This window comes from Syntrophomonas erecta subsp. sporosyntropha (assembly GCF_055395365.1).
Genome location: NZ_AP042459.1, coordinates 173,014 through 634,386, shown reverse-complemented (window position 1 = coordinate 634,386; position 461,373 = coordinate 173,014). Strand labels below are relative to the sequence as shown.

The following is a 461,373-nucleotide window of genomic DNA, read 5'->3' as shown; positions in this document are numbered from 1 at the left end:
AAAAAGATGGGGATCGGCTTATGCGGATGGACCGGCTTCTTGACAACCTGCTGGCTCAAGGGTATGCTCTAGGGTTTACTGCCAGCGAAATCCTGGACTTATTGGCGACTAAGGTCAAGTAAAACAAAGGGGTAATAGTATGGACAACGAAGTAAGCGAAGAAAGGGCGGGCTATGTATACAATGCTGACAATAGCCGCCAAAACCGCCGGGGTAAATTGCTAGGGTTCTGGATTTTGATCTTATTAGGTATGGCCGGATTCTATATTTGGAACCGGACTGGTATCGTAGCCTGGGCGATTATACTGGTGCTGGTGGGAATTTTACTGGCCAGTACTATTAAAATTGCTCATGAATGGCAGCGGGCGGTGGTCTTACGCCTGGGACGCTTTTATAAAGTAGCCGGGCCGGGGCCCTTTGTACGTATTCCGGTGATCGATCACATTACCTGCTGGATAGATCAGCGCATGCGTACCACTTTTTTTGCAGCGGAAAAAACCCTCACCCGGGATAATGTCCCGGTAAATGTTGATGCGGTTATGTTCTGGGTTGTATGGGATCCGGAAAAAGCTGCTCTAGAGGTAGGTAATTACCAGGAAGCGGTTATATGGGCAGCCCAAACTGCTTTACGTGATATTATCGGCAAAACCGAGCTTTCAGAAATGCTGGCTGGAAGGGAACGCCTGGATGAAGAACTACAAAAAATGATTGATGATCGCACTGAGGAATGGGGAGTGGCAGTTCGTTCGGTAGAAATACGTGATGTGGTTATCCCCAAAGATTTGCAGGATGTTATGTCGCGTGAAGCTCAAGCGGAACGGGAGCGGCGGGCTAGGACTATTCTGGCACAGGCGGAGAGAGAAATAGCCGATAATTTTCTAATGGCGGCCAGTAAATACGAAAAAAGCGACATCGCATTTCGCCTGCGGGCTATGAATTTACTATATGAAAGTATTAAGGATAATGGCGGCCTAGTAGTAGTACCAGGTGGTTATGATTTCGAATTTAACGCCCTGGCAGGCTTAACAACCTATGACCAGTTGACTGGTATGAAGAAAAAGAGAGAAAAAGAGCAAGAGAAAGGCCAGAAGGATCAACTAACCTCAGAGGCTGATGATAAAAAAGAATAATATTAAAGGGGGCTGAACCATTATATTGGTTAACCCCCTTTGTTTTTATACTGCTTCCCTAAGGTTCCAACAAAAACCGCTCTGCTGCGGGTGAAGCAAGAAACGAATAAACTTTTGAGCTATAGGTAGTGGATCTTCATTAATTCTGTAAACCAGGTTTATATCAATTGCCAAAGAATCAATTTCTTTGATGGACATGGTTCTCAATGTACCTTCCTTAAGTTCATCCTGAACGGCTATTTCTGGTACAATAGAATATCCCAGTCCACCTTGGACAGCTGCTTTAACTGAATGAATGCTACTCATTTCTGTAACGACATGAAAATCTTTAAGAGAATAGCCCTGTGGGGAAAAAGCCTTTTCTAATACTCCGTGTATAGCGGCTCCTTTTTCCCGAACTACAAAAGGCCGAGCTTTTAATTCCCTGAGACTAATCTCATGTCTTGTCTTCCCAGTGTTACAGGGTGGACAGATAAGAACTAACTTCTGAATATCCAGGTGATGAACGACTACATAAGGGTTGTCGATAATTCCCTCTGCTACAGCAACATCAACTTCCTTATGTACCAGTTTATGCAGAATAGTAGCCGTATTGGCTATATCAAGTTTAATGTTTACTTCGGGATACTTTTCTTTGAAAGCACGGATACTACAGGGCATAGCATAATTACCTGCTGTGCAGCTAGCGCCGATAACCAGTGATGGATTAGCGGGATGAGTTAGTTGTTGTAGATCCTGACCCATAGCCTTTTGCATATCTAAAAAACGACTGGCATAAGCTGCTAATATTTTACCAGCCTCAGTAAGAGTTACCCCTTGAGCAGTACGATGGAAAAACTTAACTCCATAGTAATCCTCCATAGCCTGAACTTTACTACTTATGGCTGGTTGGGATAAGTGTAATAGCTTGGCAGCTTTAGAAAAGCTACGGGTTTGAGTAATAACAGGAACAATCTCCAATTGGTCAAGGAACATAAAAAACGCCTCCCTTTTGGAAACACCTGGTAAATAACTTGCTGGAAAGAGGCTGTGAAAGTTGTTACAATGATATACTACACTATAACATTTGCTGATTACAATATAGCAAATACCAATGAAAAAAGCAATGAGAAATAACGAGAAATAATAAAACAATTTATTAAATAAGAACGATTAAAAGTGGTACAAGGAAATGGTTATACGGTTCCCTTATACCTAGGTGGGATCAGTAATTAGGGTTATAAAATGGTTTATAATGCGGGCGGTTAACCCCCAGATTACCCGGTCTTCCCATAAATAAAAGAACTGAGGCAGGTAGCCTTTGCGAAACGGATAATTTCGACCGTGAGGAATCATTTCATAAGGAAAATCTTCAGAATAAGCCACGGCCAGTGGAAGTTTTTTATACATAGGCTGGTAATTAACAAAAAAATCAAGAGGTACATAAAATGCCTCGGCAACTTCATCAGGACTGGGCTTAACATTAACATAATTATCAATGACCGCTATAAAGGGGTAAATAATAAGATTAAATGGGCTAACCATAATATCCAGGGGGGCAATTACTTCAATATTCTTAGGTGATAGACCCAGTTCCTCGCAGGTTTCCCGTACTGCAGCCTGCATGGGGTTAGCATCGTCTGGTTCAATTCCTCCTCCTGGAAAGGAGATTTCCCCTGGTTGATGCGGAAGGTTATCGGACCTCTTTTCAAATAACAAACATAGCTGGTCGTTCAAGTCTACCAGGGGCAGTAGTACCGCCGATTGAAAGGCTTCTTCATGTCCGAGAATATTAGGATAACGCCCTTTTAAATTCATTATTTTATACTTATACATAATTAAGTCCTCCCATAATAGGAAGCAAGGGGACGTTCCTTTTGCTTCCTTTTTCCGTTTATTTCCTTTGCCAGAGAGCGCAAGGGAAGGAACCAGCAAAAGACTTAGTTTGAATATATAAATATTCCGGGCCTATGTGGAGTTGGGAAGATACCAACTGCTGGCCTGGTGGCTTCAGGGGTACCAGACCGATTCATATCCGTGTTCAACCATCTTATTTGTTAGGGGCCACGAACATCAGTGATTTTCTGTGGGTAGGTTCCGCTTACCCCTTTCTGCCGCTGTGCCTTCACAGGGTGTTTTAACCAGACTTCCCTTAAATATCGCTCTCCATGTTATGTATTAAAACAGCCTTATGAACATTAGTTTTAACTACTGCTAATGTGCATCTTGGCCTAAGTATAGCATAGGATTTTTCGCTGACTGCCACCATAATATACAAAAAAGTTTTAAACTTATCGATGTTGATGATCAATGTAAAGGTTCCTAGCTACAGTATATACAGTATATATAGATAGTTATAAACCAAAAGATAGCTTATAGGAAATAATCGCATACTATAAATATCTTTCCCCCAAATAGCCGGAGAAATTGCACCCTGGACAGGGACGGAGGGCTAATATTTATTGTGGCTGTGAGCGATACCAATTTTCTAATCAGCCCAGTCCTGGTAAAGATAAGTAAAAAAACCCAAAAAAATAAACAGTTTGACGCCGGGGTATAAGCCTGTCCTCTTAACTGCAAACTAAGTAAAATACAGGAGGTGTTTTCTATAGTGCAACTTGATAAAGGAGACCGGAGTATTTTGGCTTATTTTCCGTCGAGTAAAGAGGCCCAGGCGGCAGCAACGAAACTTAAAGAATCAGGGCTGGTTCCAGAATCGGAGTATCTGCAGATTGATCGGGTCTCCCGTTATGGAGGGGGTATTAACTCTGGTTATGATGATCTTCGCAGTGAGGTACTTACCCTTACAGGAGGCACTTTGTATTCAGGGGAATCGGGCAACGAAGGCCCTAATCCTTTATTGGCAGCTCATGATTCGGTAAGTGGTCTGGGTAATCCTGGTGCTGGGGTAGCAGGGGGAAGCGCGTTTATGGTTACCCTGGTTACTCCGCAGGAAAATGTGGAACAGGCCGTTAAAATTATTAAAAGCAGTGGAGGAAGGGTATAAATAAGTTAACAGGGTTGGTGTGCCAATAGTTTATGTAATAAGGCTAATCATAAAAAATTCACTAAAGTGTACTATGTAAAAAAGAGGCAAGAATGCCTCTTTGATGTTTATTTAGGAATAAAAGTAGCACAGTCAGTATCCTGGGTACTACGGGCATTTCGGGGCTGGATTTCAATTCCAGAAGCCATACAGGTATCGCCATGCCCATAATAATGACAGCTATTAACCACACATTTTACTCCGCTAAGACTATGGCTTTGTTTTTCAACCCTTCCTGACATGCTTTTAATACCTCCTTTCGTTTTCAAGTATAGTATGGTTCATAATAAAAATAGATATACGACTCCTAAAGTAGTAACAAATACCGCAAGATAACCTTTGTATCAATTTACGTTTCGCTTGACCATTCAAAATTATACATAATGATTAATTGTAAATGTTTCCAATATAATCTTAATTAGATAATTCATATCTTTCGTTTGTCCTACTTCCAGATTTCATTTAATATTTGCTGAGATACAATAACCCCTCCTATAAAAAATGGCTAACCAATCTTATAATCTAATCATTGTCAGACTCAATATAACAAGATTTCGACAGAGGTGGTAGTATTGGGGTTGGGCGCGTTTAAATGTATTTATTTGCATAGTGTTAGGTCAAATAAAAAAGCCCTCCTGTCGAGAAAGACTTAGTTTTTCCGATGAGGGCCTTTAACGGGGGACATCCTGACTAAAGCCGTTTAACTAGCATGAGCTAGTCATAATTTTTTTAGATGAATAATTCCGGTTCTTTTCGATCAGCAAACTCAATTTCCAATTCATGTTTATGTCTCAAAAAGTTTTCATCATCAAAATACTTGGCCTGAACCGGGCATTTTTTGATACAAGCACAGCATTTGATGCAGATGCCGTTTAATTTAGATACATTGTCAGCGTTGATAGAACCCATGGGACAAACATTTACGCAAAGCTTGCAATCAATACAATCGCTGTTGGTTTTGGGAGTGACTTTGCGAATATCAACCGGATTACCATTTTTATCTTTAGGTTTTATAATAATACCGGTAAGGTGTACTGCCTTTTACAGTTACCGGTAACAATTCATCTTGAGTTGTTATTTTATTATAAATTTGCTGGGCAAAATCACTTACTATGGCCATATCTTTTTCATCAGGTCTGTTTTGGGCAAGGGTATTAGAAAAAGAATGCTCGCCTATAAATGCTCCCGCAGCAATAACTTTAAAACCGTTTGATTCAAGAATATCTTTCAATTCTATTAAAGCATCATCATAATTTCTGTTTCCATAAACAACTATAGCGATGGCTAAGGCATCATTACCCTGTATAGAATTTAAATATTTTAATAGTACATTAGGCACTCTTCCGGCAATAACCGGAACGCCGACAATAACCATATCGTCTTTGGAAAAAGATACCGCATCTTTTCTGACTCCTGGTAAGGTGAAATCAATAATTTTTACAGTTGTTTCTTCACCAACATTTGCCAAAATATTATTGGCTATACCAGTGACTACTTTTTTAGTTGTATTTGTTGCACTAAAATACATTATACTAATTTTATAATTCAAGATAGAGAACCTCCTGCTGTGTAGATTGCTATAGGTAATAGATAGATCTAAGCGTGATTAATGGGAAAGATAATATTTATGGCACGAATTAGGGGAAAAAGACCATAATTATATCATAACCTCTTAAAAAACTAACAGGCGTTGAAATTCATTAAATTTAACCTCTTGCTGCCCCCTCCATTGTTATCGATACTCATTAAATGACACTAACAACATAAAAAGGGGTTATTTTAAATATAAAAAACCCTCCTAAGTTTGGAGGGTTCCGTATTATCAGATGGTGGGCCATCCGCGACTCGAACGCGGGACACCCTGATTAAAAGTCAGGTGCTCTGCCGACTGAGCTAATGGCCCATATTATGGCTGGGGTGGCTGGATTCGAACCAACGAATGACGGAGTCAAAGTCCGTTGCCTTACCGCTTGGCTACACCCCAACGGTAAAGAGAATATATTAGAAAATGTAACTTAGTATAATGGGGTGGAAGATGGGACTCGAACCCACGGCCCCCAGAGCCACAATCTGGTGCTCTAACCAACTGAGCTACATCCACCACGCTTGATTCGATTAGCACTCCCAAAAGTTAGTGACTATGTGATTTTGGATTTGCCGGGCATTTATATCCGAGCAAATACTTCTTGAATTTAACCTTACGGATTAATATACTAGCACGAATATACTTGAAAGTAAAGATACTTTTATTCTTTGATGTTGTAGCCTTTAAACTAACTAAACCGCTTAATGGTGGCGGTTTTTAAAGTGGCGTCCCCGGAGGGATTCGAACCCCCGACCCACGGCTTAGAAGGCCGTTGCTCTATCCAACTGAGCTACAGGGACAAAAATGGAGCGGGTGAAGGGGATCGAACCCTCGCAACCAGCTTGGAAGGCTGGGGCTCTACCATTGAGCTACACCCGCCCGCAAAAAGTATTATACATGTTTTGAAATTGCATTTCAAGCAAGAAATGCAATTTTTGTTCCTTTTATTATAGCGTAGCACATAAGGATAAGTAGATATTTAGCACTTTACCCTGGCAGGTACAAGGATACAGAAAATGATTTCGCTACAGAAAACGGTAGTAGGGTATGAATTCGGCCGGGTTGGGGGAAGGATTTTCCCTTAACCTGGTGGGCTGTAGAATCTGGTAGTACTATCATGGGTTAGCATTATAAAAGGATAATATTCCAAATGTAAGTAAACAAAAGAAAGGATTGAAAATACAGGGAGTTATATGCCATAATAAGCACGTATTGAGAGTAAAGCACGAGGTGTTGTATTTGAATTACCAGGAGATATATCGGCGCAAAGTTGTATCAGTTGATGAGGCATTGGAGCAAGTAAAGAGTCACCACGAGGTAGTGTGCGGACTGATTGCCTGTGAACCAGTTTCTTTATTAAGCCGTTTACATACTATTAAGGACCGGGTAGAGGATGTATCGGTTGTGACCGCCCTGTTATTGGGGGAATATGAATTCTTTATGAATCCGGATATGAAAGGCCATTTTTTATTAAATAGCTGGTTTTATACCGGGGGACCACGTAAAGCCCATCCTAGGGGTACCGTCTCTTATGTTCCCATGGAGTTGCACCGTTTTAGCAGCCGAAGGATGGCTTACCGGGGCCCCAATATATTTATGGGTTGTGCTGCCCCTATGGATAAACAGGGTTTTTTATCACTATCAATATCCTCGGTTTTAGAAAAGGATTTTATTGAAAATGCTGATCGGGTTATTATAGAAGTCAATCCTAATTTACCCAGAACATACGGAGATACTCATATACATATTTCCGATATTGATTATATTGTGGAAAGCAATTGCCCCGTACCAGTGCTGCCTCCAGTACCCCTTACAGAAAAGGACCATTTAATCGGAGGTTACATTGCTGATTTGATTGAAAACGGTTCTACTATTCAAATCGGTTTTGGCAGTATTCCTAGTGCGGTAGCTCATGGTTTAAGTCATAAGAAGGAACTGGGAGTACATACAGAAATGTTTTCCGACTGTTTGTTGGACCTTTATGAGGCGGGAGTGATTACTAACCGTTGTAAAACCATTTGGAAAGATAAATTTATTACCTGTGTAGCTCTGGGAAGCAGGCGTCTGTATGATTTCCTGGATAATAATCTAGCTGTTGAATTCCACCGTGGGAGTGTAGTTAATAACCCGTCAATTATTGGCCGTAATTATAAAATGGTATCAATTAATTCTGCCCTGCAAATGGATCTTACCGGGCAATGCTGTGCAGAGTCCGTAGGTCCTAATCTTTATAGTGGTACTGGTGGGCATAAGGAGTTTGTCAATGGATCACAGTATTCGGTGGGCGGAAAATCTATCATAGCTTTTAATTCGACTACCCGTGGTGATACAATTTCCAGGATAGTCCCGCGGTTAGAGCCGGGAACGGTTGTCACTACCTCACGGGTGGATGTGGATTATATAGTTACTGAATATGGTGTAGCCAGCCTAAAGGGAAGATCTATCAGGGAGCGGGTAAAAGAGTTAATTAATATTGCTCATCCTAATTTCCGGGATTATTTGCGCAGTGAAGCAGATAAAAATATGATATGGTAATTTAGCTATAAGGAATAGCAGGTTTAAAAAGGTTATTTATTAACACTACATTTTAATCATAAATCATGGACTTGTATATGGTCAGAATAAATTCTAGTCTGAGTTTACTCTGATCATTATTTTTTCGGTATTTTAATCGAAAGTAATCACAATAGTAAAGCAAAGCTAATAACGGGCGCTATTTAAAACAATATAATAGTAAACGGTTGCTATATAAATAGTTTATAAGGATATAATTATTTAATAATTGACATAACGATTATGTTTCGGTATATTTTTGTCATACCCTTCTGGGGTATATGAGAGGTGAATGGTTTGAATATATCAACTATCGATCGGGCTGCCCGGGAGTTCATACTGGCTAATGGTAACAGTATAATTGTTGACCTTAAGTATGAATCCTGCGGATGAGGTCCTCCCAGCTATACCCCTTCCGTGAGAATAGGGGTGCCCGAAGATAATTCCGCAAACAACTATGCAATTACCCGAATAGAAGGGGTTACCGTTTATTGTAGTAAGTTGTTTAGTCATACCCAGGGGGCCAACGTCAGTGTGGGTGTCCGCCACTATCCCTGGGGGCAATACCTGTTGTTGATGGCCGATAGGTAAATGCCAGTTTTTTAATGGGGAGCGGTCTAGAAAACTGCTCCTTTTTTCTTTTTTAAGGTATACCAAGATGGTTTATTATGAGCAAATGGAAATTTGAACAAAGTCTCGCAAAGGCCTTATAATGATATAAGCAAGTCATTATACTAAGGAGTGTCAGTGGAAATGTTCGAAGAATATTTTAAGGCCCTAGGAGAGCCTACCCGTTTACGCATTTTTCGTATTTTAGTTGAATATGAATTATGTGTGTGTGAATTGGAACAAATTATGAAAATTAGTCAGCCTCGAATTTCCCAGCATTTAAAAATTCTGAAGCAGGCAGGTCTTGTCTCGGAACGGAGGGAGGGGCAAAGGCGCCTATGTCGTGTGAACCAGGAGTATCACCAGGCAGTATTACAAAAGTTTCGGAGCTTTATGTCCCTTCCTTTGCAGGATATACCTGAATATAAAGAGGATTACCAGCGTTTGGCCAATTTAGATAAAAGTACCTGCGAACAGTAGGGATTTATCTTGGGATTTTGCCTTGCCAGTAGGAGGGCAAAGGGCAGAGGGAGTACGTAGGAGGAGTAGAATATGCCTAAAGTAGTCATAGAGGTATATGCAGGTTTAAACCGTCGCACATCTGGCTGAGGTAAATATCATCCTGGTTGTGGACCAGCCGAAGCGAGACTACAATATGACGATATGGAAAAAAAGGCAGCTCATCTATTTACAGATGAACAGGTTACCATCCGTTTTATTGATACAGTAGGAACAGATATTTCCCGTTATCCGCTGGTAGATAAAACTATTCGTCAGGGTTATTCTTTCCCGATTACAGTAATCAATGATATACCCAGGTTAGCCGGAGAAGTTTCATCACAGGCCATTATAAATATGATTGCCGATCTGATAGGAGATAAACCAGACGAAGCCTCACAATAGCCTTAAAAACCAAGGTACAGGGAATAAAAAAGGAGTGGTTCACTATATTTATGAATATTGTCCGGACCACTTTTGTTGTAGCAGTGCTTATGGCAGGGGAATTTCGTAATAAAAATTAAATGGGGTGGCGTATGGAACAGTGGATTAATCAGATAGGTCCAGAGCTTATTAAATCAGCTTCTCTCTGGGGATATGGTCTGGTTTTCCTGGCAGGAGTTATTACCAGCATTGGTCCTTGTAATCTTAGTCTTATACCAATAATTATCGCCCATGTAGGTGGAACTGAAGCAGGACGTCAGCGGAGTTTTGTCTTATCGGTTGCCTTTACTCTGGGCACAGCAACTACTTTTGTAATTTTAGGAATGATAATTGCGGCTATAGGCGGGATATTTGGAACTAGCCAGAGTATATTATATTATTTCGTAGCGGCTGTTTGTATATGTATTGGCCTTAATCTACTGGGCTTTATTAATCTTAACCTCAATTTTGGTGGGCAGCTTACTACCCGGGTCGGTGAGCAAAAGGGAATACTGGGTAGTTACTTTCTGGGGATGATAATGGGGCTGGTAGGATCGCAGTGCGGTACTCCTATTTTGCTGGCTATATTATCTTTGGCTATGGCTACCGGTCAGTGGGTATATGGTGCTATTCTTCTATTCATATATGCTTTAGGCCGGGGTGTTCCTCTGGTATTAGTAGGGACTTTTACCGGATTAATTACCCGCATGGAAACCTTTGCTCGGTGGAGTTTTGTACTCGACAAGGTTGCTGGTGGGTTGCTTATCATGGTGGGAGGATACTTTATCTGGATGGCCTGGTAGTTAATAGGCTGGCTTGAATGATTCTTATAAAAGTGAATAAAACCTTGCCCACAAAGCAAAATAAGGGCAGGAGGTGTTTTATCAACATGATTCAATTAAGCCAGAAAGAGCAAAATTTGCTGAAGGACCAACAAAACCATGAAAAAGTATGCATTCAAAAGTATACTAACTATGCTAATCAGGCCCAGGATCCTCAGCTAAAGCAGCTTTTCCAGTCCTATGCGGTTCAGGAGCAACAACATCTTGATACTATTAATCAGATTATGAATGGGCAAGTGCCAGACCTTAATCAGGCAGGACAACAGCAACAGCAATCCTCACCACAGGCTGGTGCTGCCATGGGCTATGAAGCGGGCAGCAGTTTTCAGGGAGCCATGGGAAATCAAAGTGATGCTACCCTGTGTAACGACATGCTCATGACCGAAAAATATGTTTCTGGTGCCTATGATACGGCTATTTTTGAGTTCAAAGATGCCGATGTTCGCCAGGCTTTAAATCATATTCAAAAGGAAGAACAGCAACATGGTGAAGGCATTTTTAATTATATGCAAAGCCGGGGGATGTACCAGGTACAGTAGTTAATTCAGCCAATTAAGACAGCAGGTAGGCCTTAACCAGGGTCTACCTTTTGCTTTTTTAGAAAGCGGTGGTTCCGGTGGCGGCGGGGGTGCCAGCCGGGGCTGGTAGAATCCAAGGTGCCAGAGCAGGCTACAAAAAACTGGATTGTCTAGAGAAATTCATTAGATAGAAATAGAAACTGTATGGGGACGGGCTTATTGGCATACTTTAGGAGGTAGTGTCAGTAACCCGGCCGATGAATTTTTTCTGTGTGCGCGTTTATCGAGAATAGCCTAAAAACATGAACATTTATGAAATATTAAGGCTCTACCGATCAATAAGTATTTAACGCCGAATCGCCTAAATATCCTAATAAGAAATGTCTGCTCGGGCAAAATGTTAGCAATAATCCTTTTAAGTTTACCCTCTTTAAACTCCGGATATATTAGCAGTGGATTAGGGGCGATGTGTTTTGTCATGGGTAGAGCTTACCGCTAGAATTTTAGCATCATTTGTAGTACTACTAATTATGACGCGAATTATGGGAAAAAAACAATTAAGTCAATTGACCTTTTTTAATTATGTAACCGGTATTACTATTGGTTCCATAGCTGCATCTTTAACAATTGATAATAGACTGCCTATTTCTCAGGGTGTTTACAGCCTAATGGCATGGGCATTCCTCACTATACTTATGGGTTATATATCTTTAAAATCTGCCCACGCCAGGTTGTTAATAGACGGTCAGCCAACTATTCTGATTAAACACGGCAAGATTATTGAAGCTACTTTGGTTAAAACAGGGATAAACATGGATGATTTAACTATGCTGCTACGTAAGGCCAATGCTTTCGATATTAAGGAGGTTGATTACGCTATTCTAGAACCTGATGGACAATTATCAGTCCTAAAGAAAGCGGAATACCAAAACGTTACCAGAAAAGATATGTTTATACCTGTACCAGCAACCAAAAATATGCCCGCTGAAATTATTGTCAATGGGAAAGTAGTGGAGAAGAACTTGGAGGAATTAAACATAGATAGGCTCTGGTTGGATAGTGAGATCTCTAAGCAGGGTTACCAAAAGATAGATGATATCTTTTATGCGGAACTAGGCAGTGATGGGGGACTATATGTGCTGCCTGTGCATGATGGGCAGGATAGATTATTTCATTAGATTTTTAACTAATAACAGTTGCCTGCTTTGTTGCTTCTACGTAATTTTAAGACAAAAAAATCAACGCCTGATACAGTCCAAACGTTGATATGTCGGGCTTTATAAAGGTAAATGGTCGGGGCGACAGGATTTGAACCTGCGGCCTTCTGATCCCAAATCAGACGCGCTACCAAACTGCGCCACGCCCCGAACTTCTATATCATAACATCTGTTTGAGTATAATGTCAATTACACAAGCGGATGGTCTATTATAACAGAATTATAGAGGTAATGGGGGGGAAAGTCTAGTAATATTACTAGTGATATTATAGGTAGGTTTCCGCTCAAAAGAACTGGATGGAGAATAAAAGGGAGGGGAAAGTATTGAGCGAGATTAGTTTAAAACCGATTGGACGCGTCATATCATCGGTAGAAAATCCTGAAGATATGCCTCTAGGAGGAAAAGAAGCCGTAATAGAGGTTTATCCTGAATACCAGGAAGCGCTTCTGCGCCTAGAAGAAAATTCTCATATTTGGGTATTATCATGGTTTCACAAGGCTCCCCGTCATAAGCTGAAGACCCGGCCTTATAAGGTGAACCCTGATTTACCCGAATATGGTGCTTTTGCACTTCGGTCTATTGGTAGACCTAATCCAATTGGACTATCATTGGCCAGGTTAGTCAGGATAAAAGACAACCGGTTATACCTGGAAAGCCTGGATGCTATAGGCGGTACTCCGGTTCTTGATATTAAGCCTTATTTTGAAAATGATATTGTTTTTTCTCCCCGCACCTCTTATATTCCGGGTAAAAACCGGGAGATGAGACATAAACAGATGCTGCGTCAAGCTATGGCACATCATCAGGAAAAATGCCCGGGAATGGGACTGGGAGTACGTATGGCTTTAATAGCCCAGGAGTATTTTGGACATATAAATAGTACTGATTTGGTAGTCGAGGTAACCGGTTCCTGGTGTCTGGCTGATACTATTCAGGGCTTAGCCAGGGCTCGGTTAGCCAACCCGTCCCGTTTTTATTTTACCCCTTCTGGGCAGCTGTGGCAGACCTGCTGGACTAAAGGAAATAGCAGGCTAACTCTTACATTAAAGGGGGCACAGAAAGATATTTTGGGTGAACTTCCTGATGAGGAACTGCTGATTATCGAATTTAAGTAGTTTTAAGCTCTAAAAGCCTTTAGTTAACTATCCGTGCTAGAGTAGCTTACCCTTTATAGTTATATGATAGGATGCTTTCTATCTGGAAGAATCCAGCCATTAGCTTTAGAGAGTTATAAGTATATTAGGAATTAAAAAGGATGAGATGGTGGACATCTTCCAGTGATTAGGGCCGGAGAAAATATCCTTGCCGGGATGTTATTAGTTTAAAATCGGGTTTTCGGCTTACGGTTCAATGTCGCCGGCTAGTATATCTAATTCGCGCTGCAGGGCATGATTAGTTTCTGGTCCGACAATTCCATCAACATTAAGGTGTTGATCAGTTTGGAAGTTTATAACTGCTTGCTCGGTTACGGGTCCAAAGTAACCATCGATTTTGGCTTGGTAATAACTTAGCTTTTTTAGCTTTTCTTGTAGACCGCTAACATCGCTGCCCCGGCTGCCTAGCTTTAAAATCCTGCCGGTGTAAGCTTTGCCAATGATGACTACCGGGGTCCATAAAGGGGTCATATCATAAAGTTTAATAACATCTGCATTATACATACGAATACAACCATGACTGGCAGCGCGCCCTATTGACTTAGGATTATTAGTTCCGTGAATACCATATCCTCCCCAGGGGACACTTAGCCGCATCCACCGTACCCCAAAAGGACCACCTGGATTAACGGTTTTTTGAATTATGCGCCAATTACCCAGGGGAGTGGGGGTCTGCGGTTTCCCTACTGCTACCGGGTAGTTTTGTAGGGGTTTCCCGGGAGCACTATAATATAATCGTCTCCAGTCTACATCGACGGTAATAAGTATGTTGCCAGGGGATTGCTGCTGTGATGCTCCCTCGTTTAATATAGACCAAATTTCTGGTCCTACCATTCCGTTAGGATATAAGCCATTTTTCTGCTGCAATTGTTGGACCGCTTTTTGCGTTAGCGGCCCGAAACGTCCATCCAGGGTGCCGGGATTAACACCGGCTTTTTCGAGTAATTGCTGCAGAAATAATACATCAGGGCCTTTCATTACCTCCCTGTTTATGCGCAAATAACGACTGGCGTATACCAATGTTTAGCCTCCTAGCCTTTTTATTAATAAAGTATTCATGTGCTCCTTAAATTGCCCCCATTATTGAGCCAATTTATTAAGGTTGGGTAAGACACAATTTTTGTGATAGAATATCCGTACTAGAAGGGAAAAATGGATAGAGGTGGAACAACTAGATGAAAAATAGTTTAAAAGCTAGAATTGTTGTTTTGTTGGTCATATTTAATCTGGCAGTTTTTACCTTTTTTTATTGGAATAATGTATCTATGCAAAAAACCCTTATTAATGACCTGGAAGCCGAATATGCCAAACGGGTAGCAAAAACAGTAGAATCTTGCCTGGTTTCAGCCCAGAAGGAGGCTTCAGTTTTGTCTGATGCCCTGATGGCCAATGAATCCATCAGGGAAGCTTTCGTTAATCAAAACCGTGTACAGCTTCAAGAACAGGTGCGTCCTATTTATGAATCCTGGAATAAACAGCATAGTGTAGCTCAGCTTCAGTTTATTACACCGGATAAGCGCTCTTTTTTCCGGGCTCATCAGCCGGACGAATATGGTGACGATCTTAGTTTTAGAACTGGTCTGGTCCGGGCATTGGAGAACCGTGAGCGGGTAATAGTGGCTGAAGAAGGGGTAGCAGGATATGGTATCCGTTGTATTAGCCCCGTATTTAACCAGGGACAATTCGCGGGTGTTTATGAAGTAGGATTATCACTTACGGACGAGGTAGGCGAGGCTCTCCAAGAATTGGATGAAGGCCGGTATTATATCTTTGCGTTTAATGAAAAAAGTCATGATTTATTATGGGGAGATAATCATTCTCCGGTTAGTCTGACTGATGTTGATAGGGAAAAACTAGTCTCTGGAAAAACTTTTTACCGGTTGACTGCCGATCGTAAATTTATAGTGACCTGGGTGCCCATTAAAGATGCCGGTAATAAAGTTATCGCCTATATTCAAGGGGAATTTCCCCGGGATAAATTTATAGCCGCCGAGAAAAAAGCCCAAAATCGTGCCCTGCTGGCTATAACTATATCACTGCTTCTGTTGTGCGGGTTAATGTATCTGGTATTGCACCGTGCACTCCGGTACTTAAAGCCCCTGCAGTTAATAATGAATGAAGTTAGTCAGGGTGATTTAACCCGGGTAGTGGAGATTTCTACTCAGGATGAAATTGGACAGGTAGCCCATGATTTTAGTAGTTTGCTGAATAAGATTCGCGGGGTATTTTATTCTTTGTTTTCCAACACCTCGCGTTTGACTACTAATGCTTATTTCATGAGTGATGTTTCTAACTCTTCGGTTGCCCAGCTTAAGGAAACGGTTTTAGAGTTACAGGCGGCTGGAGAAAGATTAAAACAAACCGGGAATAATCTTAATGAAGCAGATGCCGGGGTTGAGGAAATTGCGGTAGCTTCCCAGCATGTAGCCGAGCAAGCTCAGAACCTGCAGGAGGTTTATCAAAAACTAATTGCCACGGCCAGAGATGGTAAACAGGATATCGATGGAATTGAACAGATTGTTCATAGTTTACGGGATCAGGGACAGGCTACAGCCGGAAAGGCCCGGGAATTGGAAAAGATATCCCGAGACATTGGCGAAATTACCAATACGATAATGGCTGTTTCGGAACAGACCAATTTGTTAGCCCTGAATGCGGCTATTGAATCAGCCCGGGCCGGGGAACATGGACGTGGCTTTGCAGTTGTAGCGGAAGAGGTCCGAAAATTAGCGGAAGAAACCGCCCAGTATACTAAACAGATTAGTGCCCTGATTACTGATGTACAGACTAATATAAGCAATTTCGTTGGCGAGGTTGAAGCTATGGGAGAAGCTTTAGAAGATGGCAACCAGGCTACTAACATGATTGTGGGAAGTCTGGACCAAATGGTACAGCAGATAATGGCTATTGAAGGGGCTATTATAGAAATTACTTCATCTATGGAAGAACAGAGTGCTTCTTCTCAAGAAATATCAGCCGTAGTTAATACAGTTAGCGAGACTACTGTTACGCTGATTAGTTCGATAAAAAATACCATTGAACATGTAAATGAACAGGTGGAGCATTTTGCTGAATTAGCTAAAATTGCCGATGAAACTAATGGTATATCTAATGAACTACGGGCTATTATAGGCCAGTATAAGCTTCCTGATCAGGTAATCTTAAACCAGGTTAAGGATGATCATCTGGGCTTTGTAGAAAAATATGATTATATAGTGAAACGTAACCTTTACTTTGATCCTGATGATGTTTTCGATCATCATCAATGTCGTCTGGGAAAATGGGTAAGCGAAGTTAAAGATGAAAAAGTCTTGGAGATTTTTTACCGGCTGGCCGGCGAACCTCATGAAAAGATACACCAATTGGCGCGGGAAGCGGTAGCCCTAAATAATGAAGGTCACCAGGCTGAAGCCCAGGCCAGGATTGATGAGATGCATAAGGTTTCCCGGCTGATTATTCAGGCGATGGATGAAATTATAGATAAAATAGATGGAAAGGGAAGTAGAAATTAACATAAAATGGAAGGGTTTTACCACACCTTTGGCGAAGTGTAGTTTTAAAATACAGTCAAGGGTGTGGTGTTTTTATGAAGACTTTAGCAGATAATTCGGTTGCTGCACTACAGTCGGCGGAACAGAAGATACAAAATCATGATATAAGTGGAGCTTTGGAAGAATTATTAATTATTTACCGCCATGAACCAAACCAGGTAGAACCCCTTAATTTAACGGCAGCTTGTTATTTCACTCTGGGTGAATTTGAACGGGCTGAGGCTTGTTGGAACGAAGTTTTAAAACTAGATGAGCAAAATACTATTGCTAAGGAAAAGCTGAATAAGTTTAACAGTCCTTCTTTCCAGTTCTGGCTTAACCGTTACCAGGAGGCTCTCCAGATGGTGGAGAAAAAGAATTACCGGGAAGCAGCGGAAATTTTACACCGACTAATGGAGGAAAATGCTCGGGTTGTCAGCATATATCAAATCATGGGGTTATGCTACCTGGCCCAGTCACAGGAAAAAGAGGCGGTCCGGATGTGGAGGCGAGGATTGGAGTTGGATATAACTCATAAATCTTTGAAAAGTTATTTGCAGCTGAAGGATCAAAAAAAACCGGGTCGGCCTAAGCAGGTCAGATATGAAATGGAGGAACCGGTTCCTCAGCCTTTTTTTGATAAGACCCGTTTAGGCTTTATAGCAGGGGTATTATGTTTAGCCCTGTTAGCGGAAACAGGTATTATGATGAGCAAACAGGAAGCCAGCCAAAAAACCATAAAGAGCTTACAAAATCGCATTAATAGTCTTACAGAACAAGTAACCCAGCAGCCGGTAGTGGCCATAGCAGATGTTAATCTTAAATCAGAAGATAATCTTCCCACGGAAAATAAATATATCCTGGATGCAAAATTTGAAACTAGTATGGCTGGATCGCAATATGATATAGCCCAGGAGAACCATTACTATAATAACGGATTGCAAGCTTACCGCCGGGGGGATTGGAAAACGGCCGAAAGCAATTTATCGATGGTGGTAGCGATGCAATCTCATAGTTACCTGCACCGGGAGGCCCTATATTACCTAGCACGTTGTTATTATTTACAGGAGAAATATCAGATGGCTGAACAATATTACCAGATTTATTTGAAAGAATTTCCCGGTAGCAATTATTATGATGATAGCCTTTATTTTTTGGGCCTTACCTATTTTAATATTGGTAATGCGGAGGCAGCTAAAAATTGCCTGAGTCAATTACAGGAGCTAGACCCACAGAGTGGCTATATATCATCACAGGATTTTAAAACCGTAATGCAATTTTAAGTTAATAGGGTTCGGATCAGGGGATTTTAGTTAGTTAAATCAAGATACATAACCAGACATATAAATAGCGAAGCGAGAGCAGGATCCGCCGGTTAAGAAAGAGAAACTATAATTTAATTAGGGTAATTATTAAGTTTCTTGATTAACCAGGATGGGGGAGGGGAATAATGGATAAAAAGCTTAGTTTATTCATCTCATTCATGCTGGTTGTTATTTGCTTTTTACCTATAGGTGGGTGTAACTCTGGTAATACATCCCCGTCTAAACCATCTGCTGATCTGCCTTCTGATGCAGATATAATCAGGGGACTAGAGGATGAAAAAAACAGCCTTACCAGGCAAGATGAAAGTCGTTTGGAATTAAAACACTGGAAATATGGTGTCAAGACGTCTGGAGAGAATATCGTAGAAGGGGAGAATTCTGAACTGCAGCCGCTTTTGCCCCGACGGCCTGTTACCCCGGAAGATGCCCGAGAATACCAGGAAACGGTGAATATACAATTTGTTACTGCAGATGAAATGGATGCGGTTATACAAGAACTTATTAATCAGGGATATCTTAAAAAGAAGGCGGTCAGTGAACAGGAATTTATTCAGGCCCTGACGGATTATCAACGAGATAACGGATTAGATTGTACCGGGAAATTAGACCGGGCTACGTTAGATAAGTTAGATATAATTAGATAAATAGGGAACTTTCCTAAAACGGGTTCGGGAAACTAAAAGGGTGTTAAATATTAGTGATAATGCCCTTAGGTAAGAAAAAAGATAAAAACGAGACTTTTTTAAGGGGTACTTGACTATTTATGGCCTATTCATTATCCTATTAACCAAAGATAATTTTTAAGCGGAAGTGGCTCAGTGGTAGAGCATCGCCTTGCCAAGGTGAGGGTCACCAGTTCGAATCCCGTCTTCCGCTCCAGAAAATTATACCTCGGCCTATGCCGGGGTGTTGTATTTTAAGCTCAATTAGGGTAAATTTTTAAGAGGGTTAGTCTGGAGGATTAAGGAAATATAAAGCTGGTATGGATCAAAATCATAGATTGTATTGATCCGCCAAATTGACTAGGTTAAGGAGGAGCATAAATGGAAGCAAAGTTAGAAAAGATAGAGAACAGTGAGGCATACATATCTATAGAAGTAGATGCCCAAAAAATGGATGAGGGGTTTGAGGAAGCTTATCGTAAAGTTGTTAAACAGGTTACTGTCCCCGGATTCCGCAGAGGAAGAGTACCTCGTCCGCTCCTTGAAGCTCATTTCGGTAAGGAGATCCTCTATCAGGACGCCCTGGAGTATATAGTTCCCGATGCTTATGAGGCTGCTCTTAAAGAACTGGATATACAGCCGATAGCTCAACCGGATTTCGAAATAGATGAAATTGAAGCAGGTGTTCCTTTTAAGTTTAATGTAAAGGTAGCTGTTAAACCGGATGTTAAACTGGGCGATGTAGAAGGCCTGGAAGTTAAAATTCCCCGTATGGAGATTACTGACGAGGATGTTGAAAAAAGACTTCAGGATATGCGGGCTCGTTATGCCCGTATCGAGGAGAAAACTGAGGCACCAGCCGAGTATGGTGATACCGTTACTATAGATTTTCAGGGATTTGTTGATGAAGAAGCCTTTGCAGGTGGTTCCGGCAATGACTATCCTTTGGAATTAGGAACCAATACATTTATACCGGGATTTGAAGATCAGCTCATTGGGGTAAAGAATGGTGAAAGTCGTGATGTTAAAGTTACTTTCCCCAAAGATTACCATAGTGAGGATCTGGCGGGTAAAGAGGCTTTGTTTAAGGTGGAGGTTAAGAAAATCGAGACCCGGCAATTACGGGATTTAGATGATGAGCTAGCCCAGGAAATAAGCCAATTTGATACTATAGCCGAACTGCGTCAGGATGTGGAGAATAACCTTAAACAAATGATGGCCATGCGCCGTAAAGAACTGGTTAAACAGGAGGTCCTGGATAAGGCTCTAGAGGTATGTGAAATTTCGGTGGCAGATGCAGTTATCCGTGATCAGATAGAGCGTATGAAGGAGCAGTTTAACCAGAGACTTGCTTCACAAGGATTAACATTGGATATGTACTACCAGTATACTGGTGGTAGTGAGGAAGATCTGGTTCAAGATATGTGGCCAGAAGCGCAAAGAACCGTTAAGGTAAACTTCTTGTTAGAAAAATTAGCGGAAGAAAAAGGTTTTGAGGTTACCGATGAAGAAGTTGATAAACATATAGAAGATGTAGCCGGTGGCATGGGAATGGATCCTGATCAAGCCAAACAAAACCTGGCAGGAATCCGTAAGGATCTGGAATTTAGTATAAAGATGGACAAGGCGGCCCAGTTTTTGATTGATGCTGCCAATGTTATAGAAGAAGAACAAGTAGATGAAGAACAAGACGATAAAGGTGTAGAAGAAGAAAGTCCTCAGGCAACTCCGGTAGAAAACGATCAGTAATACGAATACAATATATGACAAAGGATAGATGAGGATATAAATGGGGGTGTATACAATGTCTCTAGTTCCAATGGTAGTAGAACAGACTAATCGCGGGGAACGAGCCTATGATATTTATTCTCGCTTACTCAAAGATAGAATTATCTTTTTAGGAAGTGCCATAGATGATAATATTGCTAACCTGGTTATAGCTCAGTTATTATTCCTGGAAGCTGAAGATCCTGATAAAGATATCTCTCTATATATAAACAGCCCGGGTGGTTCTATTAGTGCAGGTATGGCCATATATGATACCATGCAGTATATTCGTCCAGATGTGTCCACTATCTGCGTAGGGCTGGCAGCCAGTATGGGAGCCTTTTTACTGACAGCGGGACATAAGGGTAAACGTTTTGCCCTGCCTAATGCAGAGGTTATGATTCATCAACCTCTAGGAGGGACTCAGGGGCAGGCTACCGATATTGAAATTCATGCTCGCCGCATAATGCGCATGAAAGATTCATTAAACAAAATTCTAGCAGATAGAACTGGTCAGACTTTGGAGAAGATCCAAAAAGATACAGATAGGGATTATTTTATGTCTGCAGCCGAAGCTAAGGAATATGGTATTATTGATGAGGTGATAATGCACCCGAAAAAAGTAACCGGCAGGAAATAGCTTTTCATTAAGAGAGGTGGACGTATGCACAAATATGGGGACGAAAAAGGACAATTAAAGTGTTCCTTTTGCGGAAAAACTCAAGATCAGGTGAAAAAGCTTGTAGCTGGGCCGGGCGTTTACATTTGCGATGAGTGTATAGAACTTTGCAATGAGATTATCGAAGAAGAATTAGCAGACGATCTGGGCTTTGAATTAGGAGACATTCCTAAACCGCAAGAGATTCGTGATATTTTAAATGAATATGTCATCAGTCAGGATAGAGCCAAAAAATCCCTGGCGGTAGCAGTGTACAATCATTATAAGCGTATTAATCTGGGAATGAAGTTAGATGATGTAGAATTGCAAAAGAGTAACATCATGATGCTGGGGCCGACCGGGAGTGGGAAAACCCTGCTGGCCCAAACCCTGGCTCGCATTCTGAATGTTCCTTTTGCTATTGCTGATGCAACTTCCCTTACCGAGGCGGGATATGTTGGTGAAGATGTAGAAAATATACTACTGAAGTTGATTCAAGCAGCTGATTATGACATTGAAAAAGCAGAAAAAGGAATAGTCTATATTGATGAAATAGACAAGATAGCTCGTAAAACTGACAATCCCAGCATTACCCGGGATGTTTCCGGGGAAGGTGTTCAACAGGCGCTGCTAAAAATATTGGAAGGTACTGTAGCTAGTGTTCCTCCTCAGGGCGGACGTAAGCATCCGCACCAGGAATTTATACAGATTGATACCAGTAACATACTTTTCATCTGTGGTGGTGCCTTTGAAGGTATTGATAAAATTATACAAAACCGTGTAAACCAGAAAGTTATGGGCTTTGGCGCAGATATTAGGACCAAAGAAGAGAAGAATATTGGGAAAATTCTTAATATGATTCTGCCTCAGGATCTGTTACGTTTTGGTTTGATTCCTGAATTCGTAGGCCGGGTACCGATTGTGGTTACTCTCGAAGCTCTGGATGTTAACGCTTTAGTAAGCATACTTACTGAGCCTAAGAATGCACTGGTAAAACAGTATAAGAAACTGTTAGAACTGGATGGAGTGGATCTTGAGTTTACAGAAGATGCTCTCCAGGCAGTGGCAGAAGAAGCTCTGCGTCGTAATACTGGTGCTAGAGGATTAAGGGCTATTATTGAAGATGTAATGCTGGAGGTTATGTATGACGTACCTTCTCGCATTGATGTAACTAAGGTAGTAGTTACTAAAGATTGCATCTTAAAGAAAGAGAAGCCTCTTTTAGTTACTGTAGATGCTAAACGTAAAGTAAATTAAAACTAATAAATTGAGAACCAGTTTAGGAAAAGGTAGTGTATGCTACCTTTTTTTACTGCGGTTTTTTCCTCATTCCCTGACTGTCTCAAGGGAATAATAGTATTGATAAAACCAGTAGAAGGGAAAAAACCGTTAATGAGTAATTTTTTTATGCAGTATGGCGGAATATTGTACCTGGTGCAGTTGTTTTTTGCCATTGTAATTGGTATGTATTTCTGGAATCTGCTTAGAAGCCAGCAAAGCAAGAAAACGGTATTTGTTAAAGAGTCCGAAAAGGAATCAAATAAGCTAAGGCAATTGCGTAATATTAAACTAAGTGAGCCGTTATCAAGTCTTACCCGGCCTGGTAGCCTTAATGATGTAATAGGGCAAGGGGATGGAATTAATATTATGCGTTCGGCTCTATGTGGAGTTAATCCCCAGCACATAATTGTTTATGGTCCACCTGGGGTTGGTAAAACAGCGGCTGCCCGTCTGGTTCTTGAAGAAGCTAAACAAAACCCTTTATCACCTTTTAAAGGGAATGCTAAATTTATCGAGGTAGATGCTACTATTACCCGTTTTGATGAACGTAATATTGCCGATCCCTTAATAGGTTCAGTTCATGATCCCATCTATCAAGGAGCCGGCTCTATGGGGTCGGCTGGTATACCGCAACCAAAACCAGGGGCCTGTACTAAAGCTCACGGGGGAATTCTTTTTATTGATGAGATCGGGGAATTACATCCTATGCAGCTTAACAAACTTTTAAAAGTATTAGAAGATCGCAAAGTTATACTAGAAAGTGCGTATTATAATGAAAACGATCATAACATACCTGCCCATATTCATGACATATTTACTAATGGACTGCCGGCTGATTTTCGGTTGGTAGGTGCTACTACCCGTATGCCGGAAGAATTGCCTCCAGCCTTACGATCACGTTGTTTGGAGGTATTTTTTAAACCATTGGAGAAAGATGATATAAGAAGGATTGTTGGTAATGCTATCAACAAGATTAATTTTGCTATTGAAGATGATGCTATTGAGGAAATTACTCGCTATGCTGGTAATGGGAGAGAGGCAGTCAATATGGTGCAATTAGCCGCCGGGATTGCCCAGGTAGAGAACCTTAATATTATTACCTTGGCCATAGTGGAAAAAGTACTTAACAATGGGCGGTTTGTACCTCGTCTTGATGTTAGGCCCCGGGAGACTCCAACTGTAGGTGTAGTCAATGGGTTAGCAGTACATGGTGCTAATGTAGGTACCTTGCTGGAGATAGAAGCCATAAGTATTCCGGTGACAGCAGGAACGGGTAAATGTACGGTGACCGGGGTAATAGAAGAGGAACAGGTAGGAGGGGGAGAACGGAGATATACTCGCAAGAGCATGGCTAAAGGCGCAGCCGAAAATGTTTTGACTGTACTTAAAGGGCTTTATGGTGCCAATATTAATGATTATGATATCCATCTTAATTTTCCGGGCGGAATTCCGGTAGATGGTCCTTCAGCTGGTGTTAGTATGGCAACTGCTATTTTTTCGTGTCTTAAAGAAAAGCCTATTGATAACTTGGTGGCCATGACCGGAGAGGTATCAGTAAAAGGCTATGTAAAACCGGTGGGGGGAGTTATTAGTAAAATTGAAGCTGCCCGGCGGGTAGGATTAAGACAGGTGTTTATACCAGCTGATAATTGGCTCAACATGTTTGAGAGCTTCGAAGATATTAAAATTACGCCGGTAAATGAATTGGATGAAATTTTTGAGCAGGTATTTATGGATTAGTCTAGTTTTATCTGATTATTAAACTGGTTTATTGCGCGGTACCAGCTCTTATAGTAGAATGGATTTGCCTGGGAGGTGTTACTTAAATTGTTGCAGAACAAACCATCCATAAATAGAGAAATCCCGATGCTTCCGTTACGGGGGGTGCTGGTTTTTCCATATACAGTTATTCATCTGGATGTAGGTCGTAAAAAATCCATAAATGCTATTGAAGAAGCTATGCTGAACTCTAAAGAAATATTTCTGGCCACCCAAAAAGAAGCACAAACGGATGAGCCTGAGCAGGATGATATATACCGGATGGGAACTGTAGCTGAGATCCGGCAAATTTTAAAAATGCCTGGGGGAACCATGCGGGTATTAGTCGAAGGTTTACACCGGGCTAGGGTAGAGGAATACCAGTCTTTTGATCCATATATAATGGTTAATGTAACCGAATATCGGGAAGAGGAATGGGGAAAAAATGCTGAAATAGAGGCTTTAATGCGTACTTTAGTGTCGCAGTTTGAACAATATGTACGTATGAGCAAAAAAATACCGCCGGAAACCGTGGTGTCTGTAGTAGCTATCGAGGAGCCGGGAAGACTTGCCGATGTAATAGCTTCCCATCTTAGTTTGCGCATTCAGGAAAAACAACAGATCCTGGAAGCCCTGGAGGTGCGCCAGCGTCTTAACACTTTGTGTGAAATTTTAGCCAAAGAGATGGAAGTCCTGGAATTAGAAAGAAAGATTAATATCCGGGTGCGTAAGCAGATGGAAAAAACCCAAAAGGAGTACTACCTGCGTGAGCAGATGAAGGCTATTCAGAAAGAATTAGGAGATAAGGATGAAAGGGCTGCTGAAGTTGAGGAATTAAAAGAGCGTATCCTAAAGTCTAAATTACCCCAGGAAGCCCACGAAAAAGCTTTTAAGGAATTGGAACGCCTGGAAAAGATGCCGCCTATGGTAGCTGAGGCGGTCGTAGTGCGAAATTATCTGGATTGGCTCTTGTCATTACCATGGTCAGTAGAAACTAGGGATCGTTTGGATCTTAAAATGGCAGAACAGATTCTGGAAGAGGATCATTATGGCCTGGAAAAACCTAAGGAAAGAATTTTAGAATACCTGGCTATTCGTAAATTAGCTAAGAAAATGAAAGGGCCTATATTATGCCTGGTAGGACCACCGGGAGTGGGCAAAACTTCTTTGGGAAAATCTGTGGCTCGTTCTTTAAATCGTAAATTTGTACGTATGTCTCTGGGTGGAATTAGAGACGAAGCAGAAATACGTGGGCACCGACGTACTTATGTAGGTTCTATGCCGGGCCGAGTGTTACAAGGAATGAAGCAAGCCGGTTCTCGAAATCCGGTATTTCTGCTAGATGAAATAGATAAGATGACTATGGATTTTAGAGGAGATCCAGCCTCAGCTCTTTTAGAGGTTCTAGATCCGGAACAGAATTCTACTTTTAGTGATCATTATCTGGAAACAGCTTTTGATCTTTCCAAAGTGATGTTTATTACAACTGCTAATTCGACTTACAATATACCTAAACCACTACTGGACCGCATGGAAGTTATTGAAATCAGTGGTTATACTGAAGAGGATAAAGTACACATTGCTATAGATTATTTAATTCCCAAGCAGGTTAAAGAACATGGACTAAAAGAACATCACATAAGTTTATCTGAGGGTGCTATACGCAAGATTATACGTGAGTATACCCGGGAGGCTGGGGTTCGCAATCTGGAACGGCAAATTGCATCTGTATGTAGAAAAGTGGCCCGCCAGGTAGTAGACGATCCTAAAACCTATGTTAACGTCACAGCTAGCAATGTAACTAAATTCCTGGGACCAGAGAAATATCGATATGGGATAGCTGAAAAAGAAAATCAGGTAGGAGTAGCTACTGGTCTGGCTTGGACTGAAAGTGGCGGGGATATTCTCAGTATAGAGGTAGCTCTATTAAAAGGAAAAGGGCATTTAACTTTAACTGGTAAGCTGGGTGAAGTTATGAAAGAATCGGCTCAGACCGCCCTTACCTTTGTTCGCTCCAAAGCTGATGAGCTAGGAATTGATGAAGAGGTAAGACAAAACTATGATGTTCATTTGCATGTTCCGGAAGGTGCCATACCTAAAGATGGACCATCGGCAGGGATTACCATTGCTACTGCTTTAGCTTCAGCTATGTCAAACCGATCTGTTCGTAGTGATATTGCTATGACCGGAGAAGTTACCTTGCGGGGCCGGGTATTACCTATTGGTGGGTTAAAAGAAAAAGTTTTGGCGGCCCACCGGGCCGGCATATACCGGGTAATTTTACCGGCTGATAATGCTAAAGATTTGTCGGAAATACCTGCTAATGTAAAAAGAAAAATGAGTTTTATTACGGTTTCTCATATGGATGAGGTATTAAAAGAAACCTTAACTACAACTGAATGACATTTTACAGGCGGAGTAATCCGCCTAGTTTTTTAGTTTATCTATTAATGTTGATAGGTGAGGATCATGCTTAAAATAAAACAAGCAGAATTTATAGGTGTTTATGTGGATCTAAAGCTTCTCCCGGGGGATAATAAGCCCGAGATAGCTGTGGTTGGCCGCTCTAATGTAGGCAAATCATCTTTTATTAATCGTCTGGCTAACCAGAGAAATCTGGCCAAATCAAGTTCAACTCCAGGTAAGACCCGTACTATAAATTATTACCAGATAAATCAAGAGTGGTATATGGTAGATCTGCCCGGGTATGGATTTGCAAAGGTATCCCGGGCAGAACAAAGGCGTTGGGGTCAGCTTATTGAAAACTACTTATCTCAAAGGAAACAGCTTAAAGGAGTTATTTTATTAGTTGATATCCGTCATTCACCTAGTCAGGGTGATATGATGATGATGGATTGGTTGATTCATTATCAGATTCCGGTTCTTATCGTAGCTAATAAGGCGGATAAGATTTCCCGTGGAGCCCGGCCTAAGTACCTGACGGTAATACGTAAGGCTTTTAACCTAGCCGCTTCAGAATCTCCGATTGCATTTTCTGCAGTTAAAGGAGATGGAATGGATGAGATTTTAGAGCAGCTGCAGGAAATTCTTAGTCTATAAGTGTGGATTGTATCCGCCCATACATATAGTCTATTAATTCGTATTCTTCTTCAGTTTCCACTTGATTACGAAATGAAAATAACATTTCCAATAAGTGTTGGCGCCCTGGTTGGTCTTTTATTATTTCAGACGGGGTTTTTCCTTCTAATTCAGGATGAGGAGTTTCCAGCCATATTTCAGTTTGCTGGTCTTTAAGTATAGTGAACCATAAATGATTATATTCTACAGGTGGGGGACTGTTAACTACTGTACTGCTAAGGATTTGAAACTGACAATCAGGTATCACTTCCAATATGGTTTCCTTTAGTTTTTTAACATCTTCAAGAATATCAGCCGCTGTAAAAATAAATCCTGGAGTAATAGCAATTCTAACATACCCTAAGGTCCCTTTTTGCGGTTTAAACCAAAACCATTCTCCTGTTTGATGTACCAGGGTATAATCAGGAGACTGTTTAAGATGGGTTTGTATTAAGTCGGTTTGGGAAGTAGAAATTGCGGCCATCTGAATATCCCGCAGGTTGAAAAAAACCTTTTTATGGGCGTGGTCAAAAAGACCGTAAAGTAGTTCGCTACGGTTTTTAAGCAGGTCGGCTAAGGGCAGGTCATTTACACTTAGAACGTATTCCAAGTGTTTTTTAATAAATTTTTCCTGGTTTAGGTTGTCTTCAGTATAAATGATCATACCGGAAAAAATATGGCCTTCGGGAATCTGGGCGAGCCTTCCCAATAAAAGTATAGGAAAATCGGTATGGATTTCCCAGGGAGCTTTTAATAACACCTGAAAAGATTCTTTTTTAAAAATATCCCAAAGGTCTAGATAGGTATCCTGGTTGCCGATTACCTGAAAAACTGATAAATGAGAAGTTATCATTTGTTGCATAGTTTCCCGCAATGGTTCTACCATATAGGAGCCATTTTCCGTTAGATAAATTTCTGCCATAGTTTTTCCCTGGTAATTGCGCCAGTCCCACCATAACCAATCAGAGAAAAGAGCTTCATGTTCCGGGGGTAAAGTATGGTTAACTGTAAAACGTAAAAATTGATCTACAGCGGCGTGGCGAACTTGTTTAATCTGGGCATGGAAATGCTGGTCCAATTTTAGCTTAAGTGTAGTGAGATACTGGTTATGACGTTCAAAAGGATTGGTGGATAGGGGCTGGTTTTCGCTAATTACTCCACAGCATCGTTTATATTTTTTACCACTCCCACAGGGGCAGGGATCATTTCTCCCTATTTTATAAGTCATATCTGCATCCTCCCTACTTTTTTGTAACTTATCCCCTAAAAATATCATACCTGTTAACCTTCGAAAAGTCTTGTTAAACCAGTTTAGCTTGCAGGTTAGAAAACTTGTATTAGCTTGGGAAATAGGTACAATATTGATGGGTAGACTGTCAATATGGCATGATAAACTCATGAATTCCCTGCCTTTAAAGGCAGGGAATTTCTTTGCAACTATTATCAAGATTAAGTATTGGATGCCGGCCAGGAAAAGAAAGTTTCTGTAAGGGTACGGCAGAAAAAACATAACTGTCTAAATATTTGCTTAAAGGGGAAAAATTTTAAGAAATGGTTATGGTAAATTTATTTTAAAATTCCAGTAACCAGTAGGGGCGTTCAAGTTAGAATTACCTCATTATCAGTCTTTTTGTATTTAACTTGCACTGCCCCAAAGGGATTAAGTACAATTTATATTATGATCTAAATAATGGTGGTAGGCTTTTATAAATAATGGGGCTATCCCTTTATAGTAATAAGCCAAGCGGGCAGGTCTAAAATAGTTGGCTTAATTAGTTTGGGTTTTATAACTTTAGACGTGCTTCCAACTGCTCCTGACGAATTCGATCCGAACGGTAGGAGAGAAGAATAAGATTAAGTTTTATGATATACGATGAGGAGGTTCATAATATGTCGTCCGCAAGTCAATTGCCCAGTGTTTATGAACCGGGCAGTGTTGAAAGTAAGTGGTATGATTACTGGAAAGAAAATAATTATTTTGCTCCTGATGAAGATCGTTCCCGTAAACCTTTCTCTATTGTAATGCCACCTCCTAATGTAACGGGTTCATTACATTTAGGACATGCTTTGGATAATACCCTGCAGGATATTTTGGTGAGATGGCGCAGAATGCAGGGTTATAATACTTTGTGGCTGCCTGGTACGGATCATGCAGGTATTGCCACTCAAGCCAAGGTGGAAGAGTCATTAGTTCGAGAGGGTAAGACCAGATATGATCTGGGTAGGGAAAAATTTTTAGAGCGGGTATGGGAATGGAAGGGGCTTTATGGTAATCGTATTACTAATCAATTAAGCCTGATTGGATCTTCCTGTGATTGGAGCCGGGAACGATTTACCATGGATGAGGGATGCTCCCATGCGGTAAGAAAGGTTTTTGTTGATTTATATAAAAAAGGCTTAATATACCAGGGAGATTATATTATTAATTGGTGCCCTAAATGTAATACAGCTATTTCGGATATAGAGGTGGATCACGAAGATAGTGATGGTCACATCTGGTATATTAAATATCCGGTAGACGGTTCTGATGAATACCTGGTTGTGGCTACTACCAGGCCGGAGACTATGTTAGGCGATACTGGGGTGGCAGTTCACCCTGAGGATGAAAGATACCAGCACCTGATAGGGAAACAGGTGGTACTGCCTCTGGTGGGCCGGAAAATACCAGTATTTGCAGATGATTATGTTGATCGAGAGTTTGGGACTGGGGCAGTTAAGGTTACTCCGGCCCATGACCCGAATGATTTTGAAATGGGTGTACGTCACAATCTGGAGCGGATAGTGGTCATGAATAATCAGGCGGCCATGAATGAAAATGCTGGGCCTTATGCTGGTATGGAGCGTCAAGAATGCCGCCGGCAGGTGATAAAGGATTTAGAAAAGCAGGGATGTTTGCTTAAGGTGGAAGATCATAGCCATGCAGTAGGACACTGCCAGCGTTGCGATACTATAATTGAACCCATGATCTCTAAACAGTGGTTTGTAAAAATGAAGCCACTGGCAAAACCGGCTATCGAAGCAGTTGTAGATGGTAGGATACGCTTTGTTCCCGAGAGGTTTACCCGCATTTACCTTAACTGGATGGAGAATATCCGGGACTGGTGTATATCACGGCAGTTATGGTGGGGACACCGGATTCCGGTATGGTATTGTGATGATTGTGGTGAGGTTATATGCAGTACAACCGATCCTGACCAATGTCAGAAGTGCCAATCTGCTAACTTAAGACAGGATGAAGATGTCCTGGATACCTGGTTTAGCAGTGCCTTGTGGCCTTTTTCTACCCTGGGATGGCCGGATAAAACTAATGATTTGGAATATTTTTATCCAACTAGTGTATTAGTAACAGGTAGAGATATTATATTCTTCTGGGTAGCCCGTATGATTTTTTCCGGTTTGGAAAGCACCCAGCAGATTCCTTTCTATGATGTGAATATTCATGGACTTATTTTAGATGGTCAGGGGCGTAAGATGAGTAAATCCCTGGGCAATGGAATCGATCCCATTGAGGTTATTGAAAAGTATGGAGCGGATACTTTACGGTTTTCACTTATTACAGGTGTTACTCCCGGCAATGATATACGCTTCCATTGGGATAAAGTAGAAAATACCCGTAACTTTGCTAATAAGATCTGGAATGCATCCCGTTTTGTGCTGATGAATATGGAAGGGTACCAGCCAATTAATCTGGAGGAAAAAGACCTTAACCTGGCAGACCGCTGGATATTATCGCGACTGGCTGATAGGGTTAATGAAATTACTGGTCAACTAGAAAACTATGATCTGGGAGAAGCGGCTAAAAACCTGTATGAGTTTATATGGGATGAATTTTGTGATTGGTATATTGAGCTGGCCAAACCACGTTTGCAATCTAGCGAACAGGAAAGACTAGTTGTACAAAACGTTTTAAGGGATACTTTGGTAGAAATTTTAAGGCTTTTACATCCTTTTATGCCTTTTCTTACCGAAGAGATTTATCATTATCTGCCCGGACATAGTAATACCATTATGCTTGATCCCTGGCCGCAACCGGGTAAAGCATGGCCGGAAGCGGTTGCTGCTATGCAGCAGATTATGCAGGTCATAAGAGCGATTCGTAATATACGGGCTGAGTTTAACATTGCTCCTGGGGCTAAAATCACGGCTATTCTTCAGGTAGGTGCAGAAAACCATCTGGCTATGTTAGAAAACAATAAAGAATTTATTGAAAACCTGGCTGGAGTAAAGGATTTACAAATAGTCAAGCAATTAAATCAGAAACCGGCTCAAGCAGGTTCAGCTCTTACCGGAGTGGCAGAGATTTATGTACCCCTGGAGGGGATTATTGATGTTGATAAGGAAATAGCCCGTCTGGAAAAGGAACTGAAGAATGCGGCTATGGACCTGGAAAAAGCCCAGGGTAAGCTTAATAATAACAACTTCCTGAGCCGTGCTCCCAAGGAAGTTATTGATAAAGAGAAAGCTAAGGCGGATGAAGCCCTGGCTAAGAAGGAGGGCATTTTACAACGGTTAGAAATTTTGAGGGGCTGATTAAGGAGCGAATGTCCCGATTAAGTGTTTTTGGAAGTAAACCAGGATTAGAAAGAATATCTATACTACTGGAAGCACTAGGCAATCCTCATGAAGACCTGCGGTGCGTGCATATTGCAGGTACTAATGGCAAGGGATCAACTTCCTTAATGATTGCCAGTGTGCTTTCTCAGGCCGGCTACCGCGTGGGGCGATTTATATCGCCCCATGTTCACTCTTATTTTGAGAGATTTACTATCAATAATGAAGAAATTGACGGTGAACAGTTTCTCCATTACCTTGATCATCTAGATGCAGTAGCCCAAAACTTGACTAAACAAGGAATAGAACATCCTACTGAATTTGAGATATTAACTGCCCTGGCCTTTTTATTCTTCCGGGATAATGATGTTGACCTGGCCATAATAGAGACCGGGTTAGGTGGATTGTATGATTCAACCAATGTGGTTCATCCCCTGGTATCAGTAATTACTAGTGTTGATTATGATCATACTAATGTTTTAGGATCTACCCTGGAGGAGATAGCTTTTAATAAAGCTGGCATAATAAAACCAGGGGCTCCGGTAGTGGTAGGGCAGATTCCGGAAGAGGCTTATCGGGTAGTATTAGAACAAGCCCGGCAAAAAGGGGTTTCAGTCTTTGACGATGCAAAAATAGAGATAAATCGCTATGGCTCTCCTGGTCCCTATGGACAGAAGGTAAATATTCGCATGCCCGGCCACAGTTTGACAGGTATAGAGCTGTCTTTGCTGGGAGATTATCAGCTTGATAACCTGGCAGTGGCTATGGGAGCACTTACAATTCTTGCCTCAGAAGGATTTGCATTCAGTGATCGGGATACAGAATTAGCCCTTAATGATTTACATATCAAGGGGCGTACTGAGATTATAAATTGGCATCCCTTAAGCGTGCTGGATGTTGCTCATAACCCACATGCTGCTCGCGCTTTGGCCCAGTCATTAGGAAATCTTTTTCCTGGCCGCGGTAAGGTTTTAGTTTGCGGTATAGTTGATGACAAAGATGCCTATCATACTCTTGAACCTCTGGGTAGCGGAACCCACGTCTGTATAGTCACCCGACCTCAGGGAAGCCGGGGGAGCGCATGGCAACGGGTAACTAAAACGTGGCGACAGCTTTTTCCTGATATTCAGGTATACGAAGAGGAAGATATTCAGGCAGCAGTGGCTAAAGGGATAAGCCTCCTAAATGGAGATGATTACCTGTTAGTTACGGGATCTTTCTATGTACTTGACCAGGCCAGACGCTACTTTACCGGGGCTTAAGCGATTCTTAACACATTCTTAACACAGGGACAAACTGTATATTTGCTATAATGGGTCTAGGATGGAAAGGTATGATTTCAAGGAGGTATAGGGTTGGTTTTCCGATTAAAGCCACGTGACGAAAAATTTTTCCATTATTTTAACCAGCTATCTGAAGCTATTTGCGAAGCAACGGCTATACTGAAAGGCTTTTTTGAAAACCCTATTGATCCAGCTAGAAACCTTGATATGATAAACGAGGTAGAAGAGCGTGGTGATAAAACATTAGCCGAAGTCATGAATCAAATTAACAGTTCTTTTATAACTCCTTTTGATCGCGAGGATATTCTATTACTAACCCGGGAGCTTAATAACGTTTTGGATCATATTCAGGGAACTATGGAAAAGGTAGTAATCTATAAAGCTGAACCACCCCGGTATGTTTATGTATTAAAACTTGTCCATGTATTAGAAGCGGCTGCTTCTGAGATAAAAATAGCTGTGGATAGTTTACCTCACGTACGTTCCCAGCACCGGGAGATCATAGACTCCTGTGAAAGAATACGCTCTTTTGAACACGAAGGAGACTATCTATACCGGGCCGGAATTGCTCTTCTTTTTGAAAATACTGACAATGTAGTAGAGATTATAAAGTGGAAGGAAATTTATGAACATCTGGAAACCACTTTAGATTATTGCGAAAATGTCAGTAATATACTTAAGGGAGTAGCTGTAAAATATGTTTAGTATATGGTTAGTCGTCTTAGTTATCTTTTTTGCCTTAGCCTTTGACTATATTAATGGCTTTCATGATACGGCCAATGCCATAGCCACATCAGTATCGACTAAAGCACTCGCCCCTCGTACTGCTATTATGATAGCAGCTAGCCTTAATTTCTTGGGAGCCTTAAGCGGCACCGCGGTAGCAGCTACTATCGGAAAAAGCATAGTAGCCCCAAATCTAGTAACCCCCCTGGTACTTATAACTGCATTAATTGGAGCTATTTTTTGGAATCTGTTTACCTGGTATTTTGGTATCCCCAGCAGTTCTTCTCATGCTTTAATTGGTGGCCTGACCGGCTCGGTTATTGCTGGTTTTGGATTTAATCAGGTGAACTGGTCGGGCTTTATTAAAATCTTTTCCGGCCTGATCATTTCTCCGGTACTCGGTATGGTAGCCGGGAGTCTAGTGATGACCCTGCTTTTTTGGATATTTAAAGAAGCATCTCCGGCCCGTACTAATAATAGTTTCCGTAAATTACAGGTTATTACTGCCTGTATGGCTTCTTTTGCCCACGGTTCTAATGACGCCCAAAAATCCATGGGAATAATTACTATGGTTTTGCTCAGTGGAGGATTAATTTCTACCTTTCAGGTTCCTCTATGGGTTAAAATAGCCTGTGCCAGTGCTATGGCAGCAGGAACGGCCATAGGAGGGTGGAAAATTATCCGTACTATGGGAGGAAAAATATTCCGCATAGAACCTATTAATGGATTTGCGGCAGATTTTACTGCGGCTACAGTAATTTATACAGGCACTTTACTAGGGGCACCAGTAAGTACTACTCATGTAGTTTCTTCAGCCATTATGGGGGTAGGAGCCGCTAAACGATTTAAGGGGGTCCGTTGGAATATAGCCCGGCAAAGTATTGTTGCCTGGTTTATTACTATACCATTTTCCGGTATGGTTTCATTATTTATTTACAAATTGGTATATTTTTTTATATAATAAGACATGCTCTTTCTTTGGCTCAAGAAAGAGCTTTTTTGTAAATTGTTAGCGAATTATTTCACAAGAGTGGTACAATAGAGTTAGCACTCAAATTTTGTGAAAAAGGAGTGGGGAGCTTGAAGGTCTATAAGATTCCAGAAGCTACCGTTATGCGGCTCTCTGTTTACTCCCGATACTTGCACCAGTTGCTTGAGGATGGCATTGATACAATATCATCAGGCGAGATTGCTCGAGGAGTAGGAGTAAGTTCAGCTCAGGTCCGAAAAGATTTGGCTTATTTTGGAGAGTTTGGTACCCGCGGGGTCGGCTACAAGGTTGAAGAATTATATGGGCATCTTATGAAAATCCTTGGTTTGGACCATCGTTGGAATATAATTCTTGTTGGGGCCGGTAAACTGGGATCAGCCCTGGCCCTGTACCGGGGATTTGCCGATCGTGGTTTTAATATATGCACTATTTTAGATGTAGATAAAGATCGGATCGGCAGCCGACTGGGTGACATAGAAATAGAATCAATTGAACTTATAAAAGAAAAGGTAAGAAAGTATAAAATTTCGATTGGAGTAGTAGCAGTACCTGCCCCAGCAGCTCAGGATGTAACCGATCAGCTGATCAGTGCCGGGGTTAAAGCTATTCTTAATTTTTCTCCGCGGGTATTGCAGGTTCCCAATGATGTAGTGTTGAGAAATGTGGATCTTTCAGTTCATCTGGAAGTTCTCAGTTTTAATCTTGCCTTAGATAAATAATTATGCTGCTTAAGAAGCTCTCTTGAGGGGAGCTTCTTTCATTTTTACCCAGCTTGTTTTTACATTATAGTAATGCTACACTTTTATACAAAGTTTGCTGGGAGGTGGTTAGGTGAAAGGGAAAAGAGGTGCCTACCCTAACTGGCAAACCTTTTTATTGCTTTTAATCCTGGGAGGTATTGTCGGGGGTTGGATCGGGGACGCTATGATTAAAATCTGGCCTGTGCTGGCTACTTGGGGAAGGGTGCATAGCATTGGCATTCCTTCTTTTACCCTGGATTTAAAGGTATTTACTTTATCTTTTGGCTTTATGCTGCGTATTAATTTGTTTACTATCATAGGTTTTGTAGCTGCTTATTTTATTTATAAAAGGATTTAATGGTGGGATAACCCAATGAAAGAATTTATTTTAGCCTCGCAATCGCCCAGAAGAAAGGCGTTACTGCATACATTAGGTTTGGATTTCCGTTGTATTCCTGCCCGGATAAATGAAGACATTCGACCAGATGAATCACCCCTGGACGCAGTGAGAAAGATTGCCCTGCGAAAAGCCAGGTGTGTAGCTGGAAATGTGGATTCTGGGCTGATTTTATCGGCTGACACCATTGTAGTTTGTGATGGTAATATTCTTGGGAAACCCTGTAATAGGGAAGATGCCGCCTTAAAACTGAAAATGTTAAGTGGGCGTGATCATGAGGTTATTACAGCAGTATGTTTAATGGATGCCAAAAGTAAAAATTATGAGCTGGAAAATGAAATTACTCGTGTTTTTTTTCGTAAAATAACAGATGAAGAGATAAAAGCCTATATAGCTACCGGGGAACCAATGGACAAAGCGGGAGCATATGGCATACAGGGGTTAGGAGCAATATTCATAAAAAGAATTGAAGGTTGTTATTTTAATGTAGTCGGTTTACCATTGACGCGCTTGTATCTTATGCTCCAGCAGTGGGGAATTAATCTGCTGGAGGGGTATGTAAATGAGCCAATATTATATGGGAATAAAGGATCTTCCCGAGGACATGCGTCCCCGGGAGAAGTTGCTCCTTAAAGGAGAGGTATTTCTAAATGATGACGAATTGCTGGCGATAATTTTGGGCCAGGGTATGGCAGGTCTTAATGCTCTGGATATGGCCAGCAGTATGCTGGCTAGGTATGGAAGCCTGCGTTCTCTCAAAGAGGCTAGTATTGAAGAACTTACTAAAGAACCCGGAATCGGAACGGCTAAAGCTGTATCCATTAAAGCGGCTATCGAGCTGGGCAGGCGCATATCTATAAATACCCAGCGCAGAATAAGTGTAAGGTCACCGGAAGATGTAAAGAGCCTGGTTATGGAGGATATGCGTTATTATGATCGGGAGCACTTTCGGGTTCTATACCTGGATCGCAAAGGTGGGCTTATTACCATAGAAGATATCTCAGTAGGTGGTTTACACAGCTCCATTGTGCATCCCCGGGAAGTATTCAAGCCAGCTGTTAAACGAAGTGCTGCCTCCCTTATTTTAGTTCATAATCATCCTAGTGGTGATCCGGCACCTAGCCAGGAGGATATAGAGGTGACCCGACGTCTGATGGAGGCTGGGCATATTTTAGGTATGGAGGTTCTGGACCATGTCATCATAGGGGAAGGAACCTATTGCAGTTTAAAAAGTAGAAATCTTATCTAATTCTTAGCCCCAGTATGTATATATGGACTTTACCACTAACTTTTCAGGTTAACATAAGACAGTTAAACGTATTGAAGGAGGAAACAAATAAGTGGTGTTCGGTAAAGATATGGGAATAGATTTGGGTACCGCCAATACACTGGTGCATATGAAAGGTAAAGGAGTGGTATTGCGGGAACCATCTGTAGTGGCAATTCAGAATGATACCGGTAAGGTGCTGGCAGTAGGCGATGAAGCCAAGCAGATGATTGGCCGTACTCCCGGTAATATAGTTGCTATCCGGCCTATGAAGGATGGAGTTATTGCAGATTTTGATGTTACCCAGGCCATGCTGAAGTATTTTATTAATAAAGCTTTAGGACAAAAGTCGCCCCTGATACGGCCACGGGTAGTTATCAGTATACCGACTGGCTGTACCACTGTTGAGGAACGTGCGGTACGCGAGGCTGCCTTACAGGGAGGGGCCAAAGAAGCTTATCTGATGGAAGAACCTATGGCTGCTGCTATAGGAGCGGGACTTCCGGTGCACGAACCTACCGGAAACTTAATTGTGGATATTGGCGGGGGTACTACTGAGGTGGCAGTTATTTCCCTGGGCGGAATTGTTACGGCTAAATCCGTTCGCGTAGCGGGAGACAATATGGACCGGGCTATTATCCAGCATTTAAAGAAGAATTATAGCCTTTTAATTGGTGAACGAACTGCGGAAGATATTAAGATTTATATTGGATCAGCGCTTTGGGAAGGTCCGGGGGAATCTTACGAAGTACGAGGACGGGACTTGGTAAGCGGTTTACCGAAAACTATAGAGGTGTCATCTATCGAGATAAATGAAGCACTGGGGGAGACGGTAGAACATATTATTGATGGTATCAAGGTGTGTTTGGAAAAAACCCCGCCTGAGTTAGCATCAGATATTATGGATCGTGGTATCGTTATGGCTGGAGGGGGAGCTTTGCTGCGGGGGTTAGACAAATTAATCAGTAATGAAACCAATATGCCGGTTTATGTATGTGAGGAACCTTTGCTGGCAGTAGCCAGAGGGACGGGTAAGGTTCTGGAAAACATTGAGGTATTGAGGAGGGTACTTATTACCCCCAAAAAATCCTTTTAAAATGGGTGAGGAGTTTTGTTAAAGTTATTTCGAAACAAATACTTCTGGCTGGTAGCCCTGCTGGTGGTGGTAGCCCTTATTACCATAGGAGCTACTAGTACCCCGCGCGATAATTTAACTATGGTAGAAAAGATGTTACACGAATTATATACCCCATTACAGAGTGGGGTGGCTAAGTTTAGAGATAATGGGGTAGGCTGGTCTAATATATTTAGTGAAAAGAAGTCTTTACTTAAAAGAATCCAGATATTAGAGGGAAAAAACCAGAAAATGGCTCTGGAGAATCAGGCTTTAAGAGAATATAAAGCAGAAGCCCTACGTTTACAAAAACTCCTGGATTTTAAAAACCGTAACCTGGATACGTATGATATGGTACCGGCAGGGATTATTGCTCGTAGTCCCAGTAACTGGTATAAAACCATAATTATAGATCGGGGAACGGTTCATGGGATAAAAAAGGGTATGCCGGTCATTAATGCCGAGGGCCTGGTAGGCAGGATCACCAGTGTCAGCCAGGAATCATCGCAGGTAAGCCTTATCACTGACCGGGAGATGGCTGTGGGTGTGATTTTACAACGTACGCGTGAAACGAATGGAATTGTAGAGGGACAAGGTAATAGCAACAGCCTCTGCATGAATAATATCCCTTATTATTCGGTGATAAAAAAGTATGATAAGGTAGTTACTTCCGGATTATCGACGACTTATCCTAAAGGAATTGAGGTTGGCTTTATTAGGAATATTGAGCGGGAGCCTAATGGCCTTTTATTAACCGCAGAAGTACAGCCGGTGGTTAATTTTGATAAGCTGGAAGAGGTATTTGTGGTTACCGGGTATCGTGCCCCTGCCGGGGAAAACGGAGCTTTAGAGTAAATGCGTTATTTAGTACTGGCAATATTGCCATTTGTAGCCATATTTTTACAATCGACATTATTCAGCATATATAGTATAAAGGGAGCAATGCCGGATTTAATACTTATTTTTGTAGTTTTTCATGCCCTTTTGAGTGGTAATTTAAAGGGTTCTTTTTATGGATTTCTTTGTGGTCTACTGGAAGATTTATATATGGGCCGTTTTATAGGGCTAAATGCACTATCCAAAGCTCTGGTAGGTTATGTAGTTGGCCGGTTGCAGGGAGTAGTGTTCAAGGAAAATCTGCTGGTGGGAATAATCGGGGTATTGGTAGGAACTCTGCTTAATACCCTGGCTATGTTTGTAGTTGAAGCTGCGGTTAACCACTCAGCTGTGATTGATCAGGGTATTTTATATACCATATTGTATATGAGCATTTATAATATGCTCTTAGCGGCACCTACCTATATTTGGTATTATAATTCTTCCAGACATGGACTGCTTAGACCTTCAGGGGAGAGGTAAATGAAGCCTGATGTTGTTAAAAAGAAATTAAAAATATATTCAACGGTGATAATTATTTTATTAGGTGCATTATGTGTACGGTTGGCAGTTGTCCAGTTATTTTATAATAACGTATACCAAACCCAGGCTAAAGAAAATCGGGTTCGCCTGGTATCTATAAAATCTCCCCGGGGGGAAATTTACGCTCGTGATGGTGAGATACTAGCGGCTAATAAATTAGTTTATACACTTAGTTTATCCTTTCTGGAAATTAAAGACCACGCTGATGTAGTCGGGCAGTTAGTCGAGTTACTAAAAGGTTACTATCCTGAAGTAACGGTTGAAACTATAGAGGAGAAAATAGAGATGCAACAGTACCGGTTATTTGAGCCGGTAGTTATTATCCGTGATATACCCTGGGAACTGGTTGTAAAAATTGAAGAAAATCGACAAATACTGCCAGGTGTTACTATAACAGTTGAACCACTACGTTACTATCCAGAAGGGGGACTGGCCGGGCATACACTGGGGTATATTCACTCCATTACTGCAGAGGAAATAGCTCAGCTGGGTAATTCTAAATACAGCATTAATAGCTTGATCGGTAAAGCTGGGGTAGAAAAAAAGTATGAACAAGAACTGCGTGGAAAAGAAGGGGCTCAAAGGGTAGAAGTTGATGCCCGGGGCCGTCCGGTACGGGAATTGGTTACTCTAGAACCCAGCCCGGGAAATAATCTATATTTAACCCTGGATATGAAGTTGCAAAAAGTACTGGATAAAAGCATGCTGGAAACCCTGGAGGGTCTACAAAAAAATTATCCTAAAGCTAAAGTAGGATCAGCAGTAGTTTTAGATGTTAAAACCGGTGAAATACTGGCTATGACCAGCTTTCCGCAGTTATACCCGGATGATTGGAAAGGTAATCTTGCCCATGATAAAGTTACTTACTATTTTCCCCAGGGTGATAATTATAATCCTATGGAGCCGGGGGCAGTATTAAACCGTGCTATTCAGGTAACTTATCCGCCCGGGTCTACCTTTAAACCTATAACCGGCATGGCAGCTCTGGAGAAGGGAGCAGTCGATCCTCTTAACGATTTTGTTAACTGCCGGGGAGCTTATTGGGTTCCACCTTATATTAAGTGTACGGCGGCCCATGGTAATGTTAACTATTACAGTGGTATGGCCGGGTCCTGCAATACCTATTTTCAAGAGATGGGGCGCAGGGCTGGTAAGGATAATATAATCCATGTGGCTAATGAGTTTGGACTTGGTGAGCGGACCGGAGTTGATTTACCAGATGAGAACCGGGGACTTCTACCTACCCCGGAGTGGAAAAAAGAGATTAATAGTATCTTGATTAACAATAAATATAATAGATTGCGTCAGGAGTTAGAGGATAAATATGCAGCGCAATTAAAAGAAGCCCGGGATGAACAGGAGATACAAAAGATAGAAAAAAGGAAAAAAAACGAATCAGCTCATCTGGAGGCACAATACCAGATTGACTATCAGTTTGATACTACGTGGCAGCCATTTGATACCTTTAATATGTCAATAGGTCAGGGTTCCAATGACTATACCGTTATCCAGCTGGCTAATTTTGCAGCCACCATTGCTAATGGGGGCTATCTCAGGCAACCGCATATAGTTAATAAGGTAGTTTCTTCAGAGGGCAAGGTTATCCGGGAGATTAAACCTAAATTAATTAAAAGAGCGGATGTTTCGCCACGTACCATCGCAGAAACCAGGCGAGCTATGCTAGCCGTTACCCAGCCAGGTGGTACAGCCCGTTTTCTTTTTAACCACTTTCCAGCGGAGATTGAGGTAGCAGCTAAAACTGGTACTGCCCAGACTGGCCGCCGGGGGGACAACCAGATGAAAGAATTCCATGGAGTTTTTATAGCTTTTGCTCCTTATGATGATCCCCAGATAGCGTTTGCCGGAGTGGTAGAATACGGTTATAGTGGTGGGGGCTCAGCAGGTATCGTTTGTAAAACGGTTTTTGAACAATATTTTGGGATTAAGGATCATTTAGCAGGTGAAGAAGAAAGTCAAAATAACTCGAATTCATTAGCCGATTAATGCAATAATTTAGTGGGTCAGAATCGACTGGAATAGGGGTAATCGAACAAGATTACCCCTATTTTTTTATTTTTCATCAGAGGAAAATACTCCCTATAGTAGAAGATAATGAGAGCAGGGTATTTTAAGATTCGCCTCTAAAAAGTTTTCGTAATAATCTTAAGGCTTTCGATAGGGGGGCTAATAGTGTCGACTGTAGTTAAAAGAGTAAATGGCGATTTACTCATTGACTTGAAAGAATACAATACTTTTAAGCAAATAAAGGAGGGACTGGTCCAAAAGCTTCGGGGTATTGATGATTACCTGTTAGGAACTATGGTGAAAATTAATCTGGGTGACAAACATCTGAGCAGTAAACAGGTGCGGGAGATCGAGGATATCCTTTTAGACCATGGACTGCACCTAAAGGAGCTCATGTCTAACGGACCTCCACTTATATCAGAGGATATGATGATTGAGGACATGCCTGACTACGAAGAGACGGCTTTATTATGTCGTAATCTTCGCTCCGGACAAAAAATGTTTACCGAAGGAAATATTGTAATTCTAGGGGATGTAAATCCGGGTGCTGAGGTGGTTGCCGGTGGAAATATTTTAATAATGGGTTCTTTAAGGGGAATGGCTCATGCAGGAGCTTTTGGCGATGACAGAACTATTGTAGCTGCTTATCGCTTGAATCCGACCCAGTTACGTATTGCTAATCATATTACCCGTCCTCCTGATGGTGAGGTGATTGTTGTCGCAACTCCGGAGGTGGCACGTATCAGAGCCGGTAAAGTTATTATCGAGAAGTTAAAAATATGAATGGGGGCGAAAAGATGAAAAGTAAAGTTATTGTTATAACGTCCGGGAAGGGGGGCGTGGGCAAGACCACAACCACTGCTAATCTGGGCACCGCCCTTACTATGATGGGGAAAAAAGTGGTCTTATTGGATACTGATATCGGATTAAGAAATTTGGATGTAGTCATGGGGCTAGAAAACCGGATTGTTTTCGATATTGTAGATGTAGTTAATGGTAATTGTAAGCTAAAACAGGGGCTGATAAGAGATAAGCGTTTTGAGGGGTTGTGCCTATTGCCAGCAGCGCAAACACGTGATAAAAATGCCGTTACTCCGCACCAGATGAAAAATTTAACTAATGAGCTGCGTAAAGAATTTGACTATATCCTGGTAGATTGTCCTGCCGGGATTGAACAGGGTTTTAAAAATGCTATCGCTGGTGCCGATGATGCCATTGTTGTTGCTACCCCTGAAGTATCCTCGGTACGGGATGCTGATCGTATTATCGGCCTTTTGGAAGCTGCCGGGGTTATTAAACCACGGTTGGTTATCAATCGCTTGCGCACCAAAATGGTAAAACGCGGCGATATGATGGATATTGACGATATATTGGATATTCTTTCCATAGGACTTTTAGGAGTAGTTCCGGAGGATGAAAGTATTATCGTATCCACTAACCGGGGTGAACCAGCGGTGATGGAAAGTTCATCCAAGGCCGGGGGAGCTTATAAAAGGATTGCCCGGCGTATTATGGGGGAGAATGTTCCCATTCTAAATCCGGATGATAAAAGTAATCTGGTAGACAAATTTAAGAGAATAATGAAATTAGCCAGGTAGGGGGGATTACATTGTTTGATCTTCTCAGCAAGATATTCTGCAGAGAAAGTGCGGGTAGTAAGGAAATTGCTAGGGAGCGCTTGCGCCTGGTACTGGTCCATGACCGGTCCTCTAATTCTCCGGAATTATTAAATGCGCTGAAAGAGGATCTGATTAAGGTTATCCAGGAGTACCTTGATATAGATGAAGAAGCTTTAACTGTTAATCTGGAAAATGAGGAAAATTCAGTGGCTTTGATTGCCAGTATTCCTGTAAAAGGATTTAGAAAAGCTGCTAACCAATAGTAGAGGAGGTGACTTGTCTAAAGGTTTTCGCCCGGGAAGTTTACCCGGGCTTATTTTTTGCTGCTGCCTAAGTAGTTAATAAAACCCGGATATCAAAGGAAATTTCAGTTGTTTTAAAGAAAAGGCTGATAGGGCCGCTAAAGCTAGTCCCCAGATAATACCGGGATTGGGAAGGTAGACAGGGGGTTTCTGATCCCGGTATAATGAACGGGGAGGTAGCGATAAGTGAACTTAAAAAGGCTAAGATTTATAGATAAAACTTTTATAATCGTTTTAGGTATGATTCTGATATTAGGCTTGGTGGCATTAACTAGTGCCAGTCAGGGCATTTCAGGGGCCCCTTATTTTTATGTAAAAAAACAGCTGTTTTCTTTATTGTTAGGGGTGGTAGCGGCCCTGCTAATAATACGTTATGATTATTCTCATTTTAGAAGATACAGCATGATTTTGTACGGACTTTCTTTGCTGATGCTTATAACTGTTCTAGTTTTCGGTGAAGAGGTGAGAGGGACTACCGGATGGATTAGCCTGGGTCCACTACCGGCAGTGCAACCGGCTGAGTTCACTAAAATACTTTTGGTATTATCATTTGCCGATTTCCTAACCCGACGCAAGGGTGAGCTGACTACTCTTAAACAGATGCTGCCTTGTTTCTTATATATGGGAGTACCTTTTTTGTTTATTATGATGCAACCTGATTTGGGTACCGCTCTGGTTTATATTGCTATTACCCTTGTAATGATGTATATAGCTGGAGCTAATCCCCGGATTTTAACTTATATCATAGTACTTGCAGTAATTCTGGTGGCAGTAGCCCTTTTTATGCACTTTAAATTTGGTATGTGGCTGCCTCTGGAAGACTACCAAATTAAGCGGCTCACTATTTTTCTTGATCCCTATGATGATGGACAGGGTGGTCGGGGCCTGGGATGGAATACTATCCAGTCCTTAATAGCTATCGGATCAGGAGGTTTGACTGGAAAAGGCTTGTTTAATGGTACCCAGGTGCAGCTTAATTTTTTACCAGAACATCATACCGATTTTATTTATGCAGTCATTGGCGAAGAATTGGGATTTATCGGAGCCGCCCTTTTAATAATATTGTATGGAATACTACTGATCAGGGCTGTTTATATTAGTTATGATGCCAAAGATATATATGGTACCTTTATTGTTTTGGGAGTTTCAGCGATGTGGTTATTTCATATTTTTGAAAATATAGGCATGTCAATAGGTATGATGCCGATAACGGGAATACCATTACCTTTTTTAAGTTATGGAGGAAGCTCATTACTTACTAATATGGTGGCAGTAGGGCTGATTTTAAGTGTTAATATCCGGGGTAAGAAAATAGTATTTTAACCGGAGAGGCATAATAGCTTTGAGGAGGTGTAGAAAGTGAATATGAAAGAACAAGCTGAAATGGCAGCCGAGTCAGGTCTTAAGGAAGCTATGCTTTTCTTACCTAATCTTATGAAATTGGTATACCGATTAATGAAGAATGAAGGAATAGCCCAATCTGATAAGGTACTGCTAGTTGCTACGGCTGCTTATGTACTATCACCCTGGGATTTGATGCCGGACATGATACCTTTCCTGGGGCAGGTTGATGATCTGTTATTGCTGGCTTTAGTACTTAAACGCTTGATGGATAGTGTCAGCCAGGAAGTTTTAGAATCTTACTGGGATGGTAACGATAATTTGCTGATATTGTTGGACAAGATTCTTAATACGGCGCTTTTTTTTATTCCTCCTGGTATTTATCGCAAACTGGTTAAAAAAGCTAGAACTACAGCTATTTAGAAAATTCGCTGCCCGGGATTATACCCGGTTAGTTAAGATAATATTTTTAATATTAGTACCTGAGCCGGTTCGCCGGCTTTTTTTATTGAGGGGTGAGTTGAAGGAAGATTCTTTACCCAGGTGGTGGTACCATTAATAATATTATCAAATTTGCCTGCCTTATATACCCATAGTTCCAGGATGCCATCCTGAGCCCATTTTTATTTTGTCGATAATCTCCAGCTCTCCCCATGGATCACAAATGTAAATCTAAACACCCGAAATTACTTAACCGGGATAATAAACTAAAGGTATAATCTGTAATTGGCATCGATATATTTTAGTAATCTTAGTTTATTACGTGGTACCATCTTATGTTTATCCCCGGATCGTAGTGCTGGTAATTATATGGCTCCAGTTTATAGAACATTTGTGCCAACATATATAGGACAAAATGCAGTTCCAACTGTTAATAGTTCGGAGATGTACCTGATCAAATGCCAGCCATAGATGATATATACAAAGAGGTGATGGTTTTATGATGGGGAGTTTTCGTATTCGCATGCTGGTAGTGGTAGTGATAGCTACTCTGGTGGGATTATCAGTACAGTCAAATCATAGCAGCAGGCGACTAGTGGAGCCGGTGCTTAATTTTGTATTAAAGGATTATGGAGTAGAGCAAAAGCTGGCTCGATTAACGGAAAATACCAGGTTCAGCATTTTTCTACCACCAGCGATTCCAGCCAGTTCTAGTCAAAACCTAAAGCTTCCATGTGAATTCTTAAAAGTAGAAAAAGAATATGGTTGGCATTGGGATGATGTTAACCGACAACAGGAGTTTTTTCCCGGGGTAATTTTAGAAGTCAAAGAAAATACTTTGGTAAGGCCGGTATTGGGGGGAACTGTGGTGGAAATTACCGATGATAACCAAGGTCGCTCTATCTTGCTACACCACCAGTCGGAATTATATTCCCTGTATGGGGGGTTAGACGAAGTGCTAGTTGAGGAAGGAGTTCAGGTTAAATCAGAGCAGCTTCTGGGGAAAGCCTCCCAACAACTTTATTTTGAGTTGCGTGACCAGGAAGGACCAGTTAATCCCGAATTTTTGCTAGATTAGAATGAACCTGGGAAAGATTGCCGGCGTTTCTCTGGTGGTTAACCCGTTATTTTTGCTATTATGTCTGGTCTATATTTGGTTAGGATGGGGCCTAGAAATACTGATTATAACGTCGGCCGTGCTGGTTCATGAAATAGCTCATACCCTAATGGCTGCAGGGCTAGGGGTAAAGGTTGTGGAGATTGAACTGCTTCCTTTTGGCGGGCAGGCCCGGATGGAAGATCTGACTGGTTTGGAACCAGACAAGGAAATTTTCATCGCCCTGGCCGGTCCATTGACCAGCCTATCCCTGGCTGCTTTTTTCCACTTTCTGTATTCTGGTTCTGATTCGGAACCGGTGTCTTTATTTATATACATTAACCTATTATTAGGATGTTTTAATTTATTACCTGCTCTACCTCTGGATGGAGGACGCATTCTTCGCGCCTGGTTGTCCCGTATATCCGGCTACAAAAAAGCTACTGCCCGGGCTGCCTTACTAGGTAAGTTATGTGCCATTTTAATAGGCGGTTTGGGTGTTTATATTGCTTATTATAATATAGTGGGTATAAATCTGGTGATAATTGCTGCTATTCTTTACTGGGCGGCCTGGCGTGAAGGCCAACTCCTATTTTATTCATTTATGCGCTTTTTAGTAAATAAAAAGGGAGAATTAGCCAGGAATGGTATGCTTCCTGCCCGGCAATTGGTTGCTTATCCCGATACCCTGGTAAAAGAGGTTATAGCATCTTGTAAGCCTTCGTATTATATGCTGGTGGTCATAGTTGATAATCAACACCGGATTATAGGTATGAAAAGCGAAGCAGAATTAATAGAATTGCTAATGGACAAAGGGCCAGGTGCCCGTATCGGTTATTGATGAAATCCAAAAGGAATACGGCTCGTTTTAATAATGCGGATTTATGGTAATATATATATTACTGGATTCAGGGGTTTTTTAGCTAGTGTTTTACTAAAAACCGACCTGATCTTAAATTGTCAAGATTTAAATTACTCCATAATATTCTCGTACTTAGAAGCAGGAGGCATTTACATGAAGGACAGGCTGTTCCGCCATATTCTACCCCGGGTAGCTAAGCCAGCCCGCTATACTGGTAATGAACTTAATGTTATCCATAAGGACTGGGAAAAGAGCCGGGTTAAAATGGTTTTTGCGTTTCCTGATGTGTATGAGGTAGGCATGTCTCATATAGGGGGAAAGATTCTCTATGGCCTTGTTAATGAGCAAACTCCTCACTTAATGGAGCGTACTTTTGCTCCCTGGCCGGATATGGAACAAATAATGAGGGAAGAGAAGATATCCCTTTTTGCCTTAGAGTCTTTTCGGCCTTGGGCTGATTTTGATGTGGTTGGATTTTCATTGCAGTATGAGCTTTCCATTACCAATGTGCTTAATATGCTGGATTTAGCCCGAATACCATTACGTTCACAGGAACGAGATTCCACTCATCCTCTGGTTATTGCTGGTGGACCGGTAACTTTTAATCCAGAGCCGTTTGCTGAGTTTATTGATGCTTTTTTTATTGGAGATGGGGAAGAAGTTTTACCTGAATTTTTAGATTGCTGGGATAGTAACCGGGATAAACCCCGGGAGGAGCGTTTACGGCTGATAGCTAATATACCTGGTATTTATGTACCGGCTCTTTATTCGGCAAACTATGATGATAAGGGTTTAATTAAATCGATGCTTCCTGATGTCCCGGAAATTCCGGTTAGTGTTCGTAAAAGGGTGCTCAAAGACCTTGACCAGGCTTATTTCCCTTCACGGCCTATTGTCCCTTATATGCAGGTAGTTCATGATCGGGCCGTTTTGGAAGTTATGCGCGGGTGTCAAAGGGGGTGCCGCTTCTGTCATGCCGGTATAGTATATCGTCCGGTGCGAGAGAAAAGTATTGCTACTCTGAAAAAACAAGCTGATGCTCAGCTTAAGAATACTGGCTATGAAGAGATTTCATTAGCTTCGTTAAGTACCCTGGATTATTCAGGAGTGAATACTCTGGTCAGGGATTTAGTTGCCGATTATGGTGAAAAGGGAATCGGGGTAGCTCTACCTTCGCTAAGGGTAGATGCATTTTCTATTGACCTGGCCAATGAGGTACAAAAGGTTCGTAAGACTACTCTTACCCTGGCTCCAGAGGCAGGAACTCAGAGGTTAAGAGATGTAATTAATAAGAATATTAATTCAGAGCAGTTATTTAAAGCTGTAGAGGCTGCTTTTAAATCAGGGTGGCTTTCAGTAAAACTTTATTTTATGATTGGCTTACCGACCGAAACTTTTGAAGACCTGGATGGTATTCTTGACCTGCTGGAGCAGGTTAAGAAAATAGGCAATCGCTATTCCAGGCGACCGGTTGAAATCAGGGCTAGTATGGCTTGTTTTGTTCCTAAGGCTCACACCCCTTTTCAATGGCAGCGGCAGAATACTATTGATGAATTACGGGAAAAAATTCGCTACATGACTGGCCGCCGTAAGAAACATATTAAGTTGAGCTTTCATGATAGTGAAACCAGCTATTTAGAGGGGGTTATCGCCCGGGGAGACCGTCGCCTATCTGGGGCTATATACCGTGCCTGGGAATTAGGTTGTAAGTTTGATGGCTGGTCGGAATATTTTCGGTTTGATCTATGGCAGCAGGCTTTTAAGGAATGCGGGATTAATGTAGATGATTATACCCGGGAACGTTCTTATGAGGAGTTGTTGCCTTGGGATTTTATAAATACTGGTGTTACCAAAGCTTTTTTGCGGCGGGAAAACGAAAAAGCCCTGTCGGGAGAAACTACGGCTGATTGTCGTCAGGACCAGTGTAATAGTTGTGGTATATGCCCGAGCTTTGAAGTAGACCTGGATATTCGGGAGGAACAATAGCATGCGTATAAGGACAGAATATAGCCTGGGGCCGGAGCTTAAGTTTCTTTCCAATCTGGATGTGCTACGGTTAATGGAGCGAGCTTTGCGCCGGGCAGAAATCCCTTTTGCTTTAAGCGAGGGGTTTAATCCCCATATCAGGATTTCTATGGGTACCGTCCTCCCGGTGGGCTTGTGGGGGCAGAGGGAATATTTTGATCTAGAACTAAAAGAGGATTATTTAACCACTAATTTTAGGGAGTCTTTAAATAAGGTTTTACCTCCTGCTATAGTTATTAAAGCATGCCAGGAGATTCCTGCTGATACTCCCTCATTAATGAAAAAGATTAATTCAGCGGCTTATGCTTTTATGGTGAAAGAAGGCCAGACTCACCTGGAAGCGATGGCAGATCGATTTTTATCAGCTTCCTCCCTGGTGGTTAAAAGCCGGGGCAAGAAAAAGGGCATTGACAAAGATCTCAGGGATGGTATTTATAAAATAGATATTACTAATTCCGGCCATATGGCACAGGTTAATTTCTGGGTAAGCAGCGGTGAACCAGTTAATGTACGTTATGACGAATTGCTGGACTTGATGTTAAAAACAGGTGTTGAACAGAATGATATCATGGATATTTATAGACAGGGAAATTATATCCGTATAAATGAACATTTCTATTCGCCTCTTGAAAGGGTGAGGTAGATGGCAAGAGAAATCATTGCCGAAGTATATCCCTGGGAGTCCAGGGTGGCTATAGTTGAAGGGGGTCGGCTGGCAGAGGTGTTCTGGGCTGACCAGGATGAAAACGTAGGTAATATATATAAAGGAAAAGTTAAAGACATAATTCCAGGATTGTCCTGTGCTTTTGTTGATATTGGTATGTCCAAAAATGCATTTTTATATGCCGGGGATATTATTCAGCCGGGAGCCAGAAGGGGAGGCAATATATATGATCTGGTCAAAAGTGGTCAGGACATTCTGGTACAGGTGAAAAAAGAGGCCTTTTCTGAAAAGGGAGCCCGGGTTACCGGTGACATAACTATTCCCGGGCATTTTTTGGTTTTGTTCCCTTTCCAGACTGAAGTATCAATATCTCGTAAAATTACCGGGGATGGCCGGCGTGAGTACCTGCGTAAACTTATGGAAAAAAATAAACCCGAGCAGGTAGGTATTATTCTGCGTACCGCCTGTCTGGATGCTGAAGATAGCGAGATCCTGCAGGAACTTCAGGATCTATTAAAGGTATGGGGAGAGGTTAAAGAACGCTACCAGAATGGCAGAGCACCTATGCTCATATATGAGGATATCGATGTTCTGGAAAGGACTTTGCGCGACTATCTAGATGCGGACATCAAACAAGTGATCATTAATAATTTAAAACTGAAGGAAAAGATTGAAAACTACATAAGTACTAAAAAGACTAATGTTCATTTTGCCGTACATTTTGAGGGAGGAGACCTTTTTGAAAAAAATGGTCTGGAAAAAGACATCCGGCGGGCCTTGCGGCGCAAAGTATGGCTTAGAAATGGTGGCTATTTAATTTTTGATCAGACGGAAGCTATGACAGTTATTGATGTAAATAGCGGTAAATTTACCGGTAAGGATAACTTTGAAGAAACTATTTTCCGTCTCAACCTGGAAGCAGCTGTAGAGATACCACGTCAGCTTCGCCTGCGCAGTATAGGCGGTATTATTCTCATTGATTTTATAGATATGAAAGATAAAGAAAATGAGGAGCAGGTGATTAACACTTTAAAAAGTGAGCTAGAAAAGGATAAAGCTCATACGCGTATTATCGGTATGACTGGGCTGGGTTTTTTAGAAATGACCCGTAAGAAATCCCGCTATGGTATTTCTGAATTCTTTACGGATGAATGCCCAACTTGTAACGGGCGGGGTAGAACTTTAAATATGTTTGCTATGGGCTGTGAGATTAAGCGTAAACTAGCCAATATGGGCTATGTTGAGAACCCCATTATTATTTGTGAAGCCCATCCCGAAGTATTACAGCATATAAAAGATGATACGAAAAATCTGGAATATATAAGAAAGAGGACCGGAAAGGAGATAAAACTAGTCGCTAATCCTCAATTAGCGTCTGGTTTATATAATATATCCACAGCTGAAATAGACTATTAGATATGCTTCATCTATTCTTGATTTAACCACTTTGATATGCTATATTTTATTAGTGTTGCACGTTTTTGCAACCGCACGGTTTGGGTTCGAAAATGTCCCTTTATAGGGTCTACCTGGAAATCGGCGAGTCTAAGAAATGTGAGGTGTTATATAATGTATGCGGTTATAAAAACCGGAGGTAAACAGTACAAAGTCAACGAAGGATCCGTATTAAAAGTTGAAAAACTTGATGTTCAACCAGGTGAAACCGTTACTCTTGATCAGGTTCTTATGATTGCTGATGAAAATGGAGTACGGGTGGGTGATCCTGTATTGAGTAATGCCCGGGTAACTGCTGAGGTGCTCGAACAGGGTAAAAACAAGAAAATTATTGTTTTTAAGTACAAAAAGAGAAAAAAATATCGTCGTAAGTATGGTCATCGCCAGCCGTTTACCCGCATTAGAGTGCAAAAAATAGAGGGATGATCAGGGTAACGATACAATACCGGAATGGGGATATTGAGTCGTTTATAGTGGAGGGCCATGCCGACTACGGTCCCGAGGGGGAGGATATTTGTTGTGCCGGTGTTTCAGCAGTAACCCAGACAGCTTTACTGGGTTTAATAAGACACCTTCCCATTAAACCGGCCTATGATATAGAAAAGGGTAGCATTAAGTGTAAGTTACCACCTTCCCTATCCCCCGAAGCGGAAGAAAAAGCCCGGATAATATTATCAACCATGGAAGCAGGCCTGCTTTCCATGCAAGAAGCTTATCGTGATTTTATCCAGATTGATATCAGGAGGTGTTAATAATGTTCAAATTTGATTTACAACTTTTTGCTCATAAAAAAGGTGTGGGAAGTTCTAAAAACGGAAGAGATAGTGAATCCAAGCGCTTGGGTGTTAAAAGATATGATGGTCAAATCGTACGGGCCGGCAATATTTTGGTAAGGCAAAGAGGGACCAGAATACATCCTGGTAACGGGGTAATGATCGGCGGAGATGATACTTTATTTGCGGTAGTTGATGGTCGGGTTAAATATGAAAGAAAAGGCAGAGATAGAAAACAGGTTAGTGTATACCCGCTGGAAGAGTCAGCCGGGATGTAATTACAGCCTATAAAATACGCTATATGGACGGCTTTAAGACCCCTGGAGTTTTTCAGGGGTTTTTGCTATTATAAGGTAATGGCTACCGGGGGGGGATTAGTTTGACAAACGAAAAAATACTCGGTTTATTAAGATTGATACGGCATGACTTTGGTAACCACCTGCAGGTTATCAGTGGCTATATGGAACTGGAACGTTATGAAGATGCCCGGGAGTATATTATTTCGCTAATAGCTGAATTGGCCGAGGAGAGGAAGATTTTTGAGACTTGTCCGGCGGAACCAGCCCTCTTTTTTTATGAACTGAACTTATTAGTCAATGAATTGGGAGTTATACTAAGATATAATAGGCTCAAGGTCGCATCAGTTCAACTTCTGGAAAAATATCAGGAACCGTATAAAAGCATTGCCCGGTTAAGTAAAGAAGTTTCCTGGAGAGATAATCCGGTTTTTTTCCTGGATATTAATGAACAGGATAATGGAAACTTCATTATCCTGATTGAAAGCGACCAGCTTAAAAATAGCCCGGTAACCATCGAGGTCAAGGAGTGATAATATTTGTTTGTTGACCATGCCAGGATATTTGTACGCGGAGGTGACGGGGGTAATGGAATTGTTGCCTTCCGACGTGAAAAATATGTTCCTATGGGAGGGCCCGCCGGAGGAGACGGTGGGCGGGGCGGTAATGTAATTTTTGTTGCTGATGAAGGGTTAAATACCCTGATGGATTTTAGGTATAACCGGCATTTTAAAGCACCGCGGGGCCAGCATGGACAGGGAAAAAACATGCATGGGGCCGGCGGGGAAGATCTGCTAGTTAAAGTCCCGGTAGGAACAGTAATTAAAGATGATGATAATGGGGAGGTTCTAGCCGACCTGGTTGAGTCAGGCCAACAAGTTATTGTAGCCAGGGGGGGACGGGGAGGACGGGGAAATGCCCGCTTCTCCACAGCCCGCAACCGGGCACCAAGTATATCAGAAAATGGTGAACCTGGTGAGGAACGCTGGGTTCGTCTGGAGCTTAAACTTCTGGCTGATGTAGGCTTGGTAGGTTTCCCTAATGCCGGCAAATCTACCTTTATTTCACGCATTTCAGCGGCCCGACCTAAAATAGCTGATTACCCTTTTACAACTTTAGTCCCTAATCTAGGTGTGGTGGTTACCCCGGCACATGATTCTTTTGTGGTGGCAGATATACCTGGGCTCATTGAAGGAGCCCATTTGGGATCTGGTCTGGGACATGATTTCCTGCGGCATATCGAACGTACCCGGGTACTGCTTTTTGTCCTGGATGTTGCCGAAACTGAGGGAAGAGATTGCCGGGAGGATTATCATATCCTACGCCGGGAACTGGAAAATTTCAATCCTGACTTAGCTTTGCGACCCTATTTAATTGTGGCTAATAAAATGGACATACCTGGGGCAGAGGATAATCTGCCTAAATTGCAGAGTGAATTTGGGGACAAGGTATACCCCATATCGGCTGTTACTAGTCAGGGAGTAGATCACCTGATCCAAAAGACTTACCAGATTTTATCTACTTTACCCAGGGAAACGTTTATTCAGGGCGAAGAACCAGTTATTCATCGTTTTGAAGAGGAAGAAGAGCCTTTTTCGATTGAGATGGTGGCAGGGGTTTATGAAGTAAAGGGTAAAAGGATAGAAAAGCTGGTAGCGATGACCAACTTCGGTACCGAAGACGGTGTGCGCCGCTTTCAGCATATCGTCCAAAAGATGGGGCTGGAAGAAGCTCTGCGCAAAAAAGGGATTAAACCTGGAGATACCGTACGTATAATGGAACTTGAATTTGATTATAGTGAGTAAAACTTAAGGGGAATACAATGAATTACCGTAAGAAGTTAGCGGAATGTAATCGGGTGGTTATTAAAATCGGTACCAGTACTCTTACTTACCCTAATGGTCAGCTTAATTTAAGAAGAATTGAACACCTGGTAAGGGAGATTGCTGACCTTCATAATGGGGATAAAGAGGTGGTGGTAGTCAGCTCAGGCGCAATAGGTGTAGGTGCTATGCGCATGGGTTATAAAAGTAAACCTCGTACTATGCCGGAGAAACAAGCCTTGGCTGCTATTGGGCAGGGGGCTTTGCTTCATCTATATGAAAAACTTTTTGCCGAGTATGGTAAAACAGTAGGACAGGTATTGATCACCCGGGGTGATTTTGATGAGAGGATTCGTTATTTAAATGCTACCAATGCTCTTTTAGCAATGCTCAATATGAAAGTTATTCCTATTATTAACGAAAACGATACGGTAGTAGTTGAGGAAATAAAATTTGGTGACAATGATACTTTATCGGCATTGGTAGCGGCAGTGGTAGATGCTGATCTATTAATTATTCTATCCGATGTTGATGGCCTTTATGATTGTGACCCGCGCTTACATCCTACCGCCAGGTTGCTAACCGAGGTTAAGGAAATAACTACTGAAATAGAGGATAATTCGCACTCCCGGGGTAGCAGTTTCTCCAGTGGAGGTATGTATACTAAACTGCGTGCTGCCAGAATGTGTATGGCTTCAGGTATTCCCGTGGTGATTGCTAATAGCCAGCAGGAGAGCGTAATCCGGCGCATAATTTCCGGGGAAGAGTTGGGGACACTTTTTATACCCCGGGAGGAAAAAATGCATGCTCGGAAAAAGTGGATTGCCTTTGGTTCGGTAGTGCAGGGGGAGATAGTAGTAGATGCCGGGGCACAAAATGCCTTGATTAAACGCGGGAAAAGCCTGCTACCCTCTGGAGTGGTGGGGGTGCGCGGGGAATTTGAGCGAGGTATGATGGTAGCAGTTATAAACCAGTCTGGGGAGGAGATTGCCCGGGGTATAGTGAATTACAGCGGGGAAGAAATTAGTAAAATTACGGGTAGAAAAAGCAGTGAAATAGAAGAAATTTTAGGTGATAAGGATTACGATGAGGTTATCCATCGCAATAATCTATGGGTGGAAAATGTTTAAGGTCTGATAATCCAATAATTAAGGAGGTAACCGAAATGGGGGATAGTTTACAGAATATTCTTTATGAGCAGGGTAAAAAGGCCCGACAGGCTTCCCGCCTGCTGGCGATTACGCCGACTAGCATTAAAGATAATGCGCTCTATGCTATGGCTGCTGCCCTGGAAAAGGAATCCCAAAATATTCTGGCTGCCAATCAAATAGATCTAAAACTGGGCCAAGATAAGGGTTTAACTGCAGCTCTTTTAGAACGGCTCACCCTGACTGAAGGGCGTATTAAGGATATGGCTCAGGGGTTAAGGGAAATTGCGGCTTTACCTGATCCGGTAGGACAGGTGTTAGGCATAAACAAACGACCTAATGGTCTGGAAGTCGGCAGAGTTAGAACGCCTATTGGGGTAATCGGAATTATTTATGAATCGCGTCCTAATGTAACTGCTGATGCGGCTGCTTTATGTGTCAAAGCTGGTAATGCCATATTATTACGTGGAGGGGAAGAAGCCCTCAATTCCAACCGCATTATTGCCAGGGTTATTGCCCGGGCAGGTGAGGAGGCCGGTTTACCAGCAGGATCTATACAGTTAGTTGATAGCGATGATCGGGAAGCCGCGGTGATTATGATGAAAATGCATGATTATCTGGATGTGCTTATACCACGCGGCGGGAAGGGCTTAAAACAAGCTGTCATGGAAAATGCCAGTGTTTCGGTAATTATGACCGGAATGGGTAATTGTCATGTTTATGTAGATGAATATGCTGACCTAAAAAAAGCCCAACCCATAGTATTTAATGCTAAAGTACAGCGCCCTTCAGTTTGTAATGCTGCTGAGACCTTACTGGTTCATGAGAAGGTGGCGGACCAATTTTTACCGATTATGATTGAACAACTGCAAAAAGCCGGTGTAGAAGTGCGGGGCTGTTCCCGTACCCAGGAAATAGTAGCGGGGATTATTCCTGTCCGGGAAGAAGACTGGGATGAAGAATACCTGGATCTTATTCTGGCCGTCAAGGTTGTTAGCAGCTTGTCTGAAGCTATAGATCATATTAACCAGCATGGTACCGGCCATAGTGAGGCTATTATCACTGAAAATTACTCCCATGCGCGCCGCTTTATATCGTCAGTAGATGCGGCTGCCGTTTACGCTAATGCATCGACTCGATTTACTGATGGAAATGAATTTGGATTCGGTGCTGAAATTGGTATCAGTACGCAAAAACTTCATGCCCGTGGACCTATGGGTTTACCAGAGCTTACTACCACTAAGTTTATTATTTATGGTGATGGGCAGGTTAGAGAATAATATCCCAAAACATAAAAGGGGAGCTAGAACAGCTCCCCTTTTATAGTCCTTTACGTGGAAATTTTCATTATGAATAAATAGATACCGAAACTAGTCAACCACCGGTTTTTCAGGAATAAGCTGTTACTCAATGATTTCGAATTGGTAATGGGATAGTTTCTCTTGATCAGCTGGGCTTAGCTGGTATTCACGCTCTAAGAGCTCTCGCTTCTGGATGGTCCCGCACAGCTCAGTAGAAAGATAGCGCAGGCCGTTATCATTGACTATAGTTACAATCCGTCCTAACTGGGGATGTTTTTGGGCTACTTTAAGGGCGGCGGCTACATTGCAACCGGAGGAAGGTCCACAGAAGATACCTTCCTGGCGGGCCATTTGGCGTGCCGTTTCCATAGCCTCCTCAGAACTAACTAATACGATACCATCCGCATATTTAAGGTCTAATATTTCAGGAATAAGACCATCCGCAATTCCCTGGATACGGTGTTGACCGATACGCCCTTTTGATAATATAGGTGATTCTAAAGGTTCAGAGATAAATATCTTGATATTAGGATTCTTTTCCTTAAGAAAACGAGCCGTGCCAGTAACTGTACCGCCAGTACCCTGGCACATAATAAGGGCATCTATCTTTCCCCCGGTTTGTTCCCATATTTCTGGGGCAGTGGTATCGATGTGGGCTTTAAGATTATCCTCCCGATAGAATTGACCAATTTCAAAGATTTGAGTACCGTAGCGTTCTTTAATACGTTCAACTTCCTCCAGCACCAGATCTACATCAGTTTCCGCCCCCGGAGTTAGTACCAGTTCTGCTCCATAAGCCTGGATGGTTTTCTTGCGTTCTTCACTCATACCCTGAGGCATAACAATCATGACCCGGTAACCTTTGGCGGCCCCGACCATAGCCGCGGCTATTCCTGTATTACCGGTGGTTCCTTCCAATAAAATCATGCCAGGTTTTAATTCTCCTCTTTGTTCCGCCTCTTCAACTATAGTAAAAACTACCCGATCTTTGAGGCTTCCACTAGGATTAGTAAATTCCATTTTTACACATATCTCCGGCTGTACCTGAGCATACAGGTGGTTTATTCGAATCATAGGAGTTCGTCCAATGGCCTCCAGTACATTGTTTAAAATACTACTGTTAGCATTCCAGTTCATTCCATCCATCCTCTCTCAATTTTTAAGACAAGACTAAGAAGCGGTTATAAGGGCCATTCATCCTTATAGTGAATTTCGCAGGTTATAGTAACTTTATCCTGGGGGGGAACACTGAAGAAAAAATCAGGTAATACCAGGGTTTGTTGCTGGAAGATTTCCATTAATCTCTTAAATAAAACGGGGTGCTGGGATGGGTTTCTTAAGCTAAGCCCTTCCTCAGCCAAGCAATCGGCGATGTAGTTATTAAGTTCAATTTCATAATCCGCCAGTTTTTCAAAAAAAATCTTCCATTCTTTCAGTTTAGGCCGTTTTTCCCAGCCTATCCCTGGACATACGAAATGACGGCAAATGGACTCCCTCAGCATCTGAGGCAAACGACATCCGCCTTCTTTACGGTGAAAATAGCAGTGATAGCTATTACCATCGATAGTGTTATTAATCGTAATAGAAGCATCCAGAATAGTAGTATTAGGTAACTTCAGGATTTCTGTTAACAGTTCAGGACAATTTTGTAACAGATAAGCGAAATCCGCAGGATAGAAAATAGGTGAATAGTATCCACAGCAGCCTTTATCATCTTGCCGTGGACACTGAGCGCATAGGTCTACTTCGATGTAGCTGCGCAGGCCCCGGTTGTAAAAAATAAGTACGACATCCTTATACACGTTATAACTCCCTAAAATAGTAATCAGTAATATTATACGGTTTTTGCTAAGGGGGGGGAAGGGCTATAACGGCGGGCTATTTTCCGTTAATTGAGACATATTTTAATAAAGATTGTTTAAATCCCGTATAGAATGGTGAAAGTTTGCATTTTTTACCTCTTCCCGGTATTATTTATGGCAAGGAGTCCTGGGATTTTATAAGTCCTATACGGCGGGGCAAAATAGTCCCGCCGTCACAGGACTTTAATTAGTTGGTAGTGTTAGGCGGGGGCATGATAATGAATGAAAATAGATTAGGTATTATAGGGGGGACTTTTGATCCCATTCATTACGGACACTTGGTAGCAGCAGAGGGTGCCCGGCATAGATTCAACCTTGACCGGGTTGTTTTTGTGCCTGCGGCGCGGCCACCCCATAAAAATCTTGATTTGGTATCTTGGCCGGAGCATCGCTATGAAATGGTGAAAATGGCGGTGGAAGATAACCCTTCTTTTGAGGTATCCCGCCTGGAATTGGAACGAAAGGGACGCTCTTATACTATTGATACTATCGATACCTTTAAATCTATTTACCCGGGATATAAACTTTATTTTATTATGGGAGTGGATTCTCTTTTTATACTTCCAACCTGGAAAGACATCAACCGGCTTAGCAAAAGCTGTGTCTTTATCGTGGTTACTCGTCCCGGTTATAAGATAGAGCGATTTGATCCAGCTCTGGCGAATGTTCCGGCAGCTTTTTGGGAAAACGCTTTTTTCACGGAGATTCCGGGTTTACAAATATCCTCCACAGATATAAGGAGGCGGGTTAATAGGGGTGAACCGATTCGGTATCTTCTTCCTGCCTGTGTGGAGTCCTATATATATAGGCAGAAACTGTATAACGAGGCGATGTAATGATTGAAGAAAAATATCTTCTGGAAGTATTAAGCCGGCGGTTGAGCAAAAAGCGTTTTGAACATTCCTTACAGGTAGCCAGGGTGGCCCGGGATATGGCAAAGAAATTTGGGGTTGATGAAAAAAAAGCCTATATAACTGGTTTAGTACATGACTATGCCAAAGGTATTTCCGGCCAGGATCTGCTTAATCTGGCTTTGGATACTAAACTGGAAGTGGATCCGGTTGATTACAGATTACCTGACCTTTTGCATGCTCCGGTGGGGGCACTGCTGGTAAAAAAGGATTTTGCTATTACTGACCCGGAAACTTTACAGGCTATAGCTTGTCATACTCTGGGTTCAACTCATATGAATGCTCTGGATAAGATAATCTATTTGGCGGATATGATAGAACCGGGCCGGGATTACCCAGGTCTGGAGCGCCTTAAGTGTTTGGCTATGAGAGATCTGGATCAAGGGATGCTTTTTGGTCTGGATTCAACCATTAAATATTGTATCTACCAGAACCGGATAATTCATCCCCGGACTGTAGATGCCCGTAACCATTTTTTGGTGTCGGTGCATGGAGGAGAATAATAGGATATGTGTAAAAAAGGTGAATGGAGCCATGAGTTAAAGAACAAGATAATTATAAGCAAGGAGGGTGGCTGTTGAACAACGAGGAAAAACTGGCGCGGTTAGTAGCTGAGGCTTGTCTGGAAGAAAAGGCCGAGGAGGTTTCTATTCTGGATGTGCATGATCTAACCGTTATAGCCGACTACTTTGTTATAGCCAGCGGAAGAAGCGTTATTCATGTTCGTAGCATCATCAATCATGTGGAGGACAAATTGCAGGAACAGGGTATTATCCCTGCCCGTAAAGAAGGAATCCAGGAAGGTGTATGGTGTGTACTAGACTATAATTCCATCCTGCTTCATGTATTTCGCCAGGAGGAACGGGATTATTATGAGTTAGAAAATCTGTGGGGTGATGCCCGGCAGGTTGAGTTGGGGTCTATGCAAGTATAGACGAGTCTAACTTGTAGTTAGGCCTGCATGGGAATTTTAAAAATATTTATCATATATAAGTAAAAAAACCGGGCTGTTTTAAGCCTGGTTTTTTTTATATAAAAGAATACTTTTATAACTTCATGGGGGAGGGGGGGGCTAATCAAAATTACAGCAGGTAGTTCAGCCCGCCCCCGGGGGTGTAAGTTTATACCATTTTAAATTGGTATCAGTTTAATTATTTTGCCACAATATTTACTAACTTATTGGGCACGACTATTATTTTGATGATTTTCTGACCTTTTGTCAAAGTCTGAACCTTGTCGTTTTTTAAAGAAAGTTGTCTCAAATCGTCCTCAGATGCATTGGCAGGAACGGATAGGCGATCTCTTACTTTACCATTAATCTGTAAAACGATTTCTACTTCCTCTTGTACCAAAGCGTCCGGGTCATATTGTGGCCAGTTCTGCTGGTGAACACTTTCCTGATGTCCGGTAATATGCCATAACTCTTCAGTAATATGAGGGGAGAAGGGGCTTAATAATAACAGCAGGCTATCTACCGCCTCTTTTAATACGGCTAGATCCAACTCATCCTGATCGCGATAAGTGCTGATGGCATTGAAAAGCTCCATAATAGCACTAATAGCCGTATTAAAATTAAAACGATCTCCCACATCCTCAGTTACTTTTTTGATAGTCTGGTGAATTTTGTAACGTAGCTGACGGGCACTATCATCCAGCTCCAAATACTGATCAGGTAGTTTTAGCCCTGCTAATATGGGTGAAAGTTCATTAACTAACCGCCACAACCGGTTAAGAAAACGATAGGCACCTTCTATACCCCGGTCATTCCATTCTAGATCTCGCTCAGGGGGAGAGGCGAAAAGGATAAACAGCCGGGCCGTATCAGAACCATAGTTACGCAGAATTTCTTCTGGGCTGACTACATTTCCTTTGGATTTGGACATTTTAGCTCCGTCTTTTAAGACCATGCCCTGAGTAAGTAGATTAGTAAAAGGTTCCTGTGTCCCGATCATTTTAATATCGTACAGGAATTTAGTTAAGAAACGTGCATACATTAGGTGCAGAATAGCATGTTCTACTCCACCTATATATTGATCTACCGGCATCCAGTAATCGGCCGCTTGCCGTGAAAAAGGTATATCAGTTTCATGGGGACTGCAATAACGGTCAAAATACCAAGATGAACATACAAAGGTATCCATAGTATCAGTTTCCCGGCGGGCTGGGCCTCCACACTGGGGACAAGTCGTCTGGTAAAAACTTTCCACATAGTTGAGGGGAGACTCGCCAGAGGGTTTAAACTCTACATCTTCAGGAAGTATGACGGGCAGATCTTTTTCTGGAACAGGAACAGTTCCACATTCTGGACAATAAATAATGGGAATAGGGGCCCCCCAGTAACGCTGACGAGAGATTAACCAGTCACGCAGCCTGAAGTTCACTGTTCCCTGGCCAATACCTTTTTCGGTTAAAAACTGTGTTATACGTTTTTGACATTCTTCTACGGATAGACCGTTGAATTCTCCTGAGTTAACCATTACTCCATCACCACTGTAGGCTTCTTGTAATTTAGAGGCATCAGCAGGGCAATCTTCACCTTTAATAACTATCCGTACTGGTATGTCATATTTACGTGCAAATTCAAAGTCTCTCTGATCATGAGCGGGCACAGCCATAATAGCTCCTGTCCCATAATCCATAAGTACGTAGTTGGCTATCCAGATAGGGATTTTTTCATCGTTAACCGGATTTATTGCATAAGCTCCCGTGAATACCCCTTCCTTTTCTGCCTCAGCCGAAGTACGGGCTACGTCGCTTATATACTTCATACGTTCTACAAACTGGCGTACACTAGTTTCCTGAGGGTTACCAGAGGAAATTTTCCCCACCAACGGGTGTTCAGGAGCCATAACCATGTAGGTGACCCCAAAGACTGTATCGGGACGAGTTGTAAACACCGTTAGTTTTTCGTCATGACCTTCAATAGCCAGAGAAAATTCGCAACCTTCACTACGGCCTATCCAGTTCTTTTGCATTATTTTAACTTTGTCCGGCCAACCAGGTAGCAGTTCGAGATCATCTAAGAGGCGTTGGGCATAAGCGGTAGTTTTAAAAAACCATTGCTCTAGTTGTTTTTTTTCCACCTGGCTATCGCAGCGCTCACAACTGCCTTCTACTACCTGTTCATTAGCTAGAACTGTCTGGCAGGAGGGACACCAGTTTACAGCAGCTTTCTTCTTATAAGCCAAATTATGCTCATAAAGTTTTAGAAACATCCATTGGGTAAATTTATAATAATCGGGACGACAGGTGGTAATTTCCCGATTCCAGTCATAGCTGAGCCCCATGGATTTAAGCTGTTCTTTCATAATTTCAATATTTTTAGATGTCCATTTAGCCGGGGGAGTTTTGTGTTGGATAGCAGCATTCTCGGCCGGCAGGCCAAAAGCATCCCATCCCATCGGATGCAGTACATTATAACCATTCATGGATTTAAAGCGGGCTACTACATCACCGATAGCGTAGTTCCTTACATGGCCCATATGCAGATTCCCGGACGGGTAGGGGAACATCTCTAGGGCATAGTATTTTGGTTTACCGGCATCTTCCTGGACTTGATAGAAGTTATTTTCCTCCCAATATTTCTGCCACCGGGCTTCCACTGAATGAAAATCATATTTCTGGTCTGACATTATGTTTCTAATGCCTCCTTAAAACCAATATTTCAGAAAACAAAAAAACCCTCTTTCCCATACAGGGACGAGAGGATTCCCGCGGTACCACCCTTTTTGACAATTATACAAAAATGGTGGAGCTAGTGGGATTCGAACCCACGACCTCTTGAATGCCATTCAAGCGCGCTCCCAACTGCGCCATAGCCCCACATTTGTCCGCTTTACTTAAGGATAACGGCCTCTACCGTCACAGGCTACTATTTCACCTGTGAAGCTCCCCGGCGAGTTCAACTGACTTTGCCATTTTCCACCTACCAATGGCTCTCTGTATAACGTCTGTCTACTACTCCGGTTCGTCACTTCTTAATCTGCAATTGACATAGAGAATTATAAGATAATTAGCGATTAAAGTCAACTACCTGCCGGATAAGATTTTGAAAAAATATTTTTAATATGTTTCAAGGCCAGAAAAAGCAGATTTCAGTTAAGTAAAGTGTCGATTATAGCTAATTTTACAAGAACTAGCCAAACAATTGATTTTCGACTTTAAACGGGTGGTGTATTTATTATAGTAACTATACCAAGAACTAACTCCGGGAGTTAGTTAAGTACTGTCATTTACTATCCTGGTACCAATGGTGATAAAAAAAGACTTCCCATAACATAATTGGAGGAACCTGGTGAAAGATGGAGAATTATGACCAGGGGGTGAAAAAATGGGAATAGATCGGCGGGTTTTGGCCGGATTAGTGCTGGCTGTGCTGATTGCCTTTGTTATGGGTACTAAGTATGGAGGATATAAAGAACAGCATAACCAGGAGGAATTAATAGTTAATCCGGTTTCTACAGATATGGAAGTAAATGATCGGGAAGAGGATAAGATTATCCAAGTATATGTGGTGGGAGCCGTTAACAAGCCGGGAGTTTACCGGATGAATTCGGGAGCCAGGGTTTATGAAGCTATCGAAAAGGCGGAGCCCCAGGAGGAAGCTGACCTAACCGGTTTGGACCTGGCTAGGGTACTCCAGGATGAGGAAAGTATACCCGTTCCGTTAGCGGGAGAGATACCCGCCTGGCAGCAGAATAATGTTCTTTCCTACCAGTCTACTTCTTCAACCAATAATGGGAAAGTAAATATTAATACGGCCAGTGCTGGGGAAATGGCGGAGCGACTGCAGGGGATCGGCCCGGCCCTGGCCCAGCGTATCATCGATTACCGAACTCAGAATGGGCCTTTTAATAGTATCGATGAATTAAAAAATGTAAGCGGGATAGGGGAAAAGCGTTTTGCCAGCATTAAGGATGATATACGGGTGAAATAACGGGTTGGGGGGGAAGTTATGGGACCTGTCTGGTTTTTAGTATTTTTACTCCTGGCTGTTTTTGAACTATTAGTATATTATCAATGCTGGATTATTAGTGGTGTTGCGTTAGTATTGCTGACCGTTTTTTTTTACCAACGTTTTAAACTCGAACAAGTATTACTATTTATAGGAACTATACTGCTTTTTATACTATATTTTTATATTCAGCAGGTTCCTCCTCCCCAAGATCACCCACCATTAGAGAATGTAGTCTGTGAAGGTATAGTTAAAAGTCGTCCTATCACCGGGGATGAATATACGAGATTCATAGTGCGTACCGATTCCTCATCAGTATATAGCCGGAACATACAGGTAAACTGCTACTTTAATCTGCCTTTAGAACAGGGCTCCCGGGTAAGAATTACCGGTAAACTCCAAAAACCCTCTACCCCGGGTAATCCAGGGGAGTTTAACTATGAGCGTTATCTATATCACCAGAATATCTATTATCTCCTGGGTGTTAATGAGCCGGGTGATATTAAAATAATATCTGCTCCTAAACCTTTAAATAAGTTCATGGGCGATTTTCGCAGCCGGGCGGCTCAGGTATTTGTTAATACTGTAGGAAATGACCAGGCTGCTATCCTACTAGGGATGTTGCTGGGGGAAAAAGAAAATATAGATCCCGAGCAATTTGAAAAATTCCAGCAAACTGGTATTGTCCACTTATTTGCTGTGTCAGGACTCCATGTGGGTTTCTTGCTGGTATTATCTAATCTGGTCTGTTCCTGGTTAGGTTGGAGAGCCCGGGGCAAGTTCCTGGTTGGCATGGGGCTAATGCTGCTTTACGGCAGCCTTATATCCTGGCCGGTTTCGGTAACCAGGGCCACTATCATGGCATCATTAGCTTTATTAGCTATTTATTCCGGCCGCCAAAGTCATTTATTAAATAGCCTGGGAATAGCCGGAATCATTATCATACTTATAAATCCCCGGGCAATATTTCAGATCTCTTTTCAGCTATCCTTTCTGGCTACATTAGGGTTAGTTTATTTATTTCCTCTGCTAAAGCAAGTCAGAACATGGCCTTATCCCCGGTTGGTTGACCTGGCCTTGATTCCTATCTGTGCTCAGCTAGCGGTTACGCCAGTGGTAGCCTGGTACTTTAACCTGTTTTCCCCCATATCTCTTATTAGTAATATCTTAATTACCTATCTGGCAGGAGGAGCGGTTATATGCGGCTTTGTGGCTCTGGCGGCAGCGGGAATAATTCCACTTCTGGCTACACTTATTCTTTACCCGGCCAGTTGGTGTATAGGGATCATAATCTATTTGGTAAATGGGCTGGTGAAGATTCCCGGGGCTTTTCTCTGGGTGGCTACACCGGGAATAATTCTATTGATTTTATATTATGCGGGTATACTCATACTTTGCTGGGGTTTAACCAGCAAAAAAGGGCCGCGGTGTATCCTGTTGGCCAGCCTAATTATGTTAGGTATATTTACGATTGTAGAGCTTTTGCCGGCCTCTGTATACGGGCGCGGAATAGTAGAAGTTACCTTCCTGGATGTAGGACAAGGGGATAGTATTTTAATAAAAACCCCCACCGGCAAATTTATCCTTATTGATGGTGGGGGAAGTCAGTTTGTGGATACCGGAATGAGAGTGGTATTACCTTATTTGCGCCACCGGGGTATCAGAGAGCTATATCTGGTAGTAAATACCCATCCTGATATTGATCATCTTAAGGGGCTGCAATCGGTGCTAAAAGTTGTACCGGCAGATTACCTGGGACTACCAGCCCCGCTTTTAGATCAGCCCTGCTATGAGGAAATGAAGCACATTGCTGCCGAAAAAAAGGTCAGGGTAATCGGTTTACAGGCTGGTCAGCTGGTGAAAGTAGATAATAAAATGGTTTTAAATATCCTTTATCCACCGGCAGTTAACCCGGGAAGTTCGCCCAATGCTAATTCAATAGCTGTAGAAGGGGGTTATCGGAATTTTAGTTTTATTCTTCCCGGAGATCTGGACTCCAACTGTCTGGAACAAATAAAAGATGGTGACTTAATTAAGAGTGCTCTACTAGTGAAGGTTCCACATCATGGAAGTCGCTATTCACTATCTGATTCGTTTTATGAGGAGGTTTCACCGCGCTGGGCTGTCATTCCGGTAGGTAATAATCAATTTGGTCATCCTCATCCTGAAGTACTGGATTTTTTAGAACAAAAAGATATCCGTACCTTCAGGACTGACCAGGATGGCGCAGTAAGTTTTTTAAGTGATGGTGAGCAGGTACAGGTAACTAGTTTTAGAAATACTGCTAAAAATTAAGATGTTTGGCTTTGGTGAGCTGGTTTTTAAAGGCCAGCTCTTTTAATGACTCGAGAGAGTGATTGACGGGATTTTATGTCTAAATCGCGGCTATGTATGCTAAATAGCTGACCATTTAGCATCAGCAGATTTCCATCGACAATGGTTGCATAAACATCACTAGCCTGAGCTTGATAAACCATCTGGCTATAAACACTGGCTCCTTCATTAGGTTTAGTATGCCATCCCTGCAGGTCTACAATGGCTATATCAGCTTTTTTCCCCTCTTCCAGGCTGCCTAGTTGATCTTCACAGCCCAGGGCCTTGGCTCCACCCAGGGTAGCCATTTCGAATACCTGTTTAGCTGGCATTACAGTAGGTCCATGTAACGGTTTTTGGATAAGAGCAGCCAGGCGCATTTCTATAAATGCGCTCAGATTGTTATTACAGGGGGCTCCATCTGCTCCTAGGGAGACCTGGCATCCTTGTTGCAGCATATCTGGTACCGGGGCAATTCCTGAGGCCAGCTTTAGATTGGAGCCTGGACAATGGCTTATATGGGTTTGGCTGGTAGATAATACCTGCATCTCCTCTGGGTTCACATGTATACAGTGAGCCAGGATGAGATTAGGGTTACATAATCCCAGTTGGTTTAGGTACAATATATTGCGCATGCCCCGTTCTTTTTGCACCACCTGGATTTCGCCTTTGTTTTCAGAAGCATGGGTGTGAACAGGAATAGAATACTGATAGGAAAGACGCTGAACTTTCTGGAGGAGATCATGGGTACAGGAAACGGCAAAACGGGGACAGAAAGCATAACGGATGCGCTGCTGGCTATGCCCATTCCATTTTTCATACAAGTCCATACTTTCCTGTAAAGCCTTCTCAGTAGTATCCAGAAGGCTGGTCGGAACTCCCTCCCCGTGATCCATCATACATTTCCCTCCCAGGTAGCGCAGTCCGGATTGGTTTACTGCCTGGAAGACAGAATCAGTATGATGTACCGTAGCCATATCAATGATGGCAGTAGTCCCGCCTCTGAGCAGTTCGGCACACCCTAGTAAGGCTGAATAATAAAGGGATTCTTCATCATGGGCTCCCTCTAACGGCCAGATCTTAAGTTTAAGCCAGTCAAGCAATTCCAGGTCATCGGCCATTCCCCGAAAAAGAACTTGGCACAGGTGGATATGAGTCTGAATAAGACCGGGTATAACCAGCTTACCAGTAGCGTCTATAATCTGATCGGCAGAGATATTATCTAGTTCCCCGATTTGAACAATACGATCCTGTTTAATAAAAATATCGCACTGCAAGATTTCCCGAGCAGGGTTCATGGTTACTAAAGTACCGTTTTTTATGAGTATTGACATGGATATTCCGTCCTTTCTCCAACTGGTTCATAAAAGTTGAGGTGCTATCACCTAGATTATATTATGCCATTTATAGTATTTCCCGTCGCGGGCTTAATTTAAGTAGTTTATCTCGAAATGAATCCTTCCTGGTTGCCATTTACTAGCCAGCTTTAATGATTTTATTTTTAAAGCGCGGATAGAAAACATTATAAAAAACCGTTTTTCCTCATAGTTTGTAGTCAGGGGGCGATTCATGATCAAGCAAGCCGATATGACCAACCAGAGAGTAGGGATCCTGTTAATAAGGCTTTCATTTCCTGCTACAGCTGGTATGATGGTATATTCTGTGTTCAGCCTGGTAGATACTTTTTTCATTGCCCGGCTGGGGTCGGCTTCGCTGGCTGCATTTACTTTGGTAATACCTATTCAAATTCTACTTGTTTCCATTTCATCTGCTACCGGCGTAGGTTTAACCTCTCTCATTGGTAGAACTCTTGGCCAAAATAATGTCATAACAGCCGATAATATTGCCTGGCATGGGATTTTTATCACCCTAATCTACGGGGGGATATTTTCATTGGGGGGTGCCAGTAACATTGATGCTCTGTTACTTTTATTTGGCTGTACCCCGGAGACGTTTTTATTAAGCAAAGAGTACCTGAATATATTCTTTATAGGGTGTACCTTTATTTTTATTCCCATGACTTTGGGAAATATCATTCAGGGTGAAGGGGATACCTTTATACCCATGCTAGCTGCGGTAGTAGGAATAGTTTTTAATGTTCTATTAGATCCCCTGTTTATTTTTGGCAGGGGGATAATTCCGGCTATGGGCTTAAATGGTGCCGCAGTAGCTACGATTCTGGGTCAGGTGGTTAGTACCATTATGTTGATCGTGATTATTCGTCGTAGAAGGGTTTTTATCACCTGGTCTCCAGCCAGCTTCTCGCCTAGTCTTAAGTTATTGGTGGAAATATATCGGGTGGGGTTGCCGACCATGGTTATGGAAATTGCCGGTGTAGTAGTTTTGGCAATTATAAACCGTATTTTAACCGGATATAGCTATACTTCCGTAGCGGCTCTAGGGATATTTTTACGGATCCGTTCTCTTGCTTATATGCCGGTTTTTGGACTTTGCCAGGGAGCTATGCCTATTGCTGCTTTTGCTTATGGTGCTGGTAACCTGGAACGGGTAAAAGAAACCCTGGTTAAAGCATCTGCTCTGGCTTTTCTTTTTATAGGTGTGGGCTGGGGGGTACTTCAATATTTCCCGGAAGGGGTTATGGGCTTTTTTTCTAACGACCCTGCCCTAATAATGATAGGTGAACAGTGCCTAGGCCTAGCCACCCTTTTTCTGCCTTTCATGGGTCCTGTCTCTATTTTACATACCGTCTTACAGGCTCTGGGGAAGGGGATAGTCGCCATGTGGTTATCACTAGCCCGGCAGGTGGGATTTTTTTTACCTCTTTTATTACTGTTATCCAAGTATTTGCAATTAAATGGAATATGGTTGGCATTTTCCCTGGCAGATCTTTTCGAAGCAGTTTTGGCCGTATATTTTTTTATTATATTGTGGAGGAACTTGCAGGTGCGTAATAAATTGGCCCTAGTTATGCTGCTGCGCCGGGGTTATGTTTTAAGCCGTATCCGTGCCTGGCTGCAGTGGAAAATTACTTAAATAGCAGTTGGGAATTATTATGTTAAAAATCCATGAAAATCAAGGGGCTGTTTTATCAAAGTTTCGGTAAACATAAACGCTAATAAAAAAGTGGTGGCGATTTCAAGGCAGAATTAGCTTTTAGCATAATAATAGAGCCGGCCGTTTTCCAATTGGTAATCAATCAGATTTTTATGATCGAGAAAAGCTATCATAGCTGCCAGGGTGGAGGAAATAAAAAAGTATTCCTGAAAATCAGGTTCCAAATCTTCCAGGATTACGATTTCTTCTAATAGTTCTTCCCGGCTTTTAGGTTGTTGTAATAACTCCACCACCAGATCAAGATAGCGATTCAGGTTTAAGGTATTCATCTCGGTAAGTTTCACCAGTTCTTCCCGGGAGTAAATCTGGTCGGCATGTCCCAGTACAAAGTATTCATAATCTAGTTGGGGCAATAATTCAAGGGTAGATTTGAAAGCGGGTATATCATACAAAAACGGAAAAGAATATTTTTCTAGGATCTCCTGGCTGAACAAAGCATCTCCCAAAAAGCATACTCGATCCCTGGTACCTATACCAGCCTGTCCTAGTGCATGTCCAGGGAGAGGAATGACTTCAAATTTTTCCTCATTTATTTTACAGGTACCTGGTGTAATTATCTGATCTATCTCCTGCTTTTGATTACTGCTAAGGGATCGTAGCAGGTTAGTGGATGGATTTCCACCGTAAAGATAGAGGGGGAAAAGATAGCTGTTTTCCATGAATAGAGATGTTTCTTCAGTAGCTATGGTATGGCTGCCCGGAAACTGGTTTTTGCAATAAAGATTTCCTTCGCAGTGATCGGGATGACTATGGGTGTAAAACAGGTATTTTATATTAAGACCTTCTTGGCCGAGATAGACACCTATTTTCTTAGCCTGCTGAATAGTGCCGCAATCTACCAAGAGCGTGTATTTATCTTTGAAAACGAATAAACCTGTATTAGTAGGATTTTTAATCCAAAAGGTGTTGCCGGATATTTTTTGCTTTTTCAAATTTAGCCCTCCTTATCAGTTTAATAATGGCAACCAGGGGGAGCAGAAGGGGGAAGCTGGCCGCCGTACGCTGGGAGGAAGGGGGCACTTGCTTCCTTCCCTCTTCTTTCTTATCTTTTACCTGCTTAGGATTGAAGCAGGATTACTGGAGAATCTGGTCATCGATTTTATAAATGGGAATGATTTATAGTACAATTTTCTATGTAAAGAAAAATCATCCTCATAAACTAGTGGGATTTATAAATTACTAGATCTAATGTTACATTTTAGGTTATATTTTGGAGAAAGGAAAATAGTAAATAAATGGAGGGAAAGGTGGACTGATTATGCGCAAAGATATGCCGCTTCTTAAGAAGGCGATTGAATTTCATGGACATGTTTGTCCAGGTCTTTTGATGGGGGTAAGAGCTGCAGAATTTGCTTTAGATTACCTGCAATTAAAACCTGACCGGGATGAGGAATTACTAGCGGTAGTAGAAACTGATTCCTGTGGGGTTGATGCTATCCAGGCTATTCTAAGTTGTACTTTCGGTAAAGGTAATCTTTTTTTCCGTGATTATGGGAAAAACGTTTATACTATTGCCAGCCGTACTAGTAACCGGGCGGTACGTATTGCTCAAAAATTTAAAGGCCTTGATATTCCTGCTTTCCAACGTTTTCGGGAGTTAAAAGATCGGCAGGATTTAACTGAAAGCGAGGAAAAAGAGCTGGAAATATTACTAGATGAAATTATAGCGACTATTATGAATAGCCCTCTGGACAATATTTTCCACTGGCAGGATGTTCCAGTACCTGAATTGGAACGAGCCCATATTGAAAAAACTGTTCAATGTACTAAGTGTGGTGAAGGGGTTATGTTATCCCGGGCAATTAATACTGATAAAGGGCTGGTTTGTGGGGAATGCCAGTTGAGAAAAAGGGTATAAGAGAAGCGGTGGAATGGTTGTTTGAAAAACCTAAAGCACTAAGTGCAATAAAAAGCACATGCAGGTGTCCGTAAGAATCGATTTAATGCCAGTAACAGGCCATGAAGGCTAAAGGCTCATAGCCTTGACTTAATCATGGCCATTTTTTGCTGAGGTTTATTAAAACATTAAGGGGGTTATATATATGCACATACCAGACGGATACCTAAGTCCGCAGACAGCAGTTCCTTTTCTGGCTGTTATGGTTCCGGTACTGGCAACTGCGACTAAGAAGGTAGAGAATAATCTTAAAAAGAAACATGTTCCGGTACTGGCTATCGGAGCTGCCTTTTCTTTTGTGATTATGATGTTTAACATTCCCGTTCCGGGAGGCAGTTCTGCTCATGCAGTGGGAGCAGTTTTGCTGGCTATTCTCCTGGGGCCATGGGCAGCTTGTCTGGGTGTATCGGTAGCATTGATTATTCAAGCTCTCTTTTTTGGTGATGGAGGAATTATTACATTGGGGGCTAACTGTTTTAATATTGCTTTCGTAATGCCGTGGTTTGGTTATTGGGTTTACCGGATGGTAAAGGGGCAGGCTGATCCTTTGTCCGGGAGAGGAATAGTGGCGGCCGCCTTAGCCGGATATGCAGGTTTAAACATAGCTGCTTTAACTACAGCTGTAATGTTTGGTTCACAATACCATTTATTCCAGGCCACTGATGGTACGCCCCTATATTTTATGTATCCTATGCGGGTCACCATTGCGGCTATGATGTCTGAACATCTACTATTAGCTGGTCCAGTAGAAGCGCTTTTAACCGGAGCAGGGGTAGGGTTTATAGGCCAGCATTATCCTGAACTTATGCCTGGTTATATCGAATCCGATACCAAGATGGGGGTGACTGCCCATGTTTAAAGTATACCGGAAATTATGGGGGGCCTTGTTATTGTTTCTTATTATGTGCCCGTTAGGCTTGTTAGCAACCGGAACAGCATTCGGAGAATGGGGTACTGATGAATTGCTGGATGAGGTAGGTTTTATTCCCCGGGGTTTAGCCAGCTATATGGACACCTGGCAATACCCGATTTTGCCTGATTATACTGTGAGTGGATTTAATGCTGGTTTTGCCCAGTCCGCAGCCGGTTATATCTTATCTGCTCTGATAGGGGTTATATTAGTAGCCGGTATTATGCTTATGATTGGAAAAAGAATCAGGGAGTAATTATGACAGATAATAAATCTATCGTAGTCCTGCCAGACTGGATTCAGCAGCCGGTTGACCAGGAGGTAATTCCAGTAAAAAGCAGAAGCCAGAGTACCCGATACCTGGTTAAGACTATTAAGGATCTCACCAGGGTTATGGCTGATAGTCTGCGGAGTGAGGTTTATGCTCGAAGTAATGGGTTGCTCCAAAAGGTAGATCCCCGGATAAAATTAGGTGCGGTTATTTTATGTGTTATCGCCGTTAGTACCAGCCGCAGTCTTATGTGTTTAGCGATTTTATGGTTTTTAAGCCTTTTTTTGATGGGTTTATCCCACCTGCCTTTCGGGAAAATACAATTACGAGTCTGGGGTTTTGTCCCGCTCATTACGTTTATAGCCGGAATACCAGCTATGCTTAACATTATCAATGATGGACAACCTCTTGTTGTACTATATACTTTTACCAGTACACCTCAGTTAGCCGGATGGTATTGGCCGGAAAGTATTTATATTTCCAAACCGGGACTTATTGCGGTGCTGCTGCTTTCTATTCGGGTAGGTTTATGCCTTACTTTCGGGGTACTGCTGGCCCTTACTACTCCACTAGCGGATTTAGTAAGGGCCTTGCGGATACTAAGAGTTCCAGGGGTGATGGTGGTAATTATGGAGATGACTTACCGCTATATTATTCTATTGTTAGTTATAGCCCTGGAAATATTTCAGGCTAGAAAAATGAGAACAGTGGGGAATTTATCTTTGAAAGACCGGCAAGGACAAGTTTTTTCGGGAGCGGGAACATTGTTTGCAAAAAGTATGTTTCTGGCGGAGGAAGTTTTTCAGGCTATGACGGCCCGTGGCTATACGGGTAAATTAGTCAGAATGGAGGTTGTCGGGGAAGGCTGTTCTTGGCAGAATGTAAAATCAGTTCTGATTCGCAGTGCGGGAAGTGATTGTCTGTGAATTGTCCGGTATTTGATCTTAAGGGAATAAAATATAGTTTTAGCCGGGGTGATCAAGTATTTAACAATCTTTCCCTAACAATAAACCCGGGGGAAAGTATAGCGTTGATGGGGGCCAATGGCTCCGGTAAAACAACTCTTTTAAAGATCCTAGGTGGATTATATTATCCTCAGCAGGGGGAAGTTAATGCTTTTGGTTATAAAATTACGGAAAAAAAGATGGAGGAAGCGAACTTTTGTCAGGAATATTACCGCCGCGTAGGCTACTTGTTCCAAAACTCCGATGTGCAGCTTTTTACCAGCCGGGTGTTTGACGAAATCGCCTACGGACCAATACAATTGGGACTACCTGGGGAAATGGTTGAACAGAGGGTGAATGACCTGCTGGCGTTACTGGGTATAAAGCATTTGGCAGATCGTTCTCCTTATCGTTTGAGCGGTGGAGAGAAGAAAAAAGTAGCCTTGGCTTCGATACTAGTCCAAAATCCTCAGGTTCTGATTTTAGATGAGCCTACTAATGGACTGGATCCACGAACGGCGCGCTGGATGGTAGGTGTTCTTAAGGAGCTAAACAGGCTAGGGCGTACACTCATTATTGCTACTCATAATTTCCAACTGGTGCAGAGATTATCCTCAAGAGTGCTTCTGCTGGCTGAACAGGAGGGATTGGTTTTTGATGGACTAGCCTGTCAGGCTTTAAATGACCGGGATTTACTCCAAAAATTAAATTTGATTTGAGCTAAAGAGGGACAAAGCAAGTGCTCCTTCAAAAGTCATGTTAAAGGAAGCACTTACTCTGACCTTTCGGGTGTAGATGGTACCCGGTAATGATTTGTGTATGGAGTTTGGCTTTCCTGAACAGCCTATCTATTTAACTGATTTTTGCTACATGGCTTTAATAATTACAGGATGGGCCCGAATGTGTAGTATGAATTTTACCCTAATAATTTAGGCTTTTTAAAAAATATAATAGGGGCTAAACAGTAAAAAATTAAGTAGGCAATGGTGTCCCTTGTATGTTTGGCGAAGTAAAACCTTAAACTAAACCGTTAATTAGACATAATGTCCCGGGCAGCGATGACACCAGAAACACTGGCCTGAATTAAACCCCGGGTAACTCCAGCACCATCTCCGATGGCCCATAACCCCTTAATATCAGTTTGCAAGTTGTTGTTCAGACGGGGGCGGGCGGAATAAAATTTAGCCTCAATACCGTATAAAAGGGTGTGGTCACAGGTCACACCAGGGATAGCGCGATCCAAGGCCTCCAGGCATTCCATAATACCTACCATGTAGCGGTGGGGAAGAACCAGAGAAAGATCACCAGGTACAGCCCCTTTAAGGGTAGGTTCAACCATACCCCTTTTAATACGGCTAACCGTTGAGCGGCGTCCCCGTTTAAGGTCGCCATAGCGCTGGATAATAATTCCCCCGCTTAACATATTAGCCAGACTGGCAATACAACGCCCATAAACGATAGGTTTATCAAAAGGTTCGGTAAATTCCTGGCTGACTAGCAGGGCAAAGTTAGTGTTGTCGCTTTTCTGGTTTGCATAGGCATGCCCGTTTACGGTAATGATTCCATTAGTGTTTTCCATTACCACATGCCCGTTAGGGTTTACACAAAAGGTTCGTACTGTATCGTCAAAATGCCTGGAATTAAAAATTATTTTTGGTTCCCATACATTATCGGTGAATTCCTGCATGGTAACGGCCGGAAGTTCTATTCTTACCCCCAGGTCAACCTGGTTATTATAAAGAACAATACCTAGTTGGGCGGCTTGTTCAGAAAACCATTGGGCTCCATCCCGGCCTGGTGCCATGATTATATAAGGAGCATAGTAGGTATCGCGGTTGCTTTTTACTCCCTGGACCTGTTCGTCTTTGACCATAATTTCCTGGACGGTTTCTCCGGTATGAATACTTATGACAGGATCCAGATCAGCTCTCATGTTGGCCAGAACTTTAAGGGTATTATCGGTTCCCATATGACGGATTAAAGCGGGAATCAGCTTCAACCCGGCTCGTGCCACTCTCACCTGCAGGTCTTGCACTGCTTCACTATCTTTACCGAACAGCCGATCTGGTGCTCCATAGTGTACGTATATATTATCTACATAGTCAATCATCTGTTGCAGGTTTTCACGGCCAATGTAATTATCCAGCCAGCCGCCGAACTCGGTAGTAAGGGTGAGTTTGCCATCAGAAAAAGCTCCTGCCCCACCCCATCCGCTCATAATTGAGCAGGGATGGCAATTTTTACAAGCTGGTTCATCAGTTGAAATCAGACACTGACGTTTCTCAACACTCTTTCCTTTTTCAATAATAAGGACTTTTAAATCGCTATGCCGGGCAATTTCCATGGCGGCGAAAATACCCGCAGGTCCGGCTCCTACGATAATAACATCAAACTGCTTATTCAATAGTCTACCCCCCCATGATTTGAACTAATCGGTAACGAAAACTGGTAATGTGGTATGTTTTTTATTACTATGTTTTACGTAAAAGATTATAACATACCGGAATAAGTAAAGAATGGTAAAATACAAGATAGTACTATGATTAGCATGGTATCAGCAATTTTAGAACCAGGAGGAACAGTATGGATATAAAAGGGGCTTATTTCCTCTGGGGTGAAGAAAACTATTTAATTGACCAGGAAATAAGAAAGATTACCGAGGCTATTGAGGAAAAACATGGGGAAAAGCCGGAATTAGTCTATATAGATGGTGATGAAGTAAATGCGGAACAGTTAATTAGTATGCTTGATTTTAGTCCTCTTTTTGCCTTTTCCCGGGTAGTAGTGATTAAGCGCCCTGCCTGGCTGAAAAAGAACCAGCGCAGCAAAGGGGCAGTTAATGATGTCAAAATCGTTTTGGAACGCTATTTTGAAAATATGCCTCAGGGACAGGTTTTAATTGTTACCTCCCTGGAACATCCATCCGGCAATCCGGTGGTGAAATTACTTGATAAAGAGTGTACCGTGATTCAATGCCGGAAAGCAGGTGAACCTTTTCTGCGCAAATGGATTCAAGAAGAAATTAAGGTGCGCCATCTTAAGGCTACCCCCCAGGCAGTTAATTTTCTGGTTAAGAGTGGGCTGGACATGTATTCTCTGGTTAACGTTTTGGATAAATTATCCTTGGGTGATCAGGAAGGCTCACTACAGGATAAAGATTTGCGTAGCCAGATTGAAACCCGTGATGAGGTGAAAGTATTTAAGTTTATCGATGCTTTATTAGTTCGGGATACCCGCAAGGCCTTGCAGGCATTTCACCAATTACTAGCTCAGGGTGAGCATCCCTTATTTATGCTTTATATGGTAGGGCGGCAGTTTTCCGTATTAGGACAGGTAAAATACCTGCAGGAAAAAGGTCGTTCTATGGGAGAGATTGTTAAATCTACTGGTCAAAAAGAATTTACTATTAAAAAGATGGTAGATAAAACGAGAAATTTTACCTGGGAGGAAGTGCATCAGGTATTTACAGATTTGCTGGACACAGATATTAAGTTAAAAACCAGTAGTGTTGATAATGTGCTGGTGGTTGAATCACTGATTTACCGGATTTGTCGGTAAGACTTTATCGCAATTGCTAGGGGGTTAGCTGCCTTTGATTTGCTTTATGGTTTTTCTTAGCCCTGCTCGATTTAATGCCTAAGTTTAAAAAGAAAAAATGGTGATATGTCACATCATTCTTAATATACGACTTAATATTATTATAATTAAATACTCAACAAAGCATCTCACACGAGGTGCTTTTTTCATGCCCATTTTAGGGAAGTGAAGCCGATTCGCCAACTGTTATGTAAACCGTGGCTTTTTATGACGGAATACTTCAAAGGCTAGATATTATTTCAATACTCGGTCATCGTAACCAAACACACCCTTTAGAGAATGCGAATAGTTCTGCCATATTTGTTAAATGCTAAACTTGATGATAAATAATGGAGAGCAGGTTTGAATTTTGAGGTATCTATCAAAAAAGTTGAAATTTTTGGCATCAATAAAAGGTAAGTCCGAACAAAAAATGAAGATGGTCCTACACTCTCTAAGGATTTGAGTCGGCACCTCAAAAAGAACTTGGAAACCATCCAAACATTACTAAAAAACAGCAAGGATATAGTAATACGCGAGTTTTGCTTTGGGAATCAAAGCCAGGTTCATGCTGCTCTGGTCTTTATTGACGGTATGGTAAACAAAAGTGTGATTAACGATAACATTGTAAAGCCATTAATCTATGATACCCATTTAATCAACAGTCAGGCATTACATGAAAATGACATCAAATTCATCCGGCGATCTCTCCTGGCGGTGGGAGATGTTAATGAAAAAACCGGATTTAATGAGCTTATTGCATCTCTATTATATGGAAACGCTATTTTTTTGTTGGACGGCAGTGATTCCTTTTTGGATATAGATGCCAAAGGCTGGCAAACTCGTGCGATTGAAGAACCTAAAGTAGAGCAGACGGTGCGCGGGCCAAGAGAAGGCTTTACGGAGACCCTTCGCACCAATACTGCCATGTTGCGCAGAAAAATTCACAATCCCAACCTGGTTCTTGAGCAAATGGTCCTCGGTAGACGCACCCATACACTGGTCTATATAGCGTATGTCGATGGTGTAGCTCCTCCTGCCCTCGTCGAAGAAGTTAAACGCCGGCTGAATATCATCACCATTGATGATATTCTCGAGTCAGGATATATCGAGCAGTTTATAGAAGATGCTCCCTACTCCCCCTTTGCCACTGTTGGCAACAGTGAAAAGCCCGACCGAGTGGCTGCAAGGATTCTGGAAGGGCGGGTGGCAATTCTGGTGGATGGAACTCCCTTTGTCCTTACCGTTCCATCGCTCTTTATCGAAGGCTTTCAAGCCGCCGAGGATTATTATTCTCGCCCTTACTATGCCAGTTTAGTCCGGTTCATACGGTTCATTGCCTTTATAATAACCCTGCTTGCACCAGGACTCTACGTTGCTTTGGAAAGCTTTCAGCCTGAACTTGTCCCGACTCCTTTGCTGCTCACCATGGCTGCAGCGGTGGAAGGCACTCCTTTTCCCGCAGTAGTAGAAGCATTATTAATGGGGATTATTTTCGAATTGCTCAGGGAAGGTGGTATTCGCCTCCCGGCCACCATTGGTCCTGCGTTAAGCATCGTAGGGGCATTGATCATAGGCGATTCCGCAGTCAAAGCGGGATTAATTGGAGCCCCTATGGTGATTGTCATCGCGCTTACGGCGGTATCGTCGTTTCTGGTCATATCCCACACCGATGCGGTGACTCTTTTACGGTTCGGTCTAATTATTATGGCGGGATTCCTTGGAATATATGGGCTTGGCATTGGGTTAATAGCGATTCTGTTTCATCTTTGCTCCCTGCGTTCCTTTGGTTTAACCTATTTATCGCCTATTGATCCGATTTCCTGGTCACATCTAAAGGATACTTTCATCCGTGCACCACTAAGGTTCCTCGTAATCCGCAGACCGTTGATTCGAGAAATTGATCCGGAGCGGGCATCCTTCCGGCTTGATCTTAATAAGCCGAAAAGTGACTGATATGAAAAATAAGCGATCATAAAGGTATAGTAGTTGTGTTCTCCATGGAGGAGGTTTATTTGATATATGTTCGGGATCAAGAACCGTTATAAAATAGCAACATTACTTATTTTGATACTACAATTACTATTTACTACAGGTTGTTGGGATCGCATTGATTTAAACAAGCGAGCCATTGTAGTTGGATTGGGATTTGACAGTAGCCCCCAGGAGGACAAAATCCTAGTAAGCACGCAAATTATTGATCCTACAAATGTAAAAACTCCCCAGACCACCGGGGGCGGTGGCGGGCAACCCTTTTGGATTGCGACAAGTGAAGGCACCACAGTATTTGAAGCCATTAGGCTTATGACCTCAGTTTCCTCCCGGAAATTGTTTTTTCCCCATAACCAGGTAATAATTTTCGGGGAAGATCTGGCCAAAAAGGGTATCAAAGATTATCTTGACATGCTAATGCGAGATTATGAATTTCGTGAAACCAACTGGATTATTGTTGCAGAAGGAAAAGCTCAGGATATATTGGCTACAAAAACCAGAATAAATAACATTTCCGCATTTTTCATCCGTGATCTGGTTATCGAGCAAAGGTCTAATTCCCGGGTTGCGGCCATTAATATTAAGGATCTGGCACGAAAGATTACCAGCAAAAGTACAGCACCAACAGCTTCCTATATACATCTTGAAAATACGGGTCAGGAAAAAAGACTAAATCTCAGCCAGACGGCAGTTTTCGATCATAATATGAAAATGGTGGGTAAGTTGAACGATCGCGAGTCCAGAGGATTATTATGGGTTTTGGGGGAGGTCAAGGGGGGGATTATCGTCGTAAAAAACCCCCATGGCATGGGTAATTACAGCCTGGAAGTCCTGGAAGCAAAAAGCAAAATCATTCCGGAATTTAGAGACGGTAAGCCGACGATAACAGTGCGAATTAAAGAAAATAGTAACTTGGGTGAAACCTCCTGTCCCGAAGACTTGACTAAACCCGGGGTATGGGAATTAATGGAGAGTCTGCAAAACGAAGCAATCCGTCAGGAAATAGTTATAGCTTTAAAAAAGGCCCAGGAATTGAAAGCGGATATCTTTGGTTTTGGAGAAGCTTTTAATAAGAAACACCCCCGGCAATGGGGGGAAATGGAATCCGACTGGCAAGAAATATTTCCTTCTCTCCAGATAGAAATTATCGTTGAAAGTGCAGTCAAAAAACCCGGTATCATTTTATCAAATGTTTATACTAAAAAAGGAGATTAAGGTATGAAGCTTGGGAATCAGACCATTTCCTCAAATCAGTTGTTTTATCTGCTGGGTGCTTTTCTTTTGGGCTCTTCGGTGATCTTCCTTCCCGGTGCCAGGGCCGGAAGCAATGCCTGGTTGGCAGTGGTCTTAGGAACCCTGGAAGGTTTTATATTTTTAGCTATCTATAACAGTCTGGCGGGACAGCATCCCGGCAAGAACCTCATAGAAATTAATGATCTGGTCTTTGGGCCATTTCTAGGAAAAGCACTATCCTGGCTGTATTTGATATATTTTTTATATGTAAGTGCCCATCTGCTACGGCTCTTTGCTGCCTTTTTCTCCATCGCAATGACCTCTACACCCCTAATTGTATTTCTTATCACACCGCTTTTAGTATCCGCTTTCGCAGTCCGAAGCGGTCTTGAAGTTTTGGCCAGATACAGCCAAATAGTTTTGATGGCAGTGGTTTCAATTTTCTTTTTTGATTTTATTTTGCTCGCTAAAGATGTTGATATATCAAACTTACTACCTTTTATGGATATTCCAATAAACAAAATGCTGATAGCCATACAATGCGTTGCTGCCCTTCCTTTTGGCGAGACTGTGGTTTTCTTAATGTTTATCAATCTTGTATCCAACCCCTCGGAGGCTGGTGGTTTCATGAAAAAATCTTTTTTATTTTGCGGTATATTACTAGTGCTATATGCAGTCAGAACCACTGCTGTGCTTGGATCGTATACTACTATCAGCACTTATCCTGCTGTTGCAACAGTACGCATTATAAACACTGGAGAAATATTTACTCGCCTGGAGATCCTTTTGTCCGTGCTTTTTTTGTCCCTGGGTTTTGCAAAAGGCTCAATTATTTATTACGGTGCGGTTCTGGGGGTTTCACAGCTGCTAAAAATGCGATCCTATACCCCTTTAGTTCTACCCATAGGCGCCTTACTTCTAAATATCAGCCTATTGGTATTTGACAAATATATTTATGATATTCTTGATTCCGGCATGATGTTTCCCTTCTATAGCATGGTCTTTGCTTTTTTTCTGCCACTACTTACCCTTATTGTGGCCAAAGTCAAAAAAACCGGATACCAACAGGAGGATGGGGTTAATGCTTAATGTATTTCTAGTAATCATCGCTTATATCCTCATCTGCCTCTTTGAGGTTCCGGGCCTAATACGGGATAAATACTGGCGGGATCTCGCGACCTTTAGTGTTTTTTTATTATCCGCTTTAATTTTGAGCCTACTAATGGCGGCCGGAATAAAGCTTCCCTTAATCGATCCCATACTTTACAAGGCTTTCACCCCCCTGCTCACCTGGTTGGGGTTTATATAAGTCCTAAAGCCAAAGGTTATGTCCATAAATAAATGCTGAATAAAAACTTCTGGTGAAGTGTAGAGGTTGGGGAAATATATACAAGTAATAAAAGAATATTAGCTTGTATCGGAGCAGTAGAATTTTCAAGCAAACATGAAAAAACGGCATAGCCACTAATCAGACTATGCCGAATTTGTCAGAGATTATAAATCCCTATTTGACCGCCCTTAAAGACAGGTCTTTTTTTATTGAACCATACTGTTTAATTTACGGGTCAAGGCTGATTTTTTTCGGGCAGCACTGTTTTTATGAAGAATTCCCTTGGATACGCTGATATCTATGAGGGAGGTGACTTTTAATAGATTGTTTTGGGCCGTCTCCTGATCATTGTCAGCCAAAGCAGTTTCATAATGCTTAATGGCGTTCTTTAATCTAGTTTTATAAGACTTATTGCGCAGGCGATTTGCCTCCGCAATCCGTGCTCTCTTAGCAGGGGTCTTACTTTTTGCCAATATTTTCACCTCCTTGCGAGTCAGACTAACAGAAATACTATAGCATTTGAAATAGCAAATTGCAATAAATTATGGATAGCTTTTACGGGTCTACATAAAATATTAATCAGGATAAGGTTCTAGTTTTATCCTGTTTACCATAGACTGAACCAGATATATTCGAAGTGAGGTGGACAGGGTGGAACACCGAAATTTAACTACTTTTATAAAAAACATTCTTTTAATTCAGATCTTTTTTGCTATTCTATTGGCCGGGGTTAGTACTGAATTTAATAAAATTGCCTGCCGGCCTATCTGGAACGTAGATAATCGTGCCTTACCACTTCCTTCCGTTAACCTGAGCGGGAACGGGGCTACTGCCTTATTTAAAAACGTTAATGTAGTACTGTCTGGTGATAATCCGGACTTGTGGTTTGCCAACAGTTATTATCAAAAAAAAGTCCCCCAGGCCTTAATGGCCTTTAATATTCAAGCCTTAGCAGGGGCTGATTTAGAAATAGAGAATCCGGGGGTAGAACTAAACCCGAAAGAGGTCACTTTACCGGCTATTCGCCGGGAGGATGATAATTTAAAAGAGCGATATAAAGAGAAGAATTTAGCGGGATTAGCTGGGAAACAGGTGATTTTCTATTGTACCCATACCTGTGAATCTTATATTCCTGATAGTAAAGTAGCTAGAACAGAAGGAAAAAGAGGTCTTATTACCACAGTAGTCAGAAAAACCGTTACAGTTTTAAAGGACCAGGGAATTGATACTCGTTTTAATGACCGTATTCATGATTATCCCGAATATAATGCCAGTTATACTAACTCACGGCAGACTGTCCAGGAGATATTGAACAGAGTAGGGCCAGATAATATCGTGGCTATTTTTGATGTGCATAGGGATAGTATTCCCGGGTCGAGGGCGGCGGAAACAGTAAAAATTCATGGGAAAAAGAGTGCCCGCATACTGATTATTGTAGGAACAGATGAAAGAAAACCTCATCCCCGTTGGAAGGATAATTACCAATTTGCCCAAATGCTATTAGAGCATGGGGAACAGTTATATCCGGGTTTAATCAAGGGAGTCAGGACTAAGGCGGGTACTTATAATCAGGAGTTCCACCCGCGTTCTTTATTAATTGAAATTGGAAATGATAATAATACCCTTGAAGAGGCTAGTTATGCGGCTGAACTATTTACCGATGTTCTGATATCAGTTCTTGAGGAGGGAATAAGGTAATGCTGCGCTTAGTTTTGCAAACTGTCCTAGTTATAATGGTAATTTTACTAACTGTAGCCGGTTTAAATGTCAGCAATCAGGGTATTAACCAACTTACTTTAGAAGACCGGGGACCAGTGCTGGATATAGGAGTTTCCCATGACCATATACAGGTGGTTCTGGCTGGGGATGAGTACCAGTGGCCTTGGGAAGGCGGGAAGAAACTCATGGTAATAGCTGCTGATCTGTGGAATAATGGAGTGGACTACCTGTATAAAATATGGGATATTTTTAACATTGTTTTTTTAACTGGATGGTTGCTTTAGTTTATAAAAATCTGCCTTTTATAGGCCTAATAAACTGCCTACCTCTTTATTGCTAGCCGGGGCTATCCTGGCCCGCCCTCCCTGAGCACATAAGATTTTGTGATGATTTACCACGTTTTTTTAATGGTTGATAACCATTCCCATCTTACCATACAATCTTATCAGTTGCGGCATGTATTCTGCTTAATAACGTAGTTTGCTACTTTTAAGTAAGATGGGTTTTGATTTTCATAATCTATACTATATGTCCGGGTAATTTTCAAGTGGTGATTTACATTAAGGTCAGCATTAATTATCATTGATATGATTGGTTTTGATAATTTACGCATGGAGTTGACGCTTTTGAGTGATACGGGAAAAAGGGTAGCCCGGGCGGCAGTTTTGCTTATGGTTACCGTCATTATTGCTAGGATCCTTGGCTATGGCCGGGAAGTGGCTATGTATACCCTTTTCGGTCAGAATTACATTACTGATGCTTACCGGGCGGCTTTTTCCATACCTGATTTCATTTATATGCTTCTGGTAGGGGGGGCCTTAAGTTCAGCTTTTATACCAGTATTTTCTTCTTATCTGGCTACCGATAGAGAAGATGAGGGTTGGAGGTCAGCCAGTGTAGTGTTTAACTATGTACTGGTGGTATTGGCAATACTGTTGGTTATGGCCTATATGTATACCCGCCCCCTTATTCATCTTTTAACACCAGGGCTGCCGGCAGAATATATTCAACTAGCCGTAGATTTAACCCATATAATGTTTATACAAACCTTTTTTATGGCTTTAAATGGTTTTGCCATGGGGGTTTTAAATTCTTATAATAATTTTGCTGCACCAGCTATGGGCAGTCTGGTTTATAATCTGGTTATTATCGTAGTGGGAATTGCTCTAGTGGATAAACTGGGTATAGCGGCTTTTTCCTATGGAGTGGTTATTGGGGCAATTCTCAATTTTGTGGTGCAAATTCCCGCTTTAAAACGGGTAGGATTAAAATATTATTTTACTTTTGATTTTAGAAATAAAGGTTTTCGCCAGATAATGATTCTTATGATTCCGGTTCTGGCTGGATTGGGCGTGGTTCAGCTTAATCTGTTTGTTACCCAGAACCTTTCTTCAGGCCTTGGATCGGGAACTATAAGTGCGCTGAATCTAGCCCAGCGTATTATGAACCTGCCTATCGGCATATTTGCGGTTTCCATTGCTACTGCTATATTTCCTACCATGACTATGCTCACTGCCCGTGGTGAAATTAACCAGTTTAAACGAACTACATCCTTAGGGATAAGGGCCGTATTTTTGGTAAGTATCCCTGCTTCTCTGGGTTTGATTGCTATTGGTGAACCATTGATAAAATTACTGTTTGAACAGGGGGAATTTACTTCTGCCATGGCCTCAGCTACCAATCAGGCTCTGCTATACTATTGTATAGGACTGTTTGCCTATTCTTCTATTCAGGTTCTTAATCGCAGTTTCTATGCCTTGAAGGATACTCTTACACCGGTGATAGCTGCTGCGGTAACCATTGCTTTTAATATATTCCTTTCTATTCAACTAGTGGGTACGATGGGGCATCGTGGTTTAGCCCTGGCTTATTCCCTGGCTGGGCTTATCAACCTAGTTTTGCTATTTGTGATATTAAGGGTAAAAGTTGGCCAGATGGATGGTTCCCGGATTATGATGAGTTTCGTAATATCAGCTGGTGCTTCTGCGGTGATGTACCTGGTGGTACGGGGTATTACCAGTTGGTTGGTGGAGGTACTAGGCCTGGCAATGAAATTAAACCTTTTAATAGGAGTTGGTACCGGTATCGCAGTGGGAGTAATGGTATATGGATTACTTGTATACCTGTTTAAACTGGAGGAATCAGAATTACTCCTTAAAATGATACGTCGTCGCTTGCCGGGTAAGGCCTGATTGTAGCAAGCATAAAGGAATCTCAAGTGAAGGCAGGCCGGCCGCCTTGATTGAAGAATAGCCGGGAAATGGTTATAATTTAAGCCAACGATTTTTTTACTCTTCCGAATTGGGAGGTTCAGGTAGTTTGCAGAATAAAATAAGGAATTTTAGTATCATAGCCCATATTGATCATGGTAAATCTACCCTGGCTGATCGATTATTACAGGTGACCGGGGCTTTAAGCGAGCGGGAGATGCGAGAGCAGTTTCTGGATAAAATGGACCTGGAACGCGAAAAGGGTATAACTATAAAGCTTCAGCCGGTGCGTCTTAGTTATAAAGCCCGTAATGGTGAAGAATATATACTTAATTTGATTGATACTCCTGGTCATGTTGATTTCTCTTATGAGGTATCCCGGAGTTTGGCTGCCTGTGAGGGAGCTTTGCTGGTGGTTGATGCCTCCCAGGGTATAGAGGCTCAGACACTGGCCAATGTCTATATGGCCATGGATCTGGACCTGGAAATCATTGGGGCAGTTAACAAGATTGATCTTCCCGGTGCTGAACCGGAGGCAGTTAAGCAGGAAATGGAAGATGTTCTGGGAATATCCGGTGATGAGATTATCCCTATTTCGGCGAAAATGGGAATTGGTATTGAAGAGGTCTTAGAAGCTATCGTTGCGCGTATTCCTGCACCTTTGGCAGATGAGGATAGTCCTTTACAGGCTTTGATTTTTGATTCTTATTTTGACTCCTATAAAGGGGCCATATCATATATACGCGTGATGTCCGGTACTCTAAAAAAAGGAGACATGATTCGTATGATGTCTTCCGGACAGGAGTTTGAAGTTATTGAACTGGGAGTCCTGTCGCCTTATATGACTGAAGTGGACGGTTTAAAGGCGGGGGAAGTAGGGTATGTTGCGGCAGGTATAAAGAATGTGGCTGATACTAAAGTGGGTGACACTATTACCGGAGCCAAGCGGCCGGCGTCTAGCCCTTTGCCAGGTTATAAAGAGGTTAAACCCATGGTATATTGTGGGTTATACCCACTGGAGAATAATGAATTTGAAAAGCTCAGAGATGCCCTGGAAAGGCTTAAACTTAATGATGCTTCTTTACAGTATGAACCGGAAAATTCAGATGCGTTAGGTTTTGGGTTTCGCTGTGGATTTTTGGGATTACTGCACCTGGAAATTATTAAGGAACGATTGGAACGGGAGTATGATTTAAGTTTGCTGGCTACAGCTCCCAGCGTAGTATATAAGATAATACAGACCGACGGTAGTGAGCTCTACCTGCAAAATCCAACTCACTGGCCAGCAGAGCAGAAAATTGAAAAAGTACTGGAACCTTATGTTAAGGCATCTATTATGGTACCGAATGATTTTGTGGGAACCATCATGGAATTATGCCAGGAAAAGCGGGGGAACTTTGTTAATATGGAGTACCTTAGTACTCAGCGAGTTATGATTACGTATAAGCTCCCCTTGGCAGAGATTCTTTATGATTTTTTTGATGCTCTCAAGTCAAGAACCAGAGGGTATGCTTCCCTGGATTATGAATTGATCGGTTATGATGAATCAGATCTGGTTAAGTTGGATGTTTTTCTAAATGGGGAAATTATTGATGCTTTAAGTTTTATCGCACACCGGGATCGTTCTTATTACCGGGCCCGTGCCATTGCTGAACGACTACGCAAAATTATACCCCGCCAGATGTATGAGGTAGTTATTCAGGCGGGTATTGGAAATAAAATAATTGCCCGTGAGAGTGTTAAAGCCATGCGTAAGGATGTCTTAGCTAAGTGTTACGGGGGGGATATTACCCGTAAGAAGAAACTGCTGGAAAAGCAAAAGGAAGGCAAAAAGCGCATGAAGCAGATTGGGCGGGTAGAGGTTCCTAAAGATGCTTTTTTGAGTGTGATGGATATTGAAAACGAACCAAAATAATGATATAGGAATGTATATTCATATACCCTTTTGTCAGGGCAAATGCGGCTATTGTGATTTTTTTTCGGTTTCTCCAGGGTCGCCAAGGCAAATTGATGATTATATTAATGGGCTGGCTGCTGAAATTCAGCAGCGAGCCCTTTCCTATACGGAAAAAAATATTGCTACTATTTATTTTGGGGGAGGTACCCCTAGTCTGATTACGGGAACCGGGATAGAAAAAATTCTTAAGGCAGTATTTAAGTATTATTCGGTTAAGCCGGGGGTGGAAATCACCCTGGAAGCTAATCCGGCTACTCTTAGCCGAGAGCAGGTATGTCAATACTGTGGGGCTGGGATTAACCGCTTTTCCATAGGGGTGCAGAGCTTTAACCCGGCTGAACTTAAAGTACTGGTACGTAAGCATCAGCCTAAACATGTTTACCAGACGGTAGATATTCTGCAGGCCCAAAATATTTCTAATTATAACCTTGATTTAATCTATGGCATTCCCGGGCAAACTATCCATGGGTTTGCAGCTAACCTGCAAAAGGCTTTGGATTTGAAACCGGTTCATATATCTATTTATTTATTACAATTAGATCCTGTTACTCCACTGGCTCAATCAATTCAGCGTAAAGAGGTAGCTATGTTATCAGAGGATACCGAGTGGGAGATGTATACCCGCGGTCAGCAGGTACTAAACAGTAGTGGTTTAAACCACTACGAAATATCTAATTTTAGCCAAGCTAATTATGAGTGCCAGCATAATCTTATCTATTGGCAAGGGCGCGAATATATAGGTCTGGGGGCCGGTGCGGTTAGTTTTCAGGGTCATATGCGTTATAGAAATAAGCCCAGCATAAATGGATACCTGAATAGCTTAAAAACTGGAGACAGAGCTACCGAAGTTTTGGAGGTTATGGATGATGCTGGCCTGGTAAGTGATGCTATTATTCTGGGGTTGCGATTATGTCAGGGCATTAATCTTAATGAATTTTTGCGCCGCTATGGTGTGGATATATTAGCCACTTATCCACAGGCAGTAGAACACAGTATTAAACAGGGACTGCTGGAGTTGGAAAATGGCTGGTTGCGTTTGACCAAAGAGGCATATTTCATATCTAATGAGGTTTTATATCGGTTTATGGCCTGATATGAGCCCTTGACAAAGGAAAATGCAGGTGCTAATTTTTTAATAGATACTCATTAGCACTCAATGAAGGAGAGTGCTAACAGAGGTGGGGAAAATGACACTTGATGAACGCAAAAGAAAAATTCTGCAATCAATTATTAAAGATTATGTGGAGACTGCGGAACCAGTAGGTTCCCGGGCAGTAGTACGCAAGCACGATCTAAAGATCAGTGCGGCTACTGTGCGGAATGAAATGGCTGATTTGGAGGAAATGGGGTACCTGGAACAGCCCCATACTTCAGCGGGAAGAATACCTTCACAGATGGGGTTCCGTTATTATGTTGACTGTATGATGGAAAACGAAGAAGTGACTGAGGTTGAGGTTGATCTGCTCCAAAGAGTAATTAGTGAGAATATCGAAGACTGGGAAGATGTGATCAGTAATGTAGGTAATTTTTTGTCTCATGTAACCAGTTATACATCCTTTATTATAATACCATCAGTACAATCCAGGGAATTTCGTAATCTGCAATTGATTCCGCTGGGGCAAGGCAAGGCTCTAGTGCTTCTGGTTACTAATATCGGGCTGATCATGCATCGCAAAATAGATATTCCCCCATCAGTAACTCCGCAAGATTTAGAGATTATTGGTCGCATGTTCAACCGGTCATTTGCCTATTGTAAACTGGGGGAATTAACCCGTTCCGACCTGCAAAGAGTACGTGATGAGCTGCATAATAGACGCAAAGTCATTGATTCTGCACTGGAAGCTATAGATTTACTTTTGGAGGATTCGGGAGAAGAAAAAGTCATTATTAGCGGTGCTCTTAATATACTAAATGAGCCTGAATTTAAGGATCTGGAAAAACTCAAGCGTATTCTACATCTATTTGAGGAGGAAGTCCTTTTTAAAAACATCGTGCCTGCAGAGGTTAGCGACGAAGTGGAGATTAGGATTGGGCAGGAAAATATGGTTGAGGATTTGAAAGAAATGAGCCTGGTTTTAGCCGGGTATAAGTCTTTTGGTGAAATGGGTAAGATTGGATTGATAGGACCAGTTCGTATGGAGTATTGGAAAGCTGCCGGCACTCTAGAGACGGTACGGAAAATAATAGAGGATCTCATCGCTAAAAGGTTTTAGCTATAGGAGGACCAGGGATCATGTCTGACCAACCTATAAACGGCAATCAGCCGGTCGAGGACAAATTCCAGACTTTATTAAACAATGCTCAGGCAGCCCAGGTTATTTCTCGGGCTGTGGAAGGAACTATCGGCCCTAAAGGGTTGGATATCATGATGGTTGATCGCTTGGGAAATATAGTAATTACCAATGATGGGGTAACCATTTTGAAACTAATGGAAGTAAATCATCCGGCCGGACAATTGATTGCTCATTCAGCCCGGGCCCAACAAGAGCAAGTAGGGGATGGAACTACTACCACAACGATTATAGCTGGAGCGCTGGTTGCTGAGGGAACGGCTCAGATAATGAAGGGTGTTCCGGTAACCAGGGTTATCGAAGGGATACATCTGGGAGTAAAAGCCAGTCTGGAAATGATCCGACAGGTAACTGTACCAGTAGAATCCCTGGCTGATAAACAGCTTTATTCTATAGCCAGGGTGGCGGGCCGGGGAAATGATGACCTGGCCAAATTAGTGATGAAAGCTGTTCAGTTTTTAGAGCCGGATAAATTTTTTGACCCTGATTTTAAATTTTCCGATACCCTGGTATCCCGGGATGGGGTTGAGAACCAGGTTTTTGGCGGTGTATTAGTTAATAAATTACCAGTTAACCGGGCAATGCCATTTGAACTGGAAGGAGCTACCATACTAGTTGTTGATGATGCTTTGGCTCCTGCAGAGGTTAGTCAAGATACCATGAAAACCGAAACTGGATTTAAGCATTATTTAAAGGCACGCCAGGTTTATGAACATAGCCTGCAGCGTATCTGTACACTTGGTGTAAACCTGATAGTATTAGATCGGGGCATTGATGATCTAGCTGAAGAAATATTTACGGATGCCGGGATCATGGTTTTACAGAGAGTTTCTTCCCAGGAAATTGATCGCCTTTGCCAGCATACTGGTGCCAGAAAAATCAAACGGAACAGCATAAATCGGGAGCCTGAAGCTCTTAAACCTTATCTGGGGTATGCTGGCCTGGTGCAGGTGGACGAAAAACTAGGGGGCACTATTGTCAGTGAAGGGGCAGGAGAAAAACAGGTTACTATCATAGTTGGAGCCTCTACCGAAGAAGTGGTAGATGAACGCGAACGTATGGCCCGGGATGCAGCAGCAGCAGTCCAAGCCGCTTTGCAAGCAGGAACAGTTCCTGGAGGTGGAGCGCTGGAAGCATGGATAGGGGTACAATTAGAGGATCTGGTCCGGCAGCAGCAGGGCATGGCAGCCTATGGGATTTTGAGTGTAAAAGAAGCTTTGTTTCGGCCATTTATGTGTATAGCCAGCAACTGTGGGTTTAATCCCCTGGAAAAGCTAAGGGAAGTTACGGCCGTGCAGAGGAAAAATCATAACCCGGCTATTTCCTTTGATGCAGAAACTGGTCACATCTTGGATATGAAAGATGCTGGTATAATAGACCCGGCCATGGTAAAAATACATGCTATTAAGGCGGCCGGAGAAGTAGCGGTAGCTATACTAAGAATAAATACCGTCATCCGAATGCGGAGTAAACCGGATGACAAGGTTTGACATAATAGAATAGGGGTGAATGACATGGACGAAAAGGATATTACAGAAATGGGGGCAAGGGCAACGCCTAATGCCGAGGAAGATGTAAATAACTCTACTACAGACCACCATCAGGCTGAAGTAACTGAGGAGGTTTTAACTGATCAGGTAGAAGCTATGCAGCAGGAGATTGAGCGCTTAAAAGAAGAGTCTCGAAAACATTATGATCAGTGCCTGCGGGCTGTGGCGGAAGTAGATAATACCCGGAAAAGGGCTGCCCGGGAAAAGGAGGAATACATAAAGTTTGCTGCTCTGCCTTTAATCAAAAAACTGTTACCGGTGGTGGATGACCTGGAACGCGCTTTAATTATGTCACGGGATAATCAGGACTATGAAGGTTTATATAAAGGGGTGGAGATGATTACCAGGCGTGTTCAAACCATACTTAAGGAGGAAGGTGCCCAGGTTATTGAGGCTTTGGGCAAACCATTTGATCCCCAGTATCATCAACCGCTAATGGTGGAACCTAGCAGTGAACATCCTGAAAACACAGTAATTGAAGAAATGCAAAAAGGGTATATCCTCCATGGCAGGGTTATAAGACCTAGCCTGGTTAAAGTAAGTAATTAGCCATACTATATTAGCAATATGTTGGAGGTGTTTTATAAATGAGCAAAGTAGTTGGTATTGACTTAGGTACTACTAATTCAGTTATAGCTGTTATGGAAGGAAAAGAAGCGACCGTTATTCCCAGTGCTGAGGGTGAGCGTATTACACCTTCTGTAGTTGGCTTTTCCAAGACTGGTGAAAGACTGGTGGGCAGGATAGCCAAGCGGCAGGCGGTCACTAATCCAGATAGAACTGTACTTTCTGTTAAACGTAAAATGGGAACTGATTTTAGGGCTGATATCGATGGGAAAAAATATACTCCCCAGGAAATTTCGGCTATGATCCTGCAAAAGTTAAAAACCGATGCGGAAGCTTATCTGGGAGAAACTATCACCCAGGCAGTAATTACAGTACCAGCCTATTTTACAGATTCCCAGCGTCAGGCTACTAAAGATGCCGGCAAGATAGCTGGTTTAGAGGTTTTGAGGATTATTAATGAACCTACTGCAGCGGCTTTGGCCTACGGACTTGATAAAGATCAAAGCCAGGTCATTTTAGTTTTTGACCTAGGTGGAGGTACTTTTGATGTTTCTATTTTGGAAATAGGTGATGGTGTATTTGAGGTTAAAGCTACCAGTGGTAACAACCGCCTGGGTGGCGATGATTTTGATGATAAAATCATTAACTGGCTGGTTGATGAATTTAAAAAAGAACAGGGAATTGACCTGCGTAATGATAAAATGGCTATGCACCGCCTTAAGGAGGCCGCGGAAAAGGCTAAACATGAGCTTTCTGGGGTATTAACCACCGATATTAATATTCCTTATATTACTGCTACTTCAGAAGGACCGTTGCACCTGGAAAAAACTTTGACCCGGGCTCGGTTTAATGAAATGACAGCTGATCTAGTGGAAAGAACCATGGAACCTACCCGGCGGTCACTAAAAGATGCAGGCCTTAAACCAAGCGAGGTTGATAAGGTGATCCTGGTGGGAGGTTCTACCCGTATTCCTGCTGTTCAGGAGGCCATTAAAAACTACCTGGGTAAAGAGCCATTTAAGGGAATTAATCCCGATGAGGTTGTTGCCGTGGGAGCTGCCATTCAGGCCGGGGTGTTGGCTGGAGATGTTACTGATGTGGTGCTGTTAGATGTGACTCCATTGTCTTTAGGAATTGAGACCTTAGGAGGAGTATCGACTCATATTATTGAACGGAATACTACTATCCCTACTTCTAAAAGTCAAATTTTCACAACTGCGGCTGATAACCAGACTTCGGTAGATATACATGTTCTGCAGGGTGAACGTAAAATGGCGGAACATAATGTGACCTTGGGCAGATTCCAGCTCACTGGTATACCACCTGCTCCCCGGGGAGTACCACAAGTAGAAGTTAAATTTGATATAGATGTTAATGGTATTGTTCATGTTTCGGCCCGGGATATGGCTACTAATAAAGAGCAAAAGATTACTATTACCTCGTCTGGTGGTCTTAGTGACGAAGAAATCGAACGCATGGTCCAAGATGCCGAAAAATTTGCTTCCGAAGACGAAGAACGGTTCAAACAGACTGAAATTCGCAATAATGCTGATAATACAGTTTATCAAGCGGAGAAAACCTTAAAAGAATACAGCGAGCAAATCGATGATGAATCCCGCAACAAGATCACAACAGCCAATGAAGACTTAAAAACCGCCTTGCAGGGGGAGGATTATGATGATATTAAGTCTAAAACTGATATTCTGATGGAGGCCATTTATGCATTTACATCTAAGATGTACCAGCAGGCCCAGGCTCAAAACGAGCCGGGATCCCAGGAGGGGCCAACTGATGGCACTTATGATGCTGAATATAAGGTAAAAGATGATGATGAGTAATAACTGGTCAGGAATTTGCTAATCGTAGTAAAATAGATTTGATTACTATGGAGGGTTAGGGCTCGACCTGGAAAAATATATTTCCGGGTCAAGCCTGTTTTTCCAGGAAGGTGGATAAAGATGTCCAGCAAGAGAGACTTTTATGAAGTGCTGGGGGTTTCACGGGATGCCAGTGCCGAGGAAATTAAAAAAGCATATAGAAAAAAGGCGCGCCAATATCACCCTGATGTCAACCGTGATGATCCTAACGCGGCTGAAAAATTTACCGAGGTTTCGGAAGCTTACGAAGTATTAAGTGATGAGCAAAAACGGGCCGCCTATGATCGCTTTGGCCATGATGCCTTTGATCCCACCAAGCAGGCGGGGGGATTCGGCGGCGGTTTTGATTTTGATGACCTGGGCGGTGGTTTTGGAGATTTGTTTGATCTCTTTTTTGGCGGCGGCACCACCGGAAGAAGGAGAAAGGCTGGGCCCCAGCGGGGAGCAGACCGGGAGATTCGCCTGGAAATAGGGTTTGAGGATGCAGTTTTCGGGTTAGAGAAAGATATCGAAATTAGCCGGGTGGAAAAATGTGATACCTGCGGAGGTAGTAGAGCCCAACCAGGTTCCGATGTAAAAACCTGCCCTACCTGTAATGGGAGCGGCCAGGTAAGACAGGTCCAGAGTACTCCTTTTGGCAGGTTTGAGACGGTAAGAACATGTTCACGCTGCGGCGGAGAAGGAAAGGTTATAGATCGCCCCTGTTCCACCTGTCGTGGGTCTGGGCAAGAACGTAAGTCTCGAACCATTAATGTGCGTATTCCTGCTGGCATAGATAATGGTTCCCGGTTACGTATACAGGGCGAAGGTGAACATGGTGCCCGGGGAGGACCGGCTGGTGATCTATATATTACCATAATCGTTAGACCGCATGCGAAATTCGAAAGAGATGGCTATGATTTACTAACCCGCCTGGATATAGATTTTGTGCAGGCGGCCCTGGGGGACCAGGTTGACTTAAAATTACTAGGCGGGGCCAAACACTCACTCAATATACCTGAAGGAACGCAACCAGGGGATGTAATCACCATCAGGGGTAAGGGGATTCCCCATTTACACAGCCAGCGACATGGAGATCTGAAAGTATTAATAAATGTTACTATTCCCCAAAAATTAACACGGAGGCAGCGGGAAATTTTAAGCAGTTTCTATGAAGATGATGAGGATAGATCAAATAAAAAAGGTTTTTTTGACAGATTTAAGGATGCAATGGGATAGGGTGAAGTAAATGAAATGGAAAGAAGTCAGCGTACTCACCGCAGGAAAGTGTGTAGAGGCTGTAGCTGGTATTTTTCATAACCTGCGTAGTGGAGGAGTAGTGATAGAAAATCCCCAGGCTACCCGTCAGTACGACGAAATAGTAGCCTGGAATGCAGAATTGGATGGCCTGGATTTATCAGCTGACCATTGTGTTATTGTTAAGGGCTACTTTCCTGAAGAGCGGGATATATTGCCGGAGTTTAATGCCTGTTTGGATTCGGTTGAGGATAATTTTCGGGTAAAGTGTAAAGTGGTTATTAATGAGGTCCAAAATGAAGATTGGGAAACCTCCTGGAAGAAGTATTACCATACCTTTAAAATTGGACAGCGTTTAGTCATCAAACCTTCCTGGGAATCATATCAGATTCAGGGAGATGAAGTACTGGTGGAGATAGATCCGGGCATGGCCTTTGGGACTGGTATCCATGCTTCTACCCGATTTTGTTTACGCTTTTTGGATGAATATATTAAGGGTGGGGAACGAGTCATAGATGCTGGATGTGGTTCAGGAATATTGTCCATTGCAGCAGTAAAATTAGGAGCTTACCATGCCAAGGCTATGGATATAGACGAAGTAGCGGTGAGAATAGCTCGAGAAAATGCTGCCCTTAATTATTTACAGGATAGTATTTTAGTTAAAGCAGGGGATGTGGTAGAGATTATGGAAAATGAATCGGCAGATATTGTCATGGCTAATATTACTGCCGACATTATTGTTAACCTAATTCCTGCTGTTACCCGGGCTCTAGTTAAAGGTGGGTATTTTTTTGGATCTGGTATTATAGAGAGCCGCTGGCCGGAAGTAAAAGAGCAGTTAATAAAATATGGCTTTAAAATAGAAAAGACCCTAAATGAGGCGGAATGGATGGGAATAGTTGCCCGGAAAGTTGTTTAAGCGGTGCGGGGGAGTATAGATATGCATCGCTTTTTTATTGCTTCTGAAGATGTACAAGGGGATATAGTATATTTTGACCAGGAACAATCCCGGCATATTGAAAAGGTTTTACGCCTAAAAATTGGTGATCAGGTGGTGGCCTTTGATGGAACTGGTCGTGAGTATCTGGTGCAATTAGAAGCCCCATCAGATTCCGGCTTAAGGGCGGTAGTGTTATCCCAGGCGGTGGTGGAACGGGAGGCATCACTAAAATTAGTTTTAGTACAGGGCCTGGCCAAAGGGGACAAAATGGATACTATTATCCAAAAAGCGGTAGAAATAGGAGTGCACAAGGTACAGCCGGTTATAACTCAACGCACAGTAGTTCGTCTGGATAAAAACAAGGCGCGCAAAAAAGTAGAGCGCTGGCAGGTGGTGGCTCGTGAAGCGTGTAAACAGTGTGGACGTAACCGGGTACCTGCTATCAGCCAGGTATTAGGGTTTAATGAGCTATTGGAGGAAATAAAGGGATCTCCGGCAGTTATTCTTTATGAAAGGGAAGAACAGCAGGGACTAAAAAATATAGTAAAAGAGCAGCGTACTGCATTTCTGGACCAGGGGGTATATTTGATAGTAGGACCCGAAGGGGGATTTTCTCCGGAAGAAGTTGATCGGGCCTGTGCTTATGGTGTAGTTCCTGCCACCCTGGGACCAAGAATTTTAAGAACGGAAACGGCTGGTCTAGTGGCAGCCAGTATCATGTTTTACGAATATGATGATCTGGGATGAGATATGGTTAAGGGGTAGCAGTAAATGAAAAAAGCAGCATTCCATACCCTGGGTTGTAAGGTTAACCAGGTAGAAACTGAACAATTAAAAGAGGATTTTATCCGCCGGGGCTATCAGATTGTGGATTTTAGTGACCAGGCTGATATCTATATAATTAACACCTGCACAGTCACCCGTGTAAGTGACCGGAAATCCCGGGCGGTTATACGCCGGGCGGCACGTAAAAACCCGGAGGCAATCATAGTCGTCACTGGTTGCCTGGCGGAAATCGATGCTGCTCAGATCGAGAAACTAAATGGCGTTAACCTGATTATCGGCAATCGTGATAAGTCTCGTATAGGTGAGCTTCTAGGGGAAAAGGATAGCCTGGTAGCGGGGCGGGCCAAAATAGTTCATGAACCGATACTTTCCAGTGATAAACTGGCACCTGTTTTTTATGAACGGCTCCATGAACGTACCCGGGCTTTTGTAAAGATTCAAGATGGATGTGAGAGCTTTTGTTCATACTGTATTGTCCCTTATTCACGCGGGCCGGTTAGAAGCAAACTGCCCCGGGATGTTATCCAGGAAATTAGTCAATTAGTTAGTCTGGGATACCGGGAAATTGTATTAACCGGAATTCATACCGGGCAGTATGGCAAAGATTTAGAAGGCTGGTATCTGGAGCGTCTCCTGCACGAAATATTCAGACAGGTAGACGGGGATTACCGGATTCGCCTTAGTTCAGTAGAACTAAATGAGATTACTGAAGGTATTATTGGGCTATTAAGCCAGGAAAAGCGGTTGTGCCGCCACCTCCATATTCCTTTACAAAGCGGAAGTACGCGTATATTAAGTTTAATGGCCCGTCAGTATACTGCGGAAGACTACTATGAAAAACTGCAATCAATCGCTAAAAATATACCGGCAGTAGCCTTAACTGCCGATGTAATGGTGGGATTCCCCGGAGAACAGGAGGCTGATTTTAACAATACCAGAGGGCTTTTAGAGCAGCTGCCTATGGCTGATTTACATGTTTTTAAATATTCGCCCCGTCCCGGAACTCCCGCAGCTGATTTTCCAGAACAGGTAGATGAAAAAGTTAAACATCATCGAAGTGAAATCCTGCTTAAAGTGGCTAAACACAAACGAGAAGCCTTTATTAAAGGGTTGGTGGGATGTAATTTAGCTGTCCTGGTAGAGCGCTTAACTGGTGAAAATGAATATTATGGATTAAGTGATAATTATATAGGAATTTTATTTAAACATTCTAAAAACCGGTGCGGAGATTTTCAAAACATTAAACTGGATAGGTATTACCAAGGAGCCGCATATGGTGTACTAGTAAATTAAACTATTAAAAACATCCAATAACACATATTCATATACCAACTAAATAATAACTTTTTAAAAGCAGTTGATGGCGTTGCTTTTTAAGGTTTCTTTTGATATTTCAAAGCTGAAACTGAAAATATATTAAGGCGCGCCAAGAAAAACTTGCTGGGGGCTTAGATGGGCCTTCTCCGGGGGGAAAGTTCATAATTTAATGGGGAGATCAAACCATCTAGTACGGGGACAGGATTTTAACGTACTTGCAAATTATCACATGGCTAAGCATACTTAAAGCTATACTAATAGTGTCTATTTTTGGGATGAGGTTGACCAACCTAGTAAATCATATCCGAGTCAATAACCGGTAAGTCCAGTAAACCAGCCTTCGATAGATAGAAATGCCAGTATTATCTTCCCGGTGGTGGACATGGGGGTATATAGGAAGAGAAGAGTGAACAGTAAAGCTAAAAAAATACGGACACTACGGTCAATAGGTCCAACATTTAGTTTCCAACCTATCATAGGTTACACATCCTTTCGTAACAGTGTAATATAATATTTTGTTTTGACATTATTATCTGATAGAATGGATAAAAATATGAACTATTTGCAACCATCATTTTGGTATTATATATACAGGAGGTGAACAAGTGAGCCATAATGACTGCATATTTTGTAAAATAATTGCCGGTGACATTCCATCCAGGGTGGCTTATCAGGATGAATATTTAGTGGCAATCCACGATATTGAACCTGCTGCCCCGGTACACATATTATTGCTGCCACGGGAACATATTGGCTCTTTAGATGAGCTTACCAATGACCATATATCGCTCATGGGTCATATCCAGCTTGTTGCGTCTTCGTTGGCCAGAGAATTCAATATTGCTGAAGAGGGATATCGACTGGTATCCAACTGTGGTGAAAAAGGAGGACAATCTGTTCCTCATATTCATTATCATCTTCTGGGTGGAAGAAAAATGCAATGGCCTCCCGGCTAATCTTGACTGTATAACCTAAGAAATAGTACAATAGATTGGCATTTAACTAGCCTAGTCGGATGAGGGGAGGGATACCATGAGCGAAGTTAAAGTCGGTAAAAACGAATCCCTGGACAGTGCTTTAAAAAGGTTCAAGCGCTCCTGCCAGAAGTCAGGGGTTATGCAGGATATTCGCAAGCACGAACATTACGAAAAGCCGAGTGTTAAAAGAAAAAAGAAATCTGAAGCAGCCCGGAAAAAGAGAAAGTTCTAAGGAGGCTATCCGGTGTCCCTAAGTGATCAACTGTTTTCTGATATGAAGAAAGCAATGAAACAAAAAGAAGCTGGTAAAGTCAGGCTGGCTACAATAAGAATGGTTCGAGCAGCTCAAAAGGAGGTAGAGATAGAGAAACACCGTGAGCTGGCGGACGATGAATTGTTAGAGATAATCCAGCGGGAGTTAAAAAAGCGTAATGAAGCGCTAATAGACTATCAGAAAGCCAACCGTCCTAGTGCTGTAGAGCAATTGCTGGAAGAGATTCGAGTTCTTCAAGAATACCTTCCTGAGCAGCTAGGTGAAGACGAAATCAGGGCGATCATCAGGGATGTAATAGATGAAACTGGAGCTACGAGCCGTAAAGATCTAGGGAAAGTAATGAAATCAGTTATGCCTAAAGTAAAAGGCCGGGCTGATGGTAAGCTCGTAAGTGAGCTGGTTAAGGAAACTCTCCAATAGCCAAACAGGCCTGGTAAAACCTATATGTTTTACCAGGCTTTTTATAATCCAGGGGGATGGGACTATGAGCTTTATGAATAAAGGTATGCAAAATAAAAGGCAACGGCGTGCCGTATACGCCATAGTTGGCGTGGTTTTAGTCAGTTTTATTTTTAGTATAGTAGCCTTCGCTTTTTATTAAGACAACTGGCAACACCCCGGTATTAGATACCGGGGTGTTTTTTTAGTTTGACCGGTATGTTGGCTGAGCCGATGGGTGGAAAGAAACCCTATCAACTAACCAGCGGGAAGATAACCAGGGGGTAAGGGCGTCTCTGGTAACGGTGGGGTCTGAAGGAAGCCGTCGGGGGAAGGGGAAGTCGTAACATAGCGCAAGGAAAATGAGGCGGGCTTACCAGGTGGGTAAACCTGCCAAAATGGGAAGCCCGGAAACTGGATAAAATAGCGGATTCAGGTCGGCAAAACCGGGGGATTAATGTGCCAGTAGATGAACATTTGTACGGAGGACAAAGCCCTGAGTTAAAAACGGTATATAGCTTAATGGAGGCGGTTGACTATCATAGTCAACCGCCTCCATTTTTTATGGACGTGCCGAGAGTGATAAGATGGGTTTTTAGCGCATGTGGGGGTGGGAAAAAGCATATATTTTTATGACGAGTTTTTTAGGTAACTGATAACAGGAGGGGAATAGATGGATAAGCGGCGGGAAGTTATAAGTAAAGCCATGGCAGAATTTCTTGAAATCCCCAAAGATCTGGTAATGGATCTGCCCAAGCTAACTATTATTGGTCGAGATGAAATCTATGTAGAAAACCATAAAGGAATAATTGAGTATAGTACTACTCGTATCCGTATCAACCTGGTGCGAGGTTTTCTGGAAATAGAAGGGCGGGATTTGACCATTAAAACACTGGTGCCGGATGAAATGAGCATATGGGGGACGGTAACTGGGGTTAAATATCACGACTAACCAAGAATAGATGCTGGGGGGCAAGTCATGAGCAATAAATTTTTTGAACAGGTAAGCGGTATTATTAATATAAAACTACGCGGCCGTAACCTGGAAAAAATTATAAACCTGGCTTTGAGCCGGGGGATTTTTATTAATGATGTTACCCGTAAAGATGATAGCCTGCATTTTAAAATCCGGGCTAGTGCGCTGGATGCTTTAAAAAGTATTGCGGATGAAAACGGTTATAATCTTGAAGTGACTAGTAGCAAAGGGCTGCCTTTTTACCAGAAACTGTTGCGAAGGCGTTTGGGTTTTGTAGGTGGGGCAGTTATATTTGTGATTGCCCTGTATCTTCTCTCCTCATTTGTTTGGTTTATTGAGGTTAGTGGACCTAAGAATATCGAACCTAACCGTATACTAACAGTGGTAGCCCAGTATGGAGTATACCAGGGAGCTCCTAAATGGAGTTTCAGTTGCAACGAAGTGGAAGAAGCCCTTCTTCGTGATATCAGCGAGCTTACCTATGCACGTCTGGATATTCGTGGAGTTAAAGCGCGTATCGAGGTGGTTGAAAAAGTATTGCCCCGGGAGGAAATTACCGGACCTTGTCATATGATAGCATCCCGGGATGGGGTGGTAGAAGAAATATTAGTACTGGATGGGGAGCCGGCTGTTAAGGAAGGGGATGCCGTAGCCCGGGGAGATATATTAATTTCCGGGGTGGTTTTTCCCAAGCCTAACCCTTATATGGTTGCGGAGGGGGGTCAGGAACAAGAAGAAGTTCAACCGGAAATTGTCCGTGCCCGGGGAGAGGTAAAGGCCAGGGTTTGGTATGAAGGGTATGGGGAATGTCGAATGCGGGAGGAGCGCCTGGTAGAAGGAAGGGTATTGGAAAAAAGATATTTAATAACCCCCTGGAGAACTTTTATGTTAAAGGGAAACCGTGAAGGGAATTTCCAGGAGTCCCGGGAACGGGTAACTAAAAAGTCAATGACAACCCCTTTGGGGGAGTTTGCTTTATATAATGTTAAGGTGCAGGAACAGATTCGCGAGGTTAAGGAATATACTGAAAGCCAGGCAGTAAAAATAGCAGGTGAAAAAGCCCTGCAAACTTTAAAAAAGAAAACAACTAAATCAGGTAAACTCTATGATTCCCGGATCGAAATTTTATCCTTACCCAGTGATCCGATTTTAAGAGTAAAAGTATCAGCAGCAACGATTGAAAACATCGCTGTGCCGGAAGCAATTCCGCAGAGGTGAGATTGGTATTAGCTAATATTGATGTGATATAATAACCTAGAAATCATATAGTAATAGCCTGGGAGGATTAATGATTGGCAGATAAAGAAACTAAAGTATCTATAAACGACAATGGTCTAGCAGCGATTGTATTTGGCACCGGGGATGAAAACTTCCGTTACCTGCGGGAGATTGCAGGTGCCGATATTTCTGCCCGGGGTGCTGACATTTACATTAAGGGCCCAGAAGAAGAAGTTAATTATGCTTACGATTTATTAACCAGTCTTATTGATGTGGCCCATAGTGAGAAACAATTAACTATAAACGATATCAATTATATGAATAACTTATTAAAAAGAGGTGAAAAAACCCGTCACCAGGATATCGTATCCGCCACATTACTTAGCACCTATCGTGGTAAGACTATCAAGGCAAAAACAATCGGTCAAAAGCGCTATGTACAGGCTATCCTCAGAGACGATGTAGTATTTGGTATTGGGCCGGCCGGAACCGGAAAAACTTACCTGGCGGTTGTTATGGCGGTACGTGCCCTACGCAATAGGGAAGTGGAACGTATCGTGCTGGTGCGCCCTGCGGTGGAGGCGGGAGAAAAGCTAGGCTTTTTACCCGGGGATCTTATCGAAAAAGTAAATCCCTATCTCAGGCCGTTATATGATGGCTTATTTGATATTCTGGGGGTTGATGTTACCCAGCGTTATTTAGAAAAGAACATTATCGAAATAGCCCCTTTAGCTTATATGCGGGGGAGAACTCTAAATGATGCTTTTATAATCATGGATGAGGCGCAAAACACTACCCCTCAGCAGATGAAAATGTTTCTTACTCGACTGGGATTCGGATCTAAGGCAGTCATTACCGGGGATATAACCCAGGTGGACTTGCCCCGGGATGAGTACTCAGGCCTAATTGAAGTACAAAAAATTCTCAATAATGTTAAAGGGGTATCATTTGAATATCTCACGAAAGAGGATGTTATCCGCCATCCTTTGGTGCAAAAGATCATTAATGCCTATGAAGATTTTGATCAGCAAAATTGATGATTGCCATGTAAGGAGCGTATGAATGTCTACTATCCTTAATTTTATAGGAAGTACTATCAGGCAATTCTTTAAAAATTCTACTACCCGTAAGGTGCTGGGAGTACTATTGTTTTTTTCAGTGACAATACTCATACTAATGAGTAACTTTAGCCCTAAACAGGTTATGCTGCGTCCTGATGAGGTAGCCGGGCGAAATATTCAGTCTAACATTACGGCGGTAGTCATTGATGAAAATCAGACTGAGGAATTGCGTAAACAGGCTGCAGCTAAGGTGCAAAAGGTTTACCAGGAGGACAAGTATGCCCTGGCCAATACCAAGAGCGAAATCAACCAGTTTTTTACCACAGTACAGGATATTTTAGCCTCGCAAAATAATGTGCAACTTCAGATAGAATATTTGATTAACAGTACTAATAACCGGGCTAAGGATACTAACCAGAAAATAGTTACCAGCAAATTAGCGGCCTATATAATTAATACTAATCCCGAAGATTTAGAACAGATGCGACAAACTTCTACCAGTATTGCTCAGGCTATGATGGGGAAACCGATTACTGAGGAGGCACTGCCGGATATTTTTCAGCAGGTAGCGGCCCAGTCTGAGAACCTAGGCTTTGTTCCCCAAGCCCGGGAGATAGTGAAGATTGTTACTGTTAATTCTTTACGTCCTAATTTGATTTTTAACAAGGAAGCTACCGAGAAGGCTATAAAAGAGGCTAAAGACGCAGTACAACCAGTTCAAAAGACTATCAAATCCGGAGAGATAATAGTTCGGGAAGGCGATCGGGTGACTGCGGAGCAGATATCTATATTGGAGCAATTAGGTATACAGCGTAGCCAAAGTTTTCCCCTTACTCTAGTGGGAACAGTTCTGTTTGTGCTGCTTACCTTCTGGCTGGTGATTGAGTTTATTCGCCGTTATTATCGAGATATCTATTCTAATGATATGCTGTTGCTGCTGATCGGATTAGTCTTTATTATTATTTTATTGTTAACCCGTTTTGTAACTATCATTAAAATAAGTGATCAACCGGAAATTAATGCCCTGATTGGCTACCTAAGCCCGGTAGCAGCCGGGTCTATGCTGATTGCCATTCTATTAGATAACCGTCTGGCTTATTTCCTAACTATGATTATGGCTATGTATGTAGGCCTTCTTACCGATGGGAACCAGCTATTTTATATGGTAGTAGCCTTTGTCGGCGGAACGGTAGGGGTTTTTCAAGTTTATCGTCTTAGTCAGACTTCTGACCTGGCCAGGTCAGGCCTTTACATTGCCCTAGCCAATATATTGACCATCATTACTCTGATTTTGGTGGGGGGCAATGTGCGCCTTAACGTGATCTTTGTGGGTATTATAGTGGGGGCAATTAACGGCATATTATCAGCAATTTTGATGATAGGAGCCCTGCCATATCTGGAATCTGCTTTTTCCATTACCAGTATGATAAGGCTGCTGGAGCTTACTAATCCAAATCATTACCTGCTTAAACGGTTACTGCTGGAGGCACCTGGGACTTATCATCACAGTTTAATGGTAGGAAATCTGGCCGAAGCCTCGGCTGAATCTATTGGAGCTAATCCCCTGCTATGCAGGGTAGGGGCTTATTATCATGATATAGGAAAACTTAAGCGGCCCGAGTATTTTGTAGAAAACCAGCGGGGATTTGATAATCCTCATGAAAAGATTGCCCCTGCTCTAAGTGCACTAATAATAACCTCCCATGTTAAAGATGGTGTGGAACTAGCCCGTGAGGCAAGATTACCAGATGATATCATTGATTTTATTGCACAGCACCACGGGACCAGTCTGGCCAAATATTTTTACAGCCGGGCACTGGAGGAGGACCGGGATGGTAATATCAGCGAAGACAGTTTTCGCTATGAAGGTCCGAAACCACTTAGCAAAGAGGTGGCACTAGTCATGGTGGCGGACTCCGTAGAAGCTGCTGTTCGGTCTTTACAGGATCCAAATCCTAACCGCATTAAAGAAATGGTGCGTAAGATTATTAAGGATAAATTAAATGATGGGCAACTTGAATTATGTGACTTAACTTTCCGGGATCTGGACGTTATAGCCAACTCTTTTGGTACCATCCTGGAGGGGGTGTATCATAAGCGTATTGAATATCCCGAAGTTATAGTCAAAGAGTTTGAGAAAAGGAGAGAGTCCCATGGAGACCATGATCATCAACCAGCAGAACAAGATTGATTATGATAAGGAACTACAGCAAGTCATTCATAAAGTGGTGAAAGCGGTCGCCAAAATCCTTAAATTACCTGGTAATACGGAAGTTAGTATTATGATCGTTGATAACAGCTATATTAAGGAGTTAAACCTGATCTACCGGGGTTTAAATGAATCGACTGATGTATTATCGTTTGCGCTTAACGAGCTGGGGGAGGAGGAACCTGAATTTGATTTTTCCGGTGAGGTGAATGTCCTGGGGGATATAGTGGTTTCCCTTGAACAGGCAGCTTCTCAGAGCATGGAATTTGGACATAGTCTGGAACGAGAGCTAGGTTTTCTGGTAGCACATGGTATGTTACACCTGTTAGGTTATGACCATGATACCGTGGAAGAACGTACCCTGATGAGAGGTCTGGAAGAAAAGGTGATGAAAACCGTTAATTTAGAGAGGTAACGGGATGAAAAAGCACAGTCTGGTACAGAGCTTTGCCTGGGCCTGGGAAGGAGTTATTTATGCGATTGCGCAGGAGCGCAATATGAAAATACATCTTACGGCTGCATTGGGAGCAGTATTAGTAGGGGTCTGGCTCGGGTTAACCCGTTTAGAATGGGGTATGTTGTTACTTACCATTTTTTTTGTACTGGTGGCTGAAGTGATTAATACGGCAGTTGAGAAAACTGTAGATATGATAACGACAAATTATCACCCTCTGGCTCGGGTGGCAAAGAATGTGGCGGCCGGGGCGGTATTGCTAAGTGCTATTAATGCGGTTATAATTGGACTGCTTATCTTCGGACCGCGTCTGTGGTAATTTTATTTTTCAGGAGGATATCATATGAAGCAGGAAGACCTGATTAAACTAGCCCGCCAGGCTCAGGATAATGCCTATAGCCCCTATTCTAATTTTAGTGTAGGAGCTGCTTTATTAACTACTAGCGGGCGGGTCTTTGCTGGATCTAATGTCGAAAATGGTTCTTATGGTTTAACCATATGTGCAGAAAGAGTAGCTATATTTAAAGCCGTCAGTGAAGGGGAAACAGGTTTTGATACAATTGCGATTACCGGAAGTGGTGATGGATTTCTTTATCCATGTGGGGCTTGTCTTCAGGTTATGTCTGAATTTGCCCCTGAACTGAAAATAATCGTTGCTGATGAGAATAATAGTATCAGGGAATACAGATTGAATGAATTGCTGCCACAGGCCTTTTCTTTCGATTCATAGGAGGGTCTTTTAGGAGTGAAATCGGGATTTGTCAGTATAGTGGGCAGACCAAACGTAGGCAAATCTACGTTATTAAATACCATTATTGGTCATAAAATTGCTATTGTATCCGAAAAACCGCAAACTACCCGGACTCGTATTCAGGGGATACATACCTGTGAAAAGGGACAGATTATCTTCATTGATACCCCGGGTATCCACAAGCCTAAGCATCGGCTCGGTGAGTATATGGTAAAGGTTTCTACCCGATCTATTCGCGAAGTGGATATTATTTATTATATGACTGATGTTACCAGACCTTTCGGTGGGGGTGAGCAATTTATACTTAGCCAGCTCAAAGAGGCTACCGTGCCGGTTTTCTTGCTGGTAAATAAAATTGATCTAGTTAATGAAGATAAGGTACAGGAATATGTGCAAAGTTTCGTTAATCACATGCGATTCGCCGAGATTATACCCTTGTCAGCGACAAAGGGTATAAACACGGATTTTCTTTTAGAAAAGACGTTTAATGGGCTGCCTGAAGGTCCCTTGTATTATCCAGAAGAAGATCTGACTGACCAACCGTTACCGTTTATCGTAGCGGAATTAATCCGGGAAAAGGCCTTGATGTTGACCCGGGATGAGGTTCCCCACTCTTTAGCAGTGGAGGTAGAGGAATTAACCCGGCAGCCGGGCGGTAAAGTTTACTTGCGGGCAGTGATATATACGGAAAGGGATTCCCAGAAGGGGATTATTATAGGTAGAAATGGGCAGATGCTAAAGACTATCGGTGCACAATCGCGTCATGATATAGAACAAATGTTACAGGCCCCTGTTTATCTGGATCTATGGGTTAAAGTTAAAAAGAATTGGCGGGATAATGAGAATAATCTTAACCAGTTGGGTTTTCGTGGATAGGTATTTTCGGGTTGCCAATGGGGATATAAAAATAATGAGTGGTCGTGATGAGTGTATTGGTTTGGTAAGCTTGGAGGAGAGATTTTAGATGCTGGCAAGCTATCTGGATAGTACTAATCTAAAGCCGGAGGCCACTAGTCATGATATTGAAAAGTTGTGCCGGGATGCTGCCCTATATCATACTGCAGCAGTGTGTGTCCACCCCTACAGGGTGGAAGGGGCAGTAGAGCAGCTTAAAGAAACAGGGGTTAAAGTATGTACGGTTATCGGTTTCCCGCTGGGGGCAAATCAGATAGAAACTAAGCAGTATGAGGCGGGTATAGCTTTACATGATGGAGCCGCCGAATTAGATATGGTTCTAAATCAGGGTGCCATTAAGGATAAAGACTATAATCTAATTAAACGGGAAATAGACAGTTTAGTAGCTCTCAAAAAGAAACACCCCTTTAGCTTAAAGGTTATTGTGGAGACTGCCCTTTTGGGGCAACAGGAATTAGCCAATTTGACTAAATTGGTTAGTGATTCTGGTGCCGATTATATAAAAACATCGACCGGGTTCTCCACCCGGGGGGTTTCGCTGGGGGACATTGATATCATAAATGCTAACCGCTTCAATGGTTTAAAAATCAAAGCGAGTGGCGGTATTAAGACCCTGAATTTTGCTTTACAGTTAATTGAAGCGGGAGTAGAACGTATCGGTACTAGCAGTGCCCTGCAGTTGATAGAGGAGTTTAAGAAATGGGAGGGCTATCGGGGCGATAGTTTTTATGTCTAGGCGTTTTTGGCTAATTATCATGATTGCCAGTCTTTATATTTATATAATGAGCCATAACCCTCCTGAATGGTTAAAATCTCTGGGTTATAATCACCTGCTGGACTGGTATTCTGTTTACATATGTGAACAGGCTCCGGTAGAACTAGTATACAATCCAGGTTTAAAAACCTTGACTACCGAGGGCAAATTAGAAGTAAAGTCTTTTATTCCCGATGGTCGGTATAACTATGGCGACCGGCTGGAGAACGCTCTAAAGGAAGGTTACCAGGTGGTGGTGGAATGTTCGGGAATGGATGCCTGGCATACTTCCAGTCAAGGGAAAAAATTTCTGGATAGAATGTATCCTCAGTTTTACCGGGTAGTAGTTTTTGATGGAGGTCACCATCTGCCTACCCTGGGCTTGCAACCAGATGTAATTTTGGTTCCAGTTCTAAGAGGTTATGCGGTGCATAGCTATACACAGGACGGGATCAAGGTAGATATCCTGGTTGAATTAGCCCGTGAGGCCGGGATACCGACGGTAATAGCTACTGTGCCTCGTTGGGGCTTAGTAAAACGGGATAAATGTCTGGATAAATTAGCCCTGCGGACCATTACCAGGGCAGGTTATACATCTAAAACTAATATCGGCTCCTCACAAGCCAGCCCGGGCGTTGGGAAGATTAACGGCCGGGTATTTGCTTATGTAGGAGTTAATAACGCTAAAAGTCCTGAACAATTAGCTGCGGTGATTAAAAATATGCAGGGAGAACTACATAGGGTTTATCTGGCTTTCGACTATGGGGTAATTGACCTTGAGTCAGCTATCCGGTTTACCAGAAAGTTGTCGGGGTATCTAAAGGTAGAGGTAAAACGGGTTAACGAACCTGTAAAAATAACCACTGCCTGGTGGGGTGAAAAAAGATGAATTACCGTTCCCGGGCCATTGTGCTTAAAAATATGGATTACCAGGAAACTGATAAATTAGTTACAATATTTACCGAACAGGAAGGTAAGATAAGAGCTATTGCCAAGGGTATAAAAAAACCGGGCAGTACTTTGAGGGCTTGTATTCAACCTTTTTGTCATTCATTGCTCTATTTGAGGCCAGGTCGTAACCTGGAGTTAGTAACTCAGGGGCGATTAAAGGATTTTTATGGTAACCTCCGGGAGGACATTAATGGGACCCTGCAGGCTATGTACCTTATGGAACTTTTAGATAAATCACTTATGGACCGGGTGGCTATGAAATCCCTTTTTAATACCACGGTGGAGGTTTTAGAGTACCTGGATCTCCATGGGCTTAACCCGCTGGCTATTCGCTATTTTGAACTGAAATTGCTGATTTACCTGGGTTACCAGCCGGTGCTGGTTCAATGTGTCAGATGTGGTCAAACGGTGACTAATAATAGGGAATTTGATCTAGCTGAAGGAGGTATGATCTGTGCTACCTGCAGCCAAAATTATACCAGTAGGTGGGTTATGTCCCTGTCAGGAGAAACGTTAGCGTTATTACGTCTACTGATGCAGCGTAATCTTATTGCTATAGACCGGGTTAAGGCTAGTCCGACTGCACTTAGACAATTGGAATGGTTTACTGAGAAATATATGGAATACCATCTGGAGAGAAGGTTTGTTGTAAAAAAAACCATTCGTTCTATGAAAACCTTATTAACCGGGGATGGATAGTATATATCTTTAGCAGCTATAATGATATCTAACCAATAGTCTTTTGAAGCTCTTCATCAAGGAATAGCATATCCCATAAAAATAGAAGGGATAGAAAATTACTTAAGCCCAATTGTTCCATGATATGAGTAGTATCACCATTATATTTTTGAAATGCCTCTATTAGCCGGTATTTATGCTGGTTATAAAAATGGTTTGTAAATTCTACGGCCTCAGCTGTTTCAGTATAGTCTTCGTTTAAGAAACCAGCTTTAACAAGTTCCAGCCTAGCTTCTTCCCCCAAAACATTTACCAGACACAGGGAAAAGAAAATGTGTTCATTCGTATTCATTTTGCACCAACCCCTGTCTTTATAATTCTCTATATAGGGCATTATTCCTGCTCGATAAGTCCTAATAATATAAAAAGACATGACCTAAATACTATATGATTTAATGTATTCTGACTATGATATCTGTTTATGGGTTAAGATATAAGGTAAAGTAATGGTTTAAAAAATTACCCCGTAAGCTTTAATTGACAAACTCGGAGGACGGTTGGTAAACTGATTATGAATTTCATACCAATGAACGATGATGAAGAGGAGTAGGAAGGTTTGCCTGGGCCAGAGAGCCGGGTCTGGTGGGAACCGGTAAGGAAGCATTCTGAAAGGCGCTTCGGAGTTGCAGGAGGAACGCCGTATTAAGGTTAGTAAAACCTGCCCCTATAAGGTGGGCTCACCAGAGCCAATCAGGGTGGAACCGCGGGAAAACCCGTCCCTGTCCAGGGGCGGGTTTATTTAATGGATAAATTTATGAGGAGGTTAACGGTTGTGAACTTTCAGGAAATCATCTTGCGGTTGCAGGATTACTGGGCTAGACAAGGCTGCATTATTCAGCAGCCCTATGATGTGGAAAAGGGTGCCGGAACTATGAACCCGGCTACTTTTCTGAGGGCACTAGGCCCTGAACCATGGAAAGTAGCTTATGTGGAGCCTTCCCGCCGGCCTACTGACGGACGTTATGGAGAAAATCCGAATCGCCTTCAGCATTACTACCAGTTTCAGGTTATATTGAAACCGTCTCCTGATAATGTTATTGATCTTTATCTGGAAAGCCTGAAAGACTTGGGTATAGATGCGGGTGAACATGATATACGTTTGGTGGAAGACAACTGGGAATCTCCTACCCTGGGTGCCTGGGGGCTAGGCTGGGAGATTTGGCTGGATGGAATGGAAATCACCCAGTTTACCTATTTTCAGCAGTGTGGTGGTTTTGATTGTTTTCCGGTATGTGCGGAAATTACTTATGGTTTGGAACGTATTGCTATGTTTATCCAAAACCGGGAAAGTGTATATGATATAGATTGGGTAAATGGGATTACCTATGCTGATGTGCATCATCAGACGGAAGTAGATTATTCACAGTATAATTTTGAAATAGCTGATGTAGCTTCATTGATGACCATGTTTAGCCTGTGTGAAAAGGAAGCTATCCAGGTAGCAGAAAAACACCTGGTACAGCCGGCTTATGATTATGTTCTTAAATGCTCTCACCTTTTTAATCTTTTAGATGCCCGGGGTGCGATAAGTGTTACGGAGAGAACCGGCTATATTGGCCGAATACGCTCTCTGGCCCGTATGGTAGCGGCTGAATATCTGGAACAGAGGCAACGACTAGGTTATCCTCTATTAAAGGATGAGGAGCTTCGCCGGCAGGTATTGAAAGAGGAGGTGCAATAAATCGGTGAGCAAAGATTTTTTACTTGAAATCGGGGCGGAAGAAATTCCTTCTGCTTATCTGCCTGCAGCTATAGGTGAAATAAAACAGTTAACTATTAAAAAATTAGGGGAAGGGCGGTTAGATTACCAGCAGGTTAATGTTTATGCCACTCCCAGAAGATTGACATTGCATATAAAGGAACTGGCTGAATATCAACGGGATGCCACTATCGAAAACCGGGGTCCTAAAAAAAACATTGCTTTTGATTCTCAGGGTAACCCAACTAAAGCAGGTTTAGGTTTTGCTCGCGGTCAGGGAGTAGCCTTTGAAGATCTACAGATACGGGAAGCTGGTGGAATTGAATACCTGTTTGCAGTAAAAGTAGAAAAAGGTAACCCGGTACAGGAAGTATTGCCAGCTATGATGGAAGAATTGATTAAGTCCATATCTTTTCCCAAATCAATGCGCTGGGGATTTTTTCACCAGCGTTTTGCCCGTCCCATCCGCTGGTTACTGGCACTTTACGGTGAGGAAATTATGCCCCTTAATATGGAGAACATTTCCAGCAGCAACCAGACTTATGGCCATCGCTTTCTAGCCCCGGGACCCTTTGCTATCCACAGTGTACCGGAATATTTTACTTGTCTTAAACAAAGCTATGTGATCCTCGACCAAGATAAACGAAAACAAATTATAAGCGAACAAATTAAGGAGACTGCTCAACAAGCAGGTGGAAAAGCCATGGAGAATAGCAAACTATTGGAGGAAATAACTTATCTGGTGGAATATCCTACTGCTTTTTTCGGTAGTTTTTCTTCTTCTTATCTAGAAGTACCGCCGGAAGTATTAACCACTTCAATGATAGAGCACCAGCGCTATTTTCCAGTGTTTGATGCCAACGGATCGTTACTACCAGGTTTTATCGGAGTGCGCAACGGTATTGATAAACACTTGGATATCGTCCGGGCCGGAAATGAAAGGGTATTAAAAGCCCGGCTGGAGGATGCCCTGTTTTTCTGGAAGGAGGATACGAAAAAGCCCCTGGAAAGTATGGTAAGCGGTTTGGCGGCAGTTATGTTCCATGAACGTTTAGGCAGCATGATGGAAAAGATTGAACGTATGCAAAGGATAGCTGTTTATATCGCGGATGAGACTGGTCTGGGAGATAAAAAATTTGTGGAACGGGCGGCCTGGCTATGTAAAGCGGATCTGGTAAGTAGTATGGTACATGAATTCCCAGAATTACAAGGGATTATGGGACGTTACTACGCCCAAAAGAGTGGGGAAGATGAGGAAGTAAACCAGGCTATTTTTGAACATTACCTACCGCGGTTTTCGGGGGATATTTTACCTGCCACTGGTACTGGTATAGTTCTAAGTCTGGCTGACAAAATATATAATCTGGTAGGTTGCTTTTCTATCGGTATCCGTCCCACTGGTTCTCAGGATCCCTATGCGCTGCGTCGGCAAGCCCTGGGAATTGTCCATGTTATATTAGATCAGGGCATAAAATTAGACCTTGAAAAACTGATTGAACGGACCTATGGGGAGTTTGTTCCGATAAATCCGGATTATGAACTTAATGATACTGTAAAAGACGTTATAGATTTTATCATGCAAAGACTAAGAGGGGTTTTATTAGAGCGGGGATTTTCTTATGATGTTATTGATGCGGTACAGTATGCGGGGCTGAAAAGGATTGATGATTTTTTCCAGCGGGTACAAGTAATTCAGCAATTTAAAAACAACCCTCTTTTCGAGGATTTTATGGTGGTATATAACCGATCGAATAATTTAAGCAAAAAATGGTCCAGTCAGGATGTGAATGAGCAGGTTCTCGAAGATGATAGTGAAAAAGAGCTATTTGCTTGCTTAGCTCCGCTACAGACCCGGGTAATGCAAAATGTGAATAGCCAGGATTATCTGGCTGCTCTAACAGCTATCGCTGAAATTCGTCCTTATCTGGATAGTTTTTTTGAAGCTGTTATGGTTATGGTGGAAGATGAAGACCTTAAAGCAGCTCGCCTGGGAATGTTAAAAAAGGTGGTAGGTTTTTGTCATACTATCGCTAATTTTGGAAAGGTAGTACAATAAAAACTAATAAACAGGATTCCTTTTTGCTAATATAGTATATATAATTAAAATGATTTAACCCAAAAAGTATAGCATAATTGGTGGGTGACTATGATCGAACTAAGTGACAGGCAGGAAAGAATCCTTGAAATTGTAAAAGAAAATGGTCCTATAACGGGGGAAAAAATTGCAGAAATGTTAGGTGTGACCAGGGCAGCTCTTCGTCCTGATCTGGCAGTCCTGACCATGTCCGGTTTTCTAGAGGCTAAACCCCGGGTAGGTTATACTTACCGGACTGGACGGGTAGAAAACCGAATACGCAGGATTTTAAATCAGTATCGGGTAAAGGATCTCCAGTCTATACCAGTAGTGATTAAGGAAAATTGCAGTATTTATGATGCCATCGTTACTATGTTTATGGAAGATACGGGCAGTATCTTTGTGGTAGGGGAAGACAATTACCTAACCGGGGTTGTATCACGTAAGGATTTTTTAAAAACTACTCTGGGGCAGGCTGAGATTCATAAGGTGCCTATTAGTGTTATTATGACCCGCATGCCCAATATTGTTACGACTACCCTGGATGAAACTGTAGTAGAAGCAGTAAGAAAGATAGTGGAACATGAAGTAGACAGTCTCCCGGTAGTTAAGTGCTTCATTGATAGCGAAAGTGAAGAACGCTATGAAGTGGTTGGAAAGGTAAGTAAAACTAATATTGCCAGGCTGTTTTTAGATCTGGCATGTAACAGGACTGAGGGGGTATAAATTTTGACCAATCATTTACCCGGTGTATATATTGTGTCTGACTCCATTGGCGAAACCGCCGAAATGGTGGTGCGGGCTGCTGCCAGCCAATTTAATTCGGGGACCATGGAGATAAGGCGCGTTCCTAATATATCAGATACCGATACCCTGGATGAAATCGTCCAGCAGGCCGCGGCCCACGGGTTTATGATCGCTTACACCCTGGTAGTGGATGAACTGGGGTTTTACTTGCGGGAAAAGGCTCATGATGCTAATGTTGTTTGCATCGATGTTCTAGGCCCATTAATGCAGGCCTTTAAAAGTGTAAGTAATATTGAGCCCAAAAAAGAAGCGGGTTTACTGCGTAAGGTAGATGAAATGTATTACCGGAGAGTTGAAGCAGTTGAATTTGCAGTTCGTTATGATGATGGAAAAGATCCCCGGGGTATAAACCTGGCTGATATAGTGCTGGTAGGAGTATCTCGCACGTCTAAAACTCCTCTATCCATGTACTTGGCGCATAAGCGGATTAAAGTGGCTAATGTGCCATTAGTTCCAGAGGTTGCCCCTCCTGAGGAGTTATTTAAGGCCGAGAGGGGCAAGGTGATTGGCCTGGTTATCCAGCCTGAACAGCTTAATCATATTCGGGCGGAGCGTTTAAAGACTTTAGGCCTTAAGGGTCAGGCTAGTTATGCCAATTATGAGCGTATCCTGGAGGAACTCGAGTTTGCCCGTGATGTTATGAAACGACTGGGTTGCCCGGTTATCGATGTTACCAATAAGGCTGTAGAAGAAACAGCTAGCAAGATATTAGAAATCTATTATAGGAGGCTAAGCAATGTCTAGCAAAAAATATGTCTACCTTTTTGAAGAAGGCAATTCAGACATGCGTATGCTGCTGGGTGGCAAAGGAGCAAACCTGGCAGAAATGACCCGCATTGGGTTACCGGTACCTCCCGGTTTCACCATAACTACTGAAGCCTGTAATGCTTATTTAGCATCCGGAGAAAAATTCCCCGAGGGAATGCTGGAAGAAGTATTTGCAGCTCTTAGTAAGCTAGAGACCCGTACCGGAAAGAAATTTAGCCAACGGGAAAATCCGTTACTAGTTTCCGTTAGGTCGGGAGCCGCTATATCTATGCCAGGTATGATGGATACTATTCTAAACCTGGGTTTAAATGATGAAACAGTTAAAGGTTTAGCTGACCTTACCGGGGATGATCGTTTTGCCTATGATTGCTACCGGCGGTTTATTCAGATGTTTAGCGATGTGGTACTAGGTATTGAACATGCTACTTTTGATGATTTGATCGAAAGATATAAACGCAAGCTCAGTTTAATTTTTGATTATGAGATCCCTGCAGAAGAACTTATGAATATCATTAATGATTATAAAAATATAGTCAGGGAAGAAAAAGGATTTGATTTTCCTCAGGATGTTAAAGAACAGTTATCTATGGCTATTCAGGCGGTGTTTAGTTCCTGGAATAATCAGCGGGCTATTGTTTACCGCCGTTTAAATAAAATTGATGACAGCCTGGGTACAGCCGTTAATATTCAGTGTATGGCTTTTGGAAACATGGGAGAAAACTGTGGTACCGGGGTAGCTTTTACCCGTAATCCTTCCACAGGTGATAAAGAACTTTATGGTGAGTTCCTAATAAATGCTCAGGGCGAGGACGTAGTAGCCGGGATCAGAACCCCTACTCCTATATCCCGTTTAAAAGATGAACTTCCTCAAGTGTACCAGCAGTTTGTTGACACCTGTATAAAACTGGAAAATCACTATCGTGATATGCAGGATATTGAATTTACTGTGGAAAAGGGTACCCTTTATATGTTGCAGACTCGCAATGGCAAGCGGACTGCCCGGGCATCGGTCAAAATTGCCGTTGACATGGTAAACGAAGGAATCATTAGTAAAGAAGAGGCTTTGCTGCGTGTAGATGCTGAACAGATCAATCAACTGCTGCATCGTCAGATTGACACTAGCATTGACCTGGAACCTATAGCTACCGGGCTGCCAGCTTCCCCAGGCGCTGCCTGTGGGAAGGTCATATTTGATGCTGATCAGGCGGAAAAATTAGGGGAAGCAGGCCAAAAGGTTATCCTGGTTCGTAATGAAACTACTCCTGATGATATTCATGGCATTGTTTACGCCCAGGGGGTTCTGACCTCCAGGGGAGGTATGACTTCTCATGCTGCAGTGGTAGCTCGGGGTATGGGCAAACCATGTGTCAGCGGTTGCGAATCTATTAAGATTGATCTGGTGGGGCGCCAATTTACGGTTAATGATGTAGTAGTAAAAGAAGGCGATATTATAACCATAGATGGGGCTACCGGTAGGGTTCTTCTGGGGGAAGTGGCTATGATCGAGCCTACTTTATCCGATGAATTTGAAACTTTATTAGGATGGGCTAATCAGGTTAAAAAACTGGAGATACGTGCTAATGCTGATGCCCCGGGAGATGCGGCTAAAGCCCTTGAATTTGGAGCTGAAGGTATAGGCCTCTGCCGTACTGAACATATGTTTATGGCTACTGAACGTTTGCCTATCGTTCAGGAAATGATTTTATCTGATTCCTTAGAAGCACGTGAAAAAGCACTGGCTAGATTACTTCCTTTCCAGCGGGAGGATTTTCATGGGATATTAAAGGTAATGGCACCTAATCCGGTTACTATCCGGTTATTAGATCCACCTTTACATGAATTCCTTCCTAATCATGATGCACTATTACTGGAAATTGCTGAGCTTAAACATCAAAAGGCTGATCAACGCATTATCCTTGAGAAGGAAGAACTATTGAAAAAAGTCAACAGCCTGGCCGAGTCAAATCCTATGCTGGGACATCGTGGTTGTCGTCTGGGGGTTACTTATCCGGAGATTTACCGGATGCAGACCCGGGCTATTTTTGAAGCTATGGTAAAATTAAAACAGGAGAATATCGAAACCTATGTGGAGGTAGAGATACCCCTGGTTATGGATTTGGCCGAGTTAGAGCTTCTTAAAGCCGAAATAAATGATGTTTACCAGCAGGTTAAAGGGGAAACAGGGGTGGAATTAAACTTTGTAATTGGAACTATGATCGAGTTGCCCCGGGCCTGTGTAACAGCAGATAAAATTGCTAACCAAGCTGATTTCTTCTCCTTTGGGACCAATGACTTAACCCAGACTACCTTGGGATTTAGCCGGGATGATGCGGAAGGTAAGTTTATCCCGATTTATCTGGAGAAAAAGATTATAAAAGATAATCCCTTTGCAGTTTTAGACCGTAACGGTGTAGGTGTTCTCATGCGCCTGGCAGTAGAAAAAGCTCGCAGTAGCAAGCCTGGTATTTTAATGGGTATTTGTGGTGAGCATGGTGGAGAACCCAGTTCAATTGAGTTCTGCCATATGATCGGATTAGATTATGTAAGTTGTTCACCGTACCGGATTCCCATTGCTCGTTTGGCTGCGGCCCAGGCTGCTTTGAACAATAAATAGTTGTATGAAAGGTTAAGCCGTATTTAAAAGCACCTCCTCTTAAAAAAGGGGGTGCTTCTTTTATAGGATATTATGCCATGACATGGGGAATGGTTCTAATTATGATTAAAAATTATTATTTTAAAGGTCCCTATCCTTTATTCTAGAAATGAGTTGGATAAAGCCTGGTAAGCAGTTTTGAAGATGGCGTTATATTAAGGATAAAATAGAAATGATTTTACTATAAGGGAGTGATAAATAGATGCCATCAATTAAACGCAGCACTATACTGGCGGTTATTGTAAGTCTGGTTATGTTAACCGGTGTTTTAACCATGCCGGTCGCTGTTTTAGCTGACTACGGTTTTAGCTCCCTATACTGGGGCAGCCGGGGGGAAGATGTTTTAAATCTGCAGCGAGATTTAACTGGTTTGGGTTTTAACACCTATGGAGTTGATGGGGTTTTTGGGGTTAAGACCTATAATGCAGTTACCGCTTTTCAGGAAGCTAATCAAATTCCGGCTACTGGTACAGTAGGGCCGATTACCAAAAGCAAACTTGAGTCTTTAACAGGGCAGATACATACGGTACAAATAGGTGATACCCTCTACAAAATTGCCTTACGTTATGGTACAAGCGTGACGGCTTTAAAGAAATATAATGGTATTTATACCGATATTATATACCCGGGAATGAAATTAATGGTTGCTGACAATTCTAATTCGGGTATGGGGCATAATGCTAGTAGTAAAGTAGAATTAGCTGACTGGTGGAAAATAGTGGATCAGGTGTTTGCTCGCGGGGATGTAGCCACGGTAACTGATGTTTCTACGGGTATAACCTTTAGGGTGATCCGTTCTGGTGGCACTAATCATGCTGATTGTCAACCGCTTACTGCTGCTGATACTGCTAAAATGAAGCAGGCTTATGGCGGGTCCTGGAGTTGGAATCGACGGGCTATAATTGTGTCTATCGATGGCCACCGTTTTGCAGCTTCACAGAACGGAACGCCTCACGGTAACCAAACCATCTATAATAATAATTTCCCAGGTCATTTTTGTATGCACTTTTTAAATAGCCGGACTCATGAAACCAACTGGGTTGATACTGCCCACCAGGCAGCAGTTAGCCAAGCAGCTCGCTACCAATAATATATTATTAGTCTCAAAAAGGTAAGAAAAGAGATGTTTATCAAATAATCAGTCTTACTAAGAAAAAAAGTCCCCTATAGGGGACTTTTTTCTTATTGGAGTTTAAAAAAGGAATCCGTGCCTAAGTGTAGTATTTACATAAAAGAGAGAGGAGTGCGCATAGTGTCTGATCTTTTAATTATAGGAATTAATGGTAGTCCCCACAAAAATGGTAATACGGCTCATTTATTACAAATTGCTCTTGATTATTGCTCTGGTAAAGGTGCTAAAACCCATTTGATTAATTGTACCGAGGTTATGCGTGACCAGAGTACTCCTTTTTGTATGGCCTGCTCATCACCTTGTTCAACCCGGTGCTTTCAAGGTAAACGTCTGGAAAAAGAGTTGGAGCTAATCACCAGGGCTGATGGGTTAATTGTGGGTAGTCCGGTTTATTTTGGAACCGTATCGGCCCAACTTAAAGCTTTTTGGGATAAGACCCGCTCTTTGCGTACCGATAAAAAACTATTAAACACCGTGGGAGGAGCTATTACAGTAGGTGGTTCAAGGTTTGGTGGTCAGGAAACAACCCAGAGAGCTATTCATGATATATTTTTGGTGCAGGGAATGATTCTGGTTGGCGATGGGTATTATGAAGATGATTGTGGTCATATGGGAGTTGCTGCGCAACGGCCTTCTGATGCGGATACCAATGCGGTTGAGCGTACCCGTATACTGGCCAAGCGAATTATGGAAGTTGCCCAGGCTACTCGAATGTTGAGGATACGACCATAACACGGGATGACAATGTAAATTAAATCCTTTGGCCAGAGCCGAAGGATTTTTTTCCCGGAAGAGGTGAGAAATACTATGCAGGTACGACAGGAAATCGAAGCTAGAGAAAAGAAAATACTTGCTCCCTGGGCAGCCTTAAGCTGCCAGACAACTGGCCGTGAGTTTAAAGAGGAGCCTGATCCTATCAGAACCTGTTATATGCTGGACCGCGACCGGGTAGTTCATTCCAAATCCTTTCGTCGCCTTAAGCATAAAACCCAGGTGTTTATCGCCCCGCGAGGGGATCATTATCGCAGTCGTCTCACCCATACGCTGGAGGTTAATCAGATTGCTAAGACCATTGGTGCAGGGTTAAATTTAAATTTGGATTTAATTGAAGCTATAGCGCTGGCCCATGATGTGGGGCATACTCCGTTTGCCCATGCCGGAGAACAGATACTGGATAGCTTGCTCAGCAGTGGTTTTAGACATAATGAGAATAGTATCCGTGTACTTACCAGGGTTGAACAGCATAAAGGGAAAAATGGGCTTAACTTGAGTAAAGAGGTATTAGATGGAGTATTGCACCATAGTGGATATGGCAATAATGAAAACCTGGCAGGAACACTTGAAGGACAGGTGATCAGGCTTAGCGATAAGATAGCTTATGTACAGCATGATATTGATGATTCTATCCGGGCTGGTTTATTGACTCTGGATCAAATCCCCCGGAAATACCTGGAAGTTTTAGGAGAAACCCATTCCAAGCGCATAGCGACTTTAGTTACTGATACTATTTCCTATACCCGTCAACTTTTAGAGAAAGACCCGGATAAGGCTAAAGTTGAACCTAGCCCCATCGTGGAAGAAGCACTACGGGGATTACGCCAGTTCATGTTTGAAACCATCTATCGGGGATCAGTATGCCAGGCAGAACGCAGCCGGGCTATGTTTGTGGTGGAACACTTATTTCATTATTATATGCATCACCCCTTGAAGATGAGTCCCCTATACCAGAAGATAGCTGATGAAGAGGGGCTGGAAAGAGCAGTAGTTGACTATATATCAGGTATGAGTGATGCTTACTGTATTACTCTTTTTCAGGATATTTATATACCCCAGTCACTGGTACCTGGTGAGGAAAAGTTGTTTTTACCAGTAGGAGTCGACGACCAAGGATCTAATTAGACAATTTTCGAATATTTAGAAGGAATTTTATTGCACACATAGAATAGTAGGTGAGGTAGTGGCGCTATATAATAATCAAATTGTCCGGGAAATAGAAGATAGATTAGAAATACTTGATATCGTAGCAGAAACGGTTAATCTGGTACGTAAAGGAAACCGTTACTGGGGAATATGTCCATTCCACCAGGAAAAAACTCCTTCATTCTGCGTCACACCAGAAAAAAATATGTTTTATTGTTTTGGATGTCATGCTGGTGGGGATATGTTTTCATTTATTATGAAAAGGGATGGACTACAATTCCCGGAAGCTCTGGAATTATTGGCACGCCGGGCCGGGGTGGAATTAGCGGTTCCCCGGGCCGGCTCCAAGGAAGACCGGCGTGGAAAAGTATTGGCTGTAAATCAGGCCGCTGCTGAGTTTTACCAACAGGTTCTTTTAAATACTGATGGTCGTCAGGCCAGGAAATATTTGCAACAGCGTGGGGTTTTGAGGGAAACTGCCGAGAAGTTTAAATTAGGTTATGCGCCGGCGGGGTGGAACAGGTTGGAGGAATACCTTTTTAAAAAGGGCTTTTCAGAGCAATATGTGAAATTATCAGGACTCATTAAGCGTAATGAACAGCAAAATCGATTTTATGACCTGTTTCGAGAACGTATAATATTCCCTATTCAAAACCACCGGGGTGAGGTGGTGGGCTTTGGGGGGCGAGTATTAGATGCCAGTTTACCTAAGTACCTTAATACCCCAGAAACAGAATTGTTTTCCAAGCGGCATAACCTGTATGGGTTATATCAGGCCCGGCAGTCAATTCGGGCCCAAAATAGTGTTTTATTAGTAGAAGGGTATATGGACTGTATTAAGCTGTACCAGGCTGGTGTAGAAAATGTAGTAGCTTCTCTTGGTACTGCGTTGACCCGGGATCAAGGTGTGTTAATCCGCCGCTATGCTGAAGAAGTAATTATTTTGTTTGATGGGGATGAAGCCGGACAAAGAGAAACTATGAGAGCTATTGAAGTTCTAGCTGCTGAACAGTTGCGTATATGGGTGGTATCACTTCCTGGGGGAAAAGATCCGGACGAATATATGGAATTGTTTGGAAAAGAGGAATTTTTGCAATATATACAGAATAATAGATTAAGTTATATAGAATTTAAGATAAATCGATATATTAATAATGCCAAAGATCTTACCCTGCAGACTAAAATTAAAATCATTCAACGCCTTAAAGAAGATATCAGGCGGTTGGATAGTGAAATTGCAAAAGAGCATTATACCCGTATTCTGGCTCAAAAGTTAGAACTGGAACAAAATCTTGTTTCCCGGGAGTTAAAGGCAGAAAGAGCCAGAAAAGAAGGCATAAAAAGGAATAAAACCAAAATAGTTAGAGATAATATAGAATACGGTAATTATAGTCTGGAAGAGAAAATATTGGCAGCTATGTTATTTAATCCGAGGATTTTTGGGCAAATTAAAGCGGCCATAGGTTTGAACTTTACTGCGGATAGTGAATACCGTCAGCTATTACAGTATTTTAATCAAATTGAAGGAAATCCAAAGGATAGATTAGACGAACTAAATATTATGGCCCGGGAGAACGGTCTGGAAGCGGTTTTGGCTCGTTTGGTAATGCTTGGCGAAGATGGTCCTGCTATTAATCAGGTTGAGCTAACCAGCTTTATAAAACGGGTACAGCTACGGAGAGCAGAGCAACGCTGGCAACGTATGTACCGGACTATCAAAAACTTAGAAACCTCAGGAGATTTTGATAGCTTATTACGATTTATTCTTGATATAGATACCTTTTTAAATGATACCCAGAGAGGGGGGATACGATGAAACTGGACAAAAAATTAGCAGAAATGATTAGTGTACTGGCTGAAAAAGGGAAAAAGGAAAAAAACCTTTCCTACGAAGAAATTATAGATGATCTGCAAGGATTTAATCTTGATCCCGATAATATCGACGATATACTTGAACACCTGCAGTCTCTGGGGATAGGCATTAGCCCGTACAATGAAAATGATGCTGATGATGATGAAGACGATGAGATTGAAAGTGTTAAGAAAACTAAAACGGCTGTTCCCGATGGTATTGAAATAGATGACCCGGTCAGGATGTACCTTAAAGAAATCGGACGGGTAGCATTGCTCAGTGCTGAAGAAGAAGTAGACCTGGCTCAACGAATTGAAGCGGGCGAAGATGAAGCCCGTCGTCAGTTAGTAGAAGCTAACTTACGGTTGGTAGTCAGTATTGCCAAGCGCTATGTAGGACGGGGTATGTTGTTTTTAGATCTTATCCAGGAAGGTAATCTAGGTTTAATGAAAGCGGTAGAAAAGTTTGACTACCGCAAGGGATTCAAATTTAGTACCTATGCTACCTGGTGGATAAGACAGGCAATTACCCGGGCTATAGCGGATCAGGCACGTACTATTCGTATTCCGGTCCATATGGTGGAAACCATAAATAAACTATCCCGGGTACAGCGTAATTTATTGCAAACTCTGGGGCGGGAACCGACCCCTTCGGAAGTGGCTGCTGAGATGGATATACCTGTAGAAAGAGTTATTGAGATAATGAAGGTAGCTCAGGAGCCAGTTTCACTTGAAACCCCGATCGGCGAAGAGGATGACAGCCATTTGGGTGATTTCATCACTGATGAAGAGGCGGAATCACCAGAGGAATCAGCCTCATTCGTACTGTTGCGTGAACATCTGGATGGAATTTTGAACACTCTGACCGAGCGGGAAGAGAAGGTGCTTCGTCTCCGGTTTGGACTGGATGACGGACGACCCCGTACTCTGGAAGAGGTAGGCCAGGAATTTGGGGTAACCCGTGAGCGAATTCGCCAGATTGAGGCTAAGGCTCTTCGAAAACTACGTCATCCTTCCCGTAGTAAAAAGCTGAAGGATTACATTGAATAGGTAACATTCAGTGAATTTTCATAACTGGATGTTGACAAGACCCCAGAGCCCGATATATAATACTATTCGTTGGGACGTTCCTCGATAGCTCAACGGTAGAGCATCCGGCTGTTAACCGGAGGGTTGTAGGTTCGAATCCTACTCGGGGAGCCATTGAATGTAATAGCGGTAACCCACAAAGTTACCGCTTTTTACTTGAAACCTCGGAAAAAAGAGTTTTTTGCTCTTGACCTTTTGCAGGAAATTTTATATACTAACTCCTGCGGGGTTCCCGAGAAACCCGGGCCTATAGCTCAGTTGGTAGAGCTACCGGCTCATAACCGGTTGGTCCCAGGTTCGAGTCCTGGTAGGCCCACCATAGTTAAGTTAGAGATTAGAAGTAGGATTTAAACTTCCACTTTTAATATGGCCCCTTGGTCAAGCGGTTAAGACACCGCCCTTTCACGGCGGTAACAGGGGTTCGAGTCCCCTAGGGGTCACCATTCGGGCGATTAGCTCAGTTGGGAGAGCACCTGCCTTACAAGCAGGGGGTCGGCAGTTCGAGCCTGTCATCGCCCACCATAAGAAATCTAAAAGACCTGCATTATATAATGTAGGTCTTTTTGTATTTACGGAAAACATTAATGGTTACCTGGGTTTGCTTACGTAATTTCATGGGTTATTATAAGCATCCCCTTCTATTTTTAGGGCGATATTTTTTTTGACCCTATTTAGTTTACCGGAACGGTTATTTGTTGATATTTATTGCCGCCGGGTTTTACGAAAAGTATTCACTGATACTGGCGATCACTGGGGCAAAGAGGCTATAATTACCGCTGTTGCTCATGAAATCGTAAGCGGTTACAGTAAAACAGTCTTTGCACCTAATGATCCTATTATCCGTGAGCAGATGGCACTCATAGTCGTTAAAGCAGGTTTCAGAGGAGGGAATCGCTTGTAACCATTTACGGGGTGAGTTTCCTTTACTATAATGATGCAGGGACTTAGTAACGAGTATTGTTATTTATAAGCGATCTGTAAAGCGCCGGAAGTGGTGATAATTATGATTGTTTTACAGGCCCAAAAAACAAGTAAATCCTATGGTGGTCAGCCGGTATTGCAGGAAGTCAACCTGGTTATACAGGAAAAGGAAAGAGTCGGGGTGGTTGGGGTAAATGGGTGTGGTAAAAGCACCTTATTAAAAACCCTGGCGGGAGAAATTGAGCCTGATTCCGGGCAGATTTCCCTGGCTAATTCTTGTAGTATGGCATATTTAGATCAGTTACCTGATGTAGATCAGGAAACTACTGCCTGGGAAGCGGTTATGGCCAGTTATGCGGATTTAATAGAAAAACGTTCCCTTATGCGGGAATTGGAATATAGCATGGCTCATGGAATTGGGGATCTGGATAAAGTCATGGAGACCTATGCTCGGGTTGTGGCCGAATATGAGAGGGATAATGGCTATGCCTGTGAGAATATGGCCCGCCGGATCTTGGATGGGTTAGGTTTCAAACCATCCCAGTTTGACCAGGCGGTAGCTACCTTTAGTGGTGGACAGAAAACTCGTCTTAACCTGGCCCGGTTGCTAGCTCTCTCACCAGATATATTGCTATTAGATGAGCCGACTAACAATTTGGATATGCCCTCGGTAGAATGGTTGGAAAATTACCTGCTGGACTATCCGGGAACGGTGGCGGTGGTATCCCATGATCGCAGGTTTTTAGACCGGGTGGTGGACCGCATTATAGAGGTTAGGCAAGGATACCTTTTTTCTTACCCAGGTAATTATTCCCGCTATGTAGAGTTGAAAGCTGCTGATCAAGCGGCTCGTCAGAAAAGCTATGAGAAACAGCAGGATTATATTAACCAAACTGAAGAATTTATTCGCAGGTATAAAGCCGGGGTTAAGGCCCGCCAGGCCCGGGGGCGGCAGTCCCAACTGGAACGGTTGCAGCGGGTGGATAGGCTAATGGATGATAAGAATATAGGTTCGTGGAGGCTTAACTGCGTAGAGAGCGGACAGGATGTCCTTAGAATAGAGGAGTTAGCTAAATCATTTGATGATGTGATGTTATTCAGTGGCCTTGATCTGCTGCTGCGTCGGGGAGAGAGGGTAGCTCTGGTGGGACCAAACGGCTGTGGCAAGACTACCCTGTTGAAGATAGTTATGGGAGAAATTAAAGCAGATCAGGGAAGTGTAACTATAGGGAGCCGGGTTATTCCTGGTTATTTTGCTCAGGAATTTGCCGATTTAGATGCTGAACTTACTGTACTGGAGGAAATTGTTTATAACTGTGATATTTTAGTGGAGCAAGCCCGTAATTTGCTGGGAAGGATGCTTTTTAGCGGTGACGAGGTTTTTAAAAAAGTAAGGGACTTAAGCGGTGGTGAGCGAGGTCGTTTAGCCCTGTTAAAACTTATCCTGGCCGGGGCCAATTTTCTAATTTTGGATGAGCCTACCAATCACCTGGATATAGAAAGCCGCCAAGCAGTGGAAAACATGCTGGATACTTTTCCGGGTACGATTTTTTTCGTATCCCATGACCGTTATTTTATTGACCGAATTGCTAATGAGGTACTAGTTATGGAAGACGGGAGGTGGCAACGCTACCAGGGAAATTACAGTGATTATTGCGTTCGAAAAGAAGAACAGAAAAAAGAAAAAAGTGGGCTAGCTGGGGATGTTCCCAGGATAAGCCAGGCTCAGCAGTTTAGAGAGGAACAAAAGAGGCAGGAGCGGATTCGCAATCGACTGGAAAAAGATTTGGAACAGGTAGAAACCGCTATTATGAACTTAGAGGAGCGATTCCAGATCTTACAGGCAATGTTGTCATCACCGGATTTATATCAGGATGAAGAACAAGCCCGTGAAATTAGTCATGAGTATGGACAGATTGAAGAACAGCTAAATGATGCTTATGAGAAGTGGCACAATTTAGCGGAAAAACTGGCGGGGATTTCAGATTGATTAACTCATTAGGTTGTACTAAATAAATTTAAACACAGCCTGTAACTATACTAACAAAATTGCCCATAGTATATAAAAAAACTATGGTGATAGCCATGGGAAAGTTACCGGTATATTATATGATAATAATAGGGCTGGCAGTGGTAGTGTTAAACCGGGTAAAAAATTGGTTGCAGAATCGTTATACCGCTATGTATTTTAAGGTAAAAGAGGAGGCTTATGCAGCAGAAACAAAAGGAGAAAATCATACTAGTAAGTGTACAGAAGAAGGCCCGCTTAATTGCTGATAATATTGCTGAATTACGGGCTCTTGCCGAGGCAGCCGGGGGAGAGGTAATAGGCCAGTTAGGGCAAATTCGTTCCTACCCCCAAGTCTCTACTTATATAGGCAGGGGAAAATTGGATGAATTAAAACATCTTATCGAAGAAATGGAACCGGACCTGGTTATATTCGATGGAGAATTGTCACCAGTACAGATACGCAATATCGAAGATACGTTGCCGGTGAGGATTATAGATCGTACTATGCTAATTCTGGATATATTTGCTCGACGTGCCCAGTCCAAGGAAGGTAAGCTGCAGGTGGAACTGGCTACCCTACAGTACCGCTTGCCGCGGCTAACTGGACGGGGTATAACCATGAGCCGGACCGGCGGTGGTATTGGTACCCGTGGCGCTGGTGAACAGCAGCTAGAAATGGACCGGCGTTATATCCGCAGGAGGATTAAGGATGTAGAGCGCCAGCTGGAAAGGGTGGAGAAAACCCGCCAATTGCATCGCAAGCAGCGTGATAAGACAGGCATCAAAGTTATATCTTTGGCAGGTTACACCAATGCCGGAAAATCTTCTTTATTTAATGCCTTATGTCGGATTGCACATAACAGCGGACAGGATCAGGTAGAAGCGAATAATCGGCTATTTCAGACCCTGGATACTACTACCAGACGGATTCAAATTAACCGGGATACAGTAGTGTTAATCTCGGATACAGTAGGTTTTATCAGAGATTTACCTCATCATCTGGTGGCTGCTTTTCGATCCACCTTAGAAGAGGCCATAGATGCTGATTTACTACTGCATGTGGTGGATATTTCTGATCCTGATTATTTGATTAAAATGCAGGTAGGGGAAGAAGTTTTAACTAGTTTAGGTGCAGAACCAGACCGGATCGTTACAGTGTATAACAAAGTGGACAGGGGGCCAACTCCGGTTTCGGTCAGTGCAGGAGCTGTCTATGTGTCAGCCCTGACAGGTAACGGAATTAATGAATTACTACAGTTTCTGGGCGATAAGTTAAATGAAAATGAGTTTAGGTAAGTATGGATTGGAAAAAGGTTACTAAAACCGGACATTTTGCGTATATTTAAATAATGTTTTTTGCTGACAAAACGTGTACCATAAATATGATTGTGCTACATTGAAAGCCATGGTAATCTTTCCAGGAATTTATAAATACTTTTATAAGGCTTAATAGAAAAGAGGCATAGTTCCAAAATGCGTATCCGCAAAATAAATCGCAGGGTTATTACTATACTACTGACCGTGTTTGTGGTTACCTTCGCACTAGGCAGTGTAGTAGGTAAACAGTTAAAACTTAATTACTTTGAACCATCGGTGGAAGATAAGATTAGCCGGGGAAAGCCGGTTAATATTCTTTTTATGGGAATTGATGCCCGTTCAGCTCACGAGAATTCCCGTAGTGATACCATGATTCTGGCTAGTATTGATAAAAAATCTAAAAAGGTGGTAATGGTATGGATTCCCCGCGATACCAGAGTAGAGGTAGGACGGGGCCGCTATGCTAAAATAAATAGTGTAAATTTTACTAAAGGGCCGGAGGCAGCCTGCCAAACGGTAGGTAAGCTTTTAAATACCAAAGTAAATTATTATGTAGTTACCAACTTTCGCGGCTTTGAAAAAATCGTGGATATTTTAGGTGGCGTGGATATTGATGTAGAGATGAATATGTATCATCCTGATCCTGATCCCCGGCTGAGCATAAACTTGAAAAAGGGGCCGCAGCACCTTAATGGTGCTGATGCTTTGCGTTACGTACGTTTTCGCGGAGGACCAACCGCCGATATTGGTCGTACGGCACGGCAGCAGAAGTTTATTACCGCCTTAGCCCGGGAAATGTTTAAAACTAGTACCATTTTAAAGCTTCCGCAATTGGTGCCCGAGCTGGCTGAAAATGTGGATACTAATATTCCTATGTCTGATATGGTATATATGGTTAAATTGGCTAAGAATTTCGATGCTGGTAGTATAGCTACGCAGACCTTGCCCGGATATCCATTTACTGATCCTAAAACAGGGGCCAGTTATTGGGAAGCGGACCGGGAGATTGCTAATGGTATTTTAGATGACTTATTCCAGGGTAAAAAATATGATGTGGCCCAGGATCCCCCTAATTGGGTAACACCGCCAGCGCGTCCGGTAACTAATCAAATGCTGGAAGAGGAAGTGCCTCCCGAAACACTGGAGGAAAGCGAAGAGGAAAATTTATCTGATTCAGAAAAGCAATCCCCGGAAGGGACGGATGGGGTGGAAACAGATCCTACCGGGCCGGAAGGTTATCTGCCTGGTGAGGGTACAACTACGCCTGGTACCGAGTCGGGGTCTAATTCACCTGGTGGGCAGGGAGTCGGTGTGCCGGCAACCCCCGATGGTTCACCAGGTGATGTGTCTGGTGAGCAGCCTACGGCGGGATTGCTGGAAGGGTCAGCCAATTTAGTTCAATAGAAAATGATTGAATCGCCAGCTTGTCTGGCGATTTTGGTTTTGGAGTTGCAGGGGTAAGGCTAACCTGAATGTTCCGGAAAAGCCCGGACTCTAGGTTGTGGTGGGCACCAGGTTTTTGTCCTAAGGGTATTGCCTTTAGTAACGGGATAAATTACGGTTTTGGATTCGCCTTTACCTCTTTTCCTCCACATTAAGGTTAGCCTTAGCCTAGTTGCTGGGTAATGTTGTTGTGTGGTGGTGCAGGGGTAAGTGATAAATCAGCTTGTTTGCATACATTAATATGGAGAGCGACGTTAAGCGTAGCCTGGTAGAAACACCCTGCGCAGGCGCAGCAGCGTAAGGGGGCGAGCGACACGGATGTGGCGAGAGGGCCGTTGAACATGGATGTGAATCGGCCCGGTCCCCCTGTAGCTGCCAGACCAGCAGCTGGTGTTTCCCAGGCGGAGCGTGGAGCCGGAATATTAATGTATGCAAACTAACGTCGTATAAGTTTAATGGTTGGGTTGTCCTGGCTATGTGGCAGTATTATAATCTCTTTTACTGTCCATTAAGGTTGTATGGGTAAGTCTCTATATGGAGTTGCGTAGGTAAGGCTAACCTGAATGTTCCGGAAAAGCCCGGACTCTAGTTAGTGGTCGGCACGGGTTTTTGTTCTAAGGGTATTGCCTTAAGTAACGGGATAAATTACGGTTTTGGATGCGCCTTTACCTTTTTTCCTCCACATTAAGGTTAGCCTCAGTTTAGTTGCCGGGTAAGTCTCTGTATGGGATTGCGCGTGGGGGTAAGGCTAACCTGAATGTTCCGGAAATGTCTGGGATCTTATTAGTGGTTTACAAGTTAATAAAGAGTCTTGGTAAAATTTATCTAAGCATTAGTATAGGAAGCTAGAATTTCTCCGAAGAAAAGCACATGGTAATCATTATCGCGGTAAAAGGCTTCTTTTATCTCGGCAGAGAGGGTGTCGGGATTAAGGGGCTGGCGATATACTGTACGGCATTCATATATAAGGCCGCACTGATCAATAGTGGGGCTGTTTATTTTTTTGCCTGGGCTGATGGGGAGATTGAATTCGGTAAATTTATCTATATCCCGTCCTGACCGGGTGCCTACTTCGGCCAGTGTTTTCTTAAACTGGTCATGTCGGGGAATAGATACCGAAAATTCTCCGGCGTTTTCTATTAAATTGTAGGTATAGCGTGAATAGCGTACAGCTACCATAATTATGGGCCGGCGCCACATGTATCCTATTGAACCCCAGCCGATAGTCATAGTATTAACTTTTTCTCCATCTTTAACAGTTAGAAAAGCTCCCCGGGGAAGTTGTTTAAAAAAATCCCCAGCCAGTTCATCATATTCAACATCTTGAATCATGGTCAAAACTCCTTTCATGTATAATCTATACATTTAATCAGCAAATATTGCTAAGTTACCACATTAGGCTTGAATAGTTCTGCATAGAATAATGTTAAACCATTTAAAAGGGCTTGTTGTATACACGGTTAGTTTAGCGATACTTAGCGGGCAATCGCATTTATCTAAGTCGGTTAACAGCTATTATAAAGACCTGGCCAGCTTTGGGTTAGTCCAGGATGTCTTCATCCGTAGGGATTACCATTCCTGCTGAGATGATCATTTCTAATCCCTGATCCACAGTAATATCGAGAATTTTCACCTGGTTACGGGGCATTATTACTAGGTAACCGGAAGTGGGATTAGGGGTGGTTGGTATGAAAATAGCATAAGATTCCTCATCTAAAAAGGGAAATTCGTCGTTGGTTATAAACCCCAGGGCATATATGCCATGACGGGGGAATTCTACTAAAACAACCTGGCGAAACGAAGTCCGCCCCGAAGAAAAAAGCGGGCGCGTAATACGTTTGGTAGCGGCATAGATTTTTCCCAATAAGGGAATACGCACGTAGATATTTTCCCACCATTTCAATAACCGATGGCCCAGGTAGTTACGGGATATAAAACCAATAAAAGTAATCAAGATAACGGTAATAATAAATCCTAAACCAATAATATCTTGTCCCAGTAGTGCTTGTAGAACAGGGGCCAGTAGGCCATCTACAAATTTAAAAATCCACCAAATAAAATATAGGGATAGGACTACCGGCAAAAGGGTTGCTAGACCAGTAGCAAACATTGAAAGTAAACGTTTCATTACATTCCTCCTGAATATGGATCATTCGGGTTCAGTATATACTATATTTCCGGTATCTTCCATATCGAAATTTGGGGAATTAACCCTAACAGGGAAATAAACCAGAAGTTTTCTAATAAGCTGGGTAATTAGCCAAACGGAAAAGTTGTTAAATAAGACTAGGTAATCTAGAGCTAGGCTGGTAGTTAGTGGTATAAGAACCAGCAGTAAGGGTGTACCTTTATAGGATAAGAGTATTAATACTTGATGGTACAGGTATTGCTGCGGGATAAGAGGAAAGGTTACCTTGACATAGACGGGGGTGCCGGTGCGAAGGGGGATTGGCGGGTAGACCTAAATGTTTTTTATGCCTCCATAGGATCTTTGAATGGGGGAACCTGCCTCAATTTACCGAATTAACCTTGTTGAGGTTCCCAGGTACGTCTATAATAGTTTGTGAATGCTGTAGCAAACATAGTAGGTTAGACATAGTAATTTATCTTGCCGGCCCTCCTTGTGATAGCTGGCTTAGAGTATACAATATACCAAATGCTGGCGGTTCCCCGAATATCTATCAGATGTTATTATAATAGGGCATCAGTGTCAGGCTATATGTTTCATCTAATGTTTCATATAGTATAACTGATTTGTGATACAAGATTTAGCAATAATTAGCAAAGGAGGCCTGAGTTAGGATGCTGTCCGATTACGCAACCATCGGGATTTTCCTGATGCTTACTGTGGCTTTCCCAGTAGCAGCCCTGGTATTGGCTTGGTTGGTACGACCTAAACCTAAAACTCAGCCGGGAGACGAAAAGTTGGTTCCTTACGAATGCGGCGTGGACACCATCGGCCGTACTTGGGTACGGTTCAAAGTTAACTATTTTCTCTTCGCGCTAATCTTTTTAGCATTCGATGTGGAAACTATTTTTCTGTTTCCGTGGGCGGTTAAGTTCAACAGCCTGGGATTGTTTGCCTTTGTTGAAATGGTAATCTTTATTGGCATCCTGGTAGTTGGACTGTGGTATGCATGGAAGGAGGGGGCTCTGGAATGGCATTAGAAAATAATGTTGAGGTTTCCGAGCAGGATTTAGAGGTTCTTGAGAATGGCAACATTTTTGCCACCACCCTTGAAAAGCTTTGGAACTGGGCAAGAGCTCGCTCCTTTTGGCCGTTATCCTATGGCTGCAATTGCTGTCCCATTGAATTAATGGCAGCGGGAGCGTCTCGATTTGATATTGCTCGTTATGGTTACGAGGTTTTCCGAGCTTCACCACGTCAGGCGGATCTTCTTCTGGTAGCCGGCCCAGTTACCTTAAAAATGAGACCGATTGTGGAACGGCTTTATGCACAGATGCCGGAGCCAAAATGGGTAGTTGCTATGGGTAACTGTGCCACCAGTGGAGGGCCTTTTAAGGATGGATATAGTGTGCTCCCTGGCTGTGATACGCTGTTTGATGTGGATGTGTATGTACCCGGTTGTCCACCGCGGCCGGAAGCCCTTTTCCATGGTCTGCTGGAGTTGAAAAAAAAGGTAGAGGGTAGGAGTTGAACACTATGATAACTAATCTTGAGGAGATTATTAAGGATCTGCAACAGGCGATGGGTGATAATATCGAAATCAGCGCAGACAATGTTTTCACCTGGGTCAGGACTAGTCCCAATAACCTGATTGCTTTGCTTAGCAAGCTCAAGGATGAGTATGGGTTCAACTACCTGGCTAACCTGACTTCGGTAGATTTTCCGGACCGATTTGAAATTATTTATCATATTTATTCCATTCCCGACAATCGTAAAATCGGGGTAAAGACCAGTGTCGATAAGAACAAGGCTGAGATACCCTCAGCGGCTTCTATCTGGTTAACCGCAGATTGGCAGGAGAGGGAAGTTTATGATCTGATGGGTATCCGCTTTTCGGGCCATCCCAACCTTATCCGTATACTTTTGCCCGATGATTTTGAAGGACACCCACTGCGCAAAGATTTCCAATGGTAAAGGGGTGAGATAATGCTTATAGAACAAATAACAATAAATATTGGACCTCAACACCCCAGTACCCATGGAGGGCTGCATGTCGAAGCGGTTCTGCAGGGGGAACAGATAGTGGATGCTATCGTTCACCTGGGGTATGTACACCGGGCGGTGGAAAAGATTGCAGAAATGCGCACCTATGCCCAGTATGTACCTTATCCGGCCCGGTTCGATTACCTGGCCAGTCACCTGCCGGTTCTAGGTTATGTGCAAACCGTAGAAAAGTTGGCGGGTATCGAGGTACCAGAGAGAGCTGAATATATTCGGGTTATCATGGCCGAGCTTTCTCGTATTGCTTCCCATTTATTATTTGTAGGTAGTACTGCACTTGATCTGGGAGCAACCACGGGCATGATTTACTGTTTCCGTGAAAGGGAACGGGTTCTGGATATGTTCGAAATGACTGGTGGCCAGCGCCTGATTGGTTCTTATATGCGTTTGGGCGGCATAGCTGAGGAACTACCGGAGGAGTTTATTCCGGCAGTACGCAGCTTTTTAAAGGATTTGCCCGCCGCAATGGCAGAATATGATGGAGTTATTTTTGGAAATGAAATCCTTCAGGCTCGCCTCAAGGGTATTGGTAAGCTTTCGGCAGAGGATGCCATTGCTTATGGTGTAACCGGACCTAATTTGCGTGCCAGCGGGGTTGAGTATGATATTCGCAAGGTCGAACCTTACGGGGTATATGATCGATTTGAGTTTGATATACCGACTGCCCAAAATGGGGATTGCTGGGACCGCTTGATGGTAAGGGTGGAAGAAATAGTGCAAAGTGCCCGAATCATTGAGCAGGCATTGGACGGGCTTCCAGAAGGCGAAATCAAAGCCAAGGTTCCCCGGATATTAAAACCGGAAAAAGGTGCTGAGATATATCACCGTATCGAATCATCTAAGGGAGAGTTAGGCTATTACATCGTGAGTGATGGAGGAGAAAAACCGTACCGATTACATGTCCGGGCTCCTTCTTTTGTTAACATGGCCGTTCTGCCGCTGGTATCACGGGGAGGTCTTTTGCAGGATGTAATTGCTAATATTGCTACCCTGGATCCGGTTTTGGGAGAGTCTGACCGCTAGAACCTGGACGGCGTTGCGCGTTGTACTGGAGAATGATCGAAATAGGAGCGAGTGCCAATGGACAAAGTCGAAACCATATTTCTCGATATAGCCAGCGCATTGGTAGCCTGGCTACAGAGCCTTGGCCTTTCGGCAGGTTGGGCGGACTTTATCCTGCTGATTGTCCAGTTTGTTTGCATTGTGACCATTGTCACCTTAAATGTTATAATACTCATTTGGATGGAAAGAAAAGTATCCGGATTTATTCAACTCCGTTATGGGCCTAACCGTTTAGGTCCCTGGGGATGTTTTCAGACTATAGCTGATGCCATTAAGCTATTAACTAAAGAAGACATTATTCCCAGTCGGACGGATAAACTAATATTCCGTACCGCCCCCATACTTTTTATTACCATTTCTATTATGCTTTATCTGGTTATTCCTATGGGGGAAGGAATGCAGATTGTCGACCTTAATATCGGTGTTTTTTACTTTATCTCAGTGGGCTCACTAGGGACTATTGCCCTGCTTATGGCCGGGTGGGGGTCTAATAACAAGTGGTCCTTACTGGGGGCCATGCGTTCAGTAGCCCAGATGATAAGCTATGAAATACCGCTAGCCTTTTCACTTATGGGCATCGTTATGATTGCCGGTTCCCTGCGATTATCTGATATAGTAGCTGCACAGAATAATGTCTGGTTTGTACTTTTGCAGCCGGTAGCTTTTATCACCTATTTTATTGCTGCTACTGCCGAGTTAAACCGGGGGCCTTTTGACATGCCTGAGGCCGAGCAGGAATTAACTGCGGGAGCCTACACGGAATATACCGGTATGCGTTGGGCTTTATTCTTTTTAGCAGAGTATACGAACCTGGTAGCAGTATCTGCCATGGCCTCCACCATGTTTTTTGGCGGGTGGCAGGGTCCGATACTCCCTTCCTGGTTATGGATAATTATTAAGACTTATGTCATGATGTTTATTTTCATGTGGATGAAATGGACTTTCCCGCGTATACGCATGGACCATCTGATGTCCTTTAGCTGGAAAGTTTTGATTCCGGTCAGCTTGGCTAATATACTAGTTACTGGTGTAGGCCTGCACTTATTCAAGTAGATGGGGTGGTGAAAAAATGTACGGCAAAGGATTGATAAAAGGCCTGGGAATCACGCTCAAACACCATTTTGGTAAGAAGATGACCGTGCAGTATCCAGAGGAGATGCCCCATCTTTATGACCGCTTTCGCGGGCACCTATACCTTGAATTTGAAAAGTGTATAGCCTGTGGAATGTGCACCAGAACCTGCCCTAATGGGGTTTTGAGCCTGGAAGATGCCCGGGACCCAAATGCCAAGAAAAAGAAACTGATGAAGTACACCATTGATCTGCAATACTGTATGTTTTGTAATTTGTGTGTCGAAGCATGTCCCCAGAAATGTTTACATTTCGACCACGATTTTGAGCTGTCTAAATACCGTCGGGAGGACATTAAGATCGTATATACCCGGCCACCGGAAATGGATGCCGGGGTTACCGAGGGCGGCAGCGGAGCATCCGCTAGTGAAAACGGTGCGGCGGAAGCAGAAAAGAAACAGAAGCAGATTAATGCTATGTTAACTGCACTGGGGAAAAATCCAGTAAAACTATTAAGCAAATATGTTGATGATGAGGAGCAAGCTGCGATTTTGGCAGAAATCTTACAAACAGATGGCTCTAAAGCGAACAAGCTAGTAGAGCTGATGGTCGAGGATCGGGAGAAGGCTAAAAAAGTAGCAATGGCTTTCGTCAAAAAGGAGCTTAAACAGCGCCAGGCTAATACCGAAGGGGGCGAAGGGAAATGAGCCTAACTCTATCAGATGTTGTCTTTATCGTTACTGCCCTGTTTACCATAGGAGCGGCAACGGGAGTGGTTACATTTAACAATATTGTTCACAGCGCCCTATCTCTAATCCTTACCTTCCTCGGAGTGGCCGCTATATATTTTCAATTGCAGGCCGGATTTTTAGGATTAGTACAGATCATGGTTTATGCAGGAGCTATTTCGGTTCTGGTTATATTTGCCATCATGCTAGTTATGGATAAAGATCCGAGCGAAACTAACCGTGCCTATCCATGGGGCAGATTTGTGGCGGGACTTACTGCTCTGGCGGTTATTGCGACCCTGGGTTATACGATAATAACCAGCCAGTTTCAGATTAGCAGCCAGGTTTTGCCTGACGATATGATGGGTCAGATCGCCGGGCTCTTGATGGGCGACTATGTGATTGCCTTTGAATTGGCTGCCGTCCTGTTATTAGTGGCGGTAGTCGGTGCTATTATTCTAGCGAAAGGAGCCGACGATCAATGATAACCGTAACCCACTACCTGTTGTTGAGCACTGTTTTATTCGGAATTGGAATTTACGGGTTATTGGCTAAACGTAATGCTGTGGCAGTACTTATGGCCATAGAATTGATGCTCAACGCGGTAAACATTAACTTTATCGCCATTAACAGGTTCATTGTAGTCAGCCAGGCGGTGGGGCAGGTTTGTGCTCTATTAGTCATTGTTGTAGCTGCCGCTGAGGTAGCGGTGGGGCTGGCGCTAATTCTCGCAATATACCGGCAGAGGAAATCGGTAAATTTAAACGATTTCAATCTGCTGAAGTGGTAAGGTGGTGCTTGTATAAATGTTACAGTCGGCAATACAGCATGCCTGGATCATAGCTTTACTTCCTTTTCTTGCCTTTGGGCTGATTGGCTTATTTTTACACCGGTGGCCTAAACTATCGGCAGCATTATCAATAATAGCGATTGCCGTATCATTTATTACATCGGTTTTAGTAGCCAAAGGGGTCCTCTGGGCGGGAGGGGATTTTAGCTATGAGATGGCGGTAAAATGGTTGAGAATGCCGGGATTGACAGTAGATATGGGGATCTTGATCGATGGGCTGACTGCAGTGATGCTGATTGTAGTCACGTCAGTGGCCTTATTGGTTCAGATTTACTCTCTGGGATATATGCGCGGTGATCCTGGTATAGCTAGTTATTATGCATATCAATCAGTATTTGCTGGTTCTATGCTGGGACTAGTTTTGGCTAATAACTTCGGACAGATATTTGTATTCTGGGAACTAGTAGGTTTAGCTTCCTACTTGTTGATCGGATTTTGGTTTGGACGTAATTCGGCTAAAGAGGCAGCTAAAAAAGCCTTTATCACCAACCGGGTCGGGGATTTTGGGTTTTTATTAGGCATCTTATTCCTACAAATTATATTCGGAACCCTTAATTTCCAGGGATTGGCTGGTGAGATAGCCGGATACACGAATACAGCTGTTCTCATTACGGTTTCCATACTGCTGCTGGCCGGACCGATCGGTAAATCGGCGCAGTTTCCCTTGCATGTATGGTTGCCCGATGCAATGGAAGGCCCTACACCGGTTAGTGCACTGATTCACGCTGCGACCATGGTTGCTGCTGGTGTATATCTGATTGCCCGTGCTTATTTTATATTCAGCACAACACCTGCAGCGATGACGACTATAGCAGTCATAGGTGGTTTTACAGCTTTGTTTGCCGCTACCATTGCTATTGTGCAAAACGATATTAAACGTATCCTGGCTTATTCAACTTTAAGTCAGTTGGGTTACATGGTGATGGCTATGGGTATAGGGGCTATGACGGCTGGTATGTTCCACTTAATGACCCATGCTTTCTTCAAGAGTCTTCTTTTCCTGGGAGCAGGCAGTGTCATTGTGGCCATGCATGAGGAACAGAATATATGGAAGATGGGGAATTTGTCGAAAACCATGCCGATTACTACCTGGACCTTTATTATCGGTGCCCTGGCGTTGAGCGGTATTCCACCCCTTTCCGGCTTCTGGAGTAAGGATGAAATACTTCTCGGTGCTTATGCCAGTGGACATACTGGACTATATATTCTGGGTACTATCGTAGCGTTCTTAACGGCTTTTTATATGTTCCGCTTAATATTCGTAGCCTTTTTCGGCTCTAATCATGATGGAGAGCGGGCTCACGAATCTCCGGCGGTAATGACGGTACCATTGATTATTTTGGCCGTCATGGCAGTTATCGCTGGTTTTATAGGTTCACCATTGATGAACAATATGTTTGCCGAATTTGTTAAATATCCGGGTGCAGCTCATCACAGTCCTAGTACTACTGTGATGCTGATTTCAGCTTTGGTGGCAGTGGCTGGTATATTGCTGGCCTGGGTGATTTACCAGAAGAAGGCCGTGGATGTGGATGCAGTTAAGGCTAAATATCAGGGTCTGTATAACCTGCTTTACAACAAGTATTATATTGATGAAATTTACCAGTGGCTGATTGCTCATCTGGTAGATGGTACTGCCCGGCTGTTGTTCTGGTTTGATATTCATGTTGTTAATGCTCTGGTCAATGGAATTGCTTACTTTACTGGTACTTCCGGTAAAGCCCTGCGCCTGATTGAAAACGGCCAGGTTCAGGTTTACGCATTTTTTATGTTTGCTGGTGTAATTACGATCATCGGTCTGATCTTAGTGGCCGGTGTAGCGTTAGTGGTATAAGGGGGTGAATGGGATGACTAACTGGCCAATTTTATCTTTAACATTATTTATGCCACTTATCGGGGCTATCTTTATAATGATTCTCCCCCGCGATCAGGAAAAGGCGATAAAGTATGTGGCTGCTGCTGTTACCCTGGTTAGCCTCCTTTTATCATTGGTAATAACCTTTTCCTATAATAAAGTCGCTGGTGGGATGCAATTTATAGAGAGCATTCCCTGGACGGCTGACTTGGGAGTTAGCTATGCCCTGGGAGTTGACGGGATTAGTATTCCGCTTATGTTGCTTACCAACCTGATAGGTTTTAGTGCGGTATTTGCTTCCTGGAATATTAATGATCGGGTTAAGGAATTCTTTTGCCTGTTGTTGATTCTCACTACCGGGGTTATGGGTACCTTTTTAACTACTGACCTGTTTATATTCTTCCTATTTTACGAAGTGGTGGTTATCCCCATTTACCTGATGGTAATTATGTGGGGTAGCAGTAAACGGGTAACTAAGGAATATGCCGGTATGAAGTTGACCATTTACCTGTTAATAGGTAGTGCCTTTTTGCTGGTAGGATTGATTTCCTTATTTGTTATGTCAAAGAGTATAAATGGGGCACCCTGTATGGACTTAGCAGTCCTGGCTGCTACTCAGTTCCCGGTGGGGTTCCAGATATTTGTATTTGCACTGATGGCATTCGGCTTTGGCACCTTGCTTTCTATGTTCCCGTTCCATGCCTGGTCACCAGACGGATATGCGGGAGCACCGACGGCAGTCAGTATGATTCATGCTGGTGTGCTTAAGAAAATAGGAGGCTACGGCTTAATTCGTATTGGTATTATGGTTCTGCCGGCAGGTGCTCAAGTGATTGCCCCCATTATTGCGGTATTGGCCCTAGGTAATGTCATTTATGCGGCCTTTATCTGCTTAAGTCAAAAGGATCTTAAGTATATTGTGGGGTATTCTAGTGTTAGCCATATGGGTTACGTCTTAATTGGAATCGCAGCCCTGAACCTGGTAAGCCTTAACGGGGCAGTTATCATGATGTTTGCCCACGGGGTTATGGCCGCCTTGTTCTTTGCTATGATTGGTAACCTCTATGAAAAGAGTCATACCCGCAATGTGGACGATTTTGGCGGACTGGCCCATCAGATGCCGCGTCTGGCTACCGGTTTTATGATTGCTGGATTAGCATCACTGGGACTGCCTGGAATGGTAAACTTCATTGGCGAATTTACCATTTTTGTGGGTGCTTTTAGTACCTATAAAGTGCTAACTATTTTAGCGGTTACCGGAATCATTTTTACTGCTCTTTATATTTTACGCACCCTGGGTAATGTTCTTTATGGACCCAGAAAAGAGGAATGGGATCATTTACAGGACTTAAAGGGTCCGGAAATGGTACCTTTGCTGGTTCTGGGTGCGGCAATCCTTATTTGCGGTATCTTCCCCTTTACGCTGATGGATCTGATTACTAATGGATTTGGTGATCTGGTAGCTCAGATAGGACTCGTACAGATTGGGGGGATGTTCTAATGCAGCTGGGTTTATTAGCACCTGAAATATGTGTCGCAGCCGTCGGACTGATTTTGCTGATATTAGGACTGCTGCTCCCCGAAAAAGGGAAAAACCTAATGAGTACTTTTGCAGTACTAGGTTTTGTGATAATCCTGATTGTAGTTGCGACCACTTTTACCCGTGAAGGGATTATGTTCGGTGGTATTTACTCCGTCGATACTTTTGGTAGCTTCTTTAAGCTGCTTTTCCTGGTGGCTGGTTTGCTGGTTATACTCAGTTCAGCCCGGTATATTGACCGTTTTGGTAAACGCTGTAATGAATTTTATGGTTTTATGACCTTTGCGGTTCTGGGTATGATGGTCATGGCCTCAGCGGGAGAGCTGATTACCCTCTATATCGGTTTAGAACTGATGACCATTAGTTTTTATGTTATGACAGCTTATTTGCTTAAGAATAAGCTATCGTTAGAGGCAGGCCTGAAATATCTAATTCTGGGCGCGGCATCTTCAGCGATTCTGTTGTTTGGTATCAGTCTGGTGTTTGCCATGACTGGTTCTACCGTTATTACAGAAATTGCAGCCGGCTTAGACTTCCAGCCGGGCCTGATGGCTGGAGTTGTACTGATGATAGCGGGATTTGCTTTCAAAATTTCCCTGGTTCCTTTTCATATGTGGGCCCCGGATATTTATCAGGGAGCACCCATCCCAGTCACTGCCTTTCTGGCTGTAGGTTCTAAGGCTGCCGCATTTGCTGCTTTTGTCAGGGTTTTCATGGTAGCCTTTCCCATACCGGAGTTTGACTGGAACCTGCTTATTGCCCTGCTGGCAGCTCTGACGATTATAGTTGGTAATCTGGTAGCATTACCCCAGAAGGATATCAAACGCCTGTTAGCATATTCAAGTATTGCTCAGGCAGGTTATATTCTGGTGGGATTAGTAGCTGCTAATGCTTATGGGCTAAAAGGTGTTCTATTCTATGCTATGTTATATGTATTTTCCAACGTGGGTGCCTTTGCAGTTGCTACAACTGTTGAAGTAGAGACTGGTAGTACCCGAATTACGGCTTTCAACGGGTTAGGTCGGAGATCCCCTATGATGGCAGGGATTATGTCAGTATGCCTGCTATCTCTGGCTGGTATTCCACCCCTAGCTGGATTTGTTGGTAAGTTCTACCTTTTCTCTGGTGCAATCCAGGCAGGTTATCTATGGCTGGCATTTGTCGGACTGATTATGAGTATGGTATCGGTATACTACTATTTATCAGTAGCCAAAGCCATGTATATTGGTGAAAATGAAGACCTGTCTCCAATTAAGGTAGGGGCACCTGCACAGGTAGCTCTATGGGTTTGTCTGGCGGGAACAGTTCTATTCGGTGTTTACCCGGCCCCTTTATCTAACCTGGTTCAGGTAGCCATTAAATTGTTCTTATAGTTTAGATAAGCCAGATACCCTGGTAAAATAATAGTAGCCTATAATGGGTAAGCTATGTAACTGTAGTTTACCTATTTTTTTATGGGCAAATATTGTCACTGTCCGGCGATAATAGCTTATGGAAATGAAAATGTGCCAGGTGACCAGCGAATTTTAAAATGCATGAATAATTGTGAAAATTATAAACTGACGTATTGATATGGGCTGATGACAAATAATATAAATAGTTTGGAAAGTCTGTTAAGGAGGTTTTTATATTGATTTTTGCATTTCGTCCGCTGGAAGGCGGGTATCCCATACCAATGCGGGTAGTTGGAGCCAATATACCTTACGAGTGGATAATCTATATTCTTATGCTTATTCCTATTGGATTTTTTATATACGGATTCTGGCTGCGTAGTCGGATATGGTCTCAGGCTCAGGGAGAACTGCACCGCAACGATCAGGTGGGACGACGTATTCTTTCAGTTTTGGGTTATACACTGGGGCAGAAAAAAATAATAGAAAAGCCCCTGCCCGGGTGGATGCATTTCTTCCTATTCTGGGGTTTTGTTTTCTTATTCATAGCTACGGCCAGTTTTGCTATGTGGGATAAGATTGGCTTTCCACCATTAACAGGAAATTTCTACATCTATTTTTCCTGGATAGTTGATATTACCGGATTTTTAGCCATGATCGGTATAACAATATTAGCGGTCATTCGTTACTGGCAGCGGCCGGATCGTTTAAACGACACGAAACCCATGGATGGTTGGCTTTTACTGCTAATTTTTGCCATTCTGTTCACGGGATACATCATTGAAGGATTACGGGTAGCAGCCCAGATTAAGCTTTCAGCAACTATGTCTCAGATTGCTTATGAACGGGCTGCTTCACCAATAGGTTGGTGGTTTGCCGGTATGTTTCCAGGCATGAGCCTAGAAAGTATATTATCCTGGCATCGTTTTTCCTGGTGGTTTCACATGGCGATAGCATTTATTTTTATTGCCGCTATACCTTTTACTAAGTTATGGCACATATTTACCGGGATGATCGGTTATTATTCCAGGGATTTAGGACCAAGTGCAGCCCGGCCCATGGGAAATTTGGAGGAAGCTGAAACCTATGGAGTGGAACGAATTGAAGAATTGGGCTGGAAAGATCTGCTGGACCTGGATGCCTGCATCCGCTGCGGACGTTGTCAGGAGGGGTGCCCAGCTTATAATACCGGTAAAGCGTTAAATCCTAAAACAACTATTATCCAGGCCATGAAAAAACACCTGGATAATAAATCGCCCTTTTTGCTGGCGGTTGACTCTGGCGATCCGCAGGATGCCCTTACAATGACAGTGGAGGATGAGGTACAGGAAGTTAACGAAAGTGAAAAGCATCTTATTTATGACATTGTTACTCCCCAGGTATTATGGGACTGTACTAATTGCGGGGCCTGTGTAGAGCATTGCCCAATGTTTATTGAGCATATTGACAAAATTATTGAGATGAGACGTAATCTAGTCATGTGGCAGGGGGATATGCCTTCGGAAGCTCAAATGGCTTTTACTAATACAGAACGCAATTATAATCCATGGGGGGTAGGCTGGGCATCCCGGGCCGAATGGCTTAAAGAACGTGATATCAGGGATCTGGTTAACCTGCTGCCCGAAGATGGCGGGGAATTTGATTATTTGTTATATGCCGGCTGTGCAGCAGCTTTTGATGACCGCTATAAAAGGGTAGGCGAAGCTTTAGTAAGGCTGTTGCACCAGGCGGGGGTTAGTTTTGGTTATCTAGGAACTGAAGAATATTGCTGTGGTGAATGGGCGAGACGGCTGGGAAATGAATATCTTTGGCAGACTCTGGCTAAATCAAATATAGAGAACTTTGATCGCTATGGGGTAAAAAAGATTATCTGTATTTGCCCTCATGGTTATAACACAATTAAAAACGAGTACTCTCAGCTGGGGGCGGACTACGAAGTATACCATAGCACGGAAATACTAGGTCTATTATTGGCAGAAGGTAAACTTAACCGGGGAGGAAATAAGGCTTATCAGGTTAGCTACCATGATTCCTGTTTCCTGGGGCGGCATAATAATATTTACCAGGAGCCCCGGGAGGTGATTAAAGCAGCCGGCGGGCAATTGTTGGATATAGAAAAATCCAAACAGTTTGGCTTTTGTTGCGGTGCTGGTGGTGGACGCATGTGGTTGGAGGAAGAGTCTATAGAAGGGTTTAAGCGGATAAATCAAACTCGTACAGAGCAGTTACTAGAAGTAGATCCTGAGGTCATAGCGGTAAACTGTCCCTACTGTCTGACTATGATTAGCGATGGGGTTAAAGAGACCAAAGATGATAGCTCAATTAGGGTTATGGATGTTTGCGAACTGCTCTGGCAGACTCAGAGCAGTTAGAAAACCGCGCCACCATCATAAACCTTCCGGCTCAAAGGCAAGTAAATAAGCTAAAACAATTTAGCCCGCCACTGCCGCCTATAATATAAGGCGATCTAAATGGTATGATAAAGGCTTTCGACAGTAGGATATACATCAAACGATCTAATATAGGCTAAAAGCCTATAGATCAGCCTATCTCTGCAACCGTTAATCTATTCGGAATTCTTCTATTAATTCAATCCGTTCTCCATCTAGGCCACGGAAAAATAGAATACGAGTTCCCGTAAGGGTTTCCCGGGGCTCATCGTAAGAAAACCCCATTCTATCTAGATGTTTTATATATTCATCAATGCTGTTTACTTGAAAGGCTATATGGTTATGACATTCTAATTCCGTTCCAATAGGGGTTGGATCATGTTTATACTGCAGGAGTTCAAGGTCTACATTACCATCGGTAATATTTATAACCCGCATTTCCTCTGTTTCCCACTGGGTAGTTATTTTTAATCCAAAGGCACATTGGTAAAAATCAGCTGATCGCTGGCAGTCTTTGACTAAAAGTCCTATATGATGTAGTTTCATAGTCTAAAGCTCCTTTTACAATAGTATTGCATAAATAGGTGGCTGGATAAAGAATTATTTTGGCTATCCGGGGAAAACTTCCATAAGTAGGGTAAAAAATTTGGTTAAGAAAAGAGAAAAAGCTATTATATAAATTAGTTATAATTTGGGCTTTTGCTTGTTAATTATACCTTAGTTAAAAAGATAAAAGGCAAAATACTTCATAAGGAGGACATAATCTGTGGGAAATAAGGCTAGAAAAAGGGAAGAGATTGAAGAAAAGTTCCGGTGGCAATTGGAAGACATTTACGCTACTGATCAGCAGTGGGAGGATGAATTTTTACAAGTGCAGCATAAAATCCAGGCAGTAGAAAAATTCCAGGGTCGAGTAGGGGAGTCTGCCCAGACCCTTCTGCAGGTGCTTGAGCTGGTTAACGATATAGATCATCAGATAGAAAAGCTGTATGTTTACTCCCGCATGCGCCGGGATGAAGATAATCGTAACCCTAAATACCAGACTCTTTTTGACCGGGCCGAGGGACTTTCCGTTATGGTTAACACTGCTTCCGCTTTTGCTATTCCCGAAATCACAGCCCTGTCACGGGAGAAGCTCGATCAGTATATGGAACAAAATTCTGAGTTAGCAATTTACAAACATTTCTTTGATGAACTGATGCGCCAGAAACAACATATTCTTTCTGAGGCGGAAGAACGGGTTTTGGCCATGAGTGCTGATTTGTCAGTTGCAGCTCACAATATTTTTACCATGCTTAACAATGCGGATATAAAGTTTCCCATAATTCGCGATGAAAATGGAGAGGAAATCGAGCTTACCAAGGGCCGGTTTGGTCGGTTTATGGAAAGCTTTAATAGAGGGGTAAGGAAAGAGGCTTTTCATGGCCTGTATAGCTCTTATCGTAAATTGCAAAATACCCTGGCCGTTACTTTAAACTCCAGTGTTAAAAAGGATATTTTTTATGCCCGGGCGCGCAAGTATCCATCAGCTCTGGAAGCTTCTCTGGATCAGGATAATGTTTCTGTTAATGTATATAATAATCTGATTGCAACCGTACATCAGCATCTGGAACCTATGTATCGGTACCTGCGCCTCCGTAAAGAGATGCTGAAGCTTGATCATCTGCATATGTATGATTTATATGTACCACTGGTGCAAGAGTATCAAAGGGAGATACCTTATGAAACATCCTGCCATATGGTAGTAGAAGGCCTATATCCACTAGGAGAGGAATACCTAGAGCAACTACAGAAGGGTCTGGAAAATCGTTGGATAGATGTTTTTGAAAATGAAGGTAAGACCGGAGGGGCTTATTCCTGGGGAACTTATGATACCCATCCCTATGTATTAATGAATTATGATAACAAGTTGGATGATGTATTTACCCTGGCGCACGAAATGGGTCATTCCCTGCACAGCTATTATTCCAACCAGAACCAGCCTTATATTTACAGCCAGTATACGATATTTGTTGCAGAGGTAGCCTCCACTGTTAATGAATCTTTACTAATTGATAATTTACTGGCCAGGAGCAATGATCCCCGGGAAAAAATGTATTTGATAAACCACTATCTGGAGCAGTTTCGGGGTACTGTTTACCGGCAGACTATGTTTGCGGAATTCGAAAAAATAATTCACCAGATGCTGGAAAGAGGGGAGGCCCTTACTCCTGATATCTTAAGCCAGGTGTATATGGATTTAAACCGAATTTATTTCGGTGAGGAAGTAGTTCTGGATGATGATATTAGCCTGGAATGGGCTCGTATTCCTCATTTTTATTCAGCATTTTATGTTTATAAATATGCCACCGGATTTTCCGCAGCTACTGCCCTAAAGCAGCAAATCAAATCCGAAGGTGAGCCCGCCGTAAGACGCTATCTGGAGTTCTTGAAATCAGGCAGTTCAGATTATCCCATAAACCTTCTGCAAAAGGCGGGAGTAGATTTGACTTCTGTTGAGCCGGTTGACCAGGCTCTCCAATATTTTGGACAATTAGTAGATCAGTTTGAGGAACTGGCCCAAAGGGATTAAAGGAAACCTGATCAAAAACTTTTAGCCTGGTTAGGAATAGACTATATTACGAGCCAAAAATGGAGTGAATTAAGAGCCGGCTGTTCTAATATAATGATCGTAAATTGAGCATAATTATGGAGAGGTGTTAAATTAATTAGTTAAAATTTTAAGGGGGTTATATAAGGTTGACCCATGAAAATACAGAGAGCCTTTTTGATGAGTGTATAAAACAAATAAAACCTCAGCTAGAGCCTTATGCTAATTATGATCTGGTAATAGGCTTGCCTTTTACCCATTATAGCAGCAGCTTGCCAGAAGTGGTTCAGTCCATCGATCGGGTGCTGCGCTCCTGGATTGGCCGTCGCCATCTTATTGTTTGTGTGGGTGATCCTTCAGCTGAAGATTTATTAGGGACACTAAAGAATCTGCAGCTTTATCACCCCCATATAGAGTTTTTATTGCCCGGAGCAGTTAATGGGCGGGGTATGTGTATCCGGGCCGTTATTGAGATCAGCAAAATATTGGAGGCTGATTTACTTCTGTTTAGTCCCCATATGGCAACCGAACAAGGCCCAGGCATAGATAATACCTGGCTGGAAAGCCTTCTTACTCCCATCCAGGGTCACTATGATATGGTACTGGCCAGCCTGCGACGTTATCAAGGTATTGATAGTATTGCTCATATGTTGGCAGCGCCTATTCTAGAAAGCTTTTATGGTGCCCGGGTGAGTGACCCGCTGGGGGGTACTTATGCTATTAGCCATGATTTTATTGAGGAACTGGCTCATGAGGCCCGCTTTTGGGGTAATAGTATCCGCGGATATGGAATAGACTTCTGGATCCTTACCCGGGCCCTTTGCTGGAATAAAAATATATGTGAGATTAATCTAGGTGGAGTGGTAAATCCGCACCCTCTGGAAATACGTAACCGGATTTTTTATGATACTACTTTTGCTATATTCGAAGCCTTAAAAAGAGATAGTGCTATTTGGCTGCGTGACCGTCTGGTAATAAAGGTAGCCGATATTCTGGTACGTAGTGAGATTAAAAAACCTGATTATATTACCTATCCGCTGACAGATTTACTGCACAATTTCCGCCATGGATGCCATTATTATGAAGATATTATAGCCCATATTGATCCCGAAGGTAATTTTAGGGCTTTATCAGAGGCAGAGATGCAGGACTTTCATATGGGTGATGAACTATGGGTAGCAACACTGTTTAACTTACAGTTAAGTTATACTTTTGACTTTAACCAGGACTGTCACCGTTTACTGTCATTGTTGACGGCGCTCTACAATGGTAGAGTAGCCAGCTATATATTAGAGATGCAGTCTTTTCGGGAGAAGATTGAACGCTTAGGCAACCGGGATATGGAAGAATTGATGGTGCGTAAGATGGATTCAATCCGCCAGCGTTTAACCGGGGAATTCTGGTGTCAGAAACCTGATTTTAACCAGCAGTGGATGAGTCGCAAGGAGCAGGTAAAGCCGGCGATTATTCCCCTGGGATATATGGAATATGTACCTGGAAAACCGGTGGTCGTACCTAAAAAGATAATAGGTAAAGATAACCGGGTGGTGCAGACGGATAACATTTTCCGGGAACTAAGAAAACGTTATGAAGTCAGGTTTAACCGGTTTATTTCTGAAGGGTTAGGTCTTAATACTAATGCTTCTCCCCAACAGATTACCGGTGCAGTGGAGGGATTTATTGCTGAATTAGAAAGATCTCTTGACGAATTGCTTCCGGGTGACCTGCGGGAAGAACAGGGACTAAAAGAATTTGTAGAAGGTCTTTTTAAGCTTTTTCCCGACCACCGTATGTTTACAATCAGTTCGGATCTTTTACGGGAGTTGCTTATTCGTTTTCCCCCGGTGAATCTTATGATTCCAATGGGATTTTATAAACCCGAACAGCTTATAAAGCATATTGATCCCCGCAATGCAGTTACCTATGCTAACCTGGTAGAAAGCTGGACCTATACTGACCGGGATCTCATTTGGCTGGTGGATAATCTTAAACCGGAAAGTTTTGAATGGGTGGACATAGAGCCGGTTATTCTAACCAATGATCTACGCAGGGGAGTACTGGCTCAGGGCAAAATTTCTAATTTAAACCGGGTTACCGCCCGTATAATTATCAAACCACTAGACAGAAATAAAGGGGGCAAGTACCCTAAATTACGGTATTTCACCAGTATAGTTCGTCGCCTGGCAGTGGCGGAACACTATTCGCGCCTATTCAGATTAAATGTGTGTGAACGGAAAAATATTGGCGCCAAGGTTAGAAATTCCCTGCTGGGCCTCCAGAAGGGCGAAGAATTTTCGGCTCATAATATGTTTGAAAATTACCATCATCGCAGTCTGGTTGAAAAAATTGATAATTTATCGGGGCAATTAGAAAAGCAAGGCAAACAGGAAATTGCCCATTTATTTAAGCTAATGGCAGAAGGATATGGATTAAGCCAGGTGTTGGAAAATGAGGTTTTTTTAACCTGTACTGCCTGGAGCTGGGCCAGTTACAGTTTCAAAGGGGGGACTAAGATTCCTACTCCCCTTACCACCAGTGTGGAGAGCCGTTGGTTTAACCATGATTTCCTGGAGCTCTTATACGAAGAATTAGGCTATGATCCGGCTGAAATAATGCAAATTGTTCTACGGCTTATTCAAGGGGGGAAAAGCAGCCATAATATGCTGGATACGTTGATGCCAACCCGGCCCAAGGATGTTGCGGTTGTAGTACAGGAAATTACCAATGAGCCCAGCAAATATTTGCAGCGTTTTGAAGGCAATCCCCTTTTAGAGCCTATCGAGAAGCACAGCTGGGAATCTAAATATGTTTTAAATCCGGGTGCATTGCGAATCGGGGATAAAGTTTATCTATTCTACCGGGCGGTGGGTCATGATGATATATCCCATATAGGTCTGGCTATTACCGACGGCTATCAGGTTCTGGAGCGTTTGCCGGAGCCCATTTTTTCTCCATCGACACCAGAAGAAAGGATGGGATGTGAGGATGCCCGTCTGATTATTATTGAAGATGAGATATTTATGCTCTATACGGCTTATGATGGGAACATTGCCCAAATTGCTGCTGCTTCCATAAAAGTGGATGATTTTTTACGTGGGGATTATAAGAATTGGAAGCGCGAGGGCCTGGCATTTAAGAATATTTGGGATAAGGATGCTATTATTTTTCCCGAAAAAATTAAGGGAAAATATATTGTTTATCACCGGATTGAACCAAGTATTTGGGTGACCTATACCAGTGAATTGAAATTTCCCCTGCGGGAAACCCATGCAATTATCGTAGGACCCAGACCGGGGAGAATGTGGGATTCGCTTAAAATTGGTGCTGGTGCTCAGCCCCTTAAGACTAAATACGGATGGCTGCTAATTTACCACGGTGTAGATTATAATTATGTTTATCGTTTAGGGGTATTGTTAGTTGATTTAGAAAATCCCCAAAAGGTAATTTACCGTTCGCCTAACCCAATTCTCGAACCTGAAGAAGATTATGAAATTGGTTTGAGTGGTGCCTGGGTACCTAATGTAGTTTTCACCTGTGGAGCTGTTCCAGGTACGGATAAAGAAATTTTGGAAGATGATGATGAGATTCTGGTCTATTATGGTGCGGCAGATACTAGCATAGGTTTGGCCCGGGCGACTTTGGCCGATTTGATTCCGGAGAAATTTCGATTAAATAATCGCCAAGAATTATCACTATAAAGGAAAATAGTTAAAAAAAACGTGGTCAGGGAAACCTGGTCGCGTTTTTTTATTTACTACTTATAAAAACCCAAGAAAAATTGAATGTATAAACCAGAGTATTTCTAGAATCAATATAACGTACTTGCCATAGAGGATTATAATATTTAGGGAAAGCAGGTGAGAAAAATGATTGATATGAGCATCATTAAAATCCAGATGAAACAGGCTTTGGAAGAACTGCTGGAAACGGCTCATCTTAAACCTGATCATATTTTGGTGGTTGGTTGTAGTACTAGTGAAGTTTTAGGCTATCACATAGGGAAACATTCCAGCCTGGAGGTTGCAGATGCCATATTAAATGTATTGTTACCAGTAATCAAGGAGAAAAAGTTGTATCTGGCGGTACAGTGTTGTGAACATTTAAACCGGGCTCTATTGGTGGAAGAAACCTGTGCCAGTAAATATAATCTTGATGAAGTAGCGGTAATACCCCATGAACGAGCGGGAGGATCGTTAGCTACCCGGGCCTTGGAACTTTTTGACGAACCTGTGGTAGTGGAAAGTATACAGGCCCATGCTGGTATAGATATTGGGGATACATTTATCGGTATGCATCTGAAGCCAGTAGTAGTACCAGTACGGGCTTTATTAAAAGAGATAGGTCAGGCACATCTAACTATGGCCAGAACCCGTCCTAAATACATAGGGGGACCCAGGGCCCAGTATGGAGATTTAACTGTGGCAAAATAGTGAGTGGGGATGGTTTTTCATTAAATTCAAACCATCCCCGCCGATTTATTTGCTGGTGGGTGCTGATACTTTTAGTAGCCGCATGCCGTTAAAGGTTACCAGTAAAGAAGTACCCACATCGGCAATTACTGCCAGCCACATGGTGAGCAATCCGGGGAATACTAACATTAAAATAGCCAGCTTGACTATTAGAGAAAAAATAACATTTTCTTTAATAATCTTAACCGTTTTACGGCTCAGATGAATGGCAAAGGGTAAACGGGAAAGGTCATCTGCCATTAAAGCCACATCGGCGGTTTCCAGGGCTACATCAGTACCGGCGGCTCCCATGGCGATTCCTACGGTAGCCCTGGCCAGAGCCGGGGCATCATTTATGCCGTCACCTACCATAGCAACCCGTCCCTTAGTATCCAAAAGATGCTCAACTACAGCTAATTTTTGCTCAGGAAGCAGTTCAGCATGGTATTCATCGATCTGAACCTGCCGGGCCAACTGATGGGCCACTCGCATATTGTCGCCGGTAAGCATAATGGTTTGGGTAATACCTAAGTTTTTGAGTTCATTTACGGTAACCGTACTATCGGGACGTATTTGATCACTAACGGCTATTAAACCGAGTACCTCTCCTTCATCTCCAATAAGGATGACGGTTTTACCCTGGTCTTGCAGTTCAGTAATAGAATCATGATTATGGTTTGTTCTATTAGCTAGAAAACTTGGATTTCCTGCATAATACCGTATTCCGTTAACCTGGGCCTGGGCTCCTTTTCCGGGGACCGCTTTAAAATCAGTAGCCGGTGGAACATTAATATTTCTTTTCCGGGTGTAGCGCAATATGGCATCAGCAACCGGATGTTCCGAACGAGATTCAATGGCGGCAGCAATGGCTAGTAACTCCTCCTGGGAAGAAGCTGCCAAAAGGATTATATCAGTAACTTCTAGACGTCCCTCGGTCAGAGTACCAGTTTTGTCAAAAGCGACTACCGATACCTGGCCTAGTTCTTCCAGGTAACTACCACCTTTAATCAAGACTCCTTGCCGGGCGGCATTACCTATGGCCGAGACAATAGATACAGGAGTAGATATTACCAGTGCACATGGACAGGCTACCAGTAGCAGAGCCAGGGCTTGGTACAACCAGTGATCAAAAGATTGGTTTAGAAATAGTGTAGGAACTATTGCTACCAAAAAGGCTATACCTATAACTGCCGGAGTATAGTAACGGGAAAAACGGTCAATAAGCTGTTGCGATGGAGCTCGCTGGGCTTGTGCTTCTTCCACCATACTGATGATCCGGCTTAAGGCTGTATCCTGGTATGATTTATTTACCAATATCTCCAGTGATCCATATTCGTTGAGAGTACCGGCAAACACTTCGTTATCTGCTTCTTTGGATACAGGTACTGATTCGCCTGTGATCGCTGCCTGGTTAACAGTGGAATGACCGGATATTACTTCTCCATCTACCGGAATGGTTTCACCGGGTTTGACTACAACCGTATCTCCTATGACTATACTGGTAACCGGAAGACGCACCTCGCTATTTCCCCTGCGGACTGTCGCTTCCCGGGGAGCCAGGTCCATCAGCTTACGAATGGAGTTACGGGTTTGATCAAAAGTATAAGCCTGTAAAAAATTACCCAGGGAGAATAGAAATACTACTACCAGGGCTTCATTATATTCACCGATAATCGTGGCGCCAATAACTGCCATCACCATTAAAGCGTTCATGTCTAACTCTCTCAGGTTGCGGAGGGTAGACCAGCCGCTGCGGGCTGGTTCATATATGCCTACCAACACTCCAGCGATATACAAAATCCGGATAATATCTACCGGTCCCCCCAAAGCCCTTAGGGTCAGAGCTGATATTAAGGCCAAACCGGATACCAGCATAGAAAATAAATGTGGATACCGGGTAAAAAGGGTAGTTATCCCCTCTTTTGGTTCATCTTTAGGGATGATAAGCTCACCGGTAGGTTGTAATTTAATGCTGTATCCCAGACTTTTTACTAGTTTAATAAGTTCCGCTTCTTTATTTTTATCCAGTTCAACCTGAAGTTTTCCAGTGGTAAAAATAAGTGATGCATCAATTACCCCCGGTAATTGTTTAACAGCCTTTTCCACTTTGGCTGCACAGCTCGGTCAATCCAACCCACCGACCAGATAATTATTTTTAGCTGAGGGCAGGGGAGTTAACTGAATCTTTTCCATGATGTTATTCTCCTCTCTAGTTATGAATAAATTTAAAGTTGCTAAAATCAAAGATGCATAGGGATTAAAAATTATGGTTCATTTATATGGTCCCAACCCTGTCTAAAAAGGCTTTCCACGTGCTGGTCAGCTAGCGAATAGTAGACTACTTTTCCCTCCCGGCGAAATTTCACTAGATTCTGGTTCCTCAGCAGACGCAGGTGATGAGAAACTGATGAGTCAGATAGTCCGGATACCGCAGCCAAGTCGCATACACACATCTCATGCTGAAGCAGGGCAAAAATCAGTTTTATGCGTGAGCTATCCCCCATAGTCTTAAATATTTCTGCCAGCGATTGGGCCCGTTCATCAGGAATCATATCTGAACTTACCTTTTTGACCACATCTTCGTGTATGCAATGAACTTCACACAAATCCAGGTCCTCTCGAGACAATATCATCACTCCCTATTAGTTGATTCATCACCTATTTAACAGTGATTATTAATGGAAATCTCATCCTAAAACTAACCAGGAATATAAATCTAACTGGCCATTAACAGGATTAACTATTATATGAATGAACATATGAGTAGACGTTCATATGTATAATATATGTCGAATACTGTAAACTGTCAATTGACAAAGTAGATTTATTGCTGATAAAAGCGTAAATAATCGGCAGGCTTAAATCCCAGTAAGGGCATAGAAGGGGGAAGGAATTATGTCTGGATGTAAAAGCCAAGGCTAGAGAGTTTTTCAATTAACGCTGGTTAGCTTTTAAAAATACTAACACCAGGGAAAATCCCTGGTGTTAGTAGAATTGTTTCTGGGACCTAAAATAGCGGCCCAGATCAGGTTACGGCAATAGCCAGGCCACAAAACATGAACCTGGTTTAATAGCCATAGTTTTACGACGATTTTTCTATTTTTACAGGTTCCTTTATAACGGCGGTCAGGTATTGTTCACTAAGAAGCAGAGAAAGAACGGCTTCGGCTCCCTGATTAAGGTTAATTCCCTGATAAGTTAAGGCATCAAAGCATCCACCAGTAGTTTCGTCATATAGCGAGATCTGGTTGATATTTTTGCCCTGGTACCATTCATAAGCTAGTTTTGCCATCTCTAGGTATTCACTTCCACCAATGGTTTGATAGGCATCTAAAAAGGCGAACAGAGTAGAAGCGGCATCGACTGGTTGCTGGTCATAGAATGGCCTGGATTTACCTTTATGATACCAGCCGTTATTGCCGATAATATTCAAATAACCTTTTTTAAATAATACCTCACCTAGGAAGTGGAGCGAATCGTGGGCAACTTTTAAAGCTTTTTTATCACCGGTAACAGCATAAAAATTAAACATGGCCTGGGGAATAATCCCATTGCAATAAGTAAGATATTTTTCAAACCATAACCAATCAGAGTGGTGATTTTGGTTATAAAGAGCATTTAAGCGGTCACCTAAAAGGGATAAAAGCTCCTGTAGGCTTTCTTTATCTAACAAAGCTTTACTTTTGCAAAGGCCGGTCAGTACATAGGCCATGGCGCGAGGCGAACGAAAGCTGTGCCCTTTGTAAAGTTGGTTATGCAACATCTGGCTGCATAAGTTACTGACTTCCTTCCAGGGTGAGGATAATCCCAGGCAGCAGGCTAGTAAAGCTCGTCCGGCACTATCTTCAGAATCAAAACGGGGGGAGTATATTCCATCTAGCATAAAGTTAGACCAGCTACCATCTTTCTGCTGGGCTTTAAACATAAAAGTGGCATACTTTAATGCATGATGACAACCATCTCTCATTTTTAATGCCACTATTAAAGCTCTGGCATTATCGTCCAGAGTGTACCCGCTACGCGGATCAGGATGAGAATGCCGGGAAAACTGGAGCAGGCCAACATCATCAGTCATATGCAGCAGGTGTCTATAATCGGGCATAACGAAAGTGTTCCTCTCCTTCCAGCATAGCGTAGTCTTTGACCAAATTGTTTAAAAGCAGGCGGTATTTTTCCCCTACTTTGTTCCAGGACATAGTTTTACCTATGGTGAGAGCATTTCTTTGCAAAGTAGTTTTTAACTCGTTATCGGCCAGCACTGCCTTTATCAATGTAGCTAGATCATGGGGATCTGCTTTTTCAGCTAGTAGTCCCCGGTTGTCTGCCAGTATTTCCAGGGCATAGGCGTAGGATGTGGAAACAATGGCCCGGCCACAGCCTACAGCAAAAGCCATAGTACCACTTACTGCCTGGTCTGGGTTAGGGTAAGGGCTAAGATAAATATCTGTCATATATAGATATTCACCCAATTCTTGGTCAGGGAGGAATTTGTTGATAAATTTCACATGATTGTCAAGACCTAAATCGTGTACCATTTTTTCAAGCATTTCCCGGTATTTTTCCCCTTCGCGTTTTTGCAGCATAGGGTGGGTCTGACCTAGAATCAGGTAAGTTGTATTGGGGAATTCTGGAACCACACTAGCCATAGCCTCAATACCTAGTTCCAGTCCTTTACCCGGCCCTATTAAACCAAAGGTGCTTATTATATCATGGTTTTCCAGGCGGTGTTGAGCTTTAAGATAATCGGCCGGTTGTTTCTTGAAGTCAGGAACTCCATGACTGATTACCGCGATTTTTTCGGCAGCTATATCATAATTTGAGTGGAGCAAACGGGCCGAGCGTTTGGTCATACATACGATACCGGCTGCCTGCGAACACAGTTTATGCAGTACCTGGCGTTGGTGTTCACGGGGGCGGGGGAGTACCGTATGGCTGACAACGAGATAGGGTTTTTTGAGCTCACTAACCAGATCCAATATATATTCCCCATCATAGCCACCATAAATACCATATTCATGTTGAATTACTAAAGTACTTATGTGAGCCCACTGGTTAATCAACCGGGCAGCTCTGGTATAGGCGTTTCGATCCTGTTGTCCAATTTCCAGTACAACTTCAGGACCATATTTATATTGGTATTCCTGATCGGAAACAGCTGCAGCTTTGACGATAAGCCCCTGTTTCAAAAGGCTTTCACGCAAATCCCAGGAAAAAGTTGCTATACCACACTGTTTAGGGGGATAGGTCCCCAGATTAAGGATGGTCATCAAATCACTCCTTTGAGCTTTTACCAACTTATATTAAATATATTTCCCATCCTCCGATTTACTTATACCCGGACAGCTGGGGCTGGCGGGGATTATCAACCGGAAGGCCAATTTTATCCAGAAAGTTAAAAACTTCATTTTTGATATTCTCTAAGGCTGCCGGGGTCCTACCTTCACAACGGATAATTAATTCCGGACCGGTATTAGAAGCTCTTACCAATCCCCAGCCATCAGGGAAGATCACTCGAGCTCCGTCGATATCGATGACATCATACTGCTGGCGAAAATGTTTAAGCACCTGATCTACGATTCTGAACTTATCCTCATCCGTACTTTTAACTCGTATTTCCGGGGTAGAATAATAGCGGGGAATGTCAGACAACAGCTCACTTATACTCTGATCAGTATTCGAAAGAATAACCAGCAATCTAGCGGCAGCATATATGGCATCATCAAATCCATAATAATCATCAGCAAAAAACATATGTCCTGACATTTCCCCAGTAAAAACAGCATTAATTTCCTTCATTTTAGCTTTAATAAGGGAATGACCAGTTTTGTATATAATGGGTTTACCCCCCAGGCGCTTTATTTCATCTATCAGGCTTTGCGAACATTTAACTTCAACAATTGCTTTAGCTCCCGGATAATGGGGCAGTATCTCCCTCCAAAAGAGTATCATCAACAGATCTCCCCATATCATATTACCGTGAACATCTACCACTCCCAGCCGATCACCATCACCATCAAACCCTATACCTATATCAGCTCCGGTTTCTTTTACTCGAGTGATCAGATCCACCATATTGTCAGGATTAACGGGATCGGGATGATGATGTGGGTAGTTAGGATCTGATTCGCAGTATAACTCTATAACTTCACACCCCAGACTGCGTAAAATGGAGGGAGCAAAAAGGGAAGCAGTACCATTAGCACAATCTACCACGATTTTTAAAGGGTGGGGGCCTAATTTTATTTTATTTTTTATCATAGCAGCATAATCTGGGCTGATATCATATTTTTGATACTGCCCCTGGTTGGTTTTAGTGGAGTAGCGTCCGGATTCGATAATCTTTCCAATTTCTTGAATCTGTTCTCCATAAATAGTAGAATCGCCTAGCAAAAGTTTGCAGCCATTATAATTAGGTGGGTTGTGGCTGGCGGTAATCATAATACCAGCCTTTATATCCAAATGGCGAGCAGCAAAATAGAAAATAGGGGTAATAATCATCCCCAGATCAATAACTGACATACCGTTTTCCAAAAGGGTATTAGTAATAATAGTATGAAAGCGGGGGGACGAGGAACGGTTGTCATAGCCGATTATCACCCTGGTATAGTCATGCTTCTGGGCATAACTAGCAAATGCCCGGGCAATGTTTTTCATCATCTGATCATCAAGATCTTGATTAACCACCCCTCGTATGTCATATTGACGGAATATGTTGCTCAATAGGAAATCCTCCTTATTAAGGTGTATAATAGATCGATGTTTTTAAACCGGCCCTCCTTATAAATTGTATTTAAAAACTACTGGTCATATATTTAACGAAAAACTAAATCAGGCTTAGGTTTAAATTAGATCGATGCGGTTTTGCTTCTGCAAAGAATTAACTACAGTCCGCAAATCCTGAGCCTTACCACGTTCCGTTACCAGGATAACGTCATTACTTTCCACTACCAAAATGTCATTTACTCCAAAAAGAACTACGGTTTTTTCCACCTGATTGACTACACAATTACTGCTCTCTAGCACGATAATGTCATCACCATTACACACATTAGAGTATTCATCTCGGTTGCACAAATTTTCTAAGGCATTCCAGCTTCCCAGGTCACACCAGCCGAAATCAGCCGGAACAACTGCCATACGATTAGATTTTTCAGCAATTCCATAGTCAAGACTTATTGCGGGTAGTTCTTTATAGGATTGCATATAGGCTTCATAGCCGACACAAATAGGTTTATATATCTCGGGAAGATGTTTTTCGAATTCCTTCATAAATATGTCTACCCTAGCTACGTATATTCCGGCATTCCACATATGTTGCCCGCTGGATAGATAAAGCTGGGCGGTATCAAGGTCAGGTTTTTCGCAAAAAGAGTTTACTTGATAAACATTGGGCAGGTTACCGATCTCCCATTTGGTCTTTTCTATATAACCATAGCCGGTTTCCGGACGGTCAGGATTAATGCCAATGGTAGCTAACTGATCCTGTTCAGCTGCTTGTATGGCCCGGTGAATACTTTCTTTGAAAAGGTTTGTATCCAGGATATGGTGATCAGCCGGGAACACACCCATAACAGCGTGGGGAGCTTCATTGTGGTAACGGGCCAGAGCCAGTCCTACTGCTGGAGCGGTATTTTTACCTACTGGTTCACTTAGAATCTCGATTATATCAGCATCAGGCCGCTGCTCAACCAGCTGATGTATACTGTCGGCCAGATCATCACTGGTAATAATCGCAATTCGACTGGAACCAACTGCCACCAGGCGATCGATGGTATGATCCAGCATGGATTTATTATTTATAAATTTACAGAGCTGTTTAGGCCGATGACTGCGGCTGGCGGGCCACAAACGCATGCCTTTGCCTCCTGCCAAAACTATTGAAATCATAAACCCAGTACCTCCATTTAGCTGACAGATTATTAATATGCGGCGGGTAGGGCATATTATTCCTCTCTCCCTAGGCGGTTTGGGAAAAACACCTTATAAACAAGCTTAGAAAACAAGTAAAGATCACGACCACCGAAAAATTTGATCAACACTGTATATTTAGGTTTACGCCACAATCATGATAAATTAGCCGCGGCTTTTATATCACCGTCAATCTATTTAAAGGGCGTTTTTCCAACACCTTTATAGAGATTTCGGAAAAAACACTTGCACTTATCGTATATTATGCCCGGGTAGATATGGTTCTATTACCTGGTTAGCAGATCACAATGTTTTTTTACGGGAAACTGAAGAAGAGGAGAATAAAAAAGACTTCTTACGGGTGTAGTAGTAGACATAGATAATGGTCTGGCGAAAAATGGGCAAAATAATTGTAATGGTAATAAGGATCAGGAGGAAAAACCAAATAACAATGAAAGTAAGTTTTTATGAAAAAATTTCTTTCCGGGATATTTTGGGTATAATTATAGGTTCATTTATTCAGGCGACTGCTATTCAGGGAATTATAGTGCACGCCCGGCTCCTTACCGGCGGGGTTTCTGGTATTGCAATTATTTTAAAGTTCCTTACCGGTGTTGATATATGGGTTTGGTACGTAGCTTTGAATATACCCATATTTATTGCTGGGTATAATTTTGTAAGTCGACGTTTTGTCTTTTACAGCCTGCTGGGCACTGCCTGTTTTTCAATTTTTCTAGCCCTATTGCGGCCTATTAATTTTGGTATTGATGATTTATTATTGTCAGCTATTTTTGGTGGCACCTTATCCGGAATTGGATCAGGATTAGTTTTTCGCAGCAAAGGATCTTCAGGTGGAACTGATATTATAGCCTTTATTGTACGACGTTACTGGGGCTATAATATCGGACAGACCTTTTTTATCATAAACTTGATGATTATTGCTGCTTCCACTTTAGTAAATAGTGTGGAATTAGCCCTTTTTGCTGCCATAAGTATATTTATATCTTCTAAAGTAGTGGATGTAGTAGAGGCGGGGCCGCAAGTAACCAGGACGGCTATGATTATTTCTAATGAATGTGATGATATTACTGATGCCATCATCCATAATTTGCATCGTGGGTGTACCTATATGGTCGGACGAGGTGCATATACCGGAAATGCCAAACAAATTATTATGGTGACCGTTGGTAAAACTCAGCTGCCCCGGTTAAAGGAAATTGTATTCCATATTGATCCGGAAGCCTTTATGACTATTAGCGAAACGATTGAGGCGTATGGACATGGATTTAAAGATAGTTTGGCTGAAATATAGCTGGTCCGTAACCAACCTATAAAGCGGCTTGAACTATGGAGGGAGATTATTTGCCTGGAAACCATAATAAAGGGGTGTTCCCTGTACTGTAGGAGGCACAGGCTCGTTATGCAGCCCGGCTTCGGGCTGGTTGTTGAGTTTTTTCCTGTTGTCGAAGAACATGAAAGTCATGGGTTTCCGAGACGATCACCTTGGAGAGAAGCAGCAGGGCGATCAGGTTAGGTATAGCCATGGCTCCATTAAAGGTATCAGCAATATCCCAGACTAAACCGAGTTTAAGTATGGCTCCTACAAAGGTTAACATGCAAAATAGAATACGGTAGGGAAGGATGCCTTTCCGGCCGACTAAATAGTAAAAACATTTTTCCCCATAATAGGACCAGCCTAGAGCCGTAGAATAGGCAAAAAACATTAAGGCTATGGTAACCAGCATGCCACCAGCACCGGGCATAAATAATTCGAAGGAACGACCGGTTAAAGCTGCTGCATGGGCTTTATCCAAACCGGGATAGAGGTTAGCCATAACCAGAGAGATACCAGTGATACTGCATACAACAATACTATCCAGAAAGGTACCAGTCATGGAAACTAATGCCTGACGACAGGGGTGATCAGTTTTGGCAGCCGCCGCAGCAATAGGAGCAGAACCTAATCCTGCTTCATTAGAAAATACCCCCCGGGCCACCCCGTAACGGATGGTACTTCCCACCAGAGCTCCAAAACCGGCCTGGGCCGAGAAAGCCTCTGTGCAAATGGTACTTAAAGCTAGTGGAAATAGACTCAGATTGGAAAAAATGGTATACAGGCCGGCTAATATATAGGAAACAGCCATAAAAGGAACAATAATACCGGCTGCCCGGCCAATACTTTTTACGCCACCCAGGATAACTAGTGCGGTTAATAGGGCCAGAACCCCACCAGTAATATAAGGGTTGATACCGAAGGTGTCCCGGACCGCACCGGCAACAGCATTTGTTTGGACCAGGTTGCCTATGCCAAAAGCAGCTACCGCACCAAATAGTGCAAATATCCAGGCTAACCATTTGCAGCCTAGGCCTCTTTCGATATAATACATAGGACCGCCGGCCATTTCACCATTTTCATCGGTAATACGATATTTTACGGCCAGTACAGCTTCCCCATACTTAGTAGCCATTCCAAAAATGGCAGTGATCCACATCCAAAAGACGGCTCCGGGTCCCCCTAAAACTATAGCAGTGGCTACTCCTACAATATTACCCGTACCGATGGTAGCTGCTAGGGCGGTCATCAGAGCCTGGAAATGAGATATATCTCCATGGGACTGCTTATCTTGCAGCTGGGGAGAAAAAGCTAACTTAAGGGCATATGGCAATTGCTTAAACTGTAAAAATCCCAGGCGCAGGGTGAGAAAAATACCAGTTCCCACCAGCAGGATGAGCATCCAGGGTCCCCATACAAAGCTATTGGCTGTACTGATCAGGTTCGTTAATGTTTCCATTTTTTTAACTCCTTATTCCTGGGATTTTAGTTATTTCTGTGTACAAGTGATTAATAAGTAAGGTTAATAAACCTTTACGAAGCTATGACAAGTATAAAAAGATAAATTGTTCACAAAATATAAATACTTCGATGTTATCCCTTTAATTTCCTGCTAAAGTGTCGAATTTTCACATAATTTGTTTAGATAGATCCAGTGTTAAAGCAATTCTCCAAGCCATTTTGCCCCTATGTAGCACGGAAAATAGTATAAAAAAACATCCCGCACCACTTTGATATGCTCCCCTTTGAGTAGACACCTGAAAAAACAAAAATTCAGGACTACACAAAGGGGAGTTTTTTTATGGGTAGAAGTAGGATCGATTGGGGCAAGAAAGTTGAAGCCGTCGAGAAGTACAAGCAAGGAGAAGGAAGTCAGGATAGTATAGCGCGCAAATATGGGATAGATCCATCCACTTTGCGTCAATGGATAGTCAATTATGAGGCCATGGGCCCGTCTGGGTTAGCAGCCCAGCAGACAAACACCAGATACAGCGTGGAACTGAAAACCGCAGCGGTAGAGGCGTACCTACGGGGTGAAGCAAGCTTATTGGAAATATGTAAGAGGTATAGCATTCGTAGCAAAAGGCAACTCCAGGATTGGATAACGGATTATAATGGTCATAAAGATATTCGGGCCACCGGGGGCCGAGGGAGAGGTATTTATATGACCAAAGGACGATTAACCACGTTGGAGGAGCGGATAGAAATTGTCGGCTACTGTATAGCCAATGGTAAGGACTATGGTGCAGCAATCGAGAAGTATGGGGTATCCTACCAGCAAATATATAGCTGGGTATGCAAATATGAGAAAAAGGGCGTAGACGGCCTAATCGACAAGCGCGGGAAGCGCAAACCGTTGGATGAAATGACCGAAGTTGAGCGTCTTCGGGCAGAGAACAGGATGCTTAAAGCCGAGAACGAGCATAAAGAAATGGAGATTGCCGTGTTAAAAAAACTCCAGGAGATCGAGAGGAGGCGGGGCTGAGCGGGGTCCGGCAGGAAAAGCTTTACCTGACCGTAAAGGAACTGCACGAAAATAAAGCATACCCAGTAAAGGACATTTGCAGGATATTAGACCTGAACAGGTCATCCTATTACAAATGGCTCCACCGCAGCAAGAGTGCCCGCGAGTATGAGAACGAAGATCTTCTTCACAAGCTTGGTTATCTCTACGCTGAATTCAACGGAATATATGGATATCGGCGACTGACAGATGAACTGAACGCCAGATACGAAACCAGTTACAATTACAAGCGTATATATCGTCTTACCCGACTGGTTAACTTGAACGCCGTCATCCGCAGAAAGCGTCCGCAATACCAGCGGTCTACTCCTGAAGTTACAGCGGAGAATATTTTGAACCGTGATTTCACAGCAGAAAAGCTTAACGAGAAATGGCTGACCGACGTCACAGAATTCAAGTACGGAAATAATGAAAAATTGTATTTGAGCGCAATCCTTGACCTCAAAGACAGAAGCATTATCTCTTTCGCCATGGGACGAAGCAACAATAACCAGCTCGTGTTTGAAACCTTTGATTTGGCCGTTTCTAAATACCCCGATGCTCACCCGCTGTTTCATAGTGACCGAGGTTTTCAATATACAAGCAAGCATTTCAAGATCAGATTGAATAATGCCGGAATGAAACAAAGCATGTCGCGTGTCGGCCGCTGCATTGACAACGGCCCAATGGAAGGTTTCTGGGGTACTCTTAAGTGCGAGATGTACTACCTTGGTAAGTTCCCGGATTACGATAGCTTGGTAGCGGCTATTGAAAGCTACATATATTTCTACAACTACGAACGCCGGCAAAGGAGACTGAACAAACTGCCTCCGATGACCTACCGTCAGTTGCTTGAAAATGCAGCCTAAAAACTGAGCCCCGTCATTGACGGAGCCCGGTAAAAGGTTTTCTTTTTTTCGTCTGTCTACTTGACAGGGAGCAGTTCAATTTTGCAGTGATAGGGGATGCTTTAAGGATGTGAGTATTTCTTTTTAACCCTTAAGAGGCTTGAGTTTTATTGCGGGAGGATCTACTGCGTTCACCTTTTTCCAGTACTAATTTTCTTAAGCGTAAGGATTTTGGAGTTACCTCTAGTAATTCATCATCTTTTATAAACTCCAGGCACTTTTCCAGAGTCATCTGCAAAGGCGGAACTAACCGGAGGGCCTCGTCAGAACCGGATGCCCGGGTGTTAGTAAGGTGCTTTTTCTTACATACATTAACTGTAATATCATTACTGCGGGCATTTTCCCCTACTATCATACCTTCGTATACTTCTATTCCGGGGCCAATAAAAAGAGAACCCCGCTCTTGAGCATTATACAGTCCATAAGTAATGGAGGTACCTGCTTCTGAGGCTACCAGGGAACCCCGGGTACGGGTGACAATATCACCGGTGTAAGAACTGTAGTTTTCAAAAATATGGTTCATAATTCCCAGTCCGCGAGTATCAGTAAGAAAATCGGAGCGATAGCCGATTAATCCCCGGGCGGGAATAACAAACTCCAAGCGGATGTTGCTGCCGGTAGAGGGGGTCATATTGATTAGTTCCCCCTTACGTTTACCGGTGTTTTCTATTACCGTACCCACATATTCTTCAGGAACTTCAATGAATAACCTTTCTACCGGTTCCATGATTTCTCCATTTATCTCTCGTAATATGACTTCCGGCCGGGTAACTGCAAATTCGTACCCTTCCCGGCGCATAGTTTCAATTAAAATTGACAGGTGCAGCTCGCCCCGTCCCGACACCTTAAAACAATCCGGAGTTATCTCTTCAATTCGCAAAGAGATATTGGACAGTAATTCCCTTTGCAGGCGATCTCGGAGGTGACGACTAGTTACATACTGACCTTCCCGTCCTGCCATAGGACTATCGTTAACCACGAAATTCATGGAGATAGTCGGTTCATCAATCTTGACAAAGGAAACCGGCGCTACTTTTTCAGGTGAACACAGGGTATCTCCAATACAAATGTCATCTATTCCTGAAATAGCCACAATATCTCCAGCTTGCACATATTCTTTTTCCGTTCTCTTTAAACCTTCATAAGTGTATAGGGTACTGATTTTAACTTTTTGTTGTTTACCGTCCATGTTACAGACAACTACTTCCTGTCCGCGGCTTATGGAACCTTGGGCGATTTTACCTACACCCACCCGGCCCACATAATTATCGTAGTCAATTGACGATACAACCATTTGCAGGTGTGACTGTACATCCCCACTGGGAGCGGGGATATGGGTCATGATTGCATCCAATAAAGCCACCATATCATGAACCTCATCATTTGGATCTTCCATAGCCAGTCCACTTTTAGCTGAGGCATAAATCACTGGAAAATCTAGCTGATCATCGTCGGCACCTAGATCAATGAAAAGATCCATAATTTCATCTAGTACATCATAAGGACGTGCATCAGGACGGTCAATTTTATTAATAACCACCAGGGGTTTTAAACCGGCCTGTAAGGTCTTTTGGAGTACAAACCGGGTCTGGGGCATAGGTCCTTCAAAAGAATCTACCAGCAACAATACCCCATCCACCATTTTGACAATGCGTTCCACTTCGCCACCAAAGTCGGCATGTCCCGGTGTATCGATAATATTAATTTTAGTGTCCTGATAAATAATGCTGGTGTTTTTAGCCAAAATGGTTATGCCACGTTCCCGTTCCAGATCATTATTATCCATAACCCGGTCGGGTACATTCTGATTACTACGGAAATATCCGGTTTGTTTTAAAAGCTGGTCCACCAAAGTGGTCTTACCATGGTCAACATGAGCAACTATAGCGATATTTCGCAGTGACTTCATTAATTATCCCTCATCTCTAACAGATAACGTAATAAAAATTAGCACGACATTCAATTATAACAGGAAGTACGCTCATTTCCAATATAATATTAAACCCCTCCAAAACTAAGCTATAGATTGCCAATGGACCCAAAATAATTCTCTGAGATTACATGCCTTTTTCATTTGGGAAAATAGCAGGTTACTATAGTAGAACTGCCAAATGTCATTTTAAAATCAGCTCTTACAATAGCACGTGTATAATGGTTCGAGCATGATCTGCGGAAAAACAAAAACCCGGCTATAGCCAGGTTTAATATTTGTGGTTGCGGGAGCAGGACTTGAACCTGCAACCTTCGGGTTATGAGCCCGACGAGCTACCGACTGCTCCATCCCGCGATAATTTAATTGCGCAATTAGTATACTAACATCTTCTTATTATGCTGTCAACTCGAGGGCTTTTCTTAAGGTGAAGTTAATTGCAAAAAGTCAGGAAGCAGGAAGCAGTATAAAAATCGCTTCACTATTATAGCAAAATTCTTTCCGCAGCTTGACAACAACAAGGACAAAATAGGTTGACTTCTGAATGAAGTTTATTGTTCCGAGAATTAAGCACCCCTTCCTAATAATTTTTCGTTACATCCATTAAGATCATAACCTGACTTCTTTGCATAGTAGTGCAAAAAGTGAATACAATCTATAAAATAGCGGTCGATAGCGGTGCGAATTTTTAACAAGTATAATGGATACTATATATAATCAGGAAGGAACACGAATTATTAAGCCTGTGCCCAGAAATTAATTATTATTTTGTGTTGACAATTGTCGCAGCCGATGATAATATAATTCTTGCGCCGCGCCGGAGACGGCAGTCGGCAAAGCTCTTGATAAAACAGAACAGCAAGGACCGAAGTGCGAGGAGCTGGTAAAAAACCAGCACCGTAAAACTTTAACAACAAGCCAAGCGTAAAGCTAGGATGAACATTTTAACGGAGAGTTTGATCCTGGCTCAGGACGAACGCTGGCGGCGTGCTTAACACATGCAAGTCGAACGGAGATTATCGACGAGCAACGCGAATTGATAATCTTAGTGGCGAACGGGTGAGTAACGCGTGGGCAACCTACCCATATGCGGGGGATAACACTGGGAAACTGGTGCTAATACCGCATAAACTTTAGGAGTCACATGACGCTTAAAGCAAAGATGGCCTCTTAACAAAGCTATCGCATATGGATGGGCCCGCGTCTGATTAGCTAGTTGGTGGGGTAAGGGCCTACCAAGGCAACGATCAGTAGCCGGCCTGAGAGGGTGGACGGCCACACTGGGACTGAGACACGGCCCAGACTCCTACGGGAGGCAGCAGTGGGGAATATTGCGCAATGGGGGAAACCCTGACGCAGCGACGCCGCGTGAGCGACGAAGACCTTCGGGTCGTAAAGCTCTGTTGTACGGGACGAACGTCACTAACAATAACAAGGTTAGTGAGTGACGGTACCGTACCAGCAAGCCCCGGCTAACTACGTGCCAGCAGCCGCGGTAAGACGTAGGGGGCGAGCGTTGTCCGGAATTACTGGGCGTAAAGGGCATGTAGGCGGATGCTCAAGTCAGGTGTGAAAGACCGCAGCTTAACTGCGGGGTTGCATTTGAAACTGAGGATCTTGAGGGCAGGAGAGGGCAGTGGAATTCCTGGTGTAGCGGTGAAATGCGTAGAAATCAGGAGGAACACCAGTGGCGAAGGCGGCTGTCTGGACTGACCCTGACGCTGAGGTGCGAAAGCGTGGGTAGCAAACAGGATTAGATACCCTGGTAGTCCACGCTATAAACGATGGATACTAGGTGTGGGAGGTATCGACCCCTTCCGTGCCGCAGCTAACGCAATAAGTATCCCGCCTGGGGAGTACGGTCGCAAGGCTGAAACTCAAAGGAATTGACGGGGGCCCGCACAAGCGGTGGAGCATGTGGTTTAATTCGATGCAACGCGAAGAACCTTACCAGGTCTTGACATCTGGCGAAGCCTGTGGAAACACGGGTGTGCCTTTGGGAGCGCCAAGACAGGTGGTGCATGGTTGTCGTCAGCTCGTGTCGTGAGATGTTGGGTTAAGTCCCGCAACGAGCGCAACCCTTGCTATTAGTTGCTAACAGGTAGAGCTGAGCACTCTAATGGGACTGCCCGTGACAAGCGGGAGGAAGGTGGGGATGACGTCAAATCATCATGCCCTTTATGATCTGGGCTACACACGTGCTACAATGGATGGTACAGAGAGCAGCGAAACCGTGAGGTGAAGCGAATCTCAGAAAGCCATTCTCAGTTCGGATTGTAGTCTGCAACTCGACTACATGAAGTCGGAATCGCTAGTAATCGCGAATCAGAATGTCGCGGTGAATGCGTTCCCGGGCCTTGTACACACCGCCCGTCACACCACGAAAGCTGGCAACACCCGAAGCCGGTGACTTAACTGGGCAACCAGGGAGAGCCGTCGAAGGTGGGGTTGGTGATTGGGGTGAAGTCGTAACAAGGTATCCGTACCGGAAGGTGCGGATGGATCACCTCCTTTCTAAGGAGACATGAAACGTAACAGTTTCATATCCTAAGGTCGATCACTTTGTGATCCTTGCTGTTTGTTTTAATAGAATTGGTTAAGTAAGAGCCAAAAAAAGGGAAGAAGTTCTTTGAAAACTGCACACAGTAATAAAAGCAGACAATTCATCGAGAGATGGAGAGTTTGTCTCGCGCAAAGATAGGTCAAGATACTAAGGGCGTATGGTGGATGCCTAGGCGCTAGCAGGCGAAGAAGGACGCGGCAAGCTGCGAAAAGCCACGGGGAGCTGCAAGCAAGCACCGATCCGTGGATATCCGAATGGGGAAACCCGGTACCAGTAATGTGGTATCATCCCTGCCTGAACACATAGGGCAGGAGAAGCGAGACCCGGTGAACTGAAACATCTTAGTAACCGGAGGAAGAGAAATCAAGCGAGATTCCTTAAGTAGCGGCGAGCGAACGAGGAAGAGCCTAAACCTACAATGTGTAAGGCTGCAACCGTTGCATTGTAGGTGTTGTGGGGCGTTCTGGACAGGATTGCAGACCTGTCAAAGAGTCAGAAAATAATTGGTTAGGCGAACCTGACTGGAAAGTCAGGCCATAGAGAGTGAAAGCCTCGTAGCCGAAAGCCAGTTAACTCTTAGGACTAACCCCGAGTACCGCCGGACACGTGGAACCCGGTGGGAAGCAGGGAGGACCACCTTCCAAGGCTAAATACTAGCTAGCGACCGATAGCGGAAAGTACCGTGAGGGAAAGGTGAAAAGCACCCCGGGAGGGGAGTGAAAAAGAACCTGAAACCGTATGCCTACAAACAGTAGGAGCTCCATGTTGCTAATGCAACGGAGTGACTGCGTACCTTTTGTAGAATGGGCCAGCGAGTTACGGTAGTAAGCGAGGTTAAATCTAACAAGGATGGAGCCGGAGCGAAAGCGAGTCTAAAAAGGGCGAGTAGTTTGCTGCTGTAGACCCGAAACCGGGTGATCTATCCATGGCCAGGGTGAAGTCCCGTTAACACGGGATGGAGGCCCGAACCAGGGTACGTTGAAAAGTACGTGGATGAGCTGTGGATAGGGGTGAAATGCCAATCGAACTCGGAGATAGCTGGTTCTCCCCGAAATAGCTTTAGGGCTAGCGTCGGAGTATTCCTTATGGGGGTAGAGCACTGGTTAGGCTAGGGGCCTTCACCGGTTACCGAACCTTCCCAAACTCCGAATACCATAAGGTAAAATCCGGCAGTCAGTCTGCGGGTGAAAAGGTCCGTAGACGAAAGGGAAACAGCCCAGACCGTCAGCTAAGGTCCCCAAATCCATGCTAAGTGGGAAAGGATGTAGAGCTGCATAGACAGCCAGGATGTTGGCTCAGAAGCAGCCACCATTTAAAGAGTGCGTAATAGCTCACTGGTCAAGTGGCTCTGCGCCGAAAATTCAACGGGGCTAAGCATGGTACCGAAGCTACGGATCCTACGGGATGGTAGGGGAGCAATCCTAATGGGTAGAAGCTATACCGAAAGGAGTAGTGGACTATTAGGAAGAGAGAATGCTGGCATAAGTAAGCGAGAAGGCAGGTGAGAATCCTGCCCGCCGAAAGCCTAAGGATTCCTGGGGAAGGCTCGTCCGCCCAGGGTAAGCCGGGACCTAACCCGAGGCCGAAAGGCGTAGGGGATGGACAACTGGTTGATAATCCAGTGCCACCTAGCTAGCGATTGAGTGAAGTGGTGACGCAGGAGGATAGGTGAAGCGCACGGAAGGAAGAGTGCGTCCAAGCACGTAGGGTGCTGTGTAGGCAAATCCGCACAGCGAGAAGCCTGAGGTGTGATGGGGAGGGAAGCGTAGTACCGAAGTCATTGAATCCAAACTGCCAAGAAAAGCCACTAGCAAGTTAGCAGGTGCCCGTACCGCAAACCGACACAGGTAGGCGAGGAGAGAATCCCAAGGCGCGCGAGAGAACCCTCGTTAAGGAACTCGGCAAAATGACCCCGTAACTTAGGGAGAAGGGGTGCTCTGTTAACGTGAATATATAAACATGTATGAGCGTGAGAGAGCCGCAGTGACCAGGCCCAGGCGACTGTTTAGCAAAAACACAGGTCTCTGCTAAATCGGAAGATGAAGTATAGAGGCTGACGCCTGCCCGGTGCCGGAAGGTTAAGGGAAGAGCTTAGCGGAAACGCGAAGGTTTGAACTGAAGCCCCGGTGAACGGCGGCCGTAACTATAACGGTCCTAAGGTAGCGAAATTCCTTGTCTGGTAAGTTCAGACCCGCACGAAAGGCGTAACGATCTGGGCGCTGTCTCGACGAGGGGCTCGGTGAAATTGTAATACCGGTGAAGATGCCGGTTACCTGCGATAGGACAGAAAGACCCCGTGGAGCTTTACTGTAGCCTGATATTGGGTTTTGGTAGTTCATGTACAGGATAGGTGGGAGGCTTAGAAGCAAGGTCGCTAGGCTTTGTGGAGCCACCGGTGGGATACCACTCTTGAATTGCCGGAGTTCTAACCTGGTGCCCTAAACGGGTACAGGGACAGTGTCAGGTGGGCAGTTTGACTGGGGCGGTCGCCTCCGAAAGAGTAACGGAGGCGCCCAAAGGTTTCCTCAGCGCGGATGGAAATCGCGCGAAGAGTGTAAAGGCAGAAGGGAGCTTGACTGCGAGAGGGACACCTCGAGCAGGGACGAAAGTCGGGCTTAGTGATCCGGCGGTACCGAGTGGAAGGGCCGTCGCTCATCGGATAAAAGCTACCCCGGGGATAACAGGCTTATCTCCCCCAAGAGTTCACATCGACGGGGAGGTTTGGCACCTCGATGTCGGCTCATCACATCCTGGGGCTGGAGAAGGTCCCAAGGGTTGGGCTGTTCGCCCATTAAAGTGGTACGTGAGCTGGGTTCAGAACGTCGTGAGACAGTTCGGTCCCTATCCATCGCAGGCGTAGGAGAATTGAGAGGATCTGTCCCTAGTACGAGAGGACCGGGATGGACAGACCGCTGGTGTACCAGTTGTATCGCCAGATGCATCGCTGGGTAGCTATGTCTGGATCGGATAAGCGCTGAAAGCATCTAAGCGCGAAGCCGGCCTCAAGATGAGTTCTCCCACTCCCATAAGGAGGTAAGATCCCATCAAGATCAGGTGGTTGATAGGCCAGAAGTGCAAGTGCAGCAATGTACTAAGCGGACTGGTACTAATAGATCGAGGGCTTGACCTAAAAAATGCGAGAGATACTGTGTGTAGTTTTGAGAGAACCAGTGGAAAGTAACTGGTTTAAGGAAAAAAGAATAGCAATCAGATATCCTGGTGATAATGGCGGAGGTGATACACCCGTTCCCATCCCGAACACGGCAGTTAAGCCCTCCAGCGCCGATGGTACTGCGGAATTCCGTGGGAGAGTAGGACATTGCCAGGATTTATTTATTTTCTGGTAAGTTTAACTATGAACTTGTGCATCTTGGGTTTGCCAAAGAATAGAGGAAGAGTTATCCTTTAAAAAAGCAGGTGTTTTTATTTAACAGTTTCTATCTGGAAGGAATGAGCTGTATAACCGCACCTGGTAAGGTTAGTAGGTTGATGGAGGTTTATAGTCAATGGCTACTTTTGGTACCAAATATAGAGTAGGGTATTCAGAGGTTGATTACTTCGGTACAGCTACCCCGGTAAGCATTTTGAATTATTTACAGGAGGCAGCTTTTGACCATTCTGATGATAGGGGAATGACACCGGAAGTTATGGCTTCATTAAATGAAACCTGGATGATATATAAATGGTATGTAGAGATTTATAGGTATCCCTGTTGGAAGGATTATATACAGGTTACAACATGGCTATCCAGCTTTAAAAGCCGCGGGGTAATGCGAGAATTCCAGATACATAGTCAGGAAGGGGAATTATTAGGTTCGGCCAGTACCCAGGTGTTGCTGGTAGATACTGAAAAAGGACGGCCTAAGAGAATTCATGGTCAGAATAAACTAGTATGGGAACCTGAAGAGCGGCGGGCTACCAGTTATGATTTTGCTAATTTTAATCTGCATGGAATACAGCCGAGCTACCAGAAACATTTTGTAGTAACTTATCATGATATCGACAGTAATGCTCATGTCAATAATGCCCATTATCTAAGGTGGTTTCTAGAAAGCGTACCTGCTGAAGTACACCAAAATTACCGGGTAGGTAATTTTGAAATAATTTATCGAAACCAGCTAAAATTAGGTGAGAAGGTTATGATTAGTACTGGTGATTATGAAAAAGAGGGTGACCTGGTTTATATTAGCGAAATTCAGGATAGTCGTTTTAAGGCGGCTACTCTTTTAAGAGCGTCTTTCACTAGACGCTGAACCTTCGGAAAAAGAAGTTACTTTTAGGCTAAGTGCCTGTAAACTTGAGTTAACTTATAACTATCTGTTACTGGTAAGTTGTTCTGATTGTAAATCTTATGAAAATGAATTAAAATTATAGATGATTTAGCGGAGGGAAAACCTGAAGTAGTTATTCAAGATACCAGGTTTAGGCTGGTAATTTTTATATGGGTTCGGTTAAAAAATGGACAGTACTATTACTGTTCAATTAGGTTAATGGGATGGTTTGCGAAAGTAAATTTTGGATGTTAAATTAAGGGGGCGAGTTGGGTGGTTGGATTTATTGGGAATTTCGGACCATGGGAGATATTGTTTATCCTAGTCATTGTTCTTTTGATATTCGGCCCGGGTAAGTTACCACAGGTAGGAGAATCTATGGGTAAAGCCCTCAAGAATTTTCGTAGTGCTAAAGATGATTTAACCGGCAGTCTGCAGGATGATGGTCAAAATACTGTAAAACAGGGCGATAAATAACACCCCGGTAAGTATGTCAGTAGGATAAAACTCTTCGATGGATATTGTCATCCATAATCCTATGGAGAGTTTTCCTGTAGATAATTACTTAATAACTGTAAAAAGAAAGGGAGGGTCTATAAAAAGCCTTCCCTTCCTTATTTAGTTATATTATGAGGGTACTGGTTGGTTTAATATATATTGAACTTTTACATTAGTAGAAGGAGATAGTCAACTGATTTTAACATTGGGGGCATATATGATCATAAAATCTATTTTTGAAGAGGAATGGATAATTGATCGTGTGGCCAGGGAATGGTTGGGCAGTGGTGTACACCATCCCTGGCTGGATTCGTTTTTCAGCATTATAACGCAATTAGGATCACCGACAGCCTTTTTTATCTGGAGTGGCTTAAGCTTAATGCTGTTAATGATATACAGGTATAGATTAGAAGGTATTTTTTTAAACTTGTGCCTTTTAACTTCCTGGGCGGTCATGCATTATCTTAAGTTGTGTTTTGGTCGTTTTCGACCACCTGGGGAAGCCCTTACCTATGCTAGTGGATTCAGTTTTCCCAGCGGACATGCCATGGTTTCCATGGCATTTTACGGTTTTGTAGCATTTTTAATCCTGGATATGTATGGTGGTGTACTGAGCCGGGTAGGGGTTGTATTAATTTACTTGATGATTGTACTTATCGGGATAAGTCGCGTTTATTTAAATGTCCATTATGCCACCGATATCCTGGCAGGTTATCTATTAGGTGGTCTTATTCTGGTTATGTTTATTAGTTTATTACGTTGGACTCGGCGTAAGTGGGGAGTTTGTTGGGATTGACCGATATAATCTTTCTACCTGTGCCGGGGTGAACGACGGTTTTGCTTTTGAGCCCGTATTTTTTTATCTTGTTTACGTTTACGGCGAGCTTCATCTGAGAATACTTCCCAGTTTTTCTGCTGCTGGTGGCTTCCTCCCAGGTACTTATTCTCTTGCCCTTTTTTAACTACCAAAGTATGACCTTCATCATAGGTCAGGGCTACTGGGAGGGATGATTCACCATAAACTATCCGGTACCCCATTTCTTTAAGTTTAGAATGGGATTGTAATGTATTACGAACTTCCTTTTTAATTACCGAAAAACCGCGCTCACTATGATGACCTTTTCCATGGTTTATGTCCAGTACATCTACCTGATTTTTCATACACCAGGCCAGATTTTTTTCTAATCGCAACCGCGCTTCTTCGAGGTTTAGTCCATGCAGATCAATTTTTTCTATTTTCATATATTATTCACCCGAACAATTGATATTTATGACTATTGTACCTTATTAAAATGGGATAGGCTAAAAAATAGCCTAGTTAACGAACTATGCATATCGGCAAGGTACAGTAAAAACGAATAGATGTCGGACTGACCCCCTAATATTGTACAAAAACTCTTAATGTCTGGCTGATACTTAGAATTTGAAAATTTATATAAACTGGCTTTGCCAGGATCATTATTATACCCTTACAGACTGGATTTTTAAGGATTTCTGCTGTAACAGGTGGTACGCTTCATTTGGAGTATGATATTTCAAACTGGAATGAATCCGCACTGCGTTGTAGTCTTTTATGAATTGGCTTACCGTATCGTAAGCTTCGGCATAACTTTGGAATTCATGCTTGCTCAGACATTCTCCTTCTAGGATGGCATTGAAAGATTCAATGTGAGCATTTTTATTGGGTGTACGACAAGGAATACGCTCATGTTCAACGCCGAATTTAATACAGCTTTCATCAAAATGATGACTGATAAACTGTGGCCCATTGTCACTTCGGATGACTAAATCATCGGTTCCATATACCTGACGTTTAAACATGGCTGCCTGTACAGTACGTGCAGCATCCTGAGCATTACAGTTTAGGCCGATGTGGTAATCCACAATAACCCGATCAAACACGTCTATGATAGGCAGAATATAAAAGAAACGGTTTTCTCCAGTAATATAGCCGTATTTGAGATCGATTTCCCACAGACGATTTGAAGAAGTAATTTCATGGTTCCGTGCCAGTCGTCTGGGATGCTTTGCTTTAAGTTTACGCTGCGGTTTCAATATATCCAGTTCTTTACACAAACGATATACTTTCTTTTTATTGATGATAAGCTGGTATTTCCGTCTGAGCGCCCAGGTTAATTTGTGGTAACCATAGTATTCTCCTTCAGCGAAGATGAGTTCACAAAGCCATTCTTTAACCTGTTCATTGCTTACAAATCTGCCATCGTTAGTGCAGGTACTTGCAGTTGTCGGGTGGCCGCCTCTGTGATTAAGTGCAGAAACTGGATGCTTCAAATGGTAATAGTATGTTGAGCGGCTAAGCCCGACCAATCGCAATACAAGGGTTTTATGATATCCTCTTGATATCCATTTGCTGGATATATCTACTTTATCTTGAATTGTGGGTTCGTTTTTTTTACAAGATCCTTAAGAATGGCTATTTCAAGGTCTTTTTCGCCCAGCAACTTTTTAAGTTTCTCGTTTTCAGATTCCAATGCTTTAGCGCTTTGATTATATGGTCCGATTCTAACAGGGATTGGTCCTATTCCAATACTATTGTGATTCTTATGTTCTCTAACCCAACGACTGACCATGTTGGCAGATAAATCATTCTTCCGGGCCACAATAGCGGCATTGCCAACTTCCAGAGATTCTTTAACAATCTGATCTTTAAATTCTTGTGAGTACCTTTTACGTTGCATATTGCCCCCTCCTGTTTTAAAAGGTACCAGATTAAGATACTTTGTCCAAGTCGGTTAGGGGGCTAAAGAGATGTTGGCTAAAAAACAGCTTAACAGCTTAGTTAACGAACTACCTAATCAGGTTGAGTTTCAGGAGGATAACGAAAGTGTCCGGTTATTTCCCAGCGAGTCAGGCAGTTTTCCTCCTTTGTTATTCCGGCATTATGAATTACTAGAGGTATACCCTGCCTATTTAGCCGGTCACTAACAATTCCACAGTGTTCATCTCCATTATTAAACCGCCAATAGACGATATCGCCCCATTTCCATTCCTGTTCATGTCCCTGCACCTGTCGGGTACGTTCCTGGGCATATTGGCGAAAGAAGGTTACCTGATTGGGAACCCGGCGATGGTCAATATTTGGGTCTGGTGTACTTAAACCCCAATTGGCAGGGTAGACAGAAAATTTTTCTAACATATCTTCGTGAATAAGAACTTGCAGGTCGATACCGGCATTGCGTAGAGCTCTTACTACTACATCGGTACAGGCACCCCGGTCAGGTGCTACGTCCCCTGCCGGGTAATTAATTACTTGATAGGAAGCATCATAGCGGGTACCATTTTTAACTTCCTGGCGGGCTCCTAGTAAGATTAAATCAGGTGTAGTTCTTTTTTCCGGGGGAATCTGTTCTACTGGGGAAGGAAGAGATACGTCTATTGTTGACCGGCCTGGGCCGCACCAGGGCACCATGTTTAGATACCATAATACTAATACAAGAGTAATGGTTAAGGTCACAAACCATAAGGCTTTTTTCTTTAATCCGGTCATATTAAAATTCTCCCTTGTATGATGTTGCAGCATTTTTACTATTTTAAAGGTTTAATTTGTATTTTAAGATTAAATAAGGTTGCTAAAGGCTAAGTATAGTCTGTACCAATTGCGGTCGAACTCCAGTCAGTTGCTGTATGAAGTACATTGTATTCATTGTTTGGTACGCTTTTAGCCGGTTCCTCCTTGCAGTTTTTATGTTAAAATGAGTTGGTCATAACATTTTTATATCCAAGGAAAGCGGGGGAGCGATTATTATCACATCCTCAACCCTTAAGCGCGGTCTAATTAACGGGTTAAAAATAACCTGGGAATTAGCCAAGGTAATGGTTCCTGTATACATTGTAGTAACCCTATTAAAGTACACCCCGGTTTTACCCTGGATTTCGGATCGTATGGTTCCAATTATGCATCTGGTAGGGTTGCCAGGTGAAGCCTCAGTACCATTGGTGATGGGGTATTTTTTAAACATATATGCTGCTATTGGAGCTATGCTTCCCCTGGGTTTAAGTATTAAAGAGATCACCATTCTGGGTGCCATGCTTCTTTTAGCCCATAGTCTGCCCATGGAGACCGCAGTAGCCAAAAAAACTGGGGTAAAGGTATTTTCACTGGTTATGGTGAGAATTGTGCTTTCTTTCCTGGCCGGGGCCTTTTTTAATCTAGTGCTGTAAGACGGGTGAAGTAGATTAGTTTAGTTTATTTTACCTCTTTACTCTATATTAAATATGCTTTACTCAAGATCTAAAAGGTAGTTAAGAATAAGGGGGTTTTGGCACTGGGACCTGCTTTTATAGAAGCTATAACTGGCAGTATAAATAGCGTTTTACAGATCGCAGTTATTGTTATACCACTTATGATTTCTATAGAAATCTTTCAGGATCTGCACCTGCTAGACCGCTTAACTTCAGTAATCACTCCACTAACCCGATTGGTAGGGATGTCGGGCGAGTCACGTTTACCTTTATTGGCAGGGCTAATTTTTGGTATAAGTTATGGTAGTGGGATCATTATAAACAGTGCCCGGCAGGGCAAGCTCACTTACCGGGATATCTATCTGGTGAATTTATTTCTGGTAGTTTGCCATTCCCTGGTAGAGGATACCGTGCTGTTTGCTGCTATCGGAGCCCGATGGATTCCAATTTTGATATTCCGGTTTATCGTGGCAACTATCCTCTGTTATATACTTTCCAGGAGCGTCACTTGGGATGATGCGGTACCTATGATAGCAACCGAAGCAGTATCTAAATAAACCAGGCAATCGGGCTATACTGGTTTATTGGTTACATTTCGCTTTATTTTCCCTTCAGATTAAGGTAGTCTATACCCCATTGTATTAACATCAAAAGACTAAAGCCAGTCAGGCTTGTGATATGATATATAAATATATGGAAGAAGTTACTTAAATTAAAGGTGGTAAACTAGAGTGAAAGATATATTAGCAAATTTAAACCCGCAGCAGAGGGAGGCGGTGTTACATATTGATGGACCCTGCATGGTTTTAGCTGGAGCTGGGAGCGGTAAGACCAGGGTACTTACCCAGCGTATAGCTAATTTGGTGGATCATGGCAGTTCGCCTAATTCTATTCTGGCGATTACTTTTACTAATAAAGCGGCCCAGGAAATGAGAGCGCGTGTAGCTCAGTTGATTCCTGACTATACGGGACAATGGGTACAGACCTTTCATTCTGCTTGTTACCGTATTTTGCGCATGGATATTAAGGTATTAGGTTATGAAAGTAATTTTACAATTGCTGATGAAACTGACAGCCGTTCCATAATCAAAGCAATACTTAAAGAGGAACAGGATTATGAGACTAAGCCGGAAGAGTTAACTTATCTTTTTAAGGGAGTAAAAAACCGGCTTACAGATGCGGAAAAGTATTTTCGGGAGCTCAAATTACCTCATTATGTCCAGGACAAATATTATCGCGTATTCCGGATTTATAACCAAAGGCTTAAACAATTAAATTTGCTGGATTTTGAGGATTTAATTATACTCTGTATCCGTTTATTTAAAGAAAACCCGGAGATTCTGGAAAAGTATCAGAATTGGTTTAAATATATAATGATTGATGAATATCAAGATACTAACTATTCCCAGTATATTTGGGCCCGGTTGCTGGCCTCCCGTCACAACAACATATTTGTAGTCGGTGATCCCGACCAGTCTATTTATAGCTGGCGGGGAGCTGAGCCGTATAATATTAAGCGTTTTCTAGCGGATTACCCGGGGACCAGGGTGATCAAACTGGAACAGAATTACCGCTCTACCCGTTATATTCTGGAAGCAGCCAATGCTGTGATTCGCTATAACGAGGATCGGGAAGAAAAAGAGTTGTTTACATGTAACCAGGAAGGGACCCACTTAAAATACTTTTGTGCTTTGGACAGTTTTCAGGAAGCCAGGTTTGTGGCTGATACCATAGCAGAACTGGTAGAGCGGGAGGGGCGATCTTACCAGGATTTCGCAGTTTTTTATCGTACTCATGCCCAATCTCGTCAGTTGGAAGAAGCCATGGTTCGCCGTATGATACCATACCGGATTATTGGTGCCCGCAGATTTTATGAAAGAAAAGAAATTAAGGACTTATTAGGCTATTTACGTTTAGCCTGTAACCATAATGACCACTTAAGTTTTGCCAGGGTGGTAAATGTACCCCGGCGGGGAATTGGGGAAAAGACTATAGAAAAGATCGAGAATAGTGCCCGGGACCGGGGAGTTCCTTTATTGGCAGTACTAGAAGATCCCCAGGCTATATCCGGGATTACCCGCAAAATGGGGGAGGCTCTGCAAGAATTCTATGGAATGCAGATCTTTTTCGCAGATCTGGTTCGTTCCGGGGCAGGACCCCGGGAAATTATTGATCAGGTTCTGGAAGTGTCTGGCTACATGCGGGAATTAGAAAAACTTCCCGATGCCCAGACTCGTATAGAAAACATTTATGAGTTTCGCTCCCTGGCGGTTGAGTTTGAAAAGGATGGTGGTCAGGGTTTGGAGGACTTTCTGGCTCAGGTAGCTCTGGTCCAAGATACTGACGATGTCGATTATTCTGATACGGTTTCTTTGATGACCATGCATGGAGCCAAGGGATTAGAGTTTCCAGTAGTTTTTATCACCGGAATGGAAGAAGGTATTTTCCCTTCCTACCGTAGTACAACTCCCCAGGAGTTAGAGGAGGAACGGCGTCTTTGTTATGTAGGGATAACTAGAGCTTGTGAGGTATTATATCTTACCAATGCAGTGTCCCGGCTTTTGTACGGAAGTGAAAGAAATAATCCTCCTTCCCGTTTTCTAAAGGAGATTCCTGAGGAGTTAATGGCCCCAGCTATTCCAGAAGGTGGTGTAGGGGCTGACTTCGATACTGGTGACCGGGTTTTTCACCGAAAGTTTGGCGGTGGTACGGTGTTACAGATTGATCCTGATAAAGCAGTAGTTGAAGTAGAGTTTGATCGTGCCGGGAGAAAGCTTTTGCGTTTGGATATTGCTCCACTGGAGAAAATAGGGTAAAGGCCTTAGCTTGAAGGAGGAAAGACTTTGAGTAGTCCCGAGATACGTATTGACCAACTACGGGCGCTTATCCGCAAGCATGATTATCAGTATTATGTACTGGATGATCCGCTGATAAGTGATAAAGAGTATGATGCTCTAATGCAGGAACTAATTAAATGGGAGCAGCAATATCCCCAACTAGTTACCACCGATTCTCCTACCCAGAGGGTGGGAGGAGTTCCTCTGGAAAAGTTTGCAACCGTTACCCATCGCAGGCCTCTGTTAAGCCTGGATAATGCATTCTCTTTTAATGATCTTAAGGATTTTGCTAATCGATTACATCGGTTAATAGATACGGTTTCTTATACGGCTGAAATGAAGATTGATGGTGTTTCTATCGCCCTGGTTTATGAGAATGGTGTTCTCATAACTGGGGCTACCCGGGGTGATGGCCTAATCGGTGAGGATGTTACAGCTAATATTAAAACCGTTAAAAGTATTCCCTTACGCCTGCGTAAACCGGTTCCTCGTCTGGAAGTGCGGGGGGAGATTTATATGCCTAAAACAGAATTTGTACGGCTTAACGGGGAAAGAGAAGAAAAAGGGGAGCGTATTTTTGCCAATCCTCGTAACGCAGCGGCTGGTTCCCTGCGCCAGCTAGATCCGGCTGTCACTGCCAGACGTGCACTGGCAGCTTTCATATACGATATTATTTATCTGGAGGGGGATATTTTATCCAACCAGCAGGAAACGCTGGAATACCTGCGTGAACAGGGATTTCCAGTTAATCCGGAATCCCGTTTTTGTTCCACCATTGAAGAGGTTTATGAATATGCCGGTGAGTACCGGGAAAAAAGACACCAGCTGCCGTACGATATCGATGGAGTGGTGGTCAAGCTGAACCCGTTTGCTGAAAGGGAAAAATTAGGCGAGACTGCCAAAAGCCCCCGCTGGGCTATTGCCTATAAATTTCCGGCCGAGGAAAAAGAAAGCCGGGTTATTGATGTGGAAGTTAATGTAGGGCGAACTGGTATTATAGCCCCCACTGCTATTTTGGAGCCGGTTTTTCTGGCTGGTACTACCGTAAGCCGGGCCAGTCTTCATAATTTTGATCTGGTGAAGGAGAAAGATATTCGTATTGGGGATACCGTCCTGGTTCATAAAGCCGGGGATATCATCCCGGAAATTATCCGCTCTCTACCCGAACGGCGCAGTGGTGACGAAAAAGAACTTAATCCACCCCAATTATGTCCTGCCTGTCAGAGTCAGGTAGTTCGTTTTGCGGGTGAGGTCGCTTACCGTTGCGAAAATATAAACTGTCCGGCCCGTCTTAAGGAAAGTTTGATTTTTTTTGCTTCCCGTACTGCTATGGATATCGAAGGCATGGGACCAGCTATCATAGACCAGTTAGTAGAAAAAGGGATGGTTAAACGATTGGAAGACATATACAGCCTCCAGGCAGGGGATCTAAAAAAAATGGAACGTATGGGGGAAAAATCGGCCGCTAGGCTCATCGAAGCCATTGAAACCAGCAAAAAACGTCCCTTGTACCGGCTGATTACTGCCTTAGGAATCAGGCATGTTGGGGGGAAGAGCGCCCGCTTATTAACCAGGTATTTTAAAGATATAGATGCTTTTTTAAATGTTAATGAAGCAGAGCTTATGAATATACCGGAAATAGGGCCTAAAATAGCCGACAGTATTGTCAGCTTTTTTAGGGAACCGCGTAACCAGCAAACTATTGCCGGACTAAAGGCAGCTGGGGTTAACGTGGGGGAGGCTGCTGATATTAATACTGCAAAATTGTTGGCTGGCCAAAGTTTTGTAGTGACTGGAACCCTTACTACCATGACTCGCAACCAGGCTAGTGAAAAAATTGAATCCCTGGGGGGAAAGGTAACTGGTAGTGTTAGTAAAAAAACCGATTATGCGGTAGTAGGAGCAGATCCAGGAAGCAAATACGACCGGGCAGTGCAACTTGGGGTGCGCATTATTAATGAAGAAGAATTTATAGCTTTATTACAGGGAGCCGGGAGTTAATCCTTTAAAGGTAGGGTATAAATACAGCAGGGGTAGGGGAAAAAATGCTGGGAACAATCATTAATGCTACAGCAATTGCCGGAGCCGGGATGATAGGTTTGCTATTACGTAAGGGCGTTCCGGAAAACATGAGCCGGACCATGCAGGATGGGCTGGGGTTATTGATCCTAATAATAGGAATACAATATGGGTTTAAAGCGGAAAACCTGGCGGTTATCGGAATTAGCTTAGCCCTGGGGGCGGCATTAGGTGAGTGGCGTCAGTGGGAACATCGCCTGGAATTACTGGGTATTCGTGTAGAAAAACGTTTTGGAAATGGCGAAAGCCAGTTTGTAAAAGGTTTTGTTTCTTCTACCTTGCTTTTTTGTGTGGGGGCTATGGCAGTGGTGGGAGCCCTGGAGGATGGATTAACCGGCAACTACAGTATTTTGTTGGTAAAATCAATGTTGGATGGTATACTGTCCCTGCTTTTTGCGGCTAGTATGGGAGTTGGGGTGGTATTCTCAGCCCTGCCCGTTTTTGTTTACCAGGGGGCCATTAGCCTGGGAGCTGGATTTTTAAAACCCCTGCTTACCGATCAAATGCTTAATAATATAACCGCGGTAGGTGGGGTACTGATAGCTGGATTAGGGCTTAATATACTAGGTGTAACCCGGATTAAGGTAGCTAATCTGCTGCCAGCTATGATTTTTATTCCTCTGGTAATGCTTTTACTTTAAGCATGCGGGAGAAGGTTCCTTTAACGAGATTTGCAAAACCTTCTTTAAGAAAAGGCCTAACAAGTGCATAATACTACTCGCTATATTTATGCAGAATAGTGTATAATAATAATTCTGAAAGATCTTTTTACACCACTCCGGAAAATTCTTTTAAAAAGCCTTTTCTTCAGAGCGAGACTGTAAGCTTTAACCAAAATAATTCAGATAAACTCAGGTGCCTTTTAATTTAATCAAGGCTATCTTCAGTTGATAAATATGTTTTGCTAAATCATATATGACTAATCAGTTTATCTATTTAGTTCTATGGATAACCATGAGCAGGTATTTGCTACTGGTCCTAAGTATGCAAATTTATTAGGGAATGTAAATGTTTTTTGTTATAATATTGACCATAAATGTTTGGAAAAGGGTATTAGGAGGTATATCATGGCTTTCGGAATTAGAGAAATTGAGGATATGGCCCTCCAAGCTCGACTAAGTTTAACGGAGGAAGAAAAGAAAAAATACGCCGAACAGATAGGGATTATTTTGGACTATGCGGAAAAACTTAACCATTTAGATACTGATCAGGTAGAACCGCTGGTTTATATATTACCCATTTATAATGTGTTTCGTGAGGATGAGGTTGACAAGAGTACCCCCCGCGAAGAAATATTAGCTCAGGCCCCATTAATTGAGGAGGGGCAATATAAGGTACCCAAAATTATGTAAGGGGGTGTCATGGTGGAACTATATGAATTGACTATAGGGCAGTTAAAGGAAAAATTAGACAATAAAGAAATCTCGGCACAGGAAATAGTGCAGTCATTTCTCAACCGTATTAAAGCGGTGGAAGACCAGGTGAAGGCTTTTATCACCATAGCTGAGGAAGAGGCTCTAGAAAAGGCACGGCAATACGATAATCAGCCTGGTGGTTCAGGGTTAGCCGGAATTCCTTTTGGTTTAAAGGATATTATCTTAACCAGGGGGATTAAGACTACCTGTGCTTCAAATATGCTAAAAGACTTTGTCCCTTTTTACAATGCTACTGTGGCAGCCCGCCTAGATAAAGACCAGGCCATATTGCTGGGAAAGTTAAACATGGATGAGTTTGCCATGGGATCCTCCACGGAAAAATCCGCCTTTTTCCCCACTCATAATCCCTGGGATACTGATCGGGTACCAGGAGGATCTTCGGGAGGTTCAGCAGCAGCGGTGGCTGCCGGAGAAATACCCTTTAGTCTGGGGAGTGATACTAGTGGCTCTGTTCGCCAACCGGCTGCCTTTTGCGGCGTAGTCGGGATGAAACCTACTTATGGGCGGATATCTCGTGCCGGAATAGTTGCGCTGGCTTCTTCTCTCGACCAAGTAGGGGTACTTTCTCGTGATGTCAAGGATTGTGCTCTCGTACTAAATTCGATTTGTGGACGTGATCCTTTAGATTCTACCTCAGTTGATTATGAAGTTCCCGATTATACCAGATTTCTTAATGAAGATATCAAAGGTATGAAAATTGCCTATCCCCGTGAGTATTTTCAAGGAATAGATGAGGCGGTTAAATCAACGGTTATGAAAGCTTTGCAACATTATGAGGAGTTAGGAGCGGTAATAGAGGAAGTTTCTTTACCCCATAGCGAATATGCTCTACCTGCTTATAACCTGATTTGTTCTGCCGAAGCCAGTACTAATCTCGCTCGTTTTGATGGTGTCCGCTTTGGTTTACGGGATTTTGCAGCAGATAATGTAATTGATATGTATTCCCGTTCCCGGGCGGCCGGTTTTGGAGACGAGGTTAAGCGGCGTATAATGATTGGTACTTATGTTTTGAGTTCCGGTTGTTATGAAGCCTATTATTTGAAAGCCCTAAAGGTAAGAAGATTAATATATGAAGATTTTGGCCGGGTATTTGAGGATTATGATGTCATTGTTTCCCCGACTACTCCAACTGCGGCATTTAAACTGGGTGAGCAGACACCAGATTCTCCTACGCTGTATAGTAATGATGTTTTAACCGTAGCGGTTAATATGGCTGGATTGCCGGGCATATCTATTCCCTGCGGGTTTGTAAACGGATTGCCGGTAGGGATGCAGTTGATCGGCAAGGCTTTCGATGAGGGGACGGTACTTAAAGCTGCTTATGCTTTTGAGCAAAGTACAGAATATCACCTGGCAAAACCGGAACTGGGGGTGGCCATGAATGGATAATGATTTTGAAGTTGTCGTTGGACTAGAGGTTCATGTTGAACTAAAAACCAAAACGAAAATATTTTGCTCTTGTTCGACTGAATTCGGAGCAGAACCTAATAGCCAGACCTGCCCTGGATGTGCGGGCTTCCCTGGTGCACTACCAGTTTTAAACCGCCGGGTGGTCGAATATGCTATTAAAGCTGGGTTGGCCCTAAATTGTGAAATAGCTGAATTTACTAAATTTGATCGCAAAAACTATTTTTATCCCGATTTACCGGGTGCATATCAGATTTCTCAGTTAGATTTACCAATATGTAAAAATGGGTATTTGGAGATTGATGTTGACGGAAATAAGAAACGAATTGGTATTAACCGGGCCCATATGGAGGCAGATGCAGGCAAGCTGGTTCACCAGGGGACCATTACTACTGCGCCATATTCTTTAGTGGACTTAAATCGCGCTAGTGTGCCTTTACTGGAAATTGTATCAGAACCGGATATGCGTGGTGCCCGGGAGGCTAGAGCCTATATTGAAAAATTACGCTCGGTGTTACTTTTCGCTGGGGTGTCGGATTGTAAAATGGAAGAGGGTTCTTTACGATGTGATGCTAATGTTTCTGTACGCCCCTGGGGGCAGAAAAAGCTGGGGGTGCGAACGGAAATAAAGAATCTGAATTCTTTCCGTTCTCTGGAAAAGGCGATTGAATATGAAGCCAGCAGGCATATCGAGGCTATTGAAGATGGGGAGAAACTTGTCCAGGAAACCCGTACTTGGGATGAAGAAAAACAGGTAACCCACTCAATGCGATCTAAGGAACAGGCAGAAGATTATCGGTACTTTCCAGATCCGGATTTGCCACCGTTAAAAATAAGCCGGGAATGGGTGGAAGAACTTCGTTCTTCAATCCCTGAACTCCCTGATCAGGCTCAGAAAAGACTGGTAGAAAAATACGACCTGCCGGAATATGATGCAGCAATACTAACCCTTACTCCGCAGTATCTAGCCTTTTTTGATGTGGCAGCAGAAGGTTATCATGATGCTAAAACAATTTCCAACTGGATGATGGGTGAACTTAATCGGCTTTTAAATCAAAACAATCTGGAAATACAAGATTGCCGGATTACTCCACCACATCTGATAAAAATGCTTAAACTTATGGATGAGGGTACCATAAGTGGTAAAATTGCCAAAACTGTTTTTGAAGAGATGTTTACTAACGGTAAAGAACCGGAAGAAATTGTTAAAGAAAAAGGCCTGGTGCAGATTTCTGATGAAGAAACCCTGCGTAGCCTAGTTAAGGAAGTACTAAAGAATAACCCCGGGGTAGTAGAAGACTACCGTAATGGTAAACAAAAGGCTTTAGGATTCCTGGTGGGGCAGATGATGAAAACAACGCGGGGACAGGCTAATCCTGCTGTTGTCAACAAGTTGCTTAAAGAGATACTTAGTGGGGAGTGATTGTATGAATTGGGATTTTATGAATCGGGATTGGTTTACAGAAAAAGGTGCCAAGATTCATATAGTGGATACAACTCTTCGGGATGGGGAGCAGACTGCCGGTGTAGTTTTTGCCAATGCAGAGAAACTGCAAATTGCCTCTTTTCTCGATCGTATTGGTGTAGACCAGATTGAAGTTGGTATACCAGTTATGGGTGGCTCGGAAAAGGAATCTATAAAACGTATTGTGAATATGGGCCTTAAGGCTAGCATCATGGCCTGGAATCGCGCAGTTATTTCGGACATTCAGGAATCTTTAGATTGCGGAGTGGATGCGGTAGCGATTTCTATTTCCACCTCTGATATTCATATAGAACATAAGCTGCAGACTACCCGTCAGGATGTATTGGCTCGTATGTCAGATGCAGTAAAATTTGCCAAAGACCAGGGCCTATATGTATCTGTGAATGCCGAGGACGCCTCCCGCTCCAATATGGACTTTTTAACTGAATTTGCTATAATTGCCAAACATGCAGGAGCTGATCGCTTACGTTTTTGCGATACGGTAGGAATCCTTAATCCCTTAACTACTTTCCGTTATATAAAAACCTTGATTGATGCAGTAGGTCTTAATATAGAAATGCATACCCACAATGATTTTGGCATGGCTACTGCCAATGCTCTAGCCGGGATTTATGCAGGCGCTAGCTATGTAGGAGTTACTATTAATGGACTAGGTGAACGGGCTGGTAATGCTTGTTTACAGGAAGTAATTATGGGTTTAAAATGCCTTTTAAATGTTAACATGTCCTATGATACAACCCTTTTTAGAGAGGTTGCTGAATATGTGGCCCGAGCTTCCGGTCGTCCTTTACCAGTAAGTAAACCTATTGTAGGTTCTAATATATTTGCCCATGAGTCTGGTATACATGGAGACGGCGTTTTGAAGAATCCGTTGACTTATGAGGCATTTTCTCCCGAAGAGGTTGGACTGGAGAGGCAGATAGTAGTAGGTAAACATTCCGGTTCCGCATCCATACGCTTTAAGTTTAACCATGAATATGGTATTGAATTAACTGATGAGGAAGCCCGTGAAATATTAGCCCGTACCCGGGAACTATCAATTAATCTTAAACGGTCATTATTTGATAAAGAACTTATGTATATATATGAAGAATACAGAAGGGAGCAGGGGTAGAAGTTGGGTAAAACGATTGCGGAAAAAATCCTTTCCAATAAAAGTGGGCAGGATGTTAAGGCTAATGACATAGTTGTGGCTAATCTTGATTTTGTGATGGGGCAGGATGGGACTTCCCCTCTGGCAATCAAGGCCTTTACAGAAATGCAGGGTGTTAAGGTTTTTGATCCAACTAAAGTCGCCATGGTAATTGATCATAGTGCTCCCAGCCCGCTGCAGGGAGTCTCTGAACTACATCATCAAATGCGTACCTTTGCTTCCCAACAGGGAATTCGTCTTTATGATATTGGTGATGGTGTTTGTCACCAGCTTGTTCCTGAACAGGGGCATGTGGTTTCAGGAGATCTGGTGATCGGTGCTGATTCACATACCTGTACGTATGGCGCTATTAACGCCTTTTCTACTGGGGTAGGTTCTACTGATCTGGCGGCTGGGATTATATCCGGGAAATTATGGTTTAAGGTGCCGGAAACTTTTAAATTTGTGGTAAATGGCAAACTGCCTGTGGGAGTATATTCTAAAGATTTAATCCTTTATTTAATTGGTGATGTGACGGCTGATGGTGCTACTTACATGGCTGCCGAATACGTGGGAGAGGCTATAGCTGACCTGTCGATAGAGGCCCGTTTCACCATAAGTAATATGGCGATTGAAATGGGAGCTAAATGCGGCCTTATGGAGGCTGATGATCGGACTGAAGAATGGGTAAAACAGCACAGTAAGCGGGAATTTCAACCGGTTAAAGCAGATCAGGATGCAGTTTACGCCCAGGTTAAAGAATACGATGTATCACAGCTGGAACCCCAGGTGGCTTGTCCTCATACGGTGGATAATGTATCACCGGTAAGTCAAGTGGCCGGAACTCCAATTCAACAAGGGGTTATTGGTACATGTACCAATGGTAGAATGGAGGACCTGCGTATTGCTGCCCGCCTGCTGAAAGGCCGCAAGATTGCCAAAGGAACCAGGTTAGTAGTGGCACCTGCATCCCGGTCCATTTTCCTGCAGGCTATCCGGGAAGGATTAATAGAAGTTTTTGTAGAAGCAGGAGCAGCAGTAGTTACTCCCGGGTGTGGCCCCTGCGTAGGAACCCATAATGGCGTTCCTTCCGATGGTGAAAATGTTATTTCTACTGCTAACCGAAATTTCAAGGGACGGATGGGGAATAATAAAGCTTTTATATACCTGGGGTCACCTGCTACAGTGGCAGCTTCGATTATTGCTGGTCAGATTACCGACCCCCGCGAGTTCATGTAGAGGAGGGTAAGTATGGATTTAAAAGGGAAAGCTCATAAATTTGGTGATGATGTTAATACCGATTATATTATATCCGGTCGCCACAAATTTAAAACTCTGGATATGAAAGAGCTGGCCAAATACGTCATGGAGGACTTGGATCCGGATTTCTATTCGAAAATAGAAAAGGGCGATTTTATTGTTGCCGGAAAGAATTTTGGCTGTGGATCTTCGCGAGAGCAGGCTCCGCTAGCTATTATAAATGCTAATATTGGGGCTGTGGTAGCCAAATCATTTGCACGTATTTTTTATCGCAATTGCATTAATACTGGTCTGCCTCTTATTGAGTGTGATACCGACCAGATTGAAGAAGGAGATGAACTGGAGATAAATCTTCAGCAGGGGATTTTGCATAATAAATCCAAAAACCTTGATATACCCATTTCCCCTTTACCGGAAGTTATGCTAAAAATTTTGTCCGATGGGGGATTGGTAGAGCATTTTAAAAAATACGGGACTTTTAAATTTGATTAAATTTTTGGCAAAGGTGCAGTGAGCCCGAACTATAGTAAGGTTTACCTTACCGCAACCCTTTTAAAAGTATAATGGCATAAAGTAAGGGGGAGAAATATCTCCCCTTTCGCATATAAGTAAAGGAGGATACTGTATGCAGGGTGAAAAAATAAAGGTTGTTAATGGTGTATTACAGGTACCGGATCATCCTATTATACCTTTTATCGAAGGGGACGGAACCGGACCCGATATATGGGCAGCCGCCTCCCGGGTCATTGATGCTGCTGTGGCAAAAGCTTATCAGGGTAAGAAATCTATTGTATGGAAAGAGGTACTAGCTGGAGAAAAGGCTTTTAACCAGATGGGGGAATGGCTTCCCAAAGCAACTCTGGATACTATCCGGGAGTACATAATAGCTATAAAAGGTCCCCTTACTACGCCAGTAGGGGGAGGAATCCGGTCTCTAAATGTAGCTTTACGCCAGGAATTGGATCTTTATGTTTGCCTGCGACCAGTTCGCTATTTTAAGGGAGTGCCTTCCCCGGTAAAGCAACCGGAATTAACTGATATGGTTGTTTTCCGGGAGAATACTGAAGATATATATGCTGGTATTGAATACCCGCGTGGTTCTGAGGAAGCTAAGAAACTCATAGAATTCTTGCAAAAGGAACTGGGAGTAACCAAAATGCGCTTCCCGGAAACTTCCGGTATTGGCATTAAACCTGTATCAGAAGAGGGTAGTAAACGTTTGATAAGGGCTGCTATCCGTTGTGCATTAAAGGAAGGTCGCAAAAGTGTTACCCTGGTACACAAAGGAAATATCATGAAATATACTGAAGGGGCCTTTAAGCAATGGGGATATGATTTAGCCGAGGCAGAATTTGGTGACCAGGTATTTACCTGGGACCAGTATGATCGTATAAAAGAAGAAAAAGGAACAGCCGCAGCTGATGCGGCACAAAAACAGGCTGAGGCAGAGGGTAAAGTCATTATAAAAGACGCTATTGCTGATATATTCCTGCAGCAGATATTGACCCGGCCAGCAGAATTTGATGTAGTAGCTACCCTGAACCTTAACGGGGACTATATTTCTGATGCATTGGCAGCCCAGGTAGGTGGTATTGGTATTGCTCCCGGTGCCAATATTAATTATGATACCGGGCATGCTGTTTTTGAAGCTACCCATGGAACTGCCCCTAAATATGCCGGTTTGGATAAGGTTAACCCCTCTTCAGTAATTTTATCTGGGGAAATGATGTTAAGGCACCTAAACTGGAATGAGGCAGCAGATCTGATTATTGCAGCTACCGGTAGAACTATCGAGAGCAAAGTAGTTACCTATGATTTTGCCCGTCTAATGGAAGGTGCTACTGAGGTGAAATGTTCCCAATTTGCAGATGCCTTAATCAGCAACATGTAAAGTAGGGGAGAAAACCAAGTGGAGTGGGGTTTGTGAGATGAAAATTAAGCAGGTTTATAAGGGGGGGAAGCCAGTATTATCACTGGAAATTTTTCCGCCTAAGGAGAACTATCCTCTCGAAACCGTATTTGAGACAGTAGATGAACTGAAAAAATTAAGCCCTAGTTATATAAGTGTGACTTATGGTGCCGGCGGATCTACCCGGGAACGTACAGTTGAAATTGCGTCTCGCATAAAAAATGAATATGGAATAGAATCACTGGCTCATCTTACCTGTGTGCGTCATACCCGAGCTGAAGTTGATAAAATACTGGATGAGCTGGCCCACGAAGGGGTTTACAATATTTTAGCACTGAGAGGAGATCTTCCCGACGATGATCCCGAGTTTGATATCCATAAGCAGGAATATCGTTATGCATATGAACTCATACAGGATGCCAGGAGCAAGGATGATTTCGGAATAGCAGCTGCAGCCCATCCCGAAGGGCATCCTGAGTGCAAGCGCTTAAATGAGGATCTTATTAATTTAAAACATAAAGTAGATAATGGGGTAGATTTTTTAATCACTCAGTTATTTTTTGACAACCGCATTTACTATGATTTTATCGATAAAGCCTTGAGAATAAATATTAACTGTCCGATTATTCCAGGTATTATGCCCGTACTTAACGCCCGGCAGATCAAGAGGATCATTTACCTGTGCGGAGCATCTATTCCCTCCAAATTACTTAATCTGGTTGATAAATACGAGCACAACCCGGCCGATATGGAAAAAGCCGGCATAGATTATGCCAGCCAGCAGGTACTGGATCTAATTGAAAGCCGGGTACCGGGAGTGCATCTCTATACCATGAATAAACCAGCACAAATAACCCGGATTGTAACTAATGTTAACCTGGCCGGTCATAAGTAACCAGAAGGAAGCAGGGGGACCGTCCCCTGCTTCCTTGTTCCTAGCCGACTTGGTTGCAAGCGCGTTTTTGCAGATTATAAAGTTGTTCCAAATGGGAGGTTACTTTTACCCAGGAGTGTTCCCGAGCGGCGAATTCGATATCGGCAGCAACTTTGGAAATACTAGTGAATCCATACATACCAGCCGTTCCCTTAATATCGTGACTAATACTTTTAACAGTGGTTAAATCTTTATTTTCGACGGCTAGGGAGAGTTGTTTAGTTAACTCTGATAATTGTTCTAAAAACTCAGGTAAAAGCTCAGCAATTAAGTAATTAGTTGCCCGGTTTTTCCGGTTTTTATTATCAAGTTTTAAAGGGAGGTGGTTGCGAATCTCCTGGACTAATTCTTCCGCCTTAAAAGGTTTAGCAATATAGGAAGTACAACCTGCCGCCAAACATTTTTCCCTATCACCATTCATAGCATTAGCAGTCATAGCAATAATGGGAGTATCAACCGCCAGGTGGTTTTCGTGAATGAGCCGGGTGGCTTCATAACCATCCATAATCGGCATCTGCATATCCATAAGAACAGTATCAAAAGTATTTTCATCTAGTATTTGCAAGCATTCCAGGCCATTTCCCACCGCAGTTACTTCAAAACCATAATTACTTAACATCTGACCAACAATTTTCCGATTTAATTCGTTGTCTTCCACCAGTAATACCTGTAAAGGACTAAATCCTATACACAGGTTGTCCACTATTTCAGTAGGTTTAGTCATATTTGTTAAATGGTCTGTTTTGTCCCGTCCTGTAAAAGGAACTAGCGGTACTTCAAAAGAAAAAGTAGTTCCTTCACCTAAATGGCTTTGCACTTGCAGGGTACCCTTCATTAAGCCTATCATGGAATAACAAATATATAGCCCTAACCCGGTACCCCCATAACTGCGCGAATAGGAGTTATCTACCTGGGTAAAAGGATTAAAGATATTTTCCAATTGTTCCGCGGGTATTCCTATGCCGGTATCATTTACACTGATTTTTAGATATTCAACATTTTGTTTATCTGGTGTTAATATGGTCACCTGAAGGCTGATAGCTCCCCGGTGAGTAAATTTAACCGCATTATGAAGTAAATTCATTAAAACCTGATGAATTTTAATTTTATCCAGCATAATCAGGTTGGGGATTAGTGGATCCAGGTCTAACGTGAACTGTAAACCTTTTTCTTTTAGCATTGGTTCAATAATATTAACGGTACGTCTAATAACATCTAACAGGTTGCATGGTTCAGGATTTATTGTAACCAGACCTACCTCAATTTTGGAAACATCGAGAATATCATTGATAATAGCTAGTAATTGCTCCCCACATACGCGTATGATTTGGAGATTATCCATTTGCACATGATTAAGATGACTTTGTTCTAGTAGATCGACTGCTCCTAAAATACCAATCATAGGAGTACGGATTTCATGGCTCATATTAGCTAGGAATTGGCTTTTGGCCAGACTGGCCAATTTAGCCTGTTCTCGGCTTTCTATTAATTCAGTTATGTCAGTAGAAATGATAATTAACGCTGATACCTGGCCGTTTTCCTTTAAGGGGTCTATCCGGTGTCTAAACACGCGGGATTCACTATTGACTTGCAGTCTAAAATCCTTTTGCCAACTAGTACCAGATGTTACTGTATCTATGATTTCTTTCAATTTATCCTGGTCATAGGGAATGATTCTACCCATCAGTTCTCGGCCGGAAACCAGACTATCTTCGGAAGCAGCGAAGGTATTACGACCTTGGGGGTTAATATAAATAATCTCACCCTGTATATTACAAATGATAATACTTTCCTGTATGTTTTCCAGCAGATAGGCTTGGTACTTTAACTGCTGTTGGATTTCAATTCCCGAAGCAACTTCATTTATCCGGTTTACTTTCCAATGATCAGCATCTTTATGTCTACCGCGTAGATACTTTTTACGAATAAGATAAATAAAAAGTAGTGTGGATAAAAAAATTATTAACAATATCCCGGAGGATTTTTGCAGGAAACCTAGTACATATATAGGGGCTTTTTGCCATAGGCCTAAGAAAATAACTAAAAACAATATAAAGATCCATATTAATGTTTTAATTTTTCCATACATATCGCCCCAACCCCCCGAAAAAAAGTACTTCATGACGGACGAAAAGAGGTATCTATAACATACACCATAATCAATAAAAAACTTGTCTGCTTGTGGCTGCCCAGAGGGAAAATTTTTGCTTAATAGTAGCTGATTTTTATATTTCTTGGGGAATAAAATCGAGTAGTACGATTTTGTATTCATATGTAAGGTAGGGCCGGCGGTGTCGTATAATATATGGGAAAGGGGAAAAAACAGGAAAGATAGGGCTGGAAGAATGTAACCAGGGTATATATGCCAAATCAGGGACCAGGGGATAAAAAAACAGCCTATTAAATCCATACTTATCTAAGGCAGGATTTTGTTGTCGAGGTAGTGAATTAATTGTGGAAGTTGTTTAAGATTTATTTTTGGGAGGTAGTAAAATGAAGCATTGGAAGTTGTGGTCGTTGGTGGGGGTGGTTAGTTTTGTAATTATGCTCTTTGCCTGGTTGCCACCGGCTAGCGCTAATCAACCGATACGTATTTTTATAGATGGCCGGGAGATTGATAGCCAGCCAGCCCCGGTAATTATTAATGACTATACTATGGTTCCTATGCGGGCTATTAGTGAAGGATTAGGAATGAAGGTTGATTGGGATCAGGCTACCCGTTCAGTTATTATAACCAGTCCGTCTTCTTCTGAAGGTACATCTGCGATACCAATCCTCGATACTAATATTCCTATTATGGGAAAAAGTGTGGCTACAGCTGAACAACTGCGGATTTTGCTACGCCAGAATAATCCCTATGCTCCAGATCTAGTAGATCTATACCTGCAGATTGGCGCAGAGTATGGTGTGCGTGGTGACATCGCTTTTTGCCAGGCTGCTAAGGAAACCGGATGGTGGCGTTTCGGAGGCCTGGTAACACCTGATCAGAACAATTATTGTGGTCTGGGGGCTACCGGAAGTCCGGCTACGGGGGAAGAAGATTTAAGGGGAGCAGATCCTTCCCGGGTTCGCTTCGAAGCGGGAGTACATGGAGCCATATTTGATACCCCGGCAACTGGCGTGGAGGCCCATATTCAGCATCTGCTCGCCTATGCTACCACGGATAACCTGCCGGTGGGTAAAAATATTGTCGATCCTCGTTTTACTCTGGTCCGGCGTGGTAGTGTTAGTAAATGGATTGATTTGGGCGGCAAATGGGCAGTTCCAGGGTATAACCGTGACAAATACGCCAGTTACACGGAAGCTTTTGCCCAGGGAGATACATACGGCCATAGTATTCTTTTTAATTACTATTTGCCGGCTTTAAATGGCAGTACAACGACAAATGGTAAGAATCTAGATCGGGTTCAGCAGTTGGAACTAGAAAATGAGCGCTTGCGTGTAGAACTGGAGCAGCTCAAGCGCAGCCGGGGATAGATTTTACACTAATAAGTGTATTATAGACTGAATACCATCAATGATAACTTTGGCAAGATAGAAATAGAAATACCTGGTGTAGGTTAAGAAGCAGAATATATTATCTAACATAAAGGGCAGGATTTTAAAATCCTGCCCTGTTTTTATGGTGAGATTGCTAAAATATTTAGGCGGCTACTTTACCCTGAGCTGCCCGGGCAGCCCGGGTCCAGGGACCAAAGGGACTTCCTATGGGAAGAACCGTAATTCCGTAGTGACTGTTTAATACCTGGGCACCACAGCCATAAAAAGAGAATATTGCCACTCCTAGTTCTGCGTAGGCTGCCAGGGTATGATAAGCTTCTCCGCCCCAGCCCAGCGTATTCATAAACAGACCCAGGAAAAGTAAATCAATAAGGAAGAAAATAATAAATAATACCTTGTTAGCCCCCATAGCACCAAAGGTCATAAAAACTGTAAAGATAAAATATCCCAGGAATGCAAACCCCATCTGATGTGGATCGAAAACGACTCCACCACTTCCCCACAGGCCTTCGGATATCATCCAACTGAAAGCCATTCCAAACCAAAAGAAGCCATATGCGCAAAATGCCGTAGCTCCAAAAGTATTATTATGCTTAAAATCAAAAATACCTGCCACAAACTGTGCGGCCGCACCCAGGAATAAGGCCCAGGGAATAATATAAGCGGCACCATGAGTAATTCCTAATTTGGATGAAGAAGCTACCAGGGTTACAATTGCCAGGCCAAATAACCCTAAAGGTGTAGGGTTGGCCACTACGGATTGGACATGTCCGGTAACCTTTACCTCATTCAACTTTTCCATAATTCCCTCCCTGAAAAAATAAAATAATCGCAGCTACAAATTTTATTGGCCTTGCCTTTCCCTCCTTCCGGAAATTTTATTAATAAAATAAATATTAAAATAAAAATAAAAACGGTAATGGTATATTCCACATTAATTCTAAAAATCCTTTGTTGTCTATGAAAAATTTGTATTTAAACACCATAGTCAGGCAAAGTTTTTAACCTTATAAATGTTGTTATTAGCTTAATAAATAAAAAAAAGCCGTCCTAAAATGGACGGCGGTGCTCATATATTAGGTGGTAAGAGAAGATTAGGCCCTATTAATGAGCTTTAAAATAGTTTAGGAAGGGAAAGCAATTAGGCTGACAATAAAGTTGATAATTAAGTTGATAACTACGTTAGTAAAAAGCGGTCGAAATAGGTACTTAGTAGATTTTGATGAAACTGCTAAAGTGCTAGTGTAAAGAGTTTTTAACTTTATTGTTTACCTGATAACAATCTATGAAGCAGAGGGGTGAAATGTGCATGCAGGAACGATTTTATAAAATAGGTGAGGTATCAGAGATGCTGGGGATCGAACAATATACACTTCGCTATCTGGAGAATAGTTTGAAACTTGTCATCCAGAGAGATGAAAGGGGAGACCGGCAGTATACCGAATCAGATCTAGACACCCTGCGCCTAATTCTGCAGCTGAAAGAAAAGGGACTAAACACTACTGCTATTCGAATGGCTCTGGAAAATATACAGGAAAAGGACCCGGAAGTAAATACGGAAGCCCTTGATAAAAATGTTCCGATTGGGCCAGTGGTAAATTTTGAATTTGTTGAAGCGGTTTCATTGGTGCGTCAGGTTGCAGAACAGAATGAGGAACTACTCCGGCAAAATCAAAGGTTAGAGCAACGACTACAGAAACTGGAGGAGAAACTGGAACGATGGGTGGCTAACCGGGATCAACGGCTAGATGACCTTATTGAACTGTGGAGGGAAGAAAAAAGCGAAAGAAACAAATCGTGGATTGCCCGTCTTCGAGGGCGTTAGCTTATTATTTGTTATAAGGGATAAGGTAACCTGATAAATTAGTATTAGGTAGCAATGGCAGGATTATAACTATGCTTTCCCGGTTTATAACTTTAATTGATAGTTAAGTACTAAAGATAGCAGTTAATAAGACATATCAAGGTTATTACATAGTTATTATCCATTAGCCCCCTGTAAAAAGCTGATAGAGGGCCAGTAATTTAAATAAAGCAGCCTTAACCGATCCAGTTTTAAATTCATTATCCTTAATATTGTTAAGGTGTACAAGATAGTCTTGCATTAAACGGTTATCAATAAAGCCATATTGTTCCAATACCTGATAGGCTTGTTTCTGCCGGTCGGTATAGCCGGTTAGGATACCGGGACTGGCAGCCGGTTCAGTAACGGTTGAAAAACCAGCCAGTTCCAAACGATTGTTTTTAAAATCCAGATAAAGGTCAATCTTTTCCGGTAAAGAACACCGGGGAGCTTCCAGTTCAGCCACCAGTTCTAAACCCATTAACCGTTTGCTGCCTGTTACTGGTAAGGCTTCTTCTGATTCGTAGATCCGAAAAACTACCTGATCTTCCCGGGAAGAAAGATTAAATTCGGAGGCAGCCGAAAAGGAAAAGATTCGATAACGTCCCCTGGTATCCAATTCCAGGTTAGTAATATCAAAGGGCAAAGGTTCCAGGCGGTTTTCACCACTGAAGGCATCTGTTTTTTCCGCATAGAAGTGGAAAGGATAGATAGTTCGAGTCTTAAGAGGAGGGTGATCCAGGTTGTTCCATATACTAAGACCCTTTACCACGTTTAGTTCTGGTTCAGCAGTGGTTATCATGGGTACTTGGGGAAATAATTCCTGAAAAAATTCTTTAACTCCTATAGCTTGAGCGGTACCACCTAGTAGTAATAGGTGGTCAATATGCCAGGTGTTACCAGTACATAAGCCCAGTAACTGAGCCTGGGGTTTTAAGGTGTAGTTTATATATTCTTTAAGACGATTAAATACTGGTCTTAGGCGTTTAATATACCTGTTCTTATCTATGGTAAGAGTAAGGGTAGTATTGCGGAAAAAATCTGGTTCATTTATAATACTGAGCCCCTGAAGGCTTAAGTCAATTTTGGCTTTTTCAGCTATGGTCAGCATGTGGCTAAGATAATAACGATCTTCCCTGGAAAGAGATTTTTCACTGATAAAAGAAGAAGGAAGTTGTTGACCAGTTTGTATATAGTAAGCTGCTGCCAGTATATTACGTAAAATACCCCGATCTATCTCTGCCCCGGAAAAGGCATCTTGCCCCATCTGTAATTGGGTTTCTAGTAGTATTTCATTTCGGCTTTGGGAAATAGTAAGGAAGCTGAAATCGGTAGTTCCACCGCCCAGATCAACCACCAGTATATCCCCTTCCACCGGGAAGGAAGCATTAAAATTGTAACCAGCCAGGGCGGCTATCGGCTCTGGTAGCAGGAATACATTTTCAACCGAAAAACCTTGGCGAACTGCCTGCATAATTTGATGACGCTGGTTCATGCCAAAATAATTAGGAACGGCTACTGCTATTGAATCCGGAAGACCTACAGGGGCTACATAAGTTTGGTTTAAATAAGTAAAATACCGGGCCATTATTTTAGCAAGATTAAATTCGCCTACTTTCAGTGAGGGATTGCGTTTTATAGCCAGCTTTAAAAAAGGCATATTTATGGTTTCTTTTCCTCCTAATTGCCGGGCCTGTTCCCCAAATAGCCAGCGATTTCCTGCAGGGACCCGTGCAGCTGCTGTAGGAATAAACCCTGGATGGGGGCAGAGGTTACAAAAAACCTGCTTATCCATATAGCCTAATTTAGTAAAGGTAGTGCCAAAATCAATTCCCAGGTGCATGATTATTCATCCCCTTGAATAGCAATAGTCACACGTGGCAGCTCTTCCTCCACCTCTGGGCCAACTTTGATGATAAACAGGTCCCCTTCTTCGTCTAGTATTGTATAAGCCTTACTGGTACAGACCCGGGTTTCTACTACTGGCTGACTAGTTAAATAGCGGTAGTCAAGAGGAAATATTTTACCACGTTCCAAAGGGACCCGGTCTACCCTAACATCCATGTCCTTCCAGGTACGGGATATATTGCGGGGAGCCAGCAGCCTTTCTAAATCTGCTTTGATATTGGCCAGAAGATTTACATAGGAAGAAACTAAATCATTTAATTCTAAACAGCGGTCCATTAGCTGGCAACACCAATCATTCCTTTCATGCCAGAGATCTAAACGAAATTCCAGGTAGGTTATTTCCAGGCTTATCTGGTGGAGCAGGCTGGAAAGGGGGCCGATTTTTTGTATAACCTGATCCCTATTGGCTGCCTGGAAAACAGGACTAGACGAACTAAGGGTATTTCTGATTTTCTGCATAAAATATGGAAAATCAGGTGTAGTAGCTGCTGATATACCGGCGGTAGTTTCCTTAAGTTGATCATTTAAGGTGGTAGCCGCCTCTTTAACTTGTGCCAGTTTTTTCTTACTGAGCCTGGTTATGGTGGTTATAAAAGGTAACAGGTTAACTTCCCACTGGTTAACCATATTTAACCCGATTTCCAGCAGTATAATCCCATATGAAAACTGATGGGCCAGCTGGGCGGCGGCTTTTTTCCACGACTCAGTACGGGCTTGTCCAAAGTAAAACTGCATCATTTCAATATAAAAGGTTATAAAGGGGTTAATCTGCTGGTCAAAGATTCTTTTTATAACCGGGATGGTCAGCTTTTTCTCCGTAGCCTGGCTAGTCTGGATAAGTGTGGTCAAATAGCCCTGGAATATTCCAGGCGGGCCGGATAAAATGGATAAATCTTGGGCCAGGTTGTGACTCTGTCTTAAATAAACTAGCAGCCGGTGTAATTCTTCCCTTTCCCGAGGCTCGGATAGATCAAGAGAGCCCAGGATGTCTGGTAAAGAAAACCAAATCAGATTATGTTGTAGCCGGTTTATTTCCTCAGTATCTAATAAATTGATAAGGGAAACCGTTATTTGCTCCAGTTTAGATGTATCATTTAGCATTCCTTTTGTGGCATATAAAATTTCTAGGTTGCTATGGTTACTTTCCTGAGTAATGTACAGTACCTGCTGGTGTAATTGTTCCTGAAAATTAATTAAATATGTGTTGATGGTTTTTATAAGGTTATAAAGTCGGCTATAGCGTTTAAGATTAGCCATTACGTCTTTTTGCAAGGCTTTTTCATCATGGGATAATTTAAAGAGCCGGCTTACTTCCGCTTGTATAGTCTGACGATAAGCTGGAAAAAGTTTATCATGAAAACTCTGGTAATAAAAATAATTAACCTGGTAAAGATAGCGATCCAGGTCTTCCAGTGAAGATAATGATTTAACGGTAGTTTGTTTTCTAACCTCATTACTAAAGTTATTGAGCAATCTTTCTAATTGCGAAGTGAAAAACTCTTCATTAAAAGTTTCCATTACGATACCCCCATAACTTTTCCTGCCAGGATAGCCCTGCGGATAGTCTCACTTTTTTTTCTAAATAATTCGGGGCGGTTATCTAGATCACTAAACAGGGCTTCGCTGTTGTAGCGGTCAGCTAAACGGATGATACGTTCTGCTTCCTGACGGGTAGGAATGCTGGTCAGAGGTGCCAGTTGCTCATATATACTATTATTTAAAAACATGTGAGCAGGGACCCATTTCCATAACAATAGATAGTAATCCAGAAGCTCGCCAACAGTTTCCCGGGTTTTTTTAATCAAGCCATGTTGCAGTAAAAGTCGTAATAACTCCATGACTATAAAGGCTTCATTAGGTAGCGTATACAGTTTTTGTCTAATTTTGGTCATAAGTACCTGAACCCGATCCGGTTCTAGCCCTTCCCATAATTCTTTTTCGAGCAAAAGCGGTAATTCTTCTGAATGAGAATCGGTTATGGTCTGGGAATACATCAAAATTTCTGCTAGTATAGCTGGCTCACGGCGATTAAGTCCTTCCTGGATACGTTCATAGAGGTTTAAGTATTTAATTGATAAACTATCCGGATCAAAACGGGGGAAATAGCTCTTATAAACCATAGTGAGCCGGTTATAAGCCTCCCAGGGCATATATAAAAGCAGGTAGGTGGGAATTACCCGGCGTAACAATTTATGCAGCGAACGGTAAATTTTTTCGTCTTCCAGCACGGTTACTAGACGATTCTGGTGCTGGTAGTCCTGATATATTTCTATAAGCATAGCCAGGCAATCTTCAACCAGTCCGCAGGAGAATATATCATCAGCCGTCTGAATTAACAGGTTAAATCTTTCCCCTCCATAAGGTTCGCTGAAGCAATGGATATCTGTGGATATTAGAAGTTCAATAGCCTGGCGAACTAGTCGCCCTTTTTCATCTAAAAATACCGGTGGGGAATCGTATAAGCCATACCATTTCCGATCTATTTCTTCAACTAAAACAGCTTCTTGTTGGCGGAGCAGATTCCGTAAATCAGGATTAGCAGTACGAGCAGCCAGAGCCTGTAAAGTATGTAAATCCAGCACCTGTAAAATAGGCCGGTAATATTTAGTCAAACTTGCCTTAAAAATATGCAGGAGGAAGTAGAGCCGGCGGGGTTCCATGGTATTTTGACTAAGATGCCAGGGAAGAAATTTCAAAAATTCGATCAGTACCCAGGGGGGGCCTTGCTGCAGCCAGTTTAAAGTAATATTATTCTCCAGGTTATTGAAAATTATTTCGAAAAAATCCGTTGGTTGGCCATTAAAATACAAGGCTCTCAGTAAAAGATCCAGGTCTTCTTTTCTTTCTGGTTTAAGCTTAGTGCAATCAATTTGCCGCATAGTATGACGAAGGTTAATTTCCACTTCCCAAAGTTGAAATGGAATGGCATCATTAAGGGATTTATGGAAATCATCTAATAAGTCAAAACTCATTTTTAATCTGCCCCCTTCCATACCGTGGGTTTGGTAGTCTATATAAACAAGACCCAATATTAACACTAGCGGATATTTTAAGTCTGTTTCGGTTAATCAGTTTTTTCATATAGAGCTATGTTCAATATCCGGCAGGCGTTACTCGATTTTAACGGGTCATCTTCGGTGAGGAATATATAATAATAAATAGATTTAAATTTATTAGTAAATATGCCGCCTAATAGGCCAGGTCTTATAAGTTCAATCCGGTCCTGGCTGGCTTTATTGCGGGTCAGGTAGCGATAAGTTTGCAGGCGGCTGACAAAAGGGAAACGAGCTAGGCGTTCAAAATGATATTTAAGGCCGAACTCTTTATAGGGATTACCATCTTCGAACTTAAACACAATTTCGCCGCTGCGTTGGACGGGCAAGACATCTAATTTACCGTCCTTTTTAATAAATAAATCCTGTAAGGTACTAATTAATCCTGGATTATTTAAAATAATGTACTGCAGGTAGTCTTGCAGGGCCAAAGGAAACCGGCTTAAATCAGGATATTTATTCTGTAACAGTTCCCATCCCTGGGGATTATGAACTAAATATTCAATTAATTCGCTAATGCCAGCGGCTAAATGTGGTAAAAAAGTGGCATATTCAGTATAAAGTATCCGTACATAGCGATCATAAAATAATGCATACGATTCGGGGGAATTAGCACGCAAATTCTCTATATAATTCAGCAGGTTTTCATATTCATCAGGGAGCAGTTCTGCTCCCTGGTCTATTTTTCTTAATATTTTTCGCATTTTTAAAAGTCCTAATAAAAAGATTTCGCAACCCTAATGGTTGAAAAAAAGACCATTATAACCTTGTAGTCCTAGTTTGGTTTTTAACATAATTTTATCGTAATACCAGGTAAAGTACCAATGATAAAAGGAAAAGGAAGGGAGGTTTTATTTATTCCGCCTTGTCCAATTAGCAAAGAAAGGCAAAAAACAAGAGATTTATTTATGTTCTGCCCCCTATTTGACTCCCCAAAAAATTCCCCTTTTACATGGTGGAAGTTTGAAATCAGGGGAGCTCAATATCAAACAATAGTTCGTCCTCCACGTTTTGAAAATGGATAATAGTATCATCTTCCAGAAGCATGCTCATCGATGATTCTGTAAAGGCTATTATTTTTTTAACCAGCTTACCTTCTAGGTGGTAGGTCAGCATTTGATAGTAGTCTGCCAACATTGCAGATATATTAGCCACTAATATCACCTCATAATACTATATAAAGTTTAAGAATAAGCATGCCAAGTATTGAAAATAAATAATAGGCAAGAATGTATTTATATAGAAATAATAATGGTTATGATAAAATAAATCCAACCGGCGAAACTCCGACAGCAAAGGAAATAAACCATCATAAAACTATATAATTTAGTGCCTGATAATTGCTTGCTGATGAAATGTGTTTTAGAAACTAGGGAAACAATACACTATAGGATCAGCTGATTTACCTGTTATTAGGTAAACGCAAAAATCATTAGCATTAATTTTGGATTATGCGGATTTAACCGGTAGCAAGCCTTATTCCATAATGAAGGTAAGGTGATACTATTTCGATTACAAAGCGCTGGTCCATATTTATTTTTCCGGTATTGTTTGTAATATTGCTGGCTCTTTTAACAGTGAAAAATTGGACAATTATTAAGAATACTCAGAGTTTAACCTACACTTGCCTGCGGAGTATGTTCACGGGTGATGTTGGCTATGGAAAGTTGGAAGTCTTTTTTACCCCGATATCGTTTGAGGGATTAGAACCGGGTGATATCATATTGGGAGGTTATCCCGGGTGTTCCTATGGCCGTTTTTCCCATGCGGGTATTTACATGGGGGATGAAAAGGTTATTGAGGCTTATGTAGACCTGGGTATTACTATTCAGTCTATTTTTCATTACTGGGATTATAAAGAGATTTGCCTGCTCAAGGTAAACGCGGAAAGAGAAAAGAAAGAAGCGGCTGTGGAGTATTTAGAAGATATGATAGGCCGGTTATTCTATCCTACAGCTTTTAAGCCTGGGGATAGAATTTGGAATTGTAGTAAAATCATTTGGAAAGCTTATTACCAGCAGGGTATCGATCTGGATGATTCAGGAGACTTTTGGGTTTCTCCGGACATGTTTTATAATACTACCTTTACTACAGTCATTAGAGAGGCCAATTCATGAGATCAGTAGCTAAAGTGGTTGGGTATCTTTACATCATCCAGATAAGTGCTGGTATGACTATATGGTTAAGCACCTATTTCCCGGGTATTGATATACTACTGTCTATACTATATTTCTTAGTTATAACTCTAGAATTAAGTAATAATAGACTAGAATATAAAAAATGGGGTTTAGTGGCGGTTTTCTGGCAGGGGCCTTGGTTAATAGTATCATTAATCAGCCAATTGCGGCCAGGTAGTTATGCATTTTTTCTTTTGCAATTTTGGAATACGCCCTTTATACCATTACTCTCCTGTATATCCTTTAATATAAAAGGAACACCATTTTACTACTACATGCTTTTAATTATGCCGGTAATATTAGGATTGTATGTGGGAATCGTATATAAATACACAAAAATAAAATCCGCTGGTTGTTCTCGCACCGAAAATCGGATCGCCCGACAACGATGAGAAGAACTCGACCAGCGGATATATAAAACAAACGATACAGATGCTAACTTCTAAAGGAAGCTGGTTGTAAGGGCAAAAAAAGTAGTAAGCACTTGATTTGATTACAACCTCTATATCATCTGTTTGTAATCTTATTATGTCCGCCTGGAGATTAAATATACAAAAAAATAACGATTTGGAGGGTAAAACATGTCATTACAAATTTCTCTGCCGGGGAGAAATAAGACCCTGTTTTTAAAATACCTGCTTCTAGATATGAACGGGACTGTTACCAGGGAAGGGAACCTGATCGAAGGGGTAAAGGAAAGAGTTGCTATGCTTAAAAACAATTTGGAGGTTTACTTACTAACGGCGGATACTTTTGGTTCAGGAGTACGGGTAGCAGAAGAACTGAATATACCATTTTTCAAAGTAAGTGGTGAACAGGGTAATGGTGATAAAAGGGACTTTTTATTAACCCTGGCAGCCGAAAATACTGTTGCTATTGGCAATGGATTTAATGACTCTCTGATGCTTCAGCAGGCCGAACTTTCTATTGCTGTAATTGGCCCCGAAGGTTGTAATGTACAGGCTCTTACCCGGGCTGACATTGTTGTTACCAGTATACTAGATGGCTTGGATTTATTAATTAGCCCGGTACGTTTGATAGCAACCCTTCGGGGATAAAAAGAAAGGATTATTCTTCCGGTGGTGAAGGTAAAATGCCCATTTCACATAACATATCAGTAAATTCCTGCACCAGCTGGGGATCCAGTTTCCCTTGACAGGCTTCAGCTTTCAATAGCTGTATGGCCCTGGTGACAGGTAATGCTGCTCGGTAAGATCTTTCGGTAGTAAGGGCATCAAAGACATCAGCTATGGCAACAATACGTGCTTCTAGGGAAATATCATCACCCTTTATTCCATCTGGGTACCCAGATCCATCCAGCCTTTCATGGTGATGGCGAATAACGGGCCCAATATTTTTAAGTGCTTTAAGCGGACTACATATCTGCTCTCCTAATACTGGGTGCTTATTAATCTGAGCTCTTTCCTCAGTAGTTAAATTTCCCGGTTTGTTTAGAATATCCTGATCAATGCCGATTTTTCCTATATCATGAACTAAAGCTCCTATACGTAGAGTCTTTAGCCTTTCGTCATCCAAGTTCAGGCGTTCTCCTAAGAAAACAGCGTACTGGCTTACCCTCTCGGTGTGACCTTCTGTATACTTATCTTTGGCATCTATGGTTCGTGCCAGGGAAATAACTACATCCTCTACATTCTCCACCTGAGCTAATTCCTCACGGACAGCTGTAAGCTGAGCATTTAAGTGAAAGATAGAATGTAGATAAGTTCTATTTAAGGTATAGAGAGCAATTACCATGATCAAAAGCAGTGCTGACCATAGATAAGGATAATGCACCCGGAAAGAGGGGATATACGCCGATAAAATATGAAGAAAATTAAGAATAATAACCCCCAGTAAAACTATAGCAATTACATAATAAAAATTATCTCCCCATTCACGGGCCAGCCAAAAAGCAACTATTACTATGAAAACAAAAATAGCAAAAACGCCTAGTCCGGAAATTATACCCCACCAAGGGTTTAACCATCCATTAACCCACAAACCGCCCAGGCAAAATAATAAACTAAGGATAATAGCCAATAAGTAAAACCATACTTTATAGCTGTTGGTGAGGTTTTGCCATAGAGTTAGAAAATAGAAGGAAAATACCAGGGCCATTAGTGAAAAGACTAGCCAACCAAAGCAGCTATGCTGCTGGCTAGATAAGTTAGGCAGGGGAATAAAAGCAACCAGGGTGATGAAAAAATTGGCTAAAATAAAACCTACATAGTGGGGTTTATTAATTATACGGTAATTGGCAACCAGGGTGACTAAAGCGATAATTGCCAGGCAACCGCATAATATAAACGTAACCACCGACAATAAAATACTTAGGTCAGAAATTACGAGCACATGACAACCCTCACTACCCTCCATATTCCATCTTTAGATTATCAAATTCTATGGTTACTTTCCATACCTTGGCTCCACTCCCAAGGAAAGTGACAAAACAAGTCATTAAACTAAGCTAGGGGAGGCATAAAAAAATAATATACACTTTTTCGTAGTTAAGGCTGATATTAACAAAGTTTTAACACAAATATGAGGCACATATGTATTATAATGAATTAACATGCTATGCTAACCTGCCCAAAGCCCCATATGCTTTACGAATCTGGAATTATTATCGCATAAACCATTATTAATTCCAGTATGCCTATTTTTAGTAATAGTAAAGATTTTGGGAAGGTTGGTACTAAACAATATATTTAAAATTCGACAAAATCGGATAAACAGGCTGCCCATGTGGTGATGTTGTTCCCTGGGGTCAATAAAGGCGATATATCCCTTATTAAAAGAAATTAAATCATATTGAAAAAATTCGCTATTTCTCTTATCATGGAGCATGAAGTCCCATAAAGGGCGAAAATACGCCATTTAGTTAACTTTTTCTGGGGCCTGTAGATAATTATGGGTCTAGAATCAGAATATTCCGTTTGAGGAAAGGGGCGCAAATTGTGGAAAACGCTGTTAAACTAACTCCAGCCAGCGAAGAAGGTAGACAACTTCTGCAGCACATTGAACAAGAGGCTGGGACAAGTGTCAATCTTTGTTACCAATGCGGGAAATGCTCAGCAGGATGTCCGGCTGCATTTGCAATGGATTATCCTCCCCGGCAGATTATCCGCCTGCTTCAGCTCGATTTATTTGATGATGCACTGGATGCTGGCAGTATATGGATATGCGCTAGCTGTGAAACTTGTACAGCGCGCTGCCCGCGTGGGGTAGATATTGCATCGCTGATGGACGCTCTGCGGAGGGAAGCCCTGCGGCAGGGCCGGATCAATGACAAAAAGGTTGCCGCATTTAACAAGGCTTTTCTCAACGGGGTCAAATCATTTGGCCGGACTTATGAGGCTGGACTGACAATACAGTATAACCTCAGTACTGGTCAGTTATTTAAGGATGCTGCGCTGGGATTGCCTATGATGAAACGGGGAAAAGTAGGCATTATGCCGCACAAAATTGAAGGCCGCGAGGCAATTAAAAAGATTTTTGCCAGGTCTGAGCAACTGGGAGGTGAATAAGGGATGAAACTAGCATATTATCCGGGTTGTTCCGCCGATGGCAGCGGAATAGAATATGGAATGTCTATGGAGCGCACGGCTAAAATACTGGGCATAGAATTGGTGGAGCTAGAGGACTGGAACTGCTGCGGGGCCACCTCGGGACATAGTACTAATAAACTTCTGTCACTTGCCCTTCCGGCTAGAAACCTGGCTATTGCTGAAAAAACAGGGCTTGATATGCTGGCTCCCTGTGCTGCATGTTACAGCCGGCACAGAGCGGCGGGGAAAGCAATTCAGGAAGATGAAGCCACCCGCGAAAAAATCGCCGAGATTATTGAGATGGATATCGAGGGGTCTATTGAAACCCTCTCCATATTAGACGTGCTTGCTAATCAAATTGGGGCCGATACAATCAAAGCGAAAGTTACCAATCCCTTAAACGGGATGAAAGCAGCTTGCTATTACGGCTGTCTGCTGGTACGGCCAGTAGAACTAACTGGTTTTGATGATCCAGAAGACCCTCAAAGCATGGATAAAATTGTGCAGGCTTTAGGTGCCGAAACAATAGATTGGTCTTTTAAAACGGAATGTTGCGGAGCGGCTATGGTAACTTCACGTCCTGATGTGGGTAATCGCATGCTTTACAATGTTTTGCGTAATGCCCGGGAAGCAGGTGCAGAGTGTCTGGTAACCGCTTGCCCGCTGTGTATGCTTAATCTTGATATGCGCCAGGCGGCTGTAGAGCGGGAATACAATACCAGTTTTAATATACCCACTTACTATGTCACCGAATTATTGGCTATCGCCTGTGGTGATTCTCCTAATACCGTCGGAATTGACAAGCATTTTGTTGAAGCCGGCAGCTATTTGGAAACAGTGCGTAGCCGGGCAGCAGAAGCTAAAAGTGCTGATGCTAAAAAAGCCGGTGCAGGTAGCGAATCCAGCGAAGATGCGGAAGCGTTACAAAAGAAAATTGATGCCATGATCAAGGGCTTTGAAAAAAACACCGAGAAAATGGCGGCTAAACTCATTGATGATCAGGAAAGTGCTAAAATACTGGCTGAGGTAGTAACCGGTGACGAAAAGAAAATTGCCCGACTGGCTGAATTCATGGTTACTGACCGGGATAAAGCTGTGAAAGCTGCGGAGGCGTTTGTGGCTGCTGAATTAAAGAAGCGGGCTAAGTAATCATAAAATTATTTAATCATAACTGTTTTTATTCCAGTGAAACCTCAACAGCAGAAAGATTGTGACGCAACGTCCACAAGGAGGGAGACGGAGAATGAAGAAACGGGTAGGCGTTTTCGTGTGTGACTGCGGAACCAATATCGCTTCGGTAGTTGACACCGAAAAAGTAGCCGAATCAGCCAGAACAATTCCCGGAGTCGTTTTTGCGACCACCTATAAATATATGTGTTCCGACCCCGGGCAGGAATTGATCAGAACATCTATTAAAGAACACCAACTAGAACAGGTTGTAGTAGCTTCCTGTTCGCCGCGCATGCATGAAAAGACTTTCCGGCGTGCGGTAGAATCGGCAGGTTTAAATCCTTATCTATTTGAAATGGTCAATATTCGTGAGCAGAATTCCTGGGTACACCATGACCGGAATCTGGCTACTCACAAAGCTAAGGACCTGGTAAGGATGGCGGTAAGCAAGGTTTTACGGAATCAGCCATTGCAAATATCCACCATTCCCATTACCAAGAAGGCTATGGTTATTGGCGGGGGTATTGCTGGGATGCAAACCGCTTTGGATATTGCCGAGGCTGGCCATAAAGTAATTCTAGTAGAGAGATCGGCTAGTATCGGCGGAAAAATGACCCAGATTGATAAAACCTTCCCGACCATGGACTGCGCCGCTTGAATAGGCACCCCCAAGATGGTTGCTGTGGCGCAGCACCCTAACATTGAACTAGTAACCTATGCAGAAGTTACGAAGGTAACAGGTTATATCGGTAATTTTAATGTAACGGTTAAGAAAAAAGCAAAATATGTAGATTGGGATGCTTGTACAGGTTGTGGAACCTGTGAGGAAAAATGTCCCACCAAGAAAATCAGTAATGAATTTGATCTTAGTTTGGGATTAAGGACAGCCATACACAAGGTTTATCCTCAGGCAGTACCAGGTAAGCCTTATATTGATGCTGAACACTGCCTTAAACTTACCAAAGGCAAATGCGGTGTTTGCGAAAAGGTATGTCCGACCCAGTCGATTCGTTTTGATGATAAGGACGAATATATAATCGAAGAGGTCGGGGCTATTGTTATGGCTACCGGATTTGATTTATTCAAATGGGAAGAGACTTATGGTGAATACGGATATGGTAAGTATCCTGATGTAATTACCAGCCTCCATTTTGAGCGCCTGGTTAGTGCCGGCGGGCCTACCGGCGGAAAAATTCAACGGCCTTCTGATGGTAAGGAACCGGATAGTGTAGCTTTTATTAAGTGTGTCGGTTCCCGTGATGATAACAAGGGTAAAAGTTACTGTTCCCGGGCCTGCTGTATGTATACAGCTAAGCATGCTTATCAGGTAAGGGATAAACTGCCCAATAGTGAAGCATATGTCTTTTATATGGATGTACGTACCGCCGGGAAAAACTACGAGGAATTTTATCAGCGTTCGCTTAATGCAGGTGCCAAATATATTCGCGGCCGGGTTAGTAAGATCTATCCCCGGGGCGACAAATTAGTATTAAAATCGGAGGACACCTTATTAGGCAGGCCTATAGAAGTAGAAGTGGATATGGTAGTCTTGGCCACGGCTATGGTACCGTCTGAAGGAGCTCAGGAACTGGCGAAAGTAATCGGTTTTTCTACTGATAAAGATGGCTTTTTCCAGGAAGCCCATCCCAAACTTCAGCCGGTAGAAACATTCTCGGCTGGTGTTTACCTGGCTGGTGCCTGTCAGGGGCCGAAGGATATTCCGGATACGGTTGCTCAGGGTAGTGCAGCAGCTGTCAAAGTATGCGGACTGTTTTCCAAGACTGAATTGGCGACTGAGCCGATGATCTCCATGGTGGATACTAATAAATGTTCGGGATGCGGACTATGTGTACCTATTTGTCCCTATAACGCCCTGTCACTGGTAGAGATTAAAGACCGTGGACCTCAGGGACCCTTTACCCGGATGGTGGCTCAGGTCAATGGTAGTCTATGCCAGGGGTGTGGTGCGTGTGTGCCTGCATGTCGGTGTGCAGCTCTTAACCTCAAAGGATTTACCGACGAACAACTTGTATCGGAGGTGGATGCACTGTGTCTATAGAACAGGAAAACTGGCGGCCGAAAATTATTGTGTTTGCCTGTAACTGGTGTAGTTATGCAGCGGCAGACCTGGCGGGCTTAAACCACCTGGAATACCCTGCCGATGTTCGTATAATAAGAACCCCATGCTCGGGTCGTATGGATCCGATGCTGGTACTAAGAGCTTTTAACCGTGGTGCGGATGGTGTACTCTTATCCGGGTGACACCCGGGTGAATGCCACTATGGTAGTGGCAATTACTATAACCGTCGTCGGCATACGGTTATGAAAAACCTTATGCAGTATCTAGGTATTGAACCAGAAAGATACCAGACATCCTGGATATCAGGTGCAGAAGGTATTAAATTTCAGCAGACTATGACGAAAATAGTCAATGAGGTTAAAGAACTAGGGCCCAACCAAAAGTTGAGGGAGGCAAGATAAAATGGATTATACAGCTAAAATTCAGGAAATTGCCACCAAGCTTCTGGAGAACGGGCAGGTTGATATGGTAATTGCATGGGAGAAGGGCGATGTTGACTATCAGACCCGTCCCTTCGTAGCCCGTTCCGTGGAGGATGTGGCACGGATAGTATTTGATGAATATTCGGTACACAATCTGGCTAACAGCCTGTTAAAGTTTCGAGATGGTAAGGAAAAGATAGGCATAGTTGTTAAAGGTTGTGATTCCCGTGGTATAGTACGGCTTTTAGAAGACAACCAAATTAAGCGTGATCGTCTATATATTATTGGGGTAAACTGCCCAGGGGTAAAAGACCCCCTGAAAGCTATGAAAGCGCATTCCGGATTTGTCCGTAATGGTCAGGCAGATGAGGCAGCCGATAAATGTGCCCATTGTATCCAACCTAATCCAGTAATATATGATGAAATAATTGGTGAAGAACAATCCCCCCGGGTAGAAGGGGAGCGCTTTGCCCAGGTAAAAGAAATAGAAAATCTGCCGGTAGACGAGCGTTTTCGCTTCTTCGAGGAGGCTTTTTCCAAATGTATTCGCTGTTATGCATGTCGTCAGGCATGTGTTGCCTGTAACTGCCGCACTTGCATATTTGATGAGACTCGTCCCCAATGGGTCGGCCGGGAGACTAAACTGAGCGACAACATGATGTACCATCTGGTCAGGGCTATGCATATGGCAGGCAGATGCATAGAATGCGGCGAATGTGAGCGGGTCTGTCCGGTAGACATTCCGTTAATGGCAATTAACCGGAAACTGGTTAAGGATGTAAGTGAACTATATGGTCCCTATGAAGCAGGGATGAAATATGTCGAAGGCCAAAAACCGCCGCTTAGTGTTTACAATGAAAAAGATCCGGATAATTTCCTATAGGGGGTGAGGAGAAATGAAGGTATTAAAAAGCGCCAAAATGGAACAGGTGCTGGATCGTCTGGGCCAAGCAGCGGACCTATATGTTCCCATGCAGCGTGGTTCCCAATCCGGCTTCTATTCCTGGAAGACTTATAACAAAGACAGCGATGAATTGATGTTTGATATCCTTAATGTAACCCAACCCCCGAAAAATGTTGTTTTACCTCAGACGGAAAAAATGTACAGGTTTAAGCAGGAAGGTATGGAAATCAATATTGATGATGTATGCCAGGATACCCAGCCTAAAATAATTATGGGTATTCGTCCCTGTGATGTAAAAGGGGTAGAACACCTGGATTCGGTTTTTCTTACCAAGGGTTATATAGATGAATTTTACAAGTCCAGAAGGGATCAGACAACCATAATAGCCAATGCCTGCTACAACCCGGGAGCCAACTGTTTCTGCGATGCCATGGGGGTTAACCCTACTGAACCAGAAGCAGCTGATGTAATACTGCGGGAAGTACAGGGCGGATATATCTGGGAAGCTAAAACGGAAAAAGGTGAAGCAGTTACCAAACAGGTCGCCGATCTGCTAGAAGAACAGGATGCTAAACTCCCTACACTGAAAGAATTTACCCGTAAAGTAGATTACGAAGGTGTGGCAGAAAAGCTTAAAGATATGTTTGATCATCCCATATGGCAGGAACTATCCGATCCCTGTCAGAACTGTGGAATTTGCACTTATCTGTGCCCCACCTGTTACTGCTTTGATATCCAGGTAAAAACCTGGGGTGAAGAAGGTTACCGTTTCCGGTGCTGGGATTCCTGCATGTACGGTGAATACAGTCTAATGGCAGGTGGTCATAATCCACGGGCAACCAGCAAAGAACGTTTCCGTAACCGCTACCTGCATAAACTGCAGTTCTTTAAAGAACGTTATGGAGCTTCACTTTGCACCGGGTGCGGCCGCTGTATAGTCGCCTGTCCGGTAGGAATAAATATTATCAGCATAATCCAAAAGATTAAGGAGGCGGATACCGGTGCATAAATGCAATTGTGAAAATCCATTGGTGCCGGGAATCGTCGAAGTGATTGACATCGTTGACGAAACTCCTGACGTAAAATCTTTTTATGTAAAAAGTGAAAATGGCGGTGTTCCCTTTAACATCATACCCGGCCAATTAGCCATGGTATCTATGGTGCCGGTAGGAGAAGGAATGTTCTCCATCTCCTGGCAGGAAGAACAAGAATACCTGCAATTTGCCATCAAACGGGTGGGCTTGATGACCGATGAACTGCACAAAATAGAAGTGGGTCAAAAGATCGGGGTAAGAGGACCATATGGGAATGGATTTCCGGTAGACGAATGCAAAGGTAAAGATATGATCTTTATCGGCGGCGGAATCGGTTTGGCTCCCTTACGTTCCTTCATAAAATACTGTTTCAAGCATAGGGAAGACTATGGGAAAATAGCCATTATCTATGGCAGCAGAAGTTATGCCGATCTGTGCTTTAAAGACGAACTATTCGACAAATGGCCTAAAGAAAAAGACACCCAGGTCTATGTTACTATAGACAATGCTGAAGAAGGCTGGGATGGACATGTAGGCTTTGTACCATCCTATATAGAAGAACTGGGATTCAGCCCGGAAAACGCTATTGCGGTTACCTGTGGCCCACCAATAATGATAAAATTCGTACTGCAGGTACTTGAAAAAATGAACTTTACGGATGAACAAGTCATAACCACCTTAGAAATGCGTATGAAATGTGGTATAGGTAAATGCGGCCGTTGTAACATCGGCAGTGAATACATCTGCTTGGACGGCCCGGTATTTAACCTGGCCCAGCTAAAACAACTACCACCAGAATGGTAAAACAACCGGAAGCAAAGGGACGGTCCTTTTGCTTCCTAAATAGTAAAACGTAAATAAAAAGAGGCTAATCATTTTAAAGTGATTAGCCTCTTTTAGTTTTTATAGGTTGCGGATGATTAAAAATCCTGGTAACAGCGTGAAAAGATTATTTATCCAAAGTAGGGCAGAGTTAGATGGAAATGGACAGGAAAAAGGCTAATTTTTGTAGAAATAGAAAGTATATAAATGGTGACTAACTAAATAAGGTGTGATCCTTTTGTATTATGCACATTCAGTTGCTGACCAGGACAAAGACTGCTGGCAAAAACTTAAAGATCATTTGGAAGCTACCGCAAGGCTTGCAAAGGTCTTTGGGGCAAAATTCGATGCAGCTTCGTTTGCCCAGGCTGCGGGGGTCTTGCATGACATAGGTAAGTATTCGCAGAGCTTTCAGGATCGCCTGGAAGGGGCAAACATTCATGTAGATCATTCCACCGCCGGGGCCCAGGAGGCTCTATCTTTATATGGAAGGGCTGCGGGCAGAATAATTGCTTATACGGTAGCAGGTCATCATGCCGGGCTACCGGACTATGGCAGTCCCCAGCGGGCGGGATCACTATCTGAACGGCTATTATCTTCTACCCCCAGTTATGATGCCTACAAAACAGACAAGCTTAAACTACCGCCGGTTTCCTTGCTACGTTTACCGTTTTTACCTTCAAAAAACACCCCTGGATTTAGTATTCAGCTCTTTATCAGGTTTGTGTACTCCTGTCTTGTAGATGCCGATTTTCTTGATACAGAAAAGTTTTATGATCCATACAAAAGCAAAAATAGGAGGCATTATCCCGGACTGGAGAAGTTGGCTCTGCGTTTGGAAGATTATCTCATAAAATTAAAGGAAAACAGTTCGGGTGCTGCCATTAAATACCACCGTGATAAAGTACTTCAAGCTTGTATAGAAGGTGCAGTCAGGAAACCAGGACTATTTACACTTACAGTACCTACAGGAGGAGGCAAAACTCTATCATCATTAAGCTTTGCTTTGCAACATGCTCTCCAGCATCAGATGAGCAGAGTTATCTACGTAATTCCTTATACCAGTATTATCGAACAAAATGCTGACGTATTTCGAATTGCCCTGGGGAATGAGGCGATTGTGGAACATCATAGCAATTACCAATTCCCCGAAAGGGATGATTTGCAATGGGCAGAAGAATTTGAACGACTGAAATTAGCAGCCGAAAACTGGGATGCTCCCATAGTAGTTACGACCAATGTGCAATTCTTTGAATCACTTTTTGCCAGTAAAAGTAGTAGATGTCGTAAACTCCACAATATTGCTCGTAGTGTTATCATACTGGATGAAGCGCAAATGATTCCTACTAGCTACTTAAAACCCTGCCTTACTGCACTAGCTGAATTGGTGATTCATTACGGATGTTCAGTAGTCCTGTGTACTGCTACTCAGCCTGCTATCACCTCTTATTTACCAGGAAAAATGATACCAGTCGAATTAGCACCTGATCCTCATATGCTTTATCAAGCGCTAAGACGAGTTCAGGTGGTTCCTATTGGAGCAAAAAGCGATCATGAATTAGCCGAAGAATTGTCGAATTGCGGACAGGTTCTTTGTATCGTTAATACTCGCCAGCATGCACTAAAACTATATAAAATGCTATCGGGGAATAACACCTTTCATCTAAGTGCTCGCATGTGTGCTAAACATAGAACGCAGCGGCTGGACGAAATCCGTCAGGCCCTTAAGGAAGGACAACCCTGCCAAGTTATTTCCACGCAACTTATTGAAGCTGGCGTTGATGTAGATTTTCCAGTTGTTTATCGTTCTTTTTGCGGATTGGACTCTCTGGCTCAGGCGGCGGGGAGATGTAATCGGGAGGGGCGTTTGGATCAGGGATATGTTTATACTTTTAAACCAGAAAAGCATGGTCTCCCTAAGGGCTGGTTAAGTCGTACAGCCGAGGTTGCCGCCATGGTTATGAAAGATTATAAAGATCCGCTGGAACTAGAAGCGATAGAAAAGTATTTTACCAAACTCTATAGCATAGAAGGTGAAGCCCTGGATGAGCATGGCATTATGGCGTTGATTGAGGAAAGATCAAAGGAGCTTGCTTTTCCTTTCAGGGAGATTGATGAGAAATTCAACATCATTGCCAATAACACTAAAAGCATTATTATTCCCTACGACCAGCGGTGTAGGAATCTTATTGAGCAAGCAAAGTTCCTGGGCGTAACTACTAATTTATCCAGAAGCCTACAACCGTATACGATACAGATTTATTCTTATGAGTATGCTGAGTTAACCAAAGCTGGTGTGTTGGATCTGGTAGCAGGACAGTATCTGGTATTAAACTATCCCAGCATGTATAGCCAGGAAACGGGACTACAATATGTAAAAGATACCTTGCTGGCTGAAGACGTACTAATTGTGTAAAGGAGGTGATCAGGTGTCGTACGGGATAAAAATTAAAGTATGGGGGGAATATGCCTGTTTTACCCGTCCAGAGATGAAAGCAGAACGGGTGAGCTACGATGTAATGACCCCATCGGCCGCACGTGGAATTTTGGAGGCGATTCACTGGAAACCAGCTATTCACTGGGTAATTGACCGCATTCATGTACTAAACGAGATCCGCTTTGACAATATACGGCGCAACGAAGTTGGAAGTAAAATACCTGCCGGTAATATAAAAAAAGCCATGAAAGGAGGAGAGGTTCTGCTTTGCCAAGTTATTACTGAAGATCGGCAGCAAAGAGCAACCTTAATGTTACGAGATGTAGCTTATGTTATTGAAGCCCACTTTACTATGACTAATCTGGCAGGAGAAGAAGATAATCCTGCCAAGCACTATAATATTTTCTTACGACGGGCACGACAAGGGCAATGCTATCATAGGCCCTACCTTGGATGTCGGGAATTTCCAGCTAACTTTGAACTCCTGGAAGGTGAGGATCCAGTTTCATTTTACCAGGGGGAAGAACATGATTTAGGATGGATGCTCCAGGATATTGATTACCAAAATAATATGACTCCCTATTTTTTCCGCGCCACAATGCGTGATGGTATCATCGAAATACCTATCATGCCAATAGAGGAGGTGATGAGATGATTATTCAATCCTTGTACCATTATTACCAGCGCTTAGCCGACGAACCACAGCCTAACATACCTAAATACGGATATAGTATAGCCGGTGTATCCTTTGCCTTTAATATATCAATAGATGGAGAATTATTGAATGTTGTTGATCTAAGACAAACTAAGAAAAATAAATTGGTACCCATTGATGTGATTGTACCAGAACAAAACAAGCGATCATCTGGACTGGCTCCCAACTTTCTATGTGATAACAGTACATATATTATTGGTGTCGATCGGAAAGGAAAAGAACAGAGGGCTCGGGAGGCACTTGTAGCTTCAGCCGAGTATCATAGTATGATTTTAGGAGATGTTGATGACCCCGGTGCGAAAGCTATCTGCAAGTATTTTATATACTGGCAACCTGAATGGGCCAAGGATCATAAGGCTTTGAAGGGGTTAATTGAAGATATAACATCGGGAGTTAATATAGTATTTATGTTAGATGGATATAATGGTTACATTCATGAACGTCTCAAGGTACGACAAGCATGGGATATTTATCGGGGTAGCCGACCATCCGAGCTTATAGCTCAATGCCTGGTTACCGGAAAAACGGCTTCAATTGCCAAGTTACATCCGAACATAAAAGGAGTACCGGGGGCACAAAGTTCAGGGGCTTCTCTAGTGTCATTTAATCAGAATTCATTTGTGTCTTTTGGGAAAAACCAGAATTTTAATTCACCTATTAGCGAAGAGGCTGCCTTTAGTTACACTACTGTACTTAATTATTTACTAAACAGTAAACGTCATCGCATGAATCTGAATGATAACACAGTTACGGTGTTCTGGTCGGAAGCCAGTTCCCAGGAGGAAGACCTTATAGCAGAATTATTGTACCCTACTTTAGGTGAGAGCGATGACGGGATCAAGGAAGATAAGCGATCTGCTGAGGATTGGGAAACTATTCAACTAGTACGGGATACTTTACGCAATGTTCGTGATGGAAACCCCGTTAATCTGGAACATTTAGATGCCCGGTCCAAGTTTTATGTTCTGGGACTATCCTCTAATGCGGCTCGCCTCTCAGTCCGCTTTTGGCAGGTAGACCGTTTTAGAGTATTCGTCGAACGTATTGCACAGCATTATGCGGATATGGCCATTGAGAGGGCAAACCTTAATAAAGACCCTGAGTTCATCCCTATACCACGAATTTTACAAGAAACCGCTCCTTTAGGGGACAAAAACAAAATTCCTCCTTTAATGGGAGGAACTCTTATGCGTTCTGTTTTAAGCGGGAAGCCCTACCCGCAAGGGTTATACACTACCATTCTCGCCCGTATACGTGCGGATAAACAGGTGAACTATATTCGTGCCGCCACTATTAAAGGCTGTTTAATCCGCCAATTCAGGCTGAAAAATCAGGAGGTGAATATTTATATGAGTCTCGATGAAAAGAACACTAATACGGCTTATCGTCTAGGCAGGTTATTTGCTGTGTTAGAGAAAGCTCAGCAAGATGCATTAGGGAACAATATCAATGCAACCATACGTGATAAATATTTTGGGTCGGCTTCGGCTACGCCTGCCGCAGTTTTTCCCATGCTAATTCGTTTAGCCCAGCACCATATAGCCAAGTCCGAGTATGGCTATATTCAGGATCGTCGTATACAGGATATATTGGATGGTCTAGACGGTTTTCCTCAGTACCTAAACATGGAGGAACAGGGTAAATTCATGCTGGGGTATTATCACCAGAGGCAGGCTTTTTATAAGAAAGGAGAGGGGAAAAATGAGTAATACACTTGAACACCGGTATGAATTTGTTTTGCTTTTCGATGTGGAAAACGGTAATCCCAATGGTGATCCTGATGCGGGGAATATGCCCAGAATTGACCCGGAAACCAGTTTGGGGCTTGTAACTGATGTTTGCCTTAAACGTAAAGTACGCAATTATATAGAAATCAGCAAAGGTGGGACTGATGGATATGATATTTATGTTAAAGAAGGTGCAGTCTTAAACTCCCAGCATAAAAAAGCCTACACTTATTTAGACATTAAACCCGAATCAAAAAAGCTGCCTAAAGATAAGGCACAGGCAGAAGCACTTACCGGGTTTATGTGCAAAAACTTTTTTGATATACGAACATTTGGAGCTGTAATGACCACCGAAGTCAATTGCGGTCAGGTGCGTGGACCCGTTCAGTTTGGTTTTGCCCGTAGTATCGATCCCATCGTGCAGCAGGAAATAACTATAACCCGAATGGCTGTAACCAAAGAAAATGAAGATAAAAACCGGGAAATGGGACGAAAACATATTATTCCCTATGCGCTTTATAGGGCTGAAGGGTATATTTCGGCATGTTTAGCAGAAAAGACCGGATTTGATAAAAATGATCTGGAGTTACTATGGGATGCACTCATAAATATGTTTGAACACGACCATTCAGCTGCTCGGGGTAAGATGTCTGCCCGCCGTTTGTTTGTTTTTGAACACGATTCTAGATTAGGTAATGCCCCCGCTCATCGTTTATTTGATGCAATTACCATAGAGCGTAAAGATAAGACCCGTCCTCCCCGTGCATATACGGATTATGAGGTGATGATTGATAAGAACGGGATGCCGGATGGGGTCAAGTTAATTGAGAAGATATGAAAAATGACAGGATTTATTCCGAAGAAGAACTGCTGTCTTTGTCAGGCATACAACATTATGCTTTTTGCGACAGGCAATGGGCACTCATACACCTGGAAAAACAATGGCAGGAAAACCTGCGTACCGTAGAGGGAAGCATCCTTCATGAGCGGGTGCATAACTCGGACTATCATGAATCTCGCGGAGGTATTATTTATGCACGGTCCTTACCATTACTATCCTATAGACTAGGGCTCTTTGGGGTAGCAGATCTGGTAGAGTTTCATCCTGTTGAAGCAGAAACGAAAGGTGTTAATCTTCCTGGACGGTCGGGCTTTTACATGCCTTATCCAGTCGAGTACAAGAGGGGGAAACAAAAAAAAGATGATCGAGATGTAGTTCAGTTATGTGCTCAAGCTCTTTGTCTAGAGGAAATGTTGGATGTTTCAATTGAACGGGGAAGTCTTTACTATGGGCAGACCCAACGCCGTAGGGTAATAAAATTTGATCAGGAACTAAGAAATAGGGTTTTAACTCTGGCTAGGAATATGCATAAAGATTTTTCTAAAGGCATTACACCCCCAGCTAGAAAAGGCCAACGTTGCAGCTTGTGTTCACTTGAAGACGTTTGTTTACCAAAACTAACGCAAAAAAGAAGATCTATTAGTGACTATCTTGATAAACAACTGCAAATTGATAAAACAATTAAATTAATAGATGAGGATTAAAAATGAGAAAGCTTCTAAATGTTTTGTATGTCACCAATCCTGATACTTACCTCGGTTGCGATGGAGAGAACGTAGTCGTCAGAGCAGGCGATCAGGAGCAAGCAAGGATACCTGTTCATATTCTTGAAGGAATAGTTACCTTTGGTTATACAGGAGCTAGTCCAGCTCTGATGAGGCTTTGCAGTAAAAAAGGGGTAACGATATCCTTTCTAAATGAGTATGGAAAGTTTTTAGCTCGTGTTGAAGGACCTGTTTCCGGTAATGTACTGCTTAGGCGAAAGCAATACCGGGTAGCGGATGATATGGATTTTACAGCTAATATGGCTGCAACTTGTGTCCTGGGTAAGGTATCAAATTGTCGTAGTGTACTACAGCGGGCGCTTAGAGATCACAAAAATAAGGTGGATGTAGATACACTGACCGCAGCAATTACCCGCATGGCTGGACAGATGAAACGTTTACGAAGCTGTAAAAATGTTGATAGTGTACGCGGGATCGAGGGAGAGGCTGCCCAGCTATATTTTTCTAATTTTTCCGAGTTGGTCTTGGAAGAAAAACAAGCATTTGCTATGTCAAGGCGCAGCCGCAGACCACCACGGGACAACATTAATGCGCTATTATCATTTTTATACACGCTACTGGTTCATGAAGTTCGTTCAGCTTTAGAAACAGTCGGATTGGATCCTGCGGTAGGGTTTTTACATCGCGATCGTCCCGGCAGACCAAGTCTTGCTTTGGATTTGATGGAAGAATTGCGCCCGGTGCTGGCGGACAGATTGGCTGTATCTCTGATTAATAGGAAACAAATAACCCCCAAAGGCTTTATGAAAAATGAAAGTGGTGGAGTGGTTATGGACAAAGATACCTATAAAATAGTATTAACAGCATGGCAAAAACGTAAGCGGGAAGAAATTATCCATCCCTACCTGGAGGAAAGGATTCCAATCGGCTTGTTGCCTTATACTCAGGCGTTACTGCTTGCTCGTTATTTCCGCGGTGATTTGGATGGCTATCCTGTGTTTATATGGAAATAGCTTAGGCTCTTTGATAACTTTATACTCTAACTGAAATACCATATGAGGTGATATCAATGTTAGTTTTAATTACCTATGATGTAAGTACTGCAACACCTGAAGGCCAAAAACGTTTGCGCCAGGTGGCCAAGCAATGTGTCAATCACGGTCAGAGGGTGCAGAAGTCCGTATTTGAATGTCTCCTAGATCCTGCTCAGTTCGCAAGTCTGCGCAACCGTCTCGAGAAAATTATTGACCCCACCCAGGATAGCATACGCTTTTACCTATTAGGGAACAACTGGAAAAGGCGAATTGAACATATTGGTATCAAGGAAAGTTACGATCCGGAAGGTATATTATTAATTGAATAAGCGCGAACCGTAAGCTCTCGAAAAGATTTTTCTTTTGGCAAGCATCGAAAACTGTGCAGCCACCAAGGATGAAATACTATTTTAAATAATTTTAGTCGCGATATGAAAGATACGGGGGTTATGAAGAAAAAATTTTGATATAGCCCCAAAAAAAGTTTAATTAGAACAACGATCGCGAAAAGTACTGTAAGAAGCTATGGTAATAGGCAATTAGAAAAACCGCGGTCGCACCCCCCGCGGGTGCGTGGATTGAAACCAAGTACCTGAAACGATATATAAATTTGGATCGGGTCGCACCCCCCGCGGGTGCGTGGATTGAAACCTACACGAATAACATTCGGTCTCCCAAGACATCGTCGCACCCCCCGCGGGTGCGTGGATTGAAACCTGGTATTTTCTCTTTGCCCCATCGGTTGGGTGTGTCGCACCCCCCGCGGGTGCGTGGATTGAAACTTTTGTCCATATATAGCTTATCTATCATAATTGGGTCGCACCCCCCGCGGGTGCGTGGATTGAAACCTTCAGCAACTTTCCAACCATCCATCTGACTAGAGTCGCACCCCCCGCGGGTGCGTGGATTGAAACTTTTGTCCATATATAGCTTATCTATCATAATTGGGTCGCACCCCCCGCGGGTGCGTGGATTGAAACCTTCAGCAACTTTCCAACCATCCATCTGACTAGAGTCGCACCCCCCGCGGGTGCGTGGATTGAAACTGGTTATTACTTGGCACCATCGCGGTCGAAAACAGTCGCACCCCCCGCGGGTGCGTGGATTGAAACCACTTAGCTGTCTTGTAAAATACCATCCCGTCGCCGTCGCACCCCCCGCGGGTGCGTGGATTGAAACTTATATATTTTTTTTTGTTGTCTGAGATTACGCGTGTCGCACCCCCCGCGGGTGCGTGGATTGAAACATTTTCATTCCCCCTTTGGGGTTAATTTCTAACAGTCGCACCCCCCGCGGGTGCGTGGATTGAAACCCGTAGATAGTGCCCCCGCCGCGTGGCTCTGTGCGTCGCACCCCCCGCGGGTGCGTGGATTGAAACTTCGTCATTTCACCCACTCAAATCCGCATTTGGGGTCGCACCCCCCGCGGGTGCGTGGATTGAAACTTGAACTGGTCAGGTATGAGTGCCACTTCCAAAGTCGCACCCCCCGCGGGTGCGTGGATTGAAACTCAAACTTCGCCAGCTCTTGCTCGGCCTTGACTAGTCGCACCCCCCGCGGGTGCGTGGATTGAAACCAGCTATATTCGCAAAAATAACATTTGCGCTTGCGTCGCACCCCCCGCGGGTGCGTGGATTGAAACTTCTCCGCAAAGCTCGCAAATGTATTTAGTAATCACGTCGCACCCCCCGCGGGTGCGTGGATTGAAACCATAACAGATTGAAGCTATGTCAGCAACGAGCTGAAGTCGCACCCCCCGCGGGTGCGTGGATTGAAACCCATGTCAACCATTTTCCGTGGCTGGAAAGCAAAAAGTCGCACCCCCCGCGGGTGCGTGGATTGAAACAGTTTTACAACGATACCTACGGCTATTTTGAAAGTCGCACCCCCCGCGGGTGCGTGGATTGAAACTTTATCAGAGGCGCATCGTCTTTTGTTCCACGGTGTCGCACCCCCCGCGGGTGCGTGGATTGAAACGTATTTCGCACCGGTTACAGCAACTTTCTTATATGTCGCACCCCCCGCGGGTGCGTGGATTGAAACCCTGGTCCTCTGTAAAAATTCCCTTACTTCTTCACGTCGCACCCCCCGCGGGTGCGTGGATTGAAACTGAGAATGGGGAACTGGTGGCCCGTCGCTACCGGGTCGCACCCCCCGCGGGTGCGTGGATTGAAACCGTCAAAGGCCTCCGGTGCTATCTCCTCGTAAGCAGTCGCACCCCCCGCGGGTGCGTGGATTGAAACTGACAGGGTTTCATCGTTCCGGGCCAGGCCATAAAGTCGCACCCCCCGCGGGTGCGTGGATTGAAACCTTTCTGCCTTGTCGCCGGCTCGCGTTTTATTTGGTCGCACCCCCCGCGGGTGCGTGGATTGAAACTTCCTTATCTGGCCCCCTGTCCCATTTATTACTTGGTCGCACCCCCCGCGGGTGCGTGGATTGAAACAGATACTTAATTTTATCTTTGTTGGTCATAGTTGCGTCGCACCCCCCGCGGGTGCGTGGATTGAAACGAGTGAGGAAGGACGAGTGCTTAGACCTGCCGGGTCGCACCCCCCGCGGGTGCGTGGATTGAAACCATAACAGATTGAAGCTATGTCAGCAACGAGCTGAATGTCGCACCCCCCGCGGGTGCGTGGATTGAAACCTCATAGGCCGTCAGCCAACCCTGCAGATGCTCGTCGCACCCCCCGCGGGTGCGTGGATTGAAACCCCAAACACTTCGCACAGGGCCAAAATATTACTGAGTCGCACCCCCCGCGGGTGCGTGGATTGAAACAAATTCACCCCTTTACGCCACGCCCAGTTGATTAGGTCGCACCCCCCGCGGGTGCGTGGATTGAAACTTTAGGCCGTATTTAACTTTGTTTGCCATCTTTTGTCGCACCCCCCGCGGGTGCGTGGATTGAAACTCTTGCTGCTTGTCCCTGCGCTGCACCGGTCTGCGTCGCACCCCCCGCGGGTGCGTGGATTGAAACATGTCTGGGAAATACATGCCTTCGCTTGTCGTAAAGTCGCACCCCCCGCGGGTGCGTGGATTGAAACTACTACGTCCTGAGAATATTCGGCCAGGCCCTTTGGTCGCACCCCCCGCGGGTGCGTGGATTGAAACAGTTAAATTAATATCTTGATTCATACATCACCCCGTCGCACCCCCCGCGGGTGCGTGGATTGAAACCTGGGCTGCGTTAGGCGTGTCCCAGGTACGTGGTGTCGCACCCCCCGCGGGTGCGTGGATTGAAACTAATTGCTCTCGGTATCCGTTTGGTTCACGCATGTCGCACCCCCCGCGGGTGCGTGGATTGAAACCGGGTTTTCACAGGTAAGATGCGCAGGGTGACAGAGTCGCACCCCCCGCGGGTGCGTGGATTGAAACCATAAGATACTGCTCCACTAGATTCAGTTACAACGGTCGCACCCCCCGCGGGTGCGTGGATTGAAACTCGTCCACCGTCCCCCGGGCAGTCAAAAATATGTTTGGTCGCACCCCCCGCGGGTGCGTGGATTGAAACTGCCCACCGACTTTAGGCCGCACAAAACAACAGTTTGTCGCACCCCCCGCGGGTGCGTGGATTGAAACCTATGCTATCTTGATTATGACCAATACAATGTGCGTCGCACCCCCCGCGGGTGCGTGGATTGAAACATGGAACGCAATCATGGTTCATTTTAACCGAAAAAGTCGCACCCCCCGCGGGTGCGTGGATTGAAATTGTTAAATTGCCCCCCTATCTTCAACCGCAACGGTTAACCCCACAGGTACCACCGTATTGGAAAAGGCATCTTTTTAGTGAGAATTATTTACGATTTACCTTCTTTTTGGCAACATGTGTTTGACAAGATAAAAATTATCTATAAAATGTATGTAGCCGTTGATATTGCACAAAAATGTGCACGAAGGAGGATCTATTTGTGTATAAAGATGACTTGCTCAATCCTACCCTGGCCAAAATTTTGAAATCTTTCAAGCTAGATAAGAATTACCTTCGTGGGGAAGGAAATTATTTAATAGATGAGGAAGGCAATCGCTATCTTGACTTTATAGCGCAGTTTGGGGCGGTTCCCTTTGGTTATAACCCGTCCATTGTTTGGCAGGCACTGGATCAAGTTAGGGAAAATCAGATTCCCAGTCTGGTGCAACCATCCCTTCCCGGGGAAGCACTACGTTTGGCGAATATGCTGGCGGAACTGTCTCCTGGTGAACTTTGTTATTCTACTTTTTGTCAAAGTGGAGCGGAAGCGGTAGAAGCTGCCATTAAGCTGGCGCGTTCAGCAACGGGACGGCGTACCATAGTTTCCGCCTACCGTAGTTTTCATGGTAAAACTTTGGGGGCTTTATCAGCCACAGGCCGGGAGGTATACCAGACTCCATTTGGTGCCCCGGTACCCGGGTTTACTCACATACCTTTCAATGATATTGAGGCATTAGAAAACATTCTTCAGGATCAGGGAGACGATATAGCCGGTTTTATAGTTGAGCCGGTTCAAGGAGAAGGGGGCATGATCCCGGCCGAACCAGGTTATTTACGTGAGGTCCAGAGGCTATGCAATCAATATGGCGTGGTTTTTATTTTAGATGAAATACAGACCGGCTTGGGAAGAACCGGTTATTTGTTTGCCTGTGAAAAGGAAGGGGTAGAGCCGGATATATTGCTTCTGGCTAAAGCCTTAGGAGGAGGAATGATTCCCCTGGGGGTATGTTTGAGCTCGCCCCGGGTATATAATGATGATTTTGGTTCATTACACAGTTCTACATTTGCTAATAATAACCTGAGCTGTGCAGTGGGCTGTGCCGTTTTGGAAGAATTAATTCGGGATGATCGCCGGCTAATACGGGAGGTTAAAGAAAAAGGAGAATATCTCTTGAACCGGGCTCGGGAGCTAGGAGAAAGATATCCGGATATAATTAAAGAGGTACGGGGTCAAGGCTTAATGGTGGGCATGGAATTCTATGAAATGAAGGATTGTGGTTCTTTTGATATGTCGTATCTGGTGGATCAGGGGGCGTTTACTGCCTTATTAGCCGGATACCTCCTCAATGTTTATCAGATCCGGTTGGCCCCATTTTTGAATAACCCCATGACCGTAAGATTAGAACCTACCCTGACTATAACCCATGAGGAAATAGATTATATGATGGATAGCCTGGAGACGGTATGCCAGATTCTTTCCCAGCGAGATTATGCCTGGTTATATCGTTATCTTATTGGTGACTGTTCTCGTCCGGAAAAGATTACAGATTATCGCCCGACTAGCCGTCAGGTACTTTCTTCGCCGTTGAAACCACAAGAAGAGGTTAACCATAAGTTTGCTTTTATTATCCATTATCCGGCCCCTGAAGATATAGTCGCTAATAACCCGTCTTTTAAGGTTTTAAGTCGTTCCCAGCTCTATGACTTTTTAAAATGGCAAAGTTCAATTACTGAGCCCGGGATTGTATGTCATTTGCCGGCCCTCAGATCTAAAACTGGTATCGCAGCCGAGGGTTGGCTGATCGGGGTACCATTTGGCGCGAGAGAAATTATGTCTTTGCCCCGGGAAGAAGTTGTGGATGTAATTACGAAAGCAGTAGATATGGGACGTGATTTAGGAGCAGGTATAGTAGGCCTAGGGGCTTTAACCTCAGTAGTTACCCGAGGGGGAAGATCAGTTATAGGAAGAGATGTAGCTATTACTAGTGGGAATAGCTTTACTACCCTTATGGCGATGGAAGCGTTGTTCCTGGGAGCGGAGAAGATGCATATAAATCCAGGTGAAGCTAGTGGTGCTGTAGTAGGAGCTACTGGTTCTATTGGAAGAGCCTGCGCTCTTATCATGTCGGAAAGACTGGAGGACATAACCCTGTTAGGTAATCCCCAGCATGTAAACAGTAGTAAACACCGGTTAAGATCACTAGTTGGGGATATGCTTTTGTATGCCCACCAAAGGTGGGAGGCCGGGGAAACTACCGGGCTGGCCAACTGGATGGTAAAGGTATGGAGGATGCTAGGGCAAGAGTCCAATTCCCAAGCTGGGCAACTAAGAGATCAACTTAAGGCCGGAAAAGATATGTCTCTGGAATTCATACAGAACATTGCTGGGGTATTAAAGATTAATTGTCCAGTACAGGTAAGCCTGGATATAAGGGCAACATTACTTCAATGTCAATTAGTGGTAGCTGCCAGTAATTCGCCTGATTATTTAATTTATCCGGAATACCTGTCCCCGGGAACAGTAATATGTGATGTGGCTCGTCCTGCGGATGTATCATCAGAGGTATACCATCGACGGGATGATGTTTTAGTCCTTGAAGGAGGATTGGTTCAGTACCCGGATAATATCCGCTTTGGACCTAATCTGGGCTACCGGGATGGTGTTAATCTGGCCTGTTTGTCTGAAACTATACTACTGGCTTTGGAAGGAGACTTTAGGGACTATAGCATTGGTATGAAGCTGCCCTTGGAGACGATTCAATATCTGCGTCAACTAGGAAAAAAACATGGTTTTAGTCTAGCGGGACTGGTTATGGGAAGTCAGGAAATAACTGATGAAGATATTGAAACCATTTACCAGAATTCGCTGCGACTTAATAAAGCCCAAAACTTGTAAAAGTCGGTATAAGTACCGGGGAGAGTAAGTAATCTTTTCCCGGCTTTTTCTTATTATTATTTAACATAACAACCTGGTTATTAGTTATAAGTACTAAGGATATTTAAAGGGTCAATTACTGGGATGCATTTGTAATTGATAGAATAGTATATCTTTCGGTAATATTGTGGGTTATAGGTGTAATAACTGCTAAGTCGGGAGAATATAGTTGCATTTTGGCAGGACTTGCACTTCCTGGTCAATAATCTATACAATAGTGGTTAAGGTGATAGTCTAAAGGGGGATAAGCATGGAAACAACCGATATTACCATAAAAAAAGATGGTAAATGGTATTTTAAAAATGCCGAGATGTTTAGACGCAATATAGTCAATGTTTTAGCTACCCATTTGGAACGTAAAGAGGATGGAATTTATATTATTCGATTGGGTCAGGATACCAGCGAAATCCATGTGGAAGATGTACCTTTTCTGGCTCAGGGTATAGTAGAAAACGAAGACGGCTCTCTAGTTCTGGTTTTCCATGATTTGCAGGAACTTCCCTTAGAAAATGAAGTGCGTCTTTACTTAAAAGGTGATGTACCTTATATAACTTTTCGCTGGGAGGCGGATACTCGCTTAAGTCGTGGTGTCTATTGGAAGCTGAGTGATCTGTTTGAATTCCGGGGGGACGAAATATATATTATTCCGCCCCAGGTAAAAGTCCGTAATTAATCTAATATATAGATAAAAGGAGTTGCTAGTATGGGGCCTAAAATAATAACCGATACATCCTGTGACCTACCCGATAAGGTACTGGATCAGTATGGTATTGAGATGATCCCCCTGCGAGTAACTTTTGAAAATGGGGAAACTTATCGCGATCGATTTGATCTACCACCAGAGGTTTTTGTAAAGAAAATGGCGGCTTTTAAAACCCTGCCCAAAACAGCGGCTCCAGATCCAGTATCCTTTGCTAAATGCTTTGAGCGTGGTCTACGAGAAAAAGGAGAGGTTATATTTATTAGTCTTTCTTCGGGTCTAAGCAGTACTTATAATACAGCTCTGCTGGCAGCAAATATGTTGGATACCGGTAAAGTAAAAGTTTTTGATACCTTAAATGCCTCATTGGGAACGGGAATTATGGCGGTCCGGGCTGCACAAATGGCAGCGCAGGGGATGCCTATTGATTCTATCACCCCTTGTTTAGAAACAATACGGCATAAATCTTTAAATATATTTACATTAGATACTTTGGAAAATGTAGTAAAAGGTGGTAGGTTAAACCCGATTGAGGGTTTAGCTGGCAATCTTCTTAATATTAAACCTATTTTACGTGGTGATGAGAGCGGAAAACCGGAAGTTATTGAGAAGGTACGGGGCCGAAAGAGAGCTATAACCCATATGGTGGATATTATTAGTGAAAAGTTTACTAAACCGCTAGCCGACCAAATAGTGGGCATAAGCCACGTAAATTGTGGGGCTGATGCCCATCTACTAGCCGAAAAAATTGAATCGTGCTATCATCCGGATACTATTTGGGTTTCCGAAATGAGTGCTACTATAGGCACTTATGCTGGTGAAGGGGCTCTTATGATCAATGTGTAGCTTACAGGTGGCCGAGGTGAGGTGGCCGGAAATAGTTTTCCCCGATCCGTAACGCTTCCTGTAAGGATTCCAGCATAGAGGCTTTATCCTGGGGGATCACCCCGTTTACGTCCCAGTAATTCGATACATGATCACTTAATACTACACTACCTAGGCACTCCAGGTTTTCAATGAAGGTGTATACTTCTTGCAAAGCCTGATGGGGGCTTAACAGTCTGAATTTACCTTGGGTGTAATCTTCATATAGTGGTGTTCCAGGCATAGGAACAAAGGTTCTCATACGGATAAAATCCGGGCTAAAGGCACTGAGGGTTCGAGCACTATTAATAGCATGTTCCCGACTTCTTGCAGTACCAGCAATACCTACCAGGTAATACTCACTAGTTTCAATACCTGCTTCTTTTAATTTGCTACCTGCTTCGATTATTTCCTGGGAAGTAGTTCCTTTCTTAATGTGAAGTAAAGTTTCGTCATCGCCGCTTTCCATACCAGTATGAACCCTGGTTAACCCTGCTTCTTTAAGAGTGATTAGATCCGGGAGGGTTTTTTTGTTTACAAAGCGGGCCGAGCCGTAAACAGTGATGCGTTTTAGGTGGGGGAATAAACGGTAGGCATAAGAAAATATTTCTACCAGTTGAGGAGTTTTCATTATAATGGTGTTACCATCTGGGAAAAAAATAGAGGTAATAAAATCTCCGTAATAGTTTTTGGCCATCAGTAAATCTTCTTTAATTTCCGTGATACTGCGCAAGCGAAAGGTAGTACCTTTGTACATGCTGCAAAAAGTACATTTATTGTGTGGACAGCCGATGGTAGCTTGTATCAAAAGACTATTTGCTTCACTAGGTGGACGGTAAACAGTTCCCTCGTAACGCACCAAATTACCCCCTTTTTTTTATAGCCTATCAAATAATAAAAGGAAAGGGAAGAAGTTGAAAAATACCAGCAGTAGAAAAAGCCGTTCTTTTATCCAGCAATAAATTAAATTAAAATAAGTACAAAAAATGGTTATTTCTACCGCTGCTAGGGGTGGGGATTTATGTCGGTGAAGGTTCTTATTGTTGATGATGATGAGCGAGAACGGATAGTCCTTCGCTATGTAATTGAGCAGATAAACGATTTAACGATCGTGGGAGAAGCTGTTCATGGTTTGGAAGCATTGATGCTTTGCCAGGAAAAAAAAGTTGATCTGGTGTTTTTGGATATTACTATGCCGGAGATGGGGGGGATGGAAACAGCCCGTAAACTGCAGGATTTAAAAGACGAACCTCTTTTTGCGTTTGTTACCGTTAAGCAGGATATGGCAGTAGAAGCATTCGAGTTAGGAGCACTAGATTATATTCTTAAACCCATAGACCAACAGCGTATAGAAAAGACCATCCAACGAGCCAAAAGACAGATAGCCCATAGAGATATTATTGATGAAATCGTACGCAACCGCCTAAAAGAGCGAATAGATTTCGTGCTGGAAAAATACAAGGATCATGATCCTTATACTAATAAATTACCGATAAGGGAAAAGGGCAAAATAACCTTGCTTAATCATGAAGATATTATTTATTGTGAGAGTCAGGGTAAAAAGGTTTTGATTTGCACTGTGGATAATGAAGATTATCTCAGTAACTATACTCTTAACGAATTAGAGTCACGTCTAAACGATTACTGTTTTTTTAGGGCTCATCAGGCTTTCATTGTTAACTTGAATTATGTCAAAGAGATTATTAACTTTGGTGAAGGGTCATATGTATTACATCTAAATCGGGGTAACAAGAATATTATGTTAAGCCGAGCCCGGGCAAAAACCTTACGACAGAAATTGGGAATTCAATGATGTTATCATGAAAATTAGACTATGCATACCATAAAAACGATTAAACATACTATAGGTAACAGCTTGTTAAGATGAAAAAATAGTACTTGGCAGGACGATAATACCGGATTAAAGCCCCTTCCCAAAGGGGCTTTAATCCGGTATTATTTGTTTCTTTAATGCCAGGCCATAAATTTGTTATATAAGTAACAAGGGACTACAATCTATCCGGTGATTACAACCAAACATTACAAATATAGAGAAATAAATCACAAAATGGGTTATAGTGAAACTAAGTTACAGAACGTATATTCTAAGTTAGAGAGGAGGAGTGGATTAGTTTAATAGGCTCGTTGGGATATCGGGTGGCATCCAAGGGGCTTTTTAGCGGATAAAAATTAAGTGCAGGTACTGGTGTTACCAGCTAACGGACGGGGGGAATGCTCATGATACCATTCTGTAGGCTCGAAAGGTATGAGGGTAATGAGCCATTGTTTGAATTGGTTATGATGTCCATTGTGTCCAGCTATGTAGGAGAACCACTTCACATCCATGCTGAAGGATTGCGGGGTACTGGAAAGACTACCATTATGCGTGCGGCCCGGGGAATTCTGCCCAGTATAACCCGAATTAAGGGATGTATTTATAACTGTGACCCGGAAAACCCGCATTGCCCGCACCATAAGGGACTTAATAAAGAGGAAATTCAGCGGCTAGGGGTGGAGGAAATTCCCATGCCTTACCTGGAAATTTCCCATTCGGCCAAAGTAGGAACAGTGGCCGGAAGCATTGATTTAGCACGCCTTACTGACCATCTTCATCCCGAAGCCCGGTTGCTGCCGGGTATCATTCCTCAGGCCCACCGTGGGATTATTTTTATTGATGAGATCAATCGTTTAGCAGATACTTCTCCAGAAATTACCGACATATTACTGGATGTTATGGGTAACAAGCCCGGACATCTTCAGATTGAGGAAGCCGGCCTGCCTGTGGTGGAAATTCCTGTCAGCGTATCGGTGTGGGCGGCATCCAATCCAGATGAAGATCCGGGACCACTAGAAGAAATCCGGCGCCAGTTGTCTGACCGTTTTGACATGGTATGTTATATGGGAAGACCAGATTCAGTAGACATTTTGGCTCAGATGCTTAAAGAAAATTCCCACGCTCATAAGATTAAGCGGGGCCGGGAAACAACTATCGATGAAGGTGCTGAAATCGGCAATGATGCTTATCGTCAGAATATAATCAAGTGGGCTAAGAACTATGAAAAGGCTGATTTACCTGATTTTCTGCGTAACTTTATTGCCCGTCTCTATATTAAGCATAACTTAGAAAGTATTCGTGCCATAGAGGCGATGCAGCAGGGAGCAGTTTTACACAGTGTTCTGCGTGGCCATGATAAAGTACTTATTAATGATGTTACCGATATGATTCCTCTGGTGCTAAAACACCGGGTGGATGGTGATACCTTGGTGCGTATGATTAACGATGTGGATGCGAGAGCATCTAAGGATAGCATTTTGAGTTTTAAGAGCCGGAAAAATAAAAGCAAGAAAGGCGATGAACCTGATTATTTTCAAAACAATGCCCGCCCTTTGAAGGATATGGGTCGCAATGAACTAATAAATACAGAGAAAACCTTGACCCCCAGCGATTATTAATTGGAAGGGGGTATTTTTGTGTTAGGGGAAAAAACTAATGTTGATAAAGCAGCATCGGTAGGTAATTATTTAAATCTTTACTTTGGGCAGAACCAGGGTGTTCGCCTAGGGGAAAGTATAGTAGTAAGCCGGAAAGCTCATGCTAGAATGCCGGAAAAAAGAGTAAAGGGTCAGATTAAGATTCTTCTTAATCGGGATGCGGGGAAAACTTTTCTCGATTTTGTTGATAATGATCAGGTAGTGCACATTGATTGCTATCACAAGCCGGGTGGTATAGACCCACGCGCTGTGGCCCGGGCTATTTTCTGGGGTTTGGACCGGTGTTTCTTAGAAAGGGATCCCCAGTTGCAGTATGCAGAAGAGCAACGCTTTAAAATGGTTAGTGAATACCTAAATAAGATCTTCGTAACCACTAACCTGGGCAAAGGTACAGTATATGACCTTTTTCAAGGGGTAGTACATCCTTTTAGTGAAGGTCAAGAGGGCTGGGATCATGTACACATATTAGCTCGTTTAAACCGGGAAGAATATTATCTGGTCTATATAATTGCCGAAGCAGTAGAGGAAGTAGTGCTGGCTTCAGATGTTAAACTGGCTAAAGTAAGGAATATTGTGCATGGCAATCAGAAACAAGTTGAGGAAAGCTTTGCAGGTTATATTAAGTTGCCCTGGAAGAACTTTAAAGGCCAGCATGCGGCTCATCTGCCCGAGAAGGAAAATGTAAACCAGTTGATTTTAAAACTGGCCGAAAAGTTTGGTGGGGTGGATGAAATCGAAGAATTTATGGAGAGTTATTCTACTAATATATTTAAGCGTAAAGGAATCGAACAGCAAAAGAAGAAATGGGGTGATATAGAACACTATATTGAACAGTTAGAAGAATTAGGACTGTTAAAAAAGACCCCGGTGGGAATGATATTAACTAAACGGGGATTTGCCTTAAAGGAGTTTGTCATCAATCATAAGTGCGAATTGGAGACTGAGATTCGCCGTAATCTGCGCAAAATGCCGGCCGGAGGCACTAGACGTTTTCGCAAAATGGGCAAAGTAGACCGTAGGACGAGTTATGTTCAATTTACTAATCGTAATCGTACCATTAATAATTCAGATAAAAACTGGTCCGGTGACCTGGCTGTACCGGAAACGATCGTGCAGGCCAAAATCAACTCCTTTTTAAGAGGTGATGAATATTTTAATATCAAGCGGGAAGATCTTCACTATTATGATAAAAAGAATTATGTTCCGGTAGATGTTTGCCTGTTAATTGATGCTAGCGGGAGTATGGCCGGTGATAAACGGCAGGCTGCCTGTTATTTGGCGGAACATTTATTATTAACGGGTAAAGAAAAGGTAGCTGTGGTAATATTCCAAGAACGTAGCAGCCGGGTGGTAGTACCTTTTACTCGTAACCAGCAAATATTAAAGCAGGGATTAGCCACTATTAGTCCAGCCGGGCTTACCCCTATGGCGGATGGGATTATGACTGCAGTAAAACTAGTAAAGAGTACCAGGACTAGAAATCCTCTTATGGTTATGATAACCGATGGGATACCTAATACTTCTCTATGGACCATGGATGCGAAAGTGGATGCCCTTAAAGCAGCTTCCCACATTGCTGAAAATAAAATCCGATTTATTTGTATTGGGGTCGAATCTAATCGTTTCTACCTTGAAAAATTGGCTGACCAGGCTGATGGTGTTCTGTATATGGTTGATGATTTAAATAAAGATAATCTTATTAATATTGTTCGAGCGGAAAAGAAATCTATGTTGGACGGGGGCAGGAGAATGGCTTAGATTAACCATCAATCCTACCGGGTCTTAGTTATTGACATTATTTTTATAAGTTTTACAATGGAATTTAGGGATTGAACGTGGAAAAGCAAATTCGTAGTTTGCTTTAATAACTCCTCCTTCATATGAGCACAGGGTGTGCTCTTTTTTTTGTTATTGATTTGTAATTTATTAGTCATAATTTATGTGCCTCGGGCGTAATTTTTAAAAGGTAGAATTAGGGGAGGCATGAAATTATGACCAAAAAAGTAGTTATAGCTGTTACAGCAGTTGTTTTGGCAATTTGTCTTATCAGTGGAGGATGTTTTCCGGCTGGAAATCGTGAACCGGCGACTACCTGGAAAGACCTGGTAGATCTTCTCCCTGAAAAGGACAAGGATCAGTCAGGTGGTAATGATTCTATTAAGAATTTACCGGAGAAAGAACCGCCGGAAGTAAAAGAGACTATATCAGTGCAGCTTTATTTTGCCGGGTCAAGTGGACAGAGTTTGCTGGCAGAAGATCGGGTTATATCTAAGCAAGAAGGTATTGCTCGCTCTACTTTGCAAGAACTTTTTAAAGGGCCGTCTATGAAGGAGCATTTGACGGTGGTTCCGGCCGGAACCAAGTTGAAAGACATAAATATTAAATCAGACGGATTGTGCATTGTTGATTTAAGTAAAGAGGCCTGCCGGGTGGAAAATCAACAGCAAGAAGAACTGATGGTGTATGCGATTGCCAATACTTTGGGGCAATTTTCTACTGTAAAAGAAGTAGTCTTCATGATAGATGGTGCTCCAGTAAGCCAGATAGGAGGATATCTGGATCTCTCCCGACCGATTAAACCCGATTATAATATGTAGCGGATAACTATCTTAACGGGGTTTAATTTGCTTAGTTTTGATGCATATTCAGGGCGGCCAGGTGGTTAATTTTAACCTCTGGTCGTTTTTTCTTTTTATACTATATGGGACCATATGGGCTTTTTCCTTGTTATACATAAGAAAAAGAGCGGTTCTGATGAACACTATGGAAGGAATAAGACGGGTTGCGTAGAAGTGAACAGCGGGGTGGAGGTATGAAGGATAATTAAAATGGGTACCCTGATTTCTAACCTTCGATCTCTGACCTAGGCCAGTCTTGTTTTATGGAATATATCTAACAAAAGTGGTACATTAATTAGTGATGTTTTTATGAGTATGAGGTGAATGGTATGAACGACAGACCCATAGGGGTTTTTGATTCTGGGGTCGGGGGGCTGACTGTAGTGAGATCTATGTTGCAATATCTCCCCGACGAAGGTTTTATATATTTTGGGGATACTGCCCATGTACCCTACGGTAATAAAACTGAAGAGCAGTTATTAAGGTATGCCCATAATATTATTTCTTATCTTATTAGCCGGGGGGTAAAGGCTATTCTGGTCGCCTGTGGTACCCATTCTTCTGTGACTATGCCCTTGGTGCAAGATCAATTTCCCCTGCCGCTCTTAGGAGTAGTTAAAGCAGGTGCTCGTACGGCAGCCCGGGTTACTTCAAATGGACGTATCGGAATTACTGCTACCCAGGCTACTATTAACAGCCGGGCTTATACTCGTGAATTGCAGTTTATCAACCATAAGTTTGAGGTTTTTGAAACGGCTTGCCCAAGTTTAGTACCTATGGTAGAAGTGGGCCAGCTTAGTGGAATAGAGGTGCGAAATGCAGTAGCTGCTTATATAGGCCCCCTGCTGGATAAAGGTATAGATACCCTGGTACTAGGGTGTACTCATTATCCTTTTTTAACACCGGTAATTAAGGACTTTGTGGGATCGGCGGTAACAGTGGTAGATCCTTCCTTGGAAACGGTGGAGGAGTTAAAATCTTTACTAGCTACTAGCGGGCTACTACACCAGGCGGAAACTGATAAAGAACCTTTGCGCGAATTTTATGTAAGTGGTGATGATCAGTCCTTTTACAGGGTGGGTAGACTTCTAATGGGAGATGTTATTAAGAAAGTAAACCACATTGATATTGATTAAGAGGAGATAGGGTTATGGGGAAGGTAGGATTTACCACTACAATTCCGGTAGAAATACTTTTTGCTGCGGGTAAAAGGCCGCTGGATTTGAATAATATTTTTATTACTTCGGAAAATGCTAAGCAATGGGTGGATGAAGCTGAAGAGGCTGGTTACCCGCGTAATACCTGCGGCTGGATAAAGGGTCTTTATTCTGTGGCGCTGGACCAGCAGTTAGATGCTCTTATAGCTGTTATGCAGGGGGATTGCAGCAATACCCAGGCCCTGATGGAGACTTTACAAATAAAAGGGGTTAAAACTATACCTTTTGCTTACCCATTTAATCGCCGTAAACAGGTATTAGTAAGCCACATACAGGAGATGATGGATGAATTTGGGGTAGACTTACCCCGGGTATTAGGTGTAAAGCGCGAACTAGATGAGGTGCGCCGTCTTTGCCGGGAAATAGATGAACTTACCTGGAAGGAAAACCTGGTCAGCGGCTTTGAAAACCATTACTATTTAGTATCTTCCAGTGATTTTAATGGTGACTATCAGGGGTTTGCCCGGGAAATGGATGCGTTTATTAAAAAGGTCCGCCAGCGAGAACCTTTTAAAGAAAAAGTACGTTTAGCCTATATCGGGGTTCCGCCTATATTTACTGATCTGTATGAAGTGGTAGGGTCCTTAGGGGCCAGGATAGTATATAACGAAGTTCAACGTCAGTTTTCTATGCCCTTTGATACTGCTGATATCTATGAACAGTATATTAGCTATACTTATCCATACGGAGCTTTCGCCCGCCTTAAGGATATGCAGGAACAAACCTGGCTTCGTCAGGTAGATGGAGTAATTCATTATACACAGACTTTTTGCTACCGCCAGATTGAGGATCTTATTTATCGGGAAGGGCTTAAGATACCTTTTCTTACCCTGGAGGGAGACAAGCCGGGGCGGGTGGATGCTCGCTCACGAATGCGCCTGGAGGCTTTTATAGGTATGATTAAAGCGGCGGGCCGAAGATAACAAAGCTTATAAAACTATTTTTAGCCATTAAGGCTGGCCAGAGATTTACTAATCTTTAAGGAAAAGAGGTTAGTGCCCGGTAGATGATTAAATTGGATAAAGAATAATGAGTCAGGTGATAGGTTAATGATAGGTATAGATTTAGGGTCAAGAAGTGTAAAAATTGTACAAATGCAAGCAGGAAAAATAGTATCTTCCCGAATAGAAGATACTATTACCTTTTATCGCCATTATGGAAGGTCTGGATCTGGGGGACTCTATTTAAATCTAAAGGACCTGGGAATGGAAAATGATCGTATTGTAGCTACTGGTTATGGCAAGGTTACTTTACCGGTGGAAAATGCCCTGCAGATACCGGAAATTCAGGCTCATGTTGCGGGGGCGGCCTTTCAAAGTGGGCAGTCCGATTTTACCCTGCTGGATATTGGGGGGCAGGACACCAAGGTAGTACAGGTGCGTAATGGTTATGGGGTTGATTTTATGACAAATGATCGCTGTGCTGCCAGTTCGGGAAGGTACCTGGAAAACATGGCAGCAGTACTAGGAATCAGCTTGGAAGAAATGGCCTCTTATAGTCAGGACCCGGCTGAATTGAATGCTACCTGTGCAATATTTGGGGAGACGGAAATAATTGCCCGCATCGTAGAAGGATGTTCTACCCCTAGCCTGGCGGCCGGGGTTAATTATGCTTTATACCGAAGGGTATCTAGTATGGTAAAAAAACTGATTAGCCCAATTATTGTTCTGGCCGGAGGGGTGGCTCGAAACCAGGCTTTTAAAGAGATCGTGGCCCGGGAGACGGGGCGAAAGGTGTTAGTAGTTGCCGAACCGCAGTTAAACGGGGCTATTGGGTGTTGTGTATACGGGGAGGGGATATGATGCAGTTGACCGTGGTAGGATGCTGGTCTCCTTTTCCTAAAATGGGGGAGGCTTGTTCCGGGTATTTAATTGAAAGCCAAACGACTCGCCTGCTGCTGGATTGTGGCCATTCTGTTTTTTCCGAACTGCAGCGTTATACTAACATCAATGATTTGGATGCGGTATTTATTAGTCATTTTCATCCTGATCATTCGGTTGATTTATATGCTATTCGTCATGCCATCCGGGGTTTGCGTTTCCTGGGTAAAAGGAAGCAGCCACTAAAAATATTTATACCATCGACTCCCGAGCAGGATTATCAGTACTGGAGGGGGGTTAATGAAGTAGAGGTAATTACTATTGAGCATGGACTACAGACAAAAGTAGGCGATTTAGAATTGCAGTTTTGTCGTGCTAAACATCCCTTAGAGACGTATGGGGTACGTATTGACGAGGCTGGTAAGAGCCTTTTTTATTCGGCTGATACAGCATTAAATGATGAGATGATTCGTATATCGCATGGCTGCCGGTTATTATTAGCGGAGACCACCTTATTGAAAACAGACAGCGAGTATGCTGCTCAGACTGGACATCTTACTACTGCCCAGACTGGGAACTGGGCAGAGATGGCCCAGGTAGGAAGGCTGGTAGCTACCCATATATGGCCTGATTACCGGCTTGAACAGATAGAACAGGAGATACGCACTACTTACCAGGGTAAGCTGGATATAGCCGGCAGCGGGCTTACGATAAGCTTTTAAGCAGGCGCGGGAGGATTTACCATGCGGGAGATTAATATTAAGGTTATCCAACAGGTAGTGGAAGAGGCAGTAATAGAAGCTAATATCCATTTACCCGTAGATATTTTAAATAGGATAAAGGAATGCTTAAAGACCGAATCCTCAGGGCGAGGGCGGCACTTTCTCCAGATAATTTTGGATAATGCCAAAATAGCAGAGGCAGATAATATGGCTTTATGCCAGGATACTGGGCTGGCGGTAGTTATCATGGAGATTGGACAGGAAGTACACCTGGTAGGAGGAAACCTAGAGGATGCTGTTAATCAGGGAATTAGAGATGGTTACCGGCGGGGGTACTTCCGTAATTCGGTGGTTAATGATCCTTTTATCCGGGTAAATACCGGTGATAATACCCCGGCTATTATACATACGGAGATCACCACGGGAGAGCAGGTGAAAATCACAGTATTTCCTAAGGGGGCTGGAAGCGAAAATATGGGACGGTTGACCATGCTAAAACCTGCTCAGGGAGTAAAAGGAGTCCGGGATTTTGTTATAGAAACGGTTGAAACAGCCGGGGGAAATCCTTGTCCGCCCATTATTGTAGGGGTGGGAGTTGGTGGTAATATGGAAAAGGCTTCATTTTTGGCTAAAAAAGCATTATTAAGACCGGTGGGTGAATATCATCAGCGGGAGGATCTGGCAGCATTGGAACGTGAATGGCTGGACTCTATTAATGCTTTGGAAATAGGTCCCCAGGGCCTAGGCGGTAATACAACTGCTTTAGCGGTTCATATTGAAACCTTTCCTACCCATATTGCTAGCCTTCCAGTAGCGGTTAATCTCGGGTGTCACTGTACCCGACGCTGTACTATGGTTATATAATACGGGGGATTTACGATGAAGATTCTAAGAACTCCCCTGGTGGGGTATGATATAGAAGAATTGTCTGCTGGAGACTATGTGCTGGTACAGGGTACTGTTTATGCAGCTCGTGATGCTGCTCATAAGCGTATGGTGGAAGGATTGGATAAAGGCCTGCCCCTGCCGTTTGAAATCGAAGGACAGGTTATTTATTATGTAGGGCCCTGTCCGGCTCCTGCGGCTAAGATTATCGGATCGGCTGGTCCTACGACTAGCGGGAGAATAGATGCTTATGCACCTCGTTTGATCCAACTAGGACTTAAAGCCATGATAGGAAAAGGTGATCGCAGCCTGGAAGTGGTAGAAAATATGCGAAAAAATAAAGCAGTTTACCTGGCTGCGGCTGGTGGTGCCGGAGCCTATTTAGCCCGGCATATAGCAGCGGCAGAAACAGTTGCTTATCCTGAGCTGGGACCAGAGGCTTTATTAAAATTAGAAGTTAGGGATTTTCCCTGTATTGTAGCTATCGACGCCCGGGGTAATAGCCTGTACCATTCAGCCCGGGGCCGGGAGTAATATTAGGAGGTGTTTGGATGGGCAGACCTCATGATAGACAGAATGACCAGATGAGGCCCGTAAAGATTATTCCAGGTTTTTTAAAATATCCTCAGGGTTCGGTATTAATCGAATGCGGGGATACCAGGGTTATTTGCTCGGCCACTGTAGAAGAAAAGGTCCCGCCGTTTCTAAGGGGAACCGGAAACGGTTGGGTAACTGCTGAGTATTCTTTACTACCTGCGTCAACTGAAACCCGCACTACCCGCGAAGCCAGCCGGGGGAAGATCAGTGGGCGTACTTCAGAGATTCAGCGTTTAATCGGCCGTTCATTACGTGCGGTAGTTGATTTTGCAATGCTGGGTGAAAGAACGATTTGGATTGATTGTGATGTTATTCAGGCTGATGGGGGTACTAGGACTGCTTCCATTACAGGTAGTTTTGTAGCTATGTATCTGGCTCTTAGAAAGCTTAAAGATGAAGGAGTTATTAAGGGCTTACCGGTAAAAGATTTTGTAGCAGCTATCAGTGTTGGCATTGTGGAGGGTATTCCAGTTATAGATCTGGAATATATAGAGGATTCCAGTGCTGATGTGGATATGAATGTGGTTATGACTGGGGCAGGCGAATTTATAGAGATTCAGGGTACAGGAGAGGAAAGGCCTTTTAAAAGATCTGAATTAGAAGAACTTTTAAAATTAGCCGAAAAAGGTATACGGGAACTAGTCAGCCTGCAGAAGATTATACTGGAAGTGTAGACTATGAAAAGACAACTTTTATTGGCTACCCATAATCGCCATAAGGTTAAAGAATTACAGGATATGTTAAGGGATCTTAAAGTAGAGGTTATATCACTGGAAGATATTCCACCGCTTCCCCTGGTTGAGGAGGATGGACTTACTTTTAAGGAAAATGCCATAAAAAAAGCGGTTTTAACTGCCCGTGCCAGTGGTTTTATTTCTTTAGCGGATGATTCAGGCCTGGTGGTAGATGCACTGGCCGGGCAACCAGGTGTATATTCGGCCCGGTTTGCGGGGCCGGAGGCTAGCGATCAGGAGAATAACGCTAAACTTTTGCAGTTAATGAAAGATATACCTGATCATCAGCGTACCGCCCGCTTTACCTGTGTAATGGCGGTCAGCGATCCACAGGGAAAGGTAGAAACCGTGGCTGCCCATTGTGAGGGTAGTATTACCCGGGAGCCTTCTGGAAACCAGGGTTTTGGCTATGATCCACTTTTTATTCCGGAGGGCTATGGGATCAGCTTTGCCCAGCTTTCCCCGGATGAAAAAAATCGCATCAGTCACCGGGGGAAAGCTTTGCAAGCCGCCCGGCCGATTTTAAAAAGGATATTAGGCTAGAGACCGGGTTATTAAATTAAAGTGACACGGATATTTTTATCAGGATTCTTTGAGGAGGGAAGCTATTTTGCGTATTGCGATTATCGGTGATACCCATGGAAAATTGGAACCGGTGCAGTGCGCTATTAAAAAAGCTGCCGCCGATTACATATTTTTTACTGGAGATTACTATCGGGATGGAAAAAAGCTAGCTACCAGGTTGAAAATAGGCTATTACGGAGTGATAGGCAACTGTGATTCCCAAATATCCGGCCCGGAAGAAAAATTAATTAAATTGATGGGGCAAAGTTTTTACATGGTACATGGACACCAGTATGGGGTGAAGCATAATCTGCAATCTCTATATTATAGAGCTCAGGAACTAGAAGCAGATGTGGTGATCTTTGGACATACTCATGTTCCCCTTTGTCAGAATGTAGAGGGGCTATGGATGTTAAATCCGGGAAGTCCTGCCCGACCCCGTACTCCTGGAAAAGGTTCCTTTATAATCTTAGACTGTGAAAATGGCCGTTTATTGCCCCGGATTGAAGAATTGTAAATAAAAGCCTTGCCAGGAAAAGCTGCCATAAAATATAATCGGGTGTATAAGGTAGGAATGTGTAAGACCCTGGGGTTGGTTATCCAGGGGGGTAAAAGTTTCAGGCAGAGGACTACAACTGGACTAAACCCTAAAAAACCGCAGGGGGGAAAATAACATATTTTCTCCCCTTGTTTTATATTTAACCTGGCAGAATGACAGTGCATAGCAATGTTACTGGTGGGAAAGCTATTTTAAAAATCAGCTCATCATGGCCAGGAGGAAAATAAAAATGGATAGCCCAACAATAGTTAGTCGGGGTAATCTTTTAAGGGGGAAAACAATTGCCAACGGAATTCTGGAACAAGTTACCAAAGAGGCATGTGAAATAAAAAGCCGTGGTCTGGTTCCTTTCCTTATGACCATAGAAGTTGGCAAAGATCCGGCTACTGAGGTATATTTGGAATCCCAACGCCGGGTAGCCCGGAAAGCAGGAATAAATTATGAAACTATTAGCTTATCATCGAATACTTCCCAGGAACGTTTACTGAGCATTATTGCTAGCATTAACCGGGATAAAATTATTAATGGACTGATTGTTCATATGCCGCTTCCCGCCCATATAGATAATCGGTCTGTCCAGTGGAGTATTAACCCCAAAAAAGATGTAGAAGGTGTTACTCCCCATAACATTGGCCGGTTAGTTTTAGGAGGGGAAGGACTAGCCCCCTGTACGGCTCTGGCCATTGTGGAACTTATAAAGTCTACAGGAACAGACATACGAGGCCGGGAAGTGACCATAGTCGGATACAGTGATATTGTAGGTAAGCCTGCGGCTATCATGTTATTGAAGGAAGAGGCTACTGTATCGATTTGTCATTATGCTACTTATGAAAGAGGGCATCTGGAGCAACATGTTCGTGATGCGGAAATATTGGTGGTGGCAGTTGGAAAGCCCGGTTTAATTAAAGGAGAATGGATCCGGGAGGGAGCCATAGTAATTGATGCCGGAATTAATACAGTGGGCGGCCGATTGGTAGGTGATGTTGAGTACAATTCTGCCCGGGATAAGGCCTCCTACATTACTCCGGTACCGGGAGGTGTAGGAGTAGTAACGGTTGCTTATCTGATGAGAAATACAATTGAGGCCATGCACTGGCAATTAAGAGCCTAGCTATAGATAAGAGGAGGAATGGTATTGAAACGAACACCCTTGTATGAACAACATACCAGGTATGAAGGGAAAATGATTGATTTTGGGGGGTGGGAGCTGCCTGTACAATATCAGGGTATTATTAAGGAACACCTAATGGTTAGACAAAAGGCAGGTATCTTTGATGTATCTCATATGGGGGAAATAATGGTGACCGGCCCGGGATCAGAAGATTTTATCCGCTACCTGGTAACTAATGATATCAAGAAACTGGCCGATAATCAGATTCAGTATACTCTAATGTGCTACCCGGATGGTGGTGTGGTGGATGACTTACTGGTATACCGGTTTTCTAACCAGCAATACCTGCTGGTAGTTAATGCCGCCAATATGGACCAGGATTTAGCCTGGATTATGGAGCACACCCCGGACGGTATCAAGGTAGACAATGTATCTGATAACTATGCTCAACTAGCTGTTCAGGGTCCTTTAGCGGAAAAAATACTGCAAAAGATAAGTGACACCGATCTTTCCGCTATAAAATTCTTCTGGTTTAATCCCCGGGTGAAATTGGCGGAAATAGAATGTATAGTATCTCGCACCGGCTATACAGGAGAAGACGGGTTTGAGATCTATTTACAGCCGGACAAATCTGGGGATTTATGGGAGAAAATTCTGTTAGCCGGAGGGGACGACATTATGCCGGCCGGGTTAGGAGCCCGTGATACTTTGAGATTTGAGGCTAAATTGCCCCTTTATGGGCAGGAAATTGATCGTGATATTACTCCTTTAGAAGCAGGCTTGGGCTTTTTTGTTAAACTGGATAGTGGTGATTTTATCGGCAGAGAGGCTTTGCTTAAACAGAAAGAGGCCCATCCTGATCGCAGCCTGGTAGAATTTGAAATGGTAGGTAAGGGTATTCCACGTTCACACTATCAGGTGCAAAAAGACGGCCAGCCAATAGGCTGGGTCACTTCAGGAGCTCATTCCCCTACGTTTAATAAAAATATGGGTCTGGCCCTGATTAAGAGAGAGTATGCCCGGCCTGGTGAACAGTTTGATGTAATAATACGTGAAAAGCCAGTAAAGGCCTGTATAACCCAGGGTGCTTTTTACAAAAGGCCCCGATGAAAAAATGGAGGGATTAAAATGAATATACCTAAGGATTTAAAATATTCGACTGAGCATGAGTGGATTCGTTTAGAAGGGACTAGAGCCTATTTAGGCATCACCGATTTTGCCCAGCATAACCTGGGTGATATTGTTTATGTTGAGATCCCCGAAGTTGATAATGAAGTAGCCAATGGAGAATCAGTAGCGGTCATTGAATCAGTAAAAGCGGTATCGTCTGTATATACCCCTATGTCAGGAACTATAGCTGAGGCTAATGAAGACCTGGAATCCTCCCCGGAGTTATTAAATGAGGACCCTTATGAAAACTGGCTGGCAATTATAGAGGTGAGTAATCCTGATGAAATTGAAGATCTCATGTCATCTGAAGAATATGAGCGTTTTTGTAAAGAACAGGAGAATGCCTAGGAGGTAGGACATGAAGTTTACACCTAATCCACCGCCGGTGGTAGAGGATATGTTAAAAAGTATCGGGATGGGGGCTTTAGAAGATTTGTTTAGTGATATTCCCGATGCGGTTAAACTACAGCGTGATCTCAACCTTCCCACCGGCCAAAGTGAGATGGAAATCCGTGCAGGTATAAAAGCTCTGGTGGAACGTAACCTTACCGTAGAAAAATATCCATGCTTTCTGGGGGCAGGTGTTTATGATCATTATATCCCGGCTGCATTGGAACAAATGCTGCTAAGGTCCGAGTTTTATACATCTTACACTCCTTATCAGCCGGAAATTAGTCAGGGAATACTGCAATCAATTTTTGAATACCAAACTATGATCTGTCAATTAACCGGAATGGAGGCATCTAATGCCTCTGTATACGATGGGGGAACAGCCCTTGCTGAGGCCTGTACAATGGCCGGATTAAGCAGTAAAGTCAGGAAAATATTAGTTCCAGATACTATTCATCCCGAATATATTGAAATTCTAAAAACCTACTCTCTTTCTGGATTTACGGAAATTGTAATAGTGCCCGGTGCTAATGGGGTTATCGATACTGAAAAAATGGTGGATATGATTGACCGGGAAACTGCGGCGGTAGTGGTACAGCAGCCTAACTTCTTAGGGCTTTTAGAGGATATAAAACCGCTTGAGGAAGCTATCCACCGGGTACGGGGATTATTAATAATGGCTGTGGATCCTATCTCATTGGCTTTATTAAAATCTCCTCGAGAATGGGGAGCAGATATTGCGGTGGGTGAAGGACAGTCTCTAGGTAATTCTCTGAGCTTTGGGGGGCCTTACCTGGGGTTTTTTGCTACTAATACTAAGCTGATGAGAAAAATGCCTGGTAGAATTGTAGGACAAACTGTAGACCAGGAAGGTAACAGGGCTTATGTTTTAACCTTGCAGGCCCGTGAACAGCATATTCGCCGGGAAAAAGCCGGTTCTAATATATGTTCTAATCAGGCGTTGAATGCACTGGCTGCTACCATGTACCTGACTTTCATTGGTCGGGAAGGACTTAAACAGGTAGCTTTAAAATCCCACCAGTTAGCAGTTTATGCTCAGAATCAGTTACAAAAGGCCGGTTTATCTTTGCGATACCAGCATCCTTATTTCAGAGAGTTTCCAATAAGTATTAATGACCCGGCAGCCGCCAACCAAACGTTATTGGCACATGGTATTATAGGCGGTTACGAACTGGAAGATGCTATGCTGTTGGCATTTACAGAAAAACGAACCCGGTCGGAAGTTGACCAACTGGTGGCGGTATTAGGGGGTAAAACGGCATGAGCAAACTAATATTTGAAAAGAGCGTTCCAGGAAGCAATGGCTTTAACCTTCCCGTTGAAGATCTACCGGAAGTCGATCTAAGTCAGACTATTGGCCGGGAATATTTACGTACTGAAGGGGTACCACTGCCAGAGGTAAGCGAGGTAGAAGCAGTTCGACATTATACTGCTTTATCCAAGCAGGCTTATGGAGTAGATGACGGCCTCTATCCACTGGGGTCATGTACTATGAAATACAACCCCAAAGTCAGTGAGTGGGTTGCACGGGTGCCTGGGTTTACCCAGATACATCCTTACCAACCGGTAGATACCGTCCAGGGAGCCTTGCAGCTCATGTACGAAACCGAACAGATGTTATGTGAAATCGTTGGTATGGATCGTTTTACACTGCAACCGGCCGCCGGTGCTCATGGGGAAATGACTGGAGTAATGACAATAAAGGCTTACCACCAGCACCGCAACGATTTTAAGCGAACTAAAATGATGGTGCCGGACTCAGCTCATGGTACTAATCCGGCTACTGCCCATGTGGTAGGTTTTGACGTTGTGGAAATTAAATCAGATGAACGGGGTCTGGTAGACCTGGAAGATCTTAAGGCCAAAATGAATGATGAAGTAGCTGGTTTAATGCTTACTAATCCCAATACACTGGGCCTGTTTGAAGAGCATATCCAGCAGATAGCTACTATTGTGCATGATGGTGGAGGACTTCTTTATTATGATGGAGCTAACCTTAATGCCATTATGGGGGTAGCCCGGCCAGGTGATATGGGTTTTGATGTGGTTCATCTTAACCTGCATAAAACCTTTGCTACACCTCATGGGGGAGGTGGACCGGGATCAGGACCGGTAGGGGTTAAAAATAAACTAGCTGATTATTTACCTAAACCGGTAGTAGAAAAACAGGGAGATAAATATATACTACAGTATGATCGGCCCCTTTCTATAGGCAAGGTAAAGACTTTTTATGGTAATTTTGGGGTGGTAGTAAAAGCGTACACTTACTTGAAAGCCCTGGGTAAGGAAGGCATCAAAGAAGCCTGCCAGCACGCCGTGCTAAATGCTAACTATGTGCGAGAACACCTGAAAAAATATTATCATATACCCTTTGACCGTATCTGTAAGCACGAATTTGTAGCTACTGCCTTGCATCAGATGGAGCAAAATCACGTAACTACATTGGATATAGCCAAAAGACTTATGGATTATGGTTTTCATCCGCCCACTGTTTATTTTCCTCTCATTGTCCGGGAAGCTCTCATGATTGAGCCGACTGAAACCGAGAGCCGGGAGCGTTTAGATGAGTTTATTGCTGCTTTAAACAGTATAGCTAAGGAAGCCCAAGAAGAACCGGAATTGGTTACAGGTGCCCCTCATACTACCATAGTGAAAAGATTGGATGAAGTAAGAGCAGCCCGTCATCCCATTATTAAGTGGGAGGGAGTATAGTGCGAGATTTAATTATCATTGGCGGCGGCCCGGGAGGATACGTGGCCGCCATTCGTGCCGCCCAACTGGGGATGACTGTAACCCTAGTAGAAAAGGATAGTTTAGGCGGGACCTGTCTTAACCGGGGATGTATTCCTACCAAGGCTTATTACCGGAATGCCAGGATTCTTCATAACCTGCATGAGAGTGAAAAATTCAACATATCGGTGGATAATATAACTTTTCATATGGCAGGCGCACGGGATAGAAAAGATAGTATAGTTAATAATTTAGTAGCTGGAGTAGCTCGGATTTTAAAAGCCTACCAGGTAGAGGTTATTAAAGGTGAAGGGACCTTATTGAAAGAGGGTAAGGTCATAGTAAACGATCAGGAAATAGAGGCTAAGAATATCCTAATTGCAACTGGGTCAATGCCGGTGCGCTTACCTATAGAAGGCATCGAACTTCCCGGGGTAATCACCAGTGAAGATATTTTAGAGCTGTCTACCGTTCCAGATCGTATTGGTATTATTGGTGGGGGAGTTATCGGGCTGGAATTTGCCTGTATTTTTAACGAGTTTGGCAGCCAAGTTAATGTGTTTGAATATCAGCCCCGAATATTAAATGATTTGGATGAGGAAATCAGTAAGCGTATGACCGTTTATCTTAAAAAGCAGGGTATTAACCTCCACACCGGGGTATGTGTGGAAAATATCAGCCGTGCTAATGAAGAATTGTCGGTTTCCATTACGGGTAAAAAAAGAACTGACACTATTCCGGTGGATGTGGTGCTTATGGCAGGTGGACGCAGGCCCTGTACTGGTGGTTTAAACCTGGAAGGGATAGGAATTGCCTTGAATAAAAACGGCTGTATCGCTGTTAATGAGTATTTTCAAACAAATGTAGCGGGAATTTATGCTATTGGCGATGTAATCGGTGAACCTATGCTGGCTCATGTGGCCTCGGAAGAAGGGATAGTGGCTGTGGAGCATATGGTAGGTCAGGAAAGTCAGGTGCATTACCATGCAGTTCCCAGTACTATCTTTACCATTCCTGAGGTGGCTACTGTAGGCTTGAGTGAACAGGAGGCTAATAGCCAGGGGATAAACTATAAAGTGGGCCGTTTTCAATTTGCGGCCAACGGTAAGGCCATGACTCTCGGGGAAACGGATGGTTTGGTTAAAGTTATTGCTGATCGGGATAACACTATTATCGGGATGCATATTGTTGGTCCTCATGCTAGTGATTTGATCCTGGAAGGGGTACTCATGGTTAATAATCGCCTGAAAATAGAAGAGGTTATTAGAGCGATTCATCCTCATCCCACCTTAGGAGAGGCTCTAAAGGAAGCTATTCTGGATGTTAATGCAGAAGCCATCCACCTGGTCCCTAATCAGAGAAGATGATAAGCTAATTAATAGGCTAAGTATTTTAAAATCCCACTTCTAATTAACCAATTAAAAGGGGAAGTGAATTACAATCAGAGAAATCATAAACACCTGTAATAATCCTTACTTTAATTTGGCTTTAGAGGAATATGTTTTTACTTCTCTGGATCCGGAAGAAGAATGGTTTATTCTGTGGCAGAACCGGCCGGCTATTATAGTAGGTCGTAACCAGAATACTATAGAGGAAATCAATCAACAACTGGTTGAGGGAAAAAACATTAAAGTAGTTAGAAGAATTACTGGCGGTGGAGCTGTTTATCATGATCTGGGTAATCTAAACTTTACCTTTGTAGTTCGGGATCATTTAGGATCCGGATTTGATTTTGCCCATTTTACCCAACCGGTTGTTGCTGCCCTTGAAAAGATAGGAGTGCAGGCTGAGAATAATGGGCGTAATGATATCACTATACAAGGTAAAAAGTTTTCCGGCAATTCCCAGTATAGAGGTCGGGGACAATTGCTCCATCATGGTACCTTGCTTTTCTCTTCTAATCTGGAAGAGATGACTCGGGTTTTACAAGTTGATCAAGAAAAAATATCCTCTAAAGGGGTAAAATCAGTACGCAGCCGGGTAACTAATATTAGTGAGCACCTGGATAGACCTATTACGATTGACGATTTTAAAACGATTCTGGTCCAAACTATTCAAGAGGACACAGGACACCAGCCTGTTTATAATCTGACCGAAAAAGACCGTCAGGCTATAAAAAATCTGGTGGAGAAAAAATATGGGCTTTGGGAATGGAATTATGGTGTTTCTCCACCATTTAACCTGCAAAAACATGCCCGCTTTGATTGGGGAAGAATTGATCTGCGGTTAGATGTAAAAAAGGGGATTATTAATAACCTACATATCTTTGGTGACTTTTTTGCTAATCGGGATGTTGATGAGCTGAAACTTATCATTACCGGGGTACCTTATAATAGAAGAGGCCTGGAAAAAAGATTGGAATGTGTTAAAGTATCTGAATATTTACCCGGGTTTAGCAACCGGGAATTCATCGAACTGCTGCTTGGCTAAGGAAAGTTGAGGGTAGAGGGGATGGATTTAATACATATTAGTCAAAACACCTGGAAATTAGATTATCCTACTCTGGTAGGGGTATATATATTCGATGATGGTAGTTGTTTGCTGTTTGATAGTGGCCCGGGAGAAATATGGTCCCGAAGGACTCTTAAAATTCTGGTGCAGAAGAATTTAAAGCTATTTGCTTTAATGACTTCCCATTCTCATGCAGATCATTGTGGGGGTCACCAGTATTTGCAGCAGTCCACTGGCTGCGAGATCTGGTCATCCCGCCAGGAAAAAGCATTTTTAGAAAATCCGGAATTGCATCCATTTTGCCTGTATTCTGCCAGTCCTCTTAAGGCTTTGAAAAACAGGTATTTATTGGCGCCATCCTGCTCAGTATCCCGAATTGTTTCACCGGGACCTATTTCAGTAAAAGATAAACTTTTTCATATTGTTCCTCTGGCCGGACATAGTCCCGGCCAGTTAGGAATTATAACCCCTGATGAGGTATTCTTTGCTGGAGATGCTCTAATCTCTTTTGAAAATCTTAAAAATTTCCCTTTTCTCTATCTAAGTAATATTGATGATCAGCTGAAAACTTTAGCCTGGTTGGAGGAAGGAGACTTTCCCGCTGTGTATTTATCTCATGGTGGGTATGAAGAAAACGTTAAGGGACTTATTAAACAAAATAGGCAGATATTGGAAACTATGCTTCAGTATATATTATCGGTACTAGAAATCCGGCCTTCTAACCGGGAACAAATTGTCCAACAGGTAGTGAGACACTTCAAATTACCTATTAATCGTACCCAGTACTATCTTATTTCAGCCAGTATTTCAGCCTGTCTTTCTTATCTTTGTAATCATAGATGGGCCCGGGCTTATACCTGGGAAGGGCAAATGTTATTTGAAGCTTAAAGGTTTGTTAATATTGATCAAACGTAAAGCTTCGTCTAGGCTTTGCTTTTCCACCAGCACAGGGGCAAATAGGTCGCCCCTATCCCTGACCCGTGACAGGATGGTTGTAATCGTAAACTGGGACGGTTGAATTTGGGTTAGCTCATCCCACTCAAGAGGAGTGGATACCGGAGCACCGGGACGAGGTCGAACACTATAAGGAGCACTCAGAGTTTTCCCTTTTACATTTTGCAGGTAATCTATATAAACTCGGCCTTCTCTTTGTTTAACGCGGCGCTCGATAGTGGCTATATCTGGTAGTATTTCTACTACTATAGCGGCAATATGGCGGGCCAAGAGCCGTATTTGTTCATAGGTATAGCAGTTTTTGATGGGTACATAAATGTGCAATCCTTCTCCCCCGGAAGTTTTTAGCCAGCTTTTAAGCTTTAGACCGTCTAGCAGTTCTTTTAACACCCGGGTGATTTCTACTATCTCCTGGTAGGTGTTGCTCGGGGAAGGATCCAGATCGAAAACCACAAAATCAGGGTAATCAATCTTACCAGTTCTAGAAAGCCAGGGATGCATTTCTATACAGCCCTGATTGGCTAGCCAGGCTAGGGTTGGCATTTCTTCAACCAGAATAAATTCAATTTCCCGGTCAGAATCACTGGAATACCAGGGAAAGGTAGGAATCCATTCGGGAGTATGAGGAGGAGCATTTTTTTGGTAAAAACTTTTTCCTTCAATACCATTTGGATAACGGGTTACTACCAGGGGACGATCTTTAAGGTGGGGTATGATATAGGGGGCGATTTGCACATAGTAGTGTATTAATTCACCTTTAGTATATCCATCCCCCGGCCATAGTACTTTGTCTAGGTTAGATAGGGAAAACTCGCGGTTATTAATGATTACTGATTTTGACATTAAAATCATCCTTAGTCATGTTTTAACAAATATCGAGTTGTTACATACTTTTAACTACCTGTGTAAAAAACCTGTCTGTTTAGAACAACACTGACTTCATTATTTCATAACTCCTCTTAGTGTATTCAGTATTAAGTTAGTATAAATCTACTAATTTAATTATAATTTAAACCTATTAGGCTCTGCCGGTTATAAAACCTTTGATGACCGGGGAACGCAGGGTCAGTTTTTCGGTCCACTCGGCAAATTCTATTTGGGCCTGTAGTCGAGGTTCAATAAAATAAAAATCAGCCATTTTTCTGTGAACAGGTAAATTGCAAAATGGGGACTGCCGGGTAAGTATTTTAGGCAGTTCTGTGGTTAGTAACAGCCATTCGGCACTTTTTAGTCCACTACCAACTTTTCCTACGTAATATAATTCTTTATCCCGGTAGATTCCTAGAAGCAGGGCGTTAATTAATTTCCCCCGGCAAGTATAGCCCCCTATTACACAAGTTTGTATCCGGCGATATTTTATTTTAAACCAATCGTGGTGGTGTTTACCCTGCGTATAACAACTGTTGTGACGTTTGGCCACAATACCCTCCATATCCTGGGCCTTTACAGCAGCAAAAAGATCACTACCCCGGGGGAAATTATCCACCAGTAAAATGGTTTCATCGGTATGCAATATTTTATTTAATTGCTGCTGTCTCTCTTTTAAAGGTGTAGAGCAAAGATCCTTTCCGGCCAGGTACAGCAAATCGAAAACCATAAAATTTATGGGCAGTTGTTGCAGCATAGACTTAGCCCGATCAGGGCCGGATAGGTCACGACGCATTACGGCGGGAAAACTAGGCTTGCCGTTTTGTAATACTACGATTTCTCCATCCAGTATAACTTCCTGTCCATCAACTAGACGAATTAATTTTTGGAGTTCCGGGTATTGGGCCGTTCTTAAGTGCTGCCGCTTATTTACCAGTTGTACCTGTCCAGAAGTAATATAAGCCAGCATTCTCACCCCATCCCATTTAACTTGATATATAAAGTCTGGTTGATCAAAAACTTTGTCCAGTGGCAGGGGTTCCATCGGCTTAATAGATAAAGGAAAATGATGATTCATGTTTTAACTACCAGTTTTGCGTTGGCGGCCGCCTTTCTTTTTACCCGAGGGTTCTTTAGCCGGATTCCGGTTTTCTTCCGCTAATTTTACACTAGCCTTAAGAGCCTCCATGAGATCAACTACATTACCTTTCTCGGCGGTAGGAGGGGATACGGCAACTTCTTTACCGACAATTTTAGATTCGATTAATTCCCATAAAGCTTTACGATATTCATTTTCGTACCGGGACGGATCAAAATCAGTAGATAAGTTATCGATTAGACTGACGGCCATTTTAATTTCATTATCATGAAGTTTAGATAAGCCCACACCAGTATTTAGGGTGTCTGGAGAGCGTATTTCGTCGGGATAAAAAATGGTCTCCATAATTAATACATTGTCTTTGACCCGCAAGGCGGCCAGGGTTTGCTTAGTACGAATTATTACCCGGGCCACGGCCACCTTACCAGTTTGCGACATGGCTTCGATCAGTAATGTATAAGCCTTCTCACCACCTGGGGAGGGCTCCAGATAATAACTGCGATCAAAATAAATGGGGTCAACTTGTTGAAGATCAACAAAATCAAGAATATCTATAGTTTTGGTATTTTCTAAGGGAATGCGTTCCAGATCTGCTTCGTTTATGATGACATAATTACCCTTTTGATATTCGTAGCCACGAACAATTTCTTCACTGGAAATCTCCCGATCACATTGGGAACACCACTTGCGGTATTGAATAGGGCCCATACATTCACGGTGAAGGTAATTAAATTTAATATCTTTATTTTCAGTAGCCACATACATTTTAACGGGTATGTTCACCAGACCAAAGCTTACCGCGCCTTTCCATAGGGTTCGCAACCACATCACCTATCCTTCATCATTTGTATTAGGATTAGCATTTAGTTACCGTTTTTATACAAACTAGTAACCTGTAACATTGCATGAATTACACTTTTGCGGTATATTTGTGCAGGGAGAAACGCTTTCCCTAAAACCTAAGAAAAGGGATGTTGCCTGTGGGGAAAATACCAGATTATGTTGGTGTTTCTGCATTTGGGATTAAGCTAGGGGTCATTGTTCCAGGAAGTGATATAGTGGAAATGGTATCTGAAGCCATGCGGAAATGTGATCGGGATGGTTTCCTGGATGACGGTGACACCGTTTGTATCACCGAATCGATTGTGGCCCGTGCTCAAAATAATTACGTGACTGTTTCCGATATTGCCCGGGATGTTCAGGATAAGCTTAAAGTTAAACCGGGAGCCAAGATTGGGGTATTATTCCCTATTCTGAGCCGCAACCGCTTTTCACTAATACTAAAAGGACTGGCTACAGCGGTTAAAACTGGCGAAGTGGTAGTACAGTTATCATACCCGGCCGATGAGGTAGGAAACCAGCTAATATCTCTAGAAACTTTGGAGAAACTGGGCAAAGGCAATGGTGAGGTGATTACCCCAAATGAATTAGGAGAGCCCAGATTCCTTCATCCCATAACTGGGGTAGACTATATTCAGCTTTATCAAGATGTAATTGCAGAAGCAGGTTGTCGTTCGCAAATATTACTGTGTAATGATCCGCTAAAAATGACGGAAATGGATTTAGATGGCATAGTGGTGGCTAATGTGCACCATCGCCACCGTGCTCTAAATAAACTAAACGAAATGGGAGTAAATTGCATAGGTTTGCAGGATATCTGCCGGGATACACTTGATGCGTGGTCGGAATGGGGTTTATTAGGAAGTAATATGTCTTCGGGTGATAAGTTAAAACTCGCACCTCGCGATGCTGACTACCTGGCTGAACAGGTGCAACAGCGAGTAAAACAGGAACTGGGTAAAAATATTGAAGTCATCGTTTATGGTGATGGTGCCTATCGGGATCCGTCTACAGGTATATATGAACTGGCCGATCCTCAGCCGGCCCTAGGTATTACCGCCGGACTAAAAGGCAGGTATCGCGAAGGTGTAAAATACAAATACCTGGTGGACAAAATGTGGGACGAAGGCGTTGAAATTGAGGAAATAGAAAAAAGCCTGCAGGAGAAAAAACAAGAGTCACTAGTTCCTAAAAGTATAGAAACCGAAGGGACTACTCCGCGCAAGGTCGAGGATTTGATTGCTAGCCTGGCCGATTTAGTAAGCGGTTCTGCTGATGCTGGCACACCGGTTATTCTGGTGAAGAGCTTTATGAGGCGATAATCTTAATTTTACTGCCTAAAGAGATAGGGTGTTAATGCATAAAATACTCTAATCGCTGCATGAAAAACATAACGGTATGTAGGGTAGCTTTAGGGTGGCTGGGCAGTGTACTGCAGCCTTAGTGAAGTGATGAACGGAAGCCAACATCAGTGCTACTCTATGGGAACTACCCATTTATAGCAGTGTGTTAATTGCTCCTTTGACATCTACTTTTGCGGTTTTTGTAACAGATTATGCTAACTCCATAACATCAAGCAGGTAGATTAAAGAATTTTGCTCAGGCGAAAAGCTTTAAGTTTGCATATAGTTATATTAAAGAGATTCCACATTTATAAAGTTATACTTAATCTATAAAAGCAGGGGATTTACCCCTGCTTTTTAAATGGGTTTATTTTAAGAATAAGTTCGCTATGTTATCTTACTCTCTGCCAGATGGCAGCAGCACCATGGCCATGACCGATGCACATGGATTCAACTACATACTCAACCTCAGCATACTCGGGATCCCGTAAGATGGCGGTAATATCAGTAGCGATACGAGCACCGGTACAGGCCAGGGGATGGCCGATAGAAATGCCGGAACCCCAGACATTTAACCTGTCTTTAGGCAGGTCGAGAGTTTTTTGCACATATACCGATTGGGAAGCAAAAGCCTCATTAATCTCCCATAGGTCGATTTGATCCTTGGTCATACCCGCTCTTTTTAAGACTTTGGGAATTGCTAAAGCCGGGCCAATACCCATAATGGCAGGATCTAAACCAATTACAGCAAAGGAAACCATTTTCATAATAGGTTTTAAACCTAAAGCCTTACATCCTTCTTCAGTTGCTACCACAACTCCAGCTGCTGCATCATTAACCTGGGAAGCATTGCCGGCCGTAACTGTAGCAGCTTCATCCTGCATAAAAACCGGCGGCATCTGGGCCAGGGATTCTAGAGTCGTTCCGGGACGTACACCCTGGTCACGGGCGACCACGATTTCAGCCAGTTCATCGCCTTTTTCGGCGGCAGCCTTAGCCAAGTGTTCAGAAGCAATATATTTAGCTTCCATGTTGTGGGGATTACTGTTTTTAGCTCCCTTGGCCAGGGCTTTGCATTGAATGGGAATAGTTACTTCTTTAACTTTATTAGCTGCCTGAGCTTGGGTACATTTCCGGTGGGATTCATAGGCAAACATATCCTGATCTTCACGGGTAATATTAAACTTACGGGCTACCATTTCGGCAGTATACCCCATATTAAGAGCTCCTAAATCCATGTAGCTACCCAGATCAGGGTGATAATCAGAGCCGGAGGCCATAGGAACATGGGTCATATGCTGTACACCGCCGGCAATCATAATATCGCCACCGAAGCCAGTCATCATCGTTGAGACAGCAAACTGAATAGACTGTAGACCGGAAGCACAAAAACGGTCTATGGTACAACCAGGCACATCATAGGAACCATCGGAAAGGATCCAAGCTAAACGTCCAATATTCAGTCCCTGTTCTAAATAAGCATTAGCACAACTAGCCCATACCACATCATCGATGATACCCTGGCGGGTTTTGTCTTCCAGGCCTATTCTCTTTCTTAGCTCTTTGAAGACAATGGCAGACAATTCTTCAGCACGGACATGGGCGAACCAGGATTGTTTTCCTCCTCGGGCAACAGGTGTACGCGCAGCTTCCACTACAAATACATCTTTCATGCAATTTCCCCCTTATTTTTTTCTCTCTACACTGCCGGCTAAAAGCCTAACCACTCAATAATATTATTTCATAAAAGTAACAAATATTCCATAAGTAAAAGGTCTCACAAGTAAATTTAAAATATTCGAAATAATCATAATAGAATTTACATAAATGAAGTTGGTCTAATAGTAAATCGAAGGTTAGGTTAGTAATCGAAAGACAACCCCAAAGGCAAGGACAAATTTTTCCTAATAAGATTTTTAAATGGGGACTATAGTTCGATAAAAGAAGGAAAAAGAGGAGGATTGTCAAAACTTAATAGAGTAGATAGGATTGATTTGGACAAAATATACCCTTTCTGATAACTTTGCCGAATTAGGGAAGGAAATAAAAAGCCATTGTAGAAAATAACTGAATGTAGGTAAGGGGATAAATATGCAGGAGTATTTCCTTTATGTAGTAATAATATATCTGCCTATCGCATGGTTGATATACCACTTACTTAATAAAGAAGGATTAACCCGTAGAGAGATAGTCATAGTGCTAACGATTTCTTTATTTATAATACTATCCTTTCCGATTAGTGTTTCTAAACTAGGGACCACTTTTTCACTGCTTATTTACGGTATTTTACTAGTGCTACTAGGCGGTTATTTTATAAAGGCTACTTCCTGTTCTGTAGCTCAGGCTCCTTCAAAAGCCCCGGTACCAAAAAAACTGCCAGATCCCAATAGGGAAGATATTCACCACCTGCAGGAAGGGGAGCAAGTAGAGTTATCCAATTCAGAACCTACTTTTTGTACTATTGAATTACAGGATGCAAGCAAGTTAATGGCAGCGGATCAGTTAGAACAACCTGCAGCCCAGGAGATGCCTGATCATCCGGTACTAGTTACAGTAGAAGAAACGAATAAATTGTCGCAGGAAGAGGAATTAGACAGGGAAAGTCAATTCGAAATAGCAGCAGAGATAGAGATAACAGCTATTGCAGTAACAGAGGAAGAAAAACCGGTCCAGCCGGCTGAGAACGGGGCTGTCACTGTAAATATCGGCTCTGCCCCTGCTCTGACCGATCAAAATGAAATCCTGTCCCCGGTTGAGAACCAAGCAGCACTGGATTTGAATAAAACATTTCCTGGCCATGACCATGACCTGGAAATAGAGGTTGATAATGACGAGAATAACAAGGGCAAGGATAAGGATGATACATCCCGATCAGATGAAACAACAGTGACTAACCTTATTGATAAGGCATTTGATTATAAGGCGACCGGGGAGATGGATCTTGCTATAACTTGGTTTGAAAAGGCATTTAATGTTAGCAGGGATGAAGAACTTAAGGCTTTAATAGCTTTAGAAATAAACACTTATTTTAAAGAAGAAGGGAATTATTACCGGGCCGAGGATATTATGGAGCGTTGTGTTGGCTTTAATAACCTGGAACCTGATATAATAAATGAGGTAAAATCTCAACTTCTTTATACAAGGATTTTACATCAGGAACTGGTTCGGTTAGGGATGGAGAATTGTCCCCTGGCCAATGTTCCACGTATGGTTAGGATGAAAGTGGCCGAGGAGCACGCGCTACTTGCAAAGGGAAGGGAGTAGAAAGGATGAAGAAGACGCAGGAGATTATAGGTCTGCCTGTTTTTGCCATTATGGATGGGAAAAAGATTGGACAGGTGAAAGACCTGGTCATCAATCCTGAGGAAGGGAAAGTCGATTTTATCCTGGTGAGTAATGGAAGCTGGTATGTAGGGGCTAGAGTTCTACTCTACAAGGCAGTCATAGGTATAGGCGAATATGCAGTAACCACCGAGAGTGAAAGTATGCTCACCACTATTAATGAGACCAATAATGCTAATAACCTCCTCGAGCGTAATATAGAAATCAAAGGCAACCAGGTTTTGACCAATCGTGGTAATTTAATCGGTGTTATCAGTGAGTATGAGATTGATGAGATTACCGGCAAAATCATTCGTCTGGAATACAAGACTACTCAGGATGAGTCGCAAATGGAGATTGTCGATGCCGGTCAGGTTTTGACCTACGGAGCCGATGTTGTGGTAATAAGGGAGATAAAAGAGGGTGCTCCGGCAGTTGAAACAGAGTCAACTTTATCTGATAATCCTACCTCTTCTGCTGCAGATGGAAAGACGCTATTCAAGCAACGCCAGAGGGAGTTCTTAATCGGTAAAAAGGTTATCCAAGATATTCATGATGATAATGGAGAAGTCATTATTGCTGAAGGAACAGAGGTCAACGAAATGGTAATTACCCTGGCAGAAAAACATAACAAATTTATGGAGCTTTCCCAGTGTGCTAAATAAGTTTTGAGGCAGGAGCGGTACTATGGCAGATGCGGGAAGAAGGGCCGGACGGGTAGTGGCCCTGGTTGTCATCAGCGTATTTATTACATTACTGATTACATCCATGGCTCTGGCTGGCAGAGATAGCCGGGTGTTTCCTTCCAACTTCAAGGTTGGAGGGGTTCATCTGGGCGGTTTAAGCCTGGAAGAATCCCGTATGAAACTGGCCAGTGATCTGGCTAAGGTCCGGGCAAATGAATTAGTGCTTAAGTGGGAGGGGAATGTGTTACACATTCCCCTGCGTAATTTTGGAATTGAATATGATATTGATGCTACCGTGCAAAAGGCAGAAGAATGGTTTAATCCGCCCAAAGGAACAGGTCCTGTATTGCATCACATATTGTTAAGGGGCGGACAAGTAAATATCACCCCTGCCTTTAAATGGGATGAAAAACAGATTTACGGGCAGATGAAAAAAATTAAAGATGAATACGATAAACCAGCCCAGGATGCTCGTATTTATTACCATGGTGATGAACTGGAATATGTATCTCACCAATATGGATTGGACATAGATGCACAAAAATCTTCATACAGTATAGTCCAAGCCCTGCAAAATGGTTTGGATGAGCCGATCACCTTATCTACCCGAAAAGTATCCCCCTGGATAAAACTAGAAGATATTAAAAATGTTAAACAATTACTAGGAGTCTATGCTATCAAAGGGGAAGATTTATCCTCCTCATCGATCCAGGGATTGCTTACCGGCCTGAATGGTAGTATTATTCTTTCTGATGAAAGAGTTCTTTGGCAAAGTATCTTTAACAGGGTATCAGATAAAAAGGCAGGGGACCTATTGGATGAAAAAGCCCAACTGGAAGTGGTAAGGGGAATGATAAGTCTTAGTCGACAGGCTGGGCTGAAAACGGATAAAGATTCTATAATCAATGATAAAAAATATCCGGTACTACTGGTGGCTACACAAGAGGGTGAAACCTTACTGCTTAGGATATATGGGTGCCAGACTGATGGGAACCGTCGTATTGCGATACAAAAGGAAGAAGAATTGCTAAGTCCCCAGGTAAGATACCAGGTTAATCCTTCTCTAAGACCTGATCAGCGGATAGTAGACCAGGAAGGAACCAATGGCCGGGTTCAGAAAATTTTTCGAGTAGTTTATAATAATGATGTACAAATAGAAAAAGAACTGCTGGCTGAGGAATGGCATCCTGCAGTTGACACAGTAATATTAGTAGGCCCTAACAGCCCGCCTAAATAGGATCGTTATTAATTAACTGGGGTGCTATAATATAAGTGATTTATAAACCAAAAGCGGCTTAAGCAGGCTGGAATGTGCAGGAAAAGGGGTAAAAATAACAAAAAAGGCTCAAAAACATTATAAATATAAAACTAAATATTCACCTTACAACAGTTCTTCCCGATCTCTCCTTACCCCGTCAAGGCAGGAAGGGAAGGGGATGAGAAGTAAAACTTTTGAAGTTTGAAAATTAGTCATGTGGTGTTACCTAGTGAACTAAAGTTCCTTATGTATGTTTAGTAAAGGGAGGGGAAGTTCACTGCAAGGTTTAGGACGGGGTAATTAGAAAATGAGGAGGCCTTTATGGTGGAGGAATTAGCTAAACAGGTTAAAACGGAAATGCTGCGCACCTTGGTCTGGTTCGTAGTAGCTATGGGAGCAAGTATAGCAACCTACTTACTAATTGGGTAAAGTCAAAATAAAAAGAGGGGAAATCCCCTCTTTTTTTATAGGCAGGTTTGACCAACTCTTAAAATGAAAAGATACTCACACCGACCGAAATTTGAAATACACAGCGTGTAACTATCGTCCATAGAGGAATCTGAAACAAAATATATACTTATGGTAACTATAATCCCGTAGAGAAAAAATTTTACTTATAGTTTGACTTTTCTAAAATTCATAGTTATACTTTAGTAAAATAATACCCGGAGGGGGTATGAAGAATGGTTGAGACGGAAAAAGATAATCGCAGGAGCATTTTACTGAGATTAAGAAGAATCGAAGGGCAAGTGCGTGGTATCCAAAGAATGATTGAAGATGAGGCTAATTGCGGAGAGGTCTTAAATCAAATAGCAGCCATACGGTCAGCTATTAATCAGGTGGGAATAATAGTTTTTGAAAACCATGCTCAAGATTGCCTGCAGGATGTTCTTCGTGAGGACAAATCTGAGAACGATTTAAAAGAAATTGTCCAGATGATGGGCAGGTTAATAAGATAGGAATTAGTTAGCAGGCCGGTTGGCAGTGGAATTAATACTAACAATTATTCATACAATTAAACATTGTTAATAACACTGGTAAGGTGTTTTTATATAAAGAATAGGAGGGATAAATATGGCTGTAAAGACAATTTCATTGGAAACCTTTGATCAGGACGTATTAAAATCCGATTTACCGGTTTTGGTTGATTTTTGGGCACCCTGGTGTGGCCCTTGTAAAATGGTAGGGCCGATTGTAGAGACTTTGGCTGCTGACAATGAAGGGAAAATTGTGGTAGGGAAAGTTAATGTAGACGATAATCGTGACTTGGCTGTAAAATATGGCATTAGGGGTATCCCTACCCTGGTTTTCTTTAAGAATGGTACCGAGGCCAAACGAATAGTAGGTGCCCAGAGTAAAGAGCAACTGCAAAAGGCGATAGACCAAATAATTGGATAGTTTTATATAGGGGTGGGAAGGTTTTGTCTACTCCTTTGATGAAAACAATTATCCGGAAATTTAATACTTATTACTTAGACTAAGCCTGTCGGTATTTTATCGACAGGCTTTTCTAGATAGGGACCACCTGGTATTTTACCAGTACTTACTTCAGGCAGGGTAGTTCCTGGTAAATATCGGTTTTTAACCATGATCGACGGTCACGATAGTAGGATAGGCAGGGGAGTTTTCTAGTGGATATAGTCTTTAACCTGTGATTCAGGCTATTTATGATAACATTAGTCCTTATAATTAGGTAAGTACTTCATAAATTGAGCGATTTTCTTCTCATAACCATTACTTCCAGGATTATAAAACCGACTGCCTTCCAGTGCTGCAGGTAGGTATTGTTGCTTAACATATCCCCCATAATGGTGAGGATATTTGTATCCTTTTCCTTTCCCCAACAGGTCCCCCGATCGGGAGTGGGACGTATCGGCGATATGTTCTGGAACAGAGATCTTAGCCTGCTGCCTTGCAGCAGCTATAGCATTGTCGATAGACTGTTTACTGGAGTTACTTTTAGGTGCGGTACACAGGTAAATGGTAGCTTCAGCTAAAGGTATCCTGGCTTCTGGCAGCCCTACATAATCAACGGCGTAGGCAGCAGCATTAGCCATAGTCAGTGCCCCGGGATCAGCCAGGCCTATATCCTCAGCAGCATGTACGATAAGGCGGCGGGCTATAAATCGGGGGTCTTCTCCTCCCTCTATCATTACTGCCAGCCAAAAGAGGGCTGCATCAGGATCAGAACCTCGAATACTTTTAATGAAAGCTGATATAGTATCATAATGATGATCGCCGCGGCGGTCGTATTTTACCAGAGGCTGTCCGGTTATTTTCTGAATTAAAGGCACTTCAATAGCTAAATGATTGTTTCCCATAAAGGAGTTTACAGTTGTTTCCAGGATATTAAGGGCCATGCGGGCATCACCCTTGGCAGCCTTTGCAATCATATCTATAGCTGCTGGAGAAATGGTGAGTTGGTATTGTCCCAGACCTCGCTCAACATCTTTCAGAGCGGAATTTATGATTTGCTCTATGGCCTGGGGGCTTAGGGCTTCCAGGATGTAGAGTTTAACCCGTGATAAGAGAGCATTATTCAGTTCATAAAGGGGGTTTTCCGTAGTAGCCCCGATAAGCAGCAGGGTTCCTTCTTCAACAAAGGGCAGTAATACATCCTGCTGGCTCTTATTAAAACGGTGGATTTCATCTACGAATAAGATGGTGCGTTGCTGGTAATATTTTAAACGGTCACCAGCATCAGAGGCGATTTTGCGGATATCTCCCACGCCTGCAGTAACGGCTTGTAATTGAACAAAAAAGGAGTTAGTCATGGCCGCGATAATCTGGGCAATACTGGTTTTTCCCGTACCAGGGGGGCCATATAATACAAATGAATGCAAATCATCGCGCTCAATAGCACGGCGCAGCACTGATCCCGGCCCTATCATATGTTCCTGCCCCATAACTTCATCTAAAGTGCGGGGACGCATACGGTATGCCAGAGGAGCTTGCTTCTTATTGTTAGCATTAAAGTCAAATAAGTTCATTAAATATTACTCCTTTAAACAAAAAGGATGTTTGTCGTAATTATAGAATAATTTACCCGTTTGATCTAGTTAAGGAAACAATGAAAAACAGCCTGACAATTTCATTGTTCCCGGCAAAATTGTGATAAGGTTAGTATATCCGTATCTGTTAAGCAGGATAATGGTGATAATAGTCCTAAAACAGCTGGAATAAAAACAAAAATAGCTTTTTTAAGCAGTCCAGCTATTCAGATGTAGTGTTGGCACGGGTTTACTACCATTTTGTATAATGATGTACAGGTATTTCGAAAACCCTAATCGTTAGGGGAAATGTGCGGACAGTTAGAAGGAGTCTTTTAACTAGTTTTAGTCAATATGTCCGGCAGAATTCTACCAAAGGAGACGATTATGAAAATAGCAGTAATGATGAGCGGAGGAGTAGATAGTACCATTACGGCCCTGCTTTTAAAAGAACAGGGTCATGAAGTAGCCGGGCTAACTATGATTAACTGGGATCAGCAGGCAGCCCTTAAGGCTGCTAAAACCGCTCAGGAAATGGAAATAGAGCACCATGTGGTTGATTTAAAGGCAACTTTTCAGGAGCGGGTGGTAGGCTACTTTTGCCAGTCTTATGCCCGGGGGGAAACCCCCAATCCCTGTGTTGCCTGTAATAAATATATTAAATTTGGAAAGTTACTAGATTATGCTGCTAGTCTTGGTTTTGAACGGGTAGCTACTGGTCATTATGCCAGAATTGACTATGACCAGCAGCGAGAACGATACCTGCTTAAAAAAGGGGTGGATACTAAAAAGGATCAGAGCTATTTTCTTTATGAATTAAACCAGGAACAGCTGGCCCGTACTATTTTTCCTCTAGGGGAAATGAATAAAGAACAGGTTAAGGAAATAGCCCGTGAATACGGCCTGACAGTAGCGGAAGAACCTGAAAGTCAGGAAGTATGTTTTATTACCGGTGATTACCGGGAGTTTTTAGAGGGTAAGGTAGAGTACCATCCGGGCCTGGTGGTTGACCGGGAAGGTAAAGTTTTAGGAGAGCATAAAGGTTTGCCTTTTTATACTATTGGTCAGCGTAGAGGGTTAGGGATAAGTGCAGGGCGGCCTATTTATGTGGTGGGTTTAGATTTGGGAAATAACCGATTGGTGGTAGATGATGAGAAACATCTATTTTCAAATTCTCTGCTTGCGAAAGATAATAACTTTATTTATATGAAAGAGTTAGAAACTACCCTCAGGGTAGAAGCAAAAATAAGATATGCGGCTCGTCCTGTCCCAGCTACTATTAGCTGGGAAGGTGAAAACGTGAGGACGGTTTTTGACCAACCCCAGCGAGCCATAACTCCGGGGCAATCGGTAGTTTATTACCAGGGTGATTATGTAATTGGTGGAGGTCGCATAATAAAATAATCTTTTAAAAGACAGGTTAGGTGGGTTTAGCGCCCGCCTTTTTTATAAAAAATGAGCCTTAATAAAAATTCGGCGTCCTATAGAGCTTTTTATTTAAGAGATGCTTTATGGGACGCATTTTTTTATTTTTTTAACAAAAGCTAGAGTTATGAACACTAATGCGAGGAAGATATGTGTCAGGGATCTTAGAAACCTGCCTGTTTTCTATGAAAAGACCGCCGAAATTGTCGGACGGGTTGAAAAAGCGGTGATCGGAGATGATTTTAAACTGGCTTATTTGGTTGTGGAGACTTCCCGGAATGAACCGCGTATGATCATGGCCAGAGATTTACAGTTAAATAAAAATTCGGTACAGATTAGTGATCTAAGAAGTATGAAATCTTATGCCCATGGGGAAGAATTATCCATATATGATCACAAAATAGGTGATTTGATCTACAGTCGGGAAGGGCAAGAATTAGGTATTGTTAGTGATTTTGTGGTTTCCAACCAGAAAGATGTTTGGGGACTAGAGATTTCCTCCGGGGTGTTACAAGACTTATTGGAGGGGAGAGAACTAATTCCGCTGGAACAGGTAAGCTGGAAAAGTCTTAAAAGTGGTGTTGTTGATGAGGAAAGGAGCGAACCGAAATGATCACGCGCTGTCCCGTTTGCAGAGGATTACAGGTAGGAAAGGTAGGCAGTGACCAATATTATTGTTGGAATTGCTTTTTAGAGTTTAATTATAATCGGGGTAAATTTAACCTATATGAGGTAGCTGAGGACGGAACCCTGATAGCGATGGAAAAACCCTCGCAAATTCTTTAAGAAAGCAGGGAGGTGACGAACCTGAGAGGCTGGAGTGCTTTACTGGTGGGAGCTATGCTGGGAGCAGCGGCTACCATCTATTATATGAATAATGAGCAGGGAATGAAAACACAGTACCGCAGGGTGAGAGCTAAGTCGAGGCGGGTGGTTGATGATTTGATTAACGGACAGGACGAAGATATTAATGAAATGTTAAGAGGGCAGGGTTAAAGTATATGCAATGGAATGGGTTAAAATTATCCCGTATTGTACTGGTTTTGGTGGTGGTGACAGCCACCATTTATTTTTTCTACCTGGTCCGCGAGGTTTTGTTTACTTTTGGTATGGGGGCACTTTTGGCCTATCTTTTTTTTCGACCGGTTAAGTGGATTGAGAGCCAGGGGATTAAACGAATCTGGGCTATTATTTTGCTTTATGTAATAGTTTTAACTGGAATCAGTTTTCTTCTGGCTTTTGCTCTTCCTGGAGTAGTGCGGGAATTAACTGGTCTGGCCGAGCTTATCCCGCAATATGCTAATCAAGCCCAGGATATGGCGGGCCGAATTCAAGCTATTGATATACCGGTTAAATTAGGGGAAGTGGTTAATGATAATGTTAGCCGGGTGGAAAACTACATATACGAGGGATTAAAAGGTTTTGTTAATAGCCTGTATAATTTTTTAGGAAAGATTTTTGCCGTGGTTTTTTCTCCTATTTTAGCATTTTATATTATGAATGACTGGGAGAAAATCCGGGATGGGTTTCTTAAGCTGTTTTCCCCCCGGGGTAGGCGGGAATTAATGGTTGTTTTTGGTGAAATAGATACGGTGTTAATAGAATTTTTAAAAGGGCACTTACTAGTAGCAACTTTTGTAGGAACCATGATTGGTTTATCAGCTGCTTTGCTGGGGGTGGAGTTTCCGCTTTTGTTAGGGATATTATCCGGGGTTACTAATCTAATACCCTATTTTGGTGCCTTCCTGGGAGGAATACCGGCGGTAGCTATTGCCTTTTCTGAGTCACTACGCCTGGCAATTTATATGACCCTGGCTATTTTGATTGTCCAGCAGGTGGAAAGCAATTTAGTTACCCCGAAAATAATCGGTGATCGTCTGGGCATGCACCCGTTATTGATTGTTTTTGCACTTTTGGCAGGGGGAAAACTGATGGGCATATGGGGCATGCTCTTCGCGGTACCGGTAGCTGCAGTTTTAAAGGTGGTCCTTTACCGGGTTTATTTACGGGTAGTTGAATAGCACAAATTACCTTTAAGTGTTAAGCTTTATTGACAGAGCCTTTTATATACAAGAAAATAAGAAAGGAAGTCATTGGAGGGAAAGAGGAGGCAGCATTGTGTTGACCAGTAATGAGATTCGAAAAACCTTTTTGGAGTTCTTCCGGCAAAAGGGTCATACGGTAGTAGAGAGTTCGTCACTAGTTCCCGTTAACGATCCTACTCTTTTGTTTACCAATGCCGGTATGAATCAATTTAAGGATGTTTTCCTGGGGATAGATAAACGGAGTTATGTCCGGGCTACCACTTCCCAAAAGTGTGTACGAGCAGGTGGCAAGCATAACGATTTAGATACCGTGGGAAAAACTCCCCGTCATCATACCTTTTTTGAGATGCTGGGTAATTTTTCACTGGGAGATTATTTTAAGCGTGAAGCTATCGGTTTTGCCTGGGAGTTCCTAACTGAAAAAGTAAAGCTTTCTCCAGAGAGTTTATGGGTTACTATTTATAAAGATGATGATGAAGCCTTTCAATTGTGGCAGGAGGTGGCTGGTGTTCCGGCTAACCGCATAATAAGGCTGGGCGAAAAGGACAACTTCTGGAGTATGGGTGATACTGGACCTTGTGGCCCCTGTAGTGAAATTATGTATGACCGGGGGGCTGACTATAGCTGTGGTAAGGAATGTGCCATTGGGGTTTGCGACTGTGACCGTTGGCTGGAAATATGGAACCTGGTGTTTATGCAGTATAATCGTGATGAAGAGGGGAATATGACACCTCTGCCCCGGCCCAGTATAGATACGGGTATGGGATTAGAACGGTTGACATCTGTACTTCAGGAAGTAGAAAGTAATTTTGATACCGACCTTTTTATACCCCTTATGAAAAAAATTGAAGATCTTACCGGTAGTGCTTATGATCCTGGCGAGGGTGGATTTCCTTTCCGGGTAATTGCCGATCATAGCCGGGCCTGCACATTTTTAATTGCAGATGGGGTTTTACCCAGCAACGATGGGCGTGGTTACGTGTTACGTCGTATCCTGCGCCGAGCCGTGCGTTTTGGACGTTTATTGGGGATTAATGAGCCCTTTTTATATAAAAATGTAGATGTGGTTTGCGATTCGATGAGTGATGCCTATCCCTATCTACTGGAAAAACGTGATTTTGTTAAAGAGGTTATCCGGCTGGAGGAGGAAAGATTTTTTGTAACCTTAAATGAAGGACTTAAGAAGGTGGAGGACATTCTGGCCCAGGCCCGGGAAAAAGGTACCCGGCTAATCAGTGGTCAGGAGGCTTTCATGCTTTACGATACTTATGGCTTTCCTCTGGACCTCATGGAGGACGTAGCCCAGGAAAACCAATTTGATATTGATACCGAAGGTTTTACCCGGATGATGGAGCAACAGCGTCAGCGCGCCCGCAAAGCTAACCGGGGAGAAAATGGTTTTGCCAAGGAACAGGCACTGTCAGAATTATTAACTGAAATAGAGCCTACCATTTTTACCGGTTATGGGCAAATGGTAGATGAATCTCTTATCCAGGCGGTTATTAGCGGATTTAGACGTGTAGACCAGGCAACAGATGACGAAGAAGTTTTAGTAGTGGCCAGGCAAACCCCGTTTTATGCGGAAAGTGGTGGTCAGGTATCTGATGCCGGGACGATTACAGGTCCAGATGGCTGGTTGGCGGTTAAAGATATTAAAAAGATTGGGCCCTGGATAGTTCACCAGGGAGTAGTGAGGGGAGCGCTGGCTGTCGGACAGAAAGTGCGGCTGGAGATAGACCAGAAGAAGCGCCTGGATACTGCTCGTAACCATACTGCTACTCATTTATTACATCGGGCCCTACGTCTGGTTTTGGGCGAACATGCTCAGCAAAAAGGATCTTTGGTTGAGCCGGAGCGGCTTCGTTTTGATTTTTCGCACCTGGCAGCAGTCAGTGAAGAAGAACTGGCGCGGATAGAGGAACTGGTTAATCAGGCTATATGGAATATGTATGAGGTTAAAACCGTTAGGAAGAGTATTGATGAGGCCCGTGAAATGGGTGCCATTGCCTTGTTCGGAGAAAAATACGGTGATGAGGTACGGGTAGTTAAGATAAGTGATTACAGCATGGAATTATGCGGCGGGACCCATGTCAGTAATACTGGACAAATTGGTCTTTTTAAGATTTTAAGTGAGGGAAGTGTAGGTTCAGGTTTACGGCGTATCGAGGCGGTTACTGGATTATATGCACTAAATTATTTGAATCGTATGGAAAAAGAATTAAAAACTACTGCTGTCCGGCTTCATACTGTACCTGTCCAGGTAAGTGAGAGGGTAGAAGCGTTAAACCATACCCTCAAAGAAAAAGAGCGGGAAATAAATGAGTTAAAAGCTAGTATTTCTAAAGCGGCCAGTGCTGATTTAGTCGACCAGGCTTATGAGATTAAGGGTGTTAAGGTGCTTTTTGCCGAAGTACCAAATCTGGATATGAATAGTTTGCGGCAGAATGCAGAGATGTTAAGAGATAAGCTTAAATCGGCGGTAGTTTTGCTGGCATCTTCAGTAGGACAGAAAGTAAATCTGGTTTGCTTTGTTAGCAAAGATTTGCTGGAATGCGGGTTGCATGCCGGAAATATTGTGGCAGCAGCGGCACGAGAAACGGGCGGTGGCGGTGGAGGTCGTCCCGATATGGCTCAGGCAGGAGGTAAAAATCCCTCCCGGATCAAGGAGGCCCTTGCAGCAGCTCACGAAATAGTAGAAAAAGCTCTGGTCTAAGCGCAGGAATTTTATCTTCCCGTGTCGAACTTTCCATATACAGAGGAGGTGGTTTTAGTGCCTCATAGAAAGGAAGAAACGGTTAGTTTTAAAATGCACCGGGATGGCGAAGAAAAGGTGCATGCGATTTTAATGAAGGTTTACGATGCTTTGGAGGAAAAAGGCTATAATCCAATTAACCAGCTGGTAGGGTATATGATTTCAGGTGATCCAGCTTATATTACTAGTCATAACGAGGCGCGTAGTCTTATATGTAAGGTGGAAAGGGACGAAGTGCTGGAAGTATTACTTAAATATTATCTTAAAAAGTAAGGGTAATCCCCATGGGAAACCATGGGGATTTTTTCTAATATTATCTGAAGGGGTATATGAATAAAATAATATGAGAATAATGGGCATAGATGTAGGGGAAAAAAGAATTGGTATAGCTATTAGCGATCCTATGGGTTGGACAGCCCAGGGTCATTCGGTATTACATCGTACTAGTATAGATAAGGATTTAAGCTATTTTAAAAATCTTTGCCAGAAAGCGGAAATTGGGAAAATCGTAGTTGGTTTACCAAAGAATATGAACGGTTCGCTGGGACCTAAAGCCAGAGAAGTTCAGCAATTTGGACAGGAACTGGCTAAAATTACCGGGTTACCGGTGGAATACTGGGATGAACGCCTTACTACTCTTCAGGCAGAAAGAGTACTGTTGGAGGCTGATCTTTCACGGAAAAAACGCCGGGGGGTTATTGATAAAGTGGCCGCAGTTCACATTCTTCAATCTTACTTGGATGTCCACGGGTAAAAATTTGACAAAGCAGTCAGGAAAATATTAGAATGTCACTAGTTTGTTAGAAAGGGGTGATTCCATGAGCCATGACGAGATATTTGAGGAGGACTTCCCCATATTAGTTTTAGTTGACGATGAGGGTGTAGAACACCAATTCGAGCTATTAGCTGAAATGGAAATTGAGGATGATGTTTACCGGGTTCTAGTACCGTTAAATACTGAGGAAGAGGAATTAGAGGAAGAAGAAGTCGAAGTAGTAATTCTTAAAGTAGTTAACGATGAAGAAGGTAACGAATTCCTTAGTGATATCGAGAATGATGAAGAGTGGGAAAGAGTCGCAGATGCCTGGCAGGAATTGGTGGAGTCGGGAGATTTTTAAGTAGCCTGGTTTTGAAAGGAGCCTGTAAAGGCTTCTTTTCTATTTTATAAGGTATCGGTATACCCCCTTTTCGTATATAATTGAATGAGAATTTGTATAAATGAGGCGTTTTGGGGGATGGGCTTTGATAAAGAATAAAAATCTTAGTTCAATATTCATGATAGTACTAGTATTAATTGCGGGTATCTGTGCCGCAGTGGGGCTTTATTTTTATCAGGTGCTTTACAAAACTGATCATTTTTTACCTGGAGTACATATTGCATCGATACCTGTGGAAGGTTATAGTCGAGCAGAAGCGGTAGATGCTTTAGAGACATGGAAACAGGAGGCTTTGCAGACTAAGGTTACTTTCCATAAGGGGGATTTCATTTACCAGACCCAACTGGGAAAATTATGCGAAGTTCCTGATCTAGGCATAATGGTGGAGGAAACCTGGGAAAAAGAAAAAAAGAGAAACCTTAAATCTAAACTGTTTAATTTAGATGGATCCAAGACTATAGATTATCCACAAAAGATACGGTACAAGAGTGAAATTATGTCTGCCATGGTGGTGGAATGGAATGAGAGTATAGGAAGTGTTCCGGTTAACCCCCGTTTGGAGATGGACCGGAACAAAGGGTTGATAGTAGTACCTGGAAAGATAGGACAGGTAGTAAACCAGAAAAAGACTATGGCTGGGCTTCCCCAGAAATGGGGGGAATTTACTGATTTTAAAATCCCTATTGTTATAGAAGAAAAATATCCCCAGTTAACAGAAGCAGACCTCCAGGAGATGGGGGAGCTGGCTTACTTTACCACCTGGTATAATCCGGGTGAAGTAGATCGCTCCCACAACTTAGCCATGGCAGCCGCAGCCATTAACACCCAGGTGGTATCACCAGGCCAAAGTTTTTCTTTTAATAAAACCGTTGGCCGGCGGACTTTTGAAAATGGCTACCGTGATGCGATGGTCATTGTGGGAGGCAAGTTTGAACCAGGAGTAGGCGGAGGAATATGTCAGGTTTCCTCCACCCTCTACAATGCTGTATTATTAGCGGGACTGGATATTGTGGAGCGTCATAATCATGCTCTGGCGGTGGCTTATGTTCCATTAGGCCTTGATGCCACCGTAGCTTATGGTTTACAAGATTTTAAATTTAAAAATAATACTGATCATCCTATCTACCTTCAGGCTTCCGCAGGTGGTGGGCGCCTGACTGTGAGAGTATATGGCCATTTAAAATATAAGCAAAGTATTAAACTAACTCATGTGATAGACCGGGTCATTGATTTTAAGGAGATAAGGGAGCCTCTGGAAACACTTAATCCAGGGGAGGAAAAGATCGACCACAAAGGATTTCCCGGCTATGTGGTGCGTTCATTTAGAACCTATCACGTAAATGGGCAGATTTTAAAACAGGAAAAATTGGCTACTGATTATTATAAACCACTTAACAAACTGATTTATGTTGGGCCGCCGGCTGATGAAGAAGATACCCGGCCTGGTGTTGATCCACCTGATTTGCCCGGGATGCCGGGTAATTCATTATCTCCGGACATCACGGAAGGTAACCAGAATAATACCGGGGAAGAAACTGTCCTGGAATAATGGTAGGGGATCAAGCAGGAAATAGGTGAGGAAATGAGTGAGATTAAAATTAAGCGGGTGAGACAACGACCAGTGGTATTTATCGCTCTGTTGTTTCTGGTAACAGGTGCTTGGTTAGGTTATCAGGTTTTTGTCCGCCAGTATGCACCGGTTGACCTCCATGATACTACTCTGGTAGATGTAGTTATCCCTGAACAAGCTACCGCCCGGCAGATTGCTCAACGATTAAAAAAGGAAGGATTAATTTACAGCGAAAATGCTTTTTTAGTATATATACAGAAAAACAATCTGGCCAACCGTCTAAAAGCGGGACATTACCGTTTTAGTCGTAGCCAAAGGGCAAGTGAAATGGCTGATGATATAGCCCAGGGCCGGGTAGTAACTGTAGGATTTACTATTCCAGAAGGCTATACTCTGCAGCAGATAGGGAGGTTACTAGTTGAACGTAAAATATGTACTGGCGAGGAGTGGGATGCGGCTGTAAAAGCGGACTATCCGTTTGATTTTCTGGATACCGCCCCTTCGGAAGTAAACAGCCCTTTGGAAGGATTTTTGTTTCCGGATACTTATTATGTCAGTGAAGATTGCACGGTCCAGCAAATTATTATGCATATGCTAGATAATTTTAAGCAGGTGTGGGATGACCAATTTGCTCGTGAGGCGGAACAAAGGGGCATGGATATACGGCAGGTGATTACTATGGCTTCACTAATTGAAAAGGAAGCGATGGTAGCTAAGGAGCGTAAGATTATTTCCGGGGTGATTCATAATCGTCTGCGGAAAAACATGTTGCTGCAGATTGATGCTACAGTACTATATTGCCTGCCTGAACATAAAGAGGTAGTAACTTATGCTGATCTTAAAGTAGATTCTCCTTATAATACTTATCGCTACCCCGGATTACCCCCAGGTCCCATAGCCAACCCGGGGCAGGCCAGTATAGAGGCGGCTTTACATCCCGACAGGAATGATTATCTTTATTATGTGGCTACAGGGGATGGAAGTCACCACTTTTCTACTAATTATGAGGATCATTTACAGGCTAAAGAGAAATATATTGACTAGGTAATGGAGGAAATTATGCTGATCCCTGAATTGGTTCTCCCGGCCGGGAATATAGAAAAACTGAAAACTGCCTTACTTTTTGGGGCTGATGCGGTCTATGCCGGGGGAGAAGATTATAGCTTGCGGGCATTTGCCGGCAATCTGACTCTGGAGGAGATACGTGAAGGTTTAAGGTTTGCCCACCAGTTGGGGAAAAAGCTTTATATCACAGTTAATATTCTGGCCCATAACCATGACCTGGCCAATCTACCGGTCTACCTGGAGGCGTTACAGGAAATTGGTGTGGATGGTGTTATTATTGCTGATTTCGGGATAATGCGGATGATAAAACGTTATGCACCCGATCTACCAATTACGGTGAGTACTCAGGCCAATGTTACTAATTATGAAACCGCAGCATTTTTAGCAGAATTAGGAGCTCGGCGGGTAGTAGTAGCACGGGAGCTAAGCCTAAAAGAAATAGTGCAGATAAAGAAAAAAACTGGATTACAGATTGAAGTATTCATACATGGAGCTATGTGTGTTTCATATTCCGGCCGATGTCTACTTTCTTATTATATGACTGGTCGCAGTGCTAATCAGGGAGAATGTGCTCATCCTTGCCGTTATCATTATTTTTTAATGGAGGAAAAACGGCCTGGTCAGTATTGGCCCATCGAAGAAGACCACCGGGGTACTTACATTATGAATTCCCGTGATCTTTGTTTACTTGAACATATTCCTGATTTAATTGAAGCGGGTATTGATGCTTTCAAAGTGGAGGGGCGTATGAAAAGCCTGCTTTATGTGGCCAGTGTAGCCCGGGTTTATCGTCAGGCGATTGATGTGTACCAGCCGGGGAAAATTTATGATTCTAAGCAATTAAAACTATGGATGGATGAACTTGAGGGTACGGCTACCAGACCGTTTACTAATGGTTTTATTACCGGAGAGCCGGGCTATTTGCAGGATATAGAAAAAACCTGGCGTAGGCAGCGCCTGGAGTTTTGCGGTATTGCCCGTGGATACCATAGCAATAAGCATTGTATAGAAGTAGAACAGAGGGCGAATTTTGGTCCCGGAGATTATCTGCAATGGTTACTGCCTGGAGGGAAAATACAGGATTTTAGTTTACAAAATATTTATGATCTGGAAGGGAAGCGTATGGACCGTGCCCGGCATGCGCGACAACGGGTACTTATACCATCCGCCCAGCCAGTTCCCGAGTATTCTATTCTAAGAAGGGTCGGTGAAAGCTATGCAGGACAACGTTCTTCTGAAGATTGATCCGCGCCATATTGATATGCTGACCAAACTGATGGAAGCTTATGAATACCTGGGGGTAGTTACTACCCTGGACCGTTCCCAGGGCCTGGTAATAATAAGGGGCACGGTGGATACCTACCCGGAATTGGTGAAAATACTTTCCCGTATGCCATTTCCTTTAGAGATTTTATAACCAGGTTTTAAAATTGCAGAGTCTAATGTGGATTTTCGGAAATATAGTTGATTAACCCGCATAGAATAATAGATATAACTGGTTTTTTAGAATATTCATGAGAATAAGCATATCCCCGAGAGCCAATCCTAACTTAAAGGGCTTGAAGGGGTTTTTTTATGCGTATTAAAAGAATAATTATCCTGATGGGATTATTCCTTTTTATATATTTAGCCATGGCAGGAAACTTAGCCTACTACCAGCTAGTTCGCGGTCGGGATATTGCCCGGCAGGCTGTGGCTATGCGCAGTGAACAAATTGCTTTAAAAGAATTTTCCCGGGGGGATATTCTAGATCGTAATCTACTTCCCCTTTCTGGTGGGCGCACTTCTGTAGCCGTTTACTGCCTTCCCCGGGAGGCTTTAAAAGCGGCGAAGCCAAGTAAAAACAATAAATTGACTAATGAAAAGGTTCTGCAGGATGTAGCGTTAGCCCTGGCCCAGGCTATTAATGGTCTTGATCCCCAGGCAGTAGAAAAACAGCTGACCCAGGCGCTAAAGCGTGGCTACCCTTTAGTACGAATTGCTTCTGATCTGGATGGATTATCTATAGCTAACCTGGAGTCACAAAAACTACCCGGGGTGGTGGTAGCCCCAATTATAAAACGCTACCAGGAAGACGGGATGTGTGCTCATATAATAGGTTATGTAAGTGGTATTGATCCGGTGGCAGGACAGGCAGGTATTGAACGTACTTATAACAATATTTTGTCTAATAACCCTTCTAGTCCTGGGCTGGTTACGGTTTTGGATGCCCGGGGGGAGGCTATAAAAGGTCTCATGTTTAAGATTCGCCGGGAACAGGAAGAACATCATGCTTCAGTAGTGCTAACTATAGATAAGCAAATCCAACAGATGGTGGAACAGGCTATGAAGGATAAAGTTTATAAAGGGGCGGTAGTAGTAATGGATGTAGATAGTAAAGAAATACTGGCCATGGCTAGCCGTCCGGTATTTAATCCTTACGACATTAGTAAGGCACTACAGGGGGAGGATGCGGTTCTTACTAATCGGGCTTTAAGCCGTTATCATCCTGGTTCCCTTTTTAAAATAGTGGTGGCAGCAGCAGCTATAGAAGAAAAAAAGGTATTATTACAGGAAAAATTTAATTGTGAGGGGTCTTTTAAATTTAGTGAGCAGGTCAGCATTTCCTGCTGGAAGGAGTATGGTCATGGAACCGTTGATTTTGTGCAGGGGTTTGCTTCTTCCTGTAATCCTACTTTAATTGAAGTCGGGCTGCGGGTGGGAAAAAATGATTTACTCCGGTATGTTGAAAGACTTCATCTGGAAGATGAGAACATAATAGGGATGGGTAAATACAGGGCCGGAAGTTATGTGTCGATTAATCCCGGACCGGCTGCTCTGGGTAATGCTAGCCTGGGGCAACAGGGGGTTATGTTAACTCCTTTGCAAATGACTTCGTTGGTAGCTACCATAGCTGATGATGGTCAATGGAATCACCCCTCCATAGTACGTTATACTCAAGATTACCAGGGGCAGAAAAATCGGCCGGTTACCCGGCGTAAAGAGCAGGTGCTTAGTATATCAACAGCTAAAGCACTACAAGGATTAATGGAACAGGTGGTGGAACAGGGAACCGGCAAAAATGCAGCGATCAATGAAGTTAAAATCGCCGGTAAAACAGCTACTAGTCAGACCGGGCGTTATACAGAACAAAACGACGAGGTTTTAAATACCTGGTTTGCAGGGTATTTTCCTGCTGATAATCCTAGATGGGCGGTAGTCGTTATGGTAGAAGAAGGAATATCAGGATCGCAAAGTGCAGCTCCGGTATTTAAGGAAATCGCCGGGGGGATACTTAATTACTATTCAGTCAATGATGTCCGTTAACGGTATTTAACGGGTTTGCGAAAGGATTGCTCCCGGTGATGTCGAAATAATAGAAGGTTTGCTCGAAAAAAAGAGAAAGGAGGGAAAGAATGTCTGAAATCAAATTGATTGATCATCCGGTAGCCAGTACTTGTGTTAAGGTCTTGCGTAACCGGAAAACTATGATTAAAGATTTTCGCCAGGCTATGAATATACTAGGATTACTGCTGGCGGTGGAAGCATGTCGGGATTTAAAAACGGTGGAAGAACAGATAGTAACTCCTCTGGATACCGGAGTTACATGTAAATATGTTAGGGACGAACGGGTACTATTGGTTCCGGTATTAAGGGCTGGACTAGGGTTAGTAGATAGTTTTATAACTTTATTACCGTCAGCCCGTATATCTCATATTGGCATGTACCGGGACCATGAAACTCTTGAAGTCAGGCCTTATCTAAATACTACTCCGAAGAATGGTGAGGAATTTGACCATATAATTGTACTTGACCCTATGCTGGCTACTGGTAACAGTGCAGTCCAGGCCCTGGAATTTCTTATGCAGCAAGGCTATAAATCTGAACAGATTACTTTTGTATGTGCATTAGCTGCACAACCAGGCCTCAACCGGATACAGGACAAATTTCCTGATATTAAAATAATAACTGCTGCTATAGACCCCGGTTTAAACGAAAAGGCCTACATTGTTCCTGGCTTGGGTGATGCGGGAGATCGCTTATACTGTCGTAATTACCGCATCGTTAGTTGTACTATGCCGGATTTTAATTAGTTTTCAGATTAGTACTCTGGGGATGGAAGGTATTGCTAGCATGGGGATAAACTTACGATATGGTAAGGAATGGCTAAGGGGTATAAATTACATAGATCAATTAGCATATATACAAATAGCCTGGTTAGTGGCCAGGCTATTTGTTTCAAATCGTTTGTTTTGCTTTGTCAATGCTTTGACAAACTATATTAAGACCTTTTACAAAGTCTTCCTGAATGGGTCCCAGGTCTCTTTTTAGTTGATTGTTGAAATCCTGGCCCAAGGTTATAACCTTGTCAGCCAGATCGCGACCCTTATCGGTAAGGAAAAGGCGTATCACCCTGCGGTCTTGACTACAAAGCCTGCGTTCGACCAGACCATCTCGTTCCAATTTGTCAACCATAGTGGTTAACGATGAATTCTCAATATGGGCGCGATTACCTATTTCAGAGAGGGTCGATCCATCTCGTTCCAGAAGTGTGAAAAGCACAAAGGATTGGGCCAGGTTGATGCCGAATTCATCTAGCTCATGTGTGATGTGTTTTTCCACTTTTTTCAATGTCGATTTGAGAGAATAGCAGATGAATGTTGTAAAATCTTCCATACTAACTCCTTCCTCCAAGTTATGTTTTTGTTTTTTATTTTGATAATGGACAATATGCCCGGTAATAAATCGCATAACTTTTATGCATAGGCAGTCGGTCTTTTTCGGCATCAATCATATTCTACCACTAAAGACTATCCCCATGTGAACAATTTAACTAAATAAAGATAACCCATAGTGAATTTCATTCAAAAAAGCAGATAAATTTCATAAAATACGGGAGAAACACTGTAATGTTATTTATTAATATATAAAGCAGCAGTTGGTATCGTTTTTCGCGAAAAATGTTTTTTAATAAACTTAAAAAGGGACTAGCAATGTATTTAAGGGAAACTCCTTATAGCGATTGTTAAGAAGGTATCATTTGAAATATAAGGGTCATTACACTGGTAGAAATACGGTATAATAGGATCTGGGTGCAATTTAGTAGGGCTTTTAAAAACGTTCTGGTCGCCAGATTAGCTGCCCGAATATGTGCAATAATTGAAGGAGAGTGAGTAGTTAATGGCGGATCCTAAGTACCAATATAAGCAGAAACTTACTACCCCTGAGAATGCTGTAAAACTGGTGGAGTCAGGAGATCTGGTTTTTTACAGCGAGTTTACTATGTTCCCGGAAACACTTGATAAAGCCTTAGCAGGTCGTGTCAATGAATTGATCGATGTAACTATTCGCGGAACATGTCTGTCCCAGATACCTGAGGTGATAAAATCTGATCCAGAACAGAAACACTTCATTCTGGAAGATTGGCATTTTGGAGGATCATCACGGCGTCTGGGTGATAAGGAGCTTTGCTATTATATTCCATTCACTTATCATCAGGGGCCTCGGGTAGTGCAGAACTATGAAGAAGTCGATGTAGCCTTTATAAAAGTAGGATCTATGGATGAGTATGGATTTTTTAACCTGGGACCTTCTAATTCCATTACCTCATACTATGTGAACAAAGCCAAAAAAGTAGTGTTGGAAGTAAACTCGTGTATTCCAACCTGTTTAGGTGGAAATAGAGAGACCATTCACATATCCAGGGCTGATCTGATTATAGAAGCGGATCCTATTCCACTTTTTGAACTGCCCAGTGTTGTTGCCGGCGAGACAGATTATAAGATATCTGACTTGGTAGTTAATGAAATTGAGGATGGAGCCTGTTTACAGCTTGGCATAGGCGGTCTACCTAATGCTATTGGGGAAAAAATAGCTGCCAGTGATTTGAATGACCTAGGGGTCCATACTGAGATGATGGTGGATTCCTTTGTTGACATGTATGATGCGGGGCGTATAACCGGGGCTTGCAAAAACATTGATAAATATAAAATGGCTTATACTTTTGCCATGGGAACAGAAAAATTGTATAAGTTTTTAGATAAAAACCCCCTGTGTGCTAGTTACCCGGTAGATTATGTTAATGATCCTAATGTAATTTCCCTTAATGATAAAGTAATGGCTATCAACACGGCTTTGGAAGTTGATTTATTTAGTCAGGTATGTTCGGAAAGTGCTGGATTCAGACAAATATCTGGAACTGGCGGTCAGTTAGATTTTATCATGGGAGCCTTTCGGTCCCATGGAGGTAAAGGTTTTATCTGTCTTAATTCTACATATAAAGATAAAAAAGATCAGCTGCATTCGAGGATAAGACCGTCCCTATCACCTGGTACTGTAGTGACAGTGCCCCGTTCTATGGTGCATTATGTGGTTACTGAATACGGCATAGTACAGTTAAAAGGAAAGTCTACCTGGGAAAGGGCGGAAGCACTGATAAATATTGCTCATCCAAATTTCCGGGATGAATTGATAAAGGCTGCTCAGGAGATGAGAATTTGGAAACGTACTAACAAGATCGAGTAGTTTTAAAATTAGAAATAACTGCCTATTATTACCGGTTGGTCAGCACCGCCCGTATGTGGTGCTGACCTTATTTACTTTTATCTTATCTAATCTTATATAAATATAATGCTCCTGTTATAAAATTTTTTACCTATCCACCCTAGACTAATCTTGTTCCACCAAGCTAAATAGCATATCTTCGGAGAAAAATCCTTTATGGGGACATTCCTATATACCCATATGGTTTGCCATGAAATATCCCATTAAATTTTTCCAAAATTTTATCAGGTCGTTGTGCTTCCAAATGGTCGGCTTATTTATCACACCCTGACACACCCTGGCAGTACCCTGTTTTTCGCCCAAACAAAAATTTGGCGGATAAGGCTATTTACCTTTTGACCTTTATTGACTAATAGGAAAAATAGAAATATAATCGGGATAGGATAGAAGAGTTGAAATATAGATTTTTTAGGGAGTTGTTACCTTTCTTCAGAGTTTTATGACTTTCATTGACAAATACCCCAAACCCCGGTGTAGTCATAATAGTGGGGTAACGATAGAACCAACCGGGGTATTCCCGTGTCCTTGTTTCTAAAATTATGAAAAAATGAGGTGAGAAGCATGAATATTGAAAGGTTTACCCAGAAATCCAGCCAGGCATTGATGCAGGCCCAACAATTGGCAGCAGAAAAGCACCATCAAGAAGTTACTGGTAAACACCTTCTGGCAGCCCTTTTAGATCAGGAGGGAGGGCTTACGCCTCGTCTCCTTGAACAGGCTGGGATTAATGTACCTGTTCTCAAACAGCAGGTTGATCAGTTGTTGGACCGAATTCCGGCGGTATATGGGTATGAAGGTTCGATTTTTATAAGTAGTTCTTTATCCAGGGTTCTAATCCAGGCTGAAAAAGAGGCTCAAGGTTTAAAAGATGATTATATCAGTGTGGAGCATCTGTTGTTAGGCTTACTCCTGGCTGGGGAAAACGATTTGCGTAATCTTTTCCATAATTTTGATTTAAACCGGGAAGGTTTGCTGGCTTCCTTACGGTCGATACGCGGTTTGCAACGGGTAAGCAGCGATAACCCGGAGGATAGTTATGAAGCTTTAGAGCGTTTTGGGCGAGATCTTACGGTTATGGCGGCAGAGGGTAAGTTGGATCCGGTAATTGGAAGAGATGAAGAAATCCGCCGGGTTATTGAAATCCTATCCCGTCGGACTAAGAATAATCCAGTACTTATTGGTGAACCAGGGGTAGGGAAGACTGCTGTAGTCGAAGGTCTGGCACGTAGAATTACCAGCCAGGATGTTCCGGAGGGGTTGAAAGACAAACGCTTAATTGCTCTTGATATGGGGTCATTGGTAGCCGGAGCTAAGTACCGGGGCGAATTTGAGGAACGGCTTAAGGCAGTATTAAAAGAGGTAGAACAGGCCGGGGGGCGTATCATTTTATTTATTGATGAGCTCCATACAGTAGTAGGGGCCGGGGCGGCCGAAGGGGGCATGGATGCCAGTAACATTTTAAAACCTATGCTAGCCCGGGGAGAATTACGGGCTATTGGTGCTACCACTCTGGATGAATATCGTAAGTATATTGAGAAAGATGCGGCTTTTGAACGCCGTTTCCAGCCGATTATGGTTGATCAGCCCACTGTGGAGGATACCATTTCTATTCTGAGGGGATTAAAGGAACGTTACGAGGTTCATCATGGGGTCAGGATTAAGGATTCGGCTCTGGTGGCGGCAGCATTACTCTCCGATCGGTATATCTCCGATCGATTCCTGCCTGATAAAGCGATAGATTTAATGGACGAAGCCGCCGCCCGGATTAGAACCGAAATTGATAGTATGCCGGCGGAGTTGGATGATATTACCCGGCGGATCATGCAATTGGAGATTGAAGCGGCTGCGCTGGATAAAGAAAAGGATCAGGCTTCAAGAGAACGGCGTGAAAATATATTAAAACAATTGCAGGATTTACGTGGTGAGGCAGATAGTATGAAGGCCCAGTGGGAAGCGGAAAAACAGGCTATCTCACGGGTAAGGCAAATCAAAAAGGAAATAGAAGCCTGCCGTACGGAAATGGAGAAGGCGGAGCGAAATTATGACTTGAATCGGATTGCTGAATTAAAATATGGTCGTTTGAATAATTTAGAACGAAGCTTACAAACGGAGGAAGAAAAATTGGCTGGTCAAAAGGACGGCGAAACGCTCCTTAAAGAAGAAGTGGATGAAGAGGATATAGCTCGGGTAGTAAATCGCTGGACGGGCATACCGGTCAGCCGGCTGATGGAAGGGGAAAAGGAAAAACTGCTGAATCTGGATGAACTGCTGCACCAAAGGGTGATAGGGCAAGAAGAGGCTGTTCGGGCAGTGGTGGATGCGGTTTTACGTTCCCGGGCCGGCCTTAAAGATCCTAACCGGCCGGTGGGAAGTTTTATCTTCCTGGGGCCTACCGGAGTAGGAAAAACGGAATTAAGCAAAGCCCTGGCCCAGGCGCTTTTTGACGAGGAGCGCAGTATGATTCGTCTGGATATGTCGGAATATATGGAAAAGCATAGTGTAGCCCGTTTAATTGGTGCTCCTCCGGGTTATGTCGGCTATGACGAAGGAGGTCAGCTAACTGAAACTGTACGGCGTAAGCCCTACTCGGTCTTGTTGTTTGATGAAATAGAAAAAGCGCATAGTGATGTATTTAATGTTCTTTTGCAGATATTGGATGATGGGCGTTTAACTGATGGTAAGGGCAGGACGGTTGATTTTCGCAATACCATAATAATCATGACCTCTAATGTGGGTAGTCATGATATATTGGAATACCAGGCTCATGGTGGCGATTATCAGGAAATGAAAGATAGAGTAATAGGATTACTGCACCATCATTTCCGGCCTGAATTTTTAAACCGGATTGATGAAATTATCGTTTTCCATGCTCTTGACAAAGACCAGATTAAATCTATTGCCGAACTTTTACTTAAGAATTTAGCCTTACGGTTTAGAAAAAATTTACAGGCTCATCTCAAATGGGACGAGAAGGCTTTAGATCTAATAGCTGATAAAGGTTATAATCCTAACTTTGGTGCCCGACCCCTGAAACGCTATATTCAGCAGGAGATTGAAACTTTGCTTTCTCGAAAAATTATCGGTGGAGAAGTGGAATCAGAAGCTATCGTATTACTATCTGCTGACCGAGGACATATCGTAGCTCAGATACAGAAGTAAAACATTGCAAGTATGGTATGGTAGGTATGACTCTGGACAACTTTTGACCATACTTACCTTCGGTTAGATATATTTAATACCACCGAACTGGAGGATTATCATGCAAACTTATCTTGATTGTGTGCCGTGTTTTGTCAGGCAGACAATTGATGCGATGAGGATGGTTACCAATGATCCTGCTCTGCAGGAAAAGGTAGTAAAAAAGATACTTTTGGAGACTGCGGAACTGGACTTTAAAGAATCACCCCCTTATATGGGAATGATTATTCACCGTTATGTGCGTGAATTTACTGGTCTTAAAGATCCGTACAAAGAAGAAAAGGACAGGTTTAACCGGGCGGCTTTGCATATGTATGCTCAGCTAAAGGAGACTACACTTAGTTCGCCTGCCCCCTTTACAACGGCAGTGAAGCTGGCTATTGCCGGTAATATTATTGATTTTGGGGTTACTGCCCAGATAAGTGAAGAACTGGTGGAGAAAACAGTGGAATTTTGCCTGGAACAGGATTTACCTTCATCTGCAATAGAGCAGCTTAAAAAAGGTATTACCCGGGCTAAGAAGATTATGTTTTTGGGTGATAATGCAGGCGAAATTGTATTTGATAAACTGCTGATTGAGCAGATGCCTTTAGATCGGATAGTATATGTAGTAAAAGCTAGTCCAATAGTAAATGATGCTACCATGGAAGATGCAGTTGCTACTGGTCTTACGAAACTGGTAAAGGTAATTGATAACGGAACGGATGCTCAGGGTACCATCTTAAAACAATGCTCGCCCGAATTCTTAGATGAATTTGAAAAAGCAGATTTAATCATTGCTAAGGGGCAAGCCCACTACGAAACTTTAAATAAAGCAACAGGGAAAAATATATTTTTCCTCCTTAAAGTAAAATGTCCGGTTCTGGCTAGGGATATTGGCTGTAAAAAGGGGGAAATGATGGTAAAACAAATAGGGGGTAAGTTTTAAGGGGAGTTTTTTAAACTTCCCTTTTTTGTATGCGCCTGGAAAGGCGTTGACTATTCGGCGAAAGTCCGTTTCAGTTAAATGCCATGGCGATTTTTGTTGTATAGTATAATAAGTGAGGAAGTTTTTACTGACAGCAAAATGGTTACTTACGGTCCTATTATACTGGTCCTAGGGAAATATTAAGATAGATCTGTTTAGTGAAAAAAGAAAACCAATTTTTGATAAAGGTTTTCTTTTAATGATGTTTTCTTATAATAATAATGGGTGTATAGTGTTTGCTAGACATAATTAATATATTTTTGAATATTCGCTCGACAGTTTACGGCAATATTTCGGGAGGAGCTATATAATGACAGTTACGTGGCAAGAGATCTTGTTTGCTTTTCTGGGCGGTTTGGGGCTGTTTCTATTTGGGTTGCGCTTTATGTCAGATGCCTTACAATCAGTCGCTGGTGACCGTATGCGCAGTATATTAGAAAAGGGGACTAGAAACCCGGTCAGGGGTGTTTTAACTGGAACCATAGTTACTGCCCTAATACAGAGTAGTAGTGCTACTACCGTCTTAACTGTCGGATTAGTAAATGCCCAGTTACTCACTCTACGCCAGGCAATAGGGGTTATTATGGGGGCCAATATCGGTACCACCATGACTGCCTACCTTATTGGCTTTAATCTTAAAGATTATGCTCTTCCTATATTAGCAATTGGTGTATTGATGTACATGTTTGCTAAAAACAAAAAAGTTCAACTTATTGGACAGGCTATTTTCGGTTTTGGGGTACTTTTCTTCGGACTTACTATTATGGGTGAGGGTATGAAACCACTAAAGGATTTGCCCTATTTTGTTAACCTTATGGTTAGCATTGAGAATAATGCCATAATAGGAGTTATCATTGGCACTTTATTTACCTTTGTTGTACAAAGCAGTAGTGCCACCATTGGCGTTTTACAGGAACTGGCTTATCAGGGGGCAATAACTTACCAGCAAGCTGTCCCCATTTTATTCGGTGATAATATTGGTACCACTGTAACTGCCTTATTAGCAGGAATTGGAGCCAGTGTGGCGGCGAAAAGAACTGCTCTGACCCACTTCCTGTTTAATGTGCTGGGTACCATAATATTTCTACCACTTTTTATAATGGGCTTTTTTGAGAAAATAGTAGTATTTATTACCAATAATTTGTTTGCGCTAATTCCTGGTTTTGCAGGAACCTGGAGCACACTTAATATAAAACTACAGATTGCCCAGACTCATGCGGTGTTTAATATAAGTAATACCCTTATTCAACTTCCTATGGTAGCAGTGCTAGCCTATATCGTTACTAAATTAATTCCTGATTCTAAGGAAGAAGCCGAAGATGAATTTAAGATCAGGTATATTGACAAGCGCTTTATTAATAACCCTTCAGTAGCTCTGTCTCAGGCCACTAGAGAAACACTGCGTATGGGGCATTTAGCCAGGGAAGCATTTGAAAACGCTATCGAGTATTTTGAAACTCATAACCCCGATTTACTGAAAAAAGCAGTGAAATTGGAGGATACGATTGATACCCTGGAAAGGGAAATCACTGATTACGTGGTTTTAGCTTCCGAAAAGAGTTTATCCCGGGAAGATTCCAGCCAGTCTTATACCATACTACAGTCCCTTAGTGATATAGAAAGGATTGCTGATTTAAGTGAAGGTATTATTGAACAAGCTGACTATGCTAAAAGGCACAATGTAAGTTTTTCCGGCGAAGCCCAGGATGAGCTGCAAAGTATGATTCAGCTTACCCGGGAGACCTTGGAAATGTCCCTTTGGGTGCTGGAGAGAAAAGATCGGGAATTGGCTAACAAAGTAGCTGCCAATGAAGTTAGAATAGACCAGATGCAGGTTGATTATCGTAGATCTCATATTAGGAGATTAAATGAAAGGGTATGTAATGGTAACAATGGGGCGGTATTTTTGGATGTACTGGGAAACCTGGAAAGGATCAGCGACCACTGCCGCAATATCGCCGAATATGTTTTTGCCGATGGATTAAAAATGGCCTAAAGAAACAGACGGGAAGCTGGGGGACGTTGATTCAACGTACCTCCAGTATTAAATTTGATATATTTTACCTAGTAAATTACACTTACTAATTTAATTTAAGCAGCAAAAGAGAGAACCCCTTTATAGAGGTTCTCTCTTTCTTAGTTAAGATATTTTAGCATCCCTGATAGGTAGAACTACGGCGTTTCTTTACCCGGGCAATTCCGTTGGTTTTAATATCATTTTCCTCCAGGAGTGTGGTAATTGTTTCTATATTTTCCTCATTAATAAGCAGAGATATTCCACAAGAACTGCTGGCTTCACGAGGGGTAGGAGCAATAGTGCACTTTAATCCGGCTGCTTTTATTTTTCGGTGGGCTCGTAACCCTTCATGGTGATTGGGAAACAATATATAGTAATTATATAGCTCTGCTTCTTGCATAGGTCCACCTACTTCTTAAGCATTTCGAGGAATGCTTCTACTCTAGTTCTTAGCTGCTCAAAATCTTGGTCACTATAATCAGTTTCCAGGTGAAGTACAGGTATACCAGCTTCTTTTAGGGCCTGTTTTACCAGATAACTCTCGGTGGAGTATAGTCCGCAAAATTGAAGATTACAGTCAATAACACCATCCACATTATATTCTTTAACTAGGCGGATTAGATCGCCGATTCTTCCCGGGTTTGGTGTAAAACAGGCACAATTGGTTTTCATATAGCGGTTAGCTATGTTTTGCACATGTTCATCAATTGACTGGCCGTTTTCTTCTACTAAATTCTCGAAAAAGCGCAGGCCGGTACAAAGTTCTTCTACTACTACCGGTGCTCCTAATGATTCGATTACATGGTGCAACTTCCAATTAGGAATAGCCATAGGGGTTCCGGTAACCATGATACGGGGAGCATCAGCCGGGAAAACGCCGTCACCTTCGGCGACTCGTTTATCGAGTTCATCGCAAAGAACGTTGATCTGATCTGCATTTCTAACCGGATCATCATAAAAGGCGATCTGGGTTACCAATAGGGCATCCTTACCACTAATAGGAACAGGGGAATTTCTACGAGTTTGGTAAAGCCGTAAAAGGGCTTTACGTTTGCGGTTAAAGACCTTAATCTGTTTGGCTAATTCGTCTGCCGTGATGGTATGGCCAGTAACTTCCTCTACTTTTTTCATTAGTGCCTTAATTTCATCTTCCCAGTGTATAAAATCCTTCTCCCGTTTCATTTGGGGAAGATCCATTACGTACACGGGGATCTCCTGGTTTAGAATTTCCCAGGCCTTTTTCTTGGCATCACAAGTGGTTTCACCGATGTACATATCAGCGATTTTAAAAAATGGACAGGTACCGTCCAGACGTGCACCGACTGATGCTTTAACCAGGGGGCAGGTATTAGGGGGAAGAACCTTTTCACCGCCGGGAACCCAGAATTGGGAACCTCCGCATAACCCGGTAGATATTCCCCCGGCTGCAAAAATGACTTCATCAGGTACATAAACACAAAAAGTACCGAAAACCTTGCCTCCCTTTTGCTGGTGATCAACCAGTTCAGAAGGCCGGACTCCGTGGATTTCAGATACCACAAAGTTGAAATAGTCCATGCTCTCGGGACGGTTTTGTTGGGATAGGTAAACCTCATCAAAAGCCTGGGGTAAGACTTCGCACAAAAGATCATGCTTTTCTAAGTCCATTCCCAGATCATTCCACATCTGCCGATAATCACCCATTTGTTCTCATCTCCCTTGGATTTTTAGTAGTAGTCGACATGATCAATAATAATATTTAGTTATAATAAGTATAAGTTTATCTAAAAATATCATACCTCAAAGCCGCTGTACTTAACAGCCCTTTTTTGCCGTAAGTGGGAGGGTACTTCTTTTATTTCTTTTAAAAGGGAAAAAGGACCGTCCCTTTGCTTCCTATAATTGTAATTGCCCTGTTCATCTCAAGATGGAAATGGTAATATTACCAATAACAGGTTTATGCTAGGAGGGGATAGGGTGAAAATTAAGAAGTATGCGCTGGTTTTGATTACGTTAATGATTATGATGGGGTTACCATCCGGTGTCAGCGGGATAAGTGAAGTAACACAGGATGTTAGTGAACCCTTATCAACAAGGGGAGAGTCGCAGTTTAGTGTTTTACCTGATGTAATTAGCGGGAAGGAAAGCATTGACGAACAAAGGGCCATGGAAATATTTCAGACTAAGTTCCCGGTTTTTTGTCAGGGTAAAGATCTAAAAGCAGAGTTAACCCAGGATAGGAATGGGAAAGCGCAGTGGAAAATTTACAGTCAAGGCAGTGAGCGCTTGTTTGGAACTAATGAACAGTTAAGGGGACAGGTAAATATCTTGACTGGTGAGATTACTGAGCTATTCTACCAGCCGGGAGCGGACTTTTACCAGGGCAGGGAGGTAAGCATCACCAGGGATGATGCGGCCCAGATCGCACAAAGCTTTTTGCATACCATGATACCGGACCGGGTCAATCATCTTAAGTTGCGGGCAGAGCGGAGTAGTTTTCCCTATGTTGGACTGCGTTTCCAAAACTGTTATATGTTTAACTGGGGCAGAATGGAAAACGGTATAAAGGTGGAGGGAGACCTGGTCCAGGTAGGTATCGATGCCTATACTGGTATGGTAACCCGCTATGAATGTGTTTGGCAGGACGAAAAGTTAGATCCACCGGAAAAAGTTATTTCTATGGACCAGGTTAGCCGGATTTTGCAGGAGGAAGCAGGTTTGTACTTGGGTTATTTTCCAGAATTAAAAAGTGATTATACCAGTGGAGAAATTAATCCTTATTACAAGTTAAATACCGTGGCAGCTTATATTGATGCCGATACTGGTAAGCTACTGGATCATATGGGAATGGAGATTTCACCCGGTAAAGGTAAGATTTACGATTCAGGTTTTACCATTTTGTCCAGATTGGAGCAAGTAGCTGAACCAGCTATTAATACCAAAGCTTCCCCTGAGGAATCTAAACAGGCGGCCCGCCAGTTTTTGGCCCGGCTTGGTTATACAGGTGAAGTACAGATCACCGGGAGAGGAAGTGGCGGTGGACCTGGATTTCGGGAAGAATATACCTCATATAGCCTAAAAACAAAAGCGGGAGAGCCGTATATACCAATAGATGTTGAGGTCGATGATTACACCGGCAAGGTAAAAGGGTTTAGCTGCCAGAATAATATTAGATCGGAAAACCAGGCAGATCTCAACTATGATCAGGCGCGGGAGGTAGCCTGGGAAGCTATTAATACCTACAGCCCGGATAAAGCGAGTTTGCTGGTGTTAGGCCGTGAACCCAATATCAGCCGGGCAGAGCCGGATAACTATACTTTCCGTTTTATCCGCCTGATGAATGGGTTGCCACTGGATCGCGATCAAATATTTGTAACGATTGACCGTTATAGTGGTTCAGTAACTCGTTATAGCGAACATTGGCATCCGGTGCAGTACCAATCGATTGATTCTTTAATTCCCGCCAGTCAGGCCTGGAATAGGCTGCAAACTGAATTCCCCCTGGAGTTAATCTACTTAAAAGATCGTAATAGGGAATTTATTCCCATAGGTGAATTCAGAGTAGTTTACAAGATTCCCCTTCAGGCTGAGGTTAATGCCATTACCGGCAAAACTGGGGATCGTTATGGAATGATGTCAGAAAATATGCCGTCCTTGGTTAAACATTCCTTAACTGGTCCCCTGTCCCTGATTCAGGAAAACAATCTAGTTCCCCCCGATTTAGCTAATCAACCAGAAGCACCAGTTACCAGACGCCAAGCCTTAAAATCCCTGGTAGTAGTCTCTAATCAACAGTGGCGCTATATAAACACTCCAGAGGATATGAACCTACCATTTGTTGATGTGGCCAGGGAAGATCCGGATATGGGGGTGGTTAAAACAGCCGTACACAGGGGGATAATACCCGCGCAAGGCTGGCTGGGGTTAGATGAACCAATTTCCCGCCAGGAGTTAGCCGTATGGATTACAAAAACCCTGGGTTATGACGAAGTAGGACGGATGCGAAATTCTATACAGTTAATAGCCAGTGATGTTGAGCAAGTTGCGCCAGATAAGAGAAACTATGTGGCAGTGCTGCTAGGACTGGGGATCATGGAAAATGACGCAAATAATTGCTTTCGTCCCCGGGAAGCCACCAGCCTGGCTGAATTAGCCCAGGTGGTAACACGCATGGCTCCTCGTCTGGCTACGCAAGGAAATTAGCTGATTAAAGGGGGATAAACAAAAACCGGGAGGATGATTACAATGATGAGAATAAGAATAGGGGCTGCTTTCCTGGTCACCTTACTAATCTTACAGGTTGTACCGGCTTATGCTGGTGAACAGCCTCCGGGTGAGGTTAAACCGGCGATGACAACAGTAGGTCTAAATGACCTGAACTCTACCAGTGAGGGTGGGTTGGAGTTGTTGACTGAAGATCAGGCGGTAAAAATCTTTAGCCAGGTTTTCCCCAGTTTGTGCCAGGGAAAAAATTTTACTGTTGAATTTCAGGATGAAGATATCAATGGGCATCCCTCCTGGAGGATTAACCTGAAGGGATATGGGGATTTTTGGCCGGAATACAATGATGCACAGGAATTGCTAGGGGGAGTAGTTGATGCCATTACCGGTGAAATAACCGGCTTTCATTACCGTCCAGATTTAGGTTTTTATCGCGGGAAAAAGGTGAGTTTAACCCGGGAACAGGCGGGCCGGATAGCGGGCGAATTTGTGAGGAAAATGCTGCCGGACAAAATTAGCCAGTTAACCCTTAATCCAACCAGTCAGGAGGGGCTAATTCCGGGAGAAGGTTACCACACATATTATTCTTTTACCTGGCAGCGGTTAAACAATAGTATTCTGGTTGACTGGGACTCGGTAAGGGTGGGGGTAGATGCTTATAGTGGCTTGGTGACCAGTTATAATTATTGCTGGCATGATATGGAATTACCGGAGGTCAGCAAGGTTATAGCGGCAGATAAAATTATGGATGACCTGCTCGATGAGATCGGTCTATTTTTGGCTTATACCCGTTTTTCCACTCATTTAAGATTTGGTGATCAATTACAATTAATATACCAATTGAATACTACGGCTTTGTTTGTAGATGCTCGGAGCGGTAATTGGCTAGATTCCCGGGGACAGATTATAAATCCTGCTGATAGCCGTATTTATAATCAGACATTTAATATGATAAATTCTGGAGCGGTGCTTAGTGATAATCAATCTAGAAATTTAATTTCATATGATGAAGCCCGTAGCACGGCCCAGGAGTTTTTTCATTCCCAGGGTCTGAAAGGTGAAGTTCGCAAAAGTGGTGGTGGAAGAGGCCCCGATGGTCAGGACGAATATTGGTATTTCAGTCTGGAGAATACCCCGGATAATATAAGACAGGATTTGAGTGTTATGATTGATGCTTATTCGGGGATGATAAAAGGTTTTAGCTATCATGGTCGTCTTAATCCAGTTAAGGGGGAACCTTTGACTTACGAACAGGCCCTAACCAGGGCCCGGGCTGTCATAGAAAAATACCATCCTAAGAATGCCGACCAGATTGTTCTGAATAAAAATTGGCAGGTAATAGGAGAACCAGAAGGCCGTTACTATTTCCGTTTTACCCGTCTTTTAAATGGAATTCCTCTGGAAAATGATGACATCATAGTGGTTATTGATGGTAACAGTGGTAAGGTGGTGGAATACCAGGTTGATTGGCACCCGGTTAAGTCTATGTCTGCTGTCAAGTTACTGGATGAGAAAAGGGCCCGGCAAATATTTAAAGATCGCTTTCCTTTGGAATTAGTCTATGCTTTTCCCTGGGATGAGGGTACGCCTGCTAAAGGGGCTATACTAGTTTACCGGATCCCGGCTTTTCAGAGGTTAAATGCGGTAACCGGAGAGGTGTTTGATCGCTTAATGGTTAATAAGCCGGACGTGACAAAATTAACGTTACAGACTGCTGATCCAGCTCTTTCCCTCTTGGCGGAAAACGGATTGCTACTTGACCGTCAGTTCGTGAATCCAGTAACCCGGCGTGAAGCCCTGAAGGCATTGATTGCGGCTACTAATCCTCGCCGGATGTATGCCCGGGCTGATGATGTGCAGCTTCATATACCTGATATTGATGAAAACGATCCAGATTTGCTTACTTTCAAACTGGCAGTAAAAAGAGGAATTATTCCCGACGGGGATTTAGTAAAGGCAGAGCAAGGGATTAGTAGGGAAGAGTGGGCCGAATGGGTGGTTAAAGCACTAGGGTACGAAGAAATAGCCAGCAATAAAATTTCCGTAGCAGTACCTTTTCGTGATGCCAGCAAAATTACTCCATCAAAATCAAATTTTGTAGGATTAGCGTATGGCTTAAATGTAGTGGGGGCTGATAAAGAAGGCTATTTTCACCCTGATAAAGGGGTTAAGTGGTCTGATTTGGCAGCAAGTACCGGCCAAATTGCTGTAAGTCAGGTAAAGCAATAGGATATTTAATATTTCAAACAAGGCTGTTTCCAAAAAAACACCGCATTAATAGTCGATATTCCTAGATTCCACAGCTCGACCAGCGAACTGATTTATAGAATGCTCTAAAAGGAGGTAAAACATAAAACACCTTGTCATAAGCGATCAATTTTTGTAAAATTTTATAAAGTAGTTATAGATGTAGTTATGCTAGGATTCTTATAATAATATACAAAAGGGGTAATGGCAATGGATAACAGTTCTTATCCCGTCCGGGACCAGTGGGTTACCAGGGCGGGTTTTCTTATGGCTACCATCGGTTCTGCGGTGGGATTGGGCAATCTTTGGAGATTTCCTTATATCGCCGGTAAATATGGTGGCGGGGTGTTTTTGCTATTATATTTACTAATTGTTGTTGTTTTGGGTTGTACAATGACCCTGGGCGAGCTGACTCTGGGACGACATACTCAACTTAACCCCCTCGGGGCTTATCGAACCATCAAAAAGAAATGGGCCTGGGTAGGTGGAATGGCGATATTTGCCTCCGTCATTATTATGTTTTATTACAGTGTTGTAGGTGGTTGGGTATTAAAGTATTTTGTCGGCTACTGTTTTGGTCTACTTCATAGTGCTGATCCGGCTTCTGCCAATCAAGTGTTTACTGCTTTTACCAGTTCTACGGTGGCCCCGGTTATATATACAGCTGTTTTTTTAATAATTACTACGATTATCGTGTACTGGGGGGTAAGTAGCGGTATTGAGAAGGCGAGTAAATTTATGATGCCGGCCTTATTTATATTTGTAGTTATACTGGCAATTCGTTCTATTACTTTACCTGGTGCTGGTGCAGGATTATCCTATTTCCTGGTCCCTAACTTGAACCAAATCACGGGTGAGGGTATTCTTACTGCTATGGGGCAGGTGTTTTACTCATTAAGTCTAGGTATGGGAATCATGATTACTTATGGTAGTTACCTGGATAAACAATCTAATATAGCCAATAGCAGTGTAGTAATTCCTATGGCCGATAGCCTAGTTGCAATCCTAGCTGGTCTGGCTATATTACCGGCTGTTTTTGCTTTCGGGCTACAACCGGATGCGGGGCCGGGTTTAATGTTCGTTACACTCCCGGCGGTATTTGGGCAAATGCCTTTAGGAAGGTTACTGGCTATTGTTTTCTTTTTACTAGTTTTGTTTGCCGCCTTAACTTCGACCATGTCTATGCTGGAAGTTATTGTTAGTTTTTTGATTGATGAAACCAAGTTTAACCGGCGCAAAGCTACGGTTTTGGCTGCAATAGTGATATTTATTTTCGCTATTCCTGCTTCCTTGTCGATGGGGGTATGGGCCGATGTTCATTTCTTACCGGGAATGAATTTCTTTGATAGTCTTGATTATCTATCCAGTAATATTATCCTGCCATTAAGCGGATTTTTGCTTTGTATCCTTATTGGTTGGGTATGGGGAGTTGATAATGCGGTAAAAGAGATCAGTAATGATAATACCCTAGAGTTCGAGCTGGCTCCGGTTTGGTCCTTTTTAATTAAGTTTGTAGCTCCAATTTTAATCCTATTAATATTTATCAATGCTTTAGGATTGTTGTAATTGCTGTATTATGAATTTACCTTTTATGACAAATTCCAGGCCAATTTGGTTTAAGAAACCTGGCCAACTTTTAATGCATATTTAAGAGTCTTGATGGATTACAAAGTGGCCTACCAGGTTTCAGCGGTCCTATTTAAAGTAAGAAAAGTTGCTGTAATAGATTTAAAACAGTGCTAATATTTAATAGAACTGCGGCAAGTACCTCCCGGTTTATGTGGCCGGTCTTGTTGTGGCTCGGAATTATTACACAAATTATTCTACAGTTTAACGATTTTGCATCCTCTCCAATATATTAAATATAGAGATATTAAAAAAATAAGTATTATTATGGAGGCTTGCATTAATTTACTAACATTCTGTTGAATAAAGAATTTTCGGTGACGAAAGAGGTGTTTGAAATGAGCCCGGTATTAATGGGAAAAGATGGTTATGATCATTTTATGCTAAAAGAAATCTATGAACAGCCGGAGGCTTTACGCCGAACGCTGCAAGGGTATATGCGAGATGGACGGGTTGATTTTTCTGACCTGAGGATTGAGGATCTTTTTGCCGGGGTAAAAAAAATCTACATCGTTGGTTGTGGCACTGCCTATCATGCCGGATTAATAGGACGGCGGGCTATTGAAAAACTGGCGCGGATTCCGGTGGAAATCGATATAGCTTCTGAATTTTGTTATCGGGATATTCCCTGGGGTCCCCATGAACTGATGATCGTTATTAGCCAATCAGGCGAAACGGCCGATACCCTGGCAGCTATGCGGGAAGCTAAGCGCTATGGAATTAAGATACTGGCGGTGACTAATGTAATTGATAGTACTATTGCCTGTGAAGCTGATCAGGTTATTTATACTCAGGCTGGACCGGAGGTTTCAATTGCTTCTACCAAAGCCTATACCTGCCAACTGGCCATTATGTATATGTTAGCCTTTTATATAGCACAATCCAGGGGAACCTGGGATGAACAGGAACTACAGCAAATGGGGCAGGATCTTCTTAATATGGATTCTCATATAGAGACAGCTTTAAAACAAGCACCGCTAATAGAAGATATAGCCGGGCGCTATCATCAGGTAGAAAACACTTTTTTCTTAGGCCGGGGATTTGATGCGGCGGTAGCCATGGAGGGGGCGTTGAAACTAAAAGAAACTTCCTATATCCATGCTGAAGCGTATCCTACCGGAGAATTAAAACATGGCCCGATTGCTTTAATAACTGAAGGGGTACCAGTGTTGACTGCTATTACTCAGGAGGCTTTAGTAGAAAGGTCTATAGCGAATATTAAAGAGGTTAAGGACCGGGGAGGGGTCATTATCGCTATCTGCACAGAAAATCTCCGGGAAAAATGTCGGGATTGTGATGAGATTATATCTATACCCAATGTAAATCCTTTACTGGCTCCCATTGCTACTGTGGTGCCTTTACAGTTATTTGCTTATTACATGGCGGTTAGCCGGGGCAATAATGTGGATAAACCTCGTAACTTAACTAAAGCTGTAACTGTCGAATAGGAAATCAGGTACTTATCTAGGAATACTTAAGGAATCATGCGACCCAATCCGGTCTTAATTATCCGGGTTGGGTCATTTTAAATGGGTTGCCGGCCGGGTAGTATATGATCAAAGCTTCGTGTGGTACAACTAGCTGCTGCTTACGTAGCTATTTACATACTGCTGCACATTTTGGGGCAGAGAGTTAAAGTGGATTTTTTGTCCTAATTGATTTTCATCGTAATTATCTACAATTATCCACCGGGCAAATCCCTCCGGCATCTCTGGGTTTTCAGACAAGGCCAGGGCATCTCCGGATTCAAAAATTATAGTATAACGATCACTTAAATGCTGGTTATCATAAACTAAGGCTATTTTTTGCATGTTCCTTTCCTCCTTATGAAAATGGATGGTTTAAGTTAGCATCTCCGTCCATTAGGCCGGTTATGCAGTTTTACTTATAGGATAAAGTTACTTTAGATCGTTTGTTATACTTTCATTTTTATGGAAAGAAGGTTTAATACAATTAATATAGAAGTACAGTGGTAACTGGCGGGAGTGAAGATCCGCTAAGCATACGAAAGTAAATAGGATGATCGGGAGAGGGGGCTGGTTATGAGGCTGATTGGGATAGAAAATTTTCGGCTTACTGACCGTAACAAGGCTAATGGTGATGCCGTATTTGAGGTGAATGGGCAAAAGCTAAAAGCAGATTTTATTTTTTACCTGCAGGGTAATGATTGTCTAAGTATACGAGTGGGACGTCATGATCTGAGGATGCAAACCGTTGATCTGGAGAATTTTATCAAAGAAAACCGTCTAGGTTTACGCCGACAGGTAAAACCCGATGTGGAAAGAGTCAGGGCTGAGGTTCGGGCCCGTTTATTAAAAGAGTAGGATGTGTTCCTGCTCTTTTAAATATTTTAAAGGTCTTATCCAGCTATGAAAATCGGTAAACTAGCTCGTTTGAGGTTTCGAAAGTAGTGCAATATCCTGTCCAGGCACTGCCTAGGAAAGGTCAGTGACATAGATGTCGCAATCGGGCAGTACCTACATGGTCGTACCAGTGTTAGCTATTGGTTAATTCGGATGAAATAACCTGGTACCCTTATAGCTCAATACAAACTGATATAGTTTCATACCAATAGTGGAGCCGAAATATCTAGGTATTTTTTTGCTGGGGAATCAGGTTTAAAACGGCAGACCATGGATTTTAGATACTTGAATAAATAGGTACTGGATTTTAGCATAATGGTATTGTAATATCTTTAGCAGGTATTGCATGGTTAGAACCTTCGTGTTATAATTTCATTCCATATGAACGGATAATGATGGCTACTATAGTTAGCTGGGAAAACTTACATTACTTGTTGTAGATTAATACCATGTAATTTAATTGTTTTTTATTACCCTGTTCACATATAATCAGAGTAAGGAGAGTAGAATTAAATGTGCTACTTTTTCTGGTAAATCTAGCGTAGCACCCACAAACAATCACCTGGTTGAATCGTAGTCCTGTTTTTGTGGTAAATATGCGGAGGTGATGTTATGAAGAAGAGATGGGGGAAAGGGGATCCAGTAAATTTATCCGATCTACTTAAGATTACTCCGGTTGCTAATGAAATAATGCAGCTTAGTAATGAATTGGAAATAAGTACATCGGATATTATGTGGATTGTATCGCAGATTATTGATAATCATGACCCTGTATATGAAACTTCGGAAGGTTTACCATATACCAGATCATATGACCAGGATGAGGACTTATCTATGGAAGACGAATGGGATGACATAGACGCGGAAAGCCTGGAAGAGGAAATCGATCGGTCCATGTATGTTGTTAATGTTAAAATTAGCAGTGAGGGTCGTTTCCCGGAAATCGGTTTTAAGGCAGGCGTAGGTGACAAAGAGGATATTACCTATTTCTTTGATATGGTAATGGAGATGCTGGATAAACTAGAGTAGTTAGTAGCATAAAATTGACCCGGGAGCTTCCCGGGTTTTTTTGTGTAAGGGGAGTGGTTGTAATTCAAATTATACATAAGAATGCTAAGGTTTTTGTTTTAGTAATATTTTTAATTCTATTTTCAGGGTGTAGTGCCTCCCCAGGAGATGCCGATCGTAATGAGAATACAGTTAGCAACCCGGATATAGGCTATACGGTAGTACGGGTTGTGGATGGGACACTCTGGTAATTGATTATCAAGGTAAAGAAGAAAGAGTACGTTTAATCGGGGTGGATACCCCGGAGACTAAACATCCCCAAAAAGGAGTGGAACCCTTTGGAAAGGAAGCTTCTGATTACACCAAAAATTTACTAGAGGGGAAAAAAGTGATCTTAGAATGGGATGTTCAGGAACGTGACCGCTACGGTCGTTTGCTGGCTTATGTGTACTATGATGGGAAAATGGTTAATGAGGCTCTTGTATCCGAGGGTTATGCCCGGATTATGACCATTCCTCCTAATGTAAAATATGCTGATAGATTTCTTCAACTAGAGCAACAGGCCCGGGAAGAAAACCGGGGATTGTGGGGACTAAACCCGGATACTGCTCAGGAAAGTACCGGAGAAAAGACTGGGGAAAAGGCGGGAAAAAGCCATTCTAGCCGCTATTTTGTGGCCAATATGAATAGTAGGGTATTTCATCTTCCGGACTGTTCCGCAGTAGCGCGTATGAATCCTGCTAATCAGAAGAAGGTAGAATCCCGAGACGAGTTGTTAAAAGCTAACTATAAGCCTTGCTCGCTATGTAATCCGTAAATGTGTTGACTAGATATACTTAAGGGGGAAAAGGATGTTTAAACGCAGATGGCTATGGTTTATTATGGCAGGGGTAATAGCAGTATATCTATTGAGCAGCGGAAACAGCTCCTCCATAAACTTTCAGGAAACTTTGAGCCACCGGGAGATATTAAAGGGTTTTGATAGTGCTCTGCCAGGATCTCGTTTGTATTTAATGAGTGATTTTTTATCTAAGGGCGACATTTTTTATCTGACCAGGATAGAAAAAGGTCAGCGAATAGTGTATAAGTACCGGATAGATGAAAAGCAGGATAATAAAGGCTTGAAGTGGAAAAGTGAAGATAGCTGGGAGGGAATTACCCTACCCGAAAATCAGTTTACGGTTTATGAAAAGACTGCCACTAAATGGGTTAAACTTAAATAGATAGCAGGATAAAAAAGCAGACAGACCTGACGGGTGGTTCAGGTCTGCCTACCTTTTTATAAAGGCTACCTCTGACGGAGCGCGGGGTTATAGTTGCTAACAGATCGATGTAACTTAGTTTTTTGTTTATTTAAGGCGAAAATTTCATACACAGGTGAATACCTCAGTAAAGCTGTAGCCAACTCAACTGTTCCTAAAATTCCACTTAAGGTGGCCAGATTTCCGGTTATGAGCTCTGATCCAGATAGAAAAAAGAAACAAAAGGCTAAAATATACCTGGCAATAACTCCATCACGGCTTAGCAATATCATCCCTCATTTCAGATTTTCTTTAATAGTATGGGAGTCAATCCTGTAGACTATGTATTAATAAATCACCAATAGCTGCCGATCATACACTAATCTGGACTGGAAAACAACCTTATGCATTGGTACCAGAGTCCTCCTTTAATGTGATTGTATTATCTTTCACAAACATTGACAAGATAGAGGGGTTTAAAATGCTTTATTAAATATATAAGGCGAATTTATTATTAATCGAAATAGGTTCTTAAAGGCCTTCTATTAACCACAATAAGGAATATGCCCGGCCAACAATATCTTTCTATAAGCTGGATATATTAGGGCATAGCAATTTATTATATATGGTCAAAAGAGGGAGGAGTTAGATTAAGTTGTTAGGCTAAATTAAGTACTAAAATTAATCAACATAATTTCCTTGTAATAGGGTTAGATGATGTTATTTGTGAATGCATTTTAATGCATAAGTTTTATAAATACCCCTGCTCTGCTTGCTGCAGGATATTATTGCGACTACAGGTGGTTTTTTAAGGGGCTTTCTTTGTAGTAAGAAAACCGGTCTGGATGTAATACGGGATTTATCTGTGGAGGTAGGATATGATCAACAGCGTGTGGATTTACATACTTGTTGCTGGAGTGGTAATGATTATTACGGGTATATGGGCGGTAAGCAATCGCTCTCAGAAGGTGATTCTCAGTGAAAGGGTAGCCTACAAAGATCAAAATATTTCGGAATTAAAAGAACAATTAGAAACATCCGGGCAGGAGATAGGAAACCTACGTAACCAATTGGAGACTGCCAATCTCAAAGTAAGTGCTGCTGAGCAAAAACTATTGTTTATGTCTAATTTGGAAAGCCAGCTAGAAACAAAAGACCAGGAGCTTACCAGGCTTTTACAACAAATTACTATTTTAAGGGAAGAAAATGCGCAGCTTACTACCCGTCTGGAAGAGGAGATTAAAGGCCGGGAGGAAAAACTGGCCCTTATCAGGGAAGCGCAAACCGAGTTATCTGATGCATTTAAGGCTATGTCAGCCCGTGCTTTACAGGCTAATAATCAGGCTTTTCTGGATTTAGCCACTGCTACCCTGGAAAAATATCAGGAAAATGCCCGTGGGGATTTAAAGATGCGTCAACAGGCTATTTACCAGGTTATGCAACCATTAAAGGAATCACTACAAAAGGTGGACTTACAGATAAGAGAACTGGAAAAGGCTCGGACTTCAGCATATTCTAGCCTAACTGAGCAGGTAAAACAGATGGCCACTACTCAAATGCAGTTACAAAACGAAACGGGAAACCTGGTGCGCGCCTTACGCACTCCTAGTGTACGGGGAAGGTGGGGGGAGATTCAACTAAAACGGGTGGTAGAAATGGCAGGTATGTTAGAATATTGTGACTTCTACCAGCAAGAATCTCGTACCACTGAGGAAGGGCGTTTACGACCTGATATGGTGATCAGGTTTCCCAATCAAAAGCAGGTGGTGGTAGATTCTAAAACCCCGCTCCAGGCTTATTTAGATGCTTTGGAGGCTGAAAGTGAAACGGTACGTCAGGCTAAACTCCAGGATCATGCCCGCCAGGTGCGTACCCATGTTAACCAGTTAGGTAGTAAAAATTATTGGAGTCAGTTTAAACCAGCCCCTGAATTTGTGGTGTTATTTTTACCCGGGGAAGCGTTTTTTAGTGCGGCGTTGGAAAAGGACCCTTCGTTAATAGAATACGGAGCAGAACAGCAGGTAATAATAGCTACTCCTACTACTTTAATTGCTTTATTGCGTACGGTAGCTTATGGCTGGAAACAGGATAAAATAAACCGGAATACAGAATTAATAAGTGAGTTAGGGAAGAACCTTTATGACAGGCTCCGGGTAATGGCCGACTATTTTACTGATATGCGCAGAGCCCTGGATCGGACTATTGAGGCTTATAATCGTGCAGTGGGATCTTTTGAACACCGGGTCCTGGTATCGGCCCGAAAGTTTAAAGAATTAGGGGCTAGTAATGGCAAGGATATTGAAATTTTGCCAATAATCGATAAAATTCCACGTAATTTAAGCTCTGAAAAATGGTTAGCTGCCGGGAGTGATGATCAGGACGATTCTTGCTAAAATATGGCTATAGCTTATTTGAAAGTTTAGTTATAAAATAAACTAAGGTGAATAAATTAATAAAGACTACAAAAAAGGGGGAGGATTTTTAGGAATGGATAAAAAGCTAATTGACGAGATCCTTAAGGATATTGGTCTCGAGCATGTTGATGATTACCAACCAGAAGAACAGGAATAATAGAAGCCATTTAAGGAAACCTTAAATGGCTTCTATTATTTTTAGTTTTCTTTCTCACCAGCTTCGAGTAATTCAGAGACGGTAACCAGTTTATAGCCTTGTTTTTTAAGTTCTTTTATAACCTGGGGTAATGCGTCGGTAGTTTGTTTGCAGGAATCACTGGCGTGCATAAGAATTATGGCCCCGGGATGGACTTTTTTACTTACCCGTTCGATGATGGTATTAACTCCCGGATTCATCCAATCGAGAGAATCAACGCTCCATTGTATGGCTTCATAGTTGCATTCGTGGATGGCTTCTATTACCTGATTATTATAGTCGCCATTAGGGGTACGGATAAGGTTGGCATTGACACCTGAGGTATCTTTAATACTTTGGTGAGCTTTTTTAACTTCCTCTTTAATTTCATTTTTGCTTAAGGTACTAAGATTTATATGCCGGTGCCCGTGGCTCGCAATTTCATGACCATCAGCTTTAAGCCTTTTCACAATATCTGGGTATTGCTTAACCCAGGGACCGGATAAAAAAAACGTACATTTTAGATTATTTTCTTTAAGTATTTCAATAACCGGCATAGGGGTAGTATTACCCCAGCTTATGTCAAATGTAAGTGCAGCAATTTTTTGATCAGTTTTTACTTGATAAACTGGTTTTGATTTAATGTATGCTTGCACATACATTACACTGCTAGCCAGCATTACCATGGTTATTACCCCTATAATCGTATATTTAACCCTGGCTTGAAATTGGCAAAATCCAAAAAGTTTTGGCATAAAAAATATCCCTCCCAGTTTGCATACATTTATATAATTTATGGTCTTAGGGGCGCCTTTATGACTGTTTGCCGTAGCCAGGGGTAGTTGATTACCAAGGTCATAAGGGGCCGTATTTCTCATCTATCCGCCTGCCTATCTTTAGCCAAAACAAAAAGGGGCAAGGAGGTTGGCTGATATATTATCAAGGTTTGCTGGGCGCTTAAGTGTTAGCCGGGGGAGCTACTTGGGGGGACCTGAACCGGAAAAAGGACGTAAAAAAAGCCGGGTTTAGCCGCCGGCTTTTTTTATGTAAAGAATTTTGTTTTTATTTTTGCACTTTATAGATATAGATTTACACGTGTTTCGACTCGTGAAATTAATTAGCGGGGGCCTGTAACCCCCGCTGTTGCTTGCTTTATATGGTGGGCCGTATAAGATTCGAACTTATGACTTCTTCCGCGTCAAGGAAGCACTCTCCCACTGAGTTAACGGCCCATTTACAAAATGATTATACCGCCATTGCCGGCTAAAATCAACTCCTAAAAACAAATATCCGTTTCGGGACAGGGGGACAGGTTATCTGTCCCACGCTGGTCCCGCTGAATTTTTGCCTTAGGGTGTTAACTACTTTACACAAAATATTATGGCCTACCAGATAAATGATAATCTATCATAAAATATTCTTTTTTATTGGGCATATCCGCAAAAAATATTATTGTACGGTACACGCTACTAGCATAGTAGAGATAGTTACTTCTTTCCATCTTTGTTCATTGGTTTAAATATGGATAATATGGGGACAGTGGGGTGGGACAGTAAACCTGTCCCCCTGTCCCGTTCGCCTATTATTCTAATTGCAAGTTCCGCTTTCCTTTATCGTAATAATTAAGTATAAATAGGAGACAGGTATAGTTATGAAAGGCAGGGTGAAATCATGAAAAAGAGGGTTTGTTATCTAATGCTGGCATTGTTCCTGTTGTATCCGAGTGGAACGGCCAATGCTAAAGAATTGTCCGGTACTTTTGTTGATACCCAGGGACATTGGGCGGAAAGTGAAATCGAAGCTGCCTATAACCGGGGTTTAATGCAGGGTACCGGAATAAATGAATTTGGCTTTAAAATATTTTCTCCGGAAGAAAAAGTAACCCGTTTCCAACTGGCAGCCGTTTTAGAGCGGACTTTTGATTTAGACTATGGAAATATGCAGTTTATTAGGGAGCCAGAGGCTAGCGACTATTTTTACGATTTGCAAGAAGGAGCATGGTACAGCGAGGCAGTAGCTCGGGGAGCAATTAATCACATATTTGCTCGGAAGGATATGTTTAAGGGGGAAGAAGAGGTCAGCAGGATTGAGGTAGCCACAAGTATTTACAATGCCTTTCAGGCTAAAGGTATCAATGTACCGATGATCATGTTAATGCCTTTATATAAAGATACCGCAAATCTTACCCGGGAAGAGGTTAATGCTGCGGTATTTGTAAGTAATACCGGTATTATGAAGGGGGATAGTAATTTTTTCCGTCCCTATGACTCTATTAAGTGGGCCGAACTAGCCCGGGTTTTAAACCAGTGTGTAAGCCTGCTGGAGATGAATCCTGGGGAGGTTGACCCTAATCCTGCCGTTAAACTGGAGAGCAAAGAAGTGAAAAGTGAATCCCAACTTATAAACATAGATCTTGATATTCCCGTCGTAAGCGGTCTGCAGAATGAGCAGGTACAAACTAGGTTAAACCAATTACTGGAAAAGGATGCCCGGCAGCGTCAGGAAGCTATAACTAAAGAAGCTCAACTTAATTCTGACTTTATTTTAACTGAGCCTTACCACACCTATGAAATTGTGAGCCGATTTAATCAATACTATGTTACTGAAGATATATTAAGTTTCTATGTGGATTATTACACCTATACCGGCGGTGCTCATGGTATGACTGAACGGGTTGCCTATAATTTTAATTTAAATACAGGGGAGGAACTGGCATTAAAAGATCTATTTGCTCCCGATTTTAATTATACGAAAATGATTAATGACAGGGTGCAGTCCGTGATTAACCTTAACCCAGAACTGTATTTTAAGGGTGAAGAAGGATTCCAGGGTATAAATGAGGATCAGTACTTTTGCCTGGAGAATGGGAAACTTATCGTGTACTTTTTACAATATGAGATTGCTCCCTACGCGGCGGGGATAAGAACATTTTCAGTTCCCCTGCCGTCCAATTTTCAGAACCAGGATAGCAGTGACGAGACTGTAGTAGCACAACTGGTTGCCGACTTCGGTAGTAAACTAAAAAAAGTCTCCCTGCTAGCCCCTGCGGATATAGTAAAAAATAGTATACAGGAAAATTACGGCGATTTAGTATCCCCTGCACTTCTAGCAAAATGGCAGAGGGATCTTCAGAATGTCCCGGGAAGGGGGGCTTCAAGTCCCTGGCCGGAGCGTATAGAAATTGTAAGTATTGAGAAACTGTCAAATTCCAGGTACCAGATTCAGGGCGAAATTATCAAAATGACCAGTGTGGAGATGGTAAACGGCGGTATAGCAGGTAAGGGACCAATTACTCTGGAAGTAGAAAAAATCGGAAATCGCTGGCTTATTACTGCGTATGAGAATAGCGATATAACAATGTACAGAAATGGTGAATATGGCTTTACTTTTTCCTTACCGGAGAGCTGGCAAGGTTATTCGATTATAACGGGTAAGTGGGAAGGTACTGATCCCCAAAGTGCTCTTACTGCAGAAAGCGGCCCGCTGATTTCTATAAGGCATCCGCAATGGACGGCTCAAAACCCGCGCCAGGATATTCCTATTATGGTATTTACCCATAAACAATGGAATCTGCATCAGCAAAGAGAATTGAGTGTTGGTGCAGCACCTATTCCAGCAAAGGAGCTAGGCCGTAATGCTAAATATGTATTTGCCCTTCCTGCCCGTTACAACTTCGCATTTCCGACCGGATATGAAGAAGTGGAAAAAATTTTAGAAAATAATCCGCTGGTGGGACAGGGGGACAAGGGGACAGGTTACCTGTCCCACATTGGTCCCGCTGAATTTTTGCTTTAGGGTGTTAACTACTTTACACAAAATATTCTGGCCTACCAGATAAATGATAATCTACTCATAAAATATTCTTTTTTATTGGGCATATCTGCAAAAAATATTACTGTACGGGACACGTTACTAGCATAGTAGAGATAGTTACTCCTTTCCATCTCTGTTCATTGGTTTAAATATGGATAATATGGGGACAGTGGGGTGGGACAGTAAACCTGTCCCCCTGTCCCGGTATCGAAAAATAGGTAGTTTTTTACTGCTTGGGGTAAAATTATTATTAATCTCGATTTATACCAGGTTTTCCTGGCATTATCGGCATTGAATATTGGTAAACCGGCCATCATATAATATACTATCCTAATTGAGTTTGGGAGGCTGTACCTATGAATTATGAATTTGAAATTACTACGATTAGCGATAGCTTACCCATTATGGAGGTGCAAGAGCGCTTTCAATGGATTCGGCAGCAGGGTTACCATATCTCAATTCATGAAGATAAAAGGCCAGACCTGGGTATAGATATGCTTTTTCTAGCTTTGGCAGGGAGTAAACCAGGTTTAGTTTTTCGTGACGAAGATATTAATCATATTTTTAAACATCAGTTAGCAGAACTATTAGCCGAACATATTTTAAATCATTGGGAAGCCAGATTAATTCAAAAAGAGATTCAACGTAGCTGTAGAAATATAACTGCTGGGGAAAAAAGTATTATCTTTAATAAGGCCAGTCAGTTTTTACGGCGTTCTAATGATAATGAAAGTTTAAATTTATTGATGAATTACGGCCGGAAAAATCGTATTTGTCATAAGGCTTTTGAACACATAAACCATAATTCACGGATAACCGTAGAAGGATTTATAAATTTCCGACTACCTGATTATCTTACTGAAGTCAGGTTTGCTGTTGAAATGGCTGTAGAAGAATTAATAAATGAAAAGGAGTATAATGATTTTATAACCCTGTTACGATATTTTGTCGATACCCAGATACCTAAGATTTATGAAGTTAATATTATGATGGGTAATGAGGGTGATTTCTATCTATGGGATGGTAATGGCATTGAGATAGAAGAAAAATACATGAGTTATTATTTAGATGATCTGCTTTTAAACGAAATTAATTTTGATGATATATTAATCAGCATCCTTATTACTATTGCACCACGAAGAATAATTCTCCATAATGTGCTGGAAATTATGACTTCAACGGCAGTTGAAACTATTAAAAAAGTGTTTAAGGAGAAAATTACTATATGTAATGGTTGTGAACGCTGTCGGCCTTATGCTAAAGATACCCGGCATCATTAAATAAGGGTGGGGTACTGTAAATTTTTAAGCCAGGGATAAATTCCTGGCTTTTTTGCTGGTGTATTTTCGCTAAAGGCCAATAAAATGGCGAGTTATTGCTAGCGCCAACAAAATTTGATATGCTCAGTAAGTAATCATGAAACAGGTGGTCATATGCTTTATCAGCTCATAGCTATACCGGTAATAAGTGCTCTAATAGGCTATATTACTAATATACTGGCCATTAAACTTTTATTTTGGCCCCAAAAGCCTGTAAACTTATTTTTTTTCACCTTACACGGTTTATTACCTAAGCGCCAGGAACAGATTGCTATTAGCATAGGAGAATTGGTTGAAGAGCAGCTACTTTCCCTGGACGAAATTATAGATCATATAAATACGCCGCCCATTCAGGCTAAGATAATGAACAACCTTAATACTGTATTAGGTGAAAAAATCGAAGCCGTGATACCCCGCATAGTGCCAGGTAAAGTGGTACAATTAATTAGGAATACTATGGAAAAATCACTCCGGCAGGAGGCTCCTGGTATTATCAACCAAACTATAGAATCGGGGCGGGAACATCTTAAACAGGATATACAGGTGAAAAAAATAGTCGAGGATAAGATTAGAGCCTTTGATTTAGACCAGCTTGAGGAGATGATTCGGGGAGTATCCTCAACGGAATTGAGATTTATTGAGTTATTGGGTGGTATATTGGGGTTTATCATCGGTATTATACAGGTGGGGATCCTGATATTGTTTCCTATACACTGAAAATTATAGGAGGTCTTTTTTATATGGTTACCATTGAATTAAAGGATGGAAGTAAGCGGGAATACCCGGAAGGGATTACCCTGTTGCAAGTTGCGGAGGGAATTAGCCGCAAATTAGCTAAAAATGTTTTGGTAGCTATTTTTAACGGTGACCTAACCGATTTAAATAAACCAATACATGAGAACGGCCAAGTCGAGTTCCTGGATTTTGATGATCCACGGGCAGCCCAGGTTTATCGGCATTCGACCGCCCATGTAATGGCTCAGGCAGTAAAGAGGTTGTGGCCGGATACTAAACTGGCCATCGGGCCTTCTATTGACAGGGGCTTTTATTATGATTTTGATAGTCCCCATACTTTTACTCCTGATGATTTTGTGCGTATAGAAGAAGAAATGAACCATATTATTGCGGCTGATTATCCTTTTATTAGAAAAGAGTTGAGCCGGGCAGAAGCCCAGGAGTTTTTTGCGGAACAGGGCGAAGATTTTAAAGTGGAATTAATAGAAGATCTGCCTGAGGATGCCACCATAAGCACTTATCAACAGGGTGAGTTTATTGACTTGTGTGCTGGACCGCATTTGCCTTCTACCGGCAAAGTTAAAGCAGCCAAGTTAATGAGCCTGGCGGGAGCATATTGGAGAGGAAACGAAAAGAATCCTATGCTGCAGCGTATATATGCTACCTCTTTTCCCAAAAAGTCTATGCTGGATGAATATTTGCATAAATTAGAAGAAGCAAAGAAACGTGACCACCGGCGTCTGGGGAAAGAGCTGGGCTTATTTGTGGTACTTGATGAAGGTCCAGGGTTTCCCTTTTTCCTTCCCAAAGGGATGATTTTACGTAATGAACTGGAAAACTTCTGGCGCGCAGAACATCATAAGGCTAAGTATAATGAGATTCGTACTCCCATTATACTTAACCGCCAGTTATGGGAAAGATCAGGTCACTGGGATCATTATCAGGAGAATATGTATTTTACTCGTATAGATGAACAGGATTTTGCAGTAAAACCCATGAATTGCCCGGGAGGGATTTTGGTTTACAAGCAAAACCTGCACAGCTACAAAGAACTTCCCCTACGTATTGGCGAACTGGGACTGGTTCACCGTCATGAACTTTCTGGTGTATTACATGGATTGATGCGGGTAAGAGCTTTTACTCAGGATGATGCCCATATTTTCATGTTACCGGACCAGATTATCGATGAAATAAAAGGGGTTATAGATCTGGTAGATAAATTCTACAATGTATTTGGTTTCTCTTACCATGTGGAGCTTTCCACCAAACCTGAAAAGGCTATGGGATCAGATGAGATTTGGGAAGTTGCCACCAACGCTCTTATCCAGGCTCTTAATGAGAAAGGTTTGGAATACCAGGTTAATGAGGGTGATGGTGCATTTTATGGCCCTAAAATAGATTTTCACCTGCAGGATTCTCTGGATCGCACCTGGCAGTGTGGAACTATTCAGCTCGATTTTCAAATGCCTGAAAAGTTTGATCTTACCTATATTGGAGAGGACGGAGAAAAGCACCGGCCAGTGATGATTCACCGGGTTATTTACGGTAGTATAGAGCGTTTTATTGGTATACTGACCGAACATTATGCTGGTGCATTTCCTGCCTGGTTAGCACCGGTGCAGGTGCGGGTACTGCCTATCACAGAAAGGCAGGCAAGCTATGCACAGCAAGTGGTTGATGAACTGGATAAGGCCGGTATCAGAGTAGAAATGGATGCTCGTAGTGAGAAAATAGGGTATAAGATCCGGGAAGGACAGCTACAAAAAATCCCCTATCTTCTTATTGTAGGGGATAAAGAGATTGACCAGGGAACTGTGGCTGTGCGTCGCCGCAAGCAGGGAGATATGGGAGCGATGCCTTTAGATGAGTTTATTAGTATGCTAAAGGAAGAAATAAGTACCAAGGCTATGGATTAATTGACCAGGATAAATTTAGGAGAAAACAACCAGGAGCCTTGTGGGACAAAAGGGAGATACTTTTGCCCCCAATGTTATTCTGTATGGGGATAGTAAGGGGATACAAATAGTACCGTTAATTATCTCCCTAATTAGGAATACCCCATTGCGCAGCTATTAGATATGTGCTATACTCGTAACGGTACTAAGTAGGAGCTTCGCTTCTCACCTTACAACTTCAAGTTCGTAAGGTATTCGTTGAGCAAGGTTTGCTTTGGCATTATTGCTAAAGCAAATTAACGGTATTTGAGAAGCGGGTTTTTTAAAAACTCGCTTTTTTTATTTATTCAGGAGGTGAACTGCTTATCAGCAAGGATTGGAGAGTCAATGAAGATATCCGGGTCAGGGAAATAAGGCTAGTAAGTGACGATGGGGAGCAACTGGGAATAGTACCTATACGTGAAGCTCTGGATATCGCAGCACAACGGGGATTGGATTTGGTGGAAGTAGCTCCATCGGCTAAGCCACCGGTGTGTCGGTTAATGGATTATGGGAAATTTAAGTTTGAGCAAAGTAAGCGGGAAAAAGAGGCCCGGAAGAAACAAAAAATCATCTCGGTTAAAGAGGTGAAAATGCGTCCTAATATCGATGAACATGATTTTCAGGTTAAGGCTAGAAATGCCCGGAAGTTTTTGGATGCTGGAGATAAAGTTAAAGTGACTATCATGTTTAGAGGCAGACAAATTACTCATCCTGAATTGGGTCAAAAACTGTCCTTGAAGCTGGTAGAGGAATTGTCTGATATTTCTGTAATGGAAAAGCCCCCCAAGATCGAGGGGAGAAACATGGTAAGTATTCTTGTACCAAAGATTGACAATGCAAAGGAGGAAGGCTAATGCCTAAGACCAAAACCCATAGAGGAGCCGCAAAAAGATTTAAGAAGACTGGCAGCGGTAAGATTAAACGTTCTAAAGCTTATGCCGGCCATCTGCTTGGCAGTAAAAGTCCCAAAAGAAAACGCAATTTGCGCAAGTTGGGCTTGGTAAGCGATGCAGAAGTAAAAAGGATTTCTAAGCTGATTCCTTATTAGAAAAAATCAATATTGTGATACAGGAGGTCAAAGACGATGCCTAGAATTAAACGTGGTGTCACTTCCCATAAAAGACATAAAAAAATATTAAAAATGGCCAAGGGTTACCGGGGAAGCAAATCTAAACTATATCGGGTTGCCAACGAACAGGTTATGAAATCCGGTCAGTATGCCTATATTCATAGAAAGTTAAAGAAAAGAGAATTCCGCAAGCTATGGATAGCCCGTATTAATGCTGCAGCTCGGGATAATGGCACTACTTATAGTAAAATGATTCACGGTTTGAAAGTAGCTGGAGTTGATATAGACCGTAAGGTTTTAGCTGAACTGGCGATAACTGATCCCGGTGGTTTTACCGAGTTAGCGGAAATAGCCAAGAAAAATTGTTAATAGAACTGTTAATAAAGTATGGCTTAAGCCATACTTTTTGCTTATGGAGTGAGATGATGTGAAGTATATAACCTCCCGGGATAACCAGCTGGTTAAGCATGCGTCCAGTTTAAAACTTAAAAAACATCGCCAGCAGGAAAAGATGTTTTTTATCGAAGGGGATAAGCTTCTGCAAGAAGCCTTACGCGACCAGGATGCCGTTGTAAGAATTTTTATAGATGAAAATGTTTTTCCCGACTTTGCAGGCGATTTACCAGCTGGTATAGAGTGTTGCGTCTTAAAAGCGGGTCTGATTAATTATATAAGTGATACTGATACTCCACCGGGTATGGGGGCAGTAGTTAAAATGCCCTCCTATAACTGGGAGCAATTTTACACTAAAGGGCACCTGCTTTATTTAGATCATCTTTCTGACCCAGGCAATTTAGGAACCATTATAAGGACGGCCTGGGCTTTAGGGGTAGAGGGAATTTTACTAAGCCCAGGTTGTGTGGATCCATTTAGCCCGAAAGTGGTACGGGCTAGTATGGGGGGGATATTTAATATGCCCCTTTATCATGTGGATGAAGGGCAAGTTGACCAGTTGATCGTCGATGGGTTTCGGTTCATTGGTGCTGCCGCTGCAGGTACGGCCACCAGTGTGTATGAAGCAGATCTTACTGGTAAGACGATTATTGCTATTGGTAGTGAGGCCAGAGGGTTAAGTCCCTCTACTATTAGCAGGTTACATAATATGGTTAAAATTCCAATAGAGAAAACCGTAGATTCTTTGAATGCAGGGGTTGCATGTGCTATAATTCTCGCAGAGGCCTGGCAGCAGAAAAGGGCTGTTCCTTGAACGGTTGGGCATGCTATGCTATAATTTTTTTAGTTCGGCCCTACATACCAATGGAAGGGTGGACCAGTCTATGCTAGAACAAGCTGATAGCCTTTGGCAGCTTTTTGAGAATTCCGGTTGCATCATATACTATTTGTTGTATAAGAGAATCATTACGCAATAGACATTAAATGCGATGAACGGGACAAGTATCTAATCTGGGAACTTAAGGGAGGCAGTATCATAGACTGGGAGTACTGCTAGGGAAAGGGTTAGCGAATTCACCCGGGAGCAGGGGATTGAAATCATTTATTGAAAGTAGATCTATCCGGAAGCCGCCGTTACCGGCCCTTAAGTGAGCTAGGCTGTATTTAGGTTTTGGGGTCTGGTTAATGAGGGTGGTACCGCGAATTTGACTTTCGTCCCTTGGGGAGGAAAGTCTTTTTATTTTCTGCTTAGGGAGTGAGTTAAATGCTGGATAAGCTAAAAGAAATTGAACAGAATGCCAGAAAAGCGCTGCATCAAATAAGTGATGTGGATGAATTAAATGACTTTAAAGTTAAGTTATTAGGGCGTAAAGGAGAAATCACCCTGCTGCTCAGGGGGTTAAAAGAATTGTCTGCTGAACAGCGGGCTGAGGTGGGCAAAGTAGCCAACCAGTTAAAAGGAGATTTAGAAAACCTAATTACCTCCCGTGCTGAAGAGATAAAGCAGCGGGAATTGGATCTTAGGTTGGCTAAAGAGGCTATTGACGTTACCCTGCCCGGGCAACCAATCTTAAGTGGGGGTAAACATCCTCTTAGCCTGGTATTGGAAGAAATGATTGATATATTTACCGGTATGGGCTTTGCGGTTGCCGAAGGGCCTGAGGTAGAGACTGATTATTATAATTTTGAAGCCTTGAATATACCAAAGAACCACCCGGCTCGGGATATGCAGGATTCATTCTACATAAGTGAAGAAGTTTTACTGCGTACGCATACTTCGCCGGTGCAGGTAAGAACTATGGAGAAATTAGCTCCCCAGGTTCCCGTAAAAATTATAGTGCCTGGTAGAGTATACCGCAAAGATGATGATGCTACTCATTCGCCTATGTTTAATCAGATCGAAGGACTTTTAATAGATCGCAATGTAACCTTTGCTAATCTGAAGGGAACCTTGATGCTTTTTGCCCAGAGGATTTTTGGGGAAGATGTGCGGGTTCGTTATCGGCCCAGTTTCTTTCCGTTTACTGAACCTAGTGCGGAAATGGATGTTTCCTGTGTAATGTGTAAAGGCAGCGGATGCCGGGTTTGTTCTAATACTGGTTGGTTAGAGGTTTTAGGAGGAGGAATGGTTCATCCGCGTGTCTTAGAACATGGTGGATATAACCCTGAGGAAGTTACCGGATTCGCCTTCGGGATAGGTATTGAGCGTATTACTATGCTTAAATACGGTATAAACGATTTGCGCCTCTTTTTTGGTAATGACAAACGTTTCTTAAAACAGTTTTAACATCCTTTCGGCAGGATGATTCCCCAAAGGATTTTTAGGAGGTAAAAAGATGAGTGTTTCTTTTAACTGGTTAAAGGAATACGTAGATATAGATTGGACGCCAGAGGAGTTAGCCCACCGTTTGACCATGGCGGGAATAGCAATCGAAGGGGTGGCGAAGATCGATGAGGATGTAGTTTTAGAGTTAGATCTTACTCCCAACCGGGGAGATTGTATGGGTCTTTTAAACCTGGCTCGGGAGGTTTCTGCTTTAAATGGAAAGCCTTTAAGGCTGCCGGCCATAAAACTAAAAGAAAACCAGGAAAATATCAAAGACTATATTAATGTAAAGATTGCTGCTCCTGACTTATGTCGTCGTTACGCAGCCCGATTGGTAAAAAATGTACAGATTAAACCGTCACCGGTATGGATGCAGGAAGCACTACTACATGCTGGTATCAGGCCGATTAACAATATAGTCGATATTACTAACTATGTCATGCTAGAGACTAATCAGCCCTTGCATGCTTTTGACTACGATTTGCTGGGGAATGAACCGAGAGAAATTCATGTGCGTACCGCCATGAAAAATGAGACCTTTACCACTCTGGATGGAGTTAAGCGGCAATTAGATGAACAGATGCTGGTGATCACCGACGGAGAGTGTCCAGTAGCACTAGCTGGAGTAATGGGTGGAGAAAACAGCGAAATTAACGATGGAACAGTTAATGTAATGCTGGAATCAGCTAATTTTGAGCCGGTTAGCATTAGAAAAACTTCACGCAAGCTGGGGCTACGCAGTGATTCCTCCATACGATTTGAAAAGGGAGTCGACCCTAATGGAGTAATTTTCGCTATTGATCGGGCCGCCGGCTTAATCCAGGAACTAGGTGGTGGCCAGGTGGTCAAGGGCGTTTTTGATGTTTATCCACAGCCCGGGGAACTTCGTGAGATAGTGCTCCGACCGGACAAGGTTAATACCATACTAGGTACCAGTATTACCACAGCGCAAATAAAGGAGTATATGCTCAGATTAGGTTTCGGGGTAAAAGAGAAGAAAAAACAACTATTGGTGACTGTACCCAGCTATCGTCCCGATATTGAAATAGAAGTCGACCTTATTGAAGAAGTAGCGCGCCTATATGGGTACAATTCTATTCCAGATGATCTGCCTTCCGGTCATACGACCCAGGGTGGGTTTAATAGTTTCCAGAAGTTCCGCCAGCAGGTAAAGGATACGGCTGCAAAAACTATGTATGAGGTAGTCAACTATAGTTTTATTAACCCACAATATTTTGACTGGTTAATGCTGCCGGCAGATAGTCTTTTGCGGAAAGTTGTAAAAATCGCTAATCCCCTTTCCGAAGATTACAGCGTAATGCGTACCTTGCTATTACCGGGATTATTACTAAATATTAGCCGTAATTTAGCTAAAAAGAATGACAGCCTGGCTTTTTTTGAACTTGGTTCGGTGTTCTACCCGACTGCTGCTATGCTGCCGGAGGAAAAATTAAAACTAGGTGTTGTTGTGGCGGGAAGCAGTGAGCATAACTGGCTCAAACGACAGACGAAAATGGATTTCTTTTTCTTAAAAGGGATACTGGAGAATATTTTAAGACAGCTAGGAGTACCGGAATGTGAGTACTTACCTGTTCAAGTATCCGGATATCATCCCGGAAGAACTGCTATGGTCAGATGCCAGGACCAGGAGGTGGGGGTAATAGGGGAAATTCATCCCCGAGTTTTAGACCAGTTTGAAATTAAAACTTCTGTCTGTGCATTTGAGGTGGATATTGAGACCCTTTACCAGATGGCAGGACAAAAAAAGATGCGGGAGAATATTACCCGTTATCCCTCCATTGAAAGGGATATAGCACTAATTCTTCCCGTGCAAATAGTTGCCGCCCAGGTAGATAAGGTAATTCGTTCTATTGATAGTCCTTTGCTACGGGAAGTAACCGTTTTTGACTTATATACTGGTGAACAGGTGCCGGCGGGGAAAAAGAGCATGGCATTTCGCCTGGTTTTCCGGTCGGATGAGCGCACATTAAAAGACCAGGATATTAACCCACTTATGGACAGTATCCTGGAAAACCTGCAGGATAAGGTCCAGGCCAGTTTGCGTTGAGATTAAGGACCCATACCTAACAGAAAAGGTTACCAAACAGGGCATACCGTAAAAAAGGGGGGCTACCCCATATTTTACGCGTATGCCTTTTTTATTAAATCTTTTTAAATCTTATAAAAAAGATCAAATGCCCGAAAAACCTTAATCAGTTGCGCAAAGTGTTATATAATAGAAACATAATTTGTGGGGGAGGTTTGCGCTTGTGGCTATAGCAGATATTAATGAGCAAAACCAGATAGAGATTAGGGTAGACGGGGTAGGAACTTATAATGTTCCTGCTGGAACTACTGCCGGAGCTTTGGCCGCTGTGATTCAGGAAAAAATATCCCAGCCAGTAATGGCCGTAATAATAAAAAACGAATTAATAGACTTATACCATGAGCTGGATCAATCTTGTGATTTGCAGATAGTAGGTATGGATAGTGAACCAGGGCTACAGATATACCGGCGTAGTGCTTCATTTTTACTGATTAAGGCTGCCCAGGATGTTTTCCCGGATCAAGCTTTAGTAATCAGACATTCTTTGTCTAATGGTTTATACTGTGAGTTTGCAGATTGGATTCCCAGTGAGCAGGAAATAAAATTATTGGAACAACGTATGCAGGAATTAGTTGAAAAGGATCTGCCTATCCGGAAAAAGACGGTTGACCGGGAGGAAGCCTGCCGTATCTTTAAACAGCAAGATAGGATAGATAAAGTTAACCTGTTAAAGTTCAGGTGTACAGAACAAAAACAAGAAGATATTTATGAACTAGATGGTTTCCACGAATATTTTTATGGGTATATGTTGCCACGTACCAGCATGACACCCATATTTCGTCTTCTACCTTACCCGCCGGGATTTATTATGCAAACCCCGGAAAAGGAAGCCCCAGAGACTTTAAGGCCCTATATTGCTCAACCTAAGCTGGCCAATGTTTTCCATGAAGCCAAAGAATGGTCTGATATGCTGGCTGTACCACATGTGGCTTCACTTAACCAGAGCATTATCCTAGGGGAGGTTAATGATATTATTCGGGTCAATGAGGCCCTGCATGAGAAAAAAATAGCCTTTATTGCCGATCAGATTTGTAAAAATCCCCAGGTAAGGCTGGTGTTAATTTCCGGGCCTTCTTCATCGGGTAAGACTACTTTTGCGCAACGTTTGCTTATCCAACTCAGGGTGAATGGGCGTAAACCGGTATCAATATCCCTGGATAACTATTTTATAGACCGGGATAAGACTCCCCTGGATGATAAGGGAGAATACGACTTCGAGGCTTTGGAAGCTCTAAAGCTAGATCTTTTTAACGAGCATTTACAGCGCTTGATAAATGGTGAGAAAGTAGAAATACCTATATATAATTTTAAGAAGGGTACTACTGAACCCCAGGGAATGCTTGTACGGGTGCCGGCCGGGGAACCTATCATTATTGAGGGGATTCACGGACTTAATGACCGGCTAACCTGGTTAATTCCGCCGGAACAAAAGTTCAAGATATATATTAGTGCTTTAACTCAGCTTAATATTGATAGTACTAACCGGATACCTACTACTGATTGCAGGTTAATTCGCCGGATGGTACGCGATGCCCGGACCAGGGGTTATGGTGCTTTATCTACTATCAAACGTTGGCCATCAGTTCGGGCCGGGGAAGAAAAAAATATTTTTCCCTTCCAGGAGCAAGCCGATGTTATGTTTAATTCCTCACTAGTTTACGAGTTATCGATTTTAAAGGGATTTGTTCAGCCCTTGCTGGAAGAAATCGGACCGGAAAATCCCGAATATATGGAGGCTCAGAGATTACTCTCTTTCCTAAGCTATTTCCGTACTGCTCCAGTAGAACAGGTTCCCCCAAATTCGATTTTACGTGAATTTGTAGGTGGAAGTTGGTTTAAAAACTAAAACTAAAAAACAATATAAACTTTAAGAACCAGGAATATAATTCCTGGTTCTTTTTTGGTACGCCCGGCATAGGCGCAGTCTAACGGTTGGAAGTTCCTAGCCCGGGTTGATAGTGCCAAGTACATAGCCAAGGGCAAGGGTATCCACCGCGAGGTGGAATCACCCTACGGGTACAGGCTGAAGGAAGCCGGAGGTAAACTTTGGCCGCCGTATACCGAACGGTACCTACGGTGCGGGAGGCCGGTCGTTCAAATAATGGATGGCCTCCTACCCGATTGTTCCGATGGGAAACAAAAAAGATCCTTCTGTCCTACCAAAAAACAGGTAATTGGGAGAACCCAAGGCAATAAAACGAAATGGCCCCCTTTTTAGCAGGCATTGGAAAAGGGTTCAAGGTCATGCTAAACTCAAATTAAATGGAACAGGTATTGAGGAGAGTGTTTTATGAAAGGGAAAATTATGGTTGTGGATGATGAAGAATCTCTGGTAAGACTCATTACTTACAACCTGAATAAAGAAGGGTATAGCACAGTTTGGGCCTATGATGGCAATGAGGCCTGGAAAAAAATAAAAGAAGAAAATCCCGATTTAATTATATTAGATCTCATGTTACCTGGTAAGGATGGTTTGGAGATTTGCCGGGAACTCCGATCGGAAAACAATCAAATCCCGATTATTATGTTAACCGCCAAAGACGATGAGATTGATAAGGTAGTAGGGCTGGAACTGGGAGCAGATGACTATGTTACTAAACCATTTAGCGTAAGAGAGCTGCTAGCTCGAATCAAGGCGGTTTTACGCCGGTTACCGGAGATAAAATTACCGGATCTGAAAGAGGAAGCAGTTCATCAAGGTCGGTTTACTATTTACCCGCAGCGATATGAAATATTTAAAGATAACCAATTGCTGGAATTAACCTTGAAGGAATACGAATTATTTGACATTTTGTTGCGCAACCAGGGGAAGGTGCTAAAACGTGATTATTTGCTGGAAGTGCTGTGGGATTATGCTGATAGCGTGAACACCAGGGTTTTAGATGTGCATATAAGTAAACTCAGGGATAAGATTGAGGATGATACTAAAAATCCCCATTATATAAAGACTGTTAGAGGACTAGGTTATAAGTTTGAGAATGACTATAATGCGTAGCTCGTTTCGCTGGCGCTTGACCGGGACTTTCCTGATTTTAATAGCTACAGTTTTAGTGGTAACTGGCATCATCCTGTCGCTGTGGTTTAAAAACTACTACCTGGACCAGATACGGTCCAACCTGGCTTATGAGGCAGTACTGGTAGCTGACATGACCAGGTTTAATCAGGGTCAAGCCAATGCCGGGTTTTTACAGGAAATAACTGATAAGGCTGCCCTTCATACCGATAGCAGGATAACCATTGTAGATAGCCAGGGAAAGGTACTGGCAGACTCGCAATTTGATCCGTCTAATATGGGATTTCACCACACCAGACCGGAGATACACCAAGCTTTACAAGGTAAACAAGGGGCAGATATTCGTCGTAGCGATACAGCCGACATCCGCATGTTATATGTTGCGGTTCCTTTTGATAATGGTTATGTTAAAGGGGCAGTGAGGCTGGCCAAACCTATTCAGCAAGTAGAGGCACTATATAAAAATGTTCTGATCATTCTTTTAATGGCCATATTCATAACCGGATTAGTAGCATGTATCATCAGTATAGCAGTAGCAGAGCGTTTTTCCCGACCTTTGCAGGAAGTAACTGAAGCGGTAGGGGATATGGCCCGGGGTAATTTTAAATGCCGGGTTTCCTACCAGCATGATGATGAGTTAGGGGTGCTGGCAGAAGCAGTGAATAATATGGCCGGTTATTTGGATGACAATATAAAAGAAATGGCAGAGGTTAATAACCGCTTGGAAATCCTGCTTACTAATACTATAAACGGTATTCTCATGGTCGGTTCTGATAGCCGGGTTACCTATGCTAATCCTATGGCTTTAGAACTCCTTAATGCTGATGGCAATTATGCGGGCAAAAAACATGTCGAATTTATCGGCAACTACCATCTGATAGAGTTAATAGATCGGGTAAAAGCTAGATGCCGACCTATTCGCCAGGAGGTTATACTGCAGCATCTAAATACAGAGCGGGTAGTTGAAGTTAATGCTGTTCCTATTCTTAACCGTGAAAAAGACATCCTGGAAGGGGTACTGGTGGTACTTAACGATATAACCGAAATAAAAAAACTGGAACGGATACGCAAAGACTTTGTGGCTAATGTTTCCCACGAGTTAAAAACTCCTGTAGCTACTATTAGTGGATTTGCCGAAACCTTAACGGAAGAAAGCCGGGGATCAAATACTAATGTTCAGGAGTTTTCTAAGATCATATATGATGAAGCACAGCGCCTCAATCGGATTATCAATCGACTGTTAGAGCTTTCCCGCCTGGAATCGGAAAAGCCATTTCTCAATTTAAAGCCGGTGGATCTGAAACACCTAATATTAGCCAACATTGACCTGGTAAAGCAGCAAAATAAAAGTGAACAGCTTTATATAACTACCGAATTACCTGTTCAGGAGGTAATTATCGAAACAGATAGCGATTTAATTATTCAGGTATTGGCAAACCTGCTGGACAATGCTATAAAATACACGCCGGAACCGAAATATATAACAATACGCTTACAGGAAGAACCTGATCAAGTAATAATTAGTGTCGAAGATAATGGGGAAGGAATTCCTGAAGCAGAGGCAAGCCGGATATTTGAAAGGTTTTACCGGCTGGATAAGGCTCGTTCCCGAAAGACGGGTGGGACTGGTCTGGGGTTGGCTATTGTTAAACATCTGGTGGACAATCTCAGCGGGCAGGTCGGGGTTGACAGCCCACCAGGGGGAGGGTCCCGGTTTTTCTTTACTATTCCCCGAAATCTTAAAAAGTAGTGGCTTATACAGATATTTTACATTTCTAAAACAAAATCTTTAAACCGCGTAACTGGTAGCTTAACACACAGATGTTATCTTCTTATTAACAAATAATAAATGTTAAGGAGGAAGAACAATTGTTTACATGGAAAAAAAGAAGGGGAGCGGCCAGTTACTTTTTGATAGGTCTGTTAATGGCGGCGATAGTAGTAATAGGTGGATGCGGCCAGGCAAATAGCGATGATCAAAGGCAAGCCGGTACCCAGCTTTCTGGTACTCTCAATATTGCCGGATCGACCTCAGTTCAACCTTTCAGTGAAGTGCTGGCAGAAGAGTTTATGAGCAGGCATTCCGGTGTTCAGGTTAACGTTCAGGGCGGGGGATCCACCCAGGGAATAACGGCGGCTGTTTCCGGTGCGGCCGATATCGGGGCTGCTTCCCGGGAACTGAAAGATGAAGAGATTGCCCAGGGGGTTATCGGTTATGCCATAGCTTTAGATGGAATAGGAGTGGTGGTAAATCCAGCTAATAAAGTGGAAGGGTTAACTGCTGAGCAAGTAAAGAATATTTACCTGGGTAATATTAAAAACTGGAAGGATGTCGGTGGGAAAGATGCTCCTATTACAGTAGTCACCCGTGAAGAGTCATCTGGTACCCGGGATGCTTTTTTAAATATTATTATGGGAAAGGAAAATATTATTAATTCGGCCATTGTGCAAAATTCTACTGGTGCAGTTAGGACGACTGTTTCGGGAGATAGGAATGCTATTGGATATATATCTTTGGCGACTGTAACTGATGAAGTTAAATTGTTAAATATTGATGGGGTAGCTGCCAGTATAGAAAATGTTAAGAATGGTAGTTATAAACTTCAAAGGCCTTTTAACTATGTCACCAAAGGCGAAGCTGATAGTCTTGCCAAAGCTTTCATCGATTTCGTTCTTAGTGATGAAGGGCAGAAAATTATAGAGGAAGAAGGGGCTTTCAGCATTAAATAACCGGGCTATACTTACCGGGAGCTGGTATATTGGCTAAGCGGTTTTATAGTCGCAAGACCAACAAATTGTTGGTTAGGCATAGTAGAGGTAAAAACTGCTGTCTGACCTGGTTATAATAAACTCGTAGACTTAAAATCCACCTAATGGTGGATTTTTTGGCGTTTTTGTAAAGATAGTATTTCCCTTAAACCGCTAGGGCGGCCGGAAATATTCCCTGCCTGAATTTTTATTAACTGTGTGGTAATTTGTGCAGGAGAAAAGGGCGGGGGAGCGTTAAATCCGGCTATTAAAATTTTACAATATTTTAATACTTAGCAGAGAAAAACTTAAAACTACCTAACCAGGTATTTAACATACTAATGCTATTGTAAGGTTAACAAATGCAATAGGAGTCGGTGATGAATAGTGAAATTGTATGCAGGTGAAGTCATGAAAATGAAAAAAAGTGAGGCGGTGGTGGGATGCTGGCAAAAGCAGAAGGCTGGAACCCCCCCCAGACGGGTGAAGTTCTGGTGGAAAAGCTGCTTATGCTGAGTGCGGCGGTTTCTGTATTAGCCATTATCCTTATAACACTATTTATTTTTGCCAAGGGTGTTCCAGTTATAGAAAAAGTAGGTTTTAAAGAGTTCTTATTTAATTTTAACTGGAATCCTACTAATGGATCGTTTGGTATAGGCAGCATGCTGGTGGGATCATTACTAGTTACTTTATCAGCCCTGATATGGTCTGCTCCTTTAGGGTTAATGGTAGCTGTCTTTATGGCAGAAATAGCACCAAATAAGATAGGAAGAGTCCTGGGACAACTGGTTGAGCTTCTGGCTGGTATTCCTTCCGTTGTATACGGATTCTTTGGATTAATAATTATTGTTCCCTTTATTCGCGAGAAACTGGGGGGGAATGGTATGAGTATACTGGCAGGAGCTATAGTACTGGGGATAATGGTTCTTCCTACTATAATCAGCATAACCCGGGATGCTATTTTGGCTGTACCTGGTGAATTCAAAGATGGTTCTCTGGCCTTAGGAGCTACCCATTATCAAACTATTTGGCATGTTATGTTGCCCGCAGCCCGTTCGGGAATAATCACCGCGGTAGTTCTGGGCATAGGCCGGGCCATAGGGGAAACTATGGCTGTAGTCATGGTTACTGGTAATGCCGCTATAATACCTGACAGTATTTTATCGCCTACCCGAACTATGACCAGTAATATTGTTTTAGAAATGGGTTATGCGGTAGGTGATCACCAGGCCGCACTTTTTGCCACCGGAGCAGTTTTGTTTGTTTTCATAGTGATTCTTAATCTTATGGTTAACTTATCGGTGAAAGCGGGGAGTAAATGGGAGCACTAATTAACAAGGAAAAATTAATGACTTTACTATTATGGTTATCGGCAGTAATCATAGTAGGGATATTGGCCACCATCATTGGATACATCGTCATCAAAGGTATAGCTTTTATAAATCTTGATTTTATACTACAAGCTCCATCCCGGGCTGGGAAAGAAGGCGGTATTTCCACCACAATTATAGGTACCCTGTATTTGACTATGTTATCTTTATTTATCGCTATACCACTGGGGGTGGGTACCGCCATTTATTTAGAGGAATATGCCCGTCGTAACAATCGATTTGCTCAACTGGTAAATCTTACGGCAGAGACCCTGGCTGGTATTCCTTCTATAATATTTGGTCTGTTTGGATTTGTCTTTTTTGTTATATTTCTTAACCTGGGTTGGTCAATATTATCGGGTAGTTTAACTTTGTCCATAATGATTTTGCCTACTATAATCCGTACTGCTCAAGAGGCTATAATAACAGTTCCTCATGAACTCCGGGAAAACAGTCTGGCACTAGGGGCTAGTAAGTGGCAAACGGTTAGAAAAATAGTGGTACCAGCTGCTATGCCAGGTATTATAACCGGAGTTATTCTTTCCATTGGCCGGGCAGTTGGAGAAACCGCGGCCCTGGTTTTAACTGCCGGAAGTTCATTGGGGATGCCAGTATACTTAAGTGATCCCGCCCGTACCATGTCGGTACACCTATATGTTCTGGCCATGGAAGGTTTATCTATGGAAAGAGCCTTTGCTACCGCTTTCTTAATAGTTGTATTTATTATGGTTATAAACTACCTGGCTAATTTAAGCCTGCGCCGCTTATCACACTAGATAAGGATGTCGCAGCCTTTGGTGTAATTATCTGGGATAGCCGGATGGGAAAGGGTTGGCTAAGATCATTAGGTTTTAGGATGTTATATGTAAGAGAAAAGTAATGAAAGGGAATGCATATGGAAGATAGAATTAAGGTGCGCAGTAAGGATATAGAAGTTTATTATCGGCAGTTTCAGGCTTTATATGGCGTTAACATGGATATCAGGGAACATATGGTTACGGCCTTAATAGGTCCTTCTGGGTGTGGAAAGTCGACTTTTTTAAGAACCTTAAACCGTTTAAATGAATTAATCGAAGGAACTACTATCAAGGGACAGGTGTATATTGACGCTCAGCCTATTTATGAGCGTGATGTGGATGTAGTGGCCCTGCGTAAAAAGGTAGGGATGGTATTTCAAAAACCTTCGGTTTTTCCTATGTCGATCTACGATAATGTGGCTTACGGTCCTAAAATTCATGGGATTAAAAGCGGTAGTAAATTAGATGAGATAGTGGAAAAGAGTTTGCAAGCTGCTAACTTGTGGAATGAAGTAGGTGATCGTCTGTACTCATCTGCGGCCCGTTTATCGGGAGGACAGCAGCAAAGATTAGTTATTGCCAGGGTACTGGCCGTAGAACCGCAGGTTATCCTTATGGATGAACCAGCATCAGCCCTCGATCCTATTTCTACGGCCCGACTGGAGGAATTAATTACTGAACTTAAAAAGGCATATACGATAGTGATTGTTACCCATAACCTGCAGCAGGCAGCCCGGGTATCAGATTATACCGGCTTTTTCCTAAATGGGCACTTAATAGAATTTAACCGCACCGATGAAATGTTTGTGAATCCGCGGGATAAGCGAACCGAGGATTATATCACCGGGCGGTTTGGTTAAGGAGGGGTAAAGATGGTTGGTGAAGGATTAAAACCGGAGTTGGATAATCTTAAAGAGGAAATATTAAAGATGGGCCGTTTCCTGGAGGATCAGATATATAATGCTGTTAAAGCATTGGTAAGAAAAGATGCCCAATTAGCTCAAAAGGTGATTAATAATGATGAGATAATTGACCAAATGGAACTTGATATCGAGAAAAAATCCCTAGGAATTTTAGCACTTAAACAACCTATGGCCAGCGATCTCAGGCTGGTCGGAACTTCATTACGTATTATTATTGACCTGGAAAGAATGGCCGATCATGCTGAGAATATAGCCCGGGTAGCCATCGATTTGCATACCCAGACCTATATTAAACCATTAATAGATATACCCCGGATGGCCAAACTGGCCCAAAAAATGATTGAAAGTGCTTTGAATGCATTTATTGATGAGGATATCAGTATGGCTATGGAAATAATTCCACTGGAAATCGAAATGGATGCTTTACATGATCAGGTTTTCCGGGAATTATTATCCTATATGATGCAGGATCCTCGTACTATACCTCAGGCCACTGCTTTGCTATTGGTGGGAGGACACCTGGAACGCATCGGTGATCATGCTACTAATCTTGCCGAAATGGTTATTTATATAGCTAGGGGGACCCGTATTGACCTTAATGAGATGGCCCGTAACCAGGAATAGTGATTTTTTAAGCCCCTCTTAAAAAACATGGCCCGTTTTGATATCGGGCCATGTTTTTTGTTAAGTTAATTTTCCTCCCCTAAGGCGTAAAGTGTTTAGTTTGAAGTGGTTATAATTATTGCTGTATACCTATAAATTAACTAATTTATAGTAAATTTAGACCTAAAAATGGTCCGTTTTCGTGTTTTTCTAGTAACGGGGGCCGGGTTTGTCGAGGAGGAAATGAAGGAAATACCGGGTTTTTATAGAAATAATTCATCAACGCTTTATAAGGGGGCATTCTGGTTGGAAGATAAAAAGAGTAACATTAACAAGGTTACAGTACAGATTTTCGGTGAAGAATATGTAGTAAAGGGTCCTGAAAATCCTGATTACATTGAAATGCTGGCTTCCTACGTAGATAGGCGTATGTTTATGATTCACCAGCGAAACCCTAATCTTTCCACTAGTAAGGTGGCAGTATTAACTGCCCTTAACCTGGCTGACGAACTTAATAAGCTACAGGAGGACTATGATGATCTGGTTAAAGCACTAGAAGAAGAAAGAAAAAATAGGATGGGATAAAATGACCAATCGAGAAGTAGCTCGCATACTAGATCGGATTGCGGACATTTTACAGATCAAGGAAGAAAACCCCTTTAAAGTACGGGCTTATAAGAAAGCTGCCCGATCAGTATACCATCTTGATGAAGATTTACACCGCTATTATGAACGGGATCGTATCGGAGATATCCCCGGGGTTGGTAAGGCGATTAAAGCTCAAATTGAGGAAATGCTTGAAAAGGGTAGCTGTGAATATTATGAGGGCTTGTTGTTAGAAGTTCCGGAAGGGGTTCTGGATATGCTTAGAATCCCCGGTCTGGGTCATAAATCTGTTAAGACTATTTACGATAACCTGGGTATAGACAGTCTGGATGAACTGTTAAAAGCTACTGAGGAGAAAAAGATCCGCAGTCTGCCTGGCCTGGGAGCTAAAACGGAATATAACATTAAAAAAGGAATGGAGCTCTTAACCCGCAGCGAGGGAAAGGTTACCTTAGGATTAGCTCTTCCCTTGGCGGAAAGTTTACTTTCCTTTCTGCGCGAATCGAAAGCAGTGCAGCAGATCAATATTGTAGGTAGTATACGCCGGGGGAAATCTTTGGTTAGTGATATTGATATACTAGTTGCCAGTAATGATTTTAATGCGGTATTTGACCAGGTCCGAAATTGCCGTGATGTCAAAAAAATACTGAAGCAAGGGAAAGACTACATATCTGGTCAGCTTAGTTTTGGGGTGGTGTTTGAGGTTATCCTGGTACCTCCGAAAGCCTATTACCCTGCCCTGGTTTGGACCACTGGTTCTAAAGAGTTTCGTTTAAAAGCTTTTAAGGATAGTAATCCGGACCAGATCATAGGGGCGGCCAGCGAAGAAGAGGTTTTCAGCAGACTGGGGTTAAATTATATTCCCCCAGAAATTAGGGAAGACAATGGATTAGTGGAACTGGGCAGAAGTGGACAGTTATCACGCCTTTTAACGCAAAACGATCTTAAAGGTGACTTACATATACATTCTGACTGGAGTGATGGAGCGGCCAAAATCCAGGATACCGTTATTGCAGCACAAACTATGGGTTACCATTATGTAGCGATAACCGATCACTCCAAAACATTATCTATAAGCGGTGGTTTAAATGAGGAGCATCTTAAAGCTCAGGGACAGGTTATTGATGCTATTAATAATAACCTGAAAGGGGACTTTTATGTTTTTAAGGGGATCGAAGTGGATATTCTAAAAGATGGACGTTTAGATTTTGAGGATCCCATTCTTAAAGACCTGGATGTGGTCATCGCCTCTATTCATAGTCATTTTAACCTGGATAAAGATAAACAGACGGAAAGGATTCTCAAGGCTATTACAAATGGCAACGTGGATATTATTGGACACCTTACCGGAAGGTTGTTAAATAGACGAAGCGGTTATGAGGTCTACCTGGATCCAATTCTGGAGGCAGCTGCTCAAAACCACGTAGCCCTGGAGATAAATTCCCATCCCGATCGTCTTGATATTGATGCCGAAGTAGCCCGTAAAGCTAAACAATACGGGGTAGAAATAGCTATAAACAGTGATGCTCATCATAAAGATGACATGAAGTTAGTTCGCTATGGAATTATGAATGCTCGCCGGGGATGGCTGGAAGCAGAGGATGTTATTAATACCTGGGACAGGCAGCGCTTAATAGATTTTCTTAAAGAATAAAGCGGTAGGAAGTAGTAGAAAAATAAGGCCAGTACCTCTTAGATGGAGGGATGACCGTGTTAGAGTTTATTGTGCGGGCTGCAGTCATGTATATTATGGCTTTATTGATGATCCGCCTGCTGGGGAAAAGGGCCCTGGGAGAACTGGGACCATTTGATTTTGTAGTAATGACCGGAGTAGGTCATACCGTAGTTTCGGTAGCTTTGGACAAGAGCATTCCTTATTATGAGGGGGTTATTATCCTGGCTACTCTGGCTATACTGGAATACTTTATGGGCTATCTGGCTTTGAAAAATCAGGGATTATCTAATCTTATTGTTGGTAAGCCGGTGGTATTAATTGAAGATGGTCGCATAATCAAGGATAACCTGGCCCGGGAAAAGTTTAATATCGACGATTTGATGCAGGAGTTGCGTAAGCAGGGAGTTAGGGATATTGATGAGGTGGAACGGGGCATACTGGAAGCCTGTGGAGGGTTTAGTGTTATTTTAAAGGAACAAGATGAGCCGGTAACCCGTGGGGATTTAGGGATTAAAGAAGTAATACGTAATGGCACTCTTACTTTTGTCCCGGTTACCCGCCGGGAAATTTTTGAGTTGCAAAAACAGTCCCCCAGTCAGGGGGAGCCAGATGTTTGTTTGCCTCAATCACTTAAGGTGATAGAGAATCAATTGGGGGAAATTCTTAACCGTCTAAGGCGTCTGGAAGAGAAGTAACTAAAAAGGGAAAACCGTTCCCTGCTCCCTTCTAGTTTATTTAATTTGGGAGGATAGATATGAAAATAAAGGAGATTTATGATCTTGCTGTGGATTTAGGGAAACGTTATGATGTCAGGGGAGATTATCTTAACCAGCTTTTACAGCAGGAATGGAATAAATACGAAAAAACCACCGGGGAAGACCGGGAATATTACGACCGGGAGTTGCTTAAAAACCCTTTTAGTGATACGCGAGTATTAGTTGGAGGGAATGAGGATATCAATACCATTTTGTGTGGTATTGATATGGAAACCCCAGAAATTTTACTGGCCGACCGTCTTCGAGAAAAGGGTCAGGAAATTGATATGGTTTTAGCTCACCACCCAGAGGGGAAAGCTTATGCAGCTCTTTATGATGTAATGAAAGTTCAGGCCGATATGATGGAACAGGCTGGTGTACCTATTAATATTGCGGAGGGAATCATGTCTTCACGTATTTCGGAAGTGGAAAGGATGATTCTTCCTTATAATCACCAGCGGGCTGTTGATGCGGCACGTTTACTGAATATTCCTTTTATGTGTGTCCATTCACCGGCTGATAATCTGGTCAACCGATTTCTACAAAACTGGTTTGATAATAACCTGTACTCTACGCTGGAGGATGTAGTTAATTTGCTACATAGCTTACCTGAATATGACGCGGCCCGGCGTATGAAAGCTGGTCCGCAGATTATCGTTGGTGAAAAGAACCGTCGGGCGGGACGGATTTTTATTAAAATGACGGGTGGTACTTCAGGTGCATTAAAGACTTATGAGAATCTGGCTGCGGCAGGCATTGGAACAGTTATTTGTATGCATATGCCGGAGAAACATCGTCAGGCAGCTAAGGATAACCATATAAATGTAATTATTGCCGGACATATGGCAAGTGATTCACTGGGTATGAACCTGCTTTTAGACGAATTGGAGGTCCGTGGGGTAAAGATTATCCCCTGTTCAGGGCTTATTCGAGTAAAGAGAACCAGGGAAGAAAGGGCTGCCTATATGTAAGGAATATAGTATATACTTTAATGGTTAACGGGAGCTTTAAAATATTAATCAGGTTAGGGTAGTACCTAGATGTGTTAAAGAATTCTAGTAGCGAGTAGGTAATAGGGGAACCGGAGGACGGGAGTTGTCTCGTCCTTTAGTTTTTCAATACAGGAGGTTATAGTTATTATGGAATTACTGGCTCCGGCCGGTGACTGGCAGGCGTTCCAGGCCGCCTTGGAAAACGGGGCAGATGCAGTGTATATGGGGGGAAAACAATTTAGCGCCCGTCAGAATGCGCCTAATTTTAGTGATGATGACCTTAAGAGAGCAGTTGAGTTGGCCCATTTAAAGGATCGAAAGGTTTATGTGACCGTTAACACCTTAATCGGTGATAGCGAGTTTACTAAAGCCTTGGATTATATATGGTTTTTATATACTGTGGGTATAGATGGGGTTATTATTCAGGATCTGGGTCTTATGAATGCTACCCGCTCAGTATTACCCCAGTTTAGGGTTCATGCCAGTACGCAAATGACTATTCATAATGTAGATGGGGTTAAACATCTGGCCCGGCAGGGTATTAAACGAGTGGTGCTGGCCCGAGAAATGTCTTTGGAAGATCTGCATATTATTCGCCAGGGTGTTTTGAATGTGGAACTGGAGGTTTTTGTGCATGGAGCTATTTGTTATTCTTACTCAGGGCAATGCCTGTTTAGCAGCCTGGTGGGGGGACGAAGTGGTAATCGGGGCCGGTGTGCACAGCCCTGTCGTTTACCGTACCACCTTTTAAGAAAAGGGGAGCCGGTAGCTACTGGGGGAAGATATTTGTTAAGTCCTTCCGACTTAGCCTTAATTGATCAGCTTCCGGAGCTTTTTAATGCCGGGGTTGATTCGCTTAAAATTGAGGGACGGATGAAAAGGCCGGAATATGTGGCGGTGGTAACCAGGGCTTACCGGGAAGCGTTAGACCTTTTAAAAGATAGTTCTGATGCTCGTCCTCCGGAAAGTGTTAAACAATCGCTTTTAAAGATTTTTAACCGTAATTTTACCAGCGGATACCTGTTAGGTAAAAAGCACGACTTTCTTAGCATTAGCAGGCCCAATAACCGTGGTATTTATATTGGCCGGGTAGTTAAACAGAATAAAGATTTAACTGCTAAGATTAATCTGAGTGCAGATCTGAATACGGGTGATGGGTTACAGGTATGGGTATCAAGGGGAAAAGGACCGGTTTTTACTGCCGATAATATTTTAAAAGATAATAAAAAGGTTGATAAAGCCTATCCCGGTGATGTAGTAACTCTTCAACTTCCTGAGAGGGTAGGTACCTCGGACCGGGTTTTTAAAATACATGATGAAGAATTAGTCGCCAGTGCCGTTTCTAGTATTGAAGCCGGGTGTGAAACCCGTTATCCGGTTGATATTACCGTTTATATTCAGGGAGGGAAGCCGCTTAAGCTAGTCATAAAGGATCAGTATGGGAATCAATCCTGTGCATATACAGATAGCCCGGCGGTTGTTGCGGTAAAACGTCCCCTTACCGAAGAAAGTTTAAAGGAAAAGGTTAACCGATTGGGGAATACTCCTTTTATCCTGGGGGATTTCCGGATGGTTTCCGACGGAAATTGGATTATACCCTTTGGGGAAATAAATGAGGCCCGCAGGCAGGCAGTGGAGTCATTATTAACTAATTATCGCCTGGGAGGAACCAGGGTAATTGAGGCTAACGTCTATAACCATAATAGGGATACATTTCTGGGCACTAATAAAACTGATGGTTGGAAGGAGCGAACTGAAGACTATCCTACTTACTTGAGTGTTTATGTTAATGGTTTAGAGCCGGCTCGGCAGGCAGTTCTGGCTGGTGCGGATCGTATTTATATAGGATTGGAAGGGCTAGTTTCCCACCGCCGGATCCGTGCTGGAGAGCTAAAAGATTTACTGTTATGGGGAAAAGAAAGGAACGCAGAAATTATTCCCGCTTTACCGCGTATAGAGAAACCATCTGATCCGGTTGATTATAGGAGACGGATTATTGATAGTGGTGCAGATACTATTCTGGTAGGGAATTTAGGAACTATGGAATGGTGCCGGGAACAGGGTTTAAAGTTCTGGGTCGATTATAGTCTTAATCCTTTTAATAATTATACCCTGGACTACCTGCTAGAAGCTGGCGCGAAAGGTATATGTGTGTCACCGGAGTTAACCCTAGAACAGTTAAAACAACTATACCCCCTGCATAAAACCGAGTTAATTATTCATGGTGAAATTATTGTAATGATATCCCAGTATTGTATGCTGGAAGGGACTATGGCAACCGAGGTAGCTTGTCCCGGCTTTTGTCGTCAGGCTGATTATTGTATTGAAGATGAAAAAGGATATCGTTTTCCGGTAGATACCGACCAGGACTGCAGGTTTTATGTATTTAATTCCCGTACCTTATGTATGGTGGATGAACTTTCCTCACTATCGGCTTTGCACCCAGCCAGTCTTAGAATGGAGATGCGCCGGGCTGATGCAGGAGAAGTAAAAAAAGCTGTAAGTATATACCGTAGGGTATTAGATGGGGCCAATCGCCAGGATAGATCAGAATTATCCGTGTATAAAAAGCGTTTAGAAGCGATAAGTCCTTCTCCTTTTACAAAATGTCATTATTATCGCGGGGTTGAATAAATGGATTTAAAAACAATACAAAAACTAGAGTTTAATAAAATACTTTTTCAATTAGCGGAACTGACCGGGTCAAAAGCTGGGCGAGAAAAAGCCCTGCAGCTTAAACCAGTTAATGACCTAGCTATTGTCGAAAAGCGCCTGGATGAAACGGACGAGGCCATGGAAATATTACGCTTCGAGGAGCCCTCTTTTTTAAACCAGTTACCAGTTATTGATTCCTGTTTAGCTAAAGCTCGGATACAGGGCATATTAAAACCGGAAGAGTTAAGGGATATTTTGCTGGTTCTACTGGCTTGCCGGCAGGCTCTGCGCCTGGCAGATGAGGAGCGCTTTCCTCAATTAACCCGGCTAGTGGAAGGGTTATTTTATGATCGTGACTTAAAACAATTAATCAGCCGGTCGGTTGATGAGGAAGGATTTTTAAAAGATGATGCTTCACCACAGTTAAAAAGTGTGCGCGGACAAATTAATCGCTTACGTCTGCGCATCCGTGATTACCTACAGGATTTTATCCGCTCCGGGAATAATCAGAAGATGCTGCAGGATGCACTAGTTACAGAAAGAGATGGGCGCTATGTAGTACCGGTTAAGCAGGAATATCGTTATGAAGTAAAGGGTATTGTCCATGATGAATCAGCTAGTGGGGCTACTGTTTTTATTGAACCATTAGCAGTAGTAGAAAATAATAATCAGATTCGAATATTACAGCAGGAAGAAAAAAGGGAAGTTGAAAGAATATTAAGGGAACTTACGGCCCGGGTAGCAGTATATAAAGAGGAACTGGCTCAAAATTCGGAAATACTGGCTGAGATGGATCTGATTTTTGCCCGGGCCCGGTTGACTTATAAAATGGATGCCTACCGTCCCCGGGTTAATAATCTAGGTATTATAGAATTAAACCGGGCCCGGCATCCGCTGTTAGGGGAAAAAGCAGTACCAGTAAATGTTGAACTAGGCAAAGGTTTTGACATGTTGGTTATTACCGGCCCTAATACGGGTGGTAAGACTGTGGTATTGAAGACGATCGGCTTATTAACACTGATGGCGATGAGTGGCCTTTTTATTCCTGCCCGGGAAAAGAGTGAAGTAGCTGTTTTTAATAATATCTATGTTGATATTGGTGATGAACAGAGTATTGAACAATCACTTAGTACCTTTTCATCACATATGAGTAACATAATAAATGTTATTCAAGAGGCAGATAAAGGTTCTTTAGTATTATTAGATGAGTTGGGAGCCGGGACTGATCCGGTGGAGGGGGCGGCTTTGGCCCGGGTTATTTTAGAAGAACTTTTAGCTCGCCAATGCCGGGCGGTAGTGACTACCCATCAAAGTGAGCTAAAGAACTTTGCTTACCAGCAGGAACGGGTGGAAAATGCTTGTGTGGAATTTGATCCGGTTAGCCTTAAACCCACTTATGAATTAACTATAGGGATGCCTGGCCAGAGTAATGCCTTTGAAATAGCATTACGTTTGGGAATGGGGCCTGATTTAGTGGGGCGGGCCCGGCACCTGGTACCAGAACAGGAAATGGAGCTCGGTAATATGATTAAGCAGCTAAAAGAGCGTAGTTACCAGTTTGAAGAATCCCGGCGGGAAGTAGAAAAGTTAAAGATGCAACTAATTCAGGAACAGAACCAGCTGACTCAAGAGCGTCGCCAGGTGGATAAGGATAAGCGTGAAGTGATAGATCGAGCCATAGATGAGGCTGAACGTTATGTGCGTATGGTCAGAAAGGAAGCTGATGAGGCGCTGCAAGAGGTTAAAGATCTGCGTAAAGACAAAGACCGGCCTCCTCAGTGGCATGAAATTGAGAAAAAGCGGCGCAAGATAAAGGAGTTAAGGGTAGAAAATCCCTGTGCAGAACAATTGTCATTACCGCAAAAACGGGAGATAAAGCCAGGGGATTATGTATTCATCCATAATATCAATCAAAAGGGGTATGTGGTGGAAGAACCGGATAGTCAGGGGGGAGTAGTAGTTCAGGTAGGCATAATGCGTTTAAATGTAAAGGCAGACCAACTTATCCTGGCTCAGTCACCAGAAGAAAAGAAAATCTACCGCAGTAACCAGGGACTACTGGAAAAGGCCCGGAATATTTCTAAGGAGATTGATGTCAGAGGAAAGCTAGCAGAAGAAGCCTTGTATGAAATAGATCGGTATTTAGAAGATGCTAATTTAGTCGGCTTAGATTCAGTACGCATCATCCATGGAAAAGGTACTGGAGCTTTGCGTAAAGCTGTTCGCAGCTATCTAAAGGATCATCGTTATGTTAAATCATATAACGATGGTGCTCGCCAAGAAGGAGGCTTTGGAGTAACAGTAGTTAAATTGAAATAAATTAAGAAAGCTTCCTCTGAACAATAATATCAACAATGGGGACATTTAAAAGAGCCGTATAAAGTCATGATATTTATCATGACTTTATACGGCTTAATATTTGTTGGTGGCTTATTATCGGCCTACTATATCATTTATAACTTCGCGGGCCTTTCGTTTTTTCAACTGATGATCCTTTAAACTACAGGTGGGAATATGTTGTCCTGGTTCTATAATAACCTTTTCCAGGTACTCCTGGGGACACCCGCCGGTTTCCATAGGCCCTGGAAGGTTGGCTTTAACAAAATTACCATCATGCCGTGGATCTAAACAAATATAGACTTCGTTACGTAATAAACCTGGTAAGGTAAATTCGTCATGAATATCACACTTTTCGGCGGGTATTTTGTCATGAGTAGCACTGTTTCCACCTATTTTGACCACTGATCGCATTTCTGGATTAGGACAATATTTTCCGGCTAATTTGCCAGACTCAGGGCAAATATATACCACTTCATGGCCCGGGCAAACCTCGGTAGGTACACTATCACTGCGTGAAAATTCAATAATTATAGTCTCTTTAGGACAGGTCTCCGAAGGTAGTTTGCCTGATTTTGAGCAAACAGATATTTGTACAATTCCCGACGGCATTTTCTTAGCAGGAGTATTTTTTATACTATGAGCTTTAGTAAGGACAGCCCGGAAAACTTTAGCCGGATAGCCCCCTCCATAGACATTATTCATGGTGTGTTGGCGGTCATAGCCCATCCAAACAGCCATTGAATAGCCGGGAGTATATCCACAGAACCAGGAGTCCTTATACTCTTCAGAGGTACCTGTTTTACCAGCTGTAACTACTCCTGGTACCCGGGCATTTGTTCCGGTACCTGCGTTAGCAACCGTCTGCAACATGCTCCCCATCAGCCAGGCGGTTTGTTCTGACATAACCCGGTTATATTCAGGTTTAAATTGGTATAATTCTACTCCTTCATCATCAACTATGCGGGTAATAAAGTGGGGCTTAATATAAACTCCACTGTTTCCCAAAGTACCATAAGCAGCCGCCATTTGTACCGGCGTAGCTCCGTGGGTTAAGCCTCCTAAAGATAAAGGTGCCAAACCCAGGTCATTGGTGCCAGGGGTGTCAACTAATTCCAGGCCCATGGCTTTGGCAAAATTAAAGCCGGATCGAACCCCTATTTTATCTAGTAATTGCACAGCATAGGTATTAATAGACCACTGTACAGCTGTTCTCATGGTAATCAGACCGCGATGATTGTTGTCATAATTTTTAGGACTCCAAACTGTACCTCCGATCTTAAAGGATACAGGCGCATCATTTAGAACATAATAAGGCATGTAACCCTTTTCCAGAGCAGGGCTGTATACGGATATAGGTTTAATTGAGGATCCTGGTTGCCGGTAGGCACTGGTAGCCCGGTTGAAGCCGCGTTTCTGCTCATAGGTTCGCCCTCCCATAATGGCTTTAATCTCACCATTTTTATGATCTATAACGGCCATAGCTGATTGTATATTTTCTCCACCTTTCGTTTCGCTGGGGAAGTTGGCCGGATTACTATAGACCTCTTCTGCATATTTTTGTAAATCGGAGTTCATAGTAGTATATATCCTTAAACCGGAACGATAGATTAAATCGCTGGCATCTTTGGCAATTTCTTTATCTTTTAATAGATCCAATGCCTCTTCCACTACAGCATCTACAAAAAAGCCATAGTGGCTGTCCCCATGTTGAGTTTTGGTAAACACCAGCGGGGCTTCAAAGGCTTGGTCGGCAGTGGCTTGGTCAATGTGACCGCACTTGACCATGTTATTAAGTACTACTCTTTGGCGTGCCTTGGCCCGATCATAGTATTGGAATGGGTTATAGGCATTAGGACTCTGGGGTAGGCCGGCCAGCAAAGAACATTCCGCTAAGTTTAATTGGTCAACGTCCTTACCGAAATAAGTATTAGCCGCTGCCTGAACCCCATAGGCACCGGCCCCGAAATTAATCTTGTTTAAGTACATAGCCAGGATTTCGTCTTTGGAATACCTGGATTCCAATTTGAAAGCGATAATTATTTCTTTAACCTTTCGTTCCCATTGTTTATCAAAGGACAAAAAAGCATTGCGGGCCAACTGCATAGTAATAGTACTAGCCCCTTGACCAGTAAGATTACCAGATTGGATATTACGAACAACCGAACGTGCAACTCCCTTGAAGTTAACCCCGTGATGGTGGTAAAAATCCTGGTCTTCAGTGGAAATAAAGGCATTAATAAGATCATTAGGTACTTTATCTAGAGTTATCTCCGTACGATTTTCCTCGGCGTGAAGTGAGGTTACCATATTACCTTGATCGTCGTAAATAAAAGTGGTCATGGCTCCACTAAGTTGTTGAGGATCAAAAGCAGGTAAGCTCCTGGCTGCAAAAGCAAACACACCCACTATACATCCTATACCTATAAATACAAGTACTATTAAACCTAATAAGATTTTTTTCCCGATAGATCGTTGCTTGCTCTTATTATTACTTTGGTTTGTTGACATAGATGGTTTGAGCCTCCCCAATAAATATCCTTTACATATTGGACACCGGCTGGTAAATATCCTGCTAAATACCTGATTCACTACGGTTGTATTATCCAGGTAATACGTCCTTAATGCCCTCATTATTGCACATACTAATGACAATGTGCTAAAATTTTTCTGGCAAGGAGGTTATTTTGTGGAAGAATTAATCAAAAACCAGTGGGAGGAGCAGATGGACCTACTCCGTCGTGGAGTAGCGGAAATTGTACCCGAGGATGAGTTGCTACAAAAGCTAAAGAAGTCTATCAATGAAAACCGTCCCCTGAAAGTTAAACTGGGGCTGGATCCTACTGCACCAGATATCCACCTGGGTCATACGGTGGTTTTAAATAAATTGCGCCAGTTTCAAGATCTGGGGCATAGAGTCGAATTAATCATCGGCGACTTTACTGGTCGTATTGGCGATCCTAGTGGAAAATCCGAGACTCGCAAGCAGTTGACGGAAGACCAGGTCATGGCCAATGCAGCTACTTATCAGGAACAAATTTTTAAGGTTTTGGACCCGGAGAAGACTACTGTACATTTTAATAGCCAATGGTTGATGAAGATGAATCTGGCCGAAGTTTTAAACCTGGCGGGGAAATATACGGTGGCCCGTATGCTGGAACGGGATGATTTTGAGAATAGATACCGGGAAGGCTTGCCGATTGGGATTCATGAGTTTATCTATCCGCTGATGCAGGGTTATGATTCTGTTGTATTGCAAGCTGATGTTGAATTAGGGGGCACCGACCAAAAATTTAATCTTTTAGTAGGTAGAAACCTGCAAAAAGAATATGAGATGGAACCACAGGTAGCTATGATGATGCCTATATTAGAGGGAACTGATGGTGTTCAAAAGATGAGCAAAAGTCTCGGTAATTACATTGGAATTGATGAAGATCCCCACGAAATGTTTGGGAAAATTATGTCTATTCCTGATGAATTGATCTGCCGTTATTTTGAACTGGTAACCAGAGTACCTATGGAAGAGATTAGGCAAATGGAACAGGCTATGGCTAACGGCAGCCTTAATCCACGTGATGCAAAAATAAAGCTGGCTAAAACCGTTATTTCTATGTATCATGAAGATGAAGAGGCAGAACAGGCGGAGGAACGATTTAAGTTAGTTTTTTCCCAGGGAAGCATTCCGGATGATATTCCAGAAATAGTATGCCATGACGAAACAGTCTGGCTGCCTAGGTTTTTACATGAAAATGATATGGTTAGTTCTACTAGTGATGGGCGGCGCATGTTAAAACAAGATGCTGTTAAAGTAAATGGCAACAAATATGATCAGGAAAACCTATATATTAATGATGGTATGGTTATACAGGTTGGTAAAAGAAAGTTTATAAAAATTAAAAAAGCATAAGCAAACCGGGGTTACCCGGTTTGCATTAATCAGGGTAATAATTTTAGGGACTTTTCCATATCATCCAAGTGTCCCTCATAAAAAACGGCATACCCTTTGACATTTGGGTAATCAAGGGAAATAAGGTTCACAAAAGTAAAACCTATACTTTCAAGTTGTTGACGGCTGTTGTTACGGATTCTTTTAATATTTTCGTTAGTAACTTTTCTGGCTGCACAGTATACTTCATTACCTTTAGCATTAATCAGGGCAGTTGCTACCAGTGTACGCAATAGGTTGTCACTCCATTTCTAAGATAATAAAGGCTTTTAAGGCCACAGTAGCCCTATTCTACCGTATCGAGTTGGTTACCACAAGTATTGCGTATAGACATTATAATCGGGGTAATATAAGCTAGAATCTAAGCCAATTCAATTATGAATCAAAATAAAACAAACTTCAGAGTGCCTCTATTGTCGAAATATAGGCGCTTATGCTGGGGGAATTGTTTATATTAATTCATTTATGAATCAACTTTAATACAATTATGAATTAATGATTAATGAACAGAACTAAAAATATCTATCTGCTATACTGGGAGATTAACCTGAATAACGGCCTTTGCAGCCCTTTTTCAGATCGGTTCTTTATAATTGGCACAGTTATTGCACGTAATAGGGGTAGCGCAACATTCACTGCACCACATATTTTATAACCCCCTATTTTTCTTACATTTCTTTTTGATCTACTGTTATATAGTTTGGTCGTGAGTCGAAACCCATTGCCACTCACTATATAACAGTAGAGACAATTCTTTTTCACGCAGGTTGCGTAAATTCTGTTCGAGCCACAGATCATACCGTATCTTCCAATAGATGCGGTGTTCTGATATAGATTGAAGGGAGGGGGTAGGGAATCACATAAGGTTAGTTCGTGCAAGGGGGGAAAGACAGCATGGAGCATCAGAACCTGATTGTGAATAAGAGCGAACAGATTGCCATCCTTTATATCAATAGACCCAAAGTACTTAATGCGTTAAACCGTGACACATTGCTGGAGCTTGATAAGGCTATCGATGAGATAGAACAGGATCAGGAAGTCAATGTGCTGATCATTACTGGATCGGGAGGAAAGGCGTTCGTTGCCGGTGCCGATATTGCTTATATGCAAAATCTTTCGGCTATAGAGGGACGAGCCTTTGGCGCTTTAGGACAGAAAGTATTCAGTAAGATCGAATCTATCTAAACCGGTTATTGCTGCGGTTAACGGTTTCGCTCTGGGTGGCGGTTGTGAATTAGCTATGTGCTGTGATTTTCGAATTGCATCAGACCATGCTAAATTTGGACAACCAGAAGTAGGTCTGGGAATAACCCCCGGTTTTGGTGGCACACAGCGTTGGCCAGACTGGTAGGATCAGGAATGGCAAACAGCTTCTTTTCAGTGGGCAGACCATTAATGCTCAAGAAGCTGAAAGAATCGGGTTGGTAAATATGGTAACTGAACCGGTTGGGCTTTTAGACACAGCAAAATCGATAGCTCTTAAAATTTGCAGGCAGGGGCAGATAGCGGTACGATTATGTAAAGCTGCTGTCAATGAAGGATTGCAGACTGACATAGACCGGGCAATGACAATTGAAGCTGATACCTTCGGTCTTTGCTTTTCAACCCAGGATCAAAAAGAAGGTATGTCCGCTTTTCTTGAAAAGCGAAATCCTAAATTTGTGGGTAAATGACCCCATAATAGATTCCTGATAGGAGGTAAAAAAAGTGGCAATTAAAAAAGTAGGAGTTGTAGGAGCCGGTACCATGGGTGCAGGTATAGCGCAGGTTTGTGTTGAGGCTGGATTAGATGTCCGCTTAATAGACCTGCGCCAAGAGTTTGTTGACAGAGGCCTCAATGGTATATTTAAAAATTGGGACCGGGCAGTCAGCAAAGGCAGGATGGAAGCCGAAAAAGTTGAAGAATTTAAAAAGAAAATCGTTGGCGGTACCAATAATGAAGATCTCAAAGATTGCGACCTGGTTGTGGAAGCAGTTATTGAGCAGATGAAGATCAAACAGGATCTCTTCAAACAACTTGATGGCATTTGTCCTCCAGAAACTATTCTCGCCAGTAACACCTCGGCATTAAGTATCACTGAGATAGCCGCAGTGACCAATAGAACTGCTAATGTGGTAGGAGTTCACTTCTTTAATCCTGTACCAGCTATGAAACTAGTTGAAATTATTCCTGGAGCAGAAACTGCTGCCGAAACAGTAGATGCGGTTGTCGAATTTTCGAAAGCAATCGGCAAAGAACCGGTACCGGTAAAAGAATCCCCCGGTTTTATTGTCAACCGCCTGTTAATCCCATATATTAATGAAGCTGCTATTATATACCAAGAAGGGGTAGCTTCTGCAGCTGAAATTGACAAAGCTATGAAATTAGGTGCCAACATGCCTATGGGTCCTCTGGCCCTGGCGGACTTGATTGGTATCGATGTATGCTTAATGATTATGGATTACTTTGTCAATGAAATGGCTGATTCTAAATATCGTCCAGCCCTCGCATTTAAACAAAAAGTTCGTGCTGGACACTTGGGTCGCAAATCCGGTAAGGGATTTTTTGACTACAACAAATAAGACTTGTTATTAAAAACCAAAATTATAAGGGGGAGTGGAAAGTCTATGGCAAAAGAAATTGTTTTAGTAGGAGCTTGTCGTACACCTGTAGGAACTTTTAATGGCACAATTAAAGATGAACCAGTGGTAAACCTTGGATCAATAGTTATGAAAGAGGCTCTGAACCGGGCTGGACTAGCTGCGGATGCTCTGGATGAGGTAATCTTCGGATGCGTTTTACAGGCTGCCCAGGGGCAGAACGTTGCCCGCCAGTCATCTATTAAAGCTGGTATTCCCATTGATGTTCCTGCTTTCACAATTAATAAGGTGTGTGGGTCGGGATTAAGAGCGGTAAGTCTGGCAGCACAGCTTATTAAAGCTGGCGATGCTGATGTGGTTTTGGCTGGTGGTATGGAGAACATGAGTAATGCTCCATATGCATTAGAGAAGGCTCGCCGTGGTTACCGTATGAATAACGGAACCGTGGTAGACGTCATGATCAAAGACGGCCTGTGGGAAGCTTTTAACAACTACCATATGGGCATTACTGCAGAAAATGTTGCCGAACAGTGGAATATCTCCCGCGAAGACCAGGATGAGTTTGGCTTTAGAAGTCAGGAGAGAGCCTTTGCAGCTATCGAATCGGGACGGTTTAAGGATGAGATAGTTCCAGTTGTGATAAAAGGCAGAAAAGGCGATATAGTATTTGACACTGATGAGCATCCCCGTAAAACCACCCTGGAAAAGATGGGGGGATTAAAACCAGCTTTCAAGAGAGATGGTGGAACAGTCACTGCTGGTAATGCATCAGGTATTAATGATGGTGCAGCAGCAGTTATTGTTATGTCCAAGGAAAAAGCCGATGAACTAGGTATTAAACCTATGGCTAGAGTTGTAAGCTATGCATCTGGCGGAGTTGATCCCAAGATCATGGGTGTTGGTCCCATACCAGCTAGTAAGAAGGCATTAGCTAAGGCTGGATTGACTGTGGATGATATCGATTTAATTGAAGCCAACGAGGCTTTTGCTTCTCAGTCCCTAGCGGTTGGCCGTGAAATGGGCTGGGCCGATCATATGGAAAAAGTTAATGTAAATGGTGGGGCTATTGCACTTGGACATCCAATCGGTGCCTCTGGAGCCAGAATACTGGTTTCACTGCTTTATGAAATGCAAAAGAGAAAATCTAAATATGGTTTAGCTACTCTCTGCATCGGTGGCGGTATGGGTACCACACTGATTGTTGAAGGTATTTACGACTAATCTATTTTGGGAATTTTCGGGGGAGGGAATTTTTAATGGATTTTTCGCTAACAGAAGAACAAAAAATGTTTAAACGGACTTTTGCCGACTTTTCGGATGAAGTCGTAGCTCCCGGCGCAGCTGAGCGGGACGAAAATGAAGAGTTCGATATGGAGTGTTGGAAGAAAATAGCCGACCTGGGACTGGCAGGATTAATTGTTCCGGAAGAATATGGCGGAACAGCAGCTGGAACGGTAGTCTATGCTATGGCGGTAGAGGAAATATCCAGAAACTGTGCTTCTATGGGGGTTACTCTATCGGCCCATACCTCACTCTGTACTTGGCCGATTCTCCATCTGGCCAATGAAGAACAAAAACAGCGCTGGTTGCCACGGCTGGCATCTGGTGAAAGTCTGGGGGCTCTGGGGTTAACTGAACCAAATGCTGGGTCAGACGTGGGAGCAACAGCTCTTACAGCTGTAAAAGATGGTAACAACTATATATTGAATGGTACCAAGATATTTATTACCAACGGGTACTATGGTGATATTTATGTTATTCTGGCCCGCACCGGTGGCAAAGATCAAAAACATGGAAACAGCAGTTATTTTGTAGTGGAAAAAGGAACCCCGGGATTTACGTTCGGTAAGAAAGAGAAAAAACTGGGTATTCGCTCTTCGGCCACTTACGAGCTGGTTTTCGAAAACTGTGTAGTTCCTGCCGAAAATCTAATCGGTAATGAAGGTGACGGCTTCAAACAGACCATGCAAGTTTTGAACGGAGGCAGAGTAGGTATAGCTGCTCAGGCTTTAGGAATAGCCGAAGGAGCTTTCCGGCATGCCCTGGAATTTGCCTTGGAGCGTCAGCAGTTTGGTAAACCTATTTTTGCCAACCAGGGAGTATCTTTTAAGTTGGCTAACATGGCTATGAAGATTCAGGCAGCCCGTAACCTGGTTTACGAGGTAGCCTGGCGCGAAGATGCCGGCCTTTCCTATCAGAAACAGGGAGCTATAGCAAAATGCTATGCTGGTGATGTAGCTATGGAAGTTACCACCGAAGCTGTACAGGTTTTGGGTGGATATGGTTATTCTCGGGAGTATCCCGTGGAACGGATGATGCGGGATGCTAAGATAACTCAGATTTACGAAGGTACCAATGAAATCCAAAGACTAACTATAGCTAACTGCTTAAGGCGGGGCGAACTTTCTAATTACGAATACTAGAAATTAACATCTCCTGTTTTAACCCTGGCTCGACCGAAAACCGTCAGTAATGGCGGTTAGGTCGGGTTAGTGGTGTCGATTTTACTGGCTGGCAGATGGTCTGGTGAAGCTGGTAAGCAAAAGCACCCGCCGGCCAGTAATTTTGTTTTATAAGCTAGAAAAATCTCTTCCTGAGTTGTACGTGTGTGCAAGGGCGTTAACAGGAAGGTGATATGAAAACATATTGTGAAAATACAAGGTTGGGAACCAGCCCTGGTGGAGCTACGGCAATGGTTGGGCTAGCAAAACTTAAAGCCTCATTAATCCTGTTGCCGGAGACAGGGAGATAGTTCGCTTGTTTGGCCTGGTTTTTGCCTATAATACAATAAAGACAACTCCCTCAAAATAGCAGGTGGCCCTCACCATTAAAGTGAGCCCCCCGGTAAACGGGTTGTATATGCACGGCGTGGCTGTTGTGGCAAATCGCAGGCCAAAGATTAAGTGTATTCGGGTCTCGCCTGGCGATTCCCGATAGAGGGAGGTTTTATTTTTTATTATGAAAGAACGCTGGTTAGAAGAATACAAAAAGAAACTAGTATCAGCAGACGAAGCTGTAAAAGTAGTGCAATCTGGTGACTGGATTGAACATGCTTTCGGTATAAATGGCGCGAATGAGCTAGATAAAGCCCTGGCAGCTAGAAAAGATGAATTATGGGATGTCAAAATTCGTTGTGATATAGGTGCCTGGCCCCATTATACAAATGATGCTGATCCGACTGGGGAACATTTTTATTGGAACTCTTGGCACTGTGGCGGCTTGGATAGAAAATACTATAATCAGGGGACTTTGTCATACATTCCTATGAAGTTTCATGAATTACCTTATATGACCAGGAATGATGTTGTTCCTGCTCGGGTATTTATGGCTACGGTTAGTCCCATGGATAAGCATGGTTACTTTAGTATCGGTGCAGGTTGTCCATCAGCTATGGCTGCTATAGAAAAAGCGGAGCATGTGTTACTGGAAGTTAATACCAACATGCCTCGTGTATGGGGCGGAAATCAGGAATGTATTCATATAAGCCAGGTTGATTATGTGGTAGAATCTTCTAATCCACCGCTACCTACTATTCCTGATGTACAACCGGATGAAACCGAACAGAAAATTGCTGGACACATTATCAAAAGGCTATATGACGGATGTTGCATTCAATTAGGAATTGGTGGTATACCTAATGCAATTGGTAATATGATTGCCGATTCTGATTTGAAAGACTTGGGTGTACATACTGAAATGTATGTTGATGCCTATTTAAAAATGACTAAAGCCGGCAAAATAACCGGGGCCAAGAAAACTATCGATAAATACAAACAGGTTTTCTCTTTTGCTATGGGAAGTCCAGAGTTATATGATTTCATTGATGATAATCCTGGAGTAATAGCCTACTCAGTTGACTATACAAATAGCCCGGTAGTAGTTGCCCGCCTAGACGATTTTGTTTCGGTAAACGCGTGTATAGAGATTGATTTGTTCGGTCAGGTATGTGCTGAAAGTGTTGGTACACGGCATATTAGTGGTACTGGGGGACAGTTAGACTTTGTGGAAGGTGCTTACAAAGCCAAAAATGGACAAAGCTTCGTATGTATGACTTCAACTTTCCAGGGGAAGGAAGGGGTAGTCTCCAGAATTAAACCTATTCTAACCCCGGGAGCAATTGTCACTGACCCACGTACAGCAGTGCATATGATAGTAACCGAGTATGGTATTGCTAATATGAAGGGTAAGAGTACCTGGGAAAGAGCGGAAGCTTTAGTTTCTATAGCCCATCCGGATTTCCGGGAAGGCTTGATCAAAGATGCTGAACAAATGAAGATCTGGCGCAAGAGTAATAAGATTAGAGGTTAAAATCGAATAAATTATCGGTTAAAACCTGGTAAAATCTCACTGGGAACCAAAAAAGGCAACCGCATGGTTGCCTTTTTTGCTGTAGGTCCCAGATGGTTTTTGATTATATAATGGTTCGAAATTAGCCCGCCTTAAGACTTCTTACTCAATTTTTGTGGATCGTTTAGAACGACGTATGATTCCATATTTGGAAGCTTTTCTAACCACGGTGGGTTGACTTATACCTAAAATACGAGCTACTTCGTAGGTGGAGGTACAGCGCCGGAAAGCGGCTTGTAGTATTTTACGTTCAGTATTTTCCACTGCCTCCTGGAGAGGAATTATTTCTGTATCAGTATTCTTGTCCTCTTCTGGCACCAGGCCGGACCACCAAGAATATAGATCATTGGTATCGATAAGGTCATGGAGAGTGGTTACTACCAGCCTTTCGATTAGATTACGCAACTCCCTCACATTACCCGGCCAATGATAATTCGTAAGGGAATGGATTAAGTCGCTGGTTAACCTTTTTTGCATATTATACTTTTTATTAAAAATATCCAAAAAGTGGGCACAAAATACTGGAATATCCTCTTTGCGTTCCCGTAAAGGGGGGACTAAAATAGGAACTACATTTAGACGGTAAAAAAGATCTTCGCGAAACTGGTTTTTGGCTACCATGTCGGTCAGATTGCGATTAGTACCAGTTAATATTCTTACATCAACCGATATTGACTTTGTCCCACCTACACGCAAAATGGAGTTATCCTGAAGGACGCGTAGCAGTTTAACCTGCAGATCAAGAGGAAGCTCGGCGATTTCATCCAGGAAGAGTGTTCCCCCACTGGCTAGCTCGAATAGGCCTATTTTCCCTCGTTTATCAGCTCCAGTAAAAGATCCCGGTTCGTAACCGAACAGTTCTGATTCCAGAAGATTTTGGGGTATAGCAGCGCAATTTATCTTTATAAAAGGCATATCCCGGCGGTGGCTATAAGCATGTAAGATATCGGCTACCACTTCTTTACCTACCCCTGATTCCCCCTGAATGAGTACGGTAGAATCTACTGAAGCAATGTGAACCAGCATTTTTAACATTTCCCGCATCTTAGGAGAGCTGAACACGTATTTTTCACTGGTCTCCATTCTTAATTGTTGCAGCTCAGCCTGGTATACACGGCTTAAAGTTTCCAGTTGTTCCACTCTTTCCTGCAGGTGGTTTAATTCTGTTAAGTCGCGTACGTTAGTGACTACTAGAACAATATCATCATTGTTATCGTCAAAAATAGGTGTACTGGTAACCAGAGCATGTTTACCGGTTTTGGCCTGCAGGGGGACGGTAACACTCTGACGTTTCTCCAGGGCCAGCAAAGTACCGGAACGGGAAAAGTAGCCCTCTTTTACCAGCTCTGCCATATTGCGACCTACACATTCCTCAGCCGTAACTCCGGTAATACGTTCAAAGGCCTTATTTAAACGTAAGGTAACCCCAGTGCCATCAGTAATATAAAGTCCATCATAGGAAGAATCAAAAATTGCGTCTAATTCCCTTTGTCGTAAGCCTTCCACTTGTTCCAGCTTTTGCTGCAGTTCCAGCAATTCAGTCATATCTCGTACATTAGTTACTACCAGCAAAATATCGCCGTTATCGTCAAAAATGGGAGTACTGGTAACTAATGCCTGCTTACCGGTACTAGCCTGTAGTTGAACCGTAACACTTTGGCGCTTTTCCAGGGCTAATAAAGTCCCGGAGCGGGAGAAGTAGCCCTCTTTCACCAGGTCAGCCATATTACGGCCCACACATTCATAGGCGGTAACTCCAGTAATACGTTCGAAAGCCTTGTTTAAACGTAGAGTCAGCCCATCTCCATCAGTTATATAAAGACCATCATAAGACGAATCAAAAATCGCATCTAGTTCCCGGCGGCGTAATCCTTCTACTTCCTCTAACTTTTGCTGAAGTTTAACCAATTCAGTCATATCACGAACATTAGTAACAACCAGCACTATGTTACCTTCATCATCGAAAATAGGGGTGCTGGTTACTAATACTTGTTTACCGGTTTTTGACTGTAATGGAGTAGTAACCGTCTGTCGATTTTTCAAGGCCATTAGGGTTGCAGAGCGTGACAAGTATCCTTCTTTAACCAGGTCCGCCATCCTACGCCCCATACAATCATTAGCTGTAATGCCGGTAATACGTTCAAAGGCACGGTTAAGACGCAGGGTAATTCCATTGCCATCAGTGATATAAAGACCGTCAAAAGAAGAATTAAACATGTGGTCCAATTGGCGGTTTAAACCTTTAACATGAGACAGTTCTTGAAAGAGTTTTTGAAATTGGCTCATATCATGCAAAACTGCAATGGCACCTGTCACTTTCTTGTTAATGGATACAGGCACTATAGTGGACCAGTAAACCCGGTATTGATAAGTAAATCTAACTTCTCTAACCTGATCACTATTTGATTGCGTGTTAATCAATTTAGACAAAAAAGAAAAATCTTTTTCTATATCTCCACTACTAATATCCTGCAAAGTGATTCCGAAAATATCTACAAATGTCTGATTTAAGAATTTAATGTTGGCTGGTTTTTTAAAATAGATAGTAGGATAGGGAATAGCATTTAATAAAGATTGCCATTCTTTTTGATGGTTCATCAGCAGGGTTGCTAAATCCGAGTCAAGATTACTGTCATTTTCACCATAGGGAAGGGTGGAGTTTACACTGTGGTCATAAAAATAATTGGTTAAGCCAGTTTCCCAGTCAAGTTGTTCCATGATTTCTTTGACCCGGGTAGTGGATGGCATAGCTTGAACTGTAGCGGTAAGAAGATTAAAGCGAGTGATAAAGCCCACTATATCACCAGAGTCATTAACAACATTAGCGCAACTGATATTATTTTCCACCAGCAAGCGAGCCGCTTCGGCTAAAAAGGCATTATCCAATATAGCCGGAGTAAGGGTAGATTTTATTTGCATCCCCACAATTCACCCCCAGATTTCTACTTCAATTATAGCATTTATTAACAGCATTTATCAGCAAGCCATGAAACAGCCATCATTCTAATAATAAGGAAGAAGGACCTTTTCTCGCCATAAAAACTAATTTATTCTATAAAATTTCTTCTGATTGTAAGGGCTTGCTGAGTAGCTTAAGAGGCAGGGAAAAAAATCACTAGGCGCCGTTCTAAATAAGTATTGGTATAAGGAAAAGTAGTGTCATTAACTGAATAGGCCTTTGACTGGGATCCCTAAAAATTGAAATAAAGCTTAGCCTATAACAGGTTAAGGCTACCCATGATAGACTGGATTTTCGGTTAGGTGAAGAATTCTTTAGTTAACTAGATTAAGAATCAAAGTAGTGGGAAATTATCAGAGATTATATGGAGATTTGGGGATAACAAGAGAAGTTCGTTCACATAATGCCGCTTCAGCGATAAAAATGCTGGAAGACATATAAATACCTATAAAAGCAAATCCCCCATATTAAGGGGGATTATTTATGGCTAAAAAATAAGCCCCGCTGTAGTTAGCAGGGCTTGATTAGTATATTATTCGTTCGTCGACCTTAAAAAGGTTTCGGATATTATGGTAGCCCCAAGGGGAGTCGAACCCCTGTCTCCGCCGTGAGAGGGCGGCATCCTAGGCCACTAGACGATGGGGCCAAATGGCTGCCGGTCAAGGATTCGAACCCTGGCGAACTGATCCAGAGTCAGTCGTGCTACCACTACACCAACCGGCACCAGCAAGAGTTAAATAACCCGTGCGTCATTTATTATAATACGGGGTTTATCCTTTGTCAAAGGTTTGGCCTATAATTTTTAATATGATAATCATTTAACTGAAGGACTGGGTATAGTGTATGGCTTTTTGCAACCTCTTAATACATACTTCTTTTCCCAATACTTCCATAACTTCAAATAGTCCGGGAGTGGAAGTTCTACCGGAAAGGGCCAGGCGGGTAGGATGAATTAAATCACCAGCTTTAACACTTAATTGTTCCGCTCTATTTCGCAAGCGTTTTTCAATTTCATCAGCCTGGTAGGGGTTGCAATCTTGCACCAGGTCTAAAACCTCATTTAACAAATTAAGGCTGTTTTCCTTTTGTAAATATTTTTTAACCCCTTTGGCATCATATTCAGAGGGCGACTGGAAGAAATACTCAGCAGTATGGAAGAATTCCGCTATAGTTTTAATGCGGCTTTTAATTAATTCAACAACATTAGTAAAGTAGGCCTGATTACAGGTTGTTAACCATCCCTTGTTTATGGCTTCTGGTTTTAGCATCTCCACTATTCTTTCTGCTGGCATTTGGTTAAGATAATAACCATTCATCCAGGTCAATTTTTCTACATCATAAATGGCGGCTGACCGGGATACGTTATTCAGGTTAAAATTGTTTATCATCTCGTTAATGGCTAATATATCAACATCTTGTCCGGTAGACCACCCAAGTAGTGCCAGGTAATTAACTAAAGCCGACGGTAGATAACCTAGATCGCGAAATTCTTGCACCGAAGTAGCTCCATGACGTTTGGAAAGTTTGCTGCGGTCAGGAGCCAGGATCATTGATACATGAGCAAATTTTGGTAAGACAAAGTCTAACGCCTGGTAAATATGTATTTGCTTAGGGGTGTTGGATAGATGTTCTTCAGCTCTGATGACATGGCTAATGTGCATAGTATAATCATCAACTACTACTGCAAAATTGTAGGTTGGCCAGCCATCCGATTTCACAATAATAAAATCATCCATCAAGGCGTTATCAAATTGGACTTCACCGCGAATAAGATCATTAACTATGGTGATTCCTGAGGTGGGTACCTTTAAACGAATGACAAAATTTTGCTGACCTGAAAGGGCTTTTAGTTCATTATTAGACAGATGACGGTAAGGGCACTGGTGACGATAATTAGTTTTATTAGCCTGAGCCTGTTCACGTTCAGCTTTTAACTCTTCCGGGGTACAAAAACAATAATAAGCTTTATCATTATCCAGTAACTGTTGGGCATAGTGCTGGTAAATTGAAAGACGTTCACTTTGGCGATAAGGACCGTAGGGACCGCCCTGTCCAGGTCCCTCATCCCAGCTTAAACCCAGCCACTGTAATCCTTCAATTATTCCCTGTACCGAGGCGCCAGTAGAACGGGTAGTATCCGTATCTTCCAGTCGTAAAATGAATTTTCCTCCCTGGCTTTTGGCAAACAGCCAGTTAAAAAGTGCGGTTCTAGCCCCGCCGATATGTAAACTGCCAGTGGGACTGGGCGCAAATCTGACTCTAACATTTTCCAAATTTACTCAACTCCTTCATTAATACAGTGTAATCAACTGATAACAGGTTTTCAAAAAAAAGATAATAAAAGTTATACAGTAGGCACCAAGTGCAGCTACTTTTCATATATTGTGTTAACGGAGGTGACACTATGTCCAGTTCCAGGTTTAACTGGGGATTATTAATAATAATAATGAGCATATTAATTGTAGGAATCAGTTTCATATATATAGACTTTCGCCTTAAGGCTAGTGTAATTGATATTGCTAAATCAAAAGCTCAGGTATCGGGAACAGAGGCTATTAATCATATTATAAGTGATTCCATAGTATCTAAAGTTTGTTACCAGGATATAGTTTACATACATAAAGATAATAAAGGAAAAATAGTCTTAATCCAACCTAATACTATAATGTTAAACAAAATCATGGCGGAAACTGTTCGTGAAGCAGCCGTCTATCTGGAAGGGATGGAAGGCAAAACTATAGAGGTCCCGGTGGGAGAACTTACTGGATCGAAATTATTGGCTGGCTATGGTCCCCGACTCCGTGCGAAGATTATAACTGCCGGTCAGGTACATGTTAAAGTTTTAAACAAGTTTGAGGCAGCAGGAATTAATCAAACCCGGCACTTAATATATTTTCAGGTAGATAATGTTTTAACGATAGCGGTACCATTTGTTGACGAAAAAGTATACATATCAACTACTATTCCCCTGGCAGAGACAATTATTATTGGTGATGTACCTGATACTTATGTAAATTTCACTGGGGAAAGGGAAACTCTATATCCTTATATCAGTAATAATAAATAGGGCAAAATAAAAAAGTAAAAAAATAAAAAACTTGACACTAACCCAGGGGCATGATAATATAATTCTTGCGCCGCGCCGGAGACGGCAGTCGGCAAAGCTCTTGATAAAACAGAACAGCAAGGACCGAAGTGCGAGGAGCTGGTAAAAAACCAGCACCGTAAAACTTTAACAACAAGCCAAGCGTAAAGCTAGGATGAACATTTTAACGGAGAGTTTGATCCTGGCTCAGGACGAACGCTGGCGGCGTGCTTAACACATGCAAGTCGAACGGAGATTATCGACGAGCAACGCGAATTGATAATCTTAGTGGCGAACGGGTGAGTAACGCGTGGGCAACCTACCCATATGCGGGGGATAACACTGGGAAACTGGTGCTAATACCGCATAAACTTTAGGAGTCACATGACGCTTAAAGCAAAGATGGCCTCTTAACAAAGCTATCGCATATGGATGGGCCCGCGTCTGATTAGCTAGTTGGTGGGGTAAGGGCCTACCAAGGCAACGATCAGTAGCCGGCCTGAGAGGGTGGACGGCCACACTGGGACTGAGACACGGCCCAGACTCCTACGGGAGGCAGCAGTGGGGAATATTGCGCAATGGGGGAAACCCTGACGCAGCGACGCCGCGTGAGCGACGAAGACCTTCGGGTCGTAAAGCTCTGTTGTACGGGACGAACGTCACTAACAATAACAAGGTTAGTGAGTGACGGTACCGTACCAGCAAGCCCCGGCTAACTACGTGCCAGCAGCCGCGGTAAGACGTAGGGGGCGAGCGTTGTCCGGAATTACTGGGCGTAAAGGGCATGTAGGCGGATGCTCAAGTCAGGTGTGAAAGACCGCAGCTTAACTGCGGGGTTGCATTTGAAACTGAGGATCTTGAGGGCAGGAGAGGGCAGTGGAATTCCTGGTGTAGCGGTGAAATGCGTAGAAATCAGGAGGAACACCAGTGGCGAAGGCGGCTGTCTGGACTGACCCTGACGCTGAGGTGCGAAAGCGTGGGTAGCAAACAGGATTAGATACCCTGGTAGTCCACGCTATAAACGATGGATACTAGGTGTGGGAGGTATCGACCCCTTCCGTGCCGCAGCTAACGCAATAAGTATCCCGCCTGGGGAGTACGGTCGCAAGGCTGAAACTCAAAGGAATTGACGGGGGCCCGCACAAGCGGTGGAGCATGTGGTTTAATTCGATGCAACGCGAAGAACCTTACCAGGTCTTGACATCTGGCGAAGCCTGTGGAAACACGGGTGTGCCTTTGGGAGCGCCAAGACAGGTGGTGCATGGTTGTCGTCAGCTCGTGTCGTGAGATGTTGGGTTAAGTCCCGCAACGAGCGCAACCCTTGCTATTAGTTGCTAACAGGTAGAGCTGAGCACTCTAATGGGACTGCCCGTGACAAGCGGGAGGAAGGTGGGGATGACGTCAAATCATCATGCCCTTTATGATCTGGGCTACACACGTGCTACAATGGATGGTACAGAGAGCAGCGAAACCGTGAGGTGAAGCGAATCTCAGAAAGCCATTCTCAGTTCGGATTGTAGTCTGCAACTCGACTACATGAAGTCGGAATCGCTAGTAATCGCGAATCAGAATGTCGCGGTGAATGCGTTCCCGGGCCTTGTACACACCGCCCGTCACACCACGAAAGCTGGCAACACCCGAAGCCGGTGACTTAACTGGGCAACCAGGGAGAGCCGTCGAAGGTGGGGTTGGTGATTGGGGTGAAGTCGTAACAAGGTATCCGTACCGGAAGGTGCGGATGGATCACCTCCTTTCTAAGGAGACATGAAACGTAACAGTTTCATATCCTAAGGTCGATCACTTTGTGATCCTTGCTGTTTGTTTTAATAGAATTGGTTAAGTAAGAGCCAAAAAAAGGGAAGAAGTTCTTTGAAAACTGCACACAGTAATAAAAGCAGACAATTCATCGAGAGATGGAGAGTTTGTCTCGCGCAAAGATAGGTCAAGATACTAAGGGCGTATGGTGGATGCCTAGGCGCTAGCAGGCGAAGAAGGACGCGGCAAGCTGCGAAAAGCCACGGGGAGCTGCAAGCAAGCACCGATCCGTGGATATCCGAATGGGGAAACCCGGTACCAGTAATGTGGTATCATCCCTGCCTGAACACATAGGGCAGGAGAAGCGAGACCCGGTGAACTGAAACATCTTAGTAACCGGAGGAAGAGAAATCAAGCGAGATTCCTTAAGTAGCGGCGAGCGAACGAGGAAGAGCCTAAACCTACAATGTGTAAGGCTGCAACCGTTGCATTGTAGGTGTTGTGGGGCGTTCTGGACAGGATTGCAGACCTGTCAAAGAGTCAGAAAATAATTGGTTAGGCGAACCTGACTGGAAAGTCAGGCCATAGAGAGTGAAAGCCTCGTAGCCGAAAGCCAGTTAACTCTTAGGACTAACCCCGAGTACCGCCGGACACGTGGAACCCGGTGGGAAGCAGGGAGGACCACCTTCCAAGGCTAAATACTAGCTAGCGACCGATAGCGGAAAGTACCGTGAGGGAAAGGTGAAAAGCACCCCGGGAGGGGAGTGAAAAAGAACCTGAAACCGTATGCCTACAAACAGTAGGAGCTCCATGTTGCTAATGCAACGGAGTGACTGCGTACCTTTTGTAGAATGGGCCAGCGAGTTACGGTAGTAAGCGAGGTTAAATCTAACAAGGATGGAGCCGGAGCGAAAGCGAGTCTAAAAAGGGCGAGTAGTTTGCTGCTGTAGACCCGAAACCGGGTGATCTATCCATGGCCAGGGTGAAGTCCCGTTAACACGGGATGGAGGCCCGAACCAGGGTACGTTGAAAAGTACGTGGATGAGCTGTGGATAGGGGTGAAATGCCAATCGAACTCGGAGATAGCTGGTTCTCCCCGAAATAGCTTTAGGGCTAGCGTCGGAGTATTCCTTATGGGGGTAGAGCACTGGTTAGGCTAGGGGCCTTCACCGGTTACCGAACCTTCCCAAACTCCGAATACCATAAGGTAAAATCCGGCAGTCAGTCTGCGGGTGAAAAGGTCCGTAGACGAAAGGGAAACAGCCCAGACCGTCAGCTAAGGTCCCCAAATCCATGCTAAGTGGGAAAGGATGTAGAGCTGCATAGACAGCCAGGATGTTGGCTCAGAAGCAGCCACCATTTAAAGAGTGCGTAATAGCTCACTGGTCAAGTGGCTCTGCGCCGAAAATTCAACGGGGCTAAGCATGGTACCGAAGCTACGGATCCTACGGGATGGTAGGGGAGCAATCCTAATGGGTAGAAGCTATACCGAAAGGAGTAGTGGACTATTAGGAAGAGAGAATGCTGGCATAAGTAAGCGAGAAGGCAGGTGAGAATCCTGCCCGCCGAAAGCCTAAGGATTCCTGGGGAAGGCTCGTCCGCCCAGGGTAAGCCGGGACCTAACCCGAGGCCGAAAGGCGTAGGGGATGGACAACTGGTTGATAATCCAGTGCCACCTAGCTAGCGATTGAGTGAAGTGGTGACGCAGGAGGATAGGTGAAGCGCACGGAAGGAAGAGTGCGTCCAAGCACGTAGGGTGCTGTGTAGGCAAATCCGCACAGCGAGAAGCCTGAGGTGTGATGGGGAGGGAAGCGTAGTACCGAAGTCATTGAATCCAAACTGCCAAGAAAAGCCACTAGCAAGTTAGCAGGTGCCCGTACCGCAAACCGACACAGGTAGGCGAGGAGAGAATCCCAAGGCGCGCGAGAGAACCCTCGTTAAGGAACTCGGCAAAATGACCCCGTAACTTAGGGAGAAGGGGTGCTCTGTTAACGTGAATATATAAACATGTATGAGCGTGAGAGAGCCGCAGTGACCAGGCCCAGGCGACTGTTTAGCAAAAACACAGGTCTCTGCTAAATCGGAAGATGAAGTATAGAGGCTGACGCCTGCCCGGTGCCGGAAGGTTAAGGGAAGAGCTTAGCGGAAACGCGAAGGTTTGAACTGAAGCCCCGGTGAACGGCGGCCGTAACTATAACGGTCCTAAGGTAGCGAAATTCCTTGTCTGGTAAGTTCAGACCCGCACGAAAGGCGTAACGATCTGGGCGCTGTCTCGACGAGGGGCTCGGTGAAATTGTAATACCGGTGAAGATGCCGGTTACCTGCGATAGGACAGAAAGACCCCGTGGAGCTTTACTGTAGCCTGATATTGGGTTTTGGTAGTTCATGTACAGGATAGGTGGGAGGCTTAGAAGCAAGGTCGCTAGGCTTTGTGGAGCCACCGGTGGGATACCACTCTTGAATTGCCGGAGTTCTAACCTGGTGCCCTAAACGGGTACAGGGACAGTGTCAGGTGGGCAGTTTGACTGGGGCGGTCGCCTCCGAAAGAGTAACGGAGGCGCCCAAAGGTTTCCTCAGCGCGGATGGAAATCGCGCGAAGAGTGTAAAGGCAGAAGGGAGCTTGACTGCGAGAGGGACACCTCGAGCAGGGACGAAAGTCGGGCTTAGTGATCCGGCGGTACCGAGTGGAAGGGCCGTCGCTCATCGGATAAAAGCTACCCCGGGGATAACAGGCTTATCTCCCCCAAGAGTTCACATCGACGGGGAGGTTTGGCACCTCGATGTCGGCTCATCACATCCTGGGGCTGGAGAAGGTCCCAAGGGTTGGGCTGTTCGCCCATTAAAGTGGTACGTGAGCTGGGTTCAGAACGTCGTGAGACAGTTCGGTCCCTATCCATCGCAGGCGTAGGAGAATTGAGAGGATCTGTCCCTAGTACGAGAGGACCGGGATGGACAGACCGCTGGTGTACCAGTTGTATCGCCAGATGCATCGCTGGGTAGCTATGTCTGGATCGGATAAGCGCTGAAAGCATCTAAGCGCGAAGCCGGCCTCAAGATGAGTTCTCCCACTCCCATAAGGAGGTAAGATCCCATCAAGATCAGGTGGTTGATAGGCCAGAAGTGCAAGTGCAGCAATGTACTAAGCGGACTGGTACTAATAGATCGAGGGCTTGACCTAAAAAATGCGAGAGATACTGTGTGTAGTTTTGAGAGAACCAGTGGAAAGTAACTGGTTTAAGGAAAAAAGAATAGCAATCAGATATCCTGGTGATAATGGCGGAGGTGATACACCCGTTCCCATCCCGAACACGGCAGTTAAGCCCTCCAGCGCCGATGGTACTGCGGAATTCCGTGGGAGAGTAGGACATTGCCAGGATTTATTTATTTTCTGGTAAGTTAGGCATAGCTTAATGAAAATCCCCCCGGATGGTATCATCAGGGGGGATTTTGATAGTTTTAAACTAAAAATAGGAAAGGGGTGTGAGTAAAATTAGGATGAGAGGTTAGCGGATATTAATTATCCGTCCATTATCTTGACTATCTTTGCTCTTAGGAAGGAGTATTTTTAATACCCCGTCTTTGTACTCGCCGGTAATTTCGTCTTCTTTAATTCCTTCTATCCTAAAGCTCCGTGACAACTTACCACCGTATCTTTCTTTACGAATGTAATTATCCCTTTCTTCGCTAGTTGTCTGCTCACGAGCTGCGGATATGATGAGTTCCCCATTGTGCAGCTGGACGTTGATATCTTCCTTACTAAATCCCGGTAATTCGGCTTCGATAATGTATTCTTTATCAGTTTCTTGAATGTCTGTTCGTATACCTGTACCGAATCCGGTTAGGAATGAGTTATCGAAGAAATCATCGAAAATACTAGGTCCGAAAAAACCTCTAAATAGATCAGAAGGAGTTAAATCAGTTGCATTATGCCGACGACCTACTAAACTTTTTCTCATCACCATTCTCTCCTTTCATGTAGTACTATTGTATTCCCGTATATAGGGATTTGTATATATATAGTATAAGCAAAAGGCGAGAATTCATAAAGGTCAATAAAGGTCAAACAGTTATAATTATAGTCAGGTAAGGTCAAGTAGCTAGGGATTTTTAATTAAATCATAGTATTTCAATATTGTCGATAATCTGTCGGCAATATATGTGATAATGAAAGGGGTGCCTAAAGGTGTAAAGGAAAGGTGGATTAAGTACTTTAGGTATAAATCGCCATGAATCGGTGAATAGATAAGATCAATTTTGACGTAGGGTTTTGAAAAGTAACCCCGGTAATATTATGGCTGATACGTATTTATTAGTAGGTACAATAAGTCTTCAGGCTATGATAGGGGCGAGCTAGAATAAGAAAGTATTAGGTTGAACTAAGTAATTACCATGGGAGGACCCGTATATGTCTTTGAAAGGGTCACAAGATTTTGATAGGATGGCCTATGCAGCCTGGGAAAAGTATAGGGATGGGGATTTAAACGCTATTGATAATATATATGAGTATTTGATGCCTTTTTGTCTGCGAGTAAGTTCTAAAACCTGCCGAAAATTTGTCAGGAATGAAGACGAAGAAGCTAGTATTGCCCGGATGGCGATGCTGGAGGCTTTTGAACGTTATGATCCTGCTAAAGGTCCTTTTTTGGTTTTTTTAGGCCGGGTTGTTAAGAATAGGGTTATTGATTTTTTAAGGCGGGAAAAGCGGCACCGCAGTTTTACACTACTGGTGAGCGGGGATGAAGGTTGGGGGGCCTGGGTGGATGACTATAACATCCTGGAAGAGATTACCGAGGAAATAGCTAGAAAGCAGGAGATTGAGAAATTGCAAAGCCTGCTGGCTGATTTTGATATAACCTTTAGTGATTTGGCTAAGTCTAGTCCTAAACAGGGGAAAACCAGGCATCAGGCAAGTAATATTGCTTTGTATATAGCGGCTGATGATGAATTGAGCAGGCATTTAATGGATAAGAAACTATTACCTATTAAGGAACTAGAAAGCCGCTACCATGTTAACCGTAAATTGGTTGACCGTTACCGTAAATATATTATTGCTAATGTACTTATTATTCGTAAAAACCTGACTTTGTTGCAACCATATATTCAAGCCGAAGGAGGCCAAAAGGATGTCCAGGCGTAAAGGGATTGTGCTGGAATCAGGCCAGGACTGGGCTCTGGTCTTGTTTGAGGGAGGAATATATAAAAGAATAAAAAACCATTCTGGTTTACAGGTGGGGGAAGCGATTACGGAATCGGTTTTTAGTATTCCTGTGAAGTATTTGGTCATAGCGGCTGTATTTATTATGGTTGTACTTACTTCTATGGATTTTTTCACCGTGAAGGCTTATGCGCGGATTTCATCTGGTGTTGAATTGGGTTTTAATAGGTGGGAACGGGTAGTCTATGTTCGACCTTACAATCAATATGGTAATGATTTATTAAAAGGGGTAGCTCTGCAAGGTAAAAAAGCCGAAGAAGCTTTGCAAATAGTGATTAATCGTTCTTTGAAACAACCTGTGCCCGCAGAACCACATGATCCTCTTACACTAACGGTTTATACTAAATCTAAAAGCATCTCAGAGGATGATCGGCAGCAAATGATTAATCAAATTAGCGATGGGGTGAAGATAGATGAAAACAAGGTTCATGTTAAAGATTTTAAAGGTGGTAAGCTTCTGATAATTGATGCAGATATTCCTGCCATAGAGGCCCCCAAGGCGAATGGTAATTCTGCTAGAAGCCAGCCTCCTAAGGCGAAAGAAGGCCGGGATCTACCCAGAAAGGTAAATGGAAATACCAATAAGGATAGGAAAACTGTTCCCGCCACTGGTAATGATCAGGTTAAAAATCGTAAAGATAATAGCATGGATGGGAAGCGGTATATTGAAAAATCTAAATCTCTAGGTGATAGAGAAGAAAATGATAAATCCAAGGGAGGTAGCAGTACCAGCCAGTCTGAGGGAAAACCTGTATTTAAGGAAAACCCTTCGGACAAAAACCCGAATAAATCCCCCAATAATGATCAGAAAGTCCAACCTGATAAAATCAAGAAAGATATTGATAAAAGTGATCAGGGAATCAATAATGGCAAAAAAAATAAGCCGGCTGTTTCAGGGGATAAAAAGGCTGAGAAAAATAAACCTAAGGGGGGGGCCGGGTCAAAACAAAGAAAAGCCTAATTGAGGATTTAGTAATTTACCGGATGATAAAAAAGGCAGTCCGGGGCCAAGATATATAAATAAAAGAGGCTTCTATTATATGATATCTCCCCTCAAAGTAGACAGTTGCAATAATAAAATTTTGACTGTCTACTTGACAGTGTGCAGTTTAATACATATAAATAGCCTCTTCTTTTATATATTAGTTTTTATCACTAGATAGTTGCTGGTATATCATATCAGCTATACCCAGGGAAGCAGTCCTGCTCATTTCGCGGGAATATTCAGTGAATAGCATAGATTCAAAGGTTTCTAGGGCAAAGCTGTTGCCCATTAGGCTGTTTCGGGGGATGGCAGCTCGCATTGATTCTACTACCTGATTTATGAATACGCTTTCCAGGTCCTGACAGGCCTGGCGCAATTTTTTATCATCTTGGGCTTGCCGGGCCTGGTTAAGTACCGCAGTAAAATCTGGGTTTTGATTTTTTTTGTTAAGAGCGGCCCGGGATAGGGTGTCTCCCGGTGGAGTAAATAAATGATTAGGTACTATTTTCATATAGGTTCAGCTCCTACCTTCTGAGGTTAGCTGCTGTTTGCAGCATTTCATCTGAGGATTGAATTACTTTAGAATTAATTTCATAGGCTCGCTGGGCAGTTATAAGCTGTACCATTTCCTCGACAATCTTCACATTGGACATTTCCAGGTAACCAGGCAGAAGGGAAATAGTTCCGTCTTCTTCTGCATCCCAGTCGATTGGTTCCCCGGAGTTAACAGTAGCCTGATAGAGATTTCCCCCTAGTTTATCTAGCCCACCGGGGTTTACAAACTTTACCAGTTCCAACTGACCTGCTTCCTGAGGTTCATCATCACCAGGCACTTTATAGGTTATTATCCCATTCTTTTCCACCAGAATATCATAAGCCTCAGGGTCCAGTTCATCAACCCCTACATAATAATTACCGTCTGCTGTTACTAAGCGACCCTCGGCATCTACTTTTATTGACCCGTCACGGGTATAAAGATAATCGTCTTGTCCGGGGACTTCAATACGGAAAAATGCTGAACCAGTTATGGCCACATCTAGAGGGTTTTCGGTGGGTTGGGGATTGCCCTGGGAGAAAACAGTATAAACTGCAGATGGTTTAACTCCTAATCCTACGGCCATTCCGGTAGGCTGATTTATATCCATATTGGCAGCGGGACGTCGGATGTTCTGGTAGAGAAGATCTTGAAATTCAACTCGCTGGCGTTTGAATCCATTAGTATTCACATTGGACATATTGTGCGCCAGTACGTCAACATTCAACTGCTGAGCATACATACCGGTGCTCGCAGTATAGAGAGACCTCATCATGGCGATTTCCTCCTCTGTATACCTACTTGCAATTATGCGGTACTTCAATCAATCCGTAACCGCCGGGCCTCTCTAATCGAGTCCAGCCCGTAAAATTTTACTCCTTTACTTATATCGTATTTGTTGTTAATAAAGTTTAGTTTTTCATGAAAAATTTGTGGCGCAAAATCTTGGTTTAAAGGAGTACTACTATAAGCAGAACCCTTGGAAATTTACAGGAAGAGGAAAGTCCTTGCCGGCCGAACCTCCTGCTGTTCACCTTTAAATAGAATACTCCGGAGAATACTCCGGCAAAAGGGAAGTCCTTTATTAGGGATAATCATTTGTTTATTGCCGGGCCGGTAGAATTTTTCAGGGAAAGGGAAGCAATAGAAACCTATCCCTTGATTTTAAGGAACATTCCGGTTTGTTTCTCATAATATATGAAAAGTGGTCATATCTTTCTAAGGAGGTGAATGCTATGATCAAAATATCTGATCTGCGCAGCCGGGATGTGATTAACATTCTGGATGGTAAGAAATTAGGTAATATTCTTGATATTGATTTAGACCTGGAAAATGGAAGAGTCATTTCACTTATCTTGCCAGGACGTACCCGGGGATTAATTTTTTCTAAACGCGAAGAAATCACGGTTCCCTGGAACAAGATAGTCCGTATAGGTAGGGATGTGATTTTAGTGGAGGTTCCTATAGTTAATGAAATAGATGAATATCGCAGGAACTATCTTCTTGATGAGGAAAACTTGTAAAATTGGTGCTTGCTGGTTGAATTAGCCGTTTGCTTTGTTCATAATAAGGGCAGACAAGCAGGTAGATAGAAATTTGTTTTTATACCAGACTTGACGGGATATATAGTTTGGGGTGATAATATGCGCTGCCCGTACTGCCAGGAATTGGAGAGCCGGGTTATTGATTCAAGAGCTAGTGAGGATGGATCTTCTATTCGCCGCCGCCGTGAATGTATGACCTGCAGGCGGAGGTTTACTACGTATGAAAGGGTAGAAGAACGACCTTTGCTGGTAATTAAAAAAGGTGGAAACCGGGAGCCGTTCAGTCGTGAAAAGCTGATCAAGGGACTTACCCGGGCCTGTGAAAAAAGACCGGTTAGCATGGAAAATATCGAAAAAATAGTTGTAGAGATCGAAAGGGATTTACGTGACAGGTATGACCGGGAGGTTAGCAGCATCCTTATTGGTGAGATGGTTATGGACAAGCTGCAAAAAATAGATGAAGTAGCCTATGTCCGGTTTGCGTCAGTATACAGGCAATTCGCCGATTTAAATAGTTTTATTAGTACCATTGAGCAGATTAAAAAGGAATAACTAATCCTCTTTATCCAGGTATTGCTGTAATTTTTCTTCGATGTAGTTTAAAGGAAGAACTTTTTCTTCGCACCGGCTTACTGACCGGCCATACAGGTACATTCTATCGTCGTAGTGATTCATCTGACGTACTCCCTGGGGCAATTGATCCAGTTCTTTTAGCCATTTAAGGGCTGATGAACGGGGCAGGTGAAAGGTGAACTTAAAACCGTCTAAATCCACCTTGAATTCAACCAGTGAATAATATTCTTTTTCGACTGGAGAAATTGAGCATTTGGGACAGTATTTGCCGGCTTTAAGATAGCTTACATAGGATTGATTAGCAGCCCGGGCTGCTTCTTTACAGTCTTCACATAGCCAGATTTTATTTCTATCGGGTCCTAACAGGTAAATGGCTTCCATCAGGTGGGGCTTTTCCCGGTATAATTTTTTCAGAACTTTATTTTTTAAGCGATATAGGGCATTACTTTTAGTTGTATATGTTTTAGCATAATGATTTAGGTGAAACAGGTAAAAGCAAACCTCTAAAAATTCTTTTTCAGGATGGTAAGAGACATTTTCCATAAACCGATCATAGTAATCCAGTAATCTGATTACTTGCTTAAAGTCATTAGTTTTTTTGCGGACCCGATTACCGGGACGGGTTTTACGTTCTTTAATCTCCTGTAATAAAGATGGAAGATTAAGGGCTTCTATTTCTTCTTCAGCAAAAAGATAGGTAAACCCCTTTTTGCCATCACGTTTTATCCCCGCAATATTCAGGTAACCAAAGTCAATTAAATCGTGCACCTGATGGTTGCTTATATTATATTTGGCAGCTAATTGGCTAATGGTAAGCATGTTTATACTCCCATAAATTATTTCGTTTTTGTTTTGTGGTAATGCTAATTGCTATAAGGCATAGGTTCAGGCCCGTATTAGGGAAGAGCACCATTTTAATAAAATGAGCTGGTAGCTGTTCTAATTGGTTGGTACTCATGGACGAGCCGATATAGTTGCCCTAATTCAAATTAAGATCTTTTCCTGGTTGTTGTGCCTGGTTTCCCAGATTATATCTCCGGGTTTAATTCTGGTAGTGAGGCCAGCAGTTTTTGGGCTCTATCCACTAGGATATCGGGAACAAATATTTTAACCTCAGCTAGCGGGCCAATGGATATTGGAAACTGGGGAATCTCTTTCCGCAGGATTTTATAAGGTATACCATAGGATTTGAAAAGGCTTTCTGCTACCAGGTCCATGGGTGGATATAAGTCGGTTAAGAGAACCCAGGTAATTTTATCAAAGTCAAAGCCACATTCCGGACACTGCTGGATTAAGCGGTCTAATTCGTGGTTACAAACGGGGCATTGCACATTATCGCCTCCTGCTATCATTTTACGTCATAAAGAAGGGATGAACAAATGGGCGGCTGGATTTGGAAAACTAAAAACGGTATTAAATGGATTTCTGTTCCGGATTGGGAAAAATATGGGGTAATTATAGGTTTCTCCTCCCGAATAGGTGGTGTTAGTCAGGGACCTTATGCCAGTTTAAACCTGGGATTACATGTAAATGACCGGGAAGATGCCGTATTAGAAAACCGGCTTCGATTTTGGCAGGCTTTAGAGGGGGATCCTGAAAGGGCAGTCTGTTGCCAGCAGGTACACGGTGACCGGGTAGTGGTGGTAGATGAAAGACAGGTTGGTTCAGGTGTTTTTGAACTTGGCTCAACTATAGCCGGGACAGATGCTTTAGTTACCAGTATTCCTGAACTTTATCTGACAACTTTTTATGCAGATTGTATTCCGGTATTTTTCTTCGATCCTGTACATAGGGCGGTGGCTATGGTTCATAGTGGCTGGAAAGGAACGATGAGTCGGATTTCTATAAAGGCTTTGAATACTATGACCAGGACTTTTAATACCCAGCCCCAGGATGTATGGGTGTTTATCGGGCCGGGTATTGATCATTGCTGTTTTGAGATTCAACCTGATTTAGCCGGCAAAGTTTACAGCGGATTTCCCGATATTAATGGTATAATCATACCAGATGGAGTACGGATGACCTGGGATTTAAAAAAGACTATCTGCGCCTCATTACAAACAGCTGGTGTTAGCGCAGATAATATCTCTATGTGTGAGTTGTGTACCAGTTGCGATCAGGAGCATTTCTATTCTTACCGGCGGGATAATGGGGTTACGGGTCGCATGGGAGCTGTTATATCGATGGCATATTGAGGGTGAGTCTAAGGTGAAGACAGCGCGGGTTTTAGTGGTGGATGATGAGGCTTATATTGTCGAATTAGTCAAATTCAACCTGGAAAAAGAAGGTTATAAAGTTCTGGTGGCCGGTGATGGCTTAAGTGCCTTGGAAATGGTTAAAAAAGAGCGTCCTGATCTGGTTCTCCTTGATATTATGCTTCCTAAAATTGACGGGCTTGAGGTTTGCCGGACCTTAAAACAGGATGATGAATACAATACTATTCCGATCATAATGCTGACTGCCAAAGGGGAAGAGATTGATACGGTTTTAGGGTTGGAAATGGGAGCTGATGATTATATCAAAAAGCCCTTTAGTCCAAGGGAAATGGTGGCCAGGGTTAAAGCCCGTTTAAGGGCGCTGCGGATACTGGAAGCCGAAAAAGCCGTCGGGGAAAAAGCTTATGTTATTAAAGATCTAATTGTGGTGCCTGAAAAATATGAAGCTTTTCTAGAGGAGGAAAAGCTGGAGCTAACGCCGAAAGAATTTGAATTATTAAGTTTAATGGTAGCACATCCAGGCAAGGTGTTTACCCGCGAGGTATTATTGGAAAAAGTATGGGGATATGAGTATTCCGGGGATACCCGGACGGTAGATGTTCATATTCGCCATTTGCGGCAGAAATTACGGGATGACTCTAATTTTCCTGAGTATATTGAAACGGTACGCGGGGTAGGGTATCGATTTATAGAAGGCCGTGGAAAGTGAGAGAAATATACCTATGTTAACAATAGCCCAGGAAAAACGAAGAATACAGGCTATTTTAACCAGTATGGTGGATGCGGTAGTTGTTTTAGATTTAAACGGAAGCATTATTCTAGCTAATAAGGCGGCCGAACGGCTATTTATGGCCCGGGAGGGTCAATTAATCGGCAAGCAAATGGATGAAATTAGTCATGTCCAGGAAATAATTCAGATGATTAGCCAGGTACTGCAAACCGGTTATGAAGTCTTTACTGAAACTCATATGCGACCGGCTACACAAATTTTTAGGGTTCATGTAGTTCCGGTTAAGGATCAGGAGGAGCAAATAGAAGGTGTAGTAGCGATTTTCCATGATGTGACTGATGCACGTAATTTTGACCAGATGCGTTCTGAGTTTGTGGGGAATGTATCCCATGAACTGAGAACGCCTTTGACATCTATAAAGGGATTTGTAGAAACTCTTCTGGATGGTGCTGCGGAAAATAGTACTACATGTCGCCGTTTTCTATCAATTATCGAAGCAGAGACTGATCGCCTGACTAGAATGATAGATGATCTACTTAGTCTATCATCTATTGAATCTAAAGAACGCTTCATTAATCCTAAACCAGTATGTATTGTACGTTCCATGCGGAACATCATGAATATATTAGGTCCCCAAATCAGTGAAAAACATTTGCATGTAGAATTTATCTATCCTTTTACCCTTCCCCGGATAGTAGCTGATGAAGATTTACTTGGACAGGTTTTAATTAACCTACTAGATAATGCTATAAAATATACTCCCCGGAATGGTAAAATAATTATTCGCTGCCAGCGTAAAGAAAGCCGTATAATTACTACAATCAGTGATACAGGTATGGGAATTCCCCGGGAAAGCTTACCACGGGTTTTTGAGCGTTTTTACCGGGTAGATAAGGCCCGCTCTCGTAATCAGGGAGGAACCGGGTTAGGATTATCAATTGTTAAGCATATTGTGGAATCCCATGGAGGAGAAGTATTTGTAGATAGCGAAGTAGGCCGAGGTTCAACATTTGGAATTAGTTTTTTAGTGATTTGATTCATATTCATATTACACTGGAAAGATTTTAAATCATCGTATGTAATATGGTAAATATGTATAGTGGTATTCGCGGGGTATGATAGAAATTATTTTGCCAAGATAGAGCGGCGAAATAGGACAAGGGGGTAGTATCCCCAGCTTAACAATGATGTTTTTCTATCGTTCACCCATATACAAGGGCCTTTGATAACGGTTCCCTCTGGTGCTGCCAGACAAGTAGGTGTTGTTTCCCAGGCAAGAATGGCCCCGGAATATTTTGCATTGAGCAAAACTTTATATAATTTTACATAACGTTTTGCAGAAACCGATTTTATTATATTAAATACTTAAAATAACAGGAGCATCGTTTTTATGAAAGATTTACAGGTTCGTATCGATAACATAAAAGAAAAGATAGCCCGGGCGGCTACCCAAAGTGGGCGCCTACCTTCTGATATTCTACTGGTGGCCGTAAGTAAGACGGTTGATATAGATGTTGTCGAAGCTGCTTATAAACTAGGCATCGGCAACTTCGGCGAAAACCGGGTTCAAGAGTTAAGAATGAAAGTTCATCACTTACCTGGGGCTCGTTGGCATATGATAGGAAGGCTGCAAACTAATAAGGTGAAAGATGTGGTAGGACAGGTATGTCTTATCCATTCTTTGGATCGCTGGAATCTGGCTAAAGAGATTAACAAAAGGGGACGCTTGTTGCAAACTAAAGTACCGGTTTTGCTACAGGTTAATATAGCTGGAGAAGAACAAAAAGCAGGTGTAAATCCGGATGATATTGAGCATTTTCTTGCTTCAGCCGGTGAATTGGAACAAATAAGTATACAGGGATTTATGACTATGGCGCCACTGGTAGACGAGCCGGAAGAAACTCGTCCGGTTTTTAAAGAACTTTATCAGATTTGGACACGTTTACGCCGGCGTTCATTACCCAATACTGATTTACGTTATCTTTCTATGGGGATGTCACAGGATTATGAAATTGCTATCCAGGAAGGAGCTAATATAGTCCGTATAGGTAGTGCTATTTTCCATGGTGAGAATTAGGGCTTTAATTGTACCTAAATGTACCGGGATTTTTTGAAAAGGAGGCACAGTTATGGGTTTTATGGATAAGGTGTGGTCATGGATGGGAGTAGGAGAGGAAGTCAGGGAAGAGCTAGTTGAACTTCCTAAAAGTACTGAAGAAGGTAAGAATATGGCTAACGTGGTTAGTATTCACACCGCCAAGACTATGAAGGTGGTTGTATGTGAACCAGATAGCTTTGATGAAGTACAAGTACTGGCAGACCACCTTAAAAACCGTAAACAGATTGTATTAAATCTGGAAAACACTCCTCCGGAGATTGCCCAGAGAATTATTGATTTTATCAGTGGTACCACCTATTCATTGGAGGGGCATAGCCAGCAATTAGGCAAAAACATTTTTATATTTACTCCCAGTAATGTGGAGATTGCCCGGGATGGCCGTTCACTAGTCCGCCGTCCAGGTTGGAATTCCTTGGGAGGAGAGTAATAGTGTCAGGTTTAGGCATCATAGGATGCGGCAAGATGGCCTATGCGTTGGCTGGCGGAATAACTACCCGCTTATCGGATCAGTTCAATCTTATTTATGTAAATGATATCGATCCAGTCCGGGAACAGCTTTTTCAACAGGATTATAACGCCCGGATTCTTCCTCAACCAGAAGTGGTATCTCAGAGTGATACGATAATTATTGCAGTAAAACCCCATCAGGTAGAACAGGTACTTGCGGAAACCATGTCATCCTGGACTCCTGATAAGATACTAGTATCGGTAGCGGCAGGGGTAAAGACTTCTGTTATCGAAAACCGGCTCTCTCTGCCTGTACCGGTAGTAAGAGTAATGCCCAATTTGCCCTGTTTAGTGGGAAGCGGAGTTTCCGCTTTATGTCAGGGAAAGCATGCTAATGAAGAGCACCTGGACCTGGTGGAGGAAATATTCACCAGTATGGGCTCCTGCGTGATTCTGGAAGAAAAATATATGGATGTGGTGACAGCCATATCAGGTAGTGGGCCAGCTTATGTATTCCTGGTAGTGGAAGCTATGATAAGTGCTGCTATTGAATTAGGTTTAGATGCGGCTACCGCCAGAATTTTAGTTATGGATACAATTAAAGGCAGTATACAAATGTTGCAAGAAAGTGGAGAACATCCTGCTGTACTTAGAGAGCAGGTTTCTTCTCCTGCCGGAACTACCATTGCTGCATTACGGCAGATGGAAAAGGACGGATTGCGTACAGCTTTCTTTAATGGTATTGAAAAAGCTTATCTACGCTCGGTAGAATTAGGATAAGGACAGGTGCAGGGGGGTATTTGGTGGGCAAATTTCAATTGATAATGATAGTCAACATGGCATTTAATGTTTTGGTATGGTTAATTATTGCCAGGTGTGTATTGTCTTTTGTTAGACATAATCCTTATCAACCTATCATTAAATTTATTTATGATGTGACTGAACCTGTAATGGCTCCGTTTCGTCGCCTATTACCAGCAGCTGGGGGAATGGATTTTTCCCCTATAATTGCGGTACTGGCAATCACTCTGGCACAAAAATTAGTTGTAGATCTTTTGTATATGTTGCTGTAAAGGGGTCTGTTTTTTTGGAAAATAATATAGAGTTGCTAGCCCCGGCAGGAAAATGGGACATAATGGAAAAGGTGGCTGCAGCAGGGGCGGATGCAGTTTACCTGGGTGGAAAGAGATTTAACATGCGCCTGTTAAGACCTGAATTTAATTTTTCTGACCGGGAATTAAAGGACGCAGTAGATTACCTGCATAAGCAGGGTAAGAAATTGTATGTTACTGTAAATAATCTGTACTATGAAGATGAAATGGCTGAACTGACTGATTATCTGGTTTATCTCCAACAGATAGGAGTCGACGCTATAATAGTACAGGATTATGGAGTGGTAAAAATATGTCAGGATCTTGGTCTGGACATTAACCTGCATGCTAGTGTACAGATGGGGATTGGAAGCCTGGCTGCAGTCCGATTTTTGGAGAAAAACAGTTTTAAAAGGGTTATTTTATCCAAAAATTTGTCTCTCCAAGAAATTGCCCATATTCATGCCCATACAAGTATGGGTATAGAATTTTTTGCTCATGGTGATCTGTGCATATCTCATACTGGTCAGTGTTATTTCAGCAGTTTCTTAGCAGGACAAAGCGGCAACCGGGGGCGTTGTATAAAACCTTGCCGTTGGTCATACCGTTTGCAAAGTGGTAGGGAAACTTCCGATGAGTATAAATACTGGTTGGCTCATAATGATTTATGCCTGTATCCTTACGTAAAAGATCTGGTTGAGGCGGGGGTGACCTCGTTTAAGATCGAAGGGCGTATGCGCGATGCTACCTATGTCAGTAATTTAGTTAAAATATATCGTCATGCTATTGACGGGTATATGAAGGAACCGGATGAATATATAACTGATGAATCACAATATCAACAGCTTGCTAATATAAGGATCAGAGATTTTACCAGTGGGGGTCTTTTTACCAGGCCTGGACTGGAGTCCATCGGTCTGGACGGGAAACGTGAGCCTAAATTTCCTACTGCTCCGTGCCTCCAGAAGAGGCTTAATGAAAGCGATTATCACGATAGGCCTGTTCAACACTGGAATCCGCACTTGAGTGTAAAAGTAGGGACATTGGAGTCTATACACAACTTAAAAGATTATCCCGTAAATACTTTTATTATTGGTATAGAGGGCTTTAGACAGATTAATGAAAAATGGACGGCCGGAAAAATTGAACAGGCTATCCAGCTGGCTGAAGTATATGGTAAAGAAGTAGTAATTGAAACCCCACGTATTGTTACCCAGGAAGATGGTGATTGGTTACAAGGTTTCATGGAACAATTGCCATTGGATAAACTGGGTGGGGTTATGATTAATGAGACTAGTCTGTGGGATTGGCTGGATGGAAACAAAGTAAAAATCCTGGCGGGTAGCGGATTAAACATCACCAATGCTGCCGCCGCTAATTTCTTTTTGGATAAAGGAATAAAGGGGGCAACTGTATCCCCGGAAACAAGTTTTGCCGATATAATGCAGGTTTTTGCTAGTAATCTCTCTTTAGAAATTATTGTACATGGTTCATTATGTGCGATGGTTACTGATTATTGTATTAATGGATCTATAAATTCGGAAGAAAGGTCTTCTTGTAAGCTGCATTGCCAAAAAGGCACTTATCGGCTCATGGACCCATTGGGGCAGTACTATACTATACGCACGGATAGTCGCTGCCGAAATTACATTTATACACCCTGTGATTTATGTTTGTTCCCCTACCTGCCCTTATTGGCCCGGGCAGGAGTAACTAGGGTAAGGATTGAAGGACAGTTTTATTCCGATAAACTTTTGGCCCAGGTTGTAAGACTCTACAGCAATGCTATTACAGGCCTTCGGGATGGTAAATGGGAACAAAAAAAACCATACCGGGAGCTTTTACAAACTTTCCATGGTGGACTTACCGCCGCAGTTTTTACTGGAGATCATGAGAGTAAGGAATAGGGGGGGAACAGATGATCACCGGGATGGAGATTCGTAACCAGCAATTCCGCAAAGCTCTTCGCGGTCTTGATGAGACCGAAGTAAAAAACTATTTAATGCGGGTAGCTCAGGACTATGAGGTACTTTACACTGATAACTCCCGACTAAAGGAAGAGATTCAACGCCTGGAATATGAACTGGCTCGTTATAAGAAAATGGAAGAAACCATGAACAGCAGCCTGATTTTAGCTCAGCAGACTGCTGAGGATCTTAAAAACAGTGCTCGTAAAGAAGCCGACCTTATTCTGGGAGAAGCCAGGAAAAAAATATCCACCATTTTAATGGTATATCAGGATATTATTAAACGCCTTAATCTATTTAATGTAGAACTAAAAGCTCAGATCAATGGAGAGTTGGATTTATTGGAGCGTAATCAGCACAAGATAGATGAATTATCATCCTTTTTTTATAGTAAAGACCTGAAGGAATTGATGGAGCATTTGGAAACAGTAACTATGGAGGAAAAGGAAGAATGATAAACCTTTTTCCAACCGAAGAGGGAACTCGGATCGAGGTTAGAGTTCAACCCCGTTCTTCACGTACACAGGTTGCTGGGGAGATAGATGGTGCTTTAAAGATTAAGCTAACTGCCCCGCCGGTTGAAGGAGAGGCTAATCAGGCCCTGGTAGATTTTTTAGCCCGGCTTTTTAAGCTTCCCAAACGGGATATATTAATTGTAAAAGGGGAAACATCACGCACTAAACTGGTGGAAATCCGGGGAGTTGATCCGGATACCGTACAAGCGATTATAAATAAATAGGTAAGCGGAGTAATGGCTTTAATTTAATTTTAAAACCAGGCTTTGAGATAGTTAAGACACTTTACTACCTCGAAGCCTGGTTTTTTTAATCTTTTATTAGTTTATTTAAATAAGAATGTGCCTTAATTACGTTTGGCTCAGCTGCCGCTGATTTTTTAGGCTGTTTTTTACCAGGGCGGCTAAAAATTGATACCAGCATAGATAGTAAAATTAGTCCTGCTCCTGCCAGAGCTCGGGGACTTAATATTTCACCAGCCCATAAGTATCCTGCCAAAGCGGCGAAAACTGGTTCCATAGTAAGTATTACTGCAAAACGGGTTGGTGTACTGTATTTTTGCATGGCATTTTGTAATAGAAAAGCCAGGGAAGTTGCTAATACTGAGGTTATTAATATAGCATTAACTGCGTTAGGGGTAAAGTGATCAGGCCATGGTTCATAAAGTAGGCCTATAATAAGGCAAACTACACCTACAAAAAGAATTTGTACTGCGGTGATGGCCACTGGATTATGCTGGTGTGAATAACGATCAACAAAAACAATATGCAGGGCAAAGGCTACCGCACAAACTAGAACCAAAAGATCACCGTAAGAAAGTGTTAAGGTATCAGCTTGAAATGACATAAAATATAGTCCTATGATAGCCATAACCACGGTTAATATGGTAGTGGCAGCCGGCCTGATCCGGTACAAAATTGCATAAATAATAGGCACCAGGACTACATTTACCCCGGTTATAAACCCAGCGTTGGAAGAAGTCGTATATTTAAGACCTACGGTTTGAAAGATATAACCTATAAAAAGAAAAACCCCCAGTAGACTACCGGCGGCCAGGGTAGAAAACTGGATGTGTATCAGGCTCCGGTATGACAATAGTGCTATCACCCCAAAAGCAATCAAAAACCTCAGACCTAGAAATAAAAAAGGGCCAATATCACTTAGAGCACTTTTAACTAATACAAAAGTAGTACCCCATATCAAAGCCACCAGTAGCATACTTAATTCAGCCCGATTACGACAGCTTATTTTCATTACCATCCTGCTCCATTTAAATTATATATTTCCGCGATTCAGTTTCCATAATAGCAGAGCCGATTCATTTGGGCCAGTTTAAAAAACAAATATTGGCTGGGTATCGGGGTTTAAAAACTGCACGGAATTGTAAAAATAAGTATTTATGTCAGGTACACACAGTGCGGACATATCCCTGATTGGAATGAGGAGATGGGTTTTAGGAATATTTAAAAATATACACGTCTAGGTCAGTGTTTAACCAACTCACCGAACTATGAATTGTTTGCGATACCGGTATTATCGATTTTCTTACCAGGTGTCAGTTAAGCAGATGCCATTTAACCATTGTCGATTCATACACAAGACTGTATAATTATTTCAGTATTGATTTTAAGGTTTGTGCCAAAGGAGTGAAAGGTTAGATGAAGAGAGCAGGTAAAATAGTTTTAGCGGTCTTATTAATTGTTGGTATGATGGCAGTGGTTGGTTGCGGTGGACAGCAGGATCAGCAGGAGGGTGATAAGCAAGGTGCGGACAAGCCCAAATTGTTAGCTGGCACCAATGCTACTTTCCCGCCTTTCGAAATGCAGGAAGGTAATGATTACACTGGATTTGATATGGATCTTATCCGGGCTATAGGTGAAGCGCAAGGTTATGAAGTTGAGATTAAACATATGGACTTTAAAGCATTAATACCTGCTTTAAACACCAGCAAAATTGATGTGGCTATTGCTGGTATGACTATTGATGAAGAACGTAAAAAATCCGTTGATTTTACCGAGCCTTATTTTGATGCGGGCCTAATCATTGCAGTAAGTAATGATAACGAAGAGATTACCACAGTTGAAGATCTGAAAGGTAAGAGACTGGCCGCTCAAACTGGTACCACCGGTGCCGGTTACTGTGCTAAAGTAAAGTCTGAGGATCCGGCTACTGAGGTGCGTAATTTTGATGACATAGGACCTGCTTTTATGGAACTGCAAAAAGGTGGGGTTGATGCAGTAGTTAATGACCACCCAGTAACAGCCTACTACCTAAAATCACAAAAGAATTCCAAGGTAAAAATGGTAGGAGATGTTTTTTCGGCTGAGGAACAATATGGTATTGCAGTAAAGAAGGGCAATGCCGAAATGCTCAACATGATGAATGAAGGGCTGGCCAAAATAAAGGCTGACGGAACCTATGACCAGCTGTATTCCAAGTGGTTTGACTAAAGTTAGCTGGTGCAAAGATTATTAATAAAAGCGCGAGCAATTACTCGCGCTTTTGGTTTGTAATGCAGGGAGGAAACCGGTAAATGTCAGGATTGGAGAATGTTTTCGGCACAGTAATCATGGGTAGTATCACTGAATTACACGGCTATCAGGTTATAACTGATAACTTTACTTATTTTCTGGGGGGTGCCTGGGTAACTATTGTACTTACGGCGCTGTCAGTTGGTTTTGGTATGGTGTTGGGGCTTTTTGCTGGTCTGTTCAAATTATCCCGCTCGCGTCTTTTGTATGGCACAGCAACTATTTATATAGATTTCTTCCGGGGTACACCGCTTTTTGTTCAGATCCTGCTCTTGTATTTTGGTGTTTTACCTTTGATATATAATAATGATCCTTTTTCATCGGCTATAATAGTCTGTTCACTAAACAGCGGCGCTTATATCGGTGAGATAGTACGAGCTGGTATCCAGGCGGTTGACAAGGGGCAAATGGAAGCAGCCCGGTCTTTAGGGATGAATCATAAGCAGGCCATGATCTATGTGATTCTACCTCAGGCTTACAAAATTGTGGTACCGCCGTTAATAAACGAATTTATTGCATTGTTAAAGGATACTTCACTAGTTTCAATCATAACTGTAGCCGAACTAACCCATCGAGGCGACCTGGTTTATGCCAATACGTATGAAGCCACCTGGGTATGGGGTTGTGTAGCTCTCATGTATTTTATGATTACCAAGAGCCTATCCCTATTTGGAGATTATGTGGAAAGGAGGCTGGCGACTGAATGATACGGGTGGTAGATGTAAATAAATCATTTGGATCATTACAGGTTTTAAAGGGGATAAATTTTAATGTAGCCCCCCGGGAAGTGGTTTGTGTCATTGGTCCCAGTGGATCCGGCAAGAGTACACTGTTAAGATGTATTAATCAACTAGAACAAGTGGATTCCGGACATATATATATTGATGGTGAGGAACTAACTCATCCCAAAACCGATATAAATAAAATCCGTCAACAAGTGGGGATGGTTTTTCAGCTATTTAATCTGTTTCCTCACAAAACTACCCTGGAGAATATAACCATGGCACCGGTTAAAATAAAGGGAGTCAATAAAAAGGAAGCGAAGGAAAGGGGCATGGAACTTCTCGGTAAAGTGGGGTTAACTGACAAAGCCCATGTTTATCCGGGTAATTTATCGGGGGGGCAAAAGCAACGGGTAGCTATTGCCCGGGCTCTAGCTATGCAGCCTAAGGTTATGCTGTTTGATGAACCTACTTCAGCCTTGGATCCGGAAATGGTAGGGGAAGTTTTAACAGTTATGAAAGACCTGGCTTTAGAAGGCATGACCATGGTGGTTGTTACTCATGAAATGGGATTTGCCCGGGAAGTGGGTGATCGGCTGGTTTTTATGGATGAGGGAATAATAATGGAAGAAGGGCTGCCAAAACAGATATTTGACCATCCCACTAATCCCCGGACCCAGTCTTTCCTGAGTAAGGTTCTATAGTTAATGGCCAAACCAGGTGCTGGTATGTTCCTCTATAGTAATGACATTTTTATTTTCCTTCTAATCATGTCCACTGCTGTCATGATAAAGTAGGATATAAGTAAAGATACAATTCCAATCAGTACCCTAAATGCGTAGTTGTTTAAATGATTAAGGCAGGGATTATACCGGTTTTTAATTTTAAATGGTAAACTTTAAGATGAAACAGAAGGGTCCACCTGTCATTATTGTAAAGAGTAGAGTCTTAAAGGGTGGAGCCAAAAGAAAAATAAATGCGGGTGGTTAAGTGGATGATAAAAGCCAACGAGCTGAAGTAATTATAAGACGACTACAACAAGAATATCCACAGGCCAAGACCCGGCTTCATTATACGGAACTGTTTCAACTGTTGGTAGCTATTGTCTTATCAGCCCAAAGTACTGATGAACAGGTGAATAAAGTAACTCCCAGGTTATTTGAAAAATATCCGCAGCCGGGTGATTTGGCGGAAGGTGAATTAGCTGAGATTGAAGAATTAATCAGGGGAGTAGGGTTGTATCGCAATAAAGCTGCCCACCTTAAAAAACTGGCTAGAATAATACACGATCAATATCATGATCAGGTTCCCGATGAATTTGATGAACTGTTAAAGCTTCCCGGGGTAGGGCGAAAAACTGCTAATGTAATGATAGCGGTAGGCTTTAATCAGCCGGCGTTAGGGGTAGATACTCATGTTCACCGGGTAAGCAACCGCCTGGGGCTGGTATCAAGTAAATCAGCGGATAAAACCGAAGGGCAGCTAAAGAAAATTCTACCCCAAAAGCACTGGATCAAAGCTCATCATTTACTGATATTTCATGGTCGTAAGGTGTGCAAAGCCCGCAATCCTTTATGTTCACAGTGTATTGTTGAGGATATATGTGCTAAAAATATGGATCATGATTCTGGTTCCCAAAAAGCGGTCCGGAAAGCTTAATGGATTTTGAAATTAGTTGAAAAATTAGTGTCAACTATGGGTATAATGGTTATAAAAGTAATGGTTGACCGGCTGTAGTTGTCTTATATGGGGCAATATGCTACAATATATAACGATTTTTAAAGGTTTAAAGATATTTGTTAATTTTTATAGGCTTTGACCGGGAGAGTAAGCCGGAGAATAACGGTTACAGCGAGCCTGGATAAGGTGGGAGCCGGGTACTGTTGTCCAGCCGAAGATCACCCGTGAGCTTTTAAACCGAAGATCTAATGATGGTGAGGTTTAAACGGTGCTGTCCGTTATGCAGTTAGGAGATGGCATTATAACGAATGCTAATTAGGGTGGTACCGCGGAAGAATACCTTTCGTCCCTTGGGGATGAAAGGTATTTTATTTAACGGAAAAAATCAATGTCGAGGTGGTTACACGATATGGCTAAAGGTAAATATGATGGGACACTGAATTTGCCCCGTACGGATTTTCCTATGCGGGCAAACCTGCCGAAAAGAGAACCGGAAATCTTAGATTTCTGGGAAAAGATTAATGTCTATGAAAAAGTTCAGGAGAAGACTACCGGGAAACCTCAGTTTGTTTTGCATGATGGTCCTCCTTATGCTAATGGCAACATACATCTGGGGCATACCTTGAACAAAGTGATTAAGGACATTATTATCAAATACAAATCTATGGCCGGATTTGATAGTCCTTATGTTCCTGGTTGGGATACTCATGGGTTACCTATTGAGCAACAGGCTATTAAGAATCTGGGACTGGACCGGAAGCGTACTGATGTAGTTGAATTTAGGCATCATTGCCGGGAATATGCCTTAAAATATGTGGATATACAAAAGGATCAGTTTAAGCGTTTGGGTGTAAGGGGTGATTGGGATAATCCTTATATTACCTTAGATCCGGGTTTTGAAGCCATTCAGGTTAAGGTCTTTGGGGAGATGGCAAAAAAAGGGTATATCTATAAAGGGCTGAAACCTGTCTACTGGTGTGCTGATTGTGAGACTGCCCTGGCAGAAGCCGAGATTGAGTACCAGGATAAGACCTCACCTTCCATTTATGTAAAATTTCCCGTAAAAGATGGTAAAGGTGTAATACCGCAGGATGCCTTTGTGGTTATATGGACGACTACTCCCTGGACCCTACCTGCGAATACAGGCATTGCAGTCCATCCCGACTTTGAATATGTCATAGTGCAGGTGGAGGAGGAAAAATATGTAGTTGCTAAAGGTCTATTGGAACAGGTAGCTTCAGATCTGGATTGGAATAACTATAAGATCATAGAAGAATTTAAAGGACGAAAGCTGGAAAGGGCCATTTGTCATCATCCCTTTTTTGACCGGGATTCCCTGATCATACTAGGAGAGCACGTCACCCTGGAGGCCGGAACTGGGTGTGTTCATACTGCTCCGGGACATGGTGAAGACGACTTTTATGTAGGCCGTCAATACGGATTAGATGTTCTCTCACCTGTAGATAGCCGGGGTCGGTTTACTGAAGAGGCTCAGCAGTTTAAAGGTTTGTATGTACATGATGCAAATGAGAACGTTATCGAAGAATTACGTAACCGGGATAGGCTGCTTTTAGCCAGCAATTTACAGCACCAGTATCCACATTGTTGGCGGTGTAAGCACCCCATTATATACCGGGCTACAGAACAATGGTTTGCTTCTATTGATGGTTTTCGTGAGAAAGCCCTGGCAGCTATCGATCAAGTAGAGTGGATTCCCTCCTGGGGGCGGGAGCGGATTTATAACATGGTTCGTGACCGTGGGGATTGGTGTATATCCCGCCAGCGAACTTGGGGAGTACCTATTCCGATTTTCTATTGCCGTTCCTGTGGGGAAACAATTATCAATGACCAAACCATTGAACGTATTAGCCGGCTTTTTGCTGAACATGGTTCTGATATCTGGTTTGCCAAAGAGGCTGCCGAATTATTGCCGGAAGGATACCAATGCGAAAAATGCCAGGGTAATACTTTCGACAAGGAAACTGATATTATGGATGTATGGTTTGATTCTGGATCGAGCCATTTTGCAGTTTTAAAAACCCGTCCTCAGCTCAGGTGGCCGGCAGATATGTATCTGGAGGGAAGTGACCAGCATCGCGGGTGGTTTAATTCTTCCCTTTCCACAGCAGTAGCTGTGCAGGGTACCTCTCCTTACCGGAAGGTATTAACGCATGGATTTGTAGTAGATGAAAAGGGACGCAAGATGTCTAAATCATTAGGTAATGTAGTTGACCCGCTAAAACTTACTAGAGAATTAGGGGCTGATATCCTCCGTTTATGGGTATCATCGGCAGATTACCGCAATGATGTATCGGTTTCTGAGAATATTATCCGCCAAAGTGCTGAAGCATACCGGAAGATTCGTAATACCTGTCGTTTTATTCTAGGTAATATTTGCGATTTTGATCCTAGCCGTGACCGGGTAGAATTCGATAAGTTAACGGAGTTAGATCGTTGGGCCCTATTAAAGTTGGATAAACTGATCCGCCGGGTGACGCGCGCTTATGATCAGTACGAATTTCATGTGGTATTTCATTCCATTCATAATTTCTGCACGGTGGATTTGAGCAACATCTATTTTGATATTCTTAAAGATAAGCTCTACTGTTCATTACCGGATGATCCCGAGCGCCGGGCTGCTCAGACGGTTCTTTATGATATTATTCAAGCCCTGGTGGTAATGCTGACACCGATTCTGGCCTTTAGCAGTGAGGAAATATGGGGATTTTTGCGTAATGAGAACCAGCCCGAAAGTGTCCAACTCCTTGATTGGCCGGCAGCCAATGATCTTTACCAGGATGATGATCTGGAAAGCAGGATGTCAAAAGTGCTATCACTTCGGGAAGTGGTTACTAAGGCCCTGGAGGAAGCCCGTACCAGTAAAATAATTGGCCATTCACTAGGTGCATGGGTAGTAATCTATGCCGAGGAAGAATGGTTAAAACTACTTGATGCTACCACGGCATCGGAAAAATTATTTATTGTTTCCCGACTAGATATACGGCCTGCTGGGGAGCGCTCCGCTGATGCTATTAGTTTGGAAGGGGTAGATGGAGTATGGGTAAGTGTCAAACCTGCCCAGGGAGAAAAATGTGAGCGCTGCTGGATAATTGAACCCTCGGTAGGACAGGATGATGACCATTCCGGGTTATGTAAACGCTGCCGGGAAGTGGTTAATAAATTGTAGGAACAGGAGGTCTGCCTGTGGAAGAGGGGAAAAGAGTCATAATCAGTGTATTGGGCCATGACCGGGTAGGAATAATTGCGGCTATAGCTAATATTTTAGCAGATGCTAATGTAAACATTCTGGATATAAGCCAGACTATATTGCAGGAGTTTTTTACTATGATTATGGTGGTGGATACATCTACCAGCAAGCTGGAGATAGACAAAATGCGCGAGCTCCTAGTAGAAAAAGGCAACAGTCTAGGCTTACAGGTCACAGTACAGCACGAAGATATTTTCCGTTTTATGCATCGTATCTAGGTAATGACGGTTTAGGGGAGATCTAAAACGAATAACTTATAAGGGGGGACTGTTATCCCCCCTTAACTGTCAGGAGGGGTTTATTGAATGCCGTTTAGCATAAGCAAGGAAGAGATTTTGGAAACGGTTCGAATGCTCCAGATGGAAAATCTGGATATACGTACCATTACGATGGGTATTAATATTCAAGATTGCCGTGGGGATAGCGGAAAAATAACTGGTAAAAAAATTTACGATAAAATAACCTGCTTAGCGGAAAATTTAGTTAAAGTTGGGGAAGATATTGAAAAGGAATATGGTATACCCATTATAAATAAGCGTATTTCAATAACTCCGGTAGCCATGGTAGCAGGTGGATTAAAACCTGATGAAATGGTAACCATAGGTTCGTATATGGATAAAGCCGCTGGAGAGGTGGGAGTTAATTTTATAGGGGGGTTTTCAGCTCTGGTTCATAAAGGAGCAACCCGCGGAGACATAGCCTTAATTGAAGCTATTCCCGAGACCCTGGCCAGGACTGAGCGGGTCTGTTCTTCAGTAAATGTAGCCACTACCAGGGTGGGAATAAATATGGATGCGGTTTATCATATGGGATTGGTTATTAAGCGAACTGCTAAGCTGACTGCACAACGGGATGGTTTGGGCTGTGCTAAATTGGTGGTGTTCTGTAATGCTGTAGAAGATAATCCTTTTATGGCGGGAGCTTTTCACGGACCTGGTGAGCCGGAATCGACTATTAATATTGGGGTAAGTGGTCCTGGGGTTGTATTACATACGGTGCGAAAGTATCCTGACTTAGATTTGGGTGAACTAGCTAATGTAATTAAGAAAACGGCTTTTAAAGTGACCCGTATGGGTGAATTGGTGGGCCGGGTGGCCTCCGAGCGTTTAGATGTACCTTTTGGAATTATAGATCTTTCTCTGGCCCCTACCCCTGCCATTGGTGATAGTGTGGCTGATATACTTGAGTCGATGGGAATTGAGAAGGTTGGTGCTCCCGGTACTACTGCTGCACTGGCCATGCTTAATGATGCCGTTAAAAAAGGGGGAGCTATGGCTTCTTCTTATGTAGGAGGTCTTTCAGGAGCATTTATTCCTGTATCCGAAGATGAGGGTATGATAAATGCAGTAGTGGCAGGTGCCTTGTCGATAGAAAAACTAGAAGCGATGACCTGTGTGTGCTCGGTAGGGTTAGATATGATTGCGATTCCTGGTGAAACAAGTGCTGATACTATTTCTGCTATCATAGCTGATGAGGCTGCTATCGGTATGATTAACCGCAAAACTACAGCGGTGCGAATTATTCCTGTTCCTGGGAAAAAGGAAGGGGAATGGGTGGAATTCGGTGGACTTTTGGGACGTGCTCCCATCATGAGAGTTAGTAAATTTTCTTCGTCCGGCTTTATTGCCCGTAAGGGGCGTATCCCGGCTCCAATCCATTCTTTAAATAATTAATCGGTATTGACCTGATCAGAATTGGCATACTAATTTATAATTGGAGAAGTAATTACTGTTTGGGGATGGGCAGATTAAGAGCAAATGGAGGTTTGTCCTTTGGATCCTAAAAGCAGGTTACTAGAAAAAAAACAGGAATTAGAGCATCTTATTCGGGCCAAACAGGATGATTTGATGATTCCTTTAACTGAGAGTATTGATGAATTATCCCTTTATGATCAACATCCGGCTGATATTGGATCGGAACTTTACGAACGGGAAAAGGATCATGGTATACTGGAACTTTATGAATTAGAATTAGAAAAAGTGAAAGATGCGTTGGAGCGTTACAACATGGGTCAGTATGGTGTGTGTGAACAGTGTGGTCAACCTATTGAATCAGCCCGCTTGAACAGGCTGGTTAACACTACGTTGTGTTCGCATTGTGCTCATGCAGTTCAGGATAAAGTTACCAGACCGGCGGAGGAAGATATTACTACTTCCGGCGATATGTCTGATACCGGGGAAACCTTCCAAGTAGCTGGCTATGAATTATATGAACGTTAGCAGTTAACAAGTTAATAGCCAAAACGGGGCTCAGATATACTAAATTAATTATGCAGATAGTCCCATTAAGTCATAATATTCTGAAAAAAATTGCTAATTGGGACCTAAGGGTATATATTTAAATTAGAAAGGAAAGGGGGGTCGACCGCTATGAGGATAGGAGTTTTCACAGATAGTTATAAGCCTTATACCAGCGGTGTAGTTACCTCTATTTCGACATTTCAAGAGGAGCTAACCCGACTAGGGCATGAGGTTTTTATTTTTGCTCCCAGTTACCCTGATTATGATGAGCAGGAAGAGAGAGTTTACCGTTTTTACTCTTTACCTTCTCCTACTAATCCTGACTATGCTCTGGCTATTCCTATTTTGCCAGGATTAAATATGCTGGTGAAAAAGCTGAATTTGGATATAATTCATGTCCATTCCCCGTTTACCATGGGGCGGGTGGGATTACGTTATGCCCGAAAATACCATACTCCTATTGTTTTTACTTACCACACACTTTATGACCAGTATGTTCATTATGTACCGGTGGCTCAGGATTTAGCAAAAGAGATCACGATTAAATATAGTAACAACTTTTGTAATCACTGTCAGCATATCATTGTTCCCACTACTGAAGTAAAAGAAATATTAGAAGGCTACCAGATACGCAGTTCCATTTCGGTTATCCCTACCGGAGTACCTGTAAATAAATTTAAAAATGGTAATTCCCGTTGGTTAAAGGATCACTATCCTATTCCAGAAAACAACCAGGTGTTATTATTTGTGGGCAGGTTAACCAAGGAGAAAAATCTGGAATTTCTTATTCAAGCTTTTGCTGAAGTAAAAAGAAGTAAACCGGATACTACCTTAGTTCTTACTGCTCAGGGTCCTCTGGAAGACGATCTGAAAAAACTGGCTGAAAATCTGGGGCTTTCCCTTAAAAGTGATGTGATATTTACCGGAGCCTTACCATTTGACACCTTAGTACATGTGTACTATTCATCAGATCTTTTTGTATTCTCGTCGATGACCGAAACTCAGGGCCTGGTATTAATAGAAGCCATGGCCTCCGGTTTACCTGTAGTAGCAGTACGCGCTTATGGTGTTCAGGATATGGTGGATCACAATAAGAATGGTATCTTAACCACATGTGATAAGGGAGAATTTAGTTCTGCTATAGTACGCTTGCTTGATGATCCTGTTCTCTATCATAAATTTAAAAAGAATGCGCTGGTTAAAGCGGACAGCCTTTCTTCTTTAAACATGGCTATTAAGCTGGAAGAAGTCTACCAGGAGCTCTGTGAAAAGACTACCCATCGCAAAGCCAAATTTATTGATTTTGGTTCCTGGTTTGGTTCGTAAAATAGATAGTTTAAAGGGGTCTGTTTAGTAATGACAGGCCCCATTTTTGTGTGCCCGCAGGTTTCTTTTAATATAATATTGTGTTAGATTAAATTATTATAATGATGGGGAGTAAGGATTAATGAAACGAATTCGCTTGATAATTGCCATTCTTATTGGCAAGATGGCTATATACTTAAGCCGAGCGCTGGGTAATCAGGGTACTGACTTCCCGGGGCGGATAGCCCGGCGAGTTGCGCCCTGGATATTAGCAGAATTGGCTCAAAATATAAGCGAGGAAATTTTTATCATAACCGGAACTAATGGGAAAACTACTACTACCAATATGATAGCCCGCATTATAGAAGAAAAAGGTTATTCTTTTATACACAACCAGGCAGGTGCCAATATGATCACTGGTATTACTACGGCATTTATTGAAAAAACGGATATTTTGGGGAGACGAGCCTTTGACTATGCCCTTTTAGAGACTGATGAAGCTAATGTTCCCTTGTTGTTAAAGGAAGTACATCCCCGGGTAGTATTGATTACGAATTTCTTTCGTGACCAATTAGATCGCTATGGAGAACTGGATTATACTATAAATTTGATAAAAGATGCGGTACGCTATACTGATGTTGAGCTAGTTTTAAATGCTGATGATCCATTGGTAGCCCATTTCCAAAATGATACCGGGTTACACTGCTGGTACTATGGTTTCGAGGCGACCGGGTATGATCGTTTAGTCAGCGAGGAAAGCCGGGAAGGACGTTTTTGTGTTTTTTGCGGGCAGGAGCTAGTTTATAAACGTTATCATTACGCTCAGTTAGGCAAGTACCAGTGTCCGGGTTGTAATAATTGTAATCCTAGAAGGAATTTTACTGGATATGGTTTACAGATGGATCCTCAAATACATTTTATGGTTAATGACATCGAATTGACTAGTCCTTATCAAGGTTTTTATAATGCCTATAATATTTTAGCGGCAGTATCGTTAGCCAAATTAGTGGGCATTGAGGATAATACAATCCGGAATGCTATTGCTGCTTATCAACCTGAGGCAGGTCGTATGGAGCGATTTTCGATTGGGCAAAAGACGGCTGTTCTGGTGCTGGTTAAAAATCCTACCGGATTAAATCAGGCCCTGGAAGCCATTAATAATGATCCGGCGGAAAAGGCTCTATTTTTTGCCCTTAATGATAATGCCGCTGACGGCAGGGATATTTCCTGGATATGGGATGCCGATGTGGAAATTACGGCTCGGCCCGGAACCCGGATAAAAGCTGTGATTTGCTCGGGACAGCGCAGTGGTGATGCGGCGGTAAGGTTTAAGTATGCCGGATTTGATCCCCGTAACATAAGTATAGAAAGCGAATTGGAGCCTGGAATTTTAAGAGCCTTAGAAATGTCTGGTGAAACCAGTTATATTTTATCTACTTATACAGTCCTGTTTTCTTGCCGTAAAATACTCCTCAGACTTCATAAAAATAGACCGGCAGGTGAACAGGCAGAAAACAAAGATCGCCGAGGTGAATTATGGCTGAATTCGTAATTGCTCACCTATATCCTGATCTGATGAACTTATATGGAGATCGGGGTAATTTAATATGTCTGCAAAAAAGATTGGAATGGTACGGACATACCTGTAACATATGGCCCATTGCTCTGGGTGAATGGCAGGGGTTAGATGGGGTAGACATGGTATTTATGGGGGGCGGATCAGATCGTGAACAGGATTTAGTTTACCGTGATTTGGTTCATAATATTGATAAGCTGATGAAAATGGTAGAACAGGGAATGCCCGGTCTATTTATCTGTGGAGCTTATCAGTTATTGGGAAAATACTACGAGGCCTCCGACGGGAAAAAGATGGATGGGTTAGGATTATTCAATATATTTACCCAGGCTGAAACTCCTCGCCTAATTGGAAACATACTTATAGAGGCCGATTTGGGGGAATTAGTGACCGTGGTGGGGTTTGAAAACCACGCCGGTCGTACTTATCTGAATGATTCCACCCTTAAACCTTTAGGCAGAGTTTTAAATGGACTGGGCAATAATGGGAAAGATGGTACTGAAGGTATGCGCTTTAATAATCTGATCGGAACCTATATGCATGGACCCCTTTTACCTAAAAATCCCGCTGTAGCTGATTTTTTAATCCAGGCTATGGTAAACCGAAGGGGAATAAATCTGGATCGTATCCTGGATGATAGAATAGAAATGTTTGCCCACCAACAGGTAAAAAGAAAAATCATGGGTTAAAAAATAGTGGTAATACCTCTAGTGTAATAATAGGATAGCTAACCGTATATGTGGCTACCAAAATGGGCATGATATGACCAGCATTAACAAAAAAAGGGGTGTATTACCATATTACAGGAATTCTCTTCGACCTCCTCTTATGCATTTTCCGGTGAAATGGTCAAATCCCGAATGGAAGAAGTACTGCGTACCCATAACCAGGAAGTAGATAGCATTATTGAATACTTGATGCAAACCCGCGGCAAGATGCTACGCCCACGTCTAGTGTATCTATGTGCTTCTTTATATCCGGCCGATCCTGCTCGGGTAAAAGATGGGGCAGTAGCGGTTGAACTCATACATCTTGCATCTCTAGTGCATGATGATGTTATTGACAACTCTGCCTCCAGAAGAGGAAAACCCAGCTTAAATGGGCGATGTGGAAACAAAGCCAGTGTCCTGGCCGGAGATTATCTTTTCGCCACTGCCTTTAATCTTATTAACAATCATTCTCCTAAGGTGATGGATTGTATAACCGAGACCATACAAATCATGTGCTGTGGGGAGATTCAGCAGCTTTCTTTAGGTTTTAAATTGGATACTAGTTTGGAAGAATATTATGAGAAAATATTCCGTAAGACTGCCTGCCTGTTTGCCACCAGTTGTAAAGTAGGAGGTCTGGTCTCAGCTATGCCGGTAGAGGAAATTACCCTGTTGGAACAATATGGACTTTGTTTGGGATATGCATATCAGATTTTGGATGACCTTTTAGATTATGTTGGTGATCCTCAGCTGATGGGTAAACCAGTCGGGAATGATTTATCTCAGGGGAATATTACCTTACCGTTAATTCTACTGATGCAAAATCCTAAACACCGGATTTTAGTGGAAGGTTGGGGCAAAGAGGGGCGTTTCGCTAAAAACAATATTCGCAGGGTGGTGAACCTTATCCATAATAGTGGGGTTATTACTGAATCTTTAGAAGTAGTTCATAGTTTTATTGTGTCTGGTTTAGAACTTTTAAAGGGATTGCCGGAAGTACCCGCCCGCCATATACTGGCCAACATGGGTGAAGGAATTATAGACATTTATTACCGGCAAACCGGAGAAAACAGGAGGAGAGAATTTGGAACCCCGAGTTAGGTCGACCGCTATTAACCACCATCATCCTGCCCGTATTTCAGCCAGCAGTAGTGCCCTTTTCCCTTATATCTTTAAAATCTTACCAGCTGTGCAAAAGGTTTTGAAAGAATGGCGGCATAAAGCGGGGGTGTATCTGGAACCGGACCTGCAACAGCAAGCATTGGCCAGCCTTAAATATAAGGCTTTTCACTGCCAGGGGGGAGCAGTGTATGCTACGCTTTCTCATAACCCATATCTTCTCCGCTTTATCATTGCCTACCAGACTATATGTGACTATTTGGATAATCTATGCGATCGGGCCGGATATACAGATGGAGAAGCCTTTAACCAATTGCACCAATCCCTTTTAGATGCCCTCGATTGTGACCGGACCATAAGTGAATATTATGGCCAATATCCCCTTAAAGGCGATCATGGATATTTAAATGCTTTGGTGGAAGAATGCCGGCACTGTTTGTACAGGATGCCATCCTATGTTCAGGTGAAACCCGAAATTATGAAACTGGCTAAATGGTATATCCGGCTACAGGTGGAAAAACATGTGGATTTAAATATAAGAGAAGCTAGATTAAAAACCTGGGTAAAGGAGGAATTTGTTCATTACCCAGATTTTTTATGGCAGGAATTGGCTGCTGCAGCAGGGTCTACCTTGGCTATATTTTCCTTGGTGGCGATAGCTGGCCGGAAAGATGTACCAGCATTTCTAGTAAATCAATTAGCAAGTACTTACTTTCCCTGGATTTGCTCTTTACACATCCTGCTTGATTATCTTATTGACCAACAGGAGGATCGGGAGGGAGGAGATTTAAACTTTACTTTTTATTACCAGGGAACGGAAGAAATGGAGACCAGGTTAGAGTATTTAGTAGAGCAATCTCTGCAAAAGGCGGCCCATCTTCCTCAATCATCTTTTCACGGTACGGTGGTGATCGGCCTGCTGGCTATGTACCTATCCGATATTAAGGTCAAACAGCAAGGATTTCAGCCGTTGCGAAACAATTTATTAAGATTAGCCGGGGGAAGTGCCCGGGTGACTTACTGGTTATGCCGGATGGTAAGAGTTTTCCTTTAGTCCTTTGCGACCCGGTAAAGGTAACGGTTACTAGCCGGCAAACGGGGGAATGGATAGTTTTTAATGGTTAGATTGGTAAGGTGTCCGGATGTTTTTTAGCCACTTTTTGCGCCGGTAAATAGTAATGTATACCAGGGTACGGATTAACCAATCCATAATATATAGTATCCATACATAAATGATGTCCAAGTGCCACACCTTTATAAAAACGTATAAAAGGGGTAACCGGTAACCCCAGGTAGCCAGTGTACTGATCAGCATAGGGGTACGGGTATCTCCGGTTCCTTTTAATATTCCCTCTATAACCATACTGGTGGCTATAGTTAGCTGTTCCAGTGAGGCTAGCCGGATAATACTTCCCGCCAGGTTAATAATATGCTGGTCATTGGTAAAAATAGCTGCAATTTGGAAAGGAATCAAGGCAAATAGTAAGGCAAAAATACCCATCACGAGCAGGCCAAATTCGATGCTTCCCCGGGCCGCTTTCACAAGGCTGCTCTGGTTGCCAGCCCCTACATTTTGCCCTACTAGTGTGGTGGCGGCTACAGCGATTCCAAAACCGGGCATAAAGGAGATTGATTCCACGGTAAGAGCTACCTGATGAGATGCATAAGCCATTGTTCCCAAGTAGACCAGTAGATAAATGGAGATAAGATTACTGGCGTTGAAAAAAAACTGTTCAGCCAGGCTGGGAATTCCTAAATTAAGAATACGCCGAAAAACGGCTGGATCTATACGTCCTACATGGCCCCATCGGATCGTAAGACCTCCTTTTCCAGACATAAGCATATAAATGGCTAGTGCAAAGCCTAGGCTATGAGCCAGGGCAGTAGCCCAAGCTGCTCCAGCTACTCCCAGGGCAGGAAAACCAGCTAATCCGTATACCAGAACGTAATCACCAACTATATTAAAAATATTAACGATTAACGCAATGACCATAGGAATATCAGTTCGTCCCAATCCCCGGAAAATAGAATTGGTCATATAAAGTATTAAAGCCAGGGGGGTGATGCGGAAAGTAATGATCAGGTAATCACGAGCCTGTCTAAACACATCTGTTTCCACAGCGAATAATCCCAAGATTTTATCAGTATACACAAGCCCGGCAATCATAGCTATAATGCCTAATATAGTTGCCAGTAGCAAAGTATGCACAGTCACTCGTCTGGCCTCGGATAAATTACGGGCCCCGACGGCCTGGGCAACCAGCACTGCTGAACCGATGGCCAGTGCTTCCATAAACAGGACAATGGAAAAGAAAATTTCTGATCCCAGGCTGACAGCAGCCAGCGGAATTGCTCCTAACCTGCCGACAATGGCTATATCAACAACTCCGATAACCATATACATAATCATTTCCACTATAGCCGGACCGGCAATACGCATAATTTGTTGGCGTAATGACTTGTCACTAATTAATACCAGCATAAAAATTCTCCTTATTATATACCCGGTGATTATAGCATAAACACAACTAGAGAAGATAGTTTTATGTTTTTCTTGAATTTTGCAGTATAGTTGCCTAAAATGGGTTACGTGAGTCATGGAAATTAAGGATGGCAGGAGGTCTGTGGGTGAGGTTCTGGTTAAGCTTTATATTAGTTTTGATTTTTGATCAGGTTAGTAAATGGCAGGTAACTACCTGGTTATCGCTGGGTGAGAGTCATCCGCTGATAAATGGTTTTCTATACCTTACTTATGTGCAGAACCAGGGAGCCGCCTTTGGAATATTACCGGGTAAATCCTGGTTTTTCATCGTCGCTGCGGCTCTGGTTATGTTTGGACTAGTTGTATATAACTTGAGACATCCACTGCCGGATTTCTTACGAATAATTCTGGGAATAATAGTTGGCGGGGCGGCCGGCAATTTTGTGGATCGCTGGCGTTTTAATTATGTAATCGATTTTTTGGACTTGCGCTGGTGGCCAGTTTTTAACCTGGCTGATATGGCCATTGTCGGTGGAGCAATCCTTCTAATCATCTATGTGCTCCGTCATGAAGAGGTGGGCTGATATGAAAAAGGTAACCCTACTAGTGCCAGAAGAAGCGGAAGGCGATAGATTGGATATTTTTGTAGCGGAGAGCCGGGAAGATTTATCGCGCTCCATGGTTAAAGATATTATTACTTCCGGTAAACTTTCGGTAGACGGCCAGGTAAAAAAACCAGGCTACCGGGTAAAGGAAGGGGAAGAAATTAGCGTAGAAATTCCCCAGCCCAGTGCTGTTTCCTTGGAACCACAGCCTATTCCTCTTACGATTATTTACCAGGATAAGGACCTGGCGGTGATTAATAAACCGAAGGGATTAGTAGTTCACCCTGCCCATGGCAATTGGGATAACACTTTAGTTAATGCTCTGTTATACCACATAAGGGATTTATCCGGTATTAATGGGGAAATAAGGCCAGGTATTGTCCATCGCCTGGATAAAGATACCTCAGGGGTTATGGTAGTCGCTAAAAATGATTATGCTCATCGTCACCTGGCCAGACAAATTAAGGATCACTCTGTGAACCGAGAATATATCGCTCTGGTCCATGGAACCATTCAGGAGAATGTGGGGACTGTAGATGCTCCTATTGGCAGGAGCCGTCAGGATAGGAAAAAGATGGCGGTAGTTCCGGAAGGACGTTCTGCGATAAGCCATTACCAGGTAATGGATCGTTTTAGTCAATATACCCTGGTAAAAATAAAACTGATGACAGGGAGAACCCACCAGATTAGGGTACATTTTTCCTATATTGGCCATCCGGTTGTAGGAGATCCTTTATACGGTCCACATAAGCAGCATCTGGGGTTCACCTCCCAGGCATTGCATGCGCACCTGCTGGGTTTTGAACACCCAACTGCCGGAAAATATATGGAATTTAGGTCAGATCTTCCTATAGAAATGTCTTGTATACTTAATAAATTAAAGATTTCCGATTGACATAAATAGGCGGCTTGATTAGAATCATGTAAGAACCTTTAAGTTGGCCCCGTGAGGCTAGCAAGGATGACGGGAAAAGTATGCCTGCCATGGCCTTCGGGACTGGCAGGCATTGTTGTATGGCAGATTAGGAGGATGGCATATGAAACTGCGAGATAAGAATACCATCATGGATGCCATGGCAATTAAGAGGGTATTAACCCGTATATCCCATGAGATAATCGAAAAAAATAAAGGGGTAGAGAGGGTAGCCTTGGTAGGTATCCGGAGACGGGGGGGGCCTCTGGCGGAGCGGCTTGCTGCTCGTATTTCTGAGATCGAAGGGATAAAAGTACCGGTAGGTATTTTAGATATTACCCTTTACCGGGATGATTTAACGACTCTGGCTTCGCAACCACAGGTTCACCGCACTGAGGTGGATTTTAACATAAATGGTATGAACATAGTTTTGGTTGATGATGTGCTTTATACAGGTAGAACTATTCGAGCAGCCATGGATGCTTTAATAGATCTGGGGCGGCCCAAATGCATCCAATTGGCGGTCCTGGTGGACCGGGGGCACAGGGAGTTACCTATAAAAGCCGATTTCATTGGTAAAAACGTTCCCACCTCCAGACAGGAAAACATTTCCGTAATGATTGAGGAGATCGATGGAAAAGATGAGGTGGTTATACAAGAGATTGTGGACGAATAGTTAAATCCCCTTTAATATGGTCCCGAGAGGCCAGCAAGGGAATGTCCGCGAACAAGAAGGAGCCTTCCTTGCTGGCCCGGCGAGGAAGGCTTTTTAATTTTGGTGTCAATTGAAAGGAGGCAGAGGTTTAAGTGGAGCGCAAAGATTTACTAGGATTAAAAGACTTAAGCCGGGAAGAAATTGAGTTTATTTTGCATACTGCCGTTCCCATGAAAGATATTATAAAAAGGGACATTAAAAAGGTACCTACTCTGCGGGGAAAGGCCATGGTTACTGTATTTTATGAAAATAGTACGCGTACGCGTACGTCATTTGAGATAGCTGGGAAATACCTTTCTGCTGATACTGTCAATCTAGCTGTTTCTACCAGTAGTGTGCAAAAAGGTGAAAGCCTCAAAGACACCATCAAGACCATGGAGGTTATGGGGTTTGATTTGGTTGTTATCCGCCACTCTATGAGCGGAACCCCTCATTATGTGGCCCGCAATACTTCAATGGCGGTCATCAATGCCGGGGATGGGACTAATGAGCATCCTACTCAGGCTTTACTAGATCTGTTTACTATAAAACAATATAAAGGGACTCTGGAGGGCTTAAAGGTGGCTATTGTCGGAGATATACTGCATAGCCGGGTAGCCCGTTCCAACATCTATGGTCTCAGTAAGTTTGGCTGTGAAATACGGGTGGTTGGACCATCCACCTTAATACCACCAGGTTTAGACAGGCTAGGGGTAAAAAGCTACTATAGCATGGACCAGGCTCTTAAGGGAGTCGATGTGATTAATGTGCTGCGTATACAGAGGGAACGTCAGCAAAGCGGCCTGTTTCCTTCTCTGGATGAATATGCCAATCTTTATATGTTAAGGCCGGAGCATCTCACCCGGGCGAAAGATGATGTGCTAGTGTTACATCCCGGTCCCATGAACCGAGGAATAGAGATATCTAGTGAAATTGCTGATTTCGGCCCGGCGGTAATAAATGAGCAGGTTACTAACGGGGTAGCAGTACGTATGGCTTTGTTATTCCTGATGATGGGGGGTTCCAGGGATGAAATTACTAATTAAAGGTGGACAAGTGATTGATCCGGCCAATGACATAAATGAAATACGGGATGTACTGATAGAGGATGGGCTAGTTAAAGCGGTTGAAGCAGGCTTAAGCATTTCCGATGGTGAGATTCTTGAAGCCCAGGGGAAGTTAGTGTGTCCTGGGTTTATTGACATGCATGTTCATTTACGGGAGCCGGGTTTTGAATATAAAGAAGATATAGCTTCTGGAACCAGGGCTGCGGCTGCGGGTGGATTCACTACTGTCTGTTGCATGCCTAATACTAGTCCAGTTATAGACAATGCTGCGGTAGCCTCTTTTGTTCGTGAACGGGCCCAACGAGCCGGAGTAGTCAATGTTCACCCTATAGGGGCAATATCTAAAAATCAAGAGGGAAAAGAACTGGCTGAAATAGCTGAACTGGTAGCAGCCGGATGTATAGCTATATCTGATGATGGTAAATCAGTTGAAAAGTCTAATATCATGCGTAATGCCCTGGATTACGCCCGAATGTTCGATATTCCCGTCTTATCACATTGTGAGGAACCAAGTCTTTCCCGGGGTGGATTAATGCATGAAGGTTTTTATTCCACCATTTATGGATTAAAAGGTATTCCGGCTGAGGCCGAGGAGGTTATGGTAGCCCGGGATATACTATTGGCGCGTCTCACTGGTGCCCGGCTGCATATTTGCCATATTTCTACCGCGGGGGCTGTGGAGATGGTACGACAGGCCAAAGCAGAGGGGGTGCTGATTACTTGTGAGGCAACTCCCCACCACCTTTTACTTACGGATGAGTTACTGGGTTCCTATAATACTGATGCCAAGGTCAATCCGCCTTTGCGTTCACAAGAGCATGTAGACGCATTAATAGAGGGACTTAATGATGGTACTATAGATTGTATAGCTACTGATCATGCCCCCCATCATCTGGAAAGTAAAGACTGCGAGTTCGAACTGGCTGCCAATGGTATTTCCGGTTTGGAAACAGCCATTCCGGCCTTGATGAGTCTAGTAGCAGAAGGACGAATTTCTCTAACCCATATGATTGAACTATTTACGATCGGACCTGCTGGGATTTTAAGCCTGGACCGGGGCACACTATCCCCGGGGAGTGTAGCCGATTTGACTATTATTGATCCGGAGATGGTAAAATCGGTAGATACTAAGAAGTTTTATTCCCGGGGTAAAAATACCCCCTTTAAAGAAAGAGAATTTAAAGGTTGGCCGCATGCGACCATAGTAGCAGGCAGGCAGGTTGCCCTTAAGGGCACAATAATGCAAGGAGAGATGAAGTGATGAAAGGGTATCTAGTACTAGAAAATGGCCGGGTGTTTGAGGGTAAATTGCTTAATGATTGTCTGCTGGCAGAAGGTGAAATTGTATTTAGTACTGCTATGATCAGTTACCAGGATATTATTACTGATCCGTCTTACTATGGTCAGATTGTAGTTATGACTTATCCTCTGGTAGGCAACGTAGGTTTCAATGAAAAGGGATTTGCCTCCAAAGGGGCTATGGTTAAGGGCCTGGTCTTGCGGGAGGCTACTGATTTTCCCAGTCATTATGAAATGGAAATAGATCTGATTACTTTTCTTAATAAAAGTGAAATTGCCGTACTTACCGAAGTGGACACCCGGGCATTAACCCGCGCTATCAGGTCTAATGGGGTTATGGGAGGGGTTATCACTGATAATCTGGGTAATCTGGATTGGTTGATTACCCGGGCGGAAAAGGCGGCTAGCAATTTACAGGGAGACCAGGTTCGTTATGTTACCCGTAGAAATACTATGAAGTTTGGCTATGGTAATAAGCGGGTGGTATTAGTTGATTTAGGCACTAAACGAGGGGTTATTGACTCATTTAATCGACGTGAATGTGAAGTTATAGCCGTTCCAGCCGACACTAAGGCATGTGAGATTATGCGTTTAAAACCGGACGGGATTGTTATTTCTGATGGACCCGGTGATCCTCAAGCGGTACCGTATGTTATTCAGAGCTGTAAAGACCTGGTGGGGGAAAAACCCATGTTTGGCATAGGGTTAGGACATCAGATATTAGCTGTGGCTATGGGGGCCGGAACACAACGCCTTAGTTTTGGCCATCGGGGAACTAATCACCCGGTACGTAATCTGGAAAATAACCGTATTTATATTACCACCCAAAACCACGGGTTCATTATAAATGAAGATTCGTTAGAAGGTACTGAGTTAGAGGTTACTATGCGTAGTGTAAACGACAACAGTATTGAAGGTATCAGGCACCGTAGGTTACCGGTATCTTCGGTTCAGTTTGATCCAGAAGGTTATCCCGGCTATAGTGATACCGGTTTCTTCCTAGATCGATTTGTTAACCAATTATAATTTGTGATGGAGGAGATTATATGCCCCTGATACAAGGATTAAAAAAGATTATGGTCATCGGATCCGGCCCTATTATTATTGGACAGGCGGCTGAATTTGATTATGCTGGAACCCAGGCCTGTCAGGCTCTTAAAGAGGAAGGAATCGAAGTTGTTTTACTTAACAGCAACCCGGCTACCATTATGACCGATACTAATATTGCCGATCATGTGTATATTGAACCTATCACCGTTGACACTGTGACCAAAATACTAGCTAAAGAGAAGCCAGATGGTATTATCGCCAATCTAGGCGGGCAGGTAGGTTTGAATATGGCCCTGGCTCTGGATAAAGCCGGTATTCTAAAAAAGACGGGAGTCCCTTTACTGGGTATGCCCCTGGATGCCATAGTAAGAGCCGAGGATAGAGAGCTATTTAAAAAGACTATGATGGAAATAGGTCAACCAATTCCCGAGAGTGATATTGTCCATACGGTAGAGGAGGCAGTTGCTTTTGCTGAAGGGATTGGTTACCCGGTTATTGTCCGGCCCGCCTACACCCTGGGAGGAACTGGTGGAGGTACTGCTTATAATGAGAATGAACTGCGCCGGATTACAACTAAAGGATTAAAAAACAGCCCTATAAAACAGGTGTTAATTGAAAGAAGTGTAGCTGGTTTTAAGGAAATAGAGTTCGAAGTAATGAGAGATGCTAATGACAACTGTATAACCATATGCAGCATGGAGAATATTGATCCGGTAGGCATCCATACGGGAGATAGCATAGTAGTAGCTCCGGCACAGACTTTAACTGATGAAGAATACCAGATGTTAAGGGCAGCTTCTCTTAAAATTATTCGTTCTTTAAAAATTGCCGGTGGTTGTAATGTGCAGTATGCTCTGGATCCGTTTAGCAAGAAGTACTACGTCATTGAAGTTAATCCCCGGGTAAGCCGTTCCAGTGCACTGGCTTCTAAGGCTACTGGATACCCTATTGCCAGGGTAACTACTAAAATTGCTATCGGTTATAACCTGGATGAAATCCCCAATGCGGTTACAGGTAAGACCACGGCTTGTTTTGAACCGGCTGTAGATTATGTGGTTTTAAAGGTTCCGCGCTGGCCCTTTGACAAGTTTGTCTTTGGTGACCGGCGTCTAGGTACCCAAATGAAAGCAACCGGTGAGGTAATGGCTATTGACCGTAGTTTTGAAGCGGCTTTTTTAAAGTCTATCCGCTCACTGGAAATCGGACTTACCGGTTTATGCCTGCCTGAACTAGTGGAAATTGATGATCAAAGTTTACGTGATCGTTTAAAAAATGCTGATGATGAGCGGATGTTTATCATTGCCGAGGCTTTTACCCGGGGATTTTCCATAGAAGAGATCTGGGAAATAACCCGTATTGATAAATATTTTCTCAAAAAAATTAAAAACATTATTGATTTTTCATTCCTTATCAAGGAAAAAGAGCTAACAGCCGAACTATTAAAAGAAGCTAAAAAGCTTGGTTTTTCCGATATAGAAATTGCTGAGATTAAGGGTGTATCAGAAAAAGAAGTGCGTTCCCTGCGCAGGCAAATGGCCATAAATCCAACCTATAAATTGGTTGATACCTGTGCCGCCGAATATGACGCGAATACCCCTTATTTCTATTCCTGCTATGAGGAGGAAAATGAAGCCACCCATGATCCCAATGCCCAAAAAGTGCTGGTTATAGGTTCTGGCCCCATCCGCATCGGACAAGGCATTGAATTTGATTACTGTTCAGTTCATTGCGTGTGGGCTTTGCGAGAAATCGGTGCCAAGGCCATCATCGTTAATAACAACCCGGAAACAGTAAGTACCGACTTTGATACCTCTGATCGGCTATATTTTGAACCCCTTATTTTGGAAGATGTTATGAATATTATTGCTGAAGAGCAGCCAGAAGGGGTTATTGTACAATTTGGAGGCCAGACTGCTATTAATCTGGCTGCTCCCTTACATGAGGCGGGGGTAAAAATTTTAGGAACCAGTTATGATAGCATTGACCGGGCTGAAGATCGGGATCGTTTTGATATGCTGGTTGAACAACTGGGGATTCCTCGTCCACCTGGAAAGACTGTATTCTCAGTAGAAGATGCCGTTAAAGCAGCAGAAAATATCGGGTTTCCGGCTTTGGTAAGACCATCTTATGTACTGGGTGGTCGGGCCATGGAAATTGTCTACAATAATAATGAACTAAGAAAATATATGGAAACAGCTGTTAATGTTAATAAGGAACATCCTGTGCTGGTTGATAAATATTTGCTGGGTAAGGAGATCGAAGTAGACGCGGTTTGTGATGGAACTGATGTGGTGATTCCCGGTATTATGCAGCATATAGAACGTGCCGGGGTCCACTCCGGTGATAGTATGGCGGTATTTCCTGCTTACGATATTACCCAGGAAATCCAGGATAAAGTAGTGGACTATACGCGTAAACTAGCCCTGGAACTGGGTATCAAAGGGCTTATTAATATTCAATTCGTAGAGTACCAGGGGGAGCTGTACGTACTGGAAGTAAACCCGCGTTCCAGCCGGACAGTACCTTTCATAAGTAAGGTAACTGGTGTACCTCTAGTTAAGCTGGCTACACAAATCATGTTAGGCATGAATTTAGGAGAACTGGGCTATAAAGATGGACTGCAGCTCCAGCCTGACTATTATGCTGTAAAAGTTCCGGTATTCTCGTTTAACAAGCTGGAAAATGTAGATATTACTCTGGGGCCGGAGATGAAATCCACCGGCGAGGTCATGGGTATTGATTATTCACTTAAAACAGCTATATATAAAGGATTAATTGCTGCCGGGGTAGAAATACCCCAGCAGGGAAATATTGTAGCAACAATCGCAGACAAGGACAAGGATGAGGCAGTTCCTATCCTCAGGGATTTTGAAAGCCTGGGGTTCCGGTTGTTTGCCACTGAGGGAACAGCAGATGCTTTGCGAAAAGCCGGTGTTAAAGTGGAGCCAGTCAAAAAAATTAAAGAGGGTTCGCCTAATATAGTAGATCTTATCCGTGAAGGCCGGGTGGATTGCTGTGTAAATACGCTTACTCATGGCAGAAGGCCTTATTCTGATGGATTTCAGATTCGCCGGGCCGCCGTTGAATTAAGCGTACCATGTTTGACTTCACTAGATACCTTGCGGGTTTTACGGGAGGTTATTCGGGAAGGTGAACATCTGGCCAACCTGGAGGTCGGATCACTACAAGAGTATGTAGCGCACCATCAGGGGAGGTTATAAACATGCCAGGCATAGAAAATGGTTTGGTTATTCGTCATAATCAGATCAGTGATGATATGTACGAGATAGAGTTTATTAGTCCTAAAATTGCTCCTCTTTGCCAGCCAGGTCAATTCATTCATGTAAAACCGGGAGTATATAATCAACCTTTACTAAGAAGACCGCTAAGTTTGTGCGATGTAGATAAAAAGCTAGGGAGCATTACCCTGTTGTACAAAAGAGTAGGGGAAGGAACAGATATGCTTACCCGGGTTCGTACCAAGGATTACCTGGATGTAATGGGGCCGCTGGGACAGGGCTTTTCCCTTCCGGGAAGCGGTAAAAATGTTGTTCTGGTAGGTGGAGGAGTAGGTATTGCTCCTCTAGTCTACCTGGCCCGGGTATTAAAGGAGCAGCATTGCCAGGTGAAGGTTTTCCACGGTATGGAAAACCGGCGGCAATTGGCAGCCTTCGAAAAATTCCGTGCCATAGGAATCGATTTTTTGCCTGCCACCATGGATGGCAGCGCCGGGTTTAAAGGCCTGGTCACCGATTTATTATGGAAAAAAATTAATCCTACTGAAATTGATTATGTATATACCTGCGGACCTGAACCTATGATGGCGGCTGTGGCTGACTATTGCCGGGAATATGGTTTACCTGGAGAGGTTTCCCTGGAAGAATATATGGCTTGTGGAGTAGGGGCTTGTCTGGGCTGTGCTCGTAAACTTAAGCCTGAAGATGAATACTATGTAAAAGTGTGTCATGATGGTCCGGTATTTAATATGCAGGATGTTTGCCTGTATAAAAAATGATAGCTGTGAACACAGCTATCATTCACGAGTTATAAAAATTACATTAAGCCGAAGTTTTTACCAACAATAACATTATAGCGAAGTTAATTTAACATCTGATTATTCCTATGTTAAGTTTTAGTTAAGAATTCTTCCCGGATAAATTGGAAGGGAGGTAAACAATTGAAAAAAGATCCTAGTAATATTGAGATTCCAGATTTAAGTGTAAACCTGGGGGGATTGCAATTGGACAATCCTGTTTGCGTTGCTTCCGGTACCTTTGGCTATGGAAGAGAGTATGAGGATTTTGTAGACCTGCCTGCTATTGGTGGGGTAATTGTCAAGGGAACCACCTTGACGCCTCGTCCGGGTAATCCTACTCCGCGAATTATTGAGACTCCTGCGGGGATGCTCAATGCAATTGGACTGGAAAACCCGGGTATAGATGCTTTTTTAACTGAACATCTTCCTTACCTTTGCGAACGTAATGTTACAGTTATCGCTAATATTGCCGGCAATACCGTAGAAGAATATGCGGAGATAACCAGGCGTATCGAAAAAAGTACCGGGGTGGCAGCTATAGAACTAAATATTTCCTGTCCTAATGTTAAGCAGGGTGGTATGCAATTTGGTACTGATCCAGATACAGTTTACAAGGTGGTAGCAGCGGTCAAAAAGGAGACTGCTTTACCGGTTCTTCCTAAATTATCGCCCAATGTTACCGATATCGTAGCGATAGCCAGGGCGGCGGAAGCTGGTGGGGCCGATGCCTTATCCATGATTAATACCTTAATGGGTATGGCGGTGGATATTGAAAATCGCCGGCCTTTTCTGGCTAATATCTTTGGTGGTTTATCAGGGCCAGCAATAAAACCGGTGGCATTAAGGATGATTTATCAGGTATACAATCAGGTTAAATTGCCTATCCTGGGTGGGGGTGGAATAATCAACTATCAGGATGCCCTGGAATTCATCATGGTGGGTGCAACTGCAGTATCAGTTGGTACTGCTAACTTTATCAACCCTTGTGTATCTAAGCAGCTGGTGGAAGATCTTACGTTGTATCTCCAGGAAAATTCAATCAGGTCGGTCAAGGAGTTAATTGGGGTGGCCCATATTTAGATAGTTATTTAACGTGGACTTAAAGTACTCTAAGGGGGCTTTATATTAATGATAAACTGGATCTAGCCCCCATTTCATAGTTTGTGTTAGCTTAGATCTTATCAAGTCGGGTGTTGGAAGATAAGTTGTTTTAACCTGTAGAAATTGGCCTAGTTTGGTCTAATAAACTTAAGGACTCAGTAGGGAAGGGGGTCTTGTAAAACCCTGGTGGGATTAGAAAAAGGAGGTAGTCATTTGCAGGCCAGAGATAGAATCATTGTAGCACTGGATGTGGATGGTGAAAGGGAAGCTCTTAAACTGGTAGAGCAGCTGTCCGGTATGATAGGTGCGTATAAAATTGGGATGCAGTTATATAACAGTAGCGGCCCTGGGATTGTAGAACGTATTCAAAACCTGGGGGGAAAGGTTTTTGTAGATCTAAAGTTTCATGATATACCTAATACTGTGGCAGCAGCTGCACGGGTGATGACTAGACTAAGGTGCTTTATGTTCAATGTTCACGCGGCTGGTGGCAGAGAAATGATGGACCGGGCAGCCAGTGCAGTAGCAGAAGAATCAGAAAAGTTACATACTAAACCTCCCTTAACCCTGGCGGTGACAGTGTTGACCAGCATATCTCAACTGGAGTTAGAAAAGGATATGCTTATTTCCGGGTTGCAGTTAGAGGAAGTGGTAGGCCGTTGGGCAGCCATGGCCAAAGAAAGTGGGATAAATGGGGTGGTTTGTTCCCCCCGTGAAATATCTATTATACGGCAAACATGTGGAAATGATTTTCTCATAGTTACACCAGGAATAAGACCGGCCTGGGCGGAAACTAATGACCAGAAACGCATCACCACCCCCCGGCAGGCACTCGATTTAGGTGCTGACTATATGGTCATTGGCAGACCTATTACTGCAGCTAATGATCCTCGGGAGGCGGCGCAGAAAATCATCGATGAACTGGAGGAATAAAAATGCTTAATAGAGAGGAAGCAATCAAAATTTTTAGCGATTCAGGGGCTTTACTGGAGGGTCATTTTCTATTAACTTCAGGAAGACACAGCAATCAATATATGCAGTGTGCTCAGGTACTTAAATATCCTGCCTATACTGAAAAATTAGCCCGACACCTGGCAGAAAGTTTTCAGAACGATGAGGTGGAACTAGTAGTTGGGCCGGCTATGGGTGGAATTATCGTTGCTTACGAAGTAGCGCGTCAGCTAGCAGTTCCAGGCATATTTACAGAACGTCAGGATAGCCAAATGGTACTGAGACGTGGTTTTACTATAAAACCTGGTCAAAGGGTAGTGGTTGTTGAGGATGTAGTTACTACTGGGGGGTCTGTACGAGAAGTAATTGATGTAGTAAAAGCCTGTGAAGGAATTGTCGTTGGGGTAGGGGTGTTGGTAGATCGCAGTGGCGGAAAAGTTGATTTCGGAGTGAAAATGACCTCTGTTTTGACTATGAATATTGAATCGTGGGAATCTTTCGGGTGCCCTCTCTGTAAAGAAGGTAAACTACCCGTTATCAAACCAGGCAGTCGTACGGCTTAAGAACAGCTCATTTACTTAATGAAAATACCCCTTCCTTTAGCATTCTTTAAAAGGGGGCCAAAGGGAGGGGAGGCATAGGGGTAGAATATATTCTCTACCCTACTATTGTGGTAGTGATTAGCCATGAACAGGAGGTAGGCCGTTGCGGGTTTTTTTAAATGGTCAGGAATTGAAATTTGTTGAGGGCGGCTACAAATATGTTTTTCTTAAACCCTATAGACAACACGTGGAGGACACTGTAGAACGTGCGGGAAGAACTTTGCATATTCAAATGTATGATAATGGTGTACAGATACGTACCCTGGCTACTCCCTCAGAAATAACCACATTGATTAACCGGGAGGTAGCCATTGACAGGCTTAATAACAAAATTTATATTCTGGAGGAAGATAGCCAGGTTATCAGGAATGATGATGGGTCTATTAGTGTGAAATAGATGGTAATAGCCTGGCAGGGGTTGGTATAAAATACTGATTAACATGGCCAAGTTGGTTTAACTGAGCCACATTAACAATCGCTATAAAATTCTTGAACTATTCTGTTCCGTCATATGACAGAATTAAAACCCCTAGTTTCCCAGCTGATTAATCCTTGATCAGATTTTTTCCTGCCCGGATGATAAGATAGTTTGGGCCTGCTGAGAATGGGGATTAACTAATATAGTCCAGTAGTTTTCATATATAACCATACCTGGTTTGGCCCCGGAAGGTTTGTGGACATTTGCCCGAAATGTATAGTCTACGGCTACCTTTTCGGATTGGTTACCTTTGCTGAAATAAGCAGCCAGGATAGCGGCTTCCTCCAAAGTACTATCAGGGATATCTTCAATAGATCCAGACTTATTAGGTAAACGAATAATGACATGAGTGCCTGGTATCTCTTTAGTATGCAGCCATAGATCATGCCGATCGGCCAGTTTTAAAGTGAGCACATCATTTTGACGGTTGTTTCTACCCACCCATATTTCATACCCATCTGAACTAACATATTTTCTAGGTTGGCTTTTTTCGGGTTTGGTTTTAGAACGGCCTCTTTTTCCTTTAAGGTAACCTTCTTTTTCTAATTCTTCTACTATTTCTGCAATTTGCGCCCGATTTTCCGCCTGGTCAATAGCTACCAGAACAGATTCTAAATAATTAATTTCCTCCCGGGTATCCGCTATCAATTTTTCCAGGTGAATTAAAGCAGTGCGGCTTTTATTATAAGTCTTAAAATAGCGTTGGGCGTTTTGTATAGGGGTAAAACGGGGGTCAAGGGCAATATCAACCATCTCCCCGGTATAAAAATCCTGTAAGGCAGCCTGTCGTAGTCCTTTTTGAAGTTGATGGGCATAAGTAGTAAGCAGTTCTCCCCAGGTACGGTATATATCATTACTCTTGGCCTGAGCCTGGTCGCTTTCCTGGTGAAAGAGCTTTTTACAGGATTTTTCCAGCCAGCTTCTGACCTGGCGAGACAAATTTACTTTAGTACTATCCAGGCGCATTAAATCTAATTTAGTCCGGTAAAAATAGTCACAAGCCTGATTGATAGAAGGAGTTTCTATAATAGAGGTAGGTGCTTTCGCATCCAATATAGTTATTGGATAGGGGGCAAACTCCAGCGGTTCTTCCCCCTGGTAAAGAATGTATCCGGTTAAATCATAATCCGGTTTTTCAACTAGCCGGTTAATCTGCTGGTAGAGGGTACTAAGTTCATATTCGCCACATTCATCAACAGGATAATCTGGGGAAATCTGAACCGAGCCACATATTTGACGTGAGGAAAAGGGGCTTATTCCTGATACGGTTTCAAAAACTGCTGTACTTACCTTTTTTCCAGATTGCTGCCACATAGCTTGATAGAATTCCCCCGGGCTAATGGTGAGTGGGTTTAGTTTATTCTGGGCAGGAGGAGAAAGGTATTCTTTACCAGGTAGAATTTCCCGGCAGGAATTGCTCTCACTACCAAATTTTTTTAAAGCATCCATGATTAATCCAGTTTCAGGATTAACTAGAATAATATTGGAATGACGTCCCATTAATTCGCAAATAAGCAGGCGTGGTTTCCATTCCCGGAAATCATCTAAAGCTTCAATGGTTATATGCACAATTCGATCAAAATTTATTTGTTGAAAGGATACAATTTTACCTCCTTCCAGGTATTTACGAAGCAGCATGCAGAAAGAAGGAGGGGATGTAGGGTTAGGACGTTTATCAGTGCTCAGGTGTAGGCGTGCCCAGCGCGGTTTAGTCGAAATTACCAGGCGTGCTGAACCACTGCGGGGATGTCTTAGACTAAGTACAAGCTCGTCTTTTTCGGGTTGGTGTATTTTATCTATTCGGGCATTTTCCAGAGCAGGGTTTAATTCTTCTACTAGTGCGTGTATAGTCAGGCCATCAAAAGGCATCCGGTTTTCCTCCCTTAACTTGTAGACAGGACCAGTATAGCACTTAGTAAAGCTTATTTCCATTTAGCATATAGGCAATAGAATATTACCCCGGCTATAAATATTATAAATGCAGGTCTAAAATAGTAGTAAATAAAGCAAGGTAGGGGTATGTCCAGGTAGGGGAAGGTTACCGTAATTCAGTTGAACCAGAAATAGACACTTTAATGATTGTGTGAATAAACCGGAAAATATAAGCATTTTCTCCACAATCATGACTGTAATAAAAATAAAAATGTAAGAAAGGTAAAAAAAAGCTCAGCATAAAAGGAGGTCTTTATTTGAACCCGATGGTAACCACCATATACCGCAATGCCATAGAAAAAGTAGCCGTTCTGGAACAAGAGAAAAGGGATATAAGCAGGGAAATACTGTTGGCCCGTAATAAAAAAAGAAAGCACTTGATATATAAATTTCTTGAATATGATCAGAAAAAGCATGAGCTGCTCCTCCAGGTGGCTCGCGTAGCCTTACAAAACCAGGAAACCTCTATAATCGCTGATTTGAAGCGATTATATTCCCATACAGAGCTGCAGGAAGATTTAGTTAATTGTATTGCAATGGAAATAAAATATTGTAGCCAGTTTATGGAGGTACTTAGTAAGGGTCTTAAGTATCCGGGTTTCATGACTTTTACGGAAAAGCGAACTGAGCAGGAGGTTTGTAAGTATGTCCTGGAAAAAGCCCGCCAGTACAGTCATATAAAAAATCCATTCGGGTGCTGATTCCCAAGTTTACCGTAACGTGCCCGGCATAGGAGTGAATGCAGGAAACAAATAACAGGGTGAGTTGCAGGGAAATATATCAAATCTTGACTAGGATAATAAAATGTATAACACTTAAAACTAATGTTAGTAGAAAAGGGGAGGTTTACGATCATGGCAGAAACAATCAGGGTAATAGTTGCGGGCGCTTTAGGAAAAATGGGCCGGGAAACAGTAAAAGCGATAATTAATGATAAGGGATTAGATCTTTGTGGGGCGGTAGATGTTAAGGCCCGCGGCGAAACTATAGATGAGATTAGCGGTTTTAAAGGATATTCCAACCAGGTAGACAATGATTTAGATGAATTAATCGCCAGGGTAAAGCCGGATGTCATGGTCGACTTTACCAACCCGCAAGCGGTCTTTAATAATGCCAGAACGGCTTTGCAAAATAAAATAACCTGTGTAATTGGCACTACCGGATTAAATGAAGTGGAATTGAAACAGTTGGAGAAACTGGCGGTAGAAAACCAGGTAGGCGTTGCCGTAATACCTAACTTTGCTATTGGGGCGGTAATGATGATGAAATTTGCCCAGGAAGCAGCCCGCTACTTTCCGGATGTTGAAATTATTGAATTACATCATGATCAAAAAATGGATGCACCTTCAGGTACGGCTATTAAAACCGCAGAACTTATTAGCCAAAATCGTTCACTAATGCCGCCGAAAAATGCCGGAGAGTACGAAAAAATAGCTGGTTGCCGGGGAGGAGATGTAGATAATATTCGTATTCATAGCGTGAGACTACCAGGTTTAATAGCCCACCAGGAGATTATTTTTGGCGGAGCAGGGCAAAGTCTTACTATTCGGCATGATTCATATGACCGGATCAGTTTTATGCCCGGAGTAGTCATGGTCATAAAAAAGATGATCAAACAAACTGGATTAGTTTATGGTATGGATAATCTGCTCTAAAAGCAGTAAAAATATCCGCTAATAAGTAAAGCCAATAAAAGTAAGGGGCAGCTTTTTAGATAAACATTTATAAAATGGACGGGAGAGCATCCTGTTCATTTTTTTTGCTGTAAACCAGGTGCAAGACAAGCACCTAAGGTAAACGGGGTACATATACTACTATTAATTGTAGCCATACGAACTAAAATCCCAAAGGGGGGTTGATGGTGAGTTCAGTACTTTCTGGAATAAAAATCGCTGTATTAGGGGGAGATGATCGGGAACTAATTCTTATATGTGAATTGGTAAAAATGGGGGCAACTGTTGGGGTAGCAGGTTTTTCTAAAGATAAAATACCCCATGGAGCCTTTGCTGTAAATTCAGTTGAAGAAGCCTGTAAAGATGCTGAAGTAGTTATTTTGCCACTTCCAGGAACTAGCCCCGATGGTATAATACGGGCAGTTTATGCGGAGGATAATCTGCTTCTAAGTGAGAAAGCCATCAAAAGTATTGCTAGAAATGCTGTAGTAATCATTGGTTCAGCCAGGCCTTTCCTAAAGGAATGGGCCCAAAAATATCACTTTACTTTATTAGAGATCATAGATATGGATGAATTGGCTGTACTTAATTCTATTCCTACCGCTGAGGGTGCCATACAGATTGCTATGGAGGAAATGCCCATCACAATCCATGGAAGCCGTACGTGTGTAGTTGGATTTGGCCGGGTTGGTATTACCCTGGCCCGTTCCCTAAAAGGGTTAGGGTCTGATGTAATAGTTGTAGCCAGAAATCCAGGTCAACTAGCCCGGGTTTATGAAATGAGATGTCGGCGGGCTGATTATTCCCAGTTGCGGGAAATTCTTAACCATACTGATATTGTGTTCAATACAGTACCGGCCATGGTTCTGGATAAAAATGTATTAAAATATGCTAATCCTGATATTTTAATTATTGATCTGGCTGCCCAGCCAGGAGGAACTGATTTCGAGACTGCTAATGCTCTAGGACTTAAAGCGATACTAGCCCCCGGTTTACCCGGTAAAGTTGCTCCGGTATTTGCCGGAAAAATATTAGCCGACGTTATTCCCCGGGTTATTATTGGTGAACTCGCCAAGCTCGATAAGGATTTGCTTTTTGGTTAACAGGGAGGTGCAAGTCTTGTTAGAGATGCAAGAAACCCGATTAAAAGGAGTTAAAATTGGAGTGGTTTTAACGGGATCCCATTGTACGATCGGGGATGTTCTTCCACAAATGAGGGAACTAAAAAAACAGGGTGCAGAGGTCCACTCCATATTTTCCTATACCGTTGACGAAACAGATAATCGCTTTTACCGGGTAGAAGATCTCAAAAAAGAAGTGGCAGAAATTACCGGACATCCGATAATTAATACCATTGTAGGATCTGAGCCTATTGGTCCTCAAAAACTACTGGACATAATAATAGTAGCTCCTGCTACCGGGAATACCATTGCAAAAATGGCTAACGGAATAGTAGATACCCCGGCGTTGATGGCGGTTAAAGCTCAGTTAAGAAATGCGAGACCAGTGGTTATAGCCATTTCTACTAATGATGCCCTGGGTATAAATGCCAGGAATATAGGCTTGTTATTAAACATGAAAAACATTTATTTTGTCCCCTTTGGACAGGATAATCCCATGGAAAAAGCCAGTTCATTAATATCCCGTATGGAGTTAATACCTGATACTATTGTAAACGCCTTGCAAGGCAAACAGTTACAACCAATATTATTAGGTCCAGGTTGCCTGTCTTGAGACTCGGTTAGACAGTGTGCTAAAATAAAATTTAGACTTTTTAATAAACAGGAGGTTACATTTTAGCAATGGGGGTAAAACTGGCAATAGTAGGAGCAACAGGTGCCGTAGGGCAGGAAATGATAAAAATTTTCCAGGAACGTAATTTCCCTATAGACGAATTGATATGTCTGGCTGATCCTCGGGAAGCTGGAACTAAAATCAAATATGCCGATACAGAAGTAACTGTCAGGGCTGCTGATGCAGAAGCCTTTAAGGCGGCAGATTTGGCTATGTTTGCTGTAGATACTAAGGTAAGTAAACAACTTGCTCCCCTGGCTGTGCAAAATAACTGTGTAGTTATTGATAACAGTTATGCATTCAGGCTGGATGATTCGGTACCTCTGGTTGTTCCTGAGGTTAACTCCGAAGATATACGCTGGCATAAAGGAATCATATCCAATCCGAATTGCTCTACCATAATTATGGTAGTAGCTATTAATCCTATTCATCAGGCTGCCCGGCTAAAAAGGGTGATTGTATCAACCTATCAGGCTGTTTCTGGAGCAGGTAAAGCAGGTCTGGATGAATTAGACGCACATGTTCGGGCTTATGTGGCTGGACAGGAGGCTAAACCAGAAGTATTTCAGCATCCGATAGCTTTTAATCTAATACCACATATTGATACATTTGTTGAAGATGATTACACTCGTGAAGAGATGAAAATGGTATGGGAAACCCAAAAAATTATGCATGCCCCCGACTTAAAACTTGCCATTACTGCCGTTAGGGTACCAGTATTTAGAAGTCATTCTGAATCAATCAATCTAGAAACTGAAAAATCCCTTTCGGTAGGCGAGGTGCGCGAGCTTTTGCAGGGGGCTCCCGGCGTGGTTATTGAAGATGATCCGGCTAAAAATCTTTATCCTATGCCTCTTTATAGCTCTGGTCATGATGAAGTTTTTGTCGGAAGAATCAGAAGGGATATATCAACTGACAATGGGATAGCATTATGGGTAGCAGCCGATCAGATTAGAAAAGGTGCAGCTACCAACGCTATTCAAATCGCCGAGATGGTGGTAAAGGAAAACCTTTATTAGGAAGGTGTAAAAAATTTGAGAATCGCGGTACAGAAGTTCGGCGGAACTTCTCTGGCCACTCAGGAACTTCGCTCCCGGGTATACGAAATTATTCGTAATACCAGAGATGAAGGTTTAAATGTGGTGGTCGTGGTTTCGGCTATGGGACGAAAAAATGATCCCTATGCCACCGATTCTATTATTAATTTAGTCAAGGAAATTAATCACGAACCAGAGCCGCGGGAGATGGACATAATCATGTCCTGCGGTGAATTAATATCCGGGGTTGTTCTTAGTTCCCAGCTAACTGCTATGGGTATTAAAGCCCGGTTTTTTACCGGTGAACAAGCGGGAATAGTTACTGATGGGAACTTTAATAAAGCCCATATTCTGTATGTAAACCCCAAGAAAATCTTAGAATGTATGGAGGAAGGACTTGTCCCGGTCGTGGCTGGTTTTCAGGGAATAGGGGAAAATGGTGAGTGGACTACATTAGGACGGGGAGGAAGTGACACTACTGCCAGTGCCCTGGGAGTTGCCCTAAATGCTGAGGTAATAGATATTTTTACCGATGTGGAAGGGGTCATGACTGCCGATCCTCGTATTGTAGATAATGCCCGCCTGTTAGATGCTATTACTTACAATGAACTATGCCAGTTGGCCCGGGAAGGAGCCAAGGTGGTTCATCCGCGGGCTATTGAAATAGCTATGCAAAGCGGAACACCTTTAAGGATCCGATGCACGTTCAGTGAATCAATGGGGACCTTAATTACCCATCAAACTCATGATTCAATGGACCCGGTTAAATTTATTAGTGATCGGCTTATTACAGGTATAACCTATACATCTAATATTGCTCAGGTCAAAATAAATTCCCAGAGTTTGCAGGATAAAAAAGGTCTGGAGTTGAAAGTATTTAGATCGTTAGCATTGGCTGGCATCAGTGTTGATTTCATAAATGTTCAACCCGACCTGATCATGTTTACGGTAGCAGAAGATGCTGCCGTTAGAACTCTAGAGGTCTTGAAAACGATAGGTTTACATCCTGATATTGAATTACATTGTGCCAAGGTAGCAGTAGTGGGCGCTGCTATGACTGGTATTCCAGGTGTGATGGCCAAAGTAGTTGAGGCTCTGGAGGAGAGCAATATTCCTATTCTTCAATCAGGCGATTCTTATACCAATATCTGGTGTCTGCTGAAAAGGGAACATATGGAACAGGCGGTTAAAGCACTGCACGATAAATTTGAATTAGGTAATAAATAGAGGTGGTGATTAGTCATGACATCTCCCAGATTGTTGACGGCCATGGTTACTCCTTATGATGCCGAACTTAATGTTGATTACAATCGAGCCAGAGAACTGGCCCGGGAGCTGTACGAGAATGACACTGAAGGTATAGTAGTGTGCGGCACTACTGGTGAATCTCCGGTTTTAACCCGGGAAGAAAAATTACAGATGTATGTAGCTGTAAAAGAAGCAGTAGGAGACAAGATACCGGTATGGGCCGGAACAGGTTCCAATGATACTAAACAATCCATTGAATTAAGTCGTGAAGCTGAAAAATTAGGGGTTAGTGGAATAATGCTGGTAACCCCCTATTATAATAAGCCTAGCCAGGAAGGTCTGTACCAGCATTTTAAAACTGTAGCCGAGAGTGTATCCCTGCCGGTAATGCTGTACAATGTACCCGGTCGAACTGGTGCTAATTTGCTTCCGGATACGGTTAACCGATTAGCAGATATTGATAATATAGTGGCAGTTAAAGAGGCTAGCGGTAATATGGATCAGGTTTCACTGCTGGTTAATAAATTAGCTGGTAAAATATTAGTCTATTCCGGTGATGATTCCATGACTCTTCCGATGATGGCTGTAGGTGTACATGGAGTGGTAAGTGTGGCCTCCCATATAGTTGGTAAAGAATTACGCTCCATGATACAGGCTTTTGTGGATGGCGACATGCAGAGAGCTGCCCAGTTGCATCATAAATTATTTTCTGTTTTTAAGGGATTATTCATTATTTCTAATCCCGTACCTGTAAAAGAAGCTCTGAACATGCAGGGCCGGAATGTTGGTGGAGTACGTTTACCACTGGCCCGTGCCAGCGAAAGCGAGCAGCAATTCATTCGTCAATTACTACAAAGTAACGGATTATTATAAATCTAACAGTTAAGGAAGCAAAGGGATGGTCCCTTTGCTTCCTTTTTTTGTTTATTTCCTTTTAATGTGAAAAATAAGGGAAAGAAAGGAGCAGGTAAGGGACGTTAATTTGCCTGCATAAATATTCCGGCTCCGCACTTTGCATGGGAAACACCCACTGCTGGTCAAGTTGCTTCAGGGGGACCGGTTTGATTCACATCCATTTTCAACGACCTTAGTAGTGAACGGTAGTGAACATTAGTGGTGCCCTGGGGGGTACTGTCCCCTTGGAAAGTACATAGCTTACTTCCTTCTTCACTTATCCCATGTTTAGTGTTCTTGATTTTTTAAAATAAGTGAACTATATTATTTAATCAAAAGGGACTATATTTACCGAGGTGTAATAACTATGGCGAAAATACAATTTAAAACCGAGTCGAAACGCTTGTTGGATTTAATGATTAATTCTGTTTATACGAACCGGGAAATTTTTTTAAGAGAATTAATTTCTAATGCCAGTGATGCGATGGATAAATTGTATTACCGTTCTTTAACCGACCAAAACGTCGGGATGACAAAAGAAGATTTTGTTATAAAAATCTCTATTGATAAGGAAAATAGAACTCTTACTATAACAGATACCGGCTGCGGTATGACTAAAGAGGAGTTAGAGAGTAACCTGGGGACTATCGCTAAGAGCGGTTCTCTGGCATTTAAGCAGGAAAATGAGCAAGCAGAGGATATAGAAATAATAGGTCAGTTTGGGGTTGGTTTTTACTCGGCTTTTATGGTGAGTAAATGTGTGACTGTTATCAGCAGAGCTTATGGATCGGAAAAGGCTTTTCAATGGGAATCTGAAGGTGTTGACGGCTATACAATTACTGTTTGCAACAAAGACAAGGTCGGAACCGATGTGATTCTAAAGCTTAAGGATAATACCGGCCAGGATAATGAGGATAATTATGACGAATTTCTCGATGAGCATAGAATCAAAGGTATTGTGAAAAAATATTCGGATTACATTCGTTACCCTATTAAAATGGATATAGAGAAGCAAAGACTTAAAGAAGGTTCCGATAATGAATATGAAACTTATATTGAAACTGAAATACTTAATAGTATGGTGCCTATTTGGCGCAGGAATAAGAATGAATTAACTGATGAAGATTATAATAATTTTTACAAAGATAAATTTTTTGATTATGAAAATCCCCTGTGGGTAATACATAGCAGTACTGAAGGGAAAGCAACTTATAATGCGCTTTTATTTATTCCGGCCCGAACTCCGTATAATTATTATTCGAAAGAATATGAAAAAGGGTTGCAGCTGTATTCTAATGGAGTTTTAATTATGGATAAATGTGCGGAGCTTCTTCCCGATCATTTTAGCTTCGTAAGGGGCCTGGTGGATTCACAGGATTTATCTTTAAATATTTCTCGTGAAATGCTTCAGCATGATCGGCAATTAAATTTGATAGCCAGAAACTTGGAAAAGAAAATAAAGAACGAACTGCTGAAAATGTTAAATAAACACCGGGAAGAATATGAGAAGTTCTTTAGAAACTTTGGACTGCAATTAAAATTTGGCATTTATAATAATTTTGGTATTAACCAGGAAACACTAAAGGATCTTATTATGTTCTATTCTTCCAGTGAAAGGAAATTAGTGACTATTCCCGAGTATATCAGTCGTATGCAGGAAGATCAAAAGTATATATACTATGCTTGTGGCGAAGATGTAGACAGAATAGACCGCCTGCCACAAACTGAGCTGGTAAGAGACAAAGGTTTTGAAATACTATACCTTACCGAAGATGTGGATGAGTTTGCCCTTAAAGTCTTAAGGAAGTATGCTGAAAAAGAATTTAAATCAGTTTCCAGCGGTGATCTAGGATTGGAAAGTGAAGAGGAGAAAAAGTTCTCGGAAGAACAGGCTAAAGATTATAAAGAGATGTTTAATTTTATGCAGGAGTCTTTGCCCGGCAAGGTCAAAGAGGTTCGTTTATCCCCGAGGCTCAAGTCACATCCGGTATGTTTAACTAGTGAAGGAATGTTGTCACTGGAAATGGAAAAAGTATTAAATTCACTTCCTACCGAAAAACAGGTGAAGGCTGATAAGGTTTTGGAGGTTAATGCCAACCACCCAATTTTTAAAGTGCTATGCGATTTGTATAAAGAAGATAAAGATAAACTAAAATCCTATACTGAGATTTTATATAATCAGGCACTACTTATTGAAGGTATGGACATAGATGATCCGGTGTCTTTTTCCAACACACTATGTAATATAATGGCTGATAAAGCCTAATCGGTGAGAATGGTTTATTGACCTGACTTAGGTCAGGTTTAGTGAGTCGGCCCCAACCATGTTTTATCTGCCTATTTCAGTTATCCGGAGGCAGGTAGATGGTGTTGGTTTGCATACATAAGTATTTCGGCTTCACGTTCTGCCTGGGAACACAACTGCTAGTCAAAGGGCTCCAGGGAGACAGGGCTTAGTCCACATCTATGTTTAAAACCCTATTATTGGGAGGTAATGAACATCAGTAGTGGTCTGGGGTGTTGCCCGCTGGCGATGTTCGTGTCGCTGGCCCCCTTCCGCCCTAGGCTTTCACGGGTGTTCTACCGGGTTTCTTTTACGTCCCTCTCCATATTTATGCATTCAAACCAGTGGATTCAGATCCTTCGCAGCAGAATCATACTTTAGTAGCCGTTCTACCTTTTATGGGAGACTTCCTAATAAAAAACTAAAACTATCCGGGGATAAATTGTGGGGGCTAAAGTTTAACCACCTAGTTACCGGCTGACAGAAAAATGCGATTAGTTGTATCGTGGTTAAGAATCGGCTATAATAAGCGAAGCGGTCAGATTGTGCGGTGTTCAAAAAACTGAATAAAGGAGGTGTTTGGATGTCCGATAGTGATCGTCTCCAGATCATTCCCCTGGGCGGTTTGGGGGAAATAGGTAAAAACATGATGGCGATCCGTTATCAGGACAGCATCGTGGTTATTGATGCCGGACTTATGTTCCCAGAAGATGAACTTCTGGGGATTGATGTTGTCATTCCTGATATTTCTTATTTACTGGAAAACCGGGAAAAAGTCAAGGCGATTTTGCTTACTCACGGACATGAGGATCATGTAGGGGCTCTACCTTATGTATTAAAAGAGCTTAATGTTCCGGTCTATGGTAGCAGGTTAACCCTAGGTATCGTGGAAGGCAAGCTGAGGGAGAATAACCTGAAAAATGTCCGACTTAAAGTAATACGTCCCCGGGATATAGTTGAAATCGACGATTTTAAAATAGAATTTATCCGGGTAAGTCATAGCATACCCGATGCTATGGGGATAGCTATACACACGCCACTTGGAATTATGCTGCATACAGGAGATTTTAAGCTAGATCAAACCCCGGTTGATGGTCAGGTGGTTGATTTTCGTAAACTAGCTGAATTAGGAGAAAAAGGTGTCCTGATGATGTGGGGTGATAGCACTAATGCCGACCGGACTGGTTTTACCATGTCAGAAAAAGTAGTTGGTAATACCTTTGATGAGTTGTTTGGTAAATGTACGGGACGTATTATTGTTACTACCTTTGCTTCCAATGTACACCGGATCCAACAAGCCATAACTACGGCGCACAAATATGGGCGCAAAGTCTGTATAATTGGCAGGAGCATGGTAAATAATGTCAGGATTTCAGCTGAGCTGGGCTATATAAATATTCCCAATGGCATATTAGTTGAAATGGAGGATATAAGTAAGTATCCAGCCGACAAAATAGTAATTGTTACTACCGGTTCACAGGGGGAACCCATGTCAGCTCTTACTCGTATGGCTACTGCTGACCACCGATGGGTAGGGATTGAACCTGATGATACGGTTATAATTTCCGCTACCCCCATTCCTGGAAATGAGAAATTGGTAGCTAAGACGGTTGATTTACTTTTCCGGCAGGGAGCGGAAGTCATTTATGAAAGAGATATGGGAGTACATGTATCTGGACATGCTGCCCAGGAAGAGCTTAAGATCATGCTTAACTTGATTAGGCCCAAGTTTTTTATGCCGGTTCATGGTGAATATCGCCATTTAATGAAGCATGCCAAACTGGCTGAGAGTCTGGGTATTCCTCGTTCCAGGATATTTGTAGCCGAAAATGGACAGGTAATCGAAGTAAGCCGCAAAAAAGCTGTTATTGCTGGTAAGGTAACTGCAGGAAAAGTCCTGGTAGATGGCCTGGGTGTGGGAGATGTAGGCAATATTGTACTGCGGGACCGCAAACAGCTATCCCAGGATGGTATAATGATCGTAGTAGTTACCATAAACAAAGATTCTGCACAGGTGGTGTCTGGTCCTGATATAGTTACCCGGGGTTTTGTATATGTGAGGGAATCGGAAGAGTTGATCGAAGATGCTAGGGAACGGGTAAAAGAAGCTCTGGACCAGTGTACTAAAAAGAATGTTACTGAATGGGCCGTAATTAAGGCTCAAGTTAGGGATAAATTAGGTAAACATCTTTACGAAAAGACTGGCCGTCGTCCTATGATTTTACCTATTATAATGGAAGTATGATAAATAAGCAGTATGGTTAAAAAAGGAACACCGGAATCGGTCCCATATTTATATGATCTATTAAAAAACGCCCCTTAAGGGGCGTTTTTTTTGTATGAAATTTTGCAGTAAAGCAAACTATAGATGTACACTAGTCTTTTGTAAGACCTGGTCTAAGTATTTTTTGTTTTGGAGAGGCCTATTAAAACAACGAAGGGAGAAAGGACATTGTCAGAAGATACTGGGAATCAGGAACCTAATCAGGAGCAAAAATTGGATAACATAAAAGAATTGGGGCAGCTGGAAATACCTTCCTTTAAGAGTGACATCCATTGTCTGACCATAACTGGTCAGGTGGAGGGGCACATGGTTTTACCTCCTCAAAATAAGACTACCAAATATGAACATGTGATACCTCAACTGGTGGCCGTCGAGGAAAACCCTAACATTAAAGGTTTATTAGTAGTTCTCAACACAGTAGGAGGAGACGTGGAGGCCGGCCTGGCTATTGCTGAAGCTATAAACAGTATGACTAAACCTACTGTATCCATTGTCCTGGGAGGAGGGCATTCCATCGGAGTAACTATTGCAGTCAGTGCGGATTACTCATTTATAGCTCCTACCGCTACCATGACTATTCATCCCATAAGGTTAACCGGTCTAGTTATTGGAGTTCCGCAAACTTATGAATATCTGGATAAAATGCAGGACCGAGTAGTTCATTTTGTAGTCGAGCATTCCCGGATAACCGAACAAAAATTTCGTGAATTAATGTTTCGTACCGGCGATCTAGCCAGGGATATAGGTACAGTAGTAGTAGGAAATGACGCCGTTGAGTGTGGTCTTATCGATGGGGTGGGAGGAATAAAAGAGGCTATACAAAAACTTGACCAGCTTAAGGGAGAAGCGGGGGGATTGCTGCAGTGATTTATTATATTCCTGATCCTAATGAGCTTTTTCAGGCTGATAAACTAAAAAACACTATTGTGATGAAAACACCTTCCGGAGCTAAAATTGAAGCAGTTCCTTGCGGCTACAATGAAGTAAGGGTAATTAAATTATTAAGTACTGATCCTATGGACTATCTTAATAAAAACTATCAGCCCGGAAGCATAATAACTATGGAAGCCCGTCTGGATCAATAATTAGGTTAACATTAGCATTTTTAATTTTTGTGGTAATCTTTTGCGATTCCCTATGTTATAATTTATAAAGTTGTGAATATGGGGAGGAAATTTATTTTGACCGTTCTGCAAGCGTTGATTTTAGGGGCAGTGCAAGGATTAACCGAGTTTCTTCCGGTTAGTAGTTCCGGACATCTGGTAATATTTCAACATCTTTTTGGAATAAAAGAGCCACCGCTAACTTTTGACATATTAGTTCATCTAGGTACCCTGATAGCGGTTTTTGTGGCCTTCCGAGAGGATATATATGCTATTTTGCGAAGGCCTCTATCAAAAATCACCTTTCTGATTATTGTTGGATGTATTCCGGCTGGCCTGGCGGGATATTTGCTGGCTCCCGTTTTTGAAAAAGCCTTTCAATCACTTTTAGTTGTATCAATAGGATTATTAATTACCGGGGCGCTACTTATAGTTTCAGAAAAATTAGCTAATAAAAATATCGGATTAAAAGAAGCTGAGGATACTAGTTTTGGTGATGCCCTTTTTATAGGTTTACTGCAGGCTGTAGCAATTATTCCCGGTATCTCCAGATCTGGTTCTACTATATCAGCAGGGTTGTTATCCGGCATGGAACGTGATTTTGCTGCCCGTTTTTCCTTCCTGCTATCCATACCGGTGATATTGGGAGCCGGGGTTTTCGAACTAAAGGATCTTTTTACCTACGGGGCACCAGTAGATAATGCGACGGCCTATATTATTGGGCCTATTACCGCTGCCTTGTTTGGCTATTTTGCCATTAAGGTGGTTGTAAGGATGGTGCGGGGTGGACGTCTGTCGGTTTTTGCTTATTACTGTTGGGCATTATCTTTGGTAACCCTTGCCTACCAATTTATTGCTTAACAATTAGTAAGTAAAGGGGTCTATGCCCCTTTTTTTATTTTTACCGAATAACAGGAGGAATAAGATAGACATCAGGCGAAGTATGGAATAGATTATGGAGTAGATTAAAAACATTCCTTCCTGGCCTGTCATAATGCTAGCTCCAAAAATAATTGTAAAGAAATTAATCGTCATACAGGAGCGACTTACATGCAAGCCAAAAAGAAATCTGGAAAAACTGTACATAAAACCCAACCTAAAAAAAAGGTACAAGCAAATAGTAAAAACAATAACCCGCCAGTTAATACCTTGTCAAAAGAAATAGTATCATTGGTGTTGCTTATGCTGGCAGTATTCTTTTTTATTGTGGTTACCAAGTTTCGAGGATTGCCTGAAGATAGAGAGTATATAGGTATCTTCGGTACCTATTTGTTAAAGGGATTGGAAACAGTATTTGGGGATGCGGCCCTGGTATTCTCTTTTTTCCTGCTGGCCTGGTCTATTCATTTGGCGGTGATAAAAGAATACTGGTCCAGCCGGATGTGGGGAGTAAGCCTTATTTTTATGGCGGTACTGATATATTTTAGCCTCTGGTTAGTGCCAGGAGGTCTCGAACCACTAGAGGCAGGATTAAAAGGTTTAGGGGGAGGGGCATTAGGTGGAGGCATAACCTATTTAATGGTAGGATTGGTGGGACGGGTTGGCACCATTATTTTCTTGATTCTGAATATGGTGGTGGCACTAGTACTGGTATCTAATCAGCCTTTAACAGAAATTATTCGGGTTTGCAGTGGACATAGTAAAAAGATATCCCAGCAAATAGGTGACCTTCTGTTTTATGAATTGGAGAAAAAAGATGACCAAAACCGAGATTCGATTAGAAATCTGGAACCGGTTATCATAGATCATAACGGTGGTAACGCGGAAATAGCTGCCGGCGATACGGAGGTGATTACCCGAAGGGAGGATAAGACACCCCAGCCCTCTTTTACTCTGGCGCTACCCCGGCAAGATAACCTGCCGGTTGAGAAGGAAACACCTATTACCTTGCCTAAAAAGGATTATAAATATCAAAAGCCGCCGCTAGAGTTACTCAGTGATATTTCTTCAGAAAGAACTATAGATAAAAAGAATATAAAAGAAAGTATAAATATATTAGAAGATACCTTTAAAAGTTTTGGTATTGGTGTAAAAGTAAACCAGGTTAGCTGTGGGCCGGCCGTTACCAGATATGAACTTACTCCTGCTCCAGGTGTAAAGGTAAGCCGGATCATTAGTTTAACGGATGACTTGCAATTAAACCTGGCCGCTCCCGGTATTCGTATGGAGGCTCCTATACCGGGCAAATCGGCGGTGGGGATAGAGGTCCCTAATAGTAAGGTGTTAAGTGTAGGTTTACGCAGCCTACTATCTTCGCCTGCCTTTAAAAAGATGAATTCACCTTTGACCTTTGTCCTGGGGGAGGATATATCTGGATCGACGGTGGTATCCAGGTTAAGTGATATGCCGCATCTGCTTATAGCTGGATCAACTGGTTCGGGTAAAAGTGTATGTTTAAACTGTATTATAATGAGCCTGCTTTTTAATTCATTACCAGACGAGCTGAAGCTGGTATTTATTGATCCTAAAATGGTAGAGCTAACTGTCTATAATGGTATTCCCCATCTGTATACTCCGGTAGTAACCGACCCTAAAAAAGCGGCGGTTGTTTTACGATGGATGGTTACGGAGATGGAAAAAAGATATAAAGCCTTTGCGGAACAAGGGGTGCGCGATATCAACCGTTATAACCAGGCTGCTGAGGAAAAACTGCCTTATATAGTTATTGTAATTGATGAACTGGCTGATCTTATGATGGTGGCCCCAGTTGAAGTAGAGGATTCTATTTGCCGTCTGGCCCAGATGGCCCGGGCAGCAGGTATGCATTTGATAGTAGCTACCCAAAGGCCATCAGTTGATGTAGTTACTGGGGTTATAAAAGCTAATATACCTTCGCGTATTGCCTTTGCAGTTTCTTCCCAGGCCGATTCCCGGACCATATTGGATATTGGAGGAGCTGAAAAATTACTAGGTAAAGGTGATATGCTGTTTTTCCCGGTGGGAGCATCCAAACCATACCGGGTGCAAGGGGCTTATGTATCTGATGCCGATATCGAAAAAACGGTAGAATTTATAAGCCGGCAGGGTTTTGAAGCCGAAGAAGCATTAGACATTAGTGAGTTGGAGGTTTCCCTGGAACAGTCTGAATTAGAGCATGAAGATGACTTATTCTGGGATGCAGTAAGAGTATTTGTAGAAAGCCGTAAAGCTTCGGCTTCGCTTTTACAAAGGCGCCTGCGGATTGGTTATGCCCGCGCCGCCCGTCTCGTAGATATGATGGAGGATAGAGGTATAGTTTCGGCTCTAGACAATAATAAGAGACGAGAAATATTGATAGACAAGGAGCAGTTGGAAAAGCTAATTGATAATCATAACTTGCTGTAAAACGGCTAGGTGGGGATGGGGGGAAAGGTATGCGGCTTACGGCAAGGGAGAAAGAGCTTTTTGATTTATTAAAAAATGAACCTTTAATGTCCCAGGAAGAATTGGCAGCTCACCTGGGGATAACCCGTTCTTCGGTGGCTGTCCATATATCCAATCTGATGAAAAAGGGTGTAATATTAGGTAAGGGTTATGTTCTTAATGAACAGGTAACCATAGTTATTATTGGAGAGTTTTTTCTCTCTATATATGTACATGGTCAGGAAAAGCAATGTATTGACGTATCTTATTGTGGAGATACTTATGAACTGGCTAAGGCTTTTGCTAAATTCGGAGTAAATGTTAAAGTAATAAGTGTAATAGGTAATGATGAAATAGGTACCGATATATTAAACTGCCTTCAGGAAATGGGGGTAGATACTTCTAGTATTGTGCGGGCCACTAATCGTCGTACTTGTCGCCGGGTAGTTTTAGAAGAAGGTTCCTGTTATGAGGAAGGTTTTGCTTTAAAAGATTTTGAGAAAGCAATTAGCTCCATGGAATGGGTAGCCTTTAATTGTGAGTATCTGGTAGTGGAGCCATGTTTTCAATCAGCGGTAGTCAATAAATCCCTTAATAAAGATGAAGATAAACTACCTTATTTTTGTACCTATTTATACCTGGAGGAGTTAGATAAGATACCTGAGGATATAGAGCGGTTTTCTGTTTTTGTATTGGGGTGGGAAGCTGCTCATTATGGATGGGAGACGGTTACCCATCAGATACAGAGTAAAATTAAAATGGATAATCAGTTAGGTATTATTACTGATGGAAAAAGCCGACTGCTATATGTTGATCAGAACGGTATTAACGATTTCCCGTTATTGCCTAATCAAATTTTCGATTGCAGTAAAGGCCTGCCTTTATTGCTGGCAGGTATAGTATATGGTCTGTCCTGCGGATATCCGGTAAGACAGGCTATTCGAATTGGCGTAGGTACTGCCTCTATAATTGACTAAACTAAAATGGACAAGACATTATGCAGGTTTTAGGGGTGATATAATGGGCATGGGAGATGTTTTGCGAGAAGAACGGGAAAAGCAGGGTTTTACCTGGGAAGATGTTGAAGAAGAAACTAAAATAAGGAAATATTATATAAAGGCTTTAGAAAATGAGGATTTTTCTTCCCTACCTCCACAGGTTTATGCTACTGGCTTTGTAAGAAGATATGCAAAATTTTTAGGTTTGGATGAACAAGCGCTGGTAGATGAATTTAAAAGTCAGGCTTACCCGGAAGATATTGAAGAATCAGAAGGGACCATGGTTCATAGTATTCCTGAAACAGATCGCAGGTTTTCTACTAAAAACATAGCGGCAGGGATTATATTCCTGGTAGTGGCTATCTGGGCTGGTAATCATTTAGCAGGTTATTTGTCTCATAAGGGGATTAATAACCCGGCTGATAATCCCCCCCGCATAGAAGAGCCCGCTGGCAATAAAAAAGACAATGTAAAACCTACCCCAAAAGAACCTCGGAAAATAAACATATCCAAGGTTAAAATTGAGGCTACCCAACCCTGCTGGGTAACTGTGATAGTTGATGGTGATGAGCAATTGACGGGGATAATGCAGGTCGGGGAAACAAAAACGTTTGAGGGCAAAGACCTGATTTATATAAAAGCAGGTAATGCCGGGGGGTTGGTTATTACTTACAATGGGGAAAAGGCCCCGCCGCTTGGGGATTACGGTGAAGTGGCCGAGCATGAGTTTCCCGCCCAAGTTATGCAGTCTGAATAGGAGTACGATAAGGTGAATATTGGTTTTGTTAGTCTTGGATGTGCAAAAAATCGTGTAGATACAGAAGTTATGATGGGATTGTTAAAACAAGTCGGACACAGAATAGTTTCATCTCCCAAGCGGGCTGAATTAATCATTATTAATACTTGCGGATTTATAACCCCAGCCAGAGAAGAAGCTATTGATACCATTATAAGCATGGGTAACTTGAAAGTTAGCGGTCAACTTAAATTTCTAATCGCTACCGGATGTTTAAGCCAGCTTTTTGCTGAGGAACTTTTGGATGAGATGCCTGAACTTGATGGAGTGGTAGGGATCTCATCTTTTCTTGATATAGTTAGTATAATAGAACGTGTATCCAGTGGGGAGAGGGTTAAAGCTGTCGCCCCTCCTCCAGAACAATTTGTGGAACAAGGTCCCCGCATATTGACTACCCCTCCTGGGTTAGCTTATGTTAAAATTGCTGAAGGGTGCGATAATAGGTGTAGCTATTGTATGATACCTCAAATAAGAGGCAGTTTAAGGTCCCGGCCCATGGCTTCGATTATGGAAGAAGCTCATAGGTTAGTGGAAGAAGGAGCCCGCGAACTGGTCATTGTGGCTCAGGATCCTACTGTGTACGGAAGGGATTTACATAAAGAAGTCGGACTAACTGGGTTGATTAAACAATTGGATAGGCTGGGTGGTGATATCTGGATTCGTCTAATGTACCTGCACCCGGACCATATTACCCCGGAAATAATCGAAACAATTGCTATAGCCAAAAAAGTTATACCTTATCTGGATATACCGATTCAGCATGCCTCAGCCGGTGTTTTGAAACGTATGAACCGTCGGTTTGACCCGGCAATGCTGGAAGAACTTTTTAAACATATAAAGGAAGAAATACCGGGTATAGTATTGCGGACAACGGCTATGGTAGGATTTCCTGGGGAAAAAGACCGTGATTTTGAAGAGCTTTGCTCTTTTATAAATCGTATAAAGTTTGACTGGTTAGGGGCTTTTTCCTACCAGGCGGAGGAAGGAACTCCAGCGTGTCAGCTGGCAGGGCAGGTACCGGAAGAGGTAAAAGAGGAGCGCCGGCGGATTTTACTAAAAATACAGAGCGGCATAACCCGTAAAAAAAATATTGATCACTTAAACCGTATTGAACCAGTATTAATATCAGATAAAGTAGCCAGTAATTTATACATTGGGCGAACCTACTTTCAGGCCCCCGAAGTTGATGGTGTAACAATGGTTAAAACAGACCACCAGCTTCCCCGGGGTGAGTTTACCCCGGTTTTGCTTAAAGGCGTAAGAAAATATGACTTGATTGGAGAACTTGTTGATGAATATCCCCAATAGCCTTACTATATTACGCATAATTCTTGTACCTATTTTTGTATTTTTTTTGTTAGTACGCCTTCCTTATGGTGACTATCTAGCTGCTTTAGTTTTTACTGTTGCTGCTTTGACTGATTCTTTGGATGGTTATCTGGCTCGCAAATGGAAACAGGTAACTAAACTGGGAATTATCCTTGATCCGGTAGCGGATAAATTGTTAATTACTGCGGCTTTAGTTAGTTTGGTGGAACTTGGCCAAATACCTGGTTGGATTGTTATTATTATACTAGGCCGCGAATTTGCTGTTTCTGGTTTACGGGCTGTTAAAGCAGAAGAAGGTGTAATTATTCCAGCCAGTATTCTGGGTAAGATTAAAACGGCCAGCCAAATTATCGCCGTTATTTTAATTATACTGCAAAATAGTTATCTACATCTGATTGAAATACCGTTGGGAAAATGGGCTATGTACTTTGCAGTAGTTATAACTATTGTTTCTGGATTCGAATATTTCTATCGTTTTAAGTCAGTTCAAGGTGACCAAAAGTAAACATATAACCGTAAAGTAAAATCAAAGTTGTTTTTTTGTCATATATAAAATATTCTTAATAAATAGATAATAATATAAGGATATTTCCCCTTAGCTCTTAATTAAGTTATGCAAACCGTTATAACATATTTGTTTGGATTCGGAGTAAAATAACTAGTTTTGTTCGTGAAAGGGGTGATGCACAGATAGATATTATTTTTTACAGTCCTCAATACTTATCAATACCTGCTACACTAACATTAACAGGGGGAAAATAAATGAATTGGATTGATGAATACCGTAAAAGAGTAACCAGTCCAAATGAAGCTGTGAAAGTAGTAAAATCAGGAGACTGGATTGAGTATGCGTTTGGCATAGGGGCAGCTAATGAGCTGGATAAGGCTCTAGCTGGACGTAAAGATGAATTATGGGATGTTAAGATACGGGTAGATATTGGTGCTTGGCCGCATTACACTCTGGACGCGGATCCTACTGGTGAGCATTTTATATGGCATTCCTGGCATTTTGGGGGACTAGATAGGAAATATTACAATCAGAGACAAATGTATTATATTCCCATGAAATTTCACGAGAATCCTATTATGACCCGTAATGATTGTGTTCCTAATAATGTTTTTATGGCTACCGTTAGCCCGATGGATAAGCACGGATATTTTAGTATAGGAGCAGGATGTGCTTCGGCTATGGCAGCTTTAGAAACTGCTGATTATGTAATTTTAGAAGTTAATACTAATATGCCCCGGGTGCTGGGAGGCAACCAGGAGGCTATTCACATTACCCAGGTGGACTATGTAGTAGAGAGCAGTAATCCACCCTTACCTACCCTTAATCCAACCGAGCCGAGTGAAATTGAGAAAAAAATCGCACAAAATATTATTCCCCGGTTATATGATGGCTGCTGTATTCAGCTGGGAATAGGCGGCATACCTAATGCTATCGGTACCATGGTAGCAGAATCAGACTTAAAGGACCTGGGAGTTCATACCGAAATGTACGTGGATGCTTATCTTAAGATGACTGAAGCCGGGAAAATTACCGGTGCCAAAAAGTCCCGGGACAAATACAAACAGGTATTTGCTTTTGCCATGGGAAGCCGGGAGCTTTACGAATTCGTAGATGATAACCCGGGGGTGGCTGCTTATTCGGTTGATTATACAAATGACCCCTCTATTGTAGCGGGGATAGACGATTTTGTTTCTATTAATGCCTGTATAGAAGTGGATTTATTTGGACAGGTCAGTGCTGAGAGTGTCGGAACCAGGCATATTAGTGGAACTGGTGGACAGTTGGACTTTGTTGAAGGTGCCTATAAATCGAAAAATGGACAAAGCTTTATATGCATGACTTCAACTTTTTCTACCAAGGATAAGGTGGTTTCCAGGATCAAACCTATTCTTACACCGGGGTCGATAGTTACTGATCCTCGTACTGCTACTCATATGATTGTTACTGAATATGGTATCGCCAACATGAAAGGAAAAAGCACTTGGGAACGGGCCGAAGCACTAGTGGGCATAACTCACCCTGATTTTCGTGATGAGCTAATCCGGTCAGCCCAAGAAATGAAGATATGGCGTAAAACTAATAAAATTAGCTAAAACCAGTCTTAATGACTGATTATATTAATAAAGATTTGATGGAAGGGAGGGGGATTTATTTACCCAGGCGGGGTTTGATGGTTGGTTTAGTTGCTTTATAAAAAATAATAATAAAAAACACAGGAGGTAGTACACAATGTATTTTAAACTGAGTGACGAAGAACAAATGTTAAGAAAGATGATCCGGGATTTTGCAGAAAATGAACTTGGACCCACAGTAGCAGAAAGAGACGAACAAGAGGTATTTGACATAGAATTATGGAACAAGCTGGCTAACCTCGGTGTTTGTGGTATCCCCTGGGAGGAAAAATATAGTGGTGCTAATGCTGGTTTTATTGCCTATGCTATAGCTGTAGAAGAACTTTCCCGTGTTGATGCTGGAATGGGAGTGGCTCTTTCCGCCCATACATCTCTTTGCTCCTGGCCGATTTGGAAGTTTGGCACCGAAGAACAAAAAATGAAGTATTTGGTTCCCCTGGCAGAAGGAACTCATATCGGCGCTTTTGCTATTACCGAACCTTCCGCAGGTAGTGATGCTGGAGGAACAAAAACTACTGCCCGTTTAGATGGTGATGCCTATATTCTAAATGGTACCAAGGTGTTTATTACCAATGGATATTATGCTAACACCTATATCATAATCGCTCGTACCGGTGATAAATCGCTGGGATCCAAGAGTATCAGTGCTTTTATCGTTGAAAAAGATACTCCGGGATTCTCCTTTGGTAAAAAGGAAAAGAAAATGGGTATCAGAACCTCCGCTACTTACGAGTTAGTTTTTGAGGACTGCCGGGTACCTAAAGAAAACCTGTTAGGTCAGGAAGGACAGGGCTTCAAGATTGCTATGAGCATTCTGGATGGCGGACGTAATGGTATTGCTGCCCAGGCTGTTGGAATTGCTCAGGGTGCCTATGAGTTTGCTCTTAACTATTCTAAGGAAAGAGTTCAGTTTGGTAAACCTATCTCCAAGCTACAGGCCATTCAGTTCAAACTGGCTGATATGAAAATTAAAATTGAAGCTGCTCGCCTGCTCACCTACCAGGCAGCCTGGAAAGAGGGATCGGGCGAATCTTATGGATTGGAAAGTGCTATGGCCAAAGCCTTTGCCGGTGATGCTGCTATGTGGGTAACTTCAGAGGCAGTTCAGATTCTGGGTGGTTATGGCTACTCCCGCGAATATCCGTTAGAAAGAATGATGAGAGATGCCAAGATAACCCAGATCTATGAAGGTACTAACGAGATTCAGAGAGTGGTTATCGCTAATAACATCCTTCGCTAAATAAATATAGGAAAAAACTTTGAGAGGCTGGGTTTACCCCCAGCCTTTTTTTATTGATTTTTTTGATGCGATGCTATAAATCTAATTATGCTATCAGTATAATTAATTATATTATGTATAAGCGATATGAGGTGGTAGGCGAATGATGCAATACTATCTTACAATTACCTATATCAGTATTATGCAGGGGCAGTAATATTTCCATATATTGCGTACGGGATATGGCCAGGCTCTGTGCTATAATGTTGGGGTAGGAGGGGGCGAAAAATGACGAAAAACAATGATTTCAAGGTAATTGTAGCCCTTCTAGCCCTTTTTATGGTATTGGCTGTTTTACTGGGGGGCTATCGTCTGTATAATGTGTTCGGGGTAGAAAAACCATTGATAAATGAATTATCAGAATTACCTTCAGTTTCTCATGTGGATATTAGCCAGGTAAATAAAGAGTATCAGGTTCAGGTATCCCTGGCAGAAGTAGATGATCTGCAAGGTCAATACCTTAATATCGATACTATTATTAAAGAACGATTAGGTAATAAGCCTTACACATTAGATATAAAAGACCGTCCTAATAGTAAATTAAACCGGTTGCATGCCTATTTACAACCGGCAATTTACCAGGCTTTGGCTAATCATGAATTTGTCTGGTTGGATCAACATCTGGCCCAGGTAGTTAAGGGAGAGGATGTCAAATACCGTATGTTTGTCGATAAGGATAGACTTTATCTCCAACTAAATGATAAGGAAAATTACCTTTATGTTATTGCCTGGCGAGAAAGTGAAACTGGGAAAACTAATTAGAGGAGGGGAGTAGCGGTGAAGGAAATTGCAGTAGGTTCGGGAATAGCTCTGGTTATTTTCCTGGCCCTTATAGGGGTAAATGTTACTCCTTTCGTATTATTTGCGGTGGTTATAGGTGGTTTTTACTTTTTCATGCAAAACCAGGGCCAGGTTAAATTTGATGAAGTCGGCGGGTCTAATCGGGCTACTTCTGTAATTAGTTTCGAAGAGATTGGTGGGCAGGACACGGCGATAAAAGAGTTAAAAGAGGCATTACAATTCCTGCTCCATGCTGATGCCATTAAAAACATGGGAATTAGGCCCTTAAAAGGTATATTGCTGGTAGGTCCTCCTGGTACCGGTAAGACTTTGTTGGCCCGGGCTGCCGCTAGTTTTACTAGTTCCGCTTTTATTGCTGCGTCAGGTAGTGAGTTTATCGAAATGTATGCGGGAGTAGGTGCTAAAAGAATTCGCCAGATTTTTAGGGATGCTCGGAAAAAGGCTATGAAAGAACATAGTAAAAGTGCCATTATTTTTATAGATGAATTGGATGTTTTAGGGGCTAGGCGAGGCAGCCACAGCGGCCACATGGAGTATGATCAGACTCTTAATCAACTGTTAGTGGAAATGGATGGTATTTCCAAAGATGATGAGCCCCGCATATTAATAATAGGGGCTACTAATCGTGCCGATATGCTTGATCCGGCTATATTAAGACCAGGTCGATTTGACAGGCAGGTCCAGGTAGGATTACCGGATCGGGTTGGACGCAGACGTATTCTAAATATTCATACCCGGAATAAACCAGTGGAAGAACCACATGTATTGGAAGAAGTAGCCCGGGCAACTTTTGGATTTTCCGGAGCTCACCTGGAGAGCCTGGCTAATGAAGCAGCTATTTTGGCTATGCGGGAGGGGAGTAAAACCCTGCAGGCCCATCATTTTATGGAAGCTATTGATAAGGTTATGCTAGGGGAGAAACTAGACAAAAAACCTAATGCGGCTGAACTGGAAAGGGTAAGTGTTCATGAGAGTGGTCATGCCCTGGTAAGTGAAATGCTTGATCCGGGTTCGGTGGCTTCATTAACCATTATTCCCCGAGGTGGTGCCCTTGGTTTTATGAGAAAATCGCCTCGAGATGATCAGTATCTTTATACCCGTGCGGAACTGGAAAATCAAATAATGGTTAGTTTAGCCGGGGCGTTATCAGAAGAATTACGCTTTGGCAACCGCAGTACCGGGGCTAGAAATGATTTTTCTCAGGCCTGGGATATGGCGCGGGAGATTATTGAGGCGGGGATGTCCTCATTAGGAATTGTTAACATTGATGATTTACCTGCTGAAGCATTTTATAATGAATGTCGCCATATTATATCAGCTTTGGAGGAGAGGACCCGGGAAATATTGCGTAATAATTTAGGTATAATTAACCGGGTTGCGGAAACGGTTATGGAAGAAGAAGTACTCAATCAGTCCCGTTTCCAGGAATTAGTTGGCTAAAAGGGAAAATGTGCTCCTGGTTACGCATAAATTAGTAGGCTGAAAGATATTATTAGCCTGGTAAAGTTGTTCTATGACTTTACCAGGTTTTTTGTATTATCGAGTAAAAAGATTTTTGCCGGAAGCAGGAACGACTATATACAAAAGAAAATTGTTTATAATAAGATAGATGAAACTTATAAGGGGATGAATGTTTTGGAAAAGGCCTTTCTGGTATCTACGGGTACTGAGCTTTTGTTGGGGAGTACCATAGATACCAATTCCGTTTTTATTGCTGAGCGTTTAAACTTAATAGGGATAAAAGTTATTGGTAAAATCGTAGTAGGAGATAATGAGCAGCAGATAGAGGAAGCCTTTAAAATAGGCCTCAAGGTTGCTGATGTAATTATATCCAGCGGTGGATTGGGACCTACCCAGGATGACTTAACTAAAGAGATAGCCTGCCGAGTTATGGGAAGTAGTATGGTTTTAGTAGAGGAAGAAGCCGAGAAAATTCGAGACTTTTTCCAACGTCGTCACCGTTCTATGCCGGATAATAACCTAAAACAGGCTATGTTTCCTCTGGAAGCAGAAATTCTACCTAATCCGCAGGGTACCGCACCCGGAATGTATCTTATTAAAAACAATCAAGTGGTTATATGCCTTCCCGGACCACCCCGGGAGATGCAGCCCATGTTCCGGCAGGAAGTCGAACCGCGCTTAAAAAAACAGTATGATCTTAAGTGGGAAAAAGCTGCCAGTCGGGTTATCAAGGTAATTGGACCGGGTGAATCGCAGGTGGAAGTAATGCTGGCTGACATTATGGGTGATTTGCAGGGATGTAGTATGGCTTTGCTAGCTAAAGGTGGGGAAATCCACATTCGGATCACTGCCGAAGGCAAGGATTATGAGCATAGCCGGCAAATACTAGAGGACGTGTGCCGGCGTATTGAGGAAAAGATGGGGAATACGGTTTTTGGCTGGGATGAGGATACCCTTTCGGGCAGGGTAGCCGAGCTGCTGAAAAAAGGTCGAAAAAGCTTGGCTGTGGCTGAATCTTGTACCGGGGGGCTGGTAGGCAAGATGATTACGGATTTGCCAGGGAGTTCTAATTACTTTTGGGGGGGAGTTATTTCTTATAGCAATCAGGCTAAAGCAACCTGCCTGGGGGTCAAAGATGATACTTTAGCTGTTTACGGAGCAGTAAGTGCTGAGACAGCCATCGAAATGGCTGAAGGGGTTAGGAAGCTGGCAGGTACCAATCTGGGTGTAGCTATAACTGGTATTGCCGGGCCGGAGGGCGGAAGCAAAGAGAAACCGGTGGGGCTGGTTTATATAGCCATAGCTGATGAAAAATCGTCTCGCTTCAAAGAAGTAAGATTTGTGGGTAGTCGGGAGGCCATCAGATTATTGTCAGCCAAATCGGCATTAGACTGGGTTCGAAAATGGCTAATTAGGGGTGAGAACATATGAGATTATTCGTTGCCATATCTATTCCTGAGAAACAAAAACAATCGGTATTAAAAGTACAGCAGCAGATAGCTGAAGTACCGACAGATGTTAAATGGGTTGAATATGAAAATTACCATCTAACTTTGAAATTCCTGGGAGAAGTACCGCTTGCCGATTATGATTTGATAGTAAAAAATCTGGAGCTGGCTGCTGCTGCTTGTGTATCTTTTCAAATTCGTATCAAGGGATTAGGTTTTTTCCCCTCACGAAATCGCCCCCGGGTACTTTGGGGAGGAATAGAGGGAGAGATGGAAAAGGCGTATTTTTTAGGTGATCGGGTTGATGCTTATCTGGCATCCCAAGGCTATGAGCCGGAAAATAAGCGTAGCTTTCACTTGACCCTGGGCAGGATCCGCTCTAACGAAAATAATTCTGCTTTAGTGGAAAAAGCATATCTGGTCAGTGATGAACTACATACAGAACCATTCACGATAAACCAGTTTCATCTTATGGAAAGCCGGTTAAGCAGTAGCGGTCCACAATACCTGCTAAAGCGGAGTTTCTATATGGAATAATTATGACTAAAAATAATTTGACGGTGTAACCAGGTTCTAATATAATCTAAACAAGGCGAACGTATGTTTGAGGAGGGATCCTGTGCAGAAAGAGGAGATAAACCAAGGTAGGCAAGAAGCGTTGAATAACGCTATTCGCAATATTGAAAAGCAATTTGGTAAGGGTTCTATTATGCGGTTGGGAGAAGCATCTGCTATGAGTGTGGAAGTTATTCCGACCGGTTGTATATCTCTCGATCTGGCTCTAGGGGTAGGAGGGTTACCTCGGGGACGAGTCATTGAGATTTTTGGACCGGAGTCTTCAGGTAAGACTACCGTCGCTTTACATGCTATTGCCCAGGCGCAAAGACAAGGAGGTATGGCAGCCTTTATAGATGCTGAGCATGCTTTAGATCCGTTATATGCTAAGCGTTTAGGAGTTGATACTAATAACTTACTGGTAGCTCAACCTGATTCAGGTGAACAAGCTCTGGAAATAGGTGAAGCCCTGGTGCGCAGTGGGGCTATAGACGTAGTGGTAATCGATTCCGTAGCAGCTTTGGTCCCTAAAGCAGAGCTGGATGGAGACATGGGAGATGTTCACGTAGGACTACAGGCCCGGTTAATGTCACAAGCCCTGCGCAAACTAACCGCCCATATTAGTAAATCGAAAGCCTGTGCCATATTTATTAATCAGATAAGGGAAAAGGTAGGGGTAATTTATGGTAATAGTGAGACGACTACAGGTGGGCGTGCTCTTAAATTCTATTCATCTGTACGTATAGAAGTACGTAGAGGTGAGTCGATAAAACAGGGTACGGAAATTATTGGTAACCGCACCCGGGCTAAGATCGTTAAAAATAAGGTAGCACCTCCATTTAAAACTGCTGAATTTGATATTATGTTCGGTAGTGGAATTTCTCGGGAAGGAGACCTCCTAGACATAGCCACTGATCTAGAAATAGTACAAAAGAGTGGATCATGGTATTCATATGAGGGGGAAAGAATGGGGCAGGGCCGGGAAAATGCCAAAGAGTACATTCGAAGCACCCCGGACTTTTTTAATCTGTTGGAAAAGCGGATTCGGGATAATATTAACCAGGTCCCTAAGGGACAGGAGTCCGACGATGCTTGACACTGTAGTTTAAACTTACTAAAATTTAGATAAGCTCTGGTTTGAAGTCTAGCAATGACTTGAACATAGATTCAACAGGTATTATACCTCTTAGATAGATGCAAGGTAAAATAGGGAAGGTTCGTTCCCGTTCATTTAATAGCGGTATAGTGTATCTAAAGTTCAGGTTAGTGGGTGATTAGGATTTCATCTGATGTATAGCGGGGTAGATGCATATTGGCGAATGTGGAAATAAAAATATGCGTTCTATCCATTACATTGGCGAGTCTAATTAATCCGAGACTTCAGAAATTAAACCGAGTGTAAACTCGGTTTTTTTAATGTTAAGACGATTTTAACAAAGAGCCGTACTAATTTATAGGAGGTGAACCGCATAAATACACTTACCAGCTTTATAGTTATTATTTTATCCTTGGCGGTGGGGATTACAGCAGGTTATTATGGCCGCCGCCTGATAGCGGAGAACCGTATTCGGGGTGCCGAAGAGGAAGCTGCTCGCATCGCTGAAGAGGCTACCAAAGAGGCGGAAGCTAAGAAAAAGGAGATTCTGCTGGAGGCCAAGGAAGAAATTCATCGCAACCGACAGGAAGCAGAGAAAGATATTCGGGAGCGCAGGCGCGAGCTGGACCGCATTGAACGCAGAATACTGCAAAAAGAAGAAGTTCTGGATCGAAAGAATGATTTGATTGAAAAAAAGGAACACAATTTACACGATAAGGAACGGGAAATTGAAAAAACCCAGAATGATTTGCAGTTGGTTCTTACCCAGCAGTTGAAGGAATTAGAACGTTTATCCGGATTAACTACTGAACAAGCTAAAGATATTCTGCTGAGTAATGTGGAAAATCAGATCCGCCAGGAAACAGCCCTTATGATAAAAAATATTGAAGCCGAAACTAAAGAGGAAGCTGATAAGCGGGCCAAAAATATTATATCTCTGGCTATACAGAAGTGTGCTGCTGATGTCGTTTCCGAAACTACGGTTTCAGTAGTAGCTCTTCCTAATGATGAGATGAAGGGAAGAATAATTGGCAGAGAAGGGCGTAATATACGGACGTTTGAAACCCTTACTGGGGTAGATTTGATTATTGATGACACACCCGAGGCAGTTATATTGTCATCATTTGACCCCATCCGCCGCGAAGTAGCCAGGGTGGCTTTGGAAAATCTCATTTCTGATGGCCGAATCCATCCAGCTCGAATTGAGGAAATGGTGGAAAAGGCTCAAAAAGAAATTGAACAGGAGATTAGGGATACCGGAGAACAGGCGGCTTTTGAGGTGGGTGTACATGGGTTACATCCAGAGTTAATAAAACTTTTGGGTCGACTCAAGTATCGTACCAGTTATGGCCAAAATGTTCTAAGACATTCAATCGAAGTCTCACATTTGGCTGGCATTATGGCAGCAGAATTAGAAGTAGATATTATGTTAGCCAAGAGGGCAGGATTGTTACATGATATTGGTAAAGCTGTTGACCATGAGGTTTCTGGTCCACATATAGAAATTGGTGTGGATCTGGCTAAAAAATATCGAGAGGGCAAGGAAATTATTCATGCTATTGCGGCCCATCATGGAGATGTAGAGCCGCAATCGATCGAAGCGGTTTTGGTTCAGGCGGCTGATGCTGTATCAGCATCACGACCAGGAGCCAGAAGAGAAACGGTGGAAGCCTATATTAAACGTCTGGAAAAGTTGGAAAATTTGGCTGATTCTTTTGATGGAGTCGATAGATCATTTGCTATCCAGGCTGGTCGTGAAGTACGTATAATAGTTAAACCAGAAGAAATCGATGATTTACAGGCCATTAAAATGGCCCGGGATATTGCCAACCGGGTGGAAAAGGATCTGGATTATCCCGGCCAGATCAAAGTAGTTGTTATTAGAGAAACCCGGTCCGTAGAATATGCTAAATAAATTAAATAAAATTAACTATGAATAAAAGCAGGGCATTTAAGCCCTGTTTTTTATGGCCATTATTACTGCTATTTACCAGCATCTAAAAGGGAGGAATTCATTCTGGCCCTGACGAAAAAGTTTATAATATGCAGATCAAGGGGAAGATGGTAAATGGAGAATAATGAGAATAATAATGGTCTGGATTTATTTCTTAATATTTCATTGAAATATCCTGATCTCAATGCAGTTAGATATCGTGCCGGTGTTGATCATATTATGTTAGAATTAGCCATACAGGGTCATCTGGAATATGTAATAGCAAAGCGTTTCCGGGAAACAATAGACCACAGCCTTAAACTATTTCATAATGTTAAACATAGTAATAGTTCGCGTTTTATAAAACTTGAACTAATCAGGTGTGAGGATATAACCTTGGTGCGATTTTACCGGGATGTTGATACACTTAGTGATGAAGAAATACAGGTTTTTATGGGAATAACCAGGCAGTTCTTTAAAGATAAACTGGTTGCAGAAGATAGAAACTCGATAACTGAAGATTCTTTGGCCAAAAAAATAAAGCACAACCTTTTGCAGACCATAAAAAAGGAGGAAGAAGGTAAAGCCCGGTATTTTTATGCCTACCGTAAAAATGGAAGGGTTTTTGTATTTCAAAGATAAGTGGAGGTTACATAGTTGAACATATTGATCATTGGTGATATTGTTGGTCGTCCGGGAAGAAGGGCGATACGATCATTGCTGCCAGGGATAGTTAACGATAATCGTATAGATTTTGTAATAGCCAATGGGGAAAATGCCGCCGGAGGCCGGGGATTAAGCCGGGAAGTTATGCACGAACTACTTAATGCAGGAATAGATGTTCTGACTATGGGGAATCATGTGTGGGATAATAAGGAGATTTTCCAATTTGCTGATGACGAACCCCGTTTAATACGACCTATTAACTATCCGGGGGAAACACCTGGACAAGGATACCATATATATACGGCTGGATTTAACCAACGGATAGCTGTAATCAATGCTTCGGGAAGGGTTTTTCTACCGCCTCTGGATTGCCCCTTTGTAGCAGTAGAGGAGGTTATCAAAAATATGGAACCGGTAGATTATATCATTGTGGATTTTCATGCCGAAGCAACTTCTGAAAAACAGGCTTTTGGTTATTATTTTGACGGAAAAGTTACTGCGGTCGTAGGTACCCACACTCATATCCAAACGGCTGATGAAAGAATTCTTCCGCAAGGAACTGCTTATATTACTGATTTAGGGATGACGGGGCCGGTGGACTCAATTCTGGGTATGAAAAAAGATTTAGTATTGCAAAGATTTTTAACCCAACGTCCGGTTCGTTTTGAAGTCGCCGGCGGGTCGGTTCAGTTACAGGGTATAATACTGGAGCTGGAGGATGATAATAATCAGGTAGGTAAAATATCGCGCATATCCTGTCAATTATCAGATTAACATGTAAATTTATCCAAAAACCTTCCTCAAAAAGAAGGAATTAGAAGGCGCGTTTAGAATATACATTAAGGAGAGCAACTTAATGCGAATAAAGCGAAGTTTAATTGAGGGAGGTTATTGGATGGAGGTATTAAAAGTTTCAGCTAAATCCAGCCCAAATTCAGTAGCAGGTGCACTAGCAGGGGTTTTAAGGGAAAAAGGTGCAGCAGAAATACAGGCGATTGGGGCTGGGGCGATAAATCAAGCTATTAAAGCTATTGCTATTGCTAGAGGATTTGTTGCTCCGAGTGGTATGGATCTGATATGTATACCAGCATTTACTGATATTATGATTGATGGAGAAGAGCGAACAGCTATTAAATTAATTATTGAACCAAGATAAACAGTTATTTGCTCTCTGGGACTACTTAAAATAGGTGCGAAAACCTGCCGTAAGTGCAGGTTTTTTATTTAGGAGGCCCAAATGAAGATAATAGATTTACATTGTGATACCATATCCAGAATATATGAACGGGGCGAAGAGCTGTATTCCAATAGTGGGCATTTTGATATAGAAAGAGCCTTAAAATCTGGTATTAGTGTGCAGTTTTGCGCTATGTTTGCCAGTTGTGCCGATACTAATCTTTCCTTACGTCAGGTATGCCAGCAGGTAGAGTACTTTCACAGGCAGTTGCAGGAAAACCAGCCCAACCTATTTCTGGTTGACACCGGCCACGCTTTGGAAATGGACGAGAATCAGCATCGGCTGGGACTTATTCTTCATTTGGAAGGGGCCGAAGCCCTGGGACATGATATGGATATACTTTATCTTCTATATCGTCTAGGTTTACGTAGCCTGGGTTTAACCTGGAATTTTCGCAATCAATTTGCGGATGGAATAGGTGAAGGCCTAAACGCGGGCGGTTTAAGTAAAAAAGGCCGGCAAGTAATTCGGGAGATGGAGAAACTGGGGATAATGTTAGACCTTTCCCATATAGCCCCGCGCGGTTTTTATGATGCGCTGGAAATTTACCCCTACCCGGCCTTGGTGACTCACGCCAATGCTAGATCCCTTTGTGATCACAACCGCAATCTGGATGATAGGCAGCTAAAAGCCCTGGCTGAAAATGGCGGTATAGTAGGCATCAACCAGGTGAGTGATTTTGTTAGCAGCGATAATGAGGCTAATCTGGAAAAACTAGTTGATCACATCCTTTACATAGTTGAGCTGATTGGGGTGGAACATGTTGCTTTAGGTTCAGACTTTGACGGGGCCGATGATGTAGTACTACCCGGAGTCCAGGAATACGCAAGTCTATTAACTGCTCTATCCCAAAAGGGGCTCTCGAAACGCGAAGTTGCTCTGATCTGTCACGATAATGCTTTCCGGGTAATTTCTCAGGTTTTAAATAACTAAGCGGCTACTGGTTTCCCTGGTACCGGTTATACTATTTAATAGTAAATAGTATGTTTTACAGCCTAAGACCCGAATTAGATGGGAGAGGGATGTTAAGCGTAGTATGGTAGAAACGAAAGCGCAGCAGGAAGGGGCGGGTGACATGGGTGTCGCGGGTAAGCTCCAGGGCCGCGAACCCTAGGCACCATCGGTGTTCGCTATCCTTAACCAATAAGCTCGTTGAACAGGGATGTGAATTTGCCCGGTCCCGCTGGAGCCGCCCGACCAGCAGTTGGTGTTTCCTATGGGGAGCGTGGAGCCGGAGTATTTATAACCGGTGTTTGTCTAGTGGAATCATAATATTAATGTAAGATAGTGGTGAAAACAGGTTTATGTTATATGATTTACATGTGCATACAACGGCCTCAGACGGGCTGCTTACCCCGCAGGAAGTTTTAGATGCTGCTCATGAATTAGGACTTAAGGGAGTGGCTATAACTGATCACGATACAGTATCGGGATTACCTGTCGCCTTCCAACATCTTAAGTCATACTATTCTAATCTGGTCCTAATTCCTGGTATTGAAATGAATACCGAAATAGAAAGCATCGAAGTGCATATTTTAGGCTATTTTATTGATTATTACTACCCGGGATTAAGCAGACGTTTGGAGGAGATCCAGCAGGCCAGGAGACAACGGGCTTATAAAATGATTAATCGCTTGAACAGTATGGGACTAAACATAAAAATACAGCAGGTGGAGAAGTTTGCCAAAGGTGAATCGGTAGGGCGACCTCATGTAGCAATGGCTCTGATTGAAGAAGGGTATGTTTTTTCAATTGAAGAGGCTTTTGATAGGTATTTAGGTATCGGTAAGCCTGCTTATATCCCCCGGTATAAATTTCTACCACAAGAGGCTATTAGTTTAATAAAACAGGCTGGAGGTGTACCAGTATTAGCCCATCCTGGTCTTATTGACAGGCAAAACATTACCGAGAAAATTATTAAGATGGGAATTAGGGGGATAGAAGTATATTACCCTGAACATACCCCTGACCAGGTGAAAAAATTACTGGTTCTTAGTGAAAAACATGGTCTGGTAGTTACGGGTGGATCTGATTTTCATGGTAGCGGGGAAAGCCGGGGACGGTTAGGATGTACCGGTATTAAACACCAGCAGATGCTAGCCCTGGAGGCAATCGACAAATAAATTAAAATTTTAAAACGAATTTGCAGGAAACTTTCCTACTCATGTAGAATATACCATTTGTTTGGCATAGACTAATGAGGGGAAGGTAAATATGAAAAAATATGGAATAATAATATTAATAACAATATTCACGGTAATGATAGTTAAAACTAATTTAGCCCTGGCAAAGAATCTTTATACGGTTAAAGCAGGAGATACTCTCTGGCACATTGCTAACCGAAACAGTACAACCGTTGAACAATTAAAACTCATAAACCACCTGCAAACTGATTTCCTGTCGATTAATCAGCAGCTTATTCTTAAAGAGGCTGCTAACCAGCCGACTACATCCAATCAGGCTGCCCCTGAACCAGAGGTAGCAGCCCAAAATGAAGCGGAAGATTTAATACCTGGATTGACGACTTATAGTGTACAAGCCGGGGATAATCTATGGAAAATTTCTCGACAGTATGGTATGACTGTAGATAGATTAATAGCTATTAATAATATGGATAATGATCAAATCTACCCTGGACAGGTATTAAAGGTTAGTGCTGCTTCAACTTCTACGCCTTCACGGGCAGGTTCCTCTGTCACTGCTGCACGGGTGTTAGAAACGGCCGCACAGTATTTAGGTACACCTTACCGGTACGGAGGGCAGGGGCCAGGAGGATTTGATTGTTCCGGATTTGTAAAGTATGTATTTAGCCAGTTCAACATTAATCTACCTAGGACAGCCGCCTCACAAGCTGGAACAGGAGTCCATGTAAACAGGGATAATCTATTGCCAGGTGATCTGGTGTTCTTTGCTGGCGGAGGAAGTATTGACCATGTAGGCATATATACAGGCAACAACCAATTTATCCATTCCAGTTCACCCCGTAGTGGTGGTGTTATATATTCTTCCCTAAGTGCAGGATACTATGGGAGGACCTATGCCGGGGCGCGAAGGATCATAAATTAGTTATAGATATTAGGAGGTTCTGTGATGGAGGAAGAAAGATATATTTTGGGGATTCCATCTACAGTTTTTACTAGTGAGGAATGGAAAGCTCTCGAAAAGAGGGAATATGCAATTGGTCCCGAAAAACTAATGGATGAAATTATTGACCAACGATTATGGTCAAATGCAGAAATAGCCTGGGTACTCAAGCGTATGATTTATTATTATGGGAAGAAGGATGCATATCTTAAAAAAGTACCGGTAGATAGATTGTTTATGAATTTGGTAGATATATTAAGGGCCTTTTATCTAATTATTGATAATTTGGATCCTGATCTAGATGATAATCTACGCCTTTATATTTCTGCTAAACTAACCGATTCTACCTGGGGAATTAATACTCGTACTAGAGAGTACCTGTATAAAATTTAGCGATGTTGTTTGAACTATATACATTATCTATAGTTAATGTATATACTAGGAAAAATTTAATTTTAAGATCTTAAAAGGTAACAACCTTCTAGCCATGGTTGTTACCTTTTTCTGTAACCAGGCAGGATGTTAGCCAACTTATGTCGAAAATCATGTAAATAAAGGAATTTTTATAGGGGGAAAATCCGGGGGAGGGGAACCATGACAAAGGGGATAAGGGAGCAGAACATTCGGAGAATTATCAATATGGAAGACCGTATATGCACCTGTCAGCGTTGTAAGCACCTTACCCAGTGTATACGCAGACCCTCACTGGGTAAAGGGGAACTGGAACCGGAATTAATGCTGGTATTTGAATCAGACAAGGGCTTTACTCTGGATGTAAACTGGATAATCAAATTACGCGATATGGTCAAAAGGGCTTTTAACGTGGAAAAGGTTTACCATACGTTTATGGTGAGGTGTGCTGCCAAAGCTTGCACAACCCGGCAGAACATCAGTTGCTATGCTGAAAACAAGTTGTTAGATAAAGACTACCAGTGTCTACTTACTGGACGGGTCTGTGATGGTATTATTATTCATTCAGGTAATGAAGAAATCATGGCTTGTTTATCTTTTTTATTAGAGGAAATAGACATTTTAAGTCCCCGTTATTTATTACTTTTTGGAGATAGAGTCTCGGAATTTGTTCTAAAATCATACGGTATTTATGAGGATATAACTTGTGATTCCTGTTACCAAAATAGTTCCATGATTTTTTTTACTACGGTTCAGGAGGATCGCTTCGGAGCAGAACACTGTAATAATCTTGCCAGGCATATTAACCCAGCAGAAGCGTTGGGAGGCAGTCTATAAAAGTGTTTTATTGAATTCGGAAGTGATTTGTAATATTAATTAAGTAATTTCACTGTTCTTTCAGGTTCTTTTATTGATGAGATTTGAATAAGAATTTGTCAAAAAGGACAGTGGAGGCGCAATATGTCAAATCATGCCTGGCATCAAAAATCTGTTGAAGAAATACTGGTTCAATTAGATAGTTCAGAGGCGGGCGTAAAGGAATCGCAGATAAAGATTCTACAGGAGAAATTCCCTAATCGTTTACGGGAAGGCGATAGAAGCAGCCCCCTTAATATATTGTTAAGTCAATTTACCGATACTATGGTGCTGGTGTTGTTAGGAGCGACAGTTATTTCCGGAGCTATTGGTGCCATGGCTGATGCCATTACCATTATGGCAATTGTAATATTAAATGCCGTACTTGGTTTTGTTCAGGAATACCGGGCCGAACGATCTCTGGAAGCAATAAAAAAACTGGCTTCGCCATATGCCCATGTAATCAGGGGAGGACGACCGCACAAAATTCCAGCAGAAGGTCTGGTACCAGGTGATATAATTTTGCTGGAAGCGGGTGATAGGATTCCAGCCGATGCCCGGTTAATGGGGCTTTTTAGCTTAGAAGTTGATGAGGCGGCTCTTACCGGGGAATCGGTACCGGTAGAAAAGCATAGTGCTGTAATTCCAGAATTTGATACACCGCTGGCAGATCAGAGTAATATGGTGTTTATGGGTACGGCAGTAACCCGGGGAAGGGGTAAAGCCGTAGTCGTTCAAACTGGGATGAATACTGTTATGGGGCAGATTGCTGCTATGATGCAAGATACCCAGAAAACATTGACGCCCTTACAGGTTAAGCTGGACCAGTTGGGCAAAATCCTAATAATTATTTGTATTGTAGTATGTAGTATAGTTACCTTGCTGGGTATTTTACGCGGCGAGGCTCCACTGACTATGTTCATGGCCGGTGTAAGCCTGGCAGTAGCTGCCATACCGGAGGGATTACCAGCTATTGTTACTGTAGTTCTAGCGATGGGTGTACAAAGAATGGCCCGTCGTAATGCTATCGTCCGTAAACTACCGGCAGTAGAGACTTTGGGATGTACTACTGTTGTATGTTCGGATAAAACAGGTACCCTTACCCAGAATAAAATGACCGTGATGAAGGTGGCCAGCTTAGCACAAATACTATCCGTAGAGGGAGAAGGTTATGATCTTAAGGGGAATTTTCTAAGTGGGCAAAAGCCTTATAAGGTAGACAAGAATCCTACCCTGGCCCGGCTCATGGAAATTGCCCAAAACTGTAATAATGCCCAGGTGCAAAAGGCAGGAAAAAGTATTGAAGTAGATGGTGACCCTACTGAAATAGCTTTGGCGGTTATGGCCCATAAGGCCGGTTTTGATCAGTCTTTTAAAAGAATAAGTGAAATTCCCTTTGATTCGGAGCGCAAACGGATGAGTGTTGTAGTTGAAAAGGAGGGTCGTTATTATTTATTTACTAAAGGAGCTTTAGATAGCTTTATAGATCTATGTTCCAGTGTAGATGATGAAGGTCAGGTAAGACCTATTAATCAATATGATAGACATAAACTACTTTCCCTGCAGGAGAATTGGGCTAATGAAGCCCTGCGGGTGCTGGGATTTGCTTATAAACCGCTGACCGAAACAGAAGTTTACAGTCCTAACTTAACTGATTCGGAAGGCGGGTTAATTATGACCGGAATTTGTGGCATGATTGATCCCCCGCGTAAAGGGGCAGTAAGATCGGTCCAGGAATGTAAACAAGCTGGTATAGTTCCTATAATGATTACCGGGGATCACCCCTTGACGGCCCGTGCTATTGGGCAACAAATAGGTATAAGTCGTGGAGATGAAATAATAACCGGGGTTGATATAGACCGGCTTAGTGATAATGAACTTTTTCAAAAAGCCATGCAGAGCCGGATATTTGCCCGGGTATCTCCCCAGCATAAAAATCGGATTGTCAGGGTATTGCGAAAGAAAAACCATGTTGTAGCTATGACTGGTGATGGAGTTAATGATGCCCCTGCTATTAAGGCTGCGGATATTGGCATTTCCATGGGGATTACCGGTACAGAGGTTACCAAGGAAGCCTCAGCTATGATACTGGCTGATGATGATTTTTCCACTATTGTTAGTGCTGTCTACGAAGGTCGGGCTATATATGATAACATTCGTAAGTTTTTACGCTATTTATTAGGTTGTAATATTGGTGAGGTTATGGTGATGTTTTTGGCTTCGTTGCTGGCTATGCCCTTACCTTTAATGCCGATTCAGATACTATGGGTCAATCTGGTTACAGATGGTCTGCCGGCTATGGCTCTTGGTTTAGAACCTCCGGAACCGGGCATAATGAAACGGCAACCGCGATCGGCTACTGAAGGTATATTTGCCCGTGGCTTGGGCTGGATAATTGTTAGCCGGGGTTTTTATATTGCAGTGATCACTCTGATAAGTTTTACTGTTGGACTAACCTATTTTAAATTTAACGGAATTAATGACATGACTTTAGCACGAACCATGGCGTTTAATACGCTAGTTTTTGCTCAACTCTTTTATGTTTTTGAATGCCGGTCGGAAAAAATTTCGCCATTTGAGCTGGGTTTTTTTACGAATCCTTTCCTGATTGCGGCGGTTTTATTTTCTGTATGTATGCAGATGGGTGTTTTGTATCTGCCTTTTATGCAGGCCATATTTAACACCGTCCCTCTTAACTGGTGGCAGTGGTTAATTATCCTGTCTATGGCTGGGTTTAAATTTATATGCAAATTCCTAGTATATATCTGGCAAAGAGTTTTTGTTTCGCAGGCCGGTTATGTTACAATTGGTTCTAAGTACTAGTAGATATAGGCATATAATCGATGAATTGTTATCTTAACGGTTACCTTAATAGCTTAAAAAGCCTTTCTCTGCTTTCCTGACCTTTATAGGCGGGATATGGCAAGGAAGGTTTAAGATTAGATCTAAGCTTATGCTGCAGCACTAGGAAACCGAGCTTATGATTATCAACCTTACTAAGACCGCATTAACAAATAGGGCGTACACGGACTGTGATTTACCGGCCCTGTTAAGGGCCATGACTTATTTCTGCATATCTTTAACTTAAAAGGAATAGCCAAAGGAGGTACTAATATTTAATGAACAAAAACACTGCTATTTATGTTAAATACGGAGTGCAGAAGGTGCTGCGAAAGGTAGAGTTTCAACTATGATAAAAAGCATGACCGGATTTGGTCGCAGCCAGTTTAATGATATTGGATACCAGGTATCCTGCGAGATGCGCAGTGTTAATCATCGTTATTTGGATATCGGTGTACGTATACCGAGAAGGTATGCACCCCTTGAAGAATTAATCAAGGAAGAAGTTAAAAAATATGTCCAGCGTGGTCGTATTGATATCAGTATAAATATTGAGAAAAGTGAAGAAACCACAAGAAATATCAAGGTTGACAAAGATTTGGCAATCGCTTATTATAGTTACTTGAAAGAAATAGCAGAAAATCTAAATATTTCACCGCAAATTAAAATAATTGACCTATTTCGGCTTCCTGAGGTTTTTAGCCTGGAAGATGAAGCAGAGGATCTGGAAAAGATATGGACGGTCTTAAATGTTGCTGTTAATGAGGCGGTACAAGAGTTAACTTTTATGCGGGAAAAAGAAGGTCAGAATCTGGTTAAAGACATATTGCTGCGAAGTCAGTTAATCGCTTCTATGGTGGAACAACTGGAGATAAGATCTCCTGAGGTTGCCAAAGAGCATGTTGATAAATTGCATGCCCGGATGGTAGAGCTGGTAGCTAAAGAAATGGTGGACGAGCAGCGTATTCTACAAGAGGCGGCTATCTTTGCCGATCGTGTTAATATAACCGAGGAAATTGTTAGGCTTAAGAGTCATGTACAGCATTTGAATGAATTGATGGCCTCCGAAGAACCTGTAGGTCGTAAGAGTGATTTTTTAGTACAGGAAATGTTTCGGGAAATAAATACTATCGCTTCTAAGGCTAATGACTACGAGATGAGCCGGATAGTTGTTGATGCTAAAGCGGAATTAGAAAAAATCAGGGAACAATTACAAAACATTGAATAATTAGGAGGTGAACCGGTTTTTTGCCGGTGAAGGATGGACATTAAACTTGTGAATATTGGATTTGGCAACATTGTCGCGGCTAATCGAATTGTTGCTATTGTAAGTCCCGAATCCGCTCCCATTAAGCGCATCATCCAGGAAGCACGGGAAAAGGGTATTTTAATTGATGCTACTTATGGACGTCGTACCCGGGCTGTTATTATTGCTGATAGTGCTCATGTTATTCTTTCAGCTGTTCAGCCGGAGACAGTGGCTAATCGTTTGAGCTCTAAGGACATAGACGAAGTTTAAATTGGAAAGCGTGAGTAAACGGTGGTAACCAGAAAAGGAATTTTATTTGTCATATCCGGCCCTTCAGGAGTTGGGAAGGGGACGGTTACAGAAGCGTTGTTAAAAGGTCGGGATGACATCCAGATTTCCATTTCTGCCACTACCCGGAAACCCAGGGTGGGAGAAAGAGATGGGGTGGATTATTTTTTTCTGGATCGTAGTACATTTCGCCAACGCATTGAACAGGGTGAATTTTTGGAGTGGGCTGAAGTATTTTCGAATCTATATGGTACTCCCCGGGGTTTTGTACTAGAAAACTTACAAAACGGGAAAGATGTATGGCTGGAGATAGATATTCAGGGGGCTTTACAAATAAAACAAACTATGCCGGAAGGTGTCTTTATTTTTATTGCTCCTCCTAGTATTAAAGTTCTGGCCAGGAGATTAACCCTGAGGGGTAAAGATTCACAGGAAAGTATTAAACAACGTCTGGCAGGTTGTAAGGAAGAAATGAAACATATTAGCGGTTACCATTATATGGTTGTTAATGATGAAGTCAGGGCTGCTGCTGAAAAATTGGATGCTATTATAGCTGCCGAGCGTTGTCGAATAAAAAACCTTAATTTGGAGTGATGTAAATGATTCCTCCTTCCACTAAGGACATTATAGAAATAGGTAACAGTAAATATGCTGTGGTTGTAGCTGTGGCCCGCAGGGCCCGGCAGATTTCTGAAAACAAGAAGAACGATGAGGATTATCGCCTTTCGGCCATGGTGTCACAAGCACTAGATGAAGTGTTGGAAGGGAAAATTAAAATAGGGCATGAATCAAACGGTGCTTAAGGAGGCTTATGATGGCTAAAACAATTGGCATAGGGGTTACCGGAGGTATTGCTGCTTATAAAATTGTTGATCTAGTTAGCCGACTTAAAAAAGATGGTCTAGATGTTGTAGTTATAATGACTGAAGGTGCCGCTAAATTTGTTACTCCTCTTACATTTAAAACTATTAGTGGACGAGAGGTTCTTACCGACTTATGGCAGGAATCTCAAGAATTTAAAGTACAGCATATTGGAGTGGCGGAACAGTTAGATTTATTAGTAATCGCTCCGGCTACGGCTAACTTTATAGCCAAAATGGCCTACGGGATTGCGGATGATTTATTATCTACCATTGTACTAGCTAACACGGTTTCTGTGCTGGTAGTGCCGGCTATGAACAGTAATATGTACCGTAATACGGCAGTACAAAGAAATCTAACTATACTAAATGAGTATGGTTATCGAGTAATGAAACCAGAAAGTGGTATGCTCGCTTGTGGAGTCACTGGTCCAGGGCGTCTTCCGGAGCTGGATGATATATATGATGAGATACAGCAAATGTTATATCCTAAAAAAGATCTGGCAGGTAAGAGACTAATGGTTAATGCTGGTACTACCTGCGAAGATATTGATCCAGTTCGCTTTATAGCTAATCGCTCCAGTGGGAAGATGGGTTTTTGCATTGCTGAAGAAGCTTCTGCCCGGGGAGCAGAGGTTGTACTGGTTAATGGACGGTGCCAGTTGGAGCCTCCGGCTGGAGTTAATGTTGTACCAGTGTGGAGTGCTGATGAAATGTGCGAGGTAATGCGAAAATACCAGCCAGCCTGTGATGTCATTATAGGCTCAGCAGCAGTAGGTGATTTTAAGGTGGCCACGGTCGAGACCCATAAGAGGAAAAAACCGGATGATAAATCTGAAAAATGGGTACTGGAACTGGTAGGGAATCCTGATATTTTGCAGGAATTAGGTAAACATAAAACTGGCCGGCAGGTTATAGTCGGTTTTGCTGCTGAAACTGAAAATATTGTAGAAAATGCTCGTAAGAAGATCGAGACTAAAAACCTGGATTTCATCGTAGCTAATGATGTTACCCAGGAAGGGGCAGGATTCGAAACCGATACCAATATAGTTACCTTAATAACCCGTGATGGTGAAGTAAAACCACTACCCAAAATGAGTAAACGAGAAGTAGCTGCGGCTATCATCGATAAGGTAGTGGAAATATTGTAAAATATCATGTGAGGAGATGACGGAATTGGCCAGAACCTTGTTTACTTCGGAGTCCGTAACCGAGGGACATCCAGATAAGATTGCCGACCAGATATCCGATGCTCTTCTGGATGCAATCATTGGCCAGGACCCCGGCGCTCGAGTAGCTGCTGAAACTATGGTTACTACCGGGTTGGTACTGGTAGCCGGAGAAATTACTACTAAGTGTTATGTTGATATACCCAAATTAGTACGGTCCACGATTAAAAAAATAGGCTATACCCGGGCTAAATATGGATTTGATGCTGAAACCTGTGCGGTTATTACTGCTCTAGATGAGCAATCACAGGATATATCTTTAGGAGTAGACCAGGCTTATGAAGTTAAAAAAGGGGAATTATCCGGCGATAGTTTGGAAGCTACCGGAGCAGGTGATCAGGGCATGATGTTTGGTTATGCCAGTAATGAAACCGCAGAAATGATGCCCCTTCCGGCTTTATTAGCCAACAAAATGGCCTATAGACTTACTCAAGTTCGCAAGGAACAAATTATACCCTACCTGCGGCCGGATGGAAAAACACAGGTTACAGTAGAATACGAGGGTCATAAGCCGGTCAGGATTGATACGGTAGTAGTTTCTACCCAGCATCACCCCGAGGTTGAATATGAGACTATTCAAAAGGACATTATTGAACATGTTATAAAGGCAGTTATTCCTGAGGATATGCTGGATGATAAAACCCGCTATTTTATAAATCCCACCGGGAGATTTGTTATAGGTGGACCACAAGGTGACTGTGGTTTAACTGGTCGTAAAATTATTGTAGATACATATGGAGGTGTAGCCAGACACGGAGGCGGTGCCTTTTCCGGTAAGGATCCTACCAAGGTGGATCGGTCGGCAGCTTATGCAGCCAGATATGTAGCTAAAAACCTGGTAGCCGCCGGTGTAGCCGATCGACTTGAGATTCAGCTGGCTTATGCCATAGGAGTAGCACAGCCTGTATCAATTAGCATAGAGAGTTTTGGTACTCATCACATCCCAGTTGAGAGAATCGAGGAGTTGATTCGTACCAATTTTGATTTGCGTCCGGCAGCTATTATTCGTGATTTGGATTTACGCCGGCCTATTTACAAAAAAACGTCTGCTTATGGACATTTTGGACGTAATGATCCAGATTTTACCTGGGAGAAAACTGATAAGGCCGAAGCCATTCGTAAACAAGCCGGTCTAGTTTAAAATTAGTAATGCAGAAATAAAAAGGCGGGTTACCCCGCCTTTTTTAGATCATAGGGGAGGTTATATGGAACAGGTAGAGGTTTTGATCAATTTGCCTTCCCCATCATTAAACCGCACTTTTTCTTATTCAATTCCTGAACATTTGGCAGCAGATGCGGTTTTTGGCAAACGGGTGCTGGTCGAATTCGGGAGGCGAAAACTGGAAGGCTTTGTTGTTGGGGAGCAGCCCAGGACTGAAGTCAAAAAGCTGAAGCCAATACTTAAGGTATTGGATCCACAACCAGTATTCAATCCGGAATTATTCAAACTGGCTGTATGGGTGGCAGAACACTATATGTGTTCCCTCAGCAGGGTTTTAAATACAATGTTGCCTCCTTTATTACATAAAAGGAGGTCGCGATTTGTTATTCCCTTGGTAGAACCGGAGAGTTATGAGTCAACTAATGACCCTGGGATATTAGATAATAAGGCTCTTTTTACCCGCTTATGGGAGCAGGGTGAAATATCCCTGCGTACTGCCTTGAAGTATACCAGCCGGGAAAGCCTGGAACAATTACAGGAACAGGGCCTTGTACTACTGGGAGGATCCTATGAAAATTACCGGGAATATAAAGAAGACAGTGTATACAGCCCGGGTATTTTTAATGTAGCTGATGATATGCCCCGTCTGAAAAAACGTGCTCCCCGGCAAGCACAGATAATGCAAATAGTTATGGAAAACGAAATAGATTGTCGTGCCTTGGAACAAAAATTTTCCCGTTCCAGTATAAAGAGTTTACTCGATAAGGGATATCTTACCATTCGAAAAAGGCAACTACCGGTACAAAGACCATCGTATCAGTTAACTGATGAGCAGCACCAGGTTTTAAATAGTATCATCCAGGCGATTAGTAGGCAAACGGGTACCGAGTTTTTGCTCCATGGGGTCACAGGTAGCGGAAAAACAGAAGTCTATCTATCTGCAGCTGAGTTTGCTATTCGAAATGGTTACCAGGTATTAGTGCTGGTACCCGAGATAACCCTGACCCGTCACCTTACCGGAATTTTTTCCTCTCGTATTCCGGAAATGGCTGTACTACATAGTGGCTTGCCGGATTTAGAGCGTTATGAAGAGTGGAAGCGTATTCGGGATGGAGAGGTACAGCTGGTGCTGGGGACCAGATCAGCAGTTTTTTCACCGATTCCCAACCTGGGATTAATAATCATAGATGAGGAACAGGAATATACCTACAAACAGGAAGAAAATCCTCGTTATCATGCTCGGGAGGTAGCCCGTCAAAGAGCATGTATGAATAAGGCCGTCTTAGTATTAGGAAGTGCTACTCCGGCTATTGAAACCTATCATCGCTCCCTGGCAGGCAAATCCAGTCTTTTGACTATGAGTGATCGTATAGATGATGCCAGGCTTCCTAAAGTATATATTGCTGATATGCGCAAGGATTTTGCAGCCGGGCAACGAAGCATTTTATCATCACCATTGCAGGAAAAAATTGCTGCGGCACTAAAAAATCATGAGCAGGTTATTTTATTTATTAATAGGCGAGGATATGCACCGGTGACCTTGTGCCGGGCATGTGGTATGATATCCACATGCCCACATTGTTCGGTAGGTTTAACTTATCACCGGGATCTCAACCAAATGGTATGTCACTACTGTGATTATCATATGCCAGTACCATTACAGTGCAGTTCTTGTGGTAGTTCTTATATACAACAAAGTGGGCATGGAACCCAGAGGATTGAAGAGGAAGTCTTAAGTCTTTTTCCACAGGCCCGTATTGAGCGTCTGGATTTGGACAACAGTCGTCGGGCCGGGGTTCAGGAAAGGGTTTTACGGCTTATGGGGGAGCAGGAAATTGATATTCTGGTAGGAACCCAGATGGTAGCCAAGGGATTAGATTTTCCTAATGTGTCTCTAGTAGGTATTGTTGATATAGATGGACTGATTAATTTACCAGATTTTCGAGCCGGCGAAAGAGCTTTTCAACTAATGGTTCAAGCAGCTGGGCGGGCTGGTAGAGGGGAAAAACCAGGAGAAGTAGTATTTCAAACCTATCAGCCTGAACACCCGGTAATTAAAAAGGCGGCTGCTCAAGACTATACGGGCTATTTTATGGAGGAAATAAAATGGCGCCGGCTGTTACTTTACCCTCCTTTTACCAGCTTGTTGCGTACCGTAGTAACATCGGTGAATCAGACTAGGGCCGAGCAGGTAGCCCAAGATTTGAAAAAATGGATAGAGGACTTGTTATTGGAAAGAGATGAGCTGATTACACTATTGGGGCCAGCACCTTGCCCTATTGCCAGAGTGCGTAACCGCTATCGCTACCAATTTTTCCTCAAAGGTGAAAATGTTGTACTATTAAGAAGTCTAGGAACGTACATAGTTGATACAGGTTCATATCCGCAGGTAAAAATTGATGTGGACATTAATCCTTTAGGTACTATGTAAGGGGGAAAATATATGGCTGTTTATCAGGTTGTTGTTACACCGGAGGAAGTTTTACGTAACCGGGCTGTGCCTGTAAAAAATATTAATGCCGGTGTAATAAGAGTTTTGGATAATATGCGAGATACTATGTATGCTTTTGATGGTGTGGGTCTGGCTGCTCCTCAGATCGGGGTTTCCAAACGCATGATCGTTATTGATACGGGAAATAACTTAATTGAACTCATAAATCCTAACATAACCAGCATGGAAGGTGAACAGATAGGTAGTGAAGGTTGCCTCAGTTTACCGGGGGTAGTAGGATTAGTTCCAAGAGCCCAGAAGGTATGTGTTACTGGCTTAAACCGTAGTGGGGAAGAGGTTGAAATAGAGGCCTCTGACCTGTTGGCGCGAGCTTTCCAGCACGAGATAGATCATCTGGATGGAATTCTTTTTACTGATAAAGCTACAGAAATCAGGCGTGAGAAATAATAGGGCGGGGGATAATGTGAATATTCTTTTTATGGGAACTTCAGTTTTTGCGGTGCCATCTTTACAGCATTTAGTGCAAGCCGGTTATAATTTGGTTGGTGTAGTTTCCCAACCGGATCGGCCGCGAGGAAGAGGTAAAAAACTACAAGCCCCACCTGTTAAACAGGAAGCAACTCGTCTGGGGTTACCAGTATACCAGTTTAATAAGATTAAAGACCCGCAGGCTACAGAGCTGGTTAAATCACTCCAGCCTGATTTGATTGTGGTGGCAGCTTATGGACAGATAATTCCCCGGGATATTTTGGAATATCCGCAATGGGGGTGTATTAATGTGCATGCCTCACTTCTCCCGCATTACCGGGGTGCAGCCCCTATCCAAAGGGCTTTAATGGCAGGGGAATCTGTTGTCGGTGTAACTACTATGTTTATGGATGAGGGTCTTGACACCGGAGATATAATTCTGCAAAAATCAATGGAAATAGGTAGTAATACTACTCACGGGGAATTGGAAAAAGTACTAGCAGAAGAAGGGGCCAGCTTGTTGCTGGCAACCATTGCTATGTTTGAAACGGGACAGGTAGTGCGAACAAAACAGGATGATTCCCAGTCTAACTATGCCCCTATGATTGACAGGTCTGATGAAGTCATCGATTGGTCCAAGTCCGCCTGGGATATTCATAATCAAATAAGGGCACTTAGTCCTAGTCCAGGTACTTATACGGTTTTAAATGGCAGTAAACTAAAAATTTATCAGAGCCGTCTATCTTCCCACCAGGGGAAAGGGGGAAATGGTCAGTTTATCGGTCCAACCGAGCTAGGATTTTTGGTACAAACAGGTGATGGAGTTTTAGAGGTTTTAGAGGTACAAAAGGCGGGGAAAAAGAGAATACCGGCAAGGGAGTTCTTGAAGGGAAACCCGCTGGATGAGGGCGTTATTCTAGGATTATAAACGATTAGTATTTAACATAATAAGGGAATAGTGCAAAGTTATCGAGGAAAAAAAGGAAGGGAGAGAGGATAAAAAGGGGGGCCTCCGGTGGAAACTAAAAAACGGATTTATGTAGGCCTGTTAGCTGGTAGCCTTTTGGTTTTATTGCTATTAACTGGATTGTTATGGTATTTGGTCAGTACCCGTGAACTTATGACTAGTCAGATTCTATTATCGGTGTTATTAGTCTTAGTAGCTGTTCTCCTGGTAATAATGCTGATTGGCATTATGGCCATTACCGTGATGATTATACGCTCCAAATCCATACCACCTTTGGAAAATGTTATCCGGTTAGTTAATGAATGGCTTTTCCCCATTACTCTTATGGTGGGCAAGATTACCGGAATTCCACGTGATAAAATATTACGTTCATTCATATCGGTAAATAATTATTTGGTTAGTTCTAAAAAAGTAAAAGTACCTGAGAACAAGATTATGATTCTGGTACCGCATTGTTTGCAAAATAGTGATTGCCCACATAAAATAACTATTGATGTAAATAATTGCCGGGAATGTGGCCGGTGTAAAATAGGTGAGTTAAAAAAAATTGCTCGTGAACATCAAGCTATTTTAAAAGTAGCCACTGGGGGAACCCTGGCCAGAAAATTTATCAAGGAAAACTGTCCCGAAGGTGTAGTGGCAGTAGCCTGTGAGAGGGATTTATCGCTGGGAATTCAGGATACTGCGTTTTTACCGATTATAGGTGTATTAAATTGTCGTCCCTATGGACCATGTGTTAACACTGATGTTAGTATTGAAGCAGTCCTAGATGCTTTTAATATTATGAGTAAAGGAGGTTAAATAATGGGCTATTTGATTTTTATTTTGCCGGCTTTCATCATATCCCTTTATGCCCAGTTCAAAGTAAAATCCACTTTCAATCGGTATTCACAGGTGCGTTCATCTCGTGGCTATAGTGGGGCTGAAGTAGCCAGTACTATACTAAGGCGTAATGGTTTGGGATCCAGTGTAGGTATCGAACCGGTCCGTGGAAGTCTTTCCGACCATTATGATCCTACCACCCGGGTAGTAAGACTTTCAGAAACAGTTTATGGCAACCAGTCTATTTCTGCTTTAGGGGTTGCAGCTCATGAAGTGGGGCATGCTATACAGCACCACCAGAAGTACGGGCCTTTGGAACTTCGTCACCGGCTAGTACCAGTAACTAATTTTGCTTCTTCTGCATCCTTTCCGATACTTTTGCTGGGTCTATTTCTGAATATTGCTGATTTAGTTTTTATTGGTATATTGCTTTTTTCGGCGGTAGTTTTATTCCATGTGGTTACGCTGCCAGTGGAACTTAATGCCTCAAGGAGAGCAGTAGCTCAGTTAAGTGAATCAGGATTAATTACGGTAGACGAGGCACCGATGGTTAAAAAGGTGCTGGGGGCAGCGGCGTTTACTTACCTAGCAGCTACCCTGATGGCTATTGCTAACCTATTGTATTATCTGGCTATTTTTGCCGGTAGTGATGACTAAAGTAGTTAGTTGAGGTGAATAAAATGGAAAAGGCGCAGGACCGATCAATAACTCCGGTGCGCCGCTATGCTGCCAATATATTATATGAAGTTACAGAAAAGGGTGCTTTTGCCAACCTGGCCTTAGATAAAGCACTGCGCCATTCTCCCTTGAGTATGGCAGATAAGAGTATGGTAACTGAGATGGTCAATGGTACCGTACGAATGTTAAAGCACCTGGACTGGGTGCTTAATCTTTTTCTTAAGTCAAATATTGAAAATACCAACCCCTGGCTTAAAGTTGTGTTAAGGTTATCTGCTTACCAGATTCTCTTTATGGATCGAGTACCGTCTTATGCAGTAGTTGACGAGGCAGTAAAACTGGTCAAGAAAAGAACTGGTGTGGCCTTATCCCGAGTTACGAATGGGGTCTTGCGTTCGTTAATCAGGCACAAGGAACAGATTAATTTTCCTTCCCGGGAGACGGATTTTAAAGCTTTTTTGTCAGTGTATTACTCCCATCCGGAATGGGTGGTTGATTTATTTGTAAATAAACTAGGGGGGAAAAACACCCAGCATCTGCTGGAATATAATAACCAGGCACCTAAATTAATCATAAGGGCTAATCATCTTAAGGTTAAACGGGATAGATTAGTGGAGTTATTAAGACAGGAGGGAGTACAGTGTCAACCTGCTAACAATACCCCGTGGGGCATAATTATAGAGGAACTAAATACCTCCATGTTGAACCTTAATGCATATAAGAAGGGCTATTTTTATGTGCAAAATGAGGGTTCTATGTTAGCAGCTGCCATATTAAATCCGCAGCCTGAAGAATTAGTTTACGATCTGTGTTCTGGTGTAGGGGGGAAAGCTACCCACCTGGCTGAATACATGAATGATCAAGGAGAAATTCGTGCCTATGAATTGTACCACCGCAAAGTGGGCTTGTTAGAGGAAAATTGCCTGCGTATGGGAATAAAAGTGGTTAAGACTGAATGTATTGATGTATTAAATATTCCTAATCCAACCAGACGTCCTAATCGGGTTCTTCTGGATGCTCCCTGTTCCGGACTAGGAGTGCTAAACCGTAGGGCTGATTCCCGCTGGCATAAAAAGCCAGAAGACCTAGTTGTTCTGTCGTCACTGCAGGGCAATATGCTGGTAAAGGCGGGAGAATTAGTGGGTGATAATGGTTGGTTGCTTTATTCAACCTGCACAATTGCAACGGAAGAGAATGAAGCTGTAATTGAGGCTTTTTTAAATAAATATCCCCGCTTTGAAATGCATGGCTTCGCGGACCATATCGCTTTTTTTCCTTTAGATGAACAGGATCGGCAGGCGGCTTCCCGGGGAATGTTGACTATTATTCCCGGTAAATATGGAACCGATGGTATGTTTTATGCTTTAATGAGGAGGAAAGCAATTTGAATGACCAGGGCAGAACCCAGCTGCTGGGCATGAGTCTGAACGAGTTAGAAGACTATATAGAAAGCCTGAATGAACCCAGGTTTAGAGCCCGTCAGATTTATAAATGGATTTACCAAAAACAGACCAGTTCTTTCTATGAGATGAGTGATATACCTCGTGAGCTCAGACAGCGTTTGGATGAAACCGCCGTTATTGCTATACCCCGGGTGCTGAAACAAAGAGTATCAGCTGATGGAACCCGCAAATTTTTGCTGGAATTAGAGGACCGTAAGAGAATTGAAAGCGTAGTGATACCTCAACCTGAAGAACGCAATCGTTATACCCTCTGCCTGTCTACCCAGGTAGGCTGTGCTGTGGGGTGCGCATTTTGCGCTACGGGTCTATCAGGATTTAAACGTAATCTGGAAGCTTATGAAATAGCAGGTCAGTTTTTAGGTTCGCAAAAAGAGCTTTCACGAAGACTGCGCAGTAATGAAGAAAATATTATCTCCAGCGTAGTCTATATGGGTATGGGGGAACCGTTCCTGAATTATGATGCAGTTCTGGAATCTATTGGCATTTTAAATGCTCCCCGGGGCATAAATCTAGGACAAAGACATATCACCATTTCTACTTCAGGTGAGGTGCGTGGTATAGAACGTTTAGCCCGGGAGAATTTACAGGTTACTCTGGCCATATCATTACACGCTGCTAATAATGAGTTACGCAATTATCTGGTACCGATGAATCGTAAATATCCCCTGGAGCGATTAATTCCTGCGGTGGAGGAGTTTATTAGTTTAACTAATCGGCGGGTTACTTTTGAATATATTATGCTGGATGATGTAAATATCAGTCGCCGTGATGCGGACCAACTGGTCATGATGATAAAACCACTTCTAGCCAATGTAAATTTAATTCCCTATAATGAAGTGGAGACACTTTCTTTCAAAAAACCTCCTGGTAGCAAGAACTGGCAATTTTATAACTGGCTAGTTCAGGGTGGTTTAAATGTAACCATTCGCGAAGAACGGGGAGGAGATATTGAAGCGGCCTGTGGACAGCTATGCCTGAAAAAAGAGCGTTAAATCTTAATCCCTTAGTGGTTCAGTAAATAGAGGTGGGTTTATGATAGTTGTTGGGGTTTCAGAAACCGGTCTAGTAAGGGAAAAAAATGAAGATAGCTATTTAATTGATGAAAAAAGGGGTATTTTTGTGGTCTGTGACGGGATGGGAGGTCACAAAGGGGGAGAGGTTGCTTCCCGTTTAGCAATTGATATTTTCAGAGAAACTGCTGAACAGGATCAGGGAAATAATCCGATTGTCATCTTAAACACGGCTATTAAGAAGGCTAACCGTACGATATATGAACAGGCAAAAAGCAATCCTTATCTTGATGATATGGGTACCACTGTAACTGCGGCAATGATTACTGATTATTTTATGACTATTGCCAATGTAGGAGACAGTAGCATATATATAATTCGCGGCAAAAATATCCGAAAAATTACCCGCGATCATACGTTGGCTGAACAAATGCTAAACAAGGGATTAATCAACGAAGATCAGATACGCGGTAATTCATATAATCATATTTTAACCCGGGCTTTAGGAATTGAATTACAGGTTACTATCGATAATTTCCAGGAACAGCTTATGCCCGGTGACTACGTTTTGCTTTGTAGTGACGGTCTGACTGATATGCTGACAGACGATGAAATACTGGCGATTATACTGGATAATAACGAGGTAAGCCAGATATCCCAGGGTCTAGTTCGGCAGGCTTTAGATCGGGGCGGGTATGACAATATAACATTAATTCTTTTACGGCTGAATTAGGAGGTAAACGTTTTGCTAGGCACTATCTTGGGCAATCGTTATGAGCTGCTGGAACAAGTCGGCGAGGGGGGTATGGCTACTGTCTATAAAGCCCGCTGTCGGATACTGGACCGTATTGTAGCTGTTAAAGTATTAAAAGAGGAATATTCCAGGGATGCCGGTTTTGTACAGAAATTTAGAACTGAGGCGCAAGCGGCGGCCCGGCTTTCCCATCCTAATATTGTAAATATTTATGATGTGGGTCAGGATAATGATATTTACTTTATAGTTATGGAATATGTTGAGGGAGAAACCTTAAAAGACCTCATTGAGAAAACAGCTCCTCTACCAGTAGATAAAGCAGTAGATATTGCTATTATGATTTGTGACGGTATCCACCATGCTCATGAAAAAGGGATTATTCATCGTGATATAAAACCTCATAATATCCTAATTACTCCTAGTGGCATGGTTAAAGTGGCTGACTTTGGCATAGCCCAAGCTATCAGCAAAAAAACCATAACTTTTGGTGGAAATATAGTAGGGTCAGTACACTATTTTTCACCAGAACAGGCTAAAGGTGAACCGATAACCCGGGCTACCGACATATATTCAGTAGGCTGTGTACTATATGAGATGCTTACCGGGGAAATACCTTTTGATGCGGAAAGTCCTATTACAGTTGCGCTAAAACATATTCATGATGAGGTACCATCTCCACGGGCTATAAATAGTGCTATTCCAGTAGCTTTAGAAGGCGTAATTTTTAAAGCTATGGAAAAACAGCCCCAGCATCGTTTTGCTACTGTTGAAGAAATGCGCAACGTTCTATTAAATTTGCATAGTAATAGTTTTTCATCATATAAGAAACGTACTGATAGCCATACTATAATTATGCCACCGGTTTCAGAAGGAAAGGAAGATACCATGGGCAAAAAGAAAATACGCCCTTTGGGTGTGGCAATTATAGTTTTAGGTATATTAGGTCTTTTACTGGGAGCACTATTCCAAATGGGCGGGAGTTTTTTCGGAGAGGAAGTAGTGGTTCCGGATATTGTAAATATGGATATAAAACAGGCTAATGATGAGCTTAATCAGGTGAAATTAAAAATGGTAGTAGTAGCTGAGCAAAACAGTGAGGATGTACCTAAGAATCATATCATCTCGCAAAAACCTTCCGCCGGACAAAAAGTAAAGGAAGGCAGGGATATTGAGGTTATTGTTAGTAAAGGTCAGGAAGCCTTAAAAGTACCTCGACTGATAGGGATTGAGGTAAACGAAGCTGAGCTTATATTGCGTAATGAAGGTTTTAAACCAGGAAAAATTGATGAAGTATATGATGACAAATACGCAGAAAAACTGGTAATATCACAAAATCCGCGGGCAGGAAGTAGTGCCGGTCCTGGAACCAAGATAGATCTTTTGATTAGTAAGGGAAAGGCTCCGGAAAGAATACCAATGCCTGAATTGATTGGATTGAAAGTAGACGATGCCCGTCGTAAAATTGAAGAAAATCAATTGGTGATAGGAGAAACAAAACGTCAGGAAAGTAATCAGTTTTTCTCTGATTATGTTATAGATCAGGATACGGCTGCCGGAGTATTAATTGATCAGGGAAGTACCGTAAACCTTACCGTCAGCAAAGGTCCTGGACCAGTAGCACAGAGTAAAGCTATAAGTATAAAGCTCCCCGAGGAACAAAGTTACTATAAAGTGGTAATCAAGTTAAAAGATAGCCAGGGAGAGCGAGAAGTTTACAACCAGACCCATGCTGCAGGTGATGAAGTTTATGTTGGGGTTAGCTATTACGGCAATGCCACTGCCGAAGTTCAATTAAATGGTAAGCCTTATAGAACAGTGAAATTGTAAAATAGTAAGCTTTAAATATTTATGACGGGAGGTATTTATGTCGGCTCACATTAAGGGGTTGGTGCTTAAGCATTTAAGTGGATTCTACTATGTTCAGGGTCCATGCGGGAATGTTTACGAATGTAAACTGCGCGGAAAAATTAAGGATCAGGTAGTCACTGGTGATAGGGTTTTGATCACACCTTTACCCCATGATAAAGGAACTCTGGAAAAAATCCTGCCCCGGGACAACTTGCTCTACCGCCCTAAAATAGCCAACGTAAGTACTGTCCTTATCATTATGGCGGCTGATCAGCCTGCCCCTAGTCTTATTTTGTTAGATCGACTGCTGGTTTTGGCCTTTTATAATGATTTGAAACCGTGCATAGTAGTTAATAAATGCGATATTTCTCCCCATAATAAAGCACAATTAATTACAGATTATTACCCCCGGGCTAACCTTAAAGTTATTAAAACATCGGCCGAGAATAGATGTGGTATAGATAATTTAAAAGCAATGCTTAAGGGCGAAATTGCGGTAATGGCAGGACCATCAGGGGTAGGTAAATCAAGCCTTTTAAACGCATTATTAACGGTTGATGTAAAAACCCAGGAAATAAGTAAGAAAATAGGCAGAGGAAAGCATACTACCCGCCATGTTGAATTATTTCCTCTGGATTTGGGCGGATGGATAGCTGATACCCCCGGGTTTAGTGTTCTTGATATTCCTAACATGCCTAAACATAATCTGGCCGGGTATTTTTCAGATTTTACCCCTTATATAGCTGGGTGCCGCTTTCGGGATTGTCTGCATCATAAGGAAACTGAATGCGGAGTGAAGGAAGCTGTAAAAAAGGGGATAATTGCCCAACCACGCTATGATAACTATCTTACTATGTTAGATGAAGTAATAAAAAACGAGAGGTGCTATCGGTGATTATAACTGCTCCATCAATTCTCTCAGCTAATTTTACCAGGTTGGGAGAGGATATTAGGAAAGTAGAAGTGGCAGGAGCTGATTGGCTTCATATTGATGTTATGGACGGTCATTTTGTTCCTAATCTAACCATAGGGCCACAGGTGGTTGCTGACATTCGCCAGTTAACCGATTTGTTTTTAGATGTTCATTTAATGATGGAAAAACCGGAAAACCTGATTCCGGCATTTATTGATGCAGGAGCTAATCTTATTACAGTGCATTATGAAGTTTGTTCTCACCTGCATCGGATTGTTCATAGTATTCGGGAAGCAGGTGTAAAAGCTGGGGTGGCTATAAACCCGGCTACGCCCGTACATATGCTGGAAGATATTTTACATGACCTAGACTTGGTTCTTATTATGAGTGTTAACCCGGGATTTGGCGGACAAAAATTTATTCCTGGGGCGGTACATAAGATAAAAAGGCTGTACCAGATGATCGAAGGGAATTCATGCCCGCAAATAGAAGTGGACGGGGGGATAAATTTAAAGACAGGTAAATTAGTAGTGGAGGCTGGTGCTAATATACTGGTAGCAGGCTCCTTTGTTTTTGGATCGCAGGATATAAAATCAGCCTTGAGCGGGCTTAAGAATCTGGGAACTATTGACCCGGCCCTGTAGTAGTGCTAGTATAGAAAAAAACCACATATTTTAATAGATACTTTCTTCGGGGAAGGGTGGAAGTCCCTATCGGCGGTATAGCCCGCAAGCCGTAAGGCAGGATCCGGTGAGACTCCGGGGCCGACAGTAACAGTCTGGATGGGAGGAGAAGTAGTGATAACAGGTGTGCCTGCAGGCATGCAATAGAGTTGTGCGCTTAAAAACCCGAGGAAAATCGGGTTTTTTGTATTTTATAGGTTTTAAAAAATTTGTGGTGTAATTGGTAAAATTAAGCTAGGAATTTAGGGAGTTAGTTTAGCCATGGTAAGTAAAGATGATATTTATTATATGCAAAGGGCACTACAACTGGCAGCTCAAGGATTAGGGAAAACTAGTCCTAATCCGCTAGTAGGTGCGGTCATTGTTAAAGATGGCCAGATAGTTGGCGAAGGATACCATAAGAAAGCCGGTACCCCCCACGCCGAGGTTCATGCCCTTAATGCAGCTGGTGACAAAGCCCGGGGGGCTACGATTTATGTTACCCTGGAGCCCTGCAGCCATTTTGGGAAAACTCCTCCCTGTGCAGATGCCCTGATTAAGGCTCAGGTAGCTAGGGTAGTTATAGCTACCTTGGATCCTAATCCCTGTGTTGCTGGTCGGGGGTGGCAAAAACTAAAAGCAGCAGGAATTGTAACTGAGGTGGGGGTACTGGAGGAGCAAGCCCAACGTCAGAATGAAGTTTTTTTTCACTATATTACCACTGGGAAACCTTTTGTAAGTTTAAAGGTGGCTATGACTTTAGATGGAAGGATAGCTACTAAAAGCGGTAGCTCTCGCTGGATCACCGGTGAAGAATCCCGCTATTATGTTCATCACCTGCGCAATATTAATCAAGCTATCATGGTGGGAATTGGTACAGTATTGGCTGACGATCCCCTTTTAAACACTCGTCTGGAAGGCGAGGATACCCGGGATCCGGTTAGAATTATTATCGATGGTCACCTTAATATTCCTTTGGAAAGCCAAATTGTAAGCACCAGTCGCAATCAAAGAACCATAATATTTACGTCTCCAAATACTGTCAGGGAAAAAATAGAGCGATTAGAGAATTATGGGGTTGAGGTGGTTGTAACTGGCGGGTCACCCCAATCTCTAGATCTGGAAGAAATCAT

397 protein-coding genes, 16 tRNA genes, 6 rRNA genes, 2 pseudogenes, 1 CRISPR repeat array, 1 riboswitch and 4 other annotated features (2 of these 427 cut by a window edge) are annotated in these 461,373 nt (G+C 42.7%); of the genes and pseudogenes, 348 read left to right on the top strand and 73 right to left on the bottom strand.

The genetic code is table 11. The features are described 5' to 3' along the window. Together ACZ5Q0_RS02930 and ACZ5Q0_RS02925 are read left to right on the top strand one after the other, a co-directional pair. Positions 1-122, top strand: partial view of a GntR family transcriptional regulator gene (locus ACZ5Q0_RS02930; protein ID WP_447182691.1) — the 3' portion only. It extends 244 nt beyond the left edge of the window; the window shows 122 of its 366 coding nt (coding positions 245-366); the start codon falls outside the window, past its left edge; its stop codon occupies positions 120-122. 17 nt (positions 123-139) lie between these two features. Then, positions 140-1,129 (top strand): slipin family protein, encoded by a 990-nt coding sequence (locus ACZ5Q0_RS02925; RefSeq protein WP_446819497.1) that lies wholly within the window; start codon positions 140-142, stop codon positions 1,127-1,129. A gap of 45 nt (positions 1,130-1,174) precedes the next feature. On the opposite strand, the gene ACZ5Q0_RS02920 is transcribed toward ACZ5Q0_RS02925, so the two are convergent. Both ACZ5Q0_RS02920 and ACZ5Q0_RS02915 read right to left on the bottom strand, forming a co-directional pair. After that, a complete protein-coding gene (locus ACZ5Q0_RS02920) occupies positions 1,175-2,104 on the bottom strand; it encodes a LysR substrate-binding domain-containing protein (RefSeq protein WP_446819498.1) in 930 nt (309 codons plus the stop codon). 219 nt (positions 2,105-2,323) lie between these two features. Beyond that, on the bottom strand, positions 2,324-2,944 hold the full coding sequence (locus ACZ5Q0_RS02915; RefSeq protein WP_446819499.1) for an NUDIX hydrolase: 621 nt from the start codon (positions 2,942-2,944) through the stop codon (positions 2,324-2,326). A 775-nt stretch (positions 2,945-3,719) separates the two neighbouring features. On the opposite strand from ACZ5Q0_RS02915, the gene ACZ5Q0_RS02910 reads away from it, so the two are divergent. Next, entirely contained in the window at positions 3,720-4,115 is a 396-nt protein-coding gene (locus ACZ5Q0_RS02910; RefSeq protein WP_446819500.1) for a hypothetical protein, read from the top strand. 107 nt (positions 4,116-4,222) lie between these two features. Here the strand turns inward: ACZ5Q0_RS02910 and ACZ5Q0_RS02905 are convergent, their stop codons facing one another. The 7 genes and pseudogenes from ACZ5Q0_RS02905 to ACZ5Q0_RS02875 form a co-directional block, all read right to left on the bottom strand. After that, the gene (locus tag ACZ5Q0_RS02905; protein WP_446819501.1) at positions 4,223-4,396 is read right to left on the bottom strand and encodes a DUF1540 domain-containing protein; all 174 of its coding nucleotides are present in this window, start codon (positions 4,394-4,396) and stop codon (positions 4,223-4,225) included. Between the two features lie 487 nt (positions 4,397-4,883). After that, positions 4,884-5,703 (bottom strand): annotated as a pseudogene (locus ACZ5Q0_RS02900) (flavodoxin family protein). 278 nt (positions 5,704-5,981) lie between these two features. Then, positions 5,982-6,057: transfer RNA gene (locus ACZ5Q0_RS02895), tRNA-Lys, on the bottom strand. 6 nt (positions 6,058-6,063) lie between these two features. Next, positions 6,064-6,138, bottom strand: a tRNA-Gln gene (locus ACZ5Q0_RS02890). 40 nt (positions 6,139-6,178) lie between these two features. Beyond that, positions 6,179-6,255 (bottom strand) — tRNA-His (locus ACZ5Q0_RS02885). Between the two features lie 207 nt (positions 6,256-6,462). Then, positions 6,463-6,539: transfer RNA gene (locus ACZ5Q0_RS02880), tRNA-Arg, on the bottom strand. Positions 6,540-6,544: 5 nt separating this feature from the next. Further along, positions 6,545-6,618, bottom strand: a tRNA-Gly gene (locus ACZ5Q0_RS02875). Positions 6,619-6,978: 360 nt separating this feature from the next. Here ACZ5Q0_RS02875 and ACZ5Q0_RS02870 point away from each other — a divergent pair. From ACZ5Q0_RS02870 to ACZ5Q0_RS02845, 6 genes are all read left to right on the top strand, one after another. Next, positions 6,979-8,274, top strand: coding sequence for an acetyl-CoA hydrolase/transferase family protein (locus ACZ5Q0_RS02870; protein ID WP_447182690.1), 1,296 nt, complete (start codon positions 6,979-6,981; stop codon positions 8,272-8,274). Positions 8,275-9,045: 771 nt separating this feature from the next. Beyond that, on the top strand, positions 9,046-9,381 hold the full coding sequence (locus tag ACZ5Q0_RS02865) for an ArsR/SmtB family transcription factor (RefSeq protein ID WP_446819503.1): 336 nt from the start codon (positions 9,046-9,048) through the stop codon (positions 9,379-9,381). A 183-nt stretch (positions 9,382-9,564) separates the two neighbouring features. Beyond that, a complete protein-coding gene (locus ACZ5Q0_RS02860; protein ID WP_446819504.1) occupies positions 9,565-9,804 on the top strand; it encodes a hypothetical protein in 240 nt (79 codons plus the stop codon). Between the two features lie 131 nt (positions 9,805-9,935). After that, positions 9,936-10,625 carry a cytochrome c biogenesis CcdA family protein gene (locus ACZ5Q0_RS02855; RefSeq protein WP_446819505.1) on the top strand — a complete coding sequence of 230 codons (690 nt, stop codon included), beginning with the start codon at positions 9,936-9,938 and terminating at the stop codon, positions 10,623-10,625. Positions 10,626-10,711: 86 nt separating this feature from the next. Next, positions 10,712-11,203 carry a spore coat protein gene (locus ACZ5Q0_RS02850; RefSeq protein ID WP_446819506.1) on the top strand — a complete coding sequence of 164 codons (492 nt, stop codon included), beginning with the start codon at positions 10,712-10,714 and terminating at the stop codon, positions 11,201-11,203. Positions 11,204-11,655: 452 nt separating this feature from the next. Beyond that, positions 11,656-12,360 (top strand): DUF421 domain-containing protein, encoded by a 705-nt coding sequence (locus ACZ5Q0_RS02845; RefSeq protein ID WP_446819507.1) that lies wholly within the window; start codon positions 11,656-11,658, stop codon positions 12,358-12,360. A 112-nt stretch (positions 12,361-12,472) separates the two neighbouring features. Here the strand turns inward: ACZ5Q0_RS02845 and ACZ5Q0_RS02840 are convergent. Further along, positions 12,473-12,549, bottom strand: a tRNA-Pro gene (locus tag ACZ5Q0_RS02840). Between the two features lie 174 nt (positions 12,550-12,723). On the opposite strand from ACZ5Q0_RS02840, the gene tsaA reads away from it, so the two are divergent. Further along, positions 12,724-13,515, top strand: a complete 792-nt coding sequence (gene tsaA / locus ACZ5Q0_RS02835) for a tRNA (N6-threonylcarbamoyladenosine(37)-N6)-methyltransferase TrmO (RefSeq protein ID WP_446819508.1) — start codon at positions 12,724-12,726, stop codon at positions 13,513-13,515. 225 nt (positions 13,516-13,740) lie between these two features. Here tsaA and ACZ5Q0_RS02830 read toward each other — a convergent pair whose 3' ends face one another. Beyond that, entirely contained in the window at positions 13,741-14,532 is a 792-nt protein-coding gene (locus tag ACZ5Q0_RS02830) for a L,D-transpeptidase family protein (protein WP_446819509.1), read from the bottom strand. Between the two features lie 197 nt (positions 14,533-14,729). On the opposite strand from ACZ5Q0_RS02830, the gene ACZ5Q0_RS02825 reads away from it, so the two are divergent. The 10 genes from ACZ5Q0_RS02825 (at position 14,730) to yihA (ending at position 27,595) form a co-directional block, all read left to right on the top strand. Next, entirely contained in the window at positions 14,730-17,066 is a 2,337-nt protein-coding gene (locus tag ACZ5Q0_RS02825) for a methyl-accepting chemotaxis protein (protein ID WP_446819511.1), read from the top strand. Positions 17,067-17,140: 74 nt separating this feature from the next. After that, complete coding sequence (locus ACZ5Q0_RS02820) at positions 17,141-18,367, top strand: tetratricopeptide repeat protein (protein ID WP_447182689.1); 1,227 nt, start codon at positions 17,141-17,143, stop codon at positions 18,365-18,367. Between the two features lie 167 nt (positions 18,368-18,534). Beyond that, the gene (locus ACZ5Q0_RS02815; protein ID WP_446819513.1) at positions 18,535-19,053 is read left to right on the top strand and encodes a peptidoglycan-binding domain-containing protein; all 519 of its coding nucleotides are present in this window, start codon (positions 18,535-18,537) and stop codon (positions 19,051-19,053) included. Positions 19,054-19,213: 160 nt separating this feature from the next. Then, positions 19,214-19,288, top strand: a tRNA-Gly gene (locus ACZ5Q0_RS02810). 164 nt (positions 19,289-19,452) lie between these two features. Next, a complete protein-coding gene (gene tig, locus ACZ5Q0_RS02805; RefSeq protein WP_446819514.1) occupies positions 19,453-20,820 on the top strand; it encodes a trigger factor in 1,368 nt (455 codons plus the stop codon). Between the two features lie 55 nt (positions 20,821-20,875). Next, complete coding sequence (clpP, locus tag ACZ5Q0_RS02800; protein WP_446819515.1) at positions 20,876-21,478, top strand: ATP-dependent Clp endopeptidase proteolytic subunit ClpP; 603 nt, start codon at positions 20,876-20,878, stop codon at positions 21,476-21,478. A gap of 24 nt (positions 21,479-21,502) precedes the next feature. Continuing rightward, complete coding sequence (gene clpX, locus ACZ5Q0_RS02795; protein ID WP_447182688.1) at positions 21,503-22,753, top strand: ATP-dependent protease ATP-binding subunit ClpX; 1,251 nt, start codon at positions 21,503-21,505, stop codon at positions 22,751-22,753. Between the two features lie 135 nt (positions 22,754-22,888). After that, a complete protein-coding gene (gene lonB, locus ACZ5Q0_RS02790) occupies positions 22,889-24,517 on the top strand; it encodes an ATP-dependent protease LonB (RefSeq protein ID WP_447182687.1) in 1,629 nt (542 codons plus the stop codon). 126 nt (positions 24,518-24,643) lie between these two features. After that, entirely contained in the window at positions 24,644-26,938 is a 2,295-nt protein-coding gene (gene lon / locus ACZ5Q0_RS02785; protein ID WP_464827281.1) for an endopeptidase La, read from the top strand. A 66-nt stretch (positions 26,939-27,004) separates the two neighbouring features. Continuing rightward, positions 27,005-27,595: a ribosome biogenesis GTP-binding protein YihA/YsxC gene (gene yihA, locus ACZ5Q0_RS02780; protein ID WP_446819519.1), complete on the top strand. Its 591-nt coding sequence runs from the start codon at positions 27,005-27,007 to the stop codon at positions 27,593-27,595. On the opposite strand, the gene ACZ5Q0_RS02775 is transcribed toward yihA, so the two are convergent. Next, on the bottom strand, positions 27,585-28,841 hold the full coding sequence (locus ACZ5Q0_RS02775; RefSeq protein ID WP_446819520.1) for an SEC-C metal-binding domain-containing protein: 1,257 nt from the start codon (positions 28,839-28,841) through the stop codon (positions 27,585-27,587). The two genes, yihA and ACZ5Q0_RS02775, sit on opposite strands and share 11 nt — an antisense overlap. A 662-nt stretch (positions 28,842-29,503) precedes the next feature. Here ACZ5Q0_RS02775 and ACZ5Q0_RS02770 point away from each other — a divergent pair. The 29 genes from ACZ5Q0_RS02770 to ACZ5Q0_RS02630 all read left to right on the top strand — a co-directional run bounded on the left by ACZ5Q0_RS02770 (position 29,504) and on the right by ACZ5Q0_RS02630 (position 57,251). After that, on the top strand, positions 29,504-32,143 hold the full coding sequence (locus ACZ5Q0_RS02770) for a valine--tRNA ligase (RefSeq protein ID WP_447182686.1): 2,640 nt from the start codon (positions 29,504-29,506) through the stop codon (positions 32,141-32,143). An 11-nt stretch (positions 32,144-32,154) separates the two neighbouring features. Beyond that, complete coding sequence (locus ACZ5Q0_RS02765) at positions 32,155-33,426, top strand: bifunctional folylpolyglutamate synthase/dihydrofolate synthase (protein WP_446819523.1); 1,272 nt, start codon at positions 32,155-32,157, stop codon at positions 33,424-33,426. 93 nt (positions 33,427-33,519) lie between these two features. Continuing rightward, complete coding sequence (locus tag ACZ5Q0_RS02760; protein ID WP_446819525.1) at positions 33,520-34,152, top strand: DUF47 domain-containing protein; 633 nt, start codon at positions 33,520-33,522, stop codon at positions 34,150-34,152. Continuing rightward, positions 34,145-35,134, top strand: coding sequence for an inorganic phosphate transporter (locus tag ACZ5Q0_RS02755; RefSeq protein WP_447182685.1), 990 nt, complete (start codon positions 34,145-34,147; stop codon positions 35,132-35,134). Before ACZ5Q0_RS02760 ends, ACZ5Q0_RS02755 begins: the two co-directional genes overlap by 8 nt. A 119-nt stretch (positions 35,135-35,253) precedes the next feature. Further along, positions 35,254-35,883: a redox-sensing transcriptional repressor Rex gene (locus ACZ5Q0_RS02750; protein ID WP_446819529.1), complete on the top strand. Its 630-nt coding sequence runs from the start codon at positions 35,254-35,256 to the stop codon at positions 35,881-35,883. Positions 35,884-35,995: 112 nt separating this feature from the next. After that, positions 35,996-36,262 carry a DUF4321 domain-containing protein gene (locus ACZ5Q0_RS02745; RefSeq protein WP_446819530.1) on the top strand — a complete coding sequence of 89 codons (267 nt, stop codon included), beginning with the start codon at positions 35,996-35,998 and terminating at the stop codon, positions 36,260-36,262. A 15-nt stretch (positions 36,263-36,277) separates the two neighbouring features. Next, positions 36,278-36,934, top strand: coding sequence for a Maf family protein (locus tag ACZ5Q0_RS02740; RefSeq protein ID WP_446819532.1), 657 nt, complete (start codon positions 36,278-36,280; stop codon positions 36,932-36,934). Continuing rightward, a complete protein-coding gene (radC, locus tag ACZ5Q0_RS02735; RefSeq protein WP_446819534.1) occupies positions 36,864-37,550 on the top strand; it encodes a RadC family protein in 687 nt (228 codons plus the stop codon). Before ACZ5Q0_RS02740 ends, radC begins: the two co-directional genes overlap by 71 nt. A 91-nt stretch (positions 37,551-37,641) precedes the next feature. Then, complete coding sequence (locus ACZ5Q0_RS02730) at positions 37,642-38,664, top strand: rod shape-determining protein (protein ID WP_446819536.1); 1,023 nt, start codon at positions 37,642-37,644, stop codon at positions 38,662-38,664. A gap of 15 nt (positions 38,665-38,679) precedes the next feature. Continuing rightward, positions 38,680-39,537, top strand: a complete 858-nt coding sequence (mreC, locus tag ACZ5Q0_RS02725; protein ID WP_446819537.1) for a rod shape-determining protein MreC — start codon at positions 38,680-38,682, stop codon at positions 39,535-39,537. Continuing rightward, positions 39,538-40,041: a rod shape-determining protein MreD gene (gene mreD, locus ACZ5Q0_RS02720; protein WP_446819538.1), complete on the top strand. Its 504-nt coding sequence runs from the start codon at positions 39,538-39,540 to the stop codon at positions 40,039-40,041. Continuing rightward, complete coding sequence (locus tag ACZ5Q0_RS02715) at positions 40,042-42,105, top strand: penicillin-binding protein 2 (RefSeq protein WP_446819539.1); 2,064 nt, start codon at positions 40,042-40,044, stop codon at positions 42,103-42,105. A gap of 186 nt (positions 42,106-42,291) precedes the next feature. Beyond that, positions 42,292-42,909, top strand: a complete 618-nt coding sequence (locus tag ACZ5Q0_RS02710; RefSeq protein ID WP_446819541.1) for a septum site-determining protein MinC — start codon at positions 42,292-42,294, stop codon at positions 42,907-42,909. 14 nt (positions 42,910-42,923) lie between these two features. Further along, positions 42,924-43,724: a septum site-determining protein MinD gene (minD, locus tag ACZ5Q0_RS02705; RefSeq protein ID WP_446819542.1), complete on the top strand. Its 801-nt coding sequence runs from the start codon at positions 42,924-42,926 to the stop codon at positions 43,722-43,724. An 11-nt stretch (positions 43,725-43,735) separates the two neighbouring features. After that, positions 43,736-44,008, top strand: a complete 273-nt coding sequence (gene minE / locus ACZ5Q0_RS02700; RefSeq protein ID WP_446819544.1) for a cell division topological specificity factor MinE — start codon at positions 43,736-43,738, stop codon at positions 44,006-44,008. 225 nt (positions 44,009-44,233) lie between these two features. Beyond that, positions 44,234-45,370: a rod shape-determining protein RodA gene (gene rodA / locus ACZ5Q0_RS02695; protein ID WP_446819546.1), complete on the top strand. Its 1,137-nt coding sequence runs from the start codon at positions 44,234-44,236 to the stop codon at positions 45,368-45,370. A 42-nt stretch (positions 45,371-45,412) separates the two neighbouring features. Then, complete coding sequence (locus ACZ5Q0_RS02690) at positions 45,413-45,811, top strand: YkvA family protein (protein WP_446820724.1); 399 nt, start codon at positions 45,413-45,415, stop codon at positions 45,809-45,811. 517 nt (positions 45,812-46,328) lie between these two features. Further along, positions 46,329-46,907 (top strand): peptidoglycan DD-metalloendopeptidase family protein, encoded by a 579-nt coding sequence (locus ACZ5Q0_RS02685; RefSeq protein ID WP_446819547.1) that lies wholly within the window; start codon positions 46,329-46,331, stop codon positions 46,905-46,907. A gap of 1 nt (position 46,908) precedes the next feature. Continuing rightward, positions 46,909-47,766: a M50 family metallopeptidase gene (locus ACZ5Q0_RS02680; RefSeq protein WP_447182684.1), complete on the top strand. Its 858-nt coding sequence runs from the start codon at positions 46,909-46,911 to the stop codon at positions 47,764-47,766. 174 nt (positions 47,767-47,940) lie between these two features. Beyond that, complete coding sequence (locus ACZ5Q0_RS02675; protein ID WP_446819550.1) at positions 47,941-49,773, top strand: TIGR03960 family B12-binding radical SAM protein; 1,833 nt, start codon at positions 47,941-47,943, stop codon at positions 49,771-49,773. A gap of 1 nt (position 49,774) precedes the next feature. Further along, positions 49,775-50,455, top strand: a complete 681-nt coding sequence (locus tag ACZ5Q0_RS02670; protein WP_446819551.1) for a TIGR03936 family radical SAM-associated protein — start codon at positions 49,775-49,777, stop codon at positions 50,453-50,455. Further along, positions 50,456-51,892, top strand: coding sequence for an Rne/Rng family ribonuclease (locus ACZ5Q0_RS02665; RefSeq protein ID WP_446819552.1), 1,437 nt, complete (start codon positions 50,456-50,458; stop codon positions 51,890-51,892). It begins immediately after the preceding gene. Between the two features lie 59 nt (positions 51,893-51,951). Further along, positions 51,952-52,033 (top strand) — a sequence feature (ribosomal protein L21 leader region). A gap of 12 nt (positions 52,034-52,045) precedes the next feature. Beyond that, positions 52,046-52,357 (top strand): 50S ribosomal protein L21, encoded by a 312-nt coding sequence (gene rplU / locus ACZ5Q0_RS02660; protein WP_446819554.1) that lies wholly within the window; start codon positions 52,046-52,048, stop codon positions 52,355-52,357. Then, positions 52,354-52,683, top strand: coding sequence for a ribosomal-processing cysteine protease Prp (locus ACZ5Q0_RS02655; RefSeq protein WP_446819555.1), 330 nt, complete (start codon positions 52,354-52,356; stop codon positions 52,681-52,683). The genes rplU and ACZ5Q0_RS02655 overlap by 4 nt, the downstream gene beginning before the upstream one ends. Before the next feature lie 2 nt (positions 52,684-52,685). Further along, positions 52,686-52,982 carry a 50S ribosomal protein L27 gene (gene rpmA, locus ACZ5Q0_RS02650; protein ID WP_446819557.1) on the top strand — a complete coding sequence of 99 codons (297 nt, stop codon included), beginning with the start codon at positions 52,686-52,688 and terminating at the stop codon, positions 52,980-52,982. Positions 52,983-53,083: 101 nt separating this feature from the next. After that, the gene (locus tag ACZ5Q0_RS02645) at positions 53,084-53,533 is read left to right on the top strand and encodes a Spo0B domain-containing protein (protein WP_446819558.1); all 450 of its coding nucleotides are present in this window, start codon (positions 53,084-53,086) and stop codon (positions 53,531-53,533) included. Between the two features lie 6 nt (positions 53,534-53,539). After that, a complete protein-coding gene (obgE, locus tag ACZ5Q0_RS02640; RefSeq protein ID WP_446819560.1) occupies positions 53,540-54,805 on the top strand; it encodes a GTPase ObgE in 1,266 nt (421 codons plus the stop codon). A gap of 17 nt (positions 54,806-54,822) precedes the next feature. Beyond that, positions 54,823-55,953, top strand: a complete 1,131-nt coding sequence (proB, locus tag ACZ5Q0_RS02635; protein ID WP_446819561.1) for a glutamate 5-kinase — start codon at positions 54,823-54,825, stop codon at positions 55,951-55,953. Between the two features lie 35 nt (positions 55,954-55,988). Then, a complete protein-coding gene (locus ACZ5Q0_RS02630) occupies positions 55,989-57,251 on the top strand; it encodes a glutamate-5-semialdehyde dehydrogenase (protein ID WP_446819562.1) in 1,263 nt (420 codons plus the stop codon). Positions 57,252-57,374: 123 nt separating this feature from the next. Here the strand turns inward: ACZ5Q0_RS02630 and cysK are convergent, their stop codons facing one another. Both cysK and ACZ5Q0_RS02620 read right to left on the bottom strand, forming a co-directional pair. Beyond that, positions 57,375-58,409 carry a cysteine synthase A gene (cysK, locus tag ACZ5Q0_RS02625; RefSeq protein ID WP_446819563.1) on the bottom strand — a complete coding sequence of 345 codons (1,035 nt, stop codon included), beginning with the start codon at positions 58,407-58,409 and terminating at the stop codon, positions 57,375-57,377. Positions 58,410-58,453: 44 nt separating this feature from the next. Next, positions 58,454-59,074, bottom strand: a complete 621-nt coding sequence (locus ACZ5Q0_RS02620) for a hypothetical protein (RefSeq protein ID WP_446819564.1) — start codon at positions 59,072-59,074, stop codon at positions 58,454-58,456. A gap of 278 nt (positions 59,075-59,352) precedes the next feature. Between ACZ5Q0_RS02620 and nadD the strand changes: the two genes are divergently transcribed. The 3 genes from nadD to rsfS all read left to right on the top strand — a co-directional run bounded on the left by nadD (position 59,353) and on the right by rsfS (position 60,979). Beyond that, positions 59,353-59,970, top strand: coding sequence for a nicotinate-nucleotide adenylyltransferase (gene nadD, locus ACZ5Q0_RS02615; protein WP_446819565.1), 618 nt, complete (start codon positions 59,353-59,355; stop codon positions 59,968-59,970). Beyond that, positions 59,970-60,548 carry a bis(5'-nucleosyl)-tetraphosphatase (symmetrical) YqeK gene (yqeK, locus tag ACZ5Q0_RS02610; RefSeq protein WP_446819566.1) on the top strand — a complete coding sequence of 193 codons (579 nt, stop codon included), beginning with the start codon at positions 59,970-59,972 and terminating at the stop codon, positions 60,546-60,548. The genes nadD and yqeK overlap by 1 nt, the downstream gene beginning before the upstream one ends. A gap of 74 nt (positions 60,549-60,622) precedes the next feature. Next, positions 60,623-60,979, top strand: coding sequence for a ribosome silencing factor (gene rsfS, locus ACZ5Q0_RS02605; RefSeq protein WP_446819568.1), 357 nt, complete (start codon positions 60,623-60,625; stop codon positions 60,977-60,979). 217 nt (positions 60,980-61,196) lie between these two features. Here the strand turns inward: rsfS and leuS are convergent, their stop codons facing one another. Beyond that, complete coding sequence (gene leuS / locus ACZ5Q0_RS02600; RefSeq protein WP_446819569.1) at positions 61,197-63,677, bottom strand: leucine--tRNA ligase; 2,481 nt, start codon at positions 63,675-63,677, stop codon at positions 61,197-61,199. Positions 63,678-63,791: 114 nt separating this feature from the next. Further along, positions 63,792-63,867: transfer RNA gene (locus tag ACZ5Q0_RS02595), tRNA-Ala, on the bottom strand. Positions 63,868-64,375: 508 nt separating this feature from the next. Here ACZ5Q0_RS02595 and ACZ5Q0_RS02590 point away from each other — a divergent pair. Together ACZ5Q0_RS02590 and ACZ5Q0_RS02585 are read left to right on the top strand one after the other, a co-directional pair. Next, positions 64,376-64,981, top strand: coding sequence for a helix-hairpin-helix domain-containing protein (locus ACZ5Q0_RS02590; protein ID WP_446819570.1), 606 nt, complete (start codon positions 64,376-64,378; stop codon positions 64,979-64,981). 18 nt (positions 64,982-64,999) lie between these two features. Next, positions 65,000-67,294, top strand: coding sequence for a DNA internalization-related competence protein ComEC/Rec2 (locus ACZ5Q0_RS02585; protein WP_446819571.1), 2,295 nt, complete (start codon positions 65,000-65,002; stop codon positions 67,292-67,294). Positions 67,295-67,320: 26 nt separating this feature from the next. Here ACZ5Q0_RS02585 and ACZ5Q0_RS02580 read toward each other — a convergent pair whose 3' ends face one another. Then, complete coding sequence (locus tag ACZ5Q0_RS02580) at positions 67,321-68,646, bottom strand: 5'-deoxyadenosine deaminase (protein ID WP_446819573.1); 1,326 nt, start codon at positions 68,644-68,646, stop codon at positions 67,321-67,323. 235 nt (positions 68,647-68,881) lie between these two features. Here ACZ5Q0_RS02580 and ACZ5Q0_RS02575 point away from each other — a divergent pair, with 235 nt between their 5' ends. Beyond that, positions 68,882-70,306, top strand: coding sequence for an MATE family efflux transporter (locus ACZ5Q0_RS02575; protein ID WP_446819574.1), 1,425 nt, complete (start codon positions 68,882-68,884; stop codon positions 70,304-70,306). A gap of 113 nt (positions 70,307-70,419) precedes the next feature. Here the strand turns inward: ACZ5Q0_RS02575 and ACZ5Q0_RS02570 are convergent, their stop codons facing one another. Next, complete coding sequence (locus ACZ5Q0_RS02570) at positions 70,420-71,319, bottom strand: MBL fold metallo-hydrolase (RefSeq protein ID WP_446819575.1); 900 nt, start codon at positions 71,317-71,319, stop codon at positions 70,420-70,422. A 326-nt stretch (positions 71,320-71,645) separates the two neighbouring features. Here ACZ5Q0_RS02570 and ACZ5Q0_RS02565 point away from each other — a divergent pair, with 326 nt between their 5' ends. The 5 genes from ACZ5Q0_RS02565 to ACZ5Q0_RS02545 all read left to right on the top strand — a co-directional run bounded on the left by ACZ5Q0_RS02565 (position 71,646) and on the right by ACZ5Q0_RS02545 (position 75,128). Next, on the top strand, positions 71,646-72,245 hold the full coding sequence (locus tag ACZ5Q0_RS02565; protein ID WP_446819576.1) for an FmdE family protein: 600 nt from the start codon (positions 71,646-71,648) through the stop codon (positions 72,243-72,245). 184 nt (positions 72,246-72,429) lie between these two features. Further along, positions 72,430-73,143, top strand: coding sequence for a cobalt transporter CbiM (gene cbiM / locus ACZ5Q0_RS02560; RefSeq protein ID WP_446819577.1), 714 nt, complete (start codon positions 72,430-72,432; stop codon positions 73,141-73,143). After that, complete coding sequence (locus ACZ5Q0_RS02555) at positions 73,136-73,450, top strand: PDGLE domain-containing protein (protein WP_446819578.1); 315 nt, start codon at positions 73,136-73,138, stop codon at positions 73,448-73,450. The genes cbiM and ACZ5Q0_RS02555 overlap by 8 nt, the downstream gene beginning before the upstream one ends. 2 nt (positions 73,451-73,452) lie before the next feature. Next, positions 73,453-74,391, top strand: coding sequence for a cobalt ECF transporter T component CbiQ (cbiQ, locus tag ACZ5Q0_RS02550; RefSeq protein ID WP_446819579.1), 939 nt, complete (start codon positions 73,453-73,455; stop codon positions 74,389-74,391). Next, positions 74,388-75,128 (top strand): energy-coupling factor ABC transporter ATP-binding protein, encoded by a 741-nt coding sequence (locus ACZ5Q0_RS02545; RefSeq protein WP_446819580.1) that lies wholly within the window; start codon positions 74,388-74,390, stop codon positions 75,126-75,128. Before cbiQ ends, ACZ5Q0_RS02545 begins: the two co-directional genes overlap by 4 nt. Before the next feature lie 311 nt (positions 75,129-75,439). On the opposite strand, the gene ACZ5Q0_RS02540 is transcribed toward ACZ5Q0_RS02545, so the two are convergent. Continuing rightward, positions 75,440-76,813, bottom strand: a complete 1,374-nt coding sequence (locus ACZ5Q0_RS02540; protein ID WP_447182683.1) for an NAD(P)/FAD-dependent oxidoreductase — start codon at positions 76,811-76,813, stop codon at positions 75,440-75,442. A 179-nt stretch (positions 76,814-76,992) separates the two neighbouring features. Between ACZ5Q0_RS02540 and holA the strand changes: the two genes are divergently transcribed. From holA to ACZ5Q0_RS02515, 5 genes are all read left to right on the top strand, one after another. Next, on the top strand, positions 76,993-77,967 hold the full coding sequence (gene holA / locus ACZ5Q0_RS02535; protein WP_446819582.1) for a DNA polymerase III subunit delta: 975 nt from the start codon (positions 76,993-76,995) through the stop codon (positions 77,965-77,967). 480 nt (positions 77,968-78,447) lie between these two features. After that, a complete protein-coding gene (locus ACZ5Q0_RS02530; protein WP_446819583.1) occupies positions 78,448-79,941 on the top strand; it encodes a spore germination protein in 1,494 nt (497 codons plus the stop codon). A 66-nt stretch (positions 79,942-80,007) separates the two neighbouring features. Continuing rightward, positions 80,008-81,192: a Ger(x)C family spore germination protein gene (locus ACZ5Q0_RS02525; RefSeq protein WP_446819584.1), complete on the top strand. Its 1,185-nt coding sequence runs from the start codon at positions 80,008-80,010 to the stop codon at positions 81,190-81,192. Between the two features lie 3 nt (positions 81,193-81,195). Beyond that, a complete protein-coding gene (locus tag ACZ5Q0_RS02520) occupies positions 81,196-82,299 on the top strand; it encodes a GerAB/ArcD/ProY family transporter (protein WP_446819585.1) in 1,104 nt (367 codons plus the stop codon). Next, on the top strand, positions 82,292-82,519 hold the full coding sequence (locus ACZ5Q0_RS02515) for a hypothetical protein (RefSeq protein WP_447182681.1): 228 nt from the start codon (positions 82,292-82,294) through the stop codon (positions 82,517-82,519). The genes ACZ5Q0_RS02520 and ACZ5Q0_RS02515 overlap by 8 nt, the downstream gene beginning before the upstream one ends. Before the next feature lie 227 nt (positions 82,520-82,746). Here the strand turns inward: ACZ5Q0_RS02515 and rpsT are convergent, their stop codons facing one another. Continuing rightward, positions 82,747-83,022 (bottom strand): 30S ribosomal protein S20, encoded by a 276-nt coding sequence (rpsT, locus tag ACZ5Q0_RS02510; protein WP_447182680.1) that lies wholly within the window; start codon positions 83,020-83,022, stop codon positions 82,747-82,749. Positions 83,023-83,191: 169 nt separating this feature from the next. Between rpsT and spoIIP the strand changes: the two genes are divergently transcribed. From spoIIP to mtaB, 13 genes are all read left to right on the top strand, one after another. Continuing rightward, positions 83,192-84,238: a stage II sporulation protein P gene (gene spoIIP, locus ACZ5Q0_RS02505; RefSeq protein WP_446819587.1), complete on the top strand. Its 1,047-nt coding sequence runs from the start codon at positions 83,192-83,194 to the stop codon at positions 84,236-84,238. Then, on the top strand, positions 84,238-84,543 hold the full coding sequence (locus ACZ5Q0_RS02500) for a hypothetical protein (RefSeq protein WP_446819589.1): 306 nt from the start codon (positions 84,238-84,240) through the stop codon (positions 84,541-84,543). Before spoIIP ends, ACZ5Q0_RS02500 begins: the two co-directional genes overlap by 1 nt. Positions 84,544-84,885: 342 nt before the next feature. Beyond that, the gene (gene murJ, locus ACZ5Q0_RS02495; protein WP_446819591.1) at positions 84,886-86,451 is read left to right on the top strand and encodes a murein biosynthesis integral membrane protein MurJ; all 1,566 of its coding nucleotides are present in this window, start codon (positions 84,886-84,888) and stop codon (positions 86,449-86,451) included. A 127-nt stretch (positions 86,452-86,578) separates the two neighbouring features. Continuing rightward, positions 86,579-88,384 carry a translation elongation factor 4 gene (lepA, locus tag ACZ5Q0_RS02490; protein WP_447182679.1) on the top strand — a complete coding sequence of 602 codons (1,806 nt, stop codon included), beginning with the start codon at positions 86,579-86,581 and terminating at the stop codon, positions 88,382-88,384. Then, positions 88,365-89,519, top strand: coding sequence for a radical SAM family heme chaperone HemW (gene hemW / locus ACZ5Q0_RS02485; protein WP_446819595.1), 1,155 nt, complete (start codon positions 88,365-88,367; stop codon positions 89,517-89,519). Before lepA ends, hemW begins: the two co-directional genes overlap by 20 nt. A gap of 94 nt (positions 89,520-89,613) precedes the next feature. After that, positions 89,614-90,639 carry a heat-inducible transcriptional repressor HrcA gene (hrcA, locus tag ACZ5Q0_RS02480; protein ID WP_446819596.1) on the top strand — a complete coding sequence of 342 codons (1,026 nt, stop codon included), beginning with the start codon at positions 89,614-89,616 and terminating at the stop codon, positions 90,637-90,639. Positions 90,640-90,659: 20 nt separating this feature from the next. Next, the gene (locus tag ACZ5Q0_RS02475; RefSeq protein WP_446819598.1) at positions 90,660-92,207 is read left to right on the top strand and encodes a TCP-1/cpn60 chaperonin family protein; all 1,548 of its coding nucleotides are present in this window, start codon (positions 90,660-90,662) and stop codon (positions 92,205-92,207) included. 24 nt (positions 92,208-92,231) lie between these two features. Then, the gene (gene grpE / locus ACZ5Q0_RS02470; protein ID WP_446819600.1) at positions 92,232-92,816 is read left to right on the top strand and encodes a nucleotide exchange factor GrpE; all 585 of its coding nucleotides are present in this window, start codon (positions 92,232-92,234) and stop codon (positions 92,814-92,816) included. A 38-nt stretch (positions 92,817-92,854) separates the two neighbouring features. Then, positions 92,855-94,672, top strand: a complete 1,818-nt coding sequence (gene dnaK, locus ACZ5Q0_RS02465; RefSeq protein WP_446819601.1) for a molecular chaperone DnaK — start codon at positions 92,855-92,857, stop codon at positions 94,670-94,672. 120 nt (positions 94,673-94,792) lie between these two features. Beyond that, a complete protein-coding gene (gene dnaJ / locus ACZ5Q0_RS02460) occupies positions 94,793-95,929 on the top strand; it encodes a molecular chaperone DnaJ (RefSeq protein WP_446819602.1) in 1,137 nt (378 codons plus the stop codon). Positions 95,930-95,939: 10 nt separating this feature from the next. Next, positions 95,940-96,866 (top strand): 50S ribosomal protein L11 methyltransferase, encoded by a 927-nt coding sequence (gene prmA / locus ACZ5Q0_RS02455; protein ID WP_446819603.1) that lies wholly within the window; start codon positions 95,940-95,942, stop codon positions 96,864-96,866. A gap of 21 nt (positions 96,867-96,887) precedes the next feature. After that, positions 96,888-97,634 (top strand): 16S rRNA (uracil(1498)-N(3))-methyltransferase, encoded by a 747-nt coding sequence (locus tag ACZ5Q0_RS02450; RefSeq protein ID WP_446819604.1) that lies wholly within the window; start codon positions 96,888-96,890, stop codon positions 97,632-97,634. A gap of 24 nt (positions 97,635-97,658) precedes the next feature. Continuing rightward, positions 97,659-98,966: a tRNA (N(6)-L-threonylcarbamoyladenosine(37)-C(2))-methylthiotransferase MtaB gene (gene mtaB, locus ACZ5Q0_RS02445; protein ID WP_446819606.1), complete on the top strand. Its 1,308-nt coding sequence runs from the start codon at positions 97,659-97,661 to the stop codon at positions 98,964-98,966. A gap of 333 nt (positions 98,967-99,299) precedes the next feature. Here the strand turns inward: mtaB and ACZ5Q0_RS02440 are convergent, their stop codons facing one another. After that, the gene (locus ACZ5Q0_RS02440; protein WP_446819607.1) at positions 99,300-99,467 is read right to left on the bottom strand and encodes a YgaP-like transmembrane domain; all 168 of its coding nucleotides are present in this window, start codon (positions 99,465-99,467) and stop codon (positions 99,300-99,302) included. 128 nt (positions 99,468-99,595) lie between these two features. Here ACZ5Q0_RS02440 and ACZ5Q0_RS02435 point away from each other — a divergent pair, with 128 nt between their 5' ends. The 14 genes from ACZ5Q0_RS02435 (at position 99,596) to recO (ending at position 110,667) form a co-directional block, all read left to right on the top strand. Continuing rightward, positions 99,596-99,946: a histidine triad nucleotide-binding protein gene (locus ACZ5Q0_RS02435; protein WP_446819609.1), complete on the top strand. Its 351-nt coding sequence runs from the start codon at positions 99,596-99,598 to the stop codon at positions 99,944-99,946. 76 nt (positions 99,947-100,022) lie between these two features. Continuing rightward, complete coding sequence (rpsU, locus tag ACZ5Q0_RS02430; RefSeq protein ID WP_446819611.1) at positions 100,023-100,199, top strand: 30S ribosomal protein S21; 177 nt, start codon at positions 100,023-100,025, stop codon at positions 100,197-100,199. Between the two features lie 12 nt (positions 100,200-100,211). Next, on the top strand, positions 100,212-100,661 hold the full coding sequence (locus tag ACZ5Q0_RS02425; RefSeq protein ID WP_446819612.1) for a GatB/YqeY domain-containing protein: 450 nt from the start codon (positions 100,212-100,214) through the stop codon (positions 100,659-100,661). Positions 100,662-101,352: 691 nt separating this feature from the next. Next, on the top strand, positions 101,353-101,631 hold the full coding sequence (gene yqfC, locus ACZ5Q0_RS02420; RefSeq protein WP_446819614.1) for a sporulation protein YqfC: 279 nt from the start codon (positions 101,353-101,355) through the stop codon (positions 101,629-101,631). Between the two features lie 27 nt (positions 101,632-101,658). Next, on the top strand, positions 101,659-102,873 hold the full coding sequence (gene yqfD / locus ACZ5Q0_RS02415; protein ID WP_446819615.1) for a sporulation protein YqfD: 1,215 nt from the start codon (positions 101,659-101,661) through the stop codon (positions 102,871-102,873). Between the two features lie 74 nt (positions 102,874-102,947). Next, complete coding sequence (locus ACZ5Q0_RS02410) at positions 102,948-103,910, top strand: PhoH family protein (protein ID WP_446819616.1); 963 nt, start codon at positions 102,948-102,950, stop codon at positions 103,908-103,910. A gap of 25 nt (positions 103,911-103,935) precedes the next feature. After that, positions 103,936-106,125: an HD family phosphohydrolase gene (locus tag ACZ5Q0_RS02405; RefSeq protein WP_446819618.1), complete on the top strand. Its 2,190-nt coding sequence runs from the start codon at positions 103,936-103,938 to the stop codon at positions 106,123-106,125. Beyond that, positions 106,088-106,558 (top strand): rRNA maturation RNase YbeY, encoded by a 471-nt coding sequence (gene ybeY, locus ACZ5Q0_RS02400; protein WP_446819620.1) that lies wholly within the window; start codon positions 106,088-106,090, stop codon positions 106,556-106,558. Before ACZ5Q0_RS02405 ends, ybeY begins: the two co-directional genes overlap by 38 nt. A gap of 4 nt (positions 106,559-106,562) precedes the next feature. After that, positions 106,563-106,916: a diacylglycerol kinase family protein gene (locus tag ACZ5Q0_RS02395; RefSeq protein WP_446819622.1), complete on the top strand. Its 354-nt coding sequence runs from the start codon at positions 106,563-106,565 to the stop codon at positions 106,914-106,916. Between the two features lie 24 nt (positions 106,917-106,940). Continuing rightward, the gene (gene cdd / locus ACZ5Q0_RS02390) at positions 106,941-107,327 is read left to right on the top strand and encodes a cytidine deaminase (RefSeq protein ID WP_446819624.1); all 387 of its coding nucleotides are present in this window, start codon (positions 106,941-106,943) and stop codon (positions 107,325-107,327) included. 15 nt (positions 107,328-107,342) lie between these two features. After that, complete coding sequence (gene era / locus ACZ5Q0_RS02385) at positions 107,343-108,224, top strand: GTPase Era (protein ID WP_446819626.1); 882 nt, start codon at positions 107,343-107,345, stop codon at positions 108,222-108,224. Between the two features lie 88 nt (positions 108,225-108,312). Further along, positions 108,313-108,999 carry a deoxyribose-phosphate aldolase gene (gene deoC / locus ACZ5Q0_RS02380; RefSeq protein ID WP_446819628.1) on the top strand — a complete coding sequence of 229 codons (687 nt, stop codon included), beginning with the start codon at positions 108,313-108,315 and terminating at the stop codon, positions 108,997-108,999. Beyond that, positions 108,992-109,906, top strand: coding sequence for a hypothetical protein (locus tag ACZ5Q0_RS02375; protein ID WP_446819630.1), 915 nt, complete (start codon positions 108,992-108,994; stop codon positions 109,904-109,906). The genes deoC and ACZ5Q0_RS02375 overlap by 8 nt, the downstream gene beginning before the upstream one ends. Beyond that, positions 109,903-110,667: a DNA repair protein RecO gene (gene recO, locus ACZ5Q0_RS02370; protein WP_446819631.1), complete on the top strand. Its 765-nt coding sequence runs from the start codon at positions 109,903-109,905 to the stop codon at positions 110,665-110,667. Before ACZ5Q0_RS02375 ends, recO begins: the two co-directional genes overlap by 4 nt. 28 nt (positions 110,668-110,695) lie before the next feature. On the opposite strand, the gene ACZ5Q0_RS02365 is transcribed toward recO, so the two are convergent. Next, positions 110,696-110,998, bottom strand: a complete 303-nt coding sequence (locus ACZ5Q0_RS02365; RefSeq protein WP_446819633.1) for a hypothetical protein — start codon at positions 110,996-110,998, stop codon at positions 110,696-110,698. A gap of 480 nt (positions 110,999-111,478) precedes the next feature. Between ACZ5Q0_RS02365 and glyQ the strand changes: the two genes are divergently transcribed. The 18 genes from glyQ (at position 111,479) to ACZ5Q0_RS02275 (ending at position 130,352) form a co-directional block, all read left to right on the top strand. Further along, positions 111,479-112,387, top strand: coding sequence for a glycine--tRNA ligase subunit alpha (gene glyQ, locus ACZ5Q0_RS02360; protein ID WP_446819634.1), 909 nt, complete (start codon positions 111,479-111,481; stop codon positions 112,385-112,387). A gap of 4 nt (positions 112,388-112,391) precedes the next feature. After that, the gene (gene glyS, locus ACZ5Q0_RS02355) at positions 112,392-114,461 is read left to right on the top strand and encodes a glycine--tRNA ligase subunit beta (RefSeq protein ID WP_447182678.1); all 2,070 of its coding nucleotides are present in this window, start codon (positions 112,392-112,394) and stop codon (positions 114,459-114,461) included. A 93-nt stretch (positions 114,462-114,554) separates the two neighbouring features. Continuing rightward, complete coding sequence (locus ACZ5Q0_RS02350; RefSeq protein WP_446820726.1) at positions 114,555-115,205, top strand: helix-turn-helix transcriptional regulator; 651 nt, start codon at positions 114,555-114,557, stop codon at positions 115,203-115,205. Positions 115,206-115,208: 3 nt separating this feature from the next. Next, complete coding sequence (locus tag ACZ5Q0_RS02345) at positions 115,209-116,030, top strand: pyruvate, water dikinase regulatory protein (protein WP_446819637.1); 822 nt, start codon at positions 115,209-115,211, stop codon at positions 116,028-116,030. Next, on the top strand, positions 116,023-118,668 hold the full coding sequence (gene ppdK, locus ACZ5Q0_RS02340) for a pyruvate, phosphate dikinase (protein ID WP_446819639.1): 2,646 nt from the start codon (positions 116,023-116,025) through the stop codon (positions 118,666-118,668). The genes ACZ5Q0_RS02345 and ppdK overlap by 8 nt, the downstream gene beginning before the upstream one ends. Positions 118,669-118,909: 241 nt before the next feature. Then, entirely contained in the window at positions 118,910-119,797 is an 888-nt protein-coding gene (locus ACZ5Q0_RS02335; RefSeq protein WP_446819641.1) for a peptidoglycan-binding protein, read from the top strand. Between the two features lie 162 nt (positions 119,798-119,959). Then, positions 119,960-120,571, top strand: a complete 612-nt coding sequence (locus tag ACZ5Q0_RS02330) for a flavodoxin family protein (protein WP_446819642.1) — start codon at positions 119,960-119,962, stop codon at positions 120,569-120,571. A 75-nt stretch (positions 120,572-120,646) separates the two neighbouring features. After that, positions 120,647-121,738 (top strand): deoxyguanosinetriphosphate triphosphohydrolase, encoded by a 1,092-nt coding sequence (locus ACZ5Q0_RS02325; protein ID WP_446819643.1) that lies wholly within the window; start codon positions 120,647-120,649, stop codon positions 121,736-121,738. Between the two features lie 58 nt (positions 121,739-121,796). Further along, complete coding sequence (dnaG, locus tag ACZ5Q0_RS02320; protein WP_446819644.1) at positions 121,797-123,575, top strand: DNA primase; 1,779 nt, start codon at positions 121,797-121,799, stop codon at positions 123,573-123,575. Next, positions 123,572-124,660, top strand: a complete 1,089-nt coding sequence (gene rpoD, locus ACZ5Q0_RS02315; RefSeq protein WP_446819645.1) for an RNA polymerase sigma factor RpoD — start codon at positions 123,572-123,574, stop codon at positions 124,658-124,660. Before dnaG ends, rpoD begins: the two co-directional genes overlap by 4 nt. 78 nt (positions 124,661-124,738) lie before the next feature. After that, a tRNA-Asn gene (locus ACZ5Q0_RS02310) sits at positions 124,739-124,813 on the top strand. 129 nt (positions 124,814-124,942) lie between these two features. Next, positions 124,943-125,018 (top strand) — tRNA-Ile (locus tag ACZ5Q0_RS02305). Between the two features lie 49 nt (positions 125,019-125,067). After that, positions 125,068-125,142, top strand: a tRNA-Glu gene (locus ACZ5Q0_RS02300). A 3-nt stretch (positions 125,143-125,145) separates the two neighbouring features. Continuing rightward, positions 125,146-125,221, top strand: a tRNA-Val gene (locus ACZ5Q0_RS02295). Positions 125,222-125,360: 139 nt separating this feature from the next. Then, positions 125,361-125,600, top strand: a complete 240-nt coding sequence (locus ACZ5Q0_RS02290) for an S-layer homology domain-containing protein (RefSeq protein WP_446819646.1) — start codon at positions 125,361-125,363, stop codon at positions 125,598-125,600. A 102-nt stretch (positions 125,601-125,702) separates the two neighbouring features. Further along, a complete protein-coding gene (locus tag ACZ5Q0_RS02285; protein WP_446819647.1) occupies positions 125,703-127,610 on the top strand; it encodes an ABC transporter ATP-binding protein in 1,908 nt (635 codons plus the stop codon). Positions 127,611-127,829: 219 nt separating this feature from the next. Continuing rightward, complete coding sequence (gene hflX, locus ACZ5Q0_RS02280) at positions 127,830-128,927, top strand: GTPase HflX (RefSeq protein WP_446819648.1); 1,098 nt, start codon at positions 127,830-127,832, stop codon at positions 128,925-128,927. A 177-nt stretch (positions 128,928-129,104) separates the two neighbouring features. Then, positions 129,105-130,352, top strand: a complete 1,248-nt coding sequence (locus ACZ5Q0_RS02275) for an LCP family protein (RefSeq protein WP_446819649.1) — start codon at positions 129,105-129,107, stop codon at positions 130,350-130,352. Between the two features lie 864 nt (positions 130,353-131,216). Here ACZ5Q0_RS02275 and ACZ5Q0_RS02270 read toward each other — a convergent pair. Beyond that, a complete protein-coding gene (locus ACZ5Q0_RS02270; RefSeq protein ID WP_446819651.1) occupies positions 131,217-131,723 on the bottom strand; it encodes a flavin reductase family protein in 507 nt (168 codons plus the stop codon). 208 nt (positions 131,724-131,931) lie between these two features. Beyond that, positions 131,932-132,519: a DUF502 domain-containing protein gene (locus tag ACZ5Q0_RS02265; RefSeq protein WP_446819653.1), complete on the bottom strand. Its 588-nt coding sequence runs from the start codon at positions 132,517-132,519 to the stop codon at positions 131,932-131,934. Between the two features lie 674 nt (positions 132,520-133,193). Between ACZ5Q0_RS02265 and ACZ5Q0_RS02260 the strand changes: the two genes are divergently transcribed. The 12 genes from ACZ5Q0_RS02260 to ACZ5Q0_RS02205 all read left to right on the top strand — a co-directional run bounded on the left by ACZ5Q0_RS02260 (position 133,194) and on the right by ACZ5Q0_RS02205 (position 145,448). Continuing rightward, positions 133,194-133,559, top strand: a complete 366-nt coding sequence (locus tag ACZ5Q0_RS02260; RefSeq protein WP_446819654.1) for an NADH-quinone oxidoreductase subunit A — start codon at positions 133,194-133,196, stop codon at positions 133,557-133,559. Continuing rightward, a complete protein-coding gene (locus tag ACZ5Q0_RS02255) occupies positions 133,550-134,050 on the top strand; it encodes an NADH-quinone oxidoreductase subunit B (protein ID WP_446819656.1) in 501 nt (166 codons plus the stop codon). The genes ACZ5Q0_RS02260 and ACZ5Q0_RS02255 overlap by 10 nt, the downstream gene beginning before the upstream one ends. Positions 134,051-134,055: 5 nt before the next feature. Further along, positions 134,056-134,493: an NADH-quinone oxidoreductase subunit C gene (locus ACZ5Q0_RS02250; protein ID WP_446819657.1), complete on the top strand. Its 438-nt coding sequence runs from the start codon at positions 134,056-134,058 to the stop codon at positions 134,491-134,493. 12 nt (positions 134,494-134,505) lie between these two features. Beyond that, positions 134,506-135,603 (top strand): NADH-quinone oxidoreductase subunit D, encoded by a 1,098-nt coding sequence (locus tag ACZ5Q0_RS02245; protein ID WP_446819658.1) that lies wholly within the window; start codon positions 134,506-134,508, stop codon positions 135,601-135,603. A 57-nt stretch (positions 135,604-135,660) separates the two neighbouring features. Beyond that, entirely contained in the window at positions 135,661-136,695 is a 1,035-nt protein-coding gene (gene nuoH / locus ACZ5Q0_RS02240) for an NADH-quinone oxidoreductase subunit NuoH (RefSeq protein ID WP_446819660.1), read from the top strand. A 16-nt stretch (positions 136,696-136,711) separates the two neighbouring features. Beyond that, positions 136,712-137,419 carry a 4Fe-4S binding protein gene (locus tag ACZ5Q0_RS02235; protein WP_446819662.1) on the top strand — a complete coding sequence of 236 codons (708 nt, stop codon included), beginning with the start codon at positions 136,712-136,714 and terminating at the stop codon, positions 137,417-137,419. Beyond that, positions 137,416-137,925: an NADH-quinone oxidoreductase subunit J family protein gene (locus ACZ5Q0_RS02230; RefSeq protein ID WP_446819663.1), complete on the top strand. Its 510-nt coding sequence runs from the start codon at positions 137,416-137,418 to the stop codon at positions 137,923-137,925. Before ACZ5Q0_RS02235 ends, ACZ5Q0_RS02230 begins: the two co-directional genes overlap by 4 nt. After that, positions 137,922-138,230 (top strand): NADH-quinone oxidoreductase subunit NuoK, encoded by a 309-nt coding sequence (gene nuoK / locus ACZ5Q0_RS02225; RefSeq protein ID WP_446819665.1) that lies wholly within the window; start codon positions 137,922-137,924, stop codon positions 138,228-138,230. Before ACZ5Q0_RS02230 ends, nuoK begins: the two co-directional genes overlap by 4 nt. 16 nt (positions 138,231-138,246) lie before the next feature. Further along, on the top strand, positions 138,247-140,124 hold the full coding sequence (gene nuoL, locus ACZ5Q0_RS02220) for an NADH-quinone oxidoreductase subunit L (RefSeq protein ID WP_446819666.1): 1,878 nt from the start codon (positions 138,247-138,249) through the stop codon (positions 140,122-140,124). Positions 140,125-140,137: 13 nt separating this feature from the next. Next, positions 140,138-141,646: a complex I subunit 4 family protein gene (locus ACZ5Q0_RS02215; RefSeq protein ID WP_447182677.1), complete on the top strand. Its 1,509-nt coding sequence runs from the start codon at positions 140,138-140,140 to the stop codon at positions 141,644-141,646. Further along, positions 141,646-143,058 carry an NADH-quinone oxidoreductase subunit N gene (locus ACZ5Q0_RS02210; RefSeq protein ID WP_446819670.1) on the top strand — a complete coding sequence of 471 codons (1,413 nt, stop codon included), beginning with the start codon at positions 141,646-141,648 and terminating at the stop codon, positions 143,056-143,058. Before ACZ5Q0_RS02215 ends, ACZ5Q0_RS02210 begins: the two co-directional genes overlap by 1 nt. Positions 143,059-143,315: 257 nt before the next feature. Then, positions 143,316-145,448 (top strand): (Fe-S)-binding protein, encoded by a 2,133-nt coding sequence (locus ACZ5Q0_RS02205; RefSeq protein ID WP_446819672.1) that lies wholly within the window; start codon positions 143,316-143,318, stop codon positions 145,446-145,448. A 189-nt stretch (positions 145,449-145,637) separates the two neighbouring features. Here ACZ5Q0_RS02205 and ACZ5Q0_RS02200 read toward each other — a convergent pair whose 3' ends face one another. Continuing rightward, positions 145,638-146,012, bottom strand: coding sequence for a VOC family protein (locus tag ACZ5Q0_RS02200; protein ID WP_446819673.1), 375 nt, complete (start codon positions 146,010-146,012; stop codon positions 145,638-145,640). A 220-nt stretch (positions 146,013-146,232) separates the two neighbouring features. Here ACZ5Q0_RS02200 and pepF point away from each other — a divergent pair, with 220 nt between their 5' ends. From pepF to ACZ5Q0_RS02185, 3 genes are all read left to right on the top strand, one after another. Next, positions 146,233-148,038, top strand: coding sequence for an oligoendopeptidase F (gene pepF, locus ACZ5Q0_RS02195; protein ID WP_446819675.1), 1,806 nt, complete (start codon positions 146,233-146,235; stop codon positions 148,036-148,038). A 167-nt stretch (positions 148,039-148,205) separates the two neighbouring features. Continuing rightward, on the top strand, positions 148,206-151,754 hold the full coding sequence (locus ACZ5Q0_RS02190; protein WP_446819677.1) for a glycoside hydrolase family 130 protein: 3,549 nt from the start codon (positions 148,206-148,208) through the stop codon (positions 151,752-151,754). A gap of 177 nt (positions 151,755-151,931) precedes the next feature. Then, positions 151,932-152,486, top strand: a complete 555-nt coding sequence (locus ACZ5Q0_RS02185) for a TIGR01440 family protein (protein WP_446820727.1) — start codon at positions 151,932-151,934, stop codon at positions 152,484-152,486. Between the two features lie 45 nt (positions 152,487-152,531). Here the strand turns inward: ACZ5Q0_RS02185 and ACZ5Q0_RS02180 are convergent, their stop codons facing one another. The 6 genes from ACZ5Q0_RS02180 to ACZ5Q0_RS02155 all read right to left on the bottom strand — a co-directional run bounded on the left by ACZ5Q0_RS02180 (position 152,532) and on the right by ACZ5Q0_RS02155 (position 160,358). After that, on the bottom strand, positions 152,532-154,610 hold the full coding sequence (locus tag ACZ5Q0_RS02180; RefSeq protein WP_464827210.1) for a heavy metal translocating P-type ATPase: 2,079 nt from the start codon (positions 154,608-154,610) through the stop codon (positions 152,532-152,534). A gap of 158 nt (positions 154,611-154,768) precedes the next feature. Beyond that, positions 154,769-155,137 carry an ArsR/SmtB family transcription factor gene (locus ACZ5Q0_RS02175; protein ID WP_446819678.1) on the bottom strand — a complete coding sequence of 123 codons (369 nt, stop codon included), beginning with the start codon at positions 155,135-155,137 and terminating at the stop codon, positions 154,769-154,771. Between the two features lie 449 nt (positions 155,138-155,586). Beyond that, on the bottom strand, positions 155,587-156,606 hold the full coding sequence (locus tag ACZ5Q0_RS02170) for a hypothetical protein (protein WP_446819680.1): 1,020 nt from the start codon (positions 156,604-156,606) through the stop codon (positions 155,587-155,589). Beyond that, entirely contained in the window at positions 156,593-157,771 is a 1,179-nt protein-coding gene (locus tag ACZ5Q0_RS02165; protein WP_446819681.1) for a glycosyltransferase family 4 protein, read from the bottom strand. Before ACZ5Q0_RS02165 ends, ACZ5Q0_RS02170 begins: the two co-directional genes overlap by 14 nt. Before the next feature lie 58 nt (positions 157,772-157,829). Beyond that, positions 157,830-159,224, bottom strand: coding sequence for a phosphomannomutase/phosphoglucomutase (locus ACZ5Q0_RS02160; RefSeq protein ID WP_447182676.1), 1,395 nt, complete (start codon positions 159,222-159,224; stop codon positions 157,830-157,832). A 120-nt stretch (positions 159,225-159,344) separates the two neighbouring features. After that, the gene (locus tag ACZ5Q0_RS02155; protein WP_464827209.1) at positions 159,345-160,358 is read right to left on the bottom strand and encodes a mannose-1-phosphate guanylyltransferase; all 1,014 of its coding nucleotides are present in this window, start codon (positions 160,356-160,358) and stop codon (positions 159,345-159,347) included. 505 nt (positions 160,359-160,863) lie between these two features. On the opposite strand from ACZ5Q0_RS02155, the gene ACZ5Q0_RS02150 reads away from it, so the two are divergent. Next, on the top strand, positions 160,864-161,724 hold the full coding sequence (locus tag ACZ5Q0_RS02150; RefSeq protein WP_446819685.1) for a YitT family protein: 861 nt from the start codon (positions 160,864-160,866) through the stop codon (positions 161,722-161,724). A gap of 106 nt (positions 161,725-161,830) precedes the next feature. Here ACZ5Q0_RS02150 and ACZ5Q0_RS02145 read toward each other — a convergent pair whose 3' ends face one another. Then, on the bottom strand, positions 161,831-163,204 hold the full coding sequence (locus ACZ5Q0_RS02145; RefSeq protein WP_446819687.1) for an alanine/glycine:cation symporter family protein: 1,374 nt from the start codon (positions 163,202-163,204) through the stop codon (positions 161,831-161,833). Positions 163,205-163,546: 342 nt separating this feature from the next. On the opposite strand from ACZ5Q0_RS02145, the gene ACZ5Q0_RS02140 reads away from it, so the two are divergent. Together ACZ5Q0_RS02140 and ACZ5Q0_RS02135 are read left to right on the top strand one after the other, a co-directional pair. Next, a complete protein-coding gene (locus ACZ5Q0_RS02140) occupies positions 163,547-164,230 on the top strand; it encodes a transposase (RefSeq protein ID WP_446818359.1) in 684 nt (227 codons plus the stop codon). Continuing rightward, positions 164,227-165,117 (top strand): IS3 family transposase, encoded by an 891-nt coding sequence (locus tag ACZ5Q0_RS02135; RefSeq protein ID WP_446820730.1) that lies wholly within the window; start codon positions 164,227-164,229, stop codon positions 165,115-165,117. Before ACZ5Q0_RS02140 ends, ACZ5Q0_RS02135 begins: the two co-directional genes overlap by 4 nt. Before the next feature lie 130 nt (positions 165,118-165,247). Here ACZ5Q0_RS02135 and typA read toward each other — a convergent pair whose 3' ends face one another. Both typA and ACZ5Q0_RS02125 read right to left on the bottom strand, forming a co-directional pair. Beyond that, on the bottom strand, positions 165,248-167,065 hold the full coding sequence (typA, locus tag ACZ5Q0_RS02130; RefSeq protein WP_446819688.1) for a translational GTPase TypA: 1,818 nt from the start codon (positions 167,063-167,065) through the stop codon (positions 165,248-165,250). 302 nt (positions 167,066-167,367) lie between these two features. Then, positions 167,368-167,443 (bottom strand) — tRNA-Met (locus ACZ5Q0_RS02125). 587 nt (positions 167,444-168,030) lie between these two features. Here ACZ5Q0_RS02125 and ACZ5Q0_RS02120 point away from each other — a divergent pair. The 6 genes from ACZ5Q0_RS02120 to ACZ5Q0_RS02095 all read left to right on the top strand — a co-directional run bounded on the left by ACZ5Q0_RS02120 (position 168,031) and on the right by ACZ5Q0_RS02095 (position 175,214). Further along, positions 168,031-169,600 (top strand): 16S ribosomal RNA (locus ACZ5Q0_RS02120). A gap of 186 nt (positions 169,601-169,786) precedes the next feature. Next, positions 169,787-172,779, top strand: a 23S ribosomal RNA gene (locus ACZ5Q0_RS02115). An 85-nt stretch (positions 172,780-172,864) separates the two neighbouring features. Continuing rightward, positions 172,865-172,977 (top strand): 5S ribosomal RNA (gene rrf, locus ACZ5Q0_RS02110). The 16S, 23S and 5S rRNA genes sit together here, the layout of an rRNA operon. Positions 172,978-173,155: 178 nt before the next feature. Then, positions 173,156-173,902 (top strand): acyl-[acyl-carrier-protein] thioesterase, encoded by a 747-nt coding sequence (locus ACZ5Q0_RS02105; RefSeq protein WP_446819689.1) that lies wholly within the window; start codon positions 173,156-173,158, stop codon positions 173,900-173,902. 291 nt (positions 173,903-174,193) lie between these two features. Then, positions 174,194-174,397 carry a Sec-independent protein translocase subunit TatA/TatB gene (locus ACZ5Q0_RS02100; RefSeq protein WP_446819690.1) on the top strand — a complete coding sequence of 68 codons (204 nt, stop codon included), beginning with the start codon at positions 174,194-174,196 and terminating at the stop codon, positions 174,395-174,397. A 238-nt stretch (positions 174,398-174,635) separates the two neighbouring features. Next, positions 174,636-175,214 (top strand): phosphatase PAP2 family protein, encoded by a 579-nt coding sequence (locus tag ACZ5Q0_RS02095; RefSeq protein WP_446819692.1) that lies wholly within the window; start codon positions 174,636-174,638, stop codon positions 175,212-175,214. A 14-nt stretch (positions 175,215-175,228) separates the two neighbouring features. Here the strand turns inward: ACZ5Q0_RS02095 and ACZ5Q0_RS02090 are convergent, their stop codons facing one another. The 4 genes from ACZ5Q0_RS02090 to ACZ5Q0_RS02075 all read right to left on the bottom strand — a co-directional run bounded on the left by ACZ5Q0_RS02090 (position 175,229) and on the right by ACZ5Q0_RS02075 (position 177,926). Continuing rightward, complete coding sequence (locus ACZ5Q0_RS02090; protein ID WP_446819693.1) at positions 175,229-175,660, bottom strand: Smr/MutS family protein; 432 nt, start codon at positions 175,658-175,660, stop codon at positions 175,229-175,231. 219 nt (positions 175,661-175,879) lie between these two features. Continuing rightward, positions 175,880-176,746: an IS3 family transposase gene (locus tag ACZ5Q0_RS02085; protein WP_464827279.1), complete on the bottom strand. Its 867-nt coding sequence runs from the start codon at positions 176,744-176,746 to the stop codon at positions 175,880-175,882. Between the two features lie 53 nt (positions 176,747-176,799). Then, entirely contained in the window at positions 176,800-177,117 is a 318-nt protein-coding gene (locus ACZ5Q0_RS02080; protein WP_447182485.1) for a transposase, read from the bottom strand. A gap of 113 nt (positions 177,118-177,230) precedes the next feature. Then, positions 177,231-177,926: a DUF1287 domain-containing protein gene (locus ACZ5Q0_RS02075; RefSeq protein ID WP_446819694.1), complete on the bottom strand. Its 696-nt coding sequence runs from the start codon at positions 177,924-177,926 to the stop codon at positions 177,231-177,233. A 326-nt stretch (positions 177,927-178,252) separates the two neighbouring features. Here ACZ5Q0_RS02075 and ACZ5Q0_RS02070 point away from each other — a divergent pair, with 326 nt between their 5' ends. The 13 genes from ACZ5Q0_RS02070 (at position 178,253) to metF (ending at position 193,062) form a co-directional block, all read left to right on the top strand. Continuing rightward, positions 178,253-178,600 carry a nucleoside recognition domain-containing protein gene (locus tag ACZ5Q0_RS02070; protein ID WP_464827205.1) on the top strand — a complete coding sequence of 116 codons (348 nt, stop codon included), beginning with the start codon at positions 178,253-178,255 and terminating at the stop codon, positions 178,598-178,600. Positions 178,601-178,698: 98 nt separating this feature from the next. Beyond that, positions 178,699-179,178, top strand: coding sequence for a nucleoside recognition domain-containing protein (locus tag ACZ5Q0_RS02065; RefSeq protein ID WP_446819695.1), 480 nt, complete (start codon positions 178,699-178,701; stop codon positions 179,176-179,178). A gap of 174 nt (positions 179,179-179,352) precedes the next feature. Beyond that, positions 179,353-181,437, top strand: a complete 2,085-nt coding sequence (locus ACZ5Q0_RS02060) for an ATP-dependent helicase (RefSeq protein ID WP_446819696.1) — start codon at positions 179,353-179,355, stop codon at positions 181,435-181,437. Positions 181,438-181,464: 27 nt separating this feature from the next. Then, on the top strand, positions 181,465-183,459 hold the full coding sequence (gene ligA, locus ACZ5Q0_RS02055) for an NAD-dependent DNA ligase LigA (RefSeq protein WP_446819697.1): 1,995 nt from the start codon (positions 181,465-181,467) through the stop codon (positions 183,457-183,459). A gap of 44 nt (positions 183,460-183,503) precedes the next feature. Then, complete coding sequence (locus tag ACZ5Q0_RS02050) at positions 183,504-184,178, top strand: DUF554 domain-containing protein (RefSeq protein ID WP_446819699.1); 675 nt, start codon at positions 183,504-183,506, stop codon at positions 184,176-184,178. Between the two features lie 426 nt (positions 184,179-184,604). After that, positions 184,605-184,889, top strand: coding sequence for an Asp-tRNA(Asn)/Glu-tRNA(Gln) amidotransferase subunit GatC (gene gatC / locus ACZ5Q0_RS02045; protein WP_446819700.1), 285 nt, complete (start codon positions 184,605-184,607; stop codon positions 184,887-184,889). A 12-nt stretch (positions 184,890-184,901) separates the two neighbouring features. Beyond that, a complete protein-coding gene (gatA, locus tag ACZ5Q0_RS02040) occupies positions 184,902-186,362 on the top strand; it encodes an Asp-tRNA(Asn)/Glu-tRNA(Gln) amidotransferase subunit GatA (RefSeq protein ID WP_446819701.1) in 1,461 nt (486 codons plus the stop codon). Then, the gene (gene gatB / locus ACZ5Q0_RS02035; RefSeq protein ID WP_446819702.1) at positions 186,355-187,803 is read left to right on the top strand and encodes an Asp-tRNA(Asn)/Glu-tRNA(Gln) amidotransferase subunit GatB; all 1,449 of its coding nucleotides are present in this window, start codon (positions 186,355-186,357) and stop codon (positions 187,801-187,803) included. The genes gatA and gatB overlap by 8 nt, the downstream gene beginning before the upstream one ends. A gap of 4 nt (positions 187,804-187,807) precedes the next feature. Next, entirely contained in the window at positions 187,808-188,980 is a 1,173-nt protein-coding gene (gene nifV, locus ACZ5Q0_RS02030) for a homocitrate synthase (protein ID WP_446819703.1), read from the top strand. 3 nt (positions 188,981-188,983) lie between these two features. Then, positions 188,984-190,237 carry a 3-isopropylmalate dehydratase large subunit gene (locus tag ACZ5Q0_RS02025; RefSeq protein WP_446819705.1) on the top strand — a complete coding sequence of 418 codons (1,254 nt, stop codon included), beginning with the start codon at positions 188,984-188,986 and terminating at the stop codon, positions 190,235-190,237. Positions 190,238-190,249: 12 nt separating this feature from the next. Beyond that, complete coding sequence (locus tag ACZ5Q0_RS02020) at positions 190,250-190,750, top strand: 3-isopropylmalate dehydratase small subunit (protein ID WP_446819707.1); 501 nt, start codon at positions 190,250-190,252, stop codon at positions 190,748-190,750. Between the two features lie 133 nt (positions 190,751-190,883). Then, positions 190,884-192,149, top strand: coding sequence for an NADP-dependent isocitrate dehydrogenase (gene icd / locus ACZ5Q0_RS02015; RefSeq protein WP_446819708.1), 1,266 nt, complete (start codon positions 190,884-190,886; stop codon positions 192,147-192,149). A 37-nt stretch (positions 192,150-192,186) separates the two neighbouring features. Next, positions 192,187-193,062, top strand: coding sequence for a methylenetetrahydrofolate reductase [NAD(P)H] (gene metF, locus ACZ5Q0_RS02010; RefSeq protein ID WP_446819710.1), 876 nt, complete (start codon positions 192,187-192,189; stop codon positions 193,060-193,062). Between the two features lie 40 nt (positions 193,063-193,102). Here the strand turns inward: metF and ACZ5Q0_RS02005 are convergent, their stop codons facing one another. Further along, the gene (locus ACZ5Q0_RS02005) at positions 193,103-195,190 is read right to left on the bottom strand and encodes a response regulator (protein ID WP_447182673.1); all 2,088 of its coding nucleotides are present in this window, start codon (positions 195,188-195,190) and stop codon (positions 193,103-193,105) included. A 404-nt stretch (positions 195,191-195,594) separates the two neighbouring features. Here ACZ5Q0_RS02005 and ACZ5Q0_RS02000 point away from each other — a divergent pair, with 404 nt between their 5' ends. Beyond that, positions 195,595-196,578, top strand: a complete 984-nt coding sequence (locus ACZ5Q0_RS02000; RefSeq protein WP_446819712.1) for a stalk domain-containing protein — start codon at positions 195,595-195,597, stop codon at positions 196,576-196,578. 166 nt (positions 196,579-196,744) lie between these two features. Here the strand turns inward: ACZ5Q0_RS02000 and ACZ5Q0_RS01995 are convergent, their stop codons facing one another. Beyond that, a complete protein-coding gene (locus tag ACZ5Q0_RS01995) occupies positions 196,745-197,404 on the bottom strand; it encodes an acetate uptake transporter (protein ID WP_447182672.1) in 660 nt (219 codons plus the stop codon). Positions 197,405-197,911: 507 nt separating this feature from the next. Here ACZ5Q0_RS01995 and ACZ5Q0_RS01990 point away from each other — a divergent pair. Then, complete coding sequence (locus tag ACZ5Q0_RS01990) at positions 197,912-198,427, top strand: MerR family transcriptional regulator (protein ID WP_446819715.1); 516 nt, start codon at positions 197,912-197,914, stop codon at positions 198,425-198,427. Positions 198,428-198,590: 163 nt separating this feature from the next. Here ACZ5Q0_RS01990 and ACZ5Q0_RS01985 read toward each other — a convergent pair whose 3' ends face one another. The 5 genes from ACZ5Q0_RS01985 to ACZ5Q0_RS01965 all read right to left on the bottom strand — a co-directional run bounded on the left by ACZ5Q0_RS01985 (position 198,591) and on the right by ACZ5Q0_RS01965 (position 204,561). After that, positions 198,591-200,288 (bottom strand): Hsp70 family protein, encoded by a 1,698-nt coding sequence (locus ACZ5Q0_RS01985; protein WP_446819717.1) that lies wholly within the window; start codon positions 200,286-200,288, stop codon positions 198,591-198,593. Between the two features lie 2 nt (positions 200,289-200,290). Next, positions 200,291-201,871 carry a hypothetical protein gene (locus tag ACZ5Q0_RS01980; protein ID WP_446819719.1) on the bottom strand — a complete coding sequence of 527 codons (1,581 nt, stop codon included), beginning with the start codon at positions 201,869-201,871 and terminating at the stop codon, positions 200,291-200,293. Next, entirely contained in the window at positions 201,871-203,325 is a 1,455-nt protein-coding gene (locus tag ACZ5Q0_RS01975) for a hypothetical protein (RefSeq protein WP_446819720.1), read from the bottom strand. Before ACZ5Q0_RS01975 ends, ACZ5Q0_RS01980 begins: the two co-directional genes overlap by 1 nt. A gap of 92 nt (positions 203,326-203,417) precedes the next feature. Next, a complete protein-coding gene (locus ACZ5Q0_RS01970) occupies positions 203,418-204,110 on the bottom strand; it encodes a hypothetical protein (RefSeq protein WP_446819721.1) in 693 nt (230 codons plus the stop codon). A 265-nt stretch (positions 204,111-204,375) separates the two neighbouring features. Continuing rightward, the gene (locus ACZ5Q0_RS01965) at positions 204,376-204,561 is read right to left on the bottom strand and encodes a hypothetical protein (protein WP_446819723.1); all 186 of its coding nucleotides are present in this window, start codon (positions 204,559-204,561) and stop codon (positions 204,376-204,378) included. 422 nt (positions 204,562-204,983) lie between these two features. On the opposite strand from ACZ5Q0_RS01965, the gene ACZ5Q0_RS01960 reads away from it, so the two are divergent. Together ACZ5Q0_RS01960 and ACZ5Q0_RS01955 are read left to right on the top strand one after the other, a co-directional pair. Next, a complete protein-coding gene (locus ACZ5Q0_RS01960) occupies positions 204,984-205,523 on the top strand; it encodes a YiiX/YebB-like N1pC/P60 family cysteine hydrolase (RefSeq protein WP_446819724.1) in 540 nt (179 codons plus the stop codon). 641 nt (positions 205,524-206,164) lie between these two features. Continuing rightward, positions 206,165-206,641, top strand: coding sequence for an HAD family hydrolase (locus ACZ5Q0_RS01955; RefSeq protein ID WP_446819725.1), 477 nt, complete (start codon positions 206,165-206,167; stop codon positions 206,639-206,641). A 10-nt stretch (positions 206,642-206,651) separates the two neighbouring features. On the opposite strand, the gene ACZ5Q0_RS01950 is transcribed toward ACZ5Q0_RS01955, so the two are convergent. Next, on the bottom strand, positions 206,652-207,935 hold the full coding sequence (locus tag ACZ5Q0_RS01950; RefSeq protein ID WP_447182671.1) for an HD-GYP domain-containing protein: 1,284 nt from the start codon (positions 207,933-207,935) through the stop codon (positions 206,652-206,654). A gap of 605 nt (positions 207,936-208,540) precedes the next feature. Between ACZ5Q0_RS01950 and ACZ5Q0_RS01945 the strand changes: the two genes are divergently transcribed. The 17 genes from ACZ5Q0_RS01945 (at position 208,541) to ACZ5Q0_RS01865 (ending at position 231,211) form a co-directional block, all read left to right on the top strand. Further along, complete coding sequence (locus ACZ5Q0_RS01945) at positions 208,541-209,110, top strand: 4Fe-4S dicluster domain-containing protein (protein WP_446819727.1); 570 nt, start codon at positions 208,541-208,543, stop codon at positions 209,108-209,110. A 3-nt stretch (positions 209,111-209,113) separates the two neighbouring features. After that, entirely contained in the window at positions 209,114-210,280 is a 1,167-nt protein-coding gene (locus tag ACZ5Q0_RS01940; RefSeq protein WP_447182670.1) for a CoB--CoM heterodisulfide reductase iron-sulfur subunit B family protein, read from the top strand. A 94-nt stretch (positions 210,281-210,374) separates the two neighbouring features. Next, positions 210,375-212,360 carry an FAD-dependent oxidoreductase gene (locus ACZ5Q0_RS01935; protein ID WP_446819730.1) on the top strand — a complete coding sequence of 662 codons (1,986 nt, stop codon included), beginning with the start codon at positions 210,375-210,377 and terminating at the stop codon, positions 212,358-212,360. Then, on the top strand, positions 212,351-212,782 hold the full coding sequence (locus tag ACZ5Q0_RS01930; protein ID WP_446819731.1) for a hydrogenase iron-sulfur subunit: 432 nt from the start codon (positions 212,351-212,353) through the stop codon (positions 212,780-212,782). The genes ACZ5Q0_RS01935 and ACZ5Q0_RS01930 overlap by 10 nt, the downstream gene beginning before the upstream one ends. A 1-nt stretch (position 212,783) precedes the next feature. After that, positions 212,784-213,686, top strand: a complete 903-nt coding sequence (locus ACZ5Q0_RS01925) for a 4Fe-4S dicluster domain-containing protein (RefSeq protein ID WP_446819732.1) — start codon at positions 212,784-212,786, stop codon at positions 213,684-213,686. A gap of 13 nt (positions 213,687-213,699) precedes the next feature. Then, entirely contained in the window at positions 213,700-214,716 is a 1,017-nt protein-coding gene (locus ACZ5Q0_RS01920) for a 4Fe-4S dicluster domain-containing protein (protein ID WP_446819733.1), read from the top strand. Continuing rightward, on the top strand, positions 214,709-215,545 hold the full coding sequence (locus ACZ5Q0_RS01915) for an FAD/NAD(P)-binding protein (RefSeq protein WP_446819734.1): 837 nt from the start codon (positions 214,709-214,711) through the stop codon (positions 215,543-215,545). The genes ACZ5Q0_RS01920 and ACZ5Q0_RS01915 overlap by 8 nt, the downstream gene beginning before the upstream one ends. Positions 215,546-215,801: 256 nt before the next feature. After that, positions 215,802-217,979: a CRISPR-associated helicase Cas3' gene (gene cas3 / locus ACZ5Q0_RS01910; protein WP_446819736.1), complete on the top strand. Its 2,178-nt coding sequence runs from the start codon at positions 215,802-215,804 to the stop codon at positions 217,977-217,979. A gap of 13 nt (positions 217,980-217,992) precedes the next feature. Next, complete coding sequence (cas5c, locus tag ACZ5Q0_RS01905; RefSeq protein ID WP_446819737.1) at positions 217,993-218,655, top strand: type I-C CRISPR-associated protein Cas5c; 663 nt, start codon at positions 217,993-217,995, stop codon at positions 218,653-218,655. After that, positions 218,652-220,424, top strand: a complete 1,773-nt coding sequence (gene cas8c / locus ACZ5Q0_RS01900) for a type I-C CRISPR-associated protein Cas8c/Csd1 (protein ID WP_446819738.1) — start codon at positions 218,652-218,654, stop codon at positions 220,422-220,424. The genes cas5c and cas8c overlap by 4 nt, the downstream gene beginning before the upstream one ends. Then, entirely contained in the window at positions 220,417-221,280 is an 864-nt protein-coding gene (cas7c, locus tag ACZ5Q0_RS01895) for a type I-C CRISPR-associated protein Cas7/Csd2 (protein ID WP_446819740.1), read from the top strand. Before cas8c ends, cas7c begins: the two co-directional genes overlap by 8 nt. Then, positions 221,277-221,987, top strand: a complete 711-nt coding sequence (gene cas4, locus ACZ5Q0_RS01890) for a CRISPR-associated protein Cas4 (protein WP_446819742.1) — start codon at positions 221,277-221,279, stop codon at positions 221,985-221,987. Before cas7c ends, cas4 begins: the two co-directional genes overlap by 4 nt. A gap of 2 nt (positions 221,988-221,989) precedes the next feature. Beyond that, positions 221,990-223,021, top strand: a complete 1,032-nt coding sequence (gene cas1c / locus ACZ5Q0_RS01885) for a type I-C CRISPR-associated endonuclease Cas1c (RefSeq protein WP_446819744.1) — start codon at positions 221,990-221,992, stop codon at positions 223,019-223,021. Between the two features lie 56 nt (positions 223,022-223,077). Continuing rightward, a complete protein-coding gene (cas2, locus tag ACZ5Q0_RS01880) occupies positions 223,078-223,371 on the top strand; it encodes a CRISPR-associated endonuclease Cas2 (protein ID WP_446819746.1) in 294 nt (97 codons plus the stop codon). 224 nt (positions 223,372-223,595) lie between these two features. Continuing rightward, positions 223,596-226,751: direct repeats of the CRISPR family, unit length 32 nt; unit sequence GTCGCACCCCCCGCGGGTGCGTGGATTGAAAC. A 199-nt stretch (positions 226,752-226,950) separates the two neighbouring features. Next, entirely contained in the window at positions 226,951-229,626 is a 2,676-nt protein-coding gene (locus tag ACZ5Q0_RS01875; protein ID WP_447182669.1) for an aminotransferase class III-fold pyridoxal phosphate-dependent enzyme, read from the top strand. Positions 229,627-229,915: 289 nt separating this feature from the next. Beyond that, the gene (locus ACZ5Q0_RS01870) at positions 229,916-230,338 is read left to right on the top strand and encodes a DUF1285 domain-containing protein (protein WP_446819749.1); all 423 of its coding nucleotides are present in this window, start codon (positions 229,916-229,918) and stop codon (positions 230,336-230,338) included. Between the two features lie 30 nt (positions 230,339-230,368). Continuing rightward, the gene (locus ACZ5Q0_RS01865) at positions 230,369-231,211 is read left to right on the top strand and encodes a DegV family protein (protein WP_446819750.1); all 843 of its coding nucleotides are present in this window, start codon (positions 230,369-230,371) and stop codon (positions 231,209-231,211) included. Between the two features lies 1 nt (position 231,212). Here ACZ5Q0_RS01865 and ACZ5Q0_RS01860 read toward each other — a convergent pair whose 3' ends face one another. After that, positions 231,213-232,088, bottom strand: coding sequence for a radical SAM protein (locus tag ACZ5Q0_RS01860; RefSeq protein WP_446819751.1), 876 nt, complete (start codon positions 232,086-232,088; stop codon positions 231,213-231,215). Positions 232,089-232,250: 162 nt separating this feature from the next. On the opposite strand from ACZ5Q0_RS01860, the gene ACZ5Q0_RS01855 reads away from it, so the two are divergent. From ACZ5Q0_RS01855 to ACZ5Q0_RS01755, 21 genes are all read left to right on the top strand, one after another. Next, positions 232,251-233,042, top strand: a complete 792-nt coding sequence (locus ACZ5Q0_RS01855) for a LytR/AlgR family response regulator transcription factor (RefSeq protein WP_447182668.1) — start codon at positions 232,251-232,253, stop codon at positions 233,040-233,042. A gap of 425 nt (positions 233,043-233,467) precedes the next feature. Continuing rightward, positions 233,468-234,682 (top strand): ATP-binding protein, encoded by a 1,215-nt coding sequence (locus tag ACZ5Q0_RS01850; protein WP_446819754.1) that lies wholly within the window; start codon positions 233,468-233,470, stop codon positions 234,680-234,682. Between the two features lie 18 nt (positions 234,683-234,700). Continuing rightward, positions 234,701-236,479 (top strand): vWA domain-containing protein, encoded by a 1,779-nt coding sequence (locus ACZ5Q0_RS01845; protein WP_447182667.1) that lies wholly within the window; start codon positions 234,701-234,703, stop codon positions 236,477-236,479. Between the two features lie 233 nt (positions 236,480-236,712). After that, on the top strand, positions 236,713-237,318 hold the full coding sequence (locus ACZ5Q0_RS01840; RefSeq protein WP_447182666.1) for a GerMN domain-containing protein: 606 nt from the start codon (positions 236,713-236,715) through the stop codon (positions 237,316-237,318). A 350-nt stretch (positions 237,319-237,668) separates the two neighbouring features. Continuing rightward, positions 237,669-238,475, top strand: a complete 807-nt coding sequence (murI, locus tag ACZ5Q0_RS01835; protein WP_447182665.1) for a glutamate racemase — start codon at positions 237,669-237,671, stop codon at positions 238,473-238,475. A 14-nt stretch (positions 238,476-238,489) separates the two neighbouring features. Next, the gene (locus tag ACZ5Q0_RS01830) at positions 238,490-239,479 is read left to right on the top strand and encodes a 2-hydroxyacyl-CoA dehydratase family protein (RefSeq protein WP_447182664.1); all 990 of its coding nucleotides are present in this window, start codon (positions 238,490-238,492) and stop codon (positions 239,477-239,479) included. A gap of 126 nt (positions 239,480-239,605) precedes the next feature. Next, a complete protein-coding gene (locus tag ACZ5Q0_RS01825; RefSeq protein WP_446819759.1) occupies positions 239,606-240,358 on the top strand; it encodes an acyl-CoA dehydratase activase in 753 nt (250 codons plus the stop codon). Further along, on the top strand, positions 240,355-241,098 hold the full coding sequence (locus ACZ5Q0_RS01820) for an MBL fold metallo-hydrolase (RefSeq protein ID WP_447182663.1): 744 nt from the start codon (positions 240,355-240,357) through the stop codon (positions 241,096-241,098). The genes ACZ5Q0_RS01825 and ACZ5Q0_RS01820 overlap by 4 nt, the downstream gene beginning before the upstream one ends. Before the next feature lie 21 nt (positions 241,099-241,119). Then, complete coding sequence (locus ACZ5Q0_RS01815) at positions 241,120-241,962, top strand: fumarate hydratase (RefSeq protein ID WP_446819762.1); 843 nt, start codon at positions 241,120-241,122, stop codon at positions 241,960-241,962. A gap of 15 nt (positions 241,963-241,977) precedes the next feature. Next, complete coding sequence (locus ACZ5Q0_RS01810) at positions 241,978-242,517, top strand: Fe-S-containing hydro-lyase (protein ID WP_446819763.1); 540 nt, start codon at positions 241,978-241,980, stop codon at positions 242,515-242,517. Between the two features lie 17 nt (positions 242,518-242,534). Then, positions 242,535-243,254, top strand: coding sequence for a ribonuclease PH (rph, locus tag ACZ5Q0_RS01805; protein ID WP_446819764.1), 720 nt, complete (start codon positions 242,535-242,537; stop codon positions 243,252-243,254). 3 nt (positions 243,255-243,257) lie between these two features. Continuing rightward, entirely contained in the window at positions 243,258-243,857 is a 600-nt protein-coding gene (locus ACZ5Q0_RS01800; RefSeq protein WP_447182662.1) for an XTP/dITP diphosphatase, read from the top strand. Positions 243,858-243,924: 67 nt separating this feature from the next. Beyond that, complete coding sequence (locus tag ACZ5Q0_RS01795; RefSeq protein ID WP_447182661.1) at positions 243,925-244,395, top strand: metallophosphoesterase family protein; 471 nt, start codon at positions 243,925-243,927, stop codon at positions 244,393-244,395. A gap of 271 nt (positions 244,396-244,666) precedes the next feature. Further along, positions 244,667-245,548 carry a bifunctional 5,10-methylenetetrahydrofolate dehydrogenase/5,10-methenyltetrahydrofolate cyclohydrolase gene (locus ACZ5Q0_RS01790; RefSeq protein ID WP_447182660.1) on the top strand — a complete coding sequence of 294 codons (882 nt, stop codon included), beginning with the start codon at positions 244,667-244,669 and terminating at the stop codon, positions 245,546-245,548. 18 nt (positions 245,549-245,566) lie between these two features. Further along, entirely contained in the window at positions 245,567-246,658 is a 1,092-nt protein-coding gene (gcvT, locus tag ACZ5Q0_RS01785; RefSeq protein WP_446819769.1) for a glycine cleavage system aminomethyltransferase GcvT, read from the top strand. 18 nt (positions 246,659-246,676) lie between these two features. Beyond that, positions 246,677-247,066 (top strand): glycine cleavage system protein GcvH, encoded by a 390-nt coding sequence (gcvH, locus tag ACZ5Q0_RS01780; RefSeq protein WP_446819770.1) that lies wholly within the window; start codon positions 246,677-246,679, stop codon positions 247,064-247,066. A gap of 10 nt (positions 247,067-247,076) precedes the next feature. After that, the gene (gcvPA, locus tag ACZ5Q0_RS01775; protein WP_446819771.1) at positions 247,077-248,393 is read left to right on the top strand and encodes an aminomethyl-transferring glycine dehydrogenase subunit GcvPA; all 1,317 of its coding nucleotides are present in this window, start codon (positions 247,077-247,079) and stop codon (positions 248,391-248,393) included. Next, on the top strand, positions 248,390-249,841 hold the full coding sequence (gene gcvPB / locus ACZ5Q0_RS01770) for an aminomethyl-transferring glycine dehydrogenase subunit GcvPB (protein ID WP_446819772.1): 1,452 nt from the start codon (positions 248,390-248,392) through the stop codon (positions 249,839-249,841). Before gcvPA ends, gcvPB begins: the two co-directional genes overlap by 4 nt. Then, entirely contained in the window at positions 249,841-251,226 is a 1,386-nt protein-coding gene (lpdA, locus tag ACZ5Q0_RS01765) for a dihydrolipoyl dehydrogenase (protein WP_446819773.1), read from the top strand. Before gcvPB ends, lpdA begins: the two co-directional genes overlap by 1 nt. Positions 251,227-251,341: 115 nt before the next feature. Next, positions 251,342-252,289: a lipoate--protein ligase gene (locus ACZ5Q0_RS01760; protein WP_464827202.1), complete on the top strand. Its 948-nt coding sequence runs from the start codon at positions 251,342-251,344 to the stop codon at positions 252,287-252,289. Between the two features lie 21 nt (positions 252,290-252,310). Beyond that, positions 252,311-253,198: an MBL fold metallo-hydrolase gene (locus ACZ5Q0_RS01755; protein ID WP_446819774.1), complete on the top strand. Its 888-nt coding sequence runs from the start codon at positions 252,311-252,313 to the stop codon at positions 253,196-253,198. Here the strand turns inward: ACZ5Q0_RS01755 and ligD (ACZ5Q0_RS01750) are convergent. From ligD (ACZ5Q0_RS01750) to ku, 3 genes are all read right to left on the bottom strand, one after another. Then, the gene (ligD, locus tag ACZ5Q0_RS01750; RefSeq protein WP_446819775.1) at positions 253,184-254,107 is read right to left on the bottom strand and encodes a non-homologous end-joining DNA ligase; all 924 of its coding nucleotides are present in this window, start codon (positions 254,105-254,107) and stop codon (positions 253,184-253,186) included. The two genes, ACZ5Q0_RS01755 and ligD (ACZ5Q0_RS01750), sit on opposite strands and share 15 nt — an antisense overlap. Positions 254,108-254,282: 175 nt before the next feature. Further along, positions 254,283-255,176 (bottom strand): non-homologous end-joining DNA ligase, encoded by an 894-nt coding sequence (ligD, locus tag ACZ5Q0_RS01745; protein WP_464827201.1) that lies wholly within the window; start codon positions 255,174-255,176, stop codon positions 254,283-254,285. Positions 255,177-255,212: 36 nt separating this feature from the next. Further along, positions 255,213-256,058: a non-homologous end joining protein Ku gene (ku, locus tag ACZ5Q0_RS01740; protein WP_447182658.1), complete on the bottom strand. Its 846-nt coding sequence runs from the start codon at positions 256,056-256,058 to the stop codon at positions 255,213-255,215. A 152-nt stretch (positions 256,059-256,210) separates the two neighbouring features. Between ku and ACZ5Q0_RS01735 the strand changes: the two genes are divergently transcribed. Further along, positions 256,211-257,392 (top strand): coenzyme F420-0:L-glutamate ligase, encoded by a 1,182-nt coding sequence (locus tag ACZ5Q0_RS01735; protein ID WP_446819778.1) that lies wholly within the window; start codon positions 256,211-256,213, stop codon positions 257,390-257,392. Between the two features lie 413 nt (positions 257,393-257,805). Here the strand turns inward: ACZ5Q0_RS01735 and ACZ5Q0_RS01730 are convergent, their stop codons facing one another. Further along, on the bottom strand, positions 257,806-259,086 hold the full coding sequence (locus tag ACZ5Q0_RS01730; RefSeq protein WP_447182657.1) for a thiolase family protein: 1,281 nt from the start codon (positions 259,084-259,086) through the stop codon (positions 257,806-257,808). 418 nt (positions 259,087-259,504) lie between these two features. On the opposite strand from ACZ5Q0_RS01730, the gene ACZ5Q0_RS01725 reads away from it, so the two are divergent. From ACZ5Q0_RS01725 to trxA, 5 genes are all read left to right on the top strand, one after another. Continuing rightward, positions 259,505-260,677 (top strand): hypothetical protein, encoded by a 1,173-nt coding sequence (locus ACZ5Q0_RS01725; protein ID WP_447182656.1) that lies wholly within the window; start codon positions 259,505-259,507, stop codon positions 260,675-260,677. Positions 260,678-260,682: 5 nt separating this feature from the next. Then, entirely contained in the window at positions 260,683-261,399 is a 717-nt protein-coding gene (locus ACZ5Q0_RS01720; protein WP_447182655.1) for a PRC-barrel domain-containing protein, read from the top strand. Between the two features lie 22 nt (positions 261,400-261,421). After that, the gene (locus tag ACZ5Q0_RS01715) at positions 261,422-262,657 is read left to right on the top strand and encodes a peptidoglycan binding domain-containing protein (protein ID WP_447182654.1); all 1,236 of its coding nucleotides are present in this window, start codon (positions 261,422-261,424) and stop codon (positions 262,655-262,657) included. A gap of 704 nt (positions 262,658-263,361) precedes the next feature. Further along, the gene (locus ACZ5Q0_RS01710; RefSeq protein ID WP_446819782.1) at positions 263,362-263,637 is read left to right on the top strand and encodes a metal-sensitive transcriptional regulator; all 276 of its coding nucleotides are present in this window, start codon (positions 263,362-263,364) and stop codon (positions 263,635-263,637) included. 115 nt (positions 263,638-263,752) lie between these two features. Beyond that, positions 263,753-264,076 carry a thioredoxin gene (gene trxA / locus ACZ5Q0_RS01705; RefSeq protein WP_446819783.1) on the top strand — a complete coding sequence of 108 codons (324 nt, stop codon included), beginning with the start codon at positions 263,753-263,755 and terminating at the stop codon, positions 264,074-264,076. A 278-nt stretch (positions 264,077-264,354) separates the two neighbouring features. Here the strand turns inward: trxA and ACZ5Q0_RS01700 are convergent, their stop codons facing one another. Beyond that, the gene (locus ACZ5Q0_RS01700) at positions 264,355-265,668 is read right to left on the bottom strand and encodes a replication-associated recombination protein A (protein WP_446819784.1); all 1,314 of its coding nucleotides are present in this window, start codon (positions 265,666-265,668) and stop codon (positions 264,355-264,357) included. Between the two features lie 387 nt (positions 265,669-266,055). Here ACZ5Q0_RS01700 and mnmA point away from each other — a divergent pair, with 387 nt between their 5' ends. From mnmA to upp, 15 genes are all read left to right on the top strand, one after another. Further along, a complete protein-coding gene (gene mnmA, locus ACZ5Q0_RS01695; protein WP_446819785.1) occupies positions 266,056-267,072 on the top strand; it encodes a tRNA 2-thiouridine(34) synthase MnmA in 1,017 nt (338 codons plus the stop codon). Between the two features lie 148 nt (positions 267,073-267,220). After that, positions 267,221-267,706, top strand: coding sequence for a PRC-barrel domain-containing protein (locus ACZ5Q0_RS01690; protein WP_446819786.1), 486 nt, complete (start codon positions 267,221-267,223; stop codon positions 267,704-267,706). After that, positions 267,703-267,879, top strand: a complete 177-nt coding sequence (locus ACZ5Q0_RS01685; RefSeq protein ID WP_446819787.1) for a hypothetical protein — start codon at positions 267,703-267,705, stop codon at positions 267,877-267,879. Before ACZ5Q0_RS01690 ends, ACZ5Q0_RS01685 begins: the two co-directional genes overlap by 4 nt. A 12-nt stretch (positions 267,880-267,891) precedes the next feature. After that, a complete protein-coding gene (locus ACZ5Q0_RS01680) occupies positions 267,892-268,089 on the top strand; it encodes a hypothetical protein (protein WP_446819788.1) in 198 nt (65 codons plus the stop codon). Positions 268,090-268,094: 5 nt separating this feature from the next. Further along, the gene (locus ACZ5Q0_RS01675) at positions 268,095-269,114 is read left to right on the top strand and encodes an AI-2E family transporter (protein ID WP_446819789.1); all 1,020 of its coding nucleotides are present in this window, start codon (positions 268,095-268,097) and stop codon (positions 269,112-269,114) included. Positions 269,115-269,211: 97 nt separating this feature from the next. Beyond that, complete coding sequence (gene alaS, locus ACZ5Q0_RS01670) at positions 269,212-271,851, top strand: alanine--tRNA ligase (RefSeq protein ID WP_446819790.1); 2,640 nt, start codon at positions 269,212-269,214, stop codon at positions 271,849-271,851. A 57-nt stretch (positions 271,852-271,908) separates the two neighbouring features. Then, a complete protein-coding gene (locus tag ACZ5Q0_RS01665; protein ID WP_446819792.1) occupies positions 271,909-272,163 on the top strand; it encodes an IreB family regulatory phosphoprotein in 255 nt (84 codons plus the stop codon). Positions 272,164-272,233: 70 nt separating this feature from the next. Then, entirely contained in the window at positions 272,234-272,644 is a 411-nt protein-coding gene (ruvX, locus tag ACZ5Q0_RS01660; protein ID WP_446819793.1) for a Holliday junction resolvase RuvX, read from the top strand. Between the two features lie 64 nt (positions 272,645-272,708). Beyond that, the gene (locus tag ACZ5Q0_RS01655) at positions 272,709-273,008 is read left to right on the top strand and encodes a DUF1292 domain-containing protein (RefSeq protein WP_446819794.1); all 300 of its coding nucleotides are present in this window, start codon (positions 272,709-272,711) and stop codon (positions 273,006-273,008) included. Between the two features lie 124 nt (positions 273,009-273,132). Beyond that, positions 273,133-274,596, top strand: coding sequence for a VanW family protein (locus tag ACZ5Q0_RS01650; protein ID WP_446819796.1), 1,464 nt, complete (start codon positions 273,133-273,135; stop codon positions 274,594-274,596). Between the two features lie 33 nt (positions 274,597-274,629). After that, positions 274,630-275,661: an endolytic transglycosylase MltG gene (gene mltG / locus ACZ5Q0_RS01645; RefSeq protein WP_446819797.1), complete on the top strand. Its 1,032-nt coding sequence runs from the start codon at positions 274,630-274,632 to the stop codon at positions 275,659-275,661. 15 nt (positions 275,662-275,676) lie between these two features. After that, on the top strand, positions 275,677-276,927 hold the full coding sequence (locus ACZ5Q0_RS01640; RefSeq protein WP_446819798.1) for a peptidase U32 family protein: 1,251 nt from the start codon (positions 275,677-275,679) through the stop codon (positions 276,925-276,927). Next, a complete protein-coding gene (locus ACZ5Q0_RS01635; RefSeq protein WP_446820734.1) occupies positions 276,899-277,099 on the top strand; it encodes a DUF4911 domain-containing protein in 201 nt (66 codons plus the stop codon). Before ACZ5Q0_RS01640 ends, ACZ5Q0_RS01635 begins: the two co-directional genes overlap by 29 nt. A gap of 158 nt (positions 277,100-277,257) precedes the next feature. Further along, a complete protein-coding gene (locus ACZ5Q0_RS01630) occupies positions 277,258-278,988 on the top strand; it encodes a peptidoglycan D,D-transpeptidase FtsI family protein (protein WP_446819799.1) in 1,731 nt (576 codons plus the stop codon). An 89-nt stretch (positions 278,989-279,077) separates the two neighbouring features. Beyond that, positions 279,078-279,755, top strand: coding sequence for a uracil phosphoribosyltransferase (gene upp / locus ACZ5Q0_RS01625; RefSeq protein WP_446819801.1), 678 nt, complete (start codon positions 279,078-279,080; stop codon positions 279,753-279,755). Between the two features lie 145 nt (positions 279,756-279,900). Here upp and ACZ5Q0_RS01620 read toward each other — a convergent pair whose 3' ends face one another. After that, entirely contained in the window at positions 279,901-280,413 is a 513-nt protein-coding gene (locus tag ACZ5Q0_RS01620; RefSeq protein ID WP_464827200.1) for a MarR family winged helix-turn-helix transcriptional regulator, read from the bottom strand. Between the two features lie 429 nt (positions 280,414-280,842). Here ACZ5Q0_RS01620 and ACZ5Q0_RS01615 point away from each other — a divergent pair, with 429 nt between their 5' ends. The 4 genes from ACZ5Q0_RS01615 to ACZ5Q0_RS01600 all read left to right on the top strand — a co-directional run bounded on the left by ACZ5Q0_RS01615 (position 280,843) and on the right by ACZ5Q0_RS01600 (position 288,386). Then, a complete protein-coding gene (locus ACZ5Q0_RS01615; protein WP_446819804.1) occupies positions 280,843-282,186 on the top strand; it encodes an acetyl-CoA hydrolase/transferase family protein in 1,344 nt (447 codons plus the stop codon). Positions 282,187-282,786: 600 nt separating this feature from the next. Further along, the gene (gene clpB / locus ACZ5Q0_RS01610; RefSeq protein ID WP_446819806.1) at positions 282,787-285,384 is read left to right on the top strand and encodes an ATP-dependent chaperone ClpB; all 2,598 of its coding nucleotides are present in this window, start codon (positions 282,787-282,789) and stop codon (positions 285,382-285,384) included. A gap of 100 nt (positions 285,385-285,484) precedes the next feature. Continuing rightward, the gene (locus tag ACZ5Q0_RS01605; RefSeq protein ID WP_446819807.1) at positions 285,485-286,351 is read left to right on the top strand and encodes a damage-control phosphatase ARMT1 family protein; all 867 of its coding nucleotides are present in this window, start codon (positions 285,485-285,487) and stop codon (positions 286,349-286,351) included. Between the two features lie 349 nt (positions 286,352-286,700). After that, a complete protein-coding gene (locus tag ACZ5Q0_RS01600; RefSeq protein WP_446819808.1) occupies positions 286,701-288,386 on the top strand; it encodes a Na/Pi cotransporter family protein in 1,686 nt (561 codons plus the stop codon). 154 nt (positions 288,387-288,540) lie between these two features. Here the strand turns inward: ACZ5Q0_RS01600 and ACZ5Q0_RS01595 are convergent, their stop codons facing one another. Together ACZ5Q0_RS01595 and ACZ5Q0_RS01590 are read right to left on the bottom strand one after the other, a co-directional pair. Further along, positions 288,541-288,807: a putative Se/S carrier protein gene (locus ACZ5Q0_RS01595; protein WP_446819809.1), complete on the bottom strand. Its 267-nt coding sequence runs from the start codon at positions 288,805-288,807 to the stop codon at positions 288,541-288,543. Between the two features lie 8 nt (positions 288,808-288,815). Next, a complete protein-coding gene (locus ACZ5Q0_RS01590) occupies positions 288,816-290,090 on the bottom strand; it encodes a double-cubane-cluster-containing anaerobic reductase (protein WP_446819810.1) in 1,275 nt (424 codons plus the stop codon). A gap of 273 nt (positions 290,091-290,363) precedes the next feature. Here ACZ5Q0_RS01590 and ACZ5Q0_RS01585 point away from each other — a divergent pair, with 273 nt between their 5' ends. The 4 genes from ACZ5Q0_RS01585 to glmS all read left to right on the top strand — a co-directional run bounded on the left by ACZ5Q0_RS01585 (position 290,364) and on the right by glmS (position 297,928). Further along, a complete protein-coding gene (locus ACZ5Q0_RS01585) occupies positions 290,364-292,589 on the top strand; it encodes a YcdB/YcdC domain-containing protein (protein ID WP_446819811.1) in 2,226 nt (741 codons plus the stop codon). 42 nt (positions 292,590-292,631) lie between these two features. Beyond that, positions 292,632-294,836: a PepSY domain-containing protein gene (locus tag ACZ5Q0_RS01580; protein ID WP_446819812.1), complete on the top strand. Its 2,205-nt coding sequence runs from the start codon at positions 292,632-292,634 to the stop codon at positions 294,834-294,836. A gap of 228 nt (positions 294,837-295,064) precedes the next feature. After that, a complete protein-coding gene (locus ACZ5Q0_RS01575) occupies positions 295,065-296,420 on the top strand; it encodes a sodium-dependent transporter (protein ID WP_446819813.1) in 1,356 nt (451 codons plus the stop codon). A gap of 359 nt (positions 296,421-296,779) precedes the next feature. Further along, a complete protein-coding gene (gene glmS, locus ACZ5Q0_RS01570; protein WP_464827198.1) occupies positions 296,780-297,928 on the top strand; it encodes a glutamine--fructose-6-phosphate transaminase (isomerizing) in 1,149 nt (382 codons plus the stop codon). A gap of 129 nt (positions 297,929-298,057) precedes the next feature. Here glmS and ACZ5Q0_RS01565 read toward each other — a convergent pair whose 3' ends face one another. Next, positions 298,058-298,291 carry a hypothetical protein gene (locus ACZ5Q0_RS01565; protein WP_446819814.1) on the bottom strand — a complete coding sequence of 78 codons (234 nt, stop codon included), beginning with the start codon at positions 298,289-298,291 and terminating at the stop codon, positions 298,058-298,060. A 231-nt stretch (positions 298,292-298,522) separates the two neighbouring features. Here ACZ5Q0_RS01565 and ACZ5Q0_RS01560 point away from each other — a divergent pair, with 231 nt between their 5' ends. From ACZ5Q0_RS01560 to ACZ5Q0_RS01545, 4 genes are all read left to right on the top strand, one after another. Next, positions 298,523-298,804 (top strand): hypothetical protein, encoded by a 282-nt coding sequence (locus tag ACZ5Q0_RS01560; protein WP_446819815.1) that lies wholly within the window; start codon positions 298,523-298,525, stop codon positions 298,802-298,804. Between the two features lie 651 nt (positions 298,805-299,455). Next, a complete protein-coding gene (locus tag ACZ5Q0_RS01555) occupies positions 299,456-299,872 on the top strand; it encodes a hypothetical protein (protein ID WP_446819816.1) in 417 nt (138 codons plus the stop codon). Positions 299,873-300,143: 271 nt separating this feature from the next. Continuing rightward, the gene (locus ACZ5Q0_RS01550; RefSeq protein WP_464827197.1) at positions 300,144-300,668 is read left to right on the top strand and encodes a thermonuclease family protein; all 525 of its coding nucleotides are present in this window, start codon (positions 300,144-300,146) and stop codon (positions 300,666-300,668) included. 34 nt (positions 300,669-300,702) lie between these two features. Continuing rightward, a complete protein-coding gene (locus tag ACZ5Q0_RS01545) occupies positions 300,703-301,074 on the top strand; it encodes a hypothetical protein (RefSeq protein ID WP_446819818.1) in 372 nt (123 codons plus the stop codon). 65 nt (positions 301,075-301,139) lie between these two features. Here the strand turns inward: ACZ5Q0_RS01545 and ACZ5Q0_RS01540 are convergent, their stop codons facing one another. After that, positions 301,140-301,385: a YgaP family membrane protein gene (locus ACZ5Q0_RS01540; protein ID WP_446819819.1), complete on the bottom strand. Its 246-nt coding sequence runs from the start codon at positions 301,383-301,385 to the stop codon at positions 301,140-301,142. 585 nt (positions 301,386-301,970) lie between these two features. On the opposite strand from ACZ5Q0_RS01540, the gene ACZ5Q0_RS01535 reads away from it, so the two are divergent. After that, positions 301,971-303,485 (top strand): DNA recombination protein RmuC, encoded by a 1,515-nt coding sequence (locus ACZ5Q0_RS01535; RefSeq protein WP_446819821.1) that lies wholly within the window; start codon positions 301,971-301,973, stop codon positions 303,483-303,485. 219 nt (positions 303,486-303,704) lie between these two features. Here ACZ5Q0_RS01535 and pdaB read toward each other — a convergent pair whose 3' ends face one another. Then, on the bottom strand, positions 303,705-304,436 hold the full coding sequence (gene pdaB / locus ACZ5Q0_RS01530; protein ID WP_446819822.1) for a polysaccharide deacetylase family sporulation protein PdaB: 732 nt from the start codon (positions 304,434-304,436) through the stop codon (positions 303,705-303,707). Positions 304,437-304,838: 402 nt separating this feature from the next. Further along, a tRNA-Val gene (locus tag ACZ5Q0_RS01525) sits at positions 304,839-304,913 on the bottom strand. 439 nt (positions 304,914-305,352) lie between these two features. Between ACZ5Q0_RS01525 and ACZ5Q0_RS01520 the strand changes: the two genes are divergently transcribed. The 24 genes from ACZ5Q0_RS01520 to ACZ5Q0_RS01405 all read left to right on the top strand — a co-directional run bounded on the left by ACZ5Q0_RS01520 (position 305,353) and on the right by ACZ5Q0_RS01405 (position 335,836). Next, the gene (locus tag ACZ5Q0_RS01520; RefSeq protein WP_446819824.1) at positions 305,353-307,476 is read left to right on the top strand and encodes a PdaC/SigV domain-containing protein; all 2,124 of its coding nucleotides are present in this window, start codon (positions 305,353-305,355) and stop codon (positions 307,474-307,476) included. Between the two features lie 374 nt (positions 307,477-307,850). Then, entirely contained in the window at positions 307,851-308,774 is a 924-nt protein-coding gene (gene ytxC, locus ACZ5Q0_RS01515; RefSeq protein ID WP_446819826.1) for a sporulation protein YtxC, read from the top strand. Positions 308,775-308,927: 153 nt separating this feature from the next. Beyond that, positions 308,928-309,530: a DUF445 domain-containing protein gene (locus ACZ5Q0_RS01510; protein WP_446819827.1), complete on the top strand. Its 603-nt coding sequence runs from the start codon at positions 308,928-308,930 to the stop codon at positions 309,528-309,530. Between the two features lie 23 nt (positions 309,531-309,553). After that, positions 309,554-311,464, top strand: a complete 1,911-nt coding sequence (gene thrS, locus ACZ5Q0_RS01505; protein ID WP_446819829.1) for a threonine--tRNA ligase — start codon at positions 309,554-309,556, stop codon at positions 311,462-311,464. 180 nt (positions 311,465-311,644) lie between these two features. Continuing rightward, positions 311,645-311,791, top strand: a sequence feature (ribosomal protein L20 leader region). A 17-nt stretch (positions 311,792-311,808) separates the two neighbouring features. Beyond that, on the top strand, positions 311,809-312,339 hold the full coding sequence (gene infC, locus ACZ5Q0_RS01500; protein WP_446820737.1) for a translation initiation factor IF-3: 531 nt from the start codon (positions 311,809-311,811) through the stop codon (positions 312,337-312,339). Then, entirely contained in the window at positions 312,339-312,533 is a 195-nt protein-coding gene (gene rpmI, locus ACZ5Q0_RS01495; protein WP_446819830.1) for a 50S ribosomal protein L35, read from the top strand. The genes infC and rpmI overlap by 1 nt, the downstream gene beginning before the upstream one ends. Before the next feature lie 36 nt (positions 312,534-312,569). Beyond that, complete coding sequence (gene rplT / locus ACZ5Q0_RS01490) at positions 312,570-312,923, top strand: 50S ribosomal protein L20 (RefSeq protein ID WP_446819831.1); 354 nt, start codon at positions 312,570-312,572, stop codon at positions 312,921-312,923. 58 nt (positions 312,924-312,981) lie between these two features. Continuing rightward, positions 312,982-313,761 (top strand): TrmH family RNA methyltransferase, encoded by a 780-nt coding sequence (locus ACZ5Q0_RS01485; RefSeq protein WP_446819832.1) that lies wholly within the window; start codon positions 312,982-312,984, stop codon positions 313,759-313,761. 166 nt (positions 313,762-313,927) lie between these two features. Next, positions 313,928-314,170, top strand: a binding site (T-box leader). Between the two features lie 41 nt (positions 314,171-314,211). After that, on the top strand, positions 314,212-315,234 hold the full coding sequence (gene pheS, locus ACZ5Q0_RS01480) for a phenylalanine--tRNA ligase subunit alpha (protein ID WP_446819833.1): 1,023 nt from the start codon (positions 314,212-314,214) through the stop codon (positions 315,232-315,234). A gap of 49 nt (positions 315,235-315,283) precedes the next feature. After that, complete coding sequence (gene pheT, locus ACZ5Q0_RS01475; protein ID WP_446819835.1) at positions 315,284-317,341, top strand: phenylalanine--tRNA ligase subunit beta; 2,058 nt, start codon at positions 315,284-315,286, stop codon at positions 317,339-317,341. A gap of 202 nt (positions 317,342-317,543) precedes the next feature. Next, positions 317,544-319,226, top strand: a complete 1,683-nt coding sequence (locus ACZ5Q0_RS01470) for a uridine kinase family protein (protein ID WP_446819836.1) — start codon at positions 317,544-317,546, stop codon at positions 319,224-319,226. 444 nt (positions 319,227-319,670) lie between these two features. Then, on the top strand, positions 319,671-320,375 hold the full coding sequence (locus ACZ5Q0_RS01465) for a response regulator transcription factor (protein WP_446819838.1): 705 nt from the start codon (positions 319,671-319,673) through the stop codon (positions 320,373-320,375). After that, positions 320,368-322,143, top strand: coding sequence for a two-component system histidine kinase PnpS (gene pnpS, locus ACZ5Q0_RS01460; RefSeq protein WP_446819839.1), 1,776 nt, complete (start codon positions 320,368-320,370; stop codon positions 322,141-322,143). The genes ACZ5Q0_RS01465 and pnpS (ACZ5Q0_RS01460) overlap by 8 nt, the downstream gene beginning before the upstream one ends. 119 nt (positions 322,144-322,262) lie before the next feature. Next, complete coding sequence (locus ACZ5Q0_RS01455; protein WP_446819841.1) at positions 322,263-323,123, top strand: phosphate ABC transporter substrate-binding protein; 861 nt, start codon at positions 322,263-322,265, stop codon at positions 323,121-323,123. A gap of 461 nt (positions 323,124-323,584) precedes the next feature. Beyond that, positions 323,585-324,472 carry a phosphate ABC transporter permease subunit PstC gene (pstC, locus tag ACZ5Q0_RS01450; RefSeq protein WP_446819842.1) on the top strand — a complete coding sequence of 296 codons (888 nt, stop codon included), beginning with the start codon at positions 323,585-323,587 and terminating at the stop codon, positions 324,470-324,472. Continuing rightward, positions 324,460-325,287 (top strand): phosphate ABC transporter permease PstA, encoded by an 828-nt coding sequence (pstA, locus tag ACZ5Q0_RS01445; protein ID WP_446819843.1) that lies wholly within the window; start codon positions 324,460-324,462, stop codon positions 325,285-325,287. Before pstC ends, pstA begins: the two co-directional genes overlap by 13 nt. Before the next feature lie 119 nt (positions 325,288-325,406). Continuing rightward, a complete protein-coding gene (gene pstB / locus ACZ5Q0_RS01440; RefSeq protein WP_446819844.1) occupies positions 325,407-326,168 on the top strand; it encodes a phosphate ABC transporter ATP-binding protein PstB in 762 nt (253 codons plus the stop codon). A gap of 12 nt (positions 326,169-326,180) precedes the next feature. Continuing rightward, on the top strand, positions 326,181-326,855 hold the full coding sequence (gene phoU / locus ACZ5Q0_RS01435) for a phosphate signaling complex protein PhoU (protein WP_446819845.1): 675 nt from the start codon (positions 326,181-326,183) through the stop codon (positions 326,853-326,855). Positions 326,856-327,140: 285 nt separating this feature from the next. Continuing rightward, complete coding sequence (locus tag ACZ5Q0_RS01430; protein WP_446819846.1) at positions 327,141-327,419, top strand: cell division protein ZapA; 279 nt, start codon at positions 327,141-327,143, stop codon at positions 327,417-327,419. 1 nt (position 327,420) lies between these two features. Continuing rightward, positions 327,421-329,094 (top strand): DNA polymerase/3'-5' exonuclease PolX, encoded by a 1,674-nt coding sequence (polX, locus tag ACZ5Q0_RS01425; RefSeq protein WP_446819848.1) that lies wholly within the window; start codon positions 327,421-327,423, stop codon positions 329,092-329,094. 56 nt (positions 329,095-329,150) lie between these two features. Further along, positions 329,151-329,810, top strand: a complete 660-nt coding sequence (locus tag ACZ5Q0_RS01420) for a DUF421 domain-containing protein (protein ID WP_446819850.1) — start codon at positions 329,151-329,153, stop codon at positions 329,808-329,810. Positions 329,811-329,869: 59 nt separating this feature from the next. After that, positions 329,870-330,841, top strand: coding sequence for an NGG1p interacting factor NIF3 (locus ACZ5Q0_RS01415; RefSeq protein WP_446819851.1), 972 nt, complete (start codon positions 329,870-329,872; stop codon positions 330,839-330,841). A gap of 168 nt (positions 330,842-331,009) precedes the next feature. Beyond that, positions 331,010-333,496 (top strand): U32 family peptidase, encoded by a 2,487-nt coding sequence (locus ACZ5Q0_RS01410; RefSeq protein WP_446819853.1) that lies wholly within the window; start codon positions 331,010-331,012, stop codon positions 333,494-333,496. After that, positions 333,497-335,836, top strand: coding sequence for an endonuclease MutS2 (locus tag ACZ5Q0_RS01405; protein WP_446819854.1), 2,340 nt, complete (start codon positions 333,497-333,499; stop codon positions 335,834-335,836). Between the two features lie 114 nt (positions 335,837-335,950). On the opposite strand, the gene ACZ5Q0_RS01400 is transcribed toward ACZ5Q0_RS01405, so the two are convergent. Then, the gene (locus ACZ5Q0_RS01400) at positions 335,951-338,365 is read right to left on the bottom strand and encodes a transglycosylase domain-containing protein (protein ID WP_446819855.1); all 2,415 of its coding nucleotides are present in this window, start codon (positions 338,363-338,365) and stop codon (positions 335,951-335,953) included. A 214-nt stretch (positions 338,366-338,579) separates the two neighbouring features. Between ACZ5Q0_RS01400 and tyrS the strand changes: the two genes are divergently transcribed. Next, complete coding sequence (gene tyrS / locus ACZ5Q0_RS01395) at positions 338,580-339,761, top strand: tyrosine--tRNA ligase (RefSeq protein ID WP_446820738.1); 1,182 nt, start codon at positions 338,580-338,582, stop codon at positions 339,759-339,761. Between the two features lie 29 nt (positions 339,762-339,790). On the opposite strand, the gene ACZ5Q0_RS01390 is transcribed toward tyrS, so the two are convergent. Further along, positions 339,791-340,033, bottom strand: coding sequence for a hypothetical protein (locus tag ACZ5Q0_RS01390; protein WP_447182652.1), 243 nt, complete (start codon positions 340,031-340,033; stop codon positions 339,791-339,793). Between the two features lie 661 nt (positions 340,034-340,694). Between ACZ5Q0_RS01390 and ACZ5Q0_RS01385 the strand changes: the two are divergent. The 5 genes and pseudogenes from ACZ5Q0_RS01385 (at position 340,695) to ACZ5Q0_RS01365 (ending at position 346,688) form a co-directional block, all read left to right on the top strand. Beyond that, positions 340,695-341,473, top strand: a pseudogene (locus ACZ5Q0_RS01385) (short-chain-enoyl-CoA hydratase). A 40-nt stretch (positions 341,474-341,513) separates the two neighbouring features. Beyond that, the gene (locus tag ACZ5Q0_RS01380; RefSeq protein ID WP_446820739.1) at positions 341,514-342,362 is read left to right on the top strand and encodes a 3-hydroxyacyl-CoA dehydrogenase family protein; all 849 of its coding nucleotides are present in this window, start codon (positions 341,514-341,516) and stop codon (positions 342,360-342,362) included. Positions 342,363-342,407: 45 nt separating this feature from the next. Next, a complete protein-coding gene (locus ACZ5Q0_RS01375; RefSeq protein WP_446819857.1) occupies positions 342,408-343,601 on the top strand; it encodes an acetyl-CoA C-acetyltransferase in 1,194 nt (397 codons plus the stop codon). A gap of 35 nt (positions 343,602-343,636) precedes the next feature. Continuing rightward, on the top strand, positions 343,637-344,803 hold the full coding sequence (locus ACZ5Q0_RS01370) for an acyl-CoA dehydrogenase family protein (protein ID WP_446819859.1): 1,167 nt from the start codon (positions 343,637-343,639) through the stop codon (positions 344,801-344,803). A gap of 535 nt (positions 344,804-345,338) precedes the next feature. Further along, entirely contained in the window at positions 345,339-346,688 is a 1,350-nt protein-coding gene (locus ACZ5Q0_RS01365; RefSeq protein WP_446819861.1) for an acetyl-CoA hydrolase/transferase family protein, read from the top strand. 141 nt (positions 346,689-346,829) lie between these two features. On the opposite strand, the gene ACZ5Q0_RS01360 is transcribed toward ACZ5Q0_RS01365, so the two are convergent. The 4 genes from ACZ5Q0_RS01360 to gltX form a co-directional block, all read right to left on the bottom strand. Further along, a complete protein-coding gene (locus ACZ5Q0_RS01360) occupies positions 346,830-349,646 on the bottom strand; it encodes a sigma 54-interacting transcriptional regulator (protein WP_446819862.1) in 2,817 nt (938 codons plus the stop codon). A 610-nt stretch (positions 349,647-350,256) separates the two neighbouring features. Then, positions 350,257-350,332: transfer RNA gene (locus ACZ5Q0_RS01355), tRNA-Glu, on the bottom strand. A gap of 3 nt (positions 350,333-350,335) precedes the next feature. Then, a tRNA-Gln gene (locus ACZ5Q0_RS01350) sits at positions 350,336-350,409 on the bottom strand. Between the two features lie 95 nt (positions 350,410-350,504). Continuing rightward, complete coding sequence (gene gltX / locus ACZ5Q0_RS01345; protein ID WP_446819863.1) at positions 350,505-351,959, bottom strand: glutamate--tRNA ligase; 1,455 nt, start codon at positions 351,957-351,959, stop codon at positions 350,505-350,507. A 131-nt stretch (positions 351,960-352,090) separates the two neighbouring features. Between gltX and yunB the strand changes: the two genes are divergently transcribed. The 4 genes from yunB (at position 352,091) to rrf (ACZ5Q0_RS01325) (ending at position 357,902) form a co-directional block, all read left to right on the top strand. Next, on the top strand, positions 352,091-352,753 hold the full coding sequence (gene yunB, locus ACZ5Q0_RS01340) for a sporulation protein YunB (RefSeq protein ID WP_446819864.1): 663 nt from the start codon (positions 352,091-352,093) through the stop codon (positions 352,751-352,753). Positions 352,754-352,955: 202 nt separating this feature from the next. Then, a 16S ribosomal RNA gene (locus tag ACZ5Q0_RS01335) occupies positions 352,956-354,525 on the top strand. Positions 354,526-354,711: 186 nt separating this feature from the next. Further along, positions 354,712-357,704: ribosomal RNA gene (locus ACZ5Q0_RS01330) — 23S ribosomal RNA — on the top strand. Positions 357,705-357,789: 85 nt separating this feature from the next. Beyond that, positions 357,790-357,902 (top strand): 5S ribosomal RNA (gene rrf, locus ACZ5Q0_RS01325). A 127-nt stretch (positions 357,903-358,029) separates the two neighbouring features. On the opposite strand, the gene ACZ5Q0_RS01320 is transcribed toward rrf (ACZ5Q0_RS01325), so the two are convergent. Then, positions 358,030-358,482, bottom strand: coding sequence for an Hsp20/alpha crystallin family protein (locus tag ACZ5Q0_RS01320; protein ID WP_446819865.1), 453 nt, complete (start codon positions 358,480-358,482; stop codon positions 358,030-358,032). 449 nt (positions 358,483-358,931) lie between these two features. On the opposite strand from ACZ5Q0_RS01320, the gene ACZ5Q0_RS01315 reads away from it, so the two are divergent. Together ACZ5Q0_RS01315 and ACZ5Q0_RS01310 are read left to right on the top strand one after the other, a co-directional pair. Continuing rightward, positions 358,932-359,663, top strand: a complete 732-nt coding sequence (locus ACZ5Q0_RS01315) for a sigma factor (protein WP_446819866.1) — start codon at positions 358,932-358,934, stop codon at positions 359,661-359,663. Next, on the top strand, positions 359,650-360,702 hold the full coding sequence (locus tag ACZ5Q0_RS01310; RefSeq protein WP_446819868.1) for an anti-sigma-I factor RsgI family protein: 1,053 nt from the start codon (positions 359,650-359,652) through the stop codon (positions 360,700-360,702). Before ACZ5Q0_RS01315 ends, ACZ5Q0_RS01310 begins: the two co-directional genes overlap by 14 nt. Before the next feature lie 181 nt (positions 360,703-360,883). Here the strand turns inward: ACZ5Q0_RS01310 and ACZ5Q0_RS01305 are convergent, their stop codons facing one another. Next, positions 360,884-361,237: a rod-binding protein gene (locus tag ACZ5Q0_RS01305; protein ID WP_446819869.1), complete on the bottom strand. Its 354-nt coding sequence runs from the start codon at positions 361,235-361,237 to the stop codon at positions 360,884-360,886. 13 nt (positions 361,238-361,250) lie between these two features. Beyond that, a complete protein-coding gene (gene flgG, locus ACZ5Q0_RS01300) occupies positions 361,251-362,036 on the bottom strand; it encodes a flagellar basal-body rod protein FlgG (protein ID WP_446819870.1) in 786 nt (261 codons plus the stop codon). A gap of 460 nt (positions 362,037-362,496) precedes the next feature. On the opposite strand from flgG, the gene ACZ5Q0_RS01295 reads away from it, so the two are divergent. Together ACZ5Q0_RS01295 and nrdR are read left to right on the top strand one after the other, a co-directional pair. Continuing rightward, entirely contained in the window at positions 362,497-362,784 is a 288-nt protein-coding gene (locus ACZ5Q0_RS01295) for a YlmC/YmxH family sporulation protein (protein ID WP_446819871.1), read from the top strand. Positions 362,785-362,904: 120 nt separating this feature from the next. Then, positions 362,905-363,357, top strand: coding sequence for a transcriptional regulator NrdR (gene nrdR, locus ACZ5Q0_RS01290; protein ID WP_446819873.1), 453 nt, complete (start codon positions 362,905-362,907; stop codon positions 363,355-363,357). Here nrdR and ACZ5Q0_RS01285 read toward each other — a convergent pair whose 3' ends face one another. Next, a complete protein-coding gene (locus ACZ5Q0_RS01285) occupies positions 363,358-364,197 on the bottom strand; it encodes a hypothetical protein (RefSeq protein ID WP_446819874.1) in 840 nt (279 codons plus the stop codon). Between the two features lie 209 nt (positions 364,198-364,406). Beyond that, positions 364,407-364,709: a hypothetical protein gene (locus ACZ5Q0_RS01280; protein ID WP_446819876.1), complete on the bottom strand. Its 303-nt coding sequence runs from the start codon at positions 364,707-364,709 to the stop codon at positions 364,407-364,409. Positions 364,710-364,757: 48 nt separating this feature from the next. On the opposite strand from ACZ5Q0_RS01280, the gene pgeF reads away from it, so the two are divergent. From pgeF to ACZ5Q0_RS01230, 10 genes are all read left to right on the top strand, one after another. Beyond that, on the top strand, positions 364,758-365,573 hold the full coding sequence (gene pgeF / locus ACZ5Q0_RS01275; RefSeq protein ID WP_447182651.1) for a peptidoglycan editing factor PgeF: 816 nt from the start codon (positions 364,758-364,760) through the stop codon (positions 365,571-365,573). A gap of 13 nt (positions 365,574-365,586) precedes the next feature. Continuing rightward, the gene (locus ACZ5Q0_RS01270; RefSeq protein WP_446819879.1) at positions 365,587-366,303 is read left to right on the top strand and encodes a response regulator; all 717 of its coding nucleotides are present in this window, start codon (positions 365,587-365,589) and stop codon (positions 366,301-366,303) included. Positions 366,304-366,316: 13 nt separating this feature from the next. Beyond that, complete coding sequence (pnpS, locus tag ACZ5Q0_RS01265) at positions 366,317-367,360, top strand: two-component system histidine kinase PnpS (protein ID WP_446819881.1); 1,044 nt, start codon at positions 366,317-366,319, stop codon at positions 367,358-367,360. A gap of 354 nt (positions 367,361-367,714) precedes the next feature. Then, positions 367,715-368,401 carry a YggS family pyridoxal phosphate-dependent enzyme gene (locus ACZ5Q0_RS01260; RefSeq protein WP_446819882.1) on the top strand — a complete coding sequence of 229 codons (687 nt, stop codon included), beginning with the start codon at positions 367,715-367,717 and terminating at the stop codon, positions 368,399-368,401. Between the two features lie 52 nt (positions 368,402-368,453). Continuing rightward, positions 368,454-368,870 (top strand): cell division protein SepF, encoded by a 417-nt coding sequence (locus ACZ5Q0_RS01255; protein WP_446819883.1) that lies wholly within the window; start codon positions 368,454-368,456, stop codon positions 368,868-368,870. A gap of 2 nt (positions 368,871-368,872) precedes the next feature. Next, positions 368,873-369,670 (top strand): pyrroline-5-carboxylate reductase, encoded by a 798-nt coding sequence (gene proC, locus ACZ5Q0_RS01250; protein ID WP_446819884.1) that lies wholly within the window; start codon positions 368,873-368,875, stop codon positions 369,668-369,670. A gap of 23 nt (positions 369,671-369,693) precedes the next feature. Continuing rightward, entirely contained in the window at positions 369,694-369,963 is a 270-nt protein-coding gene (locus ACZ5Q0_RS01245) for a YggT family protein (protein WP_446819885.1), read from the top strand. A gap of 14 nt (positions 369,964-369,977) precedes the next feature. Continuing rightward, complete coding sequence (locus tag ACZ5Q0_RS01240; RefSeq protein WP_446819886.1) at positions 369,978-371,888, top strand: peptidase U32 family protein; 1,911 nt, start codon at positions 369,978-369,980, stop codon at positions 371,886-371,888. An 11-nt stretch (positions 371,889-371,899) separates the two neighbouring features. Continuing rightward, entirely contained in the window at positions 371,900-372,403 is a 504-nt protein-coding gene (locus ACZ5Q0_RS01235; protein ID WP_446819887.1) for a DivIVA domain-containing protein, read from the top strand. Next, positions 372,400-372,687, top strand: coding sequence for a DUF167 domain-containing protein (locus ACZ5Q0_RS01230; protein WP_446819888.1), 288 nt, complete (start codon positions 372,400-372,402; stop codon positions 372,685-372,687). Before ACZ5Q0_RS01235 ends, ACZ5Q0_RS01230 begins: the two co-directional genes overlap by 4 nt. 85 nt (positions 372,688-372,772) lie before the next feature. On the opposite strand, the gene ACZ5Q0_RS01225 is transcribed toward ACZ5Q0_RS01230, so the two are convergent. After that, a complete protein-coding gene (locus tag ACZ5Q0_RS01225; RefSeq protein ID WP_447182650.1) occupies positions 372,773-373,717 on the bottom strand; it encodes a DMT family transporter in 945 nt (314 codons plus the stop codon). Positions 373,718-374,121: 404 nt separating this feature from the next. On the opposite strand from ACZ5Q0_RS01225, the gene ACZ5Q0_RS01220 reads away from it, so the two are divergent. The 13 genes from ACZ5Q0_RS01220 to ACZ5Q0_RS01160 all read left to right on the top strand — a co-directional run bounded on the left by ACZ5Q0_RS01220 (position 374,122) and on the right by ACZ5Q0_RS01160 (position 388,668). Continuing rightward, positions 374,122-374,913 (top strand): basic amino acid ABC transporter substrate-binding protein, encoded by a 792-nt coding sequence (locus ACZ5Q0_RS01220; RefSeq protein ID WP_446819890.1) that lies wholly within the window; start codon positions 374,122-374,124, stop codon positions 374,911-374,913. Positions 374,914-375,032: 119 nt separating this feature from the next. Further along, positions 375,033-375,701, top strand: coding sequence for an amino acid ABC transporter permease (locus ACZ5Q0_RS01215; protein ID WP_446820740.1), 669 nt, complete (start codon positions 375,033-375,035; stop codon positions 375,699-375,701). Beyond that, complete coding sequence (locus tag ACZ5Q0_RS01210) at positions 375,698-376,420, top strand: amino acid ABC transporter ATP-binding protein (RefSeq protein ID WP_446819891.1); 723 nt, start codon at positions 375,698-375,700, stop codon at positions 376,418-376,420. Before ACZ5Q0_RS01215 ends, ACZ5Q0_RS01210 begins: the two co-directional genes overlap by 4 nt. Positions 376,421-376,706: 286 nt before the next feature. Then, entirely contained in the window at positions 376,707-377,375 is a 669-nt protein-coding gene (gene nth, locus ACZ5Q0_RS01205) for an endonuclease III (RefSeq protein WP_446819892.1), read from the top strand. A gap of 147 nt (positions 377,376-377,522) precedes the next feature. Beyond that, positions 377,523-377,750 (top strand) — a binding site (T-box leader). A 55-nt stretch (positions 377,751-377,805) separates the two neighbouring features. Next, positions 377,806-380,583 carry an isoleucine--tRNA ligase gene (gene ileS, locus ACZ5Q0_RS01200; protein ID WP_446819894.1) on the top strand — a complete coding sequence of 926 codons (2,778 nt, stop codon included), beginning with the start codon at positions 377,806-377,808 and terminating at the stop codon, positions 380,581-380,583. A 17-nt stretch (positions 380,584-380,600) separates the two neighbouring features. Continuing rightward, positions 380,601-380,882 carry an ACT domain-containing protein gene (locus tag ACZ5Q0_RS01195; RefSeq protein WP_446819896.1) on the top strand — a complete coding sequence of 94 codons (282 nt, stop codon included), beginning with the start codon at positions 380,601-380,603 and terminating at the stop codon, positions 380,880-380,882. Between the two features lie 87 nt (positions 380,883-380,969). Then, positions 380,970-382,337: a PFL family protein gene (locus ACZ5Q0_RS01190; protein ID WP_446819897.1), complete on the top strand. Its 1,368-nt coding sequence runs from the start codon at positions 380,970-380,972 to the stop codon at positions 382,335-382,337. Between the two features lie 99 nt (positions 382,338-382,436). Continuing rightward, positions 382,437-382,883, top strand: coding sequence for a TraR/DksA C4-type zinc finger protein (locus ACZ5Q0_RS01185; protein ID WP_446819898.1), 447 nt, complete (start codon positions 382,437-382,439; stop codon positions 382,881-382,883). Positions 382,884-383,033: 150 nt separating this feature from the next. After that, a complete protein-coding gene (locus ACZ5Q0_RS01180) occupies positions 383,034-384,230 on the top strand; it encodes a glycosyltransferase family 4 protein (protein ID WP_446819899.1) in 1,197 nt (398 codons plus the stop codon). Positions 384,231-384,351: 121 nt separating this feature from the next. Further along, the gene (locus tag ACZ5Q0_RS01175; protein WP_446819900.1) at positions 384,352-385,761 is read left to right on the top strand and encodes a DUF1727 domain-containing protein; all 1,410 of its coding nucleotides are present in this window, start codon (positions 384,352-384,354) and stop codon (positions 385,759-385,761) included. After that, positions 385,746-386,474: a type 1 glutamine amidotransferase gene (locus tag ACZ5Q0_RS01170; protein WP_446819901.1), complete on the top strand. Its 729-nt coding sequence runs from the start codon at positions 385,746-385,748 to the stop codon at positions 386,472-386,474. Before ACZ5Q0_RS01175 ends, ACZ5Q0_RS01170 begins: the two co-directional genes overlap by 16 nt. 156 nt (positions 386,475-386,630) lie before the next feature. Continuing rightward, positions 386,631-387,596: a polyprenyl synthetase family protein gene (locus ACZ5Q0_RS01165; RefSeq protein ID WP_447182649.1), complete on the top strand. Its 966-nt coding sequence runs from the start codon at positions 386,631-386,633 to the stop codon at positions 387,594-387,596. Further along, complete coding sequence (locus ACZ5Q0_RS01160) at positions 387,580-388,668, top strand: tetraprenyl-beta-curcumene synthase family protein (protein ID WP_446819903.1); 1,089 nt, start codon at positions 387,580-387,582, stop codon at positions 388,666-388,668. The genes ACZ5Q0_RS01165 and ACZ5Q0_RS01160 overlap by 17 nt, the downstream gene beginning before the upstream one ends. Before the next feature lie 60 nt (positions 388,669-388,728). On the opposite strand, the gene ACZ5Q0_RS01155 is transcribed toward ACZ5Q0_RS01160, so the two are convergent. Next, complete coding sequence (locus tag ACZ5Q0_RS01155; RefSeq protein ID WP_447182648.1) at positions 388,729-390,096, bottom strand: MATE family efflux transporter; 1,368 nt, start codon at positions 390,094-390,096, stop codon at positions 388,729-388,731. Positions 390,097-390,242: 146 nt separating this feature from the next. Between ACZ5Q0_RS01155 and lspA the strand changes: the two genes are divergently transcribed. From lspA to ACZ5Q0_RS01095, 12 genes are all read left to right on the top strand, one after another. Continuing rightward, positions 390,243-390,680 (top strand): signal peptidase II, encoded by a 438-nt coding sequence (gene lspA, locus ACZ5Q0_RS01150; protein WP_446819905.1) that lies wholly within the window; start codon positions 390,243-390,245, stop codon positions 390,678-390,680. Between the two features lies 1 nt (position 390,681). Continuing rightward, positions 390,682-391,596: an RluA family pseudouridine synthase gene (locus ACZ5Q0_RS01145; RefSeq protein WP_446819906.1), complete on the top strand. Its 915-nt coding sequence runs from the start codon at positions 390,682-390,684 to the stop codon at positions 391,594-391,596. A gap of 142 nt (positions 391,597-391,738) precedes the next feature. Next, the gene (pyrR, locus tag ACZ5Q0_RS01140; RefSeq protein WP_446819908.1) at positions 391,739-392,290 is read left to right on the top strand and encodes a bifunctional pyr operon transcriptional regulator/uracil phosphoribosyltransferase PyrR; all 552 of its coding nucleotides are present in this window, start codon (positions 391,739-391,741) and stop codon (positions 392,288-392,290) included. Between the two features lie 131 nt (positions 392,291-392,421). Next, positions 392,422-393,354, top strand: coding sequence for an aspartate carbamoyltransferase catalytic subunit (locus ACZ5Q0_RS01135; protein ID WP_446819909.1), 933 nt, complete (start codon positions 392,422-392,424; stop codon positions 393,352-393,354). After that, positions 393,338-394,636, top strand: coding sequence for a dihydroorotase (locus tag ACZ5Q0_RS01130; RefSeq protein WP_446819910.1), 1,299 nt, complete (start codon positions 393,338-393,340; stop codon positions 394,634-394,636). Before ACZ5Q0_RS01135 ends, ACZ5Q0_RS01130 begins: the two co-directional genes overlap by 17 nt. After that, positions 394,636-395,700: a carbamoyl phosphate synthase small subunit gene (locus ACZ5Q0_RS01125; protein WP_446819911.1), complete on the top strand. Its 1,065-nt coding sequence runs from the start codon at positions 394,636-394,638 to the stop codon at positions 395,698-395,700. The genes ACZ5Q0_RS01130 and ACZ5Q0_RS01125 overlap by 1 nt, the downstream gene beginning before the upstream one ends. A 20-nt stretch (positions 395,701-395,720) precedes the next feature. Then, complete coding sequence (gene carB / locus ACZ5Q0_RS01120; RefSeq protein WP_446819912.1) at positions 395,721-398,945, top strand: carbamoyl-phosphate synthase large subunit; 3,225 nt, start codon at positions 395,721-395,723, stop codon at positions 398,943-398,945. Between the two features lie 2 nt (positions 398,946-398,947). Further along, the gene (locus tag ACZ5Q0_RS01115) at positions 398,948-399,739 is read left to right on the top strand and encodes a dihydroorotate dehydrogenase electron transfer subunit (protein ID WP_446819913.1); all 792 of its coding nucleotides are present in this window, start codon (positions 398,948-398,950) and stop codon (positions 399,737-399,739) included. 162 nt (positions 399,740-399,901) lie between these two features. Continuing rightward, the gene (locus tag ACZ5Q0_RS01110; protein WP_446819914.1) at positions 399,902-400,840 is read left to right on the top strand and encodes a dihydroorotate dehydrogenase; all 939 of its coding nucleotides are present in this window, start codon (positions 399,902-399,904) and stop codon (positions 400,838-400,840) included. A 234-nt stretch (positions 400,841-401,074) separates the two neighbouring features. Then, the gene (pyrF, locus tag ACZ5Q0_RS01105; RefSeq protein ID WP_446819915.1) at positions 401,075-401,794 is read left to right on the top strand and encodes an orotidine-5'-phosphate decarboxylase; all 720 of its coding nucleotides are present in this window, start codon (positions 401,075-401,077) and stop codon (positions 401,792-401,794) included. A gap of 2 nt (positions 401,795-401,796) precedes the next feature. After that, positions 401,797-402,375, top strand: a complete 579-nt coding sequence (pyrE, locus tag ACZ5Q0_RS01100; protein ID WP_446819917.1) for an orotate phosphoribosyltransferase — start codon at positions 401,797-401,799, stop codon at positions 402,373-402,375. 142 nt (positions 402,376-402,517) lie between these two features. Beyond that, on the top strand, positions 402,518-402,811 hold the full coding sequence (locus ACZ5Q0_RS01095) for a hypothetical protein (RefSeq protein WP_446819918.1): 294 nt from the start codon (positions 402,518-402,520) through the stop codon (positions 402,809-402,811). Between the two features lie 159 nt (positions 402,812-402,970). Here the strand turns inward: ACZ5Q0_RS01095 and ACZ5Q0_RS01090 are convergent, their stop codons facing one another. Beyond that, complete coding sequence (locus ACZ5Q0_RS01090) at positions 402,971-404,824, bottom strand: Rqc2 family fibronectin-binding protein (RefSeq protein WP_464827194.1); 1,854 nt, start codon at positions 404,822-404,824, stop codon at positions 402,971-402,973. 257 nt (positions 404,825-405,081) lie between these two features. Here ACZ5Q0_RS01090 and ACZ5Q0_RS01085 point away from each other — a divergent pair, with 257 nt between their 5' ends. The 52 genes from ACZ5Q0_RS01085 to ribD form a co-directional block, all read left to right on the top strand. Further along, complete coding sequence (locus ACZ5Q0_RS01085; RefSeq protein WP_446819920.1) at positions 405,082-405,525, top strand: hypothetical protein; 444 nt, start codon at positions 405,082-405,084, stop codon at positions 405,523-405,525. A gap of 153 nt (positions 405,526-405,678) precedes the next feature. Beyond that, positions 405,679-406,479: a 4-hydroxy-tetrahydrodipicolinate reductase gene (dapB, locus tag ACZ5Q0_RS01080; RefSeq protein WP_446819921.1), complete on the top strand. Its 801-nt coding sequence runs from the start codon at positions 405,679-405,681 to the stop codon at positions 406,477-406,479. A gap of 203 nt (positions 406,480-406,682) precedes the next feature. Continuing rightward, positions 406,683-407,600, top strand: a complete 918-nt coding sequence (dpsA, locus tag ACZ5Q0_RS01075; protein WP_464827280.1) for a dipicolinate synthase subunit DpsA — start codon at positions 406,683-406,685, stop codon at positions 407,598-407,600. Between the two features lie 25 nt (positions 407,601-407,625). Further along, the gene (locus ACZ5Q0_RS01070) at positions 407,626-408,231 is read left to right on the top strand and encodes a dipicolinate synthase subunit B (RefSeq protein WP_446820742.1); all 606 of its coding nucleotides are present in this window, start codon (positions 407,626-407,628) and stop codon (positions 408,229-408,231) included. A 68-nt stretch (positions 408,232-408,299) separates the two neighbouring features. Next, entirely contained in the window at positions 408,300-409,310 is a 1,011-nt protein-coding gene (locus ACZ5Q0_RS01065) for an aspartate-semialdehyde dehydrogenase (RefSeq protein ID WP_446819922.1), read from the top strand. Positions 409,311-409,325: 15 nt separating this feature from the next. Then, positions 409,326-410,555, top strand: coding sequence for an aspartate kinase (gene dapG / locus ACZ5Q0_RS01060; RefSeq protein WP_446819924.1), 1,230 nt, complete (start codon positions 409,326-409,328; stop codon positions 410,553-410,555). Positions 410,556-410,570: 15 nt separating this feature from the next. Beyond that, positions 410,571-411,449: a 4-hydroxy-tetrahydrodipicolinate synthase gene (gene dapA, locus ACZ5Q0_RS01055; RefSeq protein WP_446819925.1), complete on the top strand. Its 879-nt coding sequence runs from the start codon at positions 410,571-410,573 to the stop codon at positions 411,447-411,449. Between the two features lie 388 nt (positions 411,450-411,837). Next, positions 411,838-413,736 (top strand): molecular chaperone HtpG, encoded by a 1,899-nt coding sequence (gene htpG / locus ACZ5Q0_RS01050; protein WP_447182646.1) that lies wholly within the window; start codon positions 411,838-411,840, stop codon positions 413,734-413,736. A 601-nt stretch (positions 413,737-414,337) separates the two neighbouring features. Next, entirely contained in the window at positions 414,338-415,999 is a 1,662-nt protein-coding gene (locus ACZ5Q0_RS01045) for a ribonuclease J (RefSeq protein WP_446819927.1), read from the top strand. A 207-nt stretch (positions 416,000-416,206) separates the two neighbouring features. Beyond that, positions 416,207-416,905: a ClpP family protease gene (locus ACZ5Q0_RS01040; protein WP_446819928.1), complete on the top strand. Its 699-nt coding sequence runs from the start codon at positions 416,207-416,209 to the stop codon at positions 416,903-416,905. Next, positions 416,902-417,123, top strand: a complete 222-nt coding sequence (locus ACZ5Q0_RS01035; protein WP_446819929.1) for a YlzJ-like family protein — start codon at positions 416,902-416,904, stop codon at positions 417,121-417,123. The genes ACZ5Q0_RS01040 and ACZ5Q0_RS01035 overlap by 4 nt, the downstream gene beginning before the upstream one ends. Positions 417,124-417,219: 96 nt before the next feature. Next, complete coding sequence (locus ACZ5Q0_RS01030; protein WP_446819930.1) at positions 417,220-418,002, top strand: undecaprenyl-diphosphate phosphatase; 783 nt, start codon at positions 417,220-417,222, stop codon at positions 418,000-418,002. Positions 418,003-418,191: 189 nt separating this feature from the next. Beyond that, on the top strand, positions 418,192-420,465 hold the full coding sequence (locus ACZ5Q0_RS01025) for an FtsK/SpoIIIE family DNA translocase (protein ID WP_446819932.1): 2,274 nt from the start codon (positions 418,192-418,194) through the stop codon (positions 420,463-420,465). A gap of 29 nt (positions 420,466-420,494) precedes the next feature. Next, the gene (locus tag ACZ5Q0_RS01020; RefSeq protein WP_446819933.1) at positions 420,495-421,460 is read left to right on the top strand and encodes a PfkB family carbohydrate kinase; all 966 of its coding nucleotides are present in this window, start codon (positions 420,495-420,497) and stop codon (positions 421,458-421,460) included. Positions 421,461-421,503: 43 nt separating this feature from the next. Next, the gene (locus ACZ5Q0_RS01015) at positions 421,504-422,238 is read left to right on the top strand and encodes a helix-turn-helix domain-containing protein (protein ID WP_446819935.1); all 735 of its coding nucleotides are present in this window, start codon (positions 421,504-421,506) and stop codon (positions 422,236-422,238) included. Between the two features lie 12 nt (positions 422,239-422,250). Then, entirely contained in the window at positions 422,251-423,585 is a 1,335-nt protein-coding gene (gene rimO, locus ACZ5Q0_RS01010) for a 30S ribosomal protein S12 methylthiotransferase RimO (RefSeq protein WP_446819936.1), read from the top strand. Then, on the top strand, positions 423,569-424,111 hold the full coding sequence (gene pgsA, locus ACZ5Q0_RS01005) for a CDP-diacylglycerol--glycerol-3-phosphate 3-phosphatidyltransferase (RefSeq protein ID WP_446819937.1): 543 nt from the start codon (positions 423,569-423,571) through the stop codon (positions 424,109-424,111). The genes rimO and pgsA overlap by 17 nt, the downstream gene beginning before the upstream one ends. A gap of 257 nt (positions 424,112-424,368) precedes the next feature. Beyond that, positions 424,369-425,709 carry an acetyl-CoA hydrolase/transferase family protein gene (locus tag ACZ5Q0_RS01000; protein ID WP_446819938.1) on the top strand — a complete coding sequence of 447 codons (1,341 nt, stop codon included), beginning with the start codon at positions 424,369-424,371 and terminating at the stop codon, positions 425,707-425,709. A 136-nt stretch (positions 425,710-425,845) separates the two neighbouring features. Continuing rightward, positions 425,846-426,988, top strand: a complete 1,143-nt coding sequence (locus tag ACZ5Q0_RS00995) for an acyl-CoA dehydrogenase (protein ID WP_446819939.1) — start codon at positions 425,846-425,848, stop codon at positions 426,986-426,988. Between the two features lie 267 nt (positions 426,989-427,255). Beyond that, entirely contained in the window at positions 427,256-427,789 is a 534-nt protein-coding gene (locus ACZ5Q0_RS00990) for a hypothetical protein (RefSeq protein ID WP_446819940.1), read from the top strand. Positions 427,790-427,804: 15 nt separating this feature from the next. Beyond that, positions 427,805-429,268 carry an AAA family ATPase gene (locus ACZ5Q0_RS00985; protein ID WP_446819941.1) on the top strand — a complete coding sequence of 488 codons (1,464 nt, stop codon included), beginning with the start codon at positions 427,805-427,807 and terminating at the stop codon, positions 429,266-429,268. Between the two features lie 66 nt (positions 429,269-429,334). After that, positions 429,335-430,720, top strand: coding sequence for a competence/damage-inducible protein A (locus tag ACZ5Q0_RS00980; protein ID WP_464827193.1), 1,386 nt, complete (start codon positions 429,335-429,337; stop codon positions 430,718-430,720). Further along, positions 430,717-431,274: an RNA 2',3'-cyclic phosphodiesterase gene (thpR, locus tag ACZ5Q0_RS00975; RefSeq protein WP_446819944.1), complete on the top strand. Its 558-nt coding sequence runs from the start codon at positions 430,717-430,719 to the stop codon at positions 431,272-431,274. Before ACZ5Q0_RS00980 ends, thpR begins: the two co-directional genes overlap by 4 nt. Positions 431,275-431,356: 82 nt before the next feature. Then, a complete protein-coding gene (recA, locus tag ACZ5Q0_RS00970; RefSeq protein WP_446819945.1) occupies positions 431,357-432,388 on the top strand; it encodes a recombinase RecA in 1,032 nt (343 codons plus the stop codon). A 418-nt stretch (positions 432,389-432,806) separates the two neighbouring features. Then, the gene (gene rny / locus ACZ5Q0_RS00965; RefSeq protein ID WP_464827192.1) at positions 432,807-434,303 is read left to right on the top strand and encodes a ribonuclease Y; all 1,497 of its coding nucleotides are present in this window, start codon (positions 432,807-432,809) and stop codon (positions 434,301-434,303) included. A gap of 153 nt (positions 434,304-434,456) precedes the next feature. Then, positions 434,457-434,963, top strand: coding sequence for a hypothetical protein (locus ACZ5Q0_RS00960; RefSeq protein ID WP_446819946.1), 507 nt, complete (start codon positions 434,457-434,459; stop codon positions 434,961-434,963). A gap of 15 nt (positions 434,964-434,978) precedes the next feature. Next, a complete protein-coding gene (locus tag ACZ5Q0_RS00955; RefSeq protein WP_446819947.1) occupies positions 434,979-435,761 on the top strand; it encodes a TIGR00282 family metallophosphoesterase in 783 nt (260 codons plus the stop codon). 121 nt (positions 435,762-435,882) lie between these two features. Beyond that, positions 435,883-436,143, top strand: a complete 261-nt coding sequence (locus ACZ5Q0_RS00950; RefSeq protein WP_054694695.1) for a stage V sporulation protein S — start codon at positions 435,883-435,885, stop codon at positions 436,141-436,143. Between the two features lie 81 nt (positions 436,144-436,224). Then, entirely contained in the window at positions 436,225-437,157 is a 933-nt protein-coding gene (locus ACZ5Q0_RS00945; RefSeq protein ID WP_446819949.1) for a dipeptidase, read from the top strand. Between the two features lie 389 nt (positions 437,158-437,546). Further along, positions 437,547-438,347 (top strand): PHP domain-containing protein, encoded by an 801-nt coding sequence (locus ACZ5Q0_RS00940; RefSeq protein WP_464827191.1) that lies wholly within the window; start codon positions 437,547-437,549, stop codon positions 438,345-438,347. A gap of 91 nt (positions 438,348-438,438) precedes the next feature. Next, a complete protein-coding gene (locus tag ACZ5Q0_RS00935) occupies positions 438,439-439,290 on the top strand; it encodes an NlpC/P60 family protein (RefSeq protein WP_446819951.1) in 852 nt (283 codons plus the stop codon). Positions 439,291-439,314: 24 nt separating this feature from the next. Next, positions 439,315-439,701, top strand: a complete 387-nt coding sequence (locus ACZ5Q0_RS00930; RefSeq protein ID WP_446819952.1) for a hypothetical protein — start codon at positions 439,315-439,317, stop codon at positions 439,699-439,701. 201 nt (positions 439,702-439,902) lie between these two features. Further along, entirely contained in the window at positions 439,903-440,556 is a 654-nt protein-coding gene (locus ACZ5Q0_RS00925; RefSeq protein WP_446819953.1) for a hypothetical protein, read from the top strand. Positions 440,557-440,679: 123 nt separating this feature from the next. Next, complete coding sequence (locus ACZ5Q0_RS00920) at positions 440,680-443,397, top strand: calcium-translocating P-type ATPase, SERCA-type (RefSeq protein WP_446819954.1); 2,718 nt, start codon at positions 440,680-440,682, stop codon at positions 443,395-443,397. Between the two features lie 367 nt (positions 443,398-443,764). After that, entirely contained in the window at positions 443,765-444,643 is an 879-nt protein-coding gene (locus ACZ5Q0_RS00915; RefSeq protein WP_446819956.1) for a YicC/YloC family endoribonuclease, read from the top strand. A gap of 33 nt (positions 444,644-444,676) precedes the next feature. Further along, positions 444,677-444,934 (top strand): extracellular matrix/biofilm regulator RemA, encoded by a 258-nt coding sequence (gene remA / locus ACZ5Q0_RS00910; RefSeq protein ID WP_446819957.1) that lies wholly within the window; start codon positions 444,677-444,679, stop codon positions 444,932-444,934. Positions 444,935-444,955: 21 nt separating this feature from the next. Then, positions 444,956-445,546 (top strand): guanylate kinase, encoded by a 591-nt coding sequence (gene gmk / locus ACZ5Q0_RS00905; RefSeq protein ID WP_446819959.1) that lies wholly within the window; start codon positions 444,956-444,958, stop codon positions 445,544-445,546. Between the two features lie 5 nt (positions 445,547-445,551). After that, positions 445,552-445,755: a DNA-directed RNA polymerase subunit omega gene (rpoZ, locus tag ACZ5Q0_RS00900; RefSeq protein WP_446819960.1), complete on the top strand. Its 204-nt coding sequence runs from the start codon at positions 445,552-445,554 to the stop codon at positions 445,753-445,755. Between the two features lie 8 nt (positions 445,756-445,763). Further along, on the top strand, positions 445,764-446,963 hold the full coding sequence (gene coaBC / locus ACZ5Q0_RS00895; protein WP_464827190.1) for a bifunctional phosphopantothenoylcysteine decarboxylase/phosphopantothenate--cysteine ligase CoaBC: 1,200 nt from the start codon (positions 445,764-445,766) through the stop codon (positions 446,961-446,963). A 25-nt stretch (positions 446,964-446,988) separates the two neighbouring features. After that, on the top strand, positions 446,989-448,182 hold the full coding sequence (gene metK, locus ACZ5Q0_RS00890) for a methionine adenosyltransferase (protein ID WP_446819962.1): 1,194 nt from the start codon (positions 446,989-446,991) through the stop codon (positions 448,180-448,182). A gap of 64 nt (positions 448,183-448,246) precedes the next feature. Further along, positions 448,247-450,634: a replication restart helicase PriA gene (priA, locus tag ACZ5Q0_RS00885; RefSeq protein WP_446819963.1), complete on the top strand. Its 2,388-nt coding sequence runs from the start codon at positions 448,247-448,249 to the stop codon at positions 450,632-450,634. Between the two features lie 12 nt (positions 450,635-450,646). Next, positions 450,647-451,102 carry a peptide deformylase gene (gene def, locus ACZ5Q0_RS00880; RefSeq protein WP_446819965.1) on the top strand — a complete coding sequence of 152 codons (456 nt, stop codon included), beginning with the start codon at positions 450,647-450,649 and terminating at the stop codon, positions 451,100-451,102. A gap of 16 nt (positions 451,103-451,118) precedes the next feature. Then, positions 451,119-452,051 carry a methionyl-tRNA formyltransferase gene (fmt, locus tag ACZ5Q0_RS00875; RefSeq protein ID WP_446819966.1) on the top strand — a complete coding sequence of 311 codons (933 nt, stop codon included), beginning with the start codon at positions 451,119-451,121 and terminating at the stop codon, positions 452,049-452,051. Positions 452,052-452,138: 87 nt separating this feature from the next. Continuing rightward, on the top strand, positions 452,139-452,891 hold the full coding sequence (locus ACZ5Q0_RS00870; RefSeq protein WP_446819967.1) for a DUF116 domain-containing protein: 753 nt from the start codon (positions 452,139-452,141) through the stop codon (positions 452,889-452,891). Between the two features lie 3 nt (positions 452,892-452,894). Continuing rightward, complete coding sequence (locus ACZ5Q0_RS00865; protein WP_446819969.1) at positions 452,895-453,569, top strand: zinc metallopeptidase; 675 nt, start codon at positions 452,895-452,897, stop codon at positions 453,567-453,569. A gap of 23 nt (positions 453,570-453,592) precedes the next feature. Further along, complete coding sequence (gene rsmB / locus ACZ5Q0_RS00860) at positions 453,593-454,978, top strand: 16S rRNA (cytosine(967)-C(5))-methyltransferase RsmB (RefSeq protein ID WP_446819971.1); 1,386 nt, start codon at positions 453,593-453,595, stop codon at positions 454,976-454,978. After that, positions 454,975-456,045 (top strand): dual-specificity RNA methyltransferase RlmN, encoded by a 1,071-nt coding sequence (gene rlmN, locus ACZ5Q0_RS00855; protein WP_446819972.1) that lies wholly within the window; start codon positions 454,975-454,977, stop codon positions 456,043-456,045. Before rsmB ends, rlmN begins: the two co-directional genes overlap by 4 nt. Before the next feature lie 40 nt (positions 456,046-456,085). Next, a complete protein-coding gene (locus ACZ5Q0_RS00850; RefSeq protein WP_446819975.1) occupies positions 456,086-456,796 on the top strand; it encodes a Stp1/IreP family PP2C-type Ser/Thr phosphatase in 711 nt (236 codons plus the stop codon). Between the two features lie 12 nt (positions 456,797-456,808). Beyond that, positions 456,809-458,644 (top strand): Stk1 family PASTA domain-containing Ser/Thr kinase, encoded by a 1,836-nt coding sequence (gene pknB, locus ACZ5Q0_RS00845; protein WP_446819977.1) that lies wholly within the window; start codon positions 456,809-456,811, stop codon positions 458,642-458,644. A gap of 37 nt (positions 458,645-458,681) precedes the next feature. Continuing rightward, positions 458,682-459,560, top strand: a complete 879-nt coding sequence (gene rsgA, locus ACZ5Q0_RS00840) for a ribosome small subunit-dependent GTPase A (RefSeq protein WP_446819978.1) — start codon at positions 458,682-458,684, stop codon at positions 459,558-459,560. After that, positions 459,557-460,222: a ribulose-phosphate 3-epimerase gene (gene rpe / locus ACZ5Q0_RS00835; protein ID WP_446819980.1), complete on the top strand. Its 666-nt coding sequence runs from the start codon at positions 459,557-459,559 to the stop codon at positions 460,220-460,222. Before rsgA ends, rpe begins: the two co-directional genes overlap by 4 nt. Before the next feature lie 38 nt (positions 460,223-460,260). Next, positions 460,261-460,376: riboswitch (FMN riboswitch) on the top strand. A 146-nt stretch (positions 460,377-460,522) separates the two neighbouring features. Beyond that, positions 460,523-461,373, top strand: partial view of a bifunctional diaminohydroxyphosphoribosylaminopyrimidine deaminase/5-amino-6-(5-phosphoribosylamino)uracil reductase RibD gene (gene ribD / locus ACZ5Q0_RS00830; RefSeq protein WP_446819981.1) — the 5' portion only. It continues 256 nt past the right edge of the window; only the first 851 of its 1,107 coding nucleotides appear in the window; its start codon is at positions 460,523-460,525; the stop codon falls past the right edge of the window.

Bases quoted from the DNA above. Each gene is read 5' to 3' on its own strand.
- gatC (WP_446819700.1), top strand. From the start codon at position 184,605: ATGGCTTTCGGAATTAGAGAAATTGAGGATATGGCCCTCCAAGCTCGA.
- rplU (WP_446819554.1), top strand. From the start codon at position 52,046: ATGTATGCGGTTATAAAAACCGGAGGTAAACAGTACAAAGTCAACGAA.
- ACZ5Q0_RS02675 (WP_446819550.1), top strand. From the start codon at position 47,941: ATGAAGGACAGGCTGTTCCGCCATATTCTACCCCGGGTAGCTAAGCCA.
- ACZ5Q0_RS01685 (WP_446819787.1), top strand. From the start codon at position 267,703: ATGATCACGCGCTGTCCCGTTTGCAGAGGATTACAGGTAGGAAAGGTA.
- ACZ5Q0_RS01560 (WP_446819815.1), top strand. From the start codon at position 298,523: ATGAGGCTGATTGGGATAGAAAATTTTCGGCTTACTGACCGTAACAAG.
- ACZ5Q0_RS01230 (WP_446819888.1), top strand. From the start codon at position 372,400: ATGATAAACCTTTTTCCAACCGAAGAGGGAACTCGGATCGAGGTTAGA.
- ACZ5Q0_RS01315 (WP_446819866.1), top strand. From the start codon at position 358,932: ATGTCTTTGAAAGGGTCACAAGATTTTGATAGGATGGCCTATGCAGCC.
- ACZ5Q0_RS01810 (WP_446819763.1), top strand. From the start codon at position 241,978: ATGAAGATTCTAAGAACTCCCCTGGTGGGGTATGATATAGAAGAATTG.
- ACZ5Q0_RS01865 (WP_446819750.1), top strand. From the start codon at position 230,369: ATGGGGCCTAAAATAATAACCGATACATCCTGTGACCTACCCGATAAG.
- ACZ5Q0_RS01870 (WP_446819749.1), top strand. From the start codon at position 229,916: ATGGAAACAACCGATATTACCATAAAAAAAGATGGTAAATGGTATTTT.
- ACZ5Q0_RS02050 (WP_446819699.1), top strand. From the start codon at position 183,504: ATGCTGGGAACAATCATTAATGCTACAGCAATTGCCGGAGCCGGGATG.
- ACZ5Q0_RS00850 (WP_446819975.1), top strand. From the start codon at position 456,086: ATGATAGTTGTTGGGGTTTCAGAAACCGGTCTAGTAAGGGAAAAAAAT.
- ACZ5Q0_RS01620 (WP_464827200.1), bottom strand. From the start codon at position 280,413: ATGCGATTTATTACCGGGCATATTGTCCATTATCAAAATAAAAAACAA.
- ACZ5Q0_RS02475 (WP_446819598.1), top strand. From the start codon at position 90,660: ATGTCTGACCAACCTATAAACGGCAATCAGCCGGTCGAGGACAAATTC.
- yihA (WP_446819519.1), top strand. From the start codon at position 27,005: ATGCTTAAAATAAAACAAGCAGAATTTATAGGTGTTTATGTGGATCTA.
- clpX (WP_447182688.1), top strand. From the start codon at position 21,503: ATGCACAAATATGGGGACGAAAAAGGACAATTAAAGTGTTCCTTTTGC.
- pheT (WP_446819835.1), top strand. From the start codon at position 315,284: ATGAGTGTTTCTTTTAACTGGTTAAAGGAATACGTAGATATAGATTGG.
- nuoL (WP_446819666.1), top strand. From the start codon at position 138,247: ATGTTACAGTCGGCAATACAGCATGCCTGGATCATAGCTTTACTTCCT.
- ACZ5Q0_RS02655 (WP_446819555.1), top strand. From the start codon at position 52,354: ATGATCAGGGTAACGATACAATACCGGAATGGGGATATTGAGTCGTTT.
- ACZ5Q0_RS01025 (WP_446819932.1), top strand. From the start codon at position 418,192: ATGCAAGCCAAAAAGAAATCTGGAAAAACTGTACATAAAACCCAACCT.
- grpE (WP_446819600.1), top strand. From the start codon at position 92,232: ATGGACGAAAAGGATATTACAGAAATGGGGGCAAGGGCAACGCCTAAT.
- ACZ5Q0_RS01920 (WP_446819733.1), top strand. From the start codon at position 213,700: ATGAAGGTATTAAAAAGCGCCAAAATGGAACAGGTGCTGGATCGTCTG.
- ACZ5Q0_RS01125 (WP_446819911.1), top strand. From the start codon at position 394,636: ATGAAAGGGTATCTAGTACTAGAAAATGGCCGGGTGTTTGAGGGTAAA.
- nadD (WP_446819565.1), top strand. From the start codon at position 59,353: ATGAATGAAAATAGATTAGGTATTATAGGGGGGACTTTTGATCCCATT.
- gcvH (WP_446819770.1), top strand. From the start codon at position 246,677: ATGAATATACCTAAGGATTTAAAATATTCGACTGAGCATGAGTGGATT.
- rpmI (WP_446819830.1), top strand. From the start codon at position 312,339: ATGCCTAAGACCAAAACCCATAGAGGAGCCGCAAAAAGATTTAAGAAG.
- ACZ5Q0_RS02670 (WP_446819551.1), top strand. From the start codon at position 49,775: ATGCGTATAAGGACAGAATATAGCCTGGGGCCGGAGCTTAAGTTTCTT.
- mltG (WP_446819797.1), top strand. From the start codon at position 274,630: ATGAGTGAGATTAAAATTAAGCGGGTGAGACAACGACCAGTGGTATTT.
- ACZ5Q0_RS01180 (WP_446819899.1), top strand. From the start codon at position 383,034: ATGAGGATAGGAGTTTTCACAGATAGTTATAAGCCTTATACCAGCGGT.
- ACZ5Q0_RS01220 (WP_446819890.1), top strand. From the start codon at position 374,122: ATGAAGAGAGCAGGTAAAATAGTTTTAGCGGTCTTATTAATTGTTGGT.
- cysK (WP_446819563.1), bottom strand. From the start codon at position 58,409: ATGAACTGGAATGCTAACAGTAGTATTTTAAACAATGTACTGGAGGCC.
- ACZ5Q0_RS01995 (WP_447182672.1), bottom strand. From the start codon at position 197,404: ATGGAAAAGTTGAATGAGGTAAAGGTTACCGGACATGTCCAATCCGTA.
- coaBC (WP_464827190.1), top strand. From the start codon at position 445,764: ATGATGGCTAAAACAATTGGCATAGGGGTTACCGGAGGTATTGCTGCT.
- prmA (WP_446819603.1), top strand. From the start codon at position 95,940: ATGAAATGGAAAGAAGTCAGCGTACTCACCGCAGGAAAGTGTGTAGAG.
- ACZ5Q0_RS02155 (WP_464827209.1), bottom strand. From the start codon at position 160,358: ATGCGTTTGTGGCCCGCCAGCCGCAGTCATCGGCCTAAACAGCTCTGT.
- ACZ5Q0_RS01305 (WP_446819869.1), bottom strand. From the start codon at position 361,237: ATGAAAATAGTACCTAATCATTTATTTACTCCACCGGGAGACACCCTA.
- pstB (WP_446819844.1), top strand. From the start codon at position 325,407: ATGGAAGATAGAATTAAGGTGCGCAGTAAGGATATAGAAGTTTATTAT.
- remA (WP_446819957.1), top strand. From the start codon at position 444,677: ATGGACATTAAACTTGTGAATATTGGATTTGGCAACATTGTCGCGGCT.
- ACZ5Q0_RS01115 (WP_446819913.1), top strand. From the start codon at position 398,948: ATGCCAGGCATAGAAAATGGTTTGGTTATTCGTCATAATCAGATCAGT.
- ACZ5Q0_RS02175 (WP_446819678.1), bottom strand. From the start codon at position 155,137: ATGATATTGTCTCGAGAGGACCTGGATTTGTGTGAAGTTCATTGCATA.
- ACZ5Q0_RS01655 (WP_446819794.1), top strand. From the start codon at position 272,709: ATGAGCCATGACGAGATATTTGAGGAGGACTTCCCCATATTAGTTTTA.
- ACZ5Q0_RS01535 (WP_446819821.1), top strand. From the start codon at position 301,971: ATGATCAACAGCGTGTGGATTTACATACTTGTTGCTGGAGTGGTAATG.
- ACZ5Q0_RS02920 (WP_446819498.1), bottom strand. From the start codon at position 2,104: ATGTTCCTTGACCAATTGGAGATTGTTCCTGTTATTACTCAAACCCGT.
- ACZ5Q0_RS01405 (WP_446819854.1), top strand. From the start codon at position 333,497: ATGGATTTAAAAACAATACAAAAACTAGAGTTTAATAAAATACTTTTT.
- ACZ5Q0_RS01520 (WP_446819824.1), top strand. From the start codon at position 305,353: ATGAAAAAGAGGGTTTGTTATCTAATGCTGGCATTGTTCCTGTTGTAT.
- ACZ5Q0_RS02905 (WP_446819501.1), bottom strand. From the start codon at position 4,396: ATGTCAGGAAGGGTTGAAAAACAAAGCCATAGTCTTAGCGGAGTAAAA.
- mnmA (WP_446819785.1), top strand. From the start codon at position 266,056: ATGAAAATAGCAGTAATGATGAGCGGAGGAGTAGATAGTACCATTACG.
- ACZ5Q0_RS01990 (WP_446819715.1), top strand. From the start codon at position 197,912: ATGCAGGAACGATTTTATAAAATAGGTGAGGTATCAGAGATGCTGGGG.
- ACZ5Q0_RS02020 (WP_446819707.1), top strand. From the start codon at position 190,250: ATGGATTTAAAAGGGAAAGCTCATAAATTTGGTGATGATGTTAATACC.
- dnaJ (WP_446819602.1), top strand. From the start codon at position 94,793: ATGTCCAGCAAGAGAGACTTTTATGAAGTGCTGGGGGTTTCACGGGAT.
- ACZ5Q0_RS01465 (WP_446819838.1), top strand. From the start codon at position 319,671: ATGAAAGGGAAAATTATGGTTGTGGATGATGAAGAATCTCTGGTAAGA.
- ACZ5Q0_RS02165 (WP_446819681.1), bottom strand. From the start codon at position 157,771: ATGACCATCCTTAATCTGGGGACCTATCCCCCTAAACAGTGTGGTATA.
- rsgA (WP_446819978.1), top strand. From the start codon at position 458,682: ATGTCGGCTCACATTAAGGGGTTGGTGCTTAAGCATTTAAGTGGATTC.
- dpsA (WP_464827280.1), top strand. From the start codon at position 406,683: ATGGTGAGTTCAGTACTTTCTGGAATAAAAATCGCTGTATTAGGGGGA.
- ACZ5Q0_RS02820 (WP_447182689.1), top strand. From the start codon at position 17,141: ATGAAGACTTTAGCAGATAATTCGGTTGCTGCACTACAGTCGGCGGAA.
- ACZ5Q0_RS00930 (WP_446819952.1), top strand. From the start codon at position 439,315: ATGGAGGAAGAAAGATATATTTTGGGGATTCCATCTACAGTTTTTACT.
- ligD (WP_446819775.1), bottom strand. From the start codon at position 254,107: ATGTCAAAATCAGTAATCATTAATAACCGCGAGTTTTCCCTATCTAAC.
- pyrE (WP_446819917.1), top strand. From the start codon at position 401,797: ATGCTTAATAGAGAGGAAGCAATCAAAATTTTTAGCGATTCAGGGGCT.
- ACZ5Q0_RS01755 (WP_446819774.1), top strand. From the start codon at position 252,311: ATGGATTTAATACATATTAGTCAAAACACCTGGAAATTAGATTATCCT.
- ACZ5Q0_RS02095 (WP_446819692.1), top strand. From the start codon at position 174,636: ATGATCATAAAATCTATTTTTGAAGAGGAATGGATAATTGATCGTGTG.
- ACZ5Q0_RS01635 (WP_446820734.1), top strand. From the start codon at position 276,899: ATGCAGGACAACGTTCTTCTGAAGATTGATCCGCGCCATATTGATATG.
- nifV (WP_446819703.1), top strand. From the start codon at position 187,808: ATGAATTGGGATTTTATGAATCGGGATTGGTTTACAGAAAAAGGTGCC.
- holA (WP_446819582.1), top strand. From the start codon at position 76,993: ATGGATATAAAAGGGGCTTATTTCCTCTGGGGTGAAGAAAACTATTTA.
- rpsU (WP_446819611.1), top strand. From the start codon at position 100,023: ATGAGCGAAGTTAAAGTCGGTAAAAACGAATCCCTGGACAGTGCTTTA.
- ACZ5Q0_RS01130 (WP_446819910.1), top strand. From the start codon at position 393,338: ATGAAATTACTAATTAAAGGTGGACAAGTGATTGATCCGGCCAATGAC.
- ACZ5Q0_RS02440 (WP_446819607.1), bottom strand. From the start codon at position 99,467: ATGATAGGTTGGAAACTAAATGTTGGACCTATTGACCGTAGTGTCCGT.
- ACZ5Q0_RS02585 (WP_446819571.1), top strand. From the start codon at position 65,000: ATGGGACCTGTCTGGTTTTTAGTATTTTTACTCCTGGCTGTTTTTGAA.
- ACZ5Q0_RS01850 (WP_446819754.1), top strand. From the start codon at position 233,468: ATGATACCATTCTGTAGGCTCGAAAGGTATGAGGGTAATGAGCCATTG.
- nuoH (WP_446819660.1), top strand. From the start codon at position 135,661: ATGGACAAAGTCGAAACCATATTTCTCGATATAGCCAGCGCATTGGTA.
- ACZ5Q0_RS00960 (WP_446819946.1), top strand. From the start codon at position 434,457: ATGGAGAATAATGAGAATAATAATGGTCTGGATTTATTTCTTAATATT.
- ACZ5Q0_RS02775 (WP_446819520.1), bottom strand. From the start codon at position 28,841: ATGACTTATAAAATAGGGAGAAATGATCCCTGCCCCTGTGGGAGTGGT.
- rpoD (WP_446819645.1), top strand. From the start codon at position 123,572: ATGAAACTGGACAAAAAATTAGCAGAAATGATTAGTGTACTGGCTGAA.
- yqfC (WP_446819614.1), top strand. From the start codon at position 101,353: ATGGATAAGCGGCGGGAAGTTATAAGTAAAGCCATGGCAGAATTTCTT.
- ppdK (WP_446819639.1), top strand. From the start codon at position 116,023: ATGTCTAGCAAAAAATATGTCTACCTTTTTGAAGAAGGCAATTCAGAC.
- flgG (WP_446819870.1), bottom strand. From the start codon at position 362,036: ATGATGAGGTCTCTCTATACTGCGAGCACCGGTATGTATGCTCAGCAG.
- pnpS (WP_446819881.1), top strand. From the start codon at position 366,317: ATGTTAACAATAGCCCAGGAAAAACGAAGAATACAGGCTATTTTAACC.
- ACZ5Q0_RS01975 (WP_446819720.1), bottom strand. From the start codon at position 203,325: ATGAGTTTTGACTTATTAGATGATTTCCATAAATCCCTTAATGATGCC.
- proB (WP_446819561.1), top strand. From the start codon at position 54,823: ATGAATTACCGTAAGAAGTTAGCGGAATGTAATCGGGTGGTTATTAAA.
- ACZ5Q0_RS01190 (WP_446819897.1), top strand. From the start codon at position 380,970: ATGCCGTTTAGCATAAGCAAGGAAGAGATTTTGGAAACGGTTCGAATG.
- cas8c (WP_446819738.1), top strand. From the start codon at position 218,652: ATGATTATTCAATCCTTGTACCATTATTACCAGCGCTTAGCCGACGAA.
- dapA (WP_446819925.1), top strand. From the start codon at position 410,571: ATGACATCTCCCAGATTGTTGACGGCCATGGTTACTCCTTATGATGCC.
- tyrS (WP_446820738.1), top strand. From the start codon at position 338,580: ATGGACCTACTCCGTCGTGGAGTAGCGGAAATTGTACCCGAGGATGAG.
- trxA (WP_446819783.1), top strand. From the start codon at position 263,753: ATGGCTGTAAAGACAATTTCATTGGAAACCTTTGATCAGGACGTATTA.
- yunB (WP_446819864.1), top strand. From the start codon at position 352,091: ATGTCCAGTTCCAGGTTTAACTGGGGATTATTAATAATAATAATGAGC.
- minD (WP_446819542.1), top strand. From the start codon at position 42,924: ATGAAAAGTAAAGTTATTGTTATAACGTCCGGGAAGGGGGGCGTGGGC.
- ACZ5Q0_RS02555 (WP_446819578.1), top strand. From the start codon at position 73,136: ATGTTTAAAGTATACCGGAAATTATGGGGGGCCTTGTTATTGTTTCTT.
- ACZ5Q0_RS02150 (WP_446819685.1), top strand. From the start codon at position 160,864: ATGAAAGTAAGTTTTTATGAAAAAATTTCTTTCCGGGATATTTTGGGT.
- ACZ5Q0_RS01925 (WP_446819732.1), top strand. From the start codon at position 212,784: ATGGATTATACAGCTAAAATTCAGGAAATTGCCACCAAGCTTCTGGAG.
- ACZ5Q0_RS02715 (WP_446819539.1), top strand. From the start codon at position 40,042: ATGAAGCCTGATGTTGTTAAAAAGAAATTAAAAATATATTCAACGGTG.
- ACZ5Q0_RS00865 (WP_446819969.1), top strand. From the start codon at position 452,895: ATGGGCTATTTGATTTTTATTTTGCCGGCTTTCATCATATCCCTTTAT.
- yqeK (WP_446819566.1), top strand. From the start codon at position 59,970: ATGATTGAAGAAAAATATCTTCTGGAAGTATTAAGCCGGCGGTTGAGC.
- gcvPA (WP_446819771.1), top strand. From the start codon at position 247,077: ATGAAGTTTACACCTAATCCACCGCCGGTGGTAGAGGATATGTTAAAA.
- ACZ5Q0_RS02855 (WP_446819505.1), top strand. From the start codon at position 9,936: ATGGAACAGTGGATTAATCAGATAGGTCCAGAGCTTATTAAATCAGCT.
- icd (WP_446819708.1), top strand. From the start codon at position 190,884: ATGCAGGGTGAAAAAATAAAGGTTGTTAATGGTGTATTACAGGTACCG.
- ACZ5Q0_RS02450 (WP_446819604.1), top strand. From the start codon at position 96,888: ATGCATCGCTTTTTTATTGCTTCTGAAGATGTACAAGGGGATATAGTA.
- ACZ5Q0_RS01370 (WP_446819859.1), top strand. From the start codon at position 343,637: ATGGATTTTTCGCTAACAGAAGAACAAAAAATGTTTAAACGGACTTTT.
- ACZ5Q0_RS00990 (WP_446819940.1), top strand. From the start codon at position 427,256: ATGACGAAAAACAATGATTTCAAGGTAATTGTAGCCCTTCTAGCCCTT.
- ACZ5Q0_RS00995 (WP_446819939.1), top strand. From the start codon at position 425,846: ATGTATTTTAAACTGAGTGACGAAGAACAAATGTTAAGAAAGATGATC.
- ACZ5Q0_RS02080 (WP_447182485.1), bottom strand. From the start codon at position 177,117: ATGCAACGTAAAAGGTACTCACAAGAATTTAAAGATCAGATTGTTAAA.
- ACZ5Q0_RS01700 (WP_446819784.1), bottom strand. From the start codon at position 265,668: ATGAACTTATTTGACTTTAATGCTAACAATAAGAAGCAAGCTCCTCTG.
- ACZ5Q0_RS01000 (WP_446819938.1), top strand. From the start codon at position 424,369: ATGAATTGGATTGATGAATACCGTAAAAGAGTAACCAGTCCAAATGAA.
- cdd (WP_446819624.1), top strand. From the start codon at position 106,941: ATGAAGCAGGAAGACCTGATTAAACTAGCCCGCCAGGCTCAGGATAAT.
- gatB (WP_446819702.1), top strand. From the start codon at position 186,355: ATGGATAATGATTTTGAAGTTGTCGTTGGACTAGAGGTTCATGTTGAA.
- ACZ5Q0_RS02235 (WP_446819662.1), top strand. From the start codon at position 136,712: ATGTACGGCAAAGGATTGATAAAAGGCCTGGGAATCACGCTCAAACAC.
- lon (WP_464827281.1), top strand. From the start codon at position 24,644: ATGCTTCCGTTACGGGGGGTGCTGGTTTTTCCATATACAGTTATTCAT.
- ACZ5Q0_RS02395 (WP_446819622.1), top strand. From the start codon at position 106,563: ATGAAAAAGCACAGTCTGGTACAGAGCTTTGCCTGGGCCTGGGAAGGA.
- ACZ5Q0_RS01820 (WP_447182663.1), top strand. From the start codon at position 240,355: ATGATGCAGTTGACCGTGGTAGGATGCTGGTCTCCTTTTCCTAAAATG.
- cas4 (WP_446819742.1), top strand. From the start codon at position 221,277: ATGAAAAATGACAGGATTTATTCCGAAGAAGAACTGCTGTCTTTGTCA.
- ACZ5Q0_RS02260 (WP_446819654.1), top strand. From the start codon at position 133,194: ATGCTGTCCGATTACGCAACCATCGGGATTTTCCTGATGCTTACTGTG.
- ACZ5Q0_RS01710 (WP_446819782.1), top strand. From the start codon at position 263,362: ATGGTTGAGACGGAAAAAGATAATCGCAGGAGCATTTTACTGAGATTA.
- ACZ5Q0_RS01155 (WP_447182648.1), bottom strand. From the start codon at position 390,096: ATGCTGGTATTAATTAGTGACAAGTCATTACGCCAACAAATTATGCGT.
- ACZ5Q0_RS01145 (WP_446819906.1), top strand. From the start codon at position 390,682: ATGAAAAAGGTAACCCTACTAGTGCCAGAAGAAGCGGAAGGCGATAGA.
- upp (WP_446819801.1), top strand. From the start codon at position 279,078: ATGTCTGAAATCAAATTGATTGATCATCCGGTAGCCAGTACTTGTGTT.
- ACZ5Q0_RS02770 (WP_447182686.1), top strand. From the start codon at position 29,504: ATGTCGTCCGCAAGTCAATTGCCCAGTGTTTATGAACCGGGCAGTGTT.
- ACZ5Q0_RS00945 (WP_446819949.1), top strand. From the start codon at position 436,225: ATGAAGATAATAGATTTACATTGTGATACCATATCCAGAATATATGAA.
- ACZ5Q0_RS00925 (WP_446819953.1), top strand. From the start codon at position 439,903: ATGACAAAGGGGATAAGGGAGCAGAACATTCGGAGAATTATCAATATG.
- ileS (WP_446819894.1), top strand. From the start codon at position 377,806: ATGGCTAAAGGTAAATATGATGGGACACTGAATTTGCCCCGTACGGAT.
- ACZ5Q0_RS02815 (WP_446819513.1), top strand. From the start codon at position 18,535: ATGGATAAAAAGCTTAGTTTATTCATCTCATTCATGCTGGTTGTTATT.
- ACZ5Q0_RS01070 (WP_446820742.1), top strand. From the start codon at position 407,626: ATGCAAGAAACCCGATTAAAAGGAGTTAAAATTGGAGTGGTTTTAACG.
- rpoZ (WP_446819960.1), top strand. From the start codon at position 445,552: ATGATTCCTCCTTCCACTAAGGACATTATAGAAATAGGTAACAGTAAA.
- ACZ5Q0_RS01175 (WP_446819900.1), top strand. From the start codon at position 384,352: ATGAAACGAATTCGCTTGATAATTGCCATTCTTATTGGCAAGATGGCT.
- yqfD (WP_446819615.1), top strand. From the start codon at position 101,659: ATGAGCAATAAATTTTTTGAACAGGTAAGCGGTATTATTAATATAAAA.
- ACZ5Q0_RS01980 (WP_446819719.1), bottom strand. From the start codon at position 201,871: ATGGAAACTTTTAATGAAGAGTTTTTCACTTCGCAATTAGAAAGATTG.
- dnaK (WP_446819601.1), top strand. From the start codon at position 92,855: ATGAGCAAAGTAGTTGGTATTGACTTAGGTACTACTAATTCAGTTATA.
- lonB (WP_447182687.1), top strand. From the start codon at position 22,889: ATGAGTAATTTTTTTATGCAGTATGGCGGAATATTGTACCTGGTGCAG.
- ACZ5Q0_RS01615 (WP_446819804.1), top strand. From the start codon at position 280,843: ATGGCGGATCCTAAGTACCAATATAAGCAGAAACTTACTACCCCTGAG.
- ACZ5Q0_RS01720 (WP_447182655.1), top strand. From the start codon at position 260,683: ATGAAGAAGACGCAGGAGATTATAGGTCTGCCTGTTTTTGCCATTATG.
- ACZ5Q0_RS01540 (WP_446819819.1), bottom strand. From the start codon at position 301,385: ATGATATTGCTAAGCCGTGATGGAGTTATTGCCAGGTATATTTTAGCC.
- nrdR (WP_446819873.1), top strand. From the start codon at position 362,905: ATGCGCTGCCCGTACTGCCAGGAATTGGAGAGCCGGGTTATTGATTCA.
- phoU (WP_446819845.1), top strand. From the start codon at position 326,181: ATGGTTGGTGAAGGATTAAAACCGGAGTTGGATAATCTTAAAGAGGAA.
- ACZ5Q0_RS02265 (WP_446819653.1), bottom strand. From the start codon at position 132,519: ATGAAACGTTTACTTTCAATGTTTGCTACTGGTCTAGCAACCCTTTTG.
- ACZ5Q0_RS01725 (WP_447182656.1), top strand. From the start codon at position 259,505: ATGCAGGAGTATTTCCTTTATGTAGTAATAATATATCTGCCTATCGCA.
- deoC (WP_446819628.1), top strand. From the start codon at position 108,313: ATGCTGGCAAGCTATCTGGATAGTACTAATCTAAAGCCGGAGGCCACT.
- ACZ5Q0_RS01415 (WP_446819851.1), top strand. From the start codon at position 329,870: ATGAAAATAAAGGAGATTTATGATCTTGCTGTGGATTTAGGGAAACGT.
- ACZ5Q0_RS01170 (WP_446819901.1), top strand. From the start codon at position 385,746: ATGGCTGAATTCGTAATTGCTCACCTATATCCTGATCTGATGAACTTA.
- ACZ5Q0_RS02680 (WP_447182684.1), top strand. From the start codon at position 46,909: ATGAACCTGGGAAAGATTGCCGGCGTTTCTCTGGTGGTTAACCCGTTA.
- ACZ5Q0_RS01790 (WP_447182660.1), top strand. From the start codon at position 244,667: ATGGATAGCCCAACAATAGTTAGTCGGGGTAATCTTTTAAGGGGGAAA.
- ACZ5Q0_RS02565 (WP_446819576.1), top strand. From the start codon at position 71,646: ATGCGCAAAGATATGCCGCTTCTTAAGAAGGCGATTGAATTTCATGGA.
- mtaB (WP_446819606.1), top strand. From the start codon at position 97,659: ATGAAAAAAGCAGCATTCCATACCCTGGGTTGTAAGGTTAACCAGGTA.
- ACZ5Q0_RS02575 (WP_446819574.1), top strand. From the start codon at position 68,882: ATGATCAAGCAAGCCGATATGACCAACCAGAGAGTAGGGATCCTGTTA.
- ACZ5Q0_RS01255 (WP_446819883.1), top strand. From the start codon at position 368,454: ATGGGTTTTATGGATAAGGTGTGGTCATGGATGGGAGTAGGAGAGGAA.
- radC (WP_446819534.1), top strand. From the start codon at position 36,864: ATGAGCCAATATTATATGGGAATAAAGGATCTTCCCGAGGACATGCGT.
- pgsA (WP_446819937.1), top strand. From the start codon at position 423,569: ATGAATATCCCCAATAGCCTTACTATATTACGCATAATTCTTGTACCT.
- ACZ5Q0_RS01295 (WP_446819871.1), top strand. From the start codon at position 362,497: ATGATCAAAATATCTGATCTGCGCAGCCGGGATGTGATTAACATTCTG.
- tig (WP_446819514.1), top strand. From the start codon at position 19,453: ATGGAAGCAAAGTTAGAAAAGATAGAGAACAGTGAGGCATACATATCT.
- ku (WP_447182658.1), bottom strand. From the start codon at position 256,058: ATGTGGTTGCGAACCCTATGGAAAGGCGCGGTAAGCTTTGGTCTGGTG.
- gcvT (WP_446819769.1), top strand. From the start codon at position 245,567: ATGGTATTGAAACGAACACCCTTGTATGAACAACATACCAGGTATGAA.
- priA (WP_446819963.1), top strand. From the start codon at position 448,247: ATGGAACAGGTAGAGGTTTTGATCAATTTGCCTTCCCCATCATTAAAC.
- murI (WP_447182665.1), top strand. From the start codon at position 237,669: ATGAACGACAGACCCATAGGGGTTTTTGATTCTGGGGTCGGGGGGCTG.
- ACZ5Q0_RS02915 (WP_446819499.1), bottom strand. From the start codon at position 2,944: ATGTATAAGTATAAAATAATGAATTTAAAAGGGCGTTATCCTAATATT.
- ACZ5Q0_RS02740 (WP_446819532.1), top strand. From the start codon at position 36,278: ATGAAAGAATTTATTTTAGCCTCGCAATCGCCCAGAAGAAAGGCGTTA.
- ACZ5Q0_RS01410 (WP_446819853.1), top strand. From the start codon at position 331,010: ATGGAATTACTGGCTCCGGCCGGTGACTGGCAGGCGTTCCAGGCCGCC.
- ACZ5Q0_RS01165 (WP_447182649.1), top strand. From the start codon at position 386,631: ATGGTCAAATCCCGAATGGAAGAAGTACTGCGTACCCATAACCAGGAA.
- ACZ5Q0_RS01595 (WP_446819809.1), bottom strand. From the start codon at position 288,807: ATGCAAGAAGCAGAGCTATATAATTACTATATATTGTTTCCCAATCAC.
- ACZ5Q0_RS02825 (WP_446819511.1), top strand. From the start codon at position 14,730: ATGAAAAATAGTTTAAAAGCTAGAATTGTTGTTTTGTTGGTCATATTT.
- ACZ5Q0_RS01235 (WP_446819887.1), top strand. From the start codon at position 371,900: ATGATCACCGGGATGGAGATTCGTAACCAGCAATTCCGCAAAGCTCTT.
- pdaB (WP_446819822.1), bottom strand. From the start codon at position 304,436: ATGCCAAAACTTTTTGGATTTTGCCAATTTCAAGCCAGGGTTAAATAT.
- pstA (WP_446819843.1), top strand. From the start codon at position 324,460: ATGGGAGCACTAATTAACAAGGAAAAATTAATGACTTTACTATTATGG.
- ACZ5Q0_RS01090 (WP_464827194.1), bottom strand. From the start codon at position 404,824: ATGGAAATAAGCTTTACTAAGTGCTATACTGGTCCTGTCTACAAGTTA.
- ACZ5Q0_RS02335 (WP_446819641.1), top strand. From the start codon at position 118,910: ATGCCATCAATTAAACGCAGCACTATACTGGCGGTTATTGTAAGTCTG.
- ACZ5Q0_RS01375 (WP_446819857.1), top strand. From the start codon at position 342,408: ATGGCAAAAGAAATTGTTTTAGTAGGAGCTTGTCGTACACCTGTAGGA.
- hrcA (WP_446819596.1), top strand. From the start codon at position 89,614: ATGACACTTGATGAACGCAAAAGAAAAATTCTGCAATCAATTATTAAA.
- ACZ5Q0_RS01590 (WP_446819810.1), bottom strand. From the start codon at position 290,090: ATGGGTGATTATCGGCAGATGTGGAATGATCTGGGAATGGACTTAGAA.
- cas1c (WP_446819744.1), top strand. From the start codon at position 221,990: ATGAGAAAGCTTCTAAATGTTTTGTATGTCACCAATCCTGATACTTAC.
- pgeF (WP_447182651.1), top strand. From the start codon at position 364,758: ATGGGCGGCTGGATTTGGAAAACTAAAAACGGTATTAAATGGATTTCT.
- cbiQ (WP_446819579.1), top strand. From the start codon at position 73,453: ATGACAGATAATAAATCTATCGTAGTCCTGCCAGACTGGATTCAGCAG.
- ACZ5Q0_RS02830 (WP_446819509.1), bottom strand. From the start codon at position 14,532: ATGAAAGGCCCTGATGTATTATTTCTGCAGCAATTACTCGAAAAAGCC.
- rph (WP_446819764.1), top strand. From the start codon at position 242,535: ATGGGCAGACCTCATGATAGACAGAATGACCAGATGAGGCCCGTAAAG.
- thrS (WP_446819829.1), top strand. From the start codon at position 309,554: ATGGTTACCATTGAATTAAAGGATGGAAGTAAGCGGGAATACCCGGAA.
- ACZ5Q0_RS02000 (WP_446819712.1), top strand. From the start codon at position 195,595: ATGAAGCATTGGAAGTTGTGGTCGTTGGTGGGGGTGGTTAGTTTTGTA.
- ACZ5Q0_RS02685 (WP_446819547.1), top strand. From the start codon at position 46,329: ATGATGGGGAGTTTTCGTATTCGCATGCTGGTAGTGGTAGTGATAGCT.
- htpG (WP_447182646.1), top strand. From the start codon at position 411,838: ATGGCGAAAATACAATTTAAAACCGAGTCGAAACGCTTGTTGGATTTA.
- ACZ5Q0_RS01360 (WP_446819862.1), bottom strand. From the start codon at position 349,646: ATGCAAATAAAATCTACCCTTACTCCGGCTATATTGGATAATGCCTTT.
- ACZ5Q0_RS01565 (WP_446819814.1), bottom strand. From the start codon at position 298,291: ATGCAAAAAATAGCCTTAGTTTATGATAACCAGCATTTAAGTGATCGT.
- ACZ5Q0_RS02075 (WP_446819694.1), bottom strand. From the start codon at position 177,926: ATGACCGGATTAAAGAAAAAAGCCTTATGGTTTGTGACCTTAACCATT.
- ACZ5Q0_RS02210 (WP_446819670.1), top strand. From the start codon at position 141,646: ATGCAGCTGGGTTTATTAGCACCTGAAATATGTGTCGCAGCCGTCGGA.
- nuoK (WP_446819665.1), top strand. From the start codon at position 137,922: ATGATAACCGTAACCCACTACCTGTTGTTGAGCACTGTTTTATTCGGA.
- ACZ5Q0_RS02365 (WP_446819633.1), bottom strand. From the start codon at position 110,998: ATGAATACGAATGAACACATTTTCTTTTCCCTGTGTCTGGTAAATGTT.
- rplT (WP_446819831.1), top strand. From the start codon at position 312,570: ATGCCTAGAATTAAACGTGGTGTCACTTCCCATAAAAGACATAAAAAA.
- ACZ5Q0_RS02200 (WP_446819673.1), bottom strand. From the start codon at position 146,012: ATGAAACTACATCATATAGGACTTTTAGTCAAAGACTGCCAGCGATCA.
- ACZ5Q0_RS01640 (WP_446819798.1), top strand. From the start codon at position 275,677: ATGCTGATCCCTGAATTGGTTCTCCCGGCCGGGAATATAGAAAAACTG.
- mreD (WP_446819538.1), top strand. From the start codon at position 39,538: ATGCGTTATTTAGTACTGGCAATATTGCCATTTGTAGCCATATTTTTA.
- typA (WP_446819688.1), bottom strand. From the start codon at position 167,065: ATGAAGTCACTGCGAAATATCGCTATAGTTGCTCATGTTGACCATGGT.
- ACZ5Q0_RS01955 (WP_446819725.1), top strand. From the start codon at position 206,165: ATGTCATTACAAATTTCTCTGCCGGGGAGAAATAAGACCCTGTTTTTA.
- leuS (WP_446819569.1), bottom strand. From the start codon at position 63,677: ATGTCAGACCAGAAATATGATTTTCATTCAGTGGAAGCCCGGTGGCAG.
- ACZ5Q0_RS02860 (WP_446819504.1), top strand. From the start codon at position 9,565: ATGGAAAAAAAGGCAGCTCATCTATTTACAGATGAACAGGTTACCATC.
- ACZ5Q0_RS01690 (WP_446819786.1), top strand. From the start codon at position 267,221: ATGAACACTAATGCGAGGAAGATATGTGTCAGGGATCTTAGAAACCTG.
- ACZ5Q0_RS02170 (WP_446819680.1), bottom strand. From the start codon at position 156,606: ATGCCCGATTATAGACACCTGCTGCATATGACTGATGATGTTGGCCTG.
- ACZ5Q0_RS02590 (WP_446819570.1), top strand. From the start codon at position 64,376: ATGGGAATAGATCGGCGGGTTTTGGCCGGATTAGTGCTGGCTGTGCTG.
- ACZ5Q0_RS01970 (WP_446819721.1), bottom strand. From the start codon at position 204,110: ATGCGAAAAATATTAAGAAAAATAGACCAGGGAGCAGAACTGCTCCCT.
- ytxC (WP_446819826.1), top strand. From the start codon at position 307,851: ATGAATTATGAATTTGAAATTACTACGATTAGCGATAGCTTACCCATT.
- ACZ5Q0_RS02765 (WP_446819523.1), top strand. From the start codon at position 32,155: ATGTCCCGATTAAGTGTTTTTGGAAGTAAACCAGGATTAGAAAGAATA.
- ACZ5Q0_RS02630 (WP_446819562.1), top strand. From the start codon at position 55,989: ATGGGGGATAGTTTACAGAATATTCTTTATGAGCAGGGTAAAAAGGCC.
- clpP (WP_446819515.1), top strand. From the start codon at position 20,876: ATGTCTCTAGTTCCAATGGTAGTAGAACAGACTAATCGCGGGGAACGA.
- ACZ5Q0_RS01555 (WP_446819816.1), top strand. From the start codon at position 299,456: ATGAAGAAGAGATGGGGGAAAGGGGATCCAGTAAATTTATCCGATCTA.
- ACZ5Q0_RS02405 (WP_446819618.1), top strand. From the start codon at position 103,936: ATGTCTACTATCCTTAATTTTATAGGAAGTACTATCAGGCAATTCTTT.
- ACZ5Q0_RS01020 (WP_446819933.1), top strand. From the start codon at position 420,495: ATGCGGCTTACGGCAAGGGAGAAAGAGCTTTTTGATTTATTAAAAAAT.
- ruvX (WP_446819793.1), top strand. From the start codon at position 272,234: ATGAGAATAATGGGCATAGATGTAGGGGAAAAAAGAATTGGTATAGCT.
- rsmB (WP_446819971.1), top strand. From the start codon at position 453,593: ATGGAAAAGGCGCAGGACCGATCAATAACTCCGGTGCGCCGCTATGCT.
- ACZ5Q0_RS00935 (WP_446819951.1), top strand. From the start codon at position 438,439: ATGAAAAAATATGGAATAATAATATTAATAACAATATTCACGGTAATG.
- ACZ5Q0_RS01320 (WP_446819865.1), bottom strand. From the start codon at position 358,482: ATGAGAAAAAGTTTAGTAGGTCGTCGGCATAATGCAACTGATTTAACT.
- polX (WP_446819848.1), top strand. From the start codon at position 327,421: ATGACCAATCGAGAAGTAGCTCGCATACTAGATCGGATTGCGGACATT.
- ACZ5Q0_RS01575 (WP_446819813.1), top strand. From the start codon at position 295,065: ATGGATAACAGTTCTTATCCCGTCCGGGACCAGTGGGTTACCAGGGCG.
- ACZ5Q0_RS00915 (WP_446819956.1), top strand. From the start codon at position 443,765: ATGATAAAAAGCATGACCGGATTTGGTCGCAGCCAGTTTAATGATATT.
- ACZ5Q0_RS01045 (WP_446819927.1), top strand. From the start codon at position 414,338: ATGTCCGATAGTGATCGTCTCCAGATCATTCCCCTGGGCGGTTTGGGG.
- gcvPB (WP_446819772.1), top strand. From the start codon at position 248,390: ATGAGCAAACTAATATTTGAAAAGAGCGTTCCAGGAAGCAATGGCTTT.
- ACZ5Q0_RS01400 (WP_446819855.1), bottom strand. From the start codon at position 338,365: ATGTCAACAAACCAAAGTAATAATAAGAGCAAGCAACGATCTATCGGG.
- ACZ5Q0_RS01210 (WP_446819891.1), top strand. From the start codon at position 375,698: ATGATACGGGTGGTAGATGTAAATAAATCATTTGGATCATTACAGGTT.
- clpB (WP_446819806.1), top strand. From the start codon at position 282,787: ATGAATATTGAAAGGTTTACCCAGAAATCCAGCCAGGCATTGATGCAG.
- ACZ5Q0_RS01600 (WP_446819808.1), top strand. From the start codon at position 286,701: ATGACAGTTACGTGGCAAGAGATCTTGTTTGCTTTTCTGGGCGGTTTG.
- ACZ5Q0_RS01825 (WP_446819759.1), top strand. From the start codon at position 239,606: ATGATAGGTATAGATTTAGGGTCAAGAAGTGTAAAAATTGTACAAATG.
- dapB (WP_446819921.1), top strand. From the start codon at position 405,679: ATGGCAGAAACAATCAGGGTAATAGTTGCGGGCGCTTTAGGAAAAATG.
- cas2 (WP_446819746.1), top strand. From the start codon at position 223,078: ATGTTAGTTTTAATTACCTATGATGTAAGTACTGCAACACCTGAAGGC.
- pstC (WP_446819842.1), top strand. From the start codon at position 323,585: ATGCTGGCAAAAGCAGAAGGCTGGAACCCCCCCCAGACGGGTGAAGTT.
- ACZ5Q0_RS01630 (WP_446819799.1), top strand. From the start codon at position 277,258: ATGCGTATTAAAAGAATAATTATCCTGATGGGATTATTCCTTTTTATA.
- ACZ5Q0_RS02140 (WP_446818359.1), top strand. From the start codon at position 163,547: ATGGGTAGAAGTAGGATCGATTGGGGCAAGAAAGTTGAAGCCGTCGAG.
- pyrR (WP_446819908.1), top strand. From the start codon at position 391,739: ATGAAACTGCGAGATAAGAATACCATCATGGATGCCATGGCAATTAAG.
- pnpS (WP_446819839.1), top strand. From the start codon at position 320,368: ATGCGTAGCTCGTTTCGCTGGCGCTTGACCGGGACTTTCCTGATTTTA.
- ACZ5Q0_RS01285 (WP_446819874.1), bottom strand. From the start codon at position 364,197: ATGCTTACCATTAGCCAATTAGCTGCCAAATATAATATAAGCAACCAT.
- ACZ5Q0_RS02090 (WP_446819693.1), bottom strand. From the start codon at position 175,660: ATGAAAATAGAAAAAATTGATCTGCATGGACTAAACCTCGAAGAAGCG.
- ACZ5Q0_RS00920 (WP_446819954.1), top strand. From the start codon at position 440,680: ATGTCAAATCATGCCTGGCATCAAAAATCTGTTGAAGAAATACTGGTT.
- pheS (WP_446819833.1), top strand. From the start codon at position 314,212: ATGCTGGATAAGCTAAAAGAAATTGAACAGAATGCCAGAAAAGCGCTG.
- ACZ5Q0_RS02690 (WP_446820724.1), top strand. From the start codon at position 45,413: ATGAAAGAACAAGCTGAAATGGCAGCCGAGTCAGGTCTTAAGGAAGCT.
- ACZ5Q0_RS02925 (WP_446819497.1), top strand. From the start codon at position 140: ATGGACAACGAAGTAAGCGAAGAAAGGGCGGGCTATGTATACAATGCT.
- ACZ5Q0_RS02250 (WP_446819657.1), top strand. From the start codon at position 134,056: ATGATAACTAATCTTGAGGAGATTATTAAGGATCTGCAACAGGCGATG.
- rpmA (WP_446819557.1), top strand. From the start codon at position 52,686: ATGTTCAAATTTGATTTACAACTTTTTGCTCATAAAAAAGGTGTGGGA.
- recO (WP_446819631.1), top strand. From the start codon at position 109,903: ATGAATTACCGTTCCCGGGCCATTGTGCTTAAAAATATGGATTACCAG.
- hflX (WP_446819648.1), top strand. From the start codon at position 127,830: ATGCAGCAGAAACAAAAGGAGAAAATCATACTAGTAAGTGTACAGAAG.
- ACZ5Q0_RS02070 (WP_464827205.1), top strand. From the start codon at position 178,253: ATGGTTCCTGTATACATTGTAGTAACCCTATTAAAGTACACCCCGGTT.
- ACZ5Q0_RS00950 (WP_054694695.1), top strand. From the start codon at position 435,883: ATGGAGGTATTAAAAGTTTCAGCTAAATCCAGCCCAAATTCAGTAGCA.
- ACZ5Q0_RS01510 (WP_446819827.1), top strand. From the start codon at position 308,928: ATGCTTTATCAGCTCATAGCTATACCGGTAATAAGTGCTCTAATAGGC.
- ACZ5Q0_RS02500 (WP_446819589.1), top strand. From the start codon at position 84,238: ATGCTGCGCTTAGTTTTGCAAACTGTCCTAGTTATAATGGTAATTTTA.
- ACZ5Q0_RS01365 (WP_446819861.1), top strand. From the start codon at position 345,339: ATGAAAGAACGCTGGTTAGAAGAATACAAAAAGAAACTAGTATCAGCA.
- ACZ5Q0_RS02325 (WP_446819643.1), top strand. From the start codon at position 120,647: ATGCAGGTACGACAGGAAATCGAAGCTAGAGAAAAGAAAATACTTGCT.
- ACZ5Q0_RS02255 (WP_446819656.1), top strand. From the start codon at position 133,550: ATGGCATTAGAAAATAATGTTGAGGTTTCCGAGCAGGATTTAGAGGTT.
- ACZ5Q0_RS01815 (WP_446819762.1), top strand. From the start codon at position 241,120: ATGCGGGAGATTAATATTAAGGTTATCCAACAGGTAGTGGAAGAGGCA.
- ACZ5Q0_RS01800 (WP_447182662.1), top strand. From the start codon at position 243,258: ATGAAAAGACAACTTTTATTGGCTACCCATAATCGCCATAAGGTTAAA.
- ACZ5Q0_RS01015 (WP_446819935.1), top strand. From the start codon at position 421,504: ATGGGCATGGGAGATGTTTTGCGAGAAGAACGGGAAAAGCAGGGTTTT.
- ACZ5Q0_RS01940 (WP_447182670.1), top strand. From the start codon at position 209,114: ATGAAACTAGCATATTATCCGGGTTGTTCCGCCGATGGCAGCGGAATA.
- ACZ5Q0_RS01225 (WP_447182650.1), bottom strand. From the start codon at position 373,717: ATGAAAATAAGCTGTCGTAATCGGGCTGAATTAAGTATGCTACTGGTG.
- ACZ5Q0_RS01715 (WP_447182654.1), top strand. From the start codon at position 261,422: ATGGCAGATGCGGGAAGAAGGGCCGGACGGGTAGTGGCCCTGGTTGTC.
- ACZ5Q0_RS02375 (WP_446819630.1), top strand. From the start codon at position 108,992: ATGTCTAGGCGTTTTTGGCTAATTATCATGATTGCCAGTCTTTATATT.
- ACZ5Q0_RS01605 (WP_446819807.1), top strand. From the start codon at position 285,485: ATGCAAACTTATCTTGATTGTGTGCCGTGTTTTGTCAGGCAGACAATT.
- ACZ5Q0_RS02230 (WP_446819663.1), top strand. From the start codon at position 137,416: ATGAGCCTAACTCTATCAGATGTTGTCTTTATCGTTACTGCCCTGTTT.
- ACZ5Q0_RS02185 (WP_446820727.1), top strand. From the start codon at position 151,932: ATGAGCATCATTAAAATCCAGATGAAACAGGCTTTGGAAGAACTGCTG.
- ACZ5Q0_RS01545 (WP_446819818.1), top strand. From the start codon at position 300,703: ATGTTTAAACGCAGATGGCTATGGTTTATTATGGCAGGGGTAATAGCA.
- ACZ5Q0_RS02145 (WP_446819687.1), bottom strand. From the start codon at position 163,204: ATGGAAACATTAACGAACCTGATCAGTACAGCCAATAGCTTTGTATGG.
- ACZ5Q0_RS01985 (WP_446819717.1), bottom strand. From the start codon at position 200,288: ATGCACCTGGGAATTGATTTTGGCACTACCTTTACTAAATTAGGCTAT.
- ACZ5Q0_RS02525 (WP_446819584.1), top strand. From the start codon at position 80,008: ATGTTCGGGATCAAGAACCGTTATAAAATAGCAACATTACTTATTTTG.
- ACZ5Q0_RS01855 (WP_447182668.1), top strand. From the start codon at position 232,251: ATGTCGGTGAAGGTTCTTATTGTTGATGATGATGAGCGAGAACGGATA.
- ACZ5Q0_RS01580 (WP_446819812.1), top strand. From the start codon at position 292,632: ATGATGAGAATAAGAATAGGGGCTGCTTTCCTGGTCACCTTACTAATC.
- metF (WP_446819710.1), top strand. From the start codon at position 192,187: ATGAAAATTAAGCAGGTTTATAAGGGGGGGAAGCCAGTATTATCACTG.
- ACZ5Q0_RS02665 (WP_446819552.1), top strand. From the start codon at position 50,456: ATGGCAAGAGAAATCATTGCCGAAGTATATCCCTGGGAGTCCAGGGTG.
- ACZ5Q0_RS01310 (WP_446819868.1), top strand. From the start codon at position 359,650: ATGTCCAGGCGTAAAGGGATTGTGCTGGAATCAGGCCAGGACTGGGCT.
- ybeY (WP_446819620.1), top strand. From the start codon at position 106,088: ATGGAGACCATGATCATCAACCAGCAGAACAAGATTGATTATGATAAG.
- cbiM (WP_446819577.1), top strand. From the start codon at position 72,430: ATGCACATACCAGACGGATACCTAAGTCCGCAGACAGCAGTTCCTTTT.
- ACZ5Q0_RS02755 (WP_447182685.1), top strand. From the start codon at position 34,145: ATGTTTAGTATATGGTTAGTCGTCTTAGTTATCTTTTTTGCCTTAGCC.
- ACZ5Q0_RS02285 (WP_446819647.1), top strand. From the start codon at position 125,703: ATGATTGTTTTACAGGCCCAAAAAACAAGTAAATCCTATGGTGGTCAG.
- ACZ5Q0_RS01830 (WP_447182664.1), top strand. From the start codon at position 238,490: ATGGGGAAGGTAGGATTTACCACTACAATTCCGGTAGAAATACTTTTT.
- ACZ5Q0_RS01730 (WP_447182657.1), bottom strand. From the start codon at position 259,086: ATGAAAGATGTATTTGTAGTGGAAGCTGCGCGTACACCTGTTGCCCGA.
- ACZ5Q0_RS02850 (WP_446819506.1), top strand. From the start codon at position 10,712: ATGATTCAATTAAGCCAGAAAGAGCAAAATTTGCTGAAGGACCAACAA.
- cas7c (WP_446819740.1), top strand. From the start codon at position 220,417: ATGAGTAATACACTTGAACACCGGTATGAATTTGTTTTGCTTTTCGAT.
- ACZ5Q0_RS01675 (WP_446819789.1), top strand. From the start codon at position 268,095: ATGCAATGGAATGGGTTAAAATTATCCCGTATTGTACTGGTTTTGGTG.
- ACZ5Q0_RS02520 (WP_446819585.1), top strand. From the start codon at position 81,196: ATGAAGCTTGGGAATCAGACCATTTCCTCAAATCAGTTGTTTTATCTG.
- ligD (WP_464827201.1), bottom strand. From the start codon at position 255,176: ATGGAACCCCTGCCACTGGACAAAGTTTTTGATCAACCAGACTTTATA.
- def (WP_446819965.1), top strand. From the start codon at position 450,647: ATGGCTGTTTATCAGGTTGTTGTTACACCGGAGGAAGTTTTACGTAAC.
- ACZ5Q0_RS01065 (WP_446819922.1), top strand. From the start codon at position 408,300: ATGGGGGTAAAACTGGCAATAGTAGGAGCAACAGGTGCCGTAGGGCAG.
- ACZ5Q0_RS01215 (WP_446820740.1), top strand. From the start codon at position 375,033: ATGGGTAGTATCACTGAATTACACGGCTATCAGGTTATAACTGATAAC.
- ACZ5Q0_RS02270 (WP_446819651.1), bottom strand. From the start codon at position 131,723: ATGATTCAAGATGTTGAATATGATGAACTGGCTGGGGATTTTTTTAAA.
- ACZ5Q0_RS02005 (WP_447182673.1), bottom strand. From the start codon at position 195,190: ATGTATGGAAAAATTAAAACATTAATATGGATCTTTATATTGTTTTTA.
- ACZ5Q0_RS02580 (WP_446819573.1), bottom strand. From the start codon at position 68,646: ATGTCAATACTCATAAAAAACGGTACTTTAGTAACCATGAACCCTGCT.
- ACZ5Q0_RS01260 (WP_446819882.1), top strand. From the start codon at position 367,715: ATGAAAGATTTACAGGTTCGTATCGATAACATAAAAGAAAAGATAGCC.
- thpR (WP_446819944.1), top strand. From the start codon at position 430,717: ATGAGATTATTCGTTGCCATATCTATTCCTGAGAAACAAAAACAATCG.
- ACZ5Q0_RS01840 (WP_447182666.1), top strand. From the start codon at position 236,713: ATGACCAAAAAAGTAGTTATAGCTGTTACAGCAGTTGTTTTGGCAATT.
- ACZ5Q0_RS02245 (WP_446819658.1), top strand. From the start codon at position 134,506: ATGCTTATAGAACAAATAACAATAAATATTGGACCTCAACACCCCAGT.
- ACZ5Q0_RS02515 (WP_447182681.1), top strand. From the start codon at position 82,292: ATGCTTAATGTATTTCTAGTAATCATCGCTTATATCCTCATCTGCCTC.
- ACZ5Q0_RS02105 (WP_446819689.1), top strand. From the start codon at position 173,156: ATGGCTACTTTTGGTACCAAATATAGAGTAGGGTATTCAGAGGTTGAT.
- carB (WP_446819912.1), top strand. From the start codon at position 395,721: ATGCCCCTGATACAAGGATTAAAAAAGATTATGGTCATCGGATCCGGC.
- ACZ5Q0_RS02865 (WP_446819503.1), top strand. From the start codon at position 9,046: ATGTTCGAAGAATATTTTAAGGCCCTAGGAGAGCCTACCCGTTTACGC.
- ACZ5Q0_RS02275 (WP_446819649.1), top strand. From the start codon at position 129,105: ATGCGTATCCGCAAAATAAATCGCAGGGTTATTACTATACTACTGACC.
- ACZ5Q0_RS02215 (WP_447182677.1), top strand. From the start codon at position 140,138: ATGACTAACTGGCCAATTTTATCTTTAACATTATTTATGCCACTTATC.